Below are 461,373 nucleotides of genomic sequence, written 5' to 3'. Positions count from 1 at the left end.
TATCCCTACGATTCAGATGAAGGCGTTGTAAGCGGTAATATCGATAATGGAAGAAGAGGTATTGGTCGCTACCAATTGTTGCTAACAAATTCTGAAGTTTCCAATCCTTTTCGTCAATTGTATCGTGGTGTTGAAAAAGCCAATCTTTGCATTGAGCAAATTCCATTGATGTCTCAATACAATAATGGCAGTGAAACAGAGAAAGCACAATTAAGGCGTTTGCATGGCGAAGCATTAACCCTGAGGGCACAATTTTATTTTGAACTGATACGCAACTGGGGTGATGTGCCGGCGCCAATGATCCCTGCTTATAAACAAACGGATTTGTTTGTGCCACAAATGAATCGGGATTCTACGTATGATCAGTTGATTGCTGACCTTGCTGTTGCAAAAGACTTAGTGCCGTGGCGACTGGATGCGGGTCCGAGAAATGAACGCATTACTAAAGGCGCCGTGATGGCTCTTCGTGCAAAGATTGCTTTATTCCGTGGTGGTTATGCATTGCGCAGCAATGGTCAAATGGAAAGAGGTTCAAATCATATTAACTACTACCAAATCGCGAAACAGGAGTGTGAAGAGCTGATGGCTAACCGCAGCCAGCATGATCTGAATCCCAGCTTTGAAGATATCTGGAAAAAAGTAACCTCATTCACGTATGATCCGAAAGCTGAGATCATTTTCGAAGTAGGCGCCGGTGGTGGTAATGGCAACAGTGATAGCCGCATGGGAAATTATGACGGGCCTAACCTGAGCAATGCATCAAGGTATGGTGCCGGTGGCGGTGGTATCATTATGTTGCCAAATTATTTTTATGCATTCGATTCTGTGGATACACGTCGTGATATAACCGTCACTCATTACCAGGTTACTTCTTCGTCCAATATAAAAAGTCAAAGAAAACTGGGTGAATTGAATACAGGTAAATATCGCCGCGACTGGCGGGTGCCATTATTGCCGGGAACAGTTTTGAATGTTGGGTACAATTGGAGCCTGATTCGTTTTGCCGATGTATTACTGATGTATGCCGAAGCAGTGAATGAGATCAACAATGGTCCTACACCTGAAGCCATTACTGCATTTGAAGAAGTAAGAAAAAGAGCTTACCGCAATAACGCCGATAAGATAGGAATTACCCCAACAGATAAAGATGGATTTTTTAATGCTATCGCAAACGAACGCTATCTTGAGTTTGGACATGAGGGCATTCGTAAATATGATTTGTTGCGCTGGAATTTATTAGCTGCAAAACTGGAAGAAACAAGAACAAAGATCAGGGAGATCCGTGACCGCATCGGGCAATACGCCAACGTACCACAGTATATTTATTGGAAAAACAATGGCGAAGAAATTCAATATTATGCAGGCGATGGTGCCCCGGCTAATGCACAACCATTCTGGAGACCAACACAGGTGCCTTCACCAACTACCGGCTGGACCAAGACTAACTGGGCCGAACATTTAACCTCCAATCAAATTGACAGCAAACAACTGTGGGAGGGTATTGCTTCTTTCTTTGTTCCGGGCAAGAGTGAATTGTTTCCTTATGACCAGGCCACCATTTCGGCATACCAGGGACGCTTGAAACAAAATCCGGGATATAATTAATACTTGCATTTAATTTGACAAAAATAAATAGGCTGCGCTGAGCAGCCTTTATTTTAAATCATAATGATGTTGTTCAGATTATACAGTCTCCTTCTTTTGTTGCAAACCTTTATACTGTTTTCATGTCATGCACAAAAAAAGATAAATCATGAGCAGGATGACAAGACAGCCATCGCTTTTCCCGGCGCTGAAGGTTTTGGTAAATACACCAGCGGCGGCAGGGGAGGAAAGACTTTTATTGTTTCCAATTTGAACGATAAAGACGAAGGCAGTTTTCGAAAAGCAGCCGAAGCAAAAGGCAAACGCATTATTGTTTTTGCTGTATCCGGCACCATTCATCTTGAGTCGAAACTGACCATTAAAGGCGATGTGACTATTGCGGGGCAGACAGCTCCCGGAGATGGTATTTGTCTTGCTGATCAGCCGGTGTCATTGGGCGGTGATAATATCATTGTTCGTTATCTCCGTTTTCGCATGGGTGATAAATACCAAAGCCAGGCAGGCAAAGTAGATGGAAGCGGTGGTGATGATGCGTTTGGCGGAAGCAAACGAAAAAATATCATCATTGATCATTGCAGCGTTAGCTGGAGCACGGATGAATGTTTTTCTGTTTATAGCGGCGACAGCACAACGCTGCAATGGAATCTTATTGCCGAACCGCTGAATTATTCTTATCATTTCGAGTTAGGGGATAATGATTTCGAGCATCATGGTTATGGTGGAATATGGGGAGGTATTCATTTGTCGGCGCATCATAATTTGTTTGCACATTGCGTCAGTCGAAATCCACGGTTCAATGGAACCAGGCTTGGCGCGGCAAAAGAATTTGTTGATTACAGGAATAATGTGATCTATAACTGGGGCGGCAATAATGTATATGGTGGCGAGGCCGGTGAATATAATATCGCCAATAACTATTATAAGTATGGTCCTTCTACCAATAAAAGTGTCCGCTTCAGAATTGTAAATCCATCCAGATCGGAGACGCTGGGTTTTGGTAAATTTTACGTCGATGGTAATTATGTGGATGGAGCAAACGATATTTCCAAAAACAACTGGCTGGGGATAGATATGGGAAATGGCAGCACAGAAGAAGATAAAAAGAATACAGTGATGGATATTGGCTTTGCTGCAGAAAAAATAACTGCTCAACCGGCAAAAGAAGCATATGAAGCTGTATTGAAAAGTGCAGGGGCCAGCTTTAAAAGAGATACACTCGATGAAAGGATCATCAATGATGTAAAAAACAGGACAGGAAAATTTATTGATGTGCAGGGTGGTTATCCGCATGGCACAGCCTATGAACATACCGTCACGGCATGGCCTGTTTTGAAATCATTGGCTGCACCAACGGATGCAGACAAAGACGGCATGCCTGATGAATGGGAAAAAAAGAATGGATTGAATGAAAATGATGCGTCGGATGCATCCAAAGTTTCCTTACACTCGTTTTATACAAATATTGAAGTTTATATAAACTCGTTACTGAAATGAACAGATACTTATTTGCTTTACTTATTCTTTCATGCTTTGCATTCGCATTGCCCGAAAAAAAGAAAATAAAGATCTTCATTGCCGGCGATTCTACGGCCAGCATTAAAGAAACAAAAACTTATCCCGAAACAGGATGGGGAATGCCCTTTGTTTATTTCTGGGATTCATCTGTAACAGTTGTGAACAGGGCGAAGAACGGAAGAAGTACCAAAACATTTATCACTGAAGGCTTATGGCAATCTATTTATGACGAAGCCCGCGAAGGTGATTATGTGCTGATCCAGTTTGGACACAATGACGAAGTGCCCACAAAAAAATCTTACACAACGGAAGAAGAGTTTCGGAATAATCTTGCGAAGTACATAAAAGAGTCAAAGAGCAAAAAAGCTATTCCTGTATTACTGACTCCTGTGGCAAGAAGAAAATTTGATTCAACCGGGCATATTGCCGGCTCACATGATGTGTATTCACAGATTGTTCGTGATGTAGCAGGCAATGAAAAAGTGACCTTGATTGATTTGGATAAAAAAAGCCAGGCTTTGTACCAGCAATTTGGTGCTGAATATTCAAAGCTGCTGTTTTTGCAATTGAAGCCAGGTGAACATCCCAATTATCCGGATGGTAAAGATGATAACACGCATTTCAATGAACTGGGTGCAAGATTGATTGCACAGCTAATTTTAAAAGAGATAAAAGAAAAATTACCTGATCTCGCGGAAAGAGTTAGTGTTCCTGTAAAAAAATAGATCAATGACCTTACGAAAGAAAATAATTTATGCATTGTTCCTGGTTTGTTTGATAAGCAGCAGTTCGTTTGCCCAAACAACTAACCCACAGCAATACAAGTATGTATTCACAGTAGCGAAGGATGGCACAGGTGATTATAAATACATCCAGGATGCAATTGATGCCATGCGTGTTTTTCCGTTGGCGCCGGTCACACTGTATATCAAAAATGGGGTGTATAACGAAAAAATTGAACTGCCGGCTAATAACACGGATGTCACGTTTATCGGGGAAAGCGTGGAGAAAACAATCATCACATTCAATGACTACTCCGGCAGGGGAAAGCTAACTACATTCACCTCCTATACGGCAAAAATATCAGGCAACCGTTTCGTGGCGGAGAATATTACGTTTGTTAATTCAGCCGGACCGGTTGGCCAGGCTGTTGCATTGTATGTAGATGCTGATAAAGCCGTTTTTAAAAACTGCCGTTTTATAGGTAACCAGGATACGATTTATGCATCCGGGGAAAATTCACGTCAGTATTTTTTGAATTGTTTTATGGAGGGCACCACCGATTTTATTTTTGGTCCTGCCACAGCCGTATTTCAACATTGCACCATCCGGGCAAAATCCAATTCATATATTACGGCGGCCAATACTCCGGCTGGGAAAAAATTCGGCTTTGTTTTTTTGGATTGTAAAGTAATCGCTGATTCGGCAGTCAATAAACTCTATCTCGGTCGTCCCTGGCGGGCCTGGTCCAAAACTGTTTTTATCCACTGCGAACTTCCCAAAGTTATTGTGGCAGCAGGATGGGATAACTGGGGTAATCCCGAAAATGAAAAAACAGTTTACTATGCAGAGCACAAGAATACAGGTACAGGAGCCGATACGACGCAACGGGTAGCCTGGTCAAAACAACTCAGCGATAAAGACGCGAAGGATTATACACTTGAAAGTATTTTTTTGGGATGTAATCCGTCTATGCTGCAAGAGACAGACTGGTTTTCTAAAATCAGGACAAAACCGTTTGAGTGGTCCGCCGATAAAAAATAGATCAAACAGATGAAACATAAAATCATATTGACCCTTTTTCTCTTCTTATCCTGTTATAAAATTAATGCGCAGGATAAATTGATCTCTAAGGTCTGGGTATCCGATAATGGTAACGGCACCTACAAGAACCCTGTCATCAATGCTGATTATTCTGACCCTGACGCCATCAGGGTGGGAGATGATTATTATATGATTTCATCCAGCTTTAATCATATACCCGGTTTACCAATCCTTCATTCAAAAGACCTGGTAAACTGGACAATCATCGGGCATGCATTGAAAAGACAACCGCCATTCGATCATTTCAGTAAAGTACAACATGGCAATGGTGTATGGGCCCCGGCTATCCGTTATCATAAAAGCGAATTTTATATCTACTATCCTGATCCGGATTTTGGTATTTACATGATCAAAGCAAAAAATATCACAGGTCCCTGGTCCGATCCTGTATTGGTAGAAGGTGGGAAAGGATTAATCGATCCCTGCCCGTTGTGGGATGATGATGGGAAAGTATATCTCACCCATGCGTATGCTGGCAGTCGTGCGGGTATCAAAAGCATCGTAGTTGTTAAAGAAATGAACAAGGAGGGAACACGAACTATTGATGGAGGTGTTATGGTATATGATGGGCATGATCTTGATCCAACCATTGAGGGACCTAAAGTGTATAAACGAAACGGCTGGTATTATTTGTTTGCGCCTGCAGGTGGAGTGAGTACTGGGTGGCAACTGGTATTGCGAAGCAAAAATATCCATGGACCTTATGAAAGAAAAGTCGTGATGGACCAGGGATCAACAACTGTAAATGGCCCGCACCAGGGCGCATGGGTAGACACGAAGACCGGTGAACATTGGTTCCTGCATTTCCAGGATAAGGAAGCGTACGGAAGAGTGGTTCATCTTCAGCCGATGAAATGGATTAATGACTGGCCGGTGATTGGAATCGATAAAGACGGTGATGGAAAAGGCGAGCCCGTTTTAACTTATAAAAAACCAAACCTAGGTAAAACCTATCCCATTAAAACTCCCGCTGATTCAGATGAGTTCAATAATTCAGCAATCGGATTGCAATGGCAATGGCAGGCTAATGCAAAGCCTTATTGGGCTTTTCCATCAAATGGTCAATTGAGGTTGTTCTCTTATCCAATAGCCGATAGTGTGAAAAACTATTGGGATGTGCCTAATTTATTGATGCAAAAATTTCCGGCCGATGAATTTATTGTGACGACGAAAATTTCGTTTAAGCCCCGCCTGGACGGTGAGAAAGCTGGACTGATCATATTGGGCGCAGATTACGCCTATGTGGCTGTAGAAAAAAGGAAAGAGGGTCATTATATTTCTTATAGCAGCTGCAAAGAAGCGGATAAAGGAAAAGACGAGACAGTACAGGACGGTCAAAGGATAAGCAATACGGATATTTATTTTCGGGTGATTGTTGGCAAGGGAGGGGTATGTGAGTTCAGTTATAGTGAGGACGGAAAAACATTTAAAGCAATAGGCGATAAGTTAACAGCAAAGCCCGGTCGGTGGGTTGGGGCTAAAGTTGGTTTGTTTTGTACAAGAACTGCGAAAACAAATGATTCAGGCTTTGTAGATGTGGATTGGTTTAGGGTTGAAAACCGGCCCCCTCTAAATCTCCCCCAATAAGGGAGACTTGCAAAGCACAGCCCTCGCTTTTCGGAAATGCTGATAATAGTCGGTAACTCCGAAAATGCTGGGTAGCGACCTGAAGATGATGTGGTAGATATGAAGTTTGGCTTTGCAATGCAGCACCGTTCCCTCTCCACCGGAGAGGGAAAAGAAGGGAGAGGCCAGAACCTTGAAGAGTGGGACCCCGAGTTCTGTCGCTTCGCTCCTCGTCGGGGCAGGCGCAAGGAACGATGCTATGAAAATCTAAAGCTGGTAACAAAAAATATTTTAATAAAACGATCATTGCCATGGAACGCCGCACATTTATGAAATTTACCGCTGCCGCTGGCGCAGCTTTGATGTTGAATCCTTTTGAATCTTTCGCTATTCCTCCCGGAAAAAAAATAAAACTGGCCTTAGTCGGTACGGGCGCCCGTGGATCGAGCCTGTGGGGAAGAAGCATGGTTAAAACTTTTGGTGATGTAACCGAGTTTGTCGGTTTATCGGATATTAATCCGGGGAGATTGGAGTATGTGAAAAAAATGATGGAGGTAAGTTGCCCGACCTTCAGCAATTTTGAACAGATGGTGAGGGAAACAAAACCGGATTATGTAATTGTAACCACTGTCGACGCTACCCACGATGAATTTATTGAAAAAGCGCTGGATATGGGTGTGAATGTGATCACTGAAAAGCCAATGACCACGGATGAAGTAAAATGTAAAAGGATTTTGGATGCCGAAAAAAGATCCGGCAAAAAGGTGATTGTTGCATTTAATTATCGTCACAGTGTGCATAATATGCAGCTAAAAGAATTGTTAGCAGCCGAACGGGTAGGTAAAATCACTTCGGTTGATTTCAACTGGTACCTGAATGTGCATCATGGTTCTGATTATTTCAGGAGGTGGCATGGCCGTATGGCAAATAGTGGATCACTCTGGGTGCATAAGGCTACTCATCATTTTGACCTGTTGAACTGGTGGCTGAATTCGGAACCGGTAGAGGTTTCAGCCTTTGGTACACTGGATCATTATGGAAAAAACAATCCCTTCCGTGGAAAAAAGTGCCGCGGTTGTGAATACAAGGATAAATGCAAATTTTACTGGGATATCACGAAGGAAAAAGAACAGATGGATTTATATGTAAACAATGAGCACCATGATGGTTATATAAAAGATGGTTGTGTCTGGAGTGATGAAATCGATATATACGATAAGATGTCGGCCCAAATTGTATATGCCAATGGTGTGGTCGTCAATTATTCACTCACTACCTATTCTCCCTATGAAGGGTGGCAGATCGCCTTTAATGGATTGAAAGGAAGAATAGAAACCTGGGAAGATATTCCTTACCTGCAAAAAACACCGGAAGACCAGGCCAAACGACATGCCATCGAAATGTCGAATGCAGATGATGCTATTGCCGGGGAAGTGCGGGAAATACTGGCAATGGATAACTTTGGAAAAGGTTTTGAGGTGTACACCACTCCTAAAATAAGGGGAGGTCATGGTGGTGGTGATATCCGGATGCAGCGCAGGATGTTTGTGGATACCAATGACAATCCACATCATGTGATGGCAGGAACAAGGGAAGGAGCCATGTCGATTTTGATTGGTATTGCGGCAAGAAAAAGTATTCAACAAAAACGGCCGGTAAAAATTTCCGAATTAACGGATTTGGTTCCCATGGCCAACAGATTCTAAAAAAAATGATCCATGATAAAACAATTAACCGTAACATTTTTATTGCTCATCACAATGATCAACGTCTATGCCCAAAATAAGGAGGAAGCAGCAGTCAGCAACGCTGTTGAACAATTACGGAAGGCGATGATTGATGGTAACAAAGCGGAATTAGAAACCATTGCTTCAGATAAACTGAGTTATGGCCACAGCAGCGGCTACGTAGAAGGCAAAACGGAATTTGTTGACAAGATAGCCACGGGTAAATCCGATTTTGTAACGATCGAATTAAAAGATCAGACTATTAGTGTCAGCGGCAAAGCCGCCGTCGTCCGGCATAAGTTGAATGCGACAACCAATGATAATGGAAAACCCGGTGAAGTTCACCTGGCCATTTTATTGGTCTTTCAAAAGGAAAATAAGCAATGGAAGTTGCTGGCCAGGCAAGCCGTTAAAACAGCTCAATAAGGGTTTTGATTAAATCAACTGAATGATTGGCGCTGGGATGGTATCGATACCGGTAACGATTGCGTAAATAAAGAGTTATAACTGGCCTGTTATGAATGACTTTCAGAGTAAACTTGCGTTACAAACCAGGTGTTTGTATAACGATTAATTGACATAATGAAAAAGCTTTTCTTTTTTCTTGTTGCAGTAGTGTCTGTTAGTGTTGCTTCATCACAATTTGGGATGAAGTTGCCCGTGGTGGTTGCTCCTAAATTCAAAAAGGATACGCTGAGTGTTGTTAAGTACGGTGCTATACCGGATGGCAATACATTAAATACAAAAAGTATTAACACCGCTATTGATGCGATCAGTAAAAAAGGTGGCGGCGTCGTGCTTATTCCTGCCGGGTTGTGGCTTACAGGCCCAGTGGTGTTGAAAAGCAATGTCAATCTTCACTTGGCTGGAGGTGCTACGTTGTTGTTTACAAAAGATAAAAATGAATATCCATTAATAGAGGCTAATTGGGAAGGCCTGCCGCAAATGAGAAATCAATCACCTATTTCGGCTACCGGTGCTACCAATATCGCAATAACTGGAAAAGGCATCATCGATGGGAACGGTGATGTATGGCGGGCGGTAAAAAAAGATAAACTGACCGGGAGCCAATGGAAAAAACTGGTTGCTTCAGGCGGTGTATTGAGTGAAGATCAAAAAACATGGTACCCTTCTGAAGGATTTATGAAAGGCTCAAAGATGCCGGCCAATCCCGGTATCATCGGCAAGGATGCAGCGTTCTATGAGAGTATTAAAGATTTTCTTCGGCCCAACTTGCTTTTACTTACTAACTGTAAATATATTTTGCTGGAAGGTGTCACTTTTCAAAACTCGCCGGCCTGGTGCCTGCATCCGCTGATGAGTGAACACCTTACGGTAAGAAATGTTTTTGTCAAAAACCCCTGGTATGCGCAAAACGGCGATGGTATTGATGTGGAAAGTTGTAAAAATGTGTTGATCGAAAATTCGGTGTTTGACGTGGGAGATGATGGCTTGTGTATGAAAAGTGGGCGGGATGCTGAAGGAAGAAAAAGAGCTATGCCTACGGAAAATGTGATCATTCGGGGTTGCACTGTGTATTCATCCCATGGTGGATTTGTGATTGGCAGTGAAATGAGTGGTGGCGCAAAAAATATTTATGTGAGCAATTGCACGTTTGTTGGAGCTGATATCGGGCTGCGTTTTAAAACGACCAGGGGCCGTGGTGGTATCGTGGAGAATATCTTCATCAAGGATATTTATATGAAGGATATTCCTGCCGAAGCCATTCTTTTTGATATGTATTATATGGCTAAAGATCCGGTAGTACTAGCCGGCGAAAAAAGAGAATTGCCAAAAGTGGAATTCAAATCTGTTGATGAAACAACGCCGCAGTTTCGCAACTTTCATATCAGCAACGTGTATTGCAACGGCGCCGAAAAGGCCATCTTTGTTCGTGGTCTTCCTGAAATGCATGTGAAGAACATTGTACTGGAAAATATGGTGCTACAGGCCAAAAAAGGTATTGACGTGCAAGAGGCGACCGGCATTACTTTCAAAAATATCAGGGTAATAAGCAATGAAACGAACCCTGTAGTTGATATCGTGCAAAGCGATAAATTGACTTTTGATAAGATCACCTATAAAGACAACTCAGAGTTATTGTTCCGGGTCAGTGGCGACAGGAGTAATGCTATCAATATTAAAAACACTGATGCCACCAGGGCGAAAGAGAAGATCGTGTATGAATTAGGAGCAACAGAAAAAAGCGTAACCGTAAAATGAAGAAGATTTTCCGCATAGCAGCTTTTGTTTTATTTGTTTGCCTGGCAACAGATTTGGTTGCTCAACAAAAAGCTTTGTCTGAACAAGTGGCCGAAACCGTGATGAACAGGTGGAAGGATTCTTTCGCATTGGGAAGCCAGGCAAAATGGTCCTATGACATGGGTGTTATCTTAAAAGGTTTCGAAGGTATTTGGAGAAACACCGGCGATGTGAAATATTATAACTATATCCAGAAGCAAATGGATTATTTCGTTCAGGACGATGGTTCCATCAAAACATACCGGCCCGATGAATATAATATTGATCATATCAATAATGGAAAGCTGGTCCTGCTTCTTTATAGGGTGACACAAAAAGAAAAATACCTGAAAGCAGCGAAGTTATTGAGAGAGCAACTGCATACACATCCGCGTACCAAAGAAGGTGGGTTCTGGCATAAGAAAATTTATCCTAACCAGATGTGGCTGGATGGGCTATACATGGGCTCACCTTTTTATGCGGAGTACGCCAATTTGATGAACGAGGATACAGCGTTCAATGATGTGGCCAAACAATTTATCTGGATGGAAAAACATGCGAGGGATGCAAAGACAGGTTTGCTCTACCATGCATGGGACGAAAGCCGTCAGCAACAGTGGGCCAATAAACAAACAGGCACTTCTTCGTTGTTTTGGGCAAGAGCAATGGGTTGGTATGCTACGGCATTGGTAGATGCTTTAGATTGGTTTCCTGAAAATCATCCGAAACGAAAAAACCTTATCGGTATTCTGAACCGGCTGGTGAATGCAGTTGAAAAAGTACAGGACCCCAAAACCGGTCTGTGGCTGGATATTTTGAATTACAATGGGCCGGGCAAGGAAAAAAACTATTTCGAAGCGTCGGCGAGCAGCCAGTTTGTGTATGCCGTTGCCAAAGGAGTTAGAAAAGGATATTTGCCAGCTACTAAACTTTCGATAGCAAAAAAAGGATATGCTGGTATCGTTAAAGAATTTATCAAAGTAGAAGATGGTCAAACCAATTTGCATGGCACAGTGAAAGTAAGCGGACTTGGTGGCAATCCATATCGTGATGGTAGCTTTGCTTATTATATGAGTGAAGATGTTATTGTTAATGATCCCAAGGGACTCGGCGCTTTTTTACTGGCAAGTAATGAAATGGAGATGTTGCCAACACAATCGGCGGGGAAAGGCAAAACAATTTTACTCGACCGGTATTTCAACAGTGAAAAAAGAAAAGGCCCCGGAGGAAATTTGGGTTACTGGCATTATATATGGGAAGAATATTCACATCCCGGCTTTGCGGGTTTAGGGCATATTTTTAACAAGTACGGCGCTAAGCTGGCTTCTTTAGATGCGGCGCCAACTGCTGATAATCTGAGGAAAGCGTCTGTATATATTATCGTAGATCCCGATCACCTGAAAGATAATCCCAAACCGAATTATATGTCGTCAAAAGATGTAAAAGCGATTAGTGATTGGGTAAGAGCAGGAGGGGTGTTGTTACTGATGGCAAATGACAGTGCTAATTGTGACCTCCGGCATTTTAATAAACTGAGTGAGACCTTTGGCATTCACTTTACGGACCTGAGCAGAAATATGGTTAAAAACGACGCTTACGAAACAGGCGTGGTAATACCCAATGACAAAAAGGTTTTCAGTGATAGCTATAAAATGTATTTGAAGGAAATTAGCGTGTTGACGGTTAAATCTCCTGCTAAAGCGTTAGTGACAAAAGATAACGAAGTGATTATTGCGGTAGCAAAGTATGGAAAGGGCAGTATATTGGCAGTGGGCGATCCGTGGTTATATAATGAATACCTCGACGGTAGAAAACTACCGGCCGAGTATCCCAACTTTAAAGCTGCAACTGATTTGGTGAAGTGGTTGCTTCTGCAAAGTAAAAAGTGAGAAGTGAAAAGTGAAAAGAAAGAAAACATATAGTTTATTGATTGGAGCGTTAATGCTTTTTCTTGATGCGCCGGCTCAGAAAAAAATTGTCGTTGATGCCAGCGGCAAGGGCGATTTCAAAACTATACAGGGAGCCGTCAACTCCATTGCCGGTTCGTCGGCTGAACCACGAACGATATTTATAAAAAATGGGATCTATAACGAAAAGCTTTATATCGAAAAAAGCAATATAGTATTTGAAGGAGAGAGCAGGGAAGGAACGATCATTATTCAATCTGTTGCAAGAGATGAATGGCGCTGCGGACACAGCGATGATTGGGGTGTTGCGACAATGAATGTAGGCGCCGATGATATAACGCTGAAGAATTTGACGATCACCAACAATTTTGGATTTGATTACCGGGAAAAAACTATTCACTGCGCCACCAGCACTGCAGACAATAAGGAGCAAAAATTGAGAAGAGATGGCCACCAGATGGCATTAAGAACAATGAATGCAACAAAAATGAAAGCCATCAATTGTCATTTCAAAGCATTTGGCGGAGATACAGTGAGTCCCTGGAATGTGGATGACGGCATGTGGTATTTCAAGGATTGCGTGATGGAAGGCGGTGTTGACTTTTATTGCCCGCGGGGATGGGCCTGGGCCGAAAATTGTGAATTCATTACCCACACGGGCACTGCGGCTATCTGGCATGACGGTTCCAAAGCAGAAGATTCCAAAACGGTGTTGGTTAAATGTAGCTTCAAAGGTTATGATGGTTTTTTATTGGGCCGTTACCATCGCGATGCGCAATTCTACCTCATCAATTGTGAGTTTGCCAGGAATATGAGGGATTCTGCCATTTATCGTGTACAAACTGCCAATATCATTCAATGGGGCGAAAGAATATATTATTATAATTGTCATCGTGAAGGAGGGAATGATTTTAAGTGGTATGCAAACAATCTTCCTGCTTCGGTAGATGCAGGTAATATAAATGTAAAATGGGTTTTTAAAAACAGGTGGAATCCTGAGGAGAATTGATAACTATGCAACTGTCTAAAAAGAATTTGAAAGCGATTGACCCGAAAAATGCCGTGGTCATTCCGGATGAAAGTTTATTTGCATTGCCTGAAAAGGTATTGCAGTTCGGCACGGGAGTACTTCTTCGTGGCTTGCCTGACTATTTTATTGATAAGGCTAACCGCCAAAATATTTTCAATGGAAGAGTTGTGGTCATAAAGTCAACAGCCAGCGGTGGAGCCGATGCGTTTGACCAGCAGGATGGTCTATATACGCTTTGTGTAAGAGGAATAGAAGATGGTAATACCATTGAAGAAAACATTGTTCACTCCGCCATCAGCAGGGTTCTGTCGGCTGCTACGCAATGGGAAGAGATTTTAAAATGTGCCGCTAATCCGGATATGCAGGTGATCATTTCCAATACAACCGAAGTGGGCATTGTGCTGGATGCAGACGACGACCTGCAGGCATCTCCACCACGATCTTTTCCTGCCAAGCTATTGGCGTTTTTATATAAGCGCTACAGGGCTTTCAACGGCGATCCTTCTAAAGGTATGGTGATCATTCCTACCGAACTGATCACGGATAACGGGACGAAACTGGAAGCGATTGTTGAAGAGTTGGCTCATCAAAATAATCTGGAATATGCATTCATGGACTGGTTAGAAAATGCTAATTATTTCTGCAATTCGTTAGTAGATCGCATTGTGCCGGGTAAGTTGCCTGCTGCCATGCAGTCAAAGATGGATGCAGAAACAGGTTATACGGATGAGCTCATGATCATGAGTGAAGTATATCGTTTATGGGCCATTGAATCAGATAAAAAACAGGTGAAGGAAATATTGTCATTCAGCGAGGCGGACAAAGGTGTAATCATTACGGATGACATTGAATTTTTCCGTGAATTAAAACTTCGCTTGTTGAACGGTTCGCATACGTTTAGTTGCGGCTTAGCTCACCTGGCCGGGTTTCAAACAGTGAAGCAGGCAATGGACGATGAGAATTTTTCTGCCTATATCAGTCATCTCATGATGCAGGAAATAGCACCTTCGATCACCAACGCTAATCTCAGTATTGAAGCTGCAAAGGATTTTGCAGCAAAAGTGTTGGATCGTTTTCGCAATCCCCATATAGATCATCAATGGTTGAGTATTACAATGCAGTATTCATCCAAAATGAAATTGCGGAATATCCCCGTGATCAAAAAATACCTGGATCGTTTTGGTACGGTGCCGGGCTATATGGCGACGGGTATGGCTGGGCACCTGTTGTTTATGAAGGCAGAACGGGCTGATGATGGCAAGTATTATGGAGAGATGAATGGCAAACGATATCATATCAACGACGATAATGCAGCCTGGTTTGCTGAAAAATGGCAAACTGCAACCAGTACTCACCAATTAGTAGCAGATATTTTATCCGATGAGGCATTTTGGGAAACTAACCTTGGCAACCATGCTGATTTTACTGCAGCGGTTTCCGGTAAATTGCAGGAGTTAATTGATAACGGCGTGGTTGCTGTATTGAAACAAATTTCACAACCGGCAAAATCGATAGCAAATTGATGAAACCGAATGTATTGAAAATTCATCCGAAGGATAATGTGCTGGTGGCGCTTAAAAACTTATCAAAAGGCGAGTCGGTACAGTACGAAAATGAAACCTTTGTTTTGGCGGATGATATAGCGGCGAAACATAAGTTTTTTGTGAACGATATGAAGGCAGGCGATGAAGTGATTATGTATGGAGTACTGGTAGGTAAGGCGCAGCATGATATTCCTGCTGGTGGGCTCATGACGACGCAAAATGTTAAGCATGCTGCTGAACCATTTGCCTACAGACCCTATCATTATAAATGGCAGGCCCCGGATGTTAGCAAATTCAGGAACCGCACTTTTAATGGTTACCACCGTAGTGACGGGAGAGTTGGCACAGCTAATTATTGGCTATTTATTCCAACTGTTTTTTGTGAGAACAGGAATCTCGATGTGATTCGGGAAGCCCTGCACAACGAACTGGGCTATGCCGTCACCGATAAATACAAACAAAAAACACATCAGCTTATAGAGCTTTATAAGAAGGGTGAAGATATCACTTCCGCCGACCTTTCTCCCTCTTCTTCGGAGAGGGCCGAGGTGAGGTTATTTAAAAATGTGGATGGTATTAAATTTTTAAATCACCAGGGCGGATGTGGAGGTACCCGGCAGGATGCGGCTATTTTAAGCAAACTATTAGCAGCCTATGCTGATCATCCCAATGTTGCAGGTGTCACGGTGTTAAGCCTGGGTTGTCAGAATCTCCAGGTAAAGGATTTTCAAAATGATTTGAATCAGCGCAATCCAAATTTTGACAAACCGCTATACATTTTTGAGCAACAGCAATCGCAAAGCGAAGAGCAATTGATAACCGAAGCGATTCGCAAAACGTTTTTAGGTTTGATTGAAGCAAACAAACTTGAAAGAAAGCCGGCTTCGCTGGATAAAATGGTGGTAGGCGTAAAATGCGGTGGTAGTGATGGTTTCAGTGGTATCTCTGCTAATCCTGCTGTGGGGTATTTTTCTGATATGATGGTAGCCCTGGGTGGTAAAGTATTGCTGGCGGAGTTCCCCGAACTATGTGGTGCTGAACAAAACTTAATCGATCGTACAAAGGATGAAGCAGCGGCAAAAAAATTTATTCATTTGATGACCGCTTATAGTGAGGCTGCTACGAAAGTCGGATCGGGGTTTCACATGAACCCTTCGCCCGGCAATATAAAAGATGGATTGATAACGGATGCTATCAAGAGCGCCGGTGCTGCACGCAAGGGTGGGACTTCACCGGTTGAAGATGTATTGGATTACACAGAGCCGGCCGTAAAGCCTGGACTAAACTTGGTTTGTACTCCTGGCAATGATGTGGAAGCTACAACTGGTAAAGCTGCCAGCGGCGCTACGCTTATTTTATTCACAACCGGGCTTGGAACTCCGACAGGAAATCCGGTTTGCCCAACTATTAAAGTAGCTACCAATTCTTCTCTTGCAAAACGAATGAGTGATATTATTGATATTGACTGCGGACCGATTGTAGAAGGAGATAAGACAATTGAACAAATGGGAGAAGAAATACTGGAATATTGTATCAAAGCCGCCAGTGGTGAAGTGATACCCAAAGCTGTGCAACTAAACCAGGATGATTTCATTCCATGGAAGAGGGGTGTGAGTTTGTAATGCCTATTCAGCCTCCTCCCGATCCCGACGAAATGTCGGGACCACCAAAGCGCAGCCCTCGCTTTTCGATGACTTCAATAAATTATCGGAGTCTTCGAAATAGCTGAGCAGAGTTATAATGTTGATGTGGTAGTTATGAAGTGTGGGTTTGCAACGCGGCACCGCTCCTTCCCTTTTGGGGAAGGAGAAGGAGGATGTGGCCGAAAAGTATTGGAGAGGAACGTTTCCCCTCCTTGGAGGGGCGAACTTAGGAAACTCACTACTGTAGTAAACAGGGGTGGGTTGCCAAATAGCGAACAGAACGATGAAGAGTGCGACGTGCCTACCGGCAGGCAGGCGCAACGGAAGCTCAATAGTAGTACTGCAGTTGGTACAAAAAATAAAAAAGTAGTATGAAAAAATTTTTAGACGAAAATTTTTTGTTGCAAAATAAAACGGCTCAACAGCTTTACCATGATTTTGCGAAGCAAATGCCGGTGATCGATTATCATAATCATTTGCCACCGGAGCAGATCGCTAATGATATCAATTTTGAAAACCTGACACAGGCCTGGTTGTATGGCGATCATTATAAGTGGAGAGCGATGCGCATCAATGGTATCAATGAAGATTATTGCACCGGCAAAGCAGGCGACTGGGAAAAATTTGAACAATGGGCAGCAACCGTTCCTAACACTTTAAGAAACCCTTTGTATCACTGGACACACCTGGAACTGCAGCGTTATTTTGATGTTCACGATATCTTGAATCCTGCCAGTGCCAGTAAAATATATGAAACATGCACGGCCAAGTTGCAATCGGCGGAGTATAGTGTGAAGGGATTATTGCAAAAAATGAACGTGGAGGTTCTCTGTACCACCGATGATCCTGTTGACTCTCTTGAATATCATCAAAAGATCAGGGATGATGAGTTTTCCATAAAAGTGTTGCCGGCCTTCCGGCCAGATAAGGCAATGAATGTGGACGATGCTGTGTCCTTTAATCAATACCTCGGCAAACTGGAGGCTGCATCGAATGTTTCGGTCAACAGCTTTGCTGATTACCTCGATGCATTAAAAAAGCGTCATGACTTTTTTGCTGCTATGGGCAGCTCAGTATCCGATCATGGTCTTGAGAATATTTATGCCGAAGACTATACCGAGGCGGCTATTAAGTCAATTTTTGACAAGATCCGCTCCGGCAAAAATCTTTCGACAGAAGAAAATCTCCGGTTCAAAAGCGCTATGCTGGTGATTTTTGCTGAATGGGATTGGGAAAAAGGTTGGGTGCAGCAATATCATTTGGGAGCATTAAGAAATAATAACAGTCGCAGGTTATCACAACTTGGACCCGATACTGGTTGGGATAGCATCGGCGATTTTGCGCAGGCAAGATCCATGGCCAAATTTTTAAACCGCCTGGATGCTGACAATAAGCTGGCTAAAACAATTATCTATAATCTTAATCCCGCAGATAATGAAGTAATGGCAACCATGATTGGTAATTTCAACGACGGATCAGTTGCTGGTAAAGTACAATGGGGATCGGCATGGTGGTTTTTAGATCAGAAAGATGGAATGATTACGCAAATCAACGCATTGTCCAATATGGGACTGCTTAGCCGGTTTATCGGCATGTTGACCGATAGTCGTAGTTTTCTTTCATTCCCAAGACACGAGTATTTTAGAAGAATTCTTTGCAATTTGTTTGGCGAAGAAATTGAAAATGGAGAATTGCCCAATGATATTCCATGGACTGGAAAGATAATACAGGATATTTGTTACAATAATGCCCGCGACTATTTTAAATTTGAATCTTTAAGTCTGCCAATGGCAGAAAAGCAAACAACATTTTAAAATAGTCATACTTAATGCAAACATTGGAATTATTTAGTCTCGCAGGCAAAACTGCAGTTGTAACAGGATGTGATACCGGCATCGGACAAGGAATGGCCATTGCGCTGGCAGAAGCAGGAGCTGATATTATCGGCACTTCACGGGTTGGTGATTATACAGCTACACAAAAAGCAGTAGAAGAAGCCGGCCGAGAATTTACGTATTATAAACTTGATATTTCCGAAAGAGATCAATTGTATACGTTCGTTAACAAGGTAAAGGCTGAACACAGCAGAATTGACATATTGGTCAGTAATGCGGGCACTATTATGCGGAAGCCGGCAGCGGAACATCCTGATGAATATTGGGACAAAGTGATTTCGATCAACCTGGATGCCCAATTTATTTTGGGTCGTGAATTTGGAAAACATATGATTGAAAAAGGCGGTGGTAAAATTATTTATACCTGTTCACTGCTTAGTTTCCAGGGAGGAATTAATGTACCCGGATATACTGCATCCAAATCGGCGGTGGCAGGTTTGGTAAGAGCATTTGGAAACGAATGGGGTAGCAAAGGTGTTTGTGTAAATGGTATTGCACCGGGTTATATCGAAACAAATAATACCCAGGCTTTGCGTGAAGACCCTGATAGAAATCAATCAATTTTAGCCCGTATACCTGTCGGACGTTGGGGAGTTCCGGATGATTTCAAAGGGCCTGTTGTTTTCCTGGCGTCTGATGCGTCCAATTATGTAAATGGCACTGTGTTGTTTGTAGATGGTGGATGGATGGCCCGATAGCCTTTTTTATCTATGATTTTTATTGATCAAGTGCAGATAAGTTTCTGTCATTGTAAAATGTTTAGCAGCTTTATTTAGCATCGCAGGTTAGCGGTTATATACAGGTAATCATTATTTTCGATGATTAATGTAAAAAGTAAATTATTGAACAAAAAATGAAACTTCATTATACAAATAATATTCAATTTTCACCGGTTGAAAATGAGGGCATGGGCATTCGCTTTGCTATTAGCCAAAACGAGACGAAACATTTTGACACGGACCGGCTCCGGGAAAATTTTTTGGTATCGCCACTTATGCAGGATGATACAATTCAATTGACCTATACACATTATGACAGGGTGATTATCGGTGGTGCAAAACCGATGAGCAAATCCATACAGCTTCCGAATCACCCGGAGTTAAGAGCTGAATATTTTTTGGAAAGAAGGGAATTAGGGATCATCAATGTTGGGGGAAAGGGTAAGGTTGTGCTCGATGGACAATCTTTTGAATTGAATAAACTGGACTGTGTATATGCTGGAAAGGGCACAAGAGAAGTGAGTTTTTCCAGTGATCAATCTGCTGACCCGGCTATATTTTATCTGTTATCGGCGCCGGCTCATGCCACTTATCCCAATACAAAATTTACAAAAGAGCAGGCAGCACCCGTTAACTTAGGCGCAGCTGAAACATCTAATAAAAGAACTGTGTATAAATACATTCACCTCGATGGCATCCGAAGCTGCCAACTGGTGATGGGCCTGACGGTTTTGGAAGCCGGTAGTGTTTGGAATTCTGTTCCACCGCATACCCATACCCGCAGAATGGAAGTTTATTTTTATTTTGACTTGGGAGAACAACATCGCATCTTCCATTTCATGGGCGAACCGCAACAAACAAGGCATATTGCTATGGCCAATCACGAAGCCGTTATTTCGCCTCCCTGGAGCACCCATTTTGGCTGCGGCACCAGCAATTACGGTTTTATCTGGGGAATGGCCGGTGAAAATTTAGTGTATACAGATATGGATGCTGCTCCTGTGCATGAATTAAAATAAAATGAGTAAAATTTTTTGTTTTGGTGAAATACTGTTGCGGATGAGTCCTGTGCTAAACAGGAAATGGATCAGCGAAGCATCAATGCCGGTGTATGTTGGCGGAGCTGAATTGAATGTAGCTACAGCTTTGGCCAAGTGGGAGTTGCCGGTTATGTATGGTACGGCCATGCCGGATAATTATTTCAGCAAAGAGATCATTGATGAATTGCAGGCAAAGAATATTGACACATCTGCTATTCATTTTTCAGGTGACCGGATTGGAATATATTATTTACCGCAGGGTGCTGATTTAAAAAATGCAGGAGTTATTTATGACAGGGCTCACTCATCTTTCGCATCATTACAGCCCGGCATGATCAAGTGGGATGAGGTGTTGAAGGATTGTAATTGGTTTCATTTTAGTGCCATCAGTCCTGCATTGAATGAAAATGCCGCACTGGTTTGTAAAGAGGCATTGAAAGCCGCATCAGCCAGGGGAATAAAAATTTCTGTTGATTTGAATTACCGGGCCAAGCTTTGGCAATATGGCAAGCAGCCGGAAGATGTGATGCCGGAATTGGTACAATACTGTGATGTGATCATGGGAAACCTCTGGGCCGTAGAAAGCCTGTTAGGAATTTCATCACCCATCAAAAGCAGTGAAGGAAAAAGCAGCGATGAACTTATAGAGGCTACCGGCAACAGTATGCTGCAACTACATAAGCATTATAAAAAGGCTTCCAGCTTCGCCTATACATTTCGGTTACAAAACGATTATTGGGCCGTCTTGCAGTATGGAGCCGAAATGACTGTCTCAAAAAAGTTTGTGATCGACGAGGTAGTGGATAGAGTAGGAAGCGGAGACTGTTTTATGGCTGGCTTGATTTACGGACTTTATCATCAGCATCAGTCGAAAGACATTATCAATTTTGCCGCAGCGGCTGCCGTGGGTAAGTTGTATGAAACAGGGGATGCTACCCAGCAAACGGTACAGCAGGTAAAAGCGAGAATATAAATGAAACGAACGGAGCGTAGCTATATAAAAATTATTCTTTCATAGTTTTTAAACTATTCGCAACAGCGGATCGGAGACAAACAACATGCAGAATGCCATAGGAAAATACACAAAAGATGAACTCGCCGGGAATTTGGGAGAAACAAGCAGTGCGCAGAGTGCTGTCGGAAAATACAGGTGGACTATTTGTGCTCTTTTATTTTTTGCTACGACTGTCAATTATCTTGACCGGCAGGTGCTGAGTTTGCTGCAGCCCTATTTGTCCAGCCCGGAAATGTTCAATTGGACCAATACGGATTATGCAAATATTACCGCCGTGTTTCAGTTTGGCTATGCTCTTTCCATGTTGTTTGCAGGTAGGATAATTGACAAGTTGGGAACCAAAAATGGTTATGCGTGGGCTATAGTTATTTGGTCGTTGGCTGCCATCATTCATGCTGCTGCCATACCAATTGGTGAAGCTATGTCTGCTGTTTTAGGATGGTTTGGAATCGCGGGATTTTCGATATCGGTTTTGGGTTTTATGTTTTCGAGAGCCATACTCGCATTTGGCGAAGCGGGAAATTTTCCCGCCGCTATCAAAGCAACAGCGGAATATTTTCCGAAGAAAGAAAGGTCGTTAGCAACCGGCATCTTTAATTCCGGTGCGAATGTGGGCGCAATACTGGCGCCGCTTACAGTGCCCTGGATACAGTTGAACTGGGGATGGGACTGGGCTTTTATCATCATGGGGATCATCGGATTTATATGGTTGTTGTTTTGGTGGATATATTATGAAAAGCCTCAACGACAAAAGAGATTGTCGGCGGCTGAACTCGCTTATATTAGTTCCGGTGAAGAGGAGAAAGCCCCTGAAGTAGCAGAAGAAGAGAAAAAAGTATCCTGGGTAAAATTGTTGCAATACAAGCAAACCTGGGCTTTTGCCTTTGGAAAGTTTATGACAGATGGAGTTTGGTGGTTCTTCTTATTTTGGTTGCCTGCCTATCTCAAAGCACAATACAATATTGTTGACAGAGCAGTAATGCTGCCTCTGGCGACTCTTTATACTATAGCTATGGTGGGGAGTATTATGGGGGGATGGTTCCCGGTTTATTTTATCCGGAAAGGCTATAGGGTATATGATGGCAGAATGAAGGCCATGCTGATGATCGCATTCATTCCTCTTGTCGTTTTATTGGCCCAGCCATTGGGATATATCAGCTATTGGATACCGGTTTTATTGATTGGTATCGGTGCTTCGGCTCACCAGGCATGGAGTGCAAACATATTTACAACGGTATCGGATATGTTTCCCAAAAAGGCTGTTGGATCAGTAGTAGGGATTGGTGGTATGGCTGGTGGTATCGGCGGTGTGGTAATGTCAAAACTGGGCGGTGCATTGTTTGATCATTACAAGGCATTAGGGCATATTGAGACAGGCTATACTATTATGTTCACTATTTGTGCTGTCGCTTACCTGGTGGCCTGGTTGGTTATGAAGTCGCTTGTGCCAAAATACAAACCTATTACAGACCTGTAAGCTCTAAATTCATCAGTAGAAAAAAAGAGAAGCCATGAGCTTCTCTTTTTATTTTCTTGTACAGCTTTTTTGAAATCAGTTGGAGTACTCGATATATACTTTTCGCCCGGTCATGGCGGTCAGTGAATCCAGTGTTCGGCTGGTATCGGAGATGGCCGGAAGTAACATAAATAAGGTGTACTGGATAGAGTCTTTTGTTTCCATCTGTACTTTCCAGCGAATATCAATAAGCTGATTATAACGTTTAAATGCCCTTCTTTTTTTCGCTACCTCTAAAACGTATTTATAATTTTCCGGTGTTGAAACCTGGCTTGTTGAAGAACTACTATCAGTCACAGGCATGGTTACTGTGGGGTCTGGTGTTGCCTCAACGGACTGAACAATATTTTCGCTGGCTGCTGACGTAATTTCAGTTTGTTTGTTCCGCTTAGAAATCACATATCCTCCCCAGATAGTGAATCCAATTCCCAAAATCAGGGCGGCGGCAACAACGGGGCGCTGCCACCCAACTTTTGTTTTTGAACCACTTAAAAACGTGTCATATTTTGAACTTGATTCTTCCAGGGAAACTGGCTGTAAGTCTTCGGCCGTGTTTAATTCTTTTATTTTATCAGTCGACACGGCTATGGATGTAAACTCATATTCTCCTGTTTTCAATTTTGTAAGAATACCGATGCCTTCGAACAGGTAAGGCTTACCCATATTTAAAAACTGTTGGGCCAACTGCAGGTGTGATTCAAGGTCAGACGAAGCCAGTGATTTCATCTTGCCGGTTTTTTCGGCAATAAATTCAATTAGTCCGGCAGATTCTTTTGCCGTTGGTTTGTTTACAAAACTTACTCCTTCCAGGATCGTTTGCCGTTGTTTAGTGTTTTGGAGAGAAGAAATAGCAGAATTGTCTAATACGAAAGTGCCAATAGCGGGAAGATCTAATTGTTTGAAGTTATAAAGGTATTGGGCCAATAAAGATGGTATTTTCACGGCAGTTGGAATTGTAGACACAATATAAATAATTTGATCGGCTGATGCAAGTGTCTGACGCTGATATGTTTTAATTTTGCGCAATTATGCTTACCGAAGACGAGGAAAAGTTTGTTGTGTACTGGGAAAACAACCGGTTTCGCCGCAAAAAACTACTTAAACAACTGGCCATTGGCCTTCCCATATCTGTTGCCATCGTAATTGCCATTTTCATCAATTTTTTTTCCGGCTGGTATAAGAGAGCTGATATGATGATACGTTCCCAAACCTCACTCATATTGGTACTGGTCATTGCGGCCTTACTGATTGTTGTTTTTGTTGCAGTTTTCTCGGCGAAACATCAATGGGATTTAAATGAGCAGCGCTATAAAGAGTTTTTGGCGAAAAAAGAGCGGTCCTGAATTTTTCAGGTTTGCAGCGTTTCGACGGTATATCGGTCTTTATATACAAACTCCTACATTTGCGACTAATTGAAATTGACGTATGAAAAAAGCATTATTCTCTATTTTAATCTTTACCCTGTTTCTCCAATCTTGCAAAAAGAACGAATCAAAATGTGATTATGATCCGTGTACCAACAAAGCCCCTGCTTCAGAGATAGCAAACTTACAGGCCTATATAAGCGCTAATTCAATTACAGCGACCCAGCATTGCAGCGGCGTTTTTTACAATATTGAAACAATAGGTACGGATAAATCGCCAAACCCATGTTCTAATATTTCTTTTAAGTATAAAGGTTATTTAACCAATGGAAATGTATTTGATCAACAAACCACTCCTGTTGATTATAGTCTTGGTAGATTAGTACCCGCCTGGAGAAATGTATTACCAATGATAAAAGCGGGAGGAAGAATGGTAATATATGTTCCACCAAGCCTGGGATATGGCAGCCAGGATTATGGTTCTATTCCTGGCAATTCGATTTTAATTTTTGAAGTTGACCTGGTTGCTGTTCAATAATAGAATTATTGCTTGCTTAAAGGCCTTGAACTGCTATCGGTTCGGGGCTTTTTAATTGTAATTTTGTCGAAACCATTTTTACTTGTCATACGAACCTATATCAGTCTTCGATATTTTTAAAATAGGAATTGGACCTTCCAGTTCACATACGCTTGGTCCATGGAGAGCCGCTCAACGTTTTCTCGAAACACTTAGCTCACGAAATATTCTTTTTGAAGTGGCGGAGATAAAAGTGTTGCTTTATGGCTCATTGGCAAAAACCGGTCATGGCCATGGGACAGATATTGCCGTTCAGTTAGGACTTAGTGGTGATGATCCGGTAACATTTGATGTCAATAACATCCAATCGAAGATAGCCGATATTGCTGCCATGAAAGAGATAGTGTTGGCAGGCAAGCATGAAGTGAAGTTTGACTCCAGGGAAGATATTGAGTTCCTGTTTACAGAATCATTGCCTTATCATCCCAATGCATTAACGTTTTTAGTGAAGTTGAAAAACGGAGATTTAATAGCTGAAACGTTTTATTCCATCGGTGGAGGCTTTGTGATAAAAGAGGGGGAGGGTTCTGTTTCCAATGCCGATTTGCAATTAACCTTCCCGATAAACACGGCAAGTGATCTTCTTCATTGGTGCCGAAAAACGGGGCTAGCCATCCATGAAATAGTGATGGAAAATGAAAATACGTGGAGACCCGAACATGAAACGAACGAAGGCATTTTGAAAATCTGGCAGGTGATGAAAGAATGCATGTACAGGGGATGTCATACCGAAGGCGTATTGCCGGGTGGATTGTCGGTGAGAAGACGTGCCGCTTCACTAAATAAAAAATTATTGCCTGGAGCAGTCTATAAAGATTTTGATTCCTGGGTGGCTGCTATACAGCAAGGCGGCAACGACTTTAAATATACGCTGGATTGGGTCAGTTGTTTTGCATTAGCAGTAAACGAAGAAAATGCATCATTTGGAAGAGTGGTGACTGCGCCTACTAATGGAGCTGCCGGAGTGATCCCCGCCGTACTGCAATACTTTGTTACATTCTGTAATGGTCATAAAGACGAGTCGGTCATTCGGTTCCTGTTAACCGCTGCAGAGATTGGTAGTATTTTCAAAAAAGGTGCGACTATTTCAGCTGCCATGGGCGGCTGCCAGGCAGAGATTGGTGTTTCATCCGCAATGGCTGCCGCGGCATTGACAGAGGCAATGGGCGGAAGCCAGCGGCAAGCTATGATGGCGGCGGAAATTGCTATGGAGCATCATCTCGGGATGACCTGTGATCCAATTGCCGGACTGGTGCAGGTACCCTGCATAGAAAGAAATACGATGGGAGCCATCAAAGCTATCACGGCATCGCAACTTGCTTTGCAGAGTACTCCTGACTATGCCAAAGTTTCATTAGATGCTGTAATAAAAACAATGTGGGACACGGCGCTGGACATGAATAGCAAATACAAAGAAACAGCTGATGGCGGCCTTGCCGTTAATATTCCTATCAGCTTAAGCGAATGTTAGCTAAAAAGTATGTTGAGCGAAGTAGAAGAATCAACTCCTGATATAATTCTCCAATTGATTGATTGTTTCCTTTTGTGCAAGAATAGTTTCCTTCACTACATCACTCATTGAGATAATACCACTGAGCCGGTCCTTTTCAAATACGGGCAGGTATCGAATGTTTTGCTGTGTCATCAGCGACATGCAATGTTCCACGCTGTCTGATGGTTTGATGGAAGGGAAATCCCTGGACATAATTTCTGAAACTATCGTATCGTCGGAATGTTTTCCTTTTAATATCACTTTGCGGGAATAATCTCTTTCTGTTACAATACCTAAAAAATGATCGTTTTCCATCACCACTACAGAACCGATGTTTTTTTCGGCCATCAATTTCAAAGCATCCAATACCGTCGTTTCCGGTAAAACGTTAATGGCTGTGTTTCCTTTCCGGGCAAGAATGTCAGATACCTTATTCATATGCGTGTTTTTGTATGGGGAATTTACGGAAAGATCGAAGCAACCCCAAAAAAAATTAACTACCGGAAAGGGATTGAAATGTTGATACCGGGCATCAATTCAAAAGCGGGTTCTGTTCGGGTTCTTTTGCTTCGATGGCGCTATAATCCCTGATAACATGATACAATGTGTCTCTTTCCACCGGCTTTCTTTTTGCCTGTTTAATAAGAGTGACAAGCTGGGCTGTGTTCATAGAAGGGTTTTGTTCTTCAGAGCCGGCCATGGAGTAGATTTTAGTGGTGTCATCAATAGTGCCATCGATATCATTTACGCCAAATGACAAGGTCAGTTGCGCATTTTGCCTCCCGAGCATAGGCCAGTAGGCTTTTAGGTGAGGGAAGTTGTCAAGATATATTCTTGCTACGGCATACATCTTCATGTCTTCTACGATGGTGCTTTCCGGAACGGAGCTCATATCATTATTCTTATTTCTGAATTTGAGCGGTATGAAGGTATTAAAGCCGCCCGTTTTATCCTGCAGATCTCTTAGTCGGCGCATGTGATCAATACGATGAGCATAATTCTCAATATGGCCATAGAGCATGGTGGCGTTGGAGTGCATGCCTAACTTATGCGCCGCTTCATGAATTGCCAGCCAGCCGTCCGCATCTACTTTATCAGCACAAATTTGTTCTCTTATTTCAGGACTGAATATTTCGGCTCCGCCACCCGGCAATGAATCCAGGCCGGCTTCATGCAATTGTTTCATGCCTTCTTCCACACTAAGCTTTGCCTTGCTAAACATATAATCCAACTCAACAGGAGTGAAGCCTTTGATGTGAAGCTCCGGGCGATGCGCTTTTATTTTTGTAAGCAGATCAGCAAAAAAAGACATTGTCAGCTTTGGATGAACGCCGCCTACGATATGTACTTCAGTGACGGGTTTGCCATCATAACTTTTTACAATATCCAGCATTTGATCAGTTGTGAGTTCCCACCCCTCTTCACGATGCGCATAGAGACGGCTATAGGAACAAAAATTGCAGCTGAAAACACAAATATTGGTTGGTTCAATATGGAAGTTGCGGTTGAAGTAGGTAGTGTCGCCGTGTAATCGTTCCCGGATGGAATTTGCCAATGATCCTAAAAACGGGAGGCTGCCTTTCTCAAAGAGCAATAAGCCTTCTTGGTCGGTAATTCTTTCTTTATTTCTTACCTTCTCTGCAATCGCCGCCAGTTCAGAATCGATAGCGGCCGTTTCCATAATTTCTTTCGCCAAAACTCCGGGCATCGTAGTAATTTATTTATTGGTAAAACAAAATTACGGTCCTAAGGTTTTGTTGTCCGATAAAATTTGGCAACATTAAAAAATTCTTATCTTACCTGCTAATACTTATTATTTTACAAAACACCATTGCATGAATGTAAAGTCCCGCCTGGTTATAATGAATTTCCTGGAGTTCTTTGTTTGGGGATCCTGGTTGATTTCGTTGGGAGCTTATTTGTTTAATACATTGAGGTTTGAAGGCTGGCAGGTGGGGGATATTTATGGCACCATGGGGGTTGCTTCCTTGTTCATGCCGGCTTTGCTGGGTATAGTTGCCGACCGTTGGGTCAATGCAGAAAGAGTGCTTGGGCTTTGTCATATCATCGGCGCCTGCCTTTTACTATATGCTTCTACGGTTACAGATTACAACACACTATACCTGGTGATGCTTTTCAATTCTATGTGCTTTATGCCGACAATAGCATTGAACAATACAGTATCTTATATTATTCTGGAGGAAAGAGGGTATAATATTGTGAAAGACTTTCCCCCGATCAGGGTATGGGGAACAGTTGGTTTTATTGTCGCAATGTGGATGGTAGATCTTGCAGGCTGGACCAAGAGTCCGCTTCAATTATACATCAGTGCCGGAGCGGGGATTCTATTAGGCATATATGCTTTCACTATGCCGAAATGTCCACCCGCCAAAACGGGTCAGAAGAAAAGCCTCGCATCTTCATTGGGATTAGATGCATTTGTGCTTTTCAAAAGAAAGAAAATGATTATCTTCTTTTTGTTTGCGATGTTCCTGGGAGCGGCATTACAAATTACCAATGCTTACGGTGGCGCCTTTTTGGATGATTTTAAACTAACGTATCCTGGTTCATTTGGCGTAAAGCATCCCAATGTTTTGCTTTCAATTTCCCAGATTTCAGAGACATTGTTTATTCTCACTATTCCATTTTTTCTTCAAAAATTTGGAATTAAAAAAGTAATGCTGTTGAGCATCTTTGCCTGGGTATTCCGGTTTGGATTGTTTGGTATTGGTAATCCTGGGTCAGGATTATTCCTGCTCATTTTATCGATGATCGTATACGGCATGGCCTTCGACTTTTTCAATATCTCAGGTTCTCTTTTTGTTGAAAAAGAAGCGGACATCAAGATCAGGGCGAGTGCACAGGGATTATTTATGTTGATGACAAACGGAGTAGGAGCTTGGCTGGGCACAAAGATCAGCGGTCGTGTGGTAGATTATTTTACAGCGGCTGGCGTTAAAGATTGGCAGAGCATCTGGTTTAGTTTTGCTGGTTATGCACTGGTGTTAGGTATTGTTTTCCCGCTGGTGTTTCGGTACAGGCATGATCCGAAGGAGATGCAGAGCATTCATCATTGATCCTTTTCGTTACTATTTGTTATTGCTACTTTTTTACCTATGTATCAGCTTTTATTGCTCGCTTTGTGTCTCTTTAAAAAATAAATTGCATTTATAAGGTGAAGCCTGTAAACATGAAAAAAAATTATCTATCGATCCTTTCTGTTTTTATCATGTCGATTGGCGTTGCGCAACCTGTTAAAGAAAATGGGCAGTTAAAAGTATCCGGTATTAATCTTGTCAATGGGCAGGGGCAAGCAGTAGTATTGAGAGGCATGAGTTTTGGCTGGCACAACTGGTGGCCACGCTTCTATAATGCCGGCGCCGTAGGTTGGTTAAAAAAAGACTGGGGTTGTAATGTAGTCAGAGCTGCTATGGGCGTCGAGCCGGACAAAGGTTATATTAAAGAACCTGCCTGGTCGAAAGGAAAAGTAAAGGCAATAGCAGATGCAGCCATTAAAGAAGGCATTTATGTCATCATCGACTGGCATAGCCATAATATCAGGCTCGAAGAAGCAAAAAAGTTTTTTACAGAAATGGCAACTGAGTACGGCAAATATCCTAATATCATCTACGAAATTTTCAATGAGCCGGAACGGCAATCCTGGGTTGATGTGAAAGCCTACTCAATAGAATTGATAAAAACGATCCGCGCAATAGACCCTGATAACATAATTTTAGTCGGCACGCCTCATTGGGACCAGGATATTCATCTCGCCGCAGATGACCCGATCAGGGGCTACGACAACCTGATGTACACCTTGCATTTTTATGCCGCAACACATAAGCAGCAGCTAAGGGAGCGGGGTGATTATGCGCTTCAAAAAGGCCTGCCACTGTTTATTTCTGAATCTGCCGGAATGGAAGCAACAGGTGATGGTCCACTTAATGAAACAGAGTGGAATGAATGGATCAACTGGGCCGAAAAAAATAAGATCAGTTGGGTGACATGGTCAGTGAGCGACAAAAATGAAACCTGTTCCGTCTTATTACCTTCTGCTTCTTCCGATGGTAAGTGGCGGCAAAAAGATTTGAAACAATCAGGAATAAAGGCAAGGGAACTGATAAGAAGATATAATGGACTTAAGCCATAAAGACTTGGGTTTAGTAACTGTTTATTGCTATTTGCCCCAACGAAAAGTAGATACATCAAAACCGGCGAGATCAAGCACCCGGTCTACAACTGTGGAAGCAACGGCATCTATTGTCTGAGGTTTACTATAAAAGGAAGGGGTGGCAGGGCAGATAATTCCACCTGCCAGGGTAATAGTTTCCATGTTGCGGATATGAATAAGGCTGTAGGGTGTTTCCCTTGCTACACAAATAAGCTTTCTTCTTTCTTTTAAAACTACATCGGCAGCTCTTGTAATAAGATCGTTAGACATGCCCGTTGCGATGCGCCCCAAAGTGCCCATCGAGCAGGGAATGATGATCATGGTATCGTATTGTCCCGATCCCGAAGCAAACGGCGCAGTAAAATCCTGCGTGTTATAAAGCTTGCCCGGCAATTGATTATAACTATCATCCGCCAGCTCAGTTTGCCAAACTTGCTGGGCATTTGATGTCATTACAATCGATAGTTCATTCCATTGCGACTTTAAATTGTCGAGCTTTAACAGCAAATTTTTTGCATAAATAGAACCACTGGCACCTGTGATTGCGACAACAATTTTTCTCATTCCCGTTGAATTATAGCAGCAAAAGTCAGTAAATGATATGAAGTCAGATGTAAATTATGCAAACGTTTGTGTTTTAGGTTAAAAACGTTTTAGCCCCAAAGCTATTGAGATAAATCAATAAAGTGTAGAATAAACACTTAGTTGAGAAAAAAATGGATAAATTTTTTTCGATATTAAATCTTTATTAACGATATTGCTCATGAATTTTCATAGGATAAGGTTTAATGGTTAATGGTTTTTGATTAGGGCCCCCGACTTAACGTCGGGGTTCTTTTTTTCCCACATTAAATAAGTTTACACTATAAAAAATGTCCCACCGAAAAGCGGGACATTTTCTAAGGAAATAACCAAACTAAAATGCCTTTGGCTGTTTAGCCTGTTGAATGGGTTTTTGGGTGTTTTCGTTCCCCATATTTTCAATGATCCAGTTCGTCATTTTGCTCCAGAGATGAAAGCTCGTATTATCCATCGAACCGGAAATGCCATGATTTTTATTGGGATAGTAAGCACTTTCAAAGTCGATATTGCTTTTAACCAATGCTGTTATCATTTGGGTGGCATTTTGAAAATGAACATTGTCGTCCGCAGTGCCATGAATGAGCAGGTATTTACCTTTTATCTTATCAGTATGGTTGATTGGTGAGTTATCGTCATAACCCGTGGGGTTTTCCTGCGGTGTCCGCATGTATCGTTCGGTATAAATATTATCATAGAATCTCCAATTGGTAACAGGCGCTACTGCCACAGCAGCCGAAAAAACATCTGCACCCCTGGTGATCGCCAGTGAACTCATAAAGCCTCCATAGCTCCAGCCCCAGTGACCGATATTATTCTTATCTACAAATGGCATCGAGCCCAGGTATTTGGCCGCGTCAATCTGGTCCTCTATTTCAAATTTTCCGAGTTGCAGGTAGGTTTTCTTTTTAAATTCCTCTCCACGATAGCCGGTTCCGGTATTGTCCACGCTTACCACAATAAATCCTTTTTGAGCCAATAATTGATGCCAGAAGCTAACTGCTCCAAAGCGGTTGGCAACCTGTTGTGAACCGGGTCCCCCATAGTTACAAAACAAGACCGGGTACTTTTTGGAAGCATCAAAATTGGCAGGTTTGAGCATCCAGCCGTTCAAGGTGTCGCCTTTGCTATTAGGCACCCGGATGAACTCAGCTTTACTGATCTCGTATTCGTTTATTTTTTCTCTTTGTTTAGCGCTTTCACTTACTGTTTTTATAAGCGATGAACTAATGGCTTTTTTGCTAGCGCTAATTGAATTCAATGTAACGACCTGTGGTGTATTGATATCAGTTTTGAAATCGTAGAACTGGGTGAAATTATCATTGAATTCAACTCTATGCCATGCCTGGCCCTGGGTTAGCTGAAACGTGTTTTTGCCGGTAAAATCAGTTACAAACAAATTCCTATCCATAGGTCGGGGATAGGCCATCGTATAAAATATTCTTTTGTTGACTTCATCTACACCAGTTATCTCCGTTACCTCATGGTTTCCTTTGGTGACCTGGATCTTATTTTTTCCATCAAGGCCGTATAGATACAGGTGACGATAGCCATTCATTTCACTGGTAAAAAGAAAATGTTTCCCATCTTTTAAGAACCACCAGTCATCATTGATCTCTACAAAATATTTGTTTTTCTCTTCATAAAGTAGACTGCTGGCGCCGGTCTTAGCATTTGTAGCTAACAGCTTCAGGTCATCCTGGTGCCGATTCATCCAAAATACTACTAGGTTATTATCATCTTTTGTCCATTTGATGCGAGGTATATAAATATCTCCCTGTTCATATTCGGCTTTAACATCTTTGCCAGTTGCCAGATCGTAAATATGTATCTCCACTTTGGAATTGGCCTCACCGGCCTTTGGATATTTATAACGGTAATCTTTGTTATAGGCATTGTCGTAAATCGTCATATTGTATTCCTTTACATCCGTCTCATCGAAACGGTAGTAGGCGATATAATTTCCTTTGGGGCTCCACTCGAAAGCACGGGTAAATTCAAACTCCTCTTCATACACCCAGTCACAATTACCATTGATGATGTAATTCCATTTGCCATCGGTTGTCACCGCTTTGACGCTATTGGTGGAAAGGTCCTTTATATAAAGATTATTGTCTTTCACATAGGCAACCCTGAAACCATCAGGTGATAATGTGGGATGTAAAACTTTGCCGCTGTCAAGGGATGTGATTTTTTTTGTCAGCGAGTCGAATACATACACGTTTGCTTTTGATGACCGGCGATAGATCGGCTCCACATTCGATCTCAGTATCACGATACGGGGATGGGAAGAACTGTAAATGATATCAGAGGGTTTGTCGATGACATAGCCCTTTTCATCCTTCAACTCCGCGGGCAATACCGGGTCGGTTGACTTTTTCCCAAAATCCGCTGTTATATATTCGCCACGGAAAGTTCCTTTTTTATAGATATCCTCCAGTGTGATTTGCTTCTTTTGTCCAATAACAACTAAGGGCAGGAGAAAGAATACAAGCAATAAGTTACGCATTCGTTGATTTTTGAATTTGAGAATATATACAATCAATAATGTTAAGACGCCGTTGAAAATAAAAAGCCCCGCAGTTGCGAGGCTTTGGTTAATATTTATGATTTATTTATTTTTTGGTCTTTCGGTCATATAGTCGAAACGTTTTCCGGTTACTTCGGCCATGTCAGGGATGGCTTCAACCCGGTATTCGCCGGCATCCAGTTTTTTCTTGGTAGCAGAAAAGGCCTCCAGTGTTTCTTTAATGTCCGCATCTGTATGAACGGCGGTAGGGATCAACCTATAGATGATATGTCCTTTCGGAATAACCGGGTAAACCACGATGGAACAGAATATGTGATAGTTTTCACGAAGATCCATTACCATAGCCGTAGCTTCTTCCACGCCACCCTTCATATATACTGGTGTAACTACAGAGTCCGTTTTACCAATATCAAAACCTCTTTCTTTTAAACCATTTTGTAGTTTAAGGGCATTTTCCCACAATTTATCTTTCAGCTGCGGTTGGGTACGAAGTAATTCCAGTCTCTTCAGGTTGCCAATCACTAATGGCATGGGTAAGCTTTTGGCAAAAATTTGAGAGCGGATATTATAGCGGATATAATCAATGATCTTTCTGTCTCCCGCTATGAAGGCGCCGATAGACGCCATTGATTTGGCAAACGTAGAAAAATAAAGATCGATTGCGTTCTGTACTCCCTGTTCTTCACCGGCGCCGGCGCCAGTTTTTCCTAACGTACCAAAGCCATGTGCATCATCCACCAACAGGCGAAATTCATATTTACTTTTTAGCGCTGCTATTTCTTTTAATTTGCCCTGATCACCCGCCATTCCAAAAACACCCTCCGTAATAACCAATATTCCTCCGGCTTTTTGTTTTTCAACCAGCGTTGTAGCACGTTGAAGTTGTTTTTCAAAATCCTCCATATCGTTGTGCTTAAATACATAACGATGGCCGGGATGCAAACGCAAACCGTCAATAATACATGCATGGCTTTCAGCGTCATAAACGATCACATCATGACGGCCGCATAATACATCGATCAGGCTCACCATACCCTGGTAACCAAAGTTGACGAGTATTGCATCTTCCTTCTGTTCAAAAGCGGCCAGTTCAGCTTCCAGTTGCTCATGATAATTACTGTTTCCACTCATCATGCGGGCGCCCATTGGCAAGGCCAATCCATATTGTACAGCTCCTTCAGCATCTGCCTTTCTTACCTCCGGATGATTGGCGAGACCCAGGTAGTTATTCAGGCTCCAAACAATCATATCCTTGCCCCGAAACTTCATCCGGCTACCTATTTCACCTTCTAATTTGGGAAAAGCAAAATAACCATGGGCTCTTTCACGATGCTGGCCGATCGGGCCATAATTCTTCAATAAGCGATCAAAAATATCCGCCATATTATGTAATTGTTATTGGTTTATGAATCGATAGCTGCATCCGGCAAGTGATCAAAAGGTGGTTCGGATGAAACTGCGCAAAGGTAAGGGATTGAAAGCCTCGTACAAAGCTTGTCCAAACGGGTGTTAATATAGTGTGAAGGAGTAAAGTAATACGAAGACAGCGGAGCCTGGTTGTATTCCTTTATCGGGTAATCCAATCCGATGTTTTGTATTTTTTTAAATGACAAAACTCCACTAACAGGTCAGGTATTTTATTTAATCCCTTTATATCCGATTTTCAGGCATAAATAGACCCTAAAACAAAACAACCTCACTTTAGTAAGGCTGTTCGAAAATTTCCCGGTAATCTTTATTAATCCCACGAAGCGTGGTTCTAAACAATCAATAGTGCATCACCGTAGCTGAAAAAGCGGTATTTGTCTTTAATGGCTTTCTTGTATGCTTCCATTGTTAGTTCGTAGCCGGCAAAAGCACAGGTCATGATCAGCAGGCTGGTCTTTGGTAAATGAAAGTTTGTTACCAACGAGTCAGCGATATTAAAATCATACGGCGGGTGAATAAACATATTGGTCCAGCCTTCTGATGGTTTTAATAATTTTTGAGCGGTGAAAGATGATTCCAAAGCTCTCATAGTAGTAGTGCCGATGGAGCAAATACGATGACCATATTCTTTAGCACGGTTAACGATCTTACAGGCTGTTTCGTCGATGTTATAGTATTCAGCATCCATTTTATGTTTGCTCAGGTCTTCCACCTCAATTGGGCGAAAAGTACCCAAGCCAGTATGAAGCGTTACTTCAGCAAAACGAATTCCTTTTATCTCCAAACGCTTAATCAGTTCACGGCTAAAGTGCAAACCGGCAGTAGGGGCCGCTACCGCTCCCTCATGTTTAGCATAAACGGTTTGATACCGCTCTTTGTCTTCTTCATCCGGTTTGCGCTTAATATATTTCGGCAGCGGAGTTTCACCTAATTTTTCAAGTTGTCCACGGAAGCCTTCCTCAGAGCCTTCCCACAAAAAGCGGATAGTACGGCCACGGCTGGTGGTGTTGTCGATAACCTCGGCTACCAGGTCTTCCTGGTCGCCAAAATATAGTTTGTTACCAACACGAATCTTACGGGCAGGATCTACGATTACATCCCAAAGACGATTAGGCCTGTTCAGTTCACGAAGCAGGAACACCTCGATCTTGGCCCCGGTTTTTTCCTTACGGCCATACATGCGGGCGGGAAAAACTTTGGTATTGTTAACAGTGAAAACATCTTTGTCATCAAAATAATCCAGGATGTCACGGAAATGTTTGTTTTCGATTTGACCAGTGTGACGGTGAACTACCATCATACGGGCATCCTCACGTTTTTTGGCAGGATTTTGAGCGATAAGGTTTAAGGGAAGGTCGAAACGGAATTGTGAAAGCTTCATTGTATTTATTGTGGTTTATAAAAGGCCCAGGACATTAGCCGGCCAGGTATTTTCCTGGAAGTAAGGCGGGAGGGTTGATCGGTTCCACTTTGCCAAAGGCAATTGAGATGAATTAGAATCAAAGCGGAGCGGCAAACCCCGGTCTTACGGCACCGGGCTCTGTCATGCGACAGCTTTAAAAGCGGGCAAAGGTAAATATTTATCACTAAAAAATTTGAGCTGTGGACAATATTTTTTTTAAATCCGGGTTGTTCTAAATAACCGGGACTGGTTATGGTTTAGCCGGTTACGGCATCATAGAGCTATAAACAGGTATTACCGGTATAGGTCGTCTGCCAATAATTTGCGATAAGATGGCCCGATTTCAACGTCAATAATTATTAAAATAGTATTTTACCGGACACAAAATGGATTGGTTGAGGGTGATCAATTTGATCCGCTGATTTAGTTACTAAAATAGAATAGATGAAGCGATATGTTTATTTGATCCTTGTGTTGTTGCCCTTGAGTGCCTTTGCCCAGACAAAACTGAAAGCCAAAAACTACCCAAGTCTTTTATGGGAGATAACGGGGAATGGAATGAAAAAGCCATCCTATCTTTTTGGAACCATGCATGTCAGCAGCAAGCTGGCTTTTCACCTGGCAGATTCTTTTTATTTAGGTATTCGAAATGCAGATGTGGTTGCCCTGGAAACAAATCCTGAGTCGTGGCAGGAGGATATGAGCAAATATGAACTGGCCAATAACGGCTATGACAATTATGACAACCAATACCGGCTCGCGATCCCTAACGATTACTTCAGTATAAATACCCTGAAGTTTTTCAAATACGATAAAAAAATTGAAAGAGCTCTGTATAGTAATCCCTCCGCCATTAATAATTTATTGTATCGCTCCAACGATGGCGGCGGCAATGATTTCGAAGAAGACACCTACCTTGATATGTACATCTATCAATGCGGGAAAAAATGGGGCAAAAAGGTAGCCGGTGTAGAACGCTACGCTGAAAGTATGAAGCTGATGATGGAAGCTTATAAGGATGCCGCCAGGGATAAGACCACCAAGGTACGTAGCTACGACAGTGAAGACGGATTTGCATCCGGTAAACTACAGGAAGCTTACAGGAGTGGAAACCTGGATTGGCTGGACTCTATCAACAAGTACAACAGCTTTTCAGCAGCTTTTGACGAAAAATTTTTATACAAAAGAAATGAGATACAGGCTTCGTCAATCGATTCCATTCTTAAATCAGGACAATCGCTGTTTGTCGGTGTGGGTGCGGCTCACCTGCCCGGTAACCGCGGTGTAATAGAAATGCTTCGCCGGGCCGGTTATCGTTTGAGACCGGTAAAAATGGGGGCCAGGGATAGCCAGCACAAAAATCTTGTTGAAAAAGTTAGAGTGGCGGTTCCCTTCAGCACGCAACAAGCTGATGACGGTTTGTATAAGGTGGATATACCGGGCAAGTTTTACAAATTTGGTGATGATGTCAGTCTTGATCAACGTCAGTATGCGGATATGGCCAACGGCAGTTACTATATGGTTACCCGTGTCAGCACGAATGCTTGGATGTGGGGGCATAATTCAGCAAGGGTAGCTAAAATAGTAGATAGCTTGTTGTATGAAAACATTCCCGGCAAAATTATTACCAGGACAAAGATTGTCCGTAATGGATACCCAGGCATAGACCTTACGAATAAAACACGTCGTGGTGATATTCAGCGCTACAATATTTTCATCACTCCGTTTGAAGTGGTGATTTTCAAAATGAGTGGTACAGGTGATTATGTAAAGAACGGTGAAGAAGCGAGAAAGTTTTTTGGAAGTATACAATTGAAAGAATACAAGTCGGCGGATATCGCCACAGGCGGTTGGAAGAGATATTCACCGCCGTTTGGCGGGTTTAGTATCGATATGCCACATGAACCCAATATCGGAAACGATGGAAGCTGGATATATGATGCGGAAGATAAAATAAACAATGTGCAATACCGGGTGATCCGCTCGGATATTCACAATTATCATTTTGCAGAAGAAGATACATTCGATCTAAACCTGATGGCGGAGAGTTTTGAATCCTCAGAGTTTATTAATAAAAATGAAAGCAGGATACAAAGGACATACAAAGGATATCCCGCATTGGATTGTAAATACCAGGATAAGAGCGGGGGCGTATTTCTTACCCGTTTTATTATTCAAGGGCCTCACTATTATACCTTAGTTGCGCATGGCAAGCATTCCACTCCCGCCATGGAAAAGTTCCTGAACTCCTTCGATATCCAACCTTTTAAATACAACCTGGCGAAAGAAAGAAAAGATACTTCGCTGTACTATACTGCTAAAAGTCCTGTATTTCCTGAAGCCGGTAAAGCAAAATTGGATATTCCCAAATACACCTATTCATCGGATGATGATGACGAAATATTGGAAAACGATCTGTTGGAAAACGGTGCTTTCCGTAGCCGGATTATCGCCAATGATTCCACCGGCGAAAAAATATTTGTTTCATTCTTTAAAATGCAACGATACACATACGTAAAGGATAGTACGGTGATTGATAAAGAAAACCCGTCTTTGTTCAGCGATTCTTCCGGTATTGTCAGGCTAAAAAGGAAGTTTGAATTGCCCAATAAGACAAAGGTTTGGGAAACTGTAATTACCGATACGGGAAGTAGCAGAACCATTTGGAGCAAGGTGTTTTATAAAAATGGAATCGGCTACGCTTTACAAACCCAGTCAGATACGTTGAGTAAACCCAGCAGTTTTGTGCAATCCTTTTTTGACAGTTTTGTTCCTGCGGATACATTAACAGGAATCGATCCTTTCACAAAAAAGAACGATCTCTTCTTTGCGGATTTTATGAGCACGGACAGTGTTGCACATAAACGGGCTATTAAAAACATTTATTTAATTAAACTTGACTCTGCCGACCTGGGCCCATTGAAAAAGGCAATCGCTTTTCTCGACTGGAAAGAAAAAAAATACCTCGACGTCAAGAAAGACCTTGTATCTAAACTGGATGATATAAAAACCCGCCAGGCTTCTGATTATTTGCAGGAGCTGTGTTATGCTGCCGGCGATACAGTGGAATTGCAGCATAAAGTGCTGGAAGTTTTATTGCAACAAAAAACGCCGTATTCATATAGAATCTTTAAAGACATCATGCTGAACGAGCCGCCGGTGCTCGATATTGGCCGCAGTAATGATTATTCCTCCGTCTACTCCGGTGAAATCAAAGCCCTTGCAAGAGTTGGTTATGATGATGGGAATTTTATTGATGAATTGCATGACTCGTTACAATTAACCAAAACTATCCTGCCCGAGTTGCTGCCACTTTTAAACCTGGATGATTATAAATACAGCATGATGCAGTTGCTTGCTGAAATGGTGGATAGTAGTATGATAAAGCCAAAAGATTACGACCCCTACTATAGTAAATTTTTAATTGAAGCCAGGCAGGAGCTAAAAAGACAGGCTATTGCGGAAAAGCAAAAAGCTATCAATAAAGCTGAGGAAAACAAGGAAGATAAAAAGGATGCGGGCTACGATGATAGCAACGATAGCAATACCGGCAATGAAAAACTGCAGCTTTACGCCACTTTGTTATTGCCTTATTGGGATGTAAACCCGGCTGTACAACCACTTTTTAAACAATTGCTTTATTCCGGGGATAAAAAGCTTACCTATGATATTATGCTGTTGTTGCTCCGGAATAAAAGATCATACCCTGACAGCCTGTTAAACTACTTTGCAGCCCTGGATAATTATCGTTATAACTTATACGCCGATCTGCAGGAAATCAGTATGGAGATTAAATTTCCGGCATTGTATAATAATCATATCGATCTTGCAAAGAGTAAGTTGCTTGATAAAAAATCTTACGATAAACCTGATTCGGTTGTTTATCTCGACAGGCTGGATGCGCAGGTAAAGAATAAAAAAGGCTTCATCTATTTTTTTAAATACAAAACAAAAAAGGATGATGCAAGTTGGAAAATTGCATCGGTGGGTTTGATACCTCAAGACCCCAAACAATTTGAATTTGAAGAGGAAGAAAAAAAATCTGCGGCTTATTTTTCCATTTATGACAATAACGCCAGCAATTCTTCGTATGACTTTACTGCCTTTACGGATACAAAACTACGGCCAGATGAGCCGGTCATTAATCAACTGAAAAAACAACGAAAGAAACTTTTGTATTCGGTCCGCAAAAGTGCGAAAGAGTTTTATAATAAGGACGATTCCGATAGCTACGAAACGGAAAGTGAAGTTGATTAGGAAGAAGTTATAGCTTTTCTGAATGATTTTTTACTGATTGTAAGCACTGATCAAGGACGCTTTGTAAAGGCGTGGGCTGTGCGTAGATGGCTTCACCTAAAGGGGGAAGCCGGAAGGGGCCTCATACCGCTGTTCCTTTGGGAATGGAAGCAATTAACTTTTTGGTATAGTCAGATTGAGGATTAAAATAAATTTCATCGGCATTTCCCGCTTCTTCTATTTTCCCTTTGTTCATCACCATGATGCGGTCGCTGATATACCGAACCACGGAGAGATCATGTGAAATAAAAATAGTAGTAAAACCCAATTCTTTTTTCAGGTCGTTCAGCAGGTTTAAGACCTGTGCCTGTACACTCACATCGAGAGCCGAAACAGATTCGTCGCAAACAATAAACGAAGGGTTCAGGGCCAACGCTCTTGCAATAACGATCCGCTGTCGCTGACCGCCGGAAAATTCATGCGGATAGCGGTTGAAATGCTCAGGCCTGAGATCAACTTTTTCCAACAGCTCAATTACTTTTTCCTTCCTGGCTTTATCCGACTGTAAAAGCTGATGAACTTTTAATGGCTCTGCTATCGACGAACCAATTGTCAACCGTGGATTGAGCGAAGAGTAAGGGTCCTGGAAAATAATTTGAATTTCTTTTCTTAATGATCGCAGTTCATCTTTCTTTTTTGAAGTCAGATCAACACCATCATAATATATTTTTCCTGTTGTCGGCTCAATCAATCTCAGTAATGTCCGGCCCAGTGTTGTTTTGCCACAGCCACTTTCGCCGACCAGTCCCATCGTTTCGCCTTTATGAATGGAAAAACTTACATCATCAACGGCTTTGGTGTAGGAAAGGGGTTTACCAAGGAAGGTTTTCTTCGCGGGAAACCAGACGGAGAGATTTTCCGCACGAAGCAGGACTGAACCCTGAGATCCGATGTCTGAAGTCTGATTGTTTGTTTTAGCTTCCTGACTTCTGACCTTCAACCCGATAGCTATCGGGTTCTGATCTCTGACCTCTGACCTCTGACTTCCGGCTTCTGATTTCATACCTAAAAAATCACTGACCACGGGCAATCGTTCTCCTTTATTATGCAATAGCGGCCGGCAGGCAAGCAAACCTTTGGTATAGCGGTGTTGCGGATTATTGAATACTTCCCTGACTGTATTTTGTTCAACGATCTCTCCCTTGTACATGACGATAGTTCTGTCAGCAATCTCAGCCACCACACCAAGATCGTGTGTAATGAAAATGACTCCCATATCGGACTGCTGCTGCAATTCCTTTATAAGCTGCAAGATGGTTTTCTGAACCGTTACATCCAATGCTGTTGTTGGTTCATCACAGATAAGCAATGATGGTTTACAACACATCGCCATAGCAATCATCACTCTTTGTTTCTGTCCACCGCTTAACTGGTGCGGATAACGGTTAAAAATCAATTCCGGGTCGGGCAGTTTTACTTTTGCAAACCATTCGATCGTTTTTTGACGGGCTGCTGTTTTTGATATTTTTTTATGCGCCAATAATGCTTCCATTACCTGGACCCCACAAGTAAGTACCGGGTTCAGTGACGTCATGGGTTCCTGGAAGATCATGCCTATTTTATTTCCCCGAATAGCCTGTAGCGAGTGACGATCTTTTTTTAAAAGATTGGTCTGTTCGATCCCGTTTTCAGAAAATAATATTTGCCCTGAAACATACCTGGCCGGTGGTGACGGAATCAATTGCAGGATAGAAAGTGAAGTAACAGATTTGCCCGAACCTGATTCGCCTACCAAGGCAACGATTTCGCCTTTATTTACAGTAAAGGAAATGTTTTTTAATGCCGTTGTTTTCGCCTGGCCGGATATAAAATCAACGGAGAGGTTTTGTATGCTCAGTAAAGGCAGCATTATTTTTCCTGCACTTTTATCATCAGTTTTTTAGAAGGCGTGGGGTAGTAAGCCATACAAACAGCGCAATCACTTTTTTGCGTCGTATCGATAGTGAAATAAAACTCATCTCCCTGTTGAATAGAGGCGGGGAAGGTGCAGGGACTTCCAAGCGCAAAAACATTTTTATAGGATTTGCCGGTTGATTCATCCGTCCAGTCGGCAACAATCAAAGAAGTATCCAGGTTGCCTTCCACCAGGCTGAGGGTATAATTCATGCACAGGGCCTTTATTTCCAGCTTTGCTTTATAAGTGCCTGCGTCCGCGGTTTTTTTGTTGTTGCATTTATCTGCTGAGGTTGTCAATAAAAAAACTGAAGATAAAAGGAGGATAAGCTTCATAGGAATAATGTTTAAAATTTCAAATGTCTTACGGTTAGTCCATCATTGATCAGTTGTTTTAATGAATCGATACCAATTTTAATATGGTTGTCGACATATTGAGACGTTACTGTTTTATCACTTTCTTCTGTTTTTACACCTTCCGGGATCATGGGTTGGTCGCTTACCAATAACAATGCACCAGTGGGTATTTTATTATAAAAACCCACTGTGAAAATAGTGGCCGTTTCCATATCGATGGCATAAGCCCTGATATCCTGCAGGTAGTTTTTAAATTTTTCATCATGTTCCCAAACCCTGCGGTTAGTGGTGTACACCGTACCTGTCCAATAGTCTACGCCATAATCACGAATGGTAGTAGATACGGCTTTTTGTAAAGCGAATGCCGGCAAGGCCGGTACCTCAGCTGGGAAATAATCGTTGGAAGTTCCTTCACCTCTTATAGCCGCAATCGGCAAAATAAGATCGCCGATTTTATTTCTCTTTTTCAAGCCACCACATTTGCCAAGAAATAAAGCAGCCTTTGGTTCTATCGCACTGAGCAGATCCATTACCGTTGCGGCGGTGGGACTGCCCATACCAAAATTAATGATGGTGATGTTGTCGGCAGTAGCGCATTGCATAGGCTTGCCCTCCCCAATAACTTCCACACCATTCCATTCGGCAAACTTGTAAACATAATTGCTGAAATTTGTCAATAGAATATATTCTCCAAAGTTGGTCAATTTCTCACCCGTATAGCGGGGGAGCCAGTTTTCTACAATTTCTTCTTTCGATTTCATATTTGTCATTTTACAGTTCAGCGAATTTAATCATTTACTTTTGAAGCATGCTGACCATACATTATCCGCAACCTTCATTTAATATCCGGAAGGATGCCGGTAAGGATTTCATTTTTGATCCCCTTCGAAAAAAATGGTTATTGTTAACACCGGAAGAGTGGGTTCGACAAAATTTTGTACAATACCTGGTACAGGTTAAAAAATATCCTTCTTCGCTCATTGCTATGGAGAAGACAATACGACTCGGTGAGTTGAAAAAACGTTTTGATATCCTGGTATATGATCATACCCATACTCCCTGGATGATGATTGAATGCAAAGCACCGGCAATAAAATTGGATGATGCAGTGTTGCAACAACTGCTCCGGTATCATATTAGCGTACCCACGGGTTTCCTAATTATCAGCAATGGCGAACATTCTTTTGGCTGGGAAAAAAAGGCAAGAGAGTTACTGCTTATTAGTGAATTACCTGATTGGATTGGCAAATAGAACGCAGATGATCATGATTTTTATGATTCAAATGATATCTGTGGTTGTCACGGCGATCATTTGAGTCAGCGTTTAGATTTTATTCTATTAGGAGAAAGCCGCCGGTATTGTTAAGTAGAACGCAGATGATCATGATTTTTATGATTTAATTATATCTTATCTGCGGTTATCCTAACAATCAGCGTTCGAATTTTATCCAAACAAATTACTGCTCAAATACCTGTCACCCCTGTCGCAGGTAATAAACACAATCACTCCCGACTCTATTTCTTTTGCCAGTCTTATAGCCGCCGCGGCTGCACCACCACTGCTCATACCAGCGAAGACGCCTTCTACCTTTGCTAATTGGCGTGCCATTTCTGTTGCTTCCTGCTGTGATACATCCATGACACGGTCTACACGTTCCGGCTCGAATATCTTTGGCAAATATTCCTTTGGCCATCTTCTTATTCCGGGTATAGATGATTCTTCGGTAGGTTGACAGCCTACTATTTGAATGGCAGGGTTTTTTTCTTTAAAAAACCGTGAACAACCCATGATAGTTCCGGTGGTTCCCATCGAACTGACAAAATGAGTGATGGATTGATTGGTGTCTTTCCAAATCTCGGGACCGGTGGTCTTATAGTGCGCCTTATAATTATCGGGATTAGAGAACTGGTTTAAAATAAAGAACTCACCTGTTGCTGCTTTTTCTTCGGCATAGTCACGACAGATCTCAATTGTATCTAACAGCGTTACTTTAGCACCATAAGCTTCCATGGTTAGCGTTCTCTCACGGGTAGAAGTTGATGGCATGACTAATTCTATGTCCAAATCGTATAAACGGGCAATCATGGCTAAAGCAATACCGGTATTCCCACTGGTAGCTTCTATCAATTTTGCTCCCGGTTTTATATCACCTCGTTCCAGTGCGGACCGTATCATGTTCAACGCCGGACGATCTTTAACACTGCCACCGGGATTATCGCCTTCCAGCTTGGCAAACATTTTTACATTAGGATTGGGATTTAATTTTTTTATTTCTACCATTGGTGTATTGCCAACCAGGTCAATAATGCTCGCCATAATTAAATTTTAGTTTTTTGATCTACTACTTCTATCTCTGACTTATGGTAAACGGTGGAGTAGGGCGGAACGCTTTTAGTCAACCATACATTACCACCGATAATACTATGATGACCGATAATTGTATCACCACCTAAGATGGTGGCGCCAGAATATATTACGGCATGATCTTCTACCGTCGGATGACGTTTTATAAAAGACATCGCTTTATCTACGCTTAAGGCGCCCAGCGTAACACCCTGGTAAATTTTCACATGGTTACCGATGATCGTTGTTTCGCCGATAACGATGCCGGTGCCGTGGTCAATGCAAAAATGTTCGCCGATCTCAGCTCCCGGGTGGATGTCGATACCCGTTTTTGAATGTGCATATTCTGTAAGGATGCGTGGCAGAAGAGGTATATCTAATTCTGCCAGTTTATGTGCTATCCGGTAAAATGAAATAGCATAAAACCCCGGATAGGCCCTGATGATTTCAAATCGTGTTCTTGCAGCCGGATCGCCTTCGAGTATTGCATCGATATCTGTATTGAGGATACGATACATTTCCGGTATGGAGTTGAAAAAGGAACGGCCCTTATCTGCATTGTCACAACTGCTGCAAGCTTTGGTGGCATTGAAAATCCTCACCAATTCTTTTTCCAAAAACATAAACTCCCGTTCGACCTCTTGTGCCGACGCCGGGGAGTACTCCGCTTTTTCCGGATATAAAAGATGTATTAACCGAAGAGCCCATGAAGCAATTGTTTCATTGGACGGAACAGCTTCTACGCCTTCTTGTTTTTCGAAGATATGCTGGTAAAATTTTTGAGTCATAGACAATCACAGGTTTTGGGCAGTTAGTCTACAAAACTACCATATTTATAAACACCTGTAAAGTCGTATGGTTGGCTATTTTATAAGAAAATGATAAAAAAGTATAACCTATAAAAGCAAGAGCGGCACTTTCGTGGAATGGCAGGCTTTTATGGTTTGAACATATTCGTAAAAATATCCCTAAAAGCTTTTAGATAAACTGTTCCCAGACTATATTTACGCTCTTCAAGCCCTGTTGTGAGAAAACTTATTGTATACCTACCATTACTACTAACACTCATTGTTTCAAATTTGCCGGTTGCCGGCCAGGGAAACCTGCCTTATCGCTATAATGAATTAAGTGGAAGCTACTATGCGGAGCAACAAAGTGCATTAAAAAAGGCAAAGCCGGATGCCGCCGCATTTACAGATAAAAAAGCACAAAAAAAGTATATCGAGCTTAGTGAGGAAGTCCGAAAGTCGATTATTAGTGGTTTTGTCGACAATAATTTTGTTTACCAAAAAGATATTGTTGACTACCTGGGCCAAATAGCGCTGACGCTTAAAAAACATAATCCAACGTTATTTAAAGAAACCCCTTTGGTGTTACTCGACAGGTCGGATGTTGTCAATGCTTATGCGTTAGGGAATAATATTGTTGTTATAAACCTCGGTCTTTTTCTGTTTGTTCAATCCCGTGAGGAGTTGGCCCTGATTATTGCACATGAACTGGCTCATAACATACTCCGGCATTCCGAAAACTCATTGAAAGAAACCGCAGCACGACTCAGCTCGGATGAATACCAGGAATCGCTGAATGCCGTATTGGACTCCAAATATGAACGCCTGTCACGCCTTAAAAAAATATTTATCGGCTATTCGGTCAACAGAAGCCGCCACAGCAGGTATAAAGAAACAAGCGCCGATTCACTTGCTATTGCTCTTTTGAAAAATTCGAAAATTGGTTTTGATGCCCGCTTCTTTCTGCGGCTGGATAGTGTGAAGGGCGTTAGTCAGCAACCATTACTGCAACCGGTGAAGTATTTTTTTGAACAGTATAAGCTTGGTTTTGATGACAGCTGGCTAAAACAGTCGAAAGGGCTTTCGTCCAGGAACTATCAATTCAAAGACACCTCATTGGCAGAAGAGGATTCGCTTAAAACACACCCGGATTGCGTCCTGCGTTATGAAAAAACCAAAACGCAATCTGATGCCAACCTTTCTTTAACGGAAATTCCCGGTAACTTGAAAGAGTTTGGCCGGAAAATAACGCTTTGGAATAAGATAGCAACACTGGAATTGACTCCCGCTTTATACTCCATATTCCAGGAAAAAGAAAAAGGAAATACTGACCCATGGTATGATTTAATGGCCGGGGCTGTTTTCTCTTCACTCAATTATGCTGATAAAGACCTGCGCCGCTTCAACGTTGCAGGCAGCAGGCAAAAGGAATACGTGGCAACCACGTATTATGAATTACAGACCTTATTGACAAAGATGAACCGGGCATCGCTGGAAAAAAATTGTATCACTTTTCAGCAACATAATTTTAGCCGCTCACTTCAACAATACGAGAAGGAATTGTACCTGGCCCTGCAATTACTCGATAGAGAGACAATGCCAAATAAGAAAAGAATTGAACAGATCAGCAAACAGGCATTTGGCTCATCTGCTGATAATCCCTATCAGGAACTTTTTAACACCCTTAGTAAAAATTAAGACCATCACTAATAATTAATAAAACGCAATGAGAAAGTTTATCTTCCTAGCATCAGCAATGCTGGGTTCAGTAGTAATGTCAATGGCCCAATCCCGGGTATTTAAAGAAGTAAGCGATGAAATAAAATCTGAGTTTCGCCCGGTTTTACAGGACCAGGGCCTGGTTGGGTATACGCTTCTCACACAATTGGAAAAAATTTCGGAAGACAGTTTCAACTATAAGCTGACGATTATGGATGAGAATCTCAACGATATTGGTATTGTCAATTTTAAAGACGAAAGTGTCACTATGAAGGGAGTGGCTTTTGAAAACGATTTGCTCTCGATGGTGTTTGTAAAAAATAAGTTGTTGAGCCGTGGGTTTAAAAATCAAAGACAGGCCAATTCCGCTATCAAAGATGCAGATGCTACAAAGGTTGTTGTCAAATTCATGGATCTTTCAGGCAAAGTGGTGAATGAGCATCAATACAGGGTGGATCCGGAGATCAGGGCCAATTGGGCCCTGGGCGGTCAAAAAAATGAGCGGGTGGTTGCGCCTGTAAATTTTAAACAGGATCCGATTATCCGGAATATACCGGGAAAAGGGTTTGTATTATTCTTCCGGGACAAAGAGGTCAACAATAATAAAATAACAGTATTTGATAATGAAGGAAAAGAAAAGTGGCAAAAGGATTTGGCAAAAGAGGAAAAATGTTACCTGCTCACTTCACCTGAAAGCATCAGTTTGTTAGGCAAAAAGTATAAAAACGATGGCCATTTCACGCTGAAAGTAATGGGCCTGGAGAAAAATAGCCCGGCACAGGAAATCAGTTTGCAGGATGCAAATGGACTTAACCTGAATGTATTGGATATTGGCAATGATCCTATGAGTAACAGGCCTTATATAGCTGGTATGATCCTGCGAAAAGACAATTCAGAGCGTTACGATACTTATAACAGTTTTATGAGTAAAGGGCCTTTCAAGGGAGTTTATTCCATAACGATTACAGGTAGTGGTAAAAGTGATATTAAGAAATCCTTTTCTTACTGGAAAAACAGTGAGCTGGCCGGGCACATGACTTCTTCCGGAAGGCTTTCGAGGAATAAATCGTTGCCTGTGTTTAATATGGCAACAAGAGATAACAATGGTAATTTTTATTTTTCAGGCGTATCGATGGTGCGTAAACCTAAATGGGGAAATATCGCCGGTTCGGTGATTACCAGCCCTACGATCGTATTGCCTTTTTTCTTCCTGACAGCCGGAACCAGGAAGGTCAGAATGGAGGACGCAGTGGTACTTAAACAGGCGCATGATGGCAAAGTGTCTGTCAACGATGAAATAGAGCTGAAGAAGTCAAGATTTATCATAGGGAAAGCCATATTTGGGTATAGACTTTCCGATTATTTTTCAAACGGCTACAGTTTAAAAGGAAGCGACTCGAAGAACAATTTCCTGATCCTCGACAATCCTAAAGAGATCACCATTTATAACGTCAACGAAAAAAAGATAGACAGAACAATACCACATAAGGCGGATGGGGTTGTAACAAATATCGGTCCTGCGAAAGAAGGCCATATTATGGTGTATGAGTATAACAGAAAAGAAAAATCAACAAGATTGTCGATAGAAGCCTTGTAAAGTTTAATAAGAAGTTGAATGAAACGGTGTATCTTAATTGATACGCCGTTTTTTATAAAGAACAGTATGTTGAAAATTGGCGGTCGTATGCGGTTTCAGAGCTACTTATCCCTTCCTTTAATAATCAATAGATATACTATTTGTCGCATTGGGAGTACAGGTTATAGAATCGGTGTTGGAAATTATATTGGTTGGTGTAAAATACTTTCTGGAAATTATTTTGGTGGGAATGTTTGCTGAAGTATAAATAGTAAGACTTGTATCTGCGTTAGAATCTGTCTCATGCAGGCCCCAAACTAAAGTCTTGTTGTCAAATTTAAATTCAAGGCTAAGAGATTTTTGTGGAGATATCGGTGTCGTTCTATGTAAGTTTACCTTTAATAATGTCTTTGGATATAGCTCAAAGGACATGTTTGACATGCTAATTGGATCTATTGCATAAAAAAGATGGCTTGCGTACTCAGGGTTATTAACAATACCCGGGCCAACAGCTTTAGGATATAAAATATAATTCGCAGGAACCTTTACGGATGCAGTAATGTGATTTTTTTTTAAAAGGGAGGAATCAATACTTGCTTTAAAATTGAATCTTCCATCTTGTCCCGACTTCCCGGAGCTTATTTTAGCTGAAGAACACAGCAGGCAAAATCCATTCGTATTCAAAGTAGTGTTTATGTCCAGGTTACTTATCGGGTCATTGGTTACTTTATTAACAATCCGTCCCGAAAAGATCAGCTCTGTACAATTTTCCTTGCATGACAGGAGGCGTTTCCTGCACGAAAATAGAGTAAGGGGCAGGAGGAAAATTAATAGCCAGCACTTGATAATTTTATGGGATTTCATACAAGGAAATTTTAATAAAAAAACCTTTGAGCAGTTTACAATAGCTGTCTTTTATATAACTGTATCGTATTTTCTAACCCCAGATAAATAGCGTCGCAGATCAATGCATGACCGATGCTCACTTCATCCAGCCATGGAATATTTTCTTTAAAGAACTGCAGGTTTTGCAAATCCAGGTCATGGCCGGCATTTAAACCCAGGCCAAGTTCCTTCGCCTTTATGGCCGCTGACAGGTATGGAGCTATGGCGAGTTGCCGGTTTCCCTTTGCGAAATTCCTGGCATACCCTTCTGTATATAGTTCGATCCGGTCGGTGCCCGTTGCCGCGGCGCCTTCTACCATTTCTATAATGGGGTCAACAAAAATGGAAACACGAATGCCGGCATTCCTGAATACCCCGATGATGTCTTGCAGATAATCTTTGTGTTTAATTGTATTCCAGCCATGATCTGAAGTGAGCTGACCTAATGTGTCAGGGACCAATGTTACCTGGTCGGGTTTTGTTTCCAGCACCAGGTCAACAAATTTCTGCTCTGTGCAATTGCCTTCAATATTAAATTCAGTAGTGATAATCTTTTTTATATCCCGTACATCATTGTACCGGATATGTCTTTCATCGGGGCGGGGATGTACGGTGACACCATCTGCCCCGAAAGTTTGCACATCAACGGCTGCTTTAACCACATCGGGGTTATTGCCACCTCTTGAATTACGCAGGGTGGCGATTTTATTGATGTTTACAGAGAGTTTAGTCATGCTTCAAAGATAAGGCCGCCCCCGGATTTCTTCCCTAAGGGCAAACCATCAGGATATGAGCCATGCTTATTTAAGCTTTCTATAAAATGTGAGTTCTTTAAACTTTGATTAAATATAACCTCTGCAATTGTTTGCTCCGCATTTGCAAGGCAACTTGCCATCATGATGTGTTTCCCCATAATCACAAGTGAGCTCTTCGCCTCTCTTTACGGGGCGAAGAGTGTAGAATTCAACCTTACGATAAGCCCGGCGCATGTAAGTGTTAGGATCGCAGGAATGATTGATATATCTTAATTCATTGCTATTGATGCTGGCGTCAAGGGCAATATCTTCATGATCGAATTCCACCATAAACAACACATTGTCTGGTTGGGTCTTCACTCTTTTTTGGGCTTCTTTATAAGAAATGATCTCGCCGCCCATATTGCCGAGTTTCTTTTTTGCCGGAATAGCCTTCAAGGCAAAAGCGCCTTTACCGGCAATCCTGCTTTTGCTAACCTGCAACGGATAATTCAAATCTTTATTCATTAAACAACTTTAAACTATTAAACCTTAAACCTTTTAAACTTATTAAACCTCCCTTCACAACTCCATCCATGTGTGATCAGCCAACAGTTTCACACCGGCAACAAATTTTTTAAAAGGTCCGCCAGCTCCCCATTCTTTAGGTGAAACCAGGGACAGCATATGGCTGCCATCATTTTTTTCATATAAATAGTATACCTGGCCTATGTTGGGTTTAAAGGACAATTTAGCGCTGTAGATCATCAACGATAATTCCTTTCTTTTCTGGATCTCCTGTGCCTGTAAAGCCAGCAACTCAATCTGTTTCCGGATTTGCTGTAATTGCATATTCGTTTGCTCTTCCATGGCGGTAAGCGCCTTGTGTTTAATCAGGCCCTCCTCGTTTGCCTTGATTACAGCCCCTGCAACCGATGCAGAGTAGGGAAGTACGCTAAGTTGCTTGTGATATTGTTCGGTATTGGTATACGGTGTTCCATCCTCCCTTGTTCCCTGTTGTATAATTTTCAGGTAGCCATTCGGCATTATCTCATGCACAATATGTAAAACAACTTCTCCTTTTTTATAAAAATGAATTTCAAAGCTGATGCTATCAATAAAGTTCACCTGCGCCTGGTCGGCCAGGTCATGCGGTGTAAAGGGATTCAATTCTCCATCAGCAATGACATGATATTGGGCCGACAGTGCCTGGTTTTCCAGGGTCACCCAATTATGATAAATAGTTAGTTCCTTTTTTCCCCGTCCGACCGGGTCATCCGGGCGGGCCTCCGGCGATTCGATTTTATAGATGCCGCTTTTGGGTCTTTCCCCCATTTCATAAATACTTTTTTCGGGGAACAACTGCCAGGCAGCTAAAAAATTGTAGGCTTGAACCATTGATAGTAAAATGACAGTTGATAGTTGAATAGTGTCAGACGTTTATCTGGCGGAGCAAAGATTTTATTTTCCGGGCAATTAAAAAAAGAATATTCGCCGGTTCAAAAAAGAAAGTATACAAGAGGAAACTAAAACTAAATTCGCTGGTAACCCTTAAGTTTTGTTCTGATCAACGAATCTTTTTGCGCTGCGGTCCAGTTGTAAGAGTTGTTATAAATGGCTTCCTCCCAACCACCATAATTTGCATTCGGCAGCACGATAAATTTTTTGCCAAATTCGGCTGCGAGCTGTTGTACGTATTGTCCTCGTTCAGTTTCTGATTTTTTATCGAACAAACTACTAAAGTCAGCAAGGTTGTCACCCAACAGCAAAACTATTTCATGCGTGGTTGAAACTTGCTGTCTTCTTAACTCTTTGCTGGACGTATTTTGACGTAAGATGAGGTGGGTATTGTCTGCAAAAGGGAAGTTGAATTTTTTCAGGTTTTGTAATGTTCCATCTCTTTCTTTTTCTTCACGATTGGTGATATAGAATATTTCAAAGTTTTTAGATGCGGCATAGTTGAAAAAGGAGAGGGCGCCAGTCAGGGTGTCCGCATTTCCTTTTGCAGTCCATTGCATCCATGTATCCATAGTATAGTCCAGCCCCTGTAACGCCCGGTGAACAGCGTAAGGGCTATTGTCCAAAAAAGTTTCATCAATATCTGTAACGATTGCTTTTGGTTTCGTTGTCGGAAGTGGGAATAATTCATCGACCCGAACACGGGCAATGTTATAAGCTTGTAAGCACAAGGCCCTGTACTCTGCAGCTCTTTGTTGGAAAAGGGAAGACCACAATTTCCCATCAGCTACGAGGGTAGAAGAAGAAGTAATAACCGCAGCTTTTTTGGAAGTCGAACATGCGGCTAAAGTTATTATTAAAAAAAAGGAAATATAACCTTTCATAAACCAGGCATTTATTTATTGCAATATAATAAATGCGGTTTAGCAGGAAAGGGTCAACTCAATGATGCTGTTGCAATTCATCCTCGATCTGCTCCCTGAGCTTTGTCTCATTTTCTGTGACCCAGGTAGGCAAAGGCTGGGGTGTAATACTCCAGTTTGAATTGCCGTCTTTACGCATATAAAAAAGAATCCGGTTGCCCCGGTCATCAACAGTATCTACTGAAAAAATTTCCTCTTCAAGTTGGCGCAATTTCCTGAAATTAAACTCTCTGAGCCTGCCGCCAGCCTTTATCAAACGGGTAAAATGAACCACTTTGGTGAAATGTATCTGCATAATTGATTAATGTAACACAACCATCAACAATTTCTGTGCTAAGAATGATAACAGATAAATAATTTGTTCACAAAAAAGAAAAAAGAAGAATGGTGAAATGATCCGTCAACAGCATTATTAATATTTTGAATGTTTGAGCAGTAAAAGACCAGTTAACAGAGCTGACAATGCCATAAGGCCATCCAGGATAAAATAATAGAGTAAATCGGAGAAATTGCGCTTTGCATGCCGAAACAATAGGCCGGTTATAGCACCGGGTACCAGTATAAGAACCACAACCAATAAAGAAAAACCATAATGAATCATCCATACCGTGGACCAGGCAAAAACTATAAGTGACCCATAAAAAAGGAGCGTTATTCCTTTGTCGTTTAACCAGGTTATCAGGCTGCGGATCCCAACCTTTCGGTCGTAATCCCTGTCGCGGTAGTCAAACAGAATGCAGATGGCATATATGAGGAAAAATCGGCTTATAGAGAAAAGGGTAAAACTGGTTTTCCAGGGATGATCACTAATGATCAGCGGCAGCATCGTAGTCACATACATCCATACCAGGGCTAAAAAGATCGTTTTGCCTAAGGCTGCTTTTCGCAGTATTCTAAAATAGGGATGAGGAATTTTAGGTGCAGAGTACAAGAAGGTGATAAATGCAGAGAGAAGCAACCATTGCCAATGATCCAGCAGGAAAATGCCGGTAATAACGGAGCCGGCAATGCCAATAATAAAAAGAGCAGCATGAACATTTCTGTTTGCTAATAGCCATTTTTCTCTGGCAACAGGTGACGTATTCAGCACCGGCGTTAAATACCAATGAAAGCTATAACTGGTGATAGTAGCAAAAAATACAAATAAAACAAAATAGATAGCGGGACTCTCATTCAATAAAAGCTCGCAGGTTTGAAATACCATTAGCACTGCACAGCAAGCAATGAACAGGTTGCTATAAATAAAGGAGAGAAATAACTTCTTTAATAACTGCATCAGGTATTACAAATGGATCACTACCTGGTCACTGGTAATGGTATCGCTGCTATTGCCGGCCCGGTCTGTAACGGCGAACCGAAAGATAAGCGTGTCATTTTCTACGGTACTTTCTTTTAAAAAATCATAGGGAAGACTAAAACTAATTTCTCCATTGCCTTTATCAGGAAATTCAGGCAGGGAGGTGCGGAACGTGTCAACTTTATCCTGATCAGGTCCGAGGGGTAAAAGGTTCAGTCGTTTTAAAATTCCGATGACAGGCGCCTCTCCTAAATCACCTTCTTTATCAAAATAGTTTATACGTATCGTCAAAGTTTGACTGGGAAACAGCTCACGGGTATTATAATCTTTTATTTCAAGCTTGGGCTTGGTTTCAAACTTATCTTTGCCGCATGCTATTAATAGTATGATCAGCGAGGAAACAAAAATGGCGGGTAACGCTTTCATCCGTAAGTTTTTTATAATTATTCGGTCACAAAGGCCTGAATCCTGATCGTAAACAAATATAATATCTTTTGCAGTAATCTGTGGACTATGCGCTGTCAATGGAAAGATAAAGTTTTGAGTGTCACAGCGGCCGGTTTTGACAAACTTGCCCTGGAGATTTTTCAATTTCAGTATGCCAACAATGAAATCTATCGGCAATATGTGGATATGGTCCGTGAAGATTCCGGCGATATACAGTCTATCGAAGAAATCCCCTTTCTGCCGATCCGGTTTTTCAAATCACATGCAATAAAAACAACGCAGTTTGAACCGGCGGTTATTTTTGAAAGCAGTGGCACTACGGGCAGTATCAATAGCCGGCATTTGATAAACGACATGAGTTTATATAAGGAAAGCTTTACCCGTGGGTTCGAACTTTTCTATGGGCCTGTAAAAGAGTGGTGTATCCTCGGGTTGTTGCCCTCCTATCTTGAACGGAACAACTCATCACTTGTCTTTATGGTGCATGAATTAATTCAGCTGTCAGGTCATCCGCATGGCGGTTTTTACCTAGATGAATATGATAAACTGGTATCTGTATTGAAAGAATTAAAAAATCAACAGCAAAAAACATTGTTGATGGGAGTGACCTTCGGCTTGTTAGACTTTGCCGAAAAATATGCATCATCGAAAATTCCGGGTCTTTTCGAATACACGGTCATCATGGAAACCGGCGGCATGAAAGGTCGCCGGAAAGAAATGATCAGGCAGGAAGTTCATTCGGTTTTAAAAAGTTCGTTTGATGTACCAGTCATTCATTCTGAATATGGAATGACAGAGCTTTTATCACAGGCATATTCCGATGGCAACGGTATTTTTAAATGCCCTCCGTGGATGAAGATTGTGGTCAGGGACGATGAAGATCCCTTTGACATTAAAAATGCAAATAACGGAAAGGCGAGTGGCGCTATTAATATTATCGACCTGGCGAATATATATTCGTGCAGCTTTATCGCTACCGATGATGCAGGCCGACTCTTTTCCGACGGCAGTTTTGAAGTAATCGGCCGGATGGATAACAGTGACCTGAGAGGTTGTAGTTTAATGGTAGTGTGAGAGATGATGTCAGAAGTCAGAAGTATGATTTTTGATAAGGGTATCATCCAACTTCCGACCTCTGACTTCCAACTTCTTTCTCAGGCATTATGCATCCACTCCCTGAACTGTGGCGCCATTTCCTGGCTGACGATTACACAATGATTTAAATCGGGTAGGGTAAGGTCCACGATCAATTTTACTTTTTCATAGGCCTTGAATCCCCGGATAAAATTGATATTGATAATATACTGGCGGTTGGCGCGGAAGAAAACATTTTCATCCAGCTCGTTTTCCATTTCGCCAAGATTTTTGTCCGCGATGTATTTTTTCCCCCATCGGTCGACTACATATACAATTTTATTTTCTGTATAGAACAAAACGACATCATCAAGGCGTAACGAAATATTTTCCATTCCTTTTTTAACCAGTATTCTTTTCTTTTTGTGTTCGCCAACATATTGCAACAGGCTGTTGAGAGAATGATGATCGGTGAAGTGTTTTTCCAGCATCCTGTATTTTGTTAGCGCTTTTCTCAGGTCTTCTTTATCCACCGGCTTCAGCAGATAGTCTATTCCGTTATAGTCAAAAGCATTCATCATAAATTCATCATACCCGGTGATGAAGATTACGGGTGTGCGGATGTTGCCCTGGCTAAAGATTTCAAATGAAAGCCCGTCGCTGAGTTGCACATCGCTAAATATCAGGTCAACAACAGGTTTTTGCGAAAGGTATTCAATACTCTCACGGACACTTCCGAGACGGGCAGTTATTTTAATATCGTCGGCGAGCAATGATAAATTTGTAATAAGGTTTTCCAATGCCGGTCTTTCGTCCTCGATAATTACAGCGTTTAACATGGTAAATGGTTTTGGGCCTGCCCGCCGAAGCGATGCAAAGGCGGGTTATGTGATCAGTGGTAGTTTTACAATAAAGTTTTCGCGGGTTGTTGCTATGGTAATGTCTTTTTGAAATAACAGTTTGTAACGTGAACTAAGATTTTTTAAACCGATACCGGTAGAATTAACCGCATACAGTTTTGGCTTAATATTATTGCTCACCTGCAGGTAATAGTCGTTTACGGATACTTTTATCAGCAGCGGTTTTTCTTCGGAAAATTCATTATGCTTGATCGCATTTTCCACCAGGATCTGTATAGAACAAGGGGGAAGCATCACCCCGGTTTTCTTTTCATCTATGTCGGTTTGTAGTTGAAGTTTATTGTCATGCCTTATTTGGAGCAGGTAAAAATAACTTTCGATGAAGTCAAGCTCTTCCTTAAGTGATATCAGTTCTTTATTCTTGTTGATCAAAAAATATTTATAGACCTGGGCCAGCTTGTTGTTAAACAAATAAGCTTGCTGGGGTTCGTTCATGATCAGGTGATTCAATGTGTTGAGTGAATTAAAAATAAAGTGCGGGTCCATTTCATTTGTCAACGCCTGCAATTCGGCTTGCGAAAGTTCTTTGTCCAACTGATCCACAATCTTGGTGTCCAATTCTCTTTCCTTGCTTAAAAAAAGTATTTCATAAACGAGGGTAAAAATGATAACAGCGGCTACACAAAGTGCAATGAATTTGTAAATATTGGTCGGGTTAAACGGTTCACCGGATACTTTCAGCCATATCAATGTGGAGAGTCCGCCGGTACAGGCGCCATATACAGCCGAAACAAAACAAACGGCAGCAATCTTTGAAAATGGGTTGGCAATAGGCCTGTACAGGGGTCGTAGTTTGACGTGTATCCAGTTACAACCCATCCATATCAGGAAAGAGGTAAGTATGAAAAATAAGTTAGCGACAAATAATTCAAAAGGCGAGTAGCGGTTATAAGTGACGATGCCGGAGACAAGGGGAAGGAATATCCCCAGCAGTGGAATAAAAACAATCTTGAGAATCAAATCCTTGATCATAAAAGCAGCGGTTACGGTTTAGTGGTAAACCAGTTGTTTTCTCTGTTTTTCTCATGTGTCCTGTTAAAACGATTAATCAGCCATAAAACTATTATGACTGACTGTTAACTAAGTATAAAAATGGTTTCATGGACGATTTTCATTACAAGTGGTAAATAAACTCTACTAAAAATATAGACCTGTCATTTGTTTTCGATAAATCAGCTTGTAATCTTCCCGGTTCACTAAACAATTTTCAGCGTACAAAATATTATAACGTCTTCAGCCAGAAATTTTCATTGCCCGGTATAAAACGATTCCATACATGTTTATTATTGTTTAAGTTTTTTTTATTCATGCTTTAGTAACAAATAACTGCTTATTGGCAATAACTATCATGATTTGCCTTATTGAAAAATTATTCCAAAAACAACAATTGCGTATCAGAAAATTATCCCTGTGCCTGGTATTTCTATTGTCCGTATTGTCGTTGTTTGCGCAGCGAACTATTACAGGAAAGTAATCGATGAAAAAGGCAACCCGGTTGCCAATACCCGTGTCACAACAGATGGCTGCCAACACTCCGATTAAGTGAGGAATTATCCTGCTTTAGATTTTGTATTTCATTGATAGCGCTAATCAGCAGGGTTTTAAGGATGCTTTTTCATTGTTCAGATTTGTTTTTAGTATAAGGATATACTGCTTCAAATTCGATTATTCATGCTTTAGAAACATTCTGCCCGGACACTGAAACAACAATCCTGAAATTGTTGCCTTGTTGTTAAGTTTTTCTCAAACTAACATGCGTAATATCATTTGAGTAACAATCACGTCAAAATTATTTTTATGAAGAAATTGTTGTTTCTAACTGCAATTATTTTGCTGGGGTATTCTGCTGCCATAGCGCAAAGGAATATTACCGGCAAGGTTACAGACAAAAAAGATGGGGCCCCTTTAGCCGGGGTTTCAGTAATGGTCAAAGATGGAAATGCTGCCACTCAAACTGACGTGAGTGGAAATTTTACTTTGCAAAACGTACCTGCGAATGCAAAGATTGTTTTTTCATACGTTGGATATAAGCCTATTGAAAGCAAGTTATCTGCAAGTGGCAGTTTTGATGTTGCACTGGAAGAGGACGCCAGGCAACTAAATGAAGTAATTGTAACCGCAGCCGCCGTTAAAAGAGAAGCGAAAAGCCTTGGCTATGCAACAACCACTATTAACAATGCAGATCTTACAAAAGGAAAAGACAGAAGCGTACTGAATTCGCTTCAGGGTAAAGTAGCGGGTGTGCAAATTACCAGTTCTTCAGGCGGTGTGGGCAGTTCCACCCGTATTGTATTTCGAGGTGGTACTTCATTAACCGGCAATAACCAGGCGCTTATTGTAGTGGATGGTATTCCGATCGACAATTCCAATATCGAAGCAGGTGATCCCGGTGTTGCCGGGAATGTAAATGGACAAGGGTTAAATAACCAGGTAGATGCCGGTAACCGGGGCAATGATATCAACCCTGAAGATGTGGAATCTGTGACACTGCTGAAAGGACCCGCTGCGGCGGCTTTGTACGGAACACGAGCCGCCAACGGAGCGTTGATCATCACTACCAAAACAGGTAAAAGCTTAAAGGGGAAACGTTCAGAGATTATTGTCAGCAGCTCCTATAACCTGGAATCTATTTTGCGCTTGCCTGAGTACCAAAACGAGTTTGGACAAGGCGGTCAGAAGCTCCCTGATTCAAGAGAAAATTTTAGTTGGGGACCAAAGTTCGATGGTAAGGTTCGGCCCTGGGGGCAACAGATCGGAGATTCGCAGCGTGTAAAACCTTATGTGGCGCTGCCTGATAACGTAAAAGAATTTTTTGATCTGGGTAGTGTGTTCACAAATAATGTGTCATTCTCTCAAAACAATGACAGGAACAGTTATTACTTATCTCTCAACAACGTTGACCAACAAGGTGTGATGCCCGGAACGGAATACAAAAGGACATCCGTGAAACTTTCGGGTACCGCCGATGTTACCGATAAGATTTATACGTCGGCCACGATGAACTATATCCGGTCGAGAGGTGATCTGTCTATACAGGGACAGGGAAATTCTCCTTATGACCAGGTACTACAAACACCCAGGGATATATCCTTGCTGGAATTGAAAGATTACAAAAACAAGTATAATGACCTCAATGGTTATTACGGCGCCTACACCGTAAATCCCTGGTATTTGTTGGGTGAAGATTCTTATACTTCAGTTGTCGACAGAATCCTGGGCAACCTGCAGGTTGGCTACAAACCTTTATCGTGGCTGGATGTGAGTTTCCGCATCGGTACCGATGTATCAAACGATAAAAGAATACAAATTGAATCCAAACGTACGCCTGATCCAAATGGCCAGAACGCAGGCCGGAAATTCGATGGACACTATGCTGAGGCGCAGTTGAACATTCGTGAACTCACAACAGACCTGATTGCTACTGCAAAAAGAAACTTAACGGACGATCTTTCATTAAGTGTGCTGGTCGGTCACAATGTTCGCCAAAGAACAACGGGAATACAGTTTAGCGAGATCAACTCGTTAACCATTCCTTTCTATTACAATTTGGCTAACTCGGCTCAACCTCCTAAAACGTCCAACTCCAACACTAAGCGACGTCTTCATGGACTATACACTGACATCAATTTTGGCTATAAAAACTTTTTATTCCTCGGTTTAACCGGCAGGAATGACTGGTCATCAACCTTGCCGAAAAGCAAAAATAATTTCTTCTATCCCAGTGTAAACTCATCCTTTATAATAAGCGAGGCATTCAACATGCCAAAAGCAATTTCCTATGCTAAACTAAGAGCCAGTGCGGCGCAGGTAGGAAATGATGCTGCCCCTTACTTGCTGCAATCAGTCTTCCTTACCGGTAGCATTACAGATGGTCAGCAAAACTCGCAGGTTGATCTTCCGCTGAATGGGATTGCTGGTTTTACACAAAGCGGCAATATTGGAAATCCGAATCTGAAACCAGAGATCACGACTTCTTATGAATTGGGTTTAGAATTTGGATTGTTTAATAATCGTTTGAATTTTGAAGGAACCGTTTATTCCAACCGCAGTAAAGATCAAATTATAACGGTTCCAACGGCAGCCTCTACAGGGTTCACCACTATTACTTTGAATGCAGGGTTGATCACCAATAAAGGAATTGAATTGCTGTTAAGAGGCACACCGGTACGTGGCCGTGACTTCTCCTGGGAAGTGACTGGTACATTCACGAAGAATAAAAACAAGGTGGCAGAGCTTTTCCCGGGTACTACACAATTGGCTATTGGTGGTTTTGCCGGGGGTGCGTTAGTGGCTGAAGTAGGTCAGCCTTATGGTTCTTTCTTCGGCGCTGGTTTCCTCAGAAGCCCGGAAGGAGCTATCGTTGTTGACCCGGCTACTGGTTATCCAGTTACTGAACCACAGGCAAGAATTCACGGAAATGTTCAACCGGACTTTTTGGCTGGATTGAATAATAGTTTTTCTTATAAAGGATTTAGTCTTTCCTTCTTATTCGATGCCCGCAAAGGAGGTGTTTTTTATTCAAGAACCAAATCATTGCAGGAGTTCTTAGGTACAGATCCCAGAACAACGTATAATGATCGTGATCCTTTTGTTATACCAGGTAGTGTAGTACAAACATCGGATGGAAAATTTGTGCCCAACACTACTCCCGTACAGAATGCGGATATCTATTGGTATGCCTTCAGCTCACCTACTGCGATGGAGCAGTTAGTAGATGCCAGCTTTATCAAACTGCGTGAAGCGTCTTTGTCTTATCGTCTGCCAAGAGAGTGGTTCAGAAAAACAAAGATCAACGGCATAACGGTAGGTTTCTCGGGGCGGAACCTTTGGTTGTGGACCCCTGATGAAAATACCTATTCTGATCCTGAAGCGAGTTCATTCGGAACAGGTAACCTGCAGGGGTATGAATATGGTACTATCCCTTCCATCCGCAACTATGGAGTTAATGTCAGAGTGGTATTCTAAAAAACGAAAAAAAATTATTATGAAATGAGCCATAAATTTTCGAGGTAAATTATATCAAACTACCGATGAAAATTTTATGGCGAATTCCATGTGGCGAAAACAATAAAAATTAACACATGAAAGCAAAGAATATAGTAACACTATTTTTTGGAGCGGGGTTGTTAGTGACAAGCTCCTGTAAAAAGAATTTTCTCGAGGTTAATGTTGATCCCAATAATCCAACAACTGCATCTGTAGATCTTGTGTTGCCAACAGCCCTGGTTTATGCAGCTTATGATCTCGGCAATCCTTACCAGATACTGGGCGGGTTCTGGGCACAATACTGGACACAAGGCCCAACCGGCAACCAGTTTTCCAATTACGACCAATATTCAATAAACAGTGGTGACTTTGACCGTCAATGGATCGATGTATACGCAGGTCCGTTGAATGATCTTAAATACATTGTAGAGGAGGGTCAGAAAACAGGTAATAACAATTACGCTGCGATTGCAAAGATCATGCAGGCTTATTTGTTCCAGTATGTAACCGATATGCAGGGCGATGTTCCTTTTGCTGAAGCATTGCAGGGAGCGGGCAATCTGAATCCAAAGTTTAATTCACAACAGGAAATTTATGATGGCCTGATCACATTAGCAGATGAAGGTTTGGCCTTGCTGGATGAGAACAGCAATGTTCACCCGGGAGCAGATGATCTTTTTTACCATGGCGATATGCATTTGTGGAGGAAATTTGCCAATACTCTTAAATTGAAGATATACCTGCGACAGGCTTACGTAAGACCTGCAGTAGCTGAAGCGGGTGTGAAGGCGTTATATGCAGCCGGTGCGGAATTCCTGGATTTTGAAGAAACTGCGCAGGTGAATTTCACTACTGCAACATTTAATCAGCATCCGTTGTTTGCACATATCAATTCAGTAGGTGAGTTCAACATACTGGCCAGCCAAACAGCCCTGGGTTATATGTTGGGATTGGATGACCCCCGTGTCGATAAGTTTTATCGCACAGCCACACTGGGTGCAGGCGCCGGAACGCATGTGGGCATTCCACAGGGAAAAGGAAGAATTCTTCCCAACCCGGCCACATTGGATGACAGGCAATTTTCCAAACCGGGCCCTGCAGTAGGCGGCGCCCCGGCTTCAGGCGTTGGTGGTGAAGCCCCGGTTATTTTTATGAGCGAAGCAGAAAGTTATTTTCTTCAGGCAGAAGCGGCCGTTAGGGGGTGGGGAACAGGAGATGCCGGGCAATTGTATTCTGATGCTATTGAATTATCATTTCTTTATTGGGGTTTTACTTCAGCACAGTTCAATACTTACAAAGCTCAACCAGGTGTAACCTTCCCGGCAGCAGGAACAACCGAGCAGAAATTAAAAGCAATCATTACCCAAAAATGGGTAAGCATGTGCGGAACGCAAAACATAGAAGCATGGACCGAATGGAGAAGAACCGGGTATCCGGATATCTTTACTGTTTCGGAAACCACCATTATTGGAAATAAATTTCCAACCCGCTTGTTGTATCCTGATTCTGAAGTGACAGCTAATCCAAATACACCTGCTCAAAAAACAGTTACCGACAAAATGTGGTGGGATGTAAATACAACCGGGCAAAATTGATTAACTGAACTATTAAAATTTTTAAATGATGAAATTCAAAAATAGATTTTGGCTAACCGGGATCATGAGTTTGCTCATTATTACATCCTGTGAGAAGGAGACTGAACATGTTTCCAAAGAAGTAAAAGTGAGTTTCCCTACTATTGCGCTGAATGGTGACCCGGTAGTGAAGCTGGCAATAGGAGCTAGCTATACCGATGCAGGCGCAAAACTTACTGATGATATCTCCGGCGCCGTTTCAGATATACAACCCAGCAGCAACGACGTCAATACCGCGGAACCCGGTTTATACGTGGTAAATTACTCAGCGGCGAATGCTAACGGATTTGAAGCGAATGCAGCAAGGATAGTAGCGGTAACCAATGTAACAGGCACTCCGGATCGGTCGGGTGTTTATACTCGTACGGCAACGGGTGTTGACTGTATAGTTACTAAAATAACAGATGGACTTTACAAGGTTCAAAATCCGGGCGGGGCCGGCGTTGGTACTAATATCGTTGTATATTTTGTAGAGGTCGAGCCAAATGTTTTTGTTTGTCCACCTCAGCCAACGCCTGATGGACCTTTTGGCGTGATCGAAATTAATTTTACAGCTTCCGGCGCTACCTGGCGGGTGCAAAACGCAGGTTATGGAACAGGCGTGAGAACATTTGTAAAATAATTTTTTTCTTAAAGGCTTAAAACGTATCGGAGATTTATTCCGGATCACGATGACGTTCTAAGCCTTTTAAATTACAGCGATGAAAAGTCTATGGTAAAACTTTCATTTTATCAGATGAAATTCTATTTCTTTTGTATAACCCTTTTTTTGTCTCTGCTGGTTTTTTCGCAGAACTCTTCCAATATACCCAGACTTACGCCAATCAGGGGAGTAAATGTAAACCAGGGCGGGCTCGCGGGAACGGGGTTAAAATATAATGACGGTTCCTATATCAACGAAAAAAATGCGGATGTTAAAGGGCAACCCTTTTTATATGACGAATGGGAAAAAGGGAGTGTATTATTAAAAACGAAAGAGAAAATCGATAGTGTATTGATCAAATACAATCTTTATACTGATTTGCTGGTGGTAAAGGTTGACGAACAGGAATACCAGTTTAATATCGATGTTCAGGAGTTTTTAATTTACAACCAGGATCCTGGCGGAAATGTGTTATTTCGGTCAGGTTATACTCCTGTTCCCGGTATGACGGAAAAATCATTCTACCAGGTATTATATGATGGTAAAACAAAGCTGTTGCTGAAACGCAAAAAAATAATAACCGAAGAACTGACGTCTACACCGGGTGTAAAAGTCAAAGTGTATGAAGACCGGCCAGCCTATTATATTCTCACAGCCGGTGGTAAAATGGAAAAAATGAAAAAGAAGGGCGATTCTATTCTGAATATTTTAGGTGATAAAAGGAAGGAATTGACTAAAATGGCGGAGGCTAATAAATTAAAGCTGACTGTAGATGCCGACCTGGTAAAGCTGCTCGAATATTATGACCACATTAGCGGCTAGCCTCTGGTGATTAAATGCATTAAAAGAAAAGGTTATTTCGGAAATGGAATAACCTTTTCTTTTTTACCCGGGTGAAAAATGATCCGAAGTAATTTGTTTTTCAGCGATATAATTTCATGGTTGAGTAAATCAAACCCCAGGAGTCGAATACCAGAGTATTAATTTTACATTGATAAAATAAAAAACCGCCTCATGATGTGAGGCGGTCCGACATAAAGAGTTTTCTCATGTGAACGGTCCAAAAGACCAAGCAGGTGGTTGTCTAGCCGACCTGCTTTTTGTTTTATAAAAATAAGGGATTAAGTAATCTCCAAACCATTGTTCGTTACATTTTTTGAAAAAAATTTATTCAGATCAATTAAGCTTTCAAATTATAGCATAATAGTACTTTTTATTAGGTTATTATTTTTCGTTGTCATATAATGTATCGCCGGCGAAGGAAACTAGTCCTGAAACGCTATCATCATAGTTGAGAGATGGTATGTATTTGAAACAAGCGAAAATAGAAGTTTCAGAAGAGCTTTCTTGACAAAAAACTGTAGCCAACAATTGGGTTTCAATAATGCAGAAACGCAGCTCAATATTTTTGTTTGAATAATTAGCTCCGCACCCTTTTGATAGTTCTCCATTCTCAGAAAGCTAGTTGTCTAGACCCTGAGGGCACTCTCCCCAAAAAGTGTGCATAAATAAAATTGTGCAACCAAATGATTGCACTTACATTTGCAACCAGATGGTTGCTTATTAAATTTTCGTTAGTATGAAAAGAGATCCATTCCAGGGCATCGCAGATCCTACCCGCCGGGCCATTCTGGTACTTGTTGCGTTCCATGCCATGACACCCAATGCGTTGGCAGAGCATTTTGATTGCAGCCGGCAGGCGATATCCAAACATATTAAAGTGTTGACCGAATGTGACCTGGTAAAGCAGGAATATTCCGGCAGGGAAATTTATTATCATTTAAATGCCAAAAAAATGAAAGAGGTAGATAAATGGCTGGAACGTTTTCGCAGCCTGTGGGATACCCGTTTCAATCAGTTGGATGATGTATTAAAGAACCTTAAAAATAAAAAATCATGATCATCAACAAAGAAACTGTATTGACCAAAGATTTGGCCAACAAGAAACTTATTGTTGTCAGGGAATTTGATGCGCCGCTTGACCAGGTGTGGAGAGCCTGGACCGAAAGCGCATTGCTTGATCAGTGGTGGGCGCCGAAACCGTGGAAGGCGCAAACAAAAACAATGGATTTTAAGGAAGGTGGTTTTTGGTTGTACCAGATGGTCGGGCCGGATGGTACCGGTTCCTGGTGCCGGGCTGATTTCAAAAAAATTGATGCACCGGATAGTTTTTCAGCTGTCGACAATTTTTGTGATGAGAGCGGAAAAGTAGATACTAATTTCCCGGCGATGTACTGGACAAATGTGTTCAGCAAAACCGCTGATGGAACAACGGTAAAGGTGGAGATCAGCTTTGATACTGAAGCCGGTCTTGAAAAGATTCTTGAGCTTGGCTTTGAAGAAGGATTTACAGCAGCCCTGGGTAACCTTGATGAGTTGTTGGCGAAATAGTTATTGTATAAATGATAACCCTGCAGAGGGCGATTGATCGTTCCTGTGGGGTTATTTATTTTCTGAGCCTGACAATTGAAAAGGCGACGAATGGTGGATTGGTACAATAACTATTAATCCGATAACTTTCGGATGGCGAAGACTAGAAATTTGAGAATCAAATATGCATTTTTCTTGAATTGCTTGTTGGAGTGTTATAGATTTACGTGTTGGCTGCAAGCATATCGTGACACTTTCAAAAATTGTAGAGAGGCCAGATACATAAAATTTATGGGACACATTTCCATCGTTTATGGACACATTATTGGCGAGGCTTGGAGAAGTGAGGACTATCACAAACTGCAACGCCTGAACAAAAGAATAATTGAAACACTGCCAGGCAATGACGAGATATTTCCTTGGATAACAAGAAAAATGTTTTTAGTTCCAGACCCTGACAATGACAAGATGTATCGTGACCAAGTAATTGCGTTTGGGGCTTCTTATAAGTCAGTTGAACACGAATGGAGTGAATGGCTCGACAAATTTGAAGCAATACTAAAACAACTATATTGGTCAAGCGCAACAATTCATCTGGATACGGAACTTGTCGGGACACATAAATATGAATGGATATTTGACATTAATCAGCCCGACAACTGGATGTCTGATAATCCACAGCCGACAACTATGTGGGACTTCAAAGGAGGACCACGAAGGTTTTTTGACAGTTTCAACTAAATTATTGCGGTCTGCCCGGCAATTTCTTTTTGATATAAGAGCTCCAGGCGCCAAATCGCTTCATGGTATTTAACCAGTAATTGATATCGGAATCTACATCGGTAAAGGGCTTTCCATCATAGATCTCAGCGGTAATATCTACAAGGCTCCAGTCGGTTTCGTTAAAATGCCATTTGAAAGAATGCGATGCATTTTTGTTAAAGCCTCCGTCGCCAGAGACAAGGTTCCCAAAAACAATTTGTCTTTCACTCACAGGCAGGTCCAATTGGGCATCGGCCTGTAGAATTAATTGTTGATTTTTGGTGCGGACAACAAAACCAGTGTCCCGCCAGTTGGCATTGTCGCTATCAAAGCCAACCAGGTAATAGGTGTAGCTGTCGTCGTTGTTTTCTTTTTCCTTTTTGCAGGAGATAATTAGTAACACTGTCAGCAGGAGGGCCGCTAAGAAATACATTTTGTTCATAACAAGCGATTAAAAAAGGAATGACAACTGTTGCAGGAAATACGTTGCAGGGTTGTTTCAGCAAAAAAACACAGAGGGAAGATCCATTGTTGCAGGTGGTCAATCTTTTGCTCCCGGCTCAAAACATTTTTCCGAACAGGCTGAGATGTTTATTAAATGCAGGCCAGTGAAAAAATTTATTGTAATCACAGAGATCATTGATAGAGGATTATTCTTTATCTTTTTGGCTTCAATCCATTCGTTCAATGACTTTATTCATCGTTCTCCTTGCACTGGTTGCATTGGTAGTTCTTATCGCTGTTTTCAAAGTAAATCCCTTTCTTGCTTTTCTTGTAGTTTGTGTTATTGCAGGACTTTGCCTCGGCATCCCTCTCACCGGCATAACCAAATCCGTAGAAACTGGAATAGGAGCTATTCTTGCCGATACGCTTATCATCATCGTTATTGGAGCCATGCTTGGCAAACTGATAGCAGCAAGTGGAGCCGCCCGGCAAATCGCCACCACGATCATGAAAGCAATAGGATTGAAAAATATTCACTGGGCTTTGGCGCTGATTGGTCTTATCATTGGCATACCGCTGTTTTATAATACCGGTTTTGTTTTAATGATTCCCCTGATCTTTTCAATCGTCTATCAATATAAGCTTCCCGCTGTTGCCACCAGCATATCATTGCTTGCTGCATTGTCTGTAGCACATGGCTTTTTGCCGCCGCATCCTTCCCCGGCAACGCTTGTTGGACAATTCAAAGCTGACCTGGGAGAAACGATGCTATACGGAATCGTCATTGCGATTCCGGCAATCATTGTTGCTGGTCCACTATTTTCCAGAACACTTAAAAACATTCATTCAAAACCTCTTGAAACATTCAAGCCTCCAGATCTGAAAACGGAAGAGCTTCCCGGAGTTTTCAATAGTTTTTTCACTGCACTGCTTCCGGTAATTCTGTTTGCAGTCATGACCCTGCTTCCTATGATCGCCGGTTCGCAAGATGGTGATGTGATTTTTTTCTTTTCCCGTGCGCCTATTGTAATGCTGATTGCTTTGATTGTAGCCACATTTTCTTTAGGCATCGGGCGTGGCAAGAGTATGCAAGCTATAATGGATATATACAGCGATTCGGTTAAGGATATTGCGCTGATCCTTCTCATCATTGCCGGCGCCGGTATTTTCAAACAAGTACTCGTTGACAGCAAAGTGGCGAATGAAATTGCAGGATTGCTTAGCGGCAGTTCAATATCTCCATTGGTACTTGGCTGGCTCATTGCAGCGTTGATCCGCGTTGCTGTTGGATCTGCAACTGTTGCGGGTATTACGGCTGCCGGTATTGTAGAACAATTAGTAAAGGATACAAATACAAGTCCCAGCTTAATGGTGTTATCCATCGGTGCAGGCAGCCTGATGTTTTCCCATGTCAACGATGCAGGCTTCTGGCTTTTCAAAGAATATTTTAATCTAAGTATAAAAGATACCATCCGTTCATGGTCCGTCATGGAAACAATTGTCTCTGTTTTGGGGCTGCTTGGCGTATTGCTTCTTGACATTTTTATTTAGATTTCATCCTGTCATTCAATGCTGAGCAATAAGGAACAGAGTGGTGCTGTTTAAATATTTATGACTGTTAGTTTTTAACATTCAAAAAAAAGTTGCTGTTAAAAAACAAGCGGAATAGCTATCTTTATTTCAGACTCTGGTTAAAACCTGCTTATTCACTGTAATGAGAAATGAAGGCGATCTGTTATTGTGGCGTTCTTTTAAAACGGGCGACTGGGACGCTTATGGCCGTCTCTACGACTCTTATTTCAGTTTATTAAATAATTACGGTTACAGGTTTACTAGCGAAAGGGAATTGATAGAGGATGCAGTTCATGACCTGTTTGTAAGATTATGGACAAGCCGGGAACGTTTAAGCATACCTGCTTCGGTCAAAAATTACCTGTTTAAATCACTGCGCAATATCCTGTTGCGCAAAATGAAAAGCGAAGAAAAATACACTGATATAGACGGCCAGGAGTACCCGGTTTCATTTACAATAGTATACGATAACGAGGCGCTGAAACGCATTGAGCATATTGAGCTGCAGGCTAAGATCAAAACATTTATCCAGGCCCTGCCGCCCCGGCAACAGGAAATAATTTACCTGCGGTTTTATGAAGGGCTTTCTTATGAAGAGATCGCCGATGTGATGTCTATCAGTGTCAATTCATCCTATAAGCTTTTATACAAGGCGCTGGAACGGTTGCAAGCCACATTAGGCGCCCCCTCATCACTTTCGATTTTGCTTTGCCTGAAATTTTTTTCTGCATCGAAGGGATAATTTTTACCACTCCGGGTGTAATAGGTAGAAAATACCTGTTTAATGAGCCCTGTTAATTACGCTGAATTTCAATTAAAGGATTTTCTTGAAGATGATTTTTTTGTGCAATGGGTGATCAATCCCAATGTAAACACCGATTCATTCTGGCAATCGTTCATAGAAAATAACCCGCATAAAGGGGAGACCGTGGAGCAGGCGGCTGAAATGATAAAGATTTACCGCAGGCAGGCTTTTTTGGGAAACGGGCAAAACAAAGATTTGGTCTGGCAGCGTATCTCCGAATCGGTGAGCCACGTTGAAGAAAGGAAGGTGTTCCGGATGCCGGTTTTCATTCGGGTTGCAGCGGCCATTCTCATTGTTGCGGCGGCGGCGCTTTGGCTTGTTAATTATTATAAGGCTGACAAAACCGTTACCATCGCCACAGCCGCAGGCGAAATAAAAACTATAACACTGCCCGATCATTCAAAGGTTACATTAAACGGTAATACTACACTATCCTATAGCAGCAGCTGGGATAATGAAATGCTGCGGGAAGTTTGGATCAGCGGGGAAGGTTATTTTGATATAAAACACCTTAATAAAGACACCCTGCACATTAATCCTTCGGACAGGTTTATTGTTCACTGCGACGATGTGAATATAGAAGTACTCGGAACCACTTTCAATGTGAAGGCCCGCAGTGGCAAAACTAATGTGGCATTGCTTACGGGTAAGATCAGGATCGATTATGTGAACAAAACAAATAATTCGCTGGTCATGGCACCGGGCGACTATGTGGAATATGCCGGCAAAGAATTACTGGTCAATAAAAAACTAGCCAAACCGGCACAGGTTACTGCATGGACCAACGCGAATGAAATTTCATTTACCGATGCTACGCTACGGGAGATAACAGAGACATTGGAAAACAGGTTTGGCTACACGGTCAATGCGCAGGATACAGCCCTGTACAGTTTAAAAATAGAAGGGGATATAACCGTAAGCAATGTAGCCGATCTGTTGGATGTAGTGGCTACTACATTAGACGTAGCGATAGAACAAACCGCCAATAAGCATATAACGATTTCAAAATAGTATCGTATCAATAACTGCTAAAAATAAACTGCATTTATGAGTACCAGAACCAAATTGCTGATACCACTCTTTATTCTTTGCGGGATGAATATTTATTACAATTCTGCTGCACAGGAATTCGCCAGGTTAAATTATAAACGATCCGATTCCGACTCACCGCCTGATCAGCATCCTAATTCAATTTCATTGAAAGATGCTGTTAACGAAGTAAAAAAAATCTATAAAATAAAAATTGCTTACCGTGAAGGTTTGCTGGATGGTAAAATCGTTCCTGTTTCTCTTATCAATGAAATAAAATCCTATGATGTTGAGCCTGGTTTAAAACTATTGTTAACCAATTATCAGCTTAATTATAAAAAAACAGGCAACAACCAGTTCTCCCTGTTTGAAATTGTTAGTTCGGGCAATAGCAACGGTGTGTCTGCTACGTATGTAATACCCGTTACGGGTAAAGTGACTTCCTCAAAAGACGGGGTTACCTTACCCATGGCTACTATTTCTATAAAAGGGAATCCCGCCATTGCTACTACATCAGATGAAAACGGAAATTTTAAACTCAGTCTCCCGGATGAGTATAAAGATAAAACGATCGTACTTGTTATATCTTCCGTAGGCTATGCAGCCAAGGAGGTCACTGTTACGGAACAAATGCAGGGACTGCTGATACAGTTAGATGAAGCAAACAGGAACCTGGATGAAGTGGTGGTTACGGCTCTGGGAATCAGGAGAACAAGTAAATCACTTACCTATTCTGTGACAGAAGTAAAAGGTGAAGAATTTACCCAGGCAAGAGAAAATAATATTGCCAATGCGCTGACAGGTAAAATAGCCGGTGTAAATGCTACAGGGTTATCAACGGGGCCGGGTGGTTCAAGCCGCGTGATCATCAGGGGCAATGGTTCGCTTACCGGCAACAGCCAACCGCTGTATGTGATCAATGGTATGCCTATTGATAACAGTGTACCGGGTGGTAGTTCGTTGCCTAATGGATTTGGACTTACAGGCGGAACTGACCGTGGCGATGGTATTGCTGCTATCAATCCTGATGATATTGAATCTATCACTGTGTTGAAAGGAGGTACTGCGGCAGCGCTGTACGGATCAAGAGGGGCCAATGGTGTGATCTTAATTACTACCAAAAAAGGTAAAGCACAAAAAGGAATCGGCGTTGAATACAACTCTACTTTGACGATGGAGAACGTTTCTGTGTTTCCCGACTTTCAATATGAATATGGACAGGGTGATGGGGGAGTAAAACCAACAACACTGCAAGAAGCACAGGCAACAGGACGTCGCTCTTTCGGAGCAAAGATTGATGGTTCCACGGATTACATGGCGGCAGATGGGAAGACACATCCTTATACAGCTCAAAAAGACAATCTTAAACATTTTTATCAAACAGGTACTACGTTTACCAATACGGTTGCCTTTTCAGGAGGGAATGAAACATTGCTTTATCGCTTATCCTTATCCGATTTGAATGCAAAAAGTATTTTACCTACTAATAAATACAATCGCAAGACAGCTAACCTGAATTTAGGCGCTAAACTCAGCAGCCGCTTGAGAATTGAGTCGGTAATACAATATAATTTGGAAACAGGCCAGAACCGTCCTATTGCCGGTGATGCGTTGGGCAATCCTAACTGGACGCCTTATGAAGTGGCCAATACAGTAGATGTCCGCTGGTTAAGTCCCGGCTATGATGCCAATGGAGATGAGATTGTATGGAATGATGCCGGTATTGTTACCAACAGTTATTTTATCATAAACAAATTCAAACAAAAAGATACTAAGAACAGGTTTATTGGCCAGGCATCTGTTGCATATGACGTGTTGAAGAATTTAACAGTGAAAGGAACGGTGACAAGAGATTTTTACAATTATAATTTCACCAGTGTCTTACCTACCGGTACCCAATATGTTCCTAAGGGTGAATATGCAGGAATCAAGTCAGATGTATCGGAAACCAACAGTATGCTGACAGCCACTTATAAAGGAAAGGTGAATGAGAAAATAGGATTCTCTGTTCTTGCAGGCGCCAACAGCCGCAGGTTTAAAACAGACGAGCTGAATTCTTCCGGTCAATCATTCACTACTCCATATTTCTATAGCTTTTCTAATCTCTCGACTTCTACCGTTATACCGGTTAATAACCGCGTTTCAACCAATTCCGTATTCGGATCAGTTGATTTGGATTATAATAACATACTTTTTATAACTGCTACCGGCCGCCAGGATTGGTTTTCTACGCTCAGTCCTGAAAGCAATAGAATTTTCTATCCCAGCTTTGGAACCAGTTTTATTTTATCAGATGCAATTAAACTGCCTGATATCTTCAATCTTGTTAAATTAAGAGCTTCTTGGGCGCAGGTGGGCGGCGGCGGTCCCGATCCCTATGCCATCAATCTTACATACAGCAGCGTATCCAGTGCCAGCTCAGTGCCACTGCAAAATGTTACTTCGTCATCCATAACCAACGCTAAGCTGAAACCATTTACTTCCACGACAACAGAGATTGGTTTGAATGCACAAATGATGAATAACAGGTTAGGTATAGACCTGGCCGTTTATAATCGCAAATCAACAGATGATATAGTCAGCGTTCCTATTTCCAATACATCAGGATATACAAATGCTATTTTAAACTCCGGTGAATTGAGTAATAAAGGCATTGAAGTTTTGCTGAACGTAATACCGGTTAAAAATAAAAACTTCGGTTGGACTGCCAGTTACAATGTTGCATACAATAAAAGCGAAGTGATAAAGCTGGCGGATGGTATCAGTACGTTTACGTTGGGAAATTCAGCTAATGGGAATGCTTTTATCAACAACAGGGTAGGTCGTACTTATGGCGCTATTTACGGTTTTAGAAAGTTAAAAGATGCAGGCGGCAACATTATTTTCGATACCAATTCCAATCTCCCGCTGCAGACTGATAATAACCAGGAATTGGGCAAAGGTGTGCCTCCGTTAACGATGGGCTTTACCAATGAGTTTCGGTATAAAAACTTTTCATTGGATATTTTAGTAGACGGAAAATTTGGCAACAGCATCTTCTCCGTCATGGAAGTATATGGTACCCGTCTTGGTTTGATGAAGTCGACATTAGCAGGAAGAGAAAACGGCCTGCTTCTCGAAGGTGTAACAAAAACGGGGGATAAATATTCTTATACAGTTCCTGCAGCTAATCTTCGTGCCGCTTATTATAATAGCCAGAACAGGTACACTGAATTGTTTGTGCATGATGCCAGCTTTGTAAAATTGCGCCAGGTGATCTTGTCTTACAGGCTCCCGGTTTCCAAAATTGGGTTCGTAAAAAATGATGTACAATCTGCAAGTATTGCGTTGGTTGGGCGCAACCTGCTGACGCTTTATAAAAAGACAGACACCTTCGATCCGGAGCAAAGTTTAACCAACGGCGCCGCCCAGGGTATTGAATCTATTGGCTTGCCCCGTACCCGTTCTTATGGCGTAAATCTTCTGCTAAAATTTTAATCTTTAAAACCGACAATGATGAAACTGCTTAAACAAAAATATGCCTGGCTTTTACCGGCAGCGCTTTGCATGCTGCTGATACAATCCTGCGATAAAAATTTTAAAGAGACTAATACCAATCCTAATGCGGTTTCAACTCCGACACCGCAATATATTTTCAGTAAAGCATTGTATGATGGCGCAAGATTCAGCGGCAATACTGAAACGCTGCTTTTAGGCACCATGCAATACACTACAAGCTACAACGATGTGGAAGGTTTTGGTTCTAAATATGTAGCTGCGCGGCTGGATTTGACTATGGGAATTTTTAACAATGCATTTCCAAACCAGATCAATGAAATAGGGGAAGTGATCAAAGCGGTGAAAGATGATCCGGTTAAAGTAAATCTATACGCTGTTGCCCGTATCTGGAAAGTATTTTGTTTTAGCCGTATTACAGATTTATATGGAGATATTCCTTATACGCAGGCAGGGCAAGGATATAACGAGGCTCTCTATCAGCCGGCGTATGATGCACAAAAAGATATTTATGCAGACATGCTGAAAGAACTGGATGAAGCGGCAAAAAGTTTGGATCCGGCCAACACAAGCACATTTGGTGCTGCTGACCTGATTTATAATGGCAATACCGCTCAATGGAAAAAATTTGCTTACTCTTTGATGTTGCGTCTTGGTATGCGGATGACTAAAGCAGATGCCGCCGCAGCGCAAACATGGGTAGCCAAAGCTATAGCAGGCGGCGTTATTACAGACTATGCGGATATCGCCAGATTGAGTTATGTAGGTTCAGGCCAGGATATCAACAAGAACCCGATAGCGTTAGTAATGATCAATGACAATTATATCAAGGCGGATGGAATAAGTAATAATGAAGGAGGAAAATATCAGCAGGTGTTTATCGACTCTCTCAAAGCAAATAATGATCCAAGGCTGAAAGTTATATCAGTGGTATATGTAAACGGAGTGGCGAATTCTGATGAAAGTATTCAAAAAGGGATGCCTTCGAATATCAATGGTACAAAGCCATCCAATTTTGTTTCATTTTCAGAGCCTAATCAAAATACTGTTTTGAAGCTGTCCGCCCCTTTATTATTATTTACTACTGCAGAAACTAATTTTTTACTGGCTGAAGCGGCATTAAGAAACTGGTACACCGCGGAAACTGCAGGCTCTTTATATGAAAAAGGTATAAGGGCAGCTATGAAGCAGTGGGATCTGATCAGCGGCACCACGGGTACAATAGACGCCGGCAGGATTGATTCTTATGTAGCTGCTCATGCTTTAAATACCAGCGGCACTGTTGACCAGCAAATGGAACAGATCTATAACCAGTTTTGGGTCGGTATTTTCCCTGACGCGCAGGAAGTGTATGCCAATTATCGCAGAACGGGTTATCCGGCACTTGTCCCTAACAACTATCCGGGTAATGCTACAGGTGGTAAAATTTTCAGAAGACTTTTATATCCGACATCCGAACAAACCTTGAACAGGGCATCATACAATGAAGCCGTTAGCAGACAGGGTGCCGATGACCTGATGACAAGAGTATGGTGGGATAAACAGTAGCCTGATGCTAAATAGCATCTCCGAAAACAAGCAAATTACTTTATGTCTTGCCCTTCTCCCGGCGGGGGAGGGCAAGACATTTTGAATGGCAAAGTTTATAACTTTTAAAAAGATAAGCATGAAAACACAAAGAAGATCAGCGCTGAAAAAATTGTTTGCTTCTGTCGCCGCCACTGTGGGACTAGGGTCTTTGGCAAATGCCACAACAAACACAGGTGAGGATACAGAAGAGAAAGAAGTATTTAATGTAACAACAACGGGCCAGGAAAAAATCCCTTTGTTTTCCGGCTCTACCAAATTCAAACAGCTTGTTTTTATAGCGGGCAAAGGGGCGCATTTTGAAGGCGATATAAAAGCTCATACCGATCATGTACTGAAGGAACTTGAAAAGGAACTGATCAAGGCAGGGTCTTCTATGGAAAAAGTACTTAAGGTAACTGTGTTTTTAAATGATATAGCGGATTATAAAGCAATGAACGAAGTGTACCAGGGCCGGTTTGGAAAGAAACCTCCTGTACGCACTACCGTAGCCGTTGCCAAAGGCGGTGTACCGGGAGACTCTTTGGTAGAAATGGATTGTATTGCACATACCTGATGAAAACGATGTCAGAAGTATGAAGCCCGAAGTCGGAAGTATGAGGTAAGAGGTCAGAAAGAACACTCCGATAGGATGGTTAGTTTTCGGACTTTCGAAATGTCCCCGACTTCTGATTTCTGACCTCTATAACCGTTTCAAAAAACTTATACAAGATGCAACGAAGGGAGCTTTTAAAATATTTATCACTTACTCCATTAGCTGCAGGAGTGACAGGATTGCAGCAAACTGTATCTGCAGCCCCCGCTCCGCCTCCTGCAGGGAGAAACCTTTTCAAGGAGTTGGGTGTACGTACTTTTATTAATGCGGCCGGGACCTTTACTATGATGACCGGTTCATTAATGCATGATTATGTGCTGGACGCTATAAATAGTGGCGCAAAGGAATTTTGTATGTTAGATGAACTGCAGGATAAGGTTGGCGAAAAGATCGCTGCATTGGTTCATTCAGAAGCGGCTGTTGTTACATCCGGCGCATTCTCCGCAATGACGTTGGGTTTGGCGGGAATTTTAACAGGGATGGATGAGAAGAAAATAGAACAGTTACCCCACCTGGAAGCTACCGGTATGAAATCGGAAGTAATCTGTCAAAAGGCACATGAGATCGTATACAATCATGCGCTGAAGAATGCTGGTTGTAAAATAATTTATATAGAAACAGTGGAAGAGTTGGAGAAAGCCATTAATGATAAAACAGCATTACTCCATTTTTTAAATATTGAAGCAGATAAAGGAAAAATAATGCATGAAGAATGGGTAGCTATTGGAAAAAAACATGGGATCCCAACTTCTATTGATATAGCAGCGGATGTACCGCCTGTATCCAATCTCTGGAAGTTTAACGATATGGGGTTCAGTTTTGTAGCCATATCCGGCGGTAAAGCTATGCGTGGCCCACAAAGCGCAGGACTTTTGATGGGCAAAAAAGATATTGTATCCGCTGCCCGTTTACACATGCCTCCCCGCGGTTTTAATATTGGCCGTGGTATGAAGGTGAATAAGGAGGAAATATTAGGAATGTATGTAGCGCTGGAAAAATATATCAGCCAGGACCACGATAAAGAGTGGAAACAATGGGAAGCAGCTACAGCCAAAATTGAAAATAGTGTTAAGGCTGTGAATGGAGTTGCAACTAAAGTAACTGTTCCTGTTTTGGGCAATACTACTCCAACATTGGAAATCAGTTGGGATGATAGCACAGTAAAGCTTACCGGCAAAGAGTTACAACAAAAATTACGCAATGCTTCCCCTTCCATTGAGATTGGTAATGTACAGGAAAAAAGTATTGCTGTTACAGTGTGGATGCTGAAACCCGGGCAAGAGAAAATAGTGGCAACAAGGATTGCCGAAGAATTATCACAGGCTTCCGTTTAATTGGTTTTTATGCGCCACTACGCTACCGTGTTCTTATCAGCACCTGTTTATTCCGGCAAGCAAGTCTGAAAAAAATATCAACATTAATGCATGAAAAAAGCAAGTGCTTTATTCTTTTTTATTCTTGTCTTTCATTTCGCAAAAGCACAGCAATATGCAATTGTTATTAAGGGCGGGCATCTCATTGATCCTAAAAATGACATCAATGCAGTAATGGATATTGCTATTACTGATGGGAAGATCATTAGCGTCGCTAAAAATATCGATACCGCTAAAGCCACACAGGTTGTTGATGCCAAAGGCATGTACGTAGCCCCCGGACTTATAGATGCTCACGTACATGTTTTTTATGGAATCAATCCCGATCGAAAGTACAGTAATGGAACATCATCTATTCTGCCGGATGGTTTTACTTTCAGAACGGGTGTCACAACGGTAGTAGATGCGGGCTGTTCCGGTTGGCGCAATTTTCCCCTTTTTAAACAGCAGATAATAGATAACTCCAAAACCCGTGTATTGGCATTGCTCAATATCGTAGGAGAAGGCATGAGCGGTGAAATCAATGAGCAAAATACCAATGACATGGATAGTAAGATGACGGCACTGACGGCACGTCGTTATAAAGATGTTGTGGTTGGTGTTAAGGTAGCTCATTTTACGGGCAATGAATGGACGCCGGTAGACGAGGCTGTGAAAGCCGGAACCATGGCAGATATCCCGGTGATGATCGATTTTGGCAGCAGTAATCCTCCATTGCCTGTTGAAGAATTGTTCATGAAGCATCTTCGCCCCGGAGATATTTTCACCCATTGCTTTGGGCAGTTAAGAGACCGGGAGCCAGTAGTAGATGTAAATACAAAAAAAGTAAAACCATTTGTATGGGAAGCCCGAAAGAAAGGGATTTTTTTTGATGTGGGATATGGACAAATCAGCTTTGCTTTTTCGCAGGCGATACCGGCTGTTAAAAGCGGCTTTTACCCAAATTCTATCAGTACCGATATACATGCGGGAAGCATGAACAATTCGATGAAAGATATCCTAAACATCATGTCAAAGTTCATGGCAATTGGAATGAGGATAGAAGATGTAATTAGAACGGTTACCTGGAACCCCGCAAGAGAAATCAAACATGAAGAGTTGGGAAACCTTTCAGTGGGGGCGATTGCAGACATCGCTATTCTTTCTGTGCGGGAAGGGAAGTTTGGTTTTTTCGATTATACCGGCTATAAAATAGAAGGCAAACAAAAACTGGAATGTGAATTGACGATCAAAGGCGGAAAAATTGTTTATGATTTGAATGGTAAGGCTGTACCGGTTGTAGTGAAGGAGAGCAGATACTGAAAGAATATCGAATATTGAAACAAGGGCTTTGAATAATGAAATGGGGAAGGGTAAACTTACATCGTTCGTATTCATTATTCACAAACAAATTACATACAAATGAAACATACACTTATTATAGCGTCAGCATTGCTTCTGATTTGCAATTGTTCCGGCCCGCTTCATGCGCAGACAATTCCCAGAGAAGAATTGGTTTTTTTGACTGCTGAATGGAAGGGCGAACGATTTGCGGATGGACGTCCTAAGATACCGGATGATCTGGTCAGAAGAGCGAAAGAAATTGCTATTGAAGATGCTTGGACCATTTTAAATAATGAAGGATATAGTTGCCAGTATGAAGGAGACTGGAAAACGGTAAATGAAGATACACCTGTAGTTGGCCGTGTATTCACTGCCTGTTTTATGCCCAGCCGGCCAGACCTGGAAAACAATATTAAGGAACGTGGCAAAAAGCAGGGACGTAGCGGCAACACCAATTCATGGCCGATTGATATGCTGACAAAGGGCGACGTATATGTGGCCGATGGCTTTGGTAAGATTGCAAATGGCACGCTGATAGGCAGCAACCTCGGCAATTCTATTTTTGCCAAAACTGGTAATGGCGTGGTGTTTGATGCTGCCGCCCGTGATTTGGAAGGACTGTCGGAAATAAAAGGCTTTAACGCTTATGTAAGAGATTGGCACCCTTCTTACCTCAGGGATGAAGTTTTAATGGGTATCAACACTCCTGTTCGCATCGGGCATGCCATTGTACTACCAGGTGACCTTGTTATTGCAAAAAAAGGAGGTGTCATTTTCATTCCTTCACACCTTGCTGAAAAGGTAATCGTAACAGCAGAGTTTATTATACTAAAAGATAGGTTTGGAATTAGCATGTTGAAAGAAGGCCGATATACAACCGGGCAGATAGATAATCAATGGACAGATAAAATAAAAGAAGATTTTTTGCAATGGCTCAACAAACACCCTGAAGAAGTGCCAATGACACGATCTCAGTTAGATGAATACATGAAAAACAGAACATGGTAATTCAATAGACAATAGACAATCGGCAAACTGCTTGCTTATTGCGAATTGCCTATTGTCTATTGCTTATTATTTGTTGCGAGGAAATATTTAAAAAAAATGGAAAAGAATAAAATACTTAACAACCTACAGGCATTAGGAATTGAGTTTGACAACCTACCAAAGCCAGGCGGATCTTATGTTGCTGTAAACATCAGGGGTAATATTGCTTATGTTGCCATCCAGTCCCCCATAAAAGATGGCAAGTTCTTTTTTACCGGGCGATTTGGAGAAAATGTAACAACAGAAGAAGGTTACGAAGCTGCAAGACTTGCCGCCATGAATGTTTTAAAACAGATAAATAAGTTTGTTGGCTTTGATAATATCATCGGGCTTAACCATGCGGACATCTATTACCGGGCAAGCGAAGACTGGGACGATGGGCCTCGTGTAGCAAGTGGTGCATCTGACTTGTTTTTGAAAGTTTTAGGAGATCAGGGAAAACATACCAGGGCGATATTTGGCGTTGACAAATTGCCCAGCAATTTTAGTGTTGCTCTCTCCACTTCTTTTACAATAAAAGATAAATGAAGGTCATGTCCAGGTTTTTCCTTCCGTTCTTTTTGATATCACGTCTTTTTATAAGAATAATAGTAATTGTTTCAACAGTCGCCGGCTTTAGCCGTTGTACCGGAACCGTAGCAAGCTTACCAGCAGGCGACCCCGACAACGGGGGTCTTATTCTGCCGGGAAATTTTGAAGCGGTAGTCGTTGCAGATAGTATAGGAAGAGCAAGGCATATTACGGTTAATGACAATGGTGATGTATATGTGAAGTTAACTTTTAATGACGCCATGCATGGATCGGGAGGAACCGTTGGACTTCGGGATAACAACAATGATGGCAAGGCTGATGTTATCGCCTATTTTGGTGATTACAAAGATGAGGGTGGTTTACCGGTTGGTATAATGGTACATGATGGTTATCTGTATACCTCTACTGTAAAAAATGTTTTCAGAAACAAACTAACTCCCGGAGAATTAATTCCTGAAAGCAAAACTGAAGTCATTCTTACTGATGATGATGAAAATCTGGGAAGAAAATGGCATACAGCAAAACCTTTTGCATTTGATAATGCTGGTAACATGTATGTTCCTTTTGGGGCGCCAACCGATGCGGCACAGGACGTCGCTAAAGCAGGCCCGGCAGGCATTCCGGGTGGTAAGGGATTAGATCCTGCACCCGATCTTGAAAAGCATGCGGGCATCTGGAGGTTTGATGCTGATAAAAAAGGTCAAACACAAAAGGACGGATATAAATATGCTACCGGTATCCGAAGTGTATTGGGTATTGCATGGAATCCCATGGATAATAGTTTGTATGCAGTAATGAATGGAATGGATAATTTTCATACCAGGTATCCAACTATCTATTCGCCGTGGCAGGCGGCTGTGCTTCCTTCAGAACCTTTATTAAAAGTTACCGAACATTCAAACTTTGGATGGCCATATTCTTACTATGATCAGATGCAGAAAAAAAATATTTTACAACCAGGGTATGGAGGCGATGGTAAAATAGTTGGCCGGGCCGCAAAATTTGATTTGCCTGTAATGGCTTTCCCGGGGCATTGGGCCCCAATGGATTTATTATTCTACCAGGGAAATCAATTTCCGGAACGGTATAAAAAAGGAGCCTTCGTTGCATTTCATGGTTCTACGGATCGTTCTCCCTATCCACAAGCCGGGTATATTGTGTGCTTCGTTCCGTTTGAGAATGGTGCGCCTGCCGGCGAGTGGGAAGTTTTTGCTGATGGTTTCACCGGCATAGACACGGTGGTCAATACGAGTGATGCACTTTACAGGCCGATGGGCCTGGCTACGGGACCGGATGGTTCTTTATATATTTCCGAATCCAATAAAGGAAAAATCTGGCGTGTAATGTATAAAGGAGATAAAAATAAATTTGGCGATGCACAGTTGGCTGAAATGGAAAAAAGAAAATCCAGGTCTTATATAAAAACGCCGGATGAAGTAAAGGATAACCTGGGTATAGGAGGCGAAATGAATGGCCTGATATTGTATAATTCTTATTGCACGAGCTGTCATCAGCGGGATGGGAAAGGTGATAATAATCGCTATCCACCATTAGCAGGTTCTGATTGGGTAGCCGGAAATAAAGAAAGGTTGATTGGAGTTATTCTGCACGGTTTACAGGGAGAGATTAAAGTAAACGGAAAAACCTATAATGGTGTAATGCCTGCGCATGGTAGTTTTTTAGATGATCATGCGGTTGCATCAATTTTAACTTATGTGAAAAAGAAATTTAATAAAGAGGACACTCCAATTACTTCCGCTGAAGTAAGTAAAGTGAGAAATGCTTCGAATGATAAGAAATGATATTGGATGAAAGTTTTCAATGCCATATTGTTTATATCTATCGTTTTTAACGCTGCCCGTTTGAATGGGCAAACTTATTCCGTAAAAAAAATATCTCGCGGTTCCATCAACATAAATGGTAAAGGAGATGCCGTTGGCTGGGCCGGTGCGGATGTTCTTACAAATTTTATTTACCCCTGGGAAAACGCAACTGCACCGGCTACTTCTTTCGCAGCAGTATGGGATGGACAATGGCTATACTGCCTGTATCGTGTAAAAGATGATTCCGTTATTACATACATAAACAAAAATGAAAAGACAGAGGCGGGTGCATCGGACCGGGTGGAAATATTTTTAAAATCCGATGGTAATATGTCGCCCTACTATTGTCTTGAACTGGATGCTTCAGGAAGGATTTTAGATTATTCCGCAGCATATTACCGGAAAATGAATTATAACTGGCAATGGCCAAAAGGACAGCTTGTTGTAAAAACATCGCGTACTCAGGATGGATACATTGTTGAAACGGCCATCGGCATACAATCACTGAAAGAATTGGGACTGCTGAAAGGCAATCGCCTGCAGGCTGGTTTGTTCAGGGCCGAGTGTAAAGATATAAATAATGGTAAAGCCGATTTAAGATGGATCAGCTGGGTAAAACCGCAATCTGCTGAACCCGACTTTCATATTCCTTCAGCATTTGGGACATTGAAACTGGAGTAGATGAGCAATAAGCAGTGGACAATTGCCAATTGCTTATTGTCTATTGTGGTCATGATTTGATCGACAAAATGTTACTAGTTTATTAAAAACAAACAATACTTTGAACCCGACAACCATTTATAAGATTGCTTTGTGCATTGCTGCCGCATGTTTAATGACATTTGTGATACTAATTGCAAATGGTACTACTGCCTGGTCCGGCCCTTTCCTGATTGCTTTTTTTATTGCATTAGCCGTTGGTTTCAGAGGCTTTGCTTTGCTAAAAGGTTTTGCCTATACCGTTATGATTTTTGCGGCAGTTACTACTGCTCTTTATTATCCTGTTTATTTTACGGAGTGGAACGGATTTAAACTGACTGCATTAATTACGCCGCTGATACAGTTGATTATGTTTGGGATGGGGACAGAGATGGGCGTAAAAGATTTTGCCGGTGTAATTAAAATGCCAAAAGCTGTATTAATAGGCCTTTGCGGTCATTTCACCTTTATGCCACTGATGGGTTTTGTGCTGGCATCATTATTTAATTTTCCACCCGAAGTAGCAGCCGGCGTGGTATTGATAGGAAGCATGCCTTGTGGTATGGCATCAAACGTCATGTCATACCTGGCTAATGCCAATTTAGCTTTATCCATCACTCTCACGTCAATAGCTACTTTATTATCACCGGTGATCACTCCTTTATGGATGAAATTTCTAGGTGGCCGGTTCATTGAAGTGAATGCATTGGCTATGATGTGGGATATCATAAAAATGGTAGTGATCCCCATTAGCGCCGGACTTATATTCAATAAATATTTTAAAGGCAAACTAAGATGGCTTGATAAAGCAATGCCACTTGTTTCCATGTTTGGCATTGCATTCATTATTGTATTTATTATCGCTTCGGGGCAAAACAGTCTTGTGCTGATAGGGCCTGCATTGATTGTATGTGCATTGATTCATAATACAACCGGCTATTTGTTTGGTTACTGGGTGGGCCGCCTGTTCCGGTTAAGTGAACGTGATTCCCGAACCATTGCCATTGAAGTAGGCATGCAAAACGGGGGCCTTGCTTCGGGCCTTGCCAAAGCGATGGGGAAAACAGCCACTATAGGATTAGCTCCTGCCATCTTTGGACCATTGATGAATATTACCGGTTCCATACTGGCATCATACTGGCACCGCCACCCGCCGGACAATGATGCTTACGAAGACAAAATCATTTTAAAAGAAGCAGTATAAAAATGGCAAACGTTTTTTTCGTATGTAGTCATAGATGTTAAGCAGAAAGGGGTATTTCTATACCCCTCTTTTTACATCCGAAAAAAAATTAAATAACAAATAATCAATGGTCATGAATAGTAAAAGAGTGCTGGCAAGTATCACTTTCATGCTGGTTTATTTTTTCTCTTCGGCGCAGGACGTGGTAAACGATGATGAGTCTAGCAGCTATAACCTTAATAAACCGGAACGTGAAGAATGGCTGCGCAATACCAACAACGGGATGTTTATTCATTTCAGTGTAGATGCGCCATTAGGTATTGTGATCAGTCATTCATTGGTAGGAGCATCAGGTGATTATGTTCAACGGTATTTTGCTGAATTGCCACAAATGTTCAACCCGAAAAAATTTGATCCCGATGAGATTGCTACGCTGGCCAAATTGGCTGGTATGAAGTATATCATGTTTACTACTAAACATCATTCGGGTTTTTGTATGTGGGATACAAAAACCACTGATTTCAATATTATGAATTCAGCTTACAAAAAAGACCTGCTGAAAGAAATGGTAGAAGCTACAAGACGGGCTGGGCTACAGGTGGGTTTTTATTTTTCACCGGAAGATTTTAATTTTCTTTATAAACATGATATGCCTATCAGCCGTGATAATGTGATGATGAATGATGCGGTCAAAAAAGAATTCAATGATTTTACCAAAAAGCAATGCGAAGAATTAATGACCAGCTATGGTAAAATTGATCTGCTGTTTATTGATGGCGAACCAAAAGAGATAGTAAAAGAAACCTGTTGGAGATTGCAGCCGGATATTTTGATAACAAGAGGCGCATTAAAGACACCCGAACAAATGCTTCCCGGAGTAACTATTAATGAGCCCTGGCTTTCCTGCATCACGATGGGGACAGCCTGGCAGTATCAGCCAACGAATGACAGGTATAAAACAGGAACAAAATTGATTGAATTATTGATTGAAGCGAGAAGCAAAGGTGGTTCTTTGCTGTTAAACATTGGCCCAAAACCCAATGGAGAAATGGCCGGAGAGCAGGAGGATCGTCTGCGGGAAATGGCTGCCTGGTATTTTATTAACAGGGAAGCCGTTGATAATGTAAGACCGTGGGTGATTACAAATGAAAAAAGTACATGGTTCACCTCATCCATTGATAAAAAAACGGTGTATGCGTTTGTAACGGATGCCGCTGCATGGAAGGAAGGAGACAGGAAATCGTTTACTTTTCATTCTATAAAAGAAAATACGAAAACTAAGATAAGTGTGCTGGGACAGAATAGCCTTATACAGGAATACAAACCGGGAAAAGACGTAAGCTGTAAGTTTCAACAGACAGATACCGGGTTGCTTGTTTCAGTGGTGAAGGCGCAACGAATCTACGATGACCATCGCTGGCCCAATCCTGTTGTGATTAAAATGGAGAATGTAGAACCAACGATTCATCCGTTGCAGGTAAGTACCGTTGATGCGAAGCCATCTGCAGCGAATGCTTTATTAACAGGTAAAGTATATAATTATGCGACCAGCGCTCCAATGAAAGCTTTCTTCCTGTATCGGCCCTACCATGGCCAAACAGAGGACCTGTATGCAGGGCCCTGGATAAAATCAAAAGCAGTTGCCATTGATGTTAATGGAAATTTTAAAGCAAATCTTATCGGTTTAAAGAGAGGCCAGCGGTACGAGTACAAAGCAATTGTTGCGTACAGTCGTATTGAAATAAACGGGGAGGAAAAAGTTTGGACGCAGTGAAACAGCATTTTGAATTTCGTCCTTTCTCATTTACAATTAAAACCAACCATCCGATCCTAATTGCCTGGCAAAATATTTTATGTCAGCTTTAATGCGCTTGTTAAGTTTGCAACTGTTATCTCTTTTACGATTAAAACATAAAACCACATAATGGAACACATTAACGCTGATCAGAATTTTGAATCATTAAAATTGACATTGCCACCACCGCCGCCGCTGGGAGGTATTTATAAACCAGCTTTGATCACCGGCAACTATTTATATTTATCCGGTCATGGTCCCATGCTCGAAGACAAAACTTTTATTACCGGCAAAGTAGGGCAGGACATAGACCAGGAAAAAGCAAAGCTTGCTGCATTACAGACCGGGTTAACTATTCTTGCCACACTTAAAGCAAGTATTGGCAGTTTTAATAAAATCAAAAGAGTGATCAAAACCCTGGGCATGGTAAACGCTGTTCCCGATTTTGAAAAGCATCCTTACGTCATTAATGGCTGCAGCGAATTGTTTGCAAAAATATGGGGTGAAGAAAATGGCATTGGTGCAAGAAGTGCCGTGGGCATGGGTTCTTTACCCAATAATATGGCCGTGGAAATAGAGGTGATTTTTGAGTTGCATTAACCAGGTTTAAAATGTTCAATAAGTTCAAAAGCCCGCCTGCCGGTGGACAGGGGTTTAAGACGTTTAATCCTAACTTCTTAAACTTTTTAAACGTCCCAAACCTCTAAAACCAGTAGGGTTGTTTATTTTGATGTTATAATCGTCTGTTATGGAAGAATGGTATAAGATCAGGAATATTCACGACATAGATTCGCCGGCGTTGGTAGTGTATCCCGACCGGGTAAAGGAAAACATTGCTTTGATAAAGTCACTGATCGGAGACCCGGATCGGTTGCGTCCGCATGTAAAAACACATAAGTCAGCCGACGTGACTTTACTGATGCTGGAAGCGGGTCTCAGCAAATTTAAATGCGCAACTATTGCCGAGGCGGAAATGCTGGCAACGGTCAATGCCCCGGATGTGTTGCTGGCCTACCAACCTATAGGTCCGAAAATTCAGCGATTCATTTCGCTAATAAAGCAATACCCGGCAACAAAGTTTTCATGTCTTGTCGATGACAAAAATGCTGCTCAGCATATTGCTGCAGGCGCAGCAGAAGGCGGTATAACTATTCCGGTCTTTATTGACCTGAATGTGGGTATGAATAGAACCGGCATTTTACCGGCCAGTGCTGTTGATCTTTACGAATTTTGTTTGCAATTAAAAGGAATGGAGCCTGTTGGATTGCATGCATATGATGGTCATATTGTGGACGAAGATCTTGCGACAAGAACAACAAAAGCTGATGAAGCGTTTGCATCGGTGGAAAAAATAAAAAGAGACTTATTGCAAAAAGGATACGAAGAACCGGTAATTGTCGCCGGTGGGTCACCCACATTTCCTGTTCACATCAAAAGAGAAAACGTAGAATGCAGTCCCGGTACATTTATTTACTGGGATGCGGGTTATGCAAAAAAATATAAAGAACAACCTTTTTTGCCTGCAGCATTAGTTATCAGCCGTATCATCTCATTACCGGATGAAACGACGATATGTACGGATCTCGGACATAAATCTATCGCTTCAGAAAATGTGTTGGCTAACCGGGTACAATTTTTAAATGCACCGGATCTCGAATTCATTGGTCATAGTGAAGAACACCTGGTGTTAAGAGCTGAGAAGGGACACAGGTATAAAATTGGCGATGTGCTTTATGGAATGCCGGTACATGTGTGCCCCACCTGTGCTTTATACGAAATAGCATTTACGGTGGAAGGGGGGATTGTGACCGGCGAATGGAAGATCGCTGCCCGTGACAGGAAAATCAGCCTGTAATTAATTCCTGATACAGTAAGTAAAACTTCAACCAATATGCTCAATTGAAGAACGTGGATCTTTCTGTCCTGAACATTGAACGTTGGAAATTGAGCATTGAACAGCTATTAAAATATGTTTACAATAGATGCCCATCTCGATCTTAGCATGAATGCACTGGAATGGAACCGCGATTTAAAGCGGCCCATTGCTGAAATCAATGAAAGAGAAAAAGGATTAACGGACAAACCCGACCGCGGCAAGGCAACTGTATCATTACCCGAATTAAGAAAGGGGAATATTGGTTTGGTTGTCGCTACGCAAATAGGAAGATATGTGGCGCCAGGCAATCCATTGCCGGGCTGGCATTCTCCCGAACAGGCCTGGGCGCAAACCCAGGGACAACTCGCCTGGTACAAAGCCATGGAAGAAGAAGGGGAAATGATACAAATAAATGACGCCGCTTCGCTGGAAGGGCATATTGCTCTTTGGGCAAATGAAAAATCCAATCACAACAAGCCCATTGGATATATTTTAAGTTTGGAAGGAGCCGATTCAATTGTTACTATACAACACCTGGAGAAAGCTTATCAGTATGGATTAAGAGCGATAGGTCCGGCACATTATGGCCCCGGAAGATATGCAAACGGCACCGATGCCACCGGCAAAATGAATGCAAATGGTTTGGCATTGTTAAAAAGAATGGAAGAGTTGAATATTATTTTGGATGTAACGCATTTATGTGATGATGTTTTCTGGCAGGCAATGGGTCATTTCAGCGGGCATATATGGGCAAGCCATAATAATGTAAGGGCATTGGTAAATCATAACCGCCAGTTCAGTGATGAGCAAATTAAGGAATTGATCAGCCGGGGAACAGTGATTGGTGGTGCATTGGATGCATGGATGATGGTTCCAAACTGGGTGAGAGGCGAATCAACACCACAAGCCATGAACTGCAGTTTGGAAGTAATGATTGACCACTTAGATCATATCTGCCAGTTGGCCGGCAATGCTGATCATATTGGAATTGGCTCTGATTTAGATGGAGCATTTGGCAGGGAGCAGTGTCCTTATGATTTGGAAACAATTGCCGATCTGCAAAAACTGCCGGACCTGTTTACAAAAAGAGGCTATTCTGCAAATGACATTGAAAAAATTATGCACGGCAACTGGTTACGGTTTCTGAGAAATACCTGGAAATAGAGGTTCAGATTTTATTAGTGTCATCGTCATCTCCTTTGATAATATCTCCCTGTATATGTGCAGCCAGGCTGCTCAGTGCATGTGCTAAACCTACATCGATATGCAAATGGTTGACTACATTTTTTACTCCTTCAATGCTTCGGGCCATTTCTTCGGAACGCTGCTTTTCAGCCTCTGTATCAATATGGCCTTTTAAAAGCGCCTCGCCATTTGTAACCTCCACATGAATCTTGCCGCTATCAATGGTCGGATCATTGAAGAGAAGCTCAACTATTTTTTGACGGATGATTTCGTCGGCTGCTGGTATTTTACTTTCGTCCATAACAAAACATTGAAAAGCCCGGTAATATCATCTCGCCAAAGTTACATTTTTTTAGAGCCGGTCCGGTTGGTATCTTTCTTGTTTGATAGGGAGGGGTTGAAAAATTTCCGGAAATTTATAACTACTCAGTAATCAATTATTTTATTTGGACACGTTAACGCATATTGTCCTGGGATCCTGTATCGGGGAAGTGGTAGCCGGAAAAGTATTAGGCAAAAAAGCCCTGTTGTTGGGGGCCATCGGTCAATCCATTCCTGATGTTGATTTTATTCCTCAAATTTGGTTAGGCACTTCGGATGATCTGCTGGCACACCGGGGCTTCACTCACTCCATATTGTTTGGGGTCATCATGACCCTGGTGTTATCGGTTATCTCATGGAAAGTATACCCTACCCGGCCTATATCCCGTGTACGATGGTTGTTTCTTTTTAGTATCAATATATTTTCCCATGTATTTATCGATACGTTCAATTCTTACGGTACCGGTTGGTTCGAGCCATTTAATCATGACCGTTTTTCTTTTCATGTATTGTATGTAGCCGATCCCTTTTTTTCTATCGGTGCTTTCTCAGGGTTTGTTTTTTTAATGATAGCGGCGTTAACACACAAAAGAAGAAAATGGGCGGCCTGGCTGGGAATAAGTCTAGCGGGAGTATACCTGGTGTATGCTTTGGTCAATAAGTTATCCGTGGATGAAAAACTAAGAAAGGATCTTGCAGACAAAAACATTCCCGTTGAAAGAGGCAGCTATATTTTAACTCCGTCGCCTTTTAATACCTGGCTTTGGTATACAGTGATAAAAGACAAACATGGTTTTTGGGTGGGATATCGTTCGGTATTTGATCATGGGCCGACTTCCCTGGCTTATTTTCCAAAAAACGATTCTTTATTGCTAAATGTAAACGATAAAGATGAAGTGGAAGACCTGTTGCGCTTTGCCGGCGATTTTTATACGGTTGAAAATAGTCATGATACCCTGGTGTTTAATGTTCTTCGCTTTGGCCAGGTGGTTGGTTGGCATGATCCCCAGGAAAAATTTACCTTTCATTACTTTCTTGACAAACCGGGGGCAAACGACCTGATCGTTCAGCGGGGACGGTTTGAAGGGTGGAACAGGAGGACTTTCCGTTCATTTATTAATCGCATTAAGGGCAATTGACGTCGTTTTTAATGGGGTAAGTATTCCACAACGAGCACAGGTTTTATCAGAACAACCTGATTTCAAAACGAATAGCCGGTGCCCTGTATGGTATTAAGTTTGTTGCTCCCTTTTTATATTTCTAACCATTAAAAAGGAAACTTATGGCAAACCAAATCAAAAGCAACAGGGCAATGACTCCATGGAGAGAGTTTTTCAATGCCGATAATTTTTTTGACAACAACTGGTTGTCAAAATGGGAGAGGGATTTTCCGGCAGTAAATATTTCAGAAAGTGAAACAGCCTATTCTGTTGAAGTGGTGGCGCCTGGTTTTAGGAAGGAGGATTTTAAATTAAAAGTGGACGATGATATTCTTACGATCAGTGCTGAAGCAAAATCAGAAAAAGCTGAAACTGGAGACAGGAAAGAATATACCCGGAGAGAGTATAGCTACAATTCCTTTACACGCAGTTTCCACCTGCCTGATAATGTAAAAGATGATAGCATAGCAGCGACTTATAAAGATGGTATATTAAACCTGGAGTTACCGAAGTCAAAAGCCCAGGTCAAAGCGACAAAAGAAATTGCAGTGAGTTAAAGATGGATGGGGTTTTTAATAACCCCATTCTTTTTATACCGATTTATTCCTGTCTCGTATAGTTTATCAATGCTTCTTCGTTAAGAATAAAAATATTTTTCCCAATCATCTTTATACTATTTTCTTCGGCAAGTTCATTCATCACCCGGAAAAGTGTTTCATAAGTGGTGCCGGTGTAAGAAGCAAGGTCCTGGCGGCTCAGGATGATATCAATACTACCTTCGGAAGTGATACCAAATTTTTGCCGCAGGTAGAGAAGGGCAGTCGCAATTCTTCCTTTTACCGGCATATGCGCCATGTTGCGCATTCTTTTCTCGGATTCTTTTAATTCCGCAGCGAAAAACATCATTAGGTGGTATAGATAGCCGGGATTTATTTTCAATGTACTGTCAAAAAAATCAAGATCGATGTAACATACATCGGTAGGGGCCAACGCAGTACCGGAAACAGGATAGATCGTATCAGTTCCTAATCCCCTGTGGCCGACAATATCGCCACTTCTGGCAATGCGCAAGATCAGCTCTTTATCGTTGTTCCACTTTTTGTGCACTTTTACAAGACCGTGATTTACAAAAAACATCCCGGTCATTGTTTCTCCTTCCTTAAAAAGCAATTCGCCTTTTTTAAAGTGAAAGCTTTTGCGGTTGGCGTCGATAGCGGGCAGCCAGTCTTTTACACATTGCCTGCACAATACGCAGCTCTGCAAATCGCAGTTTTTTTTATTTTGTTTCATAGCCGTTTTAAAATTAATGCCGGGCAATAGTAGCCTGAAAGGAGTATATCAAATTATCTCCTGGAAAATTGTGAATGATTGACTTGCTGGTGTAACTCTTTTTTTAGCAGGGACGGATGAAGTTGTACCACTTCGCCTACCACGATGATAGCCGGGTTGGTAATGCCGGCAAATTCGGCCTTAAAGACTATATCTTTTACAGTGCCTGTTATCCAAATTTCATCTTTTGTCGTTCCGTTTTGAATGATAGCAACCGGCGTGTTGGCTTTATTATGTTCTTTAAATATGTCCATGATAGCCTCAAGCTTACTCATAGCCATTAAAATAATCACCGTGGCGGTGGATTGTGCTGCCAGCCTGATATCATTGGAAATGTCGCCTGATCTTGTAGTACCGGTAGTTACCCAAAAGCTTTCGGCCATGCCCCTGTTAGTAAGAGGTATCATTTGCATAGCAGGTACCGCCAATGCGCTGGATATTCCGGGAATAACCTCAACGTGAATACCTGCCTGCCTGGCAACTTCAATTTCTTCCTGTGCTCTCCCAAAAACAAAAGGGTCTCCGCCTTTAAGCCTCACTATACGACCATGGGAACGGGCATATTCAAGAATTAACATATTTATTTCATCCTGGCAAAGTGCATGGCAGCCAAATCTTTTACCAACAAACTTTTTAATAGCATCCGGGCGGGCATACTCCAGCAAGGCCTCATTGGCCAACGCATCATAAAGTATTACATCGGCCTGCTTTATTGAGCGAATAGCCTTCACAGTAATTAGTTCAGGATCCCCTGGTCCGGCCCCAACAAGGGATATTTTGACATTAATCATATATATATTAAATATTATGTGAAAAATTATTTTGAAGAATGAATTAAAATTAAATAAAAAGCCCTAATTTTATTACATAAATAATATTTTAATGTGATTCTATTGATTGTTTTCATAAAATACATTATATATATTATTTGCTAATACGATTGTTTGCTACCACACTCAAACTTAAAAAAGTCTAACTTATGAAGATAGTGGTAGTAGGAAATGGAATGGTAGGGTACAAGTTTTGTGAAAAGCTTGTAGCCCGTGATACTGCCCGGCAAATGGAAATAACCGTGTTTGGGGAAGAAATGAGACCTGCCTATGACCGGGTCCATTTAAGTGAATTTTTTGCAGGAAAATCAGCCGACGACCTGACGATGGCTCCTGCCGGTTGGTATGCTGCGAATAATATCCGGCTTTATTTAGGTGACCCTATTCAAAGCATCGACCGCCTCAACAAAACAGTTTATTCTCATCACGGCATTACTGCCTCTTTCGACTACCTCGTGCTTGCAACGGGTTCAGCCGCATTTGTTCCGCCCATCCCCGGTATAGAAAAGGAAGGTGTATTTATCTATAGGACTATCGAAGACCTGGAGCTAATGACAGCCTGGGCGAAAAAGTCAAAAAAAGGAGCAGTAATAGGTGGTGGTTTGTTGGGCCTTGAAGCTGCTAAAGCCATGCTCGACCTGGGTATTACCGATACACAGGTGATAGAATTTGCTCCCCGTTTAATGCCCCGTCAAATTGATGAAGCCGGTTCAAAATTATTGCAATCAAAACTGGAAGCATTAGGCCTCACTATCCATACTTCTAAAAATACTTCCGCTATTCTCGGTGATGACTGTATAAAAGGAATGAGTTTTTCGGACAACAGTTCAATGGATATAGATATGCTGGTGATCTCAGCCGGCATCAAACCGCGGGATGAAGTGGCAAAGACATGTGGATTAGAAACCGGCAACCGGGGTGGTATAGTGGTCAATGATAAATTGCAAACTTCTGATCCCGAAATTTTCGCTATTGGTGAATGTGCTTTGCACAGCGGTATGATCTATGGCCTGGTTGCCCCGGGCTATGAGATGGCTGACGTGGTGGTTGAAAATTTGTTGGGTGGCCATAAGTCTTTCACGGGATTTGATATGAGCACCAAATTAAAATTAATCGGTGTAGATGTGGCCAGCTTTGGTGATCCCTTTATCACTGGTAATGATGTCCGTTCCATTGTGCTCGATGATGGCATGAAAGGTATTTACAAACGCATCAATATAAGCGGTGATGGCAAGCAACTGCTGGGTGGTATTTTGGTAGGAGAGGCGGAGCAATACAATATGTTGTTGCAGACGTGTAAGAATAAAGTGGTGCTGCCACCCAATCCCGAAGACCTGATATTGGGTGCAAGAGGAGGCGAGGGCGATGCTGGTGCAGGTCTTTTAAGCTTACCTGATGATGCGCTGATCTGCAGTTGCGAGAGTGTGACGAAAGCAGGTATTTGCAGCGCGGTAACAGAAAATAATTGTGACACTGTTGATGCGATAAAAAAATGTACAAAGGCCGGGACAGGTTGCGGTGGATGTGTACCAATGGTAAAAGATTTGATGGTACACGCCATGAAATCACAGGGCAAATATGTCCGTAATGTTCTTTGCGAACATTTTAATCACAGCCGGCAGGAATTGTTTGACCTCGTCAAAATTCACGATTTAAGATCATATGATGATGTACTGGATAAATTGGGTACCGGCCATGGTTGTGAAGTGTGCAAACCTGCTGTTGCATCGATACTCGCCAGTTTGTGGAATGAAATGATCCTGAAAAAAGGAAACGCTACAGCACAGGATAGTAATGACCGTTTCTTAGCCAATATACAAAAAGGCGGTACCTACTCAGTAGTGCCACGTATTCCCGGTGGTGAGATCACGCCTGATAAATTGATCGTCATTGGCCAAATCGCCAAAAAATATAATCTCTATACCAAAATCACGGGTGGTCAGCGTATTGATATGTTTGGTGCACACGTGAATGATCTGCCTGAAATATGGGCGGAATTGATTGAAGCTGGTTTTGAAAGTGGCCACGCATACGGTAAAGCTTTGAGAACAGTAAAAAGTTGCGTTGGCAGCACCTGGTGCCGGTTTGGATTGCATGATAGTGTGAGTTATGCTATTCGCATTGAGGAGCGGTACCGTGGATTGCGGGCTCCGCATAAAATTAAATCAGCTGTGTCCGGCTGTATCAGGGAGTGTGCCGAAGCACAAAGCAAAGATTTCGGCATCATCGCAACAGAGAAAGGATGGAATTTATATGTATGTGGCAATGGCGGTAGCAAACCACAACACGCCTTATTACTGGCTACCGATGTTGACGATGAAACCTGTATCAAATACATCGATCGTTTTCTCATGTTTTATATAAAAACGGCCGACCCGTTGACAAGAACGGCAACCTGGCTCAATAAAATGGACGGAGGTATTAACTACCTGCGCAATGTGGTGATTAATGATAGCCTGGGTATGGCAGAACAATGGGAAAAAGAAATGCAGTTATTGGTTGACAGTTATGAATGTGAATGGAAAGCCGCTGTTGAAAACACTGAGATCCGCAAACGGTTCAGCCACTTTATCAATGCACCGGAAGAAAAAGATCCAACCGTTCAATTTGAAGCGATGCGTGAACAGAAGAGAGCGAAGGAGTGGAAATAATTTGATTTGCCATAATTATCAATAAAGATCCATTCCCTTTGAAAATTTTCCTTCACGATTGTTTGCCAGTTTTCAGGTAAACGGTTTCATCATATTAAACGATTGCTGGCTGTATGAAAAATGCAGCAGTACTTCTATTGTTTTCTGTGACCCCGGAAACAACAGAAAACTGATCATAATTTTTTAAAAAGGAATCAAACTATGATTGAAGAAAAAACAATGACCTGGTTTTTAGCATGCAGGGTGGATGATATGCCTGCTAATGGCGGCGTGTGTGTAAAGTATAAGGATAAGCAGATCGCTTTGTTTCATTTCACCCGGCTGAATGAATGGTATGCAACCCAAAATGAATGCCCCCATCGGAATCAAATGGCATTGAGCCGTGGCATGATCGGTACCCAGGGTGATGAACCTAAAGTGGCCTGTCCTTTTCACAAAAGAACATTTTCGTTAAAAACAGGGGAATGCCTGAGCGGCGATGAGTGTTCTATTAAAACGTACGAAGTGAAGGTAGAGAATGGAAAAGTGTTTATCGGGATTCAGGATTAAAAAAGTAACAGCTAAATAAAAATATGACAGGAATATCAATTCCTGGCAGTACAAAAAAAGCCCCGGACGAAATGGAAGCTCGAGCCGGGGGAGGATTCTAAATTGTTCACAACTTAAAAACCAAAGCAAATTTATGAAGAAAAAGACAAAAGCACCCAAAGCCATTTTGCTGATTTTCTTTGCGATGATCTCACTTTTTAAAGCAAGTGGTCAGCTTACACTGACGGGACAGGTAAGAACCCGTACAGAGTACCGGAATGGTTTAGGCACTCTGCGGGCTAAAACCAATGATGCTTCATTTTTTACCTCGCAAAGAAGCCGGCTTACTTTCAATTACAAGGCAGGCAGAGTGATACTCCAGACATCTGTACAGGATGTGAGAGTATGGGGCCAGGATGCATCTACAATCAGTAACGCAGATGGCAGCAGGCTGGGTTTGCATGAAGCCTGGGCAGAAATTATTCTTGCTAATAAAAAGGACAGTTCATTTAAAAAATCACCCGTTGATTATTTTGCTTTGAAAGTTGGCCGCCAGGAATTATTGTACGACGACAGCCGTTTGCTGGGAAATCTTGATTGGTTGCAGCAGGCACGCCGTCACGATGCAGCGGTGTTAAAATTTTTAGATAAAGGCTGGCAACTTGATGCAGGTTTTGCCTTTAATCAAAATACAGATGCATTTAATTACAATGGCGTGTATTACACACCTGCCAATGTACCGGTCACTGTAAAAGACAGTAAAGGATTTTTAGTGGCTACTCCGGCCGGTCTTGTACCATTGATGAATGGATCAGGATTGAGCAGTAAAGGAGGGAATCCCTCATTCGTGAATCCTCCATCCACCAACGGGATGAACCAAAACTACAAATCATTGCAGTTTTTATATGCAGCGAAAACTTTTAAAAATACCAAAATAACCGGTCTTGTAGTGGCCGATCATTTCGGAAAATATAAACTGGATTCAGTACAAACTTCGAATGTTATTGAACCAGGTTATGTCTATGGTCGCCGGTTCAATCAAAAAGGCTCCTATAGCCGCATTACTTCAGGCATATTGCTGAATAGCCCGTTGAATAAAACCAAATCATTGGCATTAACCGCAGGTTTTTACTACCAGGCCGGTAAAGACAAGGATGGTATCGATTTAAGTGGTTACACCTCTACATTAGGTTTTACACTCACGAAAAATAAATTCAGCTATACCGCTGGATGGGACTATGTTTCAGGCAATGATGCTTTTAGTTCTGGTCCTACCAGTCATCGTTTTGATCCTTTATACGGCACGCCGCATAAATTTTGGGGAACGATGGATTATTTCTACGTAGGTACCGGCTCACCTGCAGGCGGTTTGAATGATCCTTATTTCAAAATAAAATATGGCAGCAAAAATAAAAGGTTCACTGCAGGACTCGATTATCACTACTTCATGCTGGCAAAAGATATGAAGGATGTAAATGGTAATGCGATTGATAAATATCTCGGCAGCGAGTTTGATTTTCTTGCCACCTATGCATTAAACAAAACAGTATCGCTGGAATGGGGCTTTAGCCTGATGGCTGCTACCAAAAGCATGGAATATGCAAAAGGTATTACTCCCAATACTGCAAAGCTTACAGGCACCTGGAGTTACCTGATGATCAACATCAGGCCGGAATTTTTATTTAAGTGATCATTCTTTAAAAACACAACGAAATGAAAAAATTAACTATCAATATATTTTCTGTTTTATTCATCGCTCTGTTTGCACTCGCCACTTTTAGTTCCTGCAACAGCGAAACAAAAGGTGCTCCCGCAGAAGAAAAGAAAGAAACAGCCACAGCCTATAAACTTGGATTTATTCCGCTCACCGACTGTGCCTCGCTTATAATGGCCAAAGAACTTGGCTACTTTGAACAGGAAGGAGTAAATGTTGAATTGTCGAAAGAAGCATCCTGGGCCAATATCCGTGATAAGGTAATAACAGGTGAGTTGAGCGGAGCCCATTGTTTGTTCAGTATGCCTTTCTCCGTATATAGCGGTGTTGGCGGTAAAGCTGAAAGTGTGATGAAAGTTGCCATGATCCTTAATAACAATGGACAGGCCATTACACTCGCTAATAAATTCGGCGACCTGGTGGGCAATAATGAAACATCGAAAGTAGCTTCTGCGGTTGATAAATTAAATGCAACTAAACAAGTGCAATTCGCCATGACCTTCCCTGGCGGCACCCACGATTTGTGGTTGCGTACATGGTTGTCAGCGGTAGGCGTGGATGCTAAAAAAGTAGGGATCAAAACCATTCCTCCTCCGCAAATGGTTGCGAATATGAAAGTGGATAATATGGACGGCTATTGTGTCGGTGAGCCCTGGAATGGAGTGGCCGTAAAAGATGGCATCGGATTCACGCATATTGCGTCGCAGGAAATTTGGAAAAATCATCCTGAGAAAGCGCTGGTGGTGAATGAGAAATTCAGTGCTGATAAAAAAGATGATCTGAAGAAAATCATGAAGGCGGTCATCAGGGCTTCTCAGTGGTTGGACACCATGGAGAACAGGAAGAAAGCAGCTGAGGTTATCGGTCAGCAACAATATGTAAATGCACCAGCAGCGGTAATTGAAGCCAGGCTGATGGGTATCAATAACGTGGGTAACAAGTTTGGTGAAAAAAAGTATACTGACGACTACATGAAATTTTTTGATGGCGGCAACACTAATTTCCCCCGCAAAAGTTATGGTATGTGGGCATTGGCGAAATATGTAGAGTGGGGTTTGTTAAAGACTGCGCCTGCCGATTATAAAGCCATTGCTGATAAAATTGTCATGCAGGATCTGTACAATGAAGTGATAGCGGAAATGAAAGTCCCTTCGCCCAACGATGACATGAAGCCGTTTAAACTAACTATTGAAAATAAAACATTTGATCCGGCAAATATTGCCGCTTATATCCAAAAATAAATCAGAGGCGAAGACTGTTAGGCACCAAACATTAAAAAAAAGGTTATGATAAAAAAGTTTTTACCGGCCGTTTATTTTATAATAGGAATTGCCCTGTTGCTGGGCCTGTTTGATATAGCCAGCTGGATTACTGCGTCCAACAAAATACCTATTCCGTCGGCCTCAAAAGTTTTGGGCACTTTATATGATCTGTGGAAAGATCCTTTTTATGATAACGGTCCCAATGATAAGGGCATCGGTCACCAGTTGTTGAAATCGTTGGTGACGGTGTTTAAAGGATTCCTGTTAGCTACCATGGTAGCACTACCTGTCGGTTACCTGATTGGTTCCAGTAAAACCATGATGCGGATATTAAATCCCGCTATCCAGGTATTGCGCCCGGTTTCTCCATTAGCATGGTTTCCTCTAGGACTTGCATTGTTTGAAGCATCGGATAAGGCCGCAGTCTTCGCCGTTTTTATTACCTGTATCTGGCCAACGCTGGTGAATACAGCGCTGGGGGTTGCTTCTGTTCCCAACGATCATAAAAACGTGGGCAAGGCGTTTGGATTTTCAAAATGGAAGACCATCACCAAAATTTATTTGCCGTTTAGTCTTCCTTATATTTTTACCGGGCTGAAATTAAGTATCGGTGTAGCCTGGTTGGTGATCGTTGCCGCCGAAATGCTTTCCGGCGGCGCCGGTATCGGTTTTTTTGTATGGGATAGTTGGAATGCTTCGAGCCTTGAAAAAGTGGTAGCGGCGATATTAATCATCGGTGTGATTGGTTTGTTGCTGGACAGAGCATTTTCTGCATTGCAGCACAAATACAGTTATGCATCATAACCATTTTAAAATTTTAAAAAGCGAATCATGGAAACTCCTGTAGTAAAAATAGATACTGCTTCGATAGCTGAAGAATTAATCGGCTCGGCCATTTATGGAAATGCTATAGAGATAGATAACCTGACAATAAGTTTTAAAACAGCAGACGGTATCTACACCGCGATCAAAGAGATTTCTTTATCCGTTAAAAAAGGCGAGATCGTTTCGTTGATCGGACATTCCGGTTGTGGTAAGTCCACTTTGATGGGAGCCATCAGCGGCATGGTAAAACCAACCAGCGGTTCCGTTTTCGCCAATGGTAAAGCCGTAACAGGTCCGGGGCCTGACAGGGGAATTGTTTTCCAGAATTATTCGCTGCTGCCCTGGCTTAGTGTATATAAGAATATTTATGAAGCTGTTGATTCAGCCCTGAAAGATCTGTCGACAGCTGAAAAGAAAGAACTGGTGGCAAAAAATCTGAAGCAGGTAAACTTGTGGGATCATAAAGACAAACTGCCCGGCCAGCTGTCCGGCGGTATGAAACAGCGTGTCGCTATTGCCAGGGCTTTTGCTATCAATCCTTCTATTCTATTGCTGGATGAACCCTTTGGCGCACTCGATGCACTGACAAAAAGTAATATGCATGTTGAGTTGCTGAAACTCTGGAACCTTGATAACCGGGAAAAGACAATTGTAATGGTAACGCATGATATTGAAGAAGCCATCTTCCTCAGCGATCGGGTAGTAGTGTTGAACAATGGTCCCGCCGCTACCATCAAGGAGATCGTAGATGTAACGCTTCCCCGTCCCCGCAATAAAAAAGAAATCGTGCATGATCAGGCATATATGACTACGCATGACAAGCTGTTGAACTTATTGATCGATAAATTTTCAATTGACGATATACATTGATTCTGTTAAACATTTAAAAACCGGTTCATGGAACAAAAATCATTACTGCAGCCACTGGATAAGCTCAACATTTTTTCATTGAAGGGTGTTCAAATGAAAACCTTTCATATTACCTGGCTTACTTTCTTCTTTTGTTTTTTCGCCTGGTTTGGTATTGCACCATTGATGCCATTGGTCAGTGAGTCATTGCATTTAACCAAGGCCCAAAAGGGAAATGTAGCTATTGCTGCGGTCAGTGCTACCATCATCGCAAGATTAATTATTGGCAGGCTGACCGATAAATATGGTCCACGTAAAGTTTATACCTGGCTGCTGGTGATTTGTGCTTTCCCGGTTATGTTGATCGGACTGGCCGATAGTTATATCACGTTCCTGTTATTTCGCCTGGGAATTGGGGTAATCGGGGCTTCATTTGTATTAACACAGTTTCATACATCAGTGATGTTTGCACCCAATATCAAAGGTACCGCCAATGCAACGGCGGGTGGTTTTGGAAATACAGGTGGTGGCGCCACACAGATAATGATGCCCTTGATCGCAGCCGGATTGGTGGGAGCAGGTTGGGTAAGCCAGGCCGATAGCTGGAGATATGCTATGATTGTTCCCGGGATATTATTATTGGTAATGGCCTGGCTGTACTGGAAATATACCAAAGACACACCGGCAGGCAATTTCGATGAATTGCCGGTGACAGAAACAGGGAAAAAAGAAAATACTTTTTTAATAGCTGCTAAAGATTATCGTACCTGGGTATTGACCATAGCCTATGCTGCTTGTTTCGGTGTTGAGATCACGGTTGACAATTTTGCCGCCTCTTATTTTCATGATGACTATAAAGCCACCTTAATTTTTGCAGGCTTGTTGGCCAGTCTTTTTGGTTGGCTCAATCTTTTTGCCCGTGCATTGGGTGGTATTGTATCTGACAAAGTGGGTAAGCGTTTTGGTTTTAATGGGAAGGTAAGCCTGTTGGCCATTCTGTTACTATTGGAAGGCGTAGGCATCATGTTATTTTCCAATGCCGGAGGTTTAGTATTGGCTATCACCATGATGTTCTTTTTTGGCTTGTGCTTAAAAATGGCCAATGGGGCAACTTATAGTATTGTTCCGTTTATTAATCCAAAAGCAGTAGGCAGTGTAGCCGGTATCGTAGGTGCGGGAGGTAATATCGGCGCGATGGTAATTGGCTTTTTATTTAAATCGATGTCTTATTCAGCAGCATTTCTTTATCTCGGCGCCGCGGTATTTGCTGTAGGCGTTGTGGTGCTGGTGGTTCGATTAATGAGTAAAAAGGAAGTAGAAAATAAATTGGCAGAACCGGTGGCGATATCAGAGGCTGCGGCGGCGTAAAAACCCTCCCGATCCCGACGAAATGTCGGGACCACCAATACACAGCCCTCGCTTTTCGGGGATTCAAAAAAATATCAGAGTCTTCGGGAATGGTGATTAGAGATATAAAGACGAGGCGATAGTTATGAAGATTGGATTAGTAGAAGGTAGTAAGAGATCTTCCCTTCCTTGAAGGGGCGAATTTCGGAGACTCGATGCTGTAGGAGATTGAGGTGGGTTGCCGCTACTTCGACTTCGCTCAGTAGAGAACAAAGGGATGAAGATTGCGACTTGCCTACCGGCAGGCAGGCGCAACCAAAGCCGATAGTAGTGCTAAAGCTTGTCACAAAAAAATAATTAAAAGTTGAGTGATATAAATTCCATAGACGATTTTTCAAAACATCTTCATAAGGATGGAGAATATAAAACGACTTGCTGCTATTGTGGAGTAGGTTGCGGTATTGTTGTAAAAAAAGATAAGCTTGGCAGAGTCTCTGTCGAAGGCGATGCTTCCCATCCCGTCAATAAAGGAATGCTTTGCAGTAAGGGGATGAACCTTCATCATACGGTGAATGACAAATCTGACAGGCTGTTGTATCCCGAAATGCGTTATAGCCGCAATCAGCCCCGGCAAAGGGTTTCATGGGATGCAGCCCTGGAAAGAACGGCGGCGGTATTCAAAACTTTCATTGATAAATATGGTCCTGACTCGGTCGCTTTCTATGCTTCCGGTCAGTGCCTGACGGAAGAATATTATGTCGTCAATAAACTGATCAAAGGATTTATCGGCAGTAATAATATTGATACCAATTCCCGGCTTTGCATGAGCAGTGCGGTGGTGGGTTATAAAATGAGTTTGGGTGAGGACAGTGTACCGGTAAGTTATGATGACCTGGAGCTGGCGGACTGCATTTTTGTAGCAGGTGCGAACCCTGCCTGGTGTCACCCGATATTATGGCGAAGAGTAGAAGCAGCGAGAGAGAAAAATCCGGCGCTGAAAATTATTGTCAGTGATCCACGCAAGACACAAACCTGTTCCATTGCTGATCTTCATTTGCAGTTAAATCCCGGCACCGATATCACCCTGCATCATGCTATTGGCCGTTGCCTTATCGAAGAAGATGAAATCGATGGTGACTTTGTACAAAATCATACCGCGGGGTTTGAAAAATATAAAGCAGTTGTTTTTGAAAGATCCATTGCTGAAGCGGCTGCTATCTGTGGTGTAGCAGAAAAAGATATCCGGCTGGCGGCTTCTTTTATCGGAAGTGCAAAAGGATTTATCACCATGTGGACGATGGGATTGAATCAAAGTGTAATCGGGGTGAATAAAAATCTTTCACTGATCAATCTCAATTTAATTACGGGCCATATTGGCAAACCCGGCTCCGGGCCATTTTCCCTGACGGGGCAGCCCAATGCGATGGGTGGACGGGAAGTGGGAGGTCTTTCCAACTTACTGCCGGCACACAGGGATCTGTTGAATGAAACAGACCGCAACGAAGTAGAGAGATTCTGGCAGATACCATTGGGTACGATCCAGCCAAAGCCCGGCCTGACAGCAACAGAAATGTTTGATGCCCTGAACGATGGTAAACTAAAAGCCATCTGGATTCTTTGCACCAATCCGCTGATCAGTTTGCCGGATGTGCGCAAAGCAGAGCAAGGTTTAAAGAAAGCTAAATTCATTGTGGTCCAGGACGTAACCAGCAAACTGGAAACATTATCGTATGCCGATGTTGTTTTGCCCGCAGCTGCATGGGCCGAAAAAGAAGGCACCATGACCAATGCGGGGCGTTATATTTCCCTTCTCTCAAAAGTTATCGATGCGCCGGGTGAGGCACTGCCCGATGCAGAGATCATTTGCCGTTTCGCCAAAAAAATGGGGTACAGTGGCTTTGACTTTAAGAATGCCGGGGAGATTTATGCGGAGCATGCGGCCCTAACAAAAGGAACATCTATCGATATCAGTAATCTTGACTATAGTATTCTAAAAAAGAAGAGAACCGTTCAATGGCCTTATAATAAAGAGATCAATGGCCACGGCACACCGCGTTTATTCACGGATAAAAAATTTTATACCGAATCTCAAAGAGCTATTATTCATTCCTTTGACGATAGTAACCAAAGCGAAGGAGTGAATGAACAACATCCGTTGATCCTAACTACGGGTCGTATCCGGGATCACTGGCATACCATGAGCAAGACGGGTAAGGTAAATAAACTCCGCCAACATATCAGTGAAGCTTTTTTAGAAATTCACCCGGAAGATGCCACACGCAGAAATATCAAAGAAAATGATCTTGTAGAAGTTTTTAATGACCGCGGTAATGTGCGGGTTAAAGCAAAATTGTCGACGGATATCAAAGAAGGCGTGGTCTTCCTGCCGATGCATTGGGGCAAGGTATTGAACAGTGATCTGAACCGGGCCAATAATCTCACCAATAATTTGGTAGATGCAAAGAGTAAAGAACCAGACTTTAAATTCAGCGCTGTACAGGCAAGGTTGTATCAAACAGCAAAACAAAAAATTATTGTTGTTGGAGCGGGGGCAGGCGCCTGTGGCTTTGTAAAAAGCTACCGGGCATTAAATACGGAAGATGAAATTGAAATATTCAGTAAAGAAGATTTTCCTTTTTACAACCGGGTATTGCTTCCCGATTATATCAGTGGTACGCTACCGTGGCACAGTCTTGTTAAGATGACTGATGAAGAAGAGTATGACTACAATATCAAATTGCATCGTGGCGTAAGCATCGAGCACATTGACCGGGAAAAGAAAATCGTAACAGACAATAAAGGAAATGTTCACTCCTATGACATATTGATTATGGCGACTGGCAGCCGCGCAGCAATGCTACGGGATGTGCCGGCGATGAAAGGCATTTTCACGATGCGCAGCCGGTTAGATGCAGATAATTTTAAAGAGCATGTTGACGCTTCAAAAGGCGGGGTGGTGATCGTTGGTGGTGGTTTGTTGGGTATTGAACTGGCTGCATCTCTTCGTGAAGTAAATGTGGAAGTGACGATCGTTCAACGTATTTCCCGTTTAATGGACCGCCAGCTTGATCCTTTAGGTAGCCAGTTGCTGCATGAAGAACTTACTGATAAAGGCGTCGATATTTATTACAATGATGAAATCGAGAGATTCCTTGGCGATACCACGGTTTCCGGCATTCGTTTGAAAAGTGGTTTGATGATCAATTGCCAGGCTATTGTGATCGCTATTGGTACCGTGCCAAATATCGAAATAGCAAGGGCAAGCCAGCTGGAATGTAAACGCGGCGTGGTAGTGAATGAATACCTGCAGACAAATGATCCATCCGTTTTTGCCATTGGGGAAATAGCGGAGTTCAAAGGATTTTTATATGGAATCACTGCCGCTGCTGAACAGCAGGCCGATATCGTGGCGAGATATTTGAGCGGCGATATTTCTAAATATTACAGCGGTTCTTTATTGATGAATATCCTGAAAATGCATGGCACGGATCTGTGTTCACTGGGCGAAGTAGAATACCCCGATGATCCGGCCTACGAAGAGGTTGTGTTTATTGATAAAGCGAAACGATATTATAAAAAATGTATCATTCACAATGACCGGCTGATTGGCGCTATTTTGATCGGTGATAAAACGGAATTCCTCGAATACCGCAACCTGATTGAGAACAAAATCGAGTTGAGCGAAAAACGTTTACAATTACTTCGGTCAGGCAAAGCGCCGGAACCCGTCATTGGTAAATTGGTGTGCAGTTGTAACAACGTAGGTGAAGGCAATCTTATTAACAAGATAAATGAAGGATGCAGGGATCATTTACAATTGTGCCAGTTGAGTGGAGCGGGCATGGGTTGCGGCAGTTGCCGCCCGGAAGTGAAAGCCATTTTAGAAGCAAACATCAATTCATTACAAGTAAATTTAAAAATAGCATAAAAGTTACAAAACAGTTTTGCCAAATGAACACAGGAGTCAAAATCAAAAAAACGGATAGCAATGATCCCGATTTTCAGTTGTTGATCACTCGCCTCGATCATGAACTGTGGAATGAATTAAAAGAAGACCAGGCTACTTACGATCAGTATAATAAAGTGCCTGACATTAAAACCGCTGTTGTGTTATATGTAAATGATAAGCCTGTCGCCAGCGGATGTTTCAAAGAATATAATAAAGTAACGGTTGAGATAAAGAGAATGTTTGTTGAAAAGGAATTTAGGGGACAGGGGTTATCCATTTTGGTATTAGATGAATTGGAGAAATGGGCGAGAGAGCTGAATTTCCGCTACGCTATCCTGGAGACGAGTATCCATTTCCAGGCCGCTAAGGCGTTATATACAGGTGCAGGTTATCATATCGTCGAAAATTATGATCAATATAAAGGACTGGCAGAAAGTATTTGCATGAAAAAAAAATTATTTGAGGTAACAATACCTGCTGAATTCAGGGATTTAGACGGGGTAGAATATTTTTCATTTGAAGAAGAATTCGTAGAAAAGAATATCCGCTGTATCCCCATGATAGTAAGATTTAAAATGGATAAAGCCGGGATCAAGTTGAAGCTAAGCGAATGGACTAAGTTCACTGTTAGTGAAAGAATCCAGTTGGCCAGTATGCCTTGTGAAGCGGAAAAAGAAGTAAAGCAGTATCATGAGTATTTGAGGAGCCTGGTGAAAAAACATACCAACAGGGATGCAACTTTATTAGACGTAGACAACTATCCCGAATGGAGATTGCAATACAGCATCCCGATTGAAGTAAGACAAAGGCTGGTGGATCAAAACACCGATATGAGTGTGGAGCAATGGCGTGACCTGACCAGGCTGCAGCGGTTTGCGCTGGTAAAATTGAGCCGCCCTGGCCACGAGAGTAAAAATTTTATCAAAGCAACCAGGGAGTTTGGAATAACCCAATAAAATAGATGCAAAGCAGGTTTATCATAAAAGTGAATTTCAGGGGAGGAATTATTTCTCCCGGCGAATTGTATAATATTTTGGTGGCCGCCACCAAAGCCGGAATCTATTATGTAAGCTTTGGACTGCGCCAGCAACTGCTGATTGATGTGCCTTCGGAAACAGCTCATGTTTTAACGGAGGAATTAAAACGCCTTGATATACCGTTCGAAAATGAAACGGATGAATTTCCGAATATCATCAGCAGTTACCCTGCAGAAGAAGTTTTTATCAACAATACCTGGTTGAGCGAAGGTGTTTACAAGGATATCTTTGATTCGATCGATTATCAGCCGCGGCTGAAGATAAATGTATCGGACAGTAACCAAAGTTTTACACCCATGCTTACGGGCAATATCAACTGGGTGGCTTCGGCGACGGATCAACATTTTTGGCATCTTTTCATCCGCTTTCCTAAAACTAATACGGTTTATGAATGGAATGAAATGGTATACACCAACGATGTACCAAAGCTTTCAAAAGAAATAGAGCAAACTATTTTTAAATACCGTGACGATTTTTATGATAATGCGAAAGCCAACGGTGAACAGCTGTTTCAAAAAATAGCGGTCGAAAAATTTATTACAAAAAAAGCCGAAAAACCCGCGGTGTTGCCGGCGTTTAACCTGCCATACTATGAAGGCCTGAACCGCTATAACAATAAATATTGGCTGGGCATATACCGGCGAAATGAATTATTTCGCATTGACTTCCTGAAGGAGTTGTGCCTGCTCTGCCTGCATACCAAAATTGGCCAGTTATGTTCTACTCCCTGGAAAACGATCATTATAAAGGGAATCGAGGAGAAAGATAAAGCGGCCTGGAACCGCCTGTTGGAAAAATACCAGATCAACGTAAGGCATGCGGCCAATGAACTCAATTTCCAGGTAGAAGAAAACTGCAGTGATAGCCTCCAGTTAAAACAATACCTGGTAAAGGAGTTGAATAGTGAAGACATCAGGACATTCGGCGTATGTATCGGTATAAAATCAAAAAAGAAAAGTGAGGTCTTCAGCAGTATTTTGATAAAGCGAAAGGCTTTGTTACGCTTTTTGGGCGTGGAGTTGTTTTTTGTATACGATATTTTGTGCGCCCATGATTTTAACCCCAATGAACGAACGGGCTTTGTCTTCAGCCGGAATAATCCTAAGTTTTTACTGGCCGATCAGCTACGGCGGGCGGTGATCGCTTTTTATAATAACCAGGCCAGTAAAATAAAAACAGAAAAGAAACCGGCAGTAAAGAAGGTTGAACAAAAAATACCTGAAATAACTTTTGTTCATCAATGTAAGCATTGTCTTACTGTGTATGATCCCGGGACAGGTGAACCGGATAGAAATATCAGCCCCAATACTTCATTCGAGTCGCTGCCGGATGATTATACCTGCGCCTTATGCGATGCGCCGAAAACTGATTTTACAAAAACTGAAAAAGAAAAGCTGGGTTTACAAACCGTTTAAATCGGCGTGGGCATTGAAATTCTTAAAATATTTTTTTTGCTCATCAGGAACAGCAATCGATTTTACCTGCAAATGATCCAGCGAAAATTTCATGCTGTATTTTAAAAGCTGCCCTGACTGTAAAAGTGAAAGTATAAATGCTAATCCCCCGGCCTTATAGATCCCACAAAGAGGCTCCGGCTCACCGTCTGTGGTAAAGACAAACGCTGTATCAGTTGAATCTTGCTGGTATAGGGAATATAACTCCTGTAGTAAAACTGTTTGCATCAATGGCAGATCGCAGGCAAGCACAAACAGGTCTTCATCCGGAAATTGCAAGTGGCTGCTCAAAACCCCAAGGAGCGGACCTTTTAGCGACAAGGTTGTGTTATCCGGAACCAGGTCTGTTTCGGGAAATAATTTTGCGTATTGGTTGAATTGGTCTTTATTAACCGAAATTTTTACAGGAATGTTTAAGACGGCCAACTTGTCAACAGCAGTTTGTGTCCATGTAGAAGCAGCTGTTGATATCAGCCCTTTGTCCTGGCCCATCCGGGAACTTTGACCGCCGCATAAAACAATGCCTGTCATAATTATTCAATTAATCAGTTGGCAGTATGATGTGGTTTTGTATCCGTATGACCAAGGCTCTTACCCGGAGCTGCGATATCACGAACCAATTGTTTCAGTTCTTTAATCTCAGGAAAACCGCCATATTCTTTCCGGTCAAAAATTTTCTTGCCATCGATAGTGATATGGAAATCACCGTTGATCTCGCTTGGTTGAAGCGTTACAGCTTTTAAGTCATTTTCAAAGGTGGTCAAAAATTCCTGGGCCATATAAGCCGCCCGCAGCAGCCAGTGACATTTAGGACAATATTCGATAACGATAACGGGTTTCATGCCTTCATTTATTTTGCTGAATAGTAAATTGTACAGCACAAGTTAAAAAGAAAAAGGCAACCGGCAGGTCTATTGATGATACTTGGAGGAATTTATCCCGGATTCGAAAAAATAATCATTCAAGCTATGTTGTGCGTACCTTATTTTGTTACTCTGTCTAATATATTATTGATGCGATTTGCAGATAAAACTGTGTAATGCCATCCACTTTCTCCGCTTGAATTAACATCAATTCTTATTGCCTGTCCTTTTCTTTTGAGTCCAATGGAAAAGCTGGAATTGTCTTTCAGGTTAAATTTGATGCTGCCGGCCTCTGCGAAGTTTTTCATATAGTTTTCGTCTTCGACATTGGCCTGATTTAAAGCTGTACAAATCTCCTCAATTGTTGAATGTTCGGCTATTAAAATATTGTGTTGAACAATGCTTCTAACTCCATTCTTTTCTGTTGGTTGAAGAACAATAGAGGTAACTTGTTGGCTTGTGATGTTCTTGACTTTAACCGTTTCTGCTTTTGTCTTTGAAAGGGGACCGAAGGTAGAAATGGTGATCAAAAACATTCCAATTATTAACGGAACATAGGCGTTTACCCTCTTCCACCCATAGCGAAAACAAAAAGCAATTCCGATACCCAAAAAGACTATTCCGATGAAAAGAGGTGTCATATTTACGCCATTGATGTTCGAACTATGTACGCTTCAAATTTAGTTCTAATCGCCAACAACCGGCCTAAGAGCATTTCACTTCTATTCAGAAACCTTCCTCAATTCGGTTGTTGATGTATGTCGTTTACAGCAACAAGTTATTCACAGCAGAAACACCAACAACAGCGTAATAGGCAGCCCTGCATACCAACAGCGGCATAAATAAAATAAAAGCCCTCCGTAACCGACTATTATTACGGAGGGCCTTTATAATTGTTGAATAATCTATTTTATGGTATCAGGGTAATAGTGTCCACCACAGTTACTTGTCCTAATGTAACAGGTATATTATTGATAGTTTGATCAGTATATCCATTATTGCCATCTGCCACCACTTTCCAGGTGCCTGCCGGTACGCCGCGAATCAAATAGTTACCAGTCACGCCATCAGGTATAGCACTTAATGAATCAGCTCCGGCAATCGCATATACGGCAGCTTGTGCTGCTGCGGGCTGTATGTTTCCTTTAATAGCGCCGCTGGTTGCTTCGGTAAAAGTGCGGATCACGGGTTTCAGCTTATAACTATCGTTACCGGTAACAACCACGGAACGGGCTGCATCAAAATCAATCCATAATTTATATTCCACGCCTTCTACCAGGTCGGCATGAATATTAAACTTCAATCCTGATGTTTGCGCCGACGGCGTCTCTAAGGGTAAAGGCAAGCTGGCGCCATCCACAACGATTGAATTGGCTGAGCCCAATATCAATCTTAACTGTGATACTTTACCTGCAGGCAGTTCAACAGATGACAACAAAGTATCCATACCGTTGGTAAATTCGAGCAGGTTATAGATGCCTGCGTTCACCGGCAATGTTTGCCATCCGTCATCGCCCTGGTCTGAACTTGTTTTTATCTCCACCTTTGCTACATCAATATAGAGGGCATCATAACCGGCCGGAGCGTCGGTCAGGTAAACGGAAAGACGGCTATTGCCTTTCTCTTTGCTGCAGGAAATAAAATAAAGACATGATAGTGTAAGGAAAATAATCCCCGAAAGGATACGAGTTGCTTTCATAAGTAGATGATTTTTTATACAGACCCGCTTCTATTCTTCCGGTTTAATTCATTTTCATATTTTTTTTTTACTGTGTTTAATCACCTGGAACTGCGCCGGTTTTTTTCGATGTATAGTTAGAAAATGTCCGGGTAGTATTACTAAACCTGAAAGTAAAAGGAGAATAAAATTACCAGTCCTCCAAAGGGGAATAAAGAAACTTGTAGTTGTCCTGGCATTGTTTAATTGTATCGTATGCACTTCTGCCCGGCCTGTATCAAATACTTTTTTCTAACTCCGGGCCGGCGTAGTGATTCGTTTGATTAAACGGGGTTATCGAGAGGCTATGACCGTTTGATTACCGGTTGTTGTAGTGACTTATACACGGGTTGACCTGGGCCAAATCGCCGGTGAGACAGTTTTCGATTCTAGTAGAGAGGAGAAGGACTAAATCAATACCCGATAACCATTTTCAGCTTACCCCATAGTTCATTATCAAAACTTGAAACGGCTAACTGCACATTTCCTGCCGATTCGCCCATACGGATGACGACAAGCTTTTGCGAAGGCACTACATAAACCTTCTGATCATTCTTTCCCAGTGCGGCGTACATATCAGCGGGTGCGGAAGGCGTCATCATACCGGGAAAAACAAACTGGAGTGATGGCAGCATATAACTTGCTTTTCCATTCAGCCAGGTAAGATGACCGTAGGATAAATTCAGGTTCTGCGATGTATTGATCTGCGCAGTGAAATAATTGGTATCACGTAGAACGGGTGTTTGATCCCATTTACCTTTATTTAGCAGTAACAGGCCAAACCGGGCCATACTGCGGGCACTGCTGTAATACACATTATTGTAGCCTGTCTTCACCCATAGCCCGTTCATCCCAATTACATTCCTGATCTTTTGCTGAAAATAATTATTGTAGGAAGTGCCACTGGCTTTTTCCACTACTTTATCTAATAAAGTGTAAGGAGCATTATGATAGGCCCAGCGGGTGCCGGCATCTGCTTTGTATACCAGGCAGGATGGCGACGTGCAATCATTATCGGGTGTTACTGCATCATCCAGCCCGGTGGTCATGGTCAACTGGTGGCGGATTGTAACCATGTTTTCTTTAGCAACCGGTAATGATGTCCATCCTGTACCCAGGTATTGCGATGTTTTATCGCTGATGTTTAAGATTCCTTCCTGCTGAGCAATGCCAATGAGCAGCCCCGTCATAGTTTTTCCGGCAGAAGCCCAATACCAGTTGCTGTCGGCGGTAAAACTTCCGAAGTAACGTTCAGTCACCAACCTGCCATTTTTAAGAATAAGAAAGGCCTTCGTGCCTTTTTGCTCCAGGTAGGAATAAAGATTATTCAGTTCTGTTTCATTCCAGCCCAGTGAAGCAGCAGAGGTGGTTTGCCATTCCGTACCGGTAACAGGCGGGAAATACATTGAATCAGCAGGCGGGGGACTGTCAACGGGGTTATCTTTTTTGCAGGATGCAAAGAACAGCACGAGGATGAGCAGCAGGTTATAGTTTCTCATAAGTAGCATTGAGTTTTTTCGACGGGAAAAGGATCAGCGGGTTTAACGCGGCACAAAATAAAAAGGGAAGCTGGTTTATGCAATGCTGCAATGAACTATGGGTGAGTTGGTATCATATTAACCCCTTTTACTCCGCTGGTGTTCGAACTATGTACACTTTCAAATTTAGTTCTAATCAGTAACAACCGGACTAAGAACATTTCATTTACTATTCAGAAATCTTTCTCAATTCGGTTGTTGGTGTATGTCTTTTACAGCAACGGGTTGTTCAAAACAGAAACATCAACGGCGTAAGCCGCCATATAGCCAAGTCTTGTCCTGCATTAACTAAAAAGTTCGGAATAATGATGTTTATGTACCTGCCATAGCCGCCAAACGTAAATTTATGGCATAGTGTGTGTCCGTAAAGAAGGAGTGGGGGCCTTGGAGTGTGCCTTCACACAGCCTGGCAACAGAAAGGAGTGAAAATGTTTCCTTGTTAAAGGGGAAGAATAATTGAGCAGCTATTTTAATGATCACTTATGCATAACTCATCGGCTCATAGCCGAAATACCTTTTCAGTATACTTAGCTGACCAATATGGTATGCTTCATGATGGCAGATAAATGTAATAAACCCCCGCAGGGTGCTATCACCAATCGGTGTTTGAATAGGCGGGTCGGCCTGTAGTTCATCCTCGGTCAGGCTTTCCAGCCGGTCAATAATTTTTTCGGCAAAATCTTCCCAGCCCGCTGTCAGCTTATCCATTGAGGGATAATTTATATCATCCTGAATTCCTTTTCCTTTTTCAAAAAGTTCAGGATAGGGTTCCCTGTCGGTAAGCCCCAGCACCGTGCTGAGCATATAGCGGGTAGCAACAAGGTGACCGGTGATCCATGCTATATGATTAGGGCTGCCGCCAAAATGAGCTTTGGCATGCTCTTCCGTAATATCCCTTGTCACGTTAAGAAAAAGACGTGTTTGCAGCTTAAAAGTCTCAATTACCGGCTGTAAAGTTGTGGTTGCAGTTTCCATACACGCTGAAGTTTATCTTTGTATTAAAGTTACTGATATTATTTGTCCTCTGAATAGCCGTTCCTTCGTCATAATTATACATTAGTTCGGTATGTCTTACATCCGTTATATAAAAAGCAGCGAATACGCCGGCAATATTGAATTGCCGTTTATTACCCATTTCAGTTTTAAGAAAGTGATAGACTGGTGGCAGGGGCAACTAAATGAATTGGCTTCCTTTGAAGCCGACCGGGCTGCCGAAGTCTTAAAGCGGATAAACAAAAACCCTGCATTATCGGAACCATTTACCGATACAGCCTTTATTGAAAATAACCAGGAAGATATTCAACTGTTGTTGTCGCCGTTCTTTCCATCGCTTACTACTACGAATGAAACAAGAGCGGTTACCCTGCCATACCAGCCTTTTTTCTTTAATGTTACCAAACGCTTTGCGGGGGTACTCGACGCCGCTGATGGAGATATAGGAGTGCCCTTTAACAACGTGAATTTTATGTATGTGTTTGGTTGTGTCTCCATATTGAATGCACTTTATAGCGCCGGGATTAACTATACCCGCAATTTTTATTTTGATATCCGAGATAAAAAGACGGGTATTATGCACCGGTACCGGGCTTTTTTTAATGGTGATTTTGCACAGTTGAAGCCATTACAACAAATTGAAATAACCGGAAAAGATATCAGGGAGCTGGTAAATAATTTTGACAACATCGAATTATGGAAAAAGAAAATCCCGCCAAAGAGTTTCGTGCTGGAAGGGATCACCATCGTTACGCTTTTTGACGTTACGAGAGAAGAATCCATTTCGGCGCTGAAATATGACTTGTTGAAAAAAGATGCGCTGGTAATGCCCGATATTGTTGAGCGGATAAGAACGAACCTGGGCGCCCTGCTGAATGTGCCTCATCTTAAAACAGGTTTTATTTCCTGGGATAAAGGAAGAAACGTACTGCAATCATTGGGTTATGGATTCTGGAACAGTATCGTGCTGAGCGATAAAAAAACAAAAAAAATTGGAGATGCATTTTACGATGTTTCAGAGCAATGCATTTTTAATAAAAAGAATCCATTCATTTTGCCGGAAATAGAGGATGGGGATGTCGATAAAAATGTATTGTCCGTTCAACTGATTAAGCATAAACTAAAAAGTTATATAGCCATTCCATTACTGTACAATGATGAACTGATTGGGGTGCTGGAGCTCGGTTCCGAAAATGCCAATGAATTAAATGCCATTATCCCGCACAAATTGCAGGAAGTGGTTCCTCTGTTTACAACGGCATTAAAACGGTGGCAGGAGGAATTTGAAAACCAACTGGAGGCAATTATCCGCCAAAAGTGCACTGCTATCCATCCTACTGTTGCCTGGCGATTTACGGAAGCAGCAGAGAAATTAGTGAACAGCCTGCGTTTTTTTGCCGATGCCAGCATGGAGCAAATTGTATTCAATGATGTGTATCCACTGTATGGGCAAGTAGATATACAAGGTTCCTCCACCCGGCGCAACCTGTCCATACAGGGCGATTTGGTGGAACAACTAACGCTTGCTAAAGCGGTGCTGGATACGGCGGTAGATAAATTTTCTTTGCCTGTTTATAAAGAACTTCAGTTTCGCATTGAACGCTATATTGAAAAATTGGAGGGAGGTCTTGCCGCCGGCGATGAAAACCAGGTGCTGGAATTTTTAAAAACTGAAATTTATCCGGTATTCAATCACCTGCACACGCTGAGTCCTGAATTGCATGAAGCCCTGCTTGATTATGAAAAACAATTAGATCCCTCACTGGGCGTGATATATAAGCAACGGAAAGACTATGAGCAAAGTATAAAACTGATTAATGATAAGGTTTCCGCCTACCTGGATAAAACGCAGTTGGCTGCGCAAAATATGTTTCCCCATTATTTTGAAAAATATAAAACAGATGGCGTAGAACATAATTTGTATATCGGGCAAAGCCTGGTTAACCATAAAACATTTCATCCATTATACCTGCAGAACCTGCGGTTATGGCAATTGCTGGTAATGTGTGAAACAGAGAATGCCATACACCGGTTGAAGCCTAACTTAAAAACAAAGCTTGATATCTGTTCACTCATTTTGGTGCACAGCAATCCGCTGGCTATACGCTTCCGGATGGAAGAAAAGCGATTTGATGTGGACGGCGCCTATAATATCCGGTATGAGATTATGAAAAAACGGATTGATAAAGCCCTGGTAACGGAAACAAATGAACGGCTTACTCAACCCGGCAAAATTGCTATTGTGTATTCACAAGATAAGGAAGCCAAAGAATACATGAACTACCTGCGTTACCTGCAAAGCATCAATTATATCGGGCCCGGGATGGAATGGCTTACGCTGAAGGACCTGCAGGGTATTACCGGTCTGAAGGCATTGCGGGTAGAAGTGGTGTATCAGCAATCTTTTAATGGCGTTAAAGACAGTAAGGCGGTCGGGTTGCTGGAGAGGATGAATTAGATTAATAGTTTGGTCCGCAAATGAGCATCAATGACGAAACAGTAATCAGCATTCCTATCAGTATGGCTTCAATGGCATCATGATGACGAACACAGCTTTACATAGATACTTTTGTTGGCGTCAGGGTGGTTGTTGACCGGCTGTACCTGCTATATTGATTTGTATTTGAGGATTACTCCACCTGTCATTTGCGGCTGTGAAGAAATCAATGACAGTTTTCTTTCTGGCAATCCATTTGGAGACAAATATCTTCCTTTACCTGTAATAACAGGAGCAATGCAAATTCGAGGTTTTCTTTGATAAGATTCATGTATGTTTCGTTTTCACTTTTAAGAAGGCTGCAAATTTTTTTTCGCCATAAATATGGCATCGCTTACTTCCTTAAAATCTTCTCCATTGTCTTTCCTTTTGCCAATTCATCCACCAACTTATCTAGATAACGGATCTTTTGCATGAGTTTATCTTCGATTTCTTCTACACGATAACCACAAATTACACCTGTAATTTTCGAAACATTTGGATTGATTTGGGGTGCCTGGGCGAAAAAGGTTTCAAAATCGCTCTTCTTGTCTATTTGTTGTTGCAATGCTTGTTGACTATATCCTGTCAGCCAACAAATGATGGCATCTACTTCTTCCTTTGTGCGGCCCTTTTTCTCCGCTTTTTGAATATAATGCGGATAGACACCAGCAAATGACATTTTAAATACTCTTGTATTATCCATTTAAGTTGTTATTATTTATAAAAGTCAATTTCTTATAGTCAGCCGCAAGTTAGTACTGTTGTTAAAGGTTGCAGGCAACGTTTTGATATTGCTGCAGGTGAGATATTCATAACTGTCAGTCCGGACTGCAGCTTAGCTGTTCCTGCTATATTGAGTTGTATTTGAGGATTACTCCACCTGTCATTAGCGGCTGCGAAGAAATCAATGACAGTTTTCTTTCTGGCAATCCTTTTGCAAATAAATATCTTCCTTTACCAATAATAACAGGAGCAATGCAAATTCTATATTCGTCAATGAGGTTTTCTTTGATAAGAGTTTCAGACAAGTTTGCGCTGCCAAACACATACATGTCTTTGTTGCTCTTCGCTTTTAGTTTAGCGATTTCATTGGCTACATTTTCTTTTATCAAAATTGAGTTATTCCAGTCCACGGAGTTGAGTGTTCTGGAACATACTATTTTGGGAAGTTTATTCATAAAATCAGCAATTTCGCCTTTGGCAGTTTTCCAATATGCAGCCATACCCTCATAGGTAGTGCGACCAAATACCAAATAATCAGCAGCATTTAATTGCTCTAAGGAGAAACGTTCCGTTTCAGGCCCCCAAACTGTTTCATGAAAAGAAAGTTCCCAATTTTTTTCTCCTTCAAAGTAACCATCAAGCGTGATGACATTCCACATTATTAACTTGCTCATAGTCGTTTATGATTTTATTGATAGTTTATTCTTTAACCATAGTCGTTCAAAAGTCCCGGTGGTTTTCAAAAGTAGTCCGCAATCTGTCTGCCTTTGTTGGCTAATCATTTGGTTCGTCTACCAACTATTTTGTCATACTCAATCTTTGGGTTCCCATAGTTGAACTTTGTTTCCTTCTGCGTCAAGGATATGTACAAATTTACCATAGTCGTAAGTTTCAATATTGTCTACAATGGTCACACCGTTCTTTTTTAATTCCTCAACAAGTGCTTCCAGGTTTTCAACCCTGTAATTTATCATAAAGTCCTTTGTTGAAGGTTCAAAGTATTTTGTCGTTTCGGAAAACGGAGTCCATTGTGTTTGTCCTTTCTTTGTGCTGTCTGAACCTTCATACCACTCAAAAGTTGCGCCATATGGGTTTGTGTTTAAACCAAGATGTTTTTGATACCATTCTGTTATTTTTTTGGGGTCCTTGCATTTGAAAAAAACGCCACCAATGCCTGTTACTTTTTTCATTTTTGTTGTTTTTTCATTTTGTTTTGTAATTATTGTCTTAAATGCGAAACCTGAAAGAAAAGACGCTGTAATAACTAAAACTATTAATGATGTCTTTTTCATTTTGTCTGAATGTTTGTCGTTTATGATATCGTTCGTTACGCTTACCGCTAACGTTGAACGGCTTGGCGAAGGTGGGGAAATGGCATTTCGTCAGCTTAAATTTAGTACATAAGTTCAATAAAGTTCTGCTGGTTTCAGCATTTGTTCGTCATCTCCACCTTTGGCTATATGCTATTCAATTGTAAGCCCTCTCAATGGAAAATCTATCTTATCACCTGTTTTTATTCTCTCCATTAGAATGGGAGTGTCTTTGCGGTTTATGTAGGTAATACGAACGGTGAAAAAAAGGTTTCCAGTGTCATTGATGAAGTATTTCTTTACAATTGTTCCTTTTGTAACCAAGTCCTTAGCTGCATCAAAAGTCCATTCTGTAGTCGGGCAGTCGTATAAAACTGCGTTGCGATTTCCGTCAGAAGTGTCAACCGGCATGTATATCGTTATACTATCACCTGTTTTGAATTTTTTGTAAATAGAAACAGCTTGAGCTTTTTGTTGCTCGTGGCAGTCAATAATAGGCTTCCAATATGCTTTATAGCTTTTAACTTGCTTGTCTAGCCGGATATCCTTTTTGTTCAAGGTCCGATGTAAAGAAGTCAAGATGATTGAGGAGATGTCGTCAGGATGGTAAATTCCTAAAGAATGAAAGTACTTTGTCAATGTTTTATTACTCCCTCCGCGAACCAATTGTTCCTTATCCACATACCTGTTCCAAAATGCAATTCAGTCACGGCTTCCTCCTCAGGTTTATTTTTAAACTTGGCGAGTTCAGCCTTTGTCCATTTTTGTTGGAAGTATAAAACAGCGTCGTCTAAGTTTTTGGGCAAGACGCTTTGCGATTTGCAACTTGTCAGAGCGAATAAGCATGCCCAGAAAAATGTCAGTCTTGATAAAGTCATTTTGAATTATAGGGTCTGTCAAACATTACAGCCAACACGTAAATTTATGGTACTAGCTGGAGGGAAATGATAATGGTTTTCAATGATTTAATGTTATACCTTTTTGGATAATAGTTGTAACAATTCAATCCATTTGCGCCGTTGGTGTTCGAACTATGTGCTCTTTCAAATTTAGTTCCGGACTAGGAACATTTCATTACTATCCAGAAAGCTTCCTCAATTCGGTTGTTGGTGTATGTCCTTTACAGCAACAAGTTATTCAAACAACAACACCAACAACGGCGTAAAAAAAAGATAATCAGATGCCGTGCTGTTCGTTAAGCTGAATAGGAGTACGTCACTCCACAGTTGTAGCAATGCATTGTTGTACGCATGGCTATAAAGTTTAGTACAAGACCGTCACTTAATTCTTTTCCCTTCGCCATCTACAGGGTATGATTCAGTATCCGTTGTCACGTTTCCTTTAGTCCCTCTAAGGTCAACGGGATATTTTGAAATAGCAGGCACAATTATCTTTCCAGAACTATTAATAACACCCCATTTACCTCCAATTTTAAAATTAGCAAAACCGAAGTCGTTGAAATATTCAACATTATCAAACATAAAAGAACTTAGCAATTTGCCTTCTTTATTAATAAAAGTGTATTTACTTTTTTCGTCTGACACTATAGCAAAATGGTTCCAAAATTTATCGGCATAACTGTATCGGAAGGGAATGACAGCCTCGCCTTTTTTATTAATAAAACCCATTTTGGAATTTAGTTTAACAGCCGCAAGACCTTCATTAAAGTCTGATGCATTTTGGTAAATAAATGGCAGAACGGTATCTCCTAATTTGTTTATATAGCCCCACTTACCATTAGAATAGATTCTGGCTAAGTCTTCATAAAAATTTGCTGCAGGAAATTTTTTCAGTACATTTTCTGAAATGCTTGTGTCTTCTAAGTAACCTTTTACATCGTCTTGTCCGAAGCAGTTAATGGAAAGTACAAACAAGGGTAAAAAGAATACTGTTTTTATAGGTATGCGTGTTTTAAAAAAGGTAAATGTCACGTTTTATATTATTATAACTGGGTTTTTAGTTTGTGTACAACACGTAAACTTACATATTAGCTGCGGGAAAATGATATTGGTTTTCAATAATTTGATGTTATACTTTTTTGTACTTGTCTGCCGACAGGCAGATTGTAGTTGTAACAATCCAATCTGCCATTAGACAACACCGCCATGTTCTGACGAATACAGCACGGGATGGACAGGCAGAAATGATGCTATATAAAAATTGGCAATCTTATATTCTTACTGGCAACCAATCTTTTGCTCTTTTCGTTTTGATGCAAACACGCCCAGCCAATGCCGGTAACAATCGATCAGGGAGAAATCAACCAATACCTGGAACAGGAACTTATTGATACTTCCGTTCTTAAAATACTGGCCTATTTTGATATTTTTCAATACCCATTGACCAGCGATGAGATCCGGCAATTTGCAGGCGGCAACATAAGTGAAGCCAGGATGGAACAGTCCTTGCAACAGATGCTCCTTGACCGGGTGATCTTTATCAAAAAAGATTTTTTCTCTCTTCACAATAACCCGCTGCTTGCTATCAGGCGAAAGCAGGGCAATCGCAGGGCTGAAAAATTGTTGCCAAAGGCTTTTGCCATCGGTCGTTTTCTTTACGGCTTTCCTTTCGTCAGGGCGGTTGGAATTTCAGGTTCCCTGTCCAAGAACTTTGCGGATGAAAAAGCAGATATCGATTTCTTCATCATTACAAAGGCCAACCGGCTTTGGATTGCCAGGACGATCATGCATCTTTTCAAAAAGCTTACTTTCCTGACCGGCCACCAGCATTATTTCTGTATGAATTATTACATCGATGAGGAAGCGTTACTGATCGAAGAGCAAAATATTTTTACGGCTGCCGAAATTGCAACGCTTATTCCAGTTAGAGGCGATAAAGCGTTCCATAATTTCTTTGCTATTAATAGTTGGAGTAACCGGTTTATGGCCACGCCGGATCATAACAAAAAATCTAATTCATACAGAGCAGTTGTCCCAGGCAAAAAGGTTATAGAAGCGGTTTTTGATACCAGCATAGGCAGCAGGCTTGATGATTGGCTGCAAAAAATGACTACCCGCCGCTGGAATAAAAAAGATATCAAAGGCGAACGGAATAAAAACGGGCTTTCGATGAAACTAATAACCGGGAAGCATTTTTCCCGTTCAAATCCCGGTGCTTTTCAGGAAAGGGTAGTGGCTTTATATGAAAAAAAACTTACTGAACTGAAATTGAAGAGCAGGGAATAGGGTATGGGGTATGGTGAATGGCTAGTGGGGGAACGGATGATTTGCAATCGGCAGTTCAAAATTCACAGTGTTTATTGCTCATTGCCTATTGCTTATTGTCCATTGCCTTCTCATTTTTTTCTTAAAGTAATAATATAATAATCACCGATAGTTTTCCAGGGCCATTTTGTTTTCCATTTATCCTCTGTTTTAACCAGGCGCCGGTAAAGGGTTGGATGCATCTCCGCAAATCCCTGCAAATAGGATGGTGGCACAAACGTACACAAACCTTCCAGGCTGATAACTTCAAAATTGCTACCGATATTTTTTTTGATAAAGGATGGATTGTAATACCAGCAGCGGAAATATTCTCCTTCAATATGCGCTTTTGCGCCCCTGCTGCCATTTAACCGCCGAAAAGCCGTTTTAAATTTTCCTTTAAAAAGCAGGGAAAATTCCCAAACACAAAATTTGGGCAATAACACCAGCGTCACAAAGCCTCCGGGTTTCAACAGGGCATCAAAAGAGGACAACACTTTTGCTAATTCGTTTGTACAATTTAATCCCGCGAAGTTGGAAAAAATAAGATCGAACGGTCCTTTGTTGGATAAATCTTCCAATGTGGTATAGGAACATAATTCAGTGCTGACTCTCATTTGCAGTCCGTTCAGCCTTGCTTTTTCTTTTAACATCACCTGCATGGTATCTGAAATATCTGTCGCATGCACGGTATGGCCCAATTGTGCAAAAAAGATCGCGTCGTCGCCGGTGCCTGCATTTAATTCCAGAATGGAAGAAGTGGGTTTTAAATAAGCTAATACATGATCCCGTACTCTTTTTCTTTTGTACTGAATAATGGTATCATTGGCATACAAGTCATCAAAAAAACTTGCTTGCTTGCTGAACGCAGCGGCAACCGTTTTTTCGTTTATGTTGGTTAGTTCACTCATGCCGGCATATTTTCAAGAGAGTCCAATCTTCTTTTATCCAGCCAGGCCGCCGGTGCGTAATAAAAAAAGGATAGAGCTTTCTTTGTCGTCGCATAACTGATCATAAAGGGTTTAGTCAATAAATTCCGTAATTGTTGAATAGCGAGATGCTTGCGGTAAGTCCTGTGAACATAGCGGTGAAGTTGTTTGTAAAATGCCGGCGCATACGTATTCCGGAACATTAATGCCAGTTCATCGGAATCGGTCCAGTTTGTCTTTTCTTTCAAATCTTTTTTTACCCGCTCATAAAACACGGTGCCGGGAAGAGGATAGGATACCGAAACACCAATTTCATAAGGAATCAGTTCATTGATCATCCGGATCGTTTTGGAAATATCGTCCCTGGTTTCACCGGGGTAGCCAAACTGGATAAAGAAAGATGGATGGATATTATTTTTTTTCAGCAGCGCCGTGGACTTGTATACCTGCTCAACAGTAGTGCCTTTATCCATGGCATCCAGGATTTTTTGTGAACCGCTTTCGGCACCCAACCATACATTTTCACAACCGGCCCTGGCAAGATCCCGTACATAGTTTTCCTGCACCAAAAGATCAGCTCTTGCCTGTATCTTAAAACGAAATTTTAATTGTTCTTTCTCCAGTAAGTCGGCGAACTCATGTACCCACCCCGGTTTTAAACCAAAGATGTCATCGCAAAACCAGATATGATCAAACCCAAATCTCTTTTTCAGCATTTTTAATTCGGTAACGACGTTCCGGGGTGATCTTGAATTATACCGGTTGCCATAAATAGGCTTGGCGCACCAGTTGCATTTAAAAGGACAGCCCCTTGTGGTGGCCATGTTCAGGGAAAAATAGCCCTTATGCTTTAACCATGTTTCCCGGTAAATATCCATGTCGACGAGGTCCCATGCAGGAAAAGGCAGACTATCGAGATCCTTCAATACATTTCTTTTTGTCGTTTTTACGATCGCATCTTTTTCTTTATAAGCAAGTCCTGCAATGGAGAGGAAATCGGTTTGCTGTTGCCCTATCATGCTGACCAGTTCCAAAAGCGTTTGTTCTGCTTCACCCAGCAAAATAAAATCAGCACCTTCCTGCAGGTATTGTTCATAATGATCGGTGGAGTCGGAACTGGATACAATAACCGTACAATTGTTTTCTTTCGCCAGCTTTATCATCTTAAAGGATGCCTCACGCATATTGGTCAGGCACATCTTGGTGAGATAGTTAAATCCATCGTCGTACAGTACAAGAAAAGCCGGCTTATGATTAGCTAAAGACGGGAGGATGTCTCCGGGACCATGCGCAAACATCGTATCAAAAAAAGAAATGTTGTATCCATGTTGCCTCATCAGTGCCGCAGCATATAAAGTGCCAATAGGCGCATAAGGCTGACCCGTTGCCCATTGCTTAGGGTCAAACCGGAGAAAATAGGAGTGCGAGAAAAGAATGTTGGTTGATCCGCCCATACGCATAAATTAAAAGTTGTGATTTAAATAACCAATCGTAAATCAGAAAATTAGGGTTGCTTTTAACTTCATCTAAGGAACAGCAGACGAAAACTGAAATGATTGTTTCATGAATTTAAGTTTTAAGATGATTTGGTTGGTTTGGTTCCATAGAAAGAAGATTTTTATACCGTTTGGCAAAAAGTATAATAAACACCAGGTAATAAGATATGTTGAACCGGTCGCTAAGATCGGGGAACAAAATAAACTTCAATAGGATGAGCACTCCTAATAAAAGGGATAGCTGTTGAGCGAATGTAAATTTCCGGAAACGAGAATCAGAAGGGAGCAGGAGGAATAACAAAAAAAGCAGGAACAGTGGAACATTAAAATGTAATAGCGAAGTAATAAGCCGGGAGTATAGCAATTCCAGGTAGCCTGCTAACGAAAAATGGGAATACTCAATTCCGGAAAGGTTGACGTGTCGTATAAATGTCGGGTAATAAAATACATTCCAGCCAAAAGGCTTCAATGTTGCGGTTGTAATCCCAAAATAGAATACAATAAAGGCGGACAACATGATGATATAAGACTTGAGTTGCATTTTATTTTGCCAGTTCTTAGACAAAAACAAAAAAGAAAGGATACAAACGCAAGGAATAATATTGTCAAGGCGGGTAAATATGGACAATGCCATGGAAAAAAATATCCACTTCAACGAAGGCCTTTCAATAATAAAATAAAAACTAAATAGCAATAAAAGCGCCGACAAAGCATCCGGAGTTGATAACCTTGCGAGGGATATCAGAGGTTCGGAATACATAATGAATAAACTCACTAAAAAGGCGAATAAAAATTTCAAATATTTCGCCAGCCAGTAAAATACAAGAAATCCAATTAAGATATAAGCTAATATAGATGGTAAAACTGTTGCGATGGGCAATGAACAACCCATCTTATAAGCTAAATTCACCAGCTCAACATACGCCGGTTTGATTGCATAAAAAGGGAGAATACTATAAAACTCATTAGGATATGCCGCCCATCTTTTTCTACGTTCATTGCCTGCTATTTGTAAGGTGTAATTTGTTTCAGGCACCACTTCCTTGACGCTGCTATAGGTTTTTTGATGTATTTCATTTACGTCCTTATGAGTCTTTTGGATAACCAGGGCAATATATCCCAGCATGTCCCAATTGTAAAGTGGTCGCCTGTAAGCATAAATAGCTATCAGCAAAAGACACAAAGAATAAAGGCAAATAAAAAGAGCGGTTATTATACTGTCTTTCTTGTAGTATTTGAGAGGGAAAGCATTCATTTGACAGATAATGGTTATTGATTTATCGCTGAAGAATAAACGATCAATAATTTATTTTCATAGTTTCCTTAGGTTCGTCCCTGGTTTCAAATTCAAATAGCACACACATTTTTGGCAGATAGCATTTTTGTCCATATCAAGGGTTTTTCTGAAATCAATAGCATGTTCGCTGTTGAGAATTGTATGGAGTTCTTCGCGGTGGATATTTCCTATTGGCGCATGAAAAAAACAAGGTCTCACCGTACCATCGGCTTCCACTACCGCTGACACCCATGGCGCATTGCATTTTTTATAAGGGAATGGATTCAGCCCGTAAAAAGCGGCATAGTAATTATAAATATTGCGCAGTCTGGCGGGACTTTCCGCTATAAAATGATGCTGCAAATCAATTTCATGCTTTTGAATAATTGTTTCAATAATGTTATGTAGATCGGGGAGTTCATTTTCCGAAATCAATATTTCATGTTGCCGCTGAGTGCTCCATAATATTTCACGATTGAATGCATGGCTGCTGGTATCGGCTGGTAAAAAGCTGATCTTGTTCAATCCAATTTCCTTTGCGGCTTCAATAATGGAGGGCCAGTGGCGGAAATTGAGCCGGTGAATGACCGTTCTTCCCGAGATTGAAAAATTAGGCTCTAAGTTTTTTACATGGTGTATTCCTTCTTTTAGTTTTTGAAAGGCGCCTGGTATATTGCGTATCGTATTGTGCACTTCTTCATTGCCATCTAATGAAACGATGATTTCATCTACCCATCTTACCAGTTGTTCAGCATTTTTTTTAAGTGTAAGTCCAGTTGAAAGCAATGATATTTTTATCCCGTGATTTCCCAATATTTCGCAAAAGCGGAAAAAATTTGGATTGAGGAGTGCCTCCCCGCCCGACATCAGCACTCGCTGAGTACCTAATTTTTTTAAAGAAACAAGGAGCCCGGTTATGTCGTTTTCTGTAAGCTGTTTCAGATTGCTATTATCTTTCCAGATGTCGCACATGATGCACCGGCAGTTGCAAGCACTGTGCGGCATCAGGATCACGATAGGCAGGCTCGTTATTATATTTGTTTGCAGACTGCGGTAACGCTTATAGGTGTCATATGTGGACTGAGTAAACATCTACGGGTGGTTTGACTGAATGCAGATCCAATGAAATGGATTTTTATTACCAGGTAATTTATTGGGCAGGCTTTTAGGATCGGAGAGGACGGAATAATTATATCCCTGCAATTCATCCAGGCTATGATGAAAATAAAAATCAGTCATTTGGCTAAAGCCGGCTGATTCATAGTAATGCCGTGAACGCTGCTGTGCCCCCGGCACCTCTAAAAGCTGGTAAAAAGGTGAGTCGATAATATGGATCTCGCCTCCGGGTTTTAAGAGTGGAATAGTGTTCTTAATCGTTTCATTAATCGAAGCGAAATACTGAATGGAGGCTGCGAAGATGATGGAATCAAATCTTTTCTCTTTAAATACTCCGGGTTCCAGGTACACATACATGAAATGGAGATTAGGTATGTGCTGAAAAACCCGTGCAGCCTGTTGTATTTCTGTAAAATTGATATCAGTGCCTATTACTCTACTGCCAGGAATAAATGAAAGCCGGTGTGATAGCCACCCGTTTCCACAGCCTGGTTCCAATATGTCAAGTGGTTTGTTTTTTCTTTTTAGATAAGAAATAAGTTTTTGGGAAGAATGTTTGCGAAGCTGCCACTCTTTATAGTGCGGATGTGTAGTTTGAATATTGGGCAGGTTGATCACCTCTTCGTCGCTGTACATACGTCCTTCCTGGCGGCGCAGACGAATATATAATGTTTCAAAATCAGGTTGGGCAATATGATAACCGGTTTGGGTCATAATGTTTTGGTGATCGCAAAAATGAAATTTTCTTCGAGTATATTTTTAGCTGAATGCACACATTGCAAATGATAGCCGTAGTGAGCAGCTTTGCTACATATCATATTCATATCACATCCGTCGAAAAGAACCATATAGCATCCTGTGTTATCGTGCATGTAATCACCAACGTCGGCAAAAAGATTTTCAAAGTATTCACCGTTTTCACCACAGCACCAGGCGTAATCTTTAAATGTTTGCGGCTGTTTTTTATAGTATGGGGGATTGATAGCAATGATGTCGAATGATTGAATGGGAATGTTTAAAAAAAGATCCGATTCAATAATGATTAGCGATTGCCGGTTTTTCCGGCTGTTTTTTTGTAAACACTCAATGGCGATCGGGTTAATATCCGTGGCGGTGACAATGGCTCCCTTTTTTGCAGCATAGATCGAGATCAGGCCGCTACCTGCACCCAGTTCCAAAAATCGTTTTCCCTGTAAGGAAATGCCTTCGATATATTGTAACAATAACTGTGTACTAAAAAAGAAAGCCGGATGGAACACTTCCGGCGGTATTTCAAGGCGAATATCGCCCTGGTGATATTGTCTTATTTTGGAAAGATATCTTACCAGCAGGGGTTTGTAAGTTTTGCCGACAATATGTTTTAATACTGGTTTCAAAATCCTTCAATTTCAGGTTGACGATATTTCCAAAGCAGCTGTAAGGCCTTTAATTCATAGGGTTTGTTGAAGAAACCTGTTTTATAACGTATCAAAGAAACTGTCCGCAATAGTTTTCTTTTCATCGAAGACAGTTTCATATCTGAAACGGTGGGATAGTAGCCATTCAGTACCGTTTCAAAATCCTTTATTTTATTAATCATCTCGGGTGTAAGCCAGGGAGTCAACGGATTTTTGCGCAGGTCAAAACTTTCCCATTGCGGGCTTATCCAGTCTTCCAATTTTTCCGGGAAATGAAAGCCGCTCTGCAATACCTTTTTATACATTTCACTTCCTTCGGTGGGAACGGGGCTATACACGTAAATGATGATCTCAGTTTTGGGATTGATTTCTTTAATTTCTTTAATAAAGGCGATATCCTGGTCAATTTGTTTCATCACCTGCTCGGGGGTATCAGCAGGCGTTCCTAACACAAATGAATATTCAGGAATGATATCAAACTTCGCCATTCTTGCGGCGAAACTTCTTATTTCAGCGGCGGACTGGGTACCGCCTTTATCCATTTTTTTCAGGATTTCATCATTGCCTGTTTCGGCTCCAAAAAAGATCATTTTGCAACCACCTTCCCGCATCAGCTCTAATGAGGCATCGGAATATTTATCGATGGTGTCAATTCTTCCTTCACCCCACCATACCATATTTTCCGGTTTGATCAGTTTTGCAAACTCAATGGTTCTTTTTTCTGATACAAAAAAATTGTTGTCATGAAATTCGATCGCATTGCCGCCAAAATTTTCTTTCAGGTATTTAATGTCAGTATAAATTCTGTTGGCCGATTTGCCTTTCCACCTGGCATTATAAATGGGTACTACTGCACAAAAAGAGCATTTGAACGGGCAGCCCATACTGGAGTGATAAGCGATGGTTTTGGTGCCGAGATAGGTCTTGCCCAAATAACGATTAATTGGATAAAACTGGTTTAATTTTTCATAGGGTAGGGAGGGTAGTTCATCCTGGTCATATAATTCGTCTTTGGCAGTTTTAACAATCGTATCTCCCGATTTATAAATAAGGTTATGGATCTGATCAAACGAAGAGTTTGTCTCCAAAGCATTCAGCAAGGCCGGAAAAGTCTTTTCGCCTGGCCCGTTAACAATAAAATCTATATAGCCGGAATTCAGAACAGCCTCTGGTTGGTTGGAAGCAAAGTAGCCTCCCCAGGTGATGGTGATCTGTGGAAATGACTCACGGATCTTTTTTGAAATAGGAATGGCTTGTTTTAGCTGGGGCCCTGGCATAGCTGTGCAACCAAAATGCCTGAAATCGCCATTGGAGAGATAATTGTAAATCTTTGACCATGGGTCGGTTTCCAGGTTGCCGTCTATGATTACATAATTATACAGCCCCTCAATAGAAGAGGCTATGCTAAGAATAGAATTAGGTATCCTCGGCTTATAATTGGCGCTTCGCGGATTGAACAATAAGACCCGGCTCATGCAGGACGGCTTTAAACAGTTGGTACAGTTTCCAATCGTATCAACGCAGTAAATAGTTGCCCGGCAGATGTTGATTGTAGCGCCAGGTGGCATACACGTTGTGAATATGTGCAAGGGTGGAGGGGATATTTTCCACCTGCTGAAAGGAGATGATCTTAAAATTAAAAAGCCGGTGAATGCCATGTGTAAATGAATCGACCAAATCAAGTTCCCTATAGCGAAGGGCTGATAGGGGAACAGGTAGCTGAAGGTTGGGCGAGACCCTGCTGCTGAGAGGAAAGGATTCTTTGGGCTTCAGTTCCTGCATATGATTTTTGCCGAGTAAATAAGCCGCCTTATAAAATTCGCTGTTAACTTCTGTGAGCAGGATCGTCCGGCTTTGTTCGACCTGCCGGCATGCCTTGCCGTTATAGCGCAGCGATCCTGCATAGTAGTCATTGTTTACCGGGCCATGAAGGTCGGTGGGAAATAAATTGTATAATTCGCCATGACCAACAGTGATCAGCGAGATAATTCTCGGTACGGAGTAAGCAATCTGTACCTGTTTATACAAGTTGTCATGCAGGAACACATTTCCCTTTTTCCTGTTATAGAGCCTGTTGTTTAAGCCGATCATATACTGGTAAAAAGGATGAATAAAGCGATGCTGACCTTTTATTCCTTCAAAAAAATACAGCGTATAACTGCCGGCTGATAACCTGTGCGCCAATCGTAATGATAAGTCGGCCAGGGCAGCCTTTTGGTCAAAAAAATCGTTTGGGAGAAAAACCTTTTGCGTAAAAATGATAGTAATATTGACAGGGAGGGGTAAATGGCTTTCGCCGGCCAAAGCAATAATAAGAGGATTATAACCGGTAAAGAGGTGCTGATCAGTAATATCTTTTATGATCTGCCCTTCTTTGGTAAGATAAACATGAAGCGGTTGTACCAGTGCTTCTTTGGAAAAGCATAAATACTCCTGTTGGTAATGGAGCCCATTGAGCTTGTTTAATACTTTTTTTACCAACGTCATATTTAAAGCTATGAAAATATTTTCCGTCCGAATAGAAACAACAAAGAATGAAAATAGTCACTACAAGCTATGACAAAGATGGAACTTTCAACAATCCGTACGCCTGGCTGAAACGGGTCAGTTTTTATACTGGTATCCTGGAAAAGCTGGCTGCGGAGCATGAGGTCATCAGTATCGAAAGAATCGATTATGAAGGTTGGCTGCAGCTGAATGGTGTCTTTTATTATTTTATACGGTTGAAAAGAAGAGTTGTTTTCTTCCCCCGGCGCATGCACCGTTTTATACGTAAGCAGGGTCCTGACATAGTATTGGTGCATGGATTTATTTTCCCGCTGCAAATCATACAGCTTCGGCTTGCATTGGGTAAAAGGACAAAGATCATCGTGCAAAATCATGCTGAAAAACCTGCTTCCGGAATAAGAAGTTTTTTTCAGCGTTTAGCGGATCGGTGTATCGACACTTATTTTTTTACTTCATCCGAAATGGCCCGGGAGTGGATAGAAAGAGGGATAATAAGAAAGGAAAAGAAGGTTGTTGAAATCATGGAAGTGTCTTCTGCTTTTTCTTACAATGAAAAAGATAGAAGAAAGAATTTGGTTGATGTTAAGGCTCCTACTTTTTTATGGGTTGGCAGGTTGAATGCCAATAAGAATCCCAGTACTGTCGTAAAGGCTTTTTTAAATTTTCTTTCCTGGCAACCACAGGCAAGATTGAATATGATATACCAGGAAGATGAGCTATTGGACGATATAAAGAAGTTGATCAGGGCAAACAAACAGGCATCCGGCGCCATTGTTCTTGTTGGCCAGGTTCCGCACAGGCAATTGCAGGATTGGTATAACGGAGCTGACTTTTTTATCTCGGGGTCGCATTATGAAAGCGGCGGCGTGGCAGCTTGTGAAGCCATGTCCTGTGGTTGTATCCCTGTTCTGACCAATATTATTTCGTTTCAAAAGATGACGAACCGGGGTACATGCGGATTGCTATACGAAGCGGGTAATGAAAAAGATTTGTTGAATTGTTTACTGCAAACACAAAAAATGGATCTCAATAAAGAACGGGAAAAAGTATTAGCGCAATTCAACAAAGAACTTTCTTTCGAAGCAATCGCTCAAAAAATTGACCAGGCAATAACTGCGCTATAAATACAAGAAGGAGAATGCAGGTTCAAGCTGATACATATATCGTGAGTGTTATTATGCCAACTTATAACAGGGCGGCATATATTGTTGACGCCATTGAAAGCGTTCGGCAGCAAACTTATTCGAGCTGGGAGCTAATCATTGTCGATGATGGGTCGGAAGATAACACGGAAAAATTGGTGGAAGCAATCGGGGACAGCCGGATACAATTCTATAAGGCCGGGAGGATGGGCATTAGCAGCAAGATCAAAAATATTGGTTTACAAAAAGCCAGCGGCGACATGATCGCTTTTATTGATTCAGATGATCTTTGGGCGGCCACCAAACTGGAAAAACAATTGCAGGCCTTTTCAGAGTATCCAAATGCGGGGTTTTCATTAACGGGGGGCTATAATTTCAAAGATCAAAATGAGCCGCTGGAATATTTTTATAAGCAAAAGGGAGGTGCAAAATACGGGGATGCGTTTATTGGATTTTTTAAGTCTGAAGTGGCTGCCACCATACCCACCTTAATGGTAAAAAAGGAGTGTATTGAATCAATAGGAGGTTTTGATGAAACAAGGCCGGTGGCAGATATGGAATTTATTTTAAGGCTGGCCCAACATTTTAATGCCATCATTCTCTACGAGCCTCTATTTTTTCGCCGCCTGCATGACGGAAATTATAGCAGTATGAACTGGGTAAAAAGACATAACCAGGGACTTGAATTAATTCGTTCGTATAGTAACGAGCTGCCGCCGGATTTGCTGGCCGATTCGTTGTTCAGATCGCATATTAATTTTGGTGAAACCTGCCTGAAGCATCGGGAAAGTGCAAAAGCAATACAGCAATTTTTGCAGGCGTGGAAGCATAAGCCCACAAGCATTGTCCCTTTCAAAAAGACAGCAAAAGCCGTTTTATCTTTTTTTAAATAGATCGTTAATCTTTTGTGCCGTTTGTTTTATGGTGTAAGGATATACTCTTTCATAAGTTGTGTTCTTATCCTTCAGGATGGCGATTACCTTTTTTATCATCTCTTCTTTTGAATTGACGATATGCCATTGTTTGATTGTCGTTTTCATAGGTTGACAAAAGCTGATGATATGAGCTGCTTCCGATAAGGCTTCCATGCAAACGCCGGAAAAACCTTCGTAAGAAGATGGATGCAGTAAGATTTTTGACCTTCTCATCATATGCAATGTTTCCGGGTGCGGTAATTCCCCGGTAAGTATAATACTATCTCCCAATGCCAATTGATAAATCATGTGCTGCAATTTCTGCATTTGAACACCTTTGCCAACCAGCGCTGCTTTGATTGCAGAGTGTGTCTTTTTTATTTCGGCTACGACCTCAATAAATAGCTCATGTTGTTTCAACGGAATCAACGAGCCAACCGCTAAAAGATCGATATCTTTTTCCCGGATCAATTCGGTGTCCGGCTGTGGCTGAATACCCGGGGGGATAACGTATTCAGGCCGGGCATGATGATTTTTTTCAAATTCATCCTGCAAGAAATCTGATAGGGCAACAAGAGAACCGGGCGGTAGTTTTATCTTTCCGGGGTACCTATTTTCTTTCCTGGCGTCCTGGCCTGATATCCAGCAAAAATGGGGTAACTTTTTCTTTCTTGCATACTTGTTACCTACTGCGGCACATTCGCCATACCAAAAACTTAACAAGCCGGTTACAGCCTCTTTCTTATAAATAATGTCTAACCCGGAAAATATTTTTTTTCTGAGCCATAGCCTGCGCAACCCTCCTTTATTTTGGCCATTGAAAGGAATTACTTCCACGTCAAACCAATTGTATTTATTGGTATGATAAGGATATTGAAAACTTATTATTTTAATGGCTAAGTCCGGATTATTTTCCCTTAAACTTTTAACCAGTTGTTGTTGCATCGGGAGACATGTCGTGTCTGCTTCGCTTTCGGCAAAGCCGGGAGTGAGTATGATCAGTGTATTTTTATTCCCCGCCATCCAATGAAATTATTTTTGTACAATATGCCAGGCTCTTTTTATTATGTGTGATCAATACAATCATTTTTCCTTGTTGAGCCAACTTCCGGCAATGTTCCAATAATGCAGTCTCGGCGTTTTCGTCCAGTTCGTTGAAAGGCTCATCCAGCAGAATCATATCCGCGGACTTGTACAGGGCTCTTGCAATCGCAATTCGTTGCTGCTGCCCGCCACTGATGTTCTTTCCATTTTCCGTGATCATTTTGTCGCATCCTTCCGGTGATTGACTGATCAGCTCTGTCAGCCCTGCAATTTTTATGGCAGACTCCAACGTTGATTTGCTCACCACTTCTTCTTCCAATGTAATATTCCGGGAGAGGGTATCATGAATTAAAAATGTTTGTTGCCGGACATAAGCTATCGAAGGCCAGGCCTTTTTTATTTCCCCGTTTTTTAGAGTTGAATTATTGATCGCTAATTCGCCTTTCGCTGCTTCAATAAAACCCAACAATACATTCAGAATGGTTGTCTTTCCCTTGCCCGAAACACCGGTAATGCCAATAAAATCGCCTGGTTGTATGCTGAGATTAAAATTGTCAAGCACCGGGTACCCGTTGTAGCTGAAGTAAACATTTTTTAATTGCACGGACCGGATGCCATTAATTGCTGCATCATCTTTATGCAGCGGTTGGTTTTTGTTGATCAAATCGCTGGCTGAAAATTCGTAGGCTTTCATTTGCCCGCTTTGGTTGGTGATCTTCACGATGCCCGGGATGATTTTATAAGCAGCAGCCATAAATGCGCCAATCGTCAATAGAAAACTTTCATCTGTAGCCGCTGAACTTTTTGCAATAAGGATAAGAACAAAAAGTCCAAGCACGGCAAAAACTTCAATGACTCTCGGCGGCATATTTTGCAAAGCCAGTGAATCAAACAGGGCATTACTGAATTGCTTCCTGGATTGAATAAAGCGGTTTAGGAAAAACCCATGGCGCTTGTAGATATTGCTTTCCACCCATCCTTTTAGCGCATCCATCAGGTAACGGTAAGATTGTTGGTTATGGATCCTGATATTTTGCCGGGCCAGGTTCATTCTTTTTTTCATCCAATAAAAAACGATTATAACAGGAGGAAGTAAGATTAACAGGAGTAACAGGAAAAGTTTTGCATTAAAAATAAGGATGGCTGCAACCGTAATAATGATAAGACTGGATTGGGTAATGATTTGCTGGATACCGGTCAGGATATATTGACAGAATTCAAATGGCTGAAAACAGATCCTTCGGATATGTTTGGAGGAATCAATATTCACAAAGTCATCGTAGTTTGATTGTTGATAGCCTGACAAGTTGTTATAGGATATCCGGATCGCTACATCGCTGTTGAATTTATAATATGCCTTGGCAATAAAAAATGCAGCGGCGTTCTTAACAGCGAAGAAGATACAAAAGAGAGCGATGGGCCAGGCAGAATTGTGATCTGACATCCAAGATGGAATAAACGATGGTATATAACTATTGCCAGGTTGAATATAAAACTGAACGATCCAGAGTAACAGGGCAAGGGAAAGCACATCGACTATACTGATGATAATATCCAGGCAAATCAACAGCAGGAACCTGTTTTTCTCCTTTGTGTCAAGGACAGCCAGTGTATTTTTAAAAATTGATTTCAAGGGATGTTTTTTTGAACGGTATTATTTTTACCTGTAATCATAAAAAGAGAAAAGAAAAAGGCATAAAAAAATATTCCTTTGTTCACTGCCAATATATTTTCCGAAAGAGATACGATGCTGATAAGGGTCATAAAGCTCATAAAAACAGCATCCTTATTCCGCCACGCAAGATTAAACCCGGCAAATAAAGTGGCCAGGAATATCAATAACCCAACTATTCCACTCCTGATAAGGAAACTCAGGTATTGATTGTGAATGTCCAGTTCATGGAGGTAGGAGTTGTAGAGTTTGTTTTCAAAATATTGTTCTTTCAACAATTCTTTTTCCGAGCCGCTGCCATAACCGAAGACCGGTCTATTTTTTATTAAAGGCAGAGCACTTTGCCAACGGATAATTCGGGGTTCGAGTATCTTGTTTTGAATAGAAACATTCCCCATATCCTCTTTCATTTCAGCTATATATCGTTCTTTTAAAGGCTCAATTTTTGTTATAGCCAGTGTTGTTACAAGCAATACGGCTAATAGTATCGCAATAAATAGTTTTCTTCTGATTCCCTTTGGAAGCAGGCTGATAAAGCCGGGAATTATAAAAAGGATACTGGCTATCAGTACTGATTTTGAAGCAAGTTGAAGCAGGCCAGCTAAAAGAATGGCCATGCCTAAAGCAAGCAACATGCGGTTTATTTTGGAATTTGTTTTTAGAAAGGAATAAAGAAGCAAAGCAATTGACAAGGACACATACATGGATAAATAAGTCGCATGCATGCCAATCGGTGCTGAAAAATTGTGATTGAGGAATGAAGATGAAAGCAATGTTCCCAATGGCAGGTGGTGATAGATGATGATCCGAATAGCATCAATATATAAATACAGGATAGTTGCTACACAGGTTGCAGCAAATAACAGCAGCAATTTTTGTTTATAGCGAACTAAATTCAGATCGCTAACCGAAAAAGCCAATGGAAATAACAAGATGACCAATTGATGTTCCAGGTCCTGCAAGCCTTCTTTTACATAAGCGGTCCATAGTAACGCGGTTACCGATACAAGAAATACAGAGTAAACCGTAAGGGTTTGCCAGTTTAACGCTTGCTGAAACCTGGGCTTGCTAAGATGAATAAATGTATGTAACACAAAACTGATAACGATAATTTCGCTGTAAAACCTGTCGAAGGGTAGCAACATAAGAAACAGGACCAGGTGATAAAGACTGATCTTGTTTCTTAATGAATCCTGCAGCTTATATAGTTTCATGCTTTTTCTGTATTGTCAAGCCTTCTATGCAACCAATGAATAATTGATTGCGGAAAAAAACTAAGCATGTACAATGCGTAGTTGTCGAATCTCAACGGGTAATAATGAATCGCTTTGGCAAGATGTTGTCTTGCCTTTGGCGGCTGGTGATTGTTGAGCAGGAATTTTTTGCCACATAAAGCATAGTAGGAACCCTTTTTTATTTTTTGCACGTCCTGGTTTTTGATAATGCTCAGCAATTCATCACCTTCCTTTTGAGTGGCAAACCCCTGGCGGATGATATCTTTTTTAAGTTGGGCAAAACGCCGGCCTCTCCATCTTTCATCAATTGTTGCCGATCCGGGATTGAATCTCACCTTGATCAACCGTTCGGGGATATTATAGTATTGACCACGATCCGCCAACTGTATCCATAAAAGATGATCCTCGAAATTATGGGCATACACCGGATAGCCCCCTGCTTTCAATACCGCATCTTTTCGATACATAACCCCGGAATGAATAAACGGACACTCGAGATACAGTTGTTGCATGATTTCGTCATGTGTATGACTGGCGCAACTAAAGTTAAAGAGATGCTCTCCTGTTTCAGCGATATATTCCGCATCACAGCCGGCTAATACATATTCAGGATTCTTGTCAAGAAATTCAACCTGTTTCTGCAGGCGTTGCGGCAAACAAATATCATCTGCATCAAAGCGGGCAATATAGCAGCCGCTTGCTGCCGATAGCCCGTTGTTCAGTGCAATGACAATTCCTTTTCTTTGTTGTTCCAGTAAGCGAATACGTGGATCATTGAATTGTTGAATAGCGTGGATGGTATTGTCAATAGAGCCGTCATTGATAATGAGTAATTCAAAATCGGTAAAACTTTGTCCGAGTACCGAAGCGATGGCTTCGGCAATATATTCAGCCGCATTAAATGCAGGCATTAAAACTGTTACTTTGGGTTTATGCATATTACTCACCTGTTTCTTTAATATTAAGAAGCATTAAAAGCTCAAAAACTATTACGATCGATAATTGCTCGTACCAATATTCCACGCCGAAAGCTCCCAGTAAGAGCAGTAGCAACGGCAATCCGTACGTCATTTTTTTAATCTTTTTAAAAAAGAATCCGGCATACAGGAATATAAATGCAGCCAGGCCAGTCAAGCCATATTCTGCTACCAGTTGATCATAAACAGAATTAGGGCTATTAGTGAGTGAGTGTAATCGCACATCCTTGCTGAAATAAGATAGATAAAGATTCAGATGATTACTCAGGAAGGCATCGTTGATATAAATCCACTCGTCGGGGTACCCGCCTGCTACTGGCAAACCTGTTGTACGGAAGGCAAGTTTAGAAGAAAAATTGCCTGTGCCCGTACCTGTTACGATTTTAGATGGATGGGTCTTAAAAAAATGAAATGTTTGCTGAATGGCCAGCAGTTTGCCAGGTAAATCTTTGGTCCCTGTTTGTTCCAGGTCGGTATTGAAATCCGGAATTTTTTGAATGGCAAAGGCCAGCAATTCTTTTTGGAGCAGGGTCGTATCTTTTTTTCGCTGGAAGGGCTCCGAGTGGATATTGGGTTTTGGCATAACAGGTTTTGTCACCATCGTAAGCGGAACCAATTCCATCCTTATTCTTTTTATACTGTCGAGAAAAAGCATGGCTATCTTTTGCTTTTTCTCCTCGCCGGTTAAAATGCTGTCAGGTTTGTAAACAACAAGTGTGTCAAATTTCTTAACGGCGGGTATTTTGGTGTCTTTATTTAATAGCTTTTTAGTGGTTTCGGTGACGTAGTTATTATTTTGGGGTGATACCCGGATCATGAAGATGACCAGTAGTGAAACACAAACAAGGATGATGCTTTTCTGTTCTTTGGTACTTTGAAAAATAAAAAGAAACAACAGAACACCGGCGATCAAAACATTGGTGAAGTTGCTTGCTGTGAACAATAATACGATCATGCATAGCAAGGCCAGTATCATTTTATTGCGGGAAAGAAAATAGACTACGCCGAAAGCATTTAACAGTGCATTGGTGGTGGAGACATCAAAACTGGCGCCGGTAAGCAAATCACCGGTACCTATAAAGTATTTCTGATACATGCCCTGGTAAGTGTAGGGATTAAAAGAGCCTGCATCTAACATGATTAACACTAGCTGCACTAATGTAACGGCAGCGTTTGTCAAAAAGAAAAGTGAAACGGTTGAGTGCAATTTGGAGGTGTCGGTTTTTAATACAAACCAGCTGTTTAATAAAGCCGCAGCAGTACAAAGCATCCAGAAGATAATGCCGGCGGATACGGCAATAATATAGTTTGTTGTAACGGGGATCAGCAAAAGATTGAGAAGAGCAATGCCGATCATGCAGACATAAAACAAAATAAACTTTTGCCGGAAAATAGTTTTATCCTGGAAAAGTTTATAGTTGAGTAACAGTAAGCAACCTACTGCTACGATTTTTACCATCATTTTTACATTGAGGAAAAGTATAAGAAACAGCAGTAACGTCCAGTTTATTTTCCGGAAATAAGCAACAGCAGGTTGGTAGAATGCTCTCATGCTATGTAGTGGTCAGAGAAACAGGTTGGCTTTTATTTTTTTTAACTGTTTGGATTACATATAATAAATCGGTTGATCGCAATTGCCGGGTTGCCAGCAGCAGGAGAAAAAAAAGACAGGTGGCGAAAGCAAGGCGCCAGGCAGTGCTTTGAAATAAAAAGAAGGCGCCAAAACCACCCAGGGTTGCTGCCAAAAGACAAATAATGAGCGACTGCCACGATTCCCTGGTTTTTGACAACGGCGACGATCGCATATAGTTGATATATTCAGTTATCATCGCAACGAGGTAAACCAGTGCTGCTCCTTTTGCATTGAAAAGAGGAATGAAAACTAAGTCGCCGATCAGCACAATACAAAAGGTAATAAAAGTGATCTTCAGAATAAGTTTCAGCCGGCTCTGCGCAAAATGAGCCGACCAGATAATGTTACTGATATATTGAAAAGGGATACAAAACGAAAGGATCAGGAAGGTGATTTGGTTGACGGCGCCGTATTTATTGCCGGTAAGAAAATCAACAAAGGGTGTCCAGATAATATTTAAAACCAGTGGTATTAGGGTGGCCAATATCATTTCGGCCCGAATAAGCTGGCCGAGTTCTCTTTTTTTGAAAAAAAGTGATTCGTCGTTATTACCAGCAAAAAATTTTGAAAACCGGCTCAGCAATACCGGTGCAATGATCAGAAGGGGAAAGGGCGACAACTCGTAAGCCCGGTAAGCAAAACTATACTCGGCAACGACTGCTGAAGTAGAAACCAGGCCCAACAGGATCCAATCTATCCGGGTGATGCCAGCCATCAGGAAGGCCGCTTTGATTTGGGGCAGTGATTCCTTTAGTAAGTTCTTATAATCGGTGAAACGAATATTGACCGAGATCGGGATGTTCATCCGGAACCTGGCCAGGAAAAAGCAGGCGAGTAATTCCACCAGGGAGCTGATTATAAAAATAATGAGCACCCATTCTATCGTGATAGTAAAAAAAAGTATTGCTATTGTCAATAAAACAACCCGTGTAAGATTGCCCACGGAAGACATGATGGCGAGATAATCAAATCGTTCTTTGCCATTGGCTACCTGTTTAAAAGGCGAGGCAATGAAGCCCAGCAGTTGGCTTATGCCGATCACCAGCAGGAAACCATGAATAGTAAAGAAAGAAGGGGAAATGAATTTTAGCACCAATAATAAGAGATAAAAGCCTATGCCGGAAAGCAGAACATGAACCAAAAAAAGGGACATGATCGTGCTGCTATCTTTTTCGGTTGCTGACCTTTTTACTATGATTTGCTCCAGCCGAAGACTCAGCAAAGTATTCGCAAACATAAACACGGAAAGCGACCAGTTTAGCTCGCCGTAATGATCTTTTGACAGGTAGATGGAAAGAACAAAAAATACAGCCAATCCCAATAGCTGGTTGATCAGCACCTGGAGGGTACTGGCAGAAATATCCCTGAAAAATTTTCGGCTCATATCATATTGTGCCCACGGGTGAAGGTTTAAAAATCATCTTTTTTTCACCACAGGCCCGGAGCATAAGTTGTTCATAATCGTCAATGTTTTTTTCTATGTTATAGATATTCCTGATTTTTTCGAGGTTGGATTTTTTTCTTTCGTTAACCGCGGTATTATTTTCCGGCATATCAATAATCGTTGACACTTCTTTTTCATTTGAAAAATAATCGGCGCCTGCCTGCAATACCGCTTTGTTGAAAATATTGTTATGGGCCGCGATATTGCATCCGCAAGCCATAGCTTCTAAAAGAGATGGATTGGTGCCGCCGACTGAGTGGCCATGAAAGTAACGGGTTGAATAATAGCGCAGGTTGTTGAGCACATACTGATCATATATTGAACCAATAAACTTAACACCTCGGTTATTGAATTTCCTGTTTAAATATTTTCCAAACTTATTGTTGGTGTTGCCGACGATCAGCAAAGGATGGGATTGCCTGGAGCCAAGAAAACCCTTCACGATCATTTCGATATTATTTTCAGGCTCAATCCTCGCAACTAACAGGTGATATTGATTGGGAACGAGTTTAAACCTGGCCGGTATGTCTTCATTTGGTTGAGAGAAGATATCGGCGCCATAAGGAATGTACGCTGGTTTGCGGCCATAGTTAGCCCAAAAATGATATTGCATTTGTGGGGAATCTGCTATAAGCACCTGGGCGTTTTTGGCCGCCAGTGATTCAGCAAATTTTAAAAATCGCTTGGTAGGTTTATTGAATTTACTGCGCATCCATTCCATGCCATCCACGTTGAGCATGTTGATAGTTTTTTTGGGCCAACGCCAATGCCAGATCGAATCGCTGGTATAGCCAAGATGTAGTAGTATATCAAAATCTCTCTTGCGGGAATCGTTGATGCAATTGAGGTCATAGATGAACTGTCCAAAAGTGCCCAGCCTTGCTTCAGGATCGTTGCAGTGAATGATTTGCACGCCGCTCCATTCACTTTCTTTGTAAGGGTGCCTGCTTGAATTATAAACACACACTTCATGTCCTCTTTGTACAAGACCGGCTGAGAGATACTCAGCAAATTGTTCGAAGCCGCCATAGTGATTGGGTATGCCCCTGGTGCCTAATATGCCGATTCTTAATTTTCGCATGGAGATATAATGGTTTGGTAAGCTTTTAAAGTGGTAGCTGCAGCCTGCTGCCAGGTATAATGAAGCGATACTTTTTGCTGTAGCTTTGGATTGAAGTCCGTATGTGCGGCCTGCTCTACCGCTGCATAAATCGATTCCAGATCACCCGGATCGCAATAGAAAGCATCATCGCCAAAATATTCTTTAGTGAAACCTTTTTCTGTCACAACAATATTGCATCCCATAGCAGCCGCTTCCAGCGAGGAAAGGCCACAGGTCTCATGCCAGCTCGGCAGGACATGAACTTTAGCCTTTTTGTAATAACTGATCAATACATCAATTGGCACACGGCCACAAAAAATAATATTATCAGCGGCTATCTTTTTACATTCTTCATAGTAGGCTTGTTGATTGGGAGCCGGTAATCCCGTTAGCAAAACAGTATAGTCTGTATGATTGAGAGCCCGGATCAGGTTAAGTTGATTTTTTCTGCCTTCTATTCTTGCTGCTGATAAAACCAGTTTGTTATCTTTTTTTATTGCGGGATCGAAAGAAAACAAAGAACTATCAATTCCGTTTGGCACTACCCTGTATTGTTTCTGCAAACCATATTGTTGTTCCAGTTTCCGGTATTCCGATTCCGAGTTGGGAAGAAGCAGTTCGGCTTTCTGTAAAATTTCCCGGATGCTTTTGGTCTGTCCTTTCCATAGATAGGACTTGCTTTGCAGACCGTCTTTTTGCAGCAGCCATCTCGCAATTGTCTTTATGTATTCATTTGCAGCCGGTGGAAACAGGCGTAAGATTAGCCCGGGCACACCTTTACGATGATAGATATCATATTCAGTATAATCAACAAGGATGGTAGAAACAACGGCAGGTTTTGAGGCTTTTGAAATGTGTGATAAAATATCTGCCGGCCGGGTGATATTAAAGAAATGTACCAGATCGTAACGGGTATAATCAATGGGCTCAGATGTTAAAAAAACACTTACATCTACTCCCAACTGTTGCAGGAATTTTGCTGTTTGTAAAACCTGTTCCGTATCTCCACCAGGAACAGTATGCAGTGTGGATCGGGTAATAAATGCAATTTTCATTATTTATCCGGTAAGCTTACAGCAACTTTTCAGGTCAAATCGGATAAAGCTGGTAATAGGCTGCCTGTGATAAATAAAAATTATTCTGTCTTTGGGAATAACAGGATTAATAGAAGGATAAATTTTGACAATCTAAATATTTTGATCCTGGCCATTTATTAAGATTGTATAGTAATTTTAGCCAAAACATATTTTCAAAGCACTCTAACTATTGTTATGCACAAAATGAAAGTTCTTTTAGTCTGTACCCTGCTTGTTACACTAAATGGTATGACACAAAACAGCCGATGGCAAAAGCTTTTTAACGGTAAGGACCTGCAGGGCTGGAAACAATTAAACGGGAAAGCAACGTATGAAGTGAAGAACGGAGAGATAGTAGGAACTACTGTGATGAACGAGCCCAATTCCTTTTTGGCTACCGAACTGGTGTACGGAAATTTTATTCTTGAGCTGGAGTTGTTGGTCGACACATCGATGAATTCCGGTATACAAATAAGAAGCCTAAGTAAACCAGAATATCAAAACGGGCGGGTACATGGCTACCAGGTAGAAGTAGATCCCGCCAAAAGAGCCTGGAGCGGTGGCTTGTATGATGAAGCAAGGAGAGGCTGGCTTTATCCATTAGAGTTAAATCCCGCCGCTAAAAAGGCCTTTAAGAACAATCAATGGAATAAATACCGGGTAGAATGTATTGGTCATACCATTCGTACCTGGGTAAATGGCATTCCGGCAGCCCATGTCGTAGATGCTGAGACTCCCGAAGGGTTTATTGCCTTGCAGGTACACAGCATCAATCAGCAGAGGCAAGCTGGTAAACACATTCGCTGGAGAAACATCCGCATTCAAACAGAAGATCTGAAGGCGACCGCTTACGATAATATTTATGTTGTTAATACCATTCCCAATAATCTTTCATCGCAGGAAGCCAAAAATGGTTTTTCCTTATTGTGGGATGGAAAGACAAGCAATGGCTGGCGGGGAGCCTACAAAGAAAGTTTTCCGGAAAAAGGTTGGGTAATCAACAATGGAGAATTATCCGTTGAAAAATCGGCTGGAGGTGAATCAACCAATGGCGGGGATATTGTGACCGATAAAAAATTCAGCGCTTTTGAATTAAAATTTGATTTCAAATTAACCGAAGGGGCGAACAGCGGTGTAAAATATTTTGTCACAGAATCAGAAAATAATAAAGGTTCTGCCATCGGGTTGGAATACCAGATTTTGGATGATGAGAAACATCCCGATGCAAAAATGGGTGTCAATGGCAACCGTACCCTAGCTTCTTTATATGACCTGATTGCTTCTGATAAAAATCCTGCCGCAAGGAAAAAGATCGGTGAATGGAACCAGGGCATTATCAGGGTTTATCCTAATAACAACGTGGAGTATTGGTTAAACGGTTACAAAGTCGTGAGCTATAAAAGAGGCTCGCCTGAATACCTGGCTCTTGTCGCCAAAAGCAAATACAAAGATTGGCCCAACTTCGGCATGGCAAAAGAAGGAAGGATTCTTTTACAGGATCATGGCGACAATGTGTCCTTCAGAAGTATAAAGATTAAATCGCTTAAATAAAGCAACGATATTTTTTTTCAAACGTCTTTTTGTTAATTGTTCAAACTAATCATCATTTAAATAAACATTATGTCGGTATCACGCAGAAATTTTATCAAACAGTCCGCTAAAGCCTCTGCTGCTATCTATGCTGCTTCGCTGGGATTTAGCGCCAAAAGCTATGGTAATATTATTGGCGCCAATGACCGGGTAAGGATTGGCGCTGTAGGTTTTTCTGATCGTTTCAGGCAGTCTTTATTTCCTTCTTTTTTAAACCACTATAAAGAATTGAATTTTGACCTCGTGGCTGTAAGTGATATCTGGAAATTGCGCCGGGAAGAAGGGCAGGCTTACCTAAAAGAGAAAATGGGTCACGATATACAAGCCTGTATCAATAATGACGAGCTCTACCGCATCAAAGACCTGGATGCAGTGATTATCAGCACCGCCGATTTTCAACATGCATTGCATGCCATCGAAGCAGTGAAGGCTGGTAAAGATGTGTATGTTGAAAAACCATTTGCAGAAACGATGGAAGATAACAGGGCTGCACTAAAGGTGATCAAAGCATCTGATAGAATTATACAAGTAGGTTCACAACGCAGAAGCGGTGGCAATTACACCGCAGCTGCCGACTTTATACAATCCGGAAAGTTTGGACCGATTACCATGGTTGAATTGACCTGGAATGTGAACCAACCGGGTCGCTGGAGAAGACCGGCTTTAGTGGCTAAGTGTAAAAAGGAAGATACGGACTGGAAACGATTTTTACTGAATCGCCCCTTTGAAGAATGGGATCCACGCAAATATTTGGAGTATCGCTTATTCTGGCCTTATTCATCGGGCATGCCCGGTCAATGGATGAGTCACCAGATTGATACGGTGCATTGGTTTAGCGGTTTAAAACATCCACGCAGCGTGGTGGCCAATGGTGGTATTTATATGTGGAAAGACGGCAGGAGAAACTGGGACACTACTACTGCTGTGTTTGACTATGGCCCGGAAAACGATAAGACGACCGGCTTCCAGGTTACTTTTAGTTCAAGAATGCATAATGGTGATGAGCGGCCCGCTGAAATTTATTATTCCAATGGCGGAGAGCTAAATCTTATTACCAACAAAGTATCACCTGCTGGTGGACTGCAGGAGAATCACGCAGCGGCGATGAATATGCAACCAAATCTGTTGCCTGAATCAGTATTGGTTGATAAAACAGAAAAGGTAGTGGCTTCAGCGAACACCGGTGCGGATAGCCTAACCAGTAATCATATGCGGAATTATATGGAATGCATTCGTAGCCGTAAGCAAACCAACGCACCGGTGGAGGCAGGATATAATCATTCCATCGCTACCATCATGACGAATGCCGCCGTCAGAACAGGAGCTAAAGTTACCTTCGATGAAAAAACGCAGGAAGTAATGGCCAATGGTAAAGTATTTAAATACTAGGTCATGCAATTAATGAGAAAAATGATTTGCCTTTTGCTTTTGTCGCTGCCAATTTTTGCTTCAGCACAAAAGGTATTTAAGATTGTTGAACAGAAGCATAAAAAACAGGTCGATATTTTATTTGATGGAAAGCTGCTGACTTCTTATTGCTATTATGATTCTAGTTTTAAGCCAATACTGTTTCCGGTGAATACGGTGGATGGTATAACGGTGACCCGCGGTTATCCGTTTCAACCTGTTGCAGGTGAAAGAACAGATCATCCGCATCACACAGGAATTTGGTTGAATTACGAATCGGTCAACGGACTTGATTTTTGGAACAATTCAACTGCGATTGCGCCGGAAAAGAGAAATCACTACGGAACTATTGTTCATAATAACATAGTAGATAAAAAGGTCAACGGGAATGAAGCTACCCTTGCAACATCAGCATCATGGAAAAGACCGGATGGAAAGGTTTTATTGAATGAACAAACAATTTTTCACTTCAGCGTCAGCGGCAATAATTTTATCATTGACCGTACTACCCGGTTAACGGCTGCAGATACAACAGTGGTTTTTAAGGATGTAAAAGATGGCATGTTTGCTATTCGTGTTGCCCGGGAACTGGAGATGCCTTCCAAAGAAGCTTCCAGTTTTGTAGACGATAAAGGAAATATTACCACTGTTGCCGCTTCTGATAAAAATGTTACAGGAATGTACTATGCCAGTAACGGCTTAAAAGGTGATTCGGTCTGGAGCAGCAAAGGCAAATGGACCATGCTCACCGGTGAAAAAGGCGGTAAAGACATTACAGTGGGCATTATCGATCATCCTGCTAACATTGGCTATCCCGCTTACTGGCATGCCAGGGGTTATGGTCTTTTTGCCATTAATCCACTCGGTAGAAAAGTATTCAGCAATGGCACGGAAGAGTTAAACTTCTCGTTAGCACCGAAACAGCCTGTAACCTTTCGTTACCGGTTGGTAATTGCTTCCGGGTCAAAGTTGAGCGCTGAGCAAATGAATAAACTTAGTGATGAGTTTGCGAAAAAGTAACGAGGTTTCTATAGTTTCTTAGCGTACCCGTGGTTAAGTTTTATTTGAAACACAAAGGCACGGAGACACAGGTATCAGGAAAATAAAAGAATCTCCCTGACTTTGTGTCTTAGTGCCTCCGTGTTTTATTATTCTATGGTGCTGAATTTTGCCAACTATTCCTTGCGTTACTCCTGTCTTTTGCGAGACAATATTTTTGAGATAGCTTTTTTCTTTATCTCTCCCAGAATGGGGGCGGGTCTATTCCGAGTGTCCGCAGGTACACATATCCCTGTCCGCGGTGGTGTATTTCGTTGTCGATAAAATATAGAATAACCCAATAAACGGGCCCCTCATATTGGCCAAAGGCCAGCGTAGTTTCCTGGAAACGCTGCGGCGTAATTTTTGGCCAGAATTCGTTCAGGATGTCTGTTGTTTCATCCCATAGCTTTAGCAATTCGGCTTTCGTTGCAGGTTTTTGTTCCTTGTCATTAAAAGGCTCCCACTCGTTGGTCACTGCACCGCGAATACCGGGTGCGGCCATTGACAGCATCTCAAGCGCCAATTCTGAAAAGGGCCGCATGCCGCCAACAGAATAATTAAATAATTCTTTTTCGGGAAAGGCTTCTATCATTTTCCTGGTCAGCCTGCGATGTCCCTGCCATTGATTCAAAAGTGCCTGTGGTGTGATGGTTGCATCAGTAGTGATTGTCTTCTTTTCTGCAATTGTATTTTCCATATTTAACTGTTTAGGGTTTAAATTTTGTTTGGTGGTACAAAGAAAAAGCCGGCTACTGACAACCCTATGGCAGTGTTAATTTTGCTAAATCAATTTTTATAATTTTTCCTGGCAATAGTTAGCAAGATTCGGGTAGGCAGAGGATGTTTACCATTTTACTTTTGCCTTGTACTAATAAAGAAAAAATGAAACGCCCATATAAAATTTTTGAAACACAGAGGAATGTTTATTGGGCGTTCCATCCGGCCAAATTAAAACAATGAAAAACATACGGATGAAAGAGCAGGATATAACCAATTACGACCGGATTGCTGAGGCAATAAGTTATATTAAAGAAAACTTTAAATCGCAACCGGGGCTAGATGAGATTGCGAAAAAAATTCATTTGAGCAGTTTTCATTTTCAGCGGATGTTCACGGATTGGGCGGGTGTGAGTCCAAAGAAATTTTTGCAATACCTGACCATTGAGCATGCAAAAAAAATGTTGCAACAACAGCAGGCAAGCATTTTCGATACAGCATTTGAAACAGGGTTGTCCGGAACCGGTCGCCTGCATGATTTGTTTGTTAATATTGAAGGGATGACCCCGGGTGAATATAAAAATGGCGGCGAAAACTTATCCATTAATTACAGCTTCGCCGAAAGCCCGTTTGGAAATATCCTTGTTGCGTCTACCGCTAAAGGAATTTGCCATATGGCGTTTGCTGATGATGAAGCGGCTGCCTTTGAAGCGTTGCAGCAAGTTTTTCCTAATGCGCAGTATCATCAAAGGGTTGATTTGATACAGCAAAATGCACTGTTCATTTTTACCCACGACTGGAAAAAGCTGAACCAGGTAAAGCTGCATCTCAAAGGAACCCCCTTTCAAATAAAAGTATGGGAAGCTTTGTTGAAAATTCCAATGGGACAATTGTCGACCTATGGCAATATTGCAAAACATTTACACAATCCCAATGCGTCAAGGGCAGTGGGTACCGCTGTCGGTGACAATCCTGTGGCTTTTCTCATTCCTTGTCATCGTGTGATTCAATCAACAGGAGTCATTGGTCAGTATCATTGGGGAAGCATTCGTAAGACTGCCATGATAGGATGGGAGGCTGCCCAAACTCAACGTAAGAATTGATCAAATGGAAAAACATACTGACATAGGTGATGATGAGTTGAGAGTACGAATACACAACCGTTCAATTTTGCTGGGTGGCAATAGCCAATTAAAAATATTTGGTAAGCTAAATTGCTGGTCTGGAAAACGAATGAAAAAAACAAACAGGGTTTTCTTTGCTTCAAAACACGAAGCTACTGACCAGGGGTACCGGCCCTGCGGTCATTGTATGAACAAAAAATATAAAGCCTGGAAAGATGGAACTATTTAAATATGATGCTACACAAAATTTGTTGCCTTATGAAGGAGTGGTCAATTATTATGGCCGGATTTTAAACCAGGCACAGGCTGATTATTTCCTGCATGAGTTGCTGCATCATATTACCTGGAAAAATGATGAAGCCGTAATCTTTGGCAGACATATCATCACCCGGAGAAAAGTAGCGTGGTATGGCGACAAGGAATTTTCATATACTTATTCCAATATAACCCGGCAGGCTCTGGCCTGGACAGGAGATTTAAAAAAATTAAAAACAATTGTTGAGGAATTAACTGGAACAGTCTTTAATTCCTGCCTGCTTAATTTATACCACAATGGTGATGAAGGCATGGCCTGGCATAGTGATGACGAAAAATCATTAGGCAAGGATTCCGCTATTGCTTCATTTAGTTTTGGAGAAGAAAGAAGATTTTCCTTTCGTCATAAAAAAAGTAAAGAAACAATTTCGTTGCTGCTCGAACACGGTAGCCTGCTGGTGATGAAAGGCTCCACACAAACAAATTGGTTGCACAGTTTGCCCAAATCAAAAAAAATAACAGGGCCCAGGATAAACCTGACGTTTCGTACCATGCTGGTCCGGGAATAGTGGCTCCCCTGCATTTTCATTTTAGTTAAAATTGGTAAAGTATCAGTTATTTTATCCTCATGCACTTGCTGATCGTAACAGTAGATTTGCAATAGCTGTAGTAAATTGCTGAATAAAATCATCCTGTCAATGGTTAACGTAAATGAACTGCCTGTTTCTTTGGATAGTAATGCGACTCATACATTAAGAGCATTTAGCCCCGTTGTAAAAGATTATTTGCCGGGAGAATATCCCGTTGCAACCCTTTCTGAAATTAATAAGGTCGGAACTGCTTCGGAAAAAGCCTTTTCTGTTTATAGCAAGAAAACAGCTGAAGAAAGAGCCGTTTTTCTGGAAGCGATCGGTGATGAGATCATGGCATTGGGTGGCGAACTGATACATCGTACTATGCTGGAATCAGGATTGCCGGAAGCAAGATTGATTGGCGAAAGAGCAAGAACAGTGGGGCAATTAAAATTGTTTGCAGAGTTGTTGCGGGAAGGATCGTGGGTAGAAGCCGTTATTGATACAGCTTTGCCTGATCGGAAACCATTGCCAAGACCGGACCTGCGAAAGATGTTAATACCAATTGGACCGGTGCTGGTTTTTGGCGCCAGCAATTTTCCGTTTGCATTTTCTACAGCGGGGGGAGATACTGCATCTGCATTGGCAGCGGGTAACCCGGTCATTGTAAAAGCACATGAAGGACATCTGGGCACACATAAATTAATAGCCGATGCTATTAAAAGTGCGGCACAAAAAACGAATATGCCTGACGCCGTGTTCTCATCTGTTGTCAGCGATGATATTGATACCATTCAGCATTTGATAAAACATGAAGCAGTAAAAGCCATTGGGTTTACCGGCTCATACAAAGCGGGAATGTCAATTTTCAGGACGGCTGCTACAGCCCGCAAAACACCAATACCGGTGTATGCTGAAATGAGCAGCATAAATCCCGTGCTTTTGTTGCCTGGTAAGTTGGAGAAGGAAAGCAATGCTGTTGCTGCGCAGTTGGCGGCATCCATTACATTAGGCACGGGACAGTTTTGTACAAATCCCGGCCTGCTGTTTTTGATAGAAAGCGAGACTGCAGAAAAATTTACTGATGTGCTGAGCAATCAATTAATGAACGTTGCTCCGACAACCATGCTGAACCGGAACGTTTGTAATAATTACTACAATAGTAAGAGCAGTTTGCAGCAACAACCGGGTGTAAAGGTTGTCGCAGCTGTTGAAAGTGCTGCGGATGATATAAGAGGGGCTGCTGTTTTGTTACAGACCAATGCTGCTGATTTTATAGCCAATGAAAACTTACAGGCAGAAGTTTTTGGTCCCTGCTCATTAATTGTAAAATGCAGGGATCACCACGAATTAGTGCAGGCAATATATTCACTGCATGGACAGTTGACCGGTACTGTTATAGGACTGAAAGAAGATCTTGAAACTTTTGCGTCCTGTATCGAAGTATTGACCGGGAAAGTTGGAAGACTACTGTATAATGGAGTGCCAACTGGTGTAGAAGTTTGCCATGCAATGGTGCACGGAGGACCCTATCCTGCTACCACAAATGCCGGCAGCACTTCAGTCGGAGCCGATGCCATAAAGCGTTTTGCAAGACCTGTTTGCTTGCAGGATTGCCCCGCGGAATTTTTGCCTTTAGCACTGAAAAATGAAAACAGCCTGAATATCATGCGCAAGATAAACGGCCATTACACCAGGGACAATCTGACGACTAATGGTTAATATTTTTTTTTATTTATAACACCAGTTTCAAGTTAGTGTAAGATGAAACGTCTATAATAAAATTTTCATTATATCACACAGGGGTCCGCCGCAGCGGATTATCATGGTAAGTTTCCCGAACAGTACGGGACCAAAATCAAATAAAAAATATACGGATGAAACGATTAAGAATATTCTTTGTTTTATACTTATCCGCATCGGCAGGACACAGCCAAAGTTATATTGCCGAAAAAAATAATCACCGGTTCAATGTGAGGCCTGTTATACCTGTTAAGGCTTATGCATTCAACCTGAGAGACGTGAAGTTATTGGGAGATGGTGCATTTAAAAACGCCATGCAAAAAGACGCAGCTTATTTACTCGAGATTAATCCTGACAGGTTACTATATCGATTTTATAAAAATGCACATCTGCCGGTAAAAGATTCCGTGTATGGTGGTTGGGAAAGCGAAGGCTTATCGGGACATACGATGGGGCATTATCTATCGGCCTGTGCCATGATGTATGTTTCGACAGGTGATAAAAGGTTTAAGGAAAAATGTGATTACCTGACTGACGAACTAGAGCGATGCCAGCAGACAAGAAAGACAGGTTATATCGGGGCTATCCCGGGCGAGGATACCTTATTTGCCAAGGTAGCAAGAGGGGAGATAAAATCAGGCGGTTTTGATTTGAACGGTGGATGGGCTCCCTGGTACACCGTGCATAAAATAATGGCAGGCCTGCTGGATGTCTATTTGTATTGCGATAATAAAAAAGCAGTTAAGCTGGTGACGGGTATGGCTGACTGGACTTATAATACGATCAATCATTTAACGCAGGAGCAATTGGATAAAATGCTTAATTGCGAATATGGAGGCATGAATGATGTGCTGGCCAATCTTTATAGCATTACAAAGAATAAAAAATACCTAGACCTTTCCTACAAATTTTTTGACAAGTTCGTTATGGAACCTTTGTCAAAACAGGTTGATCCGATGCCGGGCAAACATTCCAATACACAAGTGCCAAAAGCTATCGGCAGTGCCAGGCAATATGAACTAACAGGAAATGAACGTGACAAAACAATTGCCTCTTTTTTTTGGTCTACGATGGTCAATCATCATTCTTACGTTATCGGTGGCAACAGTAATTATGAATATTGTGGGCCGGCCGATAAACTAAATGACCGGTTGAGTGATAACACGGCAGAGACCTGCAATTCGTACAATATGCTAAAGCTGACCAGGCACTTATTAAGCTGGCAACCAGATGGTAAACTCGGAGATTTTTATGAGCGAACATTATACAATCATATATTGGCTTCCCAAAATCCGGCCACCGGGATGATGTGTTATTTCGTTCCGTTGCGCATGGGTGGCAGGAAAGAATTCAGTGATAAGTTTAACACCTTTACCTGTTGTGTGGGAACAGGGATGGAAAATCATTCCAAGTATGCAGAGAATATTTATATGGAAGGAGCAGACGGAAGTCTTTATGTGAACCTGTTTATTCCTTCGCAATTAAATTGGAGGACTAAAGGTGTGGTTGTCACACAGACATCCACTTTTCCTGAAACGGATCGCACAACTCTTACTATTCAGTCAAAAACAAAAAAGAAATTTGCCGTTCGTGTGCGCCATCCCTGGTGGGCAACAAAAGGAATGTTTGTGAAGGTAAACGGTAGTAAAGTAAATGTGGTAAAAGACGAGCATGGTTATATTACCATTGATCGCAGTTGGGGAAGTAATGATAAAGTCGAAATTACATTTCCCATGTCTTTGTACACAGAATCAATGCCCGATAATCCAAATCGTATCGCATTATTATACGGGCCAATCGTATTGGCCGGGCAGTTAGGCAAAGAAATGCCTGACCCGGTATACGGCGCTCCTGTTTTGCTGACTGATAACAGGAATGTGGCTGACTGGGTATTGCCTGCTGCAACACCGCTTGCATTCAACCTGAAAGGCGTTGGCAAACCAAATGACGTGGCGCTTGCACCATTTTATAAAACATATGATCAGTATTACAGTGTGTACTGGGACTATTTTTCCAATAGCGAATGGATGGCGAGACAGTCAGCTTACGAAGCGGAAAAGAAAAAACAAAAAGAACTGGATGAGCGTACGATCGACATAATGCGGTTAGGAGAAATGCAACCCGAACGGGATCATAATTTGAAGGCCAGTGAACAATCTTATACAGAAATAGCTTTAGGCCGTGGCGGACGCGAAGTGAGAAAAGGGGGTTTCTTTTCATTTGACATGAAAGTGTTGCCCGATGTAGAATCGGTATTGCTTTTATCTTACCTGGGCGATGACAAAGGAAGGGCGTTTGATATTTTGATTGACGGAACAAAGATTGCGACCCAGGAATTGAAAGGTGCTGAAACGGGAAAATTCTTTGATGTGGAATACCCGATACCGGCTGAATTGCTAAAAGGAAAAACAAAAGTGGAGGTAAAGATACAGGCGCATCCGGACCGCACAGCTGGTCGTGTATTTAGTCCAAGAATTTTGAGAAAATAATTTTGTAAGAGAAGTGATCAGGTTTCAATCTAATTGTTAAGAAGTTTCATTTTAAGTTTTACTCAACGGGAATGCATTTTATTGTGCATTCCCTTTTTATTTAGAACTCATCAAAGCGCTGCACGCAAACACATATAAATTCATTTGCTTTTTACTCAATTAGCATTTGGTTAATATCCGCATAGCATTGGTGAATAATTATAAAACATCACCAGGCAATGATGAATAAATTTGAAATGACTTTTAGTTAAGTGTTTTCTTGACGCTTATAATAAACGTGACGCAAACAGGATGGCAACGACCCTTACCTGTCGGGCCATACTATTGCGCTGACGATTGCTCTCTTTCTGATTAACCTTAAAAACAAAAAAACTGCGTTATGAAAAAAAAGATCAGGGGTACTCTGGTACTCATGGCGGCGCTATGTATTCAACTGTCTCTGGCTGCTCAGTCCAAACTTATTAAAGGAAAAGTTCTTGATGATACGGGTATGCCGCTTCCGGGAGTAAGTGTTGTCGTTGCCGGCAGTAACATCGGCGTTATTAGTAACATCGATGGTTCATTCGAAATTACGGCTACTCCGAATTCAAAATTGGTGGTAAGCATGATTGGTTTTGAACCTGCGGAAAAACCCGTTGGAGATGAAGATGCAGTTGAGATTAAATTACGTAAAACAGGACAACAACTTACAGAGGTAGTTGTAACTGCGTTGGGATTAAAAAGGGAGAAAAGAAATCTCACCTTCAGTTCGCAGGAAATAAAGAGTAACGAGATCCTAAAATCGAAAGAGCCTTTTTTGATCAACGCCATGTCAGGTAAGGTGGCGGGTGTGCAGGTTACCAATGCTTCCGGTACGCCGGGAAGTTCTTCACGGATATTAGTAAGAGGTGTTACCTCTTTTTATGGAAACAATGAAGCATTGATTGTATTGGATGGTATTCCTATTGATAACTCTGAAACGGGTACGGTCAATTCAGGTCCCGGTAGTAATCGCCTCATAGATATTGATCCTGCTACCGTAGAAAGCATGAACGTATTAAAAGGTGCGGCGGCTACGGCATTGTATGGTTCAGCCGGTGCAAGGGGCGTAATTATTATTACAACGAAAAGCGGTGCAGCTAACAAGAAGCCACTCATCACCGTAAGTTCTGACCTCACTTATGACATGCCGATTTTCCCTGAAGTGCAAAACAAATATGCCCAGGGGGAGAGAGGCGTTTATTATGATGGTGAAACGCTAAAGACAAGCAGTTCATGGGGGCCGTTGATGGATACATTAAAAGTAAACGGCGCAGCTGTTCAAAAGCATGATCAGTTGAAAGAGTTTTTTAAAACAGGTGTGGGTACCAATAATACGGTGAGTGTAGCCGGTGGCGGTGCTGTTGCCAACTACTTTGCTTCTTATTCTTATTTCAACCAGCAGGGCATCGTTCCTTCGACAAGCTTCAAAAGGCATTCGATGTTCACAAAGTTCAATGCAAAGATTTTTGATAACCTTTCCGCTTCTATCCAGTTTAATTATACCAACTCCAATCGCAACAGTATGCCCGAAGGCTGGATATTGGAAAGTCCTGTGTGGACCATCTTCAACGGTCCCATATCTTATAATATGAAACCCTACCTGGATTCGGATGGTAATCAGCGCCTGTACCGTTATTCCCGCAACAATCCTTACTGGGTATTGGACAACGTATACAATAAAGCAGGTGTGAATCGCTTTCTTCCTTTGGTAACATTCAACTTTACACCGCTAAAATGGCTTACCATATCCGAAAGAATGGGCGCCGATATTTATACGGAGCAGGTAAAATATTTTGAGAACCTCGGTTCCATTGCCAATGTCAATGGCGTTATTGTTGATCGCACCAATGTATTCCGCCAGTTTAACCACGATCTTATTATTGACGCTACAAAGCAGTTTAATGATTTTAAACTGAACCTTGTATTGGGAAATAATATTCTTTCTACCTATGGCCAGGGAATGGGAACAAGAGGTGTTGGGTTATCTACTCCCGGGTTTGATAATATGTCAAATGCATCTACACAAACTTATAGTGAAGGGCATTCGCTGCAACGAAAAGTAGGTTTTTATTCGCAGGCAAACATTGAATATAAGCGTTTGCTGATTTTAGCGTTGACCGGCCGTTACGATGGAAGCTCTGTTTTAGCCAAAGAAAATAGTTTTTACCCTTATGGTTCAGCAGCCGTTGGTTTTGTTTTTTCCGAATTATTACCTTCTTCGCTGTCTGACATCGTCAACTTTGCAAAATTGAGAGCCTCCTATGCTACTGTCGGTAATGATAATGTCGGTCCTTATTCATTGAATACGCCGTTTTATGCTGCCAATGTCGGCGGAATTGCATTTCCTTTCCAGGGACAAAATGGGTTTTTGTTAAGCTCGACGCTGGGTAACACCACATTAAAAAATGAATTGGTAAACGAAGTTGAAATAGGCCTTGAAGCAAGACTGTTAAGAAACCGGGTTTCGTTAGAATTTTCCTGGTTCGATAAAAAAATAAATGATGGTCTTATACCAGGGGTCTCTATTGCACCTTCTTCAGGCTATACAGGAACCACCGTTAACAGTGCTGAAATGGAAACAAAAGGCATTGAAGCCCTGATCAACGCTACTTTGATGAAGACACCGCGGTTCAGTTGGGATGCTACTTTCACTTTTACCCGTTTACGCAATAAAGTATTATCTATCTATGAAGATCAAAAACAATTGGGGAATGGTTTTACACAAATTGTAGTAGGCCAGCCATACGGTGAGCTCTATGGTTCTACCTACAAACGTACGACTAGTGGGGAACTGTTGATTGATGATGCAGGGCTTCCCGTAATAGGCGATTACGGTCATGTGGGCAATATATCTCCGGATTGGCAAGCAGGGCTTACTAATAATTTCAGGTTCGGCGGTTTTAATTTCAGTTTCTTTTTTGATATGAAGAAAGGCGGCGACTTATCGAACAACGTTGACAGTTATGGATTTTTCTATGGTATGCCAAAAGCAACCGAAGATAGAGGCAAAAGAGTGGTAGCAGGGGTGAATGAGAATACCGGGCTGGCCAATAAAGTAGAAGTGGATGGTGTAGATTATTGGCGGAGGCTCAGTGGAATCAACGAAGCTACTACGCAGGATGCTACCTATATTAAGTTGCGCAATGTTAGTTTAAGTTATGATGTAAAGCCAGCCTTATTAGTTAAAACGCCATTTAAGTCTGCATCGGTAGGTGTTACAGGTCGCAATCTTTGGATTCATAAGCCACATTTCACGGGCTCCGATCCTGAGGCTAGCAGTTTTGGTTCATCCAATGGCTCGCAGGGTGTTTATTCATTCTCTACGCCTACTACACGTTCTGTAAACTTCAACCTAAGATTTACTTTCTGATTTCAACTACATAGCCTGATTGATGATCTTTAAAAATATTATTATGAAAAAAATAATTCTTTCTATATCGGTAATCCTGTTGATTGCAACAACAGGTTGCAAAAAATTCATCGATGTAAACGATAACCCGAATGTTCCGATTGATGTTAGTGAGGGGCTGATCCTTTCACCGGTGGAATTAGATATTGCGCATACGGTTTCAACGGGTTTTGATTTTGCTGTTGTCAATCACTGGATGCAGAACGTAGCCCTAAACCAGCCGGTACCTAACACAGGTACTTACCAGCTTTTTCATGGGGATATGGATGGTGACTGGGCAAACGTGTATGTTACCTGTCTTAACAATTTGCAGGTATTAATAAAGAAAGCTGAAACTACAGGAAATAGCAATTATGCCGGTATTGGTAAGATATTAACGGCGCTTGCATTGGGAACCACAACTGATCTGTGGGGTGATGTGCCCTTCACCGAAGCCTTCCAGGGAAGCGCCAAATTCAAACCGGCGTATGACAAACAGGAAGATGTTTATAAAAGCATCCAGGATTTACTGGATAAAGGCATTGCTGATATCAACACCAATAAAGGTAAATCACCTGGCAGCGATGATTTTTTCTACAGTGGTGATTTGGATAAATGGAAAAAGCTGGCTTATACGTTGAAAGCCCGGTATTATATGCATCTTACCAAGGCGCTGGGTCATACAGCAGCAGCACAGGCTGACCTTGCTTTGACAGCTTTGCAAAATGGTATGCAATCAAATGATGATGATATGAAGTTCGGTTATCCTGGCACTGCGGGGCAGGAGAATCCCATCTTTGTTACTTTTCATCCTGTTTCTACATTGATTTTGTCCGAGCATCTCGTCAATGGGTTTAAAACAAGAAATGATCCCCGCCTGAGTGTAATGGTGAGACCTGCTGAGAATACCGGGCTTTATAACGGCCGGCCAATTGGTTCCATTGATGTTGGCAATCTTGAGGATTATTCAAGACCCGGAAGTTTTTACAGTGATCCGGCCTCTTTTCTTTACGTAGTAAATTATACTGAAGCCTTATTTCTAAAAGCAGAAGCAACATTAATAAAATCTGGCTTTGCTGCTGCGCAGCCTGTTTACCTCGATGCAATTAAAGCTCATATGGATAAATTAGAAATAAGTGATGCCGCTAACAGTAGCTACCTCGTCAGCCGTGGTGTTTTGACGGCCGGTAATGCGCTTCAATTGATCATCGAAGAAAAAACAATTGCCAACTATCTCTCTATCGAAAATTTCAACGATTGGAGAAGGACAGGCTTTCCGGCGATAACAAAAGTGCCCAATGCCTTAACGGATATACCGCGCCGATTTTTATACCCGCAATCAGAAATGATTGCCAATCCTCAGACAATACAATCCGCAACACTTACCGACAGGGTGTGGTGGGATAAACAATGATTTTCTTGTTTTGCAGTCGATTCCTCATAAGCAGTTAGAGGAGTTTTAAAGAGGGGTTTCTACCCCTTTTTACTTTTTACAATGGCCGTTTTATCAAAAAAGCGTATTGTCATCTTGCTATCAGATAGGCAGGCAAAACAAATGCTGCTAAAATATAAGTAGAAAAAGATAAGATTTAAGGCGACGCGGATAATTTGAATCCGGAAGTTTATCATTTATTCACTACTTTTTGTCCTTCATGAAAAACGAAAGGCACAATCAATTTTGCCAATTAAACGCCAGCAAATGCATAATGTCGTTAAATGTTTTTGGAAACCGGTATTCATCGCTCTTTTATTGATAAGTGCAGGAATGCCGGAAGGCTTTGGTCAGTCCTTAAAGAGTAGGATGGATTTCAACGTATCTATGAAAAACCCAGCCAACTATCTTTACCAGGTATCCTTTCAATGTAATGGAATAAAAAAAGACTGGCTTGATCTTAAGATTCCGGTGTGGATGCCGGGCTATTACCAGTTGCTGGATTATGCAGATAATATTATTGATTTCAAAGCGACAGATAAAAATGGCACAGTGTTTAAATGGGAAAAGGCTGCTAATAATATTTGGCGTGTTTACACTAATAACAATGAAGCCATCACGCTCAACTACCAGGTAAAAGCCACCCGGCAATTTGTAGCCACCAATTATCTCGATGAAGAACGTGGATTTATTGCTCCCACCGGCTTGTTTATGCATGTGGATGGTTATATTAATCATCCGGTCTCCATCACAATCACGCCAAGTAATGGCTGGACTAAAATTGCCACAGGTCTTGAGCCTATTCGGGGAAAAACATATGAATATTCAGCTCCTGATTTTGATGTTTTGTATGATAGTCCCATCTTGATTGGTAATCTTGAAGAACTGGCCTCTTTTTCTGTAAGAGGAGTACCACATTATTTTATCGGCTATAAACTGGGAAATTTTGATAAGGACAGATTTGTAACTGATCTGAAAAAAATAGTTGAAGCGGCGGCGGATATGATGGATGATATCCCCTTTAAGCATTATACATTTATTGCCATTGGCCCGGGACGTGGCGGTATCGAACATCTTAATTCTACGGCCATCAGTTTTAGTGGTGATGGATTGGATGGCGCCGGCCGAACGGGGATGCTGAGTTTCCTGGCGCATGAATATTTTCATCATTACAATGCCAAACGAATAAGGCCAATAGAACTGGGGCCTTTTGACTATGACCGCGGCAGCCGCGCCAATATGCTTTGGGTTGCCGAAGGCATTACGGCCTATTATGATGAATTATTGCTGCGCAGAGCCGGGTTGACAAGTGAAGAAGATTTGCTGAAGGCATATCGTTCCAGTTTATCGGCATATGAGAATAAGCCCGGTCATTTGTTTCAATCGGTGACGCAGGCTAGTTTCGATACCTGGTCTGATGGACCTTTTGGCCGGACAGGTGTTGATGTAAACAAAACCATTTCCTATTATGATAAGGGGCCGATACTGGGTTTATTGCTCGACTTTAAGATCCGTCATGAGACAAAGAATAAAAAATCGCTGGATGATGTAATGCGCACCTTGTATAAAATTTTTTACCAGCAAAAGAAAAGAGGCTATACTGAAACGGAGTTTCGTAACACCTGTGAATCGATAGCAGGCGTTTCCCTGGCAGAGTTTTTTGATTATGTATACACCGTAAAGAAATTGATTATGCAAAATATTTTGCTTATGCGGGTTTAGACATTGCTGCAAAGCCTGTGGCGCTGCCGGGTGCGTGGACCGGGCTGTCCGTTCGGGAAAGAAATGATAGTTTAACTATTGCAAATGTGGAATGGGATTCTCCGGCATGGCATGCAGGAATAGGGGCCAGGCAACTGCTTCTTACAATAAATGGAAAACCGGCAACCACGAAAATACTTGAGCAATTGCAAAAGGAAAAAAAGGCCGGTGACATCGTTCACCTACAAGTGCTGCAGGATGGTGTGATAAAAGATATCCCGTTTATGTTTGCTACTAAGTATGAGCGACCTTTTACCATTACAAGAATGAAAAATCCGACTGCTTTGCAGGCTGCAATCCTCAAAGATTGGGTCAGGGGGAAGTGATTTGGCGGCTGATAAATAAACGAATGCAAGTTTAGTCTTTGTTTGAATTGATGTATTCACTTTCTTTTGTTAAATACACTTAAAGAACATTCAGTATGATAAAAAAGACATTTATTTTGGCGATGGCTCTTTCAATGCGGCTATCTGTTGACAACCTGTGGGCGCAATCGTCAAATACCACTGACTTGTATGCGCAAACCAGTGAAATGAATAACATGATGATCAATTATGACGCAGACCTCGGCAGTATTAACCGGTTTTATTCAACCAGCGCAGTGGGAGTAGGGTGGGCATGGGGCAGGCAAGGCAACAATTATAATTCACCTGAACGAAGAGCAAGATTGTTGCAGCTGAACAATGAGTATCTCCGGCAATTGGATAAGGTAGACTTTGACAAAATAAGTATTAATGGAAAAGTGGATTTTATACTGTTTAAAAGAAACCTGCTCGATGCCAGTTATCGCTGGCAGGAAGAGCAATCCATGTACGACCAGGTAAGTAAATATTTTTCTTTTTCCGACCGGATTTATGCATTAGAAAAATCACGAAGAAGAGGAGCGGCGGTTGATGGTGAAAAAACGGCAAAAGAATTAAATGCGATCCAAAAAGAGATTGAGAAAGCCATTGAAGCCATTACGAAAGTGGAGATGATGGATGTGAAACTGGCAAATTTTGCAACAGAAGCAGCAAAAGGTTTGCAGGGCTCGTTGAAAAATACTTTTGATTTTTATAATGGTTACGATCCGTTATTTACCTGGTGGGTTCCCAAAACTTATACCGCAGTAGATAGTGTGTTGAATGTATATGCTGGTTTGCTGAAAGGAAAAGGAAAACAAACCTCCCCGAAGAAAGATGATGGTAGTGGAATTGCCGGCAACCCGATTGGTAGCAAAGAATTGATGCGACAGTTGCAACTGGAGTTTATTCCTTATTCGGCGGAAGAGTTAGTTGAAATTGCTAATAAAGAATTTGCCTGGTGCGACGCTGAATTGTTAAAAGCCTCCCGGGAAATGGGCTTTGGTGATAATTGGAAAAGGGCACAGGAAAAAGTAAAAAATTCTTACGTAGCACCCGGCAGGCAACCTGAGGCAATGTATGAACTCTATAAGCAATCGGTTGATTTTTTAAAGAAGAATGATTTACTGACTATACCCGATCTGGCGGAAGAAACCTGGCGGATGAGTATGATGTCGCCGGAGCAACAACTGATCAATCCATTTTTTCTTGGTGGGGAATCGCTGATCATTTCCTATCCCACCAATACGATGAACTATGAAGATAAGATGATGCGTATGCGAGGCAATAACCCGCATTTTTCAAGAGCGACGGTGCACCATGAATTAATCGCCGGTCACCATTTGCAGGGATATATGACCAATCGCAATAAAGCCTATCGCAATTTCTCCACACCTTTTTGGGTAGAAGGAAATGCACTGTATTGGGAATTGCTGTTGTGGGATATGAAGTTTCCACGTTCTGCAGAAGACAGGATCGGTATGCTGTTTTGGCGAATGCATCGTTGCGCAAGAATTATTTTTTCTCTGAACTATCATTTGGGGAAATGGACGCCCCAGCAATGCATCGATTTTTTAGTCGACAGGGTAGGGCACGAAAGGGCGAATGCAGAAGGCGAAGTTCGTCGTTCCTTTGTTGGCGGTTATAGCCCGTTATACCAGGTGGCGTATATGATCGGCGGCTTGCAGCTGTATAGTTTGAAAAAAGAACTGGTGGACTCAAAAAAGATGACCTATAAACAATATCATGATGCAATATTCCTGGAGAACGCAATGCCAATCGAAATGCTGCGGGCTATATTGACGAATCAAAACCTGGAAAAGGATTTTAAAACGTCATGGCGTTTTTATGATATCAAAGGGAAATAAGTAAAGTAGATATTTTCGATACAGTTATTGGTAACACAAAGGGCACTAAGGATACACAACGAACACTAAGAGGATTTACTTTTATTGAATACTTTGTGTTCTTCGTGTCATTCTTTGTGTTCGTTGTGCTCCTTATTCGCTGACTTTTGAGACGATCTTTCGTCAGTAGGGTTTCCATTAATCAGCTATAGCGACCTTTCTTCTTTGCGCCGCGATAACAAGATAATAAACCGGGATTCCGATCAGCGTTATGATCAAACCAGGCCAGGTAAATTTTGGTTTGTAAATGATCAATAAAATGCAAAACGAAAGCCCCATCAAAATATAAATGATAGGTAAAAGGGGATAACCAAAAGCCTTGTAAGGCCGTTCGGCGTTTGGTCTTTTTTTGCGTAGGATAAATATCCCAGCGATGGTGAGCATATAGAAAACTACCACCACGAACGAGATCATATCCAACAGGTCGCCATAGCGGCCGCTAAGGCTCCACACGCAGGCAAAGATGCACTGTATCCACAAAGCGAAGGAAGGAACGGCGGCGTTGTTGAGTGTACCGGCTTTTTTGAAAAACAATCCATCGTTGGCCATGGTATAATAAACCCGGGCGCCTGCCATGATCAATCCGTTGTTACAACCGAATGTGGAGATCATGATCATGATTGCGATAATAATAGTTCCGGCATTGCCAAAAATCACCTGTGATGCAGTTACGGCCACCCGATCTTTTTCAGACCCGGCGATATCCGTAAGGGATAAAACACCCGTGTACATGATATTGGTAAGAATATAAATAACCGTGACGATCAATGTGCCAAGGAAAAGACTAAGGCCGATATTACGCTTGGGATTTTTTATTTCACCCGCAATGAATGTCACATTATGCCAGGAGTCGCTGCTGAAAATAGAGCCCACCATGGCCGCAGCAATGGCGCCCATGGCAGCCACCATGGTATAATTGCTGGTTGAGCCATCGGGTGCTAATTTTTGAAGATCCCAGGCATCAGTCCAATTGGATGTCCATATCCCCGGTTTTAAAGCCAACAATCCAAAAATGATCAGGCCAAAAAGACTCAACAGTTTGGTGAGCGTAAAAGTAGTTTGAATGGCTTTGCCACTTTTCACTCCCTTTGTATTAATGAAGGTTAACAATACAATGATGACAATGGATAGTAATTGCGCCGGCGATATCGTTAACGATCCCAAATTAATAGCAACCTTGTCTTCGCTGACAGCAGGAATGAGGTAGGCAGTAAATTTTGCGAATGCTACACCGACCGCAGCAATGGTAGCTGTTTGTATGACGGAGAAAAAACTCCAGCCATACAGAAAGCCGATTAATGGATTATAAGCCTCCTTGAGATAAACGTATTGACCACCAGCCCTGGGATACATGGCGCTCAGCTCACCATAGCTCAGCGCTGCGGTCAGTGTCATAAAGCCGGTAAGTAACCATACCAGTATCAGCCAGCCGGCGCTTCCCACATTGCGGGTGATGTCTGCACTAACGATAAAGATGCCCGAGCCAATCATGCTACCTGCCACCAGCATGGTTGCATCTAATAATTTAAGGGACGGTTTAAACGAAGTTGACTCCATAAAGCAGAAAAGAAATTGAATGAAAAAGATTTAACGTCCTGACTTTTAAAAATAAGGCTGCTAAGCAGGACTTGCTTTCCTATTCTTACCTGGAAATTTGCGGATATTAACTGCTTTTAGAACAACCCTATGGAGGTATGTCAGCGGAAGCTACCTTGTCCAATGTAGTTATCAATAACCCGCCTCCTGTTCTACACTCAACATCTTCGAAAAATTATTTACATACTCTGAAGGAGAGAGAGAGGTAACACTTTTAAACACCCGATTGAAATTGGTGATACTATTGAAGCCGCAATTGTAAGCAATGGTAGCGATACTGTCATAGGCGCCGTCTGTCAATTTTTTGCAAGCCTCGTTGATGCGCACCTCGCTCAGGAAGGATACAAAAGTGTGGCGGGTATGTTTTTTAAAATAGCGGCAAAAGGCCTGCGGAGTCATGTGAGCCTGTTTGGCAACTTCTTCGAGCGTGACAGGTTCATTATAATGCTGCATGATATAATTATAAATATTGGCCATCCTGATGCCTTCATGTTCGCTATACATTTGCGGCTGCGACGAGTTGGAAAGAGGCGTAAGATCTTCATAGCTCATCAGCTTATTCAGTATATCGAGAAAATGAATCATCTGCTCAGTCCCGTTGCCATTTTTTATCAATAGCATTTGGTTCGAGATTTCAGCCACATGTTGTTGCGGAATTTTAAAACCCGCCGGATTTTTCTGGATAAACTTCCTGACGTTTTTTATTTCTGGCAAATCAAAAAGAGGAACAAGCCGGCCATTAGGGTCAAAGAAAATCGTGAGAGCCGAAATGATTTTTTTGCTCTTTGGCAAAAAGTAGGAGGGATCACTTTTAAACAAATGAGGTTGGTTGGCTCCCAACCAATATATTTCATTCGATTCAAAGCTGTGCATATTGTTATCTGCTACCAGGGTGCCTTCGCCTTTTTGAATCCAGGTCAGTTGAATTTCATGGTGACGATGAAGGTGAGGATAGAAATAAGGCAGCACATCTTTTTGCACAATAATCGTTTGGTTGGCCGGCACCGGTATGGTAAATTGTAGTACTTTCATATCCCTTTTATAAGTGTCAAATGTACAATTTAAAGTGAATAGAGTGACCGAATATTAACCGGAAAGCTAAGAAATACTTATGAATAGGGTTAAAGTTTGGCTGGTCAATGGAATAATTTTTTTCACTAGCCTGACGACCTGTGGTTTTGTAATGAATAAAATCCGCTAAACTTCTATCAATATTTGTATAGAACAGGAAGATGTATACCGGTAATTTTATTTTTTGGGTTGGTTAAAACCAGGTTAGAGGTTATAATGGCCAGGTGCATTCTTAAGGAAATTAAAATTCAAACGAGAAGAAAATAATATGAAAAAATCTAACATATCAATTGCTGCTGCGATGCTCTTGTGTACATCATCTGTAATGTCACAATTGAAAAAAGACTATCCTATACAACCGGTAGCTTTTACCCAGGTACATGTGATGGATAATTTTTGGGCGCCCAAAATAAAAGTGAATGCTGACGTCACTATCCCTTATACATTGGATCAATGTCGCAAAACAGGTCGCATCGATAATTTTTTAGTGGCGGCCGGTAAGAAAAAAGCAGGTAAACTTACCGAGTACACCTTTGATGATACCGATCTCTATAAGATTATCGAGGGAGCTTCATATGGCTTGCAGGTCACCAAGAATCCGCAACTGGAAAAGTATTTGGATACACTGATCGCTATCATTGGCGACGCGCAGGAAGCAGATGGTTATCTCTATACTTTTCGCACGGCAAAAATGGAGAAGCCGCATGATTGGGTTGGTAGCAAACGCTGGGAGAAAGAAGAAGACCTGAGTCATGAATTATACAACTCCGGCCATTTATTTGAATCAGCCGTGGCGCATTACCAGGCGACTGGTAAAAGATCGCTGCTGAATATCGCCATTAAAAATGCTGACCTGTTGGTAAGGACTTTCGGCTATGGCAAAGAAGAAAGATTTCCCGGTCACCAGATTGTTGAAACTGGTCTTACGAGGCTGTATCGTGTGACAGGTAAAAAAGAATATCTCGACCTGGCAAAATTTTTTCTTGACCTGCGTGGCACAGCAGGACATTTGAATCATGAATACAGCCAGGCACACAAAAAAGTAGTTGACCAGCACGAAGCAGTTGGTCATGCGGTAAGGGCAACCTATATGTACACGGGCATGGCTGATGTGGCTGCCTTGACAGGCAACCAACAATACCTTGCAGCCATAGATGATATCTGGCACGATGTGGTGGAGAAAAAATTATATATCACCGGTGGGATCGGAGCAACAGGTCATGGTGAAGCTTTTGGTAAAGCCTATGATTTACCCAATATGTCGGCCTATGCCGAAACCTGTGCATCGATTGCCAATGTGTATTGGAACAGCCGGATGTTTTTATTGCATGGCGATGCGAAATATATCGATGTAATGGAACGTACCTTGTATAATGGTCTGCTGGCCGGGGTTTCAGTAAGCGGTGATCGTTTCTTTTATCCTAACCCGCTTGCTTCAATGGGCCAGCACCAGCGTAGTGCCTGGTTCGGCTGTGCCTGTTGTATTTCAAACATGACCAGGTTTTTACCTTCCATGCCGGGTTATGTATATGGACAAAATGAAAATAACCTGTATGTAAATCTTTTCGTCGGCAGCGTGTCGCAAATAAAACTACCGGCAGGAAATATTTCAATCACACAAAACACCAACTATCCCTGGGAAGGAAAGAATGAATTAATCATCAATCCTTCCAAACCAACAAAATTCGCTTTGCATATTCGTATCCCGGGTTGGGCCATCGATCAGCCCGTGCCCGGTGATCTGTATGTAAATGAGAATAAGACGACAAAACCGGTTACTCTTCTATTGAACGGTAACCTTGTTAATTACAAAATGGAGAAAGGTTATGCAGTATTGGATCGCAACTGGAAAAAAGGCGACAAGATAGTGCTCGATTTCCCCATGGATGTAAAGAGAATCATGGCAAACGGGAAGGTAGAAGATGATAAAAATCGTTTTGCCCTCCAACGTGGTCCGTTGATGTATTGCCTTGAAGGACCCGATAACGCGGATTCAGCAGTATTGAATATTGTAGTAAAAAAAGACGAACCCGTCCAGGCGGTATACAAGCCCGAACTGTTGAATGGTGTAATGACACTGCAGATGAAAGGATCATCTACCAAACGGCAGCTGAATAGTAATGAGCTGATCAAAACGCAACAGGATGTAGTGGCTATTCCCTATTATTCCTGGGCCAACCGCGGCCCTGCTGAAATGGAAGTTTGGATACCGTATGAAGAATCGGCAGCGAAGCCTAAACCTGCTCCCACCATTGCTTCAAAAAGCAAAGTGAGCGGATCGATAACGAATATAAGAATGTTAAAGGGCCTGAATGATCAATACGATCCGAAAGATTCTCATGACGGCAATGCCACTTATCTGCATTGGTGGCCAAAGAGAAACTCGCTGGAATATGTTCAATACGATTTTGATAAAGCCTACACCGTATCAGAATCAAGTGTGTATTGGTTTGATGATGGTCCTTTTGGCGGATGCCGTATCCCCGCTTCCTGGAAATTATTGTATAAAGACGGAGACCAGTGGTTGCCCGTAAAAAATAAGGAACCCTATGAAATTTTAAAAGATAAATACAACACGATCCGGTTTGAGGCCGTCACTACCACTGCGTTGAAACTGGAAATTCAGCAGCCGGTAGAACACTCGGCAGGATTGCATGAATGGAGTGTAAAATAAAAGCGGTTGAAAACCTGGTCGCATATTAACTCATTGTGATTAAAAGTCCGGCATGATGTCAAACTATAGAACATCATGCTTTTTTATTGATGCAAAAGAAAAGACATTGATGAAGAAAATCATTTTGACAATTGCGTATTGTTGTTTTTTTATGCTGTTGTATTCTCAACAACAGGCAACCATAACGATTGATGTGGACAAAAAGGGAAATAGAATTTCACCGACCCTGCATGGAATTTTTTTTGAAGAAATAAGTCATGCAGGTGAAGGAGGCCTCTATGCCGAGCTGATACAGAATCGTGGTTTTGAAGAAACCCGTATCCCGGCCGGTACAGTTTTACAAGATAGTTTCCTGGTACCCTCGCCAGAGAAGCCGCACTTTATGATTGAGCCGAAGAAAACAGATTGGAAACTGGCATGGCCGCATAAAACGGATTGGCCAGCCTGGTCAACGCAATCAACCGGTAAAACAATCATGCAGGTTTCATTGGCAAGAGAAAAGCCATTGAACAACGCAACACCCAATTCACTTTGTATCCGGGTGAAAAATTTTGACGCCGGTAGCAAAGCGGATTTGATCAATGAAGGATTTTGGGGAATTAATACAATCGCTGGCGAGCAATACAAGCTTTCGTTTTATGCAAGAACAGATGCGCAGTACAAAAAGCCGGTCACCGTATCACTTCAATCAGCTGATAAAAAAGTTCTGGCTAAACATACATTTACTAGTGTAACCGGAGGTGAATGGAAAAAATATTCCTGTACACTGAAGCCCAATATTTCAGATCCCAAGGCAAAATTTGTTTTGTCATTGGGTGGTAGTGGTACTGTATGGATTGATTTTGTTTCATTGTTTCCAGTTAAAACATTTAAAAATCGTCCCAACGGTTTGAGGCCCGATATTGCTGAGCTGATAGCCGGATTGAAACCATCTTTTGTCCGGTGGCCCGGCGGTTGCTATGTAGAAGGTATCACTATGGAAAGTGCGCCAAACTGGAAAAACAGCATCGGTCCCATTGAAAAAAGACCCGGTAGTTTTAGTCCATGGGGTTACTGGAGCAGTGATGGATTCGGGTATCATGAATATTTGCAGTTTTGTGAAGACATCAAGGCGGATGCTTTGTATGTTTTTAATGCGGGTGTGTCCTGCGAATATCGCAGTGGAACTTATGTGCCGGAGCCGGAACTGCAACCATATATTCAGGTTGCACTGGATGCGATTGAATATGCCATTGGTCCTGTTACGTCGAAATATGGAAAGATGAGAGCGGCGAATGGTCATCCCAAACCATTTCCGTTAAAATACGTGGAGATTGGCAATGAGCAACACGGGCCAAAATATGCCAGCCGTTACAATATTTTTTATAAGGCAATCAAAGACAAATATCCGCAGATACGATTGATGGCCAGCATGGGTATTGGCGATGTGAACCAGCGAACGCTGAAGGACATGAAAGATGTGGATATCGTGGACGAACATGCTTATAAAGATGTTTTTTGGAGCAGGCGCAATACCGATCATTTCGATAAATACAAGCGGGGCGATTGGGACATGTATGTAGGAGAATACGCAACCAATGCAAGTGTTGGCGCAGGCAACATGCAGGCGGCATTGAGTGATGCTGTTTATATTTTAGGAATGGAGCGTAATGCCGACCTGGTGAAGTGGAGCAGTTATGCGCCGTTGTTAGTAAATGTAAATGATGTGGACTGGCCGGTGAACCTGATCAACTTTGATGCGGCAAAAAGTTTTGGGCGTATTTCCTATTATGCTATCAAACTTTTGAGTGACAACAGGGCTGATGTAAATCTTTCTACAACTGTAGAGGCCAGTAAAACAAAATCAGAAAGGCCAATGTTCGCCGGTGGTATCGGGTTCGGTACCTGGGACACACAAGCGGAGTTTAAAGACGTGGAAGTGATACAGGGCGGCAAAACAGTTTATAAAAGTGACCTGGTAAATAATCTCTCTGAATGGAATAAAATACGTGGAAGCTGGTCATTGAATAATGGCGCATTGGCGCAAACAGCAGAAGGACCGCAACAGTTTGCTATGCTCAGCAATAAAAATTTCGATGCTTATACTTTAAAACTAAAAGCCCGGAAGACTGGCGGCATCAATGCTTTCATGATACCGTTTGCAGTAAAAGATACTAATACTTACCTGCGGGCACATATCGGTTCGTGGTGGAACTCCCACAGTGTTTTTGAAAGTGTAGAAAGCGGTTATGATGTGGCCGGCCTTACTGATCAAAAACGATTAACCACTCCAATTGAAACGGGCAAATGGTATGATGTAAGATTGGAAGTAGGCATGGACAAAGTAGATTGTTATTTGAATGACACCCTGGTGATGAGCTACCAGCCACCTCCGCAGGTATTTGCATTGGCTGGTCGTGATGAAGCCAATGGAGATATCATTATAAAATTGGTAAACACATCCGGTGAAACGGTTAACAGTAAATTGGATATTAAAGGCGGAAGCAGATTAAGTCCTGAAGCTGATCTTGCTGTTCTTTCAGCGGAAGAGTTAAAAGTGGAGAATTCGTTTGCCTTTCCGGAAAAATATATTCCGCGGAAACAAAAAATGAGGATAACCGGAAATATTTTTGAAATGGACTGGCAACCTTATTCCATCAATATTCTTCGTATAAAAGATGAAAACTGGAAAAAATAACAACTAAACAGGATATAAGTAACTTGTCCCTTCTTTTTAAAAACAGGATATAAAAATGAGAGTCAGATTTCTTTTCATTGTTGCAGCCATTCTTTTTGTTGCCAGCGGTAAGGCACAACAAAAAGCAGCAGATGTATTCACGCATGCAGACACCGTACGGGGTAGTATTACCAAAGAGCGGGCATGGTGGGATCTGCTTCGGTATGATCTGTTCATAAAACCAGATTATACCGCGAAAAGTACGGAGGGAAAGAATACCATCACCTATAAAGTAGTAAGTAATAACAATACTACGTCGTTACAACTCGATCTGCAGGCGCCATTGGTGATCGATAGTATTATTTTAAATAGAAAAACTTCGCTTTCATTTACTAAAGACGGTAATGCCTGGTTTGTAAAAATGCCGTCGCAGCAAAAAGGATCGGTTCATAAAATAGATGTGTATTTCAGCGGCAAACCGCATGAAGCTATTCGTGCGCCCTGGGATGGCGGCTGGTCGTTTGTGAAAGATTCACTGGGCCGGCCATGGATGACAGTTACCTGCCAGGGATTGGGCTCATCCATTTGGTTTCCCTGCAAGGATCATCAAAGCGATGAACCGGATAAAGGAGCTTCGCTGACAATGACCGTACCCGATACATTGGTTGCGATTGCCAACGGCCGGATGCAACTAAAAAAACTAAATGGCGATGGCACGGCCACCTACAAATGGGCCGTAGTGAACCCGATCAATAACTATTGTTTGATTCCTTATATCGGCAAGTATGTAAATTTTAAAGAAACTTATAACGGGGAAAAAGGAAAACTCGATCTCACTTATTGGGTGCTGGATTATAATGAGCAAAGAGCGAAGAATTATATGCCCGACCAGGTGCATAAAATGTTTAAGAGTTTTGAGCACTGGTTTGGCCCTTATCCGTTTTATGAAGATGGTTACCAGCTGGTAGAAACTTCTCATACCGGCATGGAACATCAAAGTGCGGTGTCGTATGGCAACTGGTATAAGTTCGGTTACCGTGAACGGGACTTTTCGGGCACCGGCTGGGGAATGAAGTTTGATTTTATTATCATTCATGAAAGCGGGCATGAATGGTTTGGCAATAATATCACCACCAAAGATTTAGCCGATATGTGGGTGCACGAAGGCTTTACCAATTACAGCGAAACGTTGTTTGTGGATTATATTTTTGGTAAAGACGCTGCTAATGCCTACAATCACGGTATTCGTAATGGTATCAGGAATGATAAGACTATTATTCCAGCCTATGGCGTCAATGCCATGGGTAGTGGCGACATGTATCCCAAGGGCGGCAACTTGCTGCATAGCATCAGGCATAGTATCAACAACGACGAAAAGTTTCGCCAGATACTAAGAAGCCTCAACAAAACTTTTTATCACAAAACGGTTACGTCCGCACAGGTTGAAAAATTCATTTCTGAAAAAGCTGGGTTTGACTACAGTAAGGTATTTGATCAGTATTTAAGAACGATTCAAATCCCAACTTTTGAATTTTATTTTAGCGCCGATAAAAACAAAGTACATTTTCGCTACACCAATTGTGTAAAAGGGTTTAATCTGCCCTTGTCTTTAAACAGCAAGGATGCAAAAATAAAAATCTTTCCAACGGATGGATGGAAGGAATTAAAACTAACAGCCAGCCAGGCTGATTTGTTCACCGTTGACGGCATTGAAAAAATGTACTATGTCAATCCTGTCATTGTAGAAAAATAATAAACCAGTAAGCTCTTTTTTACCAAATAATAATTGCCCAATGAAGTATTTGTTTCGTTTGCCCGTATTGGTAGTCTTCTTTTTAATTTCTTTCCAGTCTATTGCCCAGGGAATCAAATGGACACCGGACGGCACCGGTTACTATGCGAATGAAAAAGGAGTGCTGGTGAAATACCTGTTGCCATCTTTTACCCGCACAGAGATGGTACTACCAACTCAGTTAACACAGGCTGGTACTGGTAAGCCACTGGCCGTTCGTGATTTTTCATTCAGTAATGATGGTAAGACAGTCTTGATCTATACTAATTCAAAGCGTGTATGGCGACAGGATACCCGGGGTGATTACTGGATACTGAATAGAGCAACTAATACATTGAAACAACTTGGAAAAGATAAGCCGGCGTCTTCATTGATGTTTGCAAAAATATCACCCGACGGGAAAAATGTTGCGTATGTAAGCGGGCACAATATTTATGTGGAAGATATCACCTCAGGGAGTGTCACGGCCTTAACAACCGATGGTACTGACAGGTTGATCAATGGCACTTTCGATTGGGTGTATGAAGAAGAATTTAATTGCCGCGACGGTTTTCGCTGGAGTCCCGATAGCAAGAGCATTGCTTACTGGCAGATCGATGCGACAAAAATTAGAAACTTCCTGCTCATCAATAATACCGACTCGGTTTATTCTTTTACTATTCCTGTTGAATATCCAAAAGTGGGAGAAGATCCTTCTGCCTGTAAAGTAGGTGTGGTATCACTGGCTTCGAAGCAAACCACCTGGATGAATGTGCCCGGTGATCCGCGGCAACATTATATTCCTGCCATGGAATGGAGCAGCAATGCGGTGATGCTGCAGCAACTGAACCGCAAGCAGAATGAAGCCAACGTTTTTTTATGTGATCCCGTCACCGGTGAATCAAAAATGATTTATACAGAAAAAAATAATTCGTGGATAGATGTAGAACCTACACAGGATAATGGCTGGCGATGGATCAATGGCGGCAAAGAGTTTTTATGGATATCCGAAAAAGATGGCTGGAGGCATTTGTATCGCATCAGCGCTGATGGAAAAAAAGAAACCGTAATCACCAAAGGTGATTATGATATGATCAGCCTGAGAGCAATAGATGAAAAAGGAGGCTTTGCTTATTTCCTTGCATCACCCTCCAATGCTACGCAACAGTATTTGTACAGGACTTCACTCAATGGAAAAGGTAAATTGGAATTGCTATCACCGGCTGATCAGCAGGGAACGCACAATTATACCTTATCACCCAACGGACAGTTTGCCAATCATAGTTTTTCCAATCATAAAAATCAACGGGTAGCTGAATGGGTGAGTTTTCCCGGTCATAAGACAATAAAGGAAACGACACGTAAGATGGAAACCAGCGCTGACATTGAAATGATAAAGGTCACCACGGAGGATAATGTTACACTGGATGGCTGGATGATAAAGCCGAAAAATTTTGACAGTACAAAAAAATACCCTGTACTTTTTTATGTATATACAGAACCCGCCGGCGCAACGGTGAAAGATGCAGCAGGAAGTGCAGGCACACCGCTGTACGCCGGTGATATCGCTGCCGATGGGTATATACAAATAAGTCTCGACGGCCGTGGTACTCCCGTACCAAAAGGCACAGCATGGCGCAAAGCTATTTACCAGAATATCGGCATCATGAACATAAGAGACCAGGCAATGGCCGCCAAAAAAATAGTACAATGGCCTTTTGTTGATACCAATCGCATAGCCGTGCATGGCTGGAGCGGCGGCGGTTCTACCACCCTGAATCTTTTGTTTCAATACCCCGATATTTATAAAACAGGAATAGCGATTGCCTCGGTGCCCAATCAATTGCTGTATGATAATATCTACCAGGAACGCTATATGGGTCTGCCACAGGAGAATAAAGAGCCGTTTATTCAAGGCTCACCGATAACACATGCAAAAAGCCTGCGGGGAAATTTGTTGCTGGTACATGGCACCGGTGATGATAATGTACATTACCAGGGCGCCGAAATGCTGATCAATGAGCTGGTAAAAAATGGCAAGCAATTTCAATTGATGGTGTATCCCAACCGGACGCATGGTATCAGTGAAGGCCCTGGCACTTCAGCGCATTTATCACAATTGTTTACGACGTTTTTAAAAACGCATTGTCCCGGTGGTGGGAGATAAGCTATATGTTTGTCAAAGGTGAAAAAATCGTTTCCGATTTTTATGAATAATTCATTTAAACTTTCGAGTCCCGTTAGGCTCTTTCTAAAAAAGGGTTCTAAGCCCCTCTCCTTCGGAGAGGGGTTGGGGTTAGGTTAAAACTCAATCATGTTCAGCAAAGAAACCTATATACAAAGAAGACAGCGATTAAAAAAAGATGTTGGCAGTGGAATCATTTTATTGTTAGGCAATGAAGACACGGGCATGAATTACAAAGACAATTGTTATCCCTTCAGGCAGGATAGTAGTTTTTTATATTTCATCGGGCTTGACAAGCCGTCATTGGCTGCCATCATTAATATTGACGAGGATAAAGAGATCATTTTCGGCAATGATCCCACTATCGATGATATTGTCTGGATGGGAACACAGCCAACTGTGAAGGAACTGGCAGCACCGGCCGGCATTACTACTGTCATGCCGGTAAAAGAGTTGAAAACGATTATTCAAAAAGCGACAACGGCGGGGCAAGCCATTCACTTCCTGCCGCCCTATCGTTCAGAAAGTTTTATAAGACTCAATGACCTGTTTAATATCCCCATTGATGCGATAAAAGAAAAAGCATCCGTTACCTTAATAAAAGCGGTGGTAGCGCAGCGGGCAATAAAATCAGCTGAAGAAGTAACAGAAATCAATAAGGCCGTTAATACCAGCAACGAAATGCACCTGGCGGCCATGCGGCATACAAAGGAAGGACTGACCGAAATGCAGGTAGCGGGGATTGTACAGGGAATTGCTATAGGCGCAGGCGGAAATATTTCTTACCCCATCATCTATACTGTTGACGGGCAAACCCTGCATAATCATCCTACGCCAAGAGTTTTGAAAAAAGGGGAGCTGGTGTTGTGTGATGCAGGAGCGGAGACTGCTATGCATTATGCCGGCGATCTTACCCGTACATTTCCCGTTGCTAAGAAGTTTACGCCGGTACAAAAAGAAGTGTATGATATTGTCTTAAAGGCTGAAGAGGCCGCGGCCAAAGCGTTGGCGCCCCGTAAACTTTTTAAGGATATTCATTTTTTAGCCGCTGAGCACCTGGTGGATGGTTTGAAGCAAATGGGATTGATGAAAGGTGATGCGAAGGAGGCTGTACAGCAAGGCGCCCATGCATTATTCTTTCCCTGTGGGCTCGGCCATATGATGGGTCTTGATGTGCATGATATGGAAGATCTCGGCGAACAATACGTGGGTTATACGGACGACCTGGAAAAAAGTACTGTCTTTGGTTTAAAATCATTGCGGTTAGGCAGGGCCCTGGAGCCGGGTTTTGTATTAACCGTTGAGCCGGGTATTTATTTTATTCCTGAATTGATGGATCTATGGGAAGGGCAAAAAAAGTTTACTGATTTTATTAACTACGATAAGCTGGCACCCTTCCGCAATTTTGGCGGCGCCAGGGTAGAAGAAAACTTTTTGATCACGGAAAAAGGATATCAACTATTAGGCGAGCCATTGATAAAAACAGCAGTGGAAGTAGAGGCGTTGCTGGCGGAATAAAACATTGTCGTTTTTATTGCGGCGGTTTATAGGGCTTTAGTTTGGGTATCCACCTGGGAACATTCTTTTTGTACACCAAATATTCTTCGCCAAACCGTTTGTATAGATCGGGTTCTTCTTTCAAAACAAAATAGACCGTGTTTACCACAAAAAAGATCAATGCCTCGGTCAATATATTGGTGGAATTCAGGAACAATGTTTCTCCCAGTAAAATGAAAAAGACGCCGGATATCATGGGGTTCCGGCAATATTGATAGGGCCCGGCGATGACCAATTTTTGTGTCGGCGTCTACGGGGCTAAAGTACCTTTGCCGATTGTTTTAAAAAGATAAACAGTCCAGAGAAATAAGGCCAGGCCACATACAAGCAGTATACCGCCCATGACCGTTAAAAAAATAGTTGGGCTAAATAGTTCCTCATGTTTTTCATAAATCAAATATGGAATGACAACTGTTACTGTAAAAGGCAGTATGAGAATATCACGGATATGCTTTATGATGGAGGGCTCATTCATGCGATTGCCAAAATGCCGGAGCAGTTATTGACTGATGAATGTATTGATTTTTTGATAGCAAGATTACAAAAGAGGGAATGCGGCATCCCCTCCCGGGAGAGGAAGAAACAGTTTAGCATAAGGAAATTTTGATGGGCCTGACGATAAATGTCTGGCTCCGACCGAGGCTTCGGAGGTGGGTTTGGCTTTTGCGAAGATTTGGAATGCACCCAATTGGTCCTTACGTAAGTAGATAAAGCCCGGCCGCTTCCTGCTTTTTCACAAATCAACTTCCTCAAAATTTTGACTTGCTGCGATGCTTAGCTATCTTGGCGACCAGAAGATTGATTATGATCGTCAGTCAAACCTTATCATTTACCCAAACTAACTACTCAAAATGAAAAGAATTACCCTGTTTGCTGCTGTTGCAGTTTTAATTGCATTATCATCCTGTCAGAAAGAACCTTCCAATACCCCGCTGCCTGCCGCATCGCTTAAGGTAAAGACCTACACGGAAGATGTCAGGTCCGGTATGTGGGGCAACTCTGTTACCACTTACAATTTGAGCTACGATGGTAACAACAGGCTCACGGGTATGACAGATGCAGCCAATCCGGGCAACAAATTCGTATACGCATATCCTTCTTCATCAAAGTACACACTTGACCTTTTCGTTGATAATACATTGGAATTGCATGCTGATTATTTGCTGAACAGTAAGTCCCTTGTAGACAGTACGTTTCAATACAATAATACCGGCGATACCATGACGGAAAAATATATTTATAATCCTGCCGGTCAATTGACCAAGCTGTACGAATATGATTACTACAATACAAGCTCAGATTTGTGGAATACTACCACCTATACTTATGATGGCGCCGGCAACCTGGTAAAATCACAAGACACCGATGACTATGTGAACACCTTTGAATATTATACTGACAAGCTGTACCTGGCACCCCAGTTAGTACCCGTTACAGTTCCCAACCAAAAAGCCAACCTGCTCAAAAAAGTGACGCTAGCCGAAAGTGGCACTGTGATGGGAAGCGCCACTTCTACCTATACTTTCGATAGCAAAGACCGCATCAGCACCGTCAGGACTGAGTATAGCGATGGGGATGTGGTCATCAAGACGTTTACGTATTTTGATTGATGCTTTGTTTTTCACGCAAAGCAGCATAAGGAGCGAAGGCGCAAAAGAGTTACGCTATGTTTTGCGTCTTATCATCTTTGCAGCTTTGCGTGAAATATTCAAAGGGAGACCTTCCGCTTGCCGTACGGGAAGTTCCCCCAAACCCGCCTGCCGCACAGGCAGGTCTCAAATCCCTTTAAGCATCCCACCCACATAAAAACCAAAAGACCCAATAGAAGTAAACGTTCTGATGGTATGAAATTCATCCCAGGTTTGCCGCAGCGATTGCCAGTTGGCGGGAATAGTTTCCACTGTCCAGGTGTTGATCTGGTTATCTATGGGCACTTCTACAACCACCGTAATGATTAGGCTGGCCACCATCAGCACAAAGGAGATAGTGAACAGCCAAAAAACAGTTCTGTTTGTTTTATAGCTGCGCCACATGGACAACAATAAAAAAAGCAAAGCAGCCGGCATAATGATCCTCATCGGTACAGCCACATTGGCGATAATCGTTTTGCCGATATGAATAAACTCAGCGGCCGAAAAATCCTCCAGCGAACGGGTAAGCGTAAACCAAGTGCCCCAAAACACCCCGGTTACAAGCATCAGCAATATAACCGTGATAAATGTAACAGGCTTTTGTTTCATACTCATGCTATAAAGTAACAATGGTTACAAAAGCCTTGCCAGCAAAAACCGGCTAATGAACAAAAAGGAGCGGTGAAGGAGGGGTGTTGGGGATGAGGAGAACGATCCATTAGAATCAAATGAGAAACTCCCAAATCCTATCTTCCTTTCACTTCTTCAAACCGCTCATCATAATCACTTCTTATTGTTCCCATCATTCTGTCCCAGAAAAGAAAATACAAACCATAATTTCCTTTGAAATATTGGTGATGCAGGTTATGATTGACGGAGGTGTTGATCCATTTGCCAAACCAATTCCTGCTAAAACCTCTTGGGTAAAGCTCATAACCCGTATGGCCGTACACATTATAAATAATAGAAAGCAAAAAGAAAATTGGCAAATGAAGACTGTGAATGGGAATGGTGAAAAGAAAAACTGCGGTGATTCCGACCTCCACCATCGCTTCTAAAGGATGAAAGGCATAAGCAGCCCAGGGTGATGGATTGGTAGATTGGTGATGAACCAGGTGGAAGATCTTAAAAACTTTTGGGTGATGCATTAGCCGGTGTGTCCAGTAGAAATAAGTGTCGTGAATGATGAACATCAGCGGGAATGCAGCATAGAAATAAAACCACCCATGCTCCTCAATTTTTTTGTAATGGGTAGTGTAAGGCTCAATGACAGGATTTTTAATAAGAAACAAAGGAACAAATGCAAAGAACAACATGGTAATGATGGAATAGACAATTTCACGTAAGTAATCTTTTGTCTGTGGAAACCGCTGCTGAATTTTTTTATGCCTGATCCATTTGCGCAATAACACATAACCAATAAGGAATGCAATGCCTGCAATGTAAAAATATCTTGTACTTACATTTTGAAGAATAGCGAAATAATCATTCCAGGTCATATTCATTTTATTTTTTCAGGAGTTGCAGGCAATTCTTCATCGTTGTAAAAAATAGCTTTCGGAAGTTTTTCATTGATTGAACTAGTTTTTCTGGCTTACCCCACAGAAAATAATGGGTATATATTGCTGTTTTTGTCTCCCCCGCAACCATTCCGCCAACAAAGTTAGTGTCCGTAACTTTAGGTCCAATAGCATAGTTGAGATAAAAAGAATGCCGGCTAATCGAACTTATAAAATGTTTACAGAATGGTTTGAAGTGAAACCTCAGAGGATGCTGTATGATATGGCAAACTATCTTCTTGAAATGGAATAAAAATCCACATTATGCAAACATACATCAACCAACTACTGGCGGATATTACTTACGCCACAGAAAACGTAAGCCTGCCGTTTGTTGAAAAGGAACTGCACCTGCAAGACTGGATTTCTGATACAGACGAAGACAAAACAGCTCCCGTTCGTAACCTGGAAGAGTGGACAGGCATCAGCAAAGAAATGCTGCCACCGGAAGTAAAGCTGAATGATGAGCAGTTGAATCGTCTTCTTGATGCATTGAAAAAAATGCTGGATGCATATAACTGGTCATTTGTATTACAGACACAAGTTCCTGAGCGCATTCAATACTCCGCCATTCGTGATAATTTCAACCAGGAAGCAAAATTAAAACGCTGGCATATGGGATTCTTTGAGCTATGTCGCCCGGGCACAGAACACAAAAAGTGTGCACTGGGCGAACATTGCCAGTGTGCATTTTATGCAGCACTGTTTTCCGGCTTTATTGATGAAGACCTTAGCCCCGAAGAAGAACGGGCAAGAGAACTGGAAATTGAGATCAGGCATATCAAAAGAAAATACGGTGATGACTGGATGAAATATTATCCTTACCATCTTGATAAAAACTATGATGATGAAAACGGCAATCCGTACGATTACGGTTTTGACCCCGGTAGTTATCGGGATGAGGATGATGATGAAGATGATAATTGGTGGCGTAAGTAAAAGATGGTAGCCGGCCGCCGGGCTTGTGGAACAGAATGAAGATATGTTAAGATTGTGACGAGTTTCGCTGATTTTATCTTAATAAATCATAAATAATCAGCGTTGTCAGCGTTCTGCTTTTGCATTTTTAAACAGCTTCTCAGGCAACATAATAAATACAGGTGTGTGAAGACACACACCTGTGCTTGAGATTTCGACGGTCAATATTATTTAATATTTTTTTCCAGCTTGTCCAGCGATTCATTCCATCCTTTTATACATTCATCGTGCATTTCTTCCGGTATGCCTTCATGCTCCAACTTTAATTTTGTTGCACCATTGGCTTCTTCCAGCTCGAAAGTGATCAGCAATTCCCTGGGCCAGTCTCCGGGCAGGCCATATTCGGAGCCGGAAGTGATATTTCCTTTTGAATCAGCAAAACTATCCGTGACAACCAGTTTTTTCTCCGGAATAAATTCCTGCACTATACCGGTAGACCAATATTCTTTTCCATCAGGCCCACGCATACAATTCAAATACTTTCCTCCCTTCCTCGCTTCGATGGTACTGGATGGACAGGTAAAATCTTTGGGTCCCCACCATTTTTTAAAGTATTCAGCCACCGTCAGGGCTTGCCATACTTTACCGGCCGGCAATTTAAAAACCCGGTGTATTACAAGATCATTTTGGACTGCGCTATCTTGCCGGCTCTTTGTTTTTGTTTCCATTTGATTTTATTTTAGAATTAATAAAATAAGGTTCACCTACAAAAGGCAGAAGACATAGCAGCCGCCCTTATCGCCCCAAATAGTATGCCTTTATGCCATTATGTGCGTAACCGGTATAAGTTCCATGCATGGGTCGTGGCAATTGCCTGAAGCTGAAATACAAGAGTTAGACGACGGGTTCAGCATTACTCTTTTCAAGAATGTTTTGACAGGGGAACAGTTGAAAAAATCAGGGATTAACTTGTACCCTAATTGCACCGGGACTAATCTTCGTGCAACTTCGTTACTACTATTCCTAATATGATTGTTACCATCACTGTAGCTATATTTTCAAAAGAAAAATGACGAATAGAATCTTTCATCTTTGGTTCGCTGCTTAGCTTTGGTCGGCTGACGAATGATTACTTATCTGCATAATATATTTTGTATTTTAGTGCATCGTTCAGCAACCGCCGGGCGGCGAATAAATGAAGTCCGCAACAGCGCAAATGCCTGTTCGCTGTCAGCAATGCTACTAAAACTTAAAAGCCAATCGAAAATTTTTAAACTAAAGTATTATGTCTAAAAACAATGTTTCGCTACACAGGGTTCTTAAAACTTCTCCTGGAAAGCTTTACCGGGCATTTACTGAGGCAAATGCCCTTGCATCCTGGCTACCTCCATATGGCTTTCTTTGTACTGTTCATGAAATTAATGTGCAGGTGAACGGAACGTATAAAATGTCATTTCAAAATTTTTCCACAGGTAATAGTCATTCATTTGGCGGAAAATATGTTGAGATTAAACCCAATGAATTTTTAAAGTACACAGATAAATTTGATGATCCGAACCTGCCCGGCGAAATGACTACTTCGGTTTGGCTACAAAAAGTTTCCGTTGGTACGGAAATAAAGATTTTGCAGGAAGATATTCCTTCTGTTATACCTGTAGAAATGTGTTATTTAGGTTGGCAGGAATCTTTGGAAAAATTGGCCAGGTTAGTCGAGCCTGAGATTCCAGATATGTAATTCTCTTTTTAGCAAGTTTCCAGGCAATTTCGCAGCAGCCTTTTTGAACGTACTCTTTGCAAACAGAAATAGCATCAGGCATGCGGTGATATTTATTTTTTATACGTAATCGGAGTAGCGATTGAGTATGCCCGGGAGTATTTCAATAAGTTTTTCCGCAAAAGAATTCAGGGTCGCTATGACATTGAGGATATTCAGTCTAATCTAAAAAGCCTGATCTTGTTTTCAGGCAACTCGCAGGTTTAAACGATTTTACCAATTACTAAAAATGAGGTGATGAAGATTCATTTTTTTAGACCAATCGCTGGAGTAGCCGCCATCCTGTGTTTAATAGCCGCATGTAACAACAACAGATCAAATGATCATGAACATAGCGATACAACTAATAAGGGAGTTGATCAATCCCGGATAGAAAATCGGGAAGAAGATTTCGTCGTTGATGCGCTCGGGATCAACGCAGATATGAAGGCATGGCTTAAAGAAGCCATCAATACGGCAACGGATGCAGAACTAAAATCAATGGCCGGGCAAATATTGAAGGAGCAGGAAAAAATGGAAACAGGCTTAAAAGGCTATGCGGATAAAAGAAAATTTAGTACCGACGATATCGATACTGTTAGAGCAATTAAATTAATTGAAAGGCGGGGAATAAGGTGGGATACAGAATGCGCCGATGAGATAGGTGACAGGCATCGTCAATTGATCAAAAGATTTGAACGGGCGCAGAAGCGTATCGGGAATGCAGAACTTAAAAACATGATCGCTCAGTATTTGCCGGTATTGCGCTCACAATTGAAAACGGTAGACGACGTGGAAGCCAGGTTGTATTATGATAGCATGAGTCCGGTTATTAAATAATTGTAGTCGTGATATTAAATGATTTCGCGAATGAAACCATCTGCTATTGAACGAATTTTGATTCAGCATCCATAACGATTCAATGCCAGTTAATGTAAGGTTCCCGAGAATAGTGTGGTTTCAAATTCCATGCGGACAAAACCGTTTTCATTGCAGGCGATAAATAATTGTATCAGGGCGGAGATCATCGTCTCGTACGACGAATGCCCGGGTAAGGGTATGTAGGACGATGATAATAATTGACCTTTCAGTGCATCGAAGTTTAGTAACTGAACGTTGGGGAAGATCGTTTTTTGAAAACCTCCCGGCGTAAACAACTTGTTTATCTTTTCTTCTTCCATCCTGGATGTGGTAGCATCATCAATGCGATAGCATTCTTTTATATCCGCATACAGCCGGAGAAATTCCGTATCGGTTTTTTGACTGTTCCAGGCCAGAACGAGATGTCCACCAGGTTTCAGGATGCGCCGAAATTCCTTCGCAGCGGCAGTAATATTCATCCAGTGAAAAGCCTGCGCAACGGTGATCAAATCAACGCTGCGACTTCGCAATCCCGTCGCTTCAGCTGTGTGCCGGCGACTGGTGAAATTCAGATAATGACCAAGCTTTGCTTCTCCTGCGATTCTCATCTCTTCATTGGGTTCGATGCAGATGACTTTATAACCCTGTTGCAACAATGGTTCGGCAAATAATCCTGTGCCGGACCCGATGTCTGCTATCCGGTGACTCCTTGCAAGGCCAATGGTTTGCTCTAAATATGGAATGATTTCCTGGGGATAACCGGGACGGTATTTGACATAGTTTTCGGCGCGGTTGGAAAAACGGGTGGTGGGTGTTAGCACCGGGAGCTCACTGATCATTACCAAATAGATTTGCCTGCAAACTAAAGTTATTTTTCCTGCCAGGATGTAATTATAAAAATTTAATACAATATTTATAGCAGGCCCTGCTTCCACGTAGAGTTGACCAGGACAAGTTGTGATTGTTTGGGCATGGATTTCGATTGTATTTTGCAACCGGGGTACTTCCACAACAACAAACGAATGACAGCGAGGAAAAATAAGAATGTTATTTGTGGTGGCTGCAGGCAATTTTTTCAACGCACTTATCTTTTCGCATAAACAACTAAAATGGAAAAAAATGGTGCAATAACAGGGTTCTTGTTTTTTGTTTCAGGTATCGTAGCTGGACAATCATACAAAGGGCAATTGGATATGTCGAAACTACCTGTTCCTTCACAGCATTACGAACAGGAATATACATTTGACACAACACTTAATCCTGATGCCTGGCGTTCGCAGCAACCTGGTCTGCATGTTTCCTTTGCGTCAACAGATGAGTTGTTTTTTCGGACTGAAGTACCCGTGTTGGAAAAACAAACTACAAGCTGGGAAGCTACCGGCTGGAAGGGTGAAAGAATAAATGCACAGGTGCTCGTTTGGACGCCCGATACATTGCAACAAGTACGTTTCCATGTAAGCGATTTAAAAAACAATACCGGTAAATTGATCGGTAAAAACAATGTACAGGTACATATGATCCGGTATGTTGCCAGCAATTATCCTTATGGTGCCAAAGATGCCACCTGTGGAGGAAGCACCTACAAAAACCTATACCTCATGCCGGATAAGTTTGTCCCGATGGATATCGGGATTGACCGGTTTGATGTTCCGGGAAAAACGGTTAGGCCCGTATGGATTTCACTAAATGTACCACAGCAGGCGGAAGCCGGAACTTATAAGGGCACGATCGAAGTGAAATCAGAAAGCCACCAACAAACATTACAGGTACAGGTAACTGTTCAAAACCAGGTGTTGCCAAAACCTCATGATTGGAAACACCGGCTGGATCTTTGGCAAAATCCATGGGTAGTAGCCTGGGAAAATAATGTCAAACCCTGGTCAGCGGATCATAAATTATTATTGAAAAAGCATCTTCAGTTGTATGCTGATGCCGGGGGGACATTTATTACTACCTACGCGGTTCATTCGCCATGGTCAGATAATTCTTATATGATCGAGGGCGGAATGATTGAATGGATTAAACAAAAAAATGGAAGCTGGAAATTCGATTACGACATTTTTGATCAATATGTGCAATTGGCAATGAGCGTTGGTATTGATAAAGCTATTACGCTGTACACACCAGTGCCATGGGGATTCCGTTTCCGATATACAGAGGAAGCCACAGGAAATTACAAGTATGAATCGTGGCCTCCCGATTCCAGGGTGTTCAAAGACACCTGGAATGTTTTTTTAACCGACCTGAAAAAGCATCTTGAACAAAAAGGCTGGTTTGGAAAAACATATCTGGGGATTAATGAAAATGCCATGGAGCAAACGCTGGCTGCCATTAAGGTAATAAAAGAGCATTCACCAAAATGGAAAATTACCTATGCCGGTGACTGGCATAAAGAATTGGAAAATTTGCTGGATGATTATTGCTTCTTATACGGCAAGGAGTCGGATGTCAATGTGGTGAAGAGCCGGGCGGCAAAAGGATTTACCACCACTTATTATGTTTGCTGCAATCCTCCATACCCCAACAATTTTGTTTTTTCACCACCGATAGAAGGTCGATGGCTCAGTTGGTACACACTGGCGCATGGCTATGACGGTTTCCTGCGCTGGGCTTATGATGCCTGGCCGGCCGATCCTTCACGTGATGCCCGTCATACGATGTGGCCCGCCGGGGACTGCTTCCTGGTATATCCGGGTGGTAATAATTGTATTCGTTTTGAAAAGTTGCGGGAAGGAATTGTGGATTTTGAAAAAGTAAGCATACTCAGGGACAAGGCTGCAAAATCGGGAAATAGTGCTGTTAAGAAGCTGGCAGGCGAACTGGAAGAACACCTGAAAGTTTTCCTGCCCGAAAAAGATTTTGATACAAAGAAAATTACCGGGGATGTGATAAAAGGAAGAACGTTGGTGGAGCAATTGAGTGATTTGCTGGCAGGAAAGTAAAATTGAAATAACCTGGATTTTGGCGTGAATCAAACAACAATGAAAAAAAGTTATAGCTGGTTACCGGCGATTGTTGCATTGCTATGTGGTATTAATGCGGCGGGCCAGGAAAAAAATCATGAAATCAATTGTTCGGAATACGAAGAATATATCCTGACACATGAACTGACACCTGTAGGACCAGTACCCTCAGTACTGGATCCTAACGGTGTTTATCCTTACATGAGTTATGCCGAAACATCCAACAGGCCCGTGTTGAAGAAATACAAATTTGTCATTTTAGAAAATGAACGCATCAGGGTAACGGTTTGTCCTGACCTGGGCGGAAAGATTTTTTCCATAATTCACAAGGGTTCCGGTAAAGAAGTGTTATATGTTCCCGATGTAATCCGTTATACAAGAATATTGCCCCGCTTTTATTTTGTAGCAGGCGGAATTGAAGTCAGTTTTCCCATTTCACATTCCCCCACACAAAATGAAAAACTGTTGTATAAGATTGACAAAACAAAAGATAGAATTTATGTAAGCTGTGGTGAAAGAGAGTTGAGATTTGGTATGCAATGGACGGTTGAATATTCATTGGGCCCGGATGATAATTTTTTGACACAGCGGGTTAAATTTTTTAATCCTGGTACGGAGGCTTATCCCTGGATGTCATGGTCCAATGCTGCCATTCCTTCAGGCCCGGATACAAAATATCATTTTCCCCGGGGAAAAGTGTTATCGCATGCTTCCACCATCGATACCATTGATTGGGTAACGCAGGGTCCGAAAACAGAAAGAGATATCAAAGAAATGACCGGCTTTTTTTGGAAGACCAAAGATGCCAATGCATTTGGGGCTTACACGCCTGTAATGGGAACAGGGTTATATCATATTGCTGATGAAAAAATTGCCGGTGGCATTAAACTCTGGAGTTATGGTTTTGGAAAGGATAGTAATTGGGCTATTTTGAGCACAGCCAAACACCAACCGTATGTTGAGATTCAGGGAGGACCCATTGCCGATCAGTCGATCAAACTTGAATTGAAGCCAAAGCAAACGAGGTGGCACGTTGAATACTGGATACCCACGGACAAAGAGTTGGATATTTATTCCTTGAAAGTGCCACCATTAACCTTGCGTTCCATCCATGAAGTTCCACTGTTTGGCTGGGCGAGGAACAGCGAAGTGAAAAAATGGCTGGCCTTGCAGCAATCTTCACCTGTTTCAATTGATCCGCCTGCTATTGAAGAGTGCCAGTGGGCGCCTTCAGGAATGGAAAATCTTGATGCCGGTTTCAAAAAAATGATAAAGCAAGCAGGGAGTCATAGCCAGGACCTATGGAAATTCTATTACGGTACATGGCTCGCCGGCCGGGGAAGAGAAAAAGAAGCGATTCAAGTTCTGACAAGCACTCGTAATGGTCTTGCTCAAGTCGTGTTGGCAAGATTGCAAAAAAAAGCAGGGGATATGGAAGGAGCAAGGAAAGCATTTGAAAGAATAACGGAAAAATGGCTGCAGCTTCATCCGCAGATTGTTGTGGAAAGGGATAAGGTATTACGTGGCATTGGACGTTCAACAATATCAGATCGGGAAAATTGGCTGTCCATGGTAAATGCATTGAATGATGAATGGATCATCGAACGAAGGGTGCAATTGCTGATTGATAAGGACCTGTACCAGGAAGCAAAAGATTTACTCCTGTCAACTCATTTTCAGAAAATACATCAAACTTATTCCCGCACCGGATTATGGATACAGTTATGTAAAAAGCTAAATCTTCCTGTTGACCCCATACCAGCTCAATTGGGCGAAGACAAACTCGCAAATTTTGGTGCTTACAGGGAGTTTGAATAGCCGTCGTGTTTGGAAAGTTAAATTTGCTTTATTTCAACATGAATAGATCCATTGTTGCCGGCGATAGGCTTTGTATGGGGGTAAAGAAAGAGTTACATCCTGCGCTATTTTCGTTTAATTTGATGGGGCTTCGTCATGTTGAAATTTCTTCCTCAAATGAGACAAATTGTGTTCCCGCAAAAAATGACCAACTTCGACGAAGAAGAACATGGACATTAAAATAAGAAAAAATTATGGCTTCAATCCTGGTAGGAAGTTTTTTAATCAGCCTGCTTCATGCGATTATCCCCAGTCATTGGCTACCTGTGCTCGCCATTGGGAAAAAGGAGAATTGGGATTTAAGCGAGACGGAGAAGGTCACATTTATTGCAGGCCTGGCACACGTTCTAAGTACCGTTATCATTGGTATTTTTCTTGGGGTAATCGGGATTGAGTTAAGCAGCACTATTGAAGATTTTACCCGCATTATTGCACCATCCATTATAATACTGATAGGCTTTTATTTTATTAGGCAACACTACGTGCATCATCATTTTCATTTGCAAAAGCAGAAAGTAGCTGGTAAGCCAAAACGTAAAATCATTACGGGCTTGGTTTTAGCTATGTTTCTTTCTCCGTGTCTTGAAATTGAGGCTTATTTTTTATTGGCTGGTACGAAAGGCTGGTGGATACTGGTGGCTATAGCACTACTGTACTCCGTAGTAAGCATTTCCGGAATGCTGTTGTGGATCAGGTTTGCTTATAAAGGTCTGCTAAAATTGAACTGGCACAAATGGGAGCACAATGCCGGATTAATATCCGGTGGTGTTTTAATAGCAACCGGGATCTTGTCGTTTTTCATCTATTAATCAGCAGCTTTAAGATATCATCATTGAGTGGAACGCTTACCATTTTGCAGGGACAACCGGCATTGAATAGTCCGGATAAACCCCAAGTGGCAACGCCAATAGCGAAGAAAGGGACTATAAAAAAACAAACCTGCACTAATACTACCTCCTTTTTATGTATCATGTTCGGAACGAAGTTGAGATAGATGTGTTTTACCGATCAATGATCGATTATGAATAAGCTTCTGGTGATATTAATGAATAATAGAGAAAGAAATATTTCAAATGTAAATTATTGCTTCAACGTTTTTGCCGGCAGACCAGATATTGTTACTCCTGAGCCATTGAAACTCTTTCTTTTTGATTCAAACACACTAAGCTTCAGGATGAAGCTGACAAAGGTGTTAGTCCAAATTCAGCGCTTATAAATACCTTTTAGAGATTTTATAGCCTCCATAGTTGTTTTAAGTCAGTTATTTATCGTAGAATTTCGCAGCCTGGATTCGTATATCGAATACTTTAATTGTTCTATTCTATAAAAGATTTAAAGTTATTAACTTTAGCTGGCCTGTTTAACCTACCGATGGAACAAAATAACTATGATACTCACCTTAAGGTATTATGCGCATCGCATTATCAAATGATGGTAATTAGGAAAAATTTAAAATACCTGCAGTCAGAAATTGAATTGAAAAAATGGGTTGAAAATAACAACCCTTCCTTTTTTCTTCCTAAGACCATTTTCAGCATTCATATAAATCGGGATAGGCAAAATTACCGGCCATAAGTAACATCAGATTTTAATAATAACCAAACTCAGACACTATGAAACAAAAGTTCCTTGCACTGTCCGCTTATTTGGCAATCACAGTTATTATGCTCCTGTCTTCGTGTAAAAAAGGAGACACTGGTCCCGCAGGTGATACGGGTCAGCCTGGCCCGGCGGGTAGTGCCAACGTTATTTATTCCCCATGGTTTAATGTAGACTATAATGCTGTCACGGAGGGAAGTGATACAGTAAGGTTTGTTGCTTATTTTTCCGTACCCAAATTGGTTGATTCCATTATATCAAAAGGGGAAATAAAAGTATATTTTAATCTCCAAACCCCTTCCAACCCTGATGTCGTGCCACTTCCGTATTTCGATCCTATTTATTTTGATCCACCAGTCGTGCTAAACCCTGACTTTGTTCCAGGAAAAATAACTCTAACATCCAATTATAACATGGGGACGTTTGACGAAAATGGGGAGAAACGTTACCAGTACAGGTATATTCTTATACCAGGCGGTATTACTGCCGGAAGACCAGCCACGGGAGGGAAGACAATTGATTGGAATAACTACAAAGAAGTACAGGCATACCTGGGGTTAGAAGATTAATTGACCCTTAAAATAATGGTTACGTATTAATATTAACAAAGCCGGTCTCATTATGTATTCGACCATGTTACGACCAACATCATTGGGCAGGATGCAAAGGGAATTGTAATACAGCTAAAGAACGAAACTATCCATGATGCCAACGTGCCGGTGTTTACCGAAACCAGTATACAGGCAGCAAAAGCCATTGGGCTAAAACAATTTTCTCAGGTGGTCGAAAGTAACAGTGAAGGCAGGCAAGAGCATTAAGTTGTTGATTGGTAAAAATGGTAAAGTAACCTCGTTACGCTAAGACGGAAGCATTTATTTTTTTATAGTTAATTTGCCGGATGACTTACAAAAAAATACATACTGTAGCTGCCCTTTGCTTGTTGAGGGCCGGAATTCCGACCCGGGCTTGGGTCGGCGCCAGGCTGGTGATCTTCCTTTTTTTTGCACTGATTTCTGTTTCCTTTCAGTCTCCTTCAAAGCAGGATGGTGAAAAGAAAGTGGAAAAGGTATTGTTGTTTTCCAAAACAAATGGATTTCGCCATGAAAGTATCGCGGCAGGGATTGCGGCTATCAGGAAAATAGGTGAGGAGCAACAGTTCACGGTTGACGCTACGGAAGATTCAACAGTTTTTACATACGGGCGGTTAAAGCAATATGCGGCCATTATTTTTTTAAATACGACCGGTGACGTTCTTGGTGCGGCGCAGGAAAAAGCATTACAGCAATATATTCAGCATGGAGGAGGCTTTGCAGGCATCCATGCTGCATCGGATTGTGAATACGGGTGGCCCTGGTATGTAAAGCTCATCGGGGGCAATTTTGAATCGCACCCTAAGCCTCAGCCGGCGAAATTGAAAGTGCCCGACAGGCAACATCCCGCTACCATTGCTTTACCTGATGTGTGGGAGCGGACGGATGAATGGTACAATTTTAAAAATCTCAACCCGGATGTGCATGTGCTGTTGGAAATTGATGAGACTTCTTATACGGGAGGCAAAAACGGCCCGCATCATCCGATGGCATGGTGGCATGCTTACGATGGGGGTAGGGTATTTTATACAGCATTGGGGCATACAAATGAGTCTTATGCCGAACCGTTATTTACTCAACACCTGGCAGGAGGGATTCGATACGCAATGGGAAGAAAATAGGTGGCCGGCTGTCCGCGCAATAACTCATTATTAAGCCAATGAATATTTCCAGGAAAAGGAATCGTCATTTTTTTACATGTATTCCTTATTCTTGTTCCTGTTTGTAGGTGTTAGTAGCAGTGCAAATACGACAGGGTAAATAAAAAAGCCTTGCAAGTAAATCACTTACAAGGCTTAGGTGTGCCCGGGACTGGATTCCCAACCCCTTGACAGTAATGCCTTTGCAAATGATTTGTGTCAAATTTGTGTCGCGATCTAAATTGGCCTCAGTTTCATTCTTTCTCCCGCTTCCTATTTATCTATATAAAACTAAAAAATAAATTTTTAACCGACAAAATGTTACCGGATTACTCATCGATAGTTTCAGGATCGCTGGAAGGACGGAAGTCATACATGGTCGATAATCAATAAGCACGAATCTTTGCTTTTTGATAAGTATTTTTATTTAACCTCGCCTGATATTTTTAGATTTGGAGAGCTATCACAATTAGAGAATAATAGTTATCGTATTAAATTCCCTATTGATTTTGCGGAATTAAACTTATAGGTTTAAAATAATATAGATAATTAAAGGTGTACGTTGATTTTTTAAAAATCAACGCATCAGTCCGGAGTATTCCAATTTCTAAGACCACATGAGGTGATAAAAAAATGGGGGGTTTTTTTTTCGGGGCTTGAGCGACAAAAATACCTTCAGTGGGAAGGATATCCTTCCCATGAGTGAACATGCAATTTCATAAAGAGCCGAAGGTTCCGTTCGTTCCAAGGTTGATGTTGAAATAGACTGGGAAAGTATCAATGAATCATTCAAAAAGGAACAAAGGAAATCAAGGCGCCGTTTACCTTTGGAAGAAGCACCAGTTTTTAGTAATAATAAAAGTCATTAAAGTCTGCCTGGTTTGTAGTCGAATCGATAATGCTGATCGGATTAATGGGGTCTGGAAAGCCTATTCTTTTGTTTTACATATTTCAACAATAATCAAATAGCGCCGCCGGCGCGCAGTTGCTGCTCTAGTGTTCTTTCCGAATTATCAAATCCGTCAGTTCCGGGGTATCGGTCATTCGCCCCATTTCCGACCGCACAATCATTACCACGTCTTTATTTACCTGCAAATAGGTTTGCAGCACATCGCCTGGCACGACGCTGAAAAAGGATGGAAGGTCTTTGTAGGAAGCCTGTTCCCGGGGCCAGTGCTTCATGATCGTTAATGATTTCGCCGCAGAATGCCTTGATCTCAATTTTTTCTGATCGGAATTGTCGGCTACCATGCCGACAAATTCGCCGCTGGATAAGGAGAAACTGCCATCATCGAGCCGTACCGATAGAAGATGGACGGCTTGGTTAATTGGTAAGTAAAAAAAGATAAATTGATATAACAACTGTGTTCTTTATACCGATTAAATTTACTTGGGTACTTCTCCCAAGTGGAAATTCTATTTAGTGATCACTTTTATAATACAGTTAAATCTTTAAATGAGACTGTTGTTCCGATTATTTATATTGCCGGTAAAATATCCAAGTAGTTTGCCTTTTAGTATTTCACTTTCTATGCAATTCAAAATACAATTAATAGCTCTTCAAAACCTACGCATTACTAACGAGTATGGAACCAAAACAATATTCAGTCAAAGGTCACATTGTGAATCTTGCAGCAATTGGTATATCAAATTTAACAGTACAGGCCTTCGATGCAGATTTTATTAGAAAGGATGATTGTCTGGGCTTTGCGATAACAGATGCCAATGGATATTTTGAAATAAATTTTAATAGTGAATATTTTATCCAAAGGTTATCGACATTGAATTTTGAAAAAAACCCGATATCTATTTCAAAATATTTAAGGACGGGACACTTTTAAAAAATACGGTTTTTAAAAAACTAAAAAATTTTAATTACCTGGAAAAACCTGTAAACATAGTCCTTAATACGGGTCTGACCCGAAGACTTCCCATATAATTAGAAATAATTGACACGATATTAAAGAGACAAATCTGCTGTATGTCCAAATTAGAGGACGAAATTGATCAATGCAAATTGAAATCAGTCAACTGAAAGTAAGGTTAAGGAAGCGATTCATGAAGGGCAAATCTTTTGAGAAGTAAAGAAAATTACCCTGCAAATCAGAGAACTTGAAAAGAATCTTGCATTCTGTATAAATGCAGGTAAACCGTGTAGCTAATAGGTGCAGGAATTTCGGGCCGGGGAACGAGTTAGGTTTTTAATAGCAGCAAAGTCCATCTGTTTAAGGTTACTCATAGCTCTCATTCACGAATCATAATTCAACAAATAACATAAGGTATATTAACGCAAATAGGGGGCGTCTGCAACATATCCGCCGCCTTCTCCCTCAACAGGTTTGTTAACAGGGCGGACCAATTTAATTGCAAAATCAATAGTGGCCAGTTAGAGGAACTTAACAGCTAAGCACATAAACTGATAATTTACCTGCTTTGCAAAGTCACCGACTTGATAATTTTATCCTGTACTCATTCTGTTCAGGGAGAATCCAATACTTGATTTTTACCTTACTGCTCGTGTGGTCGCGATTATTAAAGGGTTAGGAGTCTTTCCGAATTATCAAATCCGTCAATTCCGGGGTATCGAGCATTCGCTCCATTTCCGACCGTACAATCATTACCACATCTTTCTTTACCTGCAAATAGGTTTTCAGCACATCGCCAGGCACGACGTTGAAAAAGGATGGAAGGTCTTTGTAGGAAGCCTGTTCCCGGGCCAGTGCTTCATGATCGTTAATTATTTCGGCGCAAAATGCCTTGAGCTCAATTTTCTGATCGGGATTGTCAGCTACCATGCCTACAAATTCACCGCTGGATAACGAGGCTATTTTATTGACGGGAATTGCCATATCCAATTGTTTGGATTTGGTAATTGAAGTGTCGTTTCGATTGATGGCAATACTCTGGCGGTCCTGCAAAATTTTTCCAAATCTTTCTGATAGTTGTTTGGCTGTTTCCCCGCTGACCTGGCCGCTGATGATGTTGCCTGCGATATTCATGATGACTTCTGCCTGTTCCTTCCCGTAATGCAATTTTAACTGGCTGGCATCCTGCACGGCCAACGTGGTGGCAACTTTATTTGACCTGGCCGTTGCGATCAGGTTATCCATCCCATTGAAATAAATAGTGGGAAATTCATCGAACAGGAGACTGCTTTTATTGCAGTTCTTTTTGTTCATTACCCTTGTGATCGCCGTTATATAAAGCGATAGTACCGCACCATATGTTTGTGTCTTTTGCGGGTTATTGCCCACACAAACAATCTTGGGTTGTCTGGGATTATTGATGTCCAGCGTAAAGTCATTGCCGGAAAGTATGTAGTACAATTTCTCCGACGATAGTTTACTGAGGCTGATCTTGGCGCTGGCTATCTGTCCTTCCAGCTGTTCCTTCGCATCATTGAGATAAGCCATTACAAATGGATTTACCAATACCTCAATCTGCGGTTCTGCTCTTAGTATAGAAAATAATTTGGCGTATTCTACCTGCGCCAGCTCGATCACATGGGGGAGGGTGCAGTATTTGCCATTCTTGTATGTACACAAAAACCATATCAGGGCCGTTACAAAATTGATTGGCGACTCTACAAAGAAGTCTCCCTGTTTTTTGATCCACTCCCTGTTTAGGCCCAGCATGATCGTTCGCGATGATTCCGCTGCATCCGTAATATCGTGCATGGTGGAAACGTCCAGGGGATTGCACCGGTGGGATCGATTCAGTTCATCAAAGTTGATTACGTAGAAGTTAGGTGCGACTGTATAACGATGTTTATTGCGCAGGTATTGGTTGTAAGCGATCTTCGTGAGGTCGTCGAATTTAAAATCATATACAAACATGCTGAACCCTTTTTGGATGTGCTGTTTGATGATATGCTGAATGATAAAATAAGATTTGCCGCTTCCCGGAGAGCCCATTACCAACAAGGCACGAAAGGGATTAATGATGTTGATCCAGCTCCGCCGAAAGCGGCCCTTTAAATTATACCTGGCCGGCAGATTGATGGAGTATTCGTTATTCAACAACCGTTCTTCCTGGGGAAAGGTTTCGTTGAAGGTATTGAAGACGCTGTTATTTAACCGGAACCTGATGATTCTTGAGAGAAATGTTCCACCCGTTAATACCAAAATATATCCTGTAATCGTAACGACCATATAAGCAATAGATACATACTGTTTGTCTAATTTTAGTTTCAATGCCAGGTAGCTAAAAAAATATAGCATCAATCCGGTTATGATATACGCCAATGCTGTTTTATACCCGAGCTTCTCATCCTTGCGGCCCCTTGCTCCCAACAGCGAAATGATCAGCATGATCAGGGAAATCGCTTTCGACTTATGAAAGGCGCTGAACAAACCTGTATTATAAACATTTTGTAGCAGGCGGTCAGTTATCTCCGAGCGCCATTCCCGCTGCTTAAAAGCTTCATAGCAGTAATAGTAAAAGTGCAATAACAAGATTGCCATACTGATCATTCTCGTCAGGTCGAGGATCTTTCTCAAACTTTGTTCGTTCTCGCCGGTATGCATGATTTTTTAATTGTTTATTGCGCGGATCTCCGCTTTTTCTTTTTCCGTTTTTTTAATTCATATGGCACGTAAAGCCACTCCTCAGTGGGATTCATTATTTCTTCCACGATGCGGGGTAGACTCAATTCGGTTTGCTTTTCTTTAGCCGTTGCCCGTTCAATCGTGCTGGCTTCGGCATTAGTTGCATCAACAGGCTTTTGGGGTTGGGTCACTATTTGCGTGATGCCGAATTTTTCGAGGATGGCTTTGGCACTGTATTGTTTGCCAATATCACTGCCATTAAAAACTGTCTTTGTATTATGATCGATGTAGGTCAATCCATACACAATCCCGTTTTCATTTTGCCTGATCGCAAGGCTGATCTTTTCTTTTTCCAGTGCCAATTTGAAAGCCTGTAAATTTTTTGGCGGACTTACCATGATCCAGTCAATGGCTAACCTTACATTCTTTCTGCACTCCTGTTTTGCGATTTCATTTTCGGTAAACTTTGATTCGAGAAAAGCAAGCGTTGGTTTACTATAGATTGAACTCGCTTTGATCGGTACGCCAATCTTGTTGCCTTTTTCATCAAGCACCCTGTATAACAGCCCGCGCTTTTGAAATATGATTCCCTGCTCACACCCACGGTCGGCCATCACATTGTATAATTTCAACACTGCATTCAATTCGGCGAGGGAAGCATATTTATAGGTTGGAAGGACGGCATCCAGGACATTCGTAATGGCTCGTTTGGTCGGAGACTTTCCGTACTTCACCCGTTCCACGTTTACCGGGTTTATTTCTTTGTTTTGATCGGCCTGCTGTTCTGCTCTTACCAGCTTGTAAGCGATTTCAATTTCCTTCCTGGCTTTAGTTGATTCATTTTTCCCCAGGTTATGCAGGGAAATTCTTTTCCCGTCTTTTTGAATGTTGGTCGAGACAATATGGACATGCGGATGTCCCGCATCGTGGTGCTGATACACCAGGTAGGGCTGCGCCCCGAATCCAATTTTTTCCATATATACCGTCGCAATTTCCACCAGCTTTTCCCGCCCAATCTTTTCATTCAATCCGAAATTGAGCGAAATGTGTATGGTATTGGTCGCTGCTCTTTTATTCAACGCCATCAAACTTTCAAACCGTTTGAGTTTTTCATAGAAATTCAACTGCTCCGCTTCTTTTAAAAAATTATGTGCATAGATGCAATCAGCCACGCCTTCCTTGCTTTTTTGTTCATTATAATTCAGCGCTCTTTGGATGCTGCCGGGTATGGTTATTTTTGCGACCATTGCTCATAGATTTGATTCATCTTTCCGGTGATCTCTTCCAACTTTTTCATGAAGGCTTTTTTGCCCGCTTCATTGACAATTGCCCACGCGTTTATTTCGGCAACATGGTCCAATGTGTGCAACTTATGCACGGCCTGGTTGAAGTTGTTTCCAATGGCATTCAATTCTTTTTTTAACAGGATCATTTCTTCCAGAAAATCATCGGCCGACTGGTTTCGATAAAGAATATGTACCGGCTCCTTTAAAAGGACGTCTCTTGCATATTCACTGAGTGCATTGCAGGTGCTACGGGAGTAAAACTGGTTGAGCTTTTTTTCTTCCGTTTCATTTAGCCGGATGGTTAACCACCTGGAGCGGATTTGTTTTTTTTCTCTCATCGCTTTTCATTTTCACATCTTGTACTCTTCGCCCCGCAACGACTCCGGAGTGCAGGGCAAGATGCCCCAAACGTGCAACGTTTGTACATCTTGCCGGTCGAGATTAAGCAACCTGGGGTTTTATAAAGTTAGTCGTTGGGAGTGCCGCAAAAAATACCTGTTCAAATTCTGAAGTGGCTTAAGTGAGGTATCTGCAATAGATTTGTCATGACAAATTTTTTTCAATATTAAATGTGCGTGATATGAGTAATGTGACTACTGCAAAACAGGAAAAAGCAAAAGTCTTCCAGACGGTATTCAGCAGCCCGGGCATGAGTGAGAAATGCAAGATCAACCTGGTGGTCAGCCGGCAAAATATTTTGCTGCTGAGCCGGCTTATTGAAGCGGGTTTGTTAGCGGATAAAAACCGGCTCGATGATGAAATTATCGCGGCCCTGCCGGATGGCTCTTTGGAAGATTTTAAAGTCATTCATGAAGAGATTTTGCGCAAAGGTGATCTCGCTGAGTTTTATCAGCATTTAAGATCTCTTTAGCTTGTGCTGTTAAAGCATAATTTCAACTATATGTCCGGTTACTATTAATAAATATAAAGCGCTTTTTGATTTGTCTGTGTGGTTGATCCGGCCCGGGATCAAGATCCCGGTTTTTCATAAATCATAGCCAGTTTCGAAATAAGCAGCACTAAGCGCATAGGCATTTATAAAGCTGGCTTCGTTTTTTGTTTAATTTTAAAATTTTAAAATATTGTCAATGCAATCTATAAAGTTGACCGGCCTGGCTTGTTTATTGTTTTTTATAAGCAGGCATTCAATCGCCCAGTCAGAATATAAGACTGATGTCTGTATTTATGGCGGTACGTCGGCAGGAGTCATCGCAGCTTATACCGCAGCGAAGATGGGCAAAACCGTCCTTCTTATAGAACCAGGACATCATTTAGGCGGACTTTCCTCAGGTGGGTTGGGTTATACCGATATCGGTAATAAGTACGCCATCACAGGGCTGGCACTTGATTTTTACAGGAAGATTGGTAGTTATTATGGAAAGTTTGAACAATGGATTTTTGAACCTCATGTAGCGGAGAACATTTTCAATAATTACATAAAAAAAGCAAAAGTTCCGGTTCTTTATAATTACAGGATCACCGGTGTTGGAAAAAATAATAGCTATATAAGGGAGATAACTGTTGAACATTCTGATCAGCCTTCGCCATCCTCAAATAAGATTATCGCTGCCAAAATGTTTATCGATTGCAGCTATGAAGGGGATCTGATGGCGAAAGCGGGTGTCTCCTATACAGTCGGAAGAGAACCGAACAGCCTGTATAATGAAACATATAATGGAGTACAGTTGAGAGATAAACATCAGTTCCCTGACGGCATTGACCCATATAAGATACCCGGAAAACCGGAAAGCGGTTTGTTATGGGGGATCAGTACAGAACAGCTGGCCCCCCAGGGAACGGGTGATAAAAAAGTGCAGGCTTATAATTTCAGGATATGCCTTACTGATAAGCCAGAGAATTTAATTCCCATAACCAGACCTGCGAATTATGATTCGTCGAAGTATGAACTCCTGCTTCGTTCTCTTGAAAAGAAACCTGCAAAAGACCTTTGGGGATTTCTCAAGTTTGACCTGATGCCTAACAGTAAAACCGACATCAATAACAACGGTCCCTTTTCAACGGATATGATTGGTGAAAATTATGATTACCCCGAAGCGGATTATGCATCCCGTAAACGGATTATTCAAAAGCACGAGGACTATGTAAAAGGATTTTTATATTTCATCGGTCATGACGAAAGAATGCCAGCTCATTTGCGGACGGAAATGTTAAAGTGGGGATTTCCTAAAGATGAATATACGGATAACGGCAACTGGTCGCCGCAAATCTATGTTCGGGAAGCAAGAAGAATGAAAGGAGCCTATGTTATGACGCAAGCCAATTGTGAAGGTCGTGAAGTCGTAAGTGACGGCATCGCGATGGCGGCTTACACTATGGATTCGCATAATTGCCAGCGGATAGTTATAAACGGGATGGTAAAGAATGAAGGAGATGTGCAAATAGGGGGATTTGGGCCTTACCCAATTGCTTACCGGTCCATTATCCCTACGGAAAATGAGTGCCGTAACATCCTGGTTCCGGTTTGTCTTTCTGCCAGTCACATCGCCTATGGATCTATCAGGATGGAACCTGTATTTATGGCACTGGCACAGTCATCAGCCGTTGCGGCAGTATTGGCCATACAATCAAATGCACCTGTTCAGCATGTTTCCGCCAAACAAATTCAGTCGGTACTCCGGTCCAATCCGCTGGCCGATAACAGTACCGCAGAAATTGTAGTGGATAATGATGATAAAAATAATGTCCGGGTAAAGGGGAACTGGACGGTTGTTAAAAATTCCGGGTATGGTCCTTCCTTGCTTGTTTCTGAAAAAGATGATGATGAAAAGACAGTGCAGTTTACTGTGCCGTTAAAGGAAAGTGGACGATATAAGGTATATACCTACCTGCTTCCTAAATATCCGGGAATCGCTTCAGAAATTCATGTCTCGGTTTTCGATGGTAACAAATCTAAGTCCGTCGTCGTAACACCGGCGAACATAGAAGTCAGGGGACAAACCAGCGGAGAATGGGTATATATTGGCCAGTTTAATTTTTCGGCAGACAAAAAAAGTTTTATACAGATCAGTCCCCAAAAAGGGGAGGGCGTTGCATTAGCTGACGCCATACTCTTACAACCCGATTCGGGGAAATAAGCCGCCATACCTCCAGGGGCTGGAATTCAAGAGCCGTGAGATTGCAGGAATTATTCTTCGGAGAATTATCGTAATCTGTCAACCAGGGTTGTTTATTATGATTTTTAAAACGCAGACATTCTCATTTGCGTAAACCATGCGAGCTATGTTCATACCTGCTTCCAATGGCCTTTTTATGAGTGCAAGTTGTTGAGGAACTCAGTATCAAACGTCACCAATGTATAAGGAAGGGCGACATCTTAAAAGATAACATTGCACTCCGGTTGTACCGGTTTTATGTTCGTAATTTTAATCTTAAAGAATAAACATATGGCAAGAGCAGCTCTTCTCTTTAATGGAATTGGTTTTTCCTTTCAAGTCGAGGAACGGGCGTTTAGCTGGGCCAAACAAAATAATGGTTCGCTTGTAGCGCTTTTTCTAAAAGCAAAGCATGTGGCCAGAGAAGGATATATTTTTCCAAGTGACCTGGATGAAGCACAAAACCTTCAAAATAACGAGGACGCCGATGCTGCCAGTATGCGGGTGATTTATAGTAATATAACCATGCTTGAGCATAATGCAAGCAGTAAACATATTAACTTAACGACACAATTGATGAGCGACCCGTCGGAAGAGCAAATACTACAGCACATATCCGGTTGCGAGTGCCTGTTTATGGATGACAAATTTGATCAACCAGGGATTCTGAGAGTTGAAGGCACTCATCTGGAAAAACTGCTGAAAAAAATCCAGCTACCAATAGTTAAGGTACCAGTTTAAAATTGCCTTTAGTATGGGACAGCGTTTTAGATGGATCCACATATTACTAATACCTGTTTTTATCTTTCTTATATCGTGTTTTAAACAGTATAAGGGCCGCATCAGCATTGATGGATCCAGTTCTGTTTATCCTATTACCGAAGCTGTTGCTGAAGAATACAGGATTAGTCATGAAGATATACGTGTGACAGTAGGTGTATCCGGCACAGGCGGCGGGTTTAATAAATTTGCGCGGGGAGAAATTGATATCAGCAATGCTTCCCGTCCTATTAAAGAACCTGAGATCAGAGCCTGTGCAGAGAATAATATCGCCTTTATCGAAATCCCTGTTGCCTATGATGGGTTGGCTGTTGTGATCAGCCCGGCCAATGAATTTGTGGATTATCTCACGGTTGATGAATTAAAAAAGATGTGGGAGCCGGCTGCGCAGCAGAAAATAATATCCTGGCATCAAATAAGAGCAACCTTTCCTGATGTACCGCTGAGATTATACGGAGCAGGTACTTCCTCCGGCACGTATGACTATTTTACAGAGGCTATTGTAGGCAAAGCAAAATCATCCAGGGGAGATTATACTGCAAGTGAAGATGATAATGTGCTGGTACAGGGTGTTTCAACAGATAAGGGCGCACTGGGTTTTTTTGGACTTGCTTACTACGTGGAAAATAAAAATAAATTAAAATTGGTCGGTATTGATGCCGGAAACGGGAGAGGCCCGGTATATCCCGCTGATTCAACAGTACGAACAGGTACTTATGCCCCCTTGTCAAGACCTGAATTTATTTATATAAATGCCCGGTCTGCCAACTCAGTCGTAACCCAGGATTTCGTGCGATTTTATTTGGAAAATGCACCAAAACTGGTGGAGGAGATAGGGTATGTCTCCTTGCCCGATGAAGCTTACAAGCTTAGCTATCAGCGGTTTTTACAAAAGAAAACAGGCTCAATGTTTGCAAATAAATCAACTGTCGGCGCAGATTTAGTCAAATTGATGAAAGAAGATTTATGACATGACGTATGCGGAGAAAAGAAAAAATGATCGAAATAGTAATGATGTGTTGCAGCTTTGTAACAGTCCTTACAACCATCGGGATCATTGCTATCTTAACGATTGAATCAGTCAAATTCTTTTCTGAAGTTTCAATTGGGGACTTTGTTACAGATAAACAGTGGACGCCTCTTTTTACGGAAAAGCATTTCGGTATATTGCCGCTTCTTTCAGGAACATTATTGACCACAACCATTGCTATTTTTCTTGCAGTCCCCCTGGGGTTAATAATTGCGGTCTATTTAAATGAATATGCATCGCCGCGATTAACTTCGGTAGTCAAGCCTGTCCTGGAGGTATTAGCAGCTGTACCCACAGTGGTGTACGGCTTTTTTGCATTACAGTTTGTCACCCCACTATTACAAAAAATTATTCCCGGTCTTAACGGATTCAATGCGCTTTCACCTGGTTTGGTTATGGGGGTTATGATAATCCCCTATATCACCTCATTAAGTGAAGATGCATTGAGAGCGGTCCCACGTTCTTTAAGGGAAGCCTCGTACGGAATAGGAGCCACTAAATTCCAGACAGCATTCAACGTAATGTTGCCGGCCGCATCTTCAGGTATCATCGTTTCTGTTATATTGGCTATCTCAAGGGCGTTGGGCGAAACCATGATCGTAGCGATCGCAGCAGGTCAGGAACCGAAACTTACTTTTAATCCCAAAGAATCGGTTGAGACCATTACCACCTATATTGTGCAGGTCAGCATGGGAGATGTTCCCCGGGATTCACTGGAATACAAAACTATCTATGCTGCGGGGCTTACATTATTTGTATTCACGTTTATCCTCAATAATATCAGCTTTTGGATACGGAAAAGATTTCAAAACAAATATGAATGAGCAGTAAATCTCATATAAGAGCTAAATTAACTGATACGGTATTTAAATATATCGCTTTAGTTTTTACGGTATTTGCGCTGGGAATACTGGTGGTTTTGCTGATTGATATTTTCTCCAAAGGAATGACAAGGATCAATTGGGATTTTTTCCAAAACCTGCCATCACGTCACGCGGAAAAATCCGGGATCAGGACAGCACTGGCCGGCATGTTGTCCTTATTATTTTTTACGGTGATCATTGCGTTACCGATTGGCATTTTTGCAGGTATTTATTTACAGGAGTACGGAAAGAAAAATCGCCTGGCGAAATTCATTGAGATAAATATCGCTAACCTGGCCGGCGTACCTTCTGTGATTTACGGAATACTGGGGCTGACACTATTTGTACGGATTTTGAAATTAGGTAATAGTCTTATCGCCGGAGCTCTGACGCTCAGTCTGCTGATCCTTCCTGTTATTATCGTTGCAACCCGGGAAGCGATCAGGGCGGTACCTGATTCATTGCGGGAAGCTTCGTATGGTATGGGTGCTACAAAATGGCAAACAACAAGCAGGGTAGTGGTTCCTTCAGCTTTAGGCGGTATACTGACCGGTATTATTTTAGCTGTATCACGGGCTATCGGTGAAACGGCTCCACTGCTGGTAATAGGAGCATTAGTATATGTTCCTTTTATTCCTGAAGGCCCCCGGGACCAGTTTACGACCCTGCCCATACAGGTCTTTAACTGGACATCGCGTCCGCAGGCTGCTTTTATCGTCAATGCAGCAGCAGGCATCATTGTTCTTTTAGTTATTACTTTTTTGTTAAATGGTATAGCTATAAATATCCGGAATAAATGGTACAAAAAAATAAGGTATTAAAATGTTTAAACTGGAAACAAGAAACGCAAATCTTTGGTATGGAGAGAAACAAGCCTTAAAAAATATTTCAATAGGGATTGAGGCCAATACCGTAACAGCATTTATTGGTCCTTCCGGGTGCGGAAAATCCACTTTGCTCCGGTGTTTCAACCGTATGAATGACCTGATTGAAAATACAACGATTAAAGGGGAATTTTTGTTAGATGATAAAGATATTTATTCTGCTATGGACGTTTATGAATTAAGAAAGAAAATAGGTATGGTGTTTCAAAAACCAAATCCTTTTCCCAAGTCTATTTTTGATAACGTGGCGTATGGTTTGCGCATTATGGGAGAAAAAAATAAAACAGCGATTAAAGATAAAGTAGAGCTTTCCTTAAAAAATGCCGCGTTATGGGAAGAAGTCAGTGGAATGCTGAATAAATCCGCCTTATCGTTATCAGGTGGACAACAGCAACGGCTTTGTATTGCCAGGACATTGGCCACGGAGCCCACAGTAGTTCTTATGGATGAGCCGGCTTCAGCACTCGATCCCATTTCAACCTCAAAAATTGAAGACCTTATTTATGAGCTGAAGCAAAACTTCACGATTGTTATTGTAACACATAATATGCAACAGGCAGCACGGATCAGTAATAAAACCGCTTTTTTTTACCTGGGTGAGTTGATTGAATTTGATGATACAAAAAAGATATTTACTAACCCGCAAAAGGAGCGAACCGAAAATTATGTAACAGGCCGTTTTGGCTAAACTATTTTTATGACACGTCTACAGGAAGAATTGAATAAACTTAGAGAAAGTCTGTCCGATATGGCAGTACTCGTAAAGAAGCAGCTTGAAAAAAGTGTAAGATCGCTTTTAGAGGAAGATGAAGATCTGGCTAATGAAGTTGTCGTTAATGAAAAAAGGGTCAATGCCATGGAATTAAACATTGACCGGGAATGCGAGCATATTTTCGCGTTGCTGAACCCTGTGGCGCATGATATGCGATTCGTTTTTTCAACATTAAAAATCAATGCCGATCTGGAACGAATTGGCGATTACGCGGAAGGTATTGCCAAACTTGTTGTTTTGGGAAAAAAATCATTTGACATTAATCTGATTGACAAAATAAGACTTAAAGAAATGTTTGCTACTTCCTTACTGATGATGGAAGACGTGAAGAAGGCTTATTGCGAGGACGACACAAAGATAGCACGGTCTGTTTTTGCCAAAGACTTAGAACTAAACGAGATAAACAGGAATGCTTCCAACGTAGCAGAAGAGTATATAAAAAACAATCTTGACAGGATTCAACAGGCTTTGCTGCTGATTTCTATTATCAGGAAATTAGAACGTGTAGGTGATCATATAACCAACGTCGCCGAAGAAGTTATTTTCTATAAAGAAGCAAAGGTATTAAGGCATCTTAAAAAAAGAGAGGATGACCACAAGGAAAATCACTGAAGCCTATTGAAATAATTTATTGCCATTTGCATGGGCCGGAACGTGTATCTGGCTAAATGCATATACATGATGCCTGGACAATTTGTTTACAGGTATTGGCCCGACGCCACCATTCGCGTCAGCTTTCACTTACCGAAAAAACAGCCCTAGAAGAAGTGTATACTTCTTTTTTCCATCAGGCATACTAGCGGTGCTGAAAAAAATACCAGCGGCTATAGGGAGTATTTTTATAGGGCTTATTATTCAGCAATACCAGTTGTTCCTGCATCGCTGCATTAAGCGCTGACAGGCTGGTAAAGTCGCGATTACGTAAAGGCCCATAGATATGATTGTACACAATGTTAACGGCCCGTTCCACCATTGCTTTGTCACGCGGACTATACGGACGGGTAACAGTGAAAGTGGTGCCATAGTGTTCACTGAGCTGGTCGATCGACGCGTTTAACAGCCGTCTTTAAATTATCACAAACAATGGTAGCAGGTACGCCCCCATAAAACTTCAGCATAGCGTTAATCGAGTGCGTGAAGTCGCTTGTTTGCTGCGAGTGTACAGCCTGGCAAAAAATAAGACCGCTAAACGGCAGAATAGCGACAAACACTTCACATGGGATCTGCTCACCGGTAGAAGGATCAATGTAGTGTTGTTTTTTACCAGCAAAATCAATCATGATCATGTCTGAAGCCTGATATTCCAGGTGCATCGACAGATCACGATTTTTCAGATACTGATTTAAATGGTGACAATACCGGCTGTAACTATAGCCATCAGGATGCTGAGACAGGTATTCCTGCCATAGCAACTGCCGCGTAACACCGGTCTTTGACAGTTCAGCCGGCATAGCAAAAAATTGTTTGTTGACAACATGCCTTTTATTAACGTTATTCGATGGGTTTTCTGGAAAGTATAAAATACATAACAGGGCAAAACACAAAGATTGCGGTAGAGAAATAAATGCTGAAATAACTTAAGGGAATGCTTGTGAAATATAAAGTGCATGTCAACCAATTCAACCAATGAATTGAAGATTTTAATTTTATTCTTGATTTCCTGGCATTTTGATCCTGCAGCAATGAGTATAGGAAAGAGACAAGACCTAACACCAAACCATAAAAAATATGACTTGGTCTTTCGTGAAAATGTTCACTGAGCGGAGCGGTTGCTAGTGGAATTAACGATGTGGCAAACAGTAAAAAAAAGTTTATCCAAACTACACTAAGGCTTATTCTTACTGTATGAACAAAAATATGATGATGACTTAACCATAAAAATGGCTATTGTAACAAAACTTCCGGCGTAAACTAAAATTTGTTGTAAAATCTTTGGAGTATTCTCCATTGTCAGTTCAGGTATTTTTATTTCTAATACCAACAGCGTCACAATTATTGCTAACACTGCATCGGTGATAGCATCAAGGCGTTCTTTTTTCATTGTTGGATATTTAAAAATAAAATAAGAACGGACGCCGTCTAACGATAGCGCCCGTTTCCTAACTCCGATAATGAACGCTTTGCAAAATCAACGAAGTGATTTGAATCCTTCCCGGATATCCTGAACCAAGAGTTCTGGCTGCTCCCAGGCAGCGAAGTGACCACCCTTGTTATGTTTCTTGTAATAGATCATTTTGGGATATGCTTTTTCAGCCCAACTACGGGGAACTGGACAAAGTTCGTCAGGAAACACGCTTACGACAACAGGAACGTTTACGCCTAAAGGACTCAAAAAGGCATACTTGTTCTCCCAATAAAGACGGTACCCGGATATAGCTGTATTAGTAAACCAGCAAAGGGTAATGTTGTCAAGCACATCATCCCGCGTCATCCCTTCAGACTTTCCTTCAAACAGACGTGAAACGAGTGCTAAGCTAGGCTGATCGTGGTCAATAAATATAGCGGCAAGACCGGTGGGTGAATCAGCCGTTCCGATTAACGTTTGTGGTCGGCTTCCCATAATAAAGGCGTAAGAGGCATGCTTGTATGAAAATATCAATTTATAATAGGCATGTTTTTCTTCAGCTGAAAGCCCTGATGGTGCCGGCCCTCCTGTCCAAGCCAACTTGTCAAGCTCAGATGGAACAGCGCACGGAAAATTTGTTACCATTCCTATTGCCCTTCAAAAATCATGTTGATTCTTTTTTAATTCCATTTTCATCACCAAAAAGCATCTGTCCGAATCAATAAAAAGATTAGACCTTACAATGCATTAGGTTAATTGAATGTAAAAATAGAAGGGAATACATCAAATGCATTTCCCTTCACTTAAATTAACGAAGTGATTTAAATGCCGCACGCAATTCATCCGCAAATAACTCAGGATACTCCCACATTGCGAAGTGACCGCCACGGTCGGCGTCATTAAAATAAAGCAAGTTCTTAAAAGCTTTACGGGCCCATGATTCCTGTGCACGGAACACTTCGTCAGGAAACACGGTGATAGCAACAGGAATGTTAATCTGGTCGGTTTTCTGATCAGCGGCACTGATTAAACTCGTGTTACGGTTTTCCCAATAAATTCTCGATGATGAAGCTGCAGTATTCGTTAACCAATACAGCGTGAAATTGTCCAATACATCATCTATCGTCGGCGATTGTTTGGGGTCTTTGCCGAATGACCATTTATCGAACCCACCGTGTACGAGCATCCAACCAGCGAGCCCGGCCGGAGAGTCTGTAAGTCCGTAACTGACGGCCTGCGGCCTTGCACCCATCATAACCAGGTACGATAGTCCACCATGTTGAAGGAAAGTTCTTAAATCATTAACTGCTGCACGTTCTTTATCACTAAATCCAGCAGGTATAGGTGCTCCGCCGAGTACGGCACCCACATCATTTGTTAAGACTGCAGGCAGGTTGGTATGAATGCCAAGCAGTCCTTTCGGAGCTTGTCGTCCCATTGCCTGAACAACACCGGCACCCCAATCTCCTCCCTGCGCTACATAGCGATTGTATCCTAAACGCTTCATTAAAACGTCCCATGTACGACCAATACGTTCTAATCCCCAACCCGCTTCAGCCGGCTTTTCTGAAAATCCAAAACCCGGGATGGATGGGATCACCACATCGAATGCATCTTCAGCTTTGCCACCGAACTTTGTTGGATCTGTTAACGGACCAATTAATTTGATCTGTTCGAAAACCGAACCTGGCCATCCGTGCGTAATGATCAATGGCATTGCATTGTCATGCTTCGATCTGACATGAATGAAATGTACGTCCAGTCCGTCAATGTTTGTAGTGAATTGGGGAAATGAATTGAGTTTAGCTTCACCTTTGCGCCAATCATAGCCGGTACCCCAATACGTGACCAGTTCCTTTAGCTTTTCGAGTTGCACACCCTGCGAGTGATCTGTCACTGTTTCTTTATCAGGCCAGCGTGTAGCCAGAATACGTTTGCGAAGATCTTTAAGGTCTGCATTTGATATTTGCACTTTAAAAGATCTGATGCTTTCAGTTGATCCTTTATTTGCAAATGAAGTACCCTGCGCATCAGCAATTGTAGCTTGCGAAGCCAGTAAGCCACTAACCACTGCGCTGGCAAAAATGTTTTTTGTTTTTTTCATTGTTTAATAATTTATGAGTTTATGTTTATTCATAAAATTATTAGTGACAAATAGCTTTTGCCAAGGCTAAAACAATACAGGCGGACGAAGTCATTCCTGAGACAGTCAATATGGAGTTCGAAATGACCCGGCCTTTGCGCCTGTTTTGTTTACAAGAATGAGTAAAAGGAAAACTCTAATTGCAGTACAATGCATATTACAGGCGGCATTAAGCCCGTCCATTTTTTCAAGTGAAATGCATAGTTGGTTATGCCAACCTGAACTGTTGCGGAAGCGGTGATGATTTCGGTGAATATTATTGTTGGCCTTGATCCTTTACAGCAATTGGATCTTTTTTCGCCAGGCAGTTCACTAATACTTGAACTCTCGGTGCAATGAATAACATTGAAGGAACGACCAGCAAATAGGAAACCAACCAGGACTGTAACCAGGTTGGTACGAATTTCTCATTGAAACCTACGTTTATTGCTATAAGCACAAATGATATCATGAATGTAGTGATCAAGCCCATTATAAGCGCAAAAAGTATTTTCTGTTTCATTTTTATACCGGTCAATATTACTATGGATAAAAAATCCTATAGCTTTTGTCAATTGTTAAATAGAATTGTAAATCTATTTCCTAAATCATCCGTTAGTCAAGTATCCTATTGATGGAACGGACAGATTTGTTTTTAAAACAACCAATTTTGAAGCTGAATTTGTTATAAAGAACCGGGACCTTCATTTTTTATTATTTCCTTACAATAGGAACCGACCGTGCAATGCCAGTAACATAATAACCAGCTTTTTGAAGCGTGAGTTGAATGTCCTGAGCTTCTACAAACTGGTCTTCGACGATGAGCAGTTTTTTATTCATTTTTTTCTTAATTATTCGAAACAAATGACGTGGTTAATACATCGTGCTTTCTTATCTCTGCGTCATGTACAAATGATATTTTTATTTCAGTTCCGTTATTGTTCTCAATAGAAAAAGTTCCATTAAGATCTTCACTCAGGCCCTTCATCAAACTCATTCCAAGGGAACCTGTTTTCTTACAATCTGCATGCATACCAATCCCATTGTCGGAAATACTGAGTAAGTACTGATCTGCTGATGTATTGGATAGTGAAATAGAGATTACTCCATTCCTTCCATCAGGGAAAGCATATTTTATTGAATTGGTAATTGCTTCGTTCAGGATCAGACCGAGCGGAACAGCCTGGCTTACATCCATTTTAACTTGTTCAATTTCCAACTCAAAATGGATAAGTTGTGCTGTATCAAAACTGTTTTTGAGATAGGATACCAATTCACGGATATAAGACGACATATCAATGGAAGAAACATTTTCTGTACTATATAGCTTTTGATGAATAAGTGACATGGCATGCACCCTGTGCTGGCTGTCATGAATGGCAGTAAGTGCTGCATCATTATCAATATACATAGATTGGGAATTGAGAAGGCTCATTACGATTTGAAGGTTGTTTTTTACACGGTGATGGATTTCTTTTAAAAGCCATTCTTTTTCGTTCAACAAATGTTGTAAAGAAAAATTTTGTTCGTCGATCTCTATTTGATGAGCCTCCAGTTTTTTATTTGTTCGTTGTTTGAGTCTTATGTTACGCAGCAGCAAAACCAAAATGACAAGCAATAACCCGGTGCCCCCAATTATCCAATTGCGGGTAACTGTAGCTTGCGATAATTCGCTTTGCTGTATCTTACTTTCTTTTTCAAGAAGCTTGATATTTTGTTCTTTTTTTTCAGTTTCATATTTTACCTGCACCTCTCTTATTTGCCTTACCTTGGCTACATTAAAAATTGAATCATTTAATTGGTGATACTGGTTCAAATGTTTGATCGCTGAAACATAATTGCCAAGTGATGAGTCAGTTTTAAAAAGCATTAAACTGATTTCTTTAATAGTATTGACCGAATTATTAAGATGTGCTTCATCAAGAGCTATTCCAAAATGGAGCGCTGCTTTTGCAAATTGTTTTTTGCCAAAGTAGTACTGGCCAATATCGTACTCTACATCTCTTCTTATTTCATTGTTTTTACCAAGCAATGGTTCCAGGCTGATCATTTCCCGGTTATATTTATCTGCCATGGAATAATCGTGAACAGAATTATAGTAGTAAGCGAATGTTCTCGCCAGACTCGCTTTCCCATAGGGATCACCGGGCGGGTGTTTTTTTGAAAAATCAAGTAAAAACTTATGCGCTTCTCCCACTTTCTTTTCTTTGATAAGATTGCGAACAAAGAGTCCGGCTTCGCGTGTATAATAAAAATCAACCGGGTTCGGGTGATTTATCTTAAAAACTATTCTATGGTAGTCATTGCTTTTTTCAGGCTGCCCCAATTCATCATATAAATTAGCCACATGACTATAGAAAATTATTGCCCAGGTATCATCCGTTATCTTCATATTTTCAATTGTCAGCAAAGAATAATTAAGAGCTTTGTTATAATTGCCCTCGAGATGATTAGTTACGGAAAGCAAATTGTACAGGTAATGTATATCCTGGTAGCCGCCGGCTTTGTATTTTGCCAATACCTCAAATAATTCATTCTCGGCCAGATCGAGTTTTCCCTGTTTCATGTGTGTGTCGGCAATGTGTCTTTGGGTTTCTGCCTGCTTTTCTTTATTGTTCATCTGTCCGTACAGGGACAATATTTTTTCAAGACAATTTATTCTTGTCAATCCGATCGTATCCAATTCCTCGATATTCCATCCAAGTTCTCTCCAACGTTCAATCTGGTTATTTACAGACCCCGAATTGTTGATGTAGTCAGATGTTTTCATAAAGTACTTATGGGCCCGGGCTGTATCTCCGGCCCTGTAATAGCATTTTCCCAAAAAACAAAAAATTTCAGGTTTCCATTTTACTGAACGAATATTATCACTTATCTCATTTGCTTGCTCTAACAAAATGAGTACTGTGTCCACGCTTATACGGCTGTCATCATATTGAAAATAATAGTATAAGGACAGTTGCAATAGTAGTTGAAGCCTGGTACTATCAGGAATATTTTTTTGCAGGGCTGAAGTCAGAACAGATGGAGGTTGATCCGTTTTTAACTGCGCATGAGATCGGATCATTAGACAAAGCAGGCTACTTATGAAAAATAACTTCAACATGCCTTCATTTTATTATGAATCCATAAAAGAACTAGGTTTATAAAGGGTCTTGGTCGAAAAGAAGTTTACTAAAAAATTTGAGGCTGATCGTTGAATTCCAATCACAAAAGCTTAAGCCAATTTTTATGTTCCGGTGTACTTTCCGGCTGAAGGATTGATATTCTAAGTTACCATTTTATTTCGTGACATATTGAATTGCACCACGGCATTCCCCGATCATCATACTTATCACTTCAGAAGCTTATCAAGTCTCCAATCCGGAAACATTCCTGCTTTAAAATGCCCACTTCAACTTGCGATTTGTCCGCTCAACACATTTGGTGGTTGGAGATGGCCTAATACTGGAAATATTTTTATGTAAACATTTTTCAAACTTTTAGAAACTTAATCAATGAAAAAAAGTAAAAACATTATTGCTGGTACACTGCTCACAGGAGCGTTGGCCCTGCAGGCTGCAGAAGGACTTGCACAGTTTAATGTTGGAGATGAATCATTGCATAATGAAATGATTCGACCTTTCAAAGTACAAATTCCGGGTGCAGACCTTAAAGATCTTCGCCAACGTATAATAGACACCCGTTGGCCGGATAAAGAAACCGTTGCAGATGCCTCTCAGGGCGCGCAACTCGCGAATCTCCAGAAGCTCGTCAACTATTGGGGCAGCAGATATGACTGGCGTAAGGCTGAAGCGAAGTTGAATGCCTTCCCTCAATTCATGACGAACATTGACGTTGTAGACATCCACTTTATTCACGTCCGTTCGAAACACGCTGATGCAATGCCCTTGATCATTACCCATGGATGGCCCGGATCAATTTTTGAACAACTCAAGATTATTCATCCACTCACCGATCCCACCAATTTTGGCGGAAATGCAGAGGACGCTTTTGACGTTGTGATTCCTTCGGTGCCGGGTTTCGGCTTCTCATCAAAACCAAAGGAAATTGGTTGGGGCTTAGAGCGGATAGCCCGCGCCTGGGATAAACTTATGAAACGACTTGGCTACACAAACTATGTCGCACAGGGGGGCGATTGGGGTGCCGGTGTAGTTCAGGCAATGGGGCGACAAGCTCCGAAAGGTTTGCTTGCAATTCATAATAACCTTCCGGCGGTATTTCCTCCAGATGCAGCCGCTGCAATTTCCAGTGGCGGCCCAGTACCGGCTGGACTTTCCAAAGAAGAACTCACTGAATTCAATGCATTGAGGACATTCCTGCAAAATGGCGGATGGAGTTATCTTACAATGATGAGTGCCCGGCCGCAAGCTGTGGGTTATGGTCTCACAGATTCTCCGGCAGGTCTGGCGGGATGGATGCTTGTGCACGGAGGTTTCGGAAAGTGGACCTACGGTAGTGACCCAAACCAGTCACCAACAGTTGAGGACGTATTGGACAATTTTTCACTCTATTGGCTGACGAACACCGCCTCTTCGGGTGCAAGACTTTATTGGGAAAACCGAAATGAAAATTTGATTAGTTCGACTGCACAGAAGACCGATGAGATAAAAATCCCGGTTGCCATAACAGCGTTTCCTGATGATGATCTTTATCGTGCGCCTGAAACCTGGGCCCGCAAAGCTTACCCAAGCCTGGTGTACTACAATAAAGCGGCTAAGGGTGGACACTTCCCAGCCTGGGAACAACCTCAACTATTCGCCGAAGAGATGCGTGCTGCATTCAGATCCATTCGATCAAAAAGTTTACGATAACTAGAGCCAGAAACTTTTGTATCACGCAAATTAATTGAATAAAACCTTCTAAAAAGATCATGTATGAATGAGATAGTAAAGTTGGTTGCGGTTGTGGTCGCAGGAATCGCCTTTACCGCTTGCGACAATTCAACCGCACAAAACAATTCAAAGGCTACTCCACAGTTAACAGGGAGTGCAAAGGAGATCCGAGGTGCTACGCCTTATATAGAACTGCGGGACGAGCCTCCACCGAAATTGATAGTTGATCCTCCTCTTCCCGATCTCCTGGACCAGGGTGTTGTGTGGATTCAATGGCGGGTAGAGAATGTACATATAGCACCTGTGTTTGGAAAAGGAGCGCTACAAACTTCGCCACGGCTCGGGCACCTCCACGTACAAGTGGATGATTTGCCCTGGTGGTGGGCAGATCCAAGTGATATCAATACTATCGATCTGGCGGGACTGCCTCCGGGTCCTCACAAAATCCTTATCACCTTGGTGGATGCTAACCATGAGCCTTTTCCCGGGCAATCTAAGCTAGTCACGTTTACAGTTGGCGGAAATTCCAAAACTCCCTCAGCAGTTCAATCAACTGATAAAAAAGTTGCTTCATGCGGTTAGTGATATCGAATAAGTCGGAGGTAGAAATATTTATTTCACCTCTGCTAAACTTGAAATTTAAAAACTAAAAAATAAAACAATGGAAACAATCACACAAACAAAAAAAGTGCTGTACACGGGCAAAACGCATACTACAGGTGGCCGTGAGCATGGAGTATCGAAAAGTTCCGATGGTCATCTCGAAGTCAAATTATCTACTCCTGGTACTAATGGAGTGGGCACCAACCCCGAACAATTATTTGCAGCAGGATGGTCTGCATGTTTTGAAGCTGCTATGGGCATAGGCACCCGCAAAATGCATATGAAGCTTCCGGAGGATACGGCAATTGATGCTGAAGTTGATCTGTGCTTTGATGATATGGGAGAGTATTCCCTGCAGGCAAGACTTAACGTAAGTATCCCCGGGGTCGATAGAGATGTAGCACAACAACTGGTAGATTATGCGCATCAAACCTGTCCTTATTCAAAAGCCATAAAAGGAAATGTGAAGACGGAATATAACCTGGTAGACATAACTGTTTAAAATCCGAAAATGGCTGGCACCCACTACAGTCGCAGTAAATGGCATTAGCTGCTCAACTCATACAGCTATTAAGTTCGGTGATGTTTCGTTAGTGGGGAATGGTAAAAGCGCGTACGATAATAAAATGTGCGCCGTCTTTTCTACTGTTTTGTGCATTTCATTTGAAAACTAAGTAAAAGAAAAATCAATGTTACAACGGCTTGCATATCGTTATCATCGTTTTTTGGGCATTATGTTCATAACTGTTTTCGGAACGGGTCTGCTAAAGATTGATTTTTCGAAAACAAAAATAAACGAATCAAAAACTTCATCTATGCTACTGAAAGAAGGCGACTTCTCTTGGCTTAAAAAAGCGAATGCATGGCTTAACTCCCCACCGCTTACCGCGTCCGATCTTAAAGGAAAAGTAGTGTTGGTCGAATTTGGAACCTACACCTGTATTAATTGGATACGTACGCTGCCTTATGTACGTGCATGGATTGAAAAATATAAAGAGAAAGGACTGGTTGTAATCGCTGTACATACGCCCGAGTTTCCGTTCGAAAAAAGTATAGATAACATCCGCCGGTCCATAAACGATATGAAGATTGATTTCCCGATTGCAATAGATAATAACTACGCAATTTGGGAAGGTTTCAATAATCACTACTGGCCGGCTTTCTATTTCATTGATGTGAAAGGGAATATCCGGCATCACCAATTTGGAGAAGGAGAATATGAGCAATCCGAAAAAATGATACAACAGTTGTTGATTGAGTCAGGCGCCAAAGGCATTGGTGATGATCTGGTGTCGATAAATGCACAAGGAGTTGAAGTTGCAGCTGACTGGATCAATTTGAACTCTTCTGAAAATTATCTTGGTTATGAACGAACAGAAAATCTAACAAACAATAATCCAATGTATGAAAAGCAACATGTTTATGCAAGGCCTTCACATTTACGACTTAATCAATGGGCCGTTTCCGGTAATTGGATTTTGAAGAAGAAACACATTACGTTGAATAATACGGGTGGCAAAATCGTATATCGCTTTCATGCAAGGGATGTTCACCTTGTAATGGGTCCAACTGTTAAGGGAGCTTCAGTGCGGTTTCGGGTATCTATTGATGGGAAGATTCCGGGCAACTCTCATGGTACTGATATTGATGAACTAGGGAATGGTGCTATTACAGAGCAGCGACTGTACCAATTGATACGACAGCCAAACCCCATTTCTGATCGGGAGTTTGAAATCGAATTTTTTGATTCCGGCGTGGACGTTTTTGCGTTCACGTTCGGTTAGTCAACGATGAATTTAACGCTCAAAATTGTTACTCAATGATATGTTTTGAAATGCCAAGCTTATTCATCTTAGACTTTAATGTAGAGGGTGGTATATTTAGCAATTCTGCCGCCCCACCAACACCCCATACCCTGCCATTGCATTTTTTCAGAACTTCAATTATATAATCCCGTTCGTTCTCATTTATTGTTTTTATAGAAGTATTTGGGTGGAATGAAGGGATTTCTTTTTTATAAATAACGGGAATTGAAACTTCTTCTATGACCGTACTTTTTGCAAGCAGTACACTTCTTTCTATCACATGTTCGAGTTCACGAATATTTCCAGGCCACTCATACGAAATGAAGCTCTTCAAAACTTTATCCGATAAGCCGGTAATTTTTTTTCCCGATTTCCGATTATAAATATTGATAAAATGGTAAGCTAATGCAGGAATGTCTTCAATTCGATCACGTAATGGTGGTAATTCTATTGGAAAAACGTTAAGACGATAGTATAGATCAAGACGGAAACGACCTTCTGCAACTTCTTTTTCCAAATTGCGGTTGGTAGCAGCTATTACACGAACATTTATTTTAATAGGAGACCTTGCGCCGATAGGTTCTATTTCTTTTTCCTGTAACACACGTAAGAGCTTTACCTGCAGGTCAACCGGCATTTCACCGATCTCATCTAAGAAAATGGTTCCTCCATTTGCCAGTTCAAATTTGCCTGTTCTTTTTTCAATTGCGCCGGTGAACGATCCTTTTTCATGTCCAAACAATTCAGATTCGATAAGCGTAGCAGGCAGTGTTGCGCAATTAATTTTTATTAAGGCTTTTCCTTTACGGGATGAAAGATTATGAATACAATCAGCTATCCTTTCTTTTCCTGTGCCACTTTCTCCCAATAACAATACTGACGTATCAAATGGAGCTACCTGGGTGATCTGATCAAAAACATTCAGCAATAAATAACTGTTACCAATAATTCCTTCAAAATGATGTGAAGCTGTAACACTTTCAGAAAGCAGCGAGGGATGAGAACTTTTTCCAACTGCTACAGCTCCCCCTTTAAATATATTTTCAATGACAGTCGTCATTGTATTTTGCAATTGATTGAATAACACGGTATGATCTGAGTTATAAAGATTATCATGGCGGGAATAAAAAGAAATGGTGAATAGCTTATCGCCTGAAAAAGATAAATTCCATGAGATGGATGATTTCATCTTGAAAGTATCGGAAATTAATTGATGGATTTCTCCGGTATTCACGAACGTAAGAATATCACTCAGTTTCAATCGCGATATAGTCGATAGCTCGCTAATACCAATTTTCTGGTATTCATCAAACCCGATTCGTAAAAAACTTACTGCATTATTGGAAGTGCCGCTTAGAGTGTTAAATCCTACGGTTATATAATCAAAAGCAATGTAAGTTTGAAATGCCCTGCAAATATTCAATAACTTTGTTTCAGTGCTTTCATTGCTGTAACTGATGGCCGATAATTTTTCATTTAAAATACTTTTGTTCCTTTCAATGGATTCGGCATTATGTTCATGCCTGTACCGGGCTATCTCCAACATGATGAGAAGATCTCTTTCACGAAATGGCTTTACCAGGAAGCCATAAGGTTCTGTAGTTTTTGCATTGGATAATACTTCTTCGTTTGAATTTGCCGAGAGATAAATAAAAGCAATGTTATCTTTTCTCAATTCCTTAGCGAGGTCAATGCCGGTCAATTTCCCTTTCAAAAAAATATCCAGCAACACAAAGTCTGGTTTTTCTTTTTTTATCATTTCTTGTGCAATAGCAACCGACCGGGCAATGCCGCAAACCTCATAACCGGCCCTTTTAAGTATAAGTTGAAGGTCGTTAGCCTCTACAAACTGATCCTCGACTATAAGTACTTTCTTACTCATTTTCAATCTTAATAGTTTCAAACAAATGACGGGGTTAATACATCATGCTTCCGCACCCCCAGGGCATGTACAAATGATACTTTTATCGTAGTTCCATTTCTATTTTCAATAGAAAAAGTCCCATCAAGGTCTTCACTTAGTCCTGTCATTAAGCTCATACCCAGAGAACCGACTTTAGTAAGGTCAGCCGGCATGCCGATCCCGTTGTCTGAAATAGTTAATAAATATTCATCTGGTGTCGTATTCAAAAGCGAAATAGAAATTGAGCCACTTTGGTCGCCTGGAAAAGCATATTTTATTGAATTGGTAATGGCTTCATTCAATATCAGGCCAAGAGGTACCGCCTGGCTCACATCCATCTGGAGTGGCGCAATATTCAGTTCAAAACGGACACGTTTTCCGACATCAAAGCTCTCACATAGATAGGAAACCAGTTCGCGGATATATAAGGACATGTCAATTGATGACACATTTTCTGAATTGTATAGCTTTTGATGTATGAGTGACATTGCATGTACGCGGTGCTGGCTAGCATGGATGGCGGCAAGCGCAGGTTCGTTTTCAATGTATGAGGACTGTGAATTAAGCAGGCTCATCACAATTTGTAAATTGTTTTTGACACGATGGTGAATCTCCTTAACCAGCCAATCTTTCTCTTCGAGCAATTTTAGTTGCTGCTCATTTAATTTTTGCAGCTGCTTTTGTTGTGATCGTAAGATACTATTTATCTTCTGATTCTTAAGATATCTATTAAAAATTGTTGCAAGCAGAAGCAAGAACAGAATCGCGCCGCCAATAAAGATATTTCTTAATAAGGTCGTTCTTTGAAGCGCTAATGTTTTCAATTGAATGTCTCTATCTTTTTTATCTGTTTCATATTGTATTTTCAATTCTTCAAATTGCTTGTTTTTTATATCATTGAAAATAGAATCATGGAGTAACTTGTTTTCCTGCAGGTGGGTTATTGCATTTTTGTAATTACCCTGCGATGAATCAACACGGAACCTCAGCAATGCCACTTCTTCCTGAACAAAGAGAGGTTCCACTACTTTGTTCTCACGCTTGCTCAAGATATCCAGATACGTTTTTGCTTTATTGTATTGCTTGGCTTGAACATAAAATCTGCCGAGGGCCAGATGATTACTAAGTTGGTCAGCGATGGGCAAATTTTTTGCCAGGTCCCGTGATTTTAGAAAACACTGCTCCGCTTTATCATAATTTCCCATGACCATATTTGCCTCCCCTTCGCTTTCGGCTATGACTTTCATATCATAGGGTTTGAACGTTGCGCTATCTTTCTTGGCATCCTGCAACATTGCCAAAGCCTCCTGAGGCTTATTCTTTGCAAGATATGCTCTTGTTAAATCTTTGTATATACTACCCTGTATTCTCGTTCCTTTGTGGCGTAGCACTGCAATCGTTTTTTGAAAATATAATATACTTTCATCTATATTTCCCCGGCGGTAATATACTTGTCCAATAGCGTTATATGCATAAACCGGAATTTCGTCCATATTACCCTTCGCAAGTTTTTCTGCTTTTAATCCATTAGCAAGCGATTTTGTATAGTCACCTTTGAGTTGATATGCATAACATAATCCTGCATAACAAGCTGGATGCAATTCAGCTTTCTCTCCTAATAATTCAAGAAACCCTAAATAAAATCCTTCTCCATAGTCGGGCAGGGAAGTTGCCTCGAAGAGCATATAACCGTCCCCAAGTTGGTAAAGTATACTGTCTTCTACAGCTATCATTTTCTTTTTCTCCAGATCATTTTTACAATTAGCAAATGAATTCCGCCAAAGTGATTCAATTTGGTCAAAACTTTCTTTGTCATTGCTAAAGTATAAGACAGTGTTCCTGAATACTCTCGCAACTACTTCCGGATAACCCGACTCTTTGCAGATTGCAACTGCATCAATTAAGAACCGTTTCAAGCTTTTGAAATTCTTATTTTTTGCATGCAAAATGACCAGATTAAGAAGTGATTGAATTTCCAGGTCCTTGGAATGAGCCGCCCTGCTTTGCTCCAATGCCTGATTTCCATAATATGCGGCACTGTCACGATCAATCTTAGCGTTGGAATTTAGTTTATATTCCGCAAGTTGTAGAATCACCTTAATTCTTGTGGTATCGCTAAGCGTTTTCAGTAGAGTCTTTACTGCCGAATAATTCCTGGCCTCCACATAAATCCTTCCAATCCAGAAATCCGATTCCTCATTTCCTTGCTTGTAATTTAGACTGCTGCTTAATTGTTTTGCCTCCTTTGCCAGCATAAGTGCACTATCAAGATCCATTTGCAATTCTAATGGCTTAAGAAGATAATATGAACTTAGCCTTATAAGCAGGTGGACCCGGGCGGTGTCAGGTTTGCTATTGGTGTATTGTTGTAATAAACCCAACGGATAATCCTGGGCATAGCTCATAAAGAATGTCATTACTATGCAGCAAGCAATGAAAAATAACCTGATCATAGCTTTATTGGTTTTCATTCAAACAAATGAATGATTATGCAATAATTTTTTCAGGTTAAGGTAAGCTTTAATTATCTAAAGCAAATGATACAACCTTTAAGTCCTGCTGTGTAACGGCCTGAACAAGCACAAACGATATTTTTATCATTGTACCATTATTATTTTCTATTGAAAAATTCCCATCAAGGTCTTCACTTAATCCCTTCATCAGGCTCATACCAAGCGAACCTGCCTTTTTAAAGTCAGTATGAATGCCTATCCCATTGTCTGAAATAATGAGTGAATAATGATCTGCTCCCGTGGCGACAAGTGAAATTGATACTACACCATTCCTGTTATCAGGAAATGCATATTTAATCGAGTTAGTAATCGCTTCATTCAATATCAGGCCCAGAGGCACGGCCTGGCTTACATCCATTTCAAGTGGCTCAATACACATCTCAAAACGGATACGTTTACCGGCGTCAAAACTCTCAGTGAGATAAGATACTAGTTCACGGATATAAACCGATATATTAATAGAAGATAGATTTTCCGAGATGTACAATTTCTTATGAATAAGTGACATGGCATGTACACGATGCTGGCTGTCATTAATGGCAGTAAGTGCAGCATCATTTTCAATATACGCTGACTGGGAATTCAGCAAGCTCATTACGATTTGAAGATTGTTTTTAACGCGGTGATGGATCTCCTTTAACAACCATTCCTTTTCAGTCAGCAAATGTTGTAATTGTTCGTTCTTGTGCGTGACCACATTATTATTTCTTTTTCTCAGCCGGCTTTGTCTGTACAATAACCCAGCTATGATCAATGTGAAAATAATACCAACAATGGTTATATTTTTTGTAAAAGTAGCCTGCTTTAAATTGGCTTTTTCGAGCTCCGCCTGTTGGTTTAATAAAGTAATCTTGTCTTCTTTTTCCTTTGTTTGGTACATTACCTGGAGTTCTTCCGCCTGCCTTACTTTTGTTACACTTAAATTAGAGTCGAGAAGGTTTGTATATAATTTGTAATGAGCTACCGCCGAAGCATCATCCCCGAGGGCGGAGTCAGTACGAATCAGGTAACGATATGTGAGAAGATCGTTGGTTAAATTTCTTGTTGCGGGTGAAGCTGATAAGAAATATCTATCAAAATATGATTTTGCCTGCCGATATTGCCCCTTCCTAAAATGTATCTGGCCATATTTACGGAATATATCTGCTCTTTTTAGTGGACCTCTTATAGATTCCGCTTTTGTTTCCAGGGAATCCATCTTTGATACATGCATTTCAGCCAGGTCAAACTCATTAAGGTTAAGGTAAGATTCAAAAAGTGCACTGTGAAAATCAAACTGGTTGGTGACGGTCACCGGGGGTACTTTTTTAAATAGATTTAAAGTAAAATCCAACGCCTCTTTGGTCTTACCTTCATCCTTCAATTTGGTGATCCAGTCAATTAAAATCGCATACAAATCGGGGTTACGATCTATGATATAACGATCTAATGCCTTTTGTAAGTAGTGCCTTCTTTCATTCTCTTTTCCACCCTCCGAAGCGTACAGAAGTTGCATGCGGGAATAAAAATAAGCCCATCCAATGCTGTCACGGCAATTTTCAGCTGTTCTTACTGACTGTAAGGTATACTTTAATGGCTCGCCAAATTTTCCCTCAAACATTGCTACCATAGCGAGGGCATCAGTATTGTAGTGAATATAAGGGTAGTGAATAGCTTCCTCAAGCTGAAGGGCCTTTAAGAATACGTTATGAGCGTTTTGTAGCTGACCCATTAATACCCACAAATAGCCAATATCCGTTAATGCATTAATCTCGCCTTCCGTGTCGTTCAATGCGTGGTAAATATCTGCCGCCTTTTGGAGATAAGTGAGTTTGTTTTTCGCAGTCATGGGCGAAACAGGGGAGTATATGCCACGGTATGCAAACGCTCTGGCTTCTGTCTCTCTATCACCTCTAGCCTGGCTTTCGTGAATTACCCGATTGAAAACTGAATCACCACGCTGCACATCGGTCCCCTGAACATATATTTTACCAAGCAGACAAAGGGCTTGTCTTCCCAACTTTTCTTCTTTCAAAGTTTTGCTTTCATTTATCGCTTTGGCAAGAAAAAACTCAGCACTATCTCTGTAATGATAATCACGCTGCGGTTGAAAAGCATAATAAGCTCCCAATAGTAATAATAGTTCCAATCGCTTTTTCCCTCTGGCTTTCGAAAGCAGGTAAATACCATTCCCGGGATCGCCACTGTCGATCCACTGTGATTGAGCAAGTAATTCCGGGTCATCAATGCCTTCCGCGAGTACGGAAACCATGCTCAGTCCCAATGAACGGCTGGCATATATCAAGCAGTTTTCCAGGTCAACTTGTCCTTCTTTTACAACAAGAATAAAGGTAGAACTGAGCATCAAATTTAATCGCTGCCAGGATTGTTTGTCTTCCGATGACGGATGATAGGAATAGGTCGAAATTCCAGGTTGTGACGAAGTTTGTGCTGATGCTTTACTAAGCATTATAAAGGACAAGATGATGCCTATAAAAATTGGCCTTGCCATAACAGTTGTTTTAAGTATTTGAAACAAATGATGCACTTATTACCTTGAATTGTATAATAACCAAACAGGTAGATTGCAGTTAATACTTTAAGCATAGACTTCTTTTGTTTGAATCGATCAATAAAAGAACCATATGACAGAGGGCCTTAGTCGAAAAGAAGTTTATCAATAAATATTGAAGATGATTATTGAATTCCAATTACAAAATCTTAAACCATTTTATGTAGTAAGGCCGGTGTACTTTCCGGTTGCGGGATTAATTCTCTAAGTTACCGTTTTATTTCGTGGCAAAGATTAATTCGACCACGTTATTTCGTGGTAGCTTTTAATGGCACAAAACACAAATTTACTGACAATCAACAATTTATTGTAATGGCACCTGGTTTGATTTTCTGATTGCTCAATCAGTATACACAATGACCAGCTCTCCTAATTCAATTGTTTTTATAACCAGTGCATTTATAAGTAATAGTTGCTGGGATGAATGGAAGAAATATTTTGAAACGAAAGGATACAATTGCATTGCACCTTGCTGGCCATATAAAGATGCTTCACCCGAAGAGTTACGAAACAGGCATCCCGACCCGAAAATTGCAGCAAACCGGTTAAGCGATATCATAGATTATTTCGAACTCATCATAAATACATTTGAAGTGAAGCCAGTTCTTATTGGTCATTCATTGGGTGGCTTGATCGTTCAAATATTATTACAGCGTGGATTTGGGGCAGCCGGAGTTGCTGTTCACTCATTTCCTCCTTTCGGTATATGCAGTTTCAGGATAAGCTTTCTTAAAGTGATATGGAGCATGATGTCGTTGCTTTCTTCCAAACGACATAGCTACCTGATGCCATTCAGCACTTGGACTTATCTAATAACTAATGGAATAGACTGTGAGCGGCAAAAAGAATTGTATTATATGAATGTAGTACCGGAATCGAAGCAAATTATCAGGGACACATTCAAGCAATTAGCAAAGATTGATTTTAAAAGATCACATGTGCCGCTGCTGTTGACTTCGGGCAGTAATGATAAATTGATTTCAACGGTATTGAACTATTGTAATTATAAAAAGTATTCACACAAAGATTCAGTCACCAGTTATAAAGAATTTAAAGACCACCCTCATTTGGTTTTTGATCACCCGGCCTGGGAGAAAGAAGCAGGTTTCATTCTTCGCTGGCTTCAAAGTACCAGCTAATGTATTGATCACTTTTAAACCTTAATGTTCAATGGAAACTAAATCTAACCAGTCAGACAATAATCCTTTAGAATTTGCACTGCAGGCGCCTGCAATCAATGGAAACGGCCATGTGAAAAAATCTTTTTCAAAAGAGGACATCGTTGCAGCTTTCGAAAAGATAGTTGGTGTTAAGGACTTCTTTCAACAAAACAGCATGCTAAAACTTGCTGATCTGCTAACCAGGTTTTCAAACGCAACAGACAAAAAAAGTTTCCTTGTTTATAAGAACAATAAATACATCAATGTACTCACTGAAAACATTGCCTTCTTTTATATCAAATATGAATCAGCCGCCATCATGTGTTTTGACAGGCAGGAATATTTTGTGAATTACTCATTGGACCAGGTTCAGCATCTTCTACCCGAGAAACAGTTTTTCAGAGTGAACAGGCAGTACCTTATCAATTTTAATGCAGTGAAAGAAGTGGAACATTACTTCGCAAGAAAGCTGTTGGTAAATTCTACTATACCTGCCAGGGATAAACTTGTCGTGCCAAAAGAAAAAGTTACAGGGTTCTTGCATTGGCTTGATAACAGGTAGCCTTCAAATAGCAAATGTTCTTTTAACTCATAAAATATAATAAATATGAAAAAGTATAACCAGGTTGAAGTGATACTATTTTCAAAGTATTATTTCCAGGATTTGGAACAAAAAGAGTTGGTAAAGTGGTTGGGAACAACCGTGCAGCCTGCAATTGTTCGCCAGGAAGACAGGGTAAAGAAGCTGTTCCTGGGGACGATGAAAAATACACCGCCAATTTATTTGTCCTGATCAAATAGTCGCAACTTTGATGTTAATGATACAACCGGTGCAGGCAAAAGAAATACTAAAAGCTCATGTAGCTAAACTGGCATCAGTGACTGATGACGGGTTTGACCACTTCTTTTCGTTTTTTAAACCCATGTCGTTTAAAAAAGGAGAGGTTATTATTGCCGAAGGCGATAAAGTGGAATGCGAATACTTTGTCATTGAAGGATGTTTGAAATCATTTTTTATAAATGATACGGCAAAGATGTTTATACTTCAGTTTTCAATGCCTACCTGGTGGGCATCTGATTACAATGCGCTTCAGAATGGCACCAGGGCTACGATCAATGTTGATTGCATAACGGATGCAGAAGTGTTGTGCATTTCGAAACGGGACAGGGATAAGGTGTGCAGCGAAATTCACCAGGTAGAACATTTTTTTCGGTTGCGCACACAAAGAGGTTATGTGGCATTGCAGAAAAGGTTGTTGTCTTTTATGAACAATGATGCCAGGCATCGCTATGAAGAACTGATGGCGCAATACCCACAACTTTATAATATAGTACCCAAACATCTGATCGCTGCATATTTGGGTGTATCGAGGGAAACACTGAGCCGTCTTTATCATTCCTGAAATGTGACATACATCACAAAAAGATGCTTACTGATCAAATGTGATCTACATCACGCAATTTCCCTGCTGTTGCTATACATCTTTGTGTTGTCAAAAATGAACAATGAAAAAGGATTCAGCGAAAACAAAATACAGGTATTACAGGATCAGCATAACCGGCGGAAGCCTTTCGAAGATAGCTTATCAATCGTGACCTGAAAAATGGTCTGACCGTGCTTGTTTAACAGTACTAAAAAATAATCACTAAGCAAGTGAGTAGTTCAAAAAACCTGCAAACCGGCGGGCTGGAAATCCTTTATCCTGTAAGAAAAGATTACGAACGCAAACAATTTTTTTAACAATAAAAAATAAAGCAATGTCAAAAACAATTTTTATTACCGGCGCTTCCCGCGGTTTTGGTAAACTATGGACGGAAGCATTTTTGCAAAGGGGAAACAATGTAGCGGCAACTGCCCGCAATCTTGCTGATCTTGATGGGCTCGTTGAAAAATACGGTGACAGGCTGTTGCCAATTCAATTGGATGTAAATAACCGTAAAGCTGACTTTGCAGCTGTACGACAGGCCAAAGATTATTTTGGAAGTATTGACGTATTGATCAACAATGCGGGTTATGGACTTTTTGGCGCCATTGAAGAAACTTCGGAAAAAGAAGCAAGGGACCAGATTGAAACCAATGTGTTTGGCCTGCTTTGGATGACACAGGCTGTTATACCCATTATGCGTGAACAGGGCCACGGTCATATCATCAACCTGTCAAGCATATTGGGATTGGTTGCTGTGCCTACACTTGGTTTGTACAATGCATCAAAGTATGCGGTGGAAGGTATTAGTGAAACACTTGCTCTTGAATTGGCCCAGTTCGGTATCAAAGTTTCATTGCTCGAACCTAACGGTTTTGGGACCGACTGGAGTGGGGCATCAGCCATACGTACTAAAGCAATGCCTGAATACGACAAGATCAAAGCGGATTTCAACGCCTCGGCCACAGAAGATTTTTGGGGGAGACCTGAAGCTACCGTGGAAGCCATATTGAAACTCGTGGATGCTGAACAGCCGCCATTGCGCCTTTTTCTCGGAAAGAAAGCTTATCCATTGCTAAAGCAGGTTTACAAAAGCCGTTTTGATGAATGGGATAAATGGAATCATGTAGCAGAGGCGGCCCATGGTTACTAAAATCATTATGCTCACATTTCGCAAAGAACGGGAGTCAAATGTTTATTGCTGAGTTTTTCAGATTTGATCAATGTATAATTTGCGTTTGGCTTCCCGGTTTTTGTGATTAAACATAAAACTTATGCAATCTTCAACCGCAATGAATCAGTATGGTTTAGGCAACAATTACCTGCCATACATTGAAACTAATGAAACGAATAAAGACCGGAAACCTTTTTTCGGAATTGGTAAAACAAGCTTCCTGGTTTATCATCGCAACAAGTACATTACTGTACCTACTGAGTCTATCGCTTTGTTCTATATCAAATTCGAGGCAACAGTAATTGTGACTTTTGATAAACAGGAATATTCAGTGAATTACTCACTGGAGCAAATACAGCAGCTATTATCAGACCAGCAATTTTACAGGGTCAACAGGCAATACCTTATCAACTTCAACTCAATAAAAGAGGTGGAACATTATTTTGCCAGGAAATTATTGGTGATACCAACGATTGTGTTTCCGGATAAATTAATCGTGTCAAAAGAAAAAGCCAGGACTTTTTTAGACTGGCTTGAAAACAGGTGATAAAGAATGGCAACGCTTTTGAAATTTGCGTTGCCATTTTTGGAAACTTCATTTCGCATAACTATCTGCTTCAATGATCGCATCCGCAAAAGCCTGAGGCGCTTCTTGTGGCAGATTATGTCCGATTCCTCCTGTTATGGTTTTGTGAGAATATCTTCCTGAAAATTTTTTTGCATAGGAGCCCACCGGTAAATGAGGCGCTCCGTTGGTATCGCCTTCAAGTGTTATACTGGGTACTGTGATGACCGGGCCATTGGCTAATCGCTTTTCCATCTCGTCATACTTTTTCTCACCTTCAGCCAGGCCCAGCCTCCAACGGTAATTATGAATCACAATGCTGACATGATCGGGATTATCGAGAGCCGCAGCACTGCGTTTAAATGTTGCTTCGTCAAAATTCCATTTCGGTGATGCAGTTTGCCAAATAAGTTTGGCAAAATCATGTCTGTATTTTTCATAACCTACCCTGCCCCGTTCCGTAGCAAAATAATATTGATACCACCATTGCAATTCTGCTTCGGGATGCAATGGGATTTTATTTGTCTCCCTGTTGCCGATAAGATAACCGCTTACCGCGACCATCGCTTTGGCACGTTCGGGCCATAGCGCCGCAATGATGTTAGCTGTTCTTGCTCCCCAGTCGCAACCACCGATAATAGCTTTTTCTATTTTCAAAACATCCATCAGGTGAACGATATCCAGCGCCAGAGCCGATTGCTGTCCATTGCGAAATGTTTTTTGGGAAAGAAATTGCGTACTTCCATAACCGCGCAAATACGGAACTATAACTCTGTAACCTTTTGCTGCTAACAATGGCGTCACCTCTTCATAAGTATGAATATCGTAGGGCCAGCCGTGCAGAAGGATTACAACAGGGCCATTCGCGGGGCCTTCATCGATATAACCAACATTGAGAACGCCGGCATTGATCTGTTTTACATTACTGAAAGTTTTGTTCCCGGCTGTCATTGAAATATCTCTCTCAGCTATCGTTTCATTGAAGGCAGCTAAATCATTTAATCCAGCGAAGACAAGCCCGGATGCAAAGAGTGTTTCAGCAGATTCAGTCAGGAACCTTCGCCGGTCATATTTAAGTTGTTTTGACATTTTATTGAGAGGATGTCAGTTTATACAGTGAATATTCAAAGCTTCTCGTTACACAGTAATGCTTAACAGTTCTTCCGAATTGTTTTCAACAATAGATGGTGATTTTCCATTGTTCTCATGAACATGGAGGGCAGGGGTTTTGTCAATCATTAAGCTCAAAAGTTCCGGACGACTGTAATGTCCTCTTGCATCCATCAACCTTTTTCTTGCATCAATCAGTGCAAAATCAAGAGCGGCGATCACTTCACCTTCTCCATTCTTCAGCGGCTCGCCAATAATTTGACCATCGGGTCCTGCAATTGCGGTGAAACAACCACCGGAGATCGGTCCGATGGGAGAACCAGTATCTTTCATTATTTGCGCTTGCTGATCAGCATCCAGCCACGCTGTTGCGCATACTACGAAACAGGCTGATTCAAGTGCATGCTGGCGAATATTTATTTCTGTTTGCTGGGAGAACAGCTCACCGAAAACCGAACCAGGATACATGGCAGAATGTATCTGTTCACCATCAGCAATGAGTGCATATCGTGCCAGCGGCATATAATGTTCCCAACAAGCCAGTTGACCGATACGTCCAACGCTGCTGTCAACGGCACGCAATCCCGAAGCATCTCCCTGTCCCCAGATCATTCGCTCATGATAAGTAGGTGTCAGTTTGCGACGATGTTGTATCAATGTGCCATCTGTATCAAAAAGCAGTTGCGAATTGTATATGGTGCCGCCATCTCTTTCATTAATACCAATGGAAACAACCATATTGGCTTCCTTTGCAGCTTCGGCTATTGCATGCGTTTCTGCAGACGGCACCGTCACTGATTGCTCAAGCAAACGCTGATGCTCTTTGCCCAACATAAAAGGAGGTTGCACAAAAGAGAAATAAGGATAATAAGGAATCACAGTTTCAGGAAAGGTAGCAAACTGAACACCTTTTGTTCCAAGTTCGCGGATTTTGTTTACTACTTTTTCTACTGTGCCCTGCCGGCTGTAGAGCACCGGGCTGATCTGAACAGCCGCTGCTCTAACTATAACTCCGGCATTGTTATTTTTTCTTTGTTTCATTGTTTTACGATTTACTTTTCAATTCAACTGATCAGCGAAGCGATTTGAAAGCTTCACGCATTTCTTTTGTAAAAAGTTCAGGCTGTTCCCATGCTGCAAAGTGACCGCCTTTCTCAAGCCTGTTGTAATAAATCAGCTTGGGATATGCTTTCTCGGCCCAGGATTTGGGAGCCTGGTAAAGTTCATCGGGGAAAGCACTTACTGCCACCGGGATCTTAACGCCCAACTGTTTAAAAAAGACAACCTTATTTTCCCAATATATACGGGCCGATGATACCGCAGTTTTTGTTAGCCAATAAAGTGTGATGTTGTCGAGTATATCATCTTTCGCCAGTCCTTCTTTCTTGTCATCAAAAACAGGGGCAATGAGTTCATAACTGTGGGCTTCATGATCCAATATCCAGGAAGCCAAACCTATTGGAGAATCCTCAATTCCATACAATGTTTGCGGACGACTTCCCATTTGCTGTGCATAAGCAAGACCTTTTTTAAAGAAAAAATCGATTTGATCCCACGCTTTTTTTCATCTGCTGAAAGTGTTGAAGGTGCCGGCTGATGAGTCCATAGTGCTCCCAAAATTTCATCGGGTACAGCCGCAGGCAAACTGGTATGAATAGCCAATAGTTCCGGCGCCATTACTCCCATTAGCTCTGTAACTGCGTCGCCCCAATCACCACCCTGCGCAACATATCTTTGATATCCGAGTCGATCCATCAAAGTGATCCAGGCACGGGCTATACGGTTAGGTTCCCAACCACCTTCGCTGGGTTGTTCTGAAAAACCATAACCAGGGAGCGAAGGAATCACAATATCAAAAGCATCTTCGGCTTTTCCGCCATGGGCAGTGGGATTAGTCAGCGGCTCAATGATCTTCATTTGCTCAATGATTGAACCGGGCCAACCATGAGTGACAATCAGTGGCAGCGCATTCGCATGTTTGGAACGTACATGTATAAATGAATGTCGAGGCCATCAATATTGGTGATATAGTTTGGATATGAATTCAACTTCGCTTCCGCTTTGCGCCAATTGTATTCTTTAGCCCAATAGTTAGCCAGTTTTTGTATGGTGGCCAGTTGTACGCCCTGCGATGCATCAGCAACAGTTTCTTTTTTCGGCCATCTTGTTGCAAGTATGCGTTGGCGAAGATCATGCAGGTCAGCATCTTCAAATTTTACCCTGAAGGGTCGTATGAGTGCTAATGATTTTGAATCAACCTGTGAATCCCCTTGTGCTTCACCATTTGTACCGTTCAGTACCAGGGCACCGGAAAGCATAGTAGTGGCGAGTATTTCTTTTGTCCTTTTCATTGTACTAATTTTTATTTTTTGTTTGAGTAGTTTGAATTTATTTATCATTGAGAATGGTCCATCGCCGCAACGATCAATGATGATCATTTAACATATACAACAAGCGGTTTTCCCTTTTCAACGGTATAAGTAGCGAGTTCACTTCCTTTGCCTTTCCCAACATTTTTTGCAGAGTGAACAACTCCGGCGGGGATAAATAATACATCACCTGCTTTAAGTTTTACCGGTGCCTGGCCTTCCAAATGATATTCCAGCACTCCTTCAAGAACATAAACTATCTCTTCACCTGGATGTGAATGTTTTGGAGCCAGCACACCGGCATCAATATCAACGCGGGCCTGCACCACTTCCCAGCCTGCCGCACTGAGATCATGGCGCTGCAGATCGGTACGATAAACTCCCTTCGGTTGAGCAAATGCATAACCCGGCAATGCAAACCCTCCGATTACAGCTATAAGAAAGGCCACTATTACTTTTTTGTTCTTCATTGTTTCTGTTATTTTTTATGTTTAAAATTTGAATGCTTATCAAATCTATCTTCGGTTTGACCCTGAAGTCAAGCATCAATCGGGTTGAGTGTACTAACTTGTTCCTGAGGCAGCCAATTTTAAAGCTGGAATTTTTTTACCTGGTAGGTGTTAATGGAGAAAAGTTGCCGGTTGTGTTATTAGTTGCTTTCCATCAGGTACGAAAAATAATTTGGGTTCAGGTCCTGTTATGCCAACGCTTCTGGCCATGACTGCAACGCTCAAACACGAATAGGGGTGGGAGGTAGAGATCATATCCTGTGCAAATTTTTCAACGATAGTAAGTTGGACAATACGTGGCAGAACTTTCCGGACTTTTTTATCGACGCTTCTGAGTACCCATTCTGTGCTGTCCATAGATCTCAGTGCTTACAAAAAATACTATGATGAGAACATGCCCTATTATCGGGTAAAAAGCTACTATTGATTGGCTAGTTCCCTGGTTTAGATATACCACTTTTGAAAATGTAACCTTTAATAAAGGAAGGCATACGACTTCGATGTTACCCGGTAATCGGATTTTTTATTCAAACAATCTAGCAAAGTGGTTCTGCAAATGATTCCGCATTCCATTTCTGAATTCCTCAGGTGTTCCGTTTTCAAGAATTGATACTAAGTCTTTATGAGAGACAAATGTTTTTAGCAAGGGTTGTTTCTTCAGCAGACCACTGTTATGTACATAGTCAAATACAGGGAGCAACATGCGTTGGAATTTTTTCAACGTTTGATTTCCTGTGATCTCGTATAACTTGCCATGAAAAGCAATTTCGTGTTCAATATTAAAAAGATGATATTTCGTTGCGGGAGGCTCATTACTTACAATCTGTTTCAATTCTGCGATATCTTCTTTTGTGACACGATAAAATAACAGGTCAGCCATCCCGATCTCCAGTACAAGTCGTATTTCAAATATCTCTTTTAATGTATCCTGGTCAAGTATGTGTGGATTCATGCTTTTGCTCATGATCCCAAAAAGGTCAGGGCTGGTGATAACAGCACCTTTTTTCTTTTTTGATTCTATCAATCCCATCATTCGCAACCGTAACAAAGCTTCACGGATAACTGTCCTGCTCACGCCAAGCGTTTCCGCCAACTCTATTTCTTTGGGGATTGAATCTCCCACTTTCAATTTTCTTTCCTGTAATAACTCTACAAGATTAGCTTCTACCTTATCTACCAGCGAACTGGTATCTACAGATTTGAGAGTATTTATTAAGGCAGTAGGGTTCATAATATGTATTACTTAATAAGTAATATAAAACTAGATAAATGGGTTAAAAGATACAAATAAAAAGTGTAAAATATTGATATTTAGAGCATAATTTATTTATTGAAAATAATTTTGGCAGGTTTATTTAATTTTCTTTAACTTTATTATGTCATACATAATACTCATTTAAATAAACAAATTGCTGTATGAGATCTGCTTATCTCAAATTAGGACTGCTGATTAGCTGTTTTTTGATCGTCGCTTCAGGATGGTCACAGACTAAAAAGATTTCCGGAACTATCAGTTCCGAGGAAGACGGAAAACCACTTCCCGGTGTAAGTGTTACCATCAAAGGAAAAACGGTTGGCACGCAAACCAATTCAAACGGTGAATATTCCATTGATGCTGCTGAAGGCGATGTGCTGGTATTTACCTATACCGGCTTTGCAACACAGGAAGTAAAAGCGGGAAATTCACCAACGGTTGATTTACTATTGAAAACCTCTGTTGCCAAACTGGATGAAGTGGTAGTGGTGGGTTATGGCACAGTCAAACGTTCCAAGATCACTTCTTCTATTGCCAAATTGGATGCAAAAATTCTGGAGACAGGTTTGCGTTCCAATCCTGCACAGGCTTTGGCGGGAACTATTCCCGGATTAAGAGTCTCAACGGGTACAGGTCGACCCGGTTCTTTACCTTCTATCATTTTAAGAGGAGGAACTAATTTTGATGGCTCAGGCAGCCCATTGATATTAATGGATGGCCAGGTAAGAGGCTCTTTAAGCGATATTAATCCTGAAGATATCGGGAGCATTGAAGTTTTAAAGGATGCATCTGCTACAGCTATTTATGGTGCAAGGGCCAGCAATGGCGTAATTCTTATTACTTCCAAAAGAGGAAAGAATGGCCAGTCTTCTATCAGTCTGAATGTTAAAAAAGGAACAAGTTACTTGAATGTTCCTTACAATTTCCTAAATGCTGAAGACTATATCAAGTGGAGCCGTATGGGAGTGGTGCAGGCTATTATTAATGGAACATTTGGAACCATTTCTTCAAACTCGGCGCTTTCCGGAGTTGGTCCAAGGGCTACAGGTAATTTATATAAAGATCCGGCAACAGGAGATATCCTTGATGGAAACTATGATAACAGGGCTATCTGGAGTGTGATGCGTTTAAACGATGTGAATCGTGAATTGTTGAATCAACCCGGATGGAAAACAATGAAAGATGCTGTGCCCACCAATGCCAGCGGGAATTATGATCCTAATGGGACCTTTGCCGACCTGATCTATAAAGATTTTAATTACGGTGATTATGGTTTGCATGATAAAGCCACAGTACAGGAATACAATGTGGGCATGAGTGGCGGTAATGACCGCGGTAGTTATTTTGCCAACGTAGGCTATTACGATGAAGGCGGTTTATCTCTTAAAACTTTTTATAAGCGTTTAACCTTTACGCTAAACGGCGACTATAAGATTAAAGATTGGTTGAAATCCGAAAGCAGCCTGCAGTTTAACAAAGCAAACTGGAGAGATCAGTCTTTGCAAAATGGTGAAGGAAATTATTGGGGCCGTATGCTATCTGCTCCGCCTACCATGCGTGGAACCAATGCAAACGGAGAATTCATCTTAGGTCGTGATGCCAGCGATGGTAATCCAATTGTCAATATTGATAAATATAAACGCAGCAATCAAACCGATAAATTCACTTTGGGACAATCATTCAAAGTGGATATCATGAAAGACCTTTATGTAAAACTGGGTGCCATCTGGATGTACGATGAAGGTTTTGGGGAATCTTTCAACCAGGATTTTCGCACTGGTTTGCTGAGCAGAACCAATCCCAATACAGGATGGAACAGAACGAGATTTACTGATGCCTATTTTGATAGAACAATCCGCCAAACTTATAATGCTATCGTTAATTACAGTACCACTTTCCTTAGTAAAAACAACATCGATGCGATGGCTGGTTTTGAATATTATAATGCGTATTCGAAAGGTGTTGCTGCAAGTGGTAGCCAGGCGCCTACTGATGATTTCCAGGACCTGCAATACACATTGAATAATGCAACTACTCAAACCCGGGGCACCGATTCTTATCATAACCAGGATCGGATTATGTCTGGCTTTGGCCGCCTGCTTTACGACTGGGATGGTAAATATCTTGCCAGCTTTACCGTAAGACGGGATGGTGTTTCACGTTTAAATGAAGACAATCAATACGGGACTTTCCCCGCCGTTTCTGTTGGTTGGTTGTTGCACAGGGAAAATTTTATGTCTTCCACGAGAAATTGGTTATCCTATTTAAAGCTCAGGGCAAGTTGGGGTAAGAATGGAAATATCGGTATCGGAACCAGCAATGCGATTGGGCTTTATGAAGTACAGGGTTCTTATGGCTCGCAAACTGCTTACAACGGTAGCATAGGATTTTTACAAACTGGTATAGCCAATCCCACATTAAGATGGGAAAAGACAAATACAACCGAAATAGGAGCAGATATGGGATTTTTTAATAACCGGTTAAATGCTTCTGTAGCTTATTATAACAGAGTCACAGACGATAAGCTCGCATTTGTAAACCTGCCCACTTCTTCCGGCGTATCAAGTATCAGAACCAATAATGGAAGCATGCGCAACAGGGGATTTGAAATAGATGCGAGTTATAAAATCATCCAAAGAAAGGATGTGACATGGCGGGTAAGTGCTAATGCAGCCTGGAATAAAAACACTATTCTAAAACTTCCTTTTAATGGCAATGACAAAAACAGGCAGGGCGGTGAACAGATCTTCGATCCCAAAACAGGACAATTAATATGGGTAGGTGGTTTCCAGGAAGAACAGGAATGGGGTGAGATATTTGGTTTTGTAGCCGAAGGAATTATACGTACCCAAAAGGACCTGGAAGACTATAATAAGTTTGATGAAGCGGCTAAGGCAGCTTATCAGAATGGTGGTGCAGGCAAAGGAGTAGCCAGTCAGAAATTAATTAATCAATATAATTTAAATGCAAGTGGACAAAAATATATTGCGACACAGTTAGGAGATATGAGATGGAAGGATATTGATAAGAATGATACAATTGATTATCGTGACAGGGTTTCGCTGGGCCGCACACTTCCCCGATGGACCGGAGGTTTCAATACAACTGTATCCTGGAAAGGATTCAGCCTTTTTGCCCGTTTGGATTTTGCATTGGGTCATATTCAGCAGGATTTTCAGCAGCTGTGGTCTTTGGCAAGTGCACAGGGTGAGTTTAACGCCACTGATATTGTAAAACAAACCTGGACGCCTGACAACCCTAACGCAAAATATCCAAGATATTCATGGGCCGATCAGCTGAACACAAAAAACTTTGACAGGCCGAGCAGTATGTTTTTTGTTAACTCAGGTTATCTCGCATTCAGGGAAGTTTCATTGAGCTATTCTTTGCCAACTGCCTTATTAAAGAAGGCTAAGGTCAGCGGTTTGAAGCTGACGGTTACCGGCCAAAACCTGGGATATTTAACCAATGACTTGTTGAATTTGCCGGAACGTACCGGTATCCAGAGCAGCGCTTATACTATACCGACACAATTGGTTTTTGGTGCTAATCTAACCTTTTAATCTATTTTATTAAATACATTAATCATGAAGAAGTTTAAATATATATTATTCGTAGCAATGCTGGGTATTGTTGCTTCGTCGTGTCGCAAGACATTGGAGCTTGCACCCGAAGACTATTATGGCGATGGAAACTTTTGGAAAAACGAAGCCCAGGTTACCAATTTTATGGTAGGCTTGCACAAACAATTCCGCGACAATCAATTTATGTTTGTTCGCCTGGGTGAAATGCGGGGCGGCGGTTTCAGTAATATAGACCGGCAAAATACATCACTGAATGAATTAACCATCATTAACCAGACAATTGAAGAAACCTCTGCCGGTGTTGGTAGTTGGGCCGGTTTTTATAACCCTATTTTACAGCTTAATCTTTTTATCCAGAAAGTAGAAGCGGCAGATTTCTTAGTCGCAGATAAGAAAGATTATTTGCTGGGACAGGCTTATGCGATGAGAGCTTATTACTATTTTCATTTGCTCCGCACTTACGGCACCGTGCCGTTAAGAGTAGAGCCGGAAGTATTGAATGGCAACACTGATGCGGTTTCATTACGCAAAGCAAGAGCAACAGAAGCTGAAGTATTGGCTGCTATTAAATCAGACGTAAATAAATCCATTACTTTGTTTGGTACAGCTGGTACGCCTGCTGATAAAAGCCAATGGAATCCGCAGGCTGCATTGATGCTCAAGGGTGAAATTTACCTGTGGTCTGCTAAAGTATATAATGCAACCGCCGATTTAGCAGAAGCAAAATCAGCTTTGAATGCTATAACAGGCCCGGCTTTACAAGCAAATTTTGCAGATGCATTCGGGTACGCAAAAAAGAATAACAATGAGATTATTTTAGCTATCCGTTTTCGCGTAGGTGAAGCGGAGATGGGCAACTATTCTACTTTTCTTTATTCTACGTTCAACTTTGATAACCTGCATTATAAAGATTCTTCAGGCAGCGGTTCAACGCTTGTTGACCCCCTAAACATTGCAGCTACCAACAGCATGCAGATCATCCAGCGCTATGGGTACACATTTGAATTATTTCAATCCTATGATGTTGCTGATAAGAGAAGAAATGCAACTTTTTATGACTATTACAAAGTAGATAAAACGGTTACACCAGCAAAAGTAACAGTAAGAAACACAGCTATTGTAAAATTCCTGGGTACGATTGATGCCAATAAAAGATATTTTTCTGATGATTGGCCGGTGTACCGTGAAGCTGACAGGCTGTTGATGCTGGCTGAGATCACCAATGCTGAAGGCGGCGATCCATCTCAATACATAAAACCTATCCGTGACCGTGCGTTTGCAAATGCTGATCCTACACCTTTTGTAAATGGATCTAAAGATGCAAATGAGCTGGCCATCTTTGCAGAACGTAGCAAGGAGTTTGTATACGAAGGAAAGCGCTGGTATGACATACGCAGAATGAAGTATGGCAACGAGCCCCTTGTATTTATAAGCGTTAACCACCCTTATGGCGTTTTGGATAAAGCCACGCAAGGATATAAGATTCTGTGGCCTGTTGAGGCCGGTATCTGGACAAATGATCCTTTGGTTGATCAGACCCCTGGCTACGCAACAGCAAAACCTAAATAAATTCTGTTACTTATATAAGCATTCATTAGCAGTTATAACCAGGAATATTCCTGTTCCTGGTTTTTTTAAAACAATATTTTCGTTATTTAAATAAAACAAGAACATGAGGACTGAACATTTGAAGGGCCTGATAGCAGCTCCATTCACTCCTATGCATAAAGATGGCTCATTGAATCTTTCCGTTATACCTCAGTATTATGAAATGTTGAAGGCAAATGGAATAACCGGTGCATTTATATGCGGCTCTACCGGTGAAGGAGTTTCTATGACCACTTCAGAAAAAAAAGAAGTAGCTGAAGCATGGGCGGGAGCCACAAAAGGAGATAGTGATTTTAAGGTGATGACACTACTTGGTGGTACCAGTATTGCCGATTGTAAAGAGCTAGCTATTCATGCCCGGGAGATTGGTTTATACGGTATTTCTTTTACCGCACCATTTTATTTTAAACCGGTGAATGTGGACATGTTGGTGAAAACCTGCGCAGGAGTAGCATCCGTAGTCCCTGATATGCCATTCTACTATTATCATATTCCCGTATTGACAGGTGTTGATTTTGCAATGTATGACCTGTTGCAAGCCGTTGATGGTGTGATCCCTAATTTCACCGGCATCAAATACACCCATGAAGATTTTATGGATTTTCTTTCCTGCATGAATTTTAAGAACGGAAAGTATGATATGCTTTGGGGCAGGGATGAAAATATGTTGCCTGCACTGGCAGTAGGAACAAGGGGCGCTGTAGGAAGTACATTCAATTATGCGCCATCTTTATATTATGACATGATGGATGCTTTTAATAAGAGCGATCTGAAAACTGCGAACGTATTACAGCAAAAATCAATTGATATGATCAGGTTGCTGGGAAAGTATGGCGGTATTGCCACCGGTAAAGCTTATATGAAGCTTATCGGAGTGGATTGCGGCGAATTTCGTTTGCCTGTTAAAAATATGTCGGCTGAACAATTTGAAGCATTTAAAAAAGATACAGAGCAATTAAATTTCAGTAGTTTTTCTTCAAAAAAACCATCTGCGGTCAATGTTTAATCTATAATGTCTCCTACTACGATATTACTTTCATTCCTTATCATGTTTTTTACTGTATTAACACATGCGCAAGAAACAAAGGGGAAGGCTATGCAATGGAAAATTGCGGCTCAGCTTCCTGCTTTAAACGGTCAACCCAAATCGTTGGGATTTGCGGGTCCTGTTGCTGGTGTGCACGGAAATATCCTGGTCATTGGAGGTGGTGCTAATTTTCCAGACGCCATGCCCTGGAGTGGCGGAAAGAAGAAATATTATGATGATGTATTTGTTTATGTAAAGAATAAAAAGACAATTTCGCTGTATAAGAAAATATTCAGACTTCCGTCATCTATTGCTTATTCAGCCAATTGTTCCACACCGCAGGGCATTGTTTATGCAGGTGGTGAAAATGAAAAAGGCATTAGCAACAAAGTACTCTTATTGCAATGGGATGGCATTAAAGAGACAATTGTTTCAAAATATCTACCTGATCTTCCTGTTGCTCTCACCAATGCTGCGGCAGCTTTTCATAATAATACTGTCTACATCGCCGGTGGTGAAACAATAGGGGCGACTTCTGATCAATTCTATTGTTTAGACATGAAAAGTATGGCGGCAGGATGGAAACTGTTGCCCGCTATTCCAAAGCCAGTATCGCATGCAGTGTTGATTGCACAATCAAATGCTGATCATGCATCCATTTATTTAGTAGGAGGTCGCAAAAAAAATACCAATGGAATAAGTGATCTCTATAGCCTCGTTTTTAAATTCGATATCCTCAAATGCCAATGGGAAGAAAAAAGATCTCTTCCTTATGCATTATCTGCAGGCACAGGCATTGCTGCGGGCCTAAACAATATTTTGATCTTTGGTGGCGACAAAGGAGAAACATTTCATAAAACCGAAGACCTTATCGCTGCTATCAATTCGGAGAAAGATGAGACTAAAAAAACAGAATTGATTCAACAGAAAAATAAATTGCAATCTTCTCATCCTGGGTTCAGCAAAGAAATATTAATGTATAATATTGAATCGGATGAATGGACTGTTGTGGATTGTATCCCTTTTGATTCGCCGGTTACTACGAGCGCTGTGATATGGGAGAATAAAGTGATCATACCCAGTGGCGAAATAAAAGCTGGCGTGAGAACGCCGCAAATATTATCAGCTAACCTATATCCAAAAGGCAAATGAAGAATTCAAAAAATTATCCCTGGATAGTAGTTGGCATGTTATGGGTAGTGGCACTTCTCAATTACATGGACCGGCAAATGCTTTCAACCATGAAACCTTCCATGCAGGTGGATATAGCAGAGCTGCAATCTGCAACAAACTTTGGCTACCTGATGGCGATCTTTCTTTGGATCTATGGTTTCATGAGCCCGGTATCAGGCATTATTGCCGATAAATTCAACCGCAAATGGCTGATCGTTGGCAGCTTATTTGTTTGGTCTGGTGTGACCTTTGCTATGGGTTATGCCAAAACATTTGATCAGCTTTATTGGTTAAGGGCAATCATGGGCGTGAGCGAAGCATTATATATTCCCGCTGGTTTATCGCTGATCGCCGATTTTCATTCTTCAAAAACAAGATCGCTTGCTATTGGCATTCACATGACGGGGTTATATATGGGCCAGGCTCTCGGCGGTTTTGGCGCTACTATTGCCGATAAGTTTTCATGGAATACGGCTTTTCAATCTTTTGGCATTATTGGCATTATTTATTCCGTGGTGCTGATCATTTTTCTAAAAGGGAAAAAAGATGAAGCAGTGAAAATGGGTGTTGCAAACACAGCAAAAGCAATTGAAAGTTCATCCCTGTTTAAAGGATTAGGATTATTGTTTGCCAATATCTCTTTTTGGATCATACTATTTTATTTCGCTATACCAAGTTTGCCGGGATGGGGAATTAAAAATTGGTTACCAACACTTTTTGCCAGTAGCCTGGATATAGACATGTCGAAGGCAGGACCATTATCCACTATCACTATTGCTGCTGCTTCATTTCTTGGCGTGATCTTCGGCGGCATATTATCAGATAGGTGGGTTCAAAAGAATATTCGTGGAAGAGTTTATACCAGCGCTATCGGCCTGGCATTAACCATTCCAGCTTTATTGCTGATAGGATATGGTCACTCATTGTTTCATGTTATTGGCGCAGCATTTTGTTTTGGTTTTGGGTTTGGAATGTTTGATGCCAATAATATGCCCATACTTTGCCAGTTTGTATCGTCAAAATATAGAGCAACAGCCTATGGGTTGATGAATATGATGGGGGTATTTGCAGGAGCTTTTATTACTGACCTGTTAGGCAAATCAACGGACGCAGGAAACCTGGGTAAAAGCTTTGCAATGCTGGCGGGAATTGTTGCTATCGCATTGATCGTACAGGTTTCATTTCTGCGGCCAAAAACAAATGACTTTGTTGATGCACAATAGATTATTCGAACTAAATACATTACGATGAGGATGAATCAAAAAAATTATTTCCTGATGTTGTTAATGATAGGTGTGTCGTGTACAACATCTTTTTCTCAAAAAGCAAAACATGAGGATTCCCCCGCGGGTCAACATATAACGGTCACTCATTTACGGGTACCCCTGCTGAAAGATGTAGCATTTAATCAATTGATCAAGATGACGGTGTATGTGCCGTATGGGAAAAGCATTCAGTATAAAAGTTTTCAATTGCTGCTAGATGAAACAGCGGTAAGGTCTATTGAAAAAATTGATATTATTGTTCGTGATGAAAGGGAACGAAATTTTTTGACAGGAGCGACAACTTATGCAACTATACAATCTTTGTCAACGACGTTGAATATACCAGTAAATCTCCCGCTTCACCAGGGCTGGAATACGATTTGGTTTGGCGCTGCCTTAAAAACCAATGCCGATATTGATAAAAAGCTTTTTGTAAATATAAAAAGCATTACTACCGGTGATGGTTATGTGTACTTTTTCTCCCCCAAAATAAACAGTACTATAAATATGTCGGAGGGGCGCTACAGGATGGGAGTAGCTATCCGAAAAGCATGGGATGACAGTGTGCATACTTATCGTATCCCTGGCATTACTACTACTGATAAAGGAACATTGATCGCTGTTTATGATATCCGTTACAAACATAGCGGTGACCTGCCCGCCAATATTGATGTAGGCATGAGCCGCAGCATTGATGGTGGTCGTGCCTGGGAGCCGATGAAAAAAATTATAGATATGGGTGCTCCGCATGAAAACAATGGCGTTGGTGATCCTGCTATTTTGTTTGATCCTGTTACAAAAAAAATATGGGTAGCAGCTTTATGGAGCAAGGGCAATCGTTCTATCGCTGGCTCTCAACCGGGTTTATCACCCGATTCTACCGGTCAGTTGGTATTGGTAAGCAGCGATGATGACGGGCTTACCTGGAGTCAACCTTATAGTATTACAGCACAGGTAAAAAATCCGGCCTGGCACCTATATTTCAATGGACCCGGCAATGGTATTGTTATGAAAAATGGCACATTGGTTTTTCCATCGCAATACTGGGATGAAACAACAAAACCGGCATCCGTGGGCATTCCGCATTCTTCAATTATTTATAGCGAAGACCAGGGTAAAACATGGAAAAGCGGTATTGGTGCTAAAAGCAATACGACCGAAAGCCAGGTTGTGGAAACGAAAGCCGGCACATTGATGCTAAACATGCGGGATAACCGGGGCAAGTTCAGGAGTGTGGCCACCACAACCGATATGGGAAAAACCTGGGTAGAGCATCCCACTTCTTATTCAGCGTTACCCGATCCGGTATGCATGGCAGGTTTTATAAAATCCAGGGTTAATGTAAAGGGGAAGATGAAAGAAGTATTGTTCTTCAGCAATGTTGCTTCGCAAACAACCCGTAACAATACAACCATCAAAGCAAGTCTTGACCTGGGAGAAACATGGCTGGACAAAAACCAAGTATTGCTGGATGAAAGGCCAGGTTATGGCTATTCAGCGCTTACCAAAATTGATGATAACACCATCGGTATCATATATGAAGGAGAGAGAGACCTGTATTTTCTTCGTGTGCCGGTCAGTGATATAATAAAATAATTCAACAATTTTTGTGATGGCGTATTCGCATAGGGATTTAATTGAGTTAAAAGAGTTTTATTCCAATCAATTACTAAATGATACTGTTCCTTTCTGGTTTCCCCGTTCATTTGATAAAGAATATGGAGGATTTTTATTGATGCGTGATGCAGACGGCAGTTTGATCGATGATGATAAAGCTGTGTGGATACAGGGAAGAGCAACCTGGTTATTATCTACTTTGTATAATACAGTTGAAAAAAAACAGGAATGGCTTAACGGTGCAAGATTGGGCTATGAGTTTTTGAATAAACATTGTTTTGATGAAGATGGCCAAATGTTTTTTCATGTAACAAGAGATGGAAGACCGATCCGCAAAAGAAGATATTTTTTCTCTGAAACATTTTATGTGATTGCGGCTGCCGCCTATGCCAAAGCAAGCGGTGATGCAGAAGCTGCAGAGAAAGCAAGATTTGTTTTTGGAAAATGCATTGAATATGCTACCACGCCGGGTTTATTGCCACCCAAGTTTACCGCTACAAGGCCATCAAAGGGAATTGGTGTTCCTATGATCCTGATGAATACAGCTCAGCAATTACGAGAAACCATTGGTGGTGATCGCTGTGATGAATGGATCAGCAAATGGATCAGTGATATCGAAACGTATTTTGTAAAAGAAGATATCAAATGTGTAATGGAACAGGTAGCGCCTGACGGCAGTATCATTGATCATATTGATGGAAGAACACTCAATCCCGGTCATGCTATTGAAGGCGCCTGGTTTATTTTACATGAAGCAAAATACCGGAACAATGATCCGCATCTGATTGAGCTGGGTTGTAAAATGCTTGACTATATGTGGGAGCGGGGATGGGACAAAGAGCATGGCGGTATTTTATATTTCCGCGACGTCTATGATAAACCGGTGCAGGAATACTGGCAGGACATGAAATTCTGGTGGCCGCATAATGAAGTGATCATTGCAACATTGCTTGCCTATTTGATGACAGGCAATGAAAAATACGCCAAATGGCATAAAATGGTGCATGGTTATTCTTACAAACATTTTCATGATAAGCGACAGGGTGAATGGTTTGGCTACCTGCATCGCGATGGAAGCATTGCCCAAACTGCCAAAGGAAATCTATTCAAAGGACCTTTTCATTTGCCAAGACAGGAATGGTATTGCATGCAAATACTTAATGAGTATCTTAAATAAAAGTTGATATTTCAATAGGTTTAATGTTTTTGCCGTTTACTATTACCGGTGTGCTGTTCGTGATAAGTGGATTATTGATGCCAAAAATAAATGCAAAAAGAATGAGATTGGTTTTGATTAGCATTTTATTCCTGCCGTTAGCTGCTGCTTCTCAATTGACGGTAGCGAAGATTTTTTCTGATAACATGATTTTGCAAAGAGATCAACCAATACATTTTTGGGGAAAAAATATTCCGGAAAATGAGGTTACTGTCTTATTTGCAAAGGAAAGTAAGATCGCAATTGTAAAAGCAGACTCATCCTGGGATGTGTATTTTAAAAAACAAAAAGCAGATACACAACCGCAATCAATCGTTGTTAAAAGCAACAATGAAAAGATTGAATTGAAGAATATTTTGATCGGTGATGTTTGGCTTTGTTCCGGTCAGTCCAACATGGAGTGGGCTATGTCAAAGGAAATGCATTTCAAAAATGAAGTAAACAATACTGATCAGCCACTAATAAGGTTATACAATCCTTCTCCTGCAGGAAGATACGTATATGGCGTAGTCTACACTGATTCATTAAATAAAAGATTAAATACTGAAGATTTTTACGAGGACGCCGATTGGCAGCTATGTGATAGCAATACTGTAAAACCGATGAGTGCTGTAGGGTATTATTTTGCAAAAAATATTGTAGAAAGCGAGAGCGTTCCAATAGGTTTGATCAATCTTTCCATAGGCGGCGCTCCAATCGAAACTTTTATAAGCAGGGCAACACTACAAAACAGTAAACAGTTTGCAGCAAAAGTAAAAGGCAATTGGTTAGAGAATGAGGCTTTGCCGGAATGGATTCGGGAAAGAAGTAAACAGAACATCGGCGCAAATAAAAATGGCTACGGTGATGATCTGGGATTAAACCATGCCTATAAACCGGGCTTTGCTTATGCAAGCGGTATAGAACCCATTATCATGATGCCCATCAAAGGTGTATTATGGTACCAGGGAGAAAGTAATTCACTGGAGCTGGCGAGGGTGAAAGAATACAGAGACCTGCTACATCTGATGATCGATGATTACCGGTCAAAATGGACACAACCCACTATGCCTTTTTACTGGGTGCAGTTATCTTCTATTGATACTACTAAGTATAAATCGCAATACTGGCCGCAATTCAGGGATGCACAAAGAAGACTTTTAAGTGAAGTGAAGAATGGAGGCATGGCGGTATGCAGTGATATTGGATTTAAAAATGACGTGCATCCCACCAATAAGAAAGCAGTTGGTGAAAGACTGGCAAGATGGGCTCTGAATAAAACGTATAAAAAAGGCATCGTCCCTTCGGGGCCGTTACCTCTGCAGGCAAAATACAATAATGGTAAAATTGTGATCAGATTTCAATACTGCGCAAACGGTTTGGAAACAGCCGACAGTCAACCACTGAGAGGGTTTTCTCTGGATGGCAAAACGGGAATAGCAGCGGGAATTCAGAAAAATACAATTGTTATACCTGTAAAAGTAAAACCTGTTTTTGTCTATTATGCATGGAAACCGTTTACTGATGCTAACCTGGTAAATTCAGAATTGTTACCGGCATCTACCTTTAAAATAAAAGTGCAATGAGGAATTACCAACAGAAATATAATATAAGATGAAATCATAGCAGGTTGTATCACCTGTTAAATTGTTATTTTACGCTTTTCATTTTTAAGAAATCAATAAATTAATTTTCACGACTAATTTTAATCATGCTCAAGAAAATAGTTAGCAGCATTTGCCTTCTAATAGCTCAGAAAATGATAATGGCGCAGGTGAATCTTCCTATTTATCCTGATTCAATATTTTCTACTTACTATCATCAGCGGGTTACGCTGCTTCAATCGTTGCCGGAAACGGAAGGCGATGTAATTTTTGTTGGTAACAGTATTACCGATGGGGGAGAGTGGAGTGAATTATTTGATGATAAACGGGTAAAGAACCGCGGCATCAGCGGCGATGTTACCGCAGGGGTCATTCGCCGTCTTGATGAAATAGCCGGCAGGCAGCCGGCAAAAGTTTTTTTAATGATAGGAACTAACGATCTGGCCAGGAATATTTCTCCGGATAGTGTAGTGAGAAATATTTTACTGTCGGTTGCTTATCTGAAGCAACAAACGCCTTCCACAAAAGTGTTTGTCCAAAGCATTTTACCCGTGAATAATATATTTGGAAAATTTAGCGGACACAGCAGTAAGGCGGAACAAATAAAAACCGTAAATGATCAGCTAAAAGAGAAGGCAGCAATAAATCATTATACGTATATCGATTTGCACACACCGTTTAGCGATGAGAACGGAAAACTAAAAGCAAATCTTACCAATGATGGACTGCACTTAAAAGGCGAAGCTTATTTATTGTGGAAACATATTGTATACCCTTATGTTCATGATCTGCAGGCGAAGCCGTCATTAATTCCATTGCCACAATTAGTAGATTGGAGAAACGGCAATTTCCCGCTTTATGCTTGTGAAACTATTGTTGTGAAAGATGATGAGCTGCAAAAGGAAGCTGAAAGGCTGAAACAATATTTGCAACAAAAAGGGTTTAAAATAAAGATTGCAAAGACAGTGAATAAGGACGAGCCATTTATTGAAATGCAGCTCGATAAAAATTTTACAGCGCCACAGTTACTGATGGAGGCTTACAGGCTCAATGTTGACCCCGGCAAAATTATCATCACAGCCAATACGGCTCATGGTATTTTCAATGGTATACAAACCCTGCAGCAATTAATGCGTGACGGAGTAATGGTCAATACCTGCGAAATCATGGACTGGCCTTCATTTTCCTGGCGGGGATATATGATTGATGTGGGAAGAAATTATCAATCTGTGGATTTGCTGAAACAGCAGATAGATATAATGGCGAAATATAAACTCAATGTTTTTCATTTTCATCCTACCGAAGATATTGCCTGGAGGATAGCCAGTAAACAGTATCCTCAACTGACCGCTCCGGAACATATGCTTCGCAATAAAGGACTGTATTATTCTGAATCCGACATTAAAGAGCTGATTGCATTTTGTAAAGAAAGGTATATAACTTTTGTTCCGGAGATCGATATGCCGGGGCATAGCGCCGCTTTTAAAAGAGCAATGAAAACCGATATGCAATCTGATTCGGGAATGGTTTATATAAAAAATATTCTGAAAGAATTTTGTACCACTTATGACATCCCTTATTTGCATATTGGCGCCGATGAGGTAAAGATCACGAATAAAAATTTTGTGCCGGAAGTAACGGCTTATGTGGAAAGTTTTGGAAAAAAAGTGATTGGGTGGGAGCCGGGTGGAAATTTTACGGATAAAACTATCCGGCAAATGTGGATGGACGATAATGCTCATGTGTCAGCAAATAAAATCATTCAATTTGTAGATTCCCGGCATTTATACCTGAATCATATGGATCCGTTGGAAAGCGTTGTCACCATCTTCAACAGGATGATCGGCAATAAAGAAAAGGGCGATGTGTCATTGCTGGGGGGCACATTATGCATGTGGCACGACAGGGCTGTTGCTAAAGAAGAAGATGTACAAAAGATGAACCCTGTTTATCCCGGAATACTTGCATTTGCGGAAAGAAGCTGGCGAGGTGGTGGTTATAAGGGATGGGTTGCCAATATTGGCGAACCGGATTCAAAACAAGCAAATGAGTTTACTGAATTTGAAGTGCGTTTGCTGGACCAACAGCAACATAATTTTTCAGGACTTCCTTTTCCGTATGCAAAACAATCAGCTATCCAATGGAAATTGTACGGACCTTATGACAATGGTGGTGATCTGTCCAGACAATTTTTGCCAGAAAAAAGTGGTGTAAATAAAATGCAGGCATCAAAAAAAGCAGTCGGGGGTACGATTGTATGGCGTCATTGGTGGGCTACATTAATAAAAGCTGTTTTGGATGGTCCTAAAGAAAACACCACCTGGTATGCCAGTACTCAAATATGGAGTGATGAGGAAAAAGTTGAAAATTTCTGGATAGGGTTTAATAATTTATCCCGTTCCCCTGCTACTGATTCACCAAAACCTGGTGCCTGGGATAATCACCAAAGCAAAGTTTGGGTCAATGGAAAATTGATCGATACCCCGGATTGGAAAAGGGGCGGACAAAGAGGGCATTCGGAAATTCCATTAATTGATGAAGGATATGAATACCGTAAGCCGACAAAAATCTTATTGAAAAAAGGATGGAATGAGGTGCTGATAAAATCGCCAATTGGTAGCTTTAAAGGCAAGGACTGGCAAAATCCGGAGAAATGGATGTTTACGTTTGTACCTGTATAATAGATGCTGAGCCTTCCCCTATTTTATGACAGAAAATTTTGAGGTGCCTATTTGATTTGTGTGCTGGACCTTGGTAAACACCTAAAGAAAGTATCGTTTTTACAAAAAAGACGAAGTACGATAATTCAAGTACGATCAAAAAGTTGAAAAACCCGGTGCTACAGAAAAAGATGAAAGTATAAACAATGTAACCGATGTTTGGACTGCAACTGAACCGTATCGGTAGCACGTACACATAATTGGTTGCGGGCTATGCTGGCCGAAGAATATATGCTGATCGACATATCGCTGTCGTCTGCTGTCCGGACTGAACGAATAATCTCAACTGTATAACTTAACTTCAACATCAGAATATCAAGCTGCTTCTGTTCCGGCGGATGTAATACAGCGGATCAGCACAACAGAAAGATTCTGACGTAAGTTGCAATGCCCTTTTCACATTAAACGATATTCGTCATGCAACACAAGAAGTCACTATTGCCGCTCGGCCTGATCTCATGGATAATTATTGAGGGATGTAAAGCACCGCCGATCACCATTACACAAAGTCAGATTGAAGCTGTTTTTACGCCTGGCAGGACCATGCGACTTTTTTGGGATAGCACCAGTCAGCCAGTCAATGTGGGAAGAACAGGAGGGCCAAACGTCTATGATTTCAGTACTCTCCCATTTGTCATGTACGATAGTTCCGAAATATTTTCTGTCAGCCAAATTCCACAACTGGCGCCACGATATCCGTCCAACGCCGTGGTCGCCAAAGAAGAAGGTGGAACTGTATATCCCGTATTTTCATTCTCAAACAGTAAGTTTTATCGTGAAGGGAGAGGTAGAATTCCCTCTGATACTACAGAGTGGTATCAACATTTCATTCCTGCAGCGGAATGGCTGCGGTTTCCGGTTACGTTCAATACCCGGTTTAGCACAACAAGCACCGTCGTTGATACGACATATGTTAACGGCATTCCCACTATCACATCATCAGATACCAGTTCCCACACGGAATATGTTGACGGTTATGGGACATTGTTGCTTCCCGGAGGATTGGCTTTCGAATGCCTGAGAATTCGGGGAGTGGCGTCGTTTCCGAAAACCTCTAAAGTGTTTCAATTCTGGACGCGGGAGGGAGCTGTAGTACTCATCGAATCAGACAATTCACAGCCTGATACCGGAGTCGTCAAAAGGGAATATGTCATCTATTTTTCTCCTCAGGCACGAAATCAGAACACTCCGTGACTGAATAACTTTGAGCTCAGGAATTAATGGTGAACTAGAATGCAAACGAAAGAACGCTGATTTAATAAAAACTTTCATCATCCTTGTTGATTAACTAGTAACACGGATTATTTGCAAGTCCGCAGTATTTAAAATTCCTGCTACAGTGAAATCATTATTCTTTACTGCGCCCGCGGCTTACAGCAACTAAAAGTAAAATGAAAACTCAGGCCCCGACGATCCATACCAAAGGACTACTCCAAAAAGAACCTCAACTGTCCTTATTGACGTTGATATCCACTTCCGCAGATTTTTCCTGTGCCATGGCCATGATTGGTGCTCACTGCCAGCCAATAAAATATTCGTTTCATTGTGAACAGTTTTACCCCGCAGTATTTGCAGTAGTTGAGAAATCACTGTTGCGATTTATCTTCCTTAAGCTATATGTCGTCAACATACAAAGTTTTGTTTCAGGCTAAATAGGTAAATCGTTTAGTTTATTTGCACTTTGTGCAGGAGTGTTTAACACAAATCCTGTCATGAACCGTGCCATTATCTGTTTTATCATTAACGCTTTTAAAGGCAGCTTCAAAAAATAAGCCATCCTGAAAAGTACTTCGGCAATGTGTAGAATAAGTAATTGGAATATCCCACCGGACAGTCTGAGCATTTGTCATTATTTGTCTTACTATTCTTTTTTCAAAATGGCCCTTAGCTATATCGAATTGTATGAACAGAAAAAGGATAAGTAAAAACGCTTACCATCCTTGATTGACCAAGTTTTGAGCCTTTCGATAGGGGTTTCCTGGTAAAATAAAGGAATGACGATTTTTTACTATTGGCGTATTCCAGCTATGCATTATATTTAAGGTAACAGGTGTCAGACCTGCCGATCCAGTCGCCGGTATCGACCCTATCTAACAACTTCCCACAAATCCTGGTCCCTTTTGTTACTACACTGAACCGCATTCCTACGCTATAACAACCTTGTTATGCAAGAAAAAAAGTCAACCCGCCAAGTTCCTTCTGCGCAAAAAGATGAAGCGAAAAATCACCAGGGTGTATTTTCAGATCAGGTCAAATCTCCATCGATACAATTACAAACCCCTCAGATTTCTTTACCTAAAGGGGGAGGTGCTATAAAAGGTATTGACGAAAAATTCCAGGTAAATGCTGTCAACGGTACTGCATCTTTTTCGATTCCCTTGCCCATTTCAAAATCACGCAGTAATGTGGCACCTGCGTTTTCTCTCAGTTATAATTCCGGGGCAGGTAATAGTTGTTATGGGTTAGGATGGAATATCGATTTCCCTTCTATTCAACGTAAAACCGATAAACAACTTCCGCTCTACAGAGATGCAGAAGAAAGTGATGTATTTATGTTTACCGGAACAGAGGACCTTGTCCCCTTTCTTAAAGAAGAAACTCCTGGCAACTGGCAACCTGTTGAATTTATTTCAGCCAACGGAGAAAAAGTGAAGCGATACCGTCCGCGAATCGAAGGAAGCTTCATACGAATTGAAAAGATAACTCCCAAAGACAATAGCAGTTTTTATTGGCGGGTCACTACTCCCGACAACACGGTCACCATTTTTGGAAGAAATGCGTATGCCCGTATTTCCAATCCGCTAAACCCTGAACATATTTTCAAATGGCTGCCGGAATTAACTTATGATGATAAAGGTAGTTGCATGGAGTTCGGGTATGTGAAAGAAGATTTACTGAATGTCCCGGGATCATTGCATGAGCAGAATCGTTTTAATAACAATGCCCCTTTCACTAATCTTTATCTGAAACGGGTAATGTATGGTAATAAGAACCCTTACTATCCAAATCCCGATTTTCCATATAATCCAAACAGGCCGGGCGATCCACAATATTTATTTGAAGTGGTTTGGGATTTTGGCGATCACCATGAAGACAATCCTAATCCTGCACCCGGAAAAAAAATAGATTGGCCCTGCCGCTTAGATCCCTTCTCTGACTATCGATCCGGATTTGAGATCAGGACCTATCGGCTCTGCAGGCGTATCTTGTTCTTCCATTATTTCAAAGAATTAAACGATAATATACATCCTGCATCTTGCCTCGTTCGATCCTTAAATCTGGAACATCGCTATTTCAACAACCAATCAGTTGTTGTTAAAGAAAAGCGTAATGCAGAAACAGATTATATTATATCGGTTCAGCAATTCGGTTATAAAAAAAGCAGAGCTTCCTATACCAGGAAAGGATTGCCACCGGTAACATTTACTTACCAGGAACCCCCATGGAAGAAAAATATAAAAGAAGGATTGCAATGGGACACTATATTAAAGAATGTTTCTTCTGAGAACACAGTTCATGCACCGGTTGGCTTAGGAAACAATTACCAATGGGTCGATCTCTGGAGTGAAGGCATTTCCGGCATTTTGACGGAACAAGCAGAAGGTTGGTTTTACAAATCGAATTTGGGTGATGGCAATTTTAGTGAAGCAAAGCCTGTTCTCCCCAAGCCTTCATTTACTGGGTTATCAACCGGACAATTGCAATTGCAGGACATCGAAGCAGACGGCAGAAAATTCATCACCAATCTTAGCGGACCGGTAAAAGGGTATTTTGAATTAAGTGATGATAATGAATGGCAGCCATTCAAACCTTTCGATCAAGTTCCCAATATCAATTTAAGCGACCCGAATACGAAATTTATTGATCTGAATGGTGATGGTAAAGCAGATCTTATTATTTCAGAAGAAAATGTTTTTACCTGGTATCCAAATCGTGGAGTGGCAGGCTATGATTCTGCTGAAACAGCATCTAAACCTTATGATGAAGAAAAAGGTGCAGCCCTTGTTTTTTCAGATGCCGAACAAAGAATTTTTCTGGCAGATATGAGTGGTGACGGTCTTACGGATATTGTCCGCATCCGAAACAGTGAAATAGTTTACTGGCCTAATTTAGGCTATGGCAGGTTTGGCTCAAAAGTGAACATGAGCAATGCTCCTGTGTTTGACACTGCTGATCATTTCAATCCTGCATACCTGCATTTGGCAGATATAAGCGGTACTGGCGCTACTGATGTTTTATACTTAGGAAAAAATCAGGGAAAGGGATGGCTGAACCTGAGTGGTAATGGATGGAGTGAAACTATCATCATCGATCCATTCTTCCATACAGAACTTCCCAATCAAATTTCCGTCGTTGATTTTTTAGGAAATGGAACCGGTTGTATTGTATGGTCATCCGCACTTCCTGCACACACAGGTTCACCCATGAGATATATCGATCTCATGGGCGATAAAAAACCTTATATCCTTTCGGCTTATCAAAACAACATGGGTAAAGAAGTAAGCTGGGATTATAAAAGTTCTACTTACTATTATTTGGAAGATAAGAAGTCGGGCAAGCCGTGGATCACCAAACTTCCGTTTCCCGTTCAGTGCCTGAGTCAGGTTCACATCAACGACAGAGTAGCCGGGACATATTTCACCAGTAAATACAGTTATCATCATGGCTATTACGACCACGCAGAAAGAGAGTTTCGGGGATTCGGCAGAGTGGAACAAACCGATACGGAAGATTTCGACCGGTTTAAATTAATCGATGCAAAAAATGTAGTAGAAGAAAAATTACATCAGCCTCCTGTAAGGACAGTTAGCTGGTTTCATACCGGAGCGTTTTTTGATAGAGAGAAAATTTTTGATCAATTTAAAGATGAATATAGGAAAGAGCTCTATGAATTCGATCTCCCTGAACCGGTGCTGCCCAAAGATTTAACCGTTGTAGAATCCATAGAAGCGCTGCGAGCCTGCAAGGGAACAATACTGCGACAGGAAGTTTATACTCTCGCTGATCCATCGAAGGAAAATCTTCACTCGGTTGCCAAACACAATTGCCTGATCAAACTACTGCAACCAACTGAAAAAAATCGCTTTGCGGTTTTCCTGGTTCAGGAAAGTGAGGCAGCCAGTTTTTATTATGAAAAAAATACAAACGATCCCCGCATTGCCCATACATTCAATCTTGAAGTAAATCGATTCGGGCAAATATTACAATCTGCAGCTGTCGTGTATGGCCGAAAAAAAAAGGACGCTTCCCTGCCTGAAGAAACGAGAAATGAACAAGACAAAACTCATGTTATTTATACCCTGAATTACTTTACCAATGATTGGGATAAGGCAGATGCTTATCGCCTGCCATTACCGGCAGAGACAAAAACATTTGAATTAACAGGAGTTCTGTCCGAAAAAGAAAAATACAGCATCAATGATCTGCTCCCTGGTTTTTCAGAAGCAATCGAAATTAAATACGAACAGCAAGCAGGCAGTTCCGAAATACAAAAACGGTTGGTTGAAAATATTGCGACTGCCTATCTCAGCAATGATTTGGAAACCCAGCTTGATTTATATTATACAGACACCCTGGGTTTTATTTCCCGCCAATATAAAATGGCATTTACTCCTTCACTTGTCAACTATTTATTTGGAGACAAGTTAACTGATAAAATGCTAGGCGATGCAAAATATGTTGAATTTGATAAAAGAAAATGGTGGGTCTCTTCAGGCAGGACGATATATTTCAACCAGGATGAAAATAAAGATGCTGCTCGACAAAGATTTTATCTGCCTGTCGCTATCGAAGATGTCTTTGAAAATGAAACAAAGATTGTCTATGATGGCTATAACCTGTTGGTGAAAGAAACACAGGATGAATTACAAAACACAACAACGGCTGAGCAATTTGATTACAGAACCTTAGCTCCTCTCAAACTTAAAGACCTTAATGATAATATCAGCGAAATAATAACAGATGAGTTGGGAATGGAGATCGCTACCTCAATTTATGGAGAGGAATCTGATCGCATGCATGGCGATGAATCGCTTACCAATTATTCCATTATTCGCCCTGCCGGCATCAACGAAGTAATTGCCGATCCACATAAGTTTTTGCAAAAGGCTACCACATTTTTTTATTACGATCTCGATGCATGGAAAGACAGAAGTGTGCCGGTTTGTTTTTGCAGCATTGTACGGGAAACACATGCAAGCGAGCTAGAAGAAGGAAAGAAAACTAATGTCTTCAGGAGTGTTGGGTATAGCAGTGGTTCAGGCCAGCTTCTTCAAACCAAAGTACAGGCAGAACCGGGAATTGCAAAGAAATGGGTGGATGGAGAATTGAAAGAAATAAGTGTTGACCAAAGATGGGTAGGTACCGGCAGAACTATTTTGAATAACAAAGGAAATCCTGTAAAACAGTACGAACCTTTCTTCAGCACTGCCTATGCTTATGAAACAGAAAAAGAATTAGTTGAGATAGGGTTTTCCTCCACACTATACTATGATGCGTTGTGCAGGAGCATAAAAACAGAGCATTCCAACGGAACATTTTCCCAAATAGAATTTGATGCATGGAAACAATTGAGCTATGATGAAAATGATACGGTATTGGAAAGTGACTGGTACAAGACAATAATGCAATCAGAAAATTTTATTGAGGAACCAAAGGATCCATTAAAAAGAGCAGCATGGTTTACTGCTAAGCATTCTGATACGCCTTCAGAAGCACATTTGGATTCTTTAGGAAGAGTAGTGTTAAGCATTACCAACAACGGCTCCAACAAAAAATATAAAACCCGTTCTACCCTCGACATTGAAAATAATCAGCTCGAAGTGATCGATGCAAGAAGAAACACCGTTATGAAATTTGAATATGACATGCTTGGCAGAATCCTGCATCAACATTCTATGGACAGCCGCGACAGGTGGCTGTTTCCTGATGCTATGGACAGGCAGGTATATGCATGGGATAGCCGCGATCACCATTTTCATTCAGAATATGATAAACTACACCGGCCGATAAAACAATGGCTGGTGGAAGATATAAACAGGATAAAGGGATTAACTGAAGAACAGATCAAAGAAAGGAAAATTGAAAAACTGATACATCTCACAATTTATGGAGAAGGGCAGCTGGGTGACAAAGAACATAATCTTCGGGGTAAACCATTTCAGAGTTATGATCAATCGGGCTTAGCACAATCAACCGGTTATGATTTTAAAGGCAATGCAAAAAGCAGTTTTAAGCAATTATCAAAAAAATATAAAGATGTTGTTGACTGGAATGTTGAAGATCCCTTCTCGCTTCTGGAAGAGGAACCGCCTTTTGTAAGTGCAGCAAAGCACAATGCTGTGAATCATCCGGTGGAAATGAAATATCATGACGGTAGCACAGTATTCTATGTTTATAATGAAGCCAATTTATTGAATAAAGTGTCTGCACATATAATCAGTCAAGGTAAGAATATACCATTCGTCGAAAATATTGACTACAATGCAAAAGGACAGCGGGAAAATATATTGTATGGCAATACTACACTTACAACATATACATACGATGAAAAAACATACCGGCTTACACAGCTCCGCACAACAAGAAAGAGAGAAATCGACCCGGGTGTTTTCAAATTTGATGTTCTGCAGGAACTAAACTATACCTACGATCCTATCGGGAATATCATACAGATCATCGACAAAGCGCAACAGGATATTTTTTTCAATAATGCAAAAATAGACCCAAGCAATGTTTTTGAATATGATGCCATCTATCGCCTCATATACTCAAAAGGACGGGAACATGTCGGCCAGAGTTTACCCTGCGATCAGTTTGATAACCATAAAATGTATAACGGCGATCTGCGGTTAACACTGAAAAGCGATAAAAATGCTATGCAGTATTATGAGCAGTTGTATGTATATGACGAGGTGGGCAATATTGAAAGAATGATCCATCGCGCCGGGATTGGACAATTTGAAAACCGGTGGACACGGATCTTTACATGCAACAGGGATAATAACCAATTAATAAGTACAGAAGTGAATGGTAGATTAACCGAATATCGATATGATGAACATGGCAATATGCTTAATCTGCAATACAACGCTGACACAAATGATTTTCGATTTGATCTTGTCTGGAATTATGCTGATCAGTTAAGCCAAATTAATTTGGAAGGTGGGGGCACTGCTTATTATGTATATGACAGTTCCGGTCAACGTGTTCGAAAGGTGATCGAAAATAAAGGAAAAATTAAAGATCGGATTTACTTAGGTAATTACGAACTGTACAAAGAGCAGAATGGCAGCGAAGAATTAAAGCGGATGACACTGCATATCATGGATGATAAGCAACGTATTGCTTTGGTGGAAAATCGTGTTAAAGGAACAGATGAAGGTTTACCATTCTTAATCCGATATCAATACAGCAACCACTTAGGCACAGCATGTTTGGAGTTGGATGAAAAAGCAGATATTATTTCTTATGAAGAATATTATCCTTATGGCAGTACAGCGTACCAGGCAACAAGAAATCAAACCGAAACGCCAAAGCGATATCGTTATACCGGGAAAGAAAGGGATGAAGAAAGTGGGCTTGAGTATCATGGGGCGAGGTATTATGCGGTGTGGTTGGGTAGATGGGTGAGCTGTGATCCTGAGGGTATATCTGATGGAGTCAATATTTATAGCTATGTAAATAACTTCCCAATAGTTTTTTATGATCAAAATGGAAGGGAAAGTAAAAAGTATACTGATGAAGATATTCGAAAAATGACCAATATGCAAATTGTTGCTTTATTGAATCATTTTTTTGGAGAAAACCTGCCGTTAGTAGTTGATTATTCAAAACGAAGAATTGAATTGCACGATAGATTAGTGAAACATTTTAAAGAGCACGATCTCTATGGATCTGAACCAATAACATCTGTCGATCCAGATCCTTATGAAATGGATATGGTTTATAGTCCCTCCTCTGGAGCATTCGGGAAAATTGGACCTCGGTCATCCGTGAAAGCTGACCAACAACAAGCTTTTGAAGAAAGCAAAGAAGTTGCAATAAACTTGGTCAACTCGATCGGGGGCACTATTGGGGCAAGAACGCCAAAGGTTGCTACTTCAAAAGGAATAGCCAAAAACCCAAGAGCTGTTATTCAATGGAACCAAAGGACCTATGAACCCAAACTTGGAACCGATAAGCCTGTAGTTCCACGTTATGCTGGATTACTTCCCGTGGCAAGAGACGAAACTCCCGCTTCAATTGAGTTTGAAAGACCTCCGAAAAAAGGAGAGGTAGCTGGCTCAGTTGGCTTTAAAAGAGAAGTTGCGGTCACAAAGCTTACAGGAGGTAAATTGGCTAGAAATCCCAATTATCCGTACGACGATTTAAGAATAGAATATATACACGATGGGAAAACATCTTGTGTACCTATTGATGTATTAGGTCCTAATGGTGAGTTTATAATAGTAGGAGGACCGGCAAAAGAAACGAACATTTCCCACCTTACTCAGAGATTACGACAATTAAAAATGGCAGCTAACTATAGAGGCGTGCAAGGTATTGCATATTTTTCTTCGGATACTTCAGAGGAAGTTATTAATAAGGCAAAAGATATTCTTGGTGAACATAATGTTCGAACGTTTGAGCTTAAATGAAAAGCTTCGACGATTTATTGGAAAAAAGTTTGGCAAAATTAATACTCCGACTGTCATATGCTAGAGCAATACATGATAGATTTCAAATTTTTCGTTTGAGATGTTTTTTTGTGCCATGGTTATGATATGTAAATGGATTGGTGATACCGTCTTAAATTTTAATTACGAACTGTTATACCTTTCTTATGGTACGCAAAAATATATTCCCTCAAAGGCCAAGTAATTAATCTGAAATATCCAGACTGCAAATTGAAGATAGGGATGCAGATTTACTTTGCCTTGATGATCATTTTATTCAGAAAGAAGTTGATTTACTAAATTCTGTAACTACCAATGCCAAAGCATATTGTGAAACTATAAAAACTATTTAAACCTCTAAAACCTTCCACCATGGAACGCAAAATATACTCCCTCAAAGGCCAAATAGTTAACCTTTCAGGAACAGGCATACCGAATTTGACAGTACAAACTTTCGATGCTGATCTCATTGGGAAAGATGATTCTCTTGTATCTGCAACCACCGATGTCGACGGATATTTTGAAATCAACTTCAGCGATGAAGATTTCCGTGAGAAATTTCTGTTTGTCAATTTTGATAAGAAGCCTGATATCTATTTCAAAATATTCAAAGATGGTAAGCTTATAAAAAATACCAGGGGCGAAACAAAATGGGACACTTGGCCAACAGATGAGGTAATAAAAATAGTGGTGGATGTAATGTCACCAATTAAGCCTGATGACAATACAAAATATTCTGTGTCGGGGTATATCACTTCTACTGAAGGTTTTCCTGCTTCAAACCTTATTGTCAAAGCTTTTGATAAAGACTTAAGAAGTGAAGAACTTCTTGGAGAGACGGTGACAAACGATCAGGGGCTATACCATATTAACTATAGCCCGGAATTTTTTACCAAAAAAGAAAAAGGCTCAGCCGATATACTGATGCGTGTGTATGATGATACCCGCAGTTTGCTTTATGAATCTTCGCTACAGGAAATCATCTGGAATGCCGCAGAAAAAGCTATTTACAACATCCAGCTAAAAAATTATACTGTCAGCCGGCTTTCTGAATTCGAGACTGTACAAAACACAATAAGGCCGGTTACCGGTGATATAAAAATAGAAGAAATAAGGGAGGATGATGAACACAGCGATATTTCCTTTCTATCTGCCGAGTCAGGCATTTCTTTTCTTAACCTAGAGTATTTTATATTAGCACATAAACTTGCTGCAATACATGGCATTAACCCACAATTCTTTTATGCACTTTTTCGCCAGAATACTCTCACAGAAACCAGCTCGGCCAATTCATCTTTAAGATTAAGCCTGCTTATTTCCCTGCAGGGTGATCTTACATCTTTATGGCTTGTCATCGTTTTGCTCCCGGCAGAAGTTATTAAGAAATCGATCGAAGAAGCAATTGCATTGAATACAGTTGCCTCTTCATTACAGAATGAAGTTGAGGCAATATTGGACGGGTTGTTAAAAAACCAAAAAGAAGCCAGGGAATATTTTGATTCACAACAAGTGGAAAAAGCTTCAGCAGCATTCGCAGCTATATCCATGAATCCATTGGACGACGGTATTTCCGGGGATGTAAAAAAATACATTGACTCAAAGCTGAATGCTGTATTAAAGGAAAAACTAAAATCCCTGTTTGCAGGAACTAATGAGACTATTCGGGTTATTGAATCGCTAAATATTGATTACAGAAAAGTCGCTGATCTGACTTTACAGGAATATCTTGATAAATACATACTTCCTTATTTACAAAAAGCAGCTGATAAAAAATGGCAGCTTAACGGCAACGACGAAATAATAAAGGATTTGCTGAATCTTAATCTGCCATTAAAGAAAAACCCCCTCTTTAATGATGAGATCCGATCTCTGAAGGTCGGGGAATATGCGCGGCTGAGTGGCATTGAACAAGAAAAAGCGGCAAAGATCAATGCACAGCAAATTGATCCGCTTTATTTCGATGTATTTCAATCCAACAAATTGCTGAATGAAGGCATTCTGACAGAGGAAGAAAACAATAATCTCTTCCTCACTTTTAGCTTAGGCAAGCTCACAGATGATCATCTACCTCTTATCCGGGTACTAAAAGAGAAATCGCTTTTTTCTGCAAGACAGCTTGTAGGTTGGGAACAAAAGGATTGGCTGAACCTTCTGCAATCTGAGAAAATATCATCGCCAAACGGAGAGAAAATGGAGGAGTATATTGATAATATGATGGCGAATCTAAAGCAGGCCTTTCCTTCGATGGCTTTGCTTTTGCCTACCCTGGCAGACCGCAAGAATACAGTGCAAAAAATAGACAGCGTTTTGCCCCTGCTAAAAAACAATTCCTGGCTTTTTCAACCCAATGGCCAAAATGAAATTAATTGGAGCGGAATAGATGATAGTAAAAGAGCAGAAATAAAAAATACGCTTGATGACCTGCTGCCGATGGTCAATACTTATAAGCATCTCGGTATTCGTGAAATACTTAAGGATGAACATATAGACATCGAAACTAAAAAGAACCGGGTTGCGTCTGTTATCGACCAATATCAAAGCTTTATCAACATGAATCCGTTCCTTGATCTTCATGAAATGAACCTGTTTGATGAAGGAGAGCTAAAGAGATTGCGCTGGAAAGGAATTGATGAGGATAATCAAAAAAATATTGTACTGCAATTAAAAGCCTATCAGCGTACACTGGCTTTAACCGGCGACGACGGACTTGCGAAAAACCTGCTTCAAAAAGGATTTGACTCAGCACAAAGCATCATTCAAAATCCGCTTTTCGTTTTTAAGAAATTAGCTGGAATCAGCGAGACTGAAGCTACGTATGTTTATGACAGGGCAGGCAAAAAGAGTCTTGCGACAAGTCATCTTGCTGAAAATCTAAGGATTGGCCTTATGGATCGGGCAGGCAATGGAATCAGGGTGTCTAATTGGAATGGAACGACTTTTAGCTATTTCAGACAGCAGGAAGATATCAGCAAGCTATTTGGCAGCCAGGATTTCTGCGATTGTGAGCATTGCCGCTCTGTTGTCAGCCCTGCCGCATATTTCGTTGAGATCATGTTTTTGATAGAACAGCATATCACAGAACCATTCTTTCAATCATCTCCCAACCACCGGCTTTCCCTCAAAAACCGCCGCCCTGATTTATGGAAATTAGAACTGACCTGTGAAAATACAAATAAACTGATACCCTATCTTGAGATCGTCAACGAGACACTTGAAAGTTTCCTGGAACAGGCCTTACATGTTTCCGATATTTATCAACGACTAAATACTGAGCAGGTGTCTTTCAATCTTCCTTTTAATATTCACTGGGAAGAACTTAGAAATTATCTTACTCATTTCTCTATAACGCTATATGACGTTTTTACGATTTTAAAAGCTCCGGATGAGGAAAGATGGCGCGAACGTTTGAATATATCGCCGGAGGAATACGACCAGATCATTGTTCCAGCACCGAATAAAGAGGCAAGAAAAAGATTTGGAATTTTGAATGATGAACAGCTGAAAAAATTTAAAGTAAAAGACTTTTTGAAATATACAGGTATTAGTCGTTCCCAGTTGGATGATTTATTGCCTCATGGCTCAAACAAACTGTTTTGCACGCATCTTCTTGATAAGATTTCGATCAGCCAGGAACAGGATGAATCGACCGACCCATTGATTAATTATATCGAATACTTATTAAAACTCGATGATAAATGCCTGGACTTTATACATCGCTTTATTCGATTATGGAAAAGAACCGGCTGGACAATCCGGGAGTTTGATATGGTTGTCACTAGTCTGAATAAAAAAAAGTTGATACCCGCGGTAGACAGTACGGTTGAAAATGGATTGATTGATGAGACAGCCATTCAACGCTGTGCGCAACTGGTAGAATTACAGGAAAGATTAAAATTAAAAACTGAAGAGTTACCCTGCCTGTATGGTTCGTTACCCAATGTCGGCTTGAAAGATAATCAAGAGAGCTTTTTCGTTCGGCTCTTTAGTAATGAAATCACAAGTATTCATTTCGGCAGTTTCATTCAGTCTTTCAGAACTCATGATAGTCAGGTTAACGCAACACTTCGTTATCTCCTTGCTGGCCTTGGAATATCAGAAACAGAATTAGTGCAACTTTTGGACCTGCTCGAACAAAAAATGTTTAGCGATGGAATCGCGGACGATGTGGAAAGAATATCCATATTATATCGCCATGCCATGGTCGCAAAAGCGTTTCGGTTTTCCATTGAAGATCTCGTATCCGTTTTAAGAATTCGGTTTGATGAACAAAAGCAATGGATCAGCTCTATTGACGACGCATTTGCTCTTATTGAATTTGAAGAAAAATTCAGATCAATACCATTCAGTATTAATGAGCTGTTATTTATTCTTAAATCGGAAGAAAAAGGAGCAGCATTATTTAAGTTACATTTTGATGAACTAAAAGTGATGACGCTGGGCATCCAAAAGGCAGCGCCCGGTAACGCAAGGATGGATTCATTAGCATCCAATCTTGGAAAATCATTGAACATTACAGCTCCATTGTTTAATAAATTATTAAAAACTGTTTGCCCTGCAATTGACGAGTTGTACAGCACAATAAGCAAAGGGTATTTTGATGATTCCGGTAATTTGAAAAAGGAAATTGAGTTGAAGGATCTTTTATCTTATATACAGGCAATTGAAAGATTATTATTCCTTTTCAGCAAATTCAACTTTAAGGATGATACGGTCAATTATATTCTTGATAATAAAGAAGTTTTTGGAATTTCATTCGATAAACTCAGATTTGAGCACCTATGTAACCTTAATGACTATGTGAAACAGGTGGCCGCGAATCCCACTAAAGCTAATGAATTGAATAAACTTTTAGCAAACCGCTCGGAAGGATGGAGTGAATTTTCGGAACTGGAAATGGATTTTCTGGCTGAAACCTGGAAAATGGACAAGAAACTGGTAGAATCTTTCAATACAAGCGGCTTATCCGGCATATTGCCCTCTACGAGTATCCAAGCCTTGAATTATATCAATAAGTGCTTATCAATGAGTAAAGTTATTGGCATCAGCTACGATTCATTTTTCAAATTAGCAACAAACCGTTTTGATGAGTTGGGCAAAGCAAAAGACATTATTATCGGCGCCTTTGTTTCGAAATACCCCGACGAAAAATTAAGAGCAGATAAGCTGGAACCTTATCGCGATAGGATGAATGTAAAAAAAAGAGACGCATTGTGCGATTTTATCCTGGCCAATAGAAAGAAATTTGAATTGGACGACCTTCATGATCTATATGCTTACTTCCTGCTGGATGTGGAAATGAGCGGATGTTTCCGGACATCGAGGATGGTAGCAGCTATTTCAAGTTTGCAACTATATGTGCATCGTTGCCTGATGAACCTGGAACGAGAGCATAAAGTGGCAGGCGGCTCAGGCACTATAAACATCGCAATAGACACACAAACTGCACAAGTGTGGGAATGGAAAAAGAATTACCGTGTATGGGAAGCAAATGAGAAAGTGCGTTTGTATCCCGAAAATTATATTCTGCCCGAGCTAAGAGATGACACAACACCTATTTTTAAAGAGCTGGAAGATGAGTTATTGCAACAAAAGATTACAAAAGAATCTGCAGAAGCAGCTTATAAAAAATACCTTTCACGGTTTGGTGAATTGGCGCGTTTAAAAATAGCGGGGAGCTATTATCATGAACAAGAAAACACTTACTATTTCTTTGGAAGAACCAATATAGATCCGCCACAGATGTATTATCGAAAATGGGTGAATGCATCAACATGGACCCCATGGGAAAAAGTAGAGTTGGCTATTGATTCACCGTATGTGAGTTGCATAAAATACCAGGGAAGGTTGTCAATCTTTTGGACAGAAGTTAAGGAGCAAGAAAAAAATACAATTTATAAAGGGAGATCATTGCCAGGAGGATATTTGTATACCATCACCTTCAAACATGCGTTTTTGAATGAGAACAATAAATGGTCTGCCCCACAAAATTTCAGCTTAAGTGATACAAGCTTGAATAACTCAGGAACATATCAGGGGTTGCATTTTGGAGGATTTTACATCAAACCAGGTGTCGATGTTGATTCCATCAATGAAAATGACATTCCTGAAGGAAGAAAATATCTCAATAGAAAATATTTTCCATTGATTATAGGAGAAAACTTATTTGCACATTATTATGAAAAACAAATAATACAGACTCCATCAGAAATAAGGGAAATAGACTTATTCAATAACATAATGATTAAAACCAGGTATATAGATTTACCGGGTGCATTAAGAAAAAAGATATGCATTCCTTCAAACACAGACTTGTTACAGTTGTATGGCTCCTCCATCGTTTCTTGCAAAACATCCCAGAACTTTCTTGAATCCTGCATTGATTATGGCTCTTACACCGCCGATTCAAATCGCTATACAGTCTCCACCTTTTCTAATCCCGATCAAGGGGAATTAAAAATAGTAGGTAGCACAAAAGGTGATTTTGTTTTTCGTATTAACAACCAGCAATATCTGTTTAAAAAGAGATCTCCTGGGGGTTCAGGCTTGCTTTATATGTTCCTACCGAATACTCCACCTTTGTCACTGTGGACAATGAAGCGCATCAGCACTTCTCTACCCGATAAATTGGGACAAATATTATTTACAAAAGGCGTCGAAGAATTTTTGGCCATTGATACGCAGAAATTACCTGAGGACGAATTGCCTTTTAAGATCAGTGATCTTAGCTATCTTGGATATCCTGTTGCTACAGAGCACATAGATTTTAAAGGAGCTTACGGGATTTACTACCAGGAATTGTTTTTTCATATCCCTTTTTTGATTGCCAGCCATTTAAATGCGGAACAGAAATTTAAAGAGGCCGATTGGTGGTACAGGAGGATTTTTGACCCCACCTCGCAAGATGTTACAGATCCGGAGAAAGACCGGAACTGGCAATACATTGAATTCAGAAAAATAGAACTGAAGAAAATGTATGCGATGCTCACCGATCCTGCTGCATTAGAAGCCAGCGAAAAAGATCCCTTTAACCCACATGCTATTGCCAGGCTACGGCTCAACGCATACCAGAAGACTATTGTAATGAAATATATCGACAACCTGCTGGACTGGGGCGATTCGCTTTTTGCCGAAGACACAGTGGAATCTATAAATGAGGCTACCATGCTTTATATTCTAGCCTCCGATATATTAGGGGAAAGACCTGTAAAGCTCGGAAAATGCAAACCGGGAGCCGAAGCAATCAACTACGACAAGATCGGCGATCTTATTGCGAACGGCTCCGATCCCTTAGTTCAATTGGAAAATTTTCATACAACGATTGAACAAAAAATGAACGGTAAAAACACACTGGAATCAATCGGGATGAGTGAGGTCCTTAGAAAGAATAGTCTGGCATCAAAACAGACCTCCGGTTCAGAACAGGGGAATTTTGGATTCGACGATTCGACGGTTCTATTGAAAGGTCTCAGAGAGCCATCCAGAATTAAGTCTTATGAGGAAATAATTGAAAGAAATAGACTAATTAAGGAAGCGTTTAAGGAAGAACCGGAGAAAGGGAAACCACAACATGTGGATTCAATAAAAGCAAGATTGAGTTTTTTTTGCGTTCCCAATAATGAAGAGTTATTAAAATATTGGGATCGGGTAAACGATCGCTTATTTAAGATCAGGAATTGCATGAACATCAGCGGAATAAGGCGTCAACTGGCACTGTTTCAACCACCAATCGACCCGATGATGCTGGTAAAAGCAAAAGCGGCAGGTTTAAGCCTGGAAGATATTCTTTCATCAATGAACAAACCGTTACCGCCATATCGTTTTTCATTCCTCCTTGAAAAGGCAAGACAGTTTACACAAACGGTTCAAGGTTTTGGCAGTGCCTTATTAAGTGCATTAGAAAAAAAAGACGTAGAAGAATTGACCCTGATCCGGTCAGTAAATGAAAAGGAAATATTAAACTTAACCATAGAGATTAAAAAGAAAGCAATCCTAGAAGCGCAGAATCAGCATCTGGCTTTGCAAGATCAGGTTAAAAATGTTCAGAATAGAGTTGACTATTACAATAACTTAATTGAAAGTGGATTGAATGATTGGGAAGGCACTGAGCAAAAGGAAAAAAATGCTGCTAAGCAATATATTATTTCTAAAAGTCTCTTAAATATACTAGCTGGAATAATTTATCAAATACCTCAAACAGGAAGCCCGTTTGCAATGAAATATGGTGGCAAAGAGGGTGGTGATAGCTTAAAGGCTTCGGGAGTAGACTATTTAGGTGATTTAGCAGCCATCTCAGAAGTAATCGCCTCCTGTACTGGTTTAGAAGCTTCATTTCAACGCCGGGAACAAGAATGGGAACAGCAATTAACGCTTGCACAACAGGAATTACTGCAGGTTCAAAAACAAGTTTTAGCTGCAGATTTCAGGGCACAGATCGCCGAAAGAGATTTAGAGATCCATCAGAAAAATATCGAGCATAATAAAGAAGTTGAAGATTTCTATAAAAACAAATTTACCAACCTCGGCTTATATAATTACCTGTCAACTACGTTGACAAGGTTATATCGGGAAGCCTATAAGATGGCTTATGAGATGGCTAAAATGGCTGAACAAACTTACCGGTTTGAAAGAGATGATAACAATATTTTTATACTTCCCGATAACTGGCAGTTTGATAAAGCAGGGCTGTTAGCAGGAGAAAAACTGATGTTGCAATTGCAGCGTCTTGAGAAAACATTTATTGAAAACAACAGGAGGAATTGTGAGATCAACCAATCATTCTCTCTTGCTTTATTGAATCCATCGGCATTATTAAACTTGAAACAAACCGGGAGCTGTAAATTTGAAATACCGGAACTTGCTTATGATATCCTTTATCCCGGCCAGTACAAACGAATTATTAAATCTGTAAGATTAACCATTCCATGCATTGCAGGGCCTTATACAAACATCAGTACAAAACTATCTTTAGTAAATAGCTGGTGCCGTAAAAATGATCAATTGGATACCAGTATCGTACAAAACCAACTGGAAAGTTTGCCTTATGGCAAAGATTCCATTACTACCAGTTCGGCCCAGAATGATAGTGGAATGTTTGAACTCAACTTCAGGGATGAACGTTACCTGCCCTTTGAAGGGGCCGGAGCCGTGAGTGAATGGAAACTGGAGCTTCCTAATGCAGTGAGGAGCTTTGATTATAATACCATATCTGATGTCGTTTTTCATATAAGCTACACGGCTAATGACGGTGGCGATTTCAGATCTGAAGTTGAAAAGCATATCAGATCTGCAAGTGAAAAAAATATAAGAGAAAGCCTGAATAAATATGAAGGAAATTTCGAGCTATTTCGTTTATTTAGTATGAAACATGATTTCCCAACAGAATTTTACAAACTGCTTCATCCCGGTGACGAGCCTCAGCAAACCAGTTTTCAAATTACTGCAAATCACCTTCCCTACTGGTTGAGTTTTCAAGATTTGAAAACAACTCCAAATGTTCAGGTATTTCTTCGACCAAAAAAGAATGAAAAAATCTTTGAAGGAAGCAACGTCATTGCGATCAATAACTCTCCGGTCACGTTCAGTGGTACGAAAAAGTTGGGAGAATTACTGGAGGCTGAAGTTACCTTGGGAGAAGTATCTCCATTTATTAATAGTAAATGGAATATCTCTTCACCAGCGAGGTCTCTTAAATCCGAGGATGTGGATGATCTATTAATATTATTCAGGTATAAGTTGTCATAACAGATTTGGTTTCTTTTTGTACAACTTCTGCTTCCCACCTTCTTTTGGAGACTTTTTTTAAGGCGGGTTAATTTCCTTTTACCAGCAAGAGAAGAAGTGCCACTAAGTTCACTGCTAAGACTGTGAACTGAACTTTTACGATCACTGCTGTAAACCTGTTGTTATGATTTAGGCGATTAATTAAATTACAACTTGAAATAAATCGCCATGGCCGGCGAATTATTCAACCTCCGGATCAACAGTTTTCGATGGTGGTTGATAACACTACATTAATCATGGAGTAAGGATTTCCCGATATATTGCCCATGGAGTTGTATTCAACAGCAACCGGGAATCGTTGGTGGCGGCAAGTCAAAGTAGCTGAGCGGCCTTTTTTTGGACGTCCATTCCGGAAGGAAGACAAAAAGAAGCGGAAGGGGTAGGTCGTTAAGTGAAACTCGACAACCAATAATATTATGTGTTATTCAGTTTACAGGCTGTGTCACGGTGAAGCAGCCGGATCGTGGATTAAAGCAGTATTTTCCCCTTGCCAGAGTAGGTACATTTTCTCTTGTTTTTCCGGGCATGGGGAGCAATGTTTGTATCAGAAGTTGATGCCCGTATTTAATCCAATACCAAATGAAAACGACGTCCAAAAATCCTGAATAACCAACAATCAACTTCATTTACCGTCCAGTAAAATTTTAAAAGGTCATTGCCAAAAGCAATGATCTTTTTTATTAAAATGGTAGTCATTTAATCCGCGCCGATATAAAAAATAACTTCACTTTATAAGATGTACTTCGCCGGAGGCTTACATTTAATCGACGTTAAGTCTAAATTCAGACGGTAGCCAAACGCGTCTTTCTCATTACAACGAAGAATCCTTTAGAGGAAAATGGGCTTACGAAATGCCGTCTGATTTAAAGACATCACAATATCTCAACCTATGCCCAATGTTGAAGCGGCTAGCCAAGATTTGGATCACTTTAAAATAGACTTTTTCAGCCCAGATGAAGCGACAATGCAAGAAATGATAAGATGATTTTAATTAACTAGTCTAGGCTACCGGGGTTTCCGTTCAAAACCTGGTCAAATAATTTTTCTCCAACTAGCCACAATAAAAAATTATCAAACAAAAACTTGCATCATCGTCTCTAGCTCACTATACTTGTATTGGTTTTTCATAGGATATTGGATTTTAAAAAGCGGGCTGAATTTCTATTCGGCCCTATTTTTTAGTTCGAATTGTAAGATTGATTGGCGGCAACTTCCTTTACCAACTCGTTTATTCCTGGTGTATAAATTTGGGTTTGATTACTTTGAAAAACGTGATTTCCTCCCCGTCACTTTTAAAGTCGTATTGCCTCACGTTATCTTGAAGTGCGCTCCAATACCTAATGCAGATGGAGAACCTGCGCTCAATCGCATTATCCTGCCCTTTCACCTGGTTTAGTTCAGCAAGCATAAGAACGTAGGTATGCAGGGATTCAGTGTTCATGTGTTCCCCTTAAACTGGATATAAAGGTAACCTTCCACCCTATGAGAGAGTGGAACGTTTACAAATGTTAGAGGCATGTTTTTTTACCGGGTATAAGCAATTTCTTGACAGGCATATTGACATATTCAAAGGAATGTTTTCCAAAACAGTATTGCAGCAGGAGGTTGTATCCTTCCGATTTATTAGCTCTGATGTCACCATTGTAGAAACGCTTACCTGGATATCAGGGTTCTCAAAAGATGGTTCGCCGAAAGGAGTTTATATTGATCCCAAGGGACGCCTTCATACCCGACTACTTCAGATTTTTCAGAAAGAATCTGGTGATTGGAAGATAGTTGTATATCATAATGGGGACTTAAAACCAGACACACCTGTTCCGGAACACCAGTAGAATCATTTCAAACTTGAAAGAATCAATGCTGAACGACTTACAGCAGGCGATTTGGCAATATGGTAATGAACAACAAAAAATTAATTTAGCTTTCGTGTCGGCTGACCCGATGTTATTATACCGCCTGCAATCACATCCACTACTTCCAACCAGCAAACTGTCGTTCAACTGTGGAAGAAAATAATAGCTCCTGCCCGGGTTTGTTTGCCTTAGATAAACCCTCAAACCTCACTTACTCAATAAACACTCCCACTTTCTCATTATCACTTTCCATAGCTTATTAGTGCCAATAACTTGCATCAAGAAGATTCGGGTTGCATAAATCATCAGTTACGATGGTTCAGTCAACTATTAACTATCTTAGAAAGCCTATACCTGCGATGAGGGATAATCCATAGGGCGTATTTCTTCTGCAAGCCTGTTTTTGAGAAATGAAGTAAATTTAATAGGCGCTACTCATTTAAAACTTTTCTTATGCATTGCCGGCTTTTTATTTTTTTCGTTCTTCTTGCCAGTACTGCACAAACGCAAACTCATAAGATAGATAGCATACGAAAAAACCTTAGTACTCTTAATGACAGGGAAGCCGTAAATAGCCTGAACGCATTAGGCTGGCAATTTTTTTATTATTGGATACATTCCGATTCCGCTCTTAAATATGCAAATCTTGCCCGGCAGAAAGCATCGGCAATTAACTATTCCAGCGGAATGGCAGAAGCTTTGCTCATTGAAGGCGGTGTGAAGGGGCGACTTTTAGGACACCCTGATGTAATGGAACGGGATACGAGAAAAGCTATTGAGCTTTTAAAAAATGAAACCAACTCCGAAGTTTTTTCTATGGCCTATTATAGCCTGGCCATGTCATTAGCCATAGTGGGTAAATATGATGCAGCCAATGAAGCAGTAAAAAAAGCAATAGCATACGCAACGACAGCAAACGATCAATTATCGCTTGGTTGGGCCAAACAAGCTGCCGGTTTCAGTTATTCAAAAAGCGGGGAATATTGGAAATCTTTCGAGAATTTGATTGAAGCAGTTGAAATTGGAAAGCAACAGAATGATACGATGCTGATCTCGTTTTCATTAGCCTTTATTGGAAGAGCATTTAACAGGGTCGGCGATCCATCCAAAGCATTACATTATTATTACCAGGCATTGCAATATGAATGCCCGTTTGTCTTTATTTGGCCACATGCTGAAGATATGGCCTATGCTCACCTGGTATTGAAACAATATGATTCTGTAACCTGGTATCAGCAAAAATACAGGGCTGATATTAATTTATATACAACGGACCCGGCTGTTAGAAAAAAATTTGGCGCTTATGTTTATGGCTTTTCAATGGAATTGCAGTTAGCAAGGAAACAGTACGACACCTTATTAGTCCAGGTATTGCCCAGGCTTCCAGTGCTACGAAAAAACAATGACGTCTTCCCCCTGATGGTTAATTTATTAGTGGTGGCAAAAGCTTACCTCGGTAAGTCAAATTATCAAACCGCCCTTGGTTACGCTAGGGAATTGAATCAGACAGCATACCACGCAGGTAACAAACAGTTTCAGAAAGATGGGTACGAACTGCTTGCATCAGTTTATGATCATCTGAAAAAAACGGACAGCGCCTATCATTACTTCAAACGGTTCACATTTATCAAAGATTCAATGGAAATCGCACTATACTCTGGCAGAACTGCTCTTTATGTGGCAGCCTCAGACGCAGAAAATAAAATCAGGTTGCTAAAAAAAGATAAAGAGCTGGGTGATCAACAATTAAGACTAAACAAAAAAGAATTACAAAAACAGGCGCAATTAAAGAATCTGCTTATTGCCGGCAGCATTGCCTTGCTATTGATCTCAGTGCTGATTGTAAGAAATAATATTCTAAAAAGAAAAAATGAGCAGCTTCTCAATAATCATGCACAATCACGCTTAAAACGAAAAGCAATGGAGCTTGAGATGCAGGCATTGCGGGCACAAATGAATCCGCATTTTATCTTTAACTGTTTAAGCGCTATTGATAACCTTATTCAAACCAAACAGTCAGACAAGGCAACGTCTTACCTTGCCCGTTTTGCAAAATTGATCCGGTCAGTATTGGATAGCTCTAAAAATAACCTTGTGCCATTTCAAATGGATTTGGAAACAATACAGCTATATCTCGAAATGGAAAAGTTTCGGTGTAATGATAAATTTAACTATGAGATAAATGTGGAGCCGGTTTTATTGCATGGTGATTTTAAAGTGCCACCACTTATCGTACAGCCCTTTCTCGAAAATGCAATCCATCATGGATTATTGAATAAAAAAGAAAATGATAGGCAATTACAGTTGAAAATAAATCTCTGCGATGAATTTGTTGTTTACTCAATCCTTGATAATGGTATTGGCCGGGAAAAAGCCGCCGAACTTAAAGAGAGAAATAGGCCCGAACATCAATCATATGGCATTGCTATTACCCGGGAGCGAATTCACTTGCATAATCAGAATGGCATTGATGATGACCTTGTGATAACGGATCTTGAAAAAGAAGGCATTCTTCCAGGAACAAAAGCTGTTATAAGAATAAATTGCTCAAAATCTTAAAATCTAATCATGCTGAAAGCTGTGTTAATTGATGATGACGAAAGCAATCTTAGCTCGTTAAGCGAAAAAATTTCTAATCATTGCAAACAGGTTCAGATCATTAACTGTTGCGATAATCCGGAAGAAGGAGTTCGCATTATTGATGAAGCAAAACCGGATCTCGTTTTTCTTGACATTGAAATGCCTCAAATGAACGGATTTCTAATGTTGCAGCAACTGACCTACAAAAATTTTGAACTCATCTTTGTTACAGCTTATGATCATTATGCCATAAAAGCTATTCGAAGTTGTGCACTGGACTACCTGGTGAAGCCGGTTGAAATAGAAGACTTAAAAAGAGCAGTTGCCAGGGCAGAAGAAAAGAAAAAACAACCTCCCTCATCCGCACAATTAGATCTCCTGATCGACCATTTGCAGAAGAAACAGACAAAATTGCTGACCATACCAACAAGTGATGGACTTCAATTCATCAATGTTGAACATATCATTTATCTTGAAGCAAGTGATAATTATTCAAACATCTATCTTTCTACTAATCAAAAGTTTTTGGTGAGTCGTACTTTAAAAGACTTTGAAGAGTTGCTGCCTGCGGATATTTTTATTCGCATTCATCACTCAACTATTGTAAACAAGTTTTATGTGGACAAATACATCCGTGGAGAAGGCGGGCAGGTTGTAATGCGCAATGGAAATGTTCTTGATGTTTCTAAAAGAAAAAAATCGGAGTTTTTACAAGCAATTGGATATTAAAAAAGAGTTTGCCGGAACAAACACTTCAGGTCTCACTTACTCAATAAACACTCCCACTTTCTCATTGTCCCTTTCCACAACTCATTTTCGACTATAATTTGCATTAAGAAAATCAATGTATCACATATGCTGGTAAAGCAGGCCGCAAATCTGAGAGGACAATCGAGTTTGTCGATAAACTTTTAAACCTGTTCACAAATAAAATAACCAATATGCAACGCAAATTATTTTTGAAATTTGGCATTGCCATCGGCTCTTTTCTTACAGCGCCTTTCTACGTAATTGCAAGACTTGGTTCCAGGGCCAGGGACGACAAGGGCTTCAAGGTTGATGCCGGGAAAGACCGGTTTGATAAACCCATTGCTCCTTTTGAGGGAGATAATTTTTACACTAAAGTATCAACGAAGGACACAGATGGCGATATGTATATGTTTGAATCCACACGTACAAAAGAAGGCGGGCCTATACTTCATACACATTACGAAACGGATGAATTCTGGTATATTCTGCAAGGTGAGTTTCTGGTACGGGTTGGAGATAAAACCTATAAAGCCGGCCCAGGCGATCTTGTATTTGGGCCAAGAGGTGTGCCTCACACATTTGCCAAGATAGGGCCGGGTGAAGCAAAGTTGTTGATATGCCATCAGCCCGCGGGAAAAATGGAAGAGTATTTTAAGAAACTCAGCGAGGGTTTAGCTAAAAATATGTCTGAAGCAGAAAGAGACAATATGAGAAAGGAACACGGCTTTGAAAAAGTTGGCCCACCCTTAACTTATTTAAAACAGTAAAGACTTGGCCGTCACGGATAGCTTTGATACAACCCAGTACTTCGGTATTATACTGCCAAATAGCGTAAAGATTAAAGCATCTGCCGTATTCAAATAATAAATTTTAAAAAATGAAAAAGATAATCACCACATTTTTTCCCTTGTTCATTTTCTTTTTTTGTTATTCACAAAACCAGAAAATTGAAAACGAAATCCGGCAAATGGAGCAAAAAAGAGTAGCCGCTTTTTTAAATAAAGACACAGCAACGCTTCTGAAAATATGGGCCGATGACTATTTTGTAAATCGCCCCGCCGGCGTAGTTTCAACAAGAGACCAGGTATTAAGTATGGTTTTGAATGACACTATAAGTTTCAAAAAACTGGAATTTGAAATAGAAAAAATTATTGTAAAGAAAAACTTCGTCATTGTAATGGGTAGCGACACAGCCGACCCCGGCGAAAAAAGCCCTTATGCAGGAAAAATTTTACACCGGCGGTTTACACATATCTGGTCCAATGAAAGTGATAGTTGGAGATTACTTGGCAGGCATGCGAATATTTTATGCGAATAGGAGACAATATAAATTAATAGGATTTGAAACAAGCAATAGTTTGCAGTGGTAAATGCGAAACAAGATTGGCGGATTGGAGTATTGCCAAAGTAATGAAAATGCGGTTTGATTTTCAAGAAGAAGGCAAACAGGCATAAAATGATGTATAAAATCATAATAATCATGTTATTCGCAACCCTGCTACTGACTTATTCAAAATGGTAAGATATCCATTGAAGCTGGTATTTTTTAACTACGTCATTTGGGGGATTAACCAGCTAACCATAAACGTTGAATTAATATTATTAAAGCCATTTTCCGTGAAGAAGGACAAAGATCAAATACAAGGAGCAACTCATCATAATAGTCCGCTCATTTCTCACTCTTTTACTGGCGGAATGATCATCGGCATTATCCTGTTGATCATATTGGTTCATATTGGCTTTTATAAAACCTATATCAGCCATTTCCCAAAGTTTAAAGATTACAACGTTCCGGGCCGCGGCGTCATGCATTTCAGCACGATAATACATTTTCATGGCATGATGATGATAGGCTGGTTCTTCATGCTGCTGGTGCAGCCTATTCTTATCCTGAAAAGGAAAATGAAACTTCATCGATTGGCAGGTCGCCTGAGCTATGTACTAGCACCATTGGTACTGCTCTCAATGTATTTAGTTATCCATTCCAGCCTGCATCGTACTTTAGCCCAGGGTGGACAAATAGCACTTGTTGCAAGAAGGATGGCGCTGGACGTGCCCGCGATGATATTCTTTGCTATACTGTATTTGCTCGCCATTTTTTACACACATAAACCAGCACTACACAGTCGGTTTATGTGTGGTACAGCTTTTTTGTTGCTTAGCCCGGCTTTGGGCAGAACGTTGAGAGTCTACCTCGATGCAAGTCGTGATGGTAGTATTGACATTTCCAGAAACATTATTGTGATCGTTGTAGGGGCAATTGCCGTTGTGGATTCATGGCGGACAAAACGAATCAGCCCCTTTGTCCTGGTGTTGGGCTTCGTGTTGTTGAATAAAATTATCTGGAATATCAGAGACACCCCTTTTTGGCACTCAATAGGCAATGTGATAGCAAAAATGTTTTGACAGAAAATATCAAAAAATAGCTTCTTCAAAATAAATATTAATCAATTGAAAAGAAGATATTCAACGATTGTGACAGTAATTTTGGAACCCTGTTTTCAGCAAAAAACGCGAAAGCACAGAGCTGTTCAGACTCAACAGCCATTCTTACTGTTTTAAATAAAGAAGTAAGTTCTTGGAGCAACGGTGACGACCGATACTTACTCGAAACACTTTTCAGAAATCGGGACATTCACCAATATACGGGGCATGTTTTTCACCGGGCTTAAAGAATTTCTCGATAGGCATGTTGATATTTTCAAAGGGATGTTCAACAAAACTGTGTTGCACCAACAAGTGGTATCCTTCCGGTTTCTAAGCCCCGGCATCGCCATTGTAGAAACACTCACCTGGATATCGGAGTTTTCAAAAAACCGTACTCTGAAGGCCGTACATATTGATGTCAAAGGCCGCCTTCACACGAGGCTGCTGCAGGTTTTCAAAAACAAAACGCTGACTGGAAAATCGTGGTATATCACAATGTGGATTTAATGCCTGATACGCTTGTTCTGGAACACCAGTAGAATCTGCATAATCTCACACTCACTGCAATCCGGGACGAAGGAACACGGAATATCAGCACAGCAGAAAGCCGTAACGTTGTAAGTATAACACTCGGCACAAAATCGCCTTGCTTCTTTCCGATGCAGTACTCAGGGGAACCGAAGGAAGAAGTGTGTGGCCGGTTTCTTCTTTACCTTGTGGAGCGACAAATACACACTAATGAGAAAATCTAAAAAATGAAACTGCTTATATGGAAAATGAAATGACTTCTCGTAAAAGCATAGCAAGACTCGCTGGCCTGCTTTATTTGTTTTGGATAATATCAGGCCTATTTTCTATGTATTATGTAACGTCAAAAATTAACCTGGTGGGCGATGCATCTGCCGCTGTACAAGATATTTTATCCAATGAAATTTTATTTCGAACCAGTATAGTGAACGGTCTTGTCAATTGTACCATATGGATATTTATGGTATTGATTTTTTATCGGTTATTCAAATCGGTAAACGAGGGCCAGGCCAGACTTCTGTTTGCATTCGTGATCGTGCAAGTTCCACTATCAATAATTTCGGAGGCATTTAGTATTACTTCCCTTATGATTGCAAAAGGAGAAGTATTGAAGACATTTGATCTTAGCCAGAAGCAAGAATTGTCATTACTATTTATCAAAATCAACGATTCTGTTGTTTCGGCATTGGTACTATTTTGGGGCTTATGGCTTTTCCCGTTGGGAATTCTAACGTACAGATCACGGTTCCTTCCACGCTTTTTAGGTGTATGGCTGATTATCGACGGTGTCGCACTTGTAGTCTTGAGCATCATAGGTTTATTATTCCCGCAATACAAGGATATAACCTTTAAAATTGCCTTTCCGGCAATGTTAGGAGAGGTTGCTTTCATGCTGTGGCTTTTGATTAAGGGTACAAAAAATAATATGCAAACAATAACAAATCAAACGGCACAGAAATAACATAATAAAAAAACAACAAATCGCTAACATGAGTATGCAACAGCTGGGCTGGACGGAAGAGCAATCGGCAGCAAAATGTCTCAGCTTCAGTTTCAGCAGACGAATACCGGCTGTCTTTAGAACAAACGATGAACTTTTATATTTTTACTCATCCCCGGTTCCAGGTAGGCTGAAGCACATTCCCCTTCGCTTCACTCCGTTCAGAAATGTGCAGCCAGGAAAATATTTTAGATGATTTGGTAAAAGCATAACTTGGAAATTGTAAGACCCGGGTCGTAAATACGCCCTATGCTGTGCGGCTTAGCGGAATGTTTGGTCATAAAAGACTTCCGGGAGAAATAGCATTTTATCATGCAGGCGAAGCGCATCCCGTATTCCGATACAGTCCGCTTCTGCCCGCTACACTCCGTTCAGAACTGCGCGTTCTGGAAAATATTTGAGAGGATTGGGGGAAAGATATATCCTTGAGAATATGAGAAGAGAATGGAAAAACTTTCGCAAATACGACTTTGTTGCGCGTCATGCTTATGCAACAGTAATGACTTTTTACATTTACATGTTTCCATTTATCAAGGAATTTACGACAAAGTAAAAACAAATACGAAGACGCCGACAACCAAATAGAGTAGCCAAAAAAACTTTACTAAAAAATAATATGAAAAAGCCTTATTTTCCTTTTATCTACATTTTAGTTGTATTGACACTAATCTCCTGTGGCGAGCCAACAGAAAAAACGATGAAGCTAAAATTTTTTCCATTCAGCATTGAACTCAATTCAATTGATCCCGGTCAGTACGATCCAGCCACCGGGAACTGGGTGCAGACTACTATGATAGGACGAAGCGAAGTCATTTTTAAATATACACTCAAAAACAAGATCATGACTCTGCCTGGAAAAATCACGGCCAGGATTGGCAATATTACACTTCTCTCTTCTGCTTCCTTTCCGAACACAGTTCCGGAAATCGCTCCAAATGAAAATTTTTCAAGTGAATTTCACAGTTATGCACTTCCTCCCGGCACTTACGAATTATATTTTACTTACAGCACAAAAGGCAGTATAGGTTTTCCCAGCCCCGGGGGTGGTTTTCAATACAAAGATTCCACTATTCTGAGGATTTGTTTTATTATTTCGTTCCACCAGATCTCGTAGATAATGACTTAGATGGCATTGATGATCGTGAGGAAAAAAGATTGTTGGATAAATACGCACCCTACTTTTATTTTTCAAAAGACGGCAACGCTGAAGAGGATTACCGTCCTACAGATGTGCTGACCTATATAAGGGGAGCCAGGCTGATCACGGGAACGAACGAGGACAGTGATCCGGTCGAAGTGACCAATTTTGCCCTGGCTCAAAATCCCGAAGCTTTATTGTTCAGCATTCCTACATCGATTCATCCTACTTCAAGTTCGCTTATTACACATGCGAAGCCAGTTCCTACCATTTTTCACATTGACCCTACTGACGATGCGAGAAAAGGCAGTTCTTGGGATGAATGTCAGTCAAAACGCAACGTGGGGCTATACGGGCATGTTGTTCCCTATAACCAATCATCTGCTCAAAAAGATGTGCACGATCTTAATATGCCTGAAAACAAAACATACTATAAGGTTGAATACTGGCAATTTTTCGGATATAACCGCGCTACCTCCGACCCTCGTAATGCAGACCACGAGGGAGATTGGACAAGTGTACAGGTGTTGTATGATCCTAATCCTGCTCGTGGAGAAGATACAATAGTTACAGTTTTTCATTACGCACATGGAAAAGAATTCCGTTTTAACATGTCAGCGAAAACCAATGAGACCATTTCGAGCACTATTAAGGAAATCACGGGTGAAAATGCTAAGTTCAACCCTGATGTCAATCTTCCAAGGAATTTAGACCAGGCACAAAATAATATCGTTCGGTTCAAGCAAGATCCCCAGACTATGCAATTCACCCATCCGGTCGTCTATATTGAATATGGTGCTCATGAATTTTATCCCACTTCATTCTGGAAGTATTCACTTGCACCTAACCACGACGGTGAAAGTGTGCACCAATATTTTTGTTCAGCGCCTCCAAATTTGGGCGAAGTAGAACATCCTTTATTGGAATATGACGGAGCAACAATCATAATGCAGTTTAATGGTTATTGGGGGGCATTTAGTAGTTCTTTTAATGAACCCGGCCTGGGACCATCTTTGCATAAACAATGGACGTATCCAGCTAGTTCTTCAATAGGATGGCCACTTCATGATTTACCCTACTAAAACCTTTTATCCTAACCGATTCTTATAGGCAAGAGCTTGACGTCATTCGTGAAGTATTGGATAAAAAAAATAATAGAATAACATAGATAAATAACCTATAAATGTTAGTTCTGATAAACAGAACACTATTTTGTAATGGAAGTACCTGAAATATTTGATAGCACGAACGCACAACAGCGAGGTTTTGCGTCAGCGGGGGCGACGAATAAGTCCTCAGCTTAGTGCTACTATCTCCGGCATATCCGGCTGACTGAACACAGAGGAGCAATCGAATATATTTTCAACTTTAGTAACTTACATCGGCAGCAGTTCCGGGCTGAACGTTTTCCAAATACCCCGCCAAACGCAAAGCCCTAACGAAGGAAGGGTTAACGAAATGTAATACTCATGCATTCGACAATTATATTGTTGCATGATATTTAAAAAGACATACATCAACAACTATAACAAAAGAGTATTACTGATTAACAAAAAACATAAAATGGACAATTTAAATAAAAGAATGTTGACCGCAGCTTTTGACGGTGATTTAATGACTGTCGAAAATTTGGTTAGCCAAGGTGCAGATATAAATTACACCGATGCCTGGGGTAATTTTGCCGTATTTTCTGCTGCTTGGGAAGGCAACACAAAAGCACTGGATTTATTTTACAACTTAGGCGCAAAAATATCATTTGATGATGCTAACCTGCTTTGTAATGCCGCCTTTAATGGTAAGGTAGATTCAGTTAAATGGCTATTAGATAAAGGTGAAGACGCTAATTTCTCTTTTACAAATACAGGAGAAAATGCCTTGCATTATACAATTAGCAAGACGAGTGAAATGGACGACAGGACAGAAATTGTGAAGATCTTAATAGCGGCAGGTACAGATGTCAATAAAAAAACCACGACAGGTAAACCGACTCTTTGCTTTATGCGTGACGCTTACCTCAAAGGAGAATCCCCGCTACACAGAGCCGCAGCATTCGGAAATATACCCATTATAGAATTGTTGTTGGATGCTGGCGCCATACCTTCCATGAAAGACGCCAATGGTGATACTCCTATTTCATGGGGAAGCTGGTACCTGAGAGACGCCGATGTATTACGTTTGTTAATTTATGAAGGAGTACCTGGTATTCATTAATTTCCTTCAAATGGACAACTTTAATTGTTACCCAATAAAAATACAATGAAGAAAACATCACACAACAACAAAAGAGCTTTGGCAAAATGCGGGCTCGACGGAATGCTAATAACCAAAAAAATTTATCTTGAGTTTTAACAATAATCAACAACTGTTTGCCAGGTATTATATCAATAGAAAATTGAACGAATTTTCCATGGCTGACATTGAAACGTTAATTTCTGACGAGAAAAACCCTGCCAGTTGCTCATCGAATGCCTCCTCCAGAAAATTAATTGCTCCTGTGCTTTCAATCCCCACGGAAATAAAAAGAAAAGTTCCCTGGCAGGGAACTTTTTGTGGGGGTTAACCGCGACACCACACTGTTATGAAAGAGATCGTCCAATTGTCAATCGTATTAAAGAATGCAAGACTCACTTTGGCAGAATTTAATAGCCTTTGCCGTTTAATTCTTTGCTCCATTCTTTGTATTCCTATGCTCAAATATAGATTGACTGTGGCACAGGCGACAAGCGTTTTTACACCCAAATTTTATTGATGTTTTCACGCTTGATCAATCCGCTCAGGAAGAATTAACGTCTAATTTTCGTGTCATGATTATATCGAATTTCAATAGAGAGCTTTTTATTTCGCATCTGTTAACCGGTGAAAGGCTACGAACGGAATTTATTTGTTGCGCATCCGGGACAAAATTAATTTTGAAGTGAGATTAGTTGGTGTTAACAAAAAAGTCTTCTGCTTGCGGGAGGCTTTTTTATTAGCTTAAACTTACTTTATGCGGTGTCCCTTTTTAAAACTTTGCACTTCTTCATATAGGTATTTACCATTAGGAGTTGTTATGTTTATCACTTAGATGATTTTTTTATGTTGTCATAAGGAAATAGTGCATAGGGAGGAAGGTTACCTTTACATCCAGTTTAAGGGGAACACATGAACACTGAATCCCTGCATACCTACGTTTTTATGCTTGCTGAACTAAACCAGGTGAAGGGGCAGGATAATGCAATTGAGCGCAGGTTCTCCATCTGCATTAGGTATTGGAGCGCACTACAAGATAACGTGAGTCAATACGACTTTAAAAATGACGGGGAGGAAATCACGTTTTTCAAAGTAATCAAGCCCAAATTTGTTGCACAGCTTATTTACTGCGGCTTATTAAATCATGCCAGCCTGTTTGGACAAGGTGTAAACGACATCGTTAAATTGGAAAGGTTTTGGTCTCATGAAGAGAACAGGTTGGAAAAATTTAAGGAAGAACATTTTCAGTTTTGGAATTATTACGTTTCCGGGCATACTCATTCCGACAGTGAATGGTTTACCCGAAGAAACACTCATCGTCCATACATCAGCATAACACCGGCTTATGATTTAGAACCCCGGGCTTCTTCCAGCCATGATGTGCTCGTAAGCCATCTAATGGCGCTCCAACTTTACAATTTATATGTGGCCGGCCAGTTTGCTTTGCTTGAAAAAAATATGCAGTATGGAAACAGTAATGGATGAATCATTTGATTAATCAAATATTTGAAATTACTTTTTTTATATCTTAAGCAAGTTGTATAATCGATATTATCTTTCAATTAATTTCAGCATTTAATTTTATATTTATTGTATGACCAGATTCAGTGAAAATGCATTTGAGTCCGACCATACAAACCTTATCCGGCGAACAATTACAGTTTGAAATAGCACGTCCACCGGGATATCAAGGCCTTATTTTACCAGGCTTTGTGATGAAGTTTGCCAAAGGATATTTTGGCAGTTATTTCATACAGGAATTCAAAGAGGAGGATTACTTGTTTCAATACTGTGTGTTGGAGATCAGGCAAAGGTTCATTACTCGAACAAGGGCCAGTGAAAAAGATTTATATACTCGCATATCGCTGCAGCATCCTGTCACACATAAGGTAGAAGACACAAAGGAATGGAAATTAAAAGAAGGGGAGTTTGCAAAAATTCCTTTGCATCCAACAGGATTTATCAGTCAATATGATGCCGGCTTGCAATATACTTATGTCGACGTGTGTTATTCTTCGAAATCTGTCAAAGAAGCCATTGGTTTATTCCCCGAAATGGATCTTCAGAAAATCAGCGCTGAAGGGCAGCGGGTGAATGATAGCATCCGGCAACATCTCGATTCTATCTTACACTGCCGGTATACAGGCAATTTGAGACGGCACTTCTTCATCAGCCGGATCAAAGACATGTTGATTGATTTCCTTGTACAATGGAGCCAGGTGCTGCCGGAAAACGGGCATCCTACACAACGGGAGATTGATGCTGTGTATAAGGCGGAGAAAATAATCATTGAGGACATCAGTAAACATTTTACTATTCCTGAACTTGCACGCATGGTACGATTAAGTGAATATCGCTTTAAGATTGTCTTCAAAAAAGTATTTGGGGTGGGCGCATATGAGTATCTTCAGACCAAACGGTTAAGAAAAGCCCGGCAAATGCTGGAACAAGGCTACCTGGTAAAAGAAGTTGCAGCAGAAACCGGCTACCATGTTTCTTATTTTATCAATATGTTTCGTGATCTCTTTAACATGACACCAGGTTCTATCAATCGCAAAAAGAAGGAATAAGCCCGAAACCTTAAAAGGTAGAACTGAAACCTCAATCATTCAATTTGGATCAAACACTGAACCTGATTGATCTTTGATCTATGAAGCAAAGATCATCGACAGCGAACTTTTTCTTCCATTACATCGATAGAGTATCAGCTATTTTTATCTTGTTGTTTGCCTACACAGCGTTTAGCAAGTTGCTCGAATTTTCAACATTCCAGTTTGTATTAGGTGCATCCCCATTAATTGGTAATTATGCCAATATTATTGCATGGATGTTGCCGGCTGCGGAACTTGCAGTTGCAGGCCTTTTGTTTTTTCCTTCTACCAGAACCGTCGGCTTGAAAGCCTCCTTGCTTTTAATGACAGTTTTCACGTTGTATTTGGTTTACATGCTGGTATTTTCTCCGGAACTGCCTTGTTCTTGCGGTGGAGTGCTGAAAAAGCTTAGCTGGCGGGAGCATGTTTACTTTAATCTAATCCTTATACTTATTGCAATTATAGCCTTATTTCCCTCCATCATTTATAAACTTTTTGTTGCAACAAACAGGCGAAGCCGAAAACCTGTATAAACGAGTAGGTACAATTTTTCCAATTAAATTTTATTGATATGAAAAAATATCTTTTGGGCCTTTTTGCGATAGTATTAGCAATTAGCCTGAGTGCATTTACTGCAGTGCCTGAACGAAAATCAGTGACTGATCCTTTCTGGTATAAAATCAATCCGCTGGATTCGAAGGTGACGCAGGTATTGGGGCAGCGTACACAACAGTCAGCACAGGACGCCAGTGGCTGTCAAAATCAAACGTCTACACAGTGTGTCAGAGGTTACAACACCGATCCTGGCTATAGTGTCGGCGATGTAGCTGCTACTGGCAACCACACTATCATGAAAAGCAATCCGTAGAAATAAAAACGGGAGACCAACGAGGTCTCCCGTTCAATCTTATCATCTCTTCTGTAATACTAAAGTTGGGATAGCAATCTTTCTTTGAATGATGGCAAGGTCATATTTTTTTAAGTCCTTACGCAAAGCTTCGAGGGTCATATTCTTATCTGTGTACAGGCTAAGACCAATATCCACATTCCCTGTATATCCTGTTTCATCTACAAGAGGAAATGGTATTTCTCTATAGACAAGCAAGTCTTGAAGCCCACCAATAAATGATGTCATTGGCATATTATGATAGTAAAATAAAGAATCGCGATGTATTCCCTGGTGATTATACTTTGAGGCCTGTCCCTTTGATCTTATCTTATCTTTTTTACTGGTCCTGGCGATCACCCAGCAATCAATTTTATTGGTTATAACCGCGGCGTTAATATCGAAATAGCGTATTAGGTCCTGCTGCATGTATCGATAAATTTTCTCTGTGTCTTTTGGGGGCACCTGCAGATCATAATTATAGCAATACTCCTTCTTCCAGTCGTCAAATAAATAAATATCAGCAGGGTAATCAACAATCTCCAGTGGAACGTTTCTTAATTGAATCGCATTTCGTGATTGAAAATTATAACGTCCGCCCTCGCTAAAAGCATCGATGAACAAACTTAAAATAGATGAGTTGCTGCGTTTGATTCGATACGGATAGTTCGTTTCGTTGTTTACATAGGTAGCGTTGCCGACACTGATCCCCGGGATCCACCGGGTGAGCAGTGAATGGAACATGATGTTGTCTGATAGAGGACTTTTTAGGGAGGTTTCAATAAACATGGTATCTGAGTAGCGGATCGTGCTTAATTGCAACTTTCTGCCCAACAGATATTGTTCTATCGCTCTGCTATTAGCATTCCATCCAAATGTTGTAAAATTTATCTTTTTAGTGCTATCAGCCCATACATGATAAGGAACGCCGTGGTGTGGAAAATGTTTAGCCATGATTGTGTCGCCCGTAACAAATGGTATAGACGGAATTCGTAACTTTTTAAATCTGGTAAAAAACCTCAGAATAGAGTCCTTGCTTTCCGGATTAATGGCTATTATTTGAATTTGATCGCCGTATTTCCGTTGCAATGAATCCAGTCGGGGGAACTCATCAATACATGCATAACAGGTAGTGGCCCAAAAATTCAGGATAATCAGTTTTTTATTGATCGATCCTAAATCCAATGTCGTTGAGCTGTGGTTTATGACATTCGCCAATTGGATGTTGGGAAGCTGATCGCCAATGTCCAATCGTTGGGCAAAAGAGGTTGGTCCCGATAGAGTAATAGCAATAAGCAAATAGCTATAAATTTTTTTATAGTTCATGCACTGATAGTTTAAGCTAAGGATTTAGGCCCGTTGTCGAACTGACAAATTTCAATAACCTGGATTTTGCTTCAGGGCGGTGTTTAACTTCAACTGGCTTATCGGTAATGGAAATAAAGTATCTGTCAATTGCCAGTTGGGCGACTTCAATGCTTGCAGAGCAGCATCGGCATTTCCTGTTCTTACCAGGTCAAACCAGCGATGGCCCCACTCCGCAAAGAGTTCCGTTCTTCTTTCCTGTAGAATAGCCGTTAATAATTCTTCTTTTGTTGCGACTATAGTTGGTAATAACCCCGCTCTCGAACGAATAATATTAATGTCGGCGGCTGCTTCCAAAACTTTATCTTGTTGCGCTCTTGCTTCCGCTCTTATCAAATACTGCTCACCCAGGCGTAGCACAATATTGTATTCATCGGCGGGTATGGTTGAGCTGCGTATTTTATACTTATAAGAATAGAAATAATCGATTCCATTCACGTTCTTTACATTTGTCCAGTATTGTTTGCGCTTATCGCTGGTTTCAAAAGAAGATAATTGATCAGGAGTCAGCAGGTATGCCGGTCTGCTCATAAGTGCAGCACCTGGTACAAAAGCAAGGCCCTCGGCTGTCGAGTAAAACGCGGGGCTTGGAGCCAGTTGAAAAATTATCTCTTGGCTGTTACTGGTAAATACAGTTGCAAGATCATTAACCAGTGTATAACTACCAGCGTCGATGATTTCACTGGCTGTTTCTTCTGCCTTATTCCATTCCCGGTTATATAAATATGCCCTTGCCAGCAATGCGACAGCAGTCCATTTATTAGGATGGGTTCGATCAGCTGCTATATATGTATCAGGTAGCAGATTTTTTGCATCTACTAAATCACTGATGATTTGTGCATACACCTCTTCTTTTTTTGTTCTTGCCGTTGATTGATTTATTTTATAGTCAGTCGTTGTAACCAGCGGCACATCACCAAACAAATTCGCCAGGTAAAAGTGGAGAAGGGCTCTTATAAATTTTGCTTCCCCTGTCACCTGTTGTTTGACAGTGGAAGAAAGCCGCGTTGAATTGGCACAACCGTCAATGATCGCATTGGCGTGATAAATGCGTGAATAGGCGGGCGCCCAAAGCCAGTTCAGTACATTTTCGCTTTCGGGCCGCACCGAATTACTTCTGAATGCATCATCTTCCGGGTTAGAGTTGCGGTTATAAATCTCATCTGCACTCAGCCCGACACACAAGGTGATGCCACCGTTGAGGATCGAGTTGTTAAAATCCATGATGTTACTGTATAGACCATTGATGGCAGCTGTAGCTGTGGCGTCATCAGCAAATACGGTGACGGCAACGATCTGGTCATTGGGTGCACTTATCTCTACAAATTTTTTGCAAGAAGTAGTTACACTGATCAATAGGGAAATGAGCGGTAAGCCTAATCCTCTTGTTAGTGTAATTGCCTTAAACACCTCTTTTATCTGCATTATATAAAATAGTACTCTTTTCATAACTCATTTGTTTTAAAGCTGCACTTGCAGGCCTGCCGTTATCGTTTTCAAAGGCGGCAGAGCATACAGGTTTTGCGTTTCGGGATCAGCCCCCTTATAGCCAGTGATTGCAAAAAGGTTTTGCGCCAGCATAAAAGCTTTTAAGGATAGCCGTTTGTGTTTGCCGATGCCGGGAAACAAGTAAGAAAGGCTGATGTTTTTCCCCCTGATATAACTGGCATCACTATATATAGCTCCGGATGATGATAGATACCCTGCCGCCACATAGGCGTCACCGAATCCCGCGGTATATTTTTGAATCTCGCTGTTATCACCGGCCTGTTGCCAGCGGTCCAGCATAACGGTAGGCTGGTTAAAAGGTCTCCCCGGAAGATAGGACAGTTGATTGTATAAATGATTTCGGCCCTTTTGTTTTCTGAACTCAAGAAAAATTGAAAGCTCAAGATTTTTATACTTCAGTGTATTCTGTAAGCCGCCATAAAAACGCGGGTCGGTATTTCCCAGCACGACATAGTCATTGGGAAAAGAAATATTGCCGTCTTTGTCAATATCTTCAAATTGATACACACCTGTCGCTGCATCTACACCAAGGTATTGAAAGCCCTGGATCACGGACAGTGATTTGCCTTCTTTATACCGGTACGCATAGCTCGAGGCGTCTAACCCGGGAAAGGAGACGAGTTTGTTGCGGCTGACTGAAATATTGAAAGATGTTTCCCATTTAAAATTTGCTTGTTGAAAATTCTTTGACACCAGGCTGATTTCCCATCCTTTGTTTTCCACCAGTGCATCAAAGTTTTTGATCACTGAATAAAAACCTGTTTGAATGGGCAGCGAATAACCGATGAGTTGATTGGAACTTCTGTTTTGATAACAAGAAATATTGAGTAAGATGCGATCCTTCAAAAATCCCATTTCGACAGCCGCTTCAAATTTTCGGTTTATTTCCCAGCTATAATCAGGATTGTTGAGCCGAATAGGATATAACCCGGTTTGCCCCTGGTATCCATTATAAGTAGGGCTCCACGCATCCAGGAATTGATAATCGCCTATTTGATCATTGCCGGTAGTGCCATAGCTGCTTCTTAGTTTAAAGAAGCTGAAGAACGGCATACTTTTTTTAAAGAAGGTTTCATTGGAGATGATCCATGCTACACCCGCTGCACCAAAGTTGGCAAACTGCCTGCCGGGACCGAAGCGGCTCGATCCATCCCGCCGGCCTGAGACGTTAACAATATATCGGTTGTCCCAGTTATAATTCAGGCGGCCAAACACCGCATTATAGCGATAATCTGTTTTGCTGTTGCGGCTGGTGACGGTACCTGCGCCATTTATTGATTCCAGCAATGCATCACTGGAATAATTTTGTCCCGCTAGTGATACAAGCTTTTTATCGATGGCCTGCCAGGTGCCACCGGCCAGTGCAGTCAATGTCCCGCGTTTTATTTTTTGAGTGTACTCCAACTGCGGTTCTGCAATCCAGCTCATTAATGTATTGCTGGCAAAGCTCGCTGATGCTTTACCACTTTGCCGCGGGTCGATAGAGGCTTTAGGGATGTGGGCATTTTCATCGGAGTGAATATTGTTGTATCCCGTGCTGATCCGTGCTTCTAATCCTTTTACAAGTTTATAGCTTAGCTGCAGGTTGCTCACAAGGTTATCGCTCTTCACCCAATACTTTTGCAGTGTTGGGCTTAGCGGATTAAAAAAAGATTCACCTGCTTCTTCCCAGTTCAATCCACCTGTCGAATCATATAGTGAAGGGAGTGTGGGCGGCAAGTACAAATAATTTGTAAGATCACTTACCAGCAGGTTGTTTTTATCCGTTGCATAATTAGCCGTTAACTGCATGCCCAACTTTTTATCGGTAGTGCTGCTGTTGAGGCTGATATGAAAGGAACGCTGATCATCGGAAAAATCACCCGGATAAACTGTTGTTTGATGACGATAGGAACTGCCAACCAGGTATTGTGTATGTGCAGTGCCACCCGATACGCTGGCACGTGCATGACTAAAGTTGCCTGTTTTACCAATCAATACTTTTTGCAGGTTAGTATACCGGGCAGCATTCCACAATAAAATATCAGGTGCATAGCCTGAAGTGCCAGGCGTAGTGTTGGGCGTGATGCCGTCATTGGCAAAAGCTTCTTTTCTCATAACTAAATACTCTTCACTGTTCATCATCTTCAAAGCTGGAGCCCGGCTGCCACCCACTTGCACCGCGGCATCAACGCGAACGGAACCGGGTTGTCCTTTGCGTGTAGTGATAAGAATGACGCCATTTGCACCACGGCTTCCATAGATAGCCGTAGCATCTGCATCTTTCAACACTTCGATGCTTTCAATATGATCCGGGTTCACCAAATTGAAAGGACTCAGACCACCTCCGCGGATTGAATTGTCAAAAGGAACACCAATGGCTGAAGTCAGTTGGTTCAAATAGTTATTACCCGCTGCATAGGGCACACCATCAATGATGAGTAGTGGGGTGGAACCCTGTGCTATCGAATTTCTTCCTCTTATTTGAATCGTAAATGATGATCCCGGCACACCATTGCTTTGTGTAACGATCAATCCCGGCACTCTGCCTTGTATTGCGGCGAGTGGATTAGCCACCGGTTGCTTGCTGATCTCGGCACTGCTTACCCGGGTAATATTACCCGTATTCAATCGTTGCGTCGTTTTACCATAGGCCATCAGCATTACCTGGTCCAGCTCACTTAATTTGCTGTACACGGTGATCGACAAAAGATGCAGCCCGTTGATCTTTCGTTCGATGGTTTCTATTTCAGCGCCGCTGATGATCAGTACGGCCGACGGCTCTATATCCTCAAATCCAAACTCACCTTTGCTATCGGTTACTGTCATCGTTTTCGATCCTTTGATCGAAATAGTTATGCCCGGCAACGGCTCGCCGTCTTTATTAGTGATCTTTCCTTTGATGTCATGAATGGGTACTGGCTTTTCTTCCTGTTTTCTCCGGCGAACGACGATATGGTTGCCATCGATTGAATAGGTGAGGGGCTGATTGGTGAAGCAGATGTCGAGCACTTTTTTCAGCTCTTCATTTTTAATAGCAAGAGTGAGCGGCGTAGCTTTTACTATTTCTTCCCGTGTGTAGACAAACACATAGTCGGTTTGTGCTTCGATCTGGGCAAATGCTTTTTCAATCGGATCGTGGTGAAGCGATAATGTGATTGCCTGAGCATAGCCTTTGGCATGGCTATGCAGGCACGATAGTGTAATTAAAGCGATAACCAGCTTCATCATCATAAAGCATTTAAACCATGATCTTTTTTTAGTGCTGTTAGGAGCGGCCGGGTTCGTGGTGGGTGCCGCACGTGCTACTTCAGGGCCAGGTGGTGGCGAAAGGGCTTTTTGCATACCTTTGATTTTTGGGTTAAACAATTAACAGTTGTGTCGAATTTATTCGATGGGTTAACCCAAATACTCGCCGTTCCGATCACTACTCGGAACGGTTTTTTTTAGATTACCCCGGGTTTTACATAGGTATAAAATCTGTTTATGGTTGTACGATGATCTTTTTGCCTTTGATAGTGAAATGTACATTGTCCGTCATCTCCAGCAGTTTGAAAAGTTTTGACACCGGTACATTTCTATCGATCGTTGCATTGAAGTGATAAGTCACTTTTCCTTCGTAGTCTATATCCACATCATACCAGCGGGCGACCTGCCGCATGACACTTTCAATCGGGGCATCTTTAAAAACAAATTGGCCATTCTTCCACGCCATTACTGCTGAAGTGTTGGCGTTTTTATCAAGCAGTATCTCATTGTTGTTATGCACTACCGCCTGTTGCAAAGGAGCCAGGGTTAGTTTGTTTTTTTTACTGCTTACCGCTACAGTACCTTCCAGCAAGGTGGTGCGAATACGGTCTTCATCATCATAAGCATTGATATTAAAATGCGTGCCCAGTACCTGCACTTCCGTTTCATTTCTCAACCGTACTTTAAATGGCTTAGCGGCATTCTTTGCTACTTCAAAATAACCTTCGCCATCCAGCTCTACTATCCGCTCCGAACCTGTAAAGGCTACAGGATATTTTAAAGAAGAAGCGGCATTCAGCCAGGCACGGGTGCCGTCAGGTAGTATCACCTGATATTGCCCCCCCTTTGGTGTCACCAGTGTGTTATACTCTATATCCTGCGGACTGGTGGCAGTGCCGGAATACGTCAATTGGCCATCATTGGTTTTATTGATCAGCACGCCGTTTTCATTTTTAAGCAGGCCACTCTTTTGCTCTTGCAGGTTTACAATGCTTCCATCTGCCAATTGCAGCGTAGCCTTGTTACCACCCGGTAGTAAGTCGGTAATTGCCGAAGTGTTTTCGGCCGGCACATTCTTTTTACCGGCTTTGTTGAAGTAAAAGAGCCCGGTCGCCAGCAGCAGCGATGCTGCTATGCCGTAGGTCCAGTAGTGCCGTTTGCGCCATGAAGGCTGCACCTCTTTTACCTTTATCTGCGATTTTATTTTTCTTAGCGCCTTTTCTGTATCGATGCCTTCCATCTGGCGCATACCGGCCTCAATATTTTTAGGATCGGTTAGTTCTTCAAACAGCATTTGATTATCGTCACTCTCCACTATCCATGCATCCAACTCGTCCAACTCTTCTTCCGTCAGTGATTGACGAAGAAAACCACTCACCAGGTAGGCTACCCGCTCAGCCTGCTGTTGTTGCTGCGATGTCAATGAATCAGGTTGTTTCATACTATTAAGGTAGAGATTTTACTAAAATTACTTTGTAATAAGACAGCAAAAAATAGCCGGAGGACTACAAATGAGAGAAGTTTTTTTTGTATAATTATTTTGAAGAATGAACAAGGCGGTTGTTCTTATTTGGCACCCAGCGATTGTAATAGTTTACTATTAGATTCTCTAAGTTCTTCAATCGCTATGGTCAATGGAGTCTTTCCATCGTCATCTTTAATATTCATGTTAATTCCGGCTTTGTGTAATAGTTGAATGATTGTTGCCGCATCTTTTGAATCAGACGCAGCTGCTATATGCAAGGCGTTCTTGCCGTTCCTGTCCTTCGCGTTGATATTGACGCCAGCCTTCAGCAACATATTGATGCAATCCACGTTCTCGTTTTCTACGGCATAGTTTAACAGCGGGCCATCCATCCATGTTTCCACATTTACATTGGCTTTATTGTTCAGCAATTCCTGGAAAATATCCCGGTCAAAGTACCTGGCGGCAGTAAACAACAACGACTCTTCCTTTTCGTCTCCAGTATTGATACGGGTGCCGGCTTGCAATAGAAATTTTGCACAGTCTAATTTTTTTTGCTCGATTGCACGTTTCAGGGCCGTTTCGCCTTTGGATTTCTCATTTACGTTGGCACCGGCATTGACAAGCAGTTTTACAATATCCAACTGGCCATATTCAGCAGCCAGGTGCAGGGGCTTTTCATCTTCTGGTAGTAACACATTAGGCGCCATCCCTTTTTTCAGGAATGTTTCAATGATATTTTTTTGCCCGCTCTTAATAGCAGGTTCTACGCCTTCAATCTTGTTGGCTCCTTTTGTCAGCAGGAATTCAACTACAGAAGCGCGGCCTTTTTCGCAAGCCTCAACAAAAATTTTATTAAGCTTTTCTGGCGTTAGTTTGTTAGTTGATTCAGCACCCTGTTTCAGCAGGTATTCAGCAATGGTCAATTGATTTTCCTGGCAGGCATAAGCAAAAGCCTTGTCCAGTTTATCCTGCTTCTTGCTGGCCTTATATAACATTTTAAAGGCTTCAATATTGCCGGCAAAAATCAGTTTATAAACCGGGGCACTTGTTGAACTACCTGTTGCGTCTACATTCGCTCCGGCATCAACCAGTAGTTTTAGTATGCCAAAGTTGCCTGTGCGTATGGCGTTTTCAACAGGTGTCACGCCATAGGATTCCCCGTTGATATCGGCGCCCGCTTTAATCAGCGCCCCTGCAATGGCCGTATTACTATCATTGATAGCTGTATGTAATAGCGAGTATACCAGCGATCTTCCTCCTGTTGAGTTGGGATTGACATGGTCGGCCAGCAACTCCTTTACTGCATCAAGTCGTCCATAGGTTACGCTATGGAGTAATAAGGATTCCAAAGAGTGTACATCTGCACCTTTGAGAGTTCCGCCTTTGGAAAAGAGATAATTTTCAATTTCCGATGCTTTTTCTGTTCCATTATACCATATGGCATTAAATAAAGGCGTCCATTTCCTGCTATTCGGTGCATTAATATCTAACCCCCCGGTCACCAAAAGTTGTACCATTTCCAAGTCCTTTTCGTATACTGCAGAATGTAATAATGTGCCATTCTCTACTTCGCCGTTTAAGTCAATCAGTGCCTTCAATACCAATTTCACCATTGTATAATTTTTTTGTTTAATCTTGTAGCGGAGCATGAGGGCATCTGCTTTGGCACCTGCTTCAATCAGTAGCTTGACCATTTCAATATTATTTGCCCCTATGGCATCCTCCAGTGCACTAGAAGTACCATTTTTTTGATCATTGATTTTTGCACCTGCGCTAATCAATAGTTTTGCTATCGCCGGTTGCTTTTGTTCAACGGCAATATTCAGCAACGTGTTATATTGGTCGTTCCGCTCATTAATAGCTGTACCCTTTACCAGGGCTTTCGCCGCTTCCAGGTGGCCCTTTTCAATGGCATACTCAAGCGGCACATCGCCATCCGCATCCCGTGCATTTATATCTGCACCTGCTTTTAATAAAATATTCACTGCTTCCACGTTGCCACTTAGCGCCGCATAGTGCAAGGGAGTGGCATCATGAAAATCGCGGGCATTGGCCGAGCCGCAATCCGCCAGTTGTTCGTTGATCGCCTTTACATCGCCTTTTTCCGCTGCCAGGTGCAGGTAAATTTTTTTTCCGCGCAATACCGTGTCCAGTTGTAATGCATATCCCCATGATCGTATCATCTTCAAAACAGCCGGCATGCTTAATGCCCGGCCATAAGGCGGTTCATCGGCAACCGTCATTCCTACCAGCCGTGCGGCGGCATTGATAAGGCCACCACCTGAGTGACCGCTGCTGATATACGAAGATTGAAATATTACGTTGTTATCATTGATCTGCGAAATGCGGTCGGCGGCAACAGGCAGCGCCCACGACGCCCCATTGGGGTTACCAATCGGGTATACGGCCTGTCCGCGTTTAGGCACCAGGCTGCTCAACCGGTGAAAAGGAATCAGGCAAATATCGATGCCCTTCCTGGCGGGTTCATCTATTTGCAGGATGGCAAGGTCCATCGTAGCTTCATCACCATGTTTCAGCATTTTCGCTTCAAACATTTTGTCAGGCATCCACCGAAGCTTTACCTGCACTTTAGAGGGTAGCTGCTCACCGCGATGAAGAATGTGATATGCCGTGGCGATCAGTAAGCGATCTTTGCTTCGGCCGCAAATAATGCCGGCGCCATACTCAGGTACGCCGTTGTAATCGGCAGTTAGCATTACGATCAATTGACTGGTTATTTCAAGTTCCTTGTTGAAATCAAATTTATCATCGTCGTCCTGCGCAGCGGCAGGTAAATAAAACAAGGCGGCCAGGCAAATGCACCAGCATAGCCGGCGTTGAAGCTGTTGAAAAGGTTTCATGTTACTTTGATTTTTTCCACCAGTTTAAAATGGTAATTGCAAAACCAAAAATGTACAATACAGAGCCCCAGAGCAAGGAGAGGCCATGATTCGCTTTCAGCCATTCCAGGTAAGTGGGCATGATGTTTTTACGGTTATCATCATTGCCCGTTGTCATGCCGCTTACCCGGCCGTGATAAATGAAGCGAATATGATCGCCGTTTATTTCAAGCTTACGGATCTCGCCCGATGATGTTGAAAACTGTATTTCCTCACCATGACGAAGGCGCCGTTCTTTTCCGCCCAGTGCTTCAAAATAGATGGTTCCGGATTCAATACTTGATACCCGGCGAATGACGGTACGATCAGCTTCCACATGTTCATCAAAGCTGAACAGCAAAATGCTGTCGGCTTTCAGCATCGAAGGAAACAGCGGCGCCGAACCATTGGCTTTCCGGATATCAAAATTGGCGTCAGCGGCATCAGGATAAAGCATGATTCCTTTCGGTGATAAAAATTGCAGCGTATCATTCATCATTCCCGGCAGCCCAATGGCAACGCGGCCCATCACATCGGCACGGCAAGCATTGATATTGCCTTTAACAGATAAGCGGTATTGCCCCGGTATGTCCGTGGTGCGCAACCAGGCTCTTGTACCGGCCGGAATGGTAATAGCAGCCAGCGTAAGCGTTCCGGCCAGTGAATCAGCTGACAGGCGAATAGAACAGGTGGTTCCATCCGGAGACTCGTAAGACATGGCTTCGGTACGGGTGGATGTTGGCAGGTCTATTTTCTTCAAACCCGATGCGCCCAGTTGCGAAAGGGTTACCAGGTTGGTGAGCACTTGTGGTTGGCTGCTGCAAAAGCTCAGCTCTGTTAACGAAAGATCCAGCTCTACTTCCGTGCTGCGAACACGGGCAAAAAACAGGATGCTCAGCAGGGCCAATGTCACGCAAAGCACCACCAGCAGTTGCCAGCGATATAACGCCGGTGAAGTAACTGCGGACCGGATCTCTTTTAACTTCACCAGCCGTTCCAGCGGTTCCATCTTATAGGGCGGTACGTGGCCATGTTGCAATGTTTCATCAGCAAGGGCCCTGCTTTGCTCCTCCAGCAAAGCCTTCAGTTGTTTGGTTTGTTTATGATCTTTCTTATTCGGCAATGTTGTAGTAATTGAAAGTTGCAATCAGTTTCCGTTATAAAACAACATGTCAAAACCAGAGCCGCCACCATTGATCAGTGTGGCGCCGATCTCCAGGTAATAAAATCCTTTTGCAGGCAACACCGGCAGTATGATCTCGATGCCCCGCTCTGCCGGGTAATAGCCATAGCCCAGCTTTTCCGCTTCTTTGATAAATTGACCGGGCCTTCCATCTGCACCTACTGGCGCCAGGCTGACATACACTTCTTTTAACTCTGTGCCCGGTAATAACAGTAAAACTGTTTTACCCGATGTTGTCCTTTCATTATCCTGGCTGATGCGCAGGAGCAGGTACACTTCTTTATCTGCGCCGCCAACTTTGCAACGAATAGTGCCGGTGATGCCAATATCTCTGCTTGAAATATTGAGGGAACTGAGAATAGCGCTGGGCCAGCGGTAGCGCAATGAATCAGCCGGGTGCATGGTATCCATACGATAATACAACCGGCGTTTGATGCCCTGCGCACGGATATGCAATTTGCTTTTCACAGGTGGCTGGCTCCAACTAATGAGGATGGGCCTGCCGTTCTTGGTATTAATAGTGGCGGCCACCGAGGCAAAGGAAGCTACCAGCAGGGTAGTGCCACCAACGGGTTTTGCATAAGTGCCTTCACAGCGATCACCGCGGGGCCGGTAGCCAAGGGCACTGCCGGCAGGCTGTAGCAGTGATGAGTCGCAATAGTTCTGGGCAAAGACAATGACCGGGCTGCCTGCGGCAAGCAGCAACATAAAAATGAGCATAGCAAACAATGGTTGCTTCATTTTCGTTGGCTTTTATTGACACGGCAGGAAATAAGTATGCGTAGTTTAAATGCGGACAGGACTAAGGTTATCTAAATTTACTCATTAGTCGTCATACTTTGAACAAGTGGGAACAGTGATGTGGAGTTAAATGCTGATTGTAATAGCGATGCTATAATCAGCCATCAGGCATTGATGAATGGATAAAGCAGCAATAGCAATAGCAGGGGACGGAGCTTGCCTTTAATATAAGCAAGGGCCCTGGCCTTTTGTGTTTTCACCGTGCTCACGGATAGGTTCATTTCTTCCGCAGTTTCCTTTACCGACTTGCCATCAATGTACAGGCGGGTAAAGACGGTTTTGCATTGATGCGGTAACGCCTGCATGTGCCGGTATATATCCTGCATAACTTCGGCATGGATCATATGCTCCAGCATGGTTTTATCGGGAGCTGTTGTAGGAGGAATAACGATCTTTTTTTCTTTTTCCAGCCAGCTGAGGCAGCCATTGCGCACTGTAGTGTACAGGTAGGAGCGAAGCACCTTTTCATTGGTAAACTGCGCATGCCTTTTCCAAACCTTCAGGTAAGCATCGCTTACTATTTCTTCCGCGGCTTGCGGTTGTTGAATATACCGGTTGGCAAAGAAGCAAAGCGATGGATACCATTGGCGAAAATAGTAGTCAAACCCCCTTTCCTCTCCCTGTTGAAAAGAAAGAATATGTGCTTCTGCAATATGTGACGGCCGCAGACTCAAGCAGGCAACAGTTAAACAGGTTAAGCATGATTGAGTCTTTAAGTGTAGCCCTGATCATCATCATTATTGCGAGCGAAGTAAAGCAAAAAAATGGCGCAGGTCTCCGCTTACTGTACTGAGGCCCTCGGAGAGCCCGGACACAAATAAGGGAGCCCACGCCTAAACGTGAGCTCTTGCTTATCATCTTGTGTCCTTGAAATTTCCGAGGTTTCAGTACAAGACTCAAAGCGAAAGCTTCAATTCGTTTGAAGAATTCGCAAAAATAATTTTCGTCAGAACATACCTGTGTATGTCTAGTTCAAATATACGCTTTTAAAATAAAATACTGGTACAGGTACCTTTGACGTCCTAGTGCAAATATTCTCAATTGCCATTTAAAAAATGGCGGAGCTAACACGAATCGAAAAATATATTATTGCACGAGTAAAAGAGAAAAGAATTGAGCAGAAATTATCCCAAATCGCACTATCTCAAAAGTTGAACATGAGCGACAGTTTTGTTGGTCATGTCGAAACTCCAAAAAGGAGAGCAAAGTACAACGTCAATCATATAAATGCGCTTGCAAAACTTTTTAAATGTTCTCCGAAAGATTTTTGGCCGGAAAAGCCGTTGTGATATCAATTTACGTTGGGGTGGACATATCTTGGAAAATTTTAAAATCAATTTGTTATATTAGTTAAGTAAAATTTTTCGATTCCGTTCAGTCATTCCGACTTTTATTTTTACGAAACTCAATACTGGTAGTGGTTTCAACGAATGGACGTGAATTGTGTAGCAAATTGTGTAGCAGAAAACAGGATTAGAACACTGGCAAAAGCGATTTAACTTTAACAAATTGAGCGTAGCTCAATAATTTGCTAAGGCCTGGGTATTTACCTGGGTCTTTTGTTTATTGATCACTTAATTTAGAACGACAATGAATAAGTTTTCCGATAGAATAAGGGTAACTTCTCCGAAATCAATTATCCAAAAGGAATCAATTGACAAAGATCTTCTCAATGCATTGTGGAATGCATTATATCACTTTTATTGGGACCTTTTTGTTTATGAACGTTTCCGATCATGTCCTCAAGAGGTAAGAACTTTTTGGTTAGCGCTGTGGTTAGATTATTTTAAGGAAAGGGTTGATGAGTTGGATCAGGACACCCGAACCTTCATTGCAAAAATAAAGCAACATTTTTTTAATACTAAATGGTATGAAGTATACAATTTTTTAGAATTTGTATGCGAAAACTATCAAAGTGATTATTCTAACACAAATAAGGAATTTCAGGATTATTGTAATTCGATTTTTGAGAAGGAATTATCCGCTTACCGATTTATTAATGGAGTTTTGACTCCAATTACTACTGAAGAAGAAATTAAAGCTATAGAACTTTCTTTGAATATTGAGGATAAATATTCTTCTATTAAAAGTCACTTGGCCAAGGGATTGAAGTATTTGTCAGACCGGCAGAATCCCGACTATAAAAATTCTATTAAAGAGTCTGTTTGTGCGGTTGAAGCTATGTGTTGTGTCATTACTGGCAGACCAAAAGCTACCCTCGGAGAATCTCTCAAGCTTCTGGAAAAGGACTATTCTTTGCATTCAGCCTTGAAAAAGTCTTTGGATGGATTATATGGTTACGCAAGCGATGCTCAAGGGGTCCGCCATGGCGGGGGATCAAATGGAGTCAGTAATCCCACCCAAGATGAGGCAATGCTGGTTTTGATCACTTGTAGCGCAATTATTAACTACCTTATTAAAAAAAATCATTCCTCAAACTAATTTCATGAACGATAAAGACAAGAACTAGTAATAAAATTCGCCGGCAATGTTTTCAGTCTCCGAAGAGATATCTTGCTAGGAAAAAGAGTGCAAAAGTCAGCAAAGCCAATGCAGTAGCGTTTTTCGGCACTATTCACATTGATTTTACACACAGTGTGCATATTTGAAACTTCATAAATATCCCTACACAAATTATATTCGTAACCGCTGTTATTTTTTTTCCTTTGCAAATTCTCGATATTTTTTCTCTAAACGACTAATTCAAAAAATGGCCTTAAATTATCAAAGAAGATTAGAAAATCTCAGGGGACGAAGATTTGACCCCGATCTCCAAAAATCTATATTATCAGAATCCTTTTTAAAGGCACAAATACCCGAGGATTTAAAATATTTAGCCGAGTCCATGCAGCCAATCGAAAATAGTTACAATGAAAAGACTATTGAAGCCGCCAACAATGTAAAAAATCATTTGGAAAGAGGACTTAATTTGACTTTTAGTAGAGACTACCGGCATCAGGGATCGGTAATGACTAAAACAAATATTCGTACCCATAGTGACATTGATTTGCTAACTGTAATCGCCAGTTATTGGTATCAGCAGAAAGAGCTTGCTGAATCGGATAAGTATAAAGGCGATCCTAAAGTTGATATAGAAGAACTAAGGCGGCAAGCGATACAAATCTTAAAGAGAATATACGATGAAGTAGATGATTCGGGAAGTAAAGCGATAACCATTTATAATAAAAATCTTAGAAGGAAAGTAGACATTATGCCTTGCTATTGGTATAATTTAGAAGAATATGAGGCGAATAGGGATGAATATTGGCGGGGAGTCTATTTATACGATTTTAATCTGCATCAACGAACGAAACTTGACTATCCTTTTGCGCATATTAGAAGCGTTGACAGCAAAGGAAATTTGACAAATGACGGCTCAAGGAGAGGAGTTCGTTTAATTAAAAATTTAAAAGTTGATTCTGATGAAAAAATAGAGCTTTCAAGTTTTCAGTTAACTTCCATTGTGCATTCTGTGGAAAATGCCAAATTGTATTATGTAGGAGGTTCCGAATTATCAATCGCAGAAAATATTTCATTTCAATTGGATAAAATGATTAGCGATCCATCTTTTCGGAAGTCTGTTAAAAGCCCGAACGGCACTGAAAATCCATTAACTGACGACGCTATAGTGCCCCATTGTGGACTGTTAAAAAAAGATTTAGATCAGCTGATACTTGATTGTAAGTCGGATCTTCGAAATAACTATTTTGAAAAGGCAATGAAAGATTATTAGTAATATTTAAAATTATAGAATGCAACCTAGATTATTCCTCGGGTCTTCAGGAGAAAGTTTGCCAGTTTTGGAAAAAGTCAAAAATTACTTTGAAGATGTTTTCGACTGTATATTATGGACTAACGCCTTTACCAGGAACAAGAGCAATTTAGATTCCTTGATCGTTCAGGCAAGAATGGCTGATTTTTCTATTTTGGTTGCAATGAAAGATGACATTGTTATTGAACGAGGTGAGACGTATTCAGTTGCAAGAGATAATGTAATTTTTGAATTTGGTCTATTCCTTGGAGCCACAGGACTCGGTCACTCATTTATGCTGGCTGAGGAAGGCATCGATTTGCCATCTGATCTTGATGGCATTACCATTGATAAGTTTGTGTGGAAAGATGGCCAGTATAATTCATTGGATGTAGTTTGCAATCATATTAAAAAGGAGCTTACCAAAGTTTCAGAATCTTCGGATTTGGGACTTCTTCCTTCTACCGCGTTGGCTATAGGGTATTATTATAGTTTCATTAAAAAAGTATGTGAGGACATTCATTCAGCAGGTAAAATCAAAACAGGCGATGGAGCAGATGCAAAGGAGATTATTGTAAAAGATTTTAAGTTTCATGTCATTATCCCAGCGGATTTAGACGACAATGGCGTTGAGGATTTTAAAATTCTTTATAATAAAAAGCAGTCATTGAAAAATGCTATGACAGGCTCGATGTCCTCAACCCGGCGAGGGTATCCTTTTGTGTTTAAAGTAGAACCGCCTGGCCAAAATGAACAGGGCGAAATTACAATCGATCTTTTTGACGTGCCGACTACATTAAATACTCTTGTGCATACAATCAAATTATATATGCCGCCGGATCAATTGGGAAAAAATGAAAATATTGAACGGTTAGAAAGGAGAGAGTTAGCCAATTTCGCCAAGGCTCTCGAATTTTTAATTTCAAAGAATGTTTCCACAAAAAACCATGTGGAAGTCAAGACGGCGATTACGGTTGACTAATTTGTTTCCCGGGTGAGTGTCCAAAAAAAGTTCCGTCGCCTTTATGAACCACTAAACGGGTTTATAGTGTCTTAAGAAGGTGTAAACTTCGTCGGTGACACAGAGGCCGATTCAGGTTTCTAAATATCGGTGCCGTCTATCCCCAGCAATTACTAACCGCCGTAATATGGGAGAGGACGAGAAAGAAATTCGAAAAAGCTTCAGAGGAGTTGTTTGCTGACAAAAATATTTGCATTACCGGTAGGGTAGAGTTGTTTAAAGAAAAGCCGCAGTTTGTAATAACAAGGGTAGCACAGCTGGTGGCAGAATTGAATGCATACAGCGTTTCGAAAAGTGTAAAGGTAATGTGTAATAGTTAGCAGTTAATCTGATAGTTCGCTCCTTAGCTTCTACATTTTACTACTAAAGTCCTTTCGTAACTGTTTACTACTTTCAATAAGATCCTCAGCGGTTTTTTCAAGTCTTTTACCATAATCTCGATAATCCTCAGCATTGTGTGCAGCGGAGAGTTCAATTCCATTGTATTCGTTAAATAGGTCTTGAACTAAAAAAAGTAACTCGGTTATCTTTGGATGTTGTTTGGCCTTTGTGATAATATAATCATGAAGGGGTGTCACAACAATTTTATATGACTCAATTATATTTTCCCCCTGAGGTTGTTTTTGAGCGAATTTTTCTAACAGCGTACTAGCATAGTCGACTAACTCGGGTTGAGTTTGCGTCAATTCTTTAATCAAAGAAAGCGATTGCATCGTTTCTTTAGTTTTTGCAAATTTGAGCTGATAGCTTTTTTTTCTCTCCCAGGTAAAGGCTAGTGAGATGGCCTAATTTTCACGGACAGAGAATTCCAATAAATTTACAGAGTTTATGGAACGCAAATCTGTCAAAACAAGCCGTCGCAAATATGACGCGGAATTCAAAAAAGAAGTAGTCAAAATGATTGAGTCGGGACGTTCTGTCCCTGATGTAGCCCAATCACTAGGCATTGGCACTAACCTGATTTATTATTGGGTCAAGCAAGCAAAGAAAAAAGACCATACTACAACGGCTCCTGCCGATGTTACCTATGATGAGGATAAGGCGTTGCTGCAAAAGCGGATTAAGGAATTGGAGATGGAACGTGATATCCTAAAAAAAGCCTTGGGCATTTTCAGCCGTTAGAGATTACTTCAGTTTACAAGTTTATTCGCTCAAACGAAAAAGAATATCCTTGTCAATTGCAGTGCCGGGTATTGAAGGTAAGCCGTAGTGGTTACTATGCCTGACGTAGTGGGCAAACTCATCAAATCAATCAGGCAAGCAAAGAAATGGAACAGCAAATCATTGATACATTCCGGGAACATAAACGACGTTATGGTTCGCGGCGCATTTGTAAAACACTGCAGGCAGAAGATAAAACAGTGAGCCGTTATAAAATCGGTAAAGTGCTGCGCAAGTATGGTTTAAAAGCTATCCAGCCCCGCAGCTTTATTCCCCAAACCACTGACAGTCGCCACTGTTACAAGATAAGCCCGAACCTGCTATTGAATAAAGTGATGCCTCAAAAAATCAATGAAGTGTGGGTAGGCGACATCACATACATTCCCCTGGTGGACGGTAGGTGGTGCTATCTGGCTGTATGGATGGATTTGTTCTCCAGAAGAATCATCGGCTGGCATGTTGATGACCACATGCAGGAATCCCTGATAATTGCAGCATTTAGAAAAGCATTGGCTAAAAGAAAAATACACAAAGGTTTGATCGTGCATTCCGACAGAGGTGGCCAGTATGCAGGCTATGAATTCAGAGCCATACTCTATCATAAGAAGATGTCACAAAGCATGAGCCGTGCTGACAATCCCTATGACAATGCCTTTATGGAATCCTGCTTCAGTCGGTTTAAAGCAGAGTTGTTACAGGATGGGATATTTGAAACGATTGAAGATGCCCGTATCGAAGTCTTTGAATACCTGGAAATGTATTATAACACCATCCGCATTCATTCGTCACTAGGGTATAAGAGCCCGATGAATTTTGAAAAACAGTGTGAACAAGCATGTATATTTGAAACGCACAAACAGACGGCGATACTTTATACCGAAGAATCGTCTTTTCTTGAAAGGGGCATCGAGCCCCTTTCAAGAAAGCACAAACAAACGGGCTCCTCATTACCCAAAGAATCAGTTCTTATTCATTAACCTAACGGAATTTTGTGTCCGTCATTTTCGAGCCACCTCAGAGACAAGAAAGAAATTCGAAAAGGCTCCTGAGGAACTCGCTGATAAAACGATTTGCGTCACTGGTAGGGTAGAGCTGTTTAAAGAAAAACCACAGATTGTTATTGCTAATGTTGCACGGTTGGTGGTGGAATAGGTTACTAACAGTTTGTCTAAAGCATCATAGAGGATGTGACGTTGCCTTAGGATGAGAATCAAAACCTGGACAAAATAAATACGAAATGACCTTATATCAATTTAACGACCTGGATGAAATGGAGCAAATGGAAGCCATCTGGACGGGGGTAAAAATCGCAGAAAGGATAGAAGGCTCTTTTAAAATAGATCTCATTCAGATTGATTCATTTTACGTCGAACTATATTTCATAGAAGATCGTAACCTGGTAAGAACCCGGTCTTTTTCCAGTCCCGAGCAGTTATTGCCGTACATGGGTCAAATTGATATCAATTCATTGCTTGAGTAGTCTTATTCTTATCATCCAATTGTAACGGCAGCGAGGTAAATTATTTTCCGGCTAAGTGCTCGTTAGCCTTAATGGAACTGGGTATACTTATAAATACATTAGCTATTTTGTTTCCAGTTTTAATTCTCCAACGACTCATTAATCAATATTGTTATCGTTGTTCTGGGTCTCTGTGATTAAAGGTCCGGGATTACTATTCTATTTGACGGGAGGAATAGATGTAGCCGAAATCGCGATATCCAATGGACGAACAGAACGGTCGTCATTTTTATTAAGTCTTGTCATGCCCCGGTATCAACATAAATGTAGCATGAATATTTATTTAACTTTTAAAAATTAAAGAGATGAAAACCTTATTTTTTATTTTTTTTACTTTCACTTTCTCGTATTGTTCCGCACAATCCTGGCAATTAAGTGGATTTGCAGTAGAAACCTCGTACGCGTCATCTACCCAATCGGTAAGTAGCTACGCCAAGGCAGTTTACTTAACCGTTGCGGATAACAATGGCGCTCCAGTTACGGGTCTAAAAACTTCTAATTTTACTGCCTGGGGACAAGCTTGTAACTGGGTTGGCCGCAGTTGCATTTTTAGACCATTGGAGTTCGTTAAACCAACAGAAGGAATTATCTCATTTAAGGAAGAACTGCCAGGATTATATATAATGACATTTGAATATAGTGCGGGTGCAAAAGGAGGTATTCCCCATATATATGTCCAGGTTTCTACATGGTCAGGTGGTAAAGGAACCATCGAAGGTCAAGTTACTAAAGTAACGAGCCCACATGCTCAAATTTTATTGTAATAGGTAGCGGCTAAGTTTGAAAATTTTTCGTCATTCCAGGTTCTTTCCCAATCCGCCAATAAGTGATTGCGGCTATTAAAGAGCAGTGATTATTGATTTCAAAGATTTAAAAACTATCACTTTCAGCTTTTTATTTTTTTTGTACCTACTCCATACTTCTCCATCTACCTTTTGCAAAACGCAGTTCCGGTTTTATCACCTCCATTAAATAAAGGCACATGAAACCTTTCTTCCTGATTACATCCATTTGGTTGCTAGTGGTGTCAGTTACTTTTTTCACCGACATAAATGGGCAATACCCGCCTGCGCAGGGACCCGCACAAATCTCTGCTTCCGGAAACGGTAAGATCAGGGAAATCCCCCTTACATTGGTAACAGGCATGATCAATACGATGTTACGTGATTCAATCATTCCGCAGCTTAATAAAGACATTGATGCTAGTGAACCTCCAGTTTTTAAGGTAGACGCGAGCTACCAGTTAAAAGCGGGTTTTCCTTATGTGACGCAAACCAAGTTTACGAATAAACCAAATCAAAACCGGGTCAAAATTCATTATGATCTCTACATCAAGCTGGATATTTCAATTTATCCCGACAGACAGATTTACCAAAGTCTTGATGTGTATTTTGATTGCATGGAATGGTATTCGAAAGAAGGGCGTATGGTTGTTTCCATCGAAGCCCAAAAACCGGTTTTAAGCGAACCTTCGCGTGCGGAAAAAACTTTAGATGCATTCCTTGCTTTCAAGGTGATCCCATTTGTAGACGAGTTAATATCATCTAAACTCCCAGAAAAATTCAAACAAAACCTAAGACTTCCCGCTATTAACCCAGAATGTAATTGCCTGGGGGTGATTAAGGCCTCACTCAATAATACCGATAGTTGGGTACGGTGGCAATACAATCAAGCTACTTCCCATATTCCGGAGCAATCTCCAGAGACCAATTTTAACAATATTAGCATTCGTGTTGAAAGCATTCGTCGCCTAAGAGCCAGGAATCACGAAACAAACGGCATCCTTTACAATGAAAAAGAAGATATCAGTGTACAGGTCTATGCCAACCATGTGGTCAAATATTTTGATTTGCAGGACATGAATGAAGGGGAGTCAAGAATTTTGCCACAGCATACCATTTCAATAGAAAAACCTGCGAGTTCGTCTTCACTTGTGCTCATTGTCAATATATTCCAGGTCAATGGCTGGAACGACACTCGATTCGTTACTTATTATGGCCGCCAGAATTTTGGAAATGGTATCAGAAAGATAATTGTCCAAAAGCGATTCTTCACAAAGCCTGTAAGATTACCCGGTGGACGGATGTCGAAACCTCAGAAGGTGTTGAGGGATGCATATGAAGTCACTGTCCGGATCGTCAGTCAGCCTGCGGCAAGGCTTTAGGAGATGCAGACTTTTCTGTTTCAGCGTAGTCATATTACCGTAACAAATTCGAAAATTTGAAAAGCCTGCTCAGCTGCGGTTCCGGCTGACGAATCACGCCCGGCGATAGAATATAACATCAACTTTATAACTTTACTCAGCTTTGGTTCGGGCTGGCAAAACGAATCAGAAAACAAATAGATAAATTTGGATTGACGAATGAACAACTCGGTTGAACACTAAACTAAACAGACGTTAGTCAGAATTTTAAAAGAGCCCGCTATACGAAAAGTAGTTTTAGGACTTGCGGTCAGCCTAGACGGTTTTATTGAAGGGCCTAATGGGGAATATGATTGGTGTATACCTAATTCCGAATATGACTTCAATGAGTTTTTTAATCGTTTTGACACCATTTTTGTCGGGCGTAAAACATACCAAATGAGTTCCGAAATGGAAGGTGGCCCTCCCGGATTTCCAAAATTTAAAGAGTATATTTTCTCAACTACGCTTGACAAAGTCAAAGACGGCGCAACACTAATAAAGGGGAACACAAAAACCGAAGTTGAAAAAATCAAGAAAGAAAAAGGAAAGGATATTTGGCTTTTCGGGGGCGCAGGCTTAACCACGTCACTAATGAATTTAGGCTTGATTGACGAACTATCCTTAGCTGTTTATCCGGTTTTACTCGGTGGCGGCAAGCCTTTATTCAGTAACATTAAAGACAGAATAAACCTTACACTTCTTGACACCAAAACTTATTCGACAGGAGTTGTGTCTTTGACCTACTCTTTAGGAGAGAAATAAAACGAACGCACATAGACTTGCCAAAAGCTGCCCTCATTAAGCTAACATCTTATCTTAGACACATGCCTTAGGCAAGCCTTTTCCGTTGTGCCCAAGGTGGGTAATGCTATTATTGACATCTTGTTTTAGATTTTTAATATTGCATAATGGACGATAATCAATTCAATATTTTTAAAACCACATTTCAAGAAGCAAACAATGGGCTAATAAATTTTCCTGAAAAATTTTATGTTTTCGGTTTGTAACATGTCAATCTTTCAAAAAAAATACAAATAAAATGGACAGCCTTAATAATTTTTTTCAAGAATTGTACAGGAACTTTAACGACCGTAATATTGACTCAGTTATTTCTCATATGACAGAAAATGTGAAATGGGCAAATGGCCTGGAAGGAGGTTATGTTTACGGACACAATGGGGTGCGGGAATACTGGACAAGACAATTTACATTGATAAGTTCAAAAGTAACTCCTTTAGAAATTGATGCAGAAAATGAAACTGTAAAAGTAAAAGTTCACCAGGTGGCTCATGACTTAAACGGAAAACTTTTAGCGGATGAAATCGTTTATCATTTTTTTCATTTTGTAGACAACAAAATTGCTGAATTTGACATAGGAGAAAAGATAAAAGATCAAAATCAGTAAAAGAACGAACCGCGCTGCGGAACCCAGTGGTCTGTGAGGAACTCAAGTAGGACAACAAACACAAGCCTCCCGGTGAGCCTCCGCGAAGGAATAATATTCCCGCTAATTGTCTACCTCACTATAATGTATTATTCCGGCTTCAGAGTTTGAAGACATTTACATTTAAGTGATATGGAAAAATAACTTTCTTTGTTCTCGTTACTACTTACTATTAAAACACTTTCGGTTAGTGGGACTTGCATCTAGAAAAACTTTCTGAACTGATATACTCAATATTCACAAAACTGAATCTGCGCCGGTAATATTTATTGACAGAAATTTACTTTATAGCGGTATGACCTGGCCGCCAATACGTATTTCAGGTATATAAAAAATCAATGATTATGCAACAGGCAAAATGGTTTGAAGGAAATTCAACTTTGATATCAAAAAGAATTGAAAGCCATGTTGGAGAAGGATGAAATAAATGCTGTGGAACGCAACTACGGCACTGAAGAGGGCTTTGACCGTATTAGGTAATTATGTAGAGCGGCAAAGAGAATTATTTTCAAAAATTTCTAACTTCTATTCCATGACACTTTACCGTTCAACGCCATGGATGAAATGGCGCAGGCCGAGGCTGATTGGAGCGGAAGTCAGATAGGGGAGCGGCTGGATGCAGACCATGACATTCTTCTTTATCAAATTGACAGCTTTATGTGGCGGTGTTTTATCACAGGGAGCATAATACCATCAAACGGTTCAGAAGATTTTCCAATCCTGATCAGCTGCAGCCTTAAATCAATATAGATGACCTGGTAGGTATAGAAGATAAACCCGCCGGGAGTAATATCAATAGGGCGTCAGCATTTCTTTTAAATAGCTATCGGCAGTTTATTAATATTAAGCAAACTACACTGGACAATGTGGTGTGGGTGCATTTTATCATTATCCTCGTTCTGCTTTTTGTGGTGAGCATTTCTATTGGGCATTTGTTTGCTAGTTTATAGGTGATGAAAAAAATTTATTTGTATAGAACAAGTGCAAGAGGATATTTTATATGATGAACTAAAAAAAGCGATTGATAATACTGAAAACGTGAAATTGATTGGAGGACACGGCAAATCTTTGGTTAATTACTTGCGAAAAACGGTCAACAGCAGATGTATTTCCGCAAGTGGGGCCGGAGGTTGACGCGGAAGCACATGCATGGTTTACTAGTATGTTACATGATCGGCGTGCTCAAGTCGAGTACTGGTTTGGGCGGCTTGGGTTTCGGCTTAAGTTTCAGAATGTCCTGTTGCAACTTTGTCACTAATTGAGCAGCATTCTGTGCCCTGTCAAAATATTTAAGTGTAAAAATTTCTGACCACTGACTAACAATATTAACCAATTCTTCTTCCGGTTCAATGGTCATCAGTTCAATCGAAAAGCTAAACAAATCCAACGACTGAGCTCTTTCATTTTCTGTTCGGAATTGACCTTCCTCTGCCGGAGCTGTCATTGCACTTCCTGCAAGATCCGCTGTCATGTCAAATATGGTAATAGCAGAAGGGTCTTTTTTCTCGATATCGATTTTTCCGGTGAACATTCTTGCGATTTGTGCCAACAAGGGATTATCGAGCACATCGTCTAACTTCGGAGCACCTTCTTTGAGTCGAAAGCAAAGGACTTTTTCATTTGCATTGGCCGTATCCCGGTAACCGGCGGTGTTTATTTCCGCATCGGTAGCTTCTGCATTGTCAAATGCATGAATTGGAGTATTATTCACTAACCCGCCATCGGTCCAGTAACCATTCAAGTTGGGCTCGGAACCATCAACAATAACCGGCTTGAATATGAAAGGAAAGTTCATCGAGATGCTCACAGCGTCGATCACTGGGAAATGAGGAGTTCTCTTACAGTCAAAATAAAATGGTGCTTGTGTCCTGAGATTAACCCCCACCACCGTTAAAATTTTGCCGGTCAATTTATGCAACTGCTCGAAAGTGACCCTGTTCGTTATTTTTTGCCAAATTTTTTCTCTTTCATCATACGACTTGCTATCATCTTTTACCTGGATTTTAAGGTCGTTATAAGTTTTATCTATTTCGACCAATTCTTTAAGATTTCTTTGATGTGATTTATCCAGGTATTCTTTTAGGATTTCCTGGACAACGTTGCGTAGGCCAAAACCAGTAAACGCTCCACCATCAAAGAGCAGATTGTATAGGAAACCATCGAACGCATTATCATCAATGATAACTTCAATAAATTTCGGATCAGCTTTCTGTGCTGTCAGCTTTTTACGCATAAATGCCATAAGCGCTGTACGTAAGATTGCATTTAAGATTAACAATGTTCCGGTTTCTATTAAGCTACCCTTGGCAGCATCTTTTACAAAGCCATCCAGGTCGTTGTCGAAGAAATCTTCGCTTTCAGATTTTCCAATGAACCCTTTGAGATTAAGGGCTTTTATTGCGCTATAGATGAACGGGCCCAGTGCCATTGCAGCGGTGAGCACGCCGCTGTCAGATAACAGCGATAAGGGTATGTTGGAGGCTAAGCCCTCCTGCTTTAAAATCTGCTGCCTGGATTTGTATAGATAATAATCCGGGTTGATCTTGTCAGAACTGATTTCACTGAAAGTATTTTTCTTTACTCCTCTAAAAATATTTTTCTTGGCTTCTTTTTCAAAGACACGTTCTACTAAGCTTTTTTTTGACGAGTTTTTACTGGGAATTAAAATGTCTTTAATTGTTTCGGAATCGTGTCCAAGCGTGAGCAGGTAAGCTGTAAATGCACCAATTGATGTTCCCGCAAAGCCATTTATTTTCTTATTTCGGTCCCTTGGATCAACCTGCGGTACAGAGCCCTGGTAGGAATCCGGAGGAGGACCAGGACGGTCCAAAATTTGGAGTGCTTCACTCTCCAACGCCTTTATAGCCCCTACATAAGCGATACCTTTAAAACCTCCGCCCTCAAATGCCAGGTAGTTTACCTGATTAGGAAGCAATTTTTTTGCTTGCATGGATTAAATAATTAGGAGTTCAGGCCTGCCAAAATTTCTTTTAGATACAATAGTTCTGTCGGAACCAATTCTTCCCAGAATTCGCCAACGAATTTTGCGCCCAAATAGTAACCGATTCCCGATTGAGTTTCGCCATTATAATTCTGTCTCAAAATGATGGAAGTAGAAGATGTGACTGACTGAATCCTATAGCTTTTACCAAGCAGAATGATCTCCCTGTTTTCATCATCAATTAATCCTTCGGGATCGTGCGGTCTGAAATTCGTACCGAATCCTGTAACTACATTGCTTCCGTTTGTAACGGTAACCGTTCCTGGGTTTGATTCGTTGAACTCAAATCCGCGTTGTGCTTTTATTTCATCAATCATGCTGAGGAAAGGTGCGTTGGGGCTTCCGTCAACCTGGGGAGCGTCGTCAAATAACCAGGGAGTACCCCCATTCTGAATATAATTAAGCACAGGGGCTTCAAAACCTGTTCTTATCGGCACCTGCACTCTCGCTGAACCAGCCTGCAGAAATTTTTCAAATAGCCGGTCGGAATCTTTTAACTGGAGCATCATGGGCCAGTTTTTTTTGCTTGCCCAGAAATAGGGATAAAACAGGTAGGTCATATTTTCCCATTCGAAGGACTGCTCAAAGAATCTAATATAATTACCTTCGTCTTCTGCGTCTGTTAAATCCATTTCGGGATATTGCAATGGAGGTGAATTATATTTCATAGAATTGAAATAAGTATAATCCTGGCCTGTAAGCTGTGACAATACTGATTTCTTCAATTCTGTTTTTTCTGTTTCCCGGTTAAGGAAGGGGTTCCTGCCCTGGATGCTAACGAGGTTGTCGAATTGCTTCGCCTTCATGGCATGGTCAAACTCCACCTTTTGAGTTTTGTAAGCATTCATAATTGAATTCAGCGTGTCGAGCTGCCATTGTTCTTTCGTCTGAGCATCAAGCTTGCAAATGATTTTTACGCCCATATTAACAGAGGTTGCAAAGGTGCTGAAACCTGCAATGGAGACCGGGAGACTTTCAGCTTGATCATTGAAGTAAGGAAAGGGATGGTTACTGCGAAACGTTTGTGGATATGGAATAAGAAACCGGTCGCGATTATACTCTGAAACACCTAAATGAGCAATCTCTATGTTTCCAATCATAACCGTCACCTCCATTTGATCCTCTTTAGCCGTGGCATGATAATCGTTTCTCATGATCGTAAGCCAGAATTCGAGCAGATCAACTGTATAACCCTCCGGTACTGTAATAGGTGCAGCCGCATCCTGCGAAAGTTTGTGCGGGGATTTTGTTGACGACTGTTCGATGTTGATAGAGGTGTTCCAGAATAGAACCTTTGTTTCATCCGGGTAAGGTTTTATTTCAGTAGTCTCATATTTTGAAGCCCAGTATTGGTAATTTAATTCACTAATATCGGATGCTTTTAAAGGCTGGAAGACACCATTCAGGCAATAGCCGGGTTCCTCGGGTTTTGGTATCGTATTTTCTTCAAGTGGTTTTGTTGTAAGCGCATATCGATAAAAAGCTGCTGGATCAGGAATTGTAAATTCCAACATTGCCCTTTTCCCATAATTCATGACCTGTAATTGGTAGATTTTATTTACCCATTGGTAAATACCGCGTACATGATCAGTACCATTCGTGTTGTTCAGTTCATGCTTGTTGATTATTTTAACCTTTTCAATATTTGTAGTAGTACGGTTGTTCAGGACACGTTCCTTAATTTTCTGAGCTGCTTTGCTGATTACTTCCTTTGCATAGTTGGTAGAAGTCTGGGTGCTTTGTTCTGAACTATTCTGTAACGATACATTTGCAGTTGCGGTCGCGGTAAGAGAGGGACCGTAGCTGCCCGATATGGTAATCCCCGCATCAAAGCTTCTATCACTGGAGATAGTTTTATTAGCCTGGGTCTGAAGATTGAACTGTTCTTGTGTCTGGAGATCTTTTTCTGTTTCGTTGGTGGTTTCCGTTTCTACGATGATAGTTTCAATAGTTTTATCTAATCGTCGGAGTTCATTACTTTTAAGTTCGCCTTTTAGAACATTTTCAATGTGAGCAATATCGCCCAACTCATAACGATCCACTGTCTGTCGCACCTTCTGAAGATCTCCTATATATAATACAGGAGAAATTCCTTTTGTATTCCATTTTTCCGTTGCCAGATCTTCACTTTGGGGGTCTGGCCCTTCGGGACATAGTCCCGGTACAACTGTAAATAGTCTATCGGTAGCGACTGCCATAGTGGCGTTCCTAGCGGGTTTTACTAAAACAGGGGTATTTCCGATGAACGTAATCCCGGCATTAGGGCCTTGCAATGAGTGTAATTGACTTGTCAGAATTTTATTTTGTTCCGTGATCCTTGCTCTTGCCTGGGGTACATCGATCGTATCGTGTTCAATATTATATTTTTCCAATGTTGTCTTTGTTGTGTGCGAGATTTTTGATACGATATCTGCAGGCAGAAAAGTAGAAACAGGTTGAGTTGTCGTCCCGGTCGACATTTTTTCTATATCAGTTAAAGAATCTAAAGCATCTGATGTGGCGAGCACTGGAACCAATTTTGGCAAAGGTTGCCTTTTCATAAAATTGACATGCTTTTCATGCGCTGTTGTTAATTCTTCTGCAGCCGCAATATTGTTGTGTATTTGGGTAATAATATTTTTTATTGTTAGCTTGTTTTGTTCTTCTTCTTTTCTGTTCCTGTCAATGGCCTCCTGACGCTTCCTTTGCGCATTCTTATTGTTGTCAAAAAAGATAGGGAATATTGATTCCGGTAATATGACAGTTCTGCCTAGCAGCGCTTCAAAATCATTCATATCTGTGTTCTTTGCAATAGCTTCCAGTGCTGCAATAGTTTTGAAAGCTATCAGTAGTTGCTGCCGGGAAGTGCTTTTGCCATTAGGAACAGCACTGGCAACAATTAAACTGACAATGATATTTACCCTGTCGCGTTGAAAATCAGAGGAAGCTATAAGATCTTGAATTCCGCCCGGAAATAAGGTTGAAACCTGGGTCAATATTGCTGATGATTTTGGGATCTCATCTTGTGCATTTATCCAGTTCATTAAATTTTTCAGTACCGGATTTATCTGGGATAAATCATGATAATAGTCGGAACTTGCCATATATTTTTTAGCCCCGGTTAAAATTTTACTTCTTTGGACATTTATTATTCCTGCTTTATTCAGGCGATCATTAACAGGTTCATCGTCTGTACGAAGCAATGGCACCGTTCTTAATTTACTCTGAAAATTTGTAGACCTTATTGAACGAAGCGTCATAAAGCGAATGACTTCGGATTTCATAATAAATAGGTTTATAGAGGTTAAAAATGTTTAGTAAGATGATTTCAGATTCAAAGAATCAATGATGTTGAAAATATCCAGGTACAGCTAAAAAGACTAGTTGTGCTACTTTGCAGGGCTGCCCGGTTTTTTACAAATTTTATTTTAATGATAAGACGGCATTAAATATGTAGTTATCGTTAGGATGATGGTGTTTAACTGGCAAATGCGGATTTTTACTAAAGTTGTATATGCGTTTTCATTGGATAGTTTACAACTTCATTTGTGATCTAAAACCCTCCTTGAAAAGGTTTTCGATTTAGATTGTTATCCTCGTTTGGTTCGTCAATTCATTTTTTGGGTAAGGCTTGTCATTTACAAGATCAAAGCTAAAAGCGAAAAGTGCCGGTTGAAAATTGAATTTTACTACTTACATGCAATAATTATTATAATTTACTATAACACCATAATTCCTGGTTACTAGTTATGTTTTTTTGCAAAAAAGGATAGGTCAATTGCAGTAAGTTGCAATTAATGTAAATAGACGAGGGTTCTTACTGCAAAAAATAGAAAAAATATTCGCTGATCTTTACTAAATATTCGTCTTTTCGGTGTCTTCCGGAACTACTGGTACGGTTGTTTGGAGTGAGATTTTCCAATTTGATCTTAGGTATTTACAAGATAAACAGGCCGCCGTGGATCGTGTCCGCACAATGCGCCAACGCCGCTTTCACTCTTTAATAAAACCGATGTACCACTCTCCGGCTTTCAAAGTTGTCATCAGTGAATAGATTTGGCATCTTGAATGTCAAAATGGCCCTTTATATATAGTTAACCTCTCATTATTTACAAGTAAATGATCAAACCGTTAATGTAGTAATAACAAAGGGTAAAATGGAAATTTTCCTATGCCTGCTACTAAAATGGAGGGGATAATAACACGTTATGATATTGAATTATCGGATCTGCCGCCCTCGTGTCCTCACGATCCACCAAGAAGTTTATAGAGTCAAAGCAATGACAATAAGATATCGCCTTTTTCTTTTTTCAAACCTCGTCAACAATAAAAGAATACTTCATTATCATTCGAACCTGACTGAACTATTCCCGCCACACAATGTGGGAGGCTGACGTTGCCTTCCCTTAACGACTTGATTAAATTCTCAGAAAAATCTTATTCATGGCATTTTATTTTTAAAAATTGAGCATTAATAGTTGACACCAGAGCTCACTTTTGTCGGGCATTTTGATCAAGCGGAAACAAGTTGAATGATTATTTATATATTTTTAATTTGATAAGTAGCTAATCAATGCGTTGCAATTGCATTATTGGTAAACTAAATTGCCGACGTAACTACTTTTTACCATTGGAGTTAAATATCTCATTTGAGTTATGACACTGTATCAGTTTAAAGCACTTGATGAAATGGAGCAGGCCGAGGCTTTTTGGAGGCCACCAAAATAAGGGAGCGGCACGATGCGGAACATGACATTCTTCTTTACCAAATTGACAGCTTTTATGTCAAGGTGTTTTTATCATAGGGAGCATAATACCATCAATCGGTTCAGAAGTTTTTCCAATCCTGATCAGTTCCAGCCTTATCTGCATCAGATCAATATTGATAACCTCATTGGTATAAAGGATAAACCTGCTAGGGCTAGGATGAATAGATCGTCAGCTTTCCTCTTAGATGGCTACCTGTAATTTTTTAATACCAAGGAAGCTACACCGGATAAGGTAGCGTGGACGCACTTTATCATTATGCTCCTGCTATTTGTGGTAGGCCTTTCAATTGGTCATTTGCTCGCTACGCTATAGTAGTATTAATTTTTCTTGATGTGAAAAATTTCAGTCCAAGATCACACAGGCCTAACGCAGTCAAAGCCCACTCAAAGGCCGGTATAATGCCCCAAAATCTCATTATGTTAAATGCCTTATGATGGCAATTTTCTAAGCCCGATTTCTATACTATTCCGCCCGAATCCTTAACTCATTTACAAAAAGATGTTGAATATTTGAAAGCGTTACGCCACCTGCATTCACAACAACTTTTTACCCATGGAACAGTTATTGGCGTTTCTTCATTCAGTTTATCCATTGTCGAAAGAATTGTATGATCATTTATTCAGCATTATCCGAACAAAAAATCTTGCAAAACGGGAGATGCTGTTAAAAGCCGGCCACGTCTGCCGCAACATTCATTACATCGAGTCAGGTTTGCTTCGCTGTTACTATAACAAAGCGGATACAGAAGTATGCAGTTGGTTTATGAAGGAAAATGATCTGATCGTATCAATCGAAAGTTTTTACCGGCAAACCACCAGTTATGAATCCATTCAGGCCTTGGAGGATTGTACACTGCACTATATTGAGTATACCGAGTTGTACAATATATTCAGGAACTATGCTGAATTCAACTATGTAGCCAGGGAGTTGACCCAGCACTACTATATATTATGGGCCCAGCAGTTATATGGCTTGCGAATGCAAACACCTGTTGAGCGGTTGGATTGGCTGTATGACCACAGCCCGGAGCTATTGCTTCGCGTGCCTGCAAAACATCTTGCTTCATACCTGGGCATAGGAGAGGTGACACTTAGCCGCATCAAGAAGAAAAAATTTCACCGCTCTTTTTTGGATCCGGTGCCTAATTCAAAATAGTCTAAACCATTAAAATTAATTGCTATGAAATGGATGTTGCCTTTATTAACCATCGTCACGTTGATTTCTTGCCGCAAAACGAACGTAGTTGAGACCAGAACCGATTCCTTTTTAAATAATGTCAAAGATGCATTGGCCGATAGTATGGGAGTTGCCATTGCCGAATTGGATTTTTCAAAGGCGAAACTGAGTGTGGTTATGGATAGTGTATATTTCCTGCAATTGCCATTTAGAAGCAAATGCTTAATTGTAAAAACAGATAGTAAAGGGAATAATGTTCAAGGAAGGATTGTCCAGCTACAACAAAGTTCTTCTTTAAATAATGCAAGGGCTTACCAGGGACAGATTATGGTTCAATCGCTGAATCAATTGGTAATTAAGGATGCCAGGGTTGTAGATGGGCATGTCAGAGATAAGAGATCATTGGATGAAGAGTATGTCACACCAGATCCATACGTGGAATTGCCGGAGGTAATAATAGTTAGCACCTATCAATCAGGTGGCTATGATTACTCCGTTTGGCTCTCCATGCTAAGTTTATTTTATGATGGAGACGGCTATGGTGGATATTATAGTCCGTATTATTCGGATGGTCAAACAACGAGCGGCGGTGGAGGAGGAGGGGGTAGTACCTATGATGATGGTATAACTCCTGCACCCACCATCTATGTTGACTACGAGGATCAATTTGATAATCCATCTATTGATGTGGAAGGATATTTAAGGTGTTTCAGCTCTATAGCTGATGACGGCGCAGAATGTTCAATTGAACTTTTTACGGATTTGCCAGTAAACGGCGATCCGACTAAATTGTTTGATTTTAATAACGGCAGTCCTGGTCATGTATTTATACAACTAAAGAAAAGCAAAGGCAGCCAGTTGGTCGTTCAAAACTTTGGATTTTATCCCCGGCAAGGTTGGAAGGCCGCCACCAATAGCTCAGCAGTAGCAGCCAAAGTTGTCGATAACGGCTATCATGAGTTCAACGCCTCCATTCATACAAAATTGACGCCAGCGCAATTAAAAACGGCGATCAGTGCTCTTCGTAATCTTGCCTCTAGCCAATATGATATTGACCAATACAATTGCACGGATTTTGCATTGCAGATTTATAATAATACACAACCCTTGGCAAGCCGGATAAATATACCTTTATTGCAAATACCCAATGGTGTTGCACGTGGCTCCAAAACGCCGCAAGGTCTTTATATGAAGCTGGAGGAAATGAAAAAATCGGGTATACAATCATCATCGATAACTATTCCGATTGTAGGCTGGGTAGGTAAGAGTAAGGGAGCCTGCAACTAAAAAATAATAAAACCTAAATCAATGAAAATAGCTAAGGTATTATTTCACCCATTTTTACTCTTGCTCAGTTTTTGTTTGATTGTTATCAGCGGACAGCATTTGGGCGGATTTTATGTCACTTATATTTTTATGACGCTACCATATGGAGCTCTTCATTCGATTGCAGCAATAGTTGGTTTTTCATTGATTGCATTAAGTTATTTATTGTCGTACCGACAAGTGTTGCCGCACATGTTATCACTCTTAAACCTGGTTGGGGTAGGGTGTCTTATTTTTTCTTTTGTCTGGTTCTTTTACCAGGACCCAACGGGGTATAATCTTGGCACATTTGAACAGCCGCTGCCATTGATTACCGTCTGTTTGTTCGCACTGCTTGCAGCGGGATTTATAGCTAATTCGATTTTACTAGCTTCTTCAAGGACATAAAGTAAGCTAAACTTTAGTGCGTAATTTTCTGTTGCGCCGGCTTCCGGTATACTCAGCTTGCTTGGTCATTATCTATGGGATTAAAGACCGAACAAAATATATGCACGTAATATTTATCGGTATAGGCTCGGTGAATTTGTTCACGGAACCCGAACAGATTAAAAAAATGAACATTTCCTACCTCATCCAACGGTAGTAAGGCAGCCAATATCCAAATAGACCTGTCACATAATTATCGTGCACCAATATCTAATGGAGAGTGTCATTAAAATTGTTTGTATGAGGAAAATAATTCTTATTCTTTTGTTTGTTGGTATAGCTATCGTACGAGCTCATCATGTTTTATAATGTCTTCCTTATCTTTTTCTTTTAAATGTTCTATCGCCTTTTCTGCCTGGTATTCAAAGTCGTTTTCTTGGCCGAAGTGAAATGTCAAAAGTCCCATTTGATTTAGCTCTCTTGTTTCATGTAGGTTTAAGTCCGGGATATAGCTTGAGTGGTTTGAAGACATCCTATTTGGGTTGAATTGTTACAAAAGTAGTTATTGGTAATTCTGAGTGAGAGTGACCCCTTTCATGCGCTGACCTGGATATGCTTTATTATTTCTATTTATAATAGCTTATTCTGTATGCAAATCGTAAAAAATGTGATGCAGCTCTACCTGCTTAATTTCATCAGTTGGGAAAGTATGGGTTGAATAAAAATGCGATTCTCCGATTTTCTCGCATGAATCTTCTATAAGAAGAATTTCGACCTGATTATGTTCTGCCATATCATTTAATTGTTTTGAAGTTTGTTTGTATTTACTGGCAGGCTAAAATAGAAGGTTGCTCCTTTGTCCACTTCCGCTTCAGCCCACACCTTGCCACCATGACGTGTGATTATTCTATGCACTAAGGCAAGTCCAACTCCAGTTCCTTCAAATTCTGTCATTTTGTGCAGACGTTGAAAGACGCCAAATAATTTATCTGCGTACTGCATGTTAAACCCCACCCCATTGTCCTTTACGCTGTAGATAATTTCATTACCTGATTCAACTGAATTTATTTCAATTTTCGGATTATCTCTCCCAGCCGAATATTTAATGGCATTGGAAATAAGGTTGATCCAAACCTGACGTATAAGACTGTTGTCGCAAAATGCTGGCTCAAGTTTTCCGACCTGCGTAATTAATTTGTCAGGTTTTGGAATATCCTGTTCTGCAATAACAGATTCTACCAATTTGGCCATATTAATTTGTCGGAAATTTAATTCTCTTCTCCCTTGCCGGGAAAGATTGAGCAGGTCATCGATCAGCTGACCCATCCGGCGAACATTGCTCGTGACAATTCCGAGTAACCGGTTTCCCTCTTCATCCAGTTTATCGCCGTAATCACTTACAATTATCTCTGTATATCCATCAATGACACGAAGCGGCGCCCTAAGATCATGAGAAACGGAATATGAAAATGCTTCTAATTCTTTATTCACTGTTTCCAACTGAGCCGTTCGTTCCATTACTTTTTGTTCCAGTCCTTCATTGAGCCTTTGTACTTCTAATTGAGCTTTTTTCCGGTCGTTTATTTCACGAAAAAAAGCAAGTATGCGTTCCTGTCCGGTTATGTTAGCTTTCTTTAAGTTTACTTCGAACCAATTGAATGATCCATCTTTCTTTTTGCCCAGCCATTCAAAAAGCTGTTGTTTCCCGGTTGCAGCATTTTGAATATAATCCAAAGCTTTTTCAAGGGTATAATCAGGATGACCGGTAATAAAATCGTTAGGGTCACTGTTTAGTAGCTCTTCCTTTGTATAGCCTGTTACTTCAGCCGCCCGTTGGTTTACCTCAATAATTTTTCCTGTATCCATTTCATGGACATAAATGGCATCTGTGGCGTTTTCAAATATTTCACGGTAGTTTGCCTCGGCGCGAAGAATTGCTTCTTCCACTTTTTTTCGCTCGGTAATGTCGGTGGAAATACCAAAAATAGCGTAAGGTTTGCCCGTATTGTCACTCAGGGTGCTTTTCACCGAAATATAAGTATGAGGACCATCGTCATGTGGCGCTATTTCTTCCTCTGTTAAGGCGTGCTTAGCCTCAGCTACACGTACATCCAGCCGCCGAAATGCATCCGCCTCTTCTTTAGAGAAAAAATCATAGTCGGTTTTGCCCAGAATATTTTCCTGATTGAGATGAAATAATTCGGAAAAGCGACGATTCACCATTAGATAATGACCATGCAGATCCTTAACATAAATAACTGCTGTCGAATTGTCAATAATGGCTGACAGTAGTTGTTTGCTTTCATGCAATGCCTGCTCCGCCTGTTTGCGTTCAGTGATATCTGTTCTTATGGCAATGTACTGATAAGGCTTACCATCTTCATTTAGAAAAGGGACTATCGTGGTATCCACCCAATAAATAGTGTCGTCTTTCGCTTTATTTTTTAATTCTCCTTTCCATATTTTTCCATTGCCAATAGTTACCCATAGATTACGAATGAATTCCCTTGAATGATAACCAGAATTAATAATGCGATGATCTTGTCCGATCAATTCATCAACGTTGTATTTCGAAATCTTACAGAAATTCTCGTTGGCGTATTTGATGATCCCTTTTTGATCAGTAATAGCAACAATGGATGATTCATCAAGCGCATATTTATAATCTGAAATCTCTTTGAAACTTTTACGAAGACTTTCTTCAGCTTCTTTGTTTTCTGTTACATCTTGCAGTATAAGGATAACCTCCAATATATTATCGTCGGCATTTTTTAAAGGGTACAATGTCATTTGCATCCATCTCTTTCGGCCTGCCTGGCCTATTAATTTGGGATCATATAAATAAGGTTCTGAAATTGCAACTTCTCCTACAAATGCTCTTTCAACATATTTTGAAAGCCCAGAGTTTATTAATTGAGGGTCTTTACGAATGTTATATTCTTTCACATTCTCTCTTTTTTCCTGCCACATTATTTCCCATGCTTCATTGGCATTGATATAACTTCCGTCGGCAGTATAGGTAACTACAGGATAAGGGAACTGTTCGATGATGGAGCGAAAGCGATTTTCACTTACCATCAATTTATCTTCGGCTTCTTTGCGCTCGGTAACATCCCGGTAAGTAATAACGATGCCGTCCAAACCCGGTACATCTAAAAATCCCGCCATCACGGCTTCTATCCAGCGCCATGACCCGTTCCTATGTTGTATATGGACATTGATCGTGAAAGGTTCCCCGGGGTTGTCAACTATTTTTTGCAACATTTGATGAACAGAATGAGCTTCTTCAGGGGACACCATGTTGAAAATATTGAGCTTCATGTATTCCTGTGGCGTATAGCCCAACATACGTTTGATTCCCTCTGAAACAAAAATAAGATTCCCCTCAGGGTCACTCACTATGATGACTTCACTACTGTTTTCAATAAGTGTCCGGAAGCGTTTTTCATTTTGTATTACTTCCTTTGTTTTTTCTTCCACACGTTTTTCCAGTTCCAGATTCATTTGTCTGATTGTCTCTTCTGTCTGTTTACGTTCGGTAATATCATTAAAGAGAATTGCAACCTGTAAGTTCTTCGGTTCTCCAAAACGAAAAGCGTAAACATCATACCACCGGTGCAGTTGTTCAGCACGATTCTCAAATCGTATTGATTCGCCTGTCAACGCAATCCTTCCATAGGTTTCAAACCAATGCTTTTCGTGATTAGGTGCAAATTCCCGCATACGCTTGCCAACAGCATCACGAAGTCCCGTTTGCTTTTCAAACGATGGATTGATTACTAAAAAACGATAGTCGACCGGTTTTTTTTGCTCATCGAAAATCATCTCAATAATGCAAAAACCTTCGTCCATTGAATTGAAAAGCATACTAAGTTTTTCTTCACTCTCTTTGATTTTTTCCTCAGCTTTTTTCTGTGCGGTGATGTCTCTTCCTTCTGCAACAATATAATCAACGCTGCCATCTGTCTTCGATATGGGAATTAAGCTGAAATTTATGGTAAGCACCTGGCCAAAAACAAATATGTTCTCATCATAGTTAATTGCTGTACCAGAACATGCTTTATTAAAAGCATCACTCACTCGTGAATGAACTTCAGGATCGAATGTCCACCATTGCCCTTCCAGGAAATTTGTATTCAGCAATTCTTCCATAGATAACCCCGATGCCTGTAATGCGATTTTATTTACCATCAGAATTTTACCATCTGTAGATAATTTTGTACTAAGCGTTGACATGCTGTCTATAAAGTCCTGGATGTCTTGTTTCTGTTTTTGAATTTGTGCTTCCGCCTGTTTTTTTTCTGTTATATCACGGATAAACCCAATGAACAGATATTTCCCATTGACAAGCGTAGGAGAAATACTCAATGACACGTCAAATTCGACGTTGTTTTTATTCAGAGCCTGAATTTCGATGGCTTTGCCTAATGCGGGACCTTCGCCCGTTTTCAGGAAATGTTTTAATCCTGCTTTATGAACTTCCCGGTAGCGAGGTGGTATTATCATCTCACTAAGTGGTGCACCTATTACTTCATCTGCTTTCCATCCGAAAAGGGCTTCTGATTTAGAATTCCATTTAATTATCCTGCCTTCATCGTTAATAACAATTACGGCATCGGGTGCGGCATTAAAAATAGTTTGCACCTGCTCTTCGCTTTCCCGGCTTTGCTGTTCCGCTCTCTTTCGCTGTTCTATTTCAGCTTCTAACTCATTTTGCGATTTTAATGAAAAGACTGCGGGAAGAAATTTAACCAGGTAAAAAACAGTGACCCAGCTAATAACGCCGGTTATTAAACGTACCAGAGCGTTAAGACGATAAGCAGGAATCCAAAATGCTACAGCATCTAAAAAATGGGTGGCACCACACGCCAGTATGAATGCAGCAAATAAAAAATATAACCGCACAAACCGTATCCCCTGCTTTTTTGAAATATACCTGATGATTACCACCGGGATGGTGAAATAGGCTGTCCATATTAACAGGTCACTGATAATATAAAGCCATCCGTGGAATTCAGTCCAGCGACCGCAATGCCACCGTGGTGGCCAGTCGGTGCTGTCTAAAAGTTTTTTAAAAAATTCTATTATCTGATTCATGTATTTTATTTAATTAAAATCAAGCTTGAAAACAAAGCAAAGCCCGGTCCGAATTCATACAATTAGAGAAAATGTATGTTAGCGGACAACCGCATAAAGTAAAAATCAAAAACGATTTAATAAAAGCCTTTCCTCACCAGGTACACGAAAAAACACCGTATCTTACAGATATCTTCTGATAAACAGTGCTACTAAACAGGATTCTATTAAGAAAAGTGGTGGCTACCTTAACCTTAGTGGGATAAAATCTAATAAAAAGCAAATACAGTAATAAAGTTCGTAAATATCGAAAAGAATCACATCACTTGCTTATTGACGGTAGCTTTAAGTATTTACTATTAGTTTTAGCGCTTGTCAGATCATTCCATTATAAATTACCAAAAATCCCTGGTTTTAGAAGGATTTCTAATCAAAAAACCATTAACTGAAATACCTCTTTTTAATGCTTCCGTCGCCGTGGATCGTGTCCGCACGATCCTTCAAGGTTGTTTCACTCTTTAATAAAGCCGATATATCGCTCTCTTCAGATCTCAAAGTTTGTTAACAATTCGTATTATTCGAAAAATACCGTCGTGATATGGGAGGAGACAAGAAAGAAATTCGAAAAAGCTCCCGAGCAATTGTTTGCTGATAAAAATATTTGCATTACCGGTAGGGTAGAGTTGTTTAAAGAGAAGGCTCAGATTGTTATTATAAACGTTTCACAGCTGGTGACGGAGTAGTACTAACGCGGTAAGATTGATTACATTAAAGACAGAATAAACCTTACACTTCTTAACACCAAAACTTATTCGACAGGAGTTGTGTCTTTGACCTACTCTTTAGGAGAGAAATAAAACGAACGCACAACATAGCGGCTTAGCTCAATACCGGCTTCAGAACCTATGCCAAGCAATTGTATTTTTATATATCTTCATATCAAATCCTGGGCTGAAGCAACACGACGTCTGGTACTGCGCTAAGCCCTTACCGTTAGCGATAATATGAAAAACACCATGACAGATCACTCCTTTTTCATAATCATTATATTCTTATCGGTGACGCTTTCCGTGGCCGGACAAAAATCCATAAATGCAAGTAGTAAGAAATTAGTTGAGAGAAACAGGGAGCCTATAGAAATTAATATTGATACCTTTTTGGGGTTATGGCTGCAAAATACTGCTGACCCAAGAGAGCCACGCCTTAAAGAGTTGAAAATGGATTCAGCTTACACTTATTTTACCAGGAATAGAAATTACTACAAGATTAATAATGAACAGTTGCGTAAACTCGGTTATAAAGGCTTAATAGGAGACTCCATTACAAAGTCATTCTACTACGGGGTTATACCGCTGGTAGACAGAGAAAGAGAAAAACGCTGCTCAACTGCTTTAATAGATTTTGACTATAAATACAAGTACAAGGAAGAGGTGGAAGCTATTGAAGTCAGTTGCCATTACAAAGTGACTTGTGAACTTGTTATTCCTGTTGTCAAAAAGAAGTATGTGGCTTTGTACGACTTAAAAAGTAAAAGCTTTCTGAAATAATGCGAAAGCGTTTAGCTGCGAAGTGATGAAAACTACCGCTAACATGCATGTTTATATAATACCACTTTACATAGGAGCCCTAACGTTAGACGCAATATTACGGACAAACTATTCGGAGTACTTCGTCGCTGGCCCTCTTTTTGAGATGTCATTGGTAAATGGTATCGATTATGAAGTTGATTAAAACATTCGAAAAGTACCGACATAATCAGTTGCAGGTGATAGAATTGAGCTGCGAGATAAAAACCGAAGAGGATATAGAAGAACTTTCTTATGACGATTTTGAGGCCACCCTGATTATTAATAGAAAGAAAATTGCTGACATAAGCTATGTGCTCGACGCAGCTGGAGTGTTTGTTAATATGGTTGATGATGTGGATTGGCACAAGGAATTTGACATGCAAGTGTATGAAAGAAAGCCCGAGCCGCAGCTATCGTTATTTTGAATCAATTTACCACCTAAGCAGATATGGAGAAGATTGAAATAAGGTTTGAATATAAGGGCAAACAATACACAGGGTATTTGGAGCCGGGGCAAATGTGTGGTATTTGATGATTGATAATTATTATTATCTAGCATTGCAGCTACCTGAAAATTACGGGTGGGCTTTCATGGTAACCAAATGACTGAATTAACGAATTACGTTGGTGGTTATGTGACGGCGTGGTATCAATAATATTTAAAACCTGGTTTCTATCACTTTATATCAATTCAACTCACTCGATGAAATGGAGCAAATGGCAGACCTGAATTTAGCAGGCAATCCATTATAAATAATGCCAGCCTCCTTTTTATATTTTATTTCATCAAACTTTCATACTTCCGCTATTTCAGGATTCATTTCTCCAAGTGGAGGTAAATGTTCCCAATCCCAAAACTCAGTTTTTGGCTTATCATCCGGTCTTAGCTTTGGGGTTCTGATTGTAAAGACAGAGCGATATTCTAAATCCTCTGATGGCATTTCATAAGCCAAAATATCCCGGTATCTCTGCTCAGTCAATCCTTCCCTGAGAAATTCTTTTGCCATTTCAAGAGGCACAAATAAAGGCATCCGATACCTGTTGTCACCGTCATTATGAATATTTCTCATTACAGAGTTAGCAGCCCGGGTTATTAGTCCATAAGTCCATCTCTTAATTAATTCACCGGTATTTTTATCTACGATCTCTGCTACTGAATACAAGCCAGGTATGAAAAAGGTTGTTTGATCCTTCGGTCTCACCCAATATGGTACTTTCTTTTTCCATCCTTTAATAGCCCGATGCTCATATATACCGGTAACGGGGATTAAACATCTTCTGTTTTTAATTTTATACCAATAGCTTTTAGGATCATCCCAAACTCTTTCTGCCCGGATGTTCAAAAATCCATTTCTTGCTGCAATTAGCGGCTCTGTTTTGCTATAAAACGGGATTATTCCCCATTCCATCAATCTGCAATGTTCCTTCAGGTCATCCCGGTTTATGTAGATGACCGGGTATTTGCCAAACATACCTACACCCTGGACATGATCAACTGATCCAAATTCCATTTCAATTTGATCATCAAATACTAAGTCAGGAAAGTAGTCTGCCAGCACTCTAATACTTGTAGTAAATGAAACATCGTAACACATGGATTAATATTTTTCCAGGTCTGACAATTTAATTCTTTCGGTTTGGCTGGCATATTTCATGGTTACATATAGCTCACCAAACTCTAATTCTAAGTTAGGATAAATTGTTTCATCCCTGTTTACTCTCCAGGTGGTTTTTCTTGATATATAATTTCTGATGTTGGAGCTGTACTTTTCGTTTAACCTTCTTTTGACTTTATCAAGATCATCAATAAAAGCAGCATACACTTTATACTTTGAATCAGGACTAAGCATTTCTTCTACTTTTTTCCGATGAGCAGCATTTTCAAGATCAAGAATATATTTGTACTTGTCTTTTCCAATTATGGCATTGAGGTGAGTTTTTGCTGCGATAATATTATCGTAGTCAGTTAGCAAAATCGGGTCTTTTGCACCCTCTGAAAGATGATCTATAGCGTGCAGGTTCGTTTGAGCTACCAGGAATCTTCTGTTCATCTTTCTGAAACCCTCTATCATTTTAATATGAAATGGCACAAAAACATTGAACATAAAAATTAATTTTTAACATGAAGTATTTCATCAATGTTTGTGGTATATCGCTGTGATAGGTAATCTGCCTTTAATTTATATCTTTTTTCAAATCCCTGGATTGCAAACCTCACTATTTCTGATCCTAATGAATTGTTCACCTTATCCAAGGTTTCCATCACCTTCTTATTTCTTCCCCTGTTGACAGTATCCAAAAAACTACTCTGTACTGTGTCCTCCGTTACAAGGTCAGATACAATTACACCACATTTCTGATAGTTATGGCCAGGCTGAAAAATTGAATCCAATCCCTTCAACGTATATTTTATAATTTCTGTAGTGTCGTTTGTTGGTACCTGACATTGCAGGGTGATACTGGCCTCATGCTGTTTATCCTGGTTTCTGAAGTGGTTAGTTTTTATAAAAACATTGATTTTTCCTGCGCAGCTTTTTTCCCTTCTTAATTTCAAGGCGCAGGCAGCGGCATGGTTGGTAAGTGCTTCAACCATAAAATCCTTTTTATCGGACACTCTTCCAAATGATCTTGAAGTACAAATATTTTTCCGTCTCTTCTTCTCAAATTCCCATTCAATACAGGGAATGCCTTTAAGCTCTTTTAAGAGCCTCAAACCAACTACACTCATTTTATCCCTCACCCAATCCTCCGGCATTTTTGTAAAAGCTAAAGCATTTTTAATGCCTTTCCTGTTTAACAATGAAGCATACTGGCTACCTATGCCCCAAACATCACCAATTTCAGTAAATTCCAAAGCCTGTTGAGTCAGCTCGTTATTTGCCAGCCAATGAACACCTAAATCCTTACAATTTTTCTTTGCGTAGCGGTTTGCAAGTTTAGCCAGGGTTTTTGTTGGTGCGATGCCTACAGTAACAGGGATGCCAATACATTGACCAACTGTTTTCCTGATCTTAATGCCTAACTGCAACAGATCGGTATAAGTTAATTCACTCATGTCCAGAAAGGCTTCATCAATTGAGTATAGCTCGATATTTGGGACAAAAGCGGTTAGTGTTTTCATTACCCTGTCACTTATATCACCGTAAAGGGTATAGTTACTGCTAAATACAGCTATGTTACTTTGTTTAATCTTGTCCCTCACCATGTATTCAGGTACGGCCATTTCAATCCCTATTGCTTTAGCTTCGTCGCTCCGGGCAATTACACAACCATCATTGTTGCTAAGCACAATCACCGGCCTTTTATTCAATCCGGGGTTGAATAGTCTTTCGCAACTACAATAGAAATTATTGCAATCAACCAAAGCAAACATTTCTGAAATCTTTTGGGTTACTAATAATCGCTGTAACCACTCCCCAAATAATCAATTCAGATGGATCAGGAATTTCAATCTCTCTCATTTTCCTATTGGCAGGAATTAATCTGCATTTATAATCGTTAACCTGTAGATATTTTACTGTAAAACCTCCATTCAGATAAGCGAGAACTATATCTCCATTATTAGGTTTCAATGACCGGTCTACAACCAGGTGACATAAAGGAGGCATAAAGGCATCTACCATTGATAAGCCGGTACATTTTATTATAAAAGTGGAAAGCGGGTTTCTTATCAGGAAATTATTCAGGTTAATTCGTTCCTCAATGTAATCTGAAGCAGGGGAGGGGAAGCCAGCCGGTACACTTATGTCTATGTAAGGTACTTCTGCAATCTCCATTTTTGCGGCGTTCATAATACTAAAATATTTAGCAATTTAAAGCTAAAAAATCCAACCCAATAATTTTTTTTTAAGGCACTATAAATCAATTGTAAAAAAAGGATATAGGGATGAGGCTGTTGAGAAAAATAGTGGCATAATGAGATGGTATTAGTTAATTGCACCTATCTGAAAAAGTAGCAACCCGGTCCCCACAAAAAGCAAGACGAGGATATGGCGAGATACACGCTGGCTTAGGGCAGTCAAAGCCCACTCAAAGGCCGGTATAATGCCCCAAAATCTCATTATGTTAAATGCTTTATGATGGCAATTTTCTAACCCCGATTTCTATACCATTCCGCTCGAATCCTTAGCTCATTTACAAAAAGATGTTGAATATTTGAAAGCGTTTTGTCGGTTGCGCGACAGATGCAATGCAAATGGACTCGCGAAATGGTTTTGCAGATAAATAATTAAAGCAAAGAACATGATTTTAGAAGGCGCTATAATTTTTATCAAACAGACTTTTGAAAATTGGAAGCAACGAATAGTTGAAATTAGGGAGAAAAATTTGGCCACAAAAGGAAGAACATTGAGCTTTCAAATTATGGTGACGGCTCTTTTAGTAACAGCTTTAACTTGTATTACCTGGTATCTCTTCAAAATAATAATTTAGAATGCGCCAGATATTTCCCGCAATCGCCATTTAGAAGCAACTGTTTAAACCCTCTCTGCGGTATTGCTAAAAAAATCATGCCCGGGACATTTTAGGTAGCCATCGGACTGCCCAGGCATGATTCATTTATCAAGGGGTTTTTCCTTTCATTTTTTTCTTTGATTGGTTCCTTTTTTTGATGGATAAATAACAGGAACAGGATGGGCCGGTGTTTTTATCGCTGGCAGGATGCTCTTTTTACCTATTGTATCTAGAGGGACTTTTATATCCGCGGCATACCCGGTCATACGTAAACGCTGAAGATAACGTTGTTAGTAAAATTTATTCCTGCAGGAAAGTTAGTTGTTTAAAATTATTAATTGCGATTGAGATGGATATGAAGTTTGGAGAATTTTTCAACTATTATGATATTCACTGAAGTTGTTTAATTGATTACCCTTATAGAGGTTGATGGATTAATTGCCAACTGTCTTTCCGGGTCTTTATTCGTTCTTTCCAATGATGTGGATTGGTTTTCCACCCGAGTGCCTATGAACGAGGCTATACTAAGGGCATAGCTGATATAACCTTAACCATAGAAAAACCCCAGTTCAATATTGAATGGTGCTTACAAATAGGGCATCCCGCATGCCTCTTCATGAAACTGATATACTCAATATTTACAAAACTGAATCTGCACCGGTAATTTTTTTTCATAGAAATTTACTTTATAAAGGTATGATCAGTCGATACGCATTTCAAGTATATGAAAAATCAATTTTTATGCTACAGACAAAATGGTTTGACAGGAAATTCAACTTTGATATCACCCAAAATATTTTTCCTTCCATTATCGAGCGGCTCGTCGGAACACCTGCCCGCCTGGAAGTGAAGATGAAGAACGTGGCGGCTGACATTCTAAGCATACACATAGATAATAGCTGGAGCATTAAAGAAAATATCGGGCACCTTGCCGATCTTGAGCCTTTATGGCAGGGTCGTTTGGATGATTTAATAACAGGTAAGCGGGAACTGAGGCCGGCCGACCTGCAAAACACAAAGACAAATTCAGCTGGTCACAATGACAAGTCTATTGATGAATTGCTTCAGTCGTTCAGGGAGACGAGGCAGCAAACCATTGCAATGCTGGAACAACTTGATGAAGCAATCATATTTAAATCGGCTCTTCATCCGCGGCTCGGGACACCTATGCGAACAATGGATCACTTCCTGTTCGTAGCCGATCATGATGATCATCACCTGGCAAGGATCACCGAACTAATAAGATTGCTTAAGAGGCAACCATGATCCCCGATAATTATCGGGATGCTGTATGCGGAGACAACTCCTCTTCGCCGGGGAGTCTCACAGCGTTGATTAGTGCATAGCGGACCCGGAGTTCCATTGGTTACAGTTTGTTTATTCGCATTATTTGAGCTGGGATGAGTTGCTGCCCGCAGGGAGCGATTCAGCATAAAACAAGATTCAGGATTTTTAATTCACAGGTCTTTGCAAAAAAAACACCCGATGTAAAAACACCGGGTTCCACCAAAACACGAAAGTTCTTTTGCGAACTTAATGAGACCACTAAATTATCCAAACTTTCGAGGTTTAAAAATCCATTGTGATTAAGATAGATTAATAACAAAAGTTAAAGGATTTGTACCAGGGAATGTTACGCCTGTAAGCTTTTTGTTTATGCCCCATGATACAAAGAAGCCGGTTCACAAAGCCGGGCCATTTCTATTATTTGGCGTTTCTCAACAAAACAGGTTTCCAGGATTTTTAACTAACAGGCCGTTGTTAAACAAAACACCCGATGTATAAACATTAATTATACTTGAATGTTTACGGTCCGGTAAGAAGTAGCGGAACATGGTAAACCATGAGTTGAGGGATAGTTTATAGAAAGCGTTTTTAATCCAATTCACCTACTTGACATGGGAAATGCTGTTGTAAAGGTTTAAAAATACCGCAAACGTTTGAGTAGTTTATTTATACAGTAAAGGAAGTACCTTGGTATGATAAATTGTGTAAGTACAACAATCTAAGCAGATCAATGAAGCAGGAATGTGTAAGCTTCTGGTGGTATTAATGTATAGTATTTCAACTTTTTTGCCGTCAGATCCTATATTATTGTTCCCCGGCCATTGAAAATTCGTTCATTTTGGAATAAACACAGTTTTAATAATCATTTGACAACATCGTTTTCAGAAGACAGGTTTGCGGTGTTTTTATTTTTGCCATATGACCAATCGAAATGAACATGCAGAGCTTTTATTCAGAAGCGTGTGTTCCCAAAGCAGCACAAAGGATTATGAAGAGCTCTACAAGCTTTTGTGCAATCGATTGATTCATTTTTCAGCGTCTATCATAGGTTCCTTTCACCAGGCCGAGGAAATTGTTTCCGATGTTTTTATTTCGATCTGGCAAAAACGTGAGCAGTTGAGCGGAGTAGAAAATCCGATAGTATTCCTGTATGTGTGCACCAAAAATCTAACGCTGAACGCACTCAAAAAGACAAAACAACAACCCCTTTCTTATGACGCATTATATGATGATGCGTTGTCTATCGTTCCGGACGTGGAAAGTCATATTATATCCACACAGGTAGCTCAGAAAATTGAAAATGCCATTCGCAGCCTGCCTGCCCGTTGCCAGCTTATTTTTCGCCTGGTCAAAATGGATGGCCTTCGCTACAAGGAAGTGGCTGAATTAATGGAAATTTCCCCGAAAACGGTAGATGCGCAATTAGCCATCGCTGTAAAAAAGGTGGCTGAAACGATCCGCCTTGATATGTCTGATGAGATGATTGCTGCTTTTCTCCACCGCAGGTAATTTTTTTCGGATTCTTTAGGGAACTATTATTAGTATTTCTGTCCTTACTGTATATCTATGTCTGATAAACTTGCAAACGAACGGATCTGGGATCTCCTGGCAAAGAAAGTCTCCGCAGAAATATCGCAGGATGAACTGGAAGAACTGCATGCGTTGTTGCAGGAACATTCTTATGTTTCCTATGTTGATGAAGTGCTCGGGCATGAGTGGCGGGACAGTTATAATTACTATCAGCCGGACAAGATATCGAGGCTGTTTGAAAACCATCAGCGGCGTCTGGCCATGGCTATACAGGAAAACGAAGGTATTCCGGAATTGCCGGCAGTTCCGGGCCGCAGCGGGTTACTAAAGCGAATATGGCATTTTGCAGCGGCTGCCTGTATTGTTGTCGCTCTTCTCGCTGGCTGGAAATGGTGGAGTTCGGATAGTAAAGACCATGCTGAACCAACAATTGCCTATCAACAGCAATTAGTCACACAAAGAGGAGACCGTTCACAAGTCACTCTGCCGGATGGTTCAAAAGTTTGGCTGAATGCCGGAAGTACGCTGGATTATCCCTTACAATTTACCGGCAAAACAAGGGATGTTCAACTACAGGGTGAAGCTTATTTTGAAGTAACGAAAGACAGTAAAAAACCTTTTCTTGTTCATACGAATGCGTTTTATATAAAAGTATTGGGAACTGGTTTTAATGTCAGGGCTTATACAGATGAAGATAGCGCAGTAGCTGCCCTCGTGCATGGTTCGGTTGAAGTCGTCCTGAACGGCGAAGAGAAAAAAACTATTCGCTTACATCCCAACGAAAAGGTTACTCTCCCGATGAATGCGGCAGCAACTACAGCCTTTGAAAAACCAAAGGAAAATCAGGCGATGTCTTTGGATGATATCCTTCCGGAAAAAATGACCGTGGTAGAGGATACGGTGCAACTGGAAACGGCCTGGGTAAACAACAAACTTGCGTTTAAAAAGTTAGCGCTTGCGGATGTTGCTGCTATGCTTGAAAAATGGTTTGGCGTTGATATCCGGTTTAAGAACGAGGCAAGAAAAGCCGTTAAACTTAGCGGAGTGTACGACGGAGAAAACCTGGATTACATTTTATATACTCTTGAAGCGACAGGAACCTTCCATTATAAAAAAGATACCAATAACGTGATATGGATAGAATAGCATAAGTCTGTCGCAAAAAGATTGATTCACCCAAAACAACTGTAACATGAAAGAATCGCTCCCCCCTTAGCCAACAAAACATACAGCAATTATTTCAATCAATAAAAAACGGGAAATGTTTGCCCATTTCCCGTCAGGATTAATTGGTTAAAAATACTGTATTGTCTGAAGTCGCCACAATATTTATTCAACCAACCAACTCAAAGGTATGCATAAAATGCTACTGTTAAAATGGCCTGGCAAGGAGCTACGCCATCGTAAACTGCTTCTGATTATGAAACTCACAGCTTTTTTCCTGCTAATGTTTTGTCTGCAGGTAAGCGCTACGGGACATTCGCAGAAAATTTCTATCAAAATCTCAAGGGCTAGTCTTGAAAAAGCTTTTTCCCTGATCGAAAAAGAAACCAACTTCCGGTTTGTATATAGTGATGATTATCTGCCTCTGAATAAAAAGATAAATGTAGAGGCTAAAGACTGGACCATAGACAAACTTTTGCACGAAATATTGGACGATACAAGATTGGGTTACCGTATGATGGCCAATAACCTGGTCGTTATTGCTCCAACCGGCTCTGAAAACAACGATATTATGGTGACCGGAAAGGTATTGAATAGTCTGGGCGAGCCATTGGCCGGTGTCAGTGTTCTGTTAAAGAATACGAGCCTTGGTACCACCACAAATACAAAAGGCGAATTTGAATTAAAAGTGCCGGAGAATGCTGTACTTATATTTTCTTTCGTTGGCTATACTACCCAGGAAATAGCCCTGGATGGAAGGACCTCACTCTCTTTAACGCTTACAGCCATCGACAACAGTATGAACGAAGTCGTGGTAGTAGGATATGGATCTCAAAAGAAAATCAATGTTACCGGCGCTGTTGACCAGGTGTCGGGAAAAGAATTGGCAAAAAGACCTATTGCTAATATTTTTCAAGGCTTACAGGGACTCAGTCCTGGACTTAACATCACCTATTCAGGCGGCAGGCCGGGTTCTACTCCTTCTATCAATGTCCGGGGTGTTACCACACTTACAGGTGGTGGGGCTTCTCCATTGATTGTAATAGATGGAATAGCATCAGCTACTGATGATATGCTGCGTCTTAATCCTTCTGATATTGCTTCGGTTACTATATTGCGTGATGCAGCCTCAGCAGCTATATATGGCGCCCGTGCTGCCTTTGGAGTGGTTTTGATTACTACTAAGCAAGGCGTAAGCGGGGGAAGACAACGCATCAGTTACAATAATTATTTTTCCTGGTCACGCAGTACTGTATTACCCGATATGATAACCGACCCCTATATCTACTCCAGGGTATTGGAAACATCCACCGATAATTCGCCATGGGATTATGTAAATTATTCAGATTATCATTATCAATGGGCCAAAGAGCGTTCAGAAAATCCTTCTATAGAAGATACACGGATAGATCCCAACGATCCGAACCGCTGGATATATATGGGCAGCAATAACTGGAATGACTATTTTTTTAATAAAACAAATTCTTCTCAAAATCATAGTCTTTCCTTCAGCGGCGGGTCTGAGATCGGCAGAGGAAAACCTTTTGGCTACCTGATTTCTACAGACTATACTAAAGAGAATGGTTTGAACAAACTGGCCAAAGATGATTGGAACCGCTATGGATTGAGGGCACGTATTAATTTTACTCCAATCAATGGGTTGAAGTTTGATAACAACCTCAATGTATATCAGACCGTTTCATCTGCTCCCAGTTATGCGATAACCGATCTTTATTATCTGCAGCCCACACAGGTAGCTAAAAATCCTGATGGCACATGGGCCAACACCGCAGCAGGAAGATTAGGCGCACAATTAACGAATGGTGGCCGTAATGAACAAAACAGGTTTGGCTTTCATAATATCTTCAGGGGCGTTGTTAGTTTATTAAACAACGATTTGCAGATCACCGGAAGTGCCAGTTTCAAAAGGGAGCTTTGGAAATATAATACCGATTATAAAAAATACAAAATTGGCTATGGCCCCACTGATATCCGGGAAGAAGGCGGTAGTGGTTCTGTCACTATCAGGAATGGCAATGTGAAGCATGATGTATATGATTTGTATGCTCACTATACAAAGCGCCTTGGCAATGATCATGAATTTAAATTAATGGCCGGCTATAACCAGGAAGAATATATATGGTCTTATGAACAGGCTTCGAGGGATGTGTTGATTTCGTCTTCCCTTCCTTATCTATCACTGACTACAGGCACGGCTAACCTTGGAGCTGATTATACGACCTATGCACTCCGTAGTTTTTTTGGCCGTTTTAATTATACTTACAAAGGAAGATATATTATCGAAGCAAATGGCCGTCGTGATGGTTCTTCCCGCTTTCCTAAAGTACGCCGCTGGGGCTTTTTCCCTTCTGTTTCCGCTGCATGGATAGCCAGTGAGGAACCATTGTTGCAGTCTCTTACCAGGTATGTGCCTACACTTAAGTTCCGTGCATCTTATGGTGACCTGGGCAATCAAAGCGTGAGCGACTTTGGCTATATCCAAACTTTACCTACTGCAAAGTCTTCTTATCTTATTAATAACGTCTTCCCTACAATAGTTTCCGGTGCGCCTTCACTGCGTGTAGATCCCGATACTTATACATGGGAAAAGGTAACCACTTTTAACGTAGGTACCGATATTGGTTTATTGAAAAATAAAATACAGATCGGGTTTGACTATTATGTTCGCAAGACAATAGGCATGCTGGGCCCGGTTGCAGAATTGCCGGGAGTACTAGGAACAAGTGCGCCAACACAAAATGTAGCCGACCTTGCTACTAAAGGATTTGAATTATCTGTTGGTTACCGCGATAATTTTATCATAGCCTCAAAGCCCTTTGGACTAGGAGCCAGGGTTACACTTTCTGATTCCCGCACCAGGATCACTAAATATAAAAATGACCTGCTTTTGTTAAACAACTACCGGGTTGGCCAATACACCGGAGAGATATGGGGACTCGAGAGTAATGGTTATTTCAAAACGCAGGATGAAATAAACAGCCTTGATCAGTCAGCCATTGTTCCCTGGGGTGCTTTGGATATTGTAGAAGGCTGGCCTAAATATGTGGACCAGGATAAAGATGGAAAAATAACACTGGGTAACACCCAGACAAATCCGGGTGATCTGAAACGTATCGGTAACAACAGTGCCAGGTATCGGTTTGGTTTCAACCTGGATATGGACTGGAATAATTTTGATTTTTCAGTGTTCCTGCAGGGAGTAGCAAAAAAAGATTTTTATCCGCATCATTACTTGTATTGGGGGCCTTACCAGCAACCCTATGCGGGAGTTTATCCCTGGAACCTGGACTTTTACCGTGCCACTTCTGAATCCGGGGCCGACAGGGACAGGCATTCCAAGTCCTATATAGCAGCGGGTTTGGCCGACGCCAATACCAACGCTTATTTCCCCGTACTGCAAGCTTGGCTCGCCGATAATAATTACGGCAGTGGCCTGGATATTCCGCAAACCAAGTATTTGCTGAATGCAGCTTACCTCAGGATCAAAAACCTGACGTTTGGATATACATTACCGGCTGCGCTGACAAAACGATATAAGATCAGCCGTCTGCGTGTATTCGTTACCGGTGAGAACCTGTTTGAATTTTCTGAAATCAAAAAATATTTTGATCCCGAAGCCGTAGCAGACGGCTATGGGTGGGCTTATCCTTTCCAGCGCAAATATGCAGTGGGTATTAATCTTGATTTCTAAGCGTTAAAAATCAGAAAATGAAAAATAATACTATTTATATATTAATCTGTTGCATGATGCTGATAACGGCTGCATCCTGCAAAAAAAACTTTATGGATCGTTTTCCGCAAACAGCTATTCCGCCCGATTTGTTTTTTAAATCGGAAGAGGATCTGTCAATATACATTAATGGGTTGATTTCATTACCCGGCAGGGATGCTTATGTAAGCGATCAGAATACGGATGATAAAGCTACTACCGGCGCACAGGAAATAAAATCGATGATGACGGGCACTCCTAATGCGCAGAACATTACCGGTGGATGGAGCTGGGGTCGCCTCCGGAATATTAATTATTTCCTGCAAAATTATCTCCAGGCTCCTGTATCGCAGGAAGTGAAAGACCATTATGCAGGACTGGCCCGGTATTACAGGGCGGAGTTTTATTTAGATAAGGTAAAAAGATTTTCAGATGTGCCCTGGTATTCCCGTGCACTTAACCCGGGCGATACGGCGGATTTATACAAGGCCCGTGACTCAAGGTCACTTGTTATGGACAGTGTAATGGCTGACCTGGAATTTGCTTCTGCACATGTGATGGAATCTGTACCCGTTGGTACACCCGGTAAGTGGGTAGTAAAATTGGTGTATGCGAGAACAGCATTATATGAAGGCAGTTACCGGAAATATCATCCTGAATTGAATTTGCAAAGCACGGCTAATAATTTTTTGCAAAAAGCAGCACAGGTAGCTGATGAGATCATTGTATCAGGTAAATTCCAGTTACATAGCGATTACGCCGCTCTGTTTAACAGTGCCAGCCTCGCAGGGAACAAAGAAATTATTTTAGCTAACATATACGACCAGGATCTGAATCGAAATGGTGGTAATAATGGAGTTATTAATAATTATGAGCAATCCCCGGCCCGCGACCTTGTGCAAACATATTTGATGAAGGATGGCAGCCGCTTCACCGATCAGCCAGGTTATGAAACATTTGGTTACGTGCAGGAATTTCAAAACAGAGATCCGCGTTTATCCAAAACACTGATGTATCCCGGAATCATACTTGCTCCGGCTACCACAGCTTATGTTCTGCGATTCAATAAAAACTTTACGGCATATCACCAATTGAAAGGTTATATCAATACGACCGATACAAAAGTGACCAATAGTGTTGACTTCCCTGCTTATCGGTTTGCAGAAGTGTTATTGATTTACGCAGAAGCTTTGGCCGAACTTGAAATGTTGACCCAGGCGGACCTGGATAAATCTGTCAACCTTTTAAGAAGCAGGGCTGGCATAACAACCCCACTTAATTTGGGATGGGCTAATGGAAATGTTGATCCGGTATTAGCGACAAAATATCCGGATGTATCCGGAGCTAATAAAGGAGTGATACTGGAGATTCGCCGTGAAAGAAGAGTAGAGTTTGCCGCGGAAGGCTATCGTTTTGATGACCTGATGAGATGGCATGCGGGCAAAGAATTAGAAAAAACACCGGAGGGAATGTATTTCCCCGGATTAGGCAACTATGATCTTACAGGGGATGGTGTTCCTGATATTGGTTTAATCGATAAGAATAGTTCTATTCCGTCTCCTAATCCACAGGGAGGTATATTTTATTATAAAGCGGGCAATTTTGGGGAAAGTGGCGTTACCGTCTATCTGAAAAATGGTAATAGCGGCGGCGCTATTGTTACTGATAACAAGCCCCGGCAATTTATTGATCCGAAATATTATTACCGTCCTATTCCCTTCAATCAAATCACCTTAAATCCAAATCTTGGGCCGCAATCATTTGGCTGGGATTAAAAACAATAAAATGAGCAGTTAGTTTGAGTTTACAGGGAGGCCGTGTCAATTATGTGCTTCCCTGTTTTTTATAAGAAGGCGAAACAGCTCGTTACCTGATAATAGCATCAAAAAAAGATTTTAAAAATTTATGCAAAGGATTAGTGTACTCGTGATAGCAGTTTGCATCAACCTGCAATTATTTTCTCAAACCAAAAAGAAAGCTGTATTTATCATTGCCGATGGCATTCCTGCGGATGTAATTGAAAAATTAAAAACACCTGTTCTGGACAGTATTGCCAGCGTAGGTGGCTATGCCCGTGTGTATGTAGGTGGCGAAAAGAATGGCTATTCGCAAACGCCTACTATCTCTGCCGTGGGTTACAACTGTTTGCTAACGGGTACCTGGGTGAATAAGCATAATGTTTGGGACAATGATATCAAAGCACCTAACTATCACTATCCAACTATTTTTCGCATGCTTAAAACACAGTCGCCGGGGAGTAAAACAGCTGTATTTTCAAGTTGGTTGGATAATCGTACCAAACTGGTGGGAGAGGGGTTGACAGCTACGGGCCATATCGACGTCGATTACCATTTTGATGGTCTGGAATTGGATACAGTAAACTATCCGCACGACCAGGAAAGAAAATTCATGAACAGGATAGATGAAGCAGTTGCAAAAAAGGCAGCGGAATGCATTCAAAAAGAAAGCCCTGATCTTTCCTGGGTGTATTTGGAATATACTGATGATATGGGTCATCGCTATGGTGACAGCAAACAGTTTTATGATGCTGTGGAAATAATGGATAGGCAGGTGGGTCTTGTTTGGCAAGCTATTCAATATCGCATGAAATATTTTGATGAAGAGTGGCAGATCTATATAACTACCGATCATGGCCGGGATGCAGCCACTGGCAAAGGGCATGGTGGCCAATCTGACCGTGAACGTACCACCTGGATAGTGACAAATGCGACGGGTTTGAATCCATATTTTCGCAGCGGACAAGCTGCTATTGTGGACATCATGCCTTCTCTCGCTTCGTTTTTGGATATTACAATTCCCCGCGATCAGCAGATGGAGATAGATGGTATTCCATTAACCGGAAAATTATCAGCTACAGCCGCACAGGCCCGGTACGACAACGGGAATATTATCCTTAGCTGGAAAGCCGCAGAAAAAAAAGGAAAAGCAAAAATATGGCTGACGGTCACCAATGATTATAAAAATGGCGGTAAGGAACACTATAAACTAATCAATACTGTGCAGTTAAAAAAAGGTAAGGCTATTATACCCGTAAACGATCAAGCAACAGGCATCTATAAAATAGTGCTTGAAAGTCCGCATAATCTCCTGAATCGATGGGTGGACTTGTCCCCGGGTAATGCCAAATTAAAGTAACTCCTCCCGGGAGATTTCTCAAAATTTGGATCATCCAAATATTTGAGTAATGTTTTTAACATAGAAAAACGACAAAGAAAAAAATAAGATGATACTGAATTGAAGGCTGATCATTTTATGAATCGATATGTTGTAGGAAAATAAAAAAAAATTTCCCCAACCAGTATCATAATAACAGAAAGAAAAAATATGGCTAATAAGTTATTTTTAAAGGGATTATTATGAAAAGAAGAGAGTTATTAAAACAGATTGGTACAACAGCAGGGGTTGTTGCATTAGGCGGTCAGGGCGTTGTTGCATCTGCTTCAGAACAAGCAGTCAAAAGAAAAAGAGTTTTACGCATAGCGCATATCACCGATGTGCATATCCGGCCTGAAGAAAATGCACCTGTCCGGTTTGTAAAATGCCTTGAAGAAATTAAAAATCACCAGGTCGATTTTTTCCTCAATGGAGGTGATACAATATTCGCGGCTGATTATAACGATATTACCCGCGAAAGAGTAAATGAATTGTGGCGGATATGGCATGAAACTACACAGTGTATAAATAAGTTTGAAGTACATAGTTGTCTGGGTAATCATGATATGTGGTGGGCTGCTCCGGATAAACAGGATGTTATGTACGGTAAAAGTTATGTAGTAAAGCAATTAGGAATCCCTGGTCGCTTCTATAGTTTTAGCAAAAAGAACTGGCATTTTATAGTTCTGGACAGCAACAATAAAAACGCCGGATCATTGGATGAAGAACAACGAAAATGGCTGGAAAAAGAGCTGAAAGCTCTGCCTGCAGGAATGCCGGTTATTTGTTTAAGTCACTATCCTATTCTGGCCGTATGCACCCATGTAGTAGGTGGTAATCATACGGACTCTTCTTTCCTCACCGACCTCTTCTATAAACACCGGGATAAAAAAATTAATTGTTTAAGCGGGCATATTCATTTGCTGGACAATGCTGATTATAACGGTGTAAAATATTTTTGTAATGGCTCTATGTGCGGGTTCTGGTGGGGCGAAGGTGATAAAGAATCGGCAGGTAAATATTATTATAAGGAAACACCTCCCGGTTACGCTATTCTGGATTTGTTTGATGATGGATCGGTAAAAAATCAATATTTCCCTCATTCATACTGAAAAAGTAAACTTGACTAAATGTCAAAGAGGAACAGCAAAAAGCAAAATCTTCTGTTTGTTGGTATAGCTATGGTGATAGCAAGCCTGTTTAAACCGAGCCATGATTGCTCCTATTCTAATTACAATGGTTCAGTCACTTTTGAAGAGAAAACCTTGAATGGCCGGAATTTCGGGATTTTTAAATCATAGGTCTTTGCCCGTCGCCTTAAAATTATGCAGTGTAATCAGTCATTGGCTATATCTTTTATTATCTCCTGCTTTCAATTCAATGCACCTTTCTCTACTATCACATTGAAGAGTAAATGTACTCTGTAGTTTTCCGTAAACAAAATTCTACAGGTTTTTATTAAAATCTATTACCCCGGATAGATAAGTTGTTCTATTTTTTTCGGCCAGTACTGGTCGTTTCTTTGTATCAGCAAGCAAATAAAAATCCATACTCCCAGGAAAATTGATTCGTCCCATTGAAAGGTTTTAATCCGTACCCCGGCAAAGGAAATTATTTAACCCTTTAAAACTCATCCAATGGAAAGTCCGAAACCAACGCAGGTCAATAAACTTAATGATGTAGTTGACCGGCTGATCAACACCCTTTTACCCAAAGCCAGCATTAACAGAAGTTTTTTTGTTAATGACATTCCTGACCACCTCCCGTTGAAAAAGGAGTCGCCTGTAATTACATCTGTATTGGGCGGCTTGCTTTCAACAATAGTTTCAAATGCAAAAGATAGTTGCATCTGGCTATCTGCGAAATTGTATGGTAATGTTGTTTTAGTGCATGTAAAAAACGCCCACGGTTTCAGTCCGCATGCTATCCAGGGCCAGCTTCAGCAATTGCAGCGACTTGCTGAAAAAAACAGGGGCACTATTGGCTTCACAAGGCACCAGAGTACCATCACGTCACTGACTTTCGGTTTTTATCCATAAAGCAGGAGTGAAACAAAAGATCCGTGTCCTATTTATTTTATGAAATCAATCTGTGGTTTCTTAACACGACGGACGACCAAATGCCTGGCAAAGAGCCATCTGGCACAGGCCGGAAAATAGTGAGCATAAATTATTCATACCTAATTGTTTATCCCATGAAACATCATTCCATAACTTTTGCCCGTACCTCTCAACCAGCTCTGCGGGAATTAATCGCCGAACTGCTAAAGACAATGCTGCCCGATGCAGTTAATAGAAATGTTTTCATTGAAGAAACCCCCTCAAACTTTACCTTGAGTACGGACTTCCATTGCGTTCCTCATTCTGAAAGAAAGGACATGGGCGTCCTGGCATTCGGTTTTCCAATTCTTCCTCCGTTTGATTAGAGATTGTCAATATTTTGCTTTTTGTATCCACCACAGCGTTTCCCTTAATGTTGGGTACCGGGGAGGAGAGACTGCTCTACGAAATCTCCGGCTTTGCAGTTTTATGCTACTTTTCTTTCAAATAAGGCGAGACCAAACGACTATTAAACTTGAAATTTTCAGAGCTTGCACACAACTTAAATCAAATATATTTATTTCGGAAAATCAAAGCGTCGTTGCGTGGCAAGGAAATTTGTGTCTATAATCCGACGAAAAAGCGGTTATAAAAAAGTGGGCGTTTTTTTTGTATTTTATTTTTTTATACGCTTTGAATTATCTTCTCCGAGCCCGCTTTCGCTGGCATGAAGCGGTTCCGTCTGTGGAGTAAAATCCCTTTCGTTATTATTATAATCATAAGCCCAGCGATATACTTCTAGTATTTCGCCTGTCCAGTTGCCATGGTCAGGTATAAGAGGTGTTGTCCATTCAAGCATATTAGCGGTCCATGGATTGATAGTAGTGATTTTTCTTCCTTTGAAGATGGAATAAAAGAAATTTACAACAAATAATAAATTCACGGCAAATACTATGATGGTGACTACGGAAATCATTTTATTAAGCTCAGCGAATTGATTAAACGAATTCCAAAGACTGAAATCAAGATAACGACGAGGTACGCCGGCAAGACCCATATAGTTCATTGGCCAGAAAATTAGATAGGCACATGGCAAAGTGACCCAAAAATGAATATAGGCAAGGGTGTCATTCATATAGCGGCCAAACATTTTCGGGAACCAATGATAAATTCCCGCAAACATTCCAAAAAAAGCAGCAACCCCATTACGAGGTGAAAATGTGCGACAATAAAATAAGTATCATGTACATGAATATCAATGGGAGCATTCCCGATAAAAATTCCTGTAAGTCCGCCACTGATAAATAAGCTTACGAAACCGATGGCAAACATCATAGCCGGCGTAAATCGTAAACCCCCACGCCATAAAGTCGCCAGCCAGTTGAATGCTTTGATTGCAGAGGGTATAGCAATCAACAATGTTAATAAAACAATACAGATTCAAGAAAAGGATTCATCCCTGTCACAAACATGTGATGTGCCCAAACAAGAAAGGAAAGAACCATTATAAGGCGGTAATTGCTTTTAAACAATTAGTAACAAACTCCTTTTGCTTGAATGGAAGGAGCTTTGAAACAATTGTCCTTACGAGTGATCTTGAACAGGTGGGTGCAATACTGACCCTTCCGTTGTATAATTTTTCGACGCTCCGCAAATAAACTCTTTGCTTAAATAAATATGGTTTGATCTTTGTGGTTTATCAGATAATGATACTATAAAAATGTATCAGCGAAAGGAAGGTTCAGCATATATGTCATTGGGCCTTCCTTTTTTTATGACTACTTACCGAAAAGAAATTTATCCTGAGTCGCTGGCCAGATACTTAATGAGTTTGCCAGGGATTTGTAAGAAACAGCCACCATTTAATCTCAAGAGAATCCGTTAACCACGTTCTTCCATCAAAAGTCCCATTTCGGAGTGGAAACACCGGCCTGAAATACCCAACGACCTGCCATCCCAAACTTTCACGGCCTGCTTGCACATTGGCCCGATGGTTATTATTTTAATTTTTTTTCATGAAATGGTATTTTTGTTAGGAGTTGCATTTTTTAAAATTAGCAACAACTCTGGGGTACAAAGCCTGCAATGAATTTGGGCAGGCAATGGAGAGCTAACGTTTCGAAAAACCAAAGTCAGAAAAAACCATTGGTCTTATCCACTAATGGATTTTTTATTGATATATACTTTGGTGTACCAGGCAAGGACCAAATACATAGCCACCAGATTTTGCAGCGTTACTGGTAATACTTTAAGTTGTTAAATACCCCGTACATTTATTTCATTGATCAGGGCTGCGATATTTTTTAATCCCAGCTTCTTCATGATATTGGATCGGTGAATTTCTACTGTTCGACTGCTGATACCGGTGAAGCCGGCAATTTCTTTGGAGGAGAATCCTTTTCTCAGATAGTCTATTATTGATAGCTGTTTGGAGGTAAGGGATTTTATAGCCTCTGTTATGTCATCCGGCCTCAGCGTTTGCCGGACAATACTTTGATTGATTTCGGAACAGGTATATTCATCTCCCAGATGCACAGTAACAATTGCTTCTTTTAACTCTTCAATAGAAGAGGTTTTGGTAACATAGCCACTTGCCCCGGCTTTCACCATTTTGATGTAAGTGGCCGGCATGTCAAAATAAGAAACTGCAATAACCTGTATATGGGGGTGGTATTCTTTGATGGCCTGAGTAAGCTCGTATCCGTCTATGGGTGTCATACTGATATCGAGTAAAACAATATCCGGATGGCATTGTGTTATTAATGGGAGTGCCTGTGCTGAATCATTGGTAGCGCCAGCTACGCCAAAACGGCTATCGGCATTGAAGATAGCTGTCCAGGCATCAGTAATTAATTTGTGATCGTCTGCTAAAAAAAGAGCAATTGGGTATTTGATGACACCTTTGTTCATAGATATTGGATCATTAATGGAATAATATCTAAACGCCGGATGTATCACAATAGTATATTTTGTAAATGAATGCCCGTTTTGAAAAGCAATCCCATTCACGCAGCCAGGTTAGGGAAACCAAAGGTGATGGTGGTGGTATTTTTCCGCTGGCTGGTTATGGCGATAGAACCTTTTAATTTTTCTGCCATCGGTTGTAATACCTGTAAGTGGCTTTCTACGGCCATTGCATTCAGGCTACCGGTGTCTCTGGCCTGTAATAAAATAACATTGCCATATCTTTTCGCTGACAAGCGGATACTGGTATCCATTGCGTGGGAAACAAGAGAGGCAAGAAGGCCATTTAGGATCGAGGTAGTCATCTGTAAATCCGTTTTTACGTGCAAGTGAACGGGGATTTCATTGACCAGGCAAATTTTCCGGTGAGCCGCTTTGTTCATAAAGGTTTCGGCGAGTTGATTCACCAGAGTGAAGAGTTCTGCACTGTCGGGTTGGATGGCACCCGGAAGAGAGGTGACACATTTTTCCATAAGAAAAGGTTTAAGGTTTGAAATGAACAGGTACGGTGCAAATTGGCGTCTTCACAGGATACGGATATCAATCAGCGGCACAAAGAAACCAGTATTAGTCCCCTGAAAAAATAGCCGGTTTTACCTAATTGCTGTAAATATTTAGTGAGGATTGGTGTAGAATATAATTGACGGAAATGTACCAGGTAATTGCACGGAGTTTATTCTAACAACTTGTCTACATGCATGTAAAATTCAGGACAATTGGTCAAGTCGGTAAATTTATAGTTGTTATCCTGCTTTCTTTTTCAAATAAATAAGTGTTTTCACTAGGTATGGTATACGCGCCAAATAAGACGCTTTTAACCTTTACACCCATGAAGACTTATTTAGGCTTTAAACTTTAGAGGAATTGCTTTTCTAGAGCGAATAGGTAGGTTTAGGCCGTACGGATAAAGGTTTGCGTGCTGATTGGCTCGAACAAGTGAAAGTGCCTTTCTTTGATTAAAGGAGCCCATCATACATACTCTTTAACCAGTTATTAGTTTTTACATGCTATTAACTTGTCTTTTATTGTTTATTCATTTTAATGAAGGCAACCCAAATACCATACTCACAAAATAATAACGGCGGCCATTAAATCCAATGGCGAAGCCTCGGGAATTATACTGCTTCCAGATGATAAATATTCAAGGAGGTATACCGAAAATTCATTTACTTTCATTTGGAGACCTTGTTCGATTTCAGTTCTTATACATTGTTTCAAAGCAGATCAAATCGTGCAGGTGAGATGGCACCAAGAACAAATTTGCAGGAAAGTCGATGCAGGGTATTTCCAGGAGAGGTAATTGACACGCTTCCATAAGACGATAATCATACAAATATTTTGAATGAGTGATCCTGTTAAACATCATTATGTCCCGGAAGTGTATTTGAAGTCATTTGTTGAATCTAAGAAACAAGCTTTTAAATAAGAAAGAAATTCAATAAGGTTGCTATTAATCAACAGGCCAGGTTTGTTGTGAAGGGAACCATTTTAAAATTCAACGGCAGAATACCTCCTTGTAAAAATTGAAAAGGAATTATATTATCTCAAAGAGACTGCTTCAATGTATTATATTCTCAACAAGAGCTGAGGTAACAATATTTTTACTTCCGTCTTTCTTTCTTCATCTTTCCAATAGACGATAAAATTAACAGTCGCTTTATCTAAATTAAAACCCTTCCTTTGCCATTCGGAAAGTAAATCGTTAAACTGCCTGGAAAAGCCAATCACTTTCTCATTATTTGAATTTCCAAGGCCATCTTCAAGTATAGGTAAGCTTGAACCGCTTTCAATATTCTTCATGCGATGTTGGACATATCCAAAGTATCCGAGATTTACCTCCTTATGGCTTAATAATAACGTCGTTGAAAAGTTTTGGACAAACCAGCTCAAATGAGCCCTGGCCGGATGCTCAATTAATGCCTATGACTGATTTGGCTAATGCCATCAACACCGGGAAAGCACAGCCAGTGATTTTCAGCACTGGTCTATTGCTGATTTAATCATTGGAAAATCTTTTGAAACCTCGTATAAAGATTTAAGAATCGACGACCAGATATTGGAAAGTTATATCGGCACTTACGCTTATGCAGCTACAACAGGATCTCCTGCTGGCTCGTTAAGAATTTACAAGGAAGGCGATAGATTATACTGCGACCTTTCAAATAAGACAGGCATGCATATACCATTGTTTGCACAATCTCAAACACTATTCTACTTGCCTGCCTATGATAAAATGCATTCCTACTACAATTGAATTTATAATCAAAAATGGAAAAGTAGAAGGACTTTATTGGATACAGGAGAAAAAAAGTGAAGCAAAAAAGATAGAATAATAAGAAGACCCGAGCGTACAACATTAAGAGCAATAGCCGAAAGCCCCCATAAAGAAGCCCGGCATTAAAAGACGTTAATGGGGGCTTTTGGTTATTGTTTGTTGACCGACACCTGGCGGAGTCTGTTTGGACTGCCTTATACTTATTTTGTTAAGGTTCTTTACCACAGTTTATTTCAGTAAAATAATAATACCATAGGCGAAGAGTGCAAAACCTGCAATGAAGGAAATGACTTTTACTGATGGCAAAACTTTTTCGATCAATACAAATAAGGTTATAATGGCAATCCAAAGTATATTCATAATGCCCGAAACAAAAAGCAGGATCATTAATATCCAGCAACAACCCAGGCAGTAAATACCGTTCTGTATTCCCATGCGAAGGGCTCCGTTTTTGCCATCTTTCCAGTATTGATGAATAAAACCCATAGGTGAACGGCAATTATGTAAGCAGGTATTTTTTAGAGGGGTAAACTGGAAAGTCCCCGCTGTTATGAGAATAACACCACCGAGCACCTTGCTGGTGGTTACCATTTCCGGATTTAGTAAAGCAACCCGCTGCAGCAACCATTGCAGAAATGTGGCGAATAAACTAAACACTGCCCACACAAGAAAATAACCACCTAACAGGTAACCGGAAGGGACATAAGGATTCTGCTGTTGCCGGCGTTTGCGGTTAATCAGGGTAAAAATGATAACAAGGGGCGTAACAGAAGGCGTCATCATGGCAATCATCATCACAAACCACATTAAAAACAATAACACAAAATCTGTCCAACTCCACTTTGCTGTCATGGGCATGGCAAAGAAAAGAGCATCCATGTTCATCGGGTACATTTGGTTGTATAGATAAATGATGTAGAGCCATGACAAAATACAGATAAGAGAAAGTGCAGTCAGTACAATAAACCGGTCTTTTTTTAAAACAGATACCAATGGATTTGCTTTCATGGTAATGCTAAAATGTTTAATCAGTCAGTCTTTTGGAAGTGCCTTTCTTTTGTTGGGAATAAACATTCTTGTGTGAATAATAATAAGCAATTACTTCGATTGCCGTTGAGCAAGGGCACACTGGTCCCTTTATTCAAATTGAAAAAGAATGTTAGACCAAAATCCGTTTTGAGTTTATTGCATATTAGGACCAGTCCAGTCAAACGGAATGTGTTTACTTGATTTGCCGGCCCAACTCCATTTAAAACCAAAGACATCCACTTCGTGTGCTGCTGCTTTTCCCAATGTCATAATTTGCCCTGGCCCCACTTCTGACCCGGAAGCGTTGTGAACCTGCACTCTTTGGCCTTCAGGCGTAGTAGGACCTGTAAGGGCTTCGCCCATTGCTTTCACTTTGCCGGGAATTTCAGTACTCCATTTAGCAAGGTCACCATCCAATTTAAATTCGATAGGGACGAACTCGAGACCACGTACTTCGCCTACAAGTTGGGCAAATTCTCCCATCCATCCGCCTGATTGTCCGGAGAAGACTTTTTGTAAGGCTTCACGCTGCTCTTCACTGGCACGTTCGTCTATTAAAATACCGAGCGTGGCAAGACTTTCTTTAGCCCATAAATTACCATCAAATGTTCCTAATGCCACCACATTGAGCCCTTCAAGCTTCACATTGCCATACTTTCCTTCACGAATGTGATAGGCTAATACTCCTTCACAGTGGTTGTTGGTGGGCGCCTGAGCAAAGCCGCAAGGGCAAGGTATATTGCAACTGCATACATCAAACCAATCACCTTTCATCCACCAGTTTGGAATGTCGTTCATAATTAATTCATTTAAGTGGTTATGTGACTGTCAATATTGGCATTAATCCAAATTTACAACTATTAAAGGCAAATATTAAAGGGATAATGCGTCATCATACCGGATCAACAGGGTTCAACCTGGAACCCTGTAAGGTGTACATTTTTAGTTCCTCTCTATTCAAACACGTTGGAAAGAAGAAACTAAAATCATAACTGTTTTGACTTTATCCATATTGGTGACCAGTAATAAGGCCTGAGTCCAGAAAGGGACGAATCCTATCGCGGGTGAACCGCACCCTTGCCTGACTGGCGCAGAAGAGTGAAATGACAATAGGTGTCCTTGAGGTCGAGGGCGATGGAGGACATCGTCTTCGTAGTACCGCTGCCGATCTCCGCGAGGTCGAACTCGATTCCATTCGGGAGGTTGATGCGGACGCGATGTTCAGCCCCCGTCGAAGGACTTTGGATCGGATGGGCCGTGGACTCCAGCACCCCAGGCATCACGATATCTGCCGTTCTGCGCTCGATATTGACGTCAAACCCGATGGGTTTGAAGAGCGGCGGATGGACTGTACTGGACATCATACTATAGACCCACCAGTGAGTCGCCCCTTCATTAGTCTCACCACCGTATAGGATGGTGGCCAGAGCGTCCCGTTGCCTGCTGTCTGCCCGCTCATCAATGACTGCCTGACACTCGCCGTTGCCCTCGTAGATCGGTCCTGGCCAAGCATAGAGGAGGGCGGCGCAAAGGCCATCGAGTTCCACGTCTCCAAAGTGGCCTTTATCGATCCGAACGGCCGCAAAGCCCTGGCAGTTTCCGTGCGTAGGGCGGCGTGATTCGAACTGGCAAGGACAAGCATAGTCGCAGTTACAATTACTGAACTCGACGCCCTCAATGTACCAGTCAACCTGTGTCATGTCATTCATAAAAACCGTTCCTCCTTTTTAATTTATGTTATAAAATATTCCTGAAATCAGAAGCCTTCAGGGGAGGATTTGTGTGATAAGGTTTAAAAGAGGATCTGAGGATATACTTCGTTTTAAATAAATTGTAGTAGTTCATAAGAGGGTTACTAAGGAGTAATACAGGAGGATTATGGAATTTCAAAAACGGGACTATAAAGTTACCATATTTACAAAACAAACTAAATGGCAATAATTTTCAACTGTTGTATTGTAAACAGCCCCGGTTTTTTTTAATTGTTAATAATGATTTATTGAACAGTGCCAAACCGGGTCCCTATATAAAATGAGAAGCCATTTACATTACCTCCCTGAACATTGGCAGGAGAAGCCCAATACGATATATCCAGATAAAGGGTTTGAAAAAAGTTGGATTTTGTTCTATAAGCAAGCTTGCCTCCGGCCCTCCCAAAGATATCGCTTTCCCGGGCTACCTCTTGCTTGGCTATATTGGAAGTATTATCAATCGTTACTCTTGGCTCACCAATGTTGAGGTAACCACCTCCGCCATAAAATGAAATAAACCATTTGGGGCTTTTCATAGGAATATTTTTACCTCCATTTAATCCCAATAGTAACAAAGAGCTATTGGTATTCTGAAACAGAAATGGAGAGCTGGCATCCCTGAATTGCTGATCGTATTTTAATGCATTAAAATCAAATAGGAGCTGACCAAACCAATTGTGCTTAAGTGCTATTTCTACTCTTGAACTGAATGCCAGGGTGGATTGATCAGTCCAAAAGCAGTGGTAAAAAATAACTTACCACTTTTTTCCTGCGCGGTAACCGGAATAGTTGCGGCAAGCGCCATCATGATAATTCCTAATTGATTATCTTTTTCATGGCATTGCTGTAGTTAAATAATATTTTAGAAAACTTATTGTCATTTTATTTTACTATATCGCATTGTATAAGTATGGCATGCTCATGCAGGTCAAGTTCTTCATCATAACTGTTACCGGCAGCAATAGCTCCTTTTACTTAAAGCAATAATTGAAAACAGGGGAAAGATTTCAGATGATGTATTGAATACATTCTATGCAGCTGGGTACAATAATGAAAATCTGATTGACACTATTGTGGCAGTGGGCGATAAAACAATTACCAACTTTCTGCATAAAATCACAAATATACCGATTGACTTTCCAGCGGCTGCGCCGGTTAATTGAGTTATTGGCATTCAAATAAAGACAATCATGAAAAATTAAATCAACTGGAAAAATGCTATATTGGCAGGTATAGCCGGCACTTTCGATCCAGCCAATCTATCACCGTCTTGAACATAGAATAAAGGCTCATCTTATCATTGCGTTTTGCAGTTATAAACTCTATAAAGAACTCGAAAGGCAGTTACATGAAAAGAACCTGAACCTGAGTGCGGAAAAGGCGGTACAAATCATGCTGTCGATATTTACAGTCACCACCTAACTACAGGTATCAAGAAATTCCATCCGGCTCATCATGGCCAAAACCTTCGAGCAACAACAGCTCCTGCTTGCTTTTGAGGTGAAACTTTAGTCTGAGTGGCTCAAATGCGGAAAACAGGACAATAACTCCGTCATCAAAAATCGGTTTTTCCTTTTCCCGTAAAATCATTTCCCGATTCCTAAGCCCTTTTATTTTTTGCTAAAAGACATTCGCGGTTCAAAAATCAGAAAAACAAAAATTAGAATACCAAAATGACAAGGATTGTCTTTTTTCTCAGTTTGCTTATGCTCTACGCTTCCCCATTGTTTGCAAAGAATGGGACGGAAAATACAGGAACCATTAAAGGAACGATAACCACCAGCGATAACAAGCCTGCTGTGGCAGCAACGGTGCAATTAAAAAGATCAAAGAAGGCCGTACTCACTAATGAAATTGGTGAATTCTCTTTTGAAAATATTGACCCGGGCAATTATGACGTAGAGGCATCATTAATCGGGTATGAGACAATGCTGCAGTCTATAAAAGTAGAAGCCGGTCAAACGGTAATCGTTTCGCTGCAACTGATTCCTTCTGAAAAACAATTAACCGAAGTAATTGTTTCAGCCGGGCGTACCCGTGAAACTATCGACGAAGTGCCCTCGTCTGTTTCAATTATTGGCACAAAGACCATCGAAAAAAATATTACTGTAACAACCAACCTGGGCGACATTCTGGAGAACAGGGTTTCGGGTCTTGCGCCAAGCACAGGTTTAAGCAGCAATTTTGGTCAAACACTCCGCGGCAGAAGTTTACTTATTATGGTAGATGGTGTACCACAGACCACACCATTGCGTAACGGTGCCATGGATCTTCGTGCACTCGACCCTGCGGTAATTGAAAGAGTGGAAGTAGTAAAAGGGGCTACTGCTATTTATGGCAATGGTGCGGCAGGAGGGCTGATTAACTACTTTACCCGCAATGCAAAAACAACAAAATTGATCAATAGCCAAACTTCAGTGGGCACAACAGGTTCGCTTGTGAAAAATGCAAACAGCATGGGTGGACGAATCAGCCAGATGTTGTATGGCGATAAAGGAAAGTTTAATTACGTAGTAAGTGGTGTGTATGAACAAACCGGTGAGTTAAAAGATGCAGATGGTGACGTGTTACCTCCCGTATATGGATTGGGCGAAACAGATTCTTACAATGCTTTTGCAAAAATTGGCTACGATATCAATAGCAAACATAAGGTACAGGCTTCGTACAATTTTTACAGCAGTCGCCAAACTACAAATTACCTTACTATAAACGGCGATTACAAAAATGGCGTAAAAACATCAGCTCAATTAGGCGAAAGCAAAGGAGTTCCGCAGGGTGTACGTGGTAACCATAATCTTGGTGTACAATTCTCCGGACAAACCGGTATTGCCAATACACGTTATGATGCTGATATTTACTGCCAGAGCGTTGACAATGTGTTTTTCTATTCTGAAGTGTTTGAAGGAGGCGGCGTATCACGCATTTTGTCAAAAAAGAGCGGGGCAAGGCTGGCACTGAATACGCCGCTTACTTTCAATAAGCTCGATGCCAATTTTACCTATGGCCTTGATGCGCAAAGGGACATAACTTCTCAGCCTCTGGTTGACGGGCGTGTTTGGGTTCCGGAGATGGATATGTTTAACCTGGCACCTTTTGTACAAATGAAGTTTACACTTTTCGACAAATTGATTGTAAAAGGTGGTGTTCGTTATGAAAAAGTAAATATTGGAGTGGATGATTACGCCACGTTGCCAACAAAAAACACAACCACAGGTATAGTTACACCATCAATGAATGTAAAGGGTGGCAATCTCAAGTACAACACTGTAGTATTTAATGCCGGCCTTCGCTATACAATGACCGACTATTTTTCTCCTTATATCAGTTTTTCACAAGGCTTCAGTGTATCTGACATTGGCTTAGTGCTCAGGTCGGCGAGAGTGGATGATATTGCAAAAATCAATACTGAAGCAGTTGTTATAGATAATTACGAGGCAGGCTTTGTAAGCAAGATCAGAAACCTGCGCTTTGAAGCCACCGGCTATATTAGCAAATCAAGCCTGGGTGCAAACAGTGTTTATCAAAATGGTGCGTTCGCGGTGGTTAGAGCACCTGAACGGATTTATGGTTTTGAATTGGCTGCCGATATGCAGGTAACCAAACATCTTGAGGCAGGTCTTGCTTATACTTACGTAGAAGGTAGAATTGATGCCGATAATAACGGAAAGTTTTATGACAATAGTGATGAATATCTGCCGGGCCAACGTATAGCTGCTCCAAAATTGGCCGGTCATATTGATTATGCCGTATTGCCCGGTAAATTAAATGTGCTGCTTCAATACACCGGCGTTATGAACCGTGACCGCTTTGCAAAAAACAGCAGCGGATCATACGATCCTTACAAAGCGCCGGTTAAAGCTTACAACTTATTCAGCACATCTATTGGCTATAACCTGGGTCAAAATACTGCTGTTAACCTGGGTGTAGAAAATTTGCTGAATGAAAATTATTTCACGGCACGTTCGCAGTATGGTGCCTTCAATGATAGTTATACTAAAGGTAAAGGCGCTTCCTACCGTATTACCTTGAATGTGAAATTATAAGCACTTTACTTCAACAATTAAATCAATAAGCCCGTTGGTGCTGCGAAAGGCATCTTGGTAGTGAATAAATAGGTAAAAAAAAATGGGTAGAAGGCTGGCTTTCAAAAGACAGCCTTTTTTTATTGGGTAATATATTGAAAAATGGTTGGTGATCTTTTGACAGAGCATCCGCATATTGGGAATCGGCAGCAAGATCATTTATTTTCTCGCAAGCCTGTTTGCTGCTTCGCTTCCCTTCACCGGCTTTTTGATTTGGTGGTGGCGAAGAAAAAAATCTATGGTAAGGCGACCGGCAAAAGAAGAAAGAAAAATTGCGGAGCCTGCTTTACAGTTGTAACATAACTTGTACTTTGTAGTACGATTTTTTTAGAAAAAAACAACTTAATCCGTTTTTTATCCAGCGGGTAATCAGATCATCCCCCTGAAAACAGGGAAATAACTACAGAAATTTTAATGGAGTTCTAAAATTTTTTTGGAGGAGCTACTCAACACTTTCGCCCTGTATTATTGTCGATTCTGGCGCTTAACCAATCATCCCGCTGTTGATTGTTTAATGCTGCTTACAACCTTTTTTCTTTTTTTCCGTATGTATATTTAGGTAGCAAATAGGAACGGGAAAACCGAAGGCGCTACTGATTTTTATCCTGAACCGAGGAGATTTATCAACCATTACCTGATCATAAAACCGGCGAGCTGATTTTGGAAAATATCAGGCAACTCATAAAGGGATGTGTAGCTAATGATCAAAAACATCAGCGGATGCTTTATGAGCAATATCGGGGCTTTGCACTCAGGATTGTGTTCAGGTATATTTACCGATACGAAAGAGCTGTAGATATAGTGAATGATGGTTTTATGAAACTATTTGCCGGCATATCAAAATTTCGAACTGATAATGGTAATGATGATGATATAGAAAAAATCTGGATGGGATGGATTAAAAGGATCATGATCAATGTGGCGATTGATGAACTAAGAAAGGGGAATATGCTGCCCGAAATTGGAGGCATTCCCGAGTGGGTTTGGGATATACCAGACAGCAACCGGGAAGCAGATCAGTTGCTACTTTATAAAGACCTTATCATACTTATTAAAGAATTACCACCGGCGTATCGTGCAGTGTTTAACCTGTATGTCATTGATGGTTACAGTCACAGCGAAATTGCTGACTTGATGAATATTGCTGTTGGCACATCCAAATCAAATCTTTCAAAAGCAAGACTCTTATTGCAGAAAAGCCTCAAAAAAATGGAGGAGGAAAAGCTATGCAGGATTTAAACCAACATATGGATGAATTGCTTCGAAAAGCTGCTGAACATTATCCGTTGAAGATAAATGAAGGCGAATGGGAAAAGGTTACACCCCCGCCTACAAGTATTACCTGGAAACACGCCCTCCGGAAGAGAAATGTTATCGTAAAATATACAAGCCTGTTTTTAATCTTCCTATCTCTTTTGTTTGCAGACGGCATCATCAACCGTTCTTTGAAAAAAAGTGGACCAAGTCAATTCCCTGATCCGCTGGCAGAAAAAAAATCTGCTGTTTCTACTTCAAGGCAAAACGAATTGAGCGAACGTAGCAGGGAAAATAAAGAACAGATTCAGCCAACACTGCAGGCTCCTTTTTCTGTCACAATGGCGAAAAATAAGGTTATAGTCATCAAAAACAAATCACTATTGCATAAGAATGATGAATTAATAACCGGAACAAATAACCAACCATCAAAAAGCTCTTTTTATAAAACTGCAGGGGGTAATAGGATTTTCTATGCTTATACTCATATCAGCTTTATAAGCAACAGAGAATTAGTTGAACACTACTCATTATCGAAGAGTAAAAAATTGTCTGTACTGAAAGAGCAACCACCTACTGAAGCCATTTTAAGAAGAGGGAAATTATTTCAGCCAAAAGGACTATATGCAGGCGTCGTAGCTGGTCCGCTATTTGACGAAGTAAAAAACCAGGGTTTAAAAAAAGCCGGCTTTAGCGCTGGCTTTGTTGCCGGCTATAAGTTGAATCATCGCTGGTCAGTTGAATCAGGAGTGCTGTTTGCCAAAAAACCTTATTTCAGCGTGGGAAAATATTTCAGCATGGATAAGGTAGGCGGCTCTATGCCACAAGGAATGGAAATTCTTAGTCTCGAAGGAAAAAATGTGTTACTGGAAATTCCTTTAAGAGTGAAGTATGATTTTTTGCAGCAATCAAATCATCATTTTTTCTCTACTGCCGGGCTTAGCTCTTTTATAAATACGAATGAAAAAAATAATTACCTCGTTGCCATGAACGGCGTGCAGCAATCCATGATAAGCTCATATAAGAACAGATCAAGAACTGCAGCGGCAACGCTTGATTTCAGTGCAGGCTACGAATTTAAAATTGGCAAATCGGATCATGTACGTATAGAACCGTACCTACAAATTCCATTAAAAGGCATGGGTGTCGGCTCCATGCCCATGAAAAGTTCAGGCATAAGGCTGGGCATAACTAAATTTTTTAACTAACACCCCCTTGTATTTAGTGACGATGATTAACCCGGTAATTAACCGGGCAGAATAACTACATCCTGCAGTAAAATTTTTTAACCAATTGTAAAAACTACGTTATGAAACAGATAAAAAGACTTATTGGAGCTACATTAATTTTTTCACTGTTGTTTGCCGCTTGCCGTAAAGATGGCCGTCTTGTTCCCGAAACAAATAACCTGTCCGAAGAAACCGAAAGCGATGCAACCGCCGTCCTTGGCTCAAACGGGAAAAAACATGAAAACGGACCCGGGTACGTTTATACGCTGAGCAACCAGGCCGATGGCAATAAGGCATTGATGTATCGCCGTGCTGTTAACGGGCAGCTCAGTTTTTTATCGTCCTTCTTTGCCGGTGGCAACGGTACAGGAGGCGGCCTGGGAAACCAGGGGGCAGTCGCGCTAACGAAGGATGGCAAGATAGTATTGGCAGTTAATGCAGGCAGCAACACTTTATCATCGCTGAAGGTGACAGGCAACGGGCTCAATCTGAAATCAACAGTCAGCTCCGGCGGTATGCAGCCTGTTAGCGTTACCGTACATGACGACCTGGTATTTGTATTAAATGCCGGAGGTAATGGAAACATTTCGGGATTCAAACTGCTTAACAACGGAAAACTTCATCCCATTGCAAACTCTACCCGGCCCCTGAGTGTAGCCGCACCAACCGGCCCTGCGCAAATTTCTTTTGTCCGCGGTGGCAAAGTACTGGTGATAACGGAGAAAGCTACCAACACGATCACGACTTATACCGTGAATGACTGGGGCATCCCGGGAGACATACATACCAAAATCTCATCGAGCCCAACGCCGTTTGGATTTGCAACCGGAAAAGGGGGTCTCATCTTTGTCTCGGAAGCAGTAGGTGGGACGCCGGGGGCCAGTGTACTTTCATCGTATCGCATACGGCCTACGGGTGAAATTTCTCTTGTAGATGGATCGGTAGGCGCGGGACAAAGTGCAGCCTGTTGGGTAGTGCTAACAAATGACGGTATCTATGCTTATACAACCAATACCGGCAGTAATAACCTTACGTCATTTGACGTGAATCCATTTTCGGGCGATATAGATCTCCGCGATGCCATCGCTGCTACTACACCTGCCGGTCCTATTGACGCCGCACTAACCACCAACTCAAAATTTTTGTATGTTCTTAATGCCGGTGGACATAGCATCAGCGCATTTACTGTATCAGCAACCAGTAGTTTAGGGCCTATTCAGACTGTACCAGGATTACCGGCTGGCGCTACCGGGCTTGCAGCCAACTAGGCCATATTGCCGGGGTGAACTTGTTTTCACTCACTATCATGATGCGAACATACCGCCGGTTTGAAACGCCGGCAGAGCGATCATTACAGAAGCGGCTATCTAAAAAAATCTCTTTATACAGGGGTGTTTAACCGGCAGGCTGAAATGAGCGGATAGCGGAGGAAAACAAGCACCTTAGGGTTAAAACAGCCGCTTCTGTATTTATAATAAAGGAAACAGCACTATGAAATAAGTCATTTATTTTTTTGCCTGCCTGGTACTTTTAAAGCCGGTTCCGGTTTTAACAGAAAGACTCTTCTCTGCTAAAACAAAAAAGTGTTTCGATAATTTTACAAACCAGTCAACCGGCCTTCTTAGCGAAACCGGATTAGGATAATTTTTTACATATCCCGTTCATAACAGAAATTGTATTTTATTGCTGATGCCGGTTAATTGATGGTTTCATTTGTTTGTCCCTCTTCAAGAATTTGAGTCATGGGGTGAAGCGCAATTCCTTTATCCCGTACTTTTAAAAAGAGCCGTTGCATACGTTGGCCGGATTCGAGAAGATCAGTAATCGAATTGCTTTTGCTTGTAATGATCAGCCAGCCAGCGGTATGCGAAACTTGTTTTTTTACATTGTCAATGCTTTGTCACGAAACCGTTTTTTCATCACGCTTGCTTTTCCAAAAAAATTACGAATCACCCATCCGCTCATTCCCTCTATTTCCATGCTGGCCGTAGTAAGACCGTCGCAGTATTTTTCCGCATCCCTGCTGGAAAAACGAATCCATTCCGCTGATTCCTTTTGTGCATTGTCACGATAAGCTTGTATTGTTGGCTTCAATAGTTTGTTCATTCAACCATTGATATTCTTTTGCAGTATTCGGAAAATAATGAAAAAGATCAGTGTCTTCATTTGTCAGATAATTAAGATCTGCTTTTTTCAATACATCATTACTATAACCCGACCGAAGGGTTCTGCGGAGCTTAATTTTTTCAATATTATAGCCCGGCACTGATCCGGTTTTTATAAGTTTTATTTCTGCAATATTTTTTTCCTCAGGGTTAGCTGCAATAATATTCCATCGACAGGCATACCCAAAATGACTGGCTGCATACTCAAGGTTCTGCATAAATGCACCAATGGACAAAATTGTTTCTCTTTGGGCCGGATCTACAGCAGGAAGCCATTTGCTTTTGTCGTTACCAATAATCCAATGATAAGGGGCAATATAATTTACCAACCAGGGTTGTGTATTGTGGCCGCAGGGAGCAAGGGACGCTAAATAGAGAATCTCGCGTTCATCCGGGCGTAGAGAAATCTTACCGGAAGGCTTGGCATTGATGTCACTCCTTGTAAAATTATTCTTATCGCTGAATAAATAAAAAACCCCTCCCGCCACAAGAATGGTTTCCCCGCTATCGTGATAAATTTTCTTCTGTTCATTCTTTTTGTTTATGTATCGTAAGAAAGTTACTTATGGATTATTTTATACCCAATCACAATGATTAGTAGAATAATTACATTAGCAATCGTTCCCATCTTTGCGTCCTGCCAACTTTTGAATATGAGATACTGGGAAATTATTATGGCAAATACTGAAAGAACCCACCACCATTCTTTTTCAATAAAAAACAGGATGGCCGTTGTAACAAATAAAATAGCAGCGACCAGCCAAAGCACACCATTGACTTTTGATATATGTTGCGTTAGCTGATTTACCGAAGCAAGGTTAAATGCCTTTGTAAAGCCAAGCAGGTGAATCAGGCCATGCAGGATAATAAGAATGGAAAGTGCGGTTTTCATAAATTAAGGTTTTTTACATAGTAAATCATTGCGGAATAATTTTGTTGCATTTGCCAGTGCAAGCGGGAAAGTAAGCACCCACTTAACCTTATTTTTCTGTCCCAAGAATTATGAAGTTAACAATACTTCTGGATTACAATCGAATCACCTATCCCGGTTATTATGAAATAAACTAAGCAGTAATCAATTTAAAATCATTTAGTGATTTGTTCGATTCCAGTCCTTATACATATTTTTTTGCCACGATTTCATAAGTCACCCAACCAGTAAGTTTTGTAATCGTCTCTATATTGCTGATCAATAGCATCAGTAGAAGTGGCAAAGATTCTGAGGCAATTATCTTCTTTAATAATTCTACGCATATTTCTTCGTTGCTATTCATTACATCAACTATTAAAAAGAGGATCGGGTTTTAGGATCGGACACCCGTCGTGTTAACGACGCCTGCGAATTTTTCTATTTAATTATTTTGAAGTGACGAAAATTATAATTTACTTTGAAGTACAAAGTACTTTTTATATTGTGAAATATTTAAACCCAAGACTATGAAAAGTAGAATGCTGTTCAGCGTTTTGCTGGCACTGGCGTTGTTTGCATCAGGCTACACCCAGACGCTGGATAAAGATAAACTCGATCAATTTTTTGACCGGCTCGCCGAAAAAAATAAGGCCATGGGAAGCCTGGTCATCGCCAGGGATGGTAATGTTATTTATACCCGCGCCATCGGCTACAGCCAGATCAGGGGAACTGAAAAGAAACCATTGACCATGGCGAACAGATACCGGATTGGTTCGATAACAAAAATGTTCACCGCCACGATGGTCCTGCAACTCGTCGAGGAAGGAAAATTAAAGCTGACTGACACCCTTGACAAATTTTTCCCGCAGATTCCGAACGCCAAAAAAATTACTATCGTGCAAATACTCTCGCATCGCAGCGGCATCCCTAATGTAAGGCGCGATCAAAATTCTCAAGGTAACGTGAACACGACTCCAATAACGAAGGAGGAAATGCTCGCCCTTATCGCCAAAGCCACACCTGATTTCGAACCGGACTCAAAGCAGTCTTACAGCAATTCTGGCTATTTCCTTTTGGGTCTGATCATTGAAAAATTAACCGGTAGACCCTACGAGGAAGCTCTCAGGGAAAGAATCACCACAAGGATCGGGCTCAAGGACACATATACCGCGACCGGAAGCATTGATGTGAACAAAAACGAAAGTCTTACCTATTTTAACGTCGGCGGCGACTGGAAACAGGTACCCGAAACGCATCCAAGCATCCTCTTCGGCGGGGGCTCGATTGTTTCGACACCGAATGACCTGGCCAAATTCATTCAAGCGCTGTTTGACGGGAAGATAGTGTCAATGGAAAGCCTCGACCGGATGAAAACGATAAGGGATGGCGACGGCCTTGGAATTGGAATGGAGCCCTTTACGTTCACTGGCAAGACCTTCTACGGGCACGCCGGCGGTGGCGATAACTATGGAGCGTGGCTGTCTTACCTGACGGAAGAAAAGCTGGCGGTCGCCTACACTACGAACGCAAAGGCTTACCCGGTAAAGGATATTGTCAGCGGCGTGATTGACATTTACTACCATAAACCGTTTCAGATTCCCACCTTCGAAATGGTCGCTGTCAGCCCGGAAGTTCTGGACAAATATGTCGGAGTTTATTCAACTCCCGATGCACCTGTTAAATTTACAATCAGCCGGGAAGGCACAACGCTTTTCATTCAACCGGGCGGGCAATCCGCTGCCCCGCTCGAGGCCACGGCGCAGGATAAATTTAAAATCGAGGGTGCAATAGTCGTCGAGTTTGACGCCGCGAAAAAACAGATGACCATAAAACGCAGCGGCGGACAGAGGCTTTTTACAAAAGAAAAGTAGCCGTCCATTCGTTTTGGATGTATGTCAAAGCAAAATGGGATCGAAGTTGCAGCTGTACATAACCATATGGTGCATGAAGAGCCGAGAATCTTCTTTTTGCATTATTGGGGAGTGGGAAATGCAGAACAACTAGCAAAAGGATTAAGAATTGCATTGGATCAAACAGTGTCAAAAATGAAACATTAAATCTTTAACAATGATTTCTGGTATCAAGGAGATTTCAGAACCTTGTTAATATTTTCCCTGAAAGTTTCGCTTACAGGAATCTCCGTGGTACCAATACAAACAAAGTCTCGTTTGATTGTCGTAATCTTCGATTTTGCCACAAGAAAAGATTTGTGGGTACGTATAAAGGTGCCAGCAGGGAGTTTTGAATCAATGGACTTTAGTGACATACGGGTTAGAACAGGTTTAGTCCTTGACGAAAGATATATCTTAATGTAATCTTTAAGACTTTCTATGTAATCGATATCAGCAACAACAATCTTTACGAATGTATATTCAACATTGACAAAGAAATCATTGTTTATTACTACTTCTGAAGACATTGCGGAGTTCTTCATACGGAACAATTCCACAGCCCGGTTGCACGCTTTCAGGAACCGGTCAAAGCTGTACGGTTTTACAATGTAATCGGCCACTTGCAAGATGAAACTTTCCACGGCATATTGTTCATACGCCGTCACTATAATAACCAAGGGGGGATGATCCAGCGATTTTAGAAACTGCAGGCCGTTCAGCCGGGGCATCTGGATGTCCAGGAAGATAAGGTCAATTGACTCTTCCTGCAACGTTTCCAATGCTTCCAGTGCAGTTTTACATGATCTTACCAGGTGCAAAAAAGGCACCTGCTTTATATTATCTTCCAATAATTCACGAACCAAGGGCTCATCGTCAACAATAATACAGCGTATCATCATAATAATTGCAGTGTTAAATGAATATTGAACAGATTCTTGTCAGTGTGTATGGCCAGGTCATGCCTGCCAGGATAAAGTAGTGTTAATCTCGAACGGACATTACCCAATCCAATACCCGAACTTTCGTCTTTGCTTGCGTCTGTCTCCCGGTCAAATTTGTTCTTTACCTGGAAAATCAGTACTCTTTCCTTGACGGTTAAGTTGATATCTATAACGGGCTGATCCACGTAACCTATCCCATGCTTAAATGCATTCTCAACAAATGGCATGAGGAGCATCGGTTCAATACTGTAGTTGGCATCTTCATGTGGCAACTCAATGTGGGATACAATTTTTACATCGCGTCCAAACCTTAATGTTTGCAACGTTATATAGCTTTCCAGGTATTCCACTTCCTGTTGAAGAGATATTTTTTTACCAGCATCATAAAGCATATAGCGCATTAAACCGGAAAGCATCAAAAGCGATGTTTCGAGATGGTCGGACTTCTTTCTTGCGAGGGAAACAAGATTTGTTAATATATTAAACAGGAAATGCGGGCTGATCTGGGAACGGAGTAATTTTAGTTCCGTCCCCAATTGCATAGCCTCGTTTTCTTTCTGCAATTTTTCTGCGCGAATCCTATCCACAGCTATGCTATAAAAAACACTGACAATAAATACCAGGACAGAAGGGAAGAGCACATGAGATCTTGCTTCAGGCGAAACATCAGGAAACCACGACTCAAGTATATAGAATTTTACCTTGACGGAGAGAATAATAAGTAAAACGGCCGAAATAATATATAACCACCAGTAAGCCCTGTTAAGAAATTTTGGATAGAGAAAAAGGGCATTCCCATAAAAAATAATCATATGGATAATGCCTGACGTTGTAAAATAGAGTCCCGGAAGCGGACCTATTTTGTACTGGTTGTCAGCATCGGAAACCAAGTAAGGTAAAAACAGCACGATACTCCATGCCAGCGCATGTAGTATAAAATAAAAATACCTGTATTTAACTATTTTCATCATTTAGCGACACATGAAGACGTTCAGTTCTCACCAATCCATATCAAACCTATTGATTTTAAATTTGCGACGACCTAACACTATGTATAAATGCAAAGGTGCAGGTGAAGCATTACTATCCAAAGCACTTGACGAGTTTTTTACTTGTAACTCTTTGTTCCGCTTGTTGTAATCTGCATTGTTTCTTGCAATGAAAAGAAATCTAAATGAATAGTAGGAGACGAATATATCAACCGGATAATTGTGGCTATAAAAAGGGTATTTCGGTGGATATTGTTCTGATCTGTTTATTAATTCAATACAGAAGTAACCTAAATTAACACGCTTGCGAGAAGTCGCCAGATCTTTTGACGCTGTCGCAACATTTACCACTGTTGTCTATGTGTCAGAAAAGTTACCATTGCCACGGTTAGTTTCGCATATCATCTCCTAAGCAATTGCAGATAAAAGTAGCCTCATCCACGGGATGTAATGAAAAAGATAACAATGATCAGGATTATAAATATCTAAAAACAATAAATATGAATATGTATAGTTTGCTCCAAGCCGATTTATTACAGGTTAGTGGCATTACTCCCGGGCGAGCTGCAGCACTCTTATCTGCTGGGGTGGGACTGATCAGTGTGGTCATTGGCCGGTTGGCCTTGATCCGCTCCACCCGTGGTATCAGCTCGGGACGACTCATGGGCATCGTGGCCCTGGTGTTGGGACTGGTTAGCATGGTTCTCAGCGTCCTGCAATTGGCCCGTACTACCGGTGGTTTCGGAACCGGCAAAGGGCGAGCCGGGGCGGTCGTGGCCCTGGTAATCGGGTTGATTGGCATAGTACTCGGTGGGCTGGCGCTTGCCCGCTTCCGGCGGAACGCCAAGCGAAGAAGCGCCGAAGCGGTGACCAATGCCAAGGGAAAAACATAAAACAACACAGATCTACGCACAAATAACAGATAAAAAAAATAAGCGATGATACAAAACCGTTATTTGAAATGCTTGCGAAGAATAGAAGTAGTGACGTTGATAGAGCGTTGTCGTATCTGCATTTGGCCCACCGAACCATTGAGCAAAAATACCACAGAGTGAACTGCCTATCCGGACCTAATACCGGAGAAAAGCCGTTTTGTCATTGCCTGCCTGACCGTGAAGAAGTAAGTTCCTGGAATAATGGAGATGCTTCCATCTACTCACAACATTTCGCAGAGAATGGAACATTTACAAATATTCTGGGTATGTTTTTCACCGGGCATCAGCAATTTCTCGACAGGCACATCGATATATTCAGAGGAAAGCTTTACAAAACAATATTGCAACAGGAAGCGGTATCCTTCCGGTTTGTTCGCCCGGATATTGCCATTGTAGAAACACTAACCCAGATCTTGGTATTCTCAGAAGGTGGACCGCCAAAGGGAGTACATGTTGATTCAAAAGGTCGCCTTCATACACGACTGCTGCAGGTTTTTGAGAAAGAATCAGGTGATTGGAAAATAGTTGTATATCATAATGTGGATTTAAAACCAGGCACACCTGTTCCGCAACACCAGTAAGACCTACATCGATTTTTATGAAAAAAATTTCAATCAAAACCAGTGCAGTCGTTTTGTTGCGCAGTTATGATACCAGCTTATTTTTTTCCTGCTCCTAGTAATATTAAGCTGTTCTGCACTTGTTTTAAATAATATTGTTTCTTCAGATAAATTGAACCAGGCTGGGATCATCTCCTGTGCTCCGAACTCTTTTTTTGATAAGCCTTTTGATAACTCATTAGAAGAAGTTCGGATAAATAGCAATCGCAAGTCCGCCGGTAAACTCAAAGATGGAATTTATTATATCTACCTTGAAGTAAGAGAAGGCTACTGGTCTGATCATGAGAGAATCCGGTTAAAAATATTTTGGCAAATGTAAAAAAAAAAATTATTTTTCCAGTGCTAAAACGATTTTGCAAATATAAATTGCCATATACATTGACAAATCTTCTTCCAAACGATTACGCACGGTATACCCGCATGCTTTTTAAAGCCGCCCCTTTTATGACTCGCTTACTGGAATGCTGCTCTTGCACATCTCCGAAAAAAAGTGTAACAAATCAAACATATCTTCCTGTTTTACATTTTAGACGCCCCGACATTTCACAAAAATATTTATCTCAGTAACCTGTAGGGTGACAACATTTTAAAAGATGGTCACGGCCCTGTTATATGATTACAACAATGCGTGACGGGCATCGATATAACTGAATCAGGGAATATAAAATAGCACTCATACTCTACATTAACTTAAAACTGACATTATGCGAATTCAAATTTTACTTAGTAAGAAGCGAAGGCTATTGCTATTCGTAGTATTGCTTTGCACCATTAATCTAACTGCGCAAATTGAAAAACAAAATATTTCAGGGCTGGTTCGAGATCGGGCGGGATTGTTTATTTCAAATATATCAGTACTGGTACAGGGAACAAACCAGGGCACCATTACTGATGCAAAAGGTGAATTTAATGTGCAGGCATCTAAAATTGATAGTTTAGTTTTTTCCGGTGTTGGATATATTCCTCAAATAGTTGCAGTGGGGAATAACCGGATTATTAATATCATTCTGGATGCAAAACAAAACTCCCTGAACGAAGTGGTAGTGGTTGGGTTTGGCCGGCAAAGGAAGATCAGTGTAGTAGGCGCCCAATCAACAATAAATCCTGAAGAATTGAATATGCCTGTATCAAACATCAATACGTTGCTGGCAGGTCGTCTCTCTGGCGTGATCGGCGTGCAACGCGGTGGTCAGCCAGGTCGCAATGGCGCGGATATATGGATAAGAGGGATATCCACTTTCGGAAGTGGTTCGTCTGCGCCTCTGGTGTTGGTTGACGGTGTAGAAAGACCTATTGACAATATTGATCCACAGGATGTGGCGTCATTTACAGTATTGAAAGATGCAGCTGGCACAGCGGTTTATGGCGTTCGCGGCGCCAATGGTGTTATTCTTATTACAACCAGGACAGGAAAAGTAGGCAAACCAAATGTCCAGGTTGATTTTAGCCAGGGGATATCGATGTTTACCCAAATACCTAAAATGGCTGATGCTTCAGCTTATATACAGGCTGCTAATGAGTCCTATACAACCAGGGGCCAGGTCTCTAAATATTCACAAGGCTATTTGGATAGTACACTAGCCGGATATGATCCAGAGCTATACCCGAATGTTGAATGGTTTGATGCGCTTTTTAAAAACAGGGGATCATTAAGAACGGCTAATGTCAATGTTAGTGGAGGATCCGATTTCCTACGATATTATGGATCCGTTTCTTATTATGATGAGTCGGGTCTTATGAAAACAGATCAGTTACAGGACTATAATGCTGATCTGAATTTCAGACGGTTCAATGTAACTTCCAACGTCAACATGAATATTACCCGCACCACAAAACTGGATGTTGGGATCAGGGGTTTTTTCAGTAATATCAATCAGCCATTTATTTCGACTACCGATATCTTTGGTTCGGCAATGTCAACACCACCTACGGAATATCCGCTGGAATACACCGGTGGATTTGTTCCCGGCAAAAATCCAAACGGAGGCTATCGCAATCCCTGGGCAGATCTTACCAGGCGTGGGTACTCAACTGAATTTAACAACCAATTGTTTTCTAACCTCCGGATAACGCAAGATTTTGCCTTTTTGCTAAAAGGTTTTAGCGCTACGTCCATGTTTGCCTTCGATGCCTATAACACACAAAGCATTAGCAGGGGAAAAAGAGAAGACACCTTTTTCCCAGATCCGGAAAACCCGAGAAATGCTGACGGATCCCTTAATCTTACAAGAACCTTTGTAGGAAGTGGAAACTATTTAAGCTACGGAAGAGGTAATTCAGGACGTCGGAATTTTTATTGGGAATCATCTTTGAATTATGATAATTCATTTGGAGATCATAGGGTAGGAGGCCTGGTATTATTTTATACTTCTGATAAGACTGATGCATTTGCGGGTGACTACACAACTGCAATCCCGCAAAGATATGTGGGGCTTGCCAGCAGGGCCACCTATTCATACAAAGACAGATATTTTATTGAAGGTAATCTAGGCTATAACGGCTCCGAGACTTTTGCACCCGAAAATAGATACGGATTCTTTCCGGCATTTGGTGTGGGTTGGGTGCCTTCGAATGAAAAATTCTTCGAACCTATTAAAAATGTAATCAGCTATTTAAAATTCCGGTACTCCGATGGGTTAACCGGAATTGGTGAAATTGGAGGTAGAAGGTTTGGATATCTCACGATAGTTGCCGACAACGCACAAGGATACAGGTTTGCAAGGGACTTTGGTTACATGGCCGGCATAAATGTTACAGAATATGGTGCTGAGGTGCAATGGGCGCAAGCACGTAAGCAGGATCTGGGTATTGAAATTAAAACACTAAATGACCGGCTGTCTCTGATTATCGATTTATTTAAAGAGAAAAGAGAAGGAATCTTTTTAAGAAGGGCATCCTTACCAACATTCATGGGATTAAGCAATTCTCCTTATGGAAACCTGGGAGTAGTCGATAACAAAGGTATTGACGGAAGTATTGAATACAACGGTAATATAGGCGATGTTGCGGTGACTGTAAGAGGCAATCTAACTTACAACAAGGATGTAATGGCTGAAAATGACCAGCCAGCCCCAAAATATGAGTGGATGGATAGAAGAGGATACAACATCTTAGCAAGATTTGGCTATGTAGCTGAAGGACTGTTCAGGGACCAGAAGGAAATTGATGCAAGCGCCGTGCCTGGCGATAAGTCGATTATTAAGCCCGGCGATATTAAATACAAAGATTTAAATGGCGATGGGTTAATTAATAGCTATGATCAGACTTACATTGGTCATGGCGATGTTCCTTCGATGGTATACGGATTTGGATTTGGAGTAGGTTATAAAGGCTTTAGGCTAGATGCGTTATTTACCGGCCAATATGGGGCCGATATATATCTTGCCGGAGATGCAATACAACCCTTCGCAAATGGAGCAGGCATTTCTAATGTTTTTGCAAATATTAATGACAGGTGGACGGAGACCAATCCAAGCCGGGATGTTTTCTACCCAAGACTTGCAAATGGTGAGGACAGGAACAGGAACAACGTACAAAACAGTTCCTGGTGGATCAAAGACGCAGACTTTATCCGATTAAAAACCGTGCAGATAGGTTACACCTTGCCTAAATCTTTTATGAAGAACATCTTCAAAAATGCGATGATTTATGTGCAGGCGATCAATCCACTTACCTTCAGCAATTTTGATTTGTGGGATCTTGAGAGCACTATTAATGTTGGCAATGGAACACGTTATCCCAATGTTAAATCGTATTCACTTGGCTTTAACGTAAGTTTTTAATCAGTAAACTTCTATTACAATGAAACACTTAAATATAGCTCTAACATTCTTGTGCATTTGTTTTTTAATGACAGGCTGTAAAAAATATCTTGACCAGGTACCTGACGACAGGCTAACGCTTGAGGAAACTTTCAAAAACAGATCCACAGCTGAACGATTCCTTGCAAGCGCCTATGCATTTATTCCCCGGGAACATACACAACGCTTTGTTGGCAATTATAATTCAGGGCCATGGACGGGAGCTGCCGACGAAGCAGAGTATTTATGGGGATTTGTAGAGTCAAACCAAATGAATATTGGTAGTTGGGATGTAAGTAGTGGTTTTACCAAGGCTTTCTGGCGCGACTATTACAAGGGTATCCGCATTGCAACGTTTTTCATCGCCAATATTGATAATGTAACAGTAGATATAAGTGATGCTCAAAAATCCCAATACAAAGCTGAAGCCAGGGCATTAAGAGCTATTTATTACTATTATCTTATGCGCATATATGGCCCTGTTGTAATACTGGGCGACGATGTAACTCCCGTGGATGCTCCTTTGTCAGATATACAATTACCCAGAAGTAGTGTTGATGAATGTGTAGATTTTATCACAGCGCAATTGGATGAAGCGGCAGCGGCATTGCCGGTACGCTCCTTAAATGATGCCAACATAGCTCGTATTACAAAACCCATAGCGATGGCTGTAAAGGCTCAGGCATTGTTATTTGCTGCAAGCCCAATTTTTAATGGCAACACGGATCTTGTTAATCTGAAGAACAAAGATGGCAAACCATTAATTCCACAGACGTATGACCCTTCGAAATGGCAAAGAGCAGCTCAAGCATACAAAGATTTTATAACTGAATTTGTACCTGGTATTTTCGATTTATATAGAGTAACAAACTCTAACGGTTCCAATAACCCATATCTTTCCTGTCGTGATGCGATTCTGGTTGATTGGAACAAAGAGACAATTTTTGGCCGACCTGATGATGATAATGCCCGCAACTACGAAGTCACTCCTTACCACAACGGCTATGCTTCTGAAGTAAGAGGCAGCGGCGGGCTTGGTGCAACACAAAGACAGGTGGATGCTTTTTTTATGGCCAACGGCAAACCCATTACGGATCCGACTTCAGGGTATCTTACTTCAGGAACAAGCATGTTCCAGGCTCCGGATGATAATGCTCCCAGAGAAGTTTTTAACGAATGGGTCAACAGGGAACCAAGATTCTATGTAAACATAACTTATGATAACAGGACCTTTCTTAATAAAAATTCGGGTGAGGCAATTACACGACTTTACTTCAAGGGAAATTCTGGAAAAGGAACCAGCAATGATTATTGTCCGACAGGTTACATTGTAAGAAAAGGCGCTCAAACAAGAGATTGGCACCAGGGAAACAGCGTGGTGATACTGATCAGGCTAGCCAACATTTATTTAGATTATGTGGAAGCATTAAATGAAGGATCGCCCGGCGATGCTGATATTCTGAAATATCTCAACCTGATCCGCGAACGTGCAGGAATACCACAATACGGTTCTCCCGAGTTACCGGCACCAGCAGACCAGGCTGCAATGCGTGCGGCTATCAGGCAGGAAAGGCAGGTAGAACTTTGTTTTGAAAATGTAAGATATTTTGATACCAGACGCTGGAAGATTGCCGAACAAACTGATGGTGGTCCGGCAATGGGCTTAGATATTGATGCCACGCTGCCTGGTTTTTATAATAAAAAACCTTTTGAAACAAGGGTATTCAATAAGCGACATTACTTTTTCCCGATTCCGGAAGAAGATGTAAACAACGATGCACAGCTTGTGCAAAACCCAGGGTGGTAAATGATTGATAATTCTGGTCATCTGCTGGAATGAAGGTCAGAAGACCTTCTGCCAGCAGTGACGAATTAAAACTTTCAGTTTATTAATTAAAACATCGAACATGAAACAACTTGTTAGCTATTTCTATATAGTATTATCCTTTTCATTACTTACCACATCCTGTGACAAGACAAAGGATATCAATTGGTCCGAAGAGGGTAAAATATACATGACGCAAGCTCAGGATTCCAGAAGCAGCATATCGGCCATTATTGCAGACACTGCCCAAACCTTCACCTTTGGCGCTTCTTACGGTGGCCTGCGATATCCTTCACAGGATATTACCGTAAATTTTACATTGGATAATAGCCTGATAGATCAGTATAATGTTAAGAATGGCACATCATACCAGGCCATGCCAACTGATAAATTTACTATTTCAGGGCTTTCAACGGTAATTCCATCGGGCCGTACTACTTCTGACGCTCTTTCCATTTCAATTAAAACAAAAGACCTGGCCAAAGGCGCTGAATATTTGTTTCCTATTGTGTTGTCAAGCGTTTCATCAGGTACCATCAATCCTGATCTGCAAACAGCCTATTTCCGCGTAAAAATTGTCAGAAAAGAAACTGATGTGACAGGAACGGGTGTTTTAACTGTTTTAAAAGATAATTCCGGCGGCGCAGGTGCTGGCGAAGGTTCTTCTAAATTGACAGACAATAACCTTAATTCTAAATTCCTTGTATTTGATTTTCCGGCCGGGCTTTGGATGCAATTACAGCTCAGTCAGCCGCAGGTAATCGAGCAATATAAATTGACATCTGGAAATGATGCGCCTGAAAGGGATCCAAAAAATTGGAAGTTCCTGGGATCAAATGATGGGAATACCTGGACACTATTGGATGAAAAGACAGATCAATCATTCAGTGGACGCAATAAGACTGTTGAGTACGAATTTGATAATGATATTCCGTACACTTATTATCGCTGGCAGGTGGATGCCATTAACGGCGCCAATTTGTTTCAGATAAGTGAATGGCGTATCGTAACTTTTAAATAACCAACGGAGACACTTGACAAAAAAAACTGCAGGTGACCAATATCGAAAATCACCTGCAGCTTTACTTCCATTTTTTTATTAATCATAAGAATGATGAGACTTTCTTTGGATATAAGACTTTTTACTGCGTTTTTGTTTTGGGGGCTGACCCTCGCGGCCCAGGACAAAACTTCATTCCAGATATCCGAACCATGGAATGAAGCTTATGATGTGCGGTCAGATGTCGTAATGGTTTACGGTATTAATGACGCCGGCGGTAAGTTTGAGGAGCGTGTAAAAGGGTGGCGCGATAAAGGATACAATGTACAGTTTATGACCGGCATTGCATGGGGGCAGTACAAAGATTACTTTTTAGGTCAATATGATGGCAAACCACACCTCGATGAAGGGCAGGTACAACGTAATGGCGACACGATATGGCACGGCAGAAATGTACCTTATATTGTGCCTTCGGCAAATTTTCTGAAGTATTTAAAAACGCATGTAAAACGAGCTATTGATGCAGGAGTTACCGCTATATACCTGGAAGAGCCAGAGTTTTGGGCAAGAGCCGGTTATAGCGAATCATTTAAAAAGGAATGGCAGGACTATTACAAGGAGCCCTGGGTAGCGCAACATGAATCGCCTGAAGCCACCTACATGTCCTCCAAACTGAAATATCATTTATACTACCAGGCATTAAAGAATGTTTTTGCTTATGCCAAGACTTATAGCAGTTCATTGGGGCGGGAAGTAAAATGTTATGTACCCACCCACTCACTTCTTAATTATTCGGCCTGGAGTATAGTAAGCCCTGAAGCAAGCCTTGCATCTATAAAAGATATAGATGGATATATTGCCCAGGTATGGACAGGAACATCCCGGGAACCCATTATATACAATGGCATCCAAAAGGAACGTGTTTTCGAAAATGCCTTTCTTGAATACGGTTCCATGGTATCCATGACTGCTCCTACCGGAAAGCGCATGTACTTTTTAACCGACCCGATTGAAGACTGGCCGAGGACCTGGGAAGATTATAAAAGAAACTACCAGGCCACTTTTACAGCCAAGTTGTTACATCCTTCTGTCAATCATTACGAGGTAATGCCATGGCCAAACCGTATCTATCTCGGCAAATTCAAACTGGAAAACAACCCGGAGCGGCAACCAATTTCAAAAGAATATGCAACACAAATGCAGGTTATGGTAAACTCGCTGAATGATATGCCAAAATCCCCTAATCGTCTTAACGGCACACAGGGTATTGGCGTGTTGGTTTCCAACTCAATGATGTTTCAGCGTTTCCCTACACATGCAGGCTATGAAGATCCGCGACTGTCCAACTTTTATGGAATAGCAATCCCCCTGTTAAAAGAAGGCATTCCGGTTGAAACTGTGCACATGGAAAACTTGCAACATGCCAATGCTTTTAAGCACTTAAAGGTATTGGTAATGAGTTATGCCAATATGAAACCGCTATCACGTGCCTATCATGATGCTTTAAACAAATGGGTGAGGCAGGGCGGCATATTGATTTATTATGGCAGAGACGACGATCCTTTTCAAACTGTAAAAGAGTGGTGGAACACTAACGGGCTGCATTTTAATTCACCTTCAGAAGATCTGTTCCTAAAGCTGGATTTAAATGGTAATGAACAAGGTTTTGTAAAAAGAGGCAAAGGATATGTAACAGTTATCAGGAAGGACCCCAAAGAATTGGTGCTGGAGCCCAACGGAGCTGTAGACTACCTTTCCCTTATTGACATTGCATTTTCTAAATATCTGCGGACAAAAGTGTTGCACAAAAACTATTTCCTGTTAAACAGGGGTAATTACATCATTGCTTCCGTTTTAGACGAAAGTAACAGTAAGGATCCGCTTCACATTAAGAAAACAGCGATCGATCTCTTTGATCCCGAGCTTCCTGTTATAAAGGAAAAGATTGTATATCCGGGTGAGCAGGCCTATCTATATAACTGTTCAGCTTTGAAAACAAAACCGAGTGTATTGTGCGCGGCAGGCAGGATATATTCCGAAAAGACAACAACTAACAACTATAGTTTTACGGTCAAAAGTCCGTCCAATACCATTAATGCCATGCGAATATTATTACCATCCAATCCCAAACAGATCAAACTGAACAAAGGCGACGATATCGTAAATCTTTTAAAACAGCAGTGGGATACAGACACCAATACATTATTATTAAAATTTGTTAATTACAGCGAAGGCGTGAACGTAAATATAAGCTGGTAGCATTATGGTAAAATCGATTCAATTTTTATGACTTTTTTGGTAGTAAAATTGTGTTGCAAAATTACCGGGTGAAAACACCTCTAAAGCTCCCCGTTCTGCAATTTTATTAAACTGATGTTCTTTTCCCGTACCTGTTTCAACAACATCTGTTACTGTTCGGCCATTGATCCGAACGAGTTGGTCAATGCTGTAAAAAAATGCAGGAACAACGGCACCTGCCTAGGGTTTGAGCGCCTGAAAGTCTAACGCTTCATTTATTAGAGTTGAGTGTACAATAGCGCCGGTTTATCCATTTTACTTCTGTTCTTTTTTTCCCGGCTTTTATTTTTTTACGCTCATGCTGTTTTAAGTCCATTCACACATGCAGTAGTGTCACTAAATTCAATATTATGAGAACAAAATGTATACTCCCGAAAAAGCTGTTAGCTGTAGTTGGCCTGGCGTAAACATTTCGGGGGGATTTATAAAGTGAATAGTTTTAAATTGGGCTGGGCAACCAGGAGCCCTTTACATGCCGTTTTACCCGGGACAGGAATCTTGTCTTTTTATATTTATTAAATATATCAGAAATCGGGTAAAAGAATTAGTAAAGGTGGCTTTCTTTTTCTTATCCGGCGATAATTTCAAACCCACACTTACCACTGTATTTTTAATTCCGTAATTGATTTGTGAGCCTGAAAATAGTTGTTATGTTATATCAAATTAGTTGGAGTAATTATTGGAGTGCCGTTATCATCAGTATCATCGTTTATTACGTGATCATTTGCTGGAAATATTATCGTGATGACTTATCATCTTTACTCACTTCCCGTCCCGGGTTGTATAACGTGGAGATTGACAAAACCTTATCCGCAATACCCCTGACTGCTGATAAACACCACGATTCATCCGGGACTATGCTGCAACCAGCTACGGATGAACTTAAAGCTTGCCTGGAACAATTAGCTATTGATAAAAGCAATAAAAATGAAATCCTTCGATCGCTACAACAGATCGTTCGCAAGTATCCGCTGTTAAAAGACAGTCAATATGCTCAATCAATCAATCAATTTATACAGTTTGAATGCTATTCAACCTGTGGTATTCACCTAAGTTCTGAGGAGTTAACGGACATGTGGATGTATTAGGTGGTAAACGCCCTTGCCAGCCTCTCCCCGTAAGGAGGGGTTCGGCCAAGGGAATTCTATGCTTTCAATTTAAATGCAGTATATGGGCAAGAGAAATTTTTTGAGCCGGGATCAACGTATTCAATTGGCTTATCTCAGTTTGTTTTTATTAGTGAGTATTATCGGTTATAGCCAGGATGGGAATGCCGGTATTAACGAAGCGAATGCAAAAGTCAGAAGCTATTTTGCTTCCGGTACCAATCTTATGTATGCAGTAGGTGCTATTCTTGGTTTGATTGGTGCTATTAAAGTTTATCAAAAATGGAATGCCGGTGATCATGATACCGGGAAAGTTGCTGCCGCATGGTTTGGGAGCTGCGTGTTTCTTGTTGTTGTAGCAACAGTGATTCGTTCATTCTTTGGGGTATAGGTGATGGCAAACAGTGTATATATCATCAACAAGGGCATTAACAAGCCCATAGAGTTTCGGGGGCTCAAAGCGCAATACATCTGGTATTTGGGCGCTGGATTATTAATGCTGTTGATTCTTTTTGCAATTATGTATATCTGTGGCGTCAATACATTCATTTGCCTCGGTCTTACTTTAATTATCGGTACTGGTTTATTTATCCAGGTGTCCCGGCTCAGCCACCAATACGGACAATATGGAATGATGAAGAAAATGGCAAGAAGGCTCGTTCCGAAAGTTATCAAATCCTATTCAAGAAAAACGTTTACCAACTTATGGAAAAAAAGCTGAACGATATATTGCCGATAATGGCCGTGGAACACGACTGTATTCTTTCCAAACAGGGAGATATAAGTATCGCTTACCAGGCGGAATTGCCGGAAATATTCACCTTGTCCGATAATGACTATGAAGTGATTCACCAGTCATTGGTAAAGGCCGTCAAGGTATTACCCCGGCATAGCATTTTTCATAAACAGGATTGGTTCACCCAGGCAACGTATAAACCCAATTTTTTAATGGAGGATAAAAGCTTTCTGAGCCGCAGCAGTGAATTTTTCTTTCACGAACGGCCTTATTTGGATCACTGTTGTTATTTCATATTGACAAAAAAACCTGCAAGCCGCAAAGTATCGAGCTCTTTGTTTTCAAATTTGGTAAGACGATCCATTGTTCCTGATGAATCTATTCAACCACTATTGTTGCAGGATTTCCTGGATAGTGCCGGGCAGTTTGAAAGAATACTGAGAGATACCGGCTTTATTCAATTAAGAAAGCTCAGCAATAGCGATTTGGCGGGAACCGGGAAGAAAGCCGGCATAATCGAACGGTACTGCAACCTGGATATGTCGGGCCAATCAGTGATGCTCAAGGACATTACATTTTCGGACGGAATAAGAATCGGGAGCGATCAATGCCAGCTGTTTACTTTATCAGACCCGGAGGTTTTGCCGGCGTATTGCGGATCAAGGATCAACTATGACAAGTATTCTACTGATAAGACAAAATTCTCTGTCGGGTTTGCATCCGTATTAGGCCAATTACTTCCCTGTAATCATATTTATAACCAGTATATATTTATCGATGATGCGGCTAAGACCATTCAAAAGTTGGAAAGCAAACGATTAAGGCTTCAATCGCTTTCCGCTTATTCAAGAGAAAACTCGATCAGTCATGGTGCTACCAATGACTTTTTGAACGAAGCTATTTCTTCTCAAAGATTGCCCGTCAAAGCCCACTACAACCTGCTGGTTTGGGCGGACAATAAAGATGAATTCAAGGATTTAAAAAACCTGGTTTCTTCGGCCCTTGCCCAGCTTGATGCCGTGGTGAAAATGGAAAGTGACGGTGCTCCGCAGATATTCTGGGCGGGCATACCGGGTAATGAAGCGGATTTCCCTATGAATGACTCGTTCGACACGTTTGCAGAACAAGCCACCTGTTTTTTAAATCTCGAAACTAACTACCGCTCCTCGATTTCGCCGGTTGGCATTCGCCTCGGAGACCGGTTGACAGGCCGGCCTGTGCATGTAGATATCAGTGATGAGCCGATGCAGAAGGGAATATGCACGAACAGGAATAAGTTTATTCTCGGCCCTTCAGGAAGCGGGAAGTCCTTTTTTACCAATCACATGGTCCGCTCTTATTATGAACAAGGAACCCATATTGTTCTGGTGGATGTAGGCCATTCCTATAAAGGACTGTGTGATCTGGTAAAAGGATATTATTTCACTTACAGTGAGACGAAACCTATCCGCTTCAATCCTTTTTTTATTGGAGAGGGTGATGTATTGGATACAGAAAAAAAAGAAAGCATCAAAACATTGTTACTGGCTCTTTGGAAAAAGGATGATGAGACCTTTAACCGGTCGGAATATGTCGCCCTGAGTAATGCTTTACAGCTTTATTATGAATACCTGGATAAGCATAAAGCGGTTTTTCCGTGTTTTAATTCCTTTTATGAATTCCTGCAAACAGCATTCGTTGAGGTGTTGAAAACAGACAATGTCAAAGAGAAGGATTTTGATGTGTCTAATTTTTTATATGTTCTACGGCCGTATTACAAAGGAGGAGAGTTTGACTACCTGCTGAACGCCACCGAAAACCTTTCGCTGTTGCAGGAACGATTTATCGTTTTCGAATTGGACAATATAAAAGATCATCCAATTCTTTTCCCTGTTGTCACCATTATCATTATGGAAGTATTTATTTCCAAGATGAGAAAGCTGAAAGGTGTTCGCAAGATGATCCTGATCGAAGAAGCCTGGAAAGCCATTGCCAAAGAAGGCATGGCCGAATATATAAAGTACCTGTTTAAGACAGTCCGTAAATTTTTTGGCGAAGCAATTGTCGTGACACAGGAAGTAGAAGATATTATCAGTTCACCGGTCGTCAAACAAGCTATTATTAACAATAGTGATTGCAAGATATTGCTGGATCAATCCAAGTACCAGAACAAATTTGACCAGGTACAAGAGCTGCTGGGGTTGACTGAAAAAGAAAAAGGATTGGTTCTGTCCATTAACAAAGCCAACGATCCGGCTAAAAAATACAAGGAAGTCTTTATTTCTCTTGGCGGAATGCTTTCAAAAGTGTACCGGACAGAAGTTTCATTGGAAGAATACCTTGCTTATACAACGGAAGAATCAGAGAAAGTAAAAGTGCAACGATATGCTGCGAAGTGGGGTGGGGATATGCAGAAAGGGATCGCAGCCATGGCAGATGACATCAGCAAACATTCATCCATATAAACCAGTAAAATATGAAAACGTTATTTTTTTACTTCTTGCTTTGTCTCGTCCTTATTGCCTGTAATGGACTAACGACTGATGAGATCAAAGCCTTCATTCCCGGGACATATACCCGTTATTCTCAGCACGAGATGGGTACGGAACATGATACGTTGGTTATTACACCGCAAAGCAGGCAGGCCAATCAATATAAGATCGTCCGTAAATGGATGTATGAACGCATACTTGGCGGACATGCGCAACCTGCTGAATATAAACAGGCCTTCACGTCAGGTATCTATAATCCCGACCGGAGATTTCTACAAGAAACAGCATCCGGCGATATCATTTCTTTCGATCCGGCAAAAGAATTATTATTTATAGGGCCGACCCAATATCAAAAATTGAAATAATGCAAGCATGAAAAAACTACTGGTTATTGTGAGCCTGATCTTGTGCAGTATTGTATTACCAGTGCAACAATCAAACGCCCAGGTTCCCGTTCTGGAAATCATTAAGCAGGCTGTTACGAAAGTAATTAAAGCCGTTGACCTGAAAATTCAACGATTACAGAATAAAACCATCTGGCTTCAGAATACACAAAAAGTTTTAGAAAACAAGATGTCAGCATTAAAACTGACAGAAATCTCGGATTGGATAGAAAAGCAGCGAAAGCTGTATGCCGATTACTTCGATGAATTGTGGAAAGTTAAGGCCGCACTAGCAAACTATCATCGAATAAAGGAAATTATTCAACAACAACTCGACATGGTGGAGGAATATAAAGCCGCCTGGGCGCTGTTCAGGAAAGACAAAAACTTCACGGCGGATGAGTTGGAACATATACAGGAAGTGTATCATGGCATGATGGATGAAAGCGTGAAGAATATTGATCAGCTAATGCTTATTCTAAATGCCTTTGCGATCCAAATGACTGACGCCAAACGACTGGAGGTTATTAACCAGGTTTCTGATCATCTCAATGTTACTCTTTCTGATTTGCGTGCATTCAATCATCAAAACAAGCTGATCAGCCTTCAACGGGCTGCTGAAAGGGGAGAAATTGAAACTGTTAAAAAACTCTATGGGTTATGAAAAAGCCAGCTTTGCTATTTATCCTGTGCGGGCTGTCCTGTTTTATTAACGCTCAAACCACAGCGGAATGGGCTCAACAAAAGAAGACACAGATCCGATATCTTTTGCAACAGATAGCGGCAAACAAGGTTTATACCGGGTACATTGAAAAAGGGTATAGCATTGCCCGGAATGGCTTGAATACTATACAAAGGATTCAGCAGGGAGACTTTGCTCTACAGCAGGATTTTATCCATTCGCTCCGGCGGGTAAATCCTGCAATAGGGAACTCAGCTAAGGTTACTGCCATTGTCGCCATTCAGCTCGGGATTATTAAACATGCAAAAACTACAATTAAGCACCTTACTGAAAGCGGCGAGTTTACAGCAAGTGAGTTAAGTTATTGCAAGGCCGTTTTTGATAACCTGTTGGAAGATTGCTTAAAGAGCATCGATGAATTATATCTTGTCTTAGCAGCAGGTGAACTTGAGATGAAAGATGCTGAACGGATACAGCGGATCGATAACCTGTATGTCAATATGCAGGATAAATACTCGTTCTGTCAATCATTCAGCCGTGATTGTTCGGTGCTTGCCATACAACGAACCGGCGAACGAATGGATATCGAAACCAGCAAAAAACTAAACGGACTGAAATGAAAAAGTGGCTACTCATCTTAATTGTGCCGGTGTTAAGCTTGCACGCAACGGCACAGTCCCAGGAAGCGCAGCAACTGCTTTTGAACTGGGAAAAGTTAGCTCAATTAAAAAAGATCCTGAATAATATGTACAAGGGCTATAAGATCCTATATAAGGGATATACCAGCATTAGAGATATATCAGCGGGCAATTTTGGTTTACATCAACGTTTCCTGGATGCATTGTTAGCCGTGAGCCCGGGCGTCAAAAAATATAAAAGGATAGCTGATATTATTCGCTACCAGCGACGAATTGTCAACGAATACAAAGCCGCCTTCAACCAATTTAAGCAAGATAAAAATTTTACTATTGACGAAATCGAATACATAGGGAAAGTGTACAACAATCTTTTCAAACAAGGTCTCAACAGTCTCGATGAACTTTCCATGATTATTACGGCCGGCAAATTAAGCATGAGCGACGATGAACGGTTCCAGGCGATTGACAGGATTTATGAAGATATAGTGGGGCAGTTTTCCTTCCTGCGGGATTTCAACAATAGTACAACGGTACTGTCCTTACAACGTGGAAAAGAAAAGCAGGATATTAATCTTTCCAGGCGACTGTACAGCATAAAGGACTAGCGGGTTAACAAATAGCAAAAATTGTGGGTGTGAATCCGCCACGGCGGATCACCGGGTCAAACAGAAAAACAAATATGATGAGAGGTAAATTGTGTGTCAGAATTGCTATCCTGGCAACAACTATTTTATTGATTCCTCATTTGAGTTTTGCCCAGACCGATTTTGCGGGAAGAATACGAAGCCTGCATGAAGTCCTGGCACAGTTGTATGATGACATGATGCCACTTTGCAGCCGACTGATCGGTGTAGGCCGCGGCATTGCCGGCTTTGCGGCCACCTGGTATATCGCTTCCAGGGTTTGGCGGCATATCGCCCATGCTGAGCCTATCGATTTTTACCCGCTCTTCCGGCCTTTTGTCATTGGTTTCGCCGTGTTGATTTTTCCATCAGTGATTGCGATGATCAACGGTGTCATGAAGCCTGCGGTAACGGGTACAAGAGCCATGGTCACCGGTTCTGATGCAGCCGTTGCGCAGTTACTCAGGATGAAAGAGGAGGCGATTCAAAAAACTGCCTACTGGCAAATGTATGTGGGAGAAAATGGTTCGGGTGACCGCGACAAATGGTATAAATATCAATACGGCGACAAAAGCGAAGGATTTTTAAAAAGCATTGGCAATGATATCAAGTTTGCTTTCGCCAAATTTTCGTACAATTTTCGTAATTCCGTTAAGCAATGGATGAGCGAAGTATTGAAGGTGCTTTTTGAGGCGGCCGCACTTTGCATCAACACCATACGGACGTTTTACCTGATCGTTCTTGCCATTCTCGGGCCATTGGTATTTGGCCTCGCCGTCTTCGACGGATTCCAGCATACGCTTACTGTCTGGCTGGCACGTTACATCAATATTTTTCTTTGGTTACCCGTCGCTAACATTTTTGGTGGCATTATGGGAAAGATCCAGGAAAACATGCTGCAGGCAGATCTGCAGCAGATTGCCACGAACGGTGATACCTTTTTCAGTACCACAGATACCGCATATCTCATTTTTATGATCATTGGTATCATCGGGTATTTCACCGTTCCCTCGGTGGCGAATTATATCGTCCATGCCGGCGGCGGTAATACATTACTTTATAAAGTAACCACTATGATGAGCACATCCAGCCGGACCGTTGTCCAGGGAAGTGCCAGTATGGCGAAAGATGTATTGGGGGATGGTTATAGCAAGATAACTAACAGCATGGCAGGCCATGGCGCATCAGGCGCTTATTTCAACGACAACAAGAATCCAAATCATTATATGAAAGATAAAATTTCCGGCAATGATCTTTAAACAAGCAAAAAATATTGATACCGCATTCAGACATATTAAAGGTTTTTCGATTTTACTCGTTACCGGCTCACTGGGTCTTGCCGTCTATGCGATGTATGCAAGCAACAAGACAGTCAGTCAATCGCAGCAGAAGATTTTTATCCTCGCCAATGGTAAGGCGCTTGAAGCTTTTGCCGCTGACCGCAAAGACAACGTTCCGGTTGAGGCAAGGGATCATGTTAAGATGTTTCATCATTATTTTTTTACACTCGACCCGGACGATAAAGTCATTCAGTCCAATATCACCAAAGCATTGTACCTGGCTGACGGCTCTGCCAAGCAACAATATGATAATCTCAAAGAGAATAGTTACTATGCCCAGATCATTTCCGGTAATATCAGTCAAACGGTGGTACCGGATAGTATTACGGTGGATATCAACCGCTATCCTTATTATTTCCGCTATTCAGGCATCCAGCAAATAATCAGGCCAACGAGTATCGTAACCAGAACTATTGTTTCCGAAGGATACTTACGCAGTGTGTCGAGATCAGATAATAATCCACACGGCTTCCTGATTGAAAAATGGCGGACACTCGAAAACAAGGATATTCAAACAGCGACACGATGATGGGTTGTAAGAAAAAAATTATAGCGGCACCACATAAAACCTGGCACGATAAGGTCGGCGGCCGCATTGCAGGTTTTGCAATCATGACACAAACTAAATTTACTGTCTTCATGAATAAGATAGTCAGGGGCATTCCTACCTGCCGGTTAAAAGTTTTGCTTTTATTGTTTTGTCTTTTTGGTGGTGGCTCCAGCATTTATTTAATCGCCAATGCCGTATTCCACAAGGATAATAAACCTGCCATCCATATTGAGCCTGTCCAGGTACCAACGTATTATGATCAAACCGGTGCGGAATCTTCCAACGTGCTGCCTTATATGGACAAACAGGATTATGAACAGGCAACTGCTTTTCGCCGGTATATGGACAGTTTGCACAACGATAAAAACGGGAAATATATCTACGACAGCATTATGTTTTCCCGTCCCGGACTAATGGACAGCGTGAAACTGCTGGAAGAAATTTATCAATCACAATTCAATAAATGAGGCGTATGAACAACGTGAAACACCCGCAGGTCTTCCTGCGCAAACGAAGGATGATGATGATCCTGCCATTGATGGTCATTCCATTTCTTACAATGGCATTTTGGTCCATGGGTGGCGGGAGGACTCCAGATAATTCATCCCATCCAACCAGGTCAACGGGACTCAACCTGCGGTTACCGAATGCTAACCCGAAAGACGATTCACTGCTCAATAAATTGAGCTTTTATGACCAGGCAGAAGAGGATTCGCTGAAACTGGCTGAGCAGATGCGGAATGATCCTTATTACCGCAACCAGGGTGACAGGCAACAAAAGCAGCTAACAGCAATTGAACAGCTTTCTCAACAATCAGCTGAAAAATTCAATCAACCTTCCATTGTTGGCGATAACCGCCTGCATATGTCACCGGATGGTAATGATCAAGATCCTGCGGAGGAAAAAGTGATGCAAAAACTGGCTGAACTGAACCAGGTCATCAACGAGCCGCCATCCAGCGACACTAAGGTGACAAAGGAAGTTAATCATGCTGGTGATACCCGGATGAGCAGCGACATAGACAGACTGGAAAGCATGATGCAACTCATGCAAGAGAGGGACTCGGATGATTCGGAAATGAAGCAGCTTGGTCACATGCTGGATAAGATCATCGATATCCAGCATCCCGAACGGATAAAGGATAGGATCAAAAAACAATCGCTGGAAAAGACAAAGCAGGTGTTCGTTGTGCATCAAGCCACGAAGAAAACGCCGGTTAGTTTGTTAGGTTCGAGTGATCAAAAAATGAATGCCGCATCTAACGCATTCTATGGAAGCAGTCAAGTCCTGACAGGAGAAAACAATGTGAACGCCGTCGCTGCCGCTATTCATGCCGCTCAAACGGTTACGGCCGGATCAACTGTCAAGCTTCGCCTACTGACGGATATTTATGTTAACGGGAATCTTATTCCGGCGGGAAGTTTTGTTTTTGGTGTTGCTTCATTAGAGAACGAACGACTCCTTATTCATATTCCCGGTATCCGGTACGGAAATAATCTTCTCCCGGTATCACTGGAGGTGTATGATATGGATGGGCTCCCCGGTATTTATATCCCGGGATCTATTTCCAGGGATGTTGCCAAACAATCCGCGGAGCAGCGTTTGCAGGAGCCCGATATCTTATCGCCCGATCCGTCCCTGGGAACCCAAGCGGCTGCGGCCGGCCTACAGGCGGCAAAAAGTCTATTGTCCAAAAAAGTAAAGCTTGTGAAGGTGAACTTGAAGGCCGGGTATCAAGTGCTTTTACAGGATGGCAACAAACAAGAATATTAATTTATCATTTTATAAACCGATCCTTCTATGAACTGGTACCGCATGATTACATTGATGCTATTGACAGGAACAATATCCTTTCATTTATTTGGACAACCCTGCACTTCTTTTTCTGCATCGTCTTATATTATTCCTTATAAACTGGAAGTCGCTTTTACAAAAACGACCCATCTTGTTTTTCCTTCTTCCATCCATTCGATTGACCGGGGCAGTGAAGCTATACTGGTGGAGAAGGCCACCGGCGTGGAGAATATCCTTCGCGTGAAAGCAGCCGCACAGGCATTCGAAGAAACCAGTCTCAGTGTGATCACCCGGGATGGCCGGCTTTACTCTTTCCTGGTTAGCTATAACCCTCAGCCGCCTTACCTGAATGTAACGTTAGGCACCGGCACCGACCTGCCTGCACCCGAATTGAAAATCTTATCACAGCAAGTTCTTTTGCAACCAAGGACTTTTCATTCGGTGCATGACGAGTCAGCCGGCATGTCGCTCCTGTTAGAAGGATTTTACATACAAGGCGGCACCATGTTTTGCCGGCTACGAATTAAGAATGATTCAAACATTGATTACCGGATCGACCAGTTCCGGTTTTATATACGGGATCAAAAATTATCTAAACGAACCGCCAAACAAGAGATCGAGATTCCGCCTTCCTATATCCTGGGAGATAGTTCCGGCATAAAAGGCGGGACCACTGAAACGCTTGTTATCGCCGTGCCTCAATTTACGATCCCCGATGGTAAATACCTGGTTATTGAAATCATGGAACGTAATGGAGGCCGGCACCTGGCTTTAAAAGTAAAGAACAGGCATATTGGAAGAACAAGAAGTCTTTGAATTGCAGAAACAGGAAATATGAATAATGAGCATGTCATAGCAGACGAAGTATTGGATTTGATCGCTCTTGCAATTTCCAAAGGCGAGACCTGGATGGCTTATAATAACACACTCTATTTTTTGGACAAAGGGGATGTATGTTTTTTTAAAGATAAAGAAGCCGCTTTAGTATTTTCTGAATCTAACTATAGTGATCAAGATCGTTTTCAAATCATCCACATTCAATCTGTCGCAGATGTATACAGGCAACTGCCATACGGGGGTCGCCTTGAAAATGAAATCAGCAATCCTGATGCAAATGGATTGCATAATCATGAAGGAAATGCATTCACGGATTCCCTGATTGAACATATAGAACAACAACAAATTATAAACAACTTTAAAATGAATGTTATGAACGAACAGAATTTCCAGTATTTGAAAGACAATATCAAGTACATGGGGTTTGGTGAAAACCTCGGTGATGTTTTAGCGGGTCAGTTGCAACAGGGCAAGCCTGAATTCACCTTGTCAAATAAAATAGACATTAATAAAAAAGCATTTGAGGTGAGCCTGCATTTCCGGAAGCCGGAGAATTCGGACATGTATTTTTTCAACAGCTATGACGCTTCGCTGACCAAAGCTAATGGAGAAAAGGTCGATCAAAGGTTTTATCTCAATAAGGGTAAAGGCATCACAGCGAAAGAAGCTTACAATCTCCTCGAAGGAAGAGCGGTGTTCAAAGAGATGAACACGAAGGAAGGCCAGGCGTATTCCGCATGGGTGCAACTTGATTTTCACAATAAGGATAAACACAACAATCATGTTGTAAAACAATTTCATGAGAATTACGGATTTGACCTGAAAGCAGCTGTTGGGAAATTCGCTCTTGCTGAATTAGCTGATCCTGAGAAAGAGAGGACTTTGCTGCAATCGCTGCAAAAGGGAAATATTCAATCGGTGTCCGTTGAAAAGGATGGTAACAGTTCCAAGGTTTTTATCGAGGCCAACCCCCAGTATAAAACCATTAATCTTTACGATGGTCAGATGAAACGCCTGCAAAAAGAGGAACTGAGCCAGTATCACTCCGTCCAACAGTCACCGGGGAAGGAGATGAAGACAGAGCAAAAAGAAGAACAGGCCCAGGATAAAAAAAAAGAAGTGAAGCAACAGGTGGGTAAGGAGCCGGGAAAACCTGTTAATAAGAATTCAAGGAAGAAAGGATTATCGGTTTGATCCGGCAGGCTGTCAAAAGGGGTTTTCACGCAAAGGTGAAAAAATGCAGAGAGCGCAACGATTATTTGCGCTGCTTTTGACAGCCTCTTTTTTTTCAATGAGAAACTGTGCTGTATGGGTGTCGAAGTGGTGACGAAAGAAGACCTGCAACAATTCAGGCTGGAACTTTTAAATGATCTCCGGCAATTACTGGAATCCAGGCCTCCTGCGATTGCTAAGCCGTGGCTTAAAAATGCCGAAGTGATGAAACTACTGAATGTCTCCGCTAATACCATCCAGCGACTGCGGATCGCGGGCAAGCTGCGTTCTAATAAAGTGGGTGGTACTCATTTTTACCGGTACGAAGATATTGAACAGTTACTCAACAGTTCAGCGGTTTAATGTTTATGGAAGTACTGCAATCCTTAACACGATTTTTTTTCGTCGCCCGTGAAGATCACCGGATCGGCCCGACGCATATCAGTGTGTACACGGCGTTACTGCATCTTTATGATTTGAATCATTTACAAAACCCGGTACCTATTACACGATCGCAGGTAATGACTGCCGCAAAGATCCGGGGGCTGGCGACCTACCATAAATGTATCCGGGACCTCGCCGCCTTTGACTATATCCGTTATTTGCCATCGGTTCATCCCGGCATCCGCAGCAGGGTCGTGTTGCTCAGTGTGTGATGACTGACCGAGGTGGCGAATGAACGGGCAATCATTTGTCATTAATAACGCTTATAAATAAACAGAATGTCCGTTTTTATGGGACGCTCTTTATTTCAGAAAAATATTGATGCAACAACGCCTGTTGGAGTTTTTCTGTTGCGAGGATTTGTCGGGCAAGATTTGATTTAAGCTGATTGCATTTTTCCAGGGAGACAATGGTTTTTTGAAAGCGGGTCCAGTTTGGCTGAAGATTAGGGGCAAACTCACGAATAATGTGACGTACATCTTCCAGGTTCATAAAAGGAATCACAGAACCACGGTGATACACTTTAAACTTACCTGATTAATGTAAGCCGTACGCCAACCAAAAGAAGAACTTGTATGACTTGTCATTTGGGCAAGTAGCAATAAATGAATTTGGCCACGATGTAAAGCCAGGCTTACCTGCATTGCAACCTTTGGAGAGGATGAAAAATGAATGCGGAGGAACAATTGCGCCAACCTGATAGCAACGAACCATCGGATACATCATAATAAAAAATTTTAAAGATGAACCCGGTTGCCAAATGATTTTAATTCCAAAAGAGAGAAAGAAAAAACCGGAAACCGGGAAAAAAGAAAAAGAGAAAGCGGATAACCAGCATGGGGTTGCCGGTGGCAGTATAAATGATGGCCTTTCGAAGGCACAATAGAAGTGTGGACATGAAACTGAGCCTGATGTATCCAAATGGAAAAGAAGTGTGCCGGGTTTGTGTTTATGCTGCGCAGCGCAGGGCTTGTGCCCATGTTAACTTTGCTGCGCACTTTTGATTGGGAATAAGACTTTCTTCCTTTGATTAATTGCCAATGATGTCAGCTATTGAATAAACTTTTGCCTTTTCAATTCAAGAACGATAGCGGACAGCCAGTCTTATCCATTTGAAAAATCTTAAAAATCAACGGAGGGCGTTCGGGGTTTTGTTTTTTTTGTTTTTGCGATTGGAGGAGCTATCGCCGGCTGTAATTAATTGTAGGGTGATGTATGCAGCCAATTGTTGGCTGCATGGAGAAAATGGGTTGAACATTGAATAGTTTTTTCTCCTCAATTTGATGCCGGCCGCAAAACAATGTTTCATCAATGAAAAGATTGATTGTGCGGCCGGGTGGGTGGTGTCGGCAGTGATTGACCGGGAAGCTGGTGGTGGCAAAGCTCACCGCTGCGACCGGGCAATGTCTGCCGGGAGTGGCAATTGAAAATGATCGCTGATGGCCGAAAGGTGACCTGCGGAAGAGCGAGGCTCCCGAAAGCTTTCGGGATGCCGAAGCCTCTGAGCAAGGTGTCCTGGAGGCATTCAATCCTTCACTCAGAATGACAAAATTATTGATGCCGAAGTCGACTGAAATATGGCTTAGCGGAGTTTACGGTGCTATGCTTGTTATGGAAGCCGCCGGAGGGTTGTCTGATTAAATGTTCACTGAATGATCATTTAAATTGGGCCTGACAAATAATGAGTATTCAGCCATTGCACAGGATGAAACAACTAAGCTAATTTTGTTGCTTATCTCCAGGCTGCTTCTTAGTCAAAAGCTTTCAAAAATACACCCGATCGGGTATAATGTTTGAAGTTGTATTAAATTTTATACCCGAAAGGGTATAAAATCAACTTTTTTTGTATATTTATACCCGAAAGGGTATAAGTATGGCAATGGACTCCAATAATTACATCTCCAATTTTGTAAAGTTCAATAGAAATAAACTCCGCATGACCCAAGAGGAACTTGCGGAAAAAGCTGGCGTCGGATTGCGTTTTATCCGGGAACTGGAACAAGGAAAAGAGACCTTGCGAATGGACAAAGTGAACCAGGTTTTAGCCTTATTCGGTCATCACATGGTACCCGGCACCGGAAGGGTTACGGACCCTTATCAAATATTGATGAATCATTTCAACCGGAACGTGCAAATTTTTTTAAAAAATAAAACGGTATTGTTCGGATTTATTATTGATTCGATCAATGAAAATAACGAGATCAGGGCCTGGAAATTTGTCTCCAATAACAATGCTGTAGAATATCAAAAAACAAAAGAAGAAAAACTTGTGCAGCTCATTGAGCATGCGAACATCGAAAAAGTAGAAAACATTTAATCTTATGCGACGCTCGGGCAAAGTATTATTTAAAGATAAAGAAGCCGGCATTGTTTGGCAGGACGATGATGGGTATGGTTTTGCCTATAATCAGGAATATTTGCAATTGAAAGATGCGACCCCTGTAAGTCTTACTTTACCATTACGCTTGGAGTCTTACCGGAGTAATACTATGATTCCTTTTTTTGACGGGCTTATTCCCGAAGGGTGGTTGCTGGATATAACGGTAAAAAATTGGAAGCTAAATCCCAATGACAGAATGGAGATTCTCTTAGTAGCTTGTAAAGATTGTATTGGGGCTGTAAGCATAGAGCCAATAGAAAGTAAAGAAGAGGAATAATGGAGAAACAACGTTGTTTATATTGTTATCAGCCTTTGTCGGATGATGGTACAGACTTCCACCCGATGTGCAGCAAAAAAATCTTTGGTACAGAGGCCGTCCCTGTTTTAGCATATGACAATGAACAGATGCAGGAACTGGCGAAGGAAATTGTTATTAAAAGTGTTGCCGTAACGGGGGTGCAACCCAAACTTTCGTTGACACTCGAAAAAACACCCGGCGATCCCAGGAAATCGAGATTTACTATCGTTGGATTGTGGGGAGATTTTATTCTCAAGCCCCCTACAGAAGAGTTTCCTCACTTGCCGGAGAATGAAGACCTGACTATGCACCTGGCAGAATTGTTTAATATACCAACCGCTGCTCATAGTTTAATACGATTGCGCTCCGGAGAGTTGGCTTATATCACTAAACGATTTGACAGGATCAACGGGCAAAAGCTTGCAATAGAAGATATGTGTCAATTGACAGAAACACTTACCATTGATAAATACAGGAGCTCGCTGGAGAAAGTAGGAAAATGTATCGGGAAATATTCGACAAGACCGGGATTGGATGCCATTACATTTTTTGAAATAACCCTGTTTTGTTTTTTAACCGGTAATGCTGATATGCATTTAAAAAATTTTTCTTTGCTCACTACAAAAGATAATGAAATCGTATTGGCCCCGGGTTATGATATGCTGTGTACCAGAATCGCCATGCCCGATGATAAAGAGGAAATCGCACTCACGCTCAATGCCAAAAAAAGAAAATTGAAAAGAAGCGATTTTGACAGCCTGGCCAGGAGCCTGAACATACCCGAAAGAGCTGTTGAGAATAGTTATAAAAAATTCGGCGCTAAATTGAGTGAAGCAAACAGGTGGATCGATATTTCCTTTCTTCCTCAACAACTGAAAGCTGCATATAAAGATGTTGTGGTGGAAAATCGTGAGAAGATGAGATTGTAATTAAAATAGAACTGATAAAAAGACTCAGATCTTGTATTTAACCAGGTGGAATTTTCCCTTGCTCTTTTGAGATCAAAATCGTCCGGCACACTATCAGGAATATATTCCCAATGCGTCATCTTTATTTCAACGTCTTTGCCACCAGATAAGGGTTTAATAACAGGCCAGTCCCGGTAATCAAACCCATTTCGGGCAGGTATGTTCAACCGGAGATTTTTAAGTTCTTTTTCAATGGCCATCAGCCGGATAAACTGCGCCCGGCTAACCCTACAGCCGTTATAGGTACACATAGGTCGTCATTTACCTGGATGGAAATTAATAAAAAAAGTCACGGGACGACAATGGTTTAACGGGCTCTTTAAAAAAAGATAGCTATGTTGAAATTAGTTGTACTGCACCTGCTTTTATCATGGATCATTGCCGGGTTTTAGTCTATTCACAGGATGTGTATATTTGTTTGTAACAATAGTTTTTTCACAAACCGACGTTGGCCGCGAGCAATCAAGTTCGAGATCACAATAGATATATTCAATGGCTACAAAAGGTCAAGTACTAGATATGACACCAGTTGGCATGAAGTTTACTGTCTTGCAGTCTGGTTTTGATACTCAGTGAAAGTCGTTAGATCTACACTGGGAGTTATTGCACGGCTGTAACATGAAGGATCCTTTGGTTCATATTCACCCCCATGCTATTGAAACCTATGAAGTTCTGGAAGGCGAAATGGAGTTCTTCGTTCAAGACAAATGGCTAATAGCAAAGCAGGGAGATAAACTTACCGTTCCAAAAGGCGTTACACATACGTTTAGAAATCCGACCCAAAAATCGGTGACTGTTTTCAATACCCATCAGCCTGCCTTACGAATGGAAAACTATTTTGAAGATGTTTGCAAAGTTTTGGATAAACTGACAGCGGACAGAAACAGGAACTTTCAAATGAATTTCAAAGCGATGTTATATATGAGCGTTCTGATGAATAATTACCGGGAAGAAATTATTGCCAAAAGTCCTCCCGACGCTGTTATAAAAATTGTGGGATTGATAGCTAAGCTGGCTGGAATAAATTACTAATTCTAAAAATTGCTACCCATTACAAAATTTAAATAACTACCTGCCTTTGCCTGCCGCCAGCATCGGCCGCCGGGTAATAAAAATGAATTTATGGTGCGGCCCGGCCGGAAGAGTTTTTAAATTTGACGTCCGGCAGCAAGCCGTGAAACGTTAGCGGACTTTCAAAATCATGTTCATGAGAAGGAGAAATATTCTTTTGCTCTTCTTGCTGTTTTTAGTTTGTTCTGCACATGCTCAGAAAAGAACTTTTAATTTTCGTATAAGAACGATTACTGCCGGAGTGACCCTGAAAAATCTTTCCGACACGTTGACTATAATCAGAGCAGCTAATTTTTTAAAACAAGCACAGAAAGAATTTAGGGACGCAGGTTATGAAGTGCAAACGTTGCGCATTGCCACTTCTAATTTATATTCCTGGTTAAACGGTTATAGCCTGATTGAAGCACTACCGTTTCTAAAAGCACTTGATGATATTGTAACAAGAAACGGTATTTCAGTTTTATCCATTGGACAACTTCTTTCTCCTCAAGAATACCAGGATGATATCGGCGATTGGGCAACACTGCTTTGCAAAAACACGAAAGCAATCAGTTTCAATATTTCTATTTCCTCGCACCAGCAAGGCATCCATAACAACTCCATCAAAGCTGCTGCTAATATCATCACGTCTCTTTCGAAAGTCAGCAACGGAGAAGCTAATTTCCGGTTCGCTGCCCTCGCTAACTGCCCGGCTAACATTCCTTTTTTCCCTGCAGCATTTCATGAAGGCGTCAATAGTTTTGGTATCGGACTTGAAACTCCTAATCTTTTGACCGAAGCATTTAATAACTCAAATCTCTCTACTGCCAAACAAACCGTGAAAACCGTTCTTGAAGAGAATTTAAAACCTGTCGAAAAACTAGCAGAAAAAATTTCGAGTAATACCAAATGGAAATACGACGGGATCGATGCTTCACCGGCACCGGGATTGGATGCCAGCATCGGGCAAGCGATTGAAACATATACGAAGCAACCGTTTGGCAGTCCTTCTACATTGGGAGCATGTGCTTTAATCACAGATGTTTTAAAAAGTCTCGATATAAAAAAGTGCGGTTACTCCGGTTTGATGCTTCCCGTAGTTGAAGACAGAGTCCTGGCTCAAAGAGCAGCAGAACAACGATACACAGTGCAGGAATTACTGTTGTATTCATCCGTATCCGGTACCGGACTGGACGTAGTGCCCATACCCGGGGACACGCCAAGAGCGGTCATTGAAGGAGTACTGACTGATGTTGCAGCTCTTTCTTTAAAATATATGGCAAAAGCTCTCTCTGTAAGATTATTCCCCATACCTAATAAGAAGGCAGGTGAGAAAGTAACATTTGATAACCCCTACCTGACCGGTACTTTGGTAATGAAAGTTGATTGAAGTAAAACGTCTGCTGACAGCAGGCGGGCGAGCCGATAGGCGATCCCGAACTGTTGTTGCTTTAATCCTTTTTTATTCAGTCACCGGAGTTGTTGCAAAACGTTTAGATGTTTTATGTCAGGCAAGAATTTTGTGTCTGTTACAAACATTTCACAAATTAAAACATTACAAAGTGCCAAATATTCGTCACGAATTACTAATTGGGGTCCCGGCTGAAAAACTTTATAGTGCCCTCACCAGCCAGGAAGGGTTATCGGCATGGTGGACTCCCGACACAAAGGCAAAATCAAAGCTTAATAATGTTTTACGTTTTGCTTTTGGCCCGGAATACTTCAAAGAAATGAAAATCGCTGAACTAAAACCTTCCGGGCTGGTGAAATGGATTTGTATTTCAGGCGCCGACGAGTGGATAGGGACTACCATTTCTTTTGAGCTTCAACCCGGTGATAAAGAAACCCTGTTGAAATCCCATCCTGAAGCGAAAGATCAGCTACAACAGCAAAGGGAAAGTGATAACATGACCCTATTAATTTTTCATCACGATGGTTGGAAAGAATATACACCGATGTTCGCTGAATGCAACTATACCTGGGGCAGTTCCTAAGAAGCCTGAAGCTATTGTGTGAAACCGGCAAGGGACGGCCATGGCCCCATCAACATCGGACAGAATCATGAAAGCTATTGCTAATGCTGCTTATGGGTTAAATAAGATTCGAACCTTGATTTCAGCAATTTGATATATTGCTTTATTCTCTTCACTTCCTCAGGGGACACCCCGGCGGAAAAATTCCTATTAGCGCTCATCACGCGTACAAGTACCCAATCGCGAGTACTATTCCGTCATCAAAATTCTACAAGAAGGTTATTGAAATAATGACCCCGAATTGAGTCCGTGTTCTATTTTTTTCGGGGATAAGCTGTGTTTTCTTTGTATGGCAATCAGCAATCCAAATCCATGAAAAGGTTTTTAATCCGTACCCCATTTTATAAACCTTAAAAAACAATTGCCATGGAAAATTCTACCTGTATCCACGATGTAGCTGACCGTTTAGTTACTTCTTTTTTACCGGAAGCTGTCAGTAATCAAAATTTTTTTATTAATGACATCCCGGAAACTTTACAGTTTCACGAGGATTCGCAGGTTGCCGTATCGGTATTAGGAGGTTTGTTGGGTGCTATTGCCCGATATGCCAGGAATAGTTGCATTCGACTTTCAGCTAAGTTATATGGCAATATCGTTTTGATACATGTAAAAAATTCTAACGGTTTTAACGGCCATATTATCCAGGGACACCTGCAGCAGTTACAACTGTTGGCCGGAAAGACAAAAGGGGCGGTGGGTTTCACGAGTCATCAAAACATCCTAACCTCGGTGACGTTTGGGTTTTACCAATAAAACTTATTAGGCAAAGTGAACTTTTAACAGTGGTTAAGGCCTATTAGCATACGGCAGCCGTGCGAAGACGTTTTGTCCCGAAACGACGAAGCCGGCGCCGTTGCTTTACCAGTTTCCTTTCTATGTAAACCTTTTTTCAATTTTCTAAATCGCAAACATGAATTTAATCTTTGGAATCAAAGGCATTACCTTACCTAACGGTTCTTTTATTCAGTACAGCTTTCTTACCACCCTGTTGCTTCGAATGCAATAATTATCATTTGAGTCCTTTTGAAAACAGGCTGCTTGATGCTTATGGAAAGAGCTTCGATGAGTTCATTAAATTAGACAAGTAGACACTTATCTTTTGGCTTGGAAAAATTTACTTGGGTTTAATGTACCGTCAACTATTCGTTCAAGCCGACAGGAAAGAGCCTGTTTTAGGGACTATTACTAATCCTTAGTATATAATAGAATTCTTTTCGCATTTTCCACATCTCCAAGGAATTCGGGGAAAACTTACATTCAAGGATTATTTCCCGGCTTCAATTTATTGCTTCAAGACTCAAAAGCCTCAAGACGTACAGTTACAATGGGATTTAATAGACAGCCATAACAAGTTTTTCATTGCTATACGTATGGGTGAGATTGGCATAATATCGTTGCTTCAGGATTGCGAAGCTACATTACAAATGATGCGTTAGACCAACACCGAGTACTACCCGCTTCACACTTGACAGTTTCCCTTGAGTTCACCGGCTGCAAGAGTGCGGGCCAGTTTTAACGCATCTACTTTATCGGTTTTCCTTTTTCTCTCTTTATCGCTGGTAGAAACATCAGCGGCATGCACTACTATGCAGTCCATACCGGCTGTCGTTAACTTGCGCTGCAAATTAAAACCCCAGGCACAACTCTCATACACACATTTAAATTCCGCTCCCGGATAATGACTATGCAAATGTTTAATCAATAAATCACCATCGGCAGACATGCGATGATTTCCCAAACAAATGCCATTATGTACTTTAGCTACCTGGTAATCTTTCTGATGAACATCTATTCCCACATAAACGAGTTTACCTGAAAAATCAATAATCATTTTATCTTTGATTCGGGTTTCGGATGTGGCTGAAGCTTGCTGTTTCATAATTTTAAATTTTGAGTTAATAATCAGCAAAATTCTTCCTTGCAGCCGATTTTCGGACTGCTGCCGCTCCGAAACCTTTTACATAAAGACTCATCGATATATCGCTACTCAGCGACATATCCAACTGACCAATAAAGCCCAGCTATAGAATATATACTCAGCTTTGTTATCTTTACTCAGCAACAGATCGGGCAGACGTAACACGGAATATCGCCACATCGCCAAGCCCTGACGTTAGCAGCCACTTTATGAGACCCCTCCTAATTGCGATAATTATTATAATCAGTATTTCTTGTAGACAAACCGAGAAAAAGCAAAAAGTAATTTTACCACCTGACTTCGACAAAGAGTTTTCACTTGATACTTCTGTTAAGTTTCAAAACGTGAGGCATGTAGCATATGGATACAGTTTGTCCTACCCGCTATCGTTTGTTGAAGTTCAAGATACAGTTGGACAAGTAGACAGTTTGATACTTTATTCCAAAGACCGATTTGCAAAAATTAAGTTCTTTGTGGAAGGTGACATACGAAAGAGTAAGGATCAAAAAGACGAAAGCGAGAAAAACTTTTTCAGTCAATATTTTGATAGTTTGACTAACAGCAAACATAGCCTTACAAGAGATGCGAAAGTTAGCAAGTCTTCGTACACGTTTAAAAGCTATGAATACGGAAACCCTGCGAAATTTACATTGCTTGGAGAAAAAGAAACATCCGAATTTATAATGCAAACTGAGTTATCCGAAGTTCCGATAAGTGGTGACTTAACATTGAAGAGTTTTGTGATGCAGTACCCAAAGACTGAGAAAAGTTATTTCAGACCAATTGCCTTGGAGATTGCAAAAACGTTTGGACAATAAAAGCGGCTGCTAACAGGGTTTTGCTGCAATAGGTGCTAACGAATATGTTTTCATCTCATTATCTTTAATCATCAACAAAATGGAAGTGAAGCTGCAGTTTTTCAAATGCACCTACTGACAGCAACACCTAATCGGTTGTGCGTCACCTTAAAGAGAATATGCGTACAGAAGAACAATGCAAACCGAGTGAAAGATTTTTATTCGCAGACGAATATATTTCAGATAAAGCTATTGCAATTTGGAAATCTGAATGTGTTAAACGTTGCAAAAACAAAGAAAAGAGTGACGCTTACTACAAATACATTAATTGGAAGAGGCAAGCAAATGAGATTGCCGTTTTCACACTCTATGCTTATGCTGACTTTAGTATCCCAAAAAAATTTAACACTATATTTCACTTAGACAACCCGAAAATTTATTTAGAGGTCGACTATGAATTGACGCAGAGCATTCATGAGGCTTGGTTCCCTTTAAACTCAGTTGATGACGGGCACAAGCACCTTTGCATCTTCAGATTTGAAAAGACAGTTCCTGACATTTTTGGCACTCTTCACAAAGAGGAAGAACATTTTTCAACGACACCTAAAGGACAAAAACTATTAGGATTTTGCAATTCAAATAACTTTGAGGCAATAGCAATCAGAATAGAGAAAGCAATTCAATTAAAAAAAACTTATGGCGACAAGTGGTGGGAACATGATGCCGAATAAAGGCGAACGCCCAACAAGGCGAAACATCCTGCGTTATACACCTGATTTTTTGATCCGGCACAAAATTTCAAAGCAAGCTTTTCTAGTCGAGATCAAACCGTGTGCTTTTGATGATTATGAACAGCTGATACTTCGCAGGGAAGTTGCCGAAAATTATATTCGCTGGAAGAAATACGACTGGTCATTTAAAGTTGTGTTCGGTGACGAAATAAAGTTAAGAGGAGACGCACAAGCAAAATTTGTGCAGTGCTGCAAACTAATGCCGGGGTCTGATCGTAAGTTACGTTTTCAACAATTAAACCAGGTGTTTGATGGCAGGTTGGCTTCATTGACTGGAGGAGCGCTTTCCAATCACCGTATTCAGTTTGTGTTGTTCGGTGGTTAGGACAAAAACCCTGATAGATCAGCCAAAGTATTTAATTGTAAAATACTTTCAAAACGTACCTCTCTGTTGTCTTGTAGAATTAAAATAAGTTCCACGGGCAGTTGATTAAAAATGGGATCAGCCCAATCAGTCAACGTTACAGGCTGACATGGAGCTTTTGACTAGCTCTATTTGAATTCTTAGCTGGCAAATGGAGTTTTGTCACTGACAAAATGGAGATTATGGAAAGGCTGGGGATGTTACACCTATATAGAAAAGGATTCTGCCGTACAAGTTGTAAATTTAATTCCACCAGGAACGCACTGACGAATAGTTTGCATCACTTCATATTCTTTTCTTATCTACTGATAACAGTTGCCATATAAAAGAGTCGGTACTTTTATAAAAAGACAATTTTATTTTAATCACATACCTATTGAGTTCGTTTTGTAAGTTATCCGACTATTCCACCTCTCAGCACAAGAACGGGCAATTACAATAGCATTGACTTATCCGGTATTTGCTATCGAATAATCATTATTCAGGAAGCTTGGTGAAGCTGATCGATTTAAATCAGTCCGACTTAATTTTTCAACCTCATCCAGCCAACGTGTCCCGATATGTTAAAGAGCCAGGAAATATCAGTGATGAAAGCTGTTGCCCTTTGTTTTAAACCTTATTTAAAACCGGAGGAAGCTATGATTTATTGCAACCTGGGAAGAACACAGCTTAGTAAAAAATGTGATGAGTCCGGAGTTTATAAAAACAACAGCGGATATTTCAAAAGGGATGATTTGGATAGAATGATGTCGGGTGTTTCGTCTGAAACAGAAGAAAAAATAAAACAGGTTAAATAAATGCACGATATTGATACTTTTCCCGCATCAAGCGACAAAAGTCTAATGTTTCATGGCTATAAAATAGCGGTAGCTATGTCACTACCAGGTTCAGGAAATCAGGTATAAACTCCGGCGCCGGCAGATAACTAATAGAAGCTGATTGATCTTTTGGCCGATGCCTTTTATATGTTTTCTTTACCTGCTCAGTAGATGAATGGCCCAATAAATAAGCAACTGTTGCATCATCCACGTTCTTATCCTGCAGTAATATCGAAAAACTCAACCTTGCACATGACCAGGTAATATGCTTATGTATCTTCGCAGTTTCCATCCATTGATTCAATACCTTATTGGCACCATTTGCCGTCGGGAGATAGAATACCTTGTTTTCGCCCCTATTGTCCTTTCGTGTTTCCAATATCTTTTGGGCAACGGGGTGCAACGTCAAGGTTACCGGTTTTCCAGTCTTCGCCTGGATGATTCTTGTTGTCAGGATGTTTACCTTTATATCTTTCCATTGGAGTTTCTTGACATCTACCCATCGTAACCCTGTATAGCAACAAAAGATAAATGCATCTTTTACTTGTTCATTCAGGCAAGGGGTACTTAACAGCGTAATATATTCTTCGCTTTCCAGGTTTTCTTTCAGTCTTACACTTGGTTTGCATTTGGAAAATATCTTTTCAGTAGGGTTAATTCTGAAATAGCCATCCTTCTGCGCAGCATTCACTACCCATTTAAATCTGGCATAATAACCGGCAGGAGTTTCACCGGTGAAATTATCCAATAAGTATTGACGGAATCGCTTGCAAAAGTTTTCAGTGATGTCTAACGGGGAAATAAAATCATTTCTAACAAATACCTTAAAATGTTTAAAGGCATTTTGTAAATGCCGGTTACCCTTCCGCTGATTTAGCTTAACGTATTCTTCAAAATAATCAATAAAATTCGCCTTGAATTTATGTGAAGGGATAAAACCGCTTCCCAGTGCCTGGTTCTCCAGAATGTAGTGGGATCTTTTTGTTTCTAAAAGCAGTAGGGCTTCCTTGTTGTGGTTCTTTTCAATTTGATTTTTTGGTTTAGTATAGGTAAAAACTCCTGTTGTTGGGCGTTGACCTTTTTTTCTTCCAAGGTCATAATAAAAGTATATTTTATCTCCTTTAGTATTAGTTCTCTTCACGAAATTCATAGCGCTACGGATTTAATGGTGATGAAATTTGAACACAATGAATATGCCATCACGGGCACATAATAACGGGATAAAAGAGCAACAATGTTATTTTTTATGATTGGGTGAAAAAGCGAAAAGAAACGGTAAATCATTAGTCGAAATTTTTTTTTATCAAAGCAAAGAATAATGTAGTTGCGGTCATTTTGAAGGAGTGAAGAAACGGTAGGTATTAATGCAAATTCGTGTGTCAAATCGTGTGTCATTTTGTGTGTCAAATGATGGATTTCATGTGTCGGACTAAATTTTTTTTCAGCGGGAAAATTTCGGTTGGAATCCGGTTTGAATACAACGATTTCGTGTGTCATGGGAATGTGTCGTTTTTGTGTCAAAAAAAATGGTAGAAAGCGTAGAAATGCGTGAAAAACTGACACACGACAAAATTAAAAAGCTTTGTAAATCAATCATTTACAAAGCTTTCGAGTGCCCGGGACTGGATTCGAACCAGCACATCCTTGCGAACGCTGCCACCTGAAGACAGTGCGTCTACCAATTTCGCCACCCGGGCTTTTAAAAGTTGCAGAGGCTAAAAAGTTTAAAAGTTCCAAAGGTTATCGTCAAAAAATAAACCTTTTAAACTTGTTGAACCATTGAACTTCTGAACCTTTCAATCGGGCTGCAAATATAATTGATCATCCGGTTGTAAAAATCAAATCAGCGGTCTAATTTTTTGATTTCAACGCCAGCAACAAAACACCGGTTAATACCATTGCCGTTCCCAGCAGCTGCAGGGTGAAAATTTCTTCGCCTAAAATGTAGTGAGCCTGCAAAATCGTGGAAACAGGCCCGATGCTGGAAATGATAGCCACCTTATTGGAACCGATCTTCTTTAAAGCAGCAGACAGCATAAATGTAGGTATTACCGTGGCCACAATAGCCAGCAAGATCCCATATCCCCAAAGGTCAACACTGGCTGCAAAGGCGTGATAGTCGCCCCGGACAAGGTAATGGACAAACACGCCTGCTGTAGAAGAGAGCAGGGCATAGGTAGTGAATTTGTTGGCGCCGATTGCCGGAACCATGCGGCCACTGCCAACGATATAAATAGCATAGGTAATGGAGCAAAGAAAAATCAGCACGGTTCCCAACAGAAAATTGGGATTGGAAGTTTCAAGCCCCAGTTCGCCATAATAGGCCAGGCCGATGCCCAGGTAGGTGAGCAGTAGCGCTATCATTTCATTTTGCCTGATCGCTTGTTTAAAAACAAACGCATTAATTAAAACAGCAAAAGATGGGTAAAGAAATAGTATCAGCCTTTCCAGGCCGGCCGAAATGTATTGCAATCCTACAAAGTCAAACAAGCTGCTCAGGTAATAACCAAATAGCCCCAAAGCGATGGTAACGAGCCATTGTCTTGCTGTCAGTTTAGTACCCGGGTTTTTCTTCCGGATAATAATCGCCGCTCCAATATAAAAAGGAAGAGAAAAAAGCATTCTGATCATCAACAATGTCAGCGCATCCACCTGCTCATCGGCAAAAGCTTTTTTTACGATTATCGCTTTGGTGGAGAAGAGGACAGCGCCAATAAATGCGATCAAAAATCCGGTAAGTGCCAGCGAAGGTTTAGTTAAATTCTTTTTCATGAAAAGCCCCGCCGCAGCGGGGCATATACTTAAACAGAAACATTAAAATCTCTCAGCGCATCATTCAGGCTGGTCTTTAAATCCGTGCTGGGCTTGCGCTGGCCGATGATCAGGGCACAGCCAACACCATATTCACCCGCCGGAAATTTTTTGGTATAGCTACCGGGTATCACCACGCTGCGGGCAGGGACGCGGCCCTTCATTTCTTTCGGTTCCACACCGCTTACATCAATGATCTTGGTGGATTGGGTCAACACTACGTTGGCGCCTAATACTGCTTCTTTTTCTACCACCACGCCCTCAACCACGATACAGCGGCTGCCAATAAAACAGCCATCTTCAATAATAACCGGCGATGCCTGCAGGGGTTCCAACACGCCACCAATACCAACACCACCACTCAGGTGTACGCCTTTCCCAATCTGTGCACAACTGCCTACGGTTGCCCAGGTGTCTACCATAGTTCCTTCGTCCACATAAGCTCCGATATTGACATAAGAAGGCATCAGCACTACATTTTTGGCGAGATAAGCTCCATACCTGGCGACAGCATGTGGCACAGCCCGGACCCCCAAATCTTTGTAATTTTTCTTCAACAACATTTTATCATAAAATTCAAATGGCTCTACCTGCCAGGTTTGCATTTGTTGTATGCCAAAATACATTAATATGGATTGCTTTACCCATTCGTTCACCACCCAACCGTCGGCACCGGGTGATGCCACCCGCAATCTTCCTTTATCCACTTCTTCTATCACTGATCTTACGGCTTCATTGTACTTGTTATCTTTCAAAAGTTCCCTGTTGCTCCAGGCTTCCAGTATTAATTCCTTCATTATTTTTTCAATTTTGCTGCGAAAATAAGTTAATCCCACCTTCGGCAGGACAAGTTGTGAACATTTGCGAACGGCTGAATGTGCGGATGACAGGATTAATTCGCAAATTTGCACTTCGTCAAAATTTCAGACTGAATGAATATAGGGTTTGATGCAAAAAGGGCTTATCACAATACAACAGGATTGGGTCATTATAGCCGTACCCTGATAAAATTGCTGGCGGATTACTACCCGGAACATGAGTACTATTTGTTTAATCCCAAGAGATCAAACCGTTTCAGCTTCAATGGTCACAGTAATATTCATGAGGTATTGCCAACAAGTTTTCCTCACACGTTTATCAGGGCAGCCTGGCGCAGCACCTGGATAAAGAAGGACCTTTTGCGAACGGGTATCGATGTATTTCATGGCCTGAGTCATGAAATACCCATTGGAATAAGAAAAACAGGTATTAAATCTGTCGTCACTATTCATGACCTGATACCCGAGAGAAATCCCGAACAGTACCACCCGATGGATGTAAAGATTTACCGGAAAAAATTTCGCTATGCCTGTGAACAAGCTGATAAGATTATTGCCATCAGTGACCAGACAAGACAGGACATCATCCAGTTTTATAAAATACCGGAAGAAAAAATTGAAATATGCTACCAGAGTTGTTCACCGGTCTTTAGTGTGATGGTCAGCGATGAAGAAAAGCAACGAGTTGCAAAAAAATATGACCTGCCACCTCAGTTCTTCCTGTCAGTAGGATCAATCGTGGAAAGGAAAAATTTATTGAATGTTTGTAAAGCCTTTTACCTGCTGCGTAATGACTTCGACATTCCTCTGGTTGTAATCGGTGATGGCGGCAAGTATAAACAGCAGGTGCAGGATTTTATTTTGCAGCATAATCTCGAAAAGAAGATTATTTTCTTATCAGATAATAAGGATAAGAAAAGCGATCCGTCCTTCTTGTCCACACCTGACCTGGCGGTGATTTACCAATTGGCAATCGCCATGATTTATCCATCGTTTTTTGAAGGGTTTGGAGCACCGGTACTGGAAGCGCTGTGGAGCCGTTTACCGGTTATTACTTCCAATGTTTCCTGCCTGCCGGAAGTAGGAGGACCGGGTGCATACTATGTGGATCCTAACAGCGCTGAAGAAATTGCAGAAGGAATGAAGCAAATTTATTCCGATCCGCTGCTGGTCAAACAAATGCAGGAGAAAGGGATAGAACACACAAAAAAGTTTGCGCCCGATGTGTATGCCGCATCGGTAATGAATGTATATAAAAGTTTAGTGGCTTCCTCCAGGTAAACCGGGTATCATAGTTAATTTACAGTATTGGATTTCGAAAAAGATATAGAGCAATGTTTAACGGTGTTGAAAAACGGCGGAACGATTTTGTATCCGACGGATACCGTGTGGGGTATTGGCTGTGATGCCACCAATGCTGCGGCGGTGGAGAAAATTTATCAAATAAAAAAGCGGCCGGATTCAAAAGCCATGATTGTGCTGGTGGCTGATGAAAGAGAAGTATTGAAGCATGTAGCCAGTGTGGACCTGCAGGTGTTCGATTATTTGCAAAAAAATAAAAAGCCCACTACCGTAATTTATGAACATGCCATTGGACTTGCTGATAATTTATTGGCAAAGGACGGAAGCATTGGCATTCGCATCTGTAACGAGGCTTTTTGCAGGCACCTCATCAAACGTTTCCGCAAACCTATCGTTTCAACTTCTGCTAATATCTCCGGAGATGCGACACCAAAATTCTTTGCAGCGATCAATGACGAAATAAAAAAAATGGTTGATTATGTAGTGAGTTACCGGCAAAATGATCAAACCATCGCCAATCCTTCATCGGTTATTAAATGGAATAATGGAACTATCTCAGTAATCAGGCCCTAGTAATTCGTTAACAGGTGATAGTTGACAGTAAATGGTCCCCTCTTGTAGTCTTGTATCTTGTCTCTTGTTCCAATTATCTTTGCACCACTCATGGAAATCAATTGCACAGAAAGAGAATTAATGATCCTGAAAAAGATTGCCCGTGCCGCTGAGCAAATGCAGGTAGAGTGCTATCTCATTGGGGGATTTGTAAGGGATAAAATTTTGGAACGACCAACAAAAGATGCGGATATTGTTTGTGTTGGTGATGGGATTGAATTGGCCGAAGCTGTGGCGAATCATTTTAACCCGGTTCCCCAGGTAAATTTTTTTAAGAATTTTGGTACGGCGCATATCCGGCTGGAAGATGGATTTGATATCGAGTTTGTCGGTGCAAGAAAAGAAAGTTACCGGTTCGATTCCCGGAAACCAACAGTGGCCCCAGGAACATTGGAGGACGATCAGAAACGAAGGGATTTTACCATCAACGCACTGGCAATAAGCCTGAATAAAACTGATTATGGCAAGTTGGTTGATCCGTTTAATGGACTAACTGACCTGGATAACAAGATCATCAAAACGCCGATGGAGCCGGCACAAACATTCAGTGATGATCCGCTTCGCATGATGCGGGCCATTCGTTTTGCATCGCAATTGAATTTTACAATAGAAAACGGTACCTGGCGGGGGATTGTGGATAATGCTGACCGGATCAGTATCATTTCACAGGAAAGAATAACTGATGAGATGAACAAAATTGTATTGTCACCCCAACCTTCTATTGGTTTTGATCTTTTGTATAAAAGTGGTTTATTGAAATTGATCTTTCCACAAATGGTAGAACTATCAGGAGCGGAATACAAGGACGGGCACGGCCACAAAGATAATTTTTATCATACGCTGCAGGTGCTTGATAATATTTCGGTCAACACCAATGATCTTTGGTTGCGATGGGCAGCCATCCTGCATGATATAGCAAAGCCCGTCACCAAACGATTTGAAGAAGGTCATGGCTGGACCTTTCACGGGCATGAAGTAGTAGGTGGAAGAATGGTGCCAAAAATATTTGCCAAGCTAAAGCTTCCGCTAAACGAAAAAATGCGTTTTGTCAAAAAAATGGTAGAGCTTCATTTGCGGCCTATTAGTTTAACCAAAGAAAATATCACTGACTCTGCTATCAGGCGTTTGTTGTTTGATGCCGGTGAAGATTTTGATGCACTGATGCTGCTTTGTGATGCGGACATTACATCCAAGAATAAACAAAAAGTAAAACGCTACCAGGAAAACTTTCAACTGGTCCGATTACGTTGCAAAGAGGTGGAGGAAAAAGACCAGGTGCGTAACTGGCAACCACCGATTAGTGGTGAAGAAATAATGGAAATGTTTGATCTGCCTCCTTCAAGACCGGTCGGAGTTCTGAAAAATGCATTAAAAGATGCGATTCTGGATGGTATAATTCCTAATAGCTATGAGGCTGCTTATGAATACCTCATTGAAAAAGCAAAGGAAATGGATTTGAAAATAAAGAAATCGTAAATTCGCATTATGGCTATTTTGAAATTCAGAATCTATTTCGAGGAAGATGAAAGCATCTACCGTGATGTGGCGATCCGGCATACGCAATCATTTTTTGATTTGCATGAAACTATCCTGAAAGCATATGAATTTGATAATAAACATAAGGCTACTTTTTTCCGGAGCAATGACCACTGGCAACGTGGCCGTGAAATAAGCCTCGAAAAATATGATAAGGAGTACAGGGCCGAACCTTTACTGATGCACGACACGACAATCGGTTCTGAAATAAAAGATCCCAATCAAAAATTTATCTACTGGTACGATTTTAATAAAAACTGGACTTTCCTGGTTGAATTGATCAATGTATCAAAAGAAGAAAGTTCCAAAATTAGTTATCCATCCACCGTCAGGGCTGAGGGCATTGCCCCCAGCCAGTATGGCACCAAAGGTTTGCTGGGCGAAAAATTTGCCGATGTGGAAGAGAAGTATGACCTGAGCCAGGGCGTTGATGGGTTTGGTGAGAAAGATGAAGATGGTGAAGATCTTGGAACAACAGCGGATGATGGTACAGCAGAAGAAGAAAGCGAAGAAGTGTAGTCTTGTTTTTATCAGTTTTTGCAAATAATAATGTTCAATGCTCAACACTCAATGCTCCTGAGTTTGTCGAAGGATATCCAACAACCGGGGTTAGCGGGTTCACTGAGATTGCTAATTGAACATTGAATATTGAACTTTTTTTGAAATCTCCCGACAAAACAGTCATTATTATCGCGGGACCGACAGCTGTCGGAAAAACCGCTATTGCCTTAGACGTAGCAAAGCATTTCCAGACAGAAATAGTTTCTGCTGATAGCCGGCAATGTTTCAAAGAAATGAATATTGGCGTTGCCCGGCCGTCGCGGGATGAACTGCAACAGGTAAAACATCATTTCATCGCATCACATAGTATCCACGAAGAAGTGACTGCTGCAACGTTCGAACAGTATGCATTGAAAAAAGTCGGTGAATTGTTTCAGCAACATGATATCGTGGTGATGACCGGCGGTACCGGTTTGTATATAAAAGCATTTTGCGAGGGGCTCGATCAAATTCCCGACATCCCAAAGCAAATAAGGGAAGAGATTATAGTAAATTATGACCAGTCGGGAATTGAGTGGTTGCAAAAAGAGATACAATCAAAGGACCCTGAATTTTACCAGGTGGGTGAAATACAAAATCCTCAAAGGATGATGCGGGCATTGGAAGTCATAGAGGCCACCGGTAAATCAATTCTGCATTTCCGGAAAGGTAAAAAGCAAATAAGAGACTTTTCGATAAAAAAAATTGCTCTTGAATTGCCGAAAGAAATACTTCGTCAACGGATTGATAAAAGAGTGGATCAAATGATGGATGCAGGTCTGTTGGATGAAGTAAAACAATTGCAACCGTTTAAACAGTTGAATGCGTTGCAGACGGTGGGCTATGCAGAGTTGTTTGATTATCTCGATGGTAAATTATCATTGAATAAAGCAATAGAACAAATAAAAATACATACCCGCCAATACGCCAAGCGGCAAATGACCTGGTTTAAAAAAGATCATACGATAGAATGGTATTCACCCCTTGATGCAGCAACTATCATCCGGGCAAGCCGTTAAAAGTCTTCGGCAGTTATATTTTATGATGGTGCAAACGTAGTAAGGACGGTTACGACAAACATAATTATAATAGAAATAATAGCTTTTCCATTCTCAAACCCGAAAGGGCTGATATTTCACCCTTCGGGGTCAAAGCGGAAGCCTAATCTGCCTTTTATGATATCAGCCCTCAGGCTTTAAGAATTCTAATGTGTTTGCGCTGATGTTTATGGAAGATGGGGAAAGTCCCAGTCCTTAAATGGTTACCTTTGTCCTCCTGATTAAATGCTGAATTAGCCGCTTAAGGAGACAAAACGTTTTATTACAATTGTGCAGCATGAAATTTTTTTCTACTTTATTAGTCTTTCATTTTTTTTCTTTAACCATACAGGCTCAGATAGACAGGGAACAGCAGCCCGGTACAGAATCATCCGCCATCAAAATAAATATTAGCAGGCTCTATGGAAAATTAATCGATAAGAACACCGGTAAGCCGATCAGCGCCGCCTCGGTACAACTTTTCATCGCAGATAAAGACAGTATAATCGCCGGTATGCTAAGTAAACCAAATGGTGATTTTGAGCTGTTGGATATTCCGCCTAATCAAGATCTTAAAATTGTTATTTCGGCGATAGGGTTTGAGCCTTATGAACAAGCAATTGAGGGTAACTCAGTGCGACAGGAAAGGGGAAATCCCGAAAGGGACCTCGGCAACATTGCAATGGAACCTAATATCCAGGTATTGGATGGCGTGACTATTGTGTCGAACAAACCTGTAATGGAATTGGCGGTGGACCGCAAAGTGTACAATGTGGCGAAAAGCCTTATAGCTACTGGTGGTACGGCGATCGACGTGATGAAAAATATTCCTTCATTAAAAGTAGATATCGACGGGAATGTGCAATTGCGTAATAGCTCACCGCAAATATTTGTTGATGGACGACCCACTATCTTAACGCTTGACCAGATACCCGCCGACAATATTGAAAAAGTAGAATTGGTGACTAACCCTTCCGCAAAGTTTGATGCCGCCAGTTCAGGTGGCATCATCAATATAGTGTTGAAAAAAAATAAACGAATCGGTTTGAATGGTATCGTTTCCGCATCAGTGGGTACACCAAAAATTCTTAATAGTAATCTTAATTTAAACCTGCGCCAGGGCAAGTTTAATTTTTTTGCTATCGGCGGTTATAATCAGTCGGGCGGAAAAGCAAGAGGAGAAACAAAGCGGCAGAACAAAACGGGTGGCGTCATCCAGGATTATTTTAACCAGGTTACTACCAATAATCGCCTGCGCCGGTTTCAATCACTTCGTTTTGGCGCTGATTATTTCATTGATAACCGGAACACTTTGTCCGTGACGCAGGATTTCGGAAAAGGACGCTTCAGGAACAGGGAAGAGCAGGAACAACAGTACCTTGATCAGAACGAAACCATGCAATACTTTGGAAATCGTTTTGCCAATGGGAGATCAACCTTCAGGCGGCGCAGCACAAGATTAGGCTATAAGCACAGTTTTCCGCAGGCAAGCCGGGAATTGACAGCGGACATCACCTACAACTATAGAAAAAATACCGAGAACTCGGATATCGATAACATCTTTTTAAATCCGGATGGCAGCACTTATAAGCCGGCATCAAAAGTTCGCAATGAAGGTAGCGGACGAAATGAGCAGTTCACTTTCCAGGCAGATTATATTCATCCTTTTAATGAAGAAACAAAATTGGAAACAGGTGTTCGCAATTTCCAAAATGAGTCACGCAGTTTTTATAATGCTTTTGCTGTTGATAATGGTCTTGAAACCAAACTTCCTTTGAGCAATAACTATAAGTACAGGGAAACAGTCAATGCTTTATATGCTACTTATTCGGGGAAGAAAAAGACTTTCTCTTACCAGTTTGGCTTCAGGGCGGAGGTTTCTACATTCACCGGCACCTTAATAGATAGTGCTTTCAAATTCGGCTACGAATATCCTGCTGATATAAAAAATATCTGGGACGCCATCTTTCCGAGTATGTTTTTGACGAAGCAGATAGGTGAAAACGATCAGCTGCAATTCAATTACTCAAGACGTATCAGGCGGCCAAATTTTTGGCAGATTAATCCCTTTATCGATATTAATGACCCCGTTAACCTGCGACAAGGTAATCCACAGTTGCGACCCGAGTTTATTAATTCCTTTGAATTCAATTATAGCAAGGACTATAAGAATGGAAATTTCCTGGCATCTGTTTATTTTAGAAATAATCCTGATGATATTACGCAGTACAGTGATACCATTACTGCGGCGCAATATGAGCAATTGCAAAAGGCAGGGATAGATCCCAATGCGATATTAAACACCTTTATCAATGCAGGCACTACCAACCGCTATGGCGCTGAGTTTGTATTGCAACACAAACAAGGTAAAAATTTTACAATAACGCCTTCCTTCGATTTACAATATCGTACAGTAAGGGCAAATGTAAAAGGACCCGACCTGAGCAATAATGGCTTTAGCTGGGAAGCTCAACTTACAACCGATTATAAAATTGAAACGAATACTAAATCTGTCTTCAATAATCTCGGATTCCAGTTGATGGGAGAATATGAGTCAGCCGAAGTAATACCACAGGGCAGAAGAAAACCGGAGTATGGAGTAGACTTTGCCATGCGGAAGGATTTTTTAAAAAATAATAAAGCCACCATCACGTTTGGCATCAATGACATTTTCAATACACAACGATGGGGCATCATTTATGATACGGAAACCTTTTACCAGGATTCTTACCGCCGTTGGAATGTGCGAAATTTCCGGGTGACGTTTAGTTACAAATTTGGGAAGGCTGACTTTTCATTGTCGGGAAGAAATGAAAGAGGTAGCGGTGGAGATGATGATTGATAATTAAACCGCTTATAAAAAAGCGAAAGCTCTAAATGTCTTTCGCTTCATAACATATTTTCTATTTCCTTACAATCTTTTAAAATCCTAAAAACCTGTCTGCCGACAGCTTATCCTTACCCAAATTTTTGTCCATGCTTATTACATTATAGTTTAATCATGTATCTGTTTCTCGATTATTTCTTTCGGATAAGCAGACTCCGTTTACTTTCTTTTTCTTAAAAAAAAGAAAGTAACAAAGAAAATTCAAGGCCAATTCCCTGTCTGCCGTCAGGCAGGTATGCGGTACATTTCCTTATGTCAAAATTTCCGCTGCAGAATTGGCCGATGAGAACAACATGAAATTTGAAAAACCTACAGAAACAAGACTCCGCTGCGTGCTATAAGTAGCCGCTGGAGGCGGCTGTGTTTTTCGCTTGCAGTCTTTTGAAATTAGGTGACCAATAAATCGGCGAAAAACAAGGCGCTGGAATATTCCCTATACCGGTCTATTAAAGCAAAAACCTAAGGGAGAGATTTGGGTAACGATTAGCTGCCGACAGGCAGGTCGTGGTTTTGACTATATCTTAAACCCAAAGGTCAGCATCACATTGCTTCCATTCCCTTTGACGGCGGCAAACGTATTGGCTTTATCAGAAAGACGATAAGGGAAGTTCACATCTTTTTGCAAAGCGTGTTGATAGGTAAGATCAATAAAGATACCGGCATTACGATAGCCCAGGCCACCACTCACAAACATGCGGTTGGCCTTTAATTCCTTATCAGAATAAGGGGACCCGTAATAAGCAAATCCAAGGCGGGTCATGATAGTTGTGAACTTTAATTCACCACCTACTCTAAAGTTGAACGCCCCTTTATAATAATCTTTGATTACTTCATTCACATCTTTATAATAAGCTTCTTCACTATCAGTACCGTAGGAGCTCGCTTGCCAAAAACGGTTAGCACCATGTGTTACGTATTCCACATCGGCGGTAATAAAACCTTTTTGTTCACGCACATCTTCTACTTCACGCAAGACATAAGAGCCGCTTACCAAAAATTTCCAGGGAGAATTTAATTCATATTTGTAAACCGGGTCCGCGTCTTCCCCTGGTAATCGATTCGACTCGATTGTATAGGCGCCGGGTGTAGTCCGGTATTTATCCAGGTCGGTAATCATTTTACCATGATACGTATCCTCTAAGCTATAGAAAGTGGGGGAGTGAACGGCAAACCCCAATCGTACAAATTCCGTCGGCTTAGCAATCACTCCTAATCTAATTGTTCCACCTACACCTTTTGTTTTGTAGGTCTCACTGAGTTCTGAATAATTGAAGTTATTATCTGTATTGCCGGTAGCATCCTGTTCCCGGAAAGTCGTTTCCCTTTTATATTTTACAACCGAAAGGCTCAATGAGCCACCGATATAGAGTTTGTCGTCCATGTTGGCTGCATAGCCAAAAGCAATATCAGTAACACCGCCACTTGTTTCGATCAGCTGTGATTGATCCACTAAAAAATCGCCACCCTCTTTTAATTGACCCCACATAGCCATACTAATCACATCGGGGGTGGAGTTGCCGGCGAGGGTCGTTGTATCAATAAGGTAGTTATAAGTGGCCATCCGACTGCCAAAAGAAACGCTGCGGTTGTCAGGTATGAAGCCAATGACAATACCGCTTGATGCAACTTCTGCTGCATATTGCTCGGCCTGTGAGCTGAAGTCATTCTTGCCGGTATAATAAATCGTATTAGAGAAATTGGCTGTTCTTGTGATTCCTATACTAAAGGCCTGGCTTTTCCATTTACCCCTTCCGGCCCAGCCTGTTACGAAACCGGTAGTGCCCAGGTTAAAATACTTGTCCTTTTCTTTGCTACTGGTGCCGCGGAAGTTGCTTTTGTTGGTCAAAAAAGAATAACCGGGCGAAAGAACAATTTCCCTTGTTTTAAAAAAACCAAGCCCGGCGGGGTTGACAAGGTTTGCCGAGATATCACCACCCAATGATCCCATTGCCCCACCAACGGCATTGATCCTTGCCGTTCCGTTCGTTGGCTGCCAGGAGTATTTTAATACATCTTCAGGTACCTGTGCAAATAGGGTGGAGGAAAGTATCACCAATGCTCCTGTTATTAAATTTCTTTTCATGTGTCTATATTTTATTGATGGCCAGGTAGAACTTGCAAAAGAAGAATATTCATTTAACCGTTTACCCGATGAATATTTTTCATGGCTCATTTCACACTGTGGTTTTACAACTACCGGTTAGATATAAAAAGGGAGGAAACACTCAAGTGTACTACTCAAATACATTCCTCCCGGTAAAATAGTTTATAAAAGCCGCCATTATCTGGGTGGCCTGCTCGATCCGCTTCCACTGCTACTGCTGCTACTACTACTGCTGCTGCTCCTTGATGAGGAAGAAGAACTGCTGCTGGATGAAGGAGTATAGCTTCGGGAAGGAGTTGAATTGCTGCTGGGGTTATAGCTATTGTTATTAGTGTTGTTATTATTAGAATTGGAAAATACTTTTTGCACCGATTGGCCTAAAGATGATCTCCTGTTGCTATTGCTGTTGTTATACCGGTTACTATTGTTGTTATTATAGCTATTACTCAAGCCGCGGCTTCCTGCAGGTCGATTAAGGCTGCTGCCGGTATTGTAACTGGCCGGGTTAAATGCCAACGGACGGCTTGGTGGATTATATCTTGTCGGATTTTTAATAATGATCACACCAGGATAGTAGGGAATACCGCCATAATACGGGTTGTAGAAATTATTCCAGGTATAGTAACTATTCCATGGATTGTTCCAACTGTGATAATATCCGTAAGGGTTATAAGCGTAAGTGTTGTAAAAATAATAGTCATCCAAAGCCGACCAGCGATAACGATTCTGCAATCTCATTCGCAAAAACCTGTCTTCGTAATAATCGTCTGAGCCACGATAATACTTGTCGTCCTGTTTTTCAACACGAACGTATTCATCCTGAGGTTTGCCGGGGGAATAATAAACATCGTCCGGCGTTTGGCCGGTTTTATAAGCGGTGGTGCAACTGCTGAAAACAACTGCTGTTAGTGCCACAAGAAGAACGGACAATTTCATGGCAAACGGTTTTATTAGTTTAAGGTTGAAGTTACTACTTTTGTGCGACTTTGATTTTTCAAACAACTGTTTGCCAAAGTTACAATCATTGCATTGACATTATTGCAGGCATAGCTGTTAAGATAAACGTAAATGTCTGAGCCGGGATTAGTTGGATTTGTGGGATTGATAGGATAGCCCGGAAATAGAATTGAATATTAAATTCATTTTAAGAATAAAAAGGATTGTAAAGCGAAAGAGAAACGATAAATTTTATGAGTAAAGAAATCACGTCAAGAGAACAGGATTATTCGCAATGGTATAATGATTTGGTAATTAAAGGCGGCCTGGCTGATTACTCAGCGGTACGCGGCTGCATGGTGATAAAGCCCTATGGATTTACACTTTGGGAAAATATGCGGGACGCTTTGGACAAAATGTTTAAGGACACCGGTCATGTGAACGCTTATTTTCCGCTGTTCATTCCAAAAAGTTTTTTAAGTAAGGAGGCAGCTCATGTCGAAGGCTTTGCAAAGGAGTGTGCGGTGGTTACGCATTACCGGTTAAAAAATGATCCAAACGGTGGGGGTGTAGTGGTGGATCCTGAAGCAAAGCTGGAGGAGGAATTAATCATTCGTCCGACCAGTGAGACTATTATCTGGAACACATACAAAGACTGGATACAATCTTATCGTGATCTTCCCTTGCTTATTAATCAGTGGGCTAATGTAGTACGTTGGGAAATGCGTACCCGCTTGTTTTTACGGACAGCCGAGTTTTTATGGCAGGAAGGACATACGGCACATGCTACCAAAGAAGAAGCTATTGAGGAAACAAAAAAGATGCTGGAAGTATATGCCACATTTGCGGAAGAGTTTATGGCATTGCCCGTCATTCGTGGTGTAAAAACCGAGAGTGAACGTTTTGCCGGTGCGGAAGACACTTACTGTATTGAGGCATTGATGCAGGATGGAAAAGCTTTACAGGCTGGAACCTCCCATTTCCTGGGGCAGAATTTTGCCAAAGCCTTTGATGTTACTTTTTCCAACAAAGAAAATAAGTTGGAGCATGTTTGGGCTACCAGCTGGGGCGTAAGTACGAGATTGGTGGGGGCATTGGTGATGGCACACAGTGATGATGATGGTTTAATCCTGCCGCCCAGGATTGCGCCTTTGCAGGTGGTGATCGTTCCAATTTATAAAGGCGATGAACAAAAAGCCCTGATCAATGAAAAGGCAAACGAAATAATGGCTAACCTGAAAAAGCTGGGTGTACGAGTGAAGTATGATGACAATGACAATAACAGACCCGGGTGGAAGTTTGCAGAATATGAAAAGACAGGAGTGCCTGTTCGTATTGCACTAGGAGCAAGAGACCTGGAGAAAAATGTTGTGGAAGTGGCCCGTCGTGATACCAAAGAGAAGAAAACTGTTGGCCTGGACGGTATTGCGCAATACATTGACGGCCTGTTGCTGGAGATTCAGCATGCAATGTTTAAAAAGGCGAAGACTTATCAGCAGGAACATATTACGCCTGCCGATAGCTGGGAAGAATTTGAAAAATTGCTGGACGAAAAGACCGGGTTTATTTCGGCGCATTGGGATGGAACTGCTGAAACTGAAGAAGCCATTAAAGAAAAAACAAAAGCTACGATTCGTTGCATTCCGTTGAATAACCAATTGGAAAATGGTAAATGTATTTTCACAGGTAAACCATCGACACAGCGGGTTTTGTTTGCAAGAGCATATTAACATAAAATAGAAAATAATATGGAGGAAAATCAATCTTTGCTGGAACTACAGGTGGATAAGCAGGCGTCTGACAACCTGGTTGAAACATCTCGTTGGGCTAAGTTGCTGGCTGTAATAGGGCTTATCTGCATTGGAGTTTTGTTCCTGGTATTAGTGTTATTGCGGAACAAGATTGCGGAGCAGTTCCTTTCTCTTGAAGAATTGAAAGGAAGTGAGTCATCGATATTTATTATATCTCTTGTCGTTGGCTTCTTAATTGTAGCGCTTGTTTTTGGGATGTTGCTGAATTTTCTGCTTAAAGGCGCCAATCGCATTCGCCAGGGCATTCTCCATAACGACCAGACTCTTTTTAATAGCGGGTTATCGAGTTTGAAGAATTATTTTATTATGTATGGTGTATTGGGCATCCTCGGTCTCTTATTTTCTTTATTAGCTTTCATTAATTCATAATTTATGCAGCAAGAAAACCAAACGCACCTTTTTAATGAGATCACCTTTGACCAAACAGCTAAACAACATCTGCGATCTATTACGAGTTGGTCGATGGTTATCGTGGCGGTGAGTGTAATCGGCTATATTGTCAGTATTATTCAAGTTTTTTTTACGTCAAAACCTGCTTTGCCAAAGGATGAGGGCTTTGGCGACTATGTGTCGCTGTCTTCTTCTGACACGGCTTCCGCTATTATTTCAATTGCATTAGGATTAACGATAAATTTTTTTCTTTTCCGTTTTGCAACCCAGGCTAAGGCGGGAATGGATGGCCTGGATCAAAATAGGTTGAGTAAGAGTTTTGGTAGCCTAAAGTCCTATTTCATAATTATGGCTGTATTGTTCATTATTATTTTTGTAGCAGTAATTTTTACGGCTGGTATTTTTGCAGTAGGTGGGTTTAAATAATTTCAATATTATTTAATGGAGAGATAGTTATAATCTTTCAATAAAATATCTAAGAATTCAAAAGGCGATAGTTGAGAATCGATTTTCAGGTGCGCCTTTATTTTTTCACTGGCTGCGGCGGCCATATCCATATCTCCCTTTTTGCGGGATGTTTCTAAAATCGTTTTTATGGCGTTGATATCTCTGTCACTCAACCGCATGATTTGAGGAAAAGAGGGAGTATAAGTGTCGGCCACTTCCTGGAATACGGTTTCTTCAATGCTCGATTGGCGATTTGTTCGTATCAGAATTGTTTTCGCCAATATATCGCCGATCCGCTGTCCTTTTTTAGAAGAAATAACGAGCGCCACTTCTACAATAAAATAGGCCAGCACCGCTAGAATGATAAAGACCGATTCTGCACTTCGGCCGGCTCCCTGCAGGCCAATTCCCAATAAAAATAAAAACCAAATATCACGCAGCAGCCACCGGATTAAAAATTGACTGATGCTGGCACGACCGCCATTTTCATTAACAACCCGTAGGTTCATAATTTTTTTTCCAACACTCTGGCCATTCATCGTTATTTCCAGTACTACGTGGTAAATAAGTAAGGGTAAAAAGAGTATCAGTCCAATGGCTTGTAGATTATAGCCCATGTCATTGTCCATGAAATTTCTACCCATGGCAATTGATCTGAAAATTTCAATAGCGATCTTCAGGTAAAAATATTGTACCAGGATATCGATCAATAAAGCAACCAGCCTCCTGTAAAACTCAGGAATTTCAAATTCCACATCAATGTTGAAAGAGGTCGGAACTTTTATTACGGCCATTTTGCCGGCAATTTATTGAGCCGTTAAATTAACTTCTTTCGGTTAAAATATTCCAATTTTTTGCATGAGGAATTTTATGCATTCATGGGGATGTAAATTTTCCCGTATATCAAACACTGCGGTTTATCCGATGTATTCCCTGCTTTTCCGATCAACCCCATTAAAATCTAATAAATCGTGGTTCTATCTTATTTAAAAAGCAGTATTTTACAAAGCAAATAAAGGAATTGAGAGAAGCGCTTTTCATAAAGAAGAACCGTGACCGGTGGCTGAAAAACCAGCAGATGCCCGCCGAAGACGCCGACGAGATGGCGAAGGAATTTACCCAACTGGTCGATGATCTTGCTTATGCCAAAACTTTCTACCCGTCCAGCAAAGTGACCCGGTACATCAATAGTGAAGCGTCCAGGATTTATCTCAGCATTTATAAAAACAGAAAAGAGGAATCAAGCCGCCTGGTTACCTTCTGGAAATATGATTTGCCACTCACTATCCGCAAACATCATAAAGTGGTACTGTTCTCTTTTGTATTGTTCTTAATTTTTTTCAGCATCGGTTTTTTTGTATCACGGGAAGATGAAGGAGTTGCCCGTAGTTTTTTTGGCGATAGTTATGTGGACGAAACGCTGGAAAACATCGAGAAAGGAAATCCATTTGGCATTTACGAATCGGGTAATCCCATATTAAGCTGGTTGCATCTGATGATACACAACATCCGTGTGTCATTGCTGATGTTTGCCTCCGGGATATTCGCCGGCATTCCCACACTCAATTTCCTGGCGCAGAACGCTGCCATGGTTGGTATCTTCGACCAGTTTTTTGCCGCCAAAGGATTAGGTATCCAGTTTTTTCTTGTTGTATTTGTTCATGGAACGCTTGAATTGACAGCCATTATCGTATCAGGCGCAGCAGGGTTGATATTGGGAAAAAGTTTTTTATTTCCGGGCACCATTAAGCGGTTGGATGCGTTTAAACGCGGAGCGAAAGATGGTGTAAAGATCATGATTGGTTTAATGCCCGTTTTTGGCCTGGCTGCATTTTTCGAGGGGACTATTACAAGACTTTATAATGATATTTCGGGTCTCACAACTATTGTTACCGCATTGTCTGTCGTATTTGTTATCTGGTATTTTGTTGTCTATCCCATCCAACTGGGTCGCAAAATGGTGGCTCAACTTAACGAGGAGGAAGTTTAAGTGACGGAAAGGTTTTGGAAATATCATATTGTAAAGGCAAAAAGACTATGCTTTTTATGCCTTATACTCCCCCTTACATTTTTCGCAAGGGCACAGGATGGTGTTAGGACAGATACAATGGTGAAATTGAGGTACGAGCTTGATACAGTCATTGCTAAAGATACAGTTGCTGATACAGTTGAAGAGGAGGACAGTGATATAGTTAGCAATGAAGTTTTAAAAGATCAACAGGAATATTTCCTTCGAAAAGAATTTACAGGTGGATTTGGTGATAGCCTTGAATTACAGCGACACATTCCTGATACGGCTTTGAATGAGCTGCGAAAGGATAAAGCATTTTGGTATGCCAACGAAGTGTTTAAAAAAAAGCAAACAAAGCAAGAACAGCCTTTTACCAGGCAACCCTTATTTCAAACTATTTTATGGATCGTCATTATTACGGGTTTTGTTGTTTTTCTTTTTATGTATCTCGCCAACAGCAATATAAGTTTGTTCAGGCGTAGCTCTGTTGTCGCTGCAAATGAAGAAGAAATGGAGGATGCCGATATTTTTTCGATCGACTATCAAAAAGAAATCGGGGCAGCCATCAACAGTGCAGATTATCGCCTGGCTGTCCGGCTACTATTTCTGCAGTTGTTACGTAATCTTTCTGATCGGAATATTATTGAATACAAGCCGGATAGTACCAATATGGATTATCTCCGGCAATTGCGCTCTACTAATTTATATGAAGGATTTGCGTGGTTGGCCCGCAATTATGAATATAGTTGGTATGGCCATTTTGATATTGGCAGGGAAAAATTTGACCTGGTAAAAAAAGAGTTCGAAAAATTTGAATATAGAAACCTGGCAATCGCTTGAAAAAGTTTTTACCACATATTCTCATTGGCCTGGTTGTATTAGCTATTCTTTTTTTGCTTTTCACCGGCAATAGCGGAACCGTGCAGCGATTTGATGACAGGGTCACATTTCGTAAGCGGGACAAAATCCCCTATGGTACATTTGTGGCTTACGAAAGTTTAAAGCATATTTTTCCCACGGCATCGGTTATAACCAATAAGCAGGAACCGGGATACTGGGATTCATTGTCGATGTATGACGAACGACAGGCACTGGTAATCGTTACTCCCTTTTTTAATGCCGATGAGAGTGAAATGAAAAAGCTCGTAAGTTTTATGGAAAGCGGCAATGATGTTTTCGTCAGTACGATGAAGGCGTCTTATGAGGTAACACAAATGCTGAAATGTGATATCAATGCAGCTGATGGGCTTATTTATTATTTTGATCATTCCGAAGGTTCGGATCTTCTATCTGTTTCATTAAGTAAGCCGCCTTTCCCTTCACATCCTGCTTACACTTATCCCGGGAAGCGGTATGATTTCTATTTCTATAAAGTAGATTCGACGACAGCGACCGTATTAGGCAACGACAAAAACAATAAGCCCAATTTTATCCATTTGAAAGCCGGAAAGGGAAACCTGTATATGCACCTGGCACCCACGGCATTTACCAATTATTTCCTGCTGCATAAAAATAATATTACTTATTATGAGCAGGCTCTTTCCGTTATTTCCCCTGCGACCGAAAAAATTGTATGGGATGAATACTATATTAATAAAAGGCAGGGGAGAGAAAAGAAACCTAATTGGTTAAGTGTGTTTCTGCAGCATAAAGAACTACGCTGGGCACTGCTTACTGGTCTCATTGCGCTATTAGTATATGTGTTACTGGAGATGCGCCGGAAACAACGATATATTCCTGTCGTCAAAACGCCGGTAAATGACTCATTGGAGTTTGTAAAGACAATCGGCCGGATGTATCACGATAAAGGGGATCATAAAAATCTTTGTAAAAAAATGGCAGCTTATTTCCTGGAGCATATCCGCAGCCGGTATAAACTGAATACCTCGGAACTGGATGATGAATTTGTTAAAACCTTGCATGCAAAAACCGGTGTTGGAGAAAGTGACATTAACAGCATTGTACAATTTATCAGGGGTTTGGATCATACCGTTTTGGTTAGCGACAAAGAACTGGCATCATTTCATAAACAATTAGAATCGTTTTATAAAAAAGCTTAGCATGGAAGAACAATTATTTCAGGCAAGAACTGATCTTACTGCATTAAATGAATCTGTACAAACAATCAGGGACGAGATAAAAAAAGTGATCGTTGGACAGGATGAAATGGTGAAGCTGATCCTGGCTGCTTTATTGGCTGACGGGCATGTGCTGATAGAAGGAGTGCCCGGAGTGGCTAAAACCTTAACGGCAAAATTAGTGGCCCAAAGTATCAACGCCGGATTTTCACGTATACAGTTTACACCAGACCTGATGCCTTCAGATGTATTGGGCACGCCGGTTTTTAACCCGAAAGAGGGAATATTTGAATTTAAAAAAGGTCCCATCTTTAGCAATATTGTATTGGTAGATGAAATTAACAGGGCGCCGGCCAAGACGCAGTCGGCCCTGCTGGAAGTGATGGAAGAAAGGCAGGCTTCGGTTGATGGTAAAACCTATCCTATGCCTGCACCATTTATTGTGATGGCAACACAAAACCCGGTAGAGCAGGAAGGCACCTATCGCCTGCCGGAAGCGCAACTCGACAGGTTTTTGTTTAAGATTATAGTTCCCTATCCCACAGAATCGGAAGAGATGACTATTCTCTCACAGTTTCATCATATGGGAAATGCCACAGTAAGTGAAATTGTAAAGCCTGTATTGAATGGCGATACAATTAATGATTTGCGACAGCAAATAAAAAATATCCTGATTGAAGAAAAGTTATTGCAATTTATTGCGAGGCTGATTCATCAGACAAGAAACCATAAATCCATCTACCTGGGAGCATCCCCCCGGGCATCGCTGGCTGTGATGAACGCATCCAAAGCGATTGCTGCTATGCAGGGCCGCGACTTTGTCATGCCGGAAGATATCCTGGAAATGGTGCCACCTGTTCTCAGGCATAGAATAATTTTAGCGCCTGACAAAGAAATGGAAGGTGTGACAGAGGATGAAGTGATCAATCAAATAATACATAGCCTTGATGTACCAAGGTGAGTTGAGAGGTCAGATGTCTGAGGTCAGAAATCAGAAATCAGAAGTCGGAAGTCGGAGGTTAGAAATCGGAGGTCAGCGGGGAAATATGTTTAAAACTGAATTCATTAAAACGATACGGTATGATTAAAACTGTTCTTGATCTGGAAGTTTTCAGGCTTTCTTACCAGTTGGCAATGGAAATTTTTAACCTAAGCAGGCATTTTCCTAAAGAAGAAAGATACTCTTTAACAGACCAGGTAGTTCGTTCGTCTCGTTCAATATCTGCTAACATCGCAGAAGGGTGGGGTAAGCGGGTTTATGAAAGTGATTTTAAAAAACATCTCATTTACGGAATGGGATCTTTGGAAGAAACTAAGGTGTGGTTATACTTTGCAAAAGACTGTCTCTACTTACCGGGGGAAAAGTTTGTTGATCTAAATGCAAAGTGTGATGAACTAGGGTCAAGAGTGTATAAATTGTATGAAAACTGGAGAACATTATGAGTGGGTCAGCTTCTTCATATCAACCTTCAGGCTTCGGACTTCTAGCCTCTTTCTTTTTAAACAATATTGTCTATTACATTGCCGGTGCTGCAGCCGTGACGTTTGTGATAAGCTATTTTCAGCCAATCTTTTATCGAATGGCCTGGCTGATATTGCTATTATTGATTATCACAATAATAGTGGATGCTGTGTTAGTTTATGGAAAGCGGAGAGCAATGCATGCACAGCGTCAAACTACAGATCGGTTTAGTATCGGCGATTTAAATAAGGTCAATATAAAGTTGACGAATAAATATCCTTTTGCAGCAAGAGTAAGTGTGATCGATGAGTTGCCGGAGCAGTTCCAGGAAAGGAACTGGCTGCGGAAAGCTAAAGTAGAGAGTAACGCTTCGTACGAGATAGAGTATTCTCTAAAACCTCTTGTTCGGGGTGAGTATGCGTTTGGCGACATAAATGTGTTTGTTCATGGTCCACTCAGGCTGGTAAAAAGGAGATTGATTTTTCCGGCGAAGAAAACTGTGAAAGTGTATCCTTCATTTATACAAATGAGGCGATACCATTTATTAGCGGTAAGCAATCGCTTGCAGGAGGCAGGAGTAAAGCGAATCAGGAAGCTGGGACACAGCATGGAGTTTGAGCAAATAAAGGAATATGTACGGGGTGATGATTTCAGAACGATCAACTGGAAGGCGACGGCCCGTAAAGAAACCCTGATGATCAATAATTATACGGATGAGCGCAGTCAGCAAATTTATTGCCTGATCAACAAAGGGCGTGTGATGAAGATGCCATTTGACGGCATGAGTTTATTGGATTACGCTATCAACGCTTCATTGGTCTTATCTAATGTGGCCCTGGTCAAGCAAGATAAGGCCGGGCTGATCACCTTTGCTGAAAGCCTGGACACATTCATACAGGCTGACAAGAAAACCACCCAAATGAGTTTGCTGCTGGAGACCCTTTATAAACAACAGACACGTTTCCTCGAAGCCGATTTTGAAAAATTATTTTCTGTGATCCGCAACCGGATTACGAACAGGAGCTTATTATTACTTTTTACCAATTTTGAATCGCTTGAAAGTTTGCAGCGGGAAATGCCTGCACTTAAACGAATAGCCCGATATCATTTATTGGTTGTCGTGTTTTTTGAAAACACAGAACTCAAAGCGTTAACCACGATGAACGCCAAAAAGTTGGAGGACATTTATATCAAGACGATTGCAGAAAAATTTGCCTTTGAAAAACGCCTGATGGTAAAAGAACTTCATAAAAATGGAATACTTTCCATTCTCACCACTCCCGAAAACCTTACCGTCAACACGATTAATAAATACCTGGAACTGAAAACGCGGATGTCGATTTGAGCTTCGTGATTGGTGATGCGGGATTCGGGAAAGTAGATATTGTTACAGAATTTTTGAATTAATCCCGTATCTGGTATCGCGAGTCACAAAATCTCGTATCCCGCATCTTCTTTCCCCTTCATCTTCCCGACATTTGCAGCATGAATCAATTTGAAGAAGGAAAATTATTGTTAATTGATAAGCCGTTGCGCTGGACGTCGTTTGATGTGGTCAGAAAAATTCGTAACCTGATCCGGATAAAAAAAGTGGGTCACGCCGGTACACTTGATCCGCTGGCAACAGGTTTATTGATTATATGTACGGGAAAGTTCACCAAAAAGATCAATGAATATATGGCGCAGGAAAAGGAGTATACCGGATCTTTTACTCTTGGCGCCATCACCGATTCATACGACCTGGAAAGAGAACCAAAAAATTTTAAGCCAACAGAACATCTGACACCTGCCGACATAAAGGAGGCTACGACACCCTTCATCGGAGAAATATTGCAGGTGCCGCCTTCTCATTCGGCTATTCAAATAAACGGTAAGCGGGTATACGAGCTGGCCAGGCAGGGAAAAGAAGTAGTTATTGAACCACGTAAAGTGGTGGTGAAAGAGTTTGAAATAACAGCCATCGAAATGCCGCAGGTATACTTCCGTATCGTTTGTTCAACGGGTACCTATATTCGCAGCATCGCCCATGACTTTGGGAAAGAACTGGGCTGCGGCGCTTATCTCAGTAGTTTATGCAGAACAAGAATCGGTGATTTCAAAATCGCCGATGCGATCACTATTGAAGCATTTGAGAAAGAGGTCAGAGCTGCACAACAGCGTTAAAGCCGGATTTATCAACTGATGAATTTTAATATGTAGTTCATTAAATAATTACATAATTTCCCCTTCCTTAACTTTGCACCCTATGTCAAATGAAGAAAAGAAAGAAGAAAAAAGCCTGAATTTCCTGGAAGAAATAATCGAAGCGGACCTTGCGGCAGGGAAGTATAAAGAGATCATGACCCGCTTTCCGCCCGAACCGAATGGATATCTCCATATGGGACATGCCACCAGTATTTGCCTCAATTTTGGATTAAGTAAAAAATATGGCGGCGGCACTAACCTCCGCTTTGACGATACAAATCCCATTACGGAAGAAACGGAATATGTGGATAGCATAAAAGAAGATGTCCGCTGGCTTGGCTTCGAATGGGCCAATGAGCATTATGCATCCGATTATTTTGAAGAGTTGTATCAACTGGCCGAAAAATTAATTAAAAAGGGACTGGCTTATGTGGATGACAGCGCCAGTGAAGAAATAGCCGAACAAAAAGGAACTCCAACGCAACCCGGCAGAAGAAATCAATTTTCGGAAAGAAGTACAGAGGAAAATCTGCAGCTGTTTCGTGAAATGCGGGATGGGAAATACAAAGACGGCGAAAAGGTATTGAGAGCGAAGGTGGATATGTCGTCGCCCAACATGTTGATGCGTGACCCGATACTATATCGTATCAAACATGCTCATCATCATCGCACAGGTGATAAATGGTGTATCTATCCGATGTATGATTTTGCACATGGACAAAGTGATTCCATTGAAAAAATAACACATAGCATTTGTACCCTTGAGTTTGTTCCCCATCGCGAATTGTACGATTGGTTAATAGAAAAGCTGGAGATCTTTCCGTCGCATCAATATGAGTTTGCACGTCGTAACCTGACATATACTGTAATGAGCAAGCGTAAGCTTTTACAGCTGGTGACGGAAAAGCATGTGGATGGCTGGGATGATCCAAGAATGCCAACTATCAGTGGAATGCGTCGGAGAGGTTATACGCCAGAGGCAATCAGGGAGTTTTGTGATAGGATAGGGATCGCCAAACGGGATAATATTGTCGACGTGGGACTTCTTGAGTTTTTTGTCCGGGAAGATCTGAATAAAAAAGCGTTGCGGAAGATGGTGGTGTTTGATCCTGTGAAACTGGTTATCACGAATTATACGCAAGACGAGGAAATGCTGGAAAGTGAAAATAATCCTGAGGATCCAAATGGAGGAGTAAGGGAAGTACCCTTTTCCGGTGAACTTTATATTGAGCGGGAAGATTTTATGGAAAATCCGCCAAAGAAATATTTCAGGCTGGCGCCCGGGCAGATGGTAAGATTAAAAAGTGCCTACATCATTCGTTGTGATGAAGTGGTCAAAGATGAAAAGGGAAATGTCACGGAATTAAGATGTTCCTATATACCGGAAAGTAAAAGCGGTGCCGATACTTCAGGTATCCATGTAAAAGGTACGCTTCATTGGGTAAGTGTCAAACATGCCGTGACCGTGGAAGTGCGGGAATATGACCGCCTGTTTAAAGTGGAAGATCCATCATCAGAAGAGGGCGATTTTAAGGACTATATCAACCCCGACTCATTGAAAATTGTTAAAAATGCATTGGCGGAGCCGTCATTGAAGAATGCAAAATTTGAAGAGCGATATCAATTTATCCGGAAAGGATATTTTACTTTGGATAAGGACAGCAGTACCAGCGGAATTGTTTTCAATAAAACAGTGGGTCTAAAAGATAGCTGGAAGCCGCAAACGGCGAAGAAGTAAGGTTTAAAAGTTTGTAAAACAAAAAAGAGGTGCACAATATGACACCTCTTTTCTGATTCTTAAAAACTAAACAAACCGTCCAAATGGTTATTATTTCCTGCGGTCGGCAATTACCATAATCAATCCGGCGACAATCGCAATTCCGCCTGCATACACAGGCCAGCCGATCCACTTATTTTCTTTTTTATTGACCTCCAGCGGCCCCAGGTCTATCACCTTTTCCTCTGTCTGAACAGTGAATCCACGAACTACCAACATCACAATTCCTACAACTATTAAAACAATTCCGACAGATCTCATGGTTCTTTTTTTGTGGTGGATTTTAATTGAGCGTCAAATTATAGGCCATTTTGCCTGGAGGCTGAAACCCGTCAATTTTCGACAAGAAGTGAAAATGTGTGGTTTTTTTTCTACAAAAACTAGCTGACCGGACATTTACAGCAGTCTGATGTTTTATACGTATAGTATTTTAAATTTACACGTAAATTGTGTAAATTTGGGAAAAGATAAAAATGGACGCTAAAGTGACTTTAAGCTTTGACGAGGCAGTAGTGAATAAGGCCAAGCGATATGCTGAAAAGAACAATATCAGCCTTTCGAGGCTCGTTGAGTTTTTATTGCAGAAAACGACCTCCGGTAATTATTCGTCACTGGAAGAGCTGCCTATTTCTGATTGGGTAAACCAGGTGGCAGAAGGAGAAGCGGTTTATCTGACTAAGAAGAAAAGCAGAAAAGCGGCAAAGACAGAATATTTTTCTTCTAAAAAATAATATGCGAATATTCCTTGATGCTAATGTGCTTGTATCCGTGCTTAACAAAGAATATCCCCTATTCACTTATTCTTCAAGAATAGTAAGCCTTGCAGACTACAAAGGATACGAGGTATTTACTTCGCCCCTGTGTCTGGCTATCGCTTTCTATTTTGCCGAAAAGAAAAATAAGAAATCAGCCAGGCAAAAAATTGGCTTGCTGTCTGAAAACTTATCTATTACCGCTGTCAACGAATCAGCAGTAAAGCAAACAATTGCTAATTCAGCCATTCATGATTTTGAGGACGGATTGGAATATTTCTCAGCTATCGATAGCAAATGCGATTGTATTATCACGGAAGATGTAGATGATTTTTATTTTTCAAAGATTGATGTTTTTACCTGTGAAACATTTTTCGGCAAATACCTCGTGAGTAAAAAATAATCTTTCTTAACTCCAGTCCCAGCCGACCACGGCCCATTCATCCAGGCTGTCACGATGGATATGAATGGGTTTAAACCCAACTTTTTCATGTGCCCGAAGGGAGCGATGGTTCCGGGTGGCTATTTCAGTAAGAAACAGCTCAAATTTGGAACTGTATATTTTTTTATGATGGAGATACAACTGTTCAAATAACCCTTTTCCTCTATAGTCCTTATGAATGCATACCTGGCCCATTATATAAAACGAATAACTATTGAGTGGTCTGTTATTCCATGTTAACGAATCAAAAAGCCGGAACATGGGCTCAAGATCGGGAATGATTTGCCGGCATTCTTTCAGCATCGTCAGCGCATAGCCCACAACTTTTGAATCATCTTTGATGATAACAGAAGGCGCCAGCTCGTTCATTTGTTCCAGGTTTTTGAGGCTATGTTGCAAGGTGACGAACCCCTGCGATTTTATTTCTGACTCATCAATGCGGTTAATTAAATTTTGCCGCTGCAGATCCAGGATTTGCTGTAAATCCTCCGTAGTCGTTGCCAGTGTTGCAAAATGCATGATCCCAAAAATTTCTACTTGTACTCTCCGAATACTTCCCGCAACGTGTCAGCTATCTCACCTAATGTACATTTATTCTCTACCGCTTCGATCACAATGGGCATAATATTACTTCCGTTTGAGGCTGCATCATTTAACGATTGTAAAATGCTGTCACATTTGGGATTGCTGCGGTTGCGGCGCAATGCCTGGAGTTTCTCACTTTGGATTTGTCGGATCGAGTCATCAATTTTGAAGCCTGGAACAGGTTCTTCCGATTCGGCTTTGAATTTGTTTACTCCAACAATTATCTTCTCACCCGTTTCTATTTTACGCTGGTATTCGTAGGCACTGCGGGCAATTTCATTTTGTATAAAGCCTTGCTCGATGGCAGCCACACTGCCACCCATGCTGTCAATTTTTTTCATGAGTTTTAATGCCGCTTCTTCGATTTCCCTGGTTAGCGATTCGACATAATAAGAGCCAGCCAAAGGATCAACAGTATCCGGTGCGCCACTCTCATAGGCAACAATCTGCTGGGTTCGCAAAGCTATTCTTGCCGCTTCTTCGGTGGGCAGACTCAAGGCTTCGTCATATCCATTCGTGTGCAATGATTGAGTTCCGCCCAGAACTGCCGCTAATGTTTGAATGGTGACTCTTGAAATATTATTGAGGGGCTGTTGAGCGGTTAATGTGCTGCCTCCTGTTTGTGTATGAAAGCGCAGCATCATGGCTTTGGGATCAGTAGCGCCTAATTCTTTCATTATTGTGGCCCACATCCTTCTTGCAGCACGGAACTTGGCCACCTCTTCAAACAGGTTGTTGTGTGAATTGAAAAAGAAGGAGAGGCGCTTTCCAAAAACATTAATGTCCAGGCCTTTTTCCAATGCTGCTTTTACGTAAGCTTTTCCGTTGCTAAGTGTAAATGCAATTTCCTGTACAGCCGTGCTACCTGCTTCGCGGATATGATAACCTGAGATGGAAATTGTGTTCCATTTGGGAAGATCATGCGAGCACCATTCAAAGATGTCTGTAATGATACGCATGGATGGCTTGGGCGGATAGATATAAGTTCCTCTTGCGGCGTATTCTTTTAAAATGTCATTTTGAATAGTGCCACTGATTTTTTTCAGATCCGCGCCTTGCTGTTTAGCAAGCACCACATAAAAGGAGAGAAGTATAAAGCCTGTGGCATTAATTGTCATGGATGTGGAAACATCTTCCAACTTTATTCCTTTGAACAGGGTCTGCATATCTTCTATGCTGTCGATTGCTACGCCCACTTTTCCTACTTCACCTTCTGCCAGCGGATGATCGCTGTCATAACCTATTTGCGTAGGAAGATCAAAGGCGACGCTTAATCCACTGACACCCTGGCTCAGCAGGTAATGGTATCTTTTATTGCTTTCTTCCGCGGTTGAAAAACCCGCATACTGCCGCATGGTCCATAACTTTCCGCGATACATATCTGCCTGCACACCCCTGGTAAAAGGAAACACACCCGGTTGTTCGTCAGCCGTTACTTGTTGATCATTATGTTTTAAAGGAATGTCTTTATCATAGTACACCGGTTTTATCTCTATTCCGGAATCAGTGTATCTTTTTTTTTCACTCATGGTTTCTTTTTATAAAATACAAGCAGGGAACAGCCAAACTGGTGACCAATCACTAATGAATGACTATTTCATTATTTTCTTGGCTTCATAATTCAATGCTTCCAGTACAATGCTATGCAAAGCTCCTTTTTTTTGTGTGATCACAAAGTCGAGCAGCATTTTGTTGAGATCGGTACCAGTAGCTTCAGGAGCCAGCGTTGCAGCCGCCTGGTTTATGATCAGCATATTTTGATCTTTGAGATTACGAACTGCTTCCCAGGCTACAGGGCTCACATAGATCTGCTGGGTAGCATTGTATTCACATTCCTGTTTTATGCTTTCTAAGAGTAGTAGTTGCATTTCCCTTGCATTGAGCCCTGGTTGATTCACCCTGCTTATAAGATTGGGGATAGCTATTCTTTCTGCAAGCATTACTAATCGTTCATAGGCTTGCAATTGTAAAGGTTTGGTGTTGAAACTGTCCTTATCGGTCTTTGGTTCTTTTTTTAGCTGATTGACCAGGTAAAAGCAATAAAAGGAAATCAATAAGGCAACAAGGGCCATCAGCATGTTGATCAAGCTTTGATCCATAGGAAAAATGTATTTTGTAAAAAAGCAAAAATAGGGAAGCTGCTGTGAGTTGCAAGTGAATATGGCTTTTTGTTAAATTGTATTATCCGAAAAATCATTGATTACCACCTTGCAGAAGAATGGCTAATTTTGCATGATGGAAACAACATATGCAACTCCCGTTACACTAACTGCGGGTGCCATTAAAGAGATCAATAAATTAATGTCGGCAGAGGGATTTGATAAATCGCAGTTCTTGCGGGTAGGCGTGAAAGGCGGTGGATGTTCAGGTATGAGCTATGTGCTGGGTTTTGATTCCAAAACAGAAAAAGACCAGGAATTTGTAATAGATGGGATCCCCTGCATCATGGATAAGGCTCATGAGTTGTACCTGGCCGGTATGCAAATCGACTGGCAGGATGGTCTAAATAATCGCGGATTTACATTTAAGAATCCCAATGCCAGCAATACCTGCGGATGCGGGACAAGTTTTGCAGTTTAGTTTTTTCCTACAGAGGGAATCGCTAAAGTTATTATTTAAAAAATAACGCCATAAAAAAGCCTGTCTCACTAAAGGACAGGCTTCACTATTTTGGAAATGTGAATTATCAGCTTCTTGCTGGTTGCGGTTTAGTCTCACTTTTTGTGATTGCCGCAGCCTTTGCTTCTTCTTTTTTACCACTGCCCATATCCAGCAGGATAGGGGCGGCTACGAATACGGAAGAGTAAATACCGGTGATAACACCAATCAGCATCGCAAATGCAAAGCCTCTTGTTACTTCACCACCTACCAGGAACAGGATCAGGATGGTCAGGAACACGGTCAAGGAGGTCATGATTGTACGGCTTAGCGTTTCATTAATCGCCCTGTTAATTGTTTGTGCCAAAGGTGTAGTGGGATACAACCTCCGATCCTCACGAATACGGTCGAAGATGATCACTGTATCGTTCATCGAGAAACCGATCACTGTCAATAGCGCCGCAATAAAGTGTTGGTCTATCTCCAGCGGGAAAGGAACGATCTTTCTTGCAAAAGAAAAAACGATCAATGTCACCAATACGTCGTGCAGTAAGGCTGCGATGGTTCCCAAAGAGTATCTCCAGTCGCGGAAACGGATAAAGATATACAGGAAGATCACGAAGATGGCGAAGATGGTCGCTTGCACAGCGCCTTTTTTTAGGTCATCAGAAATAGTAGGTAATACTTTTTTTGACCCAATCTTACCAACCGCTGTAGCACTTTCATCGGCTCTTCCAAACTGGCTATATGTATAGTTGGCCGGTAAATGCTTTTGTAGTCCCTGGAACAATTTCTGTTCTACGAGTGAATCAGTTTCAGGTCTTGTATCTTTTATCAGGTAAGAAGTAGTGATGTCTAATGTGCTGGCATCGCCTACTGTTTTGATAATAGGGTTCTCGTTTTCAAATGCTACCTTGAGTTCACCCCTGATCTGCTCTATTTCTTTACCTACATTTTTGTCAAAACGAACGGTGTAGCTGCGTCCCCCGTCAAATTCAACTCCATAATCAAATCCATTGAAGAAAGAAACTATACCAAGAATCAATATGACGAAAGAAATGATGTAAGCCGTCTTCCTGAATTCAATGAACTTATATTTTGCATGTTTGAAGATGCGGCTGGAAATGCCGGTAAAATATTCAAGGTGTTTTCCTTTGCGGGTGAAAATGTCACTGATCCAACGGCTTACTAAAATTCCGCAGAACAGGGATAACAGAATACCGATGATCTGGGTGGTAGCAAAACCTTTTACAGGTCCTAATCCAAAGTAGAAAAGTATGATTGCTGTAAGAAGGGTAGTGATGTGACCATCCAATACGGGCGGCAATGATCTTTTATAGCCTTCGTTGATTGCAGCAACATAGCTTTTGCCTTTAGTCAATTCTTCTTTTATACGTTCATAGATAATTACGTTTGTATCTACAGCCATACCAATTGTGAGTACCAAACCGGCAATACCGGGTGCTGTTAAAGTAGCGCCTAATCCAGCCAGTATACCAACTGTGAAAAGCAGGTTAAGGATAAGCGCTATATTGGCCACCCAACCGCTGGTGTTGTAGTAAATCAACATCAGGATAAAAATCACGATGAATGATAAACCAAAAGCCGTCATACCGCCGCGGATCGCTTCGGTACCCAATGTTGGTCCAACTGTTTGTTCCTGAACGATCTTAGCTGGTGCAGGAAGTTTACCGATTTTCAACATATTGGCTAAGTCTTCAGCTTCTTCAACTGTAAAGCCACCGCTGATCTGGGATGTTCCTCCATCGATCACACCGTTCACATGCGGTGCAGAATAAACCAGGTTGTCTAAAACGATAGCAATAGGTTTACCAACATTTTCGCCGGTCATTTTAGCCCAGGCTTTAGTTCCTGTGCTGGTCATTGTCATTTGCACTTCGGGTCTGCCGGTTTGATCATAATCATGACGGGCAGAGCTTACTGCATCACCCTCAATCTTTGCTTTTTCACGGCCAAATGTTTTGATAGCATATAAGGGAACCCGATCAGATGCCTTGTTGTCAACACCTCTTTCCTGGATACCATACATCCACACCATTTGTGCAGGAAAGGATGCTCTGATGGCCGGTGATTCGAGATAGCTACGAACCAAAGCAGTGTCTTTGACGGCTACTGAACCGATGGCTGCAGGAAAACGGGTTTTACCACCTTCGTCCTGGTAAGGCTGCGTGAAGAATGCGATGTATCCGTATAAATGTTTTTTCAGGTCAGCTTCGTCGTTGGAAGCAACTGCCGGAGTTTTTTTGCTGGTATCATCACCAGCTAATTGAGCCAGACCGCTTGAATCTTTTTTAGTTGAATCTGTAGTAGCCTGAGCGGTGGTAGAATCAGCAGCCTTCAACGTAGTGTCCGCTTTAGAAGACTTTCCACCCATCATAGAAAAGAAAATGCCGTCAGCTTTATCAATACTTTGACCGAGTTCAGAAATATTGAATACTTCCCAGAACTGCAGGTTGGCGGAAGACTGAAGAATCTTTCTAACTCTTTCTTTGTCCTGGATACCCGGCAACTCAACGGTGATGATTGCTTTATCACGGTCAGGATTGATATTAGGCTGTGCAACACCAAACTGGTCAATACGTGTATTTAAAATACGGAAGGTGTTGTCAAACGCATCTTTTGAAAGACCTTCCAATACACTGATCACTTTGTTGTCACTGTCACCAACTTTGATTTCGCTATTGGGGGTCGCAAATATGGCGGCAAGTTTACCGGAAGGGTTCAATTTTTTATACTCGTCAGCAAACAAACGGATGAAGTTTGCATCGCTGTTTGCTTTGCGCTTATTCGCATTGTCCAGTGCCTGTAAAAAGTTTGGATCTTTAGAGTTGTTTGACAAAGTTCTCAATAAGCCTGTCATTTCAACTTCCATCGTTACGTTCATACCTCCTTGTAAGTCGAGACCGAGGTTTAATTCTTCTTCCTTTGCTTTTTGATAGCTAACTGTACCAGTTATGCCATAAGTGACAGTCTCATCTTTTGTGCTATCGAGTATTCGCTTTAAGCGGTCAGCTTTTATTTTGTCCAGTTGTTCCTGGTAAATAGCTTGTGAATCTTTGTTGCCGGGATATTTTTCCGCAGCAGTAGGGTAGTTCACTTTAACATAGCTTGCAGCACGGGCTTCCATCTTTTTTTCGTGACCACGGACGAACCATGTAAACGAAAGCTGATAAATGGAGTAGATAATCAGGAGGATTGTGAAGAATCGAACCAAACCTTTAAGTTGCATACGTTTTGGAGATTTACATTTTTTGTCTTTCGTTTCCGCAAATGGGCGGGAGGCAAGACTTTACACTAGTTTTTAAGGACGGCAAAGATAGGGTTTTCAGGCATATGTTTGAAGAGTGGTTTTGTGACCCTATTCATTCTGAATCTGATTGATTTTAAGTCAATTATATTTTGTCAAAATGCTCATCCCGCACCCGCATCAATAAAAACCGTCTTTGCTGCTCCAAAAACGAACAACTGCCGGAAATTGATATGCCGCTGTTACTTTTTATTAAACCAAATAAAAGAAGGGAAGGGAAAGATGTTATAGCGAAAAATGCCCCATTCTCCCAAAAAATAGGGTTGTCAATTTTGCTTCGATAAAAGAACCTTAGCCCTTAACGAAACGAACAATTGTTCACAGCTTTCACCTGCCTGTCAAATGAGCCAACAATAATCAATAAGCCTATCGTCCAATGAAGTTGATGCAATCAGCAACCCTATATTTTAGTCAAATAACTTTCCTGTTGGCCTTAAATAAAGTTTTCTATTCATTCAAATCCATAATTTTGCACCCGCCTGTTGACGAGCAGGCTTGCGTGCCCTTATGATCGCATTGATTATTTTATTCTATTCATAAATAAACCAACATGCAGTTATCTTCTCTCCTTGACAGGTTCGCTGAACCTGAAACATTAAAAATGGCAAAACTTGGCCGTGAACTCAGGGCTAAAGGTGTTGACGTGATCGACCTTAGTCTTGGTGAACCTGACTTTGATACACCTCAGCATATAAAGGATGCAGCTATAAAGGCCATCAATGATAACTGGAGTCACTACACACCTGTGCCAGGTTTTTTGGATTTAAGAGAAGCCGTTTGCACTAAATTGAAAAGAGATAATAACCTTGATTATAAACCAGAAAATATTGTTACTTCTACCGGGGCCAAGCAGAGTTTGGCTAATGTAATTCTTGCATTGGTGGATGATAACGATGAAGTGATCATTCCAACACCTTATTGGGTTACTTATTCCGAGCTGGTAAAAATTGCAAGAGGGAAAGTTGTTGAAGTTCGCACCTCATTGGACAGTGGGTTTAAAATTACACCGGCGCAACTGGAAGCGGCGATTACCGACAAGACAAAAGTATTCATGTTCTCTTCACCCTGCAATCCATCGGGTGCAGTGTATAGCAAAGCCGAGCTGGAAGCATTGGCTGATGTATTCAGGAAATATCCTAATATTTACATTCTTGCTGATGAGATTTACGAATATATCAACTTTGTAGGCAAGCATGAAAGTATTGCGCAGTTTGCCGATTTGAAAGATCGGATCGTTGTTATCAATGGACTCAGTAAAGGTTTTGCAATGACCGGATGGAGATTGGGTTATATCGCCGCCAATACTGATATAGCAAAAGCTTGTGAAAAATTACAGGGGCAGTTTACCAGTGCAACTTGTTCTATCACGCAGAAAGCAGCAGTAGTAGCTTTAACGACTGATTTGAAACCATCGCTGGAGATGACAAAAGAATTTACGAGAAGAAGAGCAAGGGTGATGGAGTTGGTTAAAGAGATACCCGGTTTTATTTGTTCAGAACCCGATGGAGCATTTTATATTTTCCCGGATGTTAGCTATTACTATGGCAAGTCAGATGGTGAAACAACTATAAACAATGCAGCTGATTTTTCTATGTATCTCTTAAATACGGCGCATGTTTCCTCTGTGATGGGTGATGCATTTGGTGAGCCCAAATGTGTTCGCTTCTCTTTCGCTAACAGTATGCCCAATATCGAAAAAGCATGGGTGAGAATTAAAGAAGCATTGGCGAAGTTGAAATAACAGAACCACGATTAATAGGATTAGAAAAGATTATCAGGAAACTGGAGTTCGCCGGTTTCCTTTTTTATGTCATATACCCTAAGAGTAAATTTTCTATTTCCTGTTAATCCATTTTATAATCTCGTAAATCGTGGTTCTTTAGTTTTCTATGTAATTCCAATACCTGGGGAATCACCAGGTGTTGTTCATCGTTTATAATAACAGCATCACAAAGCCGCATCTTAATTTCTTCGTTGATCTGCCGGTTCATTCGTTGTTGGACCTCTTCTTTGGTAATTTTATCCCGCAGCATGATCCGTTGTATCCGGAGTGGGGCAGGCGTATAAACGCCAATTACAAAATCGAGATATTCTGATGAGCCGCTTTCAAATATTAACGCCGCTTCTTTTAAGGCATAAGGAGCGTTTTGTTTTTGCATCCATTCATTTGCATCTCTAATAGTAGCCGGATGAGTGAGAAAGTTGAGGAGTTCGAGTTTTTCTTTATCGTTGAAAACAATTGACGAAATATAGGAGCGATTCAGTTTTCCATCCTTGTAGCTTTCAGGACCAAAATGTGCAATAAGATTTTTCTTTATCTCCTCGTCTTCATTCATCAATTGGCGGGCAGCCGAATCAGCATAGTAAACAGGTATTCCGAGTACTTCAAAAATTTTTGCAACGATACTTTTGCCGCTACCGATACCACCTGTGATGCCGACTCGTAGAACCACGATTTATAGGATTTTAGAAGATTATGACGAGGTTAAAGATAAGCGAGTAAAGACACAAATAGGATTGCCAACAAAAAAGGGGAAATCGGCCCGGCCAATTTCCCCTTAATCCATTTATAATCCCACAAATCGTGGCTCTATTCTATTTTTTCTCTGTTGCTACCGGCTTATTCAGCGAAGCCGTCCAATCCATACTGATTGCTGACTTTTCAATTTTCAGGTAGCTGCCGGGATTTACTTCGATGCTGAGTGTGCCATCTTCATTTATTTTATTAACAGTGCCATGTATGCCTGCGATGGTCACCACTTTGTCTCCTTTTTGTAAATCCTCGATGAACTTCTTTTGGTTCTTGGCCTTTTTTGCTTGCGGGCGGATAAAGAACAACCAAAAAACCAGGATCATCAATCCAAGGAAAATAAATTGAAAGCCACCCATGCCACCACCTGACGGAGTTGCCTGTAATAAATACGTGTAATTCATTCTTATTCGATTTTATTGTTTAGTCTGTGATTTCTACTCTGAAGCTAAGCGGGGTCAGGTTTTCAGGGCTGGTATTGGCAGTTACAAAAACTTCTTTTCTCGCTTCGCCATGGGGTCTGCCTTTACTATCGAATTTTGCCTTGATCACACCTTCTTCACCGGGTGCAAAAGGCTTTTCCGGTTTTTCAGGAACAGTACATCCGCAACTGGCGGTTACATTGGCAATCACCAGGTTTTTTGTACCACTATTTTTAAATCGAAAACTGACTTCTACAACCTGTCCCTCCTTCACTTTGCCAAGATCCCGGTAAGTAGAATCGAGCCACTGGATAGTTGTAAAATTAGCTGAGTCCTTTCTTGCATCATCCTTTTGTGCCTGCGTCAGTTCATTCTCAATTGGCTTATCTGCAGACTGGCAGGCGAACAACCCGGCTGCCACTAATACAAATAATAATTTTTTCATTCTCGAAAATTTGGGAATGCAAATGTAAAGGTTAAAAAGTTAACGGCGGGCTAAGTTTAAAAGTTGACAGCAATCAAGCTTTCGTTAACTTTTTAGCTTGTCAGTTTTTTTATAATCCACCTTTTGCATTTTTCCCTGCTGTACCAACTCTTTGTGAATGTTATCGAGGATACCATTTACAAACTGGCCACTTTGCACAGTACTGTATTCTTTAGCCAGGTCAATGTATTCGTTGATGGTAACTTTGGGAGGTATTGTTTCAAAATAAAGGAACTCCGCCAGGCCCATTTTCATCAACAGCATATCGAGTATGGCTATTCTTTCGGGATCCCAGTTTTTTAATTTAGGTGTAATAATGCTTTGCAGATATTCGGCTTTGTCCATCACCGTCTGCAAAAGATTTTTAGCAAATTGCTCTTTATCAGGACTCAGCAGCTGCCTGAAATTAAGTGAGCCTGGTTTTTGAATATAACCGGCCAAAAGTTGTACTACCATTTCTCCATCGTCATTCCACCCAGTGAAATTTTCTTCCAAATGAGAAATAAATAATTCATTCGCCAGCATCATGTCATTGAAAATAAATTCCATGATTTTTTTCTCTTCCTGTTTATCCCGGGATGGAGTGGCTGTATATGCTTTGTATTGGGGGGTTTCTACTAACGCAAGATAAATCTTGCGAATCAGCTCGGTATCAGCTTTTAACTGCGGCTTTTCTTTTTCAAGTTGTTCTTTCAACGCAGCATCCTCCAGCATTTTCCAAAGCACATCATTGCCTGCGATTTTGGTGTTTACATTAAGGTCGTCGGCAGTTGGCAAATGCTTGCTGGCTCGTTTATGCGCCTGCGTTTCTGCATAGCGGGCTACTTCTGTTAAAAACCATGTGATATATACTAATATAGAGCGGGTCTGGCTAAAATGTTGCTGCAAGATCTTTTGTGGCTCGCCGGGTTTCAATAATCCCTCAATCGTGTCGATTGTATACAACGTCTGCATCACTTTCACCCGGATATTTCTTCTACTGATCATTTTCTGTAAGAACTGTTTGAGGCTGCGAAGATAAGCGTTTTCAGCCCGTATTAACAAGAACAGTTTATGAACAATTGCAAGTGAGGTTCAGATTTTTTTTTAAAAAATATTTGTAAACTAAAAAGCTATCTGCTTATTAGCAGATAGCTTTTTTTATAAATAAATAAACGCTGTTTTTTACTCTTTGATAAATCGCAGCACTTCCTTGTTGCCGTCTTTTTTATACCTGATAAAATAAATGCCTTTTGAAAGACTGCTGATATCAATGGTTTTCGTCAGGGAAGGTGTGCTGATTATTTCCCGCCGTACATTTTTCATATCGGCTGAAAAGATTTCCAATTCCGTTTTCGTAAGCAGGCTGCCAAAATTAATGGTAATCGTATTTTTTGCCGGTACGGGATAAACAGACGGGCGACTGATTGTATTATCAACCTTCAATGAAATTATTTTGCTGTATTCAAAATCGCCATTCCAGTCAATTTGTTTTAAGCGGTAATAATTTACGCCGCTGCCTGGCTTTATATGCAGATAACTATACTCTTGTGTTGCAGCAGCATTTCCTTGTGAGCCGATCGTTGCCAGCAATGAAAAATTGATTCCATCCCTGCTCGTTTCCAGATCAAACTGTCGATTATTAAATTCGGATGCGGTTGTCCAGCTCAATAGTGCATCCTGGTCGGTGTTCAATCTGCCTGTAAATTCTGTAAGCGTAACCGGCAATATTACGCCGCCATCAACCAGGAAAAACCTTGAGAAACCGGTAAATGGTGCCGTAAAGATGGTTGTTCCCGAACCCAATGTGGTAACAGTAGGGGTGATTAAAATCGTATTGCCCGGCAATGAAGCTCCCGCAGATGCAGCGGAGGTTTTAGCCAATTTCAACGTCGCAGGATTTTTTCCCGCCAGCTCTGCATTATCAAAGTAAAGTGAAATAGTATAATCAGCGCTGGCACCATTGGTGGTCGGTGTAACGGCAAAGACTTTGGCAGAACGTTGACCACCCTGGTAATTCACCCATGTTGTGCCGCCTGCATCTAATGATGAACTAACACAGCCTAATGATGTACTCACATTATTTAACCGCATCAGCAGTTTATTGTTGTTGGAATAGAAATAATCCGAGCTGCCGTTGGCGATATGGTAAATGGAGGTGGCGCCTGCGGCTGTTTCAATAGATGTGCCTGTTGCGGATAAGCCAAAGCGAATGATCGGCTTATAACCAAATCCATAACCCGCCAAACCTGAAGTAAAAGATCCTGAACAGTTAATTCCATTTTGGAAAAACATATTTCCCTGGGAGTCAGAGCCACCATCCGAATAGAGGCCAATATCATCGCCAAAATTGGCGGCGTCTGCAGTGCCATTATCATAACATATGTCGATAGCAATACTATTGCCTGTCCAGTTAAACGGTGTCGAAAGTGTAAATACATTCCAGCCGTTGGCGGTAGATAAAGAACTACTCGTGTAAACTGTTGTCATTCCTCCGACCACGTATACAGAACCTCCATCAATGAGATAGTTCAGTGAAGTGTTTCCTATTCGTATCGCAAAGTTTTGAAACGGTCTTGTGCTGAATTTGCTATTGATAAATAATTGGAGTGTAGTGATATTTCCTGGTGACATTCCTGCGGCCGCCAGTTCGCTTGCTTTATATAAAATTTGTACTCTTTGTCTCTGCAATCTTGCATCAAACGGAGCTTCATCCGTTATTGCTTCTATTGTTCCTATAGAATAAGTGCCGGCAGAAGTACCTGTGGGCGCAACATCATTGTCGGAAACCGTCAATGTAAATGTCGGCGCATTAGTTCCTTTGCTTGCATCGCCTCCGCCATCATTTACTGTAAAATCAAGGATGATGGTTTCGGCTGATTCTACGCTGCCGTCATCATAAATTCTGATTGTAAATGGTTGAGCAGTGGTAGATCCGGCTGCAAAATTTAATACATCACTGGGATTAGTAAAATCTCCATTCGTGGTTACATCATAATCAAGACCCTTAACAGCGGTACCACTATAACTAAGTGTCGCTGCGGCTGCAGCACTGGGACCGTTCCCAATTACCATTTGATATGTGTAGTCACGGTAAGTACGGCAACCATCGACGGTTCCCGTTGAACTCTCAGTTTGGGAAGCTGTGGCCTGGCTGAAATTGATTGTTGTTCCACAAGGGACAAGAGCTAAATTGCCGGCATCGATCAAACTTGATCTTGATGGAAGTGTGAGTGCCGCCAGGGCCCTCGTTTTTTGTTCATTTGTAAAAAGTGTATAGCAATTTGTATAGCTCATGAAATTGCTTTCGGTATTAATAGTATAGGAGGTACCGGTACATGTATTTGTGCCTGTACGGCAGGTAAAGCTATAAGCACCCGTTCCGGCATTATAGTTATTATAAATAGGATCCGTATCACAAATAAGATCGCCGTCAGTATTACAGTTTGCATTCGCCGGGCATTGTGTATTATTGGCAGAGCCGCGGAAAGGATGATGGAGATTCAGGGCATGACCGATTTCATGGGGCAATGTCTTTTGACCACTCACCATTTGTGTGGCCAGCATAATCGTTCCATCCAGGGTAGAAGGCGAGCCGGGGAAATACGCGAAACCCGCCGTGAATTGGCCGGAAGTACCATCGGCGCCATCTATTTTATTTACGATCCAGATATTATAGTACTCAGCCGTATTCCAGCGGGCCAGGTCCTTTAAGGTCAATTCCGGGCAGCCATTCGTGTTAGAAGCATTCACGCCATTAGCTACATAGTTAGGCAGCGAAGAAGCATCAACCCTGTCAATACCGTTGGTGGCGCCACAGGTAGGAGTACGCTGAGCAAGGGCAAATTGTATTTCCATATCTACTACGCCGCCACCTTCAACAGGTGCTGTCATACCGGCATAGGTACCGGCATATACCTCGTTTAAATAATTTATAGCTCCGATAATCTGAGCATTGGAAGGGTTATAATCAGATCCGATTGCTCCGCCGGTGTGCATAACGTGTACCACAACCGGGATTGTTACTGTGGATAAGGGCCTGATATCGCCGGGTTTCATTGCTTTTTGAGCAGTGATAAATTTTTGAATGGCGATATTGTTCAGCTCAATTTGCTTCGCGTAAGCTGGATTTGTTTCCAGCAACCGGTCATGTTTTTTGTCGAAAGAACAGGGCTCCTGTGAGCGGAGGGGGGCGGTAAACGTAAAAGCAACCAGGGTCAGTAGTAAAAAATACTTACTCATAAGCGGTTTTAATAGAATATTGGTAGCTGATAAGATGCTGAAAAACCGAACTTTAGGACAGGTAATTCAATATCCTGCGGAAAACTTACAGTTGTCCGCCTACTTAAACGCTAAGCCTTTAATAATTAGTTTTTTGAAAGGGAACTATTTTTTGATTACGGTAAACAGTAAAGGCAGAGGTTATCATCGGTTTAGTCGAACGGGTCAATGTCTGTAGAGAATGAAAAATTGACACAGGTTTTTTTCGGATTTTCTGACAGTCTTTTCAAAAAATATAAGCTGTTGACACTAAACTGCTATTTTTTCACAATCTGGCGCAATGGCATAATTATTAGGCTACCTTTGCCGTCCTGATAAAAAACCAACGCTGTTGACGATTGCAACAGGTGGTGGGATCACTATTCAAAAAACAAAAATCAATACAATTATGGCCAAGAAAGTAAACGTTACCCCCTTGCATGACAGGGTAATCGTGAAAGCGGCAGCAGCTGAAGAGAAAACTGCCGGAGGTATCATCATTCCCGATACTGCAAAAGAGAAACCTCAGCGTGGTATTGTAGTAGCAGCGGGCCCTGGTAAAAAAGATGAGCCCGTGACTGTAAAGACCGGTGACACCGTTTTGTATGGTAAATATGCCGGCACAGAAATTCAAATCGAAGGACAGGATTACCTGATCATGAGAGAGTCGGATATATTAGCGATAGTTTAAAAGCCTTGAGCTAATAGCTAGAAGCTAAATGCTCAAAGCTTATTCCCATTTTTAAAACATTTTCAACTTAAATATTATGGCAAAGCAAATCTTCTTCGACATTGAAGCAAGAAATAAAATGAAGAAAGGCGTTGATACATTGGCCAACGCCGTAAAAGTTACATTAGGTCCTAAAGGCCGTAATGTAGTTATTGAGAAAAAATTCGGTGCACCTTCTGTAACTAAGGATGGTGTAACTGTAGCGAAGGAAATTGAACTGGAAGATCCCATTGAAAACATGGGTGCTCAAATGGTAAAAGAAGTAGCTTCTAAAACGGCTGACATTGCCGGTGATGGTACTACTACAGCTACTGTGTTGGCCCAGTCTATCATCAGCGAAGGTCTGAAAATGGTAGCTGCTGGTGCTAATCCAATGGATCTGAAAAGAGGTATTGATAAAGCGGTTTCCCTGGTTGTAGAGAACCTGAAAGGTCAAAGCCAGACAGTTGGTAACGACAGCAAAAAAATTCAGCAGGTAGCCAGCATCTCTGCAAACAACGATGAAAATATCGGTAAGCTGATTGCTGAAGCGTTTGGTAAAGTAGGTAAAGAAGGTGTGATCACCGTAGAAGAAGCAAAAGGTACTGATACTACCGTTGATGTAGTAGAAGGTATGCAATTTGATCGTGGTTATGTATCTCCATACTTCGTTACTAATAGCGAAAAAATGGAAGCAGAACTGCAGAACCCTTATATCCTGATCTATGATAAAAAGATCAGCGCAATGAAAGACATTCTTCACATCCTGGAGAAAGTAGCTCAAAGCGGCCGTCCCTTGCTGATCATTGCTGAAGACCTGGAAGGTGAAGCATTGGCAACATTGGTGGTAAACAAACTGCGTGGCACTATCAAAGTTGCAGCTGTAAAAGCTCCGGGCTTTGGCGATCGCAGAAAAGAAATGCTGACTGATATCGCTATCCTGACTGCAGGTACTGTGATCAGCGAAGAACTGGGTCATAAACTGGAAGGTGCTGATCTTACTTCTTTAGGCCAGGCTTCTTCTGTTACTATTGATAAAGACAACACCACTATCGTAGGTGGTAAAGGTAAAAAAGCAGATATCACTGCCCGTGTTAACCAAATCAAAGCACAGGTAGAAAATACTACTTCTGACTACGATAAAGAAAAATTGCAAGAGCGTTTAGCTAAGTTGGCCGGTGGTGTTGCGGTATTATATGTTGGTGCTGCTACCGAAGTAGAAATGAAAGAAAAGAAAGACCGTGTTGACGACGCATTGCATGCTACAAGAGCTGCGGTTGAAGAAGGTATAGTGCCAGGCGGTGGTGTTGCTTATATCCGTGCCGTTGAAGCACTGGAAGCAAAAGTAAAAGGCCAGATCGCAGATGAGCAAACAGGTATGGCGATTGTACGCCGTGCGTTGGAAGAGCCTATCCGCATCCTGACTGCTAATGCTGGTATCGATGGTTCTATCGTAGTTCAAAGAATTAAAGAAGGTAAAGGCGACTTTGGCTTCAACGCAAGAACTGAAACATACGAGAACCTGTTCAAAGCTGGTGTTATCGACCCAACTAAAGTAAGCCGTGTAGCATTGGAAAATGCCGCTTCAATCGCTGGTATGTTGCTGACTACAGAAGCTGTGGTTGCTGACAAGCCTAAGAAAGAAGAAGCTGCTCATTCTCATGGCGCACCTGATATGGGTGGAATGGGATATTAAGAAGTACGAGGTAAGTAGTCGGAAGTACGAAGTCAGAAGACAGACGTACGAAATCCTGACAAACATAATAGTCCCGTCTCTGCAAAGGGACGGGATATTTATTCCAATCATTCATTAACCTTTTAAACGTTGTTGTATGAAAAAAGTTATTGAATCATTGCGCTTAAATGAACTGATGTTTATCGTGAAAAAATGGATGAGGAGAAACAGAAATGACGATGATGGGTTCGATCATCCATTTGCAATTTTTTAGAGTGTTGTCCCGCTTCTGTTAGAGGCGGGATCTTTTTATGTGCAGGAACACGGATTTGACTATTAGAATATGGCCCCAGATTCCACTTTAAAAATATTTACGTTTACCCGGACAGTGCTGGGAAAATGCGGTTGACGCTGGAGCCGATCTGGCAACTAGTCTCAACAGCTGGTTTGGAAAAATCAGTCTAAATCCATCAATCTGAATTATCCGTGTTTACTACTAAAAAGTTAATCGTTTCCCATTTTATCAATATAACTTCTTCATACATCGATACAATTTGCCTGAACGTCGGTAAAGGTGCAAAAAGCCCTTGTTTTTGTTTTGAGAACCATGGAAGAGCAACAAATTATTGATATTTTTAGTCAATCAAAGAACCTAAATGAAACTCATGCTTATTTCGTGCCGGGTTGGTTTACTGTTGCTGCTGACCACTATCTTTTCACTTTCATTGTTTGCTCAAAATAACTTCTTTGCGGAAGCCAGGGAAACGGGGATAACAGCAGACATTGGTAAGCGGGTTATTATTCCCGAAAAATATAAAACAGTTGTACTTGACAACCTTGGTCTTGAAAAATTTTTAAATTCAGTTTCATCTATAAACGGCCTGGCCAACAGGTCACAGGCCCCGGTGCTTGAATTGCCAATGCCCTATGGCGGAACCGCGAAATTTTCGGTTTGGGAAAGCGCCGTAATGGAACCAGGGCTGGCAACTAAGTTTCCTTCTATAAAAACATATACCGGACAGGGGATTGACGATCCTTCCGCTATTATTAAAATTGATTATACAGAAGCCGGTTTTCATGCCATGGTATTATCCGACATCACCGGCCCTGTTTTTATCGATCCTTATCGCCAGCAGGATTCAAAAAACTATATCGTTTATTACAAACATGATTTTAGCCGCAAAGAGCCATTCAAAGAAATAGGTTTGCTGCCGGCTGACGAAAAAGATAAAGTTAATCTCAACCGGCCGATGGGGGGGCCTTGTATTGGCCCGCAACTTAAGAACTATCGGCTCGCTGTGGCTTGTACAGGAGAATATGCCGTAGCGGCAACCGGTTTTACCAACCCTACGGTTGCGCAAACCTTATCAGCTATTGTCACCTCCATCAACCGTGTGGACGGGGTGTATGAACGGGAATTAGGCATCAGTCTAAACCTGGTAGCTAATAATAATTTGATCGTCTTTACCAATGCAACCACTGACCCTTTTACCGCCAATGATGATGGCAATGCCTTGCTCGACGAAAGTCAAACGGTGATAACGGACAAAATCGGCACGGCAAATTTTGATATTGGCCACACGTTTAGCACAGGTGCAGGAGGGATAGCCCAGCTTTCATCGGTTTGCGGCGGTTCAAAAGCGAGAGGTGTAACAGGTTTGACGGAACCTTTTGGTGATCCTTATGATATCGATTATGTAGCGCATGAAATGGGTCACCAGTTTGGGGCTTATCACACCTTTAATGCAACAACAAGTTCCTGTAGTGGCAACCGCAGCGCTGAAACAGCCGTGGAACCAGGCAGTGGCATTACAATTATGAGTTATGCAGGTATTTGTGGCACCACAAACAATCTTGCTGTAAACAGCATCCCATACTTTCATGCCGTTAGCATGGATGAGATCAATACCTACACGACTAATGAAAATGGGGCTACCTGTGCTACACTTATTGAAACAGGGAATATGGCTCCAGTCGTTAATGCCGGCAATGATTTTATTATACCCAAATCAACATTTTTTAGTCTTACCGGTACTGCCAGTGATGCCAACAATGATGCGCTGACGTATTCGTGGGAACAAATGGATACGGGTCCGGCCGGTAATTGGAATAGCCCGACCGGTGATGCTCCCTTGTTTCGTTCGTTTGCTCCTGTATCTATAGGCACCCGTTATTTTCCTCGATTGCCTGATCAGATCAGGAATGTTACAACCACGGGAGAGATACTGCCTTCTTACAGCCGTACTATGAATTTCAGGCTGACCGCCCGTGATAACCGTGCTGGCGGCGGAGGAGTTTGCTATGATGAGTCAGCTATTACTGTGGATGGAGACAGTGGACCTTTCGTGCTAACAGCGCCGAATGCTGCAGGTATTTCGTGGGAAGCAGGTACCGTGCAAACTGTAACCTGGGATGTAGCAAACACCAACAATGCCCCGGTGAATTGTGCTAATGTAAGTATTCTGCTTTCATTAGATAGCGGCTACACATTTCCTGTTACTGTTTTGGCAAGTACACCCAATGATGGAAGCCAGCAAATAATAGTGCCGGATAATGTTACAACTAAGGCAAGAATAAAGGTGATCGGCGTTGGAAATATTTTTTATGATATCTCCAATAACAATTTTACAATTACATCAACGAAAGCCGGGTTTAATTTCGTTATACCGGCATCAAGACAGGTGAATTGCGCCGATCCGGCGGCTACCACTGCGTCAATAACTTTGTCAACAGAATCGGTTTTTGGCTACGCAGTGCCGATCGATCTCACGGCCACAGGTGTTCCGGCCGGCACTACGGTGAGCTTTAGTCAAACGACAATTAACCCGGGTGAAAGCACCGTTGTTACCCTGAATAATGTGAATGCATTACCAAATGGCACCCACACCGTTACCGTGGTAGGAACGTCCGGGTCAATTATTCGTGAACAATCCCTGACATTTATTATACAGGCTGGTGTAGGTCCGGTCATTTCCTTACAACCGGCTAATGTGAGTATTTGCGAAGGTTCTGCAGCCAGTTTTAGTGTTGCATCTGCTTCTGATGTGAAATCATACCAATGGCAGGTCAGTACGAATGGAGGAACGAGTTTTGCGAATGTGACAGGGGCTACTTCGCCTGCATTTACTCTTAGCAATGTAGGTGCGGCGCAGGATGATAACCGTTATCGGGCGTTAGTGACCGGCCAGTGTAACGTAACTACATCTGCTATCGTTGTCCTCACAGTGCACAACGAGCCTTCGGTTACTTTGACAGCAGATCCTTACACGAGTTTGTTGCCTGGCCAGAGTACAACATTGACGGCCACTCCATCCGCATCTACCGGTGGAGTTGTAACAACTACCTGGCTGATAGATCAAACACCTATCAGTGTAACAGGAAATGAATTGGTTGCTGATGTTACAGGCTTGGGAAATTACCAGGTGCAAATTGCAGAAGCATGGGCCGATGGTAATACCTGCACGAATGAGTCAGAAATAGTCACTATTACAGCTACAGCAAGTCCCAGGTTATTTATTTATCCTAGTCCTAATAACGGGCAATTTTCGGTTTCCTATTACAATGCAACCGGCGGGTCAACCAAACAAAGTGTCACCATCTATGATGCGAAAGGGGCCAGGGTATACAGCAAAGAATTCAGTTTTTCGGGGCCATATCAACTGCATGATATTGACCTAAGAGGCAAAGCCAAAGGCATTTATTTCGTGGTGATAGGCGATGCAAATGGGAAGAAGATAATTGATGGTAAAGTGCTGGTGAATTAATTATTTCCGGCTGCCAGTTGCCGGTTACAGGTAACCGGTAACTGGCAATATGTTTATATTTTACCATTATTTCGACTGTCTGCCCCCTCAACTTTCCTTACCTTTGCGCCTCCAAAAATCAGTGGTAAAATATGATAAGCGTAAAAGACCTGAAGCTGGCCTACGGCAAAAGAGTGTTGTTTGAGGAGGTAAATCTCAATTTCACAAAAGGGAATTGCTATGGTGTAATTGGTGCCAATGGTGCCGGCAAAAGTACTTTTCTAAAAATATTAAGCGGCGAAATAGAGCCAAACAAGGGAACCGTTAGTATTACACCCGGCGAACGGATGGCGATTTTAAAGCAAAACCAATTTGAGTTTGATGAGCATACGGTGTTGGATACGGTGATGATGGGGCATACTAAACTCTGGAAAGTAGCTAAGGAGAGAGAAAGCATTTATGCACTCGCGGACTTTACCGAAGAAGATGGAATGAAGGCAGCGGAGCTGGAAGGTGAGTTTGGTGAAATGGGCGGTTATACTGCCGAAAGTGATGCAGCGATGTTGCTGGGAGAATTGGGTGTTAATGAAGAATATCACAGCGCCCTGATGAAAGACATTCCTTCCACCCTGAAAGTGCGGGTATTATTAGCCCAGGCTTTATTTGGCAATCCCGATATTTTATTGTTGGATGAGCCTACCAACGGTCTCGATATTGAAACGATCAGCTGGCTCGAGAATTTTTTAGCCGACTATGAAAACATTGTATTGGTAGTGAGCCACGACCGTCACTTCCTGGATGCTGTGTGTACTCACGTAGCGGATGTTGACCGGCAGAAAATAAAAATCTTCACCGGTAACTATACATTCTGGTATGAGTCATCACAACTGATGGCACGCCAGATCAATGATAAGAATAAAAAGGTTGAAGAAAAACGCCAGGCCCTCATCGATTTTATTGCCCGCTTCAGTGCCAATGCATCTAAAAGCAAACAAGCTACCAGCCGGAAGAAAGCCCTTGAAAAATTATCGATTGAAGAAATCGAGCCAAGCTATAGAAAATATCCCGGTATTATTTTCCAGCAATTGAGAGAAGTAGGCAACCAGATCTTGAATACGGAGAAGCTCACTAAATCGGTTGATGGCCGTGTTCTTTTTAAAGATGTAACTTTTAATGTAAACAAAGGAGATAAAATCGCCTTGCTGAGTCGTGATCCGCTGGCTGTTACCAATTTCTTTGATATCATCACCGGTGAAACAACTGCCGATAGCGGTTCTTATGCATGGGGCAGCACGGTGACACATGCTTACCTGCCACAGGAAAACAGCGAATTCTTTAAAGGCGAGCTCAACCTGATGGACTGGCTTCGTCAATATGTTCCTGATCATGTGAAAGATGTGGACGAACCGTTTTTGCGCGGATTTCTTGGCAAAATGTTATTTAGTGGCGATGATGTGCTGAAGAAAACAAATGTATTAAGTGGGGGTGAAAAAGTCCGTTGTATGCTTAGCCGGATGATGCTTCAAAGTCCTAATGTGATTTTATTGGATCAACCAACCAACCACCTCGACCTGGAAAGTATTCAAAGCTTCAACGAACAATGTACCGACTACAAAGGAATTGTGTTGTTGACCAGCCATGACCATACATTTATGCAAACTGTTGCCAACCGTGTTATTGAAATAACGCCCAAAGGAATTATCGATCGCTTAATGACCTTTGATGAATACCTGGCAGATGAAAGAGTAAAGACGCTGAAGGAAGAGATGTATAAATAGGTGAGTGGTGGGTGGCCTGAGTGAAAAGTGAAAAGGTAAAAGTGAAATTTTTTTAAATCCTGCTTCGGTGAAGCGGGATTTTTTATAAAGTTATACTCTGTCAAGCGAATCCACGTTAGTCGCATTTATGTCAGTAATGCTTCTTCGTTCTTATCAAGAATTTTAAATGTCAAAATTTCGGTAGGTAAAGTCACAGTCAATTCTGATAGCTTGTCAATTAAGTGACGACTTTTAGATTGCCTGAAATCTTTGACTTCAGAAATTATTATTTGAACTGTTCTACGTTTTAATAATTCGGTTACATATTCAATTGTCACAACTCCTGATTCCCTTATAAGATTTGAAAAATATTTCCTGTCCGAAAATGGGATACGTAAAAAAGTTCCGGCGACAAATAATACTCCTATTTCGGCAATTTCCCGATTAAAAGTCGAACACACTAACCATATAAAAATTCCACTTAGTAAAGGATGTCCAAACGTCAGGATTAGAACTTTTAGTTTGATTGAGGTTTTCAAATTCTCAACTAAAGCAAATAGAAGTGTTCCAAGAATTGGATAAACAACCAATGTTATCAAAAAAGCATAAAGAACATTCATATTTCCTGCAGTTTTACGTTTTGTAGGATTAATTGCGGCTAACGTCGTTAAAGCATTTGTGAAGGCATGGAATTTCATGTTCCGTCAGTCTGGTACAAATACTTAATTAAAAAACTGAAGTTGAAGATAATTACAATTGTTGAATGGCGTAATGTCGGCTTAAACAAAAGATGATAAGAAGTTACTGATGCACAAGTGCTGCCGGTCAAGCCATGCTTTTACAACTGCACTTGTTAGGCGCTTTCAAGTATTTCAAATGATTCTGCTGCTACATAAGGTTGTCCGTAATTGTAATTTTCCGGAAAGTCAACGCTACCAAAAAACAATGCTGATAATTGTTGGTTTTGCTGAGTTTCATTAACTGTGTACTTCACATTGTATCGCTCCAATATTTTGATATAATGTTGCCACAATGGTGTTGGTGAAGCAAGTTGATTTTCGGTTTCTGTCTCTAAAATTTCAGGAAGAAAACCAAAGACCTTATGAAAGTCTACCCAATTACCACAGCCTTTACTGTGAACTAGAAAAAGTTCACCCATTAATGAAGGAATGTCTTTGCATGAACCATGAATAGAAAAGAATGTTTCAGCTCCGTAATTCCAAAGTACAGGATGGTCAGACAAAACTTTTATTTGGTAAAACGGTCTTAAGTAACCAGCATGTAAATGATGGTCAAAAAAGCCATGACAAGCAATCTTCCAACTTTTTTTGTTTCCTGAAAACTGTTCGTCAAATTGGTCATAAAAGGCTTCTAAGGAAATAATCATTTTGCCAGTTCGTGGTACTAATCTGATGCCGGTCACGTAAAAAGCCCAGTCGTTAAGGAAGTCTTCTGAATTAGTAAGTTGTATTAGTTGTTCCACTTGTGAGGTGTCGTTTGATTTCGCCTAACACGTAAATTTATGTTACATGCTGTACGATTAAAAATAGCAAATAATAATCAGCAAAATAATATTATACAATTTGTGTGGTTATAGCGCCAATAAATTGGCCGGCAGTAACCGATCAATTAAACAAAAAGGTTGCCCGTTTTCCAGGCAACCTTGTATCGAAAGTTTAATGGTAAACTATTTTGACGCTACCTTCAGATCAACCCTCCTGTTTTGAGCTTTACATTCAGGTGTATCATTAGCCGCACATACCGGATGGTCGGGTCCATAACCAACGGCTTCTGTAATTTGCTTGGAACCTGCCCCCATATTTACCAATTCTATCATTACCGCCTTTGCTCTTGCATCCGATATCGTTTTATTGACGGCCGCATCGCCAACATTGTCGGTGTACCCGCCAATTTTGATAGAACCGGAAGGAAAATTTTTAAGAATAGTTGCTACGTTCTTCACCTGGGTTTGCGAAGCAGCGGTCAATACCGATTTACCGGTTTCAAAATATACCCGGTCAAAGCTGACCCAATTCTTTGTTTTATCAACGGTATCAACAGTCCAGCCTGGATTGCTCAACATATTGAACAATTTTGCTTCCGTGCTATTATCCCCAACTTTTAGCACAGTTCCATCAGCCAGTTTCAATTCTATTTCGTTTCCTGTATCATAAACATAGTTGCCTGTAATGGTGTCAAGAATACCTCCCGAAGTTTTTGCTATATCCGGATCTGAGACAGGCGGTACCGGTGATAAAGTAGTATGAGCTGTATCATCTGCACCAGTGGAAGTGCCTTCATTCGTGCAACCTTTTTTGCTGAAAATCCAGATCAAAATGGCTACCGCAGCTACCAGGATGAGTGGCCTTAACCAGTTACTGCCGGATGAAGTGGTAGTTTTGAATGTACCTCCGACATGTTCCGTAACAGAAGAAACCACATGGGTAAGTCTGCCGCCAATGTCATCCAGGCTGGGAATACCCAGGGCTCCTGTAAGGTTTAGCCCGGAGGGAATAGCACTTATGATAGCACTTTTTTGGCTTTGTAAAAAAGTATTCAAACCTGATTCACTCAAATTATTTTCCGTCGCATATTGACCAACCGGGGCTAAAGCCGTCGGCATGGCTATACTCAGAACAGTATTGGCGGATGAAGGCTTGATTCCGGCAAAGCCTGCAATCGCATTAATAATATTATTTACTTTATCTCCAAAAAGCGACCGGAGCCATCCCATCACAGTTGCCCTGACGCTGTCGGCAGTTGGAACACTGCTGTCAAATAACCCCGACAGGTTGCTTAGAATACCGCTTCCTGCCGCACTTTTTGCAAGATCCAGGAGTTCACCATCACTCGTTGAAGCAGGTTTGTTCAACAGACCTGCCAATACGGAAGGTATAGCGCCACCAATTGCTTTTTGGATACTGTTTTCGCTTTCGCCAAGTGAGTTAGCGGCTTTAGAGACCAGGTCGGCCGGCAGTAGGCTCCTTGCTGCGTCTACTAAATCAAGTGCCATATTCAATGTTTTTACGTGATGGAATGAAACGGGGAGGGTGGACAGGAGGATAACTTGTTCCCTTAAGTTATGCTATTTGAATGAAACTTTGATCATTTGTCTCAATAACTTTTACTATCGCTACTGCCAGCTAATATTTATTTTTTAACAATATTGTAAGTGAAAAATCTTATTTCTACCTTAGTCTCCGCAAGCAAAAAAACAGTTCTTTTCGCCAATTCTGGGATCCATCTCCTTCCTTTACCTGTTAATCCTACCGGGAAAGACTAGTATCCGGGCCGTAGGTATGTAGCACTGCTTATGATTGCTATATTCGGGTTGAAACCAGAAAACAAATAGTTTGGCTCTTCCTTCACCGGGGGAGCTTTTTTATTATACCAATTTGAAGCCGTCACTTGCCAGTCATCCGGTATTTTCAGCAACACTTTCTTATCTTCCAAATACAATTGACTGCCCATGGATAAATTTTTTGTTGATGCAGATATTTCACAAGCCCATACCATTTCTACTGAAGTGTACAAATCGGCGCAGTTTTTTGAAATGGCAAAAGAAAAAATATTTGCCGCATCCTGGCAGTTGGCAGGTGATACCGATATGGTAAAAACGAATGGCGCCTGCTATCCTTTTACATTGCTGGAAAAATTTATCAGCGAGCCATTGCTGCTCACCCGTGATGAGAAAGGAGAACCGCATTGCCTGTCTAATGTGTGTACTCACCGGGGCAATTTACTCGTGTACGAATCTTGCCGGTTATCTAATCTGCGATGCAGGTACCATGGCCGGCTCTTTCATTTGAACGGTCAGTTTAAATCGATGCCGGAGTTTAAAGAAGTAAAAAATTTTCCTTCACGGGATGACGATCTGACCAGGCTTCCTTTATTTCAATGGGGGAAACTATTATTCACTTCATTGAATCAGCGATATGACCCGATTGTTTTTTTTAAAGATATGATGGAAAGGGTTGCGTGGCTGCCTTTAGACGAGTTTCAGCATCGGCCTGATCTTTCCAAAGATTATTATATCAATGCCAATTGGGCCTTGTATTGTGAAAACTATTTGGAAGGGTTTCATATTCCTTTTGTGCATGCAGGTTTAAATGCCGCTATTGATTTTACTGATTACTCAACCGAATTGTTTTATCCGTTCTCCAGTTTGCAGATCGGCATTAGTAAAACAGGTGAAAGTTGTTTCGACCTGCCTTCATCCTCGCCTGACTATGGGAAAAAAGTAGCTGCTTACTATTTCTGGGTATTTCCCAATATGATGTTCAATTTTTACCCCTGGGGTTTATCTATTAATATCGTGCAACCACTGGCTGTTGATAAAACAAAAGTCTCTTTTCGTATTTATGTATGGAAAGAAGAACTGCGAAGCGCAGGCGCCGGAAGCGAATTGGATAAAGTGGAAATGGAAGATGAAGAAATTGTGCAACAGGTGCAAAAAGGAGTTCAGTCCAGGTTTTATAAGCAGGGAAGATATTCGGTTACGAGAGAAAGAGGAACGCATCATTTTCATGAACTACTGGCTCAATTCCTCCAATGAATAAAGTAAAACTGCTTGAAAATAATTATTTGCCACAGATTACACAGAAAGTTTGATTTGAAAAGCCCTCAAATTTATCTGTGTTAATCCGTGTTTATCTGTGGCTCAAAAAATCAGGATGAATCAACAAAACTCACTGCAAAAAAAGATTGGCTTTTGGTCAGCAACATCTATCGTTGCAGGCAGCATCATTGGTTCGGGTGTATTTATGAAACCAGCCACCATGGCTGCGCAATTGGGTTCTCCTGTTTGGCTCACGCTGGTCTGGATAATCGCAGGCCTGTTTTCTTTATTTGGCGCATTGATCTTTGCAGAACTGGGTGCTATGATGCCGGAAACGGGTGGCATCTACACCTACTTTCGCCGCATGTTCGGTGAGTTCTTTGCTTTTTTATACGGGTGGGCTGCATTTGCTGTTATTAATACAGCAGCAGTGGCAGCTATTTCATTTGTATGTGCACAGTATGCCGATTATTTTTTGCAACTGCCCAGGTTTGATATAGCAACTGAGCAAGCTTTTGTATGGCATATCCCTTTTATCGGCGATCTATATCCTTTACAAAACTTCGGTGTCAAATCATTGGCTGTAGCGATAGTGATCATGCTCTCAGCACTAAACTACCGGAGTGTAAAAGCAGGAAGTTCTTTTCAATTAATTTCTACTATTGTAAAAATGGGTGTGATCGGTGCCTTGATCGCAGGGATACTTTTTTCAGGCAAAGGATCTTTTCAAAATTTCTTCCAGGCAGAAAATCCTAAAGAGGGGATGAGTTTGCTTAGCGGTATTGTTGTAGCTATGACCGGAGCTTTTATGGCTTATGATGGATGGATCAATGTTACGTTTATCGCAGGCGAAATAAAACGGCCGCAAAAAAATATACCGGGAAGCCTGATAGTAGGTGTGTTTGCCTGTATTATTGTTTATGTGTTGGTAAACCAGGCTTATTTATATGTATTGCCGGTTGAAAAATTAGCTGTTTCACCTTTAGTGGCATCCGATGCCATAGCTATAGCATTGGGAAATACAAGCGGAGCCATTGTTGCGGCTATGATCGTGATCTGTACATTAGGCGCTGTCAATGGCAACCTGATGGCCACCTGCCGTATTACGTTTGCTATGGGAAAAGATAAAGTGTTTCTACCCTGGGTGGGGAAGACGCATACACGATACCATACACCCGGCAATGCTGTCTGGCTGCATGCTATATGGACATGTGCCTTTATCCTTTCCGGTTCTTTTGATATGCTGGCTGATATGTTTGTCTTTATTACCTGGATCGCTTATTTATTCGGTGCAATAGGCATTTTTATTTTTCGCAGAAGAATGCCCGATCAGCCAAGGCCGTACAGGATTTGGGGCTACCCGGTGGTGCCTATCCTGTTTATTGCCTTTTCTTCTTTTTATGTAGTGATGACCGTCTGGAATGATGTAACCAATTATTTAAACGACCGGCAGCCTGTTATTAATTCTGTATTGGGATTGGTGATAACGGCAATTGGGATTCCGTTGTATTTTTATTTTAAGAGGAAGAGTGGGGTACATTGAATGTTGGCTAAATTGTCCAAGGATAAGACCTTGAAAAAATCAATGAATAATTTTTATGAAGATTAAAAATATATTGATAGTGTTGTTTGTGATTGTCTGTGTAATCTCAATATTTGGAGTAATTTTTAAAAAAGAGTATAAAGTTGTATTCACAAAAGATGTTGATTCTATAACTTTTAACGATTCAATAATATATGTTCGATACTACAAAGATGACTATGGCCAGGCATAGAAACAAGGGTGAAAAATTTTGATACCTCATTTTGCTTTATGTGGGGCGAACCGCTTAATAAAATCTACCTACATCATTTTCTGAATCAATTTTCCCAGCATCATCAACCCATAATCGGCATCATCATCCCAGGGTTTGCCAAAACTGATACGGATGCAGTTACTATAATTACAACTGGCCGAAAATATCTTTCCCGGCATTATTGATATATGATGCTTCATCGCTTCTGTCCGCAATTTAAAGCCATTTACTTTTTTATTTAATTGCACCCATAATACAAATCCGCCATGTGGCCGGGATACTTTTGTGTCTTCAGGAAAATAGTGAATGATGGCCTGCATATACCGAAGGCATTGGGTGTACAAAGCTTTACGCAAATTTTTTAAATGATATTCATAGCGGCCGTTCTGCAGAAAATGCGCCATAGCTGCCTGCGTAAGGGTAGGAGAGCTGATATTGTGTATTCTTTTTATTTGCTTTACCTGTTCTAAAAATTTTCCGGGAATGGTCCACCCAATACGATAACCCGGCGCCAATGACTTGGTTAATGAAGAGCAATGCATCACCATGCCTTTGGTATCATAATACTTGCAGGTGCGGGGACGGTTTTTCCCAAAATATAATTCACCATAAATATCATCTTCTATCAATGGGATATTATGCTTTGTAATGATCTCGACAAGCTTCTTTTTATTTTCATCGGGCATGCACCCGCCTAATGGGTTATTAAAATTGGGTATCACTACGCAGGCTTTGATCGGGAATTTTTTAATCACTTCCTGCAAACAATCAAGATCAAGCCCGCTAATAAAACAAGACGATATTTCCACTACTTTCAATCCCATGTTTTCAATAGCCTGGAAAATGCCGAAATAATTGGGTGATTCTACAGCTACAGTATCTCCCGGTTTGGTAACAGCCTTTAAACAGATCGTGATGGCTTCAAGACAGCCGGTAGTAACCAATACTTCATCAGGTTTTATTTTTCCACCCCAGTTAAAAGCCAGCTTGGCTATTTGCTTACGCAATTCAAGATTGCCCTGTGTATGTTCATAGCTGATGCAGTGATCCTTACTGTTGCGCAATGCATGCATTACCGATTTATTGATCTTGGCGGCAGGTAATAAGGAAACATCCGGAACAGCCATTGCAAGATTGATCACTTTGTCATTGTGTGAAGCAATATCAGAATAGATCGAAGAGATCATTTCTTTTACACTCACATCATGTGATAAAACATCGGGCTGGATGATCTTTGGCAGATCAGGAAAACGCCGTTGGTTGAAACGAACATAGTATCCTGACTTGGGTCTTGACTCAATCAATCCTTTTCCCTCTAAATGATAATAAGCCTGGAAAGCCGTGCCCATACTGATGCCATACTCTTCGCTGAGTAAACGAACCGAAGGAAGTTTGTCACCGATCTTCAACACATCATCAGTGATCATTTTTTCAAGACCCGTTGCTACCTGCATATACAGGTGGTCATCGGTAGTAAAGTTTGCTTTGCCCATAAAAAAAGTTTGAGGTCTGATGTCAGAGATCGGAAGTCTGATACCAGACAATATCTCAATAGAAAATTTCACTTTTTGTAAACATTCGGACTTCTGATTTCCGGCTTCCGCCCTCGGTTCTAAATCTGATCTAGTCAAAAATACAAAAACTGAATCTGTTTTTTACTAAATAATCGACCAAAATTTGTGCAAGATTTTAAAACGGCCGGTTAAAATCGCAAAAAGCGGGTTGCTGCAGAGAGTTGCAATAAACAATTTTACAGAATTAATAAAAGGAGTTAAAGATGAAAAGGGAACTACATAAAGCATATTTCGCATTGGGATTGGTAAGTTTTTTTTGGGGCACTACCTATATCGCATCAAAGATAGGAGCTGAGAACATGCCCGGTTTATTTGTATCGGGCCTGCGACAGTTCATGTCCGGGCTTATACTGGTTGCTTATTTTTTAATACGCGGGCATCAGTTGCCGGGTTGGGATGTATTGAAGAAAATCTCCGTGCAAAGCATATTCATGCTCTGTCTTGCCAATGGTTTACTGACCTGGTCATTAGAGTATATCAGTGGGGGATTGGCTGCTATCATTGCTGCTTTGGTTCCTTTGTTTATTGCTTTATTCACAGTGTGGCTTTCCAAATGTGCAAAGATCACCCGATGGATGGTGGTTGGGTTAGTGATAGGATTTGTAGGTGTGTTCACCATCTTTTATGATTACCTGGCACAATTGCAAAGCAAAACCTTTGTATTTGGTGTGATACTGGCCCTGCTCTCCACTTTGTCATGGTCTTTTGGCACGGTATATACATCCAGGCAAAAACCACCAATCGATATTTTATTCAATGTGGGTTTGCAAATGCTGGTGGCAGGAATACTGGTGTTGACGGTTTGTGGGATCACCGGTAAGTATATCAGCCTTGCAGATGTGAACCTGGATTCATGGCTGGCGCTGATTTACCTCGTCGTATTCGGTTCGTTGGTAGCTTATTCGGCCTATGTGTTTGTGATAGGCAAGCTGCCACCGACACAAGTTTCAATATATGCCTACATTAATCCTATAGTAGCAGTAGTGATAGGCTGGCTGCTACTGTCAGAAAAAATGAACGCCAATATGATCGTCGGTACACTAATCACTTTAGGCGGCGTTTATTTGGTTAACCGTGAATTCAAAAAAGTAAAACAATGAGTGAAATTAAAATTGTGGATTACCAGCCGGAGCACCAACCGTATTTCGAAGCCTTTAACCGTGTATGGATCGAAGAATTGTTTGAGATGGAACCGGTTGATGAGTGGGTGCTGACAAATCCTGAAGAAGCAATTCTGAACGATGGTGGTGCTATATTGATGGCGGAGTATAACGGGGCAATTGCCGGAACTGTAGGTCTTCGAAAAGTGGATGATAACGTTTACGAGTTTACAAAAATGGCGGTCGATAAAAATTATCGCCGGTTGGGTATCGCGGAAGCTATCAGCTATGCAAGTTTTAAAAAAGCAAAAGAGCTGGGAGCCAAAACTGTAATACTCTATTCGAATACCAAAAATGCCGGTGCTGTAAAGCTATATGAGAAAATAGGTTTTCAGCATGTGGAAGTGGAGCAGGGTGTTTATAAAAGAGCCAATGTGAAGATGGTAATTGATATTGACACGGCTGTTCATCACGCCAGGCAATTTGATGAAATGGTCTCAGCATAAACCAAACCCTCAACCCTCAAACTTTAAACCCTAACCTTAAACTGTTTTAACCTTATGCACATCAACATTATTGAAGCTGACGTCTCTTATGCAGCAGACATTGCCAGCATCGGAAAAAAATCTTTTCGTCAAACGTTCGAACATTTATTTAAAAGCAAAGAAGAATTATTTGAATACCTGGAACACACGTACGACCCGTTGAAGCTCACTAAAAGTCTGCGAAAGGAAAATAATATTTATCTCCTTGCTTTTGCAGATGAGCAACCTGTTGGTTTTGCTAAAATAAAAAAGCATTCACTCAACGACCAGATCGAATCAGGTGCACAAATGGAATTACAAAAGATCTATGTGCTCCCCGAATGGCATGGCTATGGGATAGGAACTTCTCTGTTAAAAGAAGTGAGGGGTATAGCCAGGGAAATTTATCCTGACTATCTCTGGCTGGATACACATGTGAGCAATGAAACTGCTATCCGCCTGTATGAAGCTAACGGGTATAAAAAGATGGGGACTTATTCCTATACCATTGGCACACAAACTTTCGATTATTACCTGATGGGATTGCCTGTGGCTTTTAAAGTAACTACCGCTTGTTAAACTTAAATCAACAAATATGGAATTGCTAACAGAGATCGTTACCCGCACGACAACTCATTCAAAGATCAATGAGGTGGATTTCGATAATCTTGAATTTGGAAAATATGTATCGGACCACATGCTGGTATGTGATTACAACGACGGTCAATGGCAACAGCCAGTGATTGTTCCTTTTTCTAATTTGTCACTGAACCCTGCGACATTAGCGTTACACTACGGACAAACAGTTTTCGAAGGCATGAAGGCTTTTCGCATGACAGACGGGCGAATTAATATTTTCCGGGTCGACAAACACTACGATCGGTTTGGAAGATCATTGGAAAGAATGTGCATGGCGGTTCCGCCAAAAGATATCTTTGTTGAGGGATTAGCTAAATTGCTGGAAATAGATAATGCCTGGGTTCCCTCTCAAAAAGGGGCTTCACTGTATCTGCGTCCCTTTATGTATGCCAGCGAAGCAAAATTTGGAATTAAAATTTCAGATCGATACAGGTTCATTGTTTTTTCAGGCCCGGTTCCGGAGTTATATGCCAAACCAATTCGGGTAAAAGTCGAAACTGACTACAGCAGGGCTGCAAAAGGAGGAACAGGTTTTGTGAAATGTGGTGGTAACTACGGCGGTGCTTTGTATCCTACTCAATTGGCAAAACAGCAAGGTTATGATCAACTTCTATGGACAGATGCCAGCGAAAATAAATTTATCGAAGAATCGGGGATGATGAATGTAATGTTTGTGATCAATAATACTGTGGTCACACCTCCATTGTCTGATTCCATATTGGATGGTGTAACAAGAGATTCTTTATTGACGCTGGCAAAAGATATGGGATATGATGTGGAAGAACGACCAATCAGTGTTGAAGAACTGGAGCAGGCGTTCCGTAACAACTCCATCACTGAAGCATTTGGAGCCGGCACGGCCGCTGTAGTAGCACCCATCCAAACTATTCATATCAATGGGATAGACTTCCAGTTGCCGTCGTATAACAATGAAAGTATTTTAAACAAACTCAAACAAAAATTAGAAAGAATAAGAACGGGGGTTGAAGAAGACATTCATAAATGGAATTATACACTGTGATTTTTTAATCAGCCCATGATCCGGGGATTGACTTTAAGGTCAATCCCCTTTTAATTTTTCTTATTCAAAAAACTAATATGAATGCGGATTAGTTTCCCCTGATTATTGCCTTTTCTTCACATTTTTTTTAGCCTGGTTAAACCCGCAGATTATCTTTGGGTCTTAAGGTGCATTAACGCCAGCCAATTGCTTTAATTCCAGGGCGATCGATAAAGCTGGCAGCATCTTTGTCCTATGGACAGCATATTTTAAACTGTACAATCATGAAAATGAAAAAAATTATCGTTTGTGCCACTTTGTCATCAGTAGCTTTCATTAGTGCCTACGCTCAAAAATCTTCGGCTATTCTCAGGGGCGGTGTCAATCTCGCTAATGTATCCGTGACAGATAAAGGCGGAATTGATGATGCCAAAATGTTAACCAGTTTCCAGGTAGGTGTGATTGGCGATTTAAATGTCACTTCGTTTCTTGCTTTACAACCCGGAATTATTTTTACCGGTAAAGGAACAAAGACTCAAATGGGTAATGAGGGCGATGCAAATTTTTATCGGGCGACTTCAAATCCTTATTATGTTGAGGTTCCGGTAAACCTCGTTTTTAAAACGCCAACAGGGGCCAGCAAATTTTTTGTAGGTGCGGGTCCTTATATCGCCATGGGAATTGCAGGAAAGAACAAAGTTAATGGCAGCATCGCCGGAGTATCTTATAGCAGTGAAAAGAATATTAAATGGTCGAATGATGATCCAACCACATTAAACGAGGAAGAAGGTTCAGGATTTGGGATAATGAAGAGGTTTGACTACGGCTTGAATGGTACGGTTGGTATCGAGGCTTCTAAAATGGTGATCTCGGCTAACTATGGTCTTGGTCTCGCCAAATTGCAATCGGGTAGTGGTGGTTCTGGTGAGGACAATAATAATAAGCACCGGGTGTTAAGTTTTACCCTTGGATTTAGATTATAAGCAGTCAATAGTTTGTTTAGTTCAAAGCAATGATCTTACCACAGGTCATTGCTTTTTTAGTCCTGCCAACCCCGTCATTCAACTAATGGCTATCTTGCGCCCTTTAAAACAAATTTTGTATGCGTTGGATGAAATGGGTGGGAGCTGGTGCCGCCCTGCTATTGATCATTGCCTGTTTTTTTACGTGGATAGTTGTTCCTTCAAAAAATATCGTGGTAAGCGGAGTGGAGGCAACGGGTACCAGCTTTGGCAAGCCTGGTTATTTTCACCTGCTCTTCTCTTTCTTTTTTCTTCTTTTTTCTTTTATTCCGAAGATTTGGGCCAAGCGAACCAATTTACTGGTGACGGCACTAAACCTTGCCTGGGCCATGAGAAACTATTTCATCATTTCAGCTTGTCGCGGTGGTGAGTGTCCTGAAAAACACGTTGCTCTTTACCTGGTATTACTGGCCTCCATCATTATGTTGGTAGCGGCTCTCTTCCCGGATATTAAAATACCAGCAGAAAAAAATAAGGTGTAAACTTTTTACTTACAAAAGTTCCGGGGACCAGGCGTCAGATTTCAAACAATTTTGCCACACCAAATGCTGCGCTTGCGGCCAATGCGCCAATTAAAGTAACTCTTAAAGCTCCCCACCAGGGATTAACACCCGTCATCCTGCTTTTAAAATAACCGAAAATAAAAAGACAAAGCAATGTGAGGATTGCCGAAACCTCTAATGCCTGCAAAGGAGTGTCGGTAAAAAAATAAGGGCTTAGTGGAACGAGCCCGCCTACTGCATAGGAAAGACCAATATTCAACGCCGATTTGGTGGCTCGTTTGGGATCAGGTTTGTCAAGACCCAGTTCATATTTCATCATAAAATCCACCCATTGTTTTTTATCCCTGGCGATTTCTTCGGTGGCTTTTGCCTGCATTTCCTCGCTGAGCCCAATATTGGCAAAAAAGGTTTTTACCTCCTCCTTTTCTTTCTCGGGTACTACATCTACCTCTTCATATTCTCTTTTTAATTCTGTTTGGTAGTGATCAATCTCTGTTTTACCAGCGAGATAACCGCCTAATCCCATGGCTATCGACCCCGCTGCGATTTCCGCAATTCCGGCGATGACGATAATAGAATTGGAAGCAACTGCGCCACTAAGACCTGCAGCCAATGCAAAAGGGACCGTAAGACCGTCGCTCATGCCAATGACGACATCCGTCAGAAATGCACTACTGCGTAAATGTTTTTCCTCGTGGTGAAGGTGTGTATCCATAGTGACAGTTGCCAGTTTCCTGTTACTTGTTGCCGGTATCTGGCTCCCGATTAATTTCTAAAATTGAAAACTTGTTTTTACTGGTAACAGGAAACCGGCAACCAGTAACTCTTCTTTAATTTAATCCAAACA

The 461,373-nt window shown here is 41.3% G+C and carries 375 protein-coding genes, 1 tRNA gene and 3 pseudogenes (2 of these 379 running past the window's edge); 240 read left to right on the top strand and 139 right to left on the bottom strand.

All coding sequences use genetic code 11. The features are described 5' to 3' along the window. The 17 genes from ACFEL9_RS11835 to ACFEL9_RS11755 all read left to right on the top strand — a co-directional run. Positions 1–1,605, top strand: the 3' portion of a protein-coding gene (locus ACFEL9_RS11835; RefSeq protein ID WP_385890002.1) for a RagB/SusD family nutrient uptake outer membrane protein. The gene continues 216 nt to the left of window position 1, outside the view; 1,605 of the gene's 1,821 nt are visible here — the last part of the coding sequence; its start codon lies beyond the left edge, outside the window; its stop codon occupies positions 1,603–1,605. A 66-nt stretch (positions 1,606–1,671) separates the two neighbouring features. Then, the gene (locus tag ACFEL9_RS11830; RefSeq protein ID WP_385890000.1) at positions 1,672–3,099 is read left to right on the top strand and encodes a pectate lyase family protein; all 1,428 of its coding nucleotides are present in this window, start codon (positions 1,672–1,674) and stop codon (positions 3,097–3,099) included. Further along, positions 3,096–3,845 carry a rhamnogalacturonan acetylesterase gene (locus ACFEL9_RS11825; RefSeq protein WP_385889997.1) on the top strand — a complete coding sequence of 250 codons (750 nt, stop codon included), beginning with the start codon at positions 3,096–3,098 and terminating at the stop codon, positions 3,843–3,845. The genes ACFEL9_RS11830 and ACFEL9_RS11825 overlap by 4 nt, the downstream gene beginning before the upstream one ends. A gap of 4 nt (positions 3,846–3,849) precedes the next feature. Then, entirely contained in the window at positions 3,850–4,884 is a 1,035-nt protein-coding gene (locus ACFEL9_RS11820; RefSeq protein ID WP_385889994.1) for a pectinesterase family protein, read from the top strand. Between the two features lie 9 nt (positions 4,885–4,893). Then, positions 4,894–6,531 carry a glycoside hydrolase family 43 protein gene (locus ACFEL9_RS11815; RefSeq protein ID WP_385889992.1) on the top strand — a complete coding sequence of 546 codons (1,638 nt, stop codon included), beginning with the start codon at positions 4,894–4,896 and terminating at the stop codon, positions 6,529–6,531. Between the two features lie 290 nt (positions 6,532–6,821). Continuing rightward, a complete protein-coding gene (locus tag ACFEL9_RS11810) occupies positions 6,822–8,216 on the top strand; it encodes a Gfo/Idh/MocA family oxidoreductase (protein WP_385889989.1) in 1,395 nt (464 codons plus the stop codon). A gap of 12 nt (positions 8,217–8,228) precedes the next feature. Further along, positions 8,229–8,663, top strand: coding sequence for a nuclear transport factor 2 family protein (locus ACFEL9_RS11805; RefSeq protein WP_385889986.1), 435 nt, complete (start codon positions 8,229–8,231; stop codon positions 8,661–8,663). A gap of 156 nt (positions 8,664–8,819) precedes the next feature. After that, positions 8,820–10,460: a glycoside hydrolase family 28 protein gene (locus ACFEL9_RS11800; protein WP_385889983.1), complete on the top strand. Its 1,641-nt coding sequence runs from the start codon at positions 8,820–8,822 to the stop codon at positions 10,458–10,460. Further along, a complete protein-coding gene (locus tag ACFEL9_RS11795) occupies positions 10,457–12,367 on the top strand; it encodes a DUF4350 domain-containing protein (protein ID WP_385889981.1) in 1,911 nt (636 codons plus the stop codon). The genes ACFEL9_RS11800 and ACFEL9_RS11795 overlap by 4 nt, the downstream gene beginning before the upstream one ends. Positions 12,368–12,377: 10 nt before the next feature. Next, positions 12,378–13,394 carry a pectinesterase family protein gene (locus tag ACFEL9_RS11790; protein ID WP_385889978.1) on the top strand — a complete coding sequence of 339 codons (1,017 nt, stop codon included), beginning with the start codon at positions 12,378–12,380 and terminating at the stop codon, positions 13,392–13,394. Positions 13,395–13,399: 5 nt separating this feature from the next. Beyond that, positions 13,400–14,938, top strand: coding sequence for a tagaturonate reductase (locus tag ACFEL9_RS11785; protein WP_385889975.1), 1,539 nt, complete (start codon positions 13,400–13,402; stop codon positions 14,936–14,938). Beyond that, positions 14,938–16,581: a UxaA family hydrolase gene (locus ACFEL9_RS11780; RefSeq protein ID WP_385889972.1), complete on the top strand. Its 1,644-nt coding sequence runs from the start codon at positions 14,938–14,940 to the stop codon at positions 16,579–16,581. The genes ACFEL9_RS11785 and ACFEL9_RS11780 overlap by 1 nt, the downstream gene beginning before the upstream one ends. Positions 16,582–16,973: 392 nt before the next feature. Then, positions 16,974–18,416 (top strand): glucuronate isomerase, encoded by a 1,443-nt coding sequence (uxaC, locus tag ACFEL9_RS11775; RefSeq protein WP_385889969.1) that lies wholly within the window; start codon positions 16,974–16,976, stop codon positions 18,414–18,416. 14 nt (positions 18,417–18,430) lie between these two features. After that, positions 18,431–19,195, top strand: a complete 765-nt coding sequence (kduD, locus tag ACFEL9_RS11770; protein ID WP_385889967.1) for a 2-dehydro-3-deoxy-D-gluconate 5-dehydrogenase KduD — start codon at positions 18,431–18,433, stop codon at positions 19,193–19,195. 155 nt (positions 19,196–19,350) lie between these two features. Beyond that, positions 19,351–20,235 (top strand): 5-dehydro-4-deoxy-D-glucuronate isomerase, encoded by an 885-nt coding sequence (kduI, locus tag ACFEL9_RS11765; protein ID WP_385889964.1) that lies wholly within the window; start codon positions 19,351–19,353, stop codon positions 20,233–20,235. Position 20,236: 1 nt separating this feature from the next. Beyond that, positions 20,237–21,229, top strand: coding sequence for a PfkB family carbohydrate kinase (locus tag ACFEL9_RS11760; RefSeq protein WP_385889961.1), 993 nt, complete (start codon positions 20,237–20,239; stop codon positions 21,227–21,229). A gap of 85 nt (positions 21,230–21,314) precedes the next feature. Next, on the top strand, positions 21,315–22,748 hold the full coding sequence (locus tag ACFEL9_RS11755) for an MFS transporter (protein ID WP_385889959.1): 1,434 nt from the start codon (positions 21,315–21,317) through the stop codon (positions 22,746–22,748). Positions 22,749–22,823: 75 nt separating this feature from the next. Here ACFEL9_RS11755 and ACFEL9_RS11750 read toward each other — a convergent pair whose 3' ends face one another. Then, the gene (locus ACFEL9_RS11750) at positions 22,824–23,750 is read right to left on the bottom strand and encodes a hypothetical protein (RefSeq protein WP_385889956.1); all 927 of its coding nucleotides are present in this window, start codon (positions 23,748–23,750) and stop codon (positions 22,824–22,826) included. A gap of 65 nt (positions 23,751–23,815) precedes the next feature. On the opposite strand from ACFEL9_RS11750, the gene ACFEL9_RS11745 reads away from it, so the two are divergent. The 3 genes from ACFEL9_RS11745 to ACFEL9_RS11735 all read left to right on the top strand — a co-directional run bounded on the left by ACFEL9_RS11745 (position 23,816) and on the right by ACFEL9_RS11735 (position 26,199). Continuing rightward, entirely contained in the window at positions 23,816–24,130 is a 315-nt protein-coding gene (locus ACFEL9_RS11745; RefSeq protein WP_385889953.1) for a hypothetical protein, read from the top strand. 82 nt (positions 24,131–24,212) lie between these two features. Continuing rightward, on the top strand, positions 24,213–24,689 hold the full coding sequence (locus ACFEL9_RS11740; protein ID WP_385889950.1) for an FKBP-type peptidyl-prolyl cis-trans isomerase: 477 nt from the start codon (positions 24,213–24,215) through the stop codon (positions 24,687–24,689). Positions 24,690–24,771: 82 nt separating this feature from the next. Then, positions 24,772–26,199, top strand: coding sequence for an L-serine ammonia-lyase (locus tag ACFEL9_RS11735; RefSeq protein WP_385889948.1), 1,428 nt, complete (start codon positions 24,772–24,774; stop codon positions 26,197–26,199). Positions 26,200–26,229: 30 nt separating this feature from the next. Here the strand turns inward: ACFEL9_RS11735 and ACFEL9_RS11730 are convergent, their stop codons facing one another. Both ACFEL9_RS11730 and mqnE read right to left on the bottom strand, forming a co-directional pair. Beyond that, positions 26,230–26,658 carry a CBS domain-containing protein gene (locus tag ACFEL9_RS11730; protein WP_276501864.1) on the bottom strand — a complete coding sequence of 143 codons (429 nt, stop codon included), beginning with the start codon at positions 26,656–26,658 and terminating at the stop codon, positions 26,230–26,232. A 94-nt stretch (positions 26,659–26,752) separates the two neighbouring features. Continuing rightward, a complete protein-coding gene (mqnE, locus tag ACFEL9_RS11725) occupies positions 26,753–27,928 on the bottom strand; it encodes an aminofutalosine synthase MqnE (RefSeq protein WP_385889945.1) in 1,176 nt (391 codons plus the stop codon). Positions 27,929–28,055: 127 nt separating this feature from the next. Between mqnE and ACFEL9_RS11720 the strand changes: the two genes are divergently transcribed. Together ACFEL9_RS11720 and ACFEL9_RS11715 are read left to right on the top strand one after the other, a co-directional pair. Then, complete coding sequence (locus tag ACFEL9_RS11720; protein ID WP_385889942.1) at positions 28,056–29,297, top strand: nucleoside permease; 1,242 nt, start codon at positions 28,056–28,058, stop codon at positions 29,295–29,297. Positions 29,298–29,410: 113 nt separating this feature from the next. Next, positions 29,411–30,370, top strand: coding sequence for a glycoside hydrolase family 5 protein (locus tag ACFEL9_RS11715; protein WP_385889939.1), 960 nt, complete (start codon positions 29,411–29,413; stop codon positions 30,368–30,370). 27 nt (positions 30,371–30,397) lie between these two features. Here the strand turns inward: ACFEL9_RS11715 and ACFEL9_RS11710 are convergent, their stop codons facing one another. From ACFEL9_RS11710 to queA, 4 genes are all read right to left on the bottom strand, one after another. Beyond that, on the bottom strand, positions 30,398–30,955 hold the full coding sequence (locus tag ACFEL9_RS11710; RefSeq protein WP_385889936.1) for a UbiX family flavin prenyltransferase: 558 nt from the start codon (positions 30,953–30,955) through the stop codon (positions 30,398–30,400). A 352-nt stretch (positions 30,956–31,307) separates the two neighbouring features. Further along, a complete protein-coding gene (locus ACFEL9_RS11705) occupies positions 31,308–33,479 on the bottom strand; it encodes a S9 family peptidase (RefSeq protein ID WP_385889933.1) in 2,172 nt (723 codons plus the stop codon). A 102-nt stretch (positions 33,480–33,581) separates the two neighbouring features. Continuing rightward, positions 33,582–34,883, bottom strand: a complete 1,302-nt coding sequence (locus ACFEL9_RS11700) for an aminotransferase class I/II-fold pyridoxal phosphate-dependent enzyme (RefSeq protein WP_385889930.1) — start codon at positions 34,881–34,883, stop codon at positions 33,582–33,584. Between the two features lie 376 nt (positions 34,884–35,259). Continuing rightward, positions 35,260–36,309, bottom strand: a complete 1,050-nt coding sequence (gene queA / locus ACFEL9_RS11695) for a tRNA preQ1(34) S-adenosylmethionine ribosyltransferase-isomerase QueA (protein ID WP_276501871.1) — start codon at positions 36,307–36,309, stop codon at positions 35,260–35,262. A gap of 465 nt (positions 36,310–36,774) precedes the next feature. On the opposite strand from queA, the gene ACFEL9_RS11690 reads away from it, so the two are divergent. After that, a complete protein-coding gene (locus ACFEL9_RS11690) occupies positions 36,775–40,587 on the top strand; it encodes a TraB/GumN family protein (RefSeq protein WP_385889926.1) in 3,813 nt (1,270 codons plus the stop codon). 121 nt (positions 40,588–40,708) lie between these two features. Here the strand turns inward: ACFEL9_RS11690 and ACFEL9_RS11685 are convergent, their stop codons facing one another. Genes ACFEL9_RS11685 through ACFEL9_RS11675 form a run of 3 tightly spaced genes read right to left on the bottom strand, consistent with a single transcriptional unit; the run spans position 40,709 to position 43,637 of the window. Then, positions 40,709–42,475 (bottom strand): ABC transporter ATP-binding protein, encoded by a 1,767-nt coding sequence (locus ACFEL9_RS11685; protein ID WP_385889924.1) that lies wholly within the window; start codon positions 42,473–42,475, stop codon positions 40,709–40,711. Continuing rightward, positions 42,475–42,855, bottom strand: a complete 381-nt coding sequence (locus ACFEL9_RS11680) for a hypothetical protein (RefSeq protein WP_385889922.1) — start codon at positions 42,853–42,855, stop codon at positions 42,475–42,477. The genes ACFEL9_RS11685 and ACFEL9_RS11680 overlap by 1 nt, the downstream gene beginning before the upstream one ends. A gap of 11 nt (positions 42,856–42,866) precedes the next feature. Next, on the bottom strand, positions 42,867–43,637 hold the full coding sequence (locus ACFEL9_RS11675) for an AMP nucleosidase (protein WP_385889919.1): 771 nt from the start codon (positions 43,635–43,637) through the stop codon (positions 42,867–42,869). Between the two features lie 47 nt (positions 43,638–43,684). On the opposite strand from ACFEL9_RS11675, the gene ACFEL9_RS11670 reads away from it, so the two are divergent. Next, the gene (locus ACFEL9_RS11670) at positions 43,685–44,128 is read left to right on the top strand and encodes a type I restriction enzyme HsdR N-terminal domain-containing protein (RefSeq protein WP_385889918.1); all 444 of its coding nucleotides are present in this window, start codon (positions 43,685–43,687) and stop codon (positions 44,126–44,128) included. Between the two features lie 192 nt (positions 44,129–44,320). On the opposite strand, the gene cysM is transcribed toward ACFEL9_RS11670, so the two are convergent. Together cysM and epsC are read right to left on the bottom strand one after the other, a co-directional pair. Beyond that, on the bottom strand, positions 44,321–45,193 hold the full coding sequence (gene cysM / locus ACFEL9_RS11665) for a cysteine synthase CysM (RefSeq protein WP_385889916.1): 873 nt from the start codon (positions 45,191–45,193) through the stop codon (positions 44,321–44,323). A gap of 2 nt (positions 45,194–45,195) precedes the next feature. Continuing rightward, positions 45,196–46,008 carry a serine O-acetyltransferase EpsC gene (gene epsC / locus ACFEL9_RS11660; protein WP_385889913.1) on the bottom strand — a complete coding sequence of 271 codons (813 nt, stop codon included), beginning with the start codon at positions 46,006–46,008 and terminating at the stop codon, positions 45,196–45,198. Positions 46,009–46,245: 237 nt separating this feature from the next. Here epsC and ACFEL9_RS11655 point away from each other — a divergent pair, with 237 nt between their 5' ends. Both ACFEL9_RS11655 and ACFEL9_RS11650 read left to right on the top strand, forming a co-directional pair. After that, positions 46,246–47,706 (top strand): M48 family metallopeptidase, encoded by a 1,461-nt coding sequence (locus tag ACFEL9_RS11655; protein ID WP_385889911.1) that lies wholly within the window; start codon positions 46,246–46,248, stop codon positions 47,704–47,706. A gap of 28 nt (positions 47,707–47,734) precedes the next feature. Then, positions 47,735–49,324, top strand: coding sequence for a hypothetical protein (locus tag ACFEL9_RS11650; RefSeq protein ID WP_385889908.1), 1,590 nt, complete (start codon positions 47,735–47,737; stop codon positions 49,322–49,324). 117 nt (positions 49,325–49,441) lie between these two features. Here ACFEL9_RS11650 and ACFEL9_RS11645 read toward each other — a convergent pair whose 3' ends face one another. From ACFEL9_RS11645 to ACFEL9_RS11610, 8 genes are all read right to left on the bottom strand, one after another. After that, positions 49,442–49,987: a hypothetical protein gene (locus tag ACFEL9_RS11645; RefSeq protein ID WP_385889905.1), complete on the bottom strand. Its 546-nt coding sequence runs from the start codon at positions 49,985–49,987 to the stop codon at positions 49,442–49,444. Between the two features lie 215 nt (positions 49,988–50,202). Beyond that, positions 50,203–50,922 carry a pyridoxine 5'-phosphate synthase gene (locus ACFEL9_RS11640; RefSeq protein WP_385889903.1) on the bottom strand — a complete coding sequence of 240 codons (720 nt, stop codon included), beginning with the start codon at positions 50,920–50,922 and terminating at the stop codon, positions 50,203–50,205. A 108-nt stretch (positions 50,923–51,030) separates the two neighbouring features. Then, on the bottom strand, positions 51,031–51,450 hold the full coding sequence (locus tag ACFEL9_RS11635; protein WP_385889900.1) for an SET domain-containing protein: 420 nt from the start codon (positions 51,448–51,450) through the stop codon (positions 51,031–51,033). A gap of 54 nt (positions 51,451–51,504) precedes the next feature. Then, complete coding sequence (locus ACFEL9_RS11630) at positions 51,505–52,320, bottom strand: DUF2452 domain-containing protein (protein WP_385889898.1); 816 nt, start codon at positions 52,318–52,320, stop codon at positions 51,505–51,507. Positions 52,321–52,454: 134 nt separating this feature from the next. Further along, entirely contained in the window at positions 52,455–53,264 is an 810-nt protein-coding gene (locus ACFEL9_RS11625) for a 5'-nucleotidase, lipoprotein e(P4) family (RefSeq protein ID WP_385889896.1), read from the bottom strand. Between the two features lie 58 nt (positions 53,265–53,322). Beyond that, positions 53,323–53,598: a hypothetical protein gene (locus ACFEL9_RS11620; RefSeq protein WP_385889893.1), complete on the bottom strand. Its 276-nt coding sequence runs from the start codon at positions 53,596–53,598 to the stop codon at positions 53,323–53,325. Between the two features lie 117 nt (positions 53,599–53,715). Beyond that, a complete protein-coding gene (locus ACFEL9_RS11615) occupies positions 53,716–54,579 on the bottom strand; it encodes a UbiA prenyltransferase family protein (RefSeq protein WP_385889891.1) in 864 nt (287 codons plus the stop codon). A gap of 6 nt (positions 54,580–54,585) precedes the next feature. Further along, positions 54,586–55,026 carry a hypothetical protein gene (locus ACFEL9_RS11610; protein ID WP_385889889.1) on the bottom strand — a complete coding sequence of 147 codons (441 nt, stop codon included), beginning with the start codon at positions 55,024–55,026 and terminating at the stop codon, positions 54,586–54,588. A gap of 87 nt (positions 55,027–55,113) precedes the next feature. Between ACFEL9_RS11610 and ACFEL9_RS11605 the strand changes: the two genes are divergently transcribed. Continuing rightward, a complete protein-coding gene (locus tag ACFEL9_RS11605) occupies positions 55,114–56,121 on the top strand; it encodes a LuxE/PaaK family acyltransferase (protein ID WP_385889887.1) in 1,008 nt (335 codons plus the stop codon). Between the two features lie 80 nt (positions 56,122–56,201). Here ACFEL9_RS11605 and ACFEL9_RS11600 read toward each other — a convergent pair whose 3' ends face one another. Together ACFEL9_RS11600 and ACFEL9_RS11595 are read right to left on the bottom strand one after the other, a co-directional pair. After that, positions 56,202–56,960: a LytR/AlgR family response regulator transcription factor gene (locus tag ACFEL9_RS11600; RefSeq protein WP_385889884.1), complete on the bottom strand. Its 759-nt coding sequence runs from the start codon at positions 56,958–56,960 to the stop codon at positions 56,202–56,204. Positions 56,961–57,005: 45 nt separating this feature from the next. Then, a complete protein-coding gene (locus ACFEL9_RS11595) occupies positions 57,006–58,013 on the bottom strand; it encodes a sensor histidine kinase (protein ID WP_385889881.1) in 1,008 nt (335 codons plus the stop codon). A 438-nt stretch (positions 58,014–58,451) separates the two neighbouring features. On the opposite strand from ACFEL9_RS11595, the gene ACFEL9_RS11590 reads away from it, so the two are divergent. The 8 genes from ACFEL9_RS11590 to ACFEL9_RS11555 all read left to right on the top strand — a co-directional run bounded on the left by ACFEL9_RS11590 (position 58,452) and on the right by ACFEL9_RS11555 (position 67,415). Continuing rightward, positions 58,452–58,583 carry a hypothetical protein gene (locus tag ACFEL9_RS11590; protein WP_385889878.1) on the top strand — a complete coding sequence of 44 codons (132 nt, stop codon included), beginning with the start codon at positions 58,452–58,454 and terminating at the stop codon, positions 58,581–58,583. Positions 58,584–58,838: 255 nt separating this feature from the next. Further along, entirely contained in the window at positions 58,839–62,006 is a 3,168-nt protein-coding gene (locus ACFEL9_RS11585; protein ID WP_385889875.1) for a SusC/RagA family TonB-linked outer membrane protein, read from the top strand. Positions 62,007–62,122: 116 nt separating this feature from the next. Continuing rightward, entirely contained in the window at positions 62,123–63,622 is a 1,500-nt protein-coding gene (locus ACFEL9_RS11580) for a SusD/RagB family nutrient-binding outer membrane lipoprotein (RefSeq protein ID WP_385889872.1), read from the top strand. Between the two features lie 25 nt (positions 63,623–63,647). Beyond that, the gene (locus ACFEL9_RS11575) at positions 63,648–64,283 is read left to right on the top strand and encodes an immunoglobulin-like domain-containing protein (RefSeq protein ID WP_385889871.1); all 636 of its coding nucleotides are present in this window, start codon (positions 63,648–63,650) and stop codon (positions 64,281–64,283) included. Between the two features lie 114 nt (positions 64,284–64,397). After that, a complete protein-coding gene (locus tag ACFEL9_RS11570) occupies positions 64,398–65,126 on the top strand; it encodes a hypothetical protein (RefSeq protein ID WP_385889868.1) in 729 nt (242 codons plus the stop codon). Positions 65,127–65,883: 757 nt separating this feature from the next. Next, complete coding sequence (locus ACFEL9_RS11565; RefSeq protein ID WP_385889866.1) at positions 65,884–66,204, top strand: ArsR/SmtB family transcription factor; 321 nt, start codon at positions 65,884–65,886, stop codon at positions 66,202–66,204. After that, positions 66,201–66,695, top strand: a complete 495-nt coding sequence (locus tag ACFEL9_RS11560; RefSeq protein ID WP_385889863.1) for an SRPBCC family protein — start codon at positions 66,201–66,203, stop codon at positions 66,693–66,695. The genes ACFEL9_RS11565 and ACFEL9_RS11560 overlap by 4 nt, the downstream gene beginning before the upstream one ends. Positions 66,696–66,965: 270 nt before the next feature. Next, positions 66,966–67,415 (top strand): hypothetical protein, encoded by a 450-nt coding sequence (locus tag ACFEL9_RS11555; protein ID WP_385889860.1) that lies wholly within the window; start codon positions 66,966–66,968, stop codon positions 67,413–67,415. 1 nt (position 67,416) lies between these two features. On the opposite strand, the gene ACFEL9_RS11550 is transcribed toward ACFEL9_RS11555, so the two are convergent. Continuing rightward, complete coding sequence (locus ACFEL9_RS11550; protein WP_385889857.1) at positions 67,417–67,878, bottom strand: BP74-related protein; 462 nt, start codon at positions 67,876–67,878, stop codon at positions 67,417–67,419. Between the two features lie 245 nt (positions 67,879–68,123). Between ACFEL9_RS11550 and ACFEL9_RS11545 the strand changes: the two genes are divergently transcribed. From ACFEL9_RS11545 to ACFEL9_RS11465, 17 genes are all read left to right on the top strand, one after another. Next, positions 68,124–69,431, top strand: a complete 1,308-nt coding sequence (locus ACFEL9_RS11545; RefSeq protein ID WP_385889855.1) for a gluconate:H+ symporter — start codon at positions 68,124–68,126, stop codon at positions 69,429–69,431. Between the two features lie 163 nt (positions 69,432–69,594). Beyond that, complete coding sequence (locus ACFEL9_RS11540; RefSeq protein ID WP_385889853.1) at positions 69,595–70,194, top strand: RNA polymerase sigma factor; 600 nt, start codon at positions 69,595–69,597, stop codon at positions 70,192–70,194. A gap of 42 nt (positions 70,195–70,236) precedes the next feature. After that, positions 70,237–71,268, top strand: a complete 1,032-nt coding sequence (locus ACFEL9_RS11535) for a FecR family protein (protein WP_385889851.1) — start codon at positions 70,237–70,239, stop codon at positions 71,266–71,268. A gap of 36 nt (positions 71,269–71,304) precedes the next feature. Beyond that, positions 71,305–74,763 carry a SusC/RagA family TonB-linked outer membrane protein gene (locus ACFEL9_RS11530; RefSeq protein ID WP_385889848.1) on the top strand — a complete coding sequence of 1,153 codons (3,459 nt, stop codon included), beginning with the start codon at positions 71,305–71,307 and terminating at the stop codon, positions 74,761–74,763. Between the two features lie 18 nt (positions 74,764–74,781). Then, positions 74,782–76,329: a SusD/RagB family nutrient-binding outer membrane lipoprotein gene (locus ACFEL9_RS11525; protein ID WP_385889846.1), complete on the top strand. Its 1,548-nt coding sequence runs from the start codon at positions 74,782–74,784 to the stop codon at positions 76,327–76,329. A 118-nt stretch (positions 76,330–76,447) separates the two neighbouring features. Continuing rightward, positions 76,448–76,924, top strand: a complete 477-nt coding sequence (locus ACFEL9_RS11520; RefSeq protein WP_385889844.1) for a RidA family protein — start codon at positions 76,448–76,450, stop codon at positions 76,922–76,924. A gap of 155 nt (positions 76,925–77,079) precedes the next feature. Then, on the top strand, positions 77,080–78,297 hold the full coding sequence (locus ACFEL9_RS11515) for an aminotransferase class V-fold PLP-dependent enzyme (protein ID WP_385889842.1): 1,218 nt from the start codon (positions 77,080–77,082) through the stop codon (positions 78,295–78,297). A 90-nt stretch (positions 78,298–78,387) separates the two neighbouring features. Beyond that, on the top strand, positions 78,388–79,638 hold the full coding sequence (locus tag ACFEL9_RS11510; protein WP_385889841.1) for an amidohydrolase/deacetylase family metallohydrolase: 1,251 nt from the start codon (positions 78,388–78,390) through the stop codon (positions 79,636–79,638). Positions 79,639–79,737: 99 nt separating this feature from the next. Beyond that, positions 79,738–80,667: an RraA family protein gene (locus tag ACFEL9_RS11505; protein WP_385889838.1), complete on the top strand. Its 930-nt coding sequence runs from the start codon at positions 79,738–79,740 to the stop codon at positions 80,665–80,667. A gap of 96 nt (positions 80,668–80,763) precedes the next feature. Beyond that, a complete protein-coding gene (locus ACFEL9_RS11500; protein WP_385889835.1) occupies positions 80,764–81,234 on the top strand; it encodes a RidA family protein in 471 nt (156 codons plus the stop codon). Between the two features lie 5 nt (positions 81,235–81,239). Further along, positions 81,240–83,039 carry a PQQ-dependent sugar dehydrogenase gene (locus ACFEL9_RS11495; RefSeq protein WP_385889833.1) on the top strand — a complete coding sequence of 600 codons (1,800 nt, stop codon included), beginning with the start codon at positions 81,240–81,242 and terminating at the stop codon, positions 83,037–83,039. 6 nt (positions 83,040–83,045) lie between these two features. Beyond that, positions 83,046–83,741 (top strand): carbohydrate-binding family 9-like protein, encoded by a 696-nt coding sequence (locus ACFEL9_RS11490; RefSeq protein ID WP_385889830.1) that lies wholly within the window; start codon positions 83,046–83,048, stop codon positions 83,739–83,741. Between the two features lie 154 nt (positions 83,742–83,895). Beyond that, positions 83,896–84,963, top strand: coding sequence for a bile acid:sodium symporter family protein (locus tag ACFEL9_RS11485; RefSeq protein ID WP_385890067.1), 1,068 nt, complete (start codon positions 83,896–83,898; stop codon positions 84,961–84,963). Positions 84,964–85,075: 112 nt separating this feature from the next. Further along, the gene (locus tag ACFEL9_RS11480; RefSeq protein ID WP_385889827.1) at positions 85,076–86,716 is read left to right on the top strand and encodes an alpha-L-fucosidase; all 1,641 of its coding nucleotides are present in this window, start codon (positions 85,076–85,078) and stop codon (positions 86,714–86,716) included. A gap of 150 nt (positions 86,717–86,866) precedes the next feature. After that, the gene (locus ACFEL9_RS11475; protein WP_385889825.1) at positions 86,867–87,337 is read left to right on the top strand and encodes a RidA family protein; all 471 of its coding nucleotides are present in this window, start codon (positions 86,867–86,869) and stop codon (positions 87,335–87,337) included. Between the two features lie 148 nt (positions 87,338–87,485). Beyond that, a complete protein-coding gene (locus tag ACFEL9_RS11470) occupies positions 87,486–88,592 on the top strand; it encodes a D-TA family PLP-dependent enzyme (protein WP_385889822.1) in 1,107 nt (368 codons plus the stop codon). A gap of 114 nt (positions 88,593–88,706) precedes the next feature. Continuing rightward, positions 88,707–89,777: a dipeptidase gene (locus ACFEL9_RS11465; protein ID WP_385889820.1), complete on the top strand. Its 1,071-nt coding sequence runs from the start codon at positions 88,707–88,709 to the stop codon at positions 89,775–89,777. A gap of 4 nt (positions 89,778–89,781) precedes the next feature. Here the strand turns inward: ACFEL9_RS11465 and ACFEL9_RS11460 are convergent, their stop codons facing one another. Further along, entirely contained in the window at positions 89,782–90,099 is a 318-nt protein-coding gene (locus tag ACFEL9_RS11460) for a BON domain-containing protein (protein ID WP_385889817.1), read from the bottom strand. A gap of 145 nt (positions 90,100–90,244) precedes the next feature. On the opposite strand from ACFEL9_RS11460, the gene ACFEL9_RS11455 reads away from it, so the two are divergent. Both ACFEL9_RS11455 and ACFEL9_RS11450 read left to right on the top strand, forming a co-directional pair. Next, positions 90,245–91,258 (top strand): metal-dependent hydrolase, encoded by a 1,014-nt coding sequence (locus tag ACFEL9_RS11455; RefSeq protein ID WP_385889815.1) that lies wholly within the window; start codon positions 90,245–90,247, stop codon positions 91,256–91,258. A gap of 143 nt (positions 91,259–91,401) precedes the next feature. Next, positions 91,402–91,836, top strand: coding sequence for an Hsp20/alpha crystallin family protein (locus tag ACFEL9_RS11450; RefSeq protein WP_385889812.1), 435 nt, complete (start codon positions 91,402–91,404; stop codon positions 91,834–91,836). A gap of 43 nt (positions 91,837–91,879) precedes the next feature. On the opposite strand, the gene ACFEL9_RS11445 is transcribed toward ACFEL9_RS11450, so the two are convergent. Beyond that, positions 91,880–92,569 carry a Crp/Fnr family transcriptional regulator gene (locus ACFEL9_RS11445; RefSeq protein ID WP_385889809.1) on the bottom strand — a complete coding sequence of 230 codons (690 nt, stop codon included), beginning with the start codon at positions 92,567–92,569 and terminating at the stop codon, positions 91,880–91,882. Between the two features lie 53 nt (positions 92,570–92,622). Next, the gene (gene cobA, locus ACFEL9_RS11440) at positions 92,623–93,399 is read right to left on the bottom strand and encodes a uroporphyrinogen-III C-methyltransferase (protein ID WP_385889807.1); all 777 of its coding nucleotides are present in this window, start codon (positions 93,397–93,399) and stop codon (positions 92,623–92,625) included. Positions 93,400–93,587: 188 nt separating this feature from the next. Here cobA and nirB point away from each other — a divergent pair, with 188 nt between their 5' ends. From nirB to ACFEL9_RS11390, 10 genes are all read left to right on the top strand, one after another. After that, positions 93,588–96,089, top strand: a complete 2,502-nt coding sequence (gene nirB, locus ACFEL9_RS11435; RefSeq protein WP_385889805.1) for a nitrite reductase large subunit NirB — start codon at positions 93,588–93,590, stop codon at positions 96,087–96,089. Positions 96,090–96,308: 219 nt separating this feature from the next. Beyond that, positions 96,309–96,638: a nitrite reductase small subunit NirD gene (nirD, locus tag ACFEL9_RS11430; RefSeq protein ID WP_385889803.1), complete on the top strand. Its 330-nt coding sequence runs from the start codon at positions 96,309–96,311 to the stop codon at positions 96,636–96,638. Between the two features lie 133 nt (positions 96,639–96,771). Next, positions 96,772–98,307 (top strand): alginate export family protein, encoded by a 1,536-nt coding sequence (locus ACFEL9_RS11425; protein WP_385889801.1) that lies wholly within the window; start codon positions 96,772–96,774, stop codon positions 98,305–98,307. A gap of 23 nt (positions 98,308–98,330) precedes the next feature. Next, positions 98,331–99,572: a CmpA/NrtA family ABC transporter substrate-binding protein gene (locus ACFEL9_RS11420; protein WP_385889799.1), complete on the top strand. Its 1,242-nt coding sequence runs from the start codon at positions 98,331–98,333 to the stop codon at positions 99,570–99,572. A gap of 45 nt (positions 99,573–99,617) precedes the next feature. Beyond that, positions 99,618–100,397, top strand: a complete 780-nt coding sequence (gene ntrB / locus ACFEL9_RS11415) for a nitrate ABC transporter permease (RefSeq protein ID WP_385889797.1) — start codon at positions 99,618–99,620, stop codon at positions 100,395–100,397. 27 nt (positions 100,398–100,424) lie between these two features. Further along, positions 100,425–101,288: an ABC transporter ATP-binding protein gene (locus ACFEL9_RS11410; RefSeq protein ID WP_385889795.1), complete on the top strand. Its 864-nt coding sequence runs from the start codon at positions 100,425–100,427 to the stop codon at positions 101,286–101,288. A 27-nt stretch (positions 101,289–101,315) separates the two neighbouring features. Then, positions 101,316–102,635 carry an MFS transporter gene (locus tag ACFEL9_RS11405; protein WP_385889793.1) on the top strand — a complete coding sequence of 440 codons (1,320 nt, stop codon included), beginning with the start codon at positions 101,316–101,318 and terminating at the stop codon, positions 102,633–102,635. Positions 102,636–102,978: 343 nt separating this feature from the next. Continuing rightward, on the top strand, positions 102,979–106,542 hold the full coding sequence (locus ACFEL9_RS11400) for a molybdopterin-dependent oxidoreductase (protein ID WP_385889790.1): 3,564 nt from the start codon (positions 102,979–102,981) through the stop codon (positions 106,540–106,542). Between the two features lie 23 nt (positions 106,543–106,565). Then, on the top strand, positions 106,566–107,519 hold the full coding sequence (locus ACFEL9_RS11395) for a nitrate reductase associated protein (RefSeq protein ID WP_385889788.1): 954 nt from the start codon (positions 106,566–106,568) through the stop codon (positions 107,517–107,519). Between the two features lie 5 nt (positions 107,520–107,524). After that, a complete protein-coding gene (locus ACFEL9_RS11390) occupies positions 107,525–109,015 on the top strand; it encodes a rubredoxin (RefSeq protein WP_385889786.1) in 1,491 nt (496 codons plus the stop codon). Here the strand turns inward: ACFEL9_RS11390 and mobA are convergent. From mobA to ACFEL9_RS11360, 6 genes are all read right to left on the bottom strand, one after another. Then, on the bottom strand, positions 109,001–109,585 hold the full coding sequence (mobA, locus tag ACFEL9_RS11385; protein WP_385889784.1) for a molybdenum cofactor guanylyltransferase: 585 nt from the start codon (positions 109,583–109,585) through the stop codon (positions 109,001–109,003). The genes ACFEL9_RS11390 and mobA overlap by 15 nt on opposite strands. A gap of 14 nt (positions 109,586–109,599) precedes the next feature. Beyond that, a complete protein-coding gene (locus tag ACFEL9_RS11380; RefSeq protein ID WP_385889782.1) occupies positions 109,600–109,896 on the bottom strand; it encodes an Rdx family protein in 297 nt (98 codons plus the stop codon). Positions 109,897–110,036: 140 nt separating this feature from the next. Further along, the gene (locus ACFEL9_RS11375; RefSeq protein ID WP_385889779.1) at positions 110,037–110,453 is read right to left on the bottom strand and encodes a hypothetical protein; all 417 of its coding nucleotides are present in this window, start codon (positions 110,451–110,453) and stop codon (positions 110,037–110,039) included. A 374-nt stretch (positions 110,454–110,827) separates the two neighbouring features. Beyond that, positions 110,828–111,616: a DUF4382 domain-containing protein gene (locus ACFEL9_RS11370; protein WP_385889776.1), complete on the bottom strand. Its 789-nt coding sequence runs from the start codon at positions 111,614–111,616 to the stop codon at positions 110,828–110,830. Positions 111,617–112,047: 431 nt separating this feature from the next. Continuing rightward, positions 112,048–113,133: a serine hydrolase domain-containing protein gene (locus tag ACFEL9_RS11365; protein ID WP_385889774.1), complete on the bottom strand. Its 1,086-nt coding sequence runs from the start codon at positions 113,131–113,133 to the stop codon at positions 112,048–112,050. A gap of 519 nt (positions 113,134–113,652) precedes the next feature. Then, positions 113,653–114,147, bottom strand: a complete 495-nt coding sequence (locus tag ACFEL9_RS11360) for a DinB family protein (RefSeq protein ID WP_276502584.1) — start codon at positions 114,145–114,147, stop codon at positions 113,653–113,655. A gap of 91 nt (positions 114,148–114,238) precedes the next feature. On the opposite strand from ACFEL9_RS11360, the gene ACFEL9_RS11355 reads away from it, so the two are divergent. Beyond that, positions 114,239–116,623 (top strand): hypothetical protein, encoded by a 2,385-nt coding sequence (locus ACFEL9_RS11355; protein ID WP_385889772.1) that lies wholly within the window; start codon positions 114,239–114,241, stop codon positions 116,621–116,623. A gap of 373 nt (positions 116,624–116,996) precedes the next feature. Here the strand turns inward: ACFEL9_RS11355 and ACFEL9_RS11350 are convergent, their stop codons facing one another. The 6 genes from ACFEL9_RS11350 to ACFEL9_RS11325 all read right to left on the bottom strand — a co-directional run bounded on the left by ACFEL9_RS11350 (position 116,997) and on the right by ACFEL9_RS11325 (position 120,608). Then, a complete protein-coding gene (locus ACFEL9_RS11350) occupies positions 116,997–117,347 on the bottom strand; it encodes a DUF2200 domain-containing protein (protein ID WP_385889770.1) in 351 nt (116 codons plus the stop codon). A gap of 145 nt (positions 117,348–117,492) precedes the next feature. Then, the gene (locus tag ACFEL9_RS11345; RefSeq protein WP_385889768.1) at positions 117,493–118,041 is read right to left on the bottom strand and encodes a dihydrofolate reductase family protein; all 549 of its coding nucleotides are present in this window, start codon (positions 118,039–118,041) and stop codon (positions 117,493–117,495) included. A gap of 138 nt (positions 118,042–118,179) precedes the next feature. After that, positions 118,180–118,659 carry a VOC family protein gene (locus ACFEL9_RS11340; RefSeq protein WP_385889765.1) on the bottom strand — a complete coding sequence of 160 codons (480 nt, stop codon included), beginning with the start codon at positions 118,657–118,659 and terminating at the stop codon, positions 118,180–118,182. Between the two features lie 171 nt (positions 118,660–118,830). Further along, positions 118,831–119,358, bottom strand: coding sequence for a DUF6794 domain-containing protein (locus ACFEL9_RS11335; protein ID WP_385889762.1), 528 nt, complete (start codon positions 119,356–119,358; stop codon positions 118,831–118,833). Further along, positions 119,313–119,555 carry a DUF6794 domain-containing protein gene (locus ACFEL9_RS11330; protein ID WP_385889759.1) on the bottom strand — a complete coding sequence of 81 codons (243 nt, stop codon included), beginning with the start codon at positions 119,553–119,555 and terminating at the stop codon, positions 119,313–119,315. The genes ACFEL9_RS11335 and ACFEL9_RS11330 overlap by 46 nt, the downstream gene beginning before the upstream one ends. Positions 119,556–119,954: 399 nt before the next feature. Further along, positions 119,955–120,608: a WG repeat-containing protein gene (locus ACFEL9_RS11325; protein WP_385889756.1), complete on the bottom strand. Its 654-nt coding sequence runs from the start codon at positions 120,606–120,608 to the stop codon at positions 119,955–119,957. A gap of 300 nt (positions 120,609–120,908) precedes the next feature. Here ACFEL9_RS11325 and ACFEL9_RS11320 point away from each other — a divergent pair, with 300 nt between their 5' ends. Beyond that, complete coding sequence (locus ACFEL9_RS11320) at positions 120,909–121,862, top strand: hypothetical protein (RefSeq protein ID WP_385889754.1); 954 nt, start codon at positions 120,909–120,911, stop codon at positions 121,860–121,862. A gap of 110 nt (positions 121,863–121,972) precedes the next feature. Here ACFEL9_RS11320 and ACFEL9_RS11315 read toward each other — a convergent pair whose 3' ends face one another. The 8 genes from ACFEL9_RS11315 to ACFEL9_RS11280 form a co-directional block, all read right to left on the bottom strand. Then, the gene (locus ACFEL9_RS11315) at positions 121,973–122,791 is read right to left on the bottom strand and encodes a class I SAM-dependent methyltransferase (RefSeq protein ID WP_385889752.1); all 819 of its coding nucleotides are present in this window, start codon (positions 122,789–122,791) and stop codon (positions 121,973–121,975) included. Further along, positions 122,788–124,269, bottom strand: a complete 1,482-nt coding sequence (locus ACFEL9_RS11310; protein WP_385889749.1) for a B12-binding domain-containing radical SAM protein — start codon at positions 124,267–124,269, stop codon at positions 122,788–122,790. Before ACFEL9_RS11310 ends, ACFEL9_RS11315 begins: the two co-directional genes overlap by 4 nt. Before the next feature lie 109 nt (positions 124,270–124,378). Then, positions 124,379–125,560: a hypothetical protein gene (locus ACFEL9_RS11305; RefSeq protein ID WP_385889746.1), complete on the bottom strand. Its 1,182-nt coding sequence runs from the start codon at positions 125,558–125,560 to the stop codon at positions 124,379–124,381. Between the two features lie 57 nt (positions 125,561–125,617). After that, complete coding sequence (locus ACFEL9_RS11300; protein ID WP_385889743.1) at positions 125,618–126,673, bottom strand: radical SAM protein; 1,056 nt, start codon at positions 126,671–126,673, stop codon at positions 125,618–125,620. Continuing rightward, positions 126,674–127,411 carry a class I SAM-dependent methyltransferase gene (locus tag ACFEL9_RS11295; RefSeq protein WP_385889740.1) on the bottom strand — a complete coding sequence of 246 codons (738 nt, stop codon included), beginning with the start codon at positions 127,409–127,411 and terminating at the stop codon, positions 126,674–126,676. Continuing rightward, positions 127,408–128,073 (bottom strand): methyltransferase, encoded by a 666-nt coding sequence (locus ACFEL9_RS11290; protein ID WP_385889737.1) that lies wholly within the window; start codon positions 128,071–128,073, stop codon positions 127,408–127,410. The genes ACFEL9_RS11295 and ACFEL9_RS11290 overlap by 4 nt, the downstream gene beginning before the upstream one ends. Next, a complete protein-coding gene (locus ACFEL9_RS11285) occupies positions 128,070–129,569 on the bottom strand; it encodes a B12-binding domain-containing radical SAM protein (RefSeq protein WP_385889734.1) in 1,500 nt (499 codons plus the stop codon). Before ACFEL9_RS11285 ends, ACFEL9_RS11290 begins: the two co-directional genes overlap by 4 nt. A 40-nt stretch (positions 129,570–129,609) precedes the next feature. Then, positions 129,610–130,581, bottom strand: coding sequence for a hypothetical protein (locus ACFEL9_RS11280; protein ID WP_385889731.1), 972 nt, complete (start codon positions 130,579–130,581; stop codon positions 129,610–129,612). A gap of 47 nt (positions 130,582–130,628) precedes the next feature. On the opposite strand from ACFEL9_RS11280, the gene ACFEL9_RS11275 reads away from it, so the two are divergent. Next, positions 130,629–131,726: a glycosyltransferase family 4 protein gene (locus ACFEL9_RS11275; RefSeq protein WP_385889728.1), complete on the top strand. Its 1,098-nt coding sequence runs from the start codon at positions 130,629–130,631 to the stop codon at positions 131,724–131,726. 14 nt (positions 131,727–131,740) lie between these two features. Continuing rightward, complete coding sequence (locus ACFEL9_RS11270; RefSeq protein WP_385889726.1) at positions 131,741–132,637, top strand: glycosyltransferase family 2 protein; 897 nt, start codon at positions 131,741–131,743, stop codon at positions 132,635–132,637. Here the strand turns inward: ACFEL9_RS11270 and ACFEL9_RS11265 are convergent. Genes ACFEL9_RS11265 through ACFEL9_RS11230 form a run of 8 tightly spaced genes read right to left on the bottom strand, consistent with a single transcriptional unit; the run spans position 132,620 to position 142,820 of the window. Then, positions 132,620–133,681 carry a glycosyltransferase family 4 protein gene (locus tag ACFEL9_RS11265; protein WP_385889723.1) on the bottom strand — a complete coding sequence of 354 codons (1,062 nt, stop codon included), beginning with the start codon at positions 133,679–133,681 and terminating at the stop codon, positions 132,620–132,622. The genes ACFEL9_RS11270 and ACFEL9_RS11265 overlap by 18 nt on opposite strands. Beyond that, positions 133,668–135,335: an ATP-binding cassette domain-containing protein gene (locus ACFEL9_RS11260; protein WP_385889720.1), complete on the bottom strand. Its 1,668-nt coding sequence runs from the start codon at positions 135,333–135,335 to the stop codon at positions 133,668–133,670. Before ACFEL9_RS11260 ends, ACFEL9_RS11265 begins: the two co-directional genes overlap by 14 nt. Next, entirely contained in the window at positions 135,332–136,588 is a 1,257-nt protein-coding gene (locus ACFEL9_RS11255) for an O-antigen ligase family protein (RefSeq protein ID WP_385889718.1), read from the bottom strand. Before ACFEL9_RS11255 ends, ACFEL9_RS11260 begins: the two co-directional genes overlap by 4 nt. Next, positions 136,585–137,547 carry a glycosyltransferase gene (locus ACFEL9_RS11250; RefSeq protein ID WP_385889715.1) on the bottom strand — a complete coding sequence of 321 codons (963 nt, stop codon included), beginning with the start codon at positions 137,545–137,547 and terminating at the stop codon, positions 136,585–136,587. The genes ACFEL9_RS11255 and ACFEL9_RS11250 overlap by 4 nt, the downstream gene beginning before the upstream one ends. A 1-nt stretch (position 137,548) precedes the next feature. Next, a complete protein-coding gene (locus ACFEL9_RS11245; protein ID WP_385889712.1) occupies positions 137,549–139,138 on the bottom strand; it encodes a hypothetical protein in 1,590 nt (529 codons plus the stop codon). 1 nt (position 139,139) lies between these two features. Beyond that, the gene (locus tag ACFEL9_RS11240) at positions 139,140–140,603 is read right to left on the bottom strand and encodes an oligosaccharide flippase family protein (RefSeq protein WP_385889708.1); all 1,464 of its coding nucleotides are present in this window, start codon (positions 140,601–140,603) and stop codon (positions 139,140–139,142) included. Between the two features lies 1 nt (position 140,604). Further along, on the bottom strand, positions 140,605–141,744 hold the full coding sequence (locus ACFEL9_RS11235; RefSeq protein ID WP_385889705.1) for a DUF1972 domain-containing protein: 1,140 nt from the start codon (positions 141,742–141,744) through the stop codon (positions 140,605–140,607). Beyond that, the gene (locus ACFEL9_RS11230; RefSeq protein WP_385889702.1) at positions 141,732–142,820 is read right to left on the bottom strand and encodes a glycosyltransferase family 4 protein; all 1,089 of its coding nucleotides are present in this window, start codon (positions 142,818–142,820) and stop codon (positions 141,732–141,734) included. Before ACFEL9_RS11230 ends, ACFEL9_RS11235 begins: the two co-directional genes overlap by 13 nt. Positions 142,821–143,036: 216 nt before the next feature. On the opposite strand from ACFEL9_RS11230, the gene ACFEL9_RS11225 reads away from it, so the two are divergent. The 3 genes from ACFEL9_RS11225 to ACFEL9_RS11215 all read left to right on the top strand — a co-directional run bounded on the left by ACFEL9_RS11225 (position 143,037) and on the right by ACFEL9_RS11215 (position 146,858). Then, positions 143,037–144,392 (top strand): 3-keto-disaccharide hydrolase, encoded by a 1,356-nt coding sequence (locus tag ACFEL9_RS11225; protein ID WP_385889701.1) that lies wholly within the window; start codon positions 143,037–143,039, stop codon positions 144,390–144,392. A gap of 69 nt (positions 144,393–144,461) precedes the next feature. Continuing rightward, positions 144,462–145,820, top strand: a complete 1,359-nt coding sequence (locus tag ACFEL9_RS11220) for a Gfo/Idh/MocA family protein (RefSeq protein WP_385889699.1) — start codon at positions 144,462–144,464, stop codon at positions 145,818–145,820. A 3-nt stretch (positions 145,821–145,823) separates the two neighbouring features. Further along, positions 145,824–146,858: a DUF6807 domain-containing protein gene (locus ACFEL9_RS11215; protein ID WP_385889696.1), complete on the top strand. Its 1,035-nt coding sequence runs from the start codon at positions 145,824–145,826 to the stop codon at positions 146,856–146,858. A 214-nt stretch (positions 146,859–147,072) separates the two neighbouring features. Here the strand turns inward: ACFEL9_RS11215 and ACFEL9_RS11210 are convergent, their stop codons facing one another. Further along, positions 147,073–147,576 (bottom strand): DinB family protein, encoded by a 504-nt coding sequence (locus ACFEL9_RS11210; RefSeq protein WP_385889694.1) that lies wholly within the window; start codon positions 147,574–147,576, stop codon positions 147,073–147,075. Positions 147,577–147,835: 259 nt separating this feature from the next. On the opposite strand from ACFEL9_RS11210, the gene ACFEL9_RS11205 reads away from it, so the two are divergent. The 10 genes from ACFEL9_RS11205 (at position 147,836) to ACFEL9_RS11160 (ending at position 162,590) form a co-directional block, all read left to right on the top strand. Next, a complete protein-coding gene (locus tag ACFEL9_RS11205) occupies positions 147,836–148,699 on the top strand; it encodes a methylated-DNA--[protein]-cysteine S-methyltransferase (RefSeq protein WP_385889692.1) in 864 nt (287 codons plus the stop codon). Positions 148,700–148,703: 4 nt separating this feature from the next. Beyond that, positions 148,704–148,949: an Ada metal-binding domain-containing protein gene (locus ACFEL9_RS11200; RefSeq protein ID WP_385889690.1), complete on the top strand. Its 246-nt coding sequence runs from the start codon at positions 148,704–148,706 to the stop codon at positions 148,947–148,949. Beyond that, the gene (locus ACFEL9_RS11195) at positions 148,936–149,544 is read left to right on the top strand and encodes an alpha-ketoglutarate-dependent dioxygenase AlkB family protein (RefSeq protein ID WP_385889687.1); all 609 of its coding nucleotides are present in this window, start codon (positions 148,936–148,938) and stop codon (positions 149,542–149,544) included. Before ACFEL9_RS11200 ends, ACFEL9_RS11195 begins: the two co-directional genes overlap by 14 nt. Positions 149,545–149,673: 129 nt before the next feature. After that, on the top strand, positions 149,674–151,269 hold the full coding sequence (locus tag ACFEL9_RS11190; RefSeq protein ID WP_385889686.1) for an aldehyde dehydrogenase (NADP(+)): 1,596 nt from the start codon (positions 149,674–149,676) through the stop codon (positions 151,267–151,269). A gap of 155 nt (positions 151,270–151,424) precedes the next feature. Continuing rightward, on the top strand, positions 151,425–153,779 hold the full coding sequence (locus ACFEL9_RS11185) for a beta-L-arabinofuranosidase domain-containing protein (protein ID WP_385889683.1): 2,355 nt from the start codon (positions 151,425–151,427) through the stop codon (positions 153,777–153,779). A gap of 379 nt (positions 153,780–154,158) precedes the next feature. Further along, complete coding sequence (locus ACFEL9_RS11180; RefSeq protein WP_385889682.1) at positions 154,159–157,170, top strand: SusC/RagA family TonB-linked outer membrane protein; 3,012 nt, start codon at positions 154,159–154,161, stop codon at positions 157,168–157,170. A gap of 43 nt (positions 157,171–157,213) precedes the next feature. Further along, positions 157,214–158,602 (top strand): SusD/RagB family nutrient-binding outer membrane lipoprotein, encoded by a 1,389-nt coding sequence (locus tag ACFEL9_RS11175; RefSeq protein WP_385889680.1) that lies wholly within the window; start codon positions 157,214–157,216, stop codon positions 158,600–158,602. 285 nt (positions 158,603–158,887) lie between these two features. Next, positions 158,888–160,342: a M61 family metallopeptidase gene (locus ACFEL9_RS11170; RefSeq protein WP_385889677.1), complete on the top strand. Its 1,455-nt coding sequence runs from the start codon at positions 158,888–158,890 to the stop codon at positions 160,340–160,342. A 17-nt stretch (positions 160,343–160,359) separates the two neighbouring features. After that, the gene (locus ACFEL9_RS11165; protein ID WP_385889674.1) at positions 160,360–160,707 is read left to right on the top strand and encodes a PDZ domain-containing protein; all 348 of its coding nucleotides are present in this window, start codon (positions 160,360–160,362) and stop codon (positions 160,705–160,707) included. Between the two features lie 95 nt (positions 160,708–160,802). Then, a complete protein-coding gene (locus ACFEL9_RS11160) occupies positions 160,803–162,590 on the top strand; it encodes a DUF885 family protein (protein ID WP_385889671.1) in 1,788 nt (595 codons plus the stop codon). 177 nt (positions 162,591–162,767) lie between these two features. Here the strand turns inward: ACFEL9_RS11160 and ACFEL9_RS11155 are convergent, their stop codons facing one another. Together ACFEL9_RS11155 and ACFEL9_RS11150 are read right to left on the bottom strand one after the other, a co-directional pair. Next, complete coding sequence (locus ACFEL9_RS11155; RefSeq protein WP_385889668.1) at positions 162,768–164,186, bottom strand: APC family permease; 1,419 nt, start codon at positions 164,184–164,186, stop codon at positions 162,768–162,770. Positions 164,187–164,357: 171 nt separating this feature from the next. Beyond that, the gene (locus tag ACFEL9_RS11150) at positions 164,358–165,257 is read right to left on the bottom strand and encodes an AraC family transcriptional regulator (protein WP_385889665.1); all 900 of its coding nucleotides are present in this window, start codon (positions 165,255–165,257) and stop codon (positions 164,358–164,360) included. 307 nt (positions 165,258–165,564) lie between these two features. Here ACFEL9_RS11150 and ACFEL9_RS11145 point away from each other — a divergent pair, with 307 nt between their 5' ends. From ACFEL9_RS11145 to ACFEL9_RS11125, 5 genes are all read left to right on the top strand, one after another. Beyond that, positions 165,565–167,970, top strand: a complete 2,406-nt coding sequence (locus ACFEL9_RS11145) for a glycoside hydrolase family 127 protein (protein WP_385889662.1) — start codon at positions 165,565–165,567, stop codon at positions 167,968–167,970. 52 nt (positions 167,971–168,022) lie between these two features. Continuing rightward, on the top strand, positions 168,023–170,647 hold the full coding sequence (locus ACFEL9_RS11140) for an alpha-L-arabinofuranosidase family protein (RefSeq protein ID WP_385889660.1): 2,625 nt from the start codon (positions 168,023–168,025) through the stop codon (positions 170,645–170,647). A gap of 55 nt (positions 170,648–170,702) precedes the next feature. Then, positions 170,703–172,379: a M1 family metallopeptidase gene (locus ACFEL9_RS11135; protein ID WP_385889657.1), complete on the top strand. Its 1,677-nt coding sequence runs from the start codon at positions 170,703–170,705 to the stop codon at positions 172,377–172,379. Positions 172,380–172,419: 40 nt separating this feature from the next. After that, positions 172,420–174,564 (top strand): S9 family peptidase, encoded by a 2,145-nt coding sequence (locus ACFEL9_RS11130; protein ID WP_385889654.1) that lies wholly within the window; start codon positions 172,420–172,422, stop codon positions 174,562–174,564. Between the two features lie 147 nt (positions 174,565–174,711). Next, positions 174,712–176,100: an aminopeptidase P family protein gene (locus ACFEL9_RS11125; protein WP_385889652.1), complete on the top strand. Its 1,389-nt coding sequence runs from the start codon at positions 174,712–174,714 to the stop codon at positions 176,098–176,100. 13 nt (positions 176,101–176,113) lie between these two features. Here ACFEL9_RS11125 and ACFEL9_RS11120 read toward each other — a convergent pair whose 3' ends face one another. After that, a complete protein-coding gene (locus ACFEL9_RS11120; RefSeq protein ID WP_385889648.1) occupies positions 176,114–176,374 on the bottom strand; it encodes a methyltransferase family protein in 261 nt (86 codons plus the stop codon). Between the two features lie 616 nt (positions 176,375–176,990). Here ACFEL9_RS11120 and ACFEL9_RS11115 point away from each other — a divergent pair. Beyond that, positions 176,991–177,749, top strand: a complete 759-nt coding sequence (locus ACFEL9_RS11115) for a hypothetical protein (RefSeq protein WP_385889645.1) — start codon at positions 176,991–176,993, stop codon at positions 177,747–177,749. Between the two features lie 165 nt (positions 177,750–177,914). Here the strand turns inward: ACFEL9_RS11115 and ACFEL9_RS11110 are convergent, their stop codons facing one another. Both ACFEL9_RS11110 and ACFEL9_RS11105 read right to left on the bottom strand, forming a co-directional pair. Further along, the gene (locus tag ACFEL9_RS11110; protein ID WP_385889642.1) at positions 177,915–178,379 is read right to left on the bottom strand and encodes an anthrone oxygenase family protein; all 465 of its coding nucleotides are present in this window, start codon (positions 178,377–178,379) and stop codon (positions 177,915–177,917) included. A gap of 137 nt (positions 178,380–178,516) precedes the next feature. Further along, a complete protein-coding gene (locus ACFEL9_RS11105) occupies positions 178,517–179,269 on the bottom strand; it encodes a sterol desaturase family protein (RefSeq protein ID WP_385889639.1) in 753 nt (250 codons plus the stop codon). 324 nt (positions 179,270–179,593) lie between these two features. On the opposite strand from ACFEL9_RS11105, the gene ACFEL9_RS11100 reads away from it, so the two are divergent. Next, a complete protein-coding gene (locus ACFEL9_RS11100; protein WP_385889636.1) occupies positions 179,594–180,268 on the top strand; it encodes a hypothetical protein in 675 nt (224 codons plus the stop codon). A gap of 206 nt (positions 180,269–180,474) precedes the next feature. Here the strand turns inward: ACFEL9_RS11100 and ACFEL9_RS11095 are convergent, their stop codons facing one another. Then, positions 180,475–180,975, bottom strand: a complete 501-nt coding sequence (locus tag ACFEL9_RS11095) for an SRPBCC family protein (RefSeq protein ID WP_385889633.1) — start codon at positions 180,973–180,975, stop codon at positions 180,475–180,477. A gap of 557 nt (positions 180,976–181,532) precedes the next feature. Between ACFEL9_RS11095 and ACFEL9_RS11090 the strand changes: the two genes are divergently transcribed. Beyond that, positions 181,533–181,982: an SRPBCC family protein gene (locus ACFEL9_RS11090; RefSeq protein ID WP_385889630.1), complete on the top strand. Its 450-nt coding sequence runs from the start codon at positions 181,533–181,535 to the stop codon at positions 181,980–181,982. A 276-nt stretch (positions 181,983–182,258) separates the two neighbouring features. Beyond that, positions 182,259–182,840 carry a DUF4142 domain-containing protein gene (locus ACFEL9_RS11085; RefSeq protein ID WP_385889627.1) on the top strand — a complete coding sequence of 194 codons (582 nt, stop codon included), beginning with the start codon at positions 182,259–182,261 and terminating at the stop codon, positions 182,838–182,840. 89 nt (positions 182,841–182,929) lie between these two features. Here the strand turns inward: ACFEL9_RS11085 and ACFEL9_RS11080 are convergent, their stop codons facing one another. Continuing rightward, on the bottom strand, positions 182,930–183,940 hold the full coding sequence (locus tag ACFEL9_RS11080) for a class I SAM-dependent methyltransferase (protein WP_385889625.1): 1,011 nt from the start codon (positions 183,938–183,940) through the stop codon (positions 182,930–182,932). Between the two features lie 30 nt (positions 183,941–183,970). Between ACFEL9_RS11080 and ACFEL9_RS11075 the strand changes: the two genes are divergently transcribed. From ACFEL9_RS11075 to ACFEL9_RS11055, 5 genes are all read left to right on the top strand, one after another. After that, positions 183,971–185,803: a DUF4091 domain-containing protein gene (locus tag ACFEL9_RS11075; protein ID WP_385889622.1), complete on the top strand. Its 1,833-nt coding sequence runs from the start codon at positions 183,971–183,973 to the stop codon at positions 185,801–185,803. Between the two features lie 39 nt (positions 185,804–185,842). Beyond that, a complete protein-coding gene (locus ACFEL9_RS11070; RefSeq protein ID WP_385889619.1) occupies positions 185,843–187,642 on the top strand; it encodes a DUF5107 domain-containing protein in 1,800 nt (599 codons plus the stop codon). 233 nt (positions 187,643–187,875) lie between these two features. Beyond that, complete coding sequence (locus ACFEL9_RS11065) at positions 187,876–188,490, top strand: hypothetical protein (protein WP_385889617.1); 615 nt, start codon at positions 187,876–187,878, stop codon at positions 188,488–188,490. Positions 188,491–189,294: 804 nt separating this feature from the next. Beyond that, entirely contained in the window at positions 189,295–189,849 is a 555-nt protein-coding gene (locus tag ACFEL9_RS11060) for a hypothetical protein (protein ID WP_385889614.1), read from the top strand. A 329-nt stretch (positions 189,850–190,178) separates the two neighbouring features. Further along, positions 190,179–190,991 (top strand): ThuA domain-containing protein, encoded by an 813-nt coding sequence (locus ACFEL9_RS11055; RefSeq protein WP_385889611.1) that lies wholly within the window; start codon positions 190,179–190,181, stop codon positions 190,989–190,991. Between the two features lie 1,011 nt (positions 190,992–192,002). Here ACFEL9_RS11055 and ACFEL9_RS11050 read toward each other — a convergent pair. Next, a complete protein-coding gene (locus ACFEL9_RS11050; RefSeq protein WP_385889609.1) occupies positions 192,003–192,191 on the bottom strand; it encodes a hypothetical protein in 189 nt (62 codons plus the stop codon). Between the two features lie 404 nt (positions 192,192–192,595). Between ACFEL9_RS11050 and ACFEL9_RS11045 the strand changes: the two genes are divergently transcribed. After that, positions 192,596–192,850, top strand: a complete 255-nt coding sequence (locus ACFEL9_RS11045; protein WP_385889607.1) for a transthyretin-like family protein — start codon at positions 192,596–192,598, stop codon at positions 192,848–192,850. Between the two features lie 699 nt (positions 192,851–193,549). On the opposite strand, the gene mobC is transcribed toward ACFEL9_RS11045, so the two are convergent. The 3 genes from mobC to ACFEL9_RS11030 are packed head-to-tail and all read right to left on the bottom strand — an operon-like array spanning position 193,550 to position 197,180. Continuing rightward, positions 193,550–195,535 carry a conjugal transfer protein MobC gene (gene mobC / locus ACFEL9_RS11040; RefSeq protein ID WP_385889604.1) on the bottom strand — a complete coding sequence of 662 codons (1,986 nt, stop codon included), beginning with the start codon at positions 195,533–195,535 and terminating at the stop codon, positions 193,550–193,552. Positions 195,536–195,549: 14 nt separating this feature from the next. After that, on the bottom strand, positions 195,550–196,803 hold the full coding sequence (locus ACFEL9_RS11035) for a relaxase/mobilization nuclease domain-containing protein (protein WP_385889602.1): 1,254 nt from the start codon (positions 196,801–196,803) through the stop codon (positions 195,550–195,552). Beyond that, positions 196,788–197,180 carry a plasmid mobilization protein gene (locus tag ACFEL9_RS11030; protein WP_385889600.1) on the bottom strand — a complete coding sequence of 131 codons (393 nt, stop codon included), beginning with the start codon at positions 197,178–197,180 and terminating at the stop codon, positions 196,788–196,790. Before ACFEL9_RS11030 ends, ACFEL9_RS11035 begins: the two co-directional genes overlap by 16 nt. Positions 197,181–197,422: 242 nt before the next feature. On the opposite strand from ACFEL9_RS11030, the gene ACFEL9_RS11025 reads away from it, so the two are divergent. The 8 genes from ACFEL9_RS11025 (at position 197,423) to phoU (ending at position 204,896) form a co-directional block, all read left to right on the top strand. Further along, positions 197,423–197,713, top strand: a complete 291-nt coding sequence (locus tag ACFEL9_RS11025; protein WP_385889598.1) for a hypothetical protein — start codon at positions 197,423–197,425, stop codon at positions 197,711–197,713. Between the two features lie 217 nt (positions 197,714–197,930). After that, complete coding sequence (locus ACFEL9_RS11020) at positions 197,931–199,937, top strand: FAD-dependent oxidoreductase (RefSeq protein WP_385889596.1); 2,007 nt, start codon at positions 197,931–197,933, stop codon at positions 199,935–199,937. A 309-nt stretch (positions 199,938–200,246) separates the two neighbouring features. Then, positions 200,247–200,696, top strand: a complete 450-nt coding sequence (locus ACFEL9_RS11015) for a hypothetical protein (protein WP_385889594.1) — start codon at positions 200,247–200,249, stop codon at positions 200,694–200,696. Between the two features lie 13 nt (positions 200,697–200,709). Further along, positions 200,710–201,705, top strand: coding sequence for a PstS family phosphate ABC transporter substrate-binding protein (locus ACFEL9_RS11010; protein ID WP_385889592.1), 996 nt, complete (start codon positions 200,710–200,712; stop codon positions 201,703–201,705). Positions 201,706–201,731: 26 nt separating this feature from the next. Further along, entirely contained in the window at positions 201,732–202,589 is an 858-nt protein-coding gene (gene pstC, locus ACFEL9_RS11005) for a phosphate ABC transporter permease subunit PstC (protein WP_385889589.1), read from the top strand. Then, entirely contained in the window at positions 202,586–203,449 is an 864-nt protein-coding gene (gene pstA, locus ACFEL9_RS11000; protein WP_385889587.1) for a phosphate ABC transporter permease PstA, read from the top strand. Before pstC ends, pstA begins: the two co-directional genes overlap by 4 nt. Before the next feature lies 1 nt (position 203,450). After that, positions 203,451–204,200, top strand: a complete 750-nt coding sequence (pstB, locus tag ACFEL9_RS10995) for a phosphate ABC transporter ATP-binding protein PstB (RefSeq protein WP_385889585.1) — start codon at positions 203,451–203,453, stop codon at positions 204,198–204,200. 9 nt (positions 204,201–204,209) lie between these two features. Next, positions 204,210–204,896, top strand: coding sequence for a phosphate signaling complex protein PhoU (gene phoU, locus ACFEL9_RS10990; RefSeq protein ID WP_385889583.1), 687 nt, complete (start codon positions 204,210–204,212; stop codon positions 204,894–204,896). A gap of 184 nt (positions 204,897–205,080) precedes the next feature. On the opposite strand, the gene ACFEL9_RS10985 is transcribed toward phoU, so the two are convergent. The 7 genes from ACFEL9_RS10985 to ACFEL9_RS10955 all read right to left on the bottom strand — a co-directional run bounded on the left by ACFEL9_RS10985 (position 205,081) and on the right by ACFEL9_RS10955 (position 211,577). Next, positions 205,081–205,257 carry a hypothetical protein gene (locus tag ACFEL9_RS10985; protein ID WP_385889581.1) on the bottom strand — a complete coding sequence of 59 codons (177 nt, stop codon included), beginning with the start codon at positions 205,255–205,257 and terminating at the stop codon, positions 205,081–205,083. A 55-nt stretch (positions 205,258–205,312) separates the two neighbouring features. Beyond that, positions 205,313–205,735, bottom strand: coding sequence for a hypothetical protein (locus ACFEL9_RS10980; protein WP_385889579.1), 423 nt, complete (start codon positions 205,733–205,735; stop codon positions 205,313–205,315). 374 nt (positions 205,736–206,109) lie between these two features. Next, on the bottom strand, positions 206,110–206,325 hold the full coding sequence (locus ACFEL9_RS10975) for a TMEM175 family protein (RefSeq protein WP_385889576.1): 216 nt from the start codon (positions 206,323–206,325) through the stop codon (positions 206,110–206,112). Positions 206,326–206,412: 87 nt separating this feature from the next. Continuing rightward, positions 206,413–206,844: a hypothetical protein gene (locus tag ACFEL9_RS10970; protein WP_385889573.1), complete on the bottom strand. Its 432-nt coding sequence runs from the start codon at positions 206,842–206,844 to the stop codon at positions 206,413–206,415. A gap of 313 nt (positions 206,845–207,157) precedes the next feature. Continuing rightward, a complete protein-coding gene (locus ACFEL9_RS10965; RefSeq protein ID WP_385889571.1) occupies positions 207,158–208,453 on the bottom strand; it encodes an epoxide hydrolase family protein in 1,296 nt (431 codons plus the stop codon). Positions 208,454–208,748: 295 nt separating this feature from the next. Next, positions 208,749–208,994: a DUF2798 domain-containing protein gene (locus tag ACFEL9_RS10960; protein WP_385889568.1), complete on the bottom strand. Its 246-nt coding sequence runs from the start codon at positions 208,992–208,994 to the stop codon at positions 208,749–208,751. A gap of 324 nt (positions 208,995–209,318) precedes the next feature. Continuing rightward, positions 209,319–211,577: a tetratricopeptide repeat-containing sensor histidine kinase gene (locus tag ACFEL9_RS10955; protein WP_385889566.1), complete on the bottom strand. Its 2,259-nt coding sequence runs from the start codon at positions 211,575–211,577 to the stop codon at positions 209,319–209,321. Positions 211,578–211,968: 391 nt separating this feature from the next. On the opposite strand from ACFEL9_RS10955, the gene ACFEL9_RS10950 reads away from it, so the two are divergent. From ACFEL9_RS10950 to ACFEL9_RS10935, 4 genes are all read left to right on the top strand, one after another. Continuing rightward, entirely contained in the window at positions 211,969–213,285 is a 1,317-nt protein-coding gene (locus ACFEL9_RS10950; protein WP_385889563.1) for an epoxide hydrolase family protein, read from the top strand. A gap of 63 nt (positions 213,286–213,348) precedes the next feature. After that, the gene (locus ACFEL9_RS10945) at positions 213,349–213,888 is read left to right on the top strand and encodes a DUF6130 family protein (RefSeq protein ID WP_385889560.1); all 540 of its coding nucleotides are present in this window, start codon (positions 213,349–213,351) and stop codon (positions 213,886–213,888) included. 79 nt (positions 213,889–213,967) lie between these two features. Then, positions 213,968–214,411: an organic hydroperoxide resistance protein gene (locus ACFEL9_RS10940; protein WP_385889558.1), complete on the top strand. Its 444-nt coding sequence runs from the start codon at positions 213,968–213,970 to the stop codon at positions 214,409–214,411. 313 nt (positions 214,412–214,724) lie between these two features. Continuing rightward, positions 214,725–215,693, top strand: a complete 969-nt coding sequence (locus ACFEL9_RS10935; RefSeq protein ID WP_385889555.1) for a redoxin domain-containing protein — start codon at positions 214,725–214,727, stop codon at positions 215,691–215,693. 28 nt (positions 215,694–215,721) lie between these two features. Here ACFEL9_RS10935 and ACFEL9_RS10930 read toward each other — a convergent pair whose 3' ends face one another. From ACFEL9_RS10930 to ACFEL9_RS10920, 3 genes are all read right to left on the bottom strand, one after another. After that, the gene (locus tag ACFEL9_RS10930; protein ID WP_385889552.1) at positions 215,722–217,596 is read right to left on the bottom strand and encodes a sigma 54-interacting transcriptional regulator; all 1,875 of its coding nucleotides are present in this window, start codon (positions 217,594–217,596) and stop codon (positions 215,722–215,724) included. A 17-nt stretch (positions 217,597–217,613) separates the two neighbouring features. Beyond that, on the bottom strand, positions 217,614–220,070 hold the full coding sequence (locus ACFEL9_RS10925; protein WP_385889549.1) for a tetratricopeptide repeat-containing sensor histidine kinase: 2,457 nt from the start codon (positions 220,068–220,070) through the stop codon (positions 217,614–217,616). Between the two features lie 67 nt (positions 220,071–220,137). Then, complete coding sequence (locus ACFEL9_RS10920; protein ID WP_385889546.1) at positions 220,138–222,621, bottom strand: sensor histidine kinase; 2,484 nt, start codon at positions 222,619–222,621, stop codon at positions 220,138–220,140. A gap of 416 nt (positions 222,622–223,037) precedes the next feature. Between ACFEL9_RS10920 and ACFEL9_RS10915 the strand changes: the two genes are divergently transcribed. The 6 genes from ACFEL9_RS10915 (at position 223,038) to ACFEL9_RS10890 (ending at position 226,986) form a co-directional block, all read left to right on the top strand. Beyond that, positions 223,038–223,820 carry an alpha/beta fold hydrolase gene (locus tag ACFEL9_RS10915; RefSeq protein WP_385889543.1) on the top strand — a complete coding sequence of 261 codons (783 nt, stop codon included), beginning with the start codon at positions 223,038–223,040 and terminating at the stop codon, positions 223,818–223,820. Between the two features lie 31 nt (positions 223,821–223,851). Further along, the gene (locus ACFEL9_RS10910) at positions 223,852–224,403 is read left to right on the top strand and encodes a LytR/AlgR family response regulator transcription factor (RefSeq protein WP_385889540.1); all 552 of its coding nucleotides are present in this window, start codon (positions 223,852–223,854) and stop codon (positions 224,401–224,403) included. 45 nt (positions 224,404–224,448) lie between these two features. Continuing rightward, positions 224,449–224,634, top strand: a complete 186-nt coding sequence (locus ACFEL9_RS10905; protein ID WP_385889538.1) for a hypothetical protein — start codon at positions 224,449–224,451, stop codon at positions 224,632–224,634. Between the two features lie 19 nt (positions 224,635–224,653). After that, complete coding sequence (locus tag ACFEL9_RS10900; RefSeq protein ID WP_385889535.1) at positions 224,654–225,244, top strand: Crp/Fnr family transcriptional regulator; 591 nt, start codon at positions 224,654–224,656, stop codon at positions 225,242–225,244. A 355-nt stretch (positions 225,245–225,599) separates the two neighbouring features. Beyond that, complete coding sequence (locus ACFEL9_RS10895; RefSeq protein ID WP_385889532.1) at positions 225,600–226,418, top strand: SDR family NAD(P)-dependent oxidoreductase; 819 nt, start codon at positions 225,600–225,602, stop codon at positions 226,416–226,418. 121 nt (positions 226,419–226,539) lie between these two features. Next, positions 226,540–226,986 carry a LytR/AlgR family response regulator transcription factor gene (locus tag ACFEL9_RS10890; protein WP_385889529.1) on the top strand — a complete coding sequence of 149 codons (447 nt, stop codon included), beginning with the start codon at positions 226,540–226,542 and terminating at the stop codon, positions 226,984–226,986. 48 nt (positions 226,987–227,034) lie between these two features. Here the strand turns inward: ACFEL9_RS10890 and ACFEL9_RS10885 are convergent, their stop codons facing one another. The 7 genes and pseudogenes from ACFEL9_RS10885 to ACFEL9_RS10855 all read right to left on the bottom strand — a co-directional run bounded on the left by ACFEL9_RS10885 (position 227,035) and on the right by ACFEL9_RS10855 (position 232,223). Continuing rightward, the gene (locus tag ACFEL9_RS10885; RefSeq protein WP_385889527.1) at positions 227,035–228,093 is read right to left on the bottom strand and encodes an alpha/beta fold hydrolase; all 1,059 of its coding nucleotides are present in this window, start codon (positions 228,091–228,093) and stop codon (positions 227,035–227,037) included. A 48-nt stretch (positions 228,094–228,141) separates the two neighbouring features. Continuing rightward, positions 228,142–229,155, bottom strand: coding sequence for a nitrilase-related carbon-nitrogen hydrolase (locus ACFEL9_RS10880; RefSeq protein WP_385889524.1), 1,014 nt, complete (start codon positions 229,153–229,155; stop codon positions 228,142–228,144). A gap of 31 nt (positions 229,156–229,186) precedes the next feature. Next, the gene (locus ACFEL9_RS10875) at positions 229,187–229,597 is read right to left on the bottom strand and encodes a hypothetical protein (RefSeq protein ID WP_385889521.1); all 411 of its coding nucleotides are present in this window, start codon (positions 229,595–229,597) and stop codon (positions 229,187–229,189) included. Next, positions 229,570–230,031 carry an alpha/beta fold hydrolase gene (locus ACFEL9_RS10870; RefSeq protein WP_385890064.1) on the bottom strand — a complete coding sequence of 154 codons (462 nt, stop codon included), beginning with the start codon at positions 230,029–230,031 and terminating at the stop codon, positions 229,570–229,572. The genes ACFEL9_RS10875 and ACFEL9_RS10870 overlap by 28 nt, the downstream gene beginning before the upstream one ends. Before the next feature lie 63 nt (positions 230,032–230,094). Continuing rightward, positions 230,095–230,432, bottom strand: a pseudogene (locus tag ACFEL9_RS10865) (epoxide hydrolase N-terminal domain-containing protein); the annotation flags it as partial. Between the two features lie 116 nt (positions 230,433–230,548). Then, complete coding sequence (locus tag ACFEL9_RS10860; protein WP_385889518.1) at positions 230,549–230,953, bottom strand: cupin domain-containing protein; 405 nt, start codon at positions 230,951–230,953, stop codon at positions 230,549–230,551. A gap of 562 nt (positions 230,954–231,515) precedes the next feature. Further along, positions 231,516–232,223 carry a FadR/GntR family transcriptional regulator gene (locus ACFEL9_RS10855; RefSeq protein WP_385889516.1) on the bottom strand — a complete coding sequence of 236 codons (708 nt, stop codon included), beginning with the start codon at positions 232,221–232,223 and terminating at the stop codon, positions 231,516–231,518. Between the two features lie 185 nt (positions 232,224–232,408). On the opposite strand from ACFEL9_RS10855, the gene ACFEL9_RS10850 reads away from it, so the two are divergent. The 27 genes from ACFEL9_RS10850 to ACFEL9_RS10720 all read left to right on the top strand — a co-directional run bounded on the left by ACFEL9_RS10850 (position 232,409) and on the right by ACFEL9_RS10720 (position 283,440). Further along, positions 232,409–235,810: a SusC/RagA family TonB-linked outer membrane protein gene (locus ACFEL9_RS10850; RefSeq protein ID WP_385889512.1), complete on the top strand. Its 3,402-nt coding sequence runs from the start codon at positions 232,409–232,411 to the stop codon at positions 235,808–235,810. A 24-nt stretch (positions 235,811–235,834) separates the two neighbouring features. Then, positions 235,835–237,400, top strand: coding sequence for a RagB/SusD family nutrient uptake outer membrane protein (locus ACFEL9_RS10845; RefSeq protein WP_385889509.1), 1,566 nt, complete (start codon positions 235,835–235,837; stop codon positions 237,398–237,400). A 103-nt stretch (positions 237,401–237,503) separates the two neighbouring features. Next, positions 237,504–238,445, top strand: coding sequence for a dihydrodipicolinate synthase family protein (locus tag ACFEL9_RS10840; protein ID WP_385889506.1), 942 nt, complete (start codon positions 237,504–237,506; stop codon positions 238,443–238,445). Between the two features lie 6 nt (positions 238,446–238,451). Continuing rightward, positions 238,452–239,618, top strand: coding sequence for a hypothetical protein (locus ACFEL9_RS10835; RefSeq protein ID WP_446753364.1), 1,167 nt, complete (start codon positions 238,452–238,454; stop codon positions 239,616–239,618). Continuing rightward, on the top strand, positions 239,615–240,862 hold the full coding sequence (locus tag ACFEL9_RS10830; protein WP_385889502.1) for an MFS transporter: 1,248 nt from the start codon (positions 239,615–239,617) through the stop codon (positions 240,860–240,862). Before ACFEL9_RS10835 ends, ACFEL9_RS10830 begins: the two co-directional genes overlap by 4 nt. Positions 240,863–240,886: 24 nt before the next feature. Then, a complete protein-coding gene (locus tag ACFEL9_RS10825; protein WP_385889500.1) occupies positions 240,887–242,500 on the top strand; it encodes an exo-alpha-sialidase in 1,614 nt (537 codons plus the stop codon). Positions 242,501–242,516: 16 nt separating this feature from the next. After that, positions 242,517–243,698 (top strand): AGE family epimerase/isomerase, encoded by a 1,182-nt coding sequence (locus tag ACFEL9_RS10820; protein WP_385889499.1) that lies wholly within the window; start codon positions 242,517–242,519, stop codon positions 243,696–243,698. A 23-nt stretch (positions 243,699–243,721) separates the two neighbouring features. Next, the gene (locus ACFEL9_RS10815) at positions 243,722–245,302 is read left to right on the top strand and encodes a sialate O-acetylesterase (protein ID WP_385889497.1); all 1,581 of its coding nucleotides are present in this window, start codon (positions 243,722–243,724) and stop codon (positions 245,300–245,302) included. A gap of 125 nt (positions 245,303–245,427) precedes the next feature. Beyond that, a complete protein-coding gene (locus tag ACFEL9_RS10810; RefSeq protein ID WP_385889494.1) occupies positions 245,428–248,001 on the top strand; it encodes a family 20 glycosylhydrolase in 2,574 nt (857 codons plus the stop codon). 456 nt (positions 248,002–248,457) lie between these two features. Then, entirely contained in the window at positions 248,458–249,234 is a 777-nt protein-coding gene (locus ACFEL9_RS10805) for a hypothetical protein (protein ID WP_385889492.1), read from the top strand. A gap of 971 nt (positions 249,235–250,205) precedes the next feature. Then, positions 250,206–257,678, top strand: coding sequence for a SpvB/TcaC N-terminal domain-containing protein (locus ACFEL9_RS10800; protein ID WP_385889489.1), 7,473 nt, complete (start codon positions 250,206–250,208; stop codon positions 257,676–257,678). A 390-nt stretch (positions 257,679–258,068) separates the two neighbouring features. After that, complete coding sequence (locus ACFEL9_RS10795; protein WP_385889486.1) at positions 258,069–267,437, top strand: Tc toxin subunit A-related protein; 9,369 nt, start codon at positions 258,069–258,071, stop codon at positions 267,435–267,437. Between the two features lie 1,529 nt (positions 267,438–268,966). Continuing rightward, entirely contained in the window at positions 268,967–269,308 is a 342-nt protein-coding gene (locus ACFEL9_RS10790; RefSeq protein WP_385889483.1) for a nuclear transport factor 2 family protein, read from the top strand. 474 nt (positions 269,309–269,782) lie between these two features. Then, positions 269,783–271,888, top strand: a complete 2,106-nt coding sequence (locus ACFEL9_RS10785) for a histidine kinase (RefSeq protein WP_385889481.1) — start codon at positions 269,783–269,785, stop codon at positions 271,886–271,888. Positions 271,889–271,897: 9 nt separating this feature from the next. Then, positions 271,898–272,638 (top strand): LytR/AlgR family response regulator transcription factor, encoded by a 741-nt coding sequence (locus ACFEL9_RS10780; protein ID WP_385889478.1) that lies wholly within the window; start codon positions 271,898–271,900, stop codon positions 272,636–272,638. A gap of 212 nt (positions 272,639–272,850) precedes the next feature. Then, on the top strand, positions 272,851–273,426 hold the full coding sequence (locus ACFEL9_RS10775) for a cupin domain-containing protein (protein WP_385889476.1): 576 nt from the start codon (positions 272,851–272,853) through the stop codon (positions 273,424–273,426). Positions 273,427–273,536: 110 nt separating this feature from the next. Further along, entirely contained in the window at positions 273,537–273,977 is a 441-nt protein-coding gene (locus ACFEL9_RS10770; protein ID WP_385889473.1) for a nuclear transport factor 2 family protein, read from the top strand. 299 nt (positions 273,978–274,276) lie between these two features. Continuing rightward, positions 274,277–275,065 carry a hypothetical protein gene (locus ACFEL9_RS10765; protein ID WP_385889470.1) on the top strand — a complete coding sequence of 263 codons (789 nt, stop codon included), beginning with the start codon at positions 274,277–274,279 and terminating at the stop codon, positions 275,063–275,065. Between the two features lie 246 nt (positions 275,066–275,311). After that, positions 275,312–275,593 carry a hypothetical protein gene (locus ACFEL9_RS10760; RefSeq protein ID WP_385889468.1) on the top strand — a complete coding sequence of 94 codons (282 nt, stop codon included), beginning with the start codon at positions 275,312–275,314 and terminating at the stop codon, positions 275,591–275,593. Between the two features lie 262 nt (positions 275,594–275,855). Then, a complete protein-coding gene (locus ACFEL9_RS10755) occupies positions 275,856–276,575 on the top strand; it encodes a DUF4386 domain-containing protein (RefSeq protein WP_385889465.1) in 720 nt (239 codons plus the stop codon). 655 nt (positions 276,576–277,230) lie between these two features. Beyond that, positions 277,231–277,728 carry a hypothetical protein gene (locus ACFEL9_RS10750; protein WP_385889463.1) on the top strand — a complete coding sequence of 166 codons (498 nt, stop codon included), beginning with the start codon at positions 277,231–277,233 and terminating at the stop codon, positions 277,726–277,728. Beyond that, entirely contained in the window at positions 277,695–278,834 is a 1,140-nt protein-coding gene (locus tag ACFEL9_RS10745) for a hypothetical protein (protein WP_385889461.1), read from the top strand. Before ACFEL9_RS10750 ends, ACFEL9_RS10745 begins: the two co-directional genes overlap by 34 nt. Positions 278,835–279,315: 481 nt before the next feature. After that, positions 279,316–279,963: an ankyrin repeat domain-containing protein gene (locus ACFEL9_RS10740; protein WP_385889459.1), complete on the top strand. Its 648-nt coding sequence runs from the start codon at positions 279,316–279,318 to the stop codon at positions 279,961–279,963. 930 nt (positions 279,964–280,893) lie between these two features. Next, on the top strand, positions 280,894–281,466 hold the full coding sequence (locus ACFEL9_RS10735; protein ID WP_385889456.1) for an RteC domain-containing protein: 573 nt from the start codon (positions 280,894–280,896) through the stop codon (positions 281,464–281,466). 128 nt (positions 281,467–281,594) lie between these two features. Next, positions 281,595–282,551 (top strand): AraC family transcriptional regulator, encoded by a 957-nt coding sequence (locus tag ACFEL9_RS10730; RefSeq protein ID WP_385889453.1) that lies wholly within the window; start codon positions 281,595–281,597, stop codon positions 282,549–282,551. Positions 282,552–282,631: 80 nt separating this feature from the next. Then, positions 282,632–283,105, top strand: coding sequence for a MauE/DoxX family redox-associated membrane protein (locus ACFEL9_RS10725; RefSeq protein WP_385889451.1), 474 nt, complete (start codon positions 282,632–282,634; stop codon positions 283,103–283,105). Positions 283,106–283,143: 38 nt separating this feature from the next. Beyond that, positions 283,144–283,440: a hypothetical protein gene (locus tag ACFEL9_RS10720; protein ID WP_385889449.1), complete on the top strand. Its 297-nt coding sequence runs from the start codon at positions 283,144–283,146 to the stop codon at positions 283,438–283,440. Positions 283,441–283,482: 42 nt separating this feature from the next. Here ACFEL9_RS10720 and ACFEL9_RS10715 read toward each other — a convergent pair whose 3' ends face one another. From ACFEL9_RS10715 to ACFEL9_RS10680, 8 genes are all read right to left on the bottom strand, one after another. Next, positions 283,483–284,784, bottom strand: coding sequence for a TlpA family protein disulfide reductase (locus tag ACFEL9_RS10715; RefSeq protein WP_385889447.1), 1,302 nt, complete (start codon positions 284,782–284,784; stop codon positions 283,483–283,485). 51 nt (positions 284,785–284,835) lie between these two features. Beyond that, entirely contained in the window at positions 284,836–286,272 is a 1,437-nt protein-coding gene (locus ACFEL9_RS10710) for a RagB/SusD family nutrient uptake outer membrane protein (RefSeq protein WP_385889445.1), read from the bottom strand. Between the two features lie 12 nt (positions 286,273–286,284). Continuing rightward, positions 286,285–289,656 (bottom strand): SusC/RagA family TonB-linked outer membrane protein, encoded by a 3,372-nt coding sequence (locus ACFEL9_RS10705; RefSeq protein ID WP_385889442.1) that lies wholly within the window; start codon positions 289,654–289,656, stop codon positions 286,285–286,287. Positions 289,657–289,795: 139 nt separating this feature from the next. Further along, on the bottom strand, positions 289,796–291,001 hold the full coding sequence (locus ACFEL9_RS10700; RefSeq protein ID WP_385889441.1) for a FecR family protein: 1,206 nt from the start codon (positions 290,999–291,001) through the stop codon (positions 289,796–289,798). Positions 291,002–291,126: 125 nt separating this feature from the next. Next, positions 291,127–293,889: an ankyrin repeat domain-containing protein gene (locus ACFEL9_RS10695; protein WP_385889439.1), complete on the bottom strand. Its 2,763-nt coding sequence runs from the start codon at positions 293,887–293,889 to the stop codon at positions 291,127–291,129. Position 293,890: 1 nt separating this feature from the next. Next, positions 293,891–295,054: a hypothetical protein gene (locus ACFEL9_RS10690; protein WP_385889437.1), complete on the bottom strand. Its 1,164-nt coding sequence runs from the start codon at positions 295,052–295,054 to the stop codon at positions 293,891–293,893. Then, positions 295,055–295,831 (bottom strand): hypothetical protein, encoded by a 777-nt coding sequence (locus ACFEL9_RS10685; RefSeq protein WP_385889434.1) that lies wholly within the window; start codon positions 295,829–295,831, stop codon positions 295,055–295,057. It abuts the gene before it with no gap. 164 nt (positions 295,832–295,995) lie between these two features. Next, positions 295,996–296,565, bottom strand: coding sequence for an RNA polymerase sigma factor (locus ACFEL9_RS10680; RefSeq protein WP_385889431.1), 570 nt, complete (start codon positions 296,563–296,565; stop codon positions 295,996–295,998). 381 nt (positions 296,566–296,946) lie between these two features. Between ACFEL9_RS10680 and ACFEL9_RS10675 the strand changes: the two genes are divergently transcribed. The 4 genes from ACFEL9_RS10675 (at position 296,947) to ACFEL9_RS10660 (ending at position 300,624) form a co-directional block, all read left to right on the top strand. After that, a complete protein-coding gene (locus ACFEL9_RS10675) occupies positions 296,947–297,180 on the top strand; it encodes a helix-turn-helix domain-containing protein (RefSeq protein ID WP_385889429.1) in 234 nt (77 codons plus the stop codon). A gap of 301 nt (positions 297,181–297,481) precedes the next feature. Continuing rightward, positions 297,482–298,333 carry an AbiJ-NTD4 domain-containing protein gene (locus tag ACFEL9_RS10670; protein ID WP_385889427.1) on the top strand — a complete coding sequence of 284 codons (852 nt, stop codon included), beginning with the start codon at positions 297,482–297,484 and terminating at the stop codon, positions 298,331–298,333. A 268-nt stretch (positions 298,334–298,601) separates the two neighbouring features. Further along, entirely contained in the window at positions 298,602–299,624 is a 1,023-nt protein-coding gene (locus ACFEL9_RS10665; protein ID WP_385889425.1) for a nucleotidyltransferase family protein, read from the top strand. 19 nt (positions 299,625–299,643) lie between these two features. Further along, positions 299,644–300,624: an STING domain-containing protein gene (locus ACFEL9_RS10660; RefSeq protein WP_385889422.1), complete on the top strand. Its 981-nt coding sequence runs from the start codon at positions 299,644–299,646 to the stop codon at positions 300,622–300,624. Positions 300,625–301,013: 389 nt separating this feature from the next. Here the strand turns inward: ACFEL9_RS10660 and ACFEL9_RS10655 are convergent, their stop codons facing one another. Further along, positions 301,014–301,376 carry a hypothetical protein gene (locus tag ACFEL9_RS10655; RefSeq protein WP_385889420.1) on the bottom strand — a complete coding sequence of 121 codons (363 nt, stop codon included), beginning with the start codon at positions 301,374–301,376 and terminating at the stop codon, positions 301,014–301,016. 115 nt (positions 301,377–301,491) lie between these two features. Between ACFEL9_RS10655 and ACFEL9_RS10650 the strand changes: the two genes are divergently transcribed. The 7 genes from ACFEL9_RS10650 to ACFEL9_RS10620 all read left to right on the top strand — a co-directional run bounded on the left by ACFEL9_RS10650 (position 301,492) and on the right by ACFEL9_RS10620 (position 306,933). After that, positions 301,492–301,785 (top strand): transposase, encoded by a 294-nt coding sequence (locus ACFEL9_RS10650; RefSeq protein ID WP_385889417.1) that lies wholly within the window; start codon positions 301,492–301,494, stop codon positions 301,783–301,785. A gap of 125 nt (positions 301,786–301,910) precedes the next feature. Further along, positions 301,911–302,801 carry an IS3 family transposase gene (locus tag ACFEL9_RS10645; RefSeq protein ID WP_385890062.1) on the top strand — a complete coding sequence of 297 codons (891 nt, stop codon included), beginning with the start codon at positions 301,911–301,913 and terminating at the stop codon, positions 302,799–302,801. Between the two features lie 260 nt (positions 302,802–303,061). Next, the gene (locus ACFEL9_RS10640; RefSeq protein ID WP_385889415.1) at positions 303,062–303,304 is read left to right on the top strand and encodes a hypothetical protein; all 243 of its coding nucleotides are present in this window, start codon (positions 303,062–303,064) and stop codon (positions 303,302–303,304) included. Between the two features lie 344 nt (positions 303,305–303,648). Beyond that, positions 303,649–304,107, top strand: coding sequence for a hypothetical protein (locus ACFEL9_RS10635; RefSeq protein WP_385889413.1), 459 nt, complete (start codon positions 303,649–303,651; stop codon positions 304,105–304,107). 218 nt (positions 304,108–304,325) lie between these two features. Next, positions 304,326–305,507 carry a hypothetical protein gene (locus tag ACFEL9_RS10630; RefSeq protein WP_385889410.1) on the top strand — a complete coding sequence of 394 codons (1,182 nt, stop codon included), beginning with the start codon at positions 304,326–304,328 and terminating at the stop codon, positions 305,505–305,507. A gap of 243 nt (positions 305,508–305,750) precedes the next feature. Beyond that, complete coding sequence (locus tag ACFEL9_RS10625) at positions 305,751–306,290, top strand: dihydrofolate reductase family protein (RefSeq protein WP_385890059.1); 540 nt, start codon at positions 305,751–305,753, stop codon at positions 306,288–306,290. Between the two features lie 277 nt (positions 306,291–306,567). Further along, positions 306,568–306,933 (top strand): nuclear transport factor 2 family protein, encoded by a 366-nt coding sequence (locus tag ACFEL9_RS10620; protein WP_385889407.1) that lies wholly within the window; start codon positions 306,568–306,570, stop codon positions 306,931–306,933. A gap of 1,204 nt (positions 306,934–308,137) precedes the next feature. Here ACFEL9_RS10620 and ACFEL9_RS10615 read toward each other — a convergent pair. Together ACFEL9_RS10615 and ACFEL9_RS10610 are read right to left on the bottom strand one after the other, a co-directional pair. Further along, positions 308,138–309,922 carry a patatin-like phospholipase family protein gene (locus ACFEL9_RS10615; RefSeq protein ID WP_385889405.1) on the bottom strand — a complete coding sequence of 595 codons (1,785 nt, stop codon included), beginning with the start codon at positions 309,920–309,922 and terminating at the stop codon, positions 308,138–308,140. A gap of 11 nt (positions 309,923–309,933) precedes the next feature. After that, positions 309,934–313,236: a hypothetical protein gene (locus ACFEL9_RS10610; protein WP_385889403.1), complete on the bottom strand. Its 3,303-nt coding sequence runs from the start codon at positions 313,234–313,236 to the stop codon at positions 309,934–309,936. 2,038 nt (positions 313,237–315,274) lie between these two features. Between ACFEL9_RS10610 and ACFEL9_RS10605 the strand changes: the two genes are divergently transcribed. The 3 genes from ACFEL9_RS10605 to ACFEL9_RS10595 are packed head-to-tail and all read left to right on the top strand — an operon-like array spanning position 315,275 to position 317,611. Continuing rightward, positions 315,275–315,877 carry a Crp/Fnr family transcriptional regulator gene (locus tag ACFEL9_RS10605; protein WP_385889400.1) on the top strand — a complete coding sequence of 201 codons (603 nt, stop codon included), beginning with the start codon at positions 315,275–315,277 and terminating at the stop codon, positions 315,875–315,877. 24 nt (positions 315,878–315,901) lie between these two features. After that, positions 315,902–317,185 carry a hypothetical protein gene (locus tag ACFEL9_RS10600; protein WP_385889398.1) on the top strand — a complete coding sequence of 428 codons (1,284 nt, stop codon included), beginning with the start codon at positions 315,902–315,904 and terminating at the stop codon, positions 317,183–317,185. 21 nt (positions 317,186–317,206) lie between these two features. Then, on the top strand, positions 317,207–317,611 hold the full coding sequence (locus ACFEL9_RS10595; RefSeq protein WP_385889395.1) for a hypothetical protein: 405 nt from the start codon (positions 317,207–317,209) through the stop codon (positions 317,609–317,611). A gap of 777 nt (positions 317,612–318,388) precedes the next feature. Here the strand turns inward: ACFEL9_RS10595 and ACFEL9_RS10590 are convergent. Further along, positions 318,389–322,687: a PAS domain S-box protein gene (locus ACFEL9_RS10590; protein ID WP_385889392.1), complete on the bottom strand. Its 4,299-nt coding sequence runs from the start codon at positions 322,685–322,687 to the stop codon at positions 318,389–318,391. A 983-nt stretch (positions 322,688–323,670) separates the two neighbouring features. On the opposite strand from ACFEL9_RS10590, the gene ACFEL9_RS10585 reads away from it, so the two are divergent. After that, positions 323,671–324,213 carry a hypothetical protein gene (locus tag ACFEL9_RS10585; protein ID WP_385889390.1) on the top strand — a complete coding sequence of 181 codons (543 nt, stop codon included), beginning with the start codon at positions 323,671–323,673 and terminating at the stop codon, positions 324,211–324,213. Positions 324,214–324,383: 170 nt separating this feature from the next. Next, entirely contained in the window at positions 324,384–324,659 is a 276-nt protein-coding gene (locus ACFEL9_RS10580; protein ID WP_385889387.1) for a hypothetical protein, read from the top strand. Between the two features lie 369 nt (positions 324,660–325,028). Here ACFEL9_RS10580 and ACFEL9_RS10575 read toward each other — a convergent pair whose 3' ends face one another. Genes ACFEL9_RS10575 through ACFEL9_RS10560 form a run of 4 tightly spaced genes read right to left on the bottom strand, consistent with a single transcriptional unit; the run spans position 325,029 to position 328,025 of the window. Continuing rightward, positions 325,029–325,829, bottom strand: coding sequence for an SOS response-associated peptidase (locus ACFEL9_RS10575; protein ID WP_385889384.1), 801 nt, complete (start codon positions 325,827–325,829; stop codon positions 325,029–325,031). A gap of 3 nt (positions 325,830–325,832) precedes the next feature. Continuing rightward, the gene (locus ACFEL9_RS10570) at positions 325,833–326,339 is read right to left on the bottom strand and encodes a hypothetical protein (protein ID WP_385889382.1); all 507 of its coding nucleotides are present in this window, start codon (positions 326,337–326,339) and stop codon (positions 325,833–325,835) included. 5 nt (positions 326,340–326,344) lie between these two features. Then, positions 326,345–327,607 (bottom strand): Y-family DNA polymerase, encoded by a 1,263-nt coding sequence (locus ACFEL9_RS10565; RefSeq protein ID WP_385889379.1) that lies wholly within the window; start codon positions 327,605–327,607, stop codon positions 326,345–326,347. After that, entirely contained in the window at positions 327,591–328,025 is a 435-nt protein-coding gene (locus ACFEL9_RS10560; protein ID WP_385889376.1) for a LexA family protein, read from the bottom strand. Before ACFEL9_RS10560 ends, ACFEL9_RS10565 begins: the two co-directional genes overlap by 17 nt. A 1,402-nt stretch (positions 328,026–329,427) precedes the next feature. Here ACFEL9_RS10560 and ACFEL9_RS10555 point away from each other — a divergent pair. The 9 genes from ACFEL9_RS10555 to ACFEL9_RS10515 all read left to right on the top strand — a co-directional run bounded on the left by ACFEL9_RS10555 (position 329,428) and on the right by ACFEL9_RS10515 (position 341,996). Beyond that, entirely contained in the window at positions 329,428–329,952 is a 525-nt protein-coding gene (locus ACFEL9_RS10555; RefSeq protein ID WP_385889373.1) for a DinB family protein, read from the top strand. A gap of 939 nt (positions 329,953–330,891) precedes the next feature. Then, the gene (locus tag ACFEL9_RS10550; RefSeq protein WP_385889370.1) at positions 330,892–331,482 is read left to right on the top strand and encodes an RNA polymerase sigma factor; all 591 of its coding nucleotides are present in this window, start codon (positions 330,892–330,894) and stop codon (positions 331,480–331,482) included. A 57-nt stretch (positions 331,483–331,539) separates the two neighbouring features. Then, positions 331,540–332,649: a FecR family protein gene (locus tag ACFEL9_RS10545; protein ID WP_385889367.1), complete on the top strand. Its 1,110-nt coding sequence runs from the start codon at positions 331,540–331,542 to the stop codon at positions 332,647–332,649. A gap of 274 nt (positions 332,650–332,923) precedes the next feature. Next, positions 332,924–336,379, top strand: a complete 3,456-nt coding sequence (locus ACFEL9_RS10540; RefSeq protein WP_385889364.1) for a SusC/RagA family TonB-linked outer membrane protein — start codon at positions 332,924–332,926, stop codon at positions 336,377–336,379. A 17-nt stretch (positions 336,380–336,396) separates the two neighbouring features. Then, positions 336,397–338,172 (top strand): RagB/SusD family nutrient uptake outer membrane protein, encoded by a 1,776-nt coding sequence (locus tag ACFEL9_RS10535; protein ID WP_385889361.1) that lies wholly within the window; start codon positions 336,397–336,399, stop codon positions 338,170–338,172. 130 nt (positions 338,173–338,302) lie between these two features. Continuing rightward, on the top strand, positions 338,303–339,553 hold the full coding sequence (locus ACFEL9_RS10530; protein WP_385889358.1) for an alkaline phosphatase family protein: 1,251 nt from the start codon (positions 338,303–338,305) through the stop codon (positions 339,551–339,553). Positions 339,554–339,774: 221 nt separating this feature from the next. Then, positions 339,775–340,683, top strand: a complete 909-nt coding sequence (locus ACFEL9_RS10525) for a metallophosphoesterase family protein (RefSeq protein ID WP_385889356.1) — start codon at positions 339,775–339,777, stop codon at positions 340,681–340,683. Positions 340,684–341,208: 525 nt separating this feature from the next. Further along, positions 341,209–341,610 carry a hypothetical protein gene (locus ACFEL9_RS10520; RefSeq protein ID WP_385889353.1) on the top strand — a complete coding sequence of 134 codons (402 nt, stop codon included), beginning with the start codon at positions 341,209–341,211 and terminating at the stop codon, positions 341,608–341,610. 155 nt (positions 341,611–341,765) lie between these two features. Beyond that, entirely contained in the window at positions 341,766–341,996 is a 231-nt protein-coding gene (locus ACFEL9_RS10515; protein WP_385889351.1) for a hypothetical protein, read from the top strand. Between the two features lie 290 nt (positions 341,997–342,286). On the opposite strand, the pseudogene ACFEL9_RS10510 reads toward ACFEL9_RS10515, so the two are convergent. The 8 genes and pseudogenes from ACFEL9_RS10510 to ACFEL9_RS10475 form a co-directional block, all read right to left on the bottom strand. Continuing rightward, a pseudogene (locus ACFEL9_RS10510) lies at positions 342,287–343,118 on the bottom strand (cytochrome c oxidase subunit I); the annotation flags it as partial. Between the two features lie 748 nt (positions 343,119–343,866). Further along, positions 343,867–344,619: a response regulator gene (locus ACFEL9_RS10505; RefSeq protein ID WP_385889348.1), complete on the bottom strand. Its 753-nt coding sequence runs from the start codon at positions 344,617–344,619 to the stop codon at positions 343,867–343,869. Beyond that, positions 344,616–345,047 carry an ATP-binding protein gene (locus ACFEL9_RS10500; RefSeq protein ID WP_385889345.1) on the bottom strand — a complete coding sequence of 144 codons (432 nt, stop codon included), beginning with the start codon at positions 345,045–345,047 and terminating at the stop codon, positions 344,616–344,618. Before ACFEL9_RS10500 ends, ACFEL9_RS10505 begins: the two co-directional genes overlap by 4 nt. 1,093 nt (positions 345,048–346,140) lie before the next feature. After that, positions 346,141–346,374 (bottom strand): hypothetical protein, encoded by a 234-nt coding sequence (locus tag ACFEL9_RS10495; protein ID WP_385889343.1) that lies wholly within the window; start codon positions 346,372–346,374, stop codon positions 346,141–346,143. 703 nt (positions 346,375–347,077) lie between these two features. Further along, positions 347,078–347,857, bottom strand: coding sequence for a DUF2182 domain-containing protein (locus ACFEL9_RS10490; RefSeq protein ID WP_385889340.1), 780 nt, complete (start codon positions 347,855–347,857; stop codon positions 347,078–347,080). Between the two features lie 174 nt (positions 347,858–348,031). Then, on the bottom strand, positions 348,032–348,676 hold the full coding sequence (locus ACFEL9_RS10485) for a DUF1326 domain-containing protein (RefSeq protein ID WP_385889338.1): 645 nt from the start codon (positions 348,674–348,676) through the stop codon (positions 348,032–348,034). Between the two features lie 257 nt (positions 348,677–348,933). Further along, positions 348,934–349,587 (bottom strand): DUF1326 domain-containing protein, encoded by a 654-nt coding sequence (locus ACFEL9_RS10480; protein WP_385889335.1) that lies wholly within the window; start codon positions 349,585–349,587, stop codon positions 348,934–348,936. 287 nt (positions 349,588–349,874) lie between these two features. Further along, positions 349,875–350,165 (bottom strand): hypothetical protein, encoded by a 291-nt coding sequence (locus tag ACFEL9_RS10475; protein ID WP_385889332.1) that lies wholly within the window; start codon positions 350,163–350,165, stop codon positions 349,875–349,877. Positions 350,166–351,302: 1,137 nt separating this feature from the next. Here ACFEL9_RS10475 and ACFEL9_RS10470 point away from each other — a divergent pair. The 4 genes from ACFEL9_RS10470 to ACFEL9_RS10455 all read left to right on the top strand — a co-directional run bounded on the left by ACFEL9_RS10470 (position 351,303) and on the right by ACFEL9_RS10455 (position 357,462). Beyond that, the gene (locus ACFEL9_RS10470) at positions 351,303–353,672 is read left to right on the top strand and encodes a TonB-dependent receptor (RefSeq protein WP_385889331.1); all 2,370 of its coding nucleotides are present in this window, start codon (positions 351,303–351,305) and stop codon (positions 353,670–353,672) included. A gap of 759 nt (positions 353,673–354,431) precedes the next feature. Further along, positions 354,432–354,950: an RNA polymerase sigma factor gene (locus ACFEL9_RS10465; RefSeq protein ID WP_385889328.1), complete on the top strand. Its 519-nt coding sequence runs from the start codon at positions 354,432–354,434 to the stop codon at positions 354,948–354,950. Positions 354,951–354,958: 8 nt separating this feature from the next. Beyond that, positions 354,959–356,173 (top strand): outer membrane beta-barrel protein, encoded by a 1,215-nt coding sequence (locus tag ACFEL9_RS10460; RefSeq protein WP_385889325.1) that lies wholly within the window; start codon positions 354,959–354,961, stop codon positions 356,171–356,173. A 101-nt stretch (positions 356,174–356,274) separates the two neighbouring features. Then, entirely contained in the window at positions 356,275–357,462 is a 1,188-nt protein-coding gene (locus tag ACFEL9_RS10455) for a lactonase family protein (protein ID WP_385889322.1), read from the top strand. A 613-nt stretch (positions 357,463–358,075) separates the two neighbouring features. Here the strand turns inward: ACFEL9_RS10455 and ACFEL9_RS10450 are convergent. The 3 genes from ACFEL9_RS10450 to ACFEL9_RS10440 all read right to left on the bottom strand — a co-directional run bounded on the left by ACFEL9_RS10450 (position 358,076) and on the right by ACFEL9_RS10440 (position 359,251). Beyond that, positions 358,076–358,300 (bottom strand): hypothetical protein, encoded by a 225-nt coding sequence (locus ACFEL9_RS10450; protein WP_385889320.1) that lies wholly within the window; start codon positions 358,298–358,300, stop codon positions 358,076–358,078. Continuing rightward, complete coding sequence (locus ACFEL9_RS10445) at positions 358,260–358,847, bottom strand: nitroreductase family protein (protein ID WP_385889318.1); 588 nt, start codon at positions 358,845–358,847, stop codon at positions 358,260–358,262. The genes ACFEL9_RS10450 and ACFEL9_RS10445 overlap by 41 nt, the downstream gene beginning before the upstream one ends. A gap of 71 nt (positions 358,848–358,918) precedes the next feature. Next, positions 358,919–359,251 carry a hypothetical protein gene (locus ACFEL9_RS10440; protein WP_385889315.1) on the bottom strand — a complete coding sequence of 111 codons (333 nt, stop codon included), beginning with the start codon at positions 359,249–359,251 and terminating at the stop codon, positions 358,919–358,921. Positions 359,252–359,796: 545 nt separating this feature from the next. On the opposite strand from ACFEL9_RS10440, the gene ACFEL9_RS10435 reads away from it, so the two are divergent. Continuing rightward, on the top strand, positions 359,797–361,140 hold the full coding sequence (locus ACFEL9_RS10435; RefSeq protein ID WP_385889313.1) for a serine hydrolase domain-containing protein: 1,344 nt from the start codon (positions 359,797–359,799) through the stop codon (positions 361,138–361,140). Positions 361,141–361,161: 21 nt separating this feature from the next. Beyond that, positions 361,162–361,326, top strand: coding sequence for a DUF1259 domain-containing protein (locus ACFEL9_RS10430; protein ID WP_385889310.1), 165 nt, complete (start codon positions 361,162–361,164; stop codon positions 361,324–361,326). 23 nt (positions 361,327–361,349) lie between these two features. Here ACFEL9_RS10430 and ACFEL9_RS10425 read toward each other — a convergent pair whose 3' ends face one another. Both ACFEL9_RS10425 and ACFEL9_RS10420 read right to left on the bottom strand, forming a co-directional pair. Further along, positions 361,350–362,060: a LytR/AlgR family response regulator transcription factor gene (locus ACFEL9_RS10425; protein WP_385889307.1), complete on the bottom strand. Its 711-nt coding sequence runs from the start codon at positions 362,058–362,060 to the stop codon at positions 361,350–361,352. Next, complete coding sequence (locus ACFEL9_RS10420) at positions 362,057–363,070, bottom strand: sensor histidine kinase (protein WP_385889304.1); 1,014 nt, start codon at positions 363,068–363,070, stop codon at positions 362,057–362,059. Before ACFEL9_RS10420 ends, ACFEL9_RS10425 begins: the two co-directional genes overlap by 4 nt. Before the next feature lie 437 nt (positions 363,071–363,507). Between ACFEL9_RS10420 and ACFEL9_RS10415 the strand changes: the two genes are divergently transcribed. The 22 genes from ACFEL9_RS10415 to ACFEL9_RS10310 all read left to right on the top strand — a co-directional run bounded on the left by ACFEL9_RS10415 (position 363,508) and on the right by ACFEL9_RS10310 (position 386,598). Continuing rightward, entirely contained in the window at positions 363,508–363,984 is a 477-nt protein-coding gene (locus ACFEL9_RS10415) for a DUF6223 family protein (RefSeq protein WP_385889301.1), read from the top strand. A gap of 158 nt (positions 363,985–364,142) precedes the next feature. Beyond that, on the top strand, positions 364,143–364,607 hold the full coding sequence (locus ACFEL9_RS10410; protein WP_385889298.1) for an SgcJ/EcaC family oxidoreductase: 465 nt from the start codon (positions 364,143–364,145) through the stop codon (positions 364,605–364,607). Positions 364,608–365,350: 743 nt separating this feature from the next. After that, a complete protein-coding gene (locus ACFEL9_RS10405; RefSeq protein ID WP_385889295.1) occupies positions 365,351–368,428 on the top strand; it encodes a SusC/RagA family TonB-linked outer membrane protein in 3,078 nt (1,025 codons plus the stop codon). A 19-nt stretch (positions 368,429–368,447) separates the two neighbouring features. Beyond that, entirely contained in the window at positions 368,448–370,253 is a 1,806-nt protein-coding gene (locus ACFEL9_RS10400) for a RagB/SusD family nutrient uptake outer membrane protein (RefSeq protein WP_385889293.1), read from the top strand. A gap of 100 nt (positions 370,254–370,353) precedes the next feature. After that, entirely contained in the window at positions 370,354–371,292 is a 939-nt protein-coding gene (locus ACFEL9_RS10395) for a BT_3987 domain-containing protein (RefSeq protein WP_385889290.1), read from the top strand. 90 nt (positions 371,293–371,382) lie between these two features. Beyond that, entirely contained in the window at positions 371,383–373,530 is a 2,148-nt protein-coding gene (locus ACFEL9_RS10390; RefSeq protein ID WP_385889288.1) for a hypothetical protein, read from the top strand. A gap of 689 nt (positions 373,531–374,219) precedes the next feature. Further along, on the top strand, positions 374,220–374,657 hold the full coding sequence (locus tag ACFEL9_RS10385) for a hypothetical protein (RefSeq protein ID WP_385889286.1): 438 nt from the start codon (positions 374,220–374,222) through the stop codon (positions 374,655–374,657). 82 nt (positions 374,658–374,739) lie between these two features. After that, positions 374,740–375,066, top strand: coding sequence for a DUF4134 domain-containing protein (locus tag ACFEL9_RS10380; protein WP_385889283.1), 327 nt, complete (start codon positions 374,740–374,742; stop codon positions 375,064–375,066). 3 nt (positions 375,067–375,069) lie between these two features. Next, positions 375,070–375,396, top strand: a complete 327-nt coding sequence (locus ACFEL9_RS10375; RefSeq protein ID WP_385889280.1) for a DUF4133 domain-containing protein — start codon at positions 375,070–375,072, stop codon at positions 375,394–375,396. Then, positions 375,381–377,855 (top strand): TraG family conjugative transposon ATPase, encoded by a 2,475-nt coding sequence (locus tag ACFEL9_RS10370; protein ID WP_385889278.1) that lies wholly within the window; start codon positions 375,381–375,383, stop codon positions 377,853–377,855. The genes ACFEL9_RS10375 and ACFEL9_RS10370 overlap by 16 nt, the downstream gene beginning before the upstream one ends. 11 nt (positions 377,856–377,866) lie before the next feature. After that, on the top strand, positions 377,867–378,247 hold the full coding sequence (locus ACFEL9_RS10365; protein ID WP_385889275.1) for a hypothetical protein: 381 nt from the start codon (positions 377,867–377,869) through the stop codon (positions 378,245–378,247). Positions 378,248–378,254: 7 nt separating this feature from the next. Further along, a complete protein-coding gene (locus tag ACFEL9_RS10360) occupies positions 378,255–378,929 on the top strand; it encodes a conjugal transfer protein TraI (protein WP_385889272.1) in 675 nt (224 codons plus the stop codon). Continuing rightward, positions 378,926–379,567, top strand: coding sequence for a hypothetical protein (locus ACFEL9_RS10355; protein WP_385889270.1), 642 nt, complete (start codon positions 378,926–378,928; stop codon positions 379,565–379,567). The genes ACFEL9_RS10360 and ACFEL9_RS10355 overlap by 4 nt, the downstream gene beginning before the upstream one ends. Beyond that, entirely contained in the window at positions 379,564–380,190 is a 627-nt protein-coding gene (locus ACFEL9_RS10350) for a TerB family tellurite resistance protein (RefSeq protein WP_385889267.1), read from the top strand. Before ACFEL9_RS10355 ends, ACFEL9_RS10350 begins: the two co-directional genes overlap by 4 nt. Positions 380,191–380,267: 77 nt before the next feature. After that, positions 380,268–381,467 (top strand): conjugative transposon protein TraJ, encoded by a 1,200-nt coding sequence (gene traJ, locus ACFEL9_RS10345; RefSeq protein ID WP_385889264.1) that lies wholly within the window; start codon positions 380,268–380,270, stop codon positions 381,465–381,467. Continuing rightward, a complete protein-coding gene (gene traK / locus ACFEL9_RS10340) occupies positions 381,457–382,077 on the top strand; it encodes a conjugative transposon protein TraK (RefSeq protein ID WP_385889262.1) in 621 nt (206 codons plus the stop codon). Before traJ ends, traK begins: the two co-directional genes overlap by 11 nt. Next, positions 382,032–382,565, top strand: a complete 534-nt coding sequence (locus tag ACFEL9_RS10335) for a hypothetical protein (protein WP_385890069.1) — start codon at positions 382,032–382,034, stop codon at positions 382,563–382,565. The genes traK and ACFEL9_RS10335 overlap by 46 nt, the downstream gene beginning before the upstream one ends. A 5-nt stretch (positions 382,566–382,570) precedes the next feature. After that, entirely contained in the window at positions 382,571–383,872 is a 1,302-nt protein-coding gene (gene traM / locus ACFEL9_RS10330) for a conjugative transposon protein TraM (protein WP_385889259.1), read from the top strand. A 27-nt stretch (positions 383,873–383,899) separates the two neighbouring features. After that, on the top strand, positions 383,900–384,709 hold the full coding sequence (gene traN, locus ACFEL9_RS10325) for a conjugative transposon protein TraN (protein WP_385889256.1): 810 nt from the start codon (positions 383,900–383,902) through the stop codon (positions 384,707–384,709). A gap of 18 nt (positions 384,710–384,727) precedes the next feature. Next, the gene (locus ACFEL9_RS10320) at positions 384,728–385,924 is read left to right on the top strand and encodes a hypothetical protein (protein WP_385889254.1); all 1,197 of its coding nucleotides are present in this window, start codon (positions 384,728–384,730) and stop codon (positions 385,922–385,924) included. Positions 385,925–386,038: 114 nt separating this feature from the next. Continuing rightward, positions 386,039–386,305: a helix-turn-helix domain-containing protein gene (locus ACFEL9_RS10315; RefSeq protein WP_385889252.1), complete on the top strand. Its 267-nt coding sequence runs from the start codon at positions 386,039–386,041 to the stop codon at positions 386,303–386,305. 5 nt (positions 386,306–386,310) lie between these two features. Beyond that, complete coding sequence (locus tag ACFEL9_RS10310; protein WP_385889250.1) at positions 386,311–386,598, top strand: hypothetical protein; 288 nt, start codon at positions 386,311–386,313, stop codon at positions 386,596–386,598. 76 nt (positions 386,599–386,674) lie between these two features. Here ACFEL9_RS10310 and ACFEL9_RS10305 read toward each other — a convergent pair. Then, positions 386,675–387,100 (bottom strand): annotated as a pseudogene (locus ACFEL9_RS10305) (DUF6943 family protein). Between the two features lie 46 nt (positions 387,101–387,146). Between ACFEL9_RS10305 and ACFEL9_RS10300 the strand changes: the two are divergent. From ACFEL9_RS10300 to ACFEL9_RS10285, 4 genes are all read left to right on the top strand, one after another. Then, on the top strand, positions 387,147–387,272 hold the full coding sequence (locus ACFEL9_RS10300) for a hypothetical protein (protein ID WP_385889248.1): 126 nt from the start codon (positions 387,147–387,149) through the stop codon (positions 387,270–387,272). 987 nt (positions 387,273–388,259) lie between these two features. Further along, complete coding sequence (locus ACFEL9_RS10295) at positions 388,260–388,703, top strand: helix-turn-helix transcriptional regulator (RefSeq protein WP_385889245.1); 444 nt, start codon at positions 388,260–388,262, stop codon at positions 388,701–388,703. A 4-nt stretch (positions 388,704–388,707) separates the two neighbouring features. Continuing rightward, complete coding sequence (locus tag ACFEL9_RS10290; protein ID WP_385889244.1) at positions 388,708–389,043, top strand: HipA N-terminal domain-containing protein; 336 nt, start codon at positions 388,708–388,710, stop codon at positions 389,041–389,043. Then, complete coding sequence (locus tag ACFEL9_RS10285; RefSeq protein WP_385889241.1) at positions 389,043–389,993, top strand: HipA domain-containing protein; 951 nt, start codon at positions 389,043–389,045, stop codon at positions 389,991–389,993. Before ACFEL9_RS10290 ends, ACFEL9_RS10285 begins: the two co-directional genes overlap by 1 nt. Here the strand turns inward: ACFEL9_RS10285 and ACFEL9_RS10280 are convergent. Beyond that, on the bottom strand, positions 389,930–390,283 hold the full coding sequence (locus ACFEL9_RS10280) for a hypothetical protein (protein ID WP_385889239.1): 354 nt from the start codon (positions 390,281–390,283) through the stop codon (positions 389,930–389,932). The genes ACFEL9_RS10285 and ACFEL9_RS10280 overlap by 64 nt on opposite strands. A 367-nt stretch (positions 390,284–390,650) precedes the next feature. On the opposite strand from ACFEL9_RS10280, the gene ACFEL9_RS10275 reads away from it, so the two are divergent. The 4 genes from ACFEL9_RS10275 to ACFEL9_RS10260 all read left to right on the top strand — a co-directional run bounded on the left by ACFEL9_RS10275 (position 390,651) and on the right by ACFEL9_RS10260 (position 393,868). Further along, entirely contained in the window at positions 390,651–391,064 is a 414-nt protein-coding gene (locus ACFEL9_RS10275) for a cupin domain-containing protein (protein ID WP_385889236.1), read from the top strand. A gap of 175 nt (positions 391,065–391,239) precedes the next feature. After that, the gene (locus tag ACFEL9_RS10270; protein ID WP_385889235.1) at positions 391,240–392,472 is read left to right on the top strand and encodes a DUF711 family protein; all 1,233 of its coding nucleotides are present in this window, start codon (positions 391,240–391,242) and stop codon (positions 392,470–392,472) included. 172 nt (positions 392,473–392,644) lie between these two features. Then, a complete protein-coding gene (locus tag ACFEL9_RS10265) occupies positions 392,645–393,076 on the top strand; it encodes an SRPBCC family protein (RefSeq protein WP_385889232.1) in 432 nt (143 codons plus the stop codon). Between the two features lie 405 nt (positions 393,077–393,481). After that, complete coding sequence (locus tag ACFEL9_RS10260) at positions 393,482–393,868, top strand: hypothetical protein (RefSeq protein WP_385889231.1); 387 nt, start codon at positions 393,482–393,484, stop codon at positions 393,866–393,868. 706 nt (positions 393,869–394,574) lie between these two features. Here ACFEL9_RS10260 and ACFEL9_RS10255 read toward each other — a convergent pair. Beyond that, a complete protein-coding gene (locus ACFEL9_RS10255; RefSeq protein ID WP_385889228.1) occupies positions 394,575–394,994 on the bottom strand; it encodes a hypothetical protein in 420 nt (139 codons plus the stop codon). A gap of 248 nt (positions 394,995–395,242) precedes the next feature. Between ACFEL9_RS10255 and ACFEL9_RS10250 the strand changes: the two genes are divergently transcribed. From ACFEL9_RS10250 to ACFEL9_RS10235, 4 genes are all read left to right on the top strand, one after another. Beyond that, complete coding sequence (locus ACFEL9_RS10250; RefSeq protein WP_385889226.1) at positions 395,243–395,851, top strand: hypothetical protein; 609 nt, start codon at positions 395,243–395,245, stop codon at positions 395,849–395,851. A gap of 158 nt (positions 395,852–396,009) precedes the next feature. Further along, positions 396,010–396,561, top strand: coding sequence for a hypothetical protein (locus ACFEL9_RS10245; RefSeq protein ID WP_385889223.1), 552 nt, complete (start codon positions 396,010–396,012; stop codon positions 396,559–396,561). Further along, positions 396,527–396,946 (top strand): Tn7 transposase TnsA N-terminal domain-containing protein, encoded by a 420-nt coding sequence (locus ACFEL9_RS10240; protein WP_385889221.1) that lies wholly within the window; start codon positions 396,527–396,529, stop codon positions 396,944–396,946. Before ACFEL9_RS10245 ends, ACFEL9_RS10240 begins: the two co-directional genes overlap by 35 nt. A 626-nt stretch (positions 396,947–397,572) precedes the next feature. Continuing rightward, complete coding sequence (locus ACFEL9_RS10235; RefSeq protein ID WP_385889218.1) at positions 397,573–397,782, top strand: hypothetical protein; 210 nt, start codon at positions 397,573–397,575, stop codon at positions 397,780–397,782. Positions 397,783–397,855: 73 nt separating this feature from the next. Here the strand turns inward: ACFEL9_RS10235 and ACFEL9_RS10230 are convergent, their stop codons facing one another. The 4 genes from ACFEL9_RS10230 to ACFEL9_RS10215 all read right to left on the bottom strand — a co-directional run bounded on the left by ACFEL9_RS10230 (position 397,856) and on the right by ACFEL9_RS10215 (position 401,411). Then, positions 397,856–398,953 carry a site-specific integrase gene (locus tag ACFEL9_RS10230; protein ID WP_385889216.1) on the bottom strand — a complete coding sequence of 366 codons (1,098 nt, stop codon included), beginning with the start codon at positions 398,951–398,953 and terminating at the stop codon, positions 397,856–397,858. A gap of 463 nt (positions 398,954–399,416) precedes the next feature. Continuing rightward, positions 399,417–399,500, bottom strand: a tRNA-Leu gene (locus ACFEL9_RS10225). A gap of 154 nt (positions 399,501–399,654) precedes the next feature. Continuing rightward, the gene (locus tag ACFEL9_RS10220) at positions 399,655–400,575 is read right to left on the bottom strand and encodes a DMT family transporter (protein ID WP_385889214.1); all 921 of its coding nucleotides are present in this window, start codon (positions 400,573–400,575) and stop codon (positions 399,655–399,657) included. 29 nt (positions 400,576–400,604) lie between these two features. Next, positions 400,605–401,411, bottom strand: a complete 807-nt coding sequence (locus ACFEL9_RS10215; protein WP_385889211.1) for a 2,3,4,5-tetrahydropyridine-2,6-dicarboxylate N-succinyltransferase — start codon at positions 401,409–401,411, stop codon at positions 400,605–400,607. A gap of 135 nt (positions 401,412–401,546) precedes the next feature. Here ACFEL9_RS10215 and ACFEL9_RS10210 point away from each other — a divergent pair, with 135 nt between their 5' ends. The 6 genes from ACFEL9_RS10210 to ACFEL9_RS10185 all read left to right on the top strand — a co-directional run bounded on the left by ACFEL9_RS10210 (position 401,547) and on the right by ACFEL9_RS10185 (position 409,301). Beyond that, a complete protein-coding gene (locus tag ACFEL9_RS10210) occupies positions 401,547–402,713 on the top strand; it encodes a glycosyltransferase family 4 protein (protein WP_385889208.1) in 1,167 nt (388 codons plus the stop codon). A 27-nt stretch (positions 402,714–402,740) separates the two neighbouring features. Further along, entirely contained in the window at positions 402,741–403,307 is a 567-nt protein-coding gene (locus ACFEL9_RS10205) for an L-threonylcarbamoyladenylate synthase (protein WP_385889205.1), read from the top strand. Between the two features lie 90 nt (positions 403,308–403,397). Further along, positions 403,398–404,822 carry a CCA tRNA nucleotidyltransferase gene (locus ACFEL9_RS10200; protein WP_385889202.1) on the top strand — a complete coding sequence of 475 codons (1,425 nt, stop codon included), beginning with the start codon at positions 403,398–403,400 and terminating at the stop codon, positions 404,820–404,822. 9 nt (positions 404,823–404,831) lie between these two features. After that, positions 404,832–405,401: an IS1096 element passenger TnpR family protein gene (locus tag ACFEL9_RS10195; protein WP_385889200.1), complete on the top strand. Its 570-nt coding sequence runs from the start codon at positions 404,832–404,834 to the stop codon at positions 405,399–405,401. 122 nt (positions 405,402–405,523) lie between these two features. Beyond that, positions 405,524–406,441: a tRNA (adenosine(37)-N6)-dimethylallyltransferase MiaA gene (miaA, locus tag ACFEL9_RS10190; RefSeq protein ID WP_385889198.1), complete on the top strand. Its 918-nt coding sequence runs from the start codon at positions 405,524–405,526 to the stop codon at positions 406,439–406,441. Positions 406,442–406,757: 316 nt separating this feature from the next. Next, positions 406,758–409,301, top strand: a complete 2,544-nt coding sequence (locus ACFEL9_RS10185; RefSeq protein WP_385889195.1) for a TonB-dependent receptor — start codon at positions 406,758–406,760, stop codon at positions 409,299–409,301. 559 nt (positions 409,302–409,860) lie between these two features. Here the strand turns inward: ACFEL9_RS10185 and ACFEL9_RS10180 are convergent. Beyond that, positions 409,861–411,429: an OmpP1/FadL family transporter gene (locus ACFEL9_RS10180; RefSeq protein ID WP_385889192.1), complete on the bottom strand. Its 1,569-nt coding sequence runs from the start codon at positions 411,427–411,429 to the stop codon at positions 409,861–409,863. On the opposite strand from ACFEL9_RS10180, the gene ACFEL9_RS10175 reads away from it, so the two are divergent. Beyond that, entirely contained in the window at positions 411,428–411,550 is a 123-nt protein-coding gene (locus tag ACFEL9_RS10175) for a hypothetical protein (RefSeq protein WP_385889189.1), read from the top strand. The two genes, ACFEL9_RS10180 and ACFEL9_RS10175, sit on opposite strands and share 2 nt — an antisense overlap. A gap of 77 nt (positions 411,551–411,627) precedes the next feature. Here the strand turns inward: ACFEL9_RS10175 and ACFEL9_RS10170 are convergent, their stop codons facing one another. After that, positions 411,628–412,386: a hypothetical protein gene (locus ACFEL9_RS10170; protein WP_385889187.1), complete on the bottom strand. Its 759-nt coding sequence runs from the start codon at positions 412,384–412,386 to the stop codon at positions 411,628–411,630. A gap of 254 nt (positions 412,387–412,640) precedes the next feature. Here ACFEL9_RS10170 and proS point away from each other — a divergent pair, with 254 nt between their 5' ends. Genes proS through ACFEL9_RS10155 form a run of 3 tightly spaced genes read left to right on the top strand, consistent with a single transcriptional unit; the run spans position 412,641 to position 415,013 of the window. Then, the gene (gene proS / locus ACFEL9_RS10165) at positions 412,641–414,116 is read left to right on the top strand and encodes a proline--tRNA ligase (RefSeq protein ID WP_385889185.1); all 1,476 of its coding nucleotides are present in this window, start codon (positions 412,641–412,643) and stop codon (positions 414,114–414,116) included. An 18-nt stretch (positions 414,117–414,134) separates the two neighbouring features. Continuing rightward, entirely contained in the window at positions 414,135–414,566 is a 432-nt protein-coding gene (locus tag ACFEL9_RS10160) for a hypothetical protein (RefSeq protein WP_385889182.1), read from the top strand. 3 nt (positions 414,567–414,569) lie between these two features. Then, a complete protein-coding gene (locus tag ACFEL9_RS10155) occupies positions 414,570–415,013 on the top strand; it encodes a hypothetical protein (protein WP_385889180.1) in 444 nt (147 codons plus the stop codon). An 8-nt stretch (positions 415,014–415,021) separates the two neighbouring features. Here the strand turns inward: ACFEL9_RS10155 and ACFEL9_RS10150 are convergent, their stop codons facing one another. Further along, on the bottom strand, positions 415,022–415,828 hold the full coding sequence (locus ACFEL9_RS10150; RefSeq protein WP_276503667.1) for an RDD family protein: 807 nt from the start codon (positions 415,826–415,828) through the stop codon (positions 415,022–415,024). Positions 415,829–416,055: 227 nt separating this feature from the next. Here ACFEL9_RS10150 and ACFEL9_RS10145 point away from each other — a divergent pair, with 227 nt between their 5' ends. The 8 genes from ACFEL9_RS10145 (at position 416,056) to ACFEL9_RS10110 (ending at position 424,507) form a co-directional block, all read left to right on the top strand. After that, positions 416,056–417,024, top strand: coding sequence for a stage II sporulation protein M (locus tag ACFEL9_RS10145; protein ID WP_385889177.1), 969 nt, complete (start codon positions 416,056–416,058; stop codon positions 417,022–417,024). Positions 417,025–417,150: 126 nt separating this feature from the next. Continuing rightward, positions 417,151–417,885 carry a DUF4129 domain-containing protein gene (locus ACFEL9_RS10140; RefSeq protein WP_385889175.1) on the top strand — a complete coding sequence of 245 codons (735 nt, stop codon included), beginning with the start codon at positions 417,151–417,153 and terminating at the stop codon, positions 417,883–417,885. Continuing rightward, positions 417,882–419,105: a DUF4350 domain-containing protein gene (locus ACFEL9_RS10135; RefSeq protein ID WP_385889172.1), complete on the top strand. Its 1,224-nt coding sequence runs from the start codon at positions 417,882–417,884 to the stop codon at positions 419,103–419,105. Before ACFEL9_RS10140 ends, ACFEL9_RS10135 begins: the two co-directional genes overlap by 4 nt. 1 nt (position 419,106) lies before the next feature. Beyond that, positions 419,107–420,084, top strand: a complete 978-nt coding sequence (locus ACFEL9_RS10130; protein ID WP_385889169.1) for an AAA family ATPase — start codon at positions 419,107–419,109, stop codon at positions 420,082–420,084. 119 nt (positions 420,085–420,203) lie between these two features. Beyond that, positions 420,204–420,566 (top strand): four helix bundle protein, encoded by a 363-nt coding sequence (locus ACFEL9_RS10125; RefSeq protein ID WP_385889166.1) that lies wholly within the window; start codon positions 420,204–420,206, stop codon positions 420,564–420,566. Then, the gene (locus tag ACFEL9_RS10120; RefSeq protein ID WP_385889164.1) at positions 420,563–421,930 is read left to right on the top strand and encodes a DUF58 domain-containing protein; all 1,368 of its coding nucleotides are present in this window, start codon (positions 420,563–420,565) and stop codon (positions 421,928–421,930) included. Before ACFEL9_RS10125 ends, ACFEL9_RS10120 begins: the two co-directional genes overlap by 4 nt. Before the next feature lie 140 nt (positions 421,931–422,070). After that, the gene (gene truB, locus ACFEL9_RS10115; RefSeq protein ID WP_385889161.1) at positions 422,071–422,748 is read left to right on the top strand and encodes a tRNA pseudouridine(55) synthase TruB; all 678 of its coding nucleotides are present in this window, start codon (positions 422,071–422,073) and stop codon (positions 422,746–422,748) included. 82 nt (positions 422,749–422,830) lie between these two features. Further along, positions 422,831–424,507 (top strand): glutamine--tRNA ligase/YqeY domain fusion protein, encoded by a 1,677-nt coding sequence (locus ACFEL9_RS10110; protein WP_385889158.1) that lies wholly within the window; start codon positions 422,831–422,833, stop codon positions 424,505–424,507. A gap of 90 nt (positions 424,508–424,597) precedes the next feature. Here the strand turns inward: ACFEL9_RS10110 and ACFEL9_RS10105 are convergent, their stop codons facing one another. Then, positions 424,598–424,807, bottom strand: a complete 210-nt coding sequence (locus ACFEL9_RS10105; RefSeq protein WP_385889155.1) for a hypothetical protein — start codon at positions 424,805–424,807, stop codon at positions 424,598–424,600. A 212-nt stretch (positions 424,808–425,019) separates the two neighbouring features. Here ACFEL9_RS10105 and ACFEL9_RS10100 point away from each other — a divergent pair, with 212 nt between their 5' ends. Then, positions 425,020–425,277, top strand: a complete 258-nt coding sequence (locus ACFEL9_RS10100) for a DUF6364 family protein (protein WP_276503676.1) — start codon at positions 425,020–425,022, stop codon at positions 425,275–425,277. 1 nt (position 425,278) lies between these two features. After that, on the top strand, positions 425,279–425,701 hold the full coding sequence (locus ACFEL9_RS10095; protein ID WP_385889152.1) for a PIN domain-containing protein: 423 nt from the start codon (positions 425,279–425,281) through the stop codon (positions 425,699–425,701). A gap of 6 nt (positions 425,702–425,707) precedes the next feature. Here the strand turns inward: ACFEL9_RS10095 and ACFEL9_RS10090 are convergent, their stop codons facing one another. The 3 genes from ACFEL9_RS10090 to ACFEL9_RS10080 all read right to left on the bottom strand — a co-directional run bounded on the left by ACFEL9_RS10090 (position 425,708) and on the right by ACFEL9_RS10080 (position 428,424). Next, on the bottom strand, positions 425,708–426,259 hold the full coding sequence (locus ACFEL9_RS10090; RefSeq protein WP_385889149.1) for a GNAT family N-acetyltransferase: 552 nt from the start codon (positions 426,257–426,259) through the stop codon (positions 425,708–425,710). Between the two features lie 14 nt (positions 426,260–426,273). Further along, positions 426,274–427,854 (bottom strand): acyl-CoA mutase large subunit family protein, encoded by a 1,581-nt coding sequence (locus ACFEL9_RS10085; protein ID WP_385889146.1) that lies wholly within the window; start codon positions 427,852–427,854, stop codon positions 426,274–426,276. Positions 427,855–427,917: 63 nt separating this feature from the next. After that, entirely contained in the window at positions 427,918–428,424 is a 507-nt protein-coding gene (locus ACFEL9_RS10080) for a DUF7935 family protein (RefSeq protein WP_385889144.1), read from the bottom strand. A gap of 136 nt (positions 428,425–428,560) precedes the next feature. Between ACFEL9_RS10080 and ACFEL9_RS10075 the strand changes: the two genes are divergently transcribed. Further along, positions 428,561–428,905, top strand: coding sequence for a HesB/IscA family protein (locus ACFEL9_RS10075; RefSeq protein WP_385889141.1), 345 nt, complete (start codon positions 428,561–428,563; stop codon positions 428,903–428,905). A gap of 106 nt (positions 428,906–429,011) precedes the next feature. Here ACFEL9_RS10075 and secDF read toward each other — a convergent pair whose 3' ends face one another. Next, on the bottom strand, positions 429,012–432,173 hold the full coding sequence (gene secDF / locus ACFEL9_RS10070) for a protein translocase subunit SecDF (RefSeq protein WP_385889139.1): 3,162 nt from the start codon (positions 432,171–432,173) through the stop codon (positions 429,012–429,014). Positions 432,174–432,801: 628 nt separating this feature from the next. Between secDF and ACFEL9_RS10065 the strand changes: the two genes are divergently transcribed. Further along, positions 432,802–433,992 (top strand): pyridoxal phosphate-dependent aminotransferase, encoded by a 1,191-nt coding sequence (locus ACFEL9_RS10065; protein WP_385889136.1) that lies wholly within the window; start codon positions 432,802–432,804, stop codon positions 433,990–433,992. Positions 433,993–434,095: 103 nt separating this feature from the next. On the opposite strand, the gene coaE is transcribed toward ACFEL9_RS10065, so the two are convergent. The 5 genes from coaE to ACFEL9_RS10040 all read right to left on the bottom strand — a co-directional run bounded on the left by coaE (position 434,096) and on the right by ACFEL9_RS10040 (position 439,908). Further along, a complete protein-coding gene (coaE, locus tag ACFEL9_RS10060) occupies positions 434,096–434,704 on the bottom strand; it encodes a dephospho-CoA kinase (protein ID WP_385889133.1) in 609 nt (202 codons plus the stop codon). A 142-nt stretch (positions 434,705–434,846) separates the two neighbouring features. Continuing rightward, positions 434,847–435,185, bottom strand: coding sequence for a preprotein translocase subunit YajC (yajC, locus tag ACFEL9_RS10055; protein ID WP_385889130.1), 339 nt, complete (start codon positions 435,183–435,185; stop codon positions 434,847–434,849). Between the two features lie 19 nt (positions 435,186–435,204). Next, positions 435,205–435,648, bottom strand: a complete 444-nt coding sequence (locus ACFEL9_RS10050; RefSeq protein WP_385889127.1) for a DUF1573 domain-containing protein — start codon at positions 435,646–435,648, stop codon at positions 435,205–435,207. 84 nt (positions 435,649–435,732) lie between these two features. Next, entirely contained in the window at positions 435,733–436,674 is a 942-nt protein-coding gene (gene nusB, locus ACFEL9_RS10045; protein ID WP_385889124.1) for a transcription antitermination factor NusB, read from the bottom strand. Positions 436,675–436,851: 177 nt separating this feature from the next. Next, positions 436,852–439,908, bottom strand: coding sequence for a zinc-dependent metalloprotease (locus tag ACFEL9_RS10040; RefSeq protein ID WP_385889122.1), 3,057 nt, complete (start codon positions 439,906–439,908; stop codon positions 436,852–436,854). Positions 439,909–440,335: 427 nt separating this feature from the next. On the opposite strand from ACFEL9_RS10040, the gene ACFEL9_RS10035 reads away from it, so the two are divergent. From ACFEL9_RS10035 to ACFEL9_RS10020, 4 genes are all read left to right on the top strand, one after another. After that, entirely contained in the window at positions 440,336–440,617 is a 282-nt protein-coding gene (locus ACFEL9_RS10035; RefSeq protein WP_385890056.1) for a co-chaperone GroES, read from the top strand. Positions 440,618–440,693: 76 nt separating this feature from the next. After that, the gene (gene groL / locus ACFEL9_RS10030) at positions 440,694–442,331 is read left to right on the top strand and encodes a chaperonin GroEL (protein WP_385889119.1); all 1,638 of its coding nucleotides are present in this window, start codon (positions 440,694–440,696) and stop codon (positions 442,329–442,331) included. A 635-nt stretch (positions 442,332–442,966) separates the two neighbouring features. Further along, positions 442,967–446,074: a zinc-dependent metalloprotease gene (locus ACFEL9_RS10025; protein ID WP_385889116.1), complete on the top strand. Its 3,108-nt coding sequence runs from the start codon at positions 442,967–442,969 to the stop codon at positions 446,072–446,074. A gap of 131 nt (positions 446,075–446,205) precedes the next feature. Continuing rightward, the gene (locus ACFEL9_RS10020) at positions 446,206–447,831 is read left to right on the top strand and encodes an ABC-F family ATP-binding cassette domain-containing protein (RefSeq protein ID WP_385889114.1); all 1,626 of its coding nucleotides are present in this window, start codon (positions 446,206–446,208) and stop codon (positions 447,829–447,831) included. 125 nt (positions 447,832–447,956) lie between these two features. Here ACFEL9_RS10020 and ACFEL9_RS10015 read toward each other — a convergent pair whose 3' ends face one another. From ACFEL9_RS10015 to ACFEL9_RS10000, 4 genes are all read right to left on the bottom strand, one after another. Continuing rightward, positions 447,957–448,508: a hypothetical protein gene (locus ACFEL9_RS10015; RefSeq protein ID WP_385889113.1), complete on the bottom strand. Its 552-nt coding sequence runs from the start codon at positions 448,506–448,508 to the stop codon at positions 447,957–447,959. A gap of 155 nt (positions 448,509–448,663) precedes the next feature. Continuing rightward, positions 448,664–449,293, bottom strand: coding sequence for a hypothetical protein (locus ACFEL9_RS10010; RefSeq protein ID WP_385889112.1), 630 nt, complete (start codon positions 449,291–449,293; stop codon positions 448,664–448,666). A 204-nt stretch (positions 449,294–449,497) separates the two neighbouring features. After that, entirely contained in the window at positions 449,498–450,823 is a 1,326-nt protein-coding gene (locus tag ACFEL9_RS10005) for an OmpA family protein (protein ID WP_385889109.1), read from the bottom strand. Positions 450,824–451,089: 266 nt separating this feature from the next. Beyond that, positions 451,090–451,281, bottom strand: a complete 192-nt coding sequence (locus ACFEL9_RS10000) for a hypothetical protein (RefSeq protein ID WP_385889106.1) — start codon at positions 451,279–451,281, stop codon at positions 451,090–451,092. On the opposite strand from ACFEL9_RS10000, the gene ACFEL9_RS09995 reads away from it, so the two are divergent. Beyond that, entirely contained in the window at positions 451,280–452,365 is a 1,086-nt protein-coding gene (locus tag ACFEL9_RS09995) for an aromatic ring-hydroxylating oxygenase subunit alpha (RefSeq protein WP_385889103.1), read from the top strand. The two genes, ACFEL9_RS10000 and ACFEL9_RS09995, sit on opposite strands and share 2 nt — an antisense overlap. 118 nt (positions 452,366–452,483) lie before the next feature. Beyond that, positions 452,484–453,911, top strand: a complete 1,428-nt coding sequence (locus tag ACFEL9_RS09990) for an APC family permease (protein ID WP_385889101.1) — start codon at positions 452,484–452,486, stop codon at positions 453,909–453,911. Between the two features lie 300 nt (positions 453,912–454,211). Here the strand turns inward: ACFEL9_RS09990 and ACFEL9_RS09985 are convergent, their stop codons facing one another. After that, a complete protein-coding gene (locus ACFEL9_RS09985; protein ID WP_385889098.1) occupies positions 454,212–455,657 on the bottom strand; it encodes an aminotransferase-like domain-containing protein in 1,446 nt (481 codons plus the stop codon). Positions 455,658–455,941: 284 nt separating this feature from the next. Between ACFEL9_RS09985 and ACFEL9_RS09980 the strand changes: the two genes are divergently transcribed. The 6 genes from ACFEL9_RS09980 to ACFEL9_RS09955 all read left to right on the top strand — a co-directional run bounded on the left by ACFEL9_RS09980 (position 455,942) and on the right by ACFEL9_RS09955 (position 460,505). Further along, on the top strand, positions 455,942–456,838 hold the full coding sequence (locus ACFEL9_RS09980; protein WP_385889095.1) for a DMT family transporter: 897 nt from the start codon (positions 455,942–455,944) through the stop codon (positions 456,836–456,838). Next, entirely contained in the window at positions 456,835–457,344 is a 510-nt protein-coding gene (locus ACFEL9_RS09975; RefSeq protein ID WP_385889092.1) for a GNAT family N-acetyltransferase, read from the top strand. The genes ACFEL9_RS09980 and ACFEL9_RS09975 overlap by 4 nt, the downstream gene beginning before the upstream one ends. A 54-nt stretch (positions 457,345–457,398) precedes the next feature. Next, positions 457,399–457,941 carry a GNAT family N-acetyltransferase gene (locus ACFEL9_RS09970; protein WP_385889089.1) on the top strand — a complete coding sequence of 181 codons (543 nt, stop codon included), beginning with the start codon at positions 457,399–457,401 and terminating at the stop codon, positions 457,939–457,941. 16 nt (positions 457,942–457,957) lie between these two features. Further along, the gene (locus ACFEL9_RS09965; RefSeq protein WP_385889087.1) at positions 457,958–459,022 is read left to right on the top strand and encodes a branched-chain amino acid aminotransferase; all 1,065 of its coding nucleotides are present in this window, start codon (positions 457,958–457,960) and stop codon (positions 459,020–459,022) included. A gap of 263 nt (positions 459,023–459,285) precedes the next feature. Further along, entirely contained in the window at positions 459,286–459,984 is a 699-nt protein-coding gene (locus ACFEL9_RS09960; protein ID WP_385889084.1) for a porin family protein, read from the top strand. Positions 459,985–460,103: 119 nt separating this feature from the next. Continuing rightward, positions 460,104–460,505: a hypothetical protein gene (locus ACFEL9_RS09955; protein WP_385889082.1), complete on the top strand. Its 402-nt coding sequence runs from the start codon at positions 460,104–460,106 to the stop codon at positions 460,503–460,505. Between the two features lie 34 nt (positions 460,506–460,539). On the opposite strand, the gene ACFEL9_RS09950 is transcribed toward ACFEL9_RS09955, so the two are convergent. Further along, positions 460,540–461,241 (bottom strand): VIT1/CCC1 transporter family protein, encoded by a 702-nt coding sequence (locus ACFEL9_RS09950; protein ID WP_385889079.1) that lies wholly within the window; start codon positions 461,239–461,241, stop codon positions 460,540–460,542. 120 nt (positions 461,242–461,361) lie between these two features. Then, positions 461,362–461,373, bottom strand: partial view of an ornithine--oxo-acid transaminase gene (gene rocD / locus ACFEL9_RS09945; RefSeq protein ID WP_385889077.1) — the final stretch only. It continues 1,224 nt past the right edge of the window; the window shows 12 of its 1,236 coding nt (coding positions 1,225–1,236); the start codon falls outside the window, past its right edge; the stop codon is at positions 461,362–461,364.

Origin of the sequence: Terrimonas alba (assembly GCF_042434975.1) — a bacterium.
In the GTDB taxonomy this organism is placed as follows: Bacteria; Bacteroidota; Bacteroidia; order Chitinophagales; family Chitinophagaceae; genus Terrimonas_B; species Terrimonas_B alba.
This window is presented reverse-complemented; position numbering and strand designations above follow the sequence as displayed.

Coding starts and splice junctions, on each gene's coding strand:
- ACFEL9_RS11705 (WP_385889933.1), bottom strand. CDS start 33,479: ATGCGTAACTTATTGCTTGTATTCTTTCTCCTGCCCTTAGTTGTTATT.
- ACFEL9_RS11150 (WP_385889665.1), bottom strand. CDS start 165,257: ATGAAAGTACTACAATTTACCATACCGGTGCCGGCCAACCAAACGATT.
- ACFEL9_RS10935 (WP_385889555.1), top strand. CDS start 214,725: ATGCTACTGAAAGAAGGCGACTTCTCTTGGCTTAAAAAAGCGAATGCA.
- ACFEL9_RS10515 (WP_385889351.1), top strand. CDS start 341,766: ATGAAACATCATTCCATAACTTTTGCCCGTACCTCTCAACCAGCTCTG.
- ACFEL9_RS10500 (WP_385889345.1), bottom strand. CDS start 345,047: ATGGAAAAATGTGTCACCTCTCTTCCGGGTGCCATCCAACCCGACAGT.
- ACFEL9_RS11180 (WP_385889682.1), top strand. CDS start 154,159: ATGAAAAAAAAGATCAGGGGTACTCTGGTACTCATGGCGGCGCTATGT.
- ACFEL9_RS10560 (WP_385889376.1), bottom strand. CDS start 328,025: ATGAACGCCGCAAAAATGGAGATTGCAGAAGTACCTTACATAGACATA.
- ACFEL9_RS11635 (WP_385889900.1), bottom strand. CDS start 51,450: ATGAATAAAGATTTGAATTATCCGTTGCAGGTTAGCAAAAGCAGGATT.
- ACFEL9_RS11795 (WP_385889981.1), top strand. CDS start 10,457: ATGAAGAAGATTTTCCGCATAGCAGCTTTTGTTTTATTTGTTTGCCTG.
- ACFEL9_RS09965 (WP_385889087.1), top strand. CDS start 457,958: ATGGAATTGCTAACAGAGATCGTTACCCGCACGACAACTCATTCAAAG.
- ACFEL9_RS10715 (WP_385889447.1), bottom strand. CDS start 284,784: ATGAACTATAAAAAAATTTATAGCTATTTGCTTATTGCTATTACTCTA.
- mqnE (WP_385889945.1), bottom strand. CDS start 27,928: ATGCCCGGAGTTTTGGCGAAAGAAATTATGGAAACGGCCGCTATCGAT.
- ACFEL9_RS10430 (WP_385889310.1), top strand. CDS start 361,162: ATGTCAAAGCAAAATGGGATCGAAGTTGCAGCTGTACATAACCATATG.
- ACFEL9_RS11265 (WP_385889723.1), bottom strand. CDS start 133,681: ATGGCGGGGAATAAAAATACACTGATCATACTCACTCCCGGCTTTGCC.
- ACFEL9_RS10405 (WP_385889295.1), top strand. CDS start 365,351: ATGCGAATTCAAATTTTACTTAGTAAGAAGCGAAGGCTATTGCTATTC.
- ACFEL9_RS11780 (WP_385889972.1), top strand. CDS start 14,938: ATGAAACCGAATGTATTGAAAATTCATCCGAAGGATAATGTGCTGGTG.
- ACFEL9_RS09975 (WP_385889092.1), top strand. CDS start 456,835: ATGAGTGAAATTAAAATTGTGGATTACCAGCCGGAGCACCAACCGTAT.
- mobA (WP_385889784.1), bottom strand. CDS start 109,585: ATGACAGGCATTGTTTTATGCGGCGGTCAAAGTTCCCGGATGGGCCAG.
- nirD (WP_385889803.1), top strand. CDS start 96,309: ATGACCTGGTTTTTAGCATGCAGGGTGGATGATATGCCTGCTAATGGC.
- ACFEL9_RS10750 (WP_385889463.1), top strand. CDS start 277,231: ATGAAAAAGCCTTATTTTCCTTTTATCTACATTTTAGTTGTATTGACA.
- ACFEL9_RS11600 (WP_385889884.1), bottom strand. CDS start 56,960: ATGTTAAACGCTGTAATTATCGAGGACGAAAGACCGGCATTGGAAAAC.
- ACFEL9_RS10825 (WP_385889500.1), top strand. CDS start 240,887: ATGAGGATGAATCAAAAAAATTATTTCCTGATGTTGTTAATGATAGGT.
- ACFEL9_RS10300 (WP_385889248.1), top strand. CDS start 387,147: ATGATTTTAATTCCAAAAGAGAGAAAGAAAAAACCGGAAACCGGGAAA.
- ACFEL9_RS11360 (WP_276502584.1), bottom strand. CDS start 114,147: ATGGAAACTGCAACCACAACTTTACAGCCGGTAATTGAGACTTTTAAG.
- ACFEL9_RS09980 (WP_385889095.1), top strand. CDS start 455,942: ATGAAAAGGGAACTACATAAAGCATATTTCGCATTGGGATTGGTAAGT.
- nusB (WP_385889124.1), bottom strand. CDS start 436,674: ATGATCAGTAGAAGAAATATCCGGGTGAAAGTGATGCAGACGTTGTAT.
- ACFEL9_RS10780 (WP_385889478.1), top strand. CDS start 271,898: ATGCTGAAAGCTGTGTTAATTGATGATGACGAAAGCAATCTTAGCTCG.
- ACFEL9_RS10795 (WP_385889486.1), top strand. CDS start 258,069: ATGGAACGCAAAATATACTCCCTCAAAGGCCAAATAGTTAACCTTTCA.
- ACFEL9_RS10630 (WP_385889410.1), top strand. CDS start 304,326: ATGAAACCTTTCTTCCTGATTACATCCATTTGGTTGCTAGTGGTGTCA.
- ACFEL9_RS11340 (WP_385889765.1), bottom strand. CDS start 118,659: ATGAAAAAGACATCATTAATAGTTTTAGTTATTACAGCGTCTTTTCTT.
- ACFEL9_RS10650 (WP_385889417.1), top strand. CDS start 301,492: ATGGAACGCAAATCTGTCAAAACAAGCCGTCGCAAATATGACGCGGAA.
- ACFEL9_RS10470 (WP_385889331.1), top strand. CDS start 351,303: ATGACAAGGATTGTCTTTTTTCTCAGTTTGCTTATGCTCTACGCTTCC.
- ACFEL9_RS10550 (WP_385889370.1), top strand. CDS start 330,892: ATGACCAATCGAAATGAACATGCAGAGCTTTTATTCAGAAGCGTGTGT.
- ACFEL9_RS10250 (WP_385889226.1), top strand. CDS start 395,243: ATGAGACCCCTCCTAATTGCGATAATTATTATAATCAGTATTTCTTGT.
- ACFEL9_RS10670 (WP_385889427.1), top strand. CDS start 297,482: ATGAATAAGTTTTCCGATAGAATAAGGGTAACTTCTCCGAAATCAATT.
- ACFEL9_RS11245 (WP_385889712.1), bottom strand. CDS start 139,138: ATGAGAGCATTCTACCAACCTGCTGTTGCTTATTTCCGGAAAATAAAC.
- ACFEL9_RS10495 (WP_385889343.1), bottom strand. CDS start 346,374: ATGAAGAATATTGAAAGCGGTTCAAGCTTACCTATACTTGAAGATGGC.
- ACFEL9_RS11760 (WP_385889961.1), top strand. CDS start 20,237: ATGAGTAAAATTTTTTGTTTTGGTGAAATACTGTTGCGGATGAGTCCT.
- ACFEL9_RS10915 (WP_385889543.1), top strand. CDS start 223,038: ATGACCAGCTCTCCTAATTCAATTGTTTTTATAACCAGTGCATTTATA.
- ACFEL9_RS10925 (WP_385889549.1), bottom strand. CDS start 220,070: ATGATCAGGTTATTTTTCATTGCTTGCTGCATAGTAATGACATTCTTT.
- ACFEL9_RS11450 (WP_385889812.1), top strand. CDS start 91,402: ATGGCAAACCAAATCAAAAGCAACAGGGCAATGACTCCATGGAGAGAG.
- ACFEL9_RS10545 (WP_385889367.1), top strand. CDS start 331,540: ATGTCTGATAAACTTGCAAACGAACGGATCTGGGATCTCCTGGCAAAG.
- ACFEL9_RS11300 (WP_385889743.1), bottom strand. CDS start 126,673: ATGTTTACTCAGTCCACATATGACACCTATAAGCGTTACCGCAGTCTG.
- ACFEL9_RS10050 (WP_385889127.1), bottom strand. CDS start 435,648: ATGAAAAAATTATTATTTGTATTAGTGGCAGCCGGGTTGTTCGCCTGC.
- ACFEL9_RS10870 (WP_385890064.1), bottom strand. CDS start 230,031: ATGAAGATCATTGAGCCGCTGACTAATCCCACTGCCCATGGCGGAAAA.
- ACFEL9_RS10605 (WP_385889400.1), top strand. CDS start 315,275: ATGGAACAGTTATTGGCGTTTCTTCATTCAGTTTATCCATTGTCGAAA.
- ACFEL9_RS11110 (WP_385889642.1), bottom strand. CDS start 178,379: ATGAAACAAAAGCCTGTTACATTTATCACGGTTATATTGCTGATGCTT.
- traM (WP_385889259.1), top strand. CDS start 382,571: ATGAACAACGTGAAACACCCGCAGGTCTTCCTGCGCAAACGAAGGATG.
- ACFEL9_RS10960 (WP_385889568.1), bottom strand. CDS start 208,994: ATGAAACAGAAAATACTTTTTGCGCTTATAATGGGCTTGATCACTACA.
- ACFEL9_RS11550 (WP_385889857.1), bottom strand. CDS start 67,878: ATGAACAAAATGTATTTCTTAGCGGCCCTCCTGCTGACAGTGTTACTA.
- ACFEL9_RS10285 (WP_385889241.1), top strand. CDS start 389,043: ATGGAGAAACAACGTTGTTTATATTGTTATCAGCCTTTGTCGGATGAT.
- ACFEL9_RS11045 (WP_385889607.1), top strand. CDS start 192,596: ATGGAACCAAAACAATATTCAGTCAAAGGTCACATTGTGAATCTTGCA.
- ACFEL9_RS10555 (WP_385889373.1), top strand. CDS start 329,428: ATGCTACAGACAAAATGGTTTGACAGGAAATTCAACTTTGATATCACC.
- ACFEL9_RS10910 (WP_385889540.1), top strand. CDS start 223,852: ATGGAAACTAAATCTAACCAGTCAGACAATAATCCTTTAGAATTTGCA.
- ACFEL9_RS11565 (WP_385889866.1), top strand. CDS start 65,884: ATGAAAAGAGATCCATTCCAGGGCATCGCAGATCCTACCCGCCGGGCC.
- ACFEL9_RS10310 (WP_385889250.1), top strand. CDS start 386,311: ATGGAAGTACTGCAATCCTTAACACGATTTTTTTTCGTCGCCCGTGAA.
- ACFEL9_RS11610 (WP_385889889.1), bottom strand. CDS start 55,026: ATGAAAGCGTTACCCGCCATTTTTGTTTCCTCGCTGATCATACTATTA.
- ACFEL9_RS11630 (WP_385889898.1), bottom strand. CDS start 52,320: ATGGTTCAAGCCTACAATTTTTTAGCTGCCTGGCAGTTGTTCCCCGAA.
- ACFEL9_RS10530 (WP_385889358.1), top strand. CDS start 338,303: ATGCAAAGGATTAGTGTACTCGTGATAGCAGTTTGCATCAACCTGCAA.
- ACFEL9_RS11210 (WP_385889694.1), bottom strand. CDS start 147,576: ATGGAAAATACAATTGCAGAAAAGAAGACAATCACTACTGATGCAACC.
- ACFEL9_RS10600 (WP_385889398.1), top strand. CDS start 315,902: ATGAAATGGATGTTGCCTTTATTAACCATCGTCACGTTGATTTCTTGC.
- ACFEL9_RS09970 (WP_385889089.1), top strand. CDS start 457,399: ATGCACATCAACATTATTGAAGCTGACGTCTCTTATGCAGCAGACATT.
- ACFEL9_RS10620 (WP_385889407.1), top strand. CDS start 306,568: ATGGACAGCCTTAATAATTTTTTTCAAGAATTGTACAGGAACTTTAAC.
- ACFEL9_RS10390 (WP_385889288.1), top strand. CDS start 371,383: ATGATGAGACTTTCTTTGGATATAAGACTTTTTACTGCGTTTTTGTTT.
- ACFEL9_RS10815 (WP_385889497.1), top strand. CDS start 243,722: ATGTTTTTGCCGTTTACTATTACCGGTGTGCTGTTCGTGATAAGTGGA.
- ACFEL9_RS10295 (WP_385889245.1), top strand. CDS start 388,260: ATGGCAATGGACTCCAATAATTACATCTCCAATTTTGTAAAGTTCAAT.
- ACFEL9_RS10035 (WP_385890056.1), top strand. CDS start 440,336: ATGGCCAAGAAAGTAAACGTTACCCCCTTGCATGACAGGGTAATCGTG.
- ACFEL9_RS10725 (WP_385889451.1), top strand. CDS start 282,632: ATGAAGCAAAGATCATCGACAGCGAACTTTTTCTTCCATTACATCGAT.
- ACFEL9_RS10490 (WP_385889340.1), bottom strand. CDS start 347,857: ATGAAAGCAAATCCATTGGTATCTGTTTTAAAAAAAGACCGGTTTATT.
- ACFEL9_RS11100 (WP_385889636.1), top strand. CDS start 179,594: ATGCAAACATACATCAACCAACTACTGGCGGATATTACTTACGCCACA.
- ACFEL9_RS10640 (WP_385889415.1), top strand. CDS start 303,062: ATGACCTTATATCAATTTAACGACCTGGATGAAATGGAGCAAATGGAA.
- ACFEL9_RS11390 (WP_385889786.1), top strand. CDS start 107,525: ATGCAAAGCAGGTTTATCATAAAAGTGAATTTCAGGGGAGGAATTATT.
- ACFEL9_RS10150 (WP_276503667.1), bottom strand. CDS start 415,828: ATGGCCGTAATAAAAGTTCCGACCTCTTTCAACATTGATGTGGAATTT.
- ACFEL9_RS11175 (WP_385889680.1), top strand. CDS start 157,214: ATGAAAAAAATAATTCTTTCTATATCGGTAATCCTGTTGATTGCAACA.
- ACFEL9_RS11275 (WP_385889728.1), top strand. CDS start 130,629: ATGAAAATAGTCACTACAAGCTATGACAAAGATGGAACTTTCAACAAT.
- ACFEL9_RS10235 (WP_385889218.1), top strand. CDS start 397,573: ATGAAAGCTGTTGCCCTTTGTTTTAAACCTTATTTAAAACCGGAGGAA.
- ACFEL9_RS10015 (WP_385889113.1), bottom strand. CDS start 448,508: ATGAAATTCCATGCCTTCACAAATGCTTTAACGACGTTAGCCGCAATT.
- ACFEL9_RS11740 (WP_385889950.1), top strand. CDS start 24,213: ATGAAAAAAGCATTATTCTCTATTTTAATCTTTACCCTGTTTCTCCAA.
- ACFEL9_RS10970 (WP_385889573.1), bottom strand. CDS start 206,844: ATGGGAAGCCGACCACAAACGTTAATCGGAACGGCTGATTCACCCACC.
- ACFEL9_RS10980 (WP_385889579.1), bottom strand. CDS start 205,735: ATGCCGGCTGAACTGTCAAAGACCGGTGTTACGCGGCAGTTGCTATGG.
- ACFEL9_RS10920 (WP_385889546.1), bottom strand. CDS start 222,621: ATGGCAAGGCCAATTTTTATAGGCATCATCTTGTCCTTTATAATGCTT.
- ACFEL9_RS10110 (WP_385889158.1), top strand. CDS start 422,831: ATGTCAAATGAAGAAAAGAAAGAAGAAAAAAGCCTGAATTTCCTGGAA.
- ACFEL9_RS11255 (WP_385889718.1), bottom strand. CDS start 136,588: ATGAAACTATATAAGCTGCAGGATTCATTAAGAAACAAGATCAGTCTT.
- ACFEL9_RS11465 (WP_385889820.1), top strand. CDS start 88,707: ATGTTTACAATAGATGCCCATCTCGATCTTAGCATGAATGCACTGGAA.
- ACFEL9_RS10830 (WP_385889502.1), top strand. CDS start 239,615: ATGAAGAATTCAAAAAATTATCCCTGGATAGTAGTTGGCATGTTATGG.
- ACFEL9_RS11205 (WP_385889692.1), top strand. CDS start 147,836: ATGAAAAACATACGGATGAAAGAGCAGGATATAACCAATTACGACCGG.
- ACFEL9_RS10525 (WP_385889356.1), top strand. CDS start 339,775: ATGAAAAGAAGAGAGTTATTAAAACAGATTGGTACAACAGCAGGGGTT.
- ACFEL9_RS10125 (WP_385889166.1), top strand. CDS start 420,204: ATGATTAAAACTGTTCTTGATCTGGAAGTTTTCAGGCTTTCTTACCAG.
- epsC (WP_385889913.1), bottom strand. CDS start 46,008: ATGACTCAAAAATTTTACCAGCATATCTTCGAAAAACAAGAAGGCGTA.
- ACFEL9_RS10220 (WP_385889214.1), bottom strand. CDS start 400,575: ATGAAAAAGAATTTAACTAAACCTTCGCTGGCACTTACCGGATTTTTG.
- ACFEL9_RS11535 (WP_385889851.1), top strand. CDS start 70,237: ATGAGCCCTGTTAATTACGCTGAATTTCAATTAAAGGATTTTCTTGAA.
- ACFEL9_RS11650 (WP_385889908.1), top strand. CDS start 47,735: ATGAGAAAGTTTATCTTCCTAGCATCAGCAATGCTGGGTTCAGTAGTA.
- ACFEL9_RS11425 (WP_385889801.1), top strand. CDS start 96,772: ATGAAGAAAAAGACAAAAGCACCCAAAGCCATTTTGCTGATTTTCTTT.
- ACFEL9_RS11420 (WP_385889799.1), top strand. CDS start 98,331: ATGAAAAAATTAACTATCAATATATTTTCTGTTTTATTCATCGCTCTG.
- ACFEL9_RS11285 (WP_385889734.1), bottom strand. CDS start 129,569: ATGAGCCGGGTCTTATTGTTCAATCCGCGAAGCGCCAATTATAAGCCG.
- ACFEL9_RS10570 (WP_385889382.1), bottom strand. CDS start 326,339: ATGTTCAATGTTTTTGTGCCATTTCATATTAAAATGATAGAGGGTTTC.
- ACFEL9_RS11015 (WP_385889594.1), top strand. CDS start 200,247: ATGGCAAGAGCAGCTCTTCTCTTTAATGGAATTGGTTTTTCCTTTCAA.
- ACFEL9_RS11315 (WP_385889752.1), bottom strand. CDS start 122,791: ATGAGTGAACTAACCAACATAAACGAAAAAACGGTTGCCGCTGCGTTC.
- ACFEL9_RS11125 (WP_385889652.1), top strand. CDS start 174,712: ATGTTCAGCAAAGAAACCTATATACAAAGAAGACAGCGATTAAAAAAA.
- uxaC (WP_385889969.1), top strand. CDS start 16,974: ATGAAAAAATTTTTAGACGAAAATTTTTTGTTGCAAAATAAAACGGCT.
- truB (WP_385889161.1), top strand. CDS start 422,071: ATGAATCAATTTGAAGAAGGAAAATTATTGTTAATTGATAAGCCGTTG.
- ACFEL9_RS11160 (WP_385889671.1), top strand. CDS start 160,803: ATGATAAAAAAGACATTTATTTTGGCGATGGCTCTTTCAATGCGGCTA.
- ACFEL9_RS11570 (WP_385889868.1), top strand. CDS start 64,398: ATGAAATTCTATTTCTTTTGTATAACCCTTTTTTTGTCTCTGCTGGTT.
- ACFEL9_RS11345 (WP_385889768.1), bottom strand. CDS start 118,041: ATGAGCAAGTTAATAATGTGGAATGTCATCACGCTTGATGGTTACTTT.
- ACFEL9_RS11060 (WP_385889614.1), top strand. CDS start 189,295: ATGAAACAAAAGTTCCTTGCACTGTCCGCTTATTTGGCAATCACAGTT.
- ACFEL9_RS10940 (WP_385889558.1), top strand. CDS start 213,968: ATGGAAACAATCACACAAACAAAAAAAGTGCTGTACACGGGCAAAACG.
- ACFEL9_RS10380 (WP_385889283.1), top strand. CDS start 374,740: ATGGGCAAGAGAAATTTTTTGAGCCGGGATCAACGTATTCAATTGGCT.
- mobC (WP_385889604.1), bottom strand. CDS start 195,535: ATGCATACCGGCGAGAACGAACAAAGTTTGAGAAAGATCCTCGACCTG.
- ACFEL9_RS11370 (WP_385889776.1), bottom strand. CDS start 111,616: ATGAAAGCAACTCGTATCCTTTCGGGGATTATTTTCCTTACACTATCA.
- ACFEL9_RS11690 (WP_385889926.1), top strand. CDS start 36,775: ATGAAGCGATATGTTTATTTGATCCTTGTGTTGTTGCCCTTGAGTGCC.
- ACFEL9_RS10975 (WP_385889576.1), bottom strand. CDS start 206,325: ATGAAAAAAGAACGCCTTGATGCTATCACCGATGCAGTGTTAGCAATA.
- ACFEL9_RS10740 (WP_385889459.1), top strand. CDS start 279,316: ATGGACAATTTAAATAAAAGAATGTTGACCGCAGCTTTTGACGGTGAT.
- ACFEL9_RS11280 (WP_385889731.1), bottom strand. CDS start 130,581: ATGACGTTGGTAAAAAAAGTATTAAACAAGCTCAATGGGCTCCATTAC.
- ACFEL9_RS11805 (WP_385889986.1), top strand. CDS start 8,229: ATGATAAAACAATTAACCGTAACATTTTTATTGCTCATCACAATGATC.
- ACFEL9_RS10695 (WP_385889439.1), bottom strand. CDS start 293,889: ATGAAACCTTTTCAACAGCTTCAACGCCGGCTATGCTGGTGCATTTGC.
- ACFEL9_RS11085 (WP_385889627.1), top strand. CDS start 182,259: ATGAAGATTCATTTTTTTAGACCAATCGCTGGAGTAGCCGCCATCCTG.
- ACFEL9_RS10955 (WP_385889566.1), bottom strand. CDS start 211,577: ATGTTGAAGTTATTTTTCATAAGTAGCCTGCTTTGTCTAATGATCCGA.
- ACFEL9_RS10090 (WP_385889149.1), bottom strand. CDS start 426,259: ATGCATTTTGCAACACTGGCAACGACTACGGAGGATTTACAGCAAATC.
- ACFEL9_RS10215 (WP_385889211.1), bottom strand. CDS start 401,411: ATGAAGGAATTAATACTGGAAGCCTGGAGCAACAGGGAACTTTTGAAA.
- kduI (WP_385889964.1), top strand. CDS start 19,351: ATGAAACTTCATTATACAAATAATATTCAATTTTCACCGGTTGAAAAT.
- ACFEL9_RS11350 (WP_385889770.1), bottom strand. CDS start 117,347: ATGGATAATACAAGAGTATTTAAAATGTCATTTGCTGGTGTCTATCCG.
- ACFEL9_RS11555 (WP_385889860.1), top strand. CDS start 66,966: ATGGGACACATTTCCATCGTTTATGGACACATTATTGGCGAGGCTTGG.
- ACFEL9_RS11605 (WP_385889887.1), top strand. CDS start 55,114: ATGCGCTGTCAATGGAAAGATAAAGTTTTGAGTGTCACAGCGGCCGGT.
- ACFEL9_RS10350 (WP_385889267.1), top strand. CDS start 379,564: ATGAAAAAGTGGCTACTCATCTTAATTGTGCCGGTGTTAAGCTTGCAC.
- ACFEL9_RS11480 (WP_385889827.1), top strand. CDS start 85,076: ATGAATAGTAAAAGAGTGCTGGCAAGTATCACTTTCATGCTGGTTTAT.
- ACFEL9_RS11020 (WP_385889596.1), top strand. CDS start 197,931: ATGCAATCTATAAAGTTGACCGGCCTGGCTTGTTTATTGTTTTTTATA.
- ACFEL9_RS10540 (WP_385889364.1), top strand. CDS start 332,924: ATGAAACTCACAGCTTTTTTCCTGCTAATGTTTTGTCTGCAGGTAAGC.
- ACFEL9_RS11090 (WP_385889630.1), top strand. CDS start 181,533: ATGTCTAAAAACAATGTTTCGCTACACAGGGTTCTTAAAACTTCTCCT.
- ACFEL9_RS10175 (WP_385889189.1), top strand. CDS start 411,428: ATGTGTCTATATTTTATTGATGGCCAGGTAGAACTTGCAAAAGAAGAA.
- ACFEL9_RS11095 (WP_385889633.1), bottom strand. CDS start 180,975: ATGGAAACAAAAACAAAGAGCCGGCAAGATAGCGCAGTCCAAAATGAT.
- ACFEL9_RS10985 (WP_385889581.1), bottom strand. CDS start 205,257: ATGGTGGAACGGGCCGTTAACATTGTGTACAATCATATCTATGGGCCT.
- ACFEL9_RS11540 (WP_385889853.1), top strand. CDS start 69,595: ATGAGAAATGAAGGCGATCTGTTATTGTGGCGTTCTTTTAAAACGGGC.
- ACFEL9_RS11185 (WP_385889683.1), top strand. CDS start 151,425: ATGAAACGATTAAGAATATTCTTTGTTTTATACTTATCCGCATCGGCA.
- groL (WP_385889119.1), top strand. CDS start 440,694: ATGGCAAAGCAAATCTTCTTCGACATTGAAGCAAGAAATAAAATGAAG.
- ACFEL9_RS10965 (WP_385889571.1), bottom strand. CDS start 208,453: ATGAAAAAAACAAAAAACATTTTTGCCAGCGCAGTGGTTAGTGGCTTA.
- ACFEL9_RS11365 (WP_385889774.1), bottom strand. CDS start 113,133: ATGAGAAACTATAACCTGCTGCTCATCCTCGTGCTGTTCTTTGCATCC.
- ACFEL9_RS10575 (WP_385889384.1), bottom strand. CDS start 325,829: ATGTGTTACGATGTTTCATTTACTACAAGTATTAGAGTGCTGGCAGAC.
- ACFEL9_RS10100 (WP_276503676.1), top strand. CDS start 425,020: ATGGACGCTAAAGTGACTTTAAGCTTTGACGAGGCAGTAGTGAATAAG.
- ACFEL9_RS10320 (WP_385889254.1), top strand. CDS start 384,728: ATGAATAATGAGCATGTCATAGCAGACGAAGTATTGGATTTGATCGCT.
- ACFEL9_RS11250 (WP_385889715.1), bottom strand. CDS start 137,547: ATGCATAAACCCAAAGTAACAGTTTTAATGCCTGCATTTAATGCGGCT.
- ACFEL9_RS10185 (WP_385889195.1), top strand. CDS start 406,758: ATGAAATTTTTTTCTACTTTATTAGTCTTTCATTTTTTTTCTTTAACC.
- ACFEL9_RS10595 (WP_385889395.1), top strand. CDS start 317,207: ATGAAAATAGCTAAGGTATTATTTCACCCATTTTTACTCTTGCTCAGT.
- ACFEL9_RS10260 (WP_385889231.1), top strand. CDS start 393,482: ATGGAAAATTCTACCTGTATCCACGATGTAGCTGACCGTTTAGTTACT.
- ACFEL9_RS11515 (WP_385889842.1), top strand. CDS start 77,080: ATGCAACGAAGGGAGCTTTTAAAATATTTATCACTTACTCCATTAGCT.
- ACFEL9_RS10375 (WP_385889280.1), top strand. CDS start 375,070: ATGGCAAACAGTGTATATATCATCAACAAGGGCATTAACAAGCCCATA.
- ACFEL9_RS11800 (WP_385889983.1), top strand. CDS start 8,820: ATGAAAAAGCTTTTCTTTTTTCTTGTTGCAGTAGTGTCTGTTAGTGTT.
- ACFEL9_RS10025 (WP_385889116.1), top strand. CDS start 442,967: ATGAAACTCATGCTTATTTCGTGCCGGGTTGGTTTACTGTTGCTGCTG.
- ACFEL9_RS10805 (WP_385889492.1), top strand. CDS start 248,458: ATGCAACACAAGAAGTCACTATTGCCGCTCGGCCTGATCTCATGGATA.
- ACFEL9_RS11235 (WP_385889705.1), bottom strand. CDS start 141,744: ATGCGAAAATTAAGAATCGGCATATTAGGCACCAGGGGCATACCCAAT.
- ACFEL9_RS10775 (WP_385889476.1), top strand. CDS start 272,851: ATGCAACGCAAATTATTTTTGAAATTTGGCATTGCCATCGGCTCTTTT.
- ACFEL9_RS10835 (WP_446753364.1), top strand. CDS start 238,452: ATGTCTCCTACTACGATATTACTTTCATTCCTTATCATGTTTTTTACT.
- ACFEL9_RS10315 (WP_385889252.1), top strand. CDS start 386,039: ATGGGTGTCGAAGTGGTGACGAAAGAAGACCTGCAACAATTCAGGCTG.
- ACFEL9_RS09960 (WP_385889084.1), top strand. CDS start 459,286: ATGAAAATGAAAAAAATTATCGTTTGTGCCACTTTGTCATCAGTAGCT.
- ACFEL9_RS11745 (WP_385889953.1), top strand. CDS start 23,816: ATGCTTACCGAAGACGAGGAAAAGTTTGTTGTGTACTGGGAAAACAAC.
- ACFEL9_RS10240 (WP_385889221.1), top strand. CDS start 396,527: ATGGCGACAAGTGGTGGGAACATGATGCCGAATAAAGGCGAACGCCCA.
- ACFEL9_RS11395 (WP_385889788.1), top strand. CDS start 106,566: ATGAACACAGGAGTCAAAATCAAAAAAACGGATAGCAATGATCCCGAT.
- ACFEL9_RS10020 (WP_385889114.1), top strand. CDS start 446,206: ATGATAAGCGTAAAAGACCTGAAGCTGGCCTACGGCAAAAGAGTGTTG.
- ACFEL9_RS09985 (WP_385889098.1), bottom strand. CDS start 455,657: ATGGGCAAAGCAAACTTTACTACCGATGACCACCTGTATATGCAGGTA.
- ACFEL9_RS10080 (WP_385889144.1), bottom strand. CDS start 428,424: ATGGATCAAAGCTTGATCAACATGCTGATGGCCCTTGTTGCCTTATTG.
- ACFEL9_RS10210 (WP_385889208.1), top strand. CDS start 401,547: ATGAATATAGGGTTTGATGCAAAAAGGGCTTATCACAATACAACAGGA.
- ACFEL9_RS11715 (WP_385889939.1), top strand. CDS start 29,411: ATGAAAAAAAATTATCTATCGATCCTTTCTGTTTTTATCATGTCGATT.
- ACFEL9_RS11195 (WP_385889687.1), top strand. CDS start 148,936: ATGGAACTATTTAAATATGATGCTACACAAAATTTGTTGCCTTATGAA.
- ACFEL9_RS10760 (WP_385889468.1), top strand. CDS start 275,312: ATGTTTTTCACCGGGCTTAAAGAATTTCTCGATAGGCATGTTGATATT.
- ACFEL9_RS10440 (WP_385889315.1), bottom strand. CDS start 359,251: ATGAAAACCGCACTTTCCATTCTTATTATCCTGCATGGCCTGATTCAC.
- ACFEL9_RS10280 (WP_385889239.1), bottom strand. CDS start 390,283: ATGTGTACCTATAACGGCTGTAGGGTTAGCCGGGCGCAGTTTATCCGG.
- ACFEL9_RS10615 (WP_385889405.1), bottom strand. CDS start 309,922: ATGCAAGCAAAAAAATTGCTTCCTAATCAGGTAAACTACCTGGCATTT.
- ACFEL9_RS11825 (WP_385889997.1), top strand. CDS start 3,096: ATGAACAGATACTTATTTGCTTTACTTATTCTTTCATGCTTTGCATTC.
- ACFEL9_RS10370 (WP_385889278.1), top strand. CDS start 375,381: ATGGAAAAAAAGCTGAACGATATATTGCCGATAATGGCCGTGGAACAC.
- traK (WP_385889262.1), top strand. CDS start 381,457: ATGATCTTTAAACAAGCAAAAAATATTGATACCGCATTCAGACATATT.
- ACFEL9_RS10400 (WP_385889293.1), top strand. CDS start 368,448: ATGAAACACTTAAATATAGCTCTAACATTCTTGTGCATTTGTTTTTTA.
- ACFEL9_RS11755 (WP_385889959.1), top strand. CDS start 21,315: ATGCAGAATGCCATAGGAAAATACACAAAAGATGAACTCGCCGGGAAT.
- ACFEL9_RS09950 (WP_385889079.1), bottom strand. CDS start 461,241: ATGGATACACACCTTCACCACGAGGAAAAACATTTACGCAGTAGTGCA.
- ACFEL9_RS11135 (WP_385889657.1), top strand. CDS start 170,703: ATGAGAGTCAGATTTCTTTTCATTGTTGCAGCCATTCTTTTTGTTGCC.
- ACFEL9_RS11065 (WP_385889617.1), top strand. CDS start 187,876: ATGGCTTCAATCCTGGTAGGAAGTTTTTTAATCAGCCTGCTTCATGCG.
- ACFEL9_RS10395 (WP_385889290.1), top strand. CDS start 370,354: ATGAAACAACTTGTTAGCTATTTCTATATAGTATTATCCTTTTCATTA.
- ACFEL9_RS10840 (WP_385889506.1), top strand. CDS start 237,504: ATGAGGACTGAACATTTGAAGGGCCTGATAGCAGCTCCATTCACTCCT.
- ACFEL9_RS10755 (WP_385889465.1), top strand. CDS start 275,856: ATGGAAAATGAAATGACTTCTCGTAAAAGCATAGCAAGACTCGCTGGC.
- ACFEL9_RS10180 (WP_385889192.1), bottom strand. CDS start 411,429: ATGAAAAGAAATTTAATAACAGGAGCATTGGTGATACTTTCCTCCACC.
- ACFEL9_RS10005 (WP_385889109.1), bottom strand. CDS start 450,823: ATGGCACTTGATTTAGTAGACGCAGCAAGGAGCCTACTGCCGGCCGAC.
- ACFEL9_RS11530 (WP_385889848.1), top strand. CDS start 71,305: ATGAGTACCAGAACCAAATTGCTGATACCACTCTTTATTCTTTGCGGG.
- ACFEL9_RS10095 (WP_385889152.1), top strand. CDS start 425,279: ATGCGAATATTCCTTGATGCTAATGTGCTTGTATCCGTGCTTAACAAA.
- ACFEL9_RS11620 (WP_385889893.1), bottom strand. CDS start 53,598: ATGCAGATACATTTCACCAAAGTGGTTCATTTTACCCGTTTGATAAAG.
- ACFEL9_RS10660 (WP_385889422.1), top strand. CDS start 299,644: ATGCAACCTAGATTATTCCTCGGGTCTTCAGGAGAAAGTTTGCCAGTT.
- cysM (WP_385889916.1), bottom strand. CDS start 45,193: ATGGCGAGCATTATTGACCTGGTTGGCAATACACCAATGGTAGAAATA.
- ACFEL9_RS11815 (WP_385889992.1), top strand. CDS start 4,894: ATGAAACATAAAATCATATTGACCCTTTTTCTCTTCTTATCCTGTTAT.
- ACFEL9_RS10360 (WP_385889272.1), top strand. CDS start 378,255: ATGAAAAAACTACTGGTTATTGTGAGCCTGATCTTGTGCAGTATTGTA.
- ACFEL9_RS10065 (WP_385889136.1), top strand. CDS start 432,802: ATGCAGTTATCTTCTCTCCTTGACAGGTTCGCTGAACCTGAAACATTA.
- ACFEL9_RS10195 (WP_385889200.1), top strand. CDS start 404,832: ATGGCTATTTTGAAATTCAGAATCTATTTCGAGGAAGATGAAAGCATC.
- ACFEL9_RS11580 (WP_385889872.1), top strand. CDS start 62,123: ATGAAAGCAAAGAATATAGTAACACTATTTTTTGGAGCGGGGTTGTTA.
- ACFEL9_RS11460 (WP_385889817.1), bottom strand. CDS start 90,099: ATGGACGAAAGTAAAATACCAGCAGCCGACGAAATCATCCGTCAAAAA.
- ACFEL9_RS11225 (WP_385889701.1), top strand. CDS start 143,037: ATGCACAAAATGAAAGTTCTTTTAGTCTGTACCCTGCTTGTTACACTA.
- ACFEL9_RS11405 (WP_385889793.1), top strand. CDS start 101,316: ATGGAACAAAAATCATTACTGCAGCCACTGGATAAGCTCAACATTTTT.
- ACFEL9_RS11035 (WP_385889602.1), bottom strand. CDS start 196,803: ATGGTCGCAAAAATAACCATACCCGGCAGCATCCAAAGAGCGCTGAAT.
- ACFEL9_RS10700 (WP_385889441.1), bottom strand. CDS start 291,001: ATGAAACAACCTGATTCATTGACATCGCAGCAACAACAGCAGGCTGAG.
- ACFEL9_RS11305 (WP_385889746.1), bottom strand. CDS start 125,560: ATGAATGCTTTCCCTCTCAAATACTACAAGAAAGACAGTATAATAACC.
- ACFEL9_RS11055 (WP_385889611.1), top strand. CDS start 190,179: ATGACTTACAAAAAAATACATACTGTAGCTGCCCTTTGCTTGTTGAGG.
- pstB (WP_385889585.1), top strand. CDS start 203,451: ATGTTTAAACTGGAAACAAGAAACGCAAATCTTTGGTATGGAGAGAAA.
- ACFEL9_RS11010 (WP_385889592.1), top strand. CDS start 200,710: ATGGGACAGCGTTTTAGATGGATCCACATATTACTAATACCTGTTTTT.
- ACFEL9_RS11520 (WP_385889844.1), top strand. CDS start 76,448: ATGAAAACACAAAGAAGATCAGCGCTGAAAAAATTGTTTGCTTCTGTC.
- ACFEL9_RS11685 (WP_385889924.1), bottom strand. CDS start 42,475: ATGCTGCCTTTACTGAGCATACAAAACCTCTCCGTTGATTTTATATCC.
- ACFEL9_RS10170 (WP_385889187.1), bottom strand. CDS start 412,386: ATGAAATTGTCCGTTCTTCTTGTGGCACTAACAGCAGTTGTTTTCAGC.
- ACFEL9_RS11820 (WP_385889994.1), top strand. CDS start 3,850: ATGACCTTACGAAAGAAAATAATTTATGCATTGTTCCTGGTTTGTTTG.
- ACFEL9_RS11295 (WP_385889740.1), bottom strand. CDS start 127,411: ATGACCCAAACCGGTTATCATATTGCCCAACCTGATTTTGAAACATTA.
- ACFEL9_RS11310 (WP_385889749.1), bottom strand. CDS start 124,269: ATGCGTATGGGCGGATCAACCAACATTCTTTTCTCGCACTCCTATTTT.
- ACFEL9_RS11680 (WP_385889922.1), bottom strand. CDS start 42,855: ATGAAGCTTATCCTCCTTTTATCTTCAGTTTTTTTATTGACAACCTCA.
- ACFEL9_RS11700 (WP_385889930.1), bottom strand. CDS start 34,883: ATGGCGGATATTTTTGATCGCTTATTGAAGAATTATGGCCCGATCGGC.
- ACFEL9_RS10120 (WP_385889164.1), top strand. CDS start 420,563: ATGAGTGGGTCAGCTTCTTCATATCAACCTTCAGGCTTCGGACTTCTA.
- ACFEL9_RS10105 (WP_385889155.1), bottom strand. CDS start 424,807: ATGAGATCTGTCGGAATTGTTTTAATAGTTGTAGGAATTGTGATGTTG.
- ACFEL9_RS10255 (WP_385889228.1), bottom strand. CDS start 394,994: ATGAAACAGCAAGCTTCAGCCACATCCGAAACCCGAATCAAAGATAAA.
- secDF (WP_385889139.1), bottom strand. CDS start 432,173: ATGCAACTTAAAGGTTTGGTTCGATTCTTCACAATCCTCCTGATTATC.
- ACFEL9_RS10785 (WP_385889481.1), top strand. CDS start 269,783: ATGCATTGCCGGCTTTTTATTTTTTTCGTTCTTCTTGCCAGTACTGCA.
- ACFEL9_RS10075 (WP_385889141.1), top strand. CDS start 428,561: ATGGAAACAACATATGCAACTCCCGTTACACTAACTGCGGGTGCCATT.
- ACFEL9_RS11585 (WP_385889875.1), top strand. CDS start 58,839: ATGAAGAAATTGTTGTTTCTAACTGCAATTATTTTGCTGGGGTATTCT.
- ACFEL9_RS11785 (WP_385889975.1), top strand. CDS start 13,400: ATGCAACTGTCTAAAAAGAATTTGAAAGCGATTGACCCGAAAAATGCC.
- ACFEL9_RS11145 (WP_385889662.1), top strand. CDS start 165,565: ATGAAAAAATCTAACATATCAATTGCTGCTGCGATGCTCTTGTGTACA.
- ACFEL9_RS10040 (WP_385889122.1), bottom strand. CDS start 439,908: ATGAGTAAGTATTTTTTACTACTGACCCTGGTTGCTTTTACGTTTACC.
- ntrB (WP_385889797.1), top strand. CDS start 99,618: ATGATAAAAAAGTTTTTACCGGCCGTTTATTTTATAATAGGAATTGCC.
- ACFEL9_RS10880 (WP_385889524.1), bottom strand. CDS start 229,155: ATGAAACAAAGAAAAAATAACAATGCCGGAGTTATAGTTAGAGCAGCG.
- ACFEL9_RS10590 (WP_385889392.1), bottom strand. CDS start 322,687: ATGAATCAGATAATAGAATTTTTTAAAAAACTTTTAGACAGCACCGAC.
- ACFEL9_RS10130 (WP_385889169.1), top strand. CDS start 419,107: ATGGAAGAACAATTATTTCAGGCAAGAACTGATCTTACTGCATTAAAT.
- phoU (WP_385889583.1), top strand. CDS start 204,210: ATGACACGTCTACAGGAAGAATTGAATAAACTTAGAGAAAGTCTGTCC.
- ACFEL9_RS11320 (WP_385889754.1), top strand. CDS start 120,909: ATGCCGGTAACAATCGATCAGGGAGAAATCAACCAATACCTGGAACAG.
- queA (WP_276501871.1), bottom strand. CDS start 36,309: ATGAAGCTTTCACAATTCCGTTTCGACCTTCCCTTAAACCTTATCGCT.
- ACFEL9_RS10475 (WP_385889332.1), bottom strand. CDS start 350,165: ATGAAAAGCCCCAAATGGTTTATTTCATTTTATGGCGGAGGTGGTTAC.
- ACFEL9_RS11625 (WP_385889896.1), bottom strand. CDS start 53,264: ATGAAAGGTTATATTTCCTTTTTTTTAATAATAACTTTAGCCGCATGT.
- ACFEL9_RS10275 (WP_385889236.1), top strand. CDS start 390,651: ATGAAGGATCCTTTGGTTCATATTCACCCCCATGCTATTGAAACCTAT.
- ACFEL9_RS11675 (WP_385889919.1), bottom strand. CDS start 43,637: ATGAAATCGAAAGAAGAAATTGTAGAAAACTGGCTCCCCCGCTATACG.
- proS (WP_385889185.1), top strand. CDS start 412,641: ATGAGTAAAGAAATCACGTCAAGAGAACAGGATTATTCGCAATGGTAT.
- ACFEL9_RS10335 (WP_385890069.1), top strand. CDS start 382,032: ATGGCGGACACTCGAAAACAAGGATATTCAAACAGCGACACGATGATG.
- ACFEL9_RS11470 (WP_385889822.1), top strand. CDS start 87,486: ATGGAAGAATGGTATAAGATCAGGAATATTCACGACATAGATTCGCCG.
- ACFEL9_RS11030 (WP_385889600.1), bottom strand. CDS start 197,180: ATGAGAGAAAAAAAACAAATCCGCTCCAGGTGGTTAACCATCCGGCTA.
- ACFEL9_RS10435 (WP_385889313.1), top strand. CDS start 359,797: ATGAAAAGTAGAATGCTGTTCAGCGTTTTGCTGGCACTGGCGTTGTTT.
- ACFEL9_RS10930 (WP_385889552.1), bottom strand. CDS start 217,596: ATGAGTAAGAAAGTACTTATAGTCGAGGATCAGTTTGTAGAGGCTAAC.
- ACFEL9_RS10450 (WP_385889320.1), bottom strand. CDS start 358,300: ATGAACAAACTATTGAAGCCAACAATACAAGCTTATCGTGACAATGCA.
- ACFEL9_RS10895 (WP_385889532.1), top strand. CDS start 225,600: ATGTCAAAAACAATTTTTATTACCGGCGCTTCCCGCGGTTTTGGTAAA.
- ACFEL9_RS10245 (WP_385889223.1), top strand. CDS start 396,010: ATGCGTACAGAAGAACAATGCAAACCGAGTGAAAGATTTTTATTCGCA.
- ACFEL9_RS11070 (WP_385889619.1), top strand. CDS start 185,843: ATGAAAAAAAGTTATAGCTGGTTACCGGCGATTGTTGCATTGCTATGT.
- ACFEL9_RS11200 (WP_385889690.1), top strand. CDS start 148,704: ATGGAAAAACATACTGACATAGGTGATGATGAGTTGAGAGTACGAATA.
- ACFEL9_RS11525 (WP_385889846.1), top strand. CDS start 74,782: ATGAAACTGCTTAAACAAAAATATGCCTGGCTTTTACCGGCAGCGCTT.
- ACFEL9_RS11155 (WP_385889668.1), bottom strand. CDS start 164,186: ATGGAGTCAACTTCGTTTAAACCGTCCCTTAAATTATTAGATGCAACC.
- ACFEL9_RS10420 (WP_385889304.1), bottom strand. CDS start 363,070: ATGAAAATAGTTAAATACAGGTATTTTTATTTTATACTACATGCGCTG.
- ACFEL9_RS10355 (WP_385889270.1), top strand. CDS start 378,926: ATGAAAAAGCCAGCTTTGCTATTTATCCTGTGCGGGCTGTCCTGTTTT.
- ACFEL9_RS10665 (WP_385889425.1), top strand. CDS start 298,602: ATGGCCTTAAATTATCAAAGAAGATTAGAAAATCTCAGGGGACGAAGA.
- ACFEL9_RS10290 (WP_385889244.1), top strand. CDS start 388,708: ATGCGACGCTCGGGCAAAGTATTATTTAAAGATAAAGAAGCCGGCATT.
- ACFEL9_RS10460 (WP_385889325.1), top strand. CDS start 354,959: ATGGATGAATTGCTTCGAAAAGCTGCTGAACATTATCCGTTGAAGATA.
- ACFEL9_RS11670 (WP_385889918.1), top strand. CDS start 43,685: ATGCTGACCATACATTATCCGCAACCTTCATTTAATATCCGGAAGGAT.
- ACFEL9_RS11505 (WP_385889838.1), top strand. CDS start 79,738: ATGAAACATACACTTATTATAGCGTCAGCATTGCTTCTGATTTGCAAT.
- yajC (WP_385889130.1), bottom strand. CDS start 435,185: ATGAATTACACGTATTTATTACAGGCAACTCCGTCAGGTGGTGGCATG.
- ACFEL9_RS10945 (WP_385889560.1), top strand. CDS start 213,349: ATGAATGAGATAGTAAAGTTGGTTGCGGTTGTGGTCGCAGGAATCGCC.
- ACFEL9_RS11215 (WP_385889696.1), top strand. CDS start 145,824: ATGCAATTAATGAGAAAAATGATTTGCCTTTTGCTTTTGTCGCTGCCA.
- ACFEL9_RS10950 (WP_385889563.1), top strand. CDS start 211,969: ATGAAAAAAAGTAAAAACATTATTGCTGGTACACTGCTCACAGGAGCG.
- ACFEL9_RS10675 (WP_385889429.1), top strand. CDS start 296,947: ATGGCGGAGCTAACACGAATCGAAAAATATATTATTGCACGAGTAAAA.
- ACFEL9_RS11375 (WP_385889779.1), bottom strand. CDS start 110,453: ATGTTTTTGATCACCATTTCTACCTTCGGTCCCCTTTCAAAGACAAAA.
- ACFEL9_RS10580 (WP_385889387.1), top strand. CDS start 324,384: ATGAAGTTGATTAAAACATTCGAAAAGTACCGACATAATCAGTTGCAG.
- traJ (WP_385889264.1), top strand. CDS start 380,268: ATGAGAGGTAAATTGTGTGTCAGAATTGCTATCCTGGCAACAACTATT.
- ACFEL9_RS10485 (WP_385889338.1), bottom strand. CDS start 348,676: ATGAACGACATTCCAAACTGGTGGATGAAAGGTGATTGGTTTGATGTA.
- ACFEL9_RS10900 (WP_385889535.1), top strand. CDS start 224,654: ATGTTAATGATACAACCGGTGCAGGCAAAAGAAATACTAAAAGCTCAT.
- ACFEL9_RS10085 (WP_385889146.1), bottom strand. CDS start 427,854: ATGAGTGAAAAAAAAAGATACACTGATTCCGGAATAGAGATAAAACCG.
- ACFEL9_RS11380 (WP_385889782.1), bottom strand. CDS start 109,896: ATGAAACCCGTTATCGTTATCGAATATTGTCCTAAATGTCACTGGCTG.
- ACFEL9_RS10810 (WP_385889494.1), top strand. CDS start 245,428: ATGCTCAAGAAAATAGTTAGCAGCATTTGCCTTCTAATAGCTCAGAAA.
- ACFEL9_RS10860 (WP_385889518.1), bottom strand. CDS start 230,953: ATGAAGAACAAAAAAGTAATAGTGGCCTTTCTTATAGCTGTAATCGGA.
- ACFEL9_RS10000 (WP_385889106.1), bottom strand. CDS start 451,281: ATGGGCAGTCAATTGTATTTGGAAGATAAGAAAGTGTTGCTGAAAATA.
- ACFEL9_RS10845 (WP_385889509.1), top strand. CDS start 235,835: ATGAAGAAGTTTAAATATATATTATTCGTAGCAATGCTGGGTATTGTT.
- ACFEL9_RS10520 (WP_385889353.1), top strand. CDS start 341,209: ATGGAAAGTCCGAAACCAACGCAGGTCAATAAACTTAATGATGTAGTT.
- traN (WP_385889256.1), top strand. CDS start 383,900: ATGAACTGGTACCGCATGATTACATTGATGCTATTGACAGGAACAATA.
- ACFEL9_RS11485 (WP_385890067.1), top strand. CDS start 83,896: ATGACATTTGTGATACTAATTGCAAATGGTACTACTGCCTGGTCCGGC.
- ACFEL9_RS11105 (WP_385889639.1), bottom strand. CDS start 179,269: ATGACCTGGAATGATTATTTCGCTATTCTTCAAAATGTAAGTACAAGA.
- ACFEL9_RS11510 (WP_385889841.1), top strand. CDS start 78,388: ATGAAAAAAGCAAGTGCTTTATTCTTTTTTATTCTTGTCTTTCATTTC.
- ACFEL9_RS10905 (WP_385889538.1), top strand. CDS start 224,449: ATGAAAAAGTATAACCAGGTTGAAGTGATACTATTTTCAAAGTATTAT.
- ACFEL9_RS09990 (WP_385889101.1), top strand. CDS start 452,484: ATGAATCAACAAAACTCACTGCAAAAAAAGATTGGCTTTTGGTCAGCA.
- ACFEL9_RS10160 (WP_385889182.1), top strand. CDS start 414,135: ATGGAGGAAAATCAATCTTTGCTGGAACTACAGGTGGATAAGCAGGCG.
- ACFEL9_RS10270 (WP_385889235.1), top strand. CDS start 391,240: ATGAGAAGGAGAAATATTCTTTTGCTCTTCTTGCTGTTTTTAGTTTGT.
- ACFEL9_RS11545 (WP_385889855.1), top strand. CDS start 68,124: ATGACTTTATTCATCGTTCTCCTTGCACTGGTTGCATTGGTAGTTCTT.
- pstA (WP_385889587.1), top strand. CDS start 202,586: ATGAGCAGTAAATCTCATATAAGAGCTAAATTAACTGATACGGTATTT.
- ACFEL9_RS10800 (WP_385889489.1), top strand. CDS start 250,206: ATGCAAGAAAAAAAGTCAACCCGCCAAGTTCCTTCTGCGCAAAAAGAT.
- ACFEL9_RS11240 (WP_385889708.1), bottom strand. CDS start 140,603: ATGAGCCGAAAATTTTTCAGGGATATTTCTGCCAGTACCCTCCAGGTG.
- ACFEL9_RS10565 (WP_385889379.1), bottom strand. CDS start 327,607: ATGTTTGCTTTGGTTGATTGCAATAATTTCTATTGTAGTTGCGAAAGA.
- kduD (WP_385889967.1), top strand. CDS start 18,431: ATGCAAACATTGGAATTATTTAGTCTCGCAGGCAAAACTGCAGTTGTA.
- ACFEL9_RS10770 (WP_385889473.1), top strand. CDS start 273,537: ATGAAAAAGATAATCACCACATTTTTTCCCTTGTTCATTTTCTTTTTT.
- ACFEL9_RS10480 (WP_385889335.1), bottom strand. CDS start 349,587: ATGAATGACATGACACAGGTTGACTGGTACATTGAGGGCGTCGAGTTC.
- ACFEL9_RS11445 (WP_385889809.1), bottom strand. CDS start 92,569: ATGAAACAAAATAAAAAAAACTGCGATTTGCAGAGCTGCGTATTGTGC.
- nirB (WP_385889805.1), top strand. CDS start 93,588: ATGAAGATAGTGGTAGTAGGAAATGGAATGGTAGGGTACAAGTTTTGT.
- ACFEL9_RS10885 (WP_385889527.1), bottom strand. CDS start 228,093: ATGTCAAAACAACTTAAATATGACCGGCGAAGGTTCCTGACTGAATCT.
- ACFEL9_RS10720 (WP_385889449.1), top strand. CDS start 283,144: ATGAAAAAATATCTTTTGGGCCTTTTTGCGATAGTATTAGCAATTAGC.
- ACFEL9_RS11495 (WP_385889833.1), top strand. CDS start 81,240: ATGTCCAGGTTTTTCCTTCCGTTCTTTTTGATATCACGTCTTTTTATA.
- ACFEL9_RS10610 (WP_385889403.1), bottom strand. CDS start 313,236: ATGAAATCCGAAGTCATTCGCTTTATGACGCTTCGTTCAATAAGGTCT.
- ACFEL9_RS11220 (WP_385889699.1), top strand. CDS start 144,462: ATGTCGGTATCACGCAGAAATTTTATCAAACAGTCCGCTAAAGCCTCT.
- ACFEL9_RS10685 (WP_385889434.1), bottom strand. CDS start 295,831: ATGAAGCAACCATTGTTTGCTATGCTCATTTTTATGTTGCTGCTTGCC.
- pstC (WP_385889589.1), top strand. CDS start 201,732: ATGATCGAAATAGTAATGATGTGTTGCAGCTTTGTAACAGTCCTTACA.
- cobA (WP_385889807.1), bottom strand. CDS start 93,399: ATGATTAATGTCAAAATATCCCTTGTTGGGGCCGGACCAGGGGATCCT.
- ACFEL9_RS10455 (WP_385889322.1), top strand. CDS start 356,275: ATGAAACAGATAAAAAGACTTATTGGAGCTACATTAATTTTTTCACTG.
- ACFEL9_RS10585 (WP_385889390.1), top strand. CDS start 323,671: ATGAAAAACACCATGACAGATCACTCCTTTTTCATAATCATTATATTC.
- ACFEL9_RS11560 (WP_385889863.1), top strand. CDS start 66,201: ATGATCATCAACAAAGAAACTGTATTGACCAAAGATTTGGCCAACAAG.
- ACFEL9_RS11575 (WP_385889871.1), top strand. CDS start 63,648: ATGATGAAATTCAAAAATAGATTTTGGCTAACCGGGATCATGAGTTTG.
- ACFEL9_RS10200 (WP_385889202.1), top strand. CDS start 403,398: ATGGAAATCAATTGCACAGAAAGAGAATTAATGATCCTGAAAAAGATT.
- ACFEL9_RS11640 (WP_385889903.1), bottom strand. CDS start 50,922: ATGACTAAACTCTCTGTAAACATCAATAAAATCGCCACCCTGCGTAAT.
- ACFEL9_RS10155 (WP_385889180.1), top strand. CDS start 414,570: ATGCAGCAAGAAAACCAAACGCACCTTTTTAATGAGATCACCTTTGAC.
- ACFEL9_RS10365 (WP_385889275.1), top strand. CDS start 377,867: ATGAAAACGTTATTTTTTTACTTCTTGCTTTGTCTCGTCCTTATTGCC.
- ACFEL9_RS11115 (WP_385889645.1), top strand. CDS start 176,991: ATGAAAAGAATTACCCTGTTTGCTGCTGTTGCAGTTTTAATTGCATTA.
- ACFEL9_RS11230 (WP_385889702.1), bottom strand. CDS start 142,820: ATGAAAATTGCATTTATTACCCGATCCACACTGCATACTGTTCCTGGT.
- ACFEL9_RS11595 (WP_385889881.1), bottom strand. CDS start 58,013: ATGATCAAGGATTTGATTCTCAAGATTGTTTTTATTCCACTGCTGGGG.
- ACFEL9_RS10230 (WP_385889216.1), bottom strand. CDS start 398,953: ATGAATTTCGTGAAGAGAACTAATACTAAAGGAGATAAAATATACTTT.
- ACFEL9_RS11130 (WP_385889654.1), top strand. CDS start 172,420: ATGAAGTATTTGTTTCGTTTGCCCGTATTGGTAGTCTTCTTTTTAATT.
- ACFEL9_RS11050 (WP_385889609.1), bottom strand. CDS start 192,191: ATGAAGCACTGGCCCCGGGAACAGGCTTCCTACAAAGACCTTCCATCC.
- ACFEL9_RS10850 (WP_385889512.1), top strand. CDS start 232,409: ATGAGATCTGCTTATCTCAAATTAGGACTGCTGATTAGCTGTTTTTTG.
- ACFEL9_RS11170 (WP_385889677.1), top strand. CDS start 158,888: ATGCATAATGTCGTTAAATGTTTTTGGAAACCGGTATTCATCGCTCTT.
- ACFEL9_RS10855 (WP_385889516.1), bottom strand. CDS start 232,223: ATGAACCCTACTGCCTTAATAAATACTCTCAAATCTGTAGATACCAGT.
- ACFEL9_RS11500 (WP_385889835.1), top strand. CDS start 80,764: ATGGAAAAGAATAAAATACTTAACAACCTACAGGCATTAGGAATTGAG.
- ACFEL9_RS11710 (WP_385889936.1), bottom strand. CDS start 30,955: ATGAGAAAAATTGTTGTCGCAATCACAGGTGCCAGTGGTTCTATTTAT.
- ACFEL9_RS11270 (WP_385889726.1), top strand. CDS start 131,741: ATGCAGGTTCAAGCTGATACATATATCGTGAGTGTTATTATGCCAACT.
- ACFEL9_RS09995 (WP_385889103.1), top strand. CDS start 451,280: ATGGATAAATTTTTTGTTGATGCAGATATTTCACAAGCCCATACCATT.
- ACFEL9_RS11615 (WP_385889891.1), bottom strand. CDS start 54,579: ATGCAGTTATTAAAGAAGTTATTTCTCTCCTTTATTTATAGCAACCTG.
- ACFEL9_RS10735 (WP_385889456.1), top strand. CDS start 280,894: ATGAACACTGAATCCCTGCATACCTACGTTTTTATGCTTGCTGAACTA.
- ACFEL9_RS11720 (WP_385889942.1), top strand. CDS start 28,056: ATGAATGTAAAGTCCCGCCTGGTTATAATGAATTTCCTGGAGTTCTTT.
- ACFEL9_RS10535 (WP_385889361.1), top strand. CDS start 336,397: ATGAAAAATAATACTATTTATATATTAATCTGTTGCATGATGCTGATA.
- ACFEL9_RS10705 (WP_385889442.1), bottom strand. CDS start 289,656: ATGCAAAAAGCCCTTTCGCCACCACCTGGCCCTGAAGTAGCACGTGCG.
- ACFEL9_RS10465 (WP_385889328.1), top strand. CDS start 354,432: ATGCTTTATGAGCAATATCGGGGCTTTGCACTCAGGATTGTGTTCAGG.
- ACFEL9_RS11190 (WP_385889686.1), top strand. CDS start 149,674: ATGGTTAACGTAAATGAACTGCCTGTTTCTTTGGATAGTAATGCGACT.
- ACFEL9_RS10425 (WP_385889307.1), bottom strand. CDS start 362,060: ATGATGATACGCTGTATTATTGTTGACGATGAGCCCTTGGTTCGTGAA.
- ACFEL9_RS11140 (WP_385889660.1), top strand. CDS start 168,023: ATGATGTCAAACTATAGAACATCATGCTTTTTTATTGATGCAAAAGAA.
- ACFEL9_RS11330 (WP_385889759.1), bottom strand. CDS start 119,555: ATGACTTTATCAAGACTGACATTTTTCTGGGCATGCTTATTCGCTCTG.
- ACFEL9_RS10820 (WP_385889499.1), top strand. CDS start 242,517: ATGGCGTATTCGCATAGGGATTTAATTGAGTTAAAAGAGTTTTATTCC.
- ACFEL9_RS11075 (WP_385889622.1), top strand. CDS start 183,971: ATGGAAAAAAATGGTGCAATAACAGGGTTCTTGTTTTTTGTTTCAGGT.
- ACFEL9_RS10730 (WP_385889453.1), top strand. CDS start 281,595: ATGCATTTGAGTCCGACCATACAAACCTTATCCGGCGAACAATTACAG.
- ACFEL9_RS10635 (WP_385889413.1), top strand. CDS start 303,649: ATGAAAACCTTATTTTTTATTTTTTTTACTTTCACTTTCTCGTATTGT.
- ACFEL9_RS10655 (WP_385889420.1), bottom strand. CDS start 301,376: ATGCAATCGCTTTCTTTGATTAAAGAATTGACGCAAACTCAACCCGAG.
- ACFEL9_RS11810 (WP_385889989.1), top strand. CDS start 6,822: ATGGAACGCCGCACATTTATGAAATTTACCGCTGCCGCTGGCGCAGCT.
- ACFEL9_RS11830 (WP_385890000.1), top strand. CDS start 1,672: ATGTTGTTCAGATTATACAGTCTCCTTCTTTTGTTGCAAACCTTTATA.
- ACFEL9_RS11355 (WP_385889772.1), top strand. CDS start 114,239: ATGTCTTACATCCGTTATATAAAAAGCAGCGAATACGCCGGCAATATT.
- ACFEL9_RS11475 (WP_385889825.1), top strand. CDS start 86,867: ATGGAACACATTAACGCTGATCAGAATTTTGAATCATTAAAATTGACA.
- ACFEL9_RS11490 (WP_385889830.1), top strand. CDS start 83,046: ATGAAAGTTTTCAATGCCATATTGTTTATATCTATCGTTTTTAACGCT.
- ACFEL9_RS09955 (WP_385889082.1), top strand. CDS start 460,104: ATGCGTTGGATGAAATGGGTGGGAGCTGGTGCCGCCCTGCTATTGATC.
- ACFEL9_RS11410 (WP_385889795.1), top strand. CDS start 100,425: ATGGAAACTCCTGTAGTAAAAATAGATACTGCTTCGATAGCTGAAGAA.
- ACFEL9_RS10890 (WP_385889529.1), top strand. CDS start 226,540: ATGCAATCTTCAACCGCAATGAATCAGTATGGTTTAGGCAACAATTAC.
- ACFEL9_RS11025 (WP_385889598.1), top strand. CDS start 197,423: ATGAGTAATGTGACTACTGCAAAACAGGAAAAAGCAAAAGTCTTCCAG.
- ACFEL9_RS11730 (WP_276501864.1), bottom strand. CDS start 26,658: ATGAATAAGGTATCTGACATTCTTGCCCGGAAAGGAAACACAGCCATT.
- ACFEL9_RS10385 (WP_385889286.1), top strand. CDS start 374,220: ATGTTATATCAAATTAGTTGGAGTAATTATTGGAGTGCCGTTATCATC.
- ACFEL9_RS10710 (WP_385889445.1), bottom strand. CDS start 286,272: ATGAAAAGAGTACTATTTTATATAATGCAGATAAAAGAGGTGTTTAAG.